Genomic DNA, 461,373 nt, shown 5'->3' with positions numbered 1-461,373 from the left:
ATTCCTGGTTTTATTTGGTGCAGCAAGTGTAGAATTGAGAAAAGAGCGGACAACCGCTGATAAATTAGAAGAAAAAATTGTTTCATAACCCATTGGAGGAGATTGTTTTGACTAAAGATTATATTTTGTCCATAGACCAGGGCACAACCAGTTCACGTGCCGTATTATTGAACCATAAAGGTGAGATTTTCGAGACAGCTCAACAGGAGTTTCAGCAGTTTTTCCCGAAACCGGGCTGGGTCGAGCATGATGCCAATGAAATTTGGACCTCAGTTTTAGCCTGTATCGCAGAAGTGCTGCGCAAATCAGACGTTGATCCTACGCAAATCGCGGGAATCGGCATCACCAACCAGCGTGAGACGACGGTCGTCTGGGACCGCAACACAGGCAAACCTATCTACAAAGCCATCGTCTGGCAGTCGCGCCAAACAGACGGCATTTGCAACGACTTGAAAGAGCAAGGATTGAACGAAGTATTCCGCAAAAAAACCGGCCTGCTGATTGATGCATATTTTTCTGGAACAAAAGTAAAATGGATATTGGACAATGTCGAAGGCGCACGCGAAAAAGCGGACAATGGCGACTTAATGTTCGGTACGATCGATTCGTGGCTGGTCTATAAATTATCAGGCGGCGCGGCCCATGTCACCGATTACAGCAATGCGTCCCGTACGTTGATGTATAACATTTATGACTTAGAATGGGATCAGGAACTCTTGGACATTTTGACCGTTCCGAAAAGCATGCTTCCTGAAGTGCGTCAGTCATCGGAAGTGTATGCCCATACCGTTAACTATCATTTCTTCGGACACGAAGTGCCGATTGCCGGCATGGCTGGTGACCAGCAAGCCGCTTTATTTGGCCAAGCTTGCTTTGAAAAAGGCATGGCGAAGAATACATATGGCACAGGCTGCTTTATGTTGATGAACACGGGCGAAGAAGGCGTTGTATCGGAGCATGGTTTATTGACAACATTGGCTTGGGGTGTTGACGGCAAAGTGGAATATGCGCTTGAAGGCAGCATTTTTGTCGCCGGTTCAGCGATTCAATGGCTGCGCGACGGCCTGCAGATTATTGAAAACGCGCCGGAAAGCGAAGACTACGCTATGCAAGTCGAATCAACTGATGGCGTCTATATGGTTCCGGCATTTGTTGGACTTGGAACGCCATACTGGGATACAGATGCACGCGGCGCCGTTTTCGGCCTGACACGCGGCACAACTAAAGCTCATTTTATTCGGGCAACGCTTGAGGCGCTCGCATACCAGACAAAAGACGTTGTAGATGTTATGATAGAAGATGCAGGGATCGAATTGAAAACCTTGCGCGTTGATGGCGGAGCGGTCGGCAATGATTTGCTGATGCAGTTCCAAAGCGATATTCTGGATGTTCCAGTGGAACGCCCAATGATTCAGGAAACGACAGCACTTGGCGCTGCGTATTTAGCAGGTCTGGCAGTCGGATTCTGGAAAGACAAAGAAGAAATCGCCCAGCAATGGAAAATCGACAAAACCTTTACACGCGACATGCCGGCTGAAGACAGCGAAACTTTGTACGAAGGCTGGAAAAATGCGGTATCGGCAACACGTTCATTTAAACCAGTGAAATAACCTACAAGTTAATAATAGAACGACACGGCCGGAGACTATGAGAGACCATGCCACATTTGCAGAAAAAATTCTGCAGCTGTGCCTGGATCTCTCTTTTTATATGCAATAGCAGAATCACTCCAGGCAGCTGGTTTCAGCTCTTGCTTTTAAGGGCAAGCAAAGAACGATCAGAAAAAAATTTCAACTACACAAAAAGGAGCAGATAAACTTATGAAATTCTCAAGTTTAAACAGAAACGAACGCTATGAACAAATGAAACAAACGCAATTGGATGTCCTCGTGATCGGTGGAGGCATTACCGGTGCGGGCATCGCACTTGATGGAGCTGCACGCGGCATGGATGTTGCAGTTGTGGAAATGCAGGATTTTGCGGCGGGTACGAGCAGCCGTTCGACCAAATTGGTTCACGGCGGTTTGCGCTATTTGAAGCAGTTTGAAATTAGAATGGTCGCCGAAGTCGGCAAAGAACGCGAAATTGTTTATGAAAATGGACCACATGTGACAACGCCAGAATGGATGCTGCTGCCGTTTTATAAAGGCGGAACGTTTGGGCCGCTTAGCACCAATGTCGGCTTGCGCGTCTATGACTTTTTGGCTGGCGTCAAAAAAGGCGAGCGCCGCAAAATGTTGAGCAAAGAAGAAACTTTGCGCCGCGAACCTTTGCTCAAGAAAAAAGACATCAGAGGCGGCGGTTATTACGTGGAATACAAAACCGATGATGCACGCTTAACAATGGAAGTGATGAAAAAAGCGGTTGAAAAAGGTGCTTTGGCGATGAACTATGCGAAAGTAAAAAGCTTTATTTACGACAACGGCAAAACGGTCGGCATTAAAGTGGAAGACCAAATTGATGGAACGATCCACGAACTGTATGCGAAAAAAATCGTCAATGCAGCAGGACCATGGGTTGATACCTTGCGCGACAAAGACCATTCAAAATTCGGCAAAACGCTTCAACTGACAAAAGGTATTCACTTGGTCTTTGATGGCCTTCGTTTCCCGTTAAAACAAGCGATCTACTTTGATATGCCAGACGGCCGGATGGCATTTGCTATTCCGCGTGAAGGCAAAGTTTATGTAGGTACAACAGATACGGTTTACAAGCAGGACATTGCACATCCAACGATGACGCTTGAAGACCGTAATTATGTCTTGAAAGCAATCGACTTTATGTTCCCTGAAGTGGCAATCACTGAAAGAGACATTGAATCCAGCTGGGCTGGCTTGCGTCCATTGATTCACGAAGAAGGCAAAGATCCATCCGAAATTTCACGTAAAGATGAAATTTTTGTCTCAGATTCCGGGTTGATTTCGATTGCTGGCGGAAAATTGACTGGCTACCGTAAAATGGGCGAACACATCATCAATTTGGTAGCAGAGCAATTGAAAAAAGAAGAAGGCGTCAACTACCCGAAAAGCTCAACGAAGCGTTTGCCAATCTCTGGTGGCGAAGTAGGTGGATCGAAAGGCTTTGAAACGTTCATGGCTGACCGAATCCATCAAGCGAGAAGTACGGGGTTGACACCTGAAACCATGCGTATGCTTGTCAATCGCTATGGAGCAAACGTAGACAAAGTACTTCACTTCTATACAACCGGAATAGAAGAAGCTTCACGTGCAGGGATGAATCAATTGGTTTACGCAATGCTGCGCTATTCAATGGAATACGAAGCGTCATACAAGCCTATTGATTTCTTTATTCGCCGTACCGGTGCTTTGTATTTTGATATCCACTGGGTACACGCACACAAAGAATCAACCATCGCTTACATGGGCAAGATGCTCGGTTGGACTGATGAGCAGGTTGCAGATTACCGTGCTGAATTAGAAGGCTTGCTGCACGAAGCTGTTCACCCTGTGGAAGTATCTTCTCAGAGCTTAAGCTAAATACATTTATCCCAATCCTGTTTGCGATCAGTTAATTGATTGCAAGCGGGATTTTTTTAAATAGACTGGAAAATTTACGCTTTTAGGTTTATACTTAATTAAAAAAATCTGATTAAAACGAAAATTAAGATTTTTTATCAAATAGATAGGAGATATGCCATGAAGAAAATGATAAGTCTTGTTTTTGTTGCGCCTTTGGTATTTATGCTATTTGCACCTATTGGCAGTACAGTGTTTGCAGAAGCGGATCCACAGCAGGTAATTGTGAAATACAAAAACGGTTCACAGCCAGAAAGTACAGTGTCTTTTGCAACTACCCAAATTGACGATGCGGACATGGCAACACTTGAGGTGCCTGCAGGCAAAACTGCGGCTTCTTTTATGGAAGAGTTGAGGACACAAGAGGATGTTGAATTTGTCGAACCAGATTATCGCGTTGAGTTGGCCTACACACCAAACGATCCGGAGTTTACGAAACTTCAATACCATCACAAAAAGATCGGAACAGCCACTGCCTGGAATCAGACCCGAGGAGCAGCCAATGTGGTGGTAGCTGTAATTGATGATGGAATGGACGTAAAACATACCGAACTTGCTGGCCGTTTTGTTGCACCGTATGACGCACTTAACAAGCGTGCGGGAACCATCAGCCAAGGTCTCCATGGTACGCACGTGGCCGGCTTGATTGCAGGAACGGCTGACAATGGGCTCGGAGGTGCGGGAGTGGCACCTTATACGAAAGTGATGCCGATTGATGTATTTGATAATAAAGGAGTTGCCTACACATCCAGCTTGATTCATGGCATTGAACATGCCGTCAAGAAAAATGTCGACATCATCAATCTGAGCTTAGGATCTTATTATTACAGCAAGGCGCTGGATCAGGCAATACAACAAGCCCATAAGAAAGGCATTGTTATTGTGGCAGCAGCCGGAAACGACGGTACACGCAATGCATTTTATCCATCTTCTTTGGCCAATGTTATTTCCGTTGGAGCTGTAGCAAGCAATGACACCATCTCAGTATTTTCAAATAGGGGACCGAGCATCGATGTCACAGCTCCAGGGACAAATGTCTACTCCTCTTTGCCAAATAATTTGTTTGGTTCATTGAATGGCACGTCAATGGCCGCACCAATTGTTTCGGGAGTAGCTGCGTTGATTAAAGCCAACCAAACGACCCTCAGCAATAAAGAAATCGAAAAGAAAATCTTTTCATCTTCGGACGATTTAGGGACAGCCGGGCGTGACGATATTTACGGCCATGGCCGCGTCAATGCCGCAAAAGCATTGAAAAAATAGAGATTGCTGTCGGAAAGTTGAAATGCAGAAACCTTTGCCGCAAAAGCCAAAATTTTGGATTAGCTAGAATGAAAAAGGGCGGGTGAACGTATGAAACTCGGACTGCAGAATGGATTTTGGCAGACGGCCGCGCTAAGCGGTGTGGTCAGTGCACTTATTTACATGCTGCATGTGACGACAGGCGGATTATTATGGGATGGTTACAGCCACGTCAGGCAAACTATTAGCGAACTGACAGGAAATGGTGCGCCAAATGCTGGAATGCTGAGAATTTTTACGCTCATGTATGGCATATTTGGCACTATTTTTGCAGCAGTTGTCTACGTACTTTTTCGTAAGTATCAGACCCATAACATTGCCCAGTGGGGGGCCATGTTGCTGTTTCTCATGCATGCAGTATCGCTGATCGGTTTTAGTCTTTTTCCGTTGGAGCAAGGAGGCGAAGTGCTGACGTTTAGCAATTTCATGCATCTGGGGATAACAGCGATTGTCGTGATTGCAACTATCGGTGCCTTGTTTGCAATTGGCTACGGCTTATGGCTTACCAAAAAATTCAGGACCATGGGGATGTTCACACTTGCTTGTGCTGTGGTAATTGTGTTTGCAGGAGTGGCAACCCCGATTGTCTTGAGCGGCAATCTGCCGTATGCTGGGCTCGTAGAACGAATCATTATTTACACACTGCAGCTCTGGACAATTGTATTGTCAATTTATCTCTTTAAATTGCCTAAAACCGTAGAAAGCAAGTAGTCCTTTTCCAGTGGTATGAGTATGAAAAAATGCAAAAAATGCCGAACAGGACGATCTCCTGATTCGGCATTTGTGCGTTTTGCTAAACTTTTTCGGCGATTGGCGCATTGCGGTTTTTAAAGATAAACTTTTTGCTGAAAATATAATTGGCAACCAGAACGATGACATTGGCCAGTACTTTAGACAAGGTGCCGTTCATGCTCAACAATCCAACCAACACCATCATCGTGCCCAGATCCATAAAAAAAGAAAGCACACGGAATCCGAAAAAAGATCCCATTTCGGCAAAGCGGTCGCGCCAGTTGTTCGTGACACTTTTAAATACATAATGTTTATTAACAAAAAAAGCAAAGACGACTGCAAACAGCCAGGCAATGGTAGTTGAAATGCGGTAATCCAGGTGGAGCAGTTCTTCGCAAATCCAGTAAACGGCAATGTTGACGACAGTGGTGAAGCCGCCCATGATCAAATACATCAGTATGCTGCGCCAGTCTTTTGATAACAGTTTCTTCATAGAATTCCTCATTCTCTCGGTTTTCTTGTATGGGGTGTGACTCATAATAAAGAAGTTTACGTATCCTACAGTTCAGATATACAGTTTAACGCAATTGCATCCATTGCGGAAGCTGGAAATGATATGATTTTTTTAGTATACGAAAAAAAATTCTATTTTTAACCTGAATTCACATATTCCTCTGCGATAATGGGTAAAGAAGTATATTGAATGGCAACGGCATCGTTGCCTAGTTGAAACTGGAGGATGAGCAGATGAGAAAGATGAACCGGGGAATGATTACCTCACTAAGTGCAATCGGTGTGGCGCAAGCGTTGAAAATTGTCACGCACAAAACAGTAACAGGAAAATGGGATTGGAAACAAGCCTTTACAACAGGCGGTATGCCAAGTTCCCACTCAGCTGGAGTTTCTGCTTTAGCCTCATACGTAGCTGCCAATAAAGGCGCACGCCATACAGAAACAGCTCTTGCGATCGTGTTCGGCGTCATCGTCATGTACGATGCACAGGGCATTCGTCGCCATACTGGAGAGATTGCGCGACTAGTCAACGACTTAGAAGATAGCTTTGTGAAATTCTCTGGAGAATTTCCAAGCTTTGAATTTATTGAACGCGAAAAGGATTTGAAGGAATTGCTTGGCCATCAGCCTGTTGAAGTAGTTGCAGGGGCTGCGTTTGGAACCGTTATGGGCTTAGTTTCAGCTGCGATTGAAAATCGTGTACGCGAAATCGAAGAAAAAGAAGGACGCTCTAAGGCTCAATTGCCATACGACGGCCGCAGCCGCCGAGCAACACGATCTCATTAAAAGATAAAGTCATTCCTTAGGGAGTGGCTTTTTTCTATGGAAAATTGTGCGACCGCACCCCAAAAGGCTGGAAGCGCACCTCAAAGAGAGAGAACCGCACCTCAAGTGGCCAAGACCGCACCTCACAACAGGACAACCGCAGCTCCATGCTCCAACACCGCACCTCGCGAAATAAAAAAAGGAAGGCGCGATGCCTTCCTTCCATTACATCATCTTTTCCAACGCCATTTTGGCTTCGGTAGAAGTTTGTGGATCAACCTGAATGCGGTTGATGACACGCCCAGCAACCAATTCTTCAAGCGTCCATGTTAAGTGTGGCAAATCAATGCGGTTCATCGTCAGGCACGGGCACATATAGGGATTAAGCGAAACGATATCGAGATCAGGATGATCGGCAATTAGCCGGTTAACCAGGTTCATCTCTGTGCCGATTGCCCATTTGGAACCCGGTTGGGCTGCTTTGATCATATCAATGATGTATTTTGTCGAACCAGCAAAATCAGATTGGCTGACCACTTCATACGTACATTCGGGATGGACCAGGATGTGGCGGTCGGGTTCATTTTCCCGTAAATTATCGATGTGCTTTGGCAAAAAATTCATGTGGACAGAACAGTGGCCTTTCCACAAAATCACTCGGATGTCGTCCAGCGGACAGTTCGCTTCCAGTTTTTGCTTGATCGGATCCCATATGGCCATTTGCTCGAGCGGAATCCCTAGCTTTACTGCCGTGTTCCGCCCCAAATGCTGATCGGGTAAAAACAGCATACGTTCTTTTTGGGTCAAGGCCCAGCGGACCATTGGCTCGGCATTCGAAGATGTTACGGTAGCGCCGCCGTTGCGTCCAACAAAGGCTTTAATGGCTGCAGTTGAATTGACGTAAGTCAGTGGCACAATGGTGTCGCCAAACAGTTCCTGCAGCTGGGTCCATGCGCGCTCGGTCTGATCAATATTGGCCATATCCGCCATCGAGCATCCGGCGCGCATATCGGGCAGAATGACTGCCTGATCAGGATTTGTCAGAATATCAGCAGTTTCCGCCATGAAATGAACGCCGCAAAAAATGATATAGTCGGCTGTTTGCTGTCCGGCAATCTGCGACAATTGGAGAGAGTCGCCAGTAACGTCGGCATAGCTGATGACTTCATCTTTTTGGTAATGATGGCCAAGAATATATAGCCGGTCGCCAAGTTGGGCACGGGCGCGTGTCGCACGTTCGTGAAGGTCATCCGTCGTCGCTTTCAAATACGATTCAGGCATGTCTCCGGTCTGCTGCAACTCTTTTAGGAAAGAATTCATTGATAGATGGCCTCCTTATGTGAAATGGCTAGATTCATGCTGATGTCTAAATTGTGCACGCTATGGGTTAGGGCGCCGATGGAAATGACATCTACCCCTGTATGGCGATAGGCAGCCAGGTTTTTCAAATCGATGCCGCCTGAAGCTTCTGTGCGGATCGGTTCTGGAACGAGCTTTACCCAAGCCGCCATCGTTTCAGCTGTTTGATTGTCAAACATGATGGCATCCGGTCTTGCCGCAATCGCTTCCTGTAATTGGGCCAAGCTCTCGACTTCGACTTCAATCATGGTCATATGGCCCAATGCTGAACGGACTTTTTGGACAGCTTTTGTTATGGAGCCGGCCGCTGCAATATGGTTGTCTTTCAGCATGACGGCATCGTACAAGCCGTTTCGATGGTTGAATCCGCCACCGGTCCGAACTGCATATTTCTCAAACATCCGCAATCCGGGTGTGGTTTTTCGTGTGTCAACGATGCGGGTATGAGAAGAGCCCAGAGCTTCAACGCATTGAGCGGTCAGGGTTGCGATGGCACTCATGCGCTGCACCAAATTTAACAGCACCCGCTCGCCTGCCAGTAAAGTCGCAACGGGTCCTTGAACTTTGGCGATTGCTTCTCCTGCTTTCACAAAATCCCCGTCTTGCTTTAAAGTTTCTATTGTAATTTTTGGATCCAACAGATGATAGCCCCATTCGAAGCATGCCAGACCTGCCACGACACCATCCTGCTTTAAGCGAATCACAGCTTCGCCTTGATCTCTTTGGCTGAATAAAACAGATGACGCGTCACGGTCTCCAATATCCTCCAGTAAAAAACTCTTGATTGCATCTTCTGCTTTTAAACGATTCATAAAACAGTCTCCTTTTGTTGTAATTGTCGCGTTCCTATAGTTAACCCATTTGCTGAAAGCTGAACGGTTTTTCCCGCCCAATCTTCCGAAGAACAAGGCATATCCTGCCGGTAATGAGCACCACGGCTTTCGTTGCGGGCCAAAGCGGCTTGGGCAATCAGGCTGCTGGCAGTATAACGGTGAATTTCTTTGATGTGCGCCCCGGAATAGTGCTGCAAAGCAAATCGCTGCAACGGGAAATCGGCCACGAATTTTTCCAATTGGTCCACTTCTCTTAAAATGCCGACCTGCTCGGTCATGCGAATTTGCAAATCAGCTGGCACGGAAAACGTCTTTTTCGGCTCAGTTACTTGAAGGGCTAGCTTCTGGTGGCTAAAATCATGGGTTTGTAGTTTTGCCGCTAAACGCTCAGCGAATACGAGGCATTCCAGCAAAGAATTGCTAGCGAGTCGGTTGGCACCGTGAACACCGGTGGATGCCACTTCTCCGATTGCATAAAGCCGGGGGATTGTGGTTTCACCCCACTCGTTTGTCTGGACACCGCCCATATGAAAATGAGCTCCGGGCCGAACCGGAAGAAGGTGTTCGTCTGAGTGCATGTGGTGATTTCGGCAATTTTCATCAATAGAGGGAAACTTGGCTTTAAAGGGTTGAATATGGCGCGCGTCAAGAAAAACAGGACCTTTTTGCTGCCAATGCCGTTCGATGGCACGGGCGACAATATCGCGTGGCGCCAGCTCCATGAACGGATGGACATCAGTCATGATGCGTTGCCCAAATCGATCAACGAGCCAAGCTCCTTCTCCGCGAACGGCTTCAGAGATCAAACCGCAAGACTTGCCGTTTAACGTAAAGACCGTAGGGTGAAACTGAACAAATTCTAAATCTTCCAATGCGGCTCCAGCGTGAAACGCCAAAGACAAACCATCTCCTGTTGCTGCCATTGAGTTTGAAGTTTGGTTATAGAGCTGTCCAATGCCGCCTGTTGCCAAAACCGTGTGCTGTGCCTGGATGACTGAGCGTTTGCCGAAGGCGTCTTCCACGTATACACCTGCGCATTGGCCGTCATGCATGGCGAGTTCCAAAACAGTGGCATAGGAAAGGCGTTGAACCTGATTTTCCGTTTTGTCCAGCAAATACTGCAGCAGCAATTTGCCAGTTTGGTCGCCGCCTGCATGAATAATTCTTCGGGCACTATGTGCGCCTTCTTGGCCCAACAAAGGCTGTCCTTCAGCATTGGCATCAAAAGGCAACCCTTGAGACAACAGTTTTTCGACGATGGCTTTGCCTTCACGGACTAATAGCTCAATGCGGTTGGGATCTGCATGATCAGCAGCAGCGGAACGTGTATCGGCTGCGTGTTTCAGAGGATGATCCCCTGGCCCGATGCTTGCGGCAATACCACCTTGCGCAAGGTTGGTATTGCCAGCGTGCAAATCTTCTTTTGTAAGAACTGTAACTGAAAGAGAAGAAGAGAGAGTGTGGGCTAGCATTAAACCCGCAGCACCTCCGCCAATAATACAAACATCAACCATAAGTTTACACCAACTTTACAAGTGTCTTGACACTATTAATGACATAAAGATAAAGTGATTACAAGACTAAGTCAAGTTTCGGAGGGAATTGATTGCAAAATGATGATTTATTTGGACCATGCAGCTACTACCCCAATGCGGCAATCAGCGATTGATGCTTATGCGGAAACTGCTAAACAGGTGATTGGCAATACCCAAAGCCTGCATGACGCAGGTTCCAGTGCGGCCAGTACGCTGGAGGCGTGCCGGAGAATGTGGGGAGGTTTTCTCAATGTTCGAAGTGAAGGGATTTTCTTTACAGGGAATGCGTCGGAAGGCAATCAATTGGCAATTCGTTCGCTGCTGCGTGGCAGATGTGAAAATTACCGGGAAATTGTCACCACAAAACTCGAGCATGCATCTGTTCTGACGGCTCTGCATGAACTGGAAAAAGATGGCTACGAGATCCGATATGTACCGGTCGACAAAGAAGGAGTTCTTGATTTTCAACAGTATAAGAAACTGGTTACAAATCAAACAGCATTAATCGTTATCCAGCTTGTCAATTCAGAAATGGGTGCCATCCAGCCGGTTGCAAAATGCGCTGTCTATGCAAAAGAAAAAGCAGTTCCTTACCATTGTGATGTTGTCCAAGGGTTTGGAAAAATTCCGGTCGACCTGTCGCAACTAGGCGTCACTTCCGCAGTTTGTTCAGGACATAAAATTGGTGGTCCAAAGGGTGTTGGCATTGTTTGGATAGACCCAAGCGTCCACTGGGAATCGGTATACGAAGGAACTGCACATCAACAAGGATTCCGCGCTGGAACCGTGGATGTACCGGGAATTGTATCCGCAACAGTTGCTGCGAAAGAGGCGGTGGCCGAGCAGCACGATGTGGCAGTCCATGCTGAAAACCTGCAGCATTATTTATGGGAGCAGCTGCCGGAAACTGTGCTCTTGACCGGAAATAGAGCAAGCAAATCCCCTTTTATTCAAGGTCTGCTGCTGCCCCATGTGGAAGGACAATGGATGATGCTTGAATGCAACCGCCATCAGCTTGCCATTTCTACAGGAGCTGCCTGCAAAATTGGTTCCGGGGAAGCAATGTCTGCCATGAGCGCCATGGGGATAGAACAAGACAGTGCACGGAAGTTTATCCGAATTTCATTTTCAAGGAGCACCACAACGCAAGATCTTACTGCCTTCTTGCAGGTGATTCGGACATCCATGGCTGCTCCACCTTAATAATCCTTTTGTAAACCGCAGATTAAGATATTCTAAAGACTCCTGATAAAGGATTGTGCTGCGCGGCAGATGGTATAAGCTGAGTGTAAAGCCCGATCATTTTAAAGGAGGAAGCTCATTTGAAGACTTCGCTTTTGAAAATGTCTGTTCCTGTTTTCGCCCTTGGATTTGTTTTGACGTCTCAAGTAGATACACAAGCCTATCCATCGTTGAAAGTCCCGGCATTCGAAGAACAGCAGCGAGCCTATAAGTGGGAAGCGAGCAGCTTAGAATCCCATGAGAAAAAGCTGGACGCACTCGAACAAGACCTGGAGTCTCTGATTGCAGAACTGGATGGTGAAGAAACCATTAGCTTTGAGCAGTACCAGAAATACCAGTCCACGTTGGACGGGTTGATACAAGAATTGAGTGCGGTGTCCAAGGAAATAGATTCCCAATCCCCGACGATCAACCAAAATTTTAAGGAATTGCTGGTCGCTCAGGAAAAAATGCATGGGATTGACGTGAAATAAAACAACCAAAAGAAACCGCACCTGTCGAGATGACAGATGCGGTTTCTTTTGGATTAGTTATTGGCAAAGATGGAATTATTTGAAGCTTGTTTTGGATTGGGTCCGTATTTGTTGCTGCCGGATTGGCTGTCCAGCAACGTGAAGATGAATAATGCAATCCATCCTAAAATGGGAATAAAACTTAGCAATAGCCACCATCCAGTTCGTCCGATATCATGGAGTCGGCGAACAGACACAGAAATACTGGGAATTAAAATAATGATTGAGAAGATGGTGGTTAACAACCCTCTGTCAGGCGCCAGCTCCAGGCTAGCCATTGTTTCAATTGCTGTTAAGATCACGGAGATAATTGTAATTCCCAGAACAAACATCCAATATTCTTTTCGTCTGGACCTACCGCTAAAAACGAAGGTTTTCCTAAACACGTTTAAAAAGTCTTGCACTGGTTAACCTCCTGAATTGTGATCATTTATTTCTACAAGAACAAATGCAGTCAATTTCGGTACTTAAATTCTTCCTGTTATTTTGGAATTCGAGCAGTCCAACGTGATAAATCGGGAGAGCCTATCAGCAGAGTTTCTTTAGGGAAGATAAATGTCCATGGCTTGGTGGTATTAGCTTTAACTGCAAGTGGTGCCAGTTTAAACGAACCTTTTACTACTAATGCGCCGGTTGCATCCAATATTTCCAACGGCAGTTTTTCCAGCTCAATTTGTTTCGAATACCCGTTGCGGACAAAGACAGAAACTGCTAAATTGCCTTCATCAGAAAAGCTTGTTTGAAAGCCGGTAAGGTTCAATTCCTGAGGATTTAGTTTAGGCAGGTTTTTTACAAGTTTAGCTAAAGTCGATTTTTGCTCAGGTGTTAAAGCTTCATCCCAAGACTTATCTAAATCCAATGCGTGTGGTACTAAGGATTGGACATTAAAGGCGAGTGACCAATCTGAGACGGGCACTTCTGAAACTCGGATAGAATCTTTTTTGAACTTAAATACCCAAGGGCGGTTTGAAAGGGGGGGAATGGTCCCCAATTCCGAAAGATCAAATTCCTGCGATGCAATAATCTGCTTTTGAAAATCCTGTAATACCAATTCCGCCTTCTCCATCGTGATTGGACGTTCAAGAGAGGAGCGGAAGAATGCCTGGACACTCCATTCGCCTGAATGTGGATCTGCTTCAATATCAATAGCAGCCAATGACAACTGGTTTATCTGCAAAGGCGGCAAGTCATTTGATAAAAACTTTAATACGTATTCTTGTTCCTTGCTGATTTCCCAGTCTTGTGAAATTGATAAAACTGGAGTGACTTCAACCGCTTTCGAAGAAGTTTCGGTTGGCACTTTCCCCAACTCGGTAGAAGAGACGATTGAATCTTTCCCAGTTTTATTAGTTTTATTGAAAAAAGAAAAAATACTCAATTTTTCTGCCCCTTTTCACGACGACTTAAGTTTTGCAAGAATCCCAAAACCTCTGAAGCAATTGAGTAGCGCAGGTTTTGGAAATTGGTTGCAAATAGCTCAAGGCCTTCTCTTTGATAAATTCTCATTGGATCTTCCTGCTGGTAGGATCGAAGGCCAATCCCTTCTTTCAAGTGAGCCATTGTTTCTAAATGCTTCACCCACATCGCATCAACCTGTGTTTGCATTACAAGCCGAATGGTGTTGGCAGCTTTTTCATCTTCTTGTCCAGCAGCAATAAACTCTGTAACGCTTTTCAGATAAGGCTTTATTGCAGCGTCAATTTCTTTTCGTTTATCTATTTTTTCTGGAAGGGTAATGGACGTACCAAGCAGTTGCTGCAAGTCTTGTTTAATTGAAATAAGATGAATCGCTTGAATATCGCCATCTTCCGGAAGGATTTCAGAGATGACGTAATCTGCAGCATCCCGAACCATCTCTTGGACTATGTCAAAGTTCTCTTGGCCTGCCAACACACGGTTTCTCAAATCATAGACAATTTTCCGTTGTTCATTGATTACATCATCCAACTTGAGGTTGTATTCGCGCATAGAAAAGTGAGAGCCCTCTACTATTCTTTGTGTACGGTCCGTCAATTCATGGATGTCTTTGTTGGAAATCTCTCCAACTTTATTGGTTTTGATTTTTTTCTCATATTTTTCAACATCTTCTTTTGCGAAACGTTTAAACATATCGTCTTCGAGAGAGATGATAAACTGGGTGGATCCTGGATCACCTTGTCGACCGGAACGGCCACGCAATTGGTTATCAATTCTTCTGTTTTCATGTTTTTCAGTTCCCAAAACGTGCAATCCGCCAAGTTCTGCAACTCCATCACCTAGAACAATATCAGTTCCTCGGCCTGCCATGTTAGTGGCAACTGTAATTTGATTCATTTGGCCAGCTTGTGAAATCAGTTGAACTTCCTGTTCCATACTTTTCGCGTTCAACAATTGGAAATTCAATTGTTGATCTTTCAAGTAGGCAGCGACAGCTTCAGATTGCAGTATGGATGTTGTGCCAACTAAAACAGGTTGGCCCGTTTGATGCCGTTTGGCGACTTCTTCAGCAACGGTTTTGTATTTATGGTCTATGGTTTTGAATACCCGATCAGGCAGGTCAACGCGGACTCTCGGGTGATTCGTCGGTACTGGCACTACGTCCATTCCATACACTTCACGAAACTCCTTTTGCTGCGTTTTTGCAGTGCCGGTCATGCCTGACAGATGCGGGTACATTCGGAAATAATTTTGTATAGTGATTTGCGCTTGCGCTTTATTTTCTTCGGTAATCTCCACTTTTTCTTTTGCTTCAATTGCCTGATGAAGTCCGTCAGAAAGAGTTCGGCCTTCTAAAGTACGTCCCGTAAACATATCGACTAATAGAATTTTATTGTCTTTCACGATATAGTCGACATCCCGTATAAACATCACGCGCGCACGAAGTGCCATGATGACATAATGATAGAGTGTCTGGTGTTCAAGTTCATATAGGTTGTCTACGCCAAATGCTTTCTCCACTTTTTCGATGCCTTTATCTGTTAACGAAGTTGCTTTTGTTTCATCATCGTATTCAAAATCCTCTTCTTTTATGAACCGAGTAGCTAGCAAAGAAGCGATTTGATGCAACTCTGCACTGACCTTCATTTTTCCAGCAACGATCAAAGGAGTCTTGGCTTCATCAATCAATATGCTGTCAACTTCATCAATGATGGCATAATGATAAGGTCGCTGCACTTTGTCTTGCAAAGTCGGCGCCATATTGTCGCGAAGATAATCAAAACCGAATTCTGTGCCGACACCATAAGTGATATCGGCTTGATAGGCTTCCTGCTTTTCATCGCTAAGCATTAAAGGAAGATTCAAGCCGACCGTTAGTCCAAGAAAGCGGTGGATCTGTCCGATTTGGTCAAAATCCCGTTTTGCCAAATAATCATTGACGGTAATTATGTGAACGCCTTTGCCTTCCAAAGCTCTTGTATACGCGGACAGCGATGATACCAGTGTTTTCCCCTCACCAGTCGGCATTTCGGCAATATTGCCTTCGGCCAAAACAAGTCCACCTATCAGCTGAACGTCAAAATGGCGCATACTCAAAACGCGTTTAGAAGCTTCGCGTACTACGGCAAAAGCATCTGGAATGATTTTTTCTATTTTGGTTCCAGTTGTTAATCGTTCTTTAAAGATGGCTGTCATTTGCTGAAGTTCCTCATCGGACATTGCTTGGTATTTTGCTTCAAGTCCATTTATCACAGCAACAATCCGATTGTACTTTTTCAACTGTCTTGTGTTTGATTTAGTTGAGCGCTTAAACAACGTTACCATTTAGTATTATCTCCTTTTTTTGTTCCATTGATACTTGCTTATTTTATCAAACTTTCCCATTAAACTCCACATTACTTTGTACACACAATTCTTTGTAACCTCTAGGTGGAAAGAGAAATTCAACAGCATCAAAACTATACCGCATGAATTAATAAGTGCGGGCCAAATTGAACGAGAGGAGTAAGAGAAAATTATCTAGCCAGTTATTTTTCATTGGATGTAGGGCAGCTGTATTCTACCGAAAAATAGAAAGGGTCAAACTTATGACCATGTCCTAGAATATAAAATTGAATGAGTTGATTTCTTCAATATATTTTTGAGCGGAAGTTCTAACTTTAAAGGATTTTTGCCTTTTTTTTCGAATGTGTTAATGTAAATATGATATGTATGATAATATTGACTTCTAAATAAATATATTTATTACAAATGAGTAGACTTCGTTACAACTTGCAACCCTGAGTAGTTGTTTGACGTTATAAGGTTTATAATGGAAGAAATTAATGGTATTTATGCTAGTCCATCAGGAGGTACAAACATGATATGCAATAAATGTGGAAATGAAAATGTAGAAGGTACGAAGTTCTGCCAAAAATGTGGGCATTCACTTATTCAAACAAGAAGCAGGAAGAAGAAAAAGCGTAACTTTATTTATGCAACCGTATTAGCCCTGACCTTGCTTGGAGTTGGGATCGGTTCTGCACAATTTATGGACGAAGAAGAACCGCAAGCAGAGGCGCCAGAACAAAATCAACTGGCTGAGAAGAAAACAGAGCTGGCAGTAGTTGAGGAAGAAATACCGGAGGAGCAAGAAGAACCTGTCACAGAACCCGGTATAGTAGAAAGAATTGAAGAGCCGGAAGAAACTGTTCCTGTAGAAGAGGAAACAACTGGAACGGTAACGAAAGTGGAGAATGTCGTACCACCTTCTGAGCAAGAAGAAAAAGTAGAACCAAAGAAAAAAGAGAAAACAGCCATTATTAAAGAGTCACAACAAAAAGTATATACTATTTTAACGGAAGGCGGACAAGGATCAGGATTCTTGTTTTCCGATACAGGAATGGTCGTCACTAACGCTCATGCTGTTGCAGGTTTCACTGATGTAGTAGTACGCAATATAAACGGACAAGATCACCCAGGCACAGTCATCGGAATTTCTGATGAATCTGATATTGCCCTGATTCATGTTGAGGCCTTTGAAGGCATCACACCGCTTGAAGTTGAAATGGAAGCTACTGATGTAGGTACAGAAGTTATTGCCTTGGGCAGCCCGGCTGGTATGGAAAATACAGCGTCATTGGGCTACCTCACAGGAATTGACCGTGACTTTTATCAAGAGTTTACCTATGAAGATATTTATCAAATCGACGCCAAAATTGCCCCAGGCAGCAGCGGAGGTCCCTTAGTGGACGCGACAACAGGTAAAGTCATCGGCATCAATTCATTGGTCATTGAAGAAGGCGATTCAATCGGCTTTTCAATCCCGATGTACTCGATGCATGCTCAGTTATCGCAATGGGTGACTGCTCCAATGTCGGTAGAAGAAGTCGCTGCTTTATTCCAAGTCTATGACGATTTTAGCGGCTATGAAGACGAAGATTATGAGTACGACGTCGATTTAGAAATGACATTTAACGAAACGAACTTAAGTGAATTTATTGGTGATTTCCGTTATTATTACGAAACGGCACTGGAAGAAGAGGACTTTTTCTATGTTCAAAATCTTCTTGTCTACCAAAGCGATATTTACAACAGCATTGCTGAGTATGTTGCAGATATCACGGGAAAAAACATGGAATACAATTTCACAAAGCTTGATATCATGGACATCGAAATCTATGAGGACTATGCTATTGTCCATACGGAAGAAGCCTTTGATATGATGAATGAAGCTGGAGAATGGTCTGTAGAAGAACGCAGCAAAATGTATACGATTGTAATGGATGAATATGGTTTTTATTACGTATCAGATATCATCAACAAAGAATAAGTTGTATTAAAAAAAGAAATTCCTTTTGGGGAATTTCTTTTTTTAATTGCTGGAAATTAGGTCAGCTATTAAAATGAAGCATTCAAGAGCAAGGCCTTTTTCAAGCTCATCTTCTTTTGTAGCATGAATGATTGTCAGGCTGGCATCAAGAGTTGGAACAATCAGCCCGCCCAGTCGCCGACTCCGGTTGTTTCCTAGTATTTCGCAGGTGGTGAATATCAGCCCTGCTTCTGCTCGTGTATACTGTAAATAACTAGTATGACGGAGGTGGGTATTTTGGAAACCATTTTGGCGATATGCATCGGACTGGCATTGAGTGCAACGGTCGGTTTTAGAATTTTTACGCCACTGCTGATCACGGGAATATTCGTCCATGTGGACTGGTTAACCCTTTCAGAAGGATTTAGCTGGATCGGCAGCACACCGGCGATTGTCGCGTTTGCTGCAGCCACGCTTTTCGAAATCGCGGTCAATTATATTCCGGCAGTAGGATCCTTCATGAAAATGATTGCGACGCCGATTGCGGCTCTGGCAGGAATCCTGCTGACTGCTTCTTTTATCGGGGATATGAATCCTTTCTTGGAATGGAGCATCGCCATTATTGGCGGAGGGGGAGTAGCGACAGTTTCTCATGCCACCATTACAGCGGTCAAAGGAGTGAGTGAGACGGCATTCATGAGTCCAGCTGTTTCTTTAGCGGAAGATGCTACGGCCACATTAACGCCAATCTTAATCTTACTGGCACCAATTCTGGCCATCTTCTTTTTGTTTGGCATGGCGTATATGATTTTTAAACTTTACCGCAGATTTTTGTACAAGCCGAAAAACATATAACAGGAGCAGGAATCTATAGATTCCTGCTCCTGTTATGGTGTTAACTTTAGACTATCTAGGAATTACCAATACTTGTCCGACACGAATGGAGTTAATATTGGTAATTTTATTAGCCGCTGCTATTTTCGTCACTGTCGTATTGTAAGCTCGTGCAATGCTGTAAAGTGTGTCCCCAGCCTTGACTGTGTATGTGACAGAAGGTGCAGGAGCTTTGGTTGGAATTGTCAACACTTGACCTACACGGATTAAGTTATAATTGGTAATGTTATTGGCTTTGGCCAACGCTGAAACGGTCACATTGTATTTTTTCGCAATGCTGTACAATGTATCTCCCGCTTTGACCGTATACTTGGTGCCGCTTACGGGTGAAACTGGCAATTTTAAAAGCTCAGAGACAGTGACGAATTTGTATCCTTTCGCTTTCAATTTACTGATCATACCCGGCAACGCACCTGGAGTTCCGGAAGCGCCGGCACCGGTGTGCATCAAAACAATCGATCCTGGCACAATATTATTCACCACTTTGTTGGTAATCTCAGTAGCAGAAACGCCTTTCCAGTCAACCGTATCGATATTCCACTGAATCGTATGTGTGTAACCGGCATCACCAACTGCTTTTAGAACAGTAGCATTGGATGCCCCGAATGGAGCTCTGAAAATAGGCTTGGTCGATTTTCCGGTAATTCCTTTGATTGTGGATTCTGTTGTATCAAGCTCACTTTTCATTTTTGCGGCGGTCAGTTTTGTGAAATCTGGATGCGAATACGAGTGGTTGCCGAGCTGATGGCCCTTGGCTGAAATGTTCTTGATCCAGGCAGGGTGGTTTTTAGCACCGGAACCTGTTAAAAAGAACGTGGCTTTTACATTGTTGGCAGACAGGATATCTAAGATTTTGTTGATATTCGTACCATCCGAACCGTCATCGAAGGTCAACGCCACCACTTTACTGGTCGTATTGCCTTTCGTAATATAAGTGGAACTTGCTGCATGAGACTGGCCAGAAAAAGACAGTACAGTGAAGAGGATTAGTAATAAAGCTGCTGAGACTTTAATCCATTTAGAAAGCACCTTTCTCACCCCTTTCATTGATGCGCTGAGCAAAAGTCAGCGTATGTATAGGGATGACCCGTTCTTAATTTGAAAAAATAAAGAATTGATATGTATTTTTTGTGATTCTATTATACCATTTATATGTACAAAAGTGTTGTTTTACTGATTAGTAAATAAGGTATTTGCATATTTTTATCTACTGAGTTTTAAAGAATAAGAAAACGTTCAAAATTCGCTTCCTTTAATTTAACATTCTGCAAATTATTGATTAAACTAGAGAAAAGGGGGCAATTGCATGAAGAATAAAATAGACAAACACAAGTTGGTCGCAACATTTTCCATTGTTGCTGCCAATCCGGAAACGGGAGAAGTGGGCGTGGCGGTGCAATCGAAATTTTTGGCAGTCGGTTCGGTCGTTCCATGGGCAAAGGCAGGCGTCGGGGCAGTGGCTACACAGTCCTGGGCCAATACCGCGTATGGACCAGAAGGACTTGAGTTATTGGAGAAGGGCTTGTCGCCTGAGGAAGTGATCGACAAGCTGATTGCTGACGATCCAGGCAGAAGTTTGCGCCAAGTGGCTGTCATCAACGCAGATGGTGAAGCGAGTGCTTTTACCGGCCATGAATGCTACGACTGGGCAGGACATAAAATAGGGAAGCATCATTCGTGCCAAGGCAACATCCTGGTCAGTGAAAAAACAGTCAGTGAAATGAGCAGAGCTTTTGAAGAATCGGAAGGTCCGCTTGCTGAAAGGTTGCTGACAGCTATTTCAGCCGCGCAACATGCTGGAGGCGACAGCAGAGGCAAACAGTCGGCTGCAGTTTATGTGTTGCAAAAAGGCGCAGGGTATGGTGGCTACAACGATGTGAAAGTGGATTTGCGTGTTGATGATCACCCAGAGCCGATTGAAGAATTGCAGCGGTTGTACGAGCTGCACAAAATGTATGCTGCACCATCTGAGGAAAAGCTGGCTATCGAAGAAAATGTCTTAGAAACTGTTGTAGAGCAGTTGGTAAAAGCCGATTTGCTGGAGTCGGTTGATCACAGCAGCTATGACGCAGAAGTGAAAGAAGCGTTGAAAACTTTTGTGCTGCGTGAGAACTTTGATGATCACTGGTCAGAAGAAGCACTGATCGATGAATCGGTACTGGAATATTTGAAAAAGCAATAATTTAGAAGCCTGTTCAGCTATGCTGAGCAGGCTTTTTTGTGCGAGGTGCGGTTATGAGGCATCGAGGTGCGGTCTGTAGCCTGCGAGGTGCGCTCTTATCCATTTGAGGTGCGGTTACCATCAAACGAGGTGCGGTCAGTTAAAAATGCGCACAAAAAAGACAGCTCATGATGAGCTGCCTTTTGCACTTATTCTTTAGTTTGCTTCTTTTTTGCGGAATTTCGAGACCACTTCATAAACGATTGGCACAATAACCAATGTCAATAATGTAGAACTGATCAATCCGCCAATAACTGTGATGCCGAGGCCTTGCGAAATCAATCCGCCTCCGCCTTCAGCTCCAATGGCAAGCGGTATTAGCGCGCCGATTGTTGCCAGGGCTGTCATCAAGATAGGGCGCAGTCGTGTCACGCCGCCTTCAAGAAGGGCCTCGCGTGTAGTCAAACCGGCTTTTTCCATATGGATGACACGGTCAATCAAGACGATGGCATTGGTGACAACAATACCGATCAGCATCAATACACCAATCAATGCGTTAACGCTCAATGATTCTCCAGTAATCCATAAAGCGACCAATACACCGATAACGGTGAATGGCAATGAAAACAGGATGGAGAACGGAGCGAGTGCACCGCCGAATGTGACAACCAGTACAAAGTACACAATGGCAATGGCTGCCAGCATCGCCAGGCCAAGCTGAGTGAACGATTCATTGATTTGTTCAGTCACACCGCCGTGGTCAGTTGTGACACCAGCCGGCAAGTCAAGTTCTGCAGTTTGTTCATCAATTTCAGTCGTGATTTCTGCAGCATTGTTGCCCAGAACGTCTGCTGTTAATGACGCAAACATTTGGCCATCTCTGCGATTAATGGTATCTGGTGATTGGCCTTCTTCCACTTCCATGACCTCACCAATTGTTACAGTTGTTCCAAGTGCTGTTGGAATTTCAACATCTGTTACATCTTCAATGCCGGCATATTGTGTTTCTTCTGTTTCAATGTAGACATTGATTTCTTCGTCTTCGTGCGTGACGGTAGTTAATACAGGCGCTTCACCCGCGCTGCTTAACGCCATGCCGATTTGTGCGGCTGTTAACCCATTTTCGCTTAAGCTTTGCTGATTAGCGACCAAGGTAAATTGATCATAAGCTTCGGTCAAGCTGGACTCTGTGTTTTCCAAGCCTTCGTTGTTTTCCATTAATGGCTGGATTTGATCGATAGCGGTTTGGATATCTTCGACATTGTCGCCGTAGACGTACATTTCCAGTCCGCTGCCGCCAGTAGCTGTGAAGTCCATGCTTGCCCATTCCCCGGATTCTGTGGAATTGTTCAAGTCTTCAATCAGGTTTGCACTTTCATCACTGAATGCCTCAAAGTCATCGTCATACTCAATATAGAACAATGCGGAATTATCTCCGCCGCCGCCCATTGCCGACATCGGATTGCCTCCGCCAAGCGAGTACTGATAAGACGTTACGCCTTCTCTGCCTTCGATAGAGCCCTCTGCATCAAGTGCAATGGCTTCCACATCTTCGCGTGTTTGTCCGGGTTCCGGACTATAAGTTGCCATCACGGTTTTTTGCTCTTCTTCAGGAAGGAAGCTGACGCCAATTACCGGAATCAAGAACAAACTTGCAGCAAGAAGCAACGACGCTCCGCCGAACGTGATGATTTTGTGATTCAAGGTCCATTCCAAAATACGTTTGTAGCTGTCTGCCATTTTGCCTGGCTTGTGTTCTTTTTGTTTGGATTGATTTGTATCCAGGTTTCGCAGTTGCTTGCGGTACATCAAATGCGCCATCATCGGAACGATGGTAACAGCCACTAGCAGAGATGCCGATAAAGCAAAGACAACTGCTAAAGCGAACGGCAGGAACAATTCGCCGATTTGTCCGCTGACAAGTGCAAGCGGCAGGAATACAGCGATGGTTACAATTGTTGATGAAAAAATGGGTACGAACATTTCACGTGTTGCTTCGCGAATGAGTTCTTTGCCACGCAATTTTTCGCCTGGCAAAGCCATGCGGCGATAAATATTTTCAATCACAACAATCGAGTCATCAATAACACGCCCGATTGCAACGGTTAATGCACCGAGTGTCATGATATTCAAGGTAATATCCATTTGGTTCAATAAGAAAATCGCCATTAATAACGACAATGGGATAGAGATGATCGAGATAATCGTTGTCTTAAAGCTGCGAAGGAACAGCAAAATGATTGCGACAGCAAATAAAATACCGAATAAGGCTTTGCTGAGCATCGTTTCAACTGAAGTTTCGATCGGTTCACCTTGGTCAAATGTCGAAGCGACGTTCAAGCCGTATTCTTCTTCAACATCTGCCATGATATCTTTAACGCCATTGACCACTTCTACGGTATTGGCATCCGGCGATTTGACGATAGAAATGCCGATGGATTCTTCTCCGTTTGTACGGGAAATCGATTCTGCTTCGCTGACCACTTCAATCTCGGCCAGTTCGCTCAATGCGACTGTCGGAATCGCAGACGGTGCAGCTGCAGCTGGAGTTTCTGTTGCAGGCGCTTCAGTTGGTGGTGCTTCTGTTCCGGTCCCTTCAGACTCAGGAGCAGCCGGTGCTGCACTTGGAACATCAGTTGCTGCTGCAGGAATCGCTGGAATCTGCAGATTTCTCAAGTCATCAACAGAGGTAATGTCACCGTCGATCACCAAGTTTTTCAGTTCACCGTCAAAATCAGTTAAACCTAACGGGAATGTCAGATTGGATCCTTGGATCAATTGTTGAATAGTTTCTTCCGTCAACCCGTATTGGGCTAAAGCTTCTTGATCAAAGGACATCGTGACTTTTTGGACGCGTTGTCCAGAAACTTGCGCATCGGACAAGCCGGCTACGCCTTCAAGTGCTGGGAGCACATTTTCTTCAACGGTAGCTGTCAGTTCTTCCAATGAACGCTCAGGATCGCTGATGCTCAATGTCAGAACAGGGAAAGCATCCAAGCTGAGCCGTGAAACCTGAGGTTCATTGGCAGCTTCAGGAATCGAAATTTGCGACAACGCATCCTCCAATTCACGAGTTGCTTCGTCCATATCGACTTCAAAGTCATACTGGACTTGAATCGTCGAGGCATTGGCCATCGATGTAGATGTTGTCAATTCGACGCCATTCATATTTTGAATTCGCTGCTCCATTGGAATGGTGACTTCTTCCATAATTTCATCGGGCGCAGCGCCTGGATATGTAGTAACGACCGTCACCGCAGGGAGGGTGATGCTTGGTATAGATTCCTGCTTCATGGTCAAGCCTGCATACAGTCCAGCCACAACGATCATGATGGTCAAGATCCATATCGCAAACTTATTGTTCAAGGAAAAATCGATAATTTTCTTCAAGTGATTGGCTCCTTTTTCTTAAATAAAATTTTCTAAGTAGATTACTTGGTTTTTAATGGAAGGGTACTGTTTTAAGTAAACCAACAAGGCTTCGATTAAAAATTCCTCTTGCTCTTGTTTGTTGACTTGCTCTTTTAATAAATCGAGTGAAGCCAGCAGCTTTTCTGGATGGGGTTCAGCAGCTTTAATTTTTTCAGCCAGGTGAAGAAAAATTTCTTCAGTCGTAGCTGGTGTGGAACGGGCTTCAGTAAATACAGGTTCCATTGCCGCCAAGTTGTCAACAATTGCATCGATGGTGGCCGTCAAGAAATTGACCAACCGGGAAATGGGAACATTTTTTTGTTCAATGACCAGTGTGATGATGTATTGCTGCATCAACCCTTCAAGGACCATTACCAAATCATCTAAAAATGGTTCGATGGTGGTGCCGTAAGTATCCAGCAGAATGGTTTTGTGCAAGGTAATCGTCGACTGGCGCAGTTCCATGAACAATGACTTTAGCTTTTCACTGTCACTGAGCGGGAAATCTTTAAACACCATCATGAAAAAATCCTGATTGGAAAGTGTACGCTCAATTTCAATCGCTAATTTTTCCTTGAAGACATCCTTATAATCGGATCCGGGTGCATGCTGGGAGCTGGAGATGGCAGCATTAACTTCTTCATGGTAGTGTTTCAGGATTTCGATGAATAAGATCTCCTTTGAATCAAAATGCTTGTAGAAAGCTCCTTTGGAGATGCCAGCTGCCTGTGCTATTTCCTGAACCGATGTTTGATGAAAGCCTTTCAAAGAAAACAAGTGGACAGCCTGCTTCATTAATTCGTTTCTTTTTTCCATTTAAGCCCTCCTAAACCGAGCGGTCACTTTTAATGACCACTTGGTCACTTGTTTAGATTATCGCTTAAGAAGTTCAAAGTCAATTTAGTGAGCTTGGAATATGTGACAACTTTCATGAGTGGCTTCAGGAAGTATTTTCCTTGCATAAAATTTAGAAAGCGGCTGCTGGAATTTCAAAACTTTCATTTATGATTTAAAGGACTATGTCTCCAGATGGAGAATACTAGTAATAAAATGGAATGGTAGTTTCTACAAAAGAGGAGGAGTGGATGGTGCAGAAGCATATCAGCGAACCATTTGTCGAAGAACGGGCAGAACAGCCTTATGTGGCGATTCCGGTAACAGCAGGTTTAGCGGAATGGGATCAGGTCAATGGCATGGTAGGCGAACTTTTTGACTGGCTGAAGACCAAAGGAATTAAACCGGCAGGAATTCCATTTTTCCGCTATTGGTGCATGGGAGATGCTGAAGGCAAATACAAGATGGAAGTAGGGATACCGGTTAAGCGAATGGTCAGCGGCGATGAACGGGTAATTGCAAGCTTTATACCGGGCGGCTCCTATTTATCGGCATTGCATAGAGGCCATCCCGATAATTTGGAGAAATCTCTTGCGGCACTTGAACAGTGGGCCGTGCAAGAAGGATTGGACATTGATAAGCGCTGGGAAGGCGAAGATGAAATTTGGAATGGCCGTTTTGAGTTTTATGTTACCGATCCGGAAACAGAACCCGACTTGAACAAGTGGGCAATCAGAATCGCTTTTTTGCTGATGAGAGACGATGCGGCGTAAGAAATACTGCGCAAGTCTTGAATGCGGCAATAAATGAAGTGAGTTCAGCGCCGGCGCTAACAGATGGAGTAGATTCAAAGCAAGTCAAAAGAAAATTACACAGTAAAGAGGCGATGGAATGATTGGTTATGTTGGGGCTGCTTTATTTGTTTTGGGATTGGTTGCAGCCGTGTTGTATCAAGAGTATCAGCAAAAATTTAGGTCTGCAAAAGAAAATCGCGAGTTGCTTTTGCTGACGCCAGATGATTTTTTAAAAAAGCAAAAAGAGTTGGAACTGGATTTTGTAAAAGACACTGAGTCGGTTTTTAAAAAACGGGCACAAGAGCTGGAAGATGCCTATGCACTTGACTATCAATTGCACATTTACAATCGAATGGTCCGGGAAACAGCCTACAGCCAGAAAACCATTCTCGAATTGATGTTTGAACAAAAGCGATTTTTGCTGATGGCCTCCATCCTGAAAGAAGTGCCTATGTTTTCAAAAGCGGTCGATGAAGTATGGCACCAGCAATTAATGTTCACCCATGAGTATCGGGATTTTACAGAGAAGTTTGCCGGTCAATTTATTCATCACTCGCCAAATGTGGACGAAAGCGATGGGGTGGACGATAAGTTTTTATTCGATATGATGTACAAAAAGTTATTTGTTGAGAAACCCTTCTCAGCTAAATCTTGGGGTTCTGCGTTTTATGAAAGAGTGCCCAGTGACAGTTTTATAGAAGAATGGAGAGATTCAGAAACACCTTTGCTGCACAGCCAGTATTTTTTTGAACAGAGCGAGACCCATCGTGCCGTTCAAGTTTTGATTCGAGAGATCAAAAGTGACATTGAATCTGCGGGGAGTAAAGGAAAGTTCGGACGCTTTCTTGAAAAGCAATCACGCATTGTACAAGGCTCTTATCCCACGCCGGGAACATCCAATGAGTTAACACTTCCCTATGTCTTGTGGGCTGCTGGAAGCACCAATAAAACATATGCCGAATCACTGGGACTTGCCAAAACCCACAATAAGATCAAATCAAAATCCGATAGGGGAGATTCAGGTTTCTTCGGAAGCTTCTCAGATAACAATGAAATTTCCAGCGACTCTGGAGACTCTGGCGGAGGTTCTTCCTGCGGCAGCAGTTGCGGCAGTAGCTAACACAAAAAAAACTATGGTGGATAACAAAGGATGGAATGAATCGTGCAAAAGAAAGCCACCTCGCTCTATATTGGCCAAACTGCCAATATAGAGCGAGGTGGCTTATTTAGTTTATAGTTTATTTTTTCGCAAAAAATTGGAATAGGAATAAATCATTTCATGCCTAAAAGTTTTGCGATCAATCAGTTTCCAGAAAATATTTTTCTGGAAATAATAATTTTTTCGCCAATTATTGGTGTTAACCCTCCTGTTCATCTTTCTGGAAAAGATTTTTTGCAGGGACAAATAGCACAATGATCAAGTGGTTTCTTATGATACCAAGGCTTATTCTGAATGCACCCGGGAATCACCGAACGTTCAGAAGGATAAAACCAATGAAGGATTTTGAAGAAGTGGCTGCACAATATGCTCCTATGGTATCTGCGACCATTCGTAAGCTGCACATTTATCGTGATTACGACACGTATCGCCAAGTTGGCAATATTGCCCTATGGCAGGCATGGCAGCGTTTCGATAACAGGAAAGGCGACTTTACTCCTTTTGCTTATCGCAGCATTCGAGGTGCAATGCTCGATGAATTAAAGCGCGAAACGAGAAGAAATGAGCAGGCAACGGAATTTGAGAGCATTCAAGAACAAGAGGAACCAGTGGCAGAAGAAGGATTGCCCGAATGGATAGAAACGGATCAACTTACTAAACAGGAGAAATCACTTCTTGAAGACCTGTATGTAAAAGGCTACAAGTTGAGCGATTTGGCCGTCAGTGAAATGTATCACTGGCAGGCATGAAAAAGAGGCGTGAGCGACTGTTGAAAAAGCTGAAGAAGACAACTTATCATCCGCTTAAAGGATAGAATGCTGAAGTTGGGCGGGGTAGACAGCTTGAGTAGTACAGAAAAAGGTGGTGGGGAACAAAATCGAATTGTATAATAAATGACGCAGCAGAAAGAAATGGGGATGACCTTTATGGAAGCAATGATGACGGGCATGATCAATAATATTTTCTTTATCATATTTCCGATCATCGTCTATCAGATGCTGGCGACAGCGGGCCAACGAAACTTTTTCGTCAGCCATCGCGTTACAATGACGATTCTTTTTTCAATATCCATCATACTGTGTATGCTGTTTCCCTATCAATTTTTAACAGACCAATATATTTTCGACCTCCGCCAAGTCCCGATGATTGTCGGTGCCTTGTACGGAGGGCCGATTGTTTCGGCCATGTTGTTTCTCGTATCTTCTGTTGGCCGAGTGGCTATCGGTGGAGATGGAATGTACATCGCGATCCTCAACCAATTTGTCATTGCGGCCGGCGTCCCATTTCTACGTCCTTTGTACATGCGGGTAAAAAGGCTGTGGAAAATCGTCTTGGTATTTTCAATTTCCATTGCTTCACTGCTTTTTAATATGTTTGCAGGTGCTTACTTTTTTGGAGATCCACTCGATGATATCCTCGGCATTTGGGTAATGCTGATGGTCAACCAAGGAACCATCATCGTGTTGACGGCCTTGTTGATCGAGCATATGCAACGGCAGGAATATATGTACAATTCGCTATTAAAGCATGAAAAAATGGAAACCGTCAGCCATTTTGCTGCAGCGGTTTCGCATGAACTGCGCAATCCATTACAAAGTATCAAAGGATTTATTCAGCTAATGAAAGAATATGAATACAGCCGTGAAAAACAAGTGGAATTTCACAGTATGATTTTGAAAGAAATCAATGCTGCCGAAGATTTGATTGATGACTACCTTATATATGCGAAGCCAACATATGGCCAACTGGAGGCCATGACGGTTTCGGCAGAAATAAACCACGTCATGAAAATTATGGCACCGTATGCCAATGTAAAAAATGTTGTCATGCATGTTAGCGAAATAGATGAACAAGCAGAAATCCTGATCGATCGCCAAAAATTCCATCAAGCACTGGTCAACATCATCCGAAATGGCATTGAAGCCATGCCTGATGGGGGACCTCTGACTGTCGCAGTGAAAACATCACCGGCCAAAGTATGGATTGAAGTGGCTGATGAGGGCGTCGGAATGACTAAAGAAGAAGTAAAGCGTTTAGGAGAGCCTTATTTTTCTAATAAAATCAAAGGAACCGGGCTTGGACTGATGGTCACCTACAGCATTGTCAGCCAAATGAACGGACAAATCATGGTGGATTCCGAAAAAGGGAAAGGCACCGAGTTTACATTAGAGTTTCCGAATCTTGCGGGATTTCCTAAAAAAATAAACCATCAGCCATAGAGGCTGATGGTTTATTTATGTGTTAATTGGCGAATAAACGGCAAGACCGATTGTTCTTTTAGTTTGGCTTCGAACATAATGTCGGCATCAATGCCGCCCAGTAGTTTCAACAATTCTTGGAAATCTGTTTCAGAAACCAAACCATGGTGGCGAAGGTCGGTGAATCCTTCTTTTCCTGTACTGATATGGATTTTAGGGGTTCCGTATCCTTCCCAGGTTTTAAGAATTTCAGCGTAATCGACCGGTTCGCCTTCATTGTTGCAGTTATGGTGGTGGATATCAAAACATATCGGGACTTTGCACATGTAATGGACATCTAAAACGTCCCTGACGGTAAAAGTCTTATCGTCATTTTCTAGGCGCAGTCGCTGGCGAATGCTGGGAGACAATGCCAAATAGGCTTCTGCAAAGCGCTGTTTCGCTGCTTCTTTGTCTCCATACGCTCCACCGGTGTGGAGTATGATGTCCGAACCGCCAAGCAATTGAATCAGCTTGTCATGATACTCAAGATCTTCAATCGATTTTCGTACCACTTCGGGTTTTGGTGAATTGAGGACAGTGTATTGGCCGGGGTGTACAGAAACTCTCATTTGGTGCGTTTCGACAAGTGAGCGAATTTTATCTGTAATGGCAAGTACGTCCGGGTCTTCCCACCAAATCCAATCATTTATCGGGTGAGTCGAAAGCGGGACAATTGAGCTGGAAGCCCGGTAAAAATAAATATCATTTTCCACATTCCAATGAATGATTTCAAGAGTCGTCTCAAAATTTTTCATGGTTAATTCTTTTATTTTTCCTGTACCTTCTGCTTCGGCAGTTGCTAAACGCAAAGTTCTAAAGATTGTTTTCAATTCAGTGTTCATGCATGCATATCCTAGTCTCATGTTGTTTTCAGCTCCTCGGTCTTATTATACCCTTCTCGCACGATTGCATTCTCTTTGAAGGGGTATAATAAGAGAAAAAATCCATTGAGGAGGAATTGCAATGATTGCAGAAGTGACACAAACCGAAAAAGGATACGTGGCGACTTTCAATCGAAACTTGGCTCATGGACCAGAGTCCGTGTGGCAAATGCTGACGGACAATCAAAAAATTCATCGGTGGTTTTCAGGATTGCAACTTGAACAGCAAGGCGTGGACGGACATTTTTCGTTTGATATGGGTCACGGCAATTTTGAGAAAATGGCAATTACCGATTTTGAAGAGAAAAAACGATTGGGTTTTGAATGGGGCAAAGACCATGTGCTGTTTGAGTTAACTTCTGATGGAGATGGAACTCGGCTGCGGATGGTAGAAACCATCAGTTCACTGACAGACCACACGCCTAAAGACGTAGCCGGCTGGCATGTATGCCTGGATGTTCTGGAAGCGCTTCTTGACAAGAAAGGGATCGAACGAACATTGGAGTGGGAGCATTGGTACCCGGAATACAAACGGTTGTTTGAGAGCATGAGCGTTTCGTTTGAATAGGAGCTGCCGCATTTCCAACAAAATCGTGCCAATCCTATCATGTGGTCGGAAATGCATATAGAGGCTTAGGGCATTCGTAAAATGTTTAGAGGCATTTGCGAATGCCTTTTTGGTGTTGTGTGGACTGTCCACAGTGAGCATAAATAGACAGGAAGGACTATTTCGCACTTGGTAAAATGGATTAAAGGAGTGAAAGCAATGGGATGGGTGGAATCATTGCAGCGGGCCATTGATTATATGGAGGAACACATGGGAAAATCGGTTACGATTGAGCAGATTGCTAAGCAGGCAAACGCTTCTGTTTTTCATTTTCAGCGGACCTTTTCCCTGTTAACAGATTGTTCCGTGGCTGAATATTTGCGCAGAAGACGGCTGACATTGGCGGCGCAGGAGCTGTCAGCTACAGATGGAAAAATCATCGACATCGCTTATAAATATGGCTATGACACTCCCGAGGCTTTTGCAAAAGCATTCCGGCGGCAGCACGGCATTACACCGAGTGAAGCCCGAAAGAATTTGGGAAAGCTGCAAGCTTTTAACCGCCTGGTGATCCAGGTGAATTTGAAAGGAGCAGAACCGATGAAATATCGAATTGTGGAAAAACAAAGTTTTCAGGTTGTTGGTGTTAAACGGCAATTTTTGCTAAAGGCTGGAGAAAACCTGACAGGCATCCCACATATGTGGCAAGAACTGAATCAGTCTGGAACGAGCAGCATTATAGCCAGTTGGAACAACGGAGAAATCAAAGGTTTGCTGGGGATCTGCGCGGACTATCAAGAAGGTGCGACTATGGATTATTGGATTGCTGCTGCCAGTACAAACAATGCACCTGAAGGATTCTCTATGTTGGAAGTGCCTGCTTCAAAATGGGGAGTCTTCGAAGTGCATGGCGCGATGCCGGACGCGATGCCGAAAGTATGGAAGCAGATTTTCTCCGAATGGTTCCCATCCAATCAATTTGAGAATGCCGGAACCGCCGAACTGGAACTTTATCCGGAAGGAGATCCTTACAGCGAAGAGTATGTTTCTGAAATTTGGATTCCATTGAAAGCAAAGGAATGATGAAAGTAAAAGTAAAAGTAAAATCTGTTTTGCATTTGTATCATGAAAATAAAAGAACGTTCACAAAGCGGCTATGCACTTTTGTGAATGTTCTTTTTTGTGTTTCTGATTGGCTGGCTTGGTGAGTTATTGTTGTTCATTTTGGCTACGGTTCTCCAAAGCAGTGTTGATTTTTCGCATTACTTCAAGTTGGGTATCATTGGCGTTGACTTTGTGTTTCCAAAGGTAAGACCGGGCTTCCTTAGCAGGTGCGTGTTCAAGCAATAAAACCTCCCGGCAAAAATCGGGTGTGTCTTTACCAGAAATCAGCTTTATCGTGTACAAAGACGTTGTTTTGACAACTTTGTCTATTTGATAGGTCTGTTCAAAAATTTCTAAATCCGGAATGTAATCAAATTCATCTTCTGTTTCTTTTAGTTGAGCCAATAAAAACACTCCTTTAAACTGAATGATCCTATTTAAGATCATACACTAGCTGACTTTATTATGCATTGAATTTAAAATTTCCCATCATTTGTTATTCTATTTTAAATTCAAAGAAACTGTCTTCCTTAAACTGACCTTTTTCATAGTTTCTTTCGGCAAAGGTAAGGGTGCCGTCATGTGCAACAAGTACGACAGTTGCAGACCGTGTACCGTAATCGGGTGTTTTAATAAACATAGGAGAAAGCATTCGCTCAAGGTCCAGTCCGACACCCGTGTCTGGCAAGTGGGTATCCGGAGCATGCTCTCCGTCCATTAGCATCGCAAAAATTTCTTCCAGATCAGCTTCTTTGGTTTCACTCATATAGGCGGCAAGTTTTTCTTTGCCTTTGGTTACCTTAGGCCATGGGGTGTTCAGAAAGTGATTGCTGAGTCCATGTGTTCCGGGTGGAATTTCATAGAATTCTTCCTGGATGTTGTTGTAGTACACAAGCTGCTCCGCATCGCCGATAATTAGGTTGAATCCGGCATACTGTTTTGGATTTATTGTTTGCAAGTATTCTTTTGGAGAATTTGTGCCTGCCAAAAAGTTTTTGACCACTGCCCCTCTGGATAAAAAACCTGATTCCAAATTGGTCGGGTCTCGAAAATTTGTTAATGCAGCAACGCGTCCCTGCTTTGTGACACCCAACCAAGTACCCATTCCCGTCAAGTCTCGACCAGCTAAAATATGGGGTTCATCGTTCCAAAAATGAGCTGCTGTTGCAGGGCGTGCGTAAAACTCGTCTCGATTCGCTGCAATGATTAGTTTGTATGTGGGGTGTTTCCTGAATTGCAGATTGATGAGGCACATGGTATTTCCCCTTTTCGATTTATTATATACAACTAAGCGTCTGATTCACAGAAAGAACTTTTAGAGGAGAATGGATTTTTACTGGTAAAAAAGTTTGCTATGAATATGGTCTATTGATATAATATAAAAAATATTTTAGAAAATTTCGGATGATTGCTAGGCTAAAAGTCTTGATTTGGCGTTATTATCCATCATATTAAGACTGATTTAAAAGTGATTTTCTACAAAGTGATCAGGGGGAAAGGTCATGGTGAGCAAAGCAACTTCATTATCTTTTGCGCGTGTATTGATGGAAGGCATCGAAGAAATGGTATTTGTTGTGAAAGTTAATGAAGGTTGTTCTTTCACTTATGAGTTTTTAAACGGTGCGGTATTGGAAAAGACTTTGTTAAGTGATGCTTCGATTGGAAAAACCTTCGATGAAGTACATTCCAAATTTATGGCTAAATTTTTAACTGAAAAATATATGGAAGTGATCGAAACAAACAACAGCATGAGCTATAAAGACTCGTTTTATTCCATAACCAATAAACTCTTTTATTCGAAAACTCTTATGGTTCCTCTTTTTGATGAGTTGGGAAAATGCACTCATATTGTTAGTTCGGTAAAAGATATTACGGATGAAAAAATGGCCATGCTGGACAATGAAGCGATTCACGAACAGTTTGAAGAGAGCAGTGCACGATACCGGTCTTTGTTCGACAGCAACGCTGATGCCATTTTCACAGTGGATCTCAGTGGTCGGATTACAGGAGGCAATTCAGCGGGTTATAAGCTAAGCGGGTATTTTGTGGATGAATTGCTGGGGAAAAGTTTTATTGATTTCGTAGTTCCTGAAGACAAAGAACAGGCAAACGAACATTTTCATCTTTCGGTTTTGGGAGACGGTAAAGACTGCCGCCTTGATTTCATGAATAAATCCGGTGCATCAGCAGGCTGTCTCGTGAAGTTCGTTCCCATACATGTGAAAAATAACATCACTGGTTTTTATATGATTGCCAAAGACATGACGGAATTGGACAAAATCGCTGGCCTTTATAAAGCAAGAGAAGAGAGCTTCCAAATCATTGCTGAAAATGTCCACGATGTTATCCTATTGATGGATCATCATAAGCAGTATCTTTATGTGTCCCCATCGGCTGAAGAAATTTTTGGCTATAGAGCAGCTTATATTGTTGAACAGAAACCTTATTTTAATGTTCATCCAGAAGATATTCCAATAATCAGTGAAGCTTTTGAACAGTCGACCCAAAATGCTTCTCCTTACCTCGTGCAAGTTCGTTTCCAGCATCCAGTGAGAGGCTGGATTTGGTCAGAGGTCAATGGAACACCTGTCTATGGAGAAGATAGAAGCTTTAACCATATGGTAATGATCGCAAGGGATATTTCAATTCAAAAAGAGTACGAAAGCCAACTCAAGCATTTTGCTTATTTTGATTCGCTTACCGAGATGCCAAATCGCCGTTATTTTCAGGAATACGCCGCTGAAAAGTTTGAGCTGAATGAGAAGCATGAGAAGAGTTTAGCAGTGCTCATTCTCGATATCGATGATTTCAAAGAAATCAATGATCAATGGGGGCATGAAACAGGTGATGCGGTCATTCAAGAGTTCGGTTTCCGGCTGAACAGCTGTATCCATGGGGAGAATATGGCTGCCCGTTTAGGGGGAGATGAATTTGTCATCTTGTTGGCGGACACTGAAACGAAAGAACAAGTTGCAGAAATTGCTGATACGATTTACCAGGCCATGAAAGAACCGATTGAAGTAGATGGACTATCGCTGGAAATTTCGATTAGTATGGGGATCGCCTTAGCGCCTCCTGAGAAAGTTTCCATTTCTGTCATGATGAAACGTGCGGATATGGCGATGTACAAAGCAAAGCGTCAGGAGAAAAATTCATTCCACGTAAGTCTGACATGAGCCAATGAGGCTCATGTTTTTTATGTGCACAAACTGTTGCTTCATCGTCCATGGCGTATTTAGGAAAGGGAAATAGCCTACGCGGAATGTGGTTGCTATAATTGAGTAAAAGGTACATAAAGAGGGGCAATTTATATGCAAAAAATTAAAGTCGGTTTTATTTCCCCGTATGAAGCTATGGTTTCGATGATAGCAGAGTTAGCAGAGAAACAAGACGATTTACTGGTTGAGACAAAAGTTGGAAACTTAGAAGAAGGCGTAAAGTATGCTAAAGAAATGGAACGCTTAGGATATGATTTGATTGTTAGCCGCGGCGGGACAGCTGGAATGATTCGAAATGCAATTTCTCTTCCGGTTATTGATGTACACATGTCTGGCTATGATTTGTTAAGGACGATTATGTTGACAGAGGGGCATTCAAAGGAAAAAAAAGCCTTGGTTGGCTTTACAAATATTACGCTTGGAGCCGCCTCAATCATCAATTTGCTGGAAATTGATATGACGGTTATAACCATACAGGATGCAACCGAAGTGGATGCAGTTTTAAAGTCATTAAAAGACAACAAACACACGATAGTTTTAGGAGATGTGGTAACTGTTGCTGCTGCCCAAAGACTGGGAATGGGCGGTTTTTTGATTCAATCGGGCCGGGAATCCATTATGGAAGCATTTGAAGAGGCACGCAGGCAATACGTTTACCAACAAAAAAGCCAGCGTTTGGTGAATGTTATGCGACATTTTTTAGGAGCCAGAAAAATGGACATGTTAATTGCAACAGCGCAAGGAGACGTTATTTTTGAAAATTGGTCTAAATTTTCGGGATGTCCAATTTCTCATAATGAATGGGCTGAGCTTGTCGATCAAGCATTCCAAACCGGCAATTCTATTTTCCGCACTGTAGACAGTTTCCAAATTAGAGTTGATTTATTTCAAGAGCAGGAAGAAAAAGTAGCGATGATTCTTTTTGAAGACCTTTTGACTGCGTATCCGGATATCACAATCGAGCAAATCCATCAATTGCCTTATATCGTAACGGAAAGTACAGCCATGAAGCGGATTAAAAACTTGGTAGAAAAACCAGTGATGGCCAAAGAGAACATAATTTTGATTGGGAAAGCAGGTTCTGGCAAAAAAGAGCTGGCTCGCTATATTCATGCTGTTCATAAAAAAAATGGTTTTTTTGTTTCAGTGGATCTTGAAAAACTCGATCAAGTGGAAGAGAGCTTTTCGAATACGAAAATTGATACCGCATTTGTTCATCTCAACCAGGTTCCCAAAATAGAAAAAGTAACAGAACTTCAGCGGGTTTTAGCAATTGCTAAACAAAAAAATGTGCAAGTAATCTTCTCGCAACAGGAAGTTTTTGAGGAGCTGAAAAGTGATTTAGGAATGGATGAAGCGGTTAGCATACACTTGCCCACTCTTCAGGAGCGGGAAGAAGATATTGAAACATTGGTTCAGCAGTTTCTCATGGAATTTCATCAAGAATTGGGAACGCAGCCGATTAAAGTCAGAAAAAATGCGGTTGACTACTTGAAAAACATGCAGTGGCCAGGCAATACAAACGATTTAAAAGCTTATATAAAAAAACTGGCATTGGCCGAAAGTGGATATGTTATCGAGGAAAATTTGCTTCACGACTTGCCTTTTGTTTCTGAAGTGAAGCCTGAGCAAACTACGTTGACAGTAGAAAAAAATGAAACATTAAAAGAAATTGAACAAAAAATTATAGAGAAAGTTTTGATAGAAGAAAACTTTAACCAAACAAAAGCGGCTCAACGCTTAGGAATGAACCGTGCTACTTTATGGCGCAAACTCAAAAAATGAGTTTGCGTTTTTTTATAGTTTAAAAACGTTGCATTTTTAAACTACTTTACTGAAATTAAATATTTTATGATAAAAGGTGTTGCTTTATTATACTTAAATTTCTATAGTGTAAATGAAAGCGTTATCTTTAATTAGAAAAATAAAAAAACGGAATGAGGGAAAGAAATGAAAATTAAAGCAACCATGGAACGAATTCCAGGCGGAATGATGGTAGTCCCCCTATTGCTGGCAGCAACAATCAATACGATAGCCCCTGATTTACTGAGAATTGGCGGGTTTACGCAAGCTTTATTTGTAGATAGTGCAAACGCTTTAATTGCTTTGTTTCTGTTATGTACGGGTGCTCAGATCAATGTAAAAACGTTCGGGGTGTCATTAGCAAAAGGTGGCACACTGCTTGCAACTAAATGGATTGTCGGGGCATTGTTCGGACTTTTAGCTTATATGTTTGCTGGAGACAATGGCTTGTGGCTTGGTATTGCGCCAATTGCTGTTATTGCCGCAATGACAAACAGCAATGGCGGTTTGTTTGTTGCATTAGTGGGACAATATGGGAACAAGGAAGATCGGGCAGCATATTCCTTGCTGGCACTTAATGATGGTCCATTCTTGACCATGGTGGCATTGACGATTTTTGGAGCCATGGGATTTGTTGAAGGGCTGTTTTCACCAGTTTCCTTTATTGCTGTGCTCTTGCCTATTTTGATTGGTATGATTTTAGGTAACCTGGATGAAGATATGCGCACTTTCTTAGATAAAGGGAGTTCAATGCTGATTCCGTTCTTTGCCTTTGCTTTAGGGATGGGAATTGACTTTAATGCTATTATTACTGGTGGACTAGGAGGAATTGTGCTTGGTCTCATGACTGTATTCTTGACAGGTACAGCGGGTTACTTCGTCTTTAAAGCATTAAAGTGGAATCCGATTGTAGGAGCAGCGGAAGGTTCTACTGCCGGAAATGCAGTGGCTACACCTGCAGCAATAGCTGCGGCTAGTGCAGGCTTCTCTTCGGTAGTGGATATTGCGACAGTTCAAGTAGCAGCTTCGACTGTTACAACCGCGATACTGTTGCCAATCTATATTGCATTTTTAGTAAGACGCATTGAAAAGAAAGGCTTTGAATTTACTGATGGGGAAATAGTCAGAAAAGAAGCGTTGAAGGAGTGACAAGTAGTGGCGACTCAAATCGGCATCATTGCAGATGATTTTACAGGAGCCAACGACTCCGGTGTCCGACTGGCACAAAAAGGCTTAAAAGCTCGCGTAATACTGGCTGGTGAAGAAAATCAAAATGAAAATATAGATGTCTGGATTGTTGATACAGACAGTCGGGCTATGGAGCCAAAAGATGCTTATGAAATCGTCTCTTCAGAAATCGACCGGTTGAAAAAAAGAGGGGTAACTTCTTTTTATAAAAAAGTGGATTCAACACTTCGCGGCAGTGTAGCGGCAGAATTAAAAGCATTGCACGACCGGGCTGAGGCAGAAGTTATTTTTATCGCACCGGCTTTTCCAAGCCTAGGGCGCACAGTCAAAGAAGGCATCCTTTATGTAAATGAGATTCCAGTAGCTGAAACAGAATTTGGCCATGATCCTAAAACACCAGTGTTGCACAGTTATATCCCAGACTTATTGGCATCCGAAAATATTTCCACTGCAGTTTTAAATCAGGAAATCTTAACGGGGGAAAACCCGGAGCAGTGGGTGCAGCAGCAAATAGCTGATGGGGTAAAATGGATTGTTTGCGATACGGTGGTGGAAGAAGACTTTGTGAAGCTTGCATCGCTGGAAGACAAACTGGATGTGGAAATAGGATGGGCAGGTTCAGCGGGACTGATCAATTATTTGTATTCAGTGGATGGGAAACCGCAAGACCTTAAACTGCCAGCCGGCAGTGACGGCAAGGTATTGGTGGTTTCCGGAAGCCTGTCAGGAAAGACAAAAGAACAATTGAATAATTTGGCACGACGGCCACAAACATTGATGATTGAAATAGACCCGGCAAAATTACTTGAAGATCCTGAAATAGAAGCCAACAAAATTAAAAACTTCCATCATTCTGGTGAGTGGGATAGTGCCGTCATATATGTAGATCCTTCTCAAAAAAATCGAGATAAAGTTAAGCAATGGGGGTTGCTTAAAGAGTGGACTCCTAATCAGACTGGCAAAGGAATCTCCCAAGGTCTAGGGAAACTCGTGGATGAAGCATTAAAAAAAGATGGATTTGGTGCTCTTATAATGACGGGCGGCGATACGGCCAAGGACATTTGCAAGGAAATCGGTGTTGCAGATATGGAACTTCGTTTTGAAATTGAAGCAGGGCTTCCGCTTGGAATGGTAAAATGGAACGGGAAAGATTTAATCGCAGTTACAAAAGCAGGAGGATTTGGAAATCCTGCATCGTTGGTCAATGCTGTTGAATTTTTGAAAGGAGCGGAATAACATGAACACAAACAAACCGATTATTGGAATCACGATGGGGGACGCTGCAGGCGTTGGACCAGAAATTATTTTAAAAAGCTTTGAGCATGACATCGTTCATGACACAAGCCGTTCGTTTGTCATAGGAGATGCAGCAATATTAGAACGGGCAAAACAATTTACTGGCAGCACGAAAACCATTAATCACATAGGGCATCCGTCTGAAGCACTCTTTGATAAAGAAACAATCGACTGTCTGGATTTAAATCTATTGCCAGCTGACTTGCCGATTGGGGAAGTTTCAGCTGCTGCTGGCGACGCGGCATTTCAGTATTTGTCGAAAGCGATTTCTTTAGCGAACAATGGGGAAATTGACGCGATCTGTACAGCGCCCCTTAACAAAGAGGCATTGCAAAAAGGCGGACATATGTATCCGGGCCACACTGAAATATTAGCGGATTTGACTGGGACAAAAGATTACTCCATGATGCTTTCTGCGCCAAACTTAAAAGTGATCCATGTGACCACGCATGTAGGAATTATTGACGCTATCCGAATGATTAACCCTGAACGTGTTTTGTATGTTATTCAACTGGCCCACGACACTTTAACAAAAGCTGGAATACAAAACCCTAAAATAGCGGTTTGCGGCATTAATCCGCACGCTGGAGAAAATGGTTTATTTGGAAACGGCGAAGAAGAAGAAAAAATTATTCCGGCTGTCCAACAAGCGATTGCACAAGGCATAGATGTACAAGGGCCTTTGCCTGCGGACACGTTGTTTTTCCGGACAGTCCGCGGAGATTTTGATATTGTAGTTGCCATGTATCATGACCAAGGGCATGCACCAGTTAAAGTTCTGGGGTTGGAAGCAGGGGTCAACATTACCGTCGGTCTTCCAATCATCCGAACCAGCGTAGATCATGGAACGGCTTTTGACATCGCAGGCACGGGAATTGCTGATGAAAAAAGTTTAGTCGAAGCGCTGCGGCAAGCTGTAGAATTGGCTCCCAAAAAATAAAACACAATAAAAACCATCCGCATTGAAATTTCAATGAGGATGGTTTTTTCGATAATAAAGCGCAATGACTATCAATACTTTTTTGTGTGCAATTTGTAGGCATTAATCAGTAATTGAATTTTCAGAAATAAAAAAGTTTTCTTTCGATAAGAAAAATGGTATGATTTTGTTAAATCATAAAACCTATTAAAAATACATAAAATGGTTATTATATTAATATAAATGCCTCGTTTGGGCTGTTTTTTTCAATTGCACGGTCTTTTGAAGCATTTTTTAATACAATTAGTTGCGCTTTGAATTATCTTGAAATTACTGATTATTTAAATAATTGAGGTGAGTAAGGTGAAAGAGTCCTATCGTGGAATTTCTGTAGTTATTGGAATACATTTTGCCTTATGGATTTCTTTCTTTTATCTTCCTGTTGTAGAAGCGGCCACGGCTGAAGCTAATCGATTCATTTTAAATGGCGACGTTGCAGAGCTACCTCTTACAACCCATCTGTATATGTTAAAGGATGAAAAAGGTGTACTGGAACTAAATGATTTGCTGCAGCCTCCGCATAACTGGAATTTCGTTTCTACTGAAAATGAAATCGCCAATGGCGGTTTGACTTCTGCTGTTTACTGGTTGCGTTTTACTGTTGAAGATCAGAGCAGCAATCAACAATGGCTCCTCGAACTGTCGAATCCCTCCATTGAGAAAGCGACTTTGTATTCACTGGAACCCTCGGGATCCATTTCCAGTACTTCCTTGGGAAATGCTGTTGCAGGCGCTAAACAAGCGAATCCCTATCAGTATCCAGTGTTTGAGCTGCTTCCGCTGGCGCAAGGTGAAACAACGTTTTTCTTGCGAGTTGAATCGCAGGGAGCGATGTATTTTCCTTTGACGATTTGGGAACATGAAGCATTTGCAGCTCAGACGCGAAAGGCAAGTGCAACATTCGGGCTATTGGGCGGACTAAGCATATTGTTTTTGGCATACTGCATCAAATGGTTTTTCAACTATCGTCAAAAGAACTTCCTTTATCTCTTTTTGTTGGCATTGTCGACACTGGCTGTTTTTTCAATCGGTACCGCATTGAATTGGGCCATCATCTGGCCGGAACTCGGGTGGTGGAACAACCGAGTGATTGGAGTATTAGTTGGAATAGCTAGTATTTCAATTTTGCTTATTACAAAAAATCTTTTGGGAAGTGCTTGGTTATTAAAATGGCTGCCGGCAGTTAGTAAAATCATGACAACTTTCGTGTTGTTAGCTCTCCTAGTTTCTTATTTATCGGTTCAATTTTCAAGTTTGTTGCTAGGCTTTTTCTTGCTTTTATCCTTCGTTTTTTCTTTTTGTATTTCTTTGTATGCTAGCCAAACAGTCAATACGTATACTGCATCTTACGCATTAGGCTTATTGTTGGCTATAGCAGTCATCATGATTTCATTTCTTACTGCAGGCTCAGTACTGCCCTATGAAAAAAATATTCACTATGGCTTATATTTTGCCAGTGCGGTTAGTTTGTTGTTTACTGCGAAATCGCTGCTCGCAAAAGAGAAAACGGCGGTCAAACATGAAGAGCAATTGGAGCGCAATACGAAAAACCTTCATTTAATGGAAATTAGTGTACTGAAAAACGACAATAAAAGAAAAGATGAATTATTGGCATTTGCATCACATAGCTTAAAGGCACCGCTGGCAGGCATGATTCATATCGCGGAGTCATTCCAAGAATCGCAGTTGAAAAAAATGCCTCCTGCAATGGCACACCAATTAACAGAACTGTTAGCAAGCAGTAAAAATATGGAACATTTAGTCAACGAAATGCTCGACTTTTCAAAACGCAAACAGCCTCCTGCGGGGTCTCAAGATCAGTCAGTAGTGATGGATGACTTATGCAATCGTGTTTTAGCGATGTGCCGGCCGTTATTGCAGACAAAGGCTGTGAAGCTCTACCACACTGTTCCAGATTCACTGCCAAAAGTGGCTGCTGACCCGGAACGTGTAAAACAGATTCTGTATAACCTCATCGAAAATGCGATCCAGCATACCCACGAAGGAGAGATTTTTGTTTCAGCACACGTTCAAGGACATCAGCTGGAAGTCGTGGTTAGGGACACGCGAGTGGGTGTTCAGGCAGAACGGATTCCCTCACTTTTTGAATCGGATTTGCCATTGGACCACCATGGCATCGGATTGCGGATTACCAAAAGCTTAATTGAACTGCAAGGTGGTTCATTAACAGTCCAATCACAGGCCGGCGATGGTGCCGTTTTTAGCTTTAACTTGCCGATTCATATCGATGAGCAAACTACACAATCTTTGGATGGTTTTGATTTGGAAATAGAGGAATTGACAGCATCTAAGCTGGCAGATTCGATCATAAAACAGCGCGCTACAAAAGAAGATTTGCACATTCTTGTAATTGAGTCTGAAGAAATTAATCGTATGGCCTTATTGGATCACTTGGCATCAGCAAGCTATCAGGTGTTTGGTGCAGCGGATGGAAAAGGAGCTTTAGAACTGCTAGTGCAAAAGCCAGTGGAATTAATTGTCATGGATAGTTATTTAACGGACATGTCAGGTGATGATCTATGCCGGCGTATTCGTTTAGACTTTACCCTCACAGAATTGCCGATTCTCATGTTATCAAATGTCGACAGCCTTCAGGAAAAAAAGGAGGCCTTTACAGCCGGTGCCAATGATGTCTTATTAAAACCTTGCGATAAAGAAGAGTTTTTACTGCGAATCGAAACCTTAGCAAATATGCGCAGATTGACACAGGAAATCACGAACATGAATCATTTTCTTGAACGCAACGTCAAAGAACGGACCATGGCCCTCGAAATTACCAATATGAACCTGTTGACGGTAAACGATGAAATACAGGAAATCGAGAAATCCCGAAATGACATGCTGTCAGCAATTTCCCATGAACTGGGAACACCAATTACACTGATTCACAGTTATATTCAGGCGGTGAAAGAAAGTTTAATCGAGGAAAACAATCCAAAATACTTGGATATGATTCATAAAAAACTGTTGCTGTTGGAACGTCTTACCGAGGATCTTGTCGAATTGACCCGATACAAGGCGGGAAATATGACCTTGCGTTTTGAGGAAAAGGAAGTGTTCGACTGGTTGAAACGGCTTGTGGATTTGATGGCATCAGATGTTCAGCAGAGCGGCCGTTCTTTTGAATTTTTGGGTACAGAAAATCCAGATCGTATGCTAAGTCTGTTTCTCGCAGTTGATGTAGATCGTCTCGATCAGGTTGTCTCCAATATTCTGTGGAATGCCGTCAAACATACTTCTTCGGAAGATGGAAAGATTACCTTGTCTATGGAAATATTGGCTAATAATAACAAAGAGGCGTTGCTTGCCGAAGAAGCTGATGGAGAACTGGTGATCCGGGTTGCCGACAACGGCTGTGGCATCAGCAAGGAAGCTTTGCCTCATATTTTTGAACGCTTTTATAAAATTGACAGTTCAGCCGGATATAAAGGCAGTGGACTTGGCTTGGCAATTGCTAAAGAAATTATTTTGGCCCACAAAGGACAGATTTGGGCCGACAGCATTGAAGGACAGGGTAGCGTCTTTATTATTGTGTTGCCGCTGACTTTCCACTAAAGAGCAGGAGGAAGACAGATGAATGCTGCCACTGTACTAATCGTAGATGATGATGATGGAATTCGCGAGTTGATGCGGCTGTTTCTGCTGAAAAAAGGCTATAGCGTCCTTCAGGCTGCAGATGGTTTTAAAGCGCTGGAATTGCTTGAACAGACAAAGCCGGATCTGATTTTGCTGGATGTTGAAATGCCCGGAATGAATGGATTGGAAGTGTGCAAAAAAATTCGTTTGAAGACAACTTTGCCGATTTTATTCGTAAGCTATCGGAAAGAGCTGGCATATAAAATTCAAGGTCTTGAAGCAGGAGGCGATGACTACATCACCAAACCTTTCGATTTTAACGAACTGGAAGCGCGCATACGGGCTATTCTTCGCAGGAATGGCTGGAGAAGTGGTGAGGAAGACCCGTTGAGCATTTTAAAATACGAAGATCTTCATATTCATGTAGATGCTTGTGAGCTTTATATTGCTGGAACTCCGGTAAAACTTTACCACAAGGAATTCCAACTGTTGCTGTTGTTGGCACAGACGCCTAACCGCGTTTGGACAGCTGAACAGCTATATGATCAAGTGTGGGGTTATTATTCTGAAGGAGATATCGGAACCGTAAAAGTGCACATCAGCAATTTGCGGAGAAAAATTGAAAAAGATCCAGCCCATCCACGTTTTATTCAAACAGTACGTGGTTTTGGCTACAAATTTATCGTGGAGTAAAAAGCATTCGGCTGCTTAGAGCCAAATGCTTTTTTGTTTGGCAACAGTTTACAAGTTATTTTATTTTATTGAATTTTTAGATTATTTAACATTCTTTTAACCTTCTGCTTTTAAAATAGTGACTACAAAGGATAAACATTAGGAGGATCTAATTATGGAAAGTACATTCAATCTAAATAAATTCCTAAAAGCGATGCAAAAAAGAAAAGCATTAATCATTTTTGTTACATTGGCCTTTATTGTCTTTAGTGCAATTGCGAGCTATACCATCATGAAACCGGTTTACAAAGCCACCACACAAATTTTAATCAATCAAAACACGGTCAGCAGCCAGGATGTCGACAGCTTAGACATCAATACCAATCTGCAATTGATTGGGACCTATAACGTCATCATTAAAAGCCCGGCAATTTTGTCGAATGTGATTGAGGAATTGCAACTTGATGATACAGTTCAATCTTTGACAGAGCGGATTAGTGTCAACAATATCGAGAGTTCGCAAGTGGTCAGCTTATCGGTTGAAGGTTCTTCAATGGAAGAAGCCGTACTTATCGCCAATACGACTGCCAATGTTTTTCAGGAAGAAATCCAGCAAATGATGAACATCGACAATGTTAGTATCTTAGCTGCAGCTGTAGCCGCAGAGAACCCTGCACCGATTCGCCCGGATCCAGTTTTTAACATGGCGATTGGAGCGATTGTCGGGCTTGTTTTAGGAATCGGCGCTACCTTGATTCTGGAACAATTGAATACAACAGTCCGGTCAGAAGAAGATATTGAAGAGATGGTGGGTCTTCATGTTCTGGGTGTTGTCAGTCCAGTGGACAGCCAGTTGAAAATGGAAAAGCCATTAAATCTAACAAACAGATTGGAGAAGGATTTACATGCGGATAATGAAAAAGACAAAAAGGCTAATGCCGCGAAAATTGGTGGCTCGTACTAATCCACAATCAATTGCCGCAGAACAATACCGGACAATCCGGACCAATATCAATTTCTCCACTCCCGGTTTGGATTCGAAAGTCATCTTGTTTACATCTGCCTCTAAGGAGGAAGGAAAGTCTACAACCGCTGCAAATATGGCGATTGTTTTTGCCGAAACCGGTAAAAAAGTTTTGCTGATTGATGCAGATATGCGGCGTCCTACCTTGTACAGGACTTTCCAACTGGGCAATAATATTGGGTTATCCAACTTATTGCTAAGAAAAGGCAAGCTGAAACAATCGGTAAAAGCGAGCGGAATTCAACATTTGGATTTGCTGATGAGTGGACAAATCCCTCCGAACCCAGCGGAGTTGCTGGAGTCGGATGCATTGGATGAATTGCTAGTAGAAATGCGGGAAATGTATGATTATATCCTTATCGACTCCCCACCTATTTTATCTGTAACCGATTCAAAAATTCTTGCGAATAAATGCGATGGCACAGTATTGGTAGTCAATACCGGAAAATCGGAAAAGATCAGTGTTGAAAAAGCGCGTGATTCGTTGGCAACTGCGAAAGCATTTATTTTAGGCGTCGTTTTGAATAACTATCCAATGACGAAAGAAAACTACTATTACCATAATTACAATGAGTGATTAGCAGGATTCGGCAGAGAAGGGAGCAAAGCATGAAGGTGAATAAGCAGAAAGTACTCGAATTTCTTCATCATGCCCTTATGCCTTTTCTTGTTGTCTTTCGTCATTTACGCACATTTGTGTTGAATGGATTTGAAACTATCGAAGAAAAACTAGTGCATGCAACTTTGCCGACAGCGACTCATTTGACAGATAAAATCATTATGGTGACGGGTGCTGGAGGGTTGATTGGTTCAGAAATTTGTCAGCAGTTAGTCCAATTTCAACCGGCACAAATTTTACTGGTTGGAAATGGACCTAAATCACTGATTTTGATTGAGAGTCAGCTGAAAAAGAAGCTCGGAAGATATACGGAAATCATTCCTATCATCGTCAACATTCAAAATAAGAAACAGATTTTTGAAACTGTCGGTAGGCATATGCCTGAAATCATTTATCATACATCGGGCCATCAGCAACTGTTTGGTGCAGAGGAGATGCCAGATGCTGCTCTGTATGCCAATGTTTTTGGAACAAACAATGTTGCAGAAGCCGCCAATCGCCATCGTGTCAGCTCATTTGTCATGATTTCTTCTGAACAGGCAGGAAAGCCCGGCAATCTGAAGGACGCAGCGAAAAGACTGGCAGAAATGACAGCAGAAAGTGTTGCAATGACCAGTTTTACCCGTTACACAATTGTTCGATTGCCTAAAAATCTCACTACAAAGGATTCTTCTGAGAGAGCTGATCGATTGATTGAGCACACAGAACCGATGATTCGTGCAGTGCTAAATGTTTTGCAAGCTGGAAGTGAAGACACCAAATTCAGCAGAGAGGGCATATTTGAACAAAGGGATGGAGTGCTGCGCAGAACAATTCCAAAGCAAACTGAAGTGAGCCAAATTGAGATGGCCCGGCTTTTAAAGAAGCTAAAAACTGCTACAGATGATGAAGCACGGAAACTGGTTGTTTCAATTATCAGGCAATAACGAATGAGAAGGGTGAGAGCGAATGGGAACAGAAAAATACATCAGTGATTCTCAATTTGAAGGTGAGCCAAATGAGTTTTGCAGAGACATACCATTTCAAAACGATGACATGATTATACAGCATCCTTTCTTGAACAAAATCTTTCCATATACCTTAAACACCATCCATCTAGTGACCTATTGCGAAAACAATACGGTTTCTTTGCTGTCTGGATGTTTGGAGATTGGGACTACAGAGAGCATCTCTAAACATCCAGATGAACTTGGAGGAATTTCATGTGGAATGGACCAAGAAGGCAATCTTAGTTCCTATGCCTACAATTTAAACACACTAGAAAAAATCAGCAAGCATCCCCAAACACGATTTGTTTTTGCGGGAAGCCAAGTTCCGTATTTTGACCATCTGAAGTCTTTTGCTATCAATTTGCACTTGAAGAATAAAACAGATGATGTGATTTCTTGGAAGCTGGCCTTAACCTCAACTGGTGAAGTTATGTTACTTAGTTCCCTTATGGAAAGAGAAAATCTACTTTAATTTGATTTTAAATCGAATGTATCCTAGTTATTATTTAAAATTCTTCAGGCAATCTTTAACTATCTGGAGAGTATGCTGAAAAGAACCAAAGAAGGGGGCACACGTCCGCATGTTGCAAAAACTGAAAATAGCAGTAGTTGGGCTGGGATATGTCGGATTGCCCATAGCAGTTGCTTTTAACCAAAAATATCCTGTGATCGCCTATGATATAGATAGAGAAAGAATTCAAGCCTTAACATTAGGACTCGATAAAACAAATGAAGTAAGCCGAGAAGAATTTGCAAAAACGACTATTTTTTTTACAGCTAATCCTGTGGACTTACTGGAAGCGGGATTCATTATTGTGACTGTGCCATCCGCGATTGATGAAAATAACGTGCCCGATTTATCAGCTTTGAACCAAGCCAGTAAATGTGTCGGCGAACATATGAAGAAAGGGACAGTAGTGGTTTATGAGTCCTTAGTGGCACCAGGAATGATCGAAGAAATCTGTATTCCGCTATTGGAAAAGTACTCAGGTTATGAAAGCGGCAAAGAATTTTTTGTCGGCTATTCTTCATCGAGAATTTTGGCTGGAGATAAAAAGAACAGATTTTTAAAAATGAAAAAAGTTGTTGCTGGCCAAAATGAAGAAGTGACAGAGTTTTTAGCTCTTGTATATGAAAGCATTGATGGGGCCGGAATACATAAAGCACCATCCATCCGTGTCGCAGAAACCGCCAATTTGATTGAACATATCCAGTGGGATGTCAATGTGGCGCTGATGAACGAGTTGGCATTGGTTTGTGAACGGTTAAAAATTGATACACAGCAAGTATTGGAAACTGCAGGTAGCAGGCGTGATTTTATAAAAGCCTCTCCTAATTTGGTGGGGGGACAAGGAATTGAACTCGCCTCTTTTTATTTGGCAAGTAAAGCGCAATCAGTCGGGCAGCGTGCTGATGTAATTTTGGCTGGCCGTGCTATTAACGAGGGCATGGGGCAATTTATTGCACAGTCGCTGATCGAAAAAATGTCGCAAAACAATATCACTCCGGCTGCTGGCCGTGTTATTATTTTAGGTCTGTCTTCCAAAGAGGAAGTGCCTGATTTGCGAAATTCAAAAGTGATTGATATTGTACTGGAACTGAAAAAACATGGACTGAATGTTCAAATTGCCGATCCATATGCCCCAAGGGAAGACGCTGAAAAACTTTACAAGTCGAAACTTCTGACTCTTCAAGAATTGGAACCGGCCCATGCCGTCATCTTGGCTGTTCCGCATAAACCGTATAAAGAAGCGGGATGGAAGCAGTTTGATGACTTATTGATTGAAAAACGTGGAATTGTTTTTGATATTAAATCTGTTTTGGATATAAAGAAAAAACCGGAAAAAGTCCAGCTGCTGCGTTTATAGGTTTCATGGGGAATTCCTGCTTTTCTGCTCAATTAAACAAATTCATCAAACCCGTCTGCTTTTGGCAGATGGGTTTTTACGTGTACGTTTTTTCAAAAAAAGTAGAGTTTATAAAGGACGAACCACTAAATTTTGCAGCAACTCAGCAAATTTTAATATGTATCTCACAGTGTTCACAGAAACGGAGATTACACTAACTTTATAAAGTTAATGCAAATAAAAAAAAGGGGGCGAAGATTTTGGCGATTGAAATATTTTGCAGGAAAGAACAAAAGTACTTGATCAGCAAAGAACAGTATGGGCAGTTAATTGAAGAGTTCGGCAATCGCATGCGAAGCGATAGAAATGGTGACAATGGAAAGTATACAGTCACCAGCCTATATTTTGATAATGACGCAAAGCAAATTTATTTTGAAACAAAGAACAAATTGCAGTATCGGCAAAAGTTGCGGCTTCGTGTCTACGGGAATACCGACCTGGCTGGGTCTGCATTTTTTGAAGTAAAGCAAAAGCATAAAAACGTTGTTAACAAACGCCGTGCCGTAATTCCGCTTGCTGAAGCGTATCGGTATTTAGGAGAAGGATCCCGAGATGGTTTGGATCATTTTCAAGTGTCGAATCGGCAGGTATTAAAAGAAATTGACTATTTTATCACGTATTACGATCTCCGGCCTGAAATGATTGTCAGTTATGACCGTCATGCACTACATGGCCTAGACGATGAAGATCTTCGCATTACGTTTGATTTTAATTTGAGGTGCCGCAAGCAGGATTTGCAGTTGGAACACGGAGCTTATGGCGACTTCTTTATCGATCCGAATTTGGTTGTGTTAGAAGTGAAAGTAGACCACAGCGTACCTCTCTGGCTTGTTCGAATCCTGCAGAACCTCAATTGCGAGCAACGCAGCGCTTCGAAATTCTGTACCAGCACGGAATTGCTCGATGGCGAACTTTTTACGCTGGAAACAGAATTCGAAAACACCACAAGAGGAGGAAGCAGACATGACTTTTATTAATGAGTTATTTAATTACAACACGGAGACAGGCGAGTCCACGATTTGGATGAGCCTGGCTGCAATGGCCATGGCATTGGTTCTAAGCCTGATTATTACCACGGTTTATCAGTACACATTCAACGGAGAAAACTATTCGCAGGATTTTGTGCATACCATCATCATGATGAGTGTGGTCGTTTCGGTGGTTATGAATGTGGTTAGCGGGAATGCAGGCGTCGCTTTCGGATTGTTTGCTGTTTTTTCGTTGATTCGTTTCCGGAGTGCTGTTACGAATGCTAAGGACATCGCGTATATTTTCTTCGGTCTTTGTGTAGGGATGACGTGTGGCTTGTTTCAATTCCAATTGGCGATTCTTTTAACCTTGTTCGCATGCGGAGTTTTCTATTTTCTGTTCAAAACAAATTATGCAGAAGGACGGGATACACAAATTTTGAAAGTAACGGTTCCAGAAAATTTAAATCATGAAAATTTGATTGACGATATTCTCAAAGACAAAACAGTAGATCATCAATTGCGGCAAGTCGAAACGACCAATTTGGGCACAATGATTTTGTATACATTTTCGATTCGCTGCAAGCCTGATACGAAAGACAGGGAGCTTCTCGATCAAATTCGGGAACGCAACGCCAATTTAAAAGTATCGTTGTCATATTTGCCAAACAAAGATTACTGATATTGATTCAGTCCGGGATATTTTTCCGGACTGTTTTTGGGGTGATGCGGAAGGGTATGGAACAGTATAGAACGGAAGGAGGGCGAAGTTATGGAAATTAGAGCAAAGAGAGATTTGCTGAAGGACCGTTACGGGAATTATTACATGGTGTCCTACGCTTCTAAAAAGTCATTGACGATTGTCAATGCCGCCATGTATCATGCGTTTAACCAAACTTTGAATGAAGAACTGGTAGCTAAAGTAAAAGCGAAATACCCAAAAGATGTTGCTTGTGGAAAGTACTTTGCTGATTTGGTTCATGAACAAGTAGAACAAATGGGCAGTCCTGACCATCCTGGTGAAATTTACGATATTGAAGAAGTGAAAAAAGAATACGTTTTGCATATGAAGCCACTTTACGATGATTCGTTTCATTTATCCTAAAGCGCAAGGTTTTGAATGCCTGCCATCTATACGGCAGGCTTTTCACTGTGCATCAAATGGATGCGAAGACGATAAATATGGTGTAAGCTAGAGTTCGAGATTAGTGAAAAGGGTTGAATAAAATGAAATCTACGATCAATGCAAAAGACGTGGCAAAGCTCGCAGGCGTTTCACAGTCGTCTGTTTCCAGAGTCTATTTTGAAGGGGCAAAAGTGTCGGAGAGAACACGCCAAAAAGTATTGGCCGCTGCAGAAGAACTGGGCTATCGGCCAAATGAGTTTGCCCGGAGCCTGATTACCAACCGGACGAAAATCATCGGCCTAGTAATGAAAGGGGTACAAAATCCCTTTTATCCGCAAGTGTTGACCCAGTTCACCGCCTCATTTAAAAGGTACGGCTACAGCGTGCTATTTGTACATACCAATAACGATGAAATCCAACCGGAAGACGTCGAAACTTTATTAAACTACAATGTGGCCGGAGTGGTTATTACGGATGCGACCATGTCACTGAATGTGGCAGAAAGCTTTCGTGTAAATCATATTCCTCTGGTATTTTTTAACCGAAAACTAAGCAGTTCAAATTTCTATTCGGTGTGCTGCAATAACTTAAATGCAGGACGAGCAATAGCCGAATATTTAATCAAACAAGGATCCACTGATTTGGCTTATATTTCAGGGAATGAAAATACATCAACCAGCCTGGAACGCGAAAAAGGATTCAGCGAAGTATTGGCAAAGCAAAAAATGACCTATAAAAAGCATGCTTCGGATTATACTTACGAGGGCGGCTATGCCACGGCGCTAAATATTATCGAAGCTGAAGAACTGCCTTCCGCTTTTTTTGTAGCGAATGACATTATGGCGCTTGGTGTTTTAGATGCGTTGCAAAAAAAGAGCATTGATGTCCCGGAACAAGTCAAAGTAGTTGGCTTTGATAACATTGAAATGGCGGCTTGGCCCGGTTATGAACTCACCACTTGGGAACAGCCCATCGAAAAAATGGTAGAAAAGACGGTAAAATATTTATTGTCCGAAATTGCTGAATACACAGGAGCGGCGCAGTCTGTGGAAGTGGAAGGCGCATTTATTGAACGCAAAACGACGTAATAGGTGTTGACATTCATAGTGAATTCACCTATTATCTAAATAGTTCTACTATTGCATACGTATTCAAAAAATAAGAAATTGGAGGAATCGATATGATGAAAGTGTTAAAAGCGGGGAAATCACCGGAAGAAGTAAGTGCTAATGATTCGAAAGTGTCGCAAATTGTTTCCGATGCTTTGAAAGCAGTTGAAGCAGATGGTGACAAAGCGGTTCGTGAGCTTTCCGAGAAATTTGACAAATGGGCACCAGAATCTTTCCGGTTAACTCAAGAGCAGATAAATGAAATCGTTTCCAATGTTCCGGACAGTGTGATTGACGACATTAAGTTTGCTCAAAAGAATATTCGTGAGTTTGCAGAAGCTCAACTGGCTTCGATGAATGATGTTGAAGTTGAAAACATTCCAGGTGTCATTCTCGGCCATAAAAATATTCCAGTCAATAGTGTCGGATGCTACATTCCGGGTGGACGCTACCCAATGGTCGCTTCTGCACATATGAGTGTGTTGACGGCTAAAGTTGCTGGGGTCAAACGTGTAATCGCTTCCACGCCCCCGATTAATGGAGAAATTCCGAATGCGACAATTGCGGCGATGTCACTGGCAGGTGCTGATGAAATTTATCTTCTTGGTGGAATCCAGGCGATGGCAGCGATGGCGATTGGAACTGAAACCATCGAGTCAGTCGATATGATTGTTGGACCGGGAAATGCATTTGTAGCGGAAGCGAAGCGCCAATTGTACGGGCGCGTCGGAATTGATTTGTTTGCGGGACCGACTGAAACTTTGGTGGTTGCAGACCACACGGCGGATGCTGAAATGGTGGCAACCGATCTTTTAGGACAAGGAGAGCACGGACCCACTTCACCTGGTGCCTTGATCACTACTTCAGAAGAGTTGGCGAATGAAACCGTGAAAGAAATCGAACGCCAGTTAGAAACATTGGCAACTGCAGATGTTGCACGTGTTTCATGGGAAGACTATGGACAGATTTTGTTGGTTGATTCCATTGAAGAAGCACGTATTGAGGCGGATCGCCTGGCATTCGAACATGTCGAGATCCTGACAGAAGATCCGGATTATTTCCTGGAGCATATGACGAATTACGGCTGTCTGTTCCTTGGGCCTGAAACAAATGTGGCATACGGAGACAAAGTAATTGGGACCAACCACACGCTGCCAACAAAAGGCGCTGCCCGTTATACTGGCGGACTGTGGGTCGGGAAATTCATTAAGACAGTTACTTATCAAAAGGTTACACCGGAAGCGAGTGCCTACATTGGGGAATACGCTGCGCGCCTGTGCCAGCTTGAAAACTTCGCAGGACATGCGGAACAAGCACTCCTTAGAGTCAGAAGATACGGCACTAAATAATTAAACTTAAGGGGTATGGGGGGATTTCACATGCTGGGCATGATTGGGATGTTTGGTGGCTTGTTGCTATTGATTTATTTGACGATGCGCGGCATGAACTTGCTTATTGCAGCACCGTTGACCGCTTTGTTTGTGGCATTGATGAATGGATTGCCTGTGTTTCCTCAGCTTGCTGAGGAAGGGGCAGCCAATTTTTTAACAAATTACATGACCGGCTTTACAGGATTTATCGCCTCTTGGTATTTGATGTTCCTGGCCGGCGCTATTTTCGGTAAAGTAATGGAAGACAGTGGCGCAGCCGACAGCGTATCGAAATGGATCGTTGGCAAAATTGGTATGAAGCGTGCTGCATTGGCCGTAGTTATGGCTTGTGCGGTCTTGACTTATGGTGGCGTCAGCCTGTTTGTTGTGGCTTTCTCGGTTTATCCGATGGCGCTAAGTTTGTTCAGGCAAGCAGATTTGCCGCGCCGGTTTATACCGGCGGCACTTGCATTTGGCTCTACTACTTTCACAATGACTTCCGCTGGTTCTCCGGAAATCCAAAACTGGATTCCCATTGAGTTTTTGGGAACTACGCCATATGCAGGCTGGGAAGTCAGCATCCTTGTGGCATTGTTCATGATGGTCTTTGGCTACTGGTGGCTGAAGAAAATGATTTCTAAAGCTATGGCAAAAGGGGAGCGATTTACAGCTCGTAAAACCGATCCCTCTGCGGAAGAACGGCAAGAATTGCCGAATCCACTTCTTAGTATGATTCCCTTGGTTGTAGTGTTGGCCATTTCGTTTATTTTTCACGATTCGCTTGGAACTTCTGCATTGATTATTGCTTTAAGCGGCGGAATTCTCGCGACTTATGTGATCAATCGAAAGTATTTCCGCGACATCGGCAATGCTTTCAGTGAAGGTGCGCTAGGAGCAGTGATCGCCATTGCCAATACAGCCGCTGTGGTCGGATTTGGTGGGGTTGTCCGAGTTACGCCTTCTTTTGAAGCGGCAGTTGATGTCATGACAGGCATTCCAGGCAGTCCGTTGATTGGCGGAGCTTTGGCCGTCGCAGTCATTGCTGGCTTGACCGGTTCTTCATCTGGTGGACAAGCCATCGCTTTGCCATTGCTTGCGCCGCATTATTTGGACATGGGTGTCGATCCCGAAGCCTTGCATAGGACGGTTGCCATTTCTTCCGGTTCGCTTGATTCATTGCCACAAGGTGGTTATGTGGTAACAACGATTCGGTCAATCGCTGGTGAAACGCACCGTGATGCTTATCCGGCCTTTGGTGCATTGACAGTTGTTGTGCCATTGCTCGGTGCCGTACTGGCAGTTATACTGTTCTCATTAGGACTATAAGATGCAAGTGCCCAACAAACCTGAACTTAGAGCGTTTGTTGGGCATTTTTTGTTATCTAATCGAAAGAGGTGCAAATGATGGAGAAAATTTCAATTCTTGGAGCAGGAACGATGGGCCATTCTATTGCCTTATCAGCGGCCTGGTCCCAACAACCGGTAACTGTCTACGGCATCAATGCGCAGGATCTTGAAAACGCGGACAGAGGTTTGAGCAACAAACTCAAAACAATGGCAGATAATGAGCTGTTTACTGCCGAACAAGCAAAAGAAATCAAAAAACGCATCCGGTTGACGACTTCGCTGGAAGAAGCCGTTTTAGACTCAACTTTCATTATCGAAGTGGTCCCGGAAGTTCTGGAGCTGAAAAAGGATCTTTACAATAAATTAGAAAAACTGGTGAGTGCAGAAGTCGTAATTGCCAGCAATACTTCTGGATTTAAGCCAAGTTTGTTGGCAGCAGAGATGAAACTCCCCAACCGTTTTGTCGTCACGCATTTCTGGAATCCAGGGCATCTTATTCCGTTAGTGGAAGTGGTGAGAGGTGAACAGACAGATAACGAAACTGTCGAGCGGGCAATGGCCGTTTTGAAAGCCATGAACAAAAAGCCCATTTTGCTTCATAAAGAACTTCCGGGCTTTATCGGCAATCGTCTGCAATATGCTCTGTTCCGGGAAGCCCAAGCGCTGCTGGATGCTGGAGCCGCGTCTAAAGAAGATATTGATGCAGCAGTAACTTACAGCATCGGCAGAAGGCTGCCGGTGACAGGACCGCTGATGACGGCGGATATGGGTGGGCTCGATGTTTTTTCAGCCATCTCCAATTACTTATTTGAAGATTTGTCGACAGATCAGCGTTCAGGTGAAACCTTGTCGACACTTGCAGCAGAAAACAAGCTAGGGGACAAAACAGGACAAGGATTTTATTCGTGGGAGCCTGAAGTTTCGGCAAAGCTGAACGAAGAGCGGGAACAAACCTTAATCCATTTCCTAAAAAACGATTTAAAGGCGGGGGACAAGGAATGAGCGGATATTTTTCGGAACTGGAAAACAAAACCATTGTTGTTACGGGCGGCAGTAAAGGCATTGGCAAAGAGATTGCATTGACTTTTGCAAAACTGAACGCCAATGTAGTCATCTCAGGGAGAAATAAAACGGCTCTTGACGTTGCGCTTTTAGAGTTGCAAAGGCATAACCCGAAATGCATGGCGGTTTCAGGAGATTTGAGCGATATTGCAGAAGTCCGAAAGCTGATCGATGCAGCGGCTTCTGTGTTTGGCACCATTGATGTGCTGGTCAACAATGCTGGAGTCAATATCGCCAAACCTGCAATAGAAGTGACGGAAGAGGATTGGGACACGGTACTGGATCTAAATTTAAAAACGGCATTTTTTGCGAGCCAGGCAGCAGCCAAGTATATGCTCCAGCAAAACAGCGGCCGCATCATCAATATTGCTTCTCAAATGGCATTTGTTGGCTATGTGAAGCGCGCAGCATATTGCTCAAGCAAAGGCGGCCTCGTTCAGATGACCAAGGCATTGGCTGTAGAGTGGGCAAAGCAGGGAATACATGTCAATGCAGTAGCACCGACTTTCATTGAAACCGAGTTGACTGCCAGTATGTTCGAAGACAAGGAATTTAAACAGGATGTCGACAACCGGATCTTGCTGGATGGGTTGTCTCAGCCGGAAGATATTTCTGGAGCCGTACTGTATCTGGCATCCAATTTGGCAAATTTTGTGACCGGTGAAACCATCAAAGTTGATGGGGGTTGGACAGCAATCTGAAAATGCTGCTTTGTTGTTCCCTCCGCCTAAAGTCTGAATAATTTTTAAATTGACAGAAAAGTCTTTCAATTAAGCGAATACCCTTTATAATAAACCATTATGCATAAAGGGAGATGAGGCACATGTCTACGCTGAAAAACGATTCGTTGCAACTGCACAGGGCGCATCAAGGGAAACTGGAGATTCGGTCAAAAGTGACAGTAGAAAATGAAAGAGACTTGAGCCTCGCCTATTCTCCAGGAGTCGCTGAACCTTGCCGGGAAATTGCTGCAGATCCGGCAAAGGTCCATGACTATACGATGAAGAGCAATATGGTGGCAGTAATTACAGACGGCACTGCAGTCCTTGGACTTGGCAATATTGGTCCGCTTGCCGCATTGCCAGTGATGGAAGGAAAGGCTATCTTATTCAAAGAATTTGCAGGAGTGGATGCCTTTCCAATCTGTTTGGACACGACAGATGCAGAAACGATTATCCAAACGGTGAAATTGCTGGAACCCGGCTTTGGCGGCGTCAATCTCGAAGATATTTCAGCCCCTACTTGTTTCGTAGTGGAAGAGCGTCTGAAGAAGGAAATGGGCATTCCCGTGTTTCACGATGATCAACATGGGACAGCCATTGTTACTCTTGCTGGTTTGATCAACGCCTTGAAGTTGGTCGGCAAAGATGTTCAAGAAACCAAAGTTGTGGTGAACGGTGCAGGCGCTGCAGGGATTGCCATCGTCAAACTGCTGAGCAAATTTGGCTTTGCCCATCTCGTCATGTGTGACACGAAAGGGGCCATCTATAAAGGGCGCGAAAAGGGCATGAATCCATTTAAAGAAGAAGTGGCTGAAATGAGCAATTACGAACGCAAGAGAGGATTATTGGCCGATGTCATCGCAGGGGCAGATGTCTTTATCGGGGTTTCGGCAGAAGGCGCATTGACCGAAGAAATGGTTCGCACCATGAACAGCGACGCCATCATCTTTGCCATGGCCAATCCCAATCCTGAAATTCTGCCGCATTTAGCAAAACAAGCAGGGGCGCGAGTAGTCGGTACGGGACGTTCTGATTTTCCGAACCAAGTCAATAATGTATTAGCTTTCCCAGGGCTCTTTAGAGGAGCGTTGGATGTGTTGGCGACAGACATTAACGACGCCATGAAAATCGCAGCAGTTGAAGCGATTGCAGGCTTATTGGAAACGCATGAATTGCATGAAGAGTACGTCATACCCAAACCATTCGACGTACGCGTCGCATCAGCGGTTGCAGCCGCAGTTGCCAAAGCGGCGATTGAAACGGGTGTTGCCCGCAAAACAATCGAAAAGGACGATATTCTGCAAAAAACAGCGAGTTTGTCAGCGGTCGGAGATAATCGCATATTATAATAGAAGAAATCCATCCGTTTTAATGACGGATGGGTTTTTTGCGTTTTCTCTGAACGACTGCAAATGCTCAATACTCAAATAAACCCTATAAGCAATAAAAAATAGCCAGCACTCGCTTGTTAAAAAGCGAGTGCTGGCTATTTTTACGTATAAATGAGTTCTTTTTCTTCTGAAACAGCCGGTAGATTATGCTGTTCCTGGCGATAAACATCAATCAGGTCACATGGGCGACCAATAAACTCAGTCTGTCCATTTTTAATTTTGACGATGCGGTCTGCCAGGATATGGGCATCTTTCTCATCATGGGTAACAAAAATGGATGTGATATTTGCTTTTTTCAAAATATCTCGTAATTCTTTGCGTATTTTTTCCTGCAGTTCGGCATCCAAATTACTAAACGGCTCGTCAAGCAGCAGGAGATGGGGATTTGGAGCGAGCGCTCTGGCAATTGCTACACGTTGCTGCTGGCCGCCGCTCAGTTGGTGAGGATAGCGTTTTTCATAGCCCTGCAACTCCACCAGCTCCAAAACTTCCTGAAGGCGGATTCGCTTGGCTGCCCGTTTCATTCGGAAGAGCCCGAACATGATATTATCGGCAACCGTCAGATGTGGAAATAATGCGTAGTCTTGAAAAACCATGCCGATTCCACGTTTTTCAGGCTGTACAAAAGTCCGGTCATCCACAAGCACTTCATCTTGGATAGAAACCTTGCCGACAGAAGGTTTTTCAAGTCCGGCCAATAGGCGCAAAACAGTGCTTTTGCCGCTGCCGCTCCGCCCTAGAATCGAAATGACCTCGCCTTTTTTAATCTGCAATGAAAAACTATTGAGTGCAGTTGCTTTTGTATTGGCATAAGAAAAACTAAGATTTTCGATTGATACAAACATGTCAGTCCATCTCCTTCTCGAGAAACTTATAAAAGATCACAATGGCCAGGGCACTGATACCTACTATCAATAAAGAAGCTTGGGAAGCTTCCATAATTTTTTCATCACTTGCGTATTGAAAAGCTTTTGTGGAAAGTGTATCAAAATTAAAAGGCCTCAAAATCAAAGTCAATGGAATTTCTTTCAGCACATCAATGAAAACAAGGATGAATCCACTAATGATGGCACCTTTCATCATGGGCATATCTACTTTGAAGAAAGTTCTTGTCAGCCCAGCTCCAAGGAGGCGGGAGGCATCCTGAAAATCAGTACCGATTTTGTCATAACCGGTCTCTATAGAACTGTAGCCAATGGCAAAAAAACGAATGATGTAAGCAGTGATGAGCAGGATGATGCTGACACTAAGAACCAGCGTCGTATTCATGCCAGCCATTCGGTAAAGCGGCGCGAGAAATTCATCCAATGCCACAAAGGCGGTTACGACTGCCACCGCTATAACGGCGCCAGGAATAGAGTAGCCGAGAACTGTCAGTTTTGGCAACAACTTAGCGAACCTTCCTTGGACCAGGCGTGCAAAGTTGCCAACAATTAATGCAAACACAATTATGGCTGTCGCACTTAAGCCTGCTACGACAATCGAATTTCTCATATAGGACATAAATTCATCTAATGGAATGGTTCCAAACGTTAAAATCGTCCACTCGATCAATTGAGCAATCGGTATGAAAAATCCTAATGCCAGTATGCTTAAACAATAACCAGCAGCAGCGACTGCCTTCCAACCCGTTAATTGAATCAAGGGCAGCGGACGAACCTTGGTGGAAGAATAGCTATATTGGCGCCTGCCTCGCAGCACTTTTTCAATCAGCAATATGACAATTACAAAGCCCATTAAAGAAGCTGCCAACTTAATGGAGGTTTCAATATCTCCAAGACCAAACCAAGTTTGAAAAATACCCGTTGTAAAGGTCTGGATGCCGTAGTATTTCACCACTCCGTAATCGTTCAACACTTCCAAAACGACTAAACTGGCGCCAGCAATGATGGATATACGGGATATCGGTACAACCACTTGGAAAAAAGTGCGCCATGGACCTTTTCCAAGAAGCCGTGTACTTTCTATCAAAGAAGCAGATTGCTGCGACAGGAAAACTTGTGTAATGGTATAGACATAAGGATAGAGAAAAACTGTGTAAATAAAAATGGCACCGGGCAAATTCATGATGTCAAAGTAAGCCGGATTTAGTTCCATGCCAAAACGATCACGAAGTGTGGTCTGTATCACACCCGTATAGTTGAAAATTCCGTGGTACGTATAGGCTCCAATAAAAGGTGGTATGGAAAGAGGGAGGATTAGTGCCCATTTGAAAAATCGCCGGAAAGGAAACTGGTACTGGGCAATCAGCCAAGCCAGGCTCAAGCCTATGAATATCGTTGCGCCGGCAGTAGCGACAACGAGAATCAATGAGTTTTTGATGAACGACCACAGAACGAACTCTTTCATATGCTCCCAGTTTTCATTAGAGGGAGTAAAAAGCCCCGTCACAATTGTGATGTTCGGCAAAAACAACGCAGCGATAATCGCCATGGCCGTGACCGTCCAAATATTTACGTTTGCCAATCTTCTTTGCATCGCTTTGTCCACCTTTCCAATAACAAGAAACCCCTTGCTGCAAAATGCAGCAAGGGTCGAGCCTATTGATTATTTCCAGCCGACTTCATTAAAAATCAAAATTGATTTGGCATTGTTTTCTCCAAGAGCCGATAACGAAATATCCTGCTCTTTGAACTCACCCCATGATTTTAACAGTTCAGATGGTTCTACTTCTTCATTTACTGGGTATTCATAATTCGCTTCTGCAAATGTTCCTTGTGCTTCAGGAGCAGATAGGAACTCCAACAATTTTATCGCATTTTCTTTATTTTGGGATGATTTGACAACACCGGCTCCACTAACGTTAACGTGAGTTCCGTCTGTTTCCTGATTCGGGAAGAACAGGCCAAGGCTTTCTGCCACTTCAACTTCTGCAGGATCTTCAGAGTTCAGCATTTGTCCGAAATAGTAACTATTCATAATCGCAACATCACCCACGCCTGCCGCAATAGCTTTAGCTTGATCGCGGTCTCCGCCTTCAGGGTCACGTGCAAAATTGTTTACCAATCCTGCGGCCCATTCTTTTGCCTCTTCTTCACCGTTTAACTCAATGAATGAAGCAAGCAACGACTGATTGTAGACATTTTCGGAACCACGAATTAATACGCGGCCATTCCATTCATCTTCTGTCAACGCTTCGTACGTTGATAATTCTTCAGGTGTTACCGTTTCTTTGTTGTAAACAAGGACGCGTGCACGTTTTGTTAAACCGTACCACATTTGGTCAGTGTCACGGAAATTTTCTGGGATTTGTTCGTTTAGCAGGTCACTTGATACTGCTTGCAGCAAGCCATCATCTTTTGCACGGAACAGGCGGCCAGCATCAGCAGTCAAGAACAAGTCTGCCTCGGTGCCATCGCCTTCGCGTTTGATGCGCTCGAGCAATTCATCTGCTTCCCCTTTGATGAGGTTTACTTTGATGCCGGTTTCCTCTTCAAATTTTTTGTATAATTCATCGTCTACATCATAATGTCTTGCGGTATATAAGTTAACCTCTGTGCTTTCCGCTGCTTCTTCAGAATTGCCATCTGCTGCAGGAGCGGATGTATCCGTGTTTCCACATGCTGTTAAAACAAGAAGTAAAAATGCCAAAACGACGTAAATCAGTTTGTTCATGAGTGTCTCTCCCTTAATTGTATAAGTTATATTTCAAATGAAAATCATTCTCATTTTCAATTATAAGGTGCTAACTGATAAAGTCAACCAGATTTTGAGGAAAACAATATTTTATCAATATATATGTCGAATATATAGCGGGAAGCAGCCTTGTTCATCTTACTCCTCATTTTTTAAGAAAGAAAATAAGGAGGAGATTCTGCGTCTTTCACAGGTTTGGAGCCGTATATTGAGTTATTTCCGCATTAGAAAAACGGGCTTGCGCAAAATATAAGAACCCTTTAGCTAACTAGCAAAAGGGTTCTAATTCGGCAATAATTTAGTATTTTGTTGATACGGCAAGTTCTTGGTTTAATTAGCAATACTCAGCCCATTACGGCGGGCTACTTGGGCCAATGCCTGATTTAGGTCTTGGACCAGATCATCCGGATGTTCAAGGCCAACAGAGTAGCGCAGCAAGCCATCTGTGATTCCACGTTTTTCACGTTCTTCGACAGGCATTGAGCCGTGGGACATGGTTGCTGGGTAAGACAGGATCGATTCAACAGCACCCAGGCTGACAGCAAATACGGGAATTCTCAAATGATCCACAAAGACACGGGCTGATTTTTTATCAGCTAAGCGGAAGGAGAGAACGGCGCCTGCGCTTCTGGCCTGGCGTTCGTGAATCGGATTGCCAGGATGAAATGAAAATCCTGGGTAGTAAACTTCTTCGATCAATGGATGGTTATGCAGATATTCTGCGATTGTGCGTGCCGATTCGGACGACTGTCCCAACCGGGCACCCAATGTCTTGATGCCTTGAATCAGCAAGTAAGAATCTTGTGCGCCTAGAACCGAACCAAAAGTATTTTGAATAAAGCCCAGCCGGTTTCCAAGTTCTTCATCTTTAGTCACCGCAAGTCCTGCGATGACATCGCTGTGTCCTGACAGGAATTTCGTTGCGCTATGGAGAACGATATCTGCACCAAGCGCCAACGGATTCTGGTAAAGGGGCGTCATGAATGTGTTGTCGACGAATGTCAGGCAGCCATTGGCTTTCGCTAGTTTTGCAGCGATTTCGATATCTGTAATGTTCATGACCGGATTAGATGGAGTTTCCAAATAAACCACTTTTGTGTTCGGCTGGATCGCGTTCGCCATTTCGTTCAAATCGGTCATATTGACGAATGTGTACTCGATATTAAATTTATCCAAAACTTCGGTAATGAACCGGTAAGTTCCCCCGTAGACATCCTCTGAGACGAGGACGTGATCACCTGAAGATAGGAGCATGAAAGCGGAAGAAATAGCAGCCATTCCTGATGAAAAGGCAAATCCACGTTTGCCGCCTTCTAGGTTAGCGATAGTTTCTTCCAATGCCAGACGAGTCGGATTTCCAGAGCGGCTATAATCAAAAGGCCCAAACGAATCAAGACTCTTCTGATGAAATGTGGAAGATAAGTAGATGGGTACGTTAACGGCCCCAGTTTGCGGGTCAACTCCGGTAGAGTGGATAAACTTGGTTTCAATACGATCCGTCATATTCAACAACCTCCTCTTTCAATTTCGAAAATGCCTGTGACAGGTCAGCAATTAAATCTTCAGCGAGTTCGACACCGACCGAGAAGCGCAGTAGTCGGTTGCAAACACCGCGTTTGGTGCGTTCTTCAAATGGAATGTCTGCATGAGTTTGGGTAGCGGGATACGTAATAAAGCTCTCAACGCCGCCTAAGCTCTCGGCAAAGGTAATTAACTTGATGTTTTCCAGGAAAGGTCCGACCCATTCTTCTTGCTGCAAGCGGAATGACAGCATGCCGCCTCTTCCGGGATACAGTACATCCGAAATCGCGGGCTGCTCGGCAAGAAAAGCGGCAATCGCTTTTGCATTGGCTTCATGTTGACGCATGCGCAGAGGCAAAGTCTTTAATCCACGGATTAGCAGCCAAGAATCAAAAGGCGACAGTACCGCGCCGACGGAGTTATGGAACATCGAGAGTTTTTGACAGATGCTTTCTCCTTTTGCAACAACTAGACCCGCGAGAACATCATTGTGTCCGCCAATGTATTTTGTGGCACTGTGGATGACGATATCTGCTCCCAATTCGATCGGCTGTTGGAAGAAAGGAGTAAGGAATGTATTGTCGACAATCAAGAGCAGATTATGTTTTTTTGCCAATCCGGCATAAGCGGTAAGGTCGATTTCCTGCATCAGCGGATTGGTCGGTGTTTCAATAAAGAGTGCCCGGGTATTTATCGTAATTTTTTCTTCGGTGTCCTGTACATCTTCAAACGCTGCATATTTCGGGTGGATATTGTAAGCTGCTGCAAAATGGTCCAATAGGCGATAAGTTCCACCATAAATATCTTCCGGCACTAATAGTTCATCGCCTGGACGGAAAAGAGACAAAACCAGTTGGATGGCTGCCATGCCGGAACTACAGGCAAATCCGGCATCTGCGCCCTCAAGTTCTGCAAATCCTTCTTCCAGAACAGAACGCGTTGGATTTTTTGTTCGTGTATAGTCATAGCCAGTTGATTGCCCAAGCCCTTGGTGTTCATAGGCCGTCGATAAGTAAATGGGCGGGTTGACCGCTCCCGTTGCCGCGTCGCTGCGATTGCCTAGTTGAACCAATAACGTTTCCAAGCTGTGTTTTGTCATTTCACTCATCCTTTCAACAATAAAACAGGGGCTGTTCTTCAAAAGAAGAAAGCCCCTGTCTGGAAATGCATTCTTCTCATCTGGTAGGCAGCGCCTATTGGAATTAGCACCGTAGTCTTCGTCAGACTGGTTGCTGAGACTTCACAGGGCCAAGTCCCTCCGTCTCTCTAGATAAGAAATATCATATAAAGTTATAAGTTGGTCTGTTTCGATGTTTCTAATCTTAATTCATTTAGTATCGGAAAGCAAGAGAGAAAACCAAATAATTGAAATAAAAAGATATTATGAAACGAAGAGGAAAGCAATAAAGCTGAAGTATCCCAAAAGCTCAGCGTCTCTGTATGGAAACGAATCAATCTTTTATTTCGTTTGTCAAAATGATATAATGGTTGAATGAAATTTCTATGCAAAGGGGAAAGCGAATGTATATTGTTACCTCGACAGTGGTGGTTCCGCCTGGAAAAACGGAAGAAGTCATCGGTATTTATCAAAAACGTTCACGACGTGTAGACTCGGCGGAAGGTTTTCATTTGTTCAGGCTTATTCAAAACACCAAAAGAAAAAATGAATTGACAGTGCATATGGAATGGCAATCGAAAACAGCTTATATGAACTGGGTGAAAAGTCAGGAATTCAAGGAAATCCACGACATGGAAAAAAATTATCCGGACCAGGAATTGGCGAAAATCATTCCAACAGTAAGGCAGTATGAAGTGGTGGCCGAATGAACAAAGAGACTAAAAATAAAATTGCTGCTGATACCGCGAAAAGTATATATGATGCTTACCCAACGCTATGGGAACGTTTTGGCGAGAGAGGTTATGAGCACACGGAAAAAGATAATCATCATCACCTGGATCATTTGGATACTGCATTTTCCCTTAACGATGAAAAAATATTTACTGATTACGTCCTCTGGCTTGAAACTGTGCTGACCAGCCGCAACGTGGAGACGGTTTTGATTATTGATAATTTTGAACGCTTACAACAAGTTTTGCCAGGGAATATAGATACAGATGAAGAAGTCTTTATGCTGCGTTGTTTAACAAATGCGATTGCGGTATTAAGCCCTTCATAAAGTAAGGAGGGGAACATGAACAGTACATCACAAGAACTGGCCAATTTATTTTTGGCTGGCAATGAAGAGCAAGCTTTACGACTAGTCCAAACGTATTTAGAAGAACATACAAAAGAAGAACTTTACCAATGGGTATTGACTCCTGCGATGTATTGGATCGGAGAGCAATGGGAAAAGAATGTTATCACAGTTGCCGATGAACATTTAGCAACTGCCATTTGCGATTTTGTAGTATCGGTTACGGAAGTGCGTCGGCCGGTACAAGTTCCCAATAGAAAGAAAGTCATGGTGCTTGGCCCTGAAGGGGAAGACCATTACATTGGCTTGAAAATGGTGGCTTCTTTATTTAAGGAGTGCGGCTGGGAGGTTCAGTATCTGGGTCCAAACTTGCCGCTTGATGCGGCTATTGATTCTGCAAAGCGCTGGGAACCTGATGTCATCGCCTTATCGGCTGCTTTGGCATATCGGCTTCCTGTTTTAAAAAACTATGCAGAGTCGTTCGTCGCACTTAAATTTAACCCGACGGTTGTTTTAGGAGGAAGAGCTGTCTCAATAGCGAAGTGGCCGGCTTCCAAAACCGAAGGCATCATCATCGTTAAAGAATTGGACCAACTAAAAAGCTGGATCCAAACTGGAAAGGAACCTGACAATGACTTCAGCATCTCAATTGGATGAATGGCCGCTGCCTGCTTTTAAATTGAATAGTAAACTGGCCATTGTTGAATATTCTGAGGAAGCGAGAAAATTGGTGGGCGACTGCTCTTCTTTTCTGGAAATTCTTGATGACGGAAGCAGAGAAAAGGCGCGTAAATTTCTTTTAAATGACCGGTTAGCTGAACCTCTGGAATTAAATTTTATTTCAGCAACCCAAGAAGTATTTCTTGGAGACGTCTACAGCAAGTGGGACAGCGACTTCTGTCTGAATATCGTCTTAGTTCCAAAAGGCAATCGGCTTCTCGAAGTAACGAGTCAATTGTTAAGCCTACGAACTCGTTTGCAGGATACCAATTATGATCTGCTTCTTGAAAAAGAGCGCACTGAAGAATTGTTGCAGCAGGTAAGGCAATTATCTGCGCCTTGCATCGATCTCGGCAAAAAACATGTATTGATTCCGCTGTTTGGCGATTTGGATCCTCAAAAAATTGAAGTGATTCGTTTTCACATTCTGAATCAAATTTATGAAACAGGTGCTGAAACAGTCATCATGGATCTTACAGCGATGGAACAGTTGGAGCAGGATGGGGTCGATTACTTGAAATCGCTGATGCAAACATTCAAAGTGATGGGCATTCGGGGAATTGTCACAGGCATTAAACCTCAGCATGCGTTGCAGCTTCATCATCTGAAGACAGGCCACGACCTTCATTTTGTTTCATCTTTGCAAACGGTCTTGGCCTCGCGAAAGCTTCTTTTGTAAATATGGTTAAACCCCGAAGCGCATTGCTTCGGGGTTTTTCTACTTATTGAAATAAGCAATTCTCTGCTTGAACCTCCATGGGCGCTTGCGCTTTTCTTTGTCCAGCTCCAGCTGTACGGCTGAAGAAACGCCGTTTCGCCGGAGCGTCTTATGCCCGTCGGACCTCCACGGGCGCTTGCGCTTTTCTTGTTGTCCAGACTCCAGCGCCCAGCTCTTGGGGTCATAAGCCAACCCGACTGTGCGGCAAAGAGCGCCGCTTTGCCGGTCTGGCTTATGCCCGTCAGAGCTACACGGGCGCTTGCGCTTTTCTTTGTTGTCCAGCTCCAGCAGCCAGATTCTAGGGTCATAAGCCACTCTGGCTGTGCGGCTAAAAAACGCCGCTTCGCCAGCGTGTCTTATGCCCGTCGAATCTACATGGCTGCTTGCGCTTTTCTTGTTCTGAGCAGGAAAAAGGAAGTTTTTGTGAAATATCGCTACAATGGAAGGGAATAGGAGTGGAATAGATATGGAAATTAAGAAATTTGAAAATATACCATTGGGTGTGCTCGATTTGGCGCCGATCAATGAAGGTGCGGAAACGGCACAGACGTTTATAAATAGTGTGGAATTGGCACAGCATGTAGAGCGGTTAGGATTCCATCGTTATTGGTTGGCGGAACATCACAATATGCCCGGTATTGGGAGCTCAGCAACATCGGTCCTGATTGGCCATATTGCAGGCGCGACAGAGTCTATTCGTGTAGGTTCAGGCGGAGTTATGCTGCCGAACCATGCGCCGCTTGTGATTGCCGAACAATTTGGCACATTGGAAACCATCTATCCGGGCCGCATTGATTTGGGCTTAGGCCGTGCACCTGGGAGTGATCAGGCAACTGCTTATGCATTGCGCCGGACATTGCAAAGCAGTGGAGATGATTTCCCGCAGCAGGTGGCAGAGCTGGAAAACTACTTTTCAGAAAATCCGGTGGGGCGTGTTCGTGCTTATCCCGGAACTAATTTGAAAATTCCGCTTTGGCTGCTTGGATCAAGCGGATTTAGTGCACAACTTGCCGCATTGAAAGGGTTGCCGTTTGCATTCGCCAGCCATTTTGCGCCAGATTATATGATGCAGGCGCTGCAGCTGTACCATCAGAACTTCAAGCCTTCTTCCGTTTTGGCATCACCATATGCCATGCTCGGGGTTAACATCATTGTGGCGGAAACTCAGGAACGTGCTGAATGGCTTGCGACTTCATCTCAGCAGCAGATGTTTTCGTTGATGAGAGGGGAGCCGACGACGTTCCAAGCGCCGATCGACAACTTAGAAGAGGTATGGACAGATCGAGAAATTGCGATTTTCCGTGACAAGCTGGATTCCGAATCGATGATTGTCGGAACACCAGACATCGTCAAACAAAAACTGAAGAACTTTATTCTTAAAACAAGAGCCAACGAAGTTATCGTCAACTCGCCGATTTTCCATCAGGAAGACCGCTTGCGTTCGTATGATTACGTGGCAGAAATGATGAGTTAAGCCAAAACCCCGTTCATTTTTTTGAACGGGGTTTTGTTGCATAAAACTGGCCTCTCTGTTGCAGAGAGGCCATGATTTGACATCAATGAAGATCTTTCACTTGTTCATCTTCACGCTGCCGCCGTCTTGGAATTTCGTCTTCTTCATAAGCTGCATAGTCAGGTGCACCTTCGCCAATCATGTTCAGAACCGCATTGAAATCGTCGTCTATACGAAGTTCAGCTTCACGGGGATCGAGTACTTTGCGTTCCATTATGATTAACCTCCTTGTATGATATTGTGCAGCTAGCTGGCAATGAACGCGGAGTCCTTATCTACTTCTATTATACAGGCTATTCTGATAATAAAAAAGCGGGGTTACTTGGAAATCTACAGTTCTATTTCTACTGGTTTTGTTAGCTAAAAAACCGCTGGAGCAATGGCACCAGCGGTTTTTAACGTATTTATTGCTGATTGATTTCTGCGTTCATAACCATCGATTCAAAGAACAAAGAAGGTGAGTCTTCATTCCACTCAAGAGAAGGGAGGTCTGCTGTTCGTTCATCTAGATCACCATAAGCAAGCTCTGTTCGTAGGTCATCGGTCAATTCGAGTTTGACGTATGGACCTTCCGGCGTCAGCCAGTTTAGCTGGGACAAGCGGTTTTCAAGTGAAAAAGTGATCCATTCATCTTCCGCTTCTTCCGTTTCAAATAACGGTTCTGGAGCAGCCATTAACCATGTCTGGCTCGAATGTTTAGGAGGCAGCCACAAGTTTTTCGACAACACACCTTCTTCAGTGGTAAATTCAGCAATCTCATGGCGCAGCTCCTGCACCCATTCACCATTGCCAAGTTGCAGGCTGCGGGATACATAGACGTTGCCAATCAGAATTTCACCAGCGTCTTTTGTGAATACTCCGTAAGGATTAGTTGTTGGATCTGGACCATAAAGTGCTTCATCGAGTCTAACGGTCGGTTCAGGATTCCAAGACTTAAATTCCGCATTTTCCAATCCGTTGAGGTTCAATGAGAAAGTATAAGGAATCCAACCGGTATTTTGGATTTCTTCAAAAATAATGGACGTGCCGTTTGGCAGCGATCGGTCAACCAATGTGTACGTGCCAACGTCCAATCCAAGAAACGTCATATTGTATATTTGTGTAAAGTCTGAGCCATTCTCACTGGTTTCGGGTTCACTGAGTGTAATGAACGTCGGTTTTTCAACTGATAAAGAAACATTATTTTGCGAATAAAGTTCCACTTCATTTTTTAGAAACATGACGGCTGTAAAAATGATCAGCGACATGAAAAATAAGACTCCCAGTAAAATAATAATTTTTCTAAACACATTTCCACCTCTGTTTTCTGCATGTTTGCCAAAACTGATTATAACATGTCGAGGTGTTAAGCAGCCTGTACATATTTGAGCATCAAATGAACAAACAGAATCAACAGCGACAAAAAACAGGCATCCAAGGGATGCCTGTTACAATACTTTAGCCAAAAAATCTTTGGCACGTTCAGTTGTAGGGTTGCTGAAAAACTCGACCGGCTGGCCTTCTTCAACAAGGACGCCGTGGTCAAGGAACAAAACACGGTCTGCAACTTCCCGAGCAAAGCCCATTTCATGCGTAACAACGACCATGGTCATACCGGATTTCGCCAAATCTTTCATGACGTCCAGCACTTCTTTGACCATCTCTGGATCGAGTGCTGAAGTAGGTTCATCAAACAGCATCAGTTCAGGTTCCATTGCCAACGCACGCGCAATGGCAACACGCTGCTTTTGGCCGCCTGACAAGCTGTTTGGATAGGCTTTTTCTTTTTCGGACAAACCAACTCGTTCAAGCAGGAGGCGAGCCTTCATTTCTGCTTCTGCTTTTTTGACGCCTTTAGCTTTCATTGGTGCATAGGTCAAATTTTCAAGTACTGTCAAATGCGGAAACAAATGAAAATGCTGAAACACCATGCCGATTTGCTGGCGAATCTTATGGATATTTTTTTTAGATGCCGTCAAGTTCTTGCCGTTGATTTCAATCGTGCCGGAAGTTGGAACTTCCAACAAGTTCAGACAGCGAAGGAACGTCGACTTGCCGGAACCAGAAGGACCGATAATCGACACCACCTCACCTTTTTTTACTGTCGTGGAAATATCGCTCAACACTTCATTGGTGCCGAACTTTTTATACAGGTTTTGGACATTAATCACTTTGTTTCAGCCTCCGTTCGAAAACTCTGCCAATCATCGTTAAGCCCATTACAAGGCACCAGTAGATGAGGCCAACAAATAATAGGGGTTCGAAGTTGCGGAACAGGTCGGCGCCCACTACTTGCGCCCGTCTCATCAGATCGAGATAGCCAATGGTCGAAACGATGGCGGATTCTTTTGTTAACGTAATAAACTCATTCATCAAAGCTGGCAGAATGTTTTTCAAGGCCTGGGGCAAAATGATGTCTTTCATCATGGCGCGGTAAGGGACGCCAAGAGCTTGTGCTGCTTCCATTTGTCCTTTGTCGACAGCTTGAATGCCGGCACGAATAATCTCCGAAATGTAAGCGGATGAATTTAGTCCGAAAGCCAAGATAGCTGACAGAAATGGTGAAATGTCATAGCCGCTCAGCTGGGGAATGGAGTAATAAATAATCATCAATTGCAAAATCAATGGTGTTCCGCGGAAAACCGACGTATAAGCATCGGCGAACCATCGCAACGGCTTTATGCTGCCAATCTTGAACAAAGCAAGCACTGTTCCAAGAATGGAACCAAGAATAATGGCGAAGAATACAAATTTTAAGGTGACCCATATCCCTTCCAGCATGAAAGGGATATAGGGAACTATTTGTGAGAAATCCAGGTTCATCTACTACAACTCTTTTCTAAAGGAAAGTTTACTCTTCGTCAGTCAGCCATTTTTCTTTCAGTTCGTCCAACTCGCCGCTTTCTTCCATAGCAGCTAGTACACCGTTAACATCTTCTACAAGTTCACTGCCTTTAGGAAAAGCGACAGCCATACCAGGTGAAGCTGTGGTCGGATCATCGAATGCGCCAAGGTCCTGCGCTTCGATATAGCCAAGTGCAACTTGTTTATCCATATATGCAGCATCGATGCGGCCGGATAGGATTTCCTGAATCAATGCGCCAGAATCGTCCAAAGCTTTTAATTCAAAATTAATGCCTTCGTCAGCAATAATGCTTTTCGCACCTTCTTCTTGGATCGTACCAAGCTGAACACCTACCGTTTTGCCTTCCAATGATTCGAGACTAGTAAGCTCTGAATCTTTAGGGGTAACGAACATTTCGCCCGAATGGTTGTACTCTGTAGAGAAATCAACATTTTCTTTGCGGGAATCAGTTGCAGACATGCCAGCAATGACCATATCAACGCGATCATTTTGCAAAGCGCCGATCAACCCATCAAATTTCATATCTGTGATTTCAAGTTCATAGCCAAGCTCGTCTGCAATATGATTGGCAAGGTCAATGTCAAAACCGACAATTTCACCTTCTGGATTGCGCGATTCAAAAGGCGCAAATTCTGCCGATGTGCCCATTTCCAATACTTCTTTTTCCTCTGAAGATCCTGCTTCACTCGAAGTATCGCTTCCACAAGCGCCAAGCAATAAAGCAGATGATGCAAATAAAGCGATAAATGGTTTTTTCTTAATCATAATTAGTTCCCCCTGTTATGTGTATGTTTATTCATAAAAATGAATTTTAACACAGGTAAAAATTTTTGGGAAGTTTTTTTCTGTACAAATAAAAAGTTTATGTTTTCAGAATTTTATCTTGTATGAAAGTATTTGGAAATGCGTATAATAGCGGATAGGGGGTGATAAAGTTGAAAAAACTATTAGTGACAGGATTTGAACCATTTTTAGATTTTACGGTCAATCCTACGTTGAAAATTGTGGGAGCGTTAGACGAAACGACGATTGGAAGTTATCACATAGTCGGAAAAATTATGCAAGTGGATTTTAATTCATCAGGATCCGCATTGCTCAAGTTTATTGAAGAGGAAAATCCGGATGCTGTGATTTCGCTTGGCCTTGCAGCAGGGAGGTACAAGATAACGCCAGAACGCATCGCCATCAACTTCAAAGACGGTGCTGTGGATAGTGAGGGGCATAAACCCGTGGATGAACCCATTCGAGAAGAGGGAGAACCGGCATACTTATCAACACTTCCTATCCGAAAAATGGTGGAGAATTTGCTTGCCAATGGACTGCCTGCCACCATTTCAAATACAGCAGGTGCATATCTATGCAATAACGTGATGTACGAGGGATTGCATTACGCCAAAACACACAAGCCAAATATGCCATCAGGATTTATCCACATTCCAGCATCGCACGAACTGGCGATCCAGCATGGCCGCATTCCGAGCTGGTCTCATGAAGATTTGCTGAAGGGTATCAAGATCTGTATTGAGACACTCGAGTAGATGTGAAAAAATGCGATTCGCTTTTCCAGCTTGTTGAAAAAGGGCATCACACATCCATTTCGCTTCAGCCGGATGCATTCCACGGGCACGGTTTCTGCCGCTTCCCTCGCTCTGCTCAGTCTAGTGGCTCTAGCTCGTGTCGCTCTGTCGCTTTGCTCCGCCGCTGTTCCAGTAGGAGTCGCTGCCTTCCGCTGCATTCAAAAAGTGAGTCTTTACTAAGTGGGTTGGAGAAGCGTCCGTTCGACTCCAGCGGGAAAGCGAGACGGCCGAGACCCCGCAGGGAACAGCGTGACTGAGGAGGCTTGGACGCGAGCCCGCGGAAAGCGAACGGTAAGCTTCGGAAACCCACGGCTTGTTATCAGTTTCTCGACAGTCTGAAAAAGCGAATCGCACCTGCGATTCGCTTTTCTGTTTATATCCACTTTAATCTAAACCGTTCACTGACCGATTAAATAATTTCCCAGTTGCGCTTTGTGGCAACGGTCCGCAGCCGGGGTTCTGGCTGAACCGCTACCGGGTTGCCGACGAGTTCAAGTACAGGAAGGTCCGAGTGGCTGTCGCCATATGCGTAACTGTTCGCCCAGTCGATGTCCTGTCCATTAAGTGCTTCTTTGATCTTTAGTGTTTTCAATGGTCCTTGAATATGTGTAATGCGTGTCCGGTAGTCCAAAATATTGTTTTTGTAAAGAATGTCAGTTCCAATAATGGTCTTGATTGGCAATTGCTTGGTGACTGCGTGAAGAAGGGGCGTGAAAGCTCCAGATACAAGCATGACGTAATCATTATTGGCAACGTGGTTTTTCAACCGCTCGATAACCGTAGGATTCATATCACCGTGCATCCGGTCGGCAATTTCACCGAAATATCGCTCGAGTTCAGTTTGTGTGAAGGTTTCCAAAGCAGATAAGTAGGCTTGGACAGAGCGTTCGCGCATTTTTCGTTCCGGGTAAATTTTTAGCTTGTGGCCAATATACGGCGGCATGATGGCACGGTAAAATTGGCGGTACCGTTTGCTGTGCTCAGGATGGTTTTTCAAGTGGTCCATCATCAGTTGGAACGTTTCTTTCGAATACAAGGTCCCATCAAAATCAAATATGGCGACGCGCAAGACGATCAACTCCGGTCTGTCTTTTTTTGTTGCACTCATCATAACGGAAATTCAAGTTCTCTTCCAGTGACTGGCAGCTGCAGGTTTACGGAATTTCTACCGAAGGGTATAGAGACAGAAATGAATCATTACGCTACAGGAGGTTTTACTATGGAAAAGCAGCGCATTACAGTAGGCTACGTTGAATTGACACAAGAAGAATCGGACCGGCTATTCGAGCAAGTCCAAAAAGATAAGGAAGTTGAGAGCTATGGCGAACTTCAAGGATTGATGGACGATTTTGATTCGGTGATTATCGAACCCGAAGCCCGTCCGCTTGCCGATATCCTCGATGGAGAAGAAGCACCAACCGAAACACAAGGCGGTACACGCTATATAGAAGTCTTCAATAAACTCGAAGAAGACACCCGCTATCGTTTTAAATCATCTGATCAACAATAAAGCCAACCGCCCAAATTGAATTTGGGCGGTTTAGTTTTGGTTTTTTGCAACTCTTCCTCGAACATCAAAAAAGGACAACCCGTTGTTGGGTTATCCTATCTTTCGATTCACTCTTCTTTATTCCCCATGCAGCGCTCACATTCATAGACAATCGATTCGCGCTGTTCTTTGATTTCACATCCACATTCCCGGCATTCTTTTTTTGAGCGAGTTTCATAAGTGTGCGTATTGTTCATCATGATCCTCTCCAATCGTTTAATTTAGTAGTTGATAACCAGGCAGTGTCAGGAATTCAGCAAAATCACTTTGCAAAGTGAGGGTTGTGAATAACTCTCGGGCTTCCGTATAATTTCCAGACGCATATCGTTCCTCGCCAATCGCTTGCTTAATCTTAGATGCTTCCTCTTCGACGACTTCATGGAATAAAGAAACATCAATCTTCCGGCCATCTTCCAAAATGCCTTTCGGATGGCGAATCCATTGCCATACTTGTGAGCGGGAAATTTCAGCAGTAGCAGCATCCTCCATTAAGTTATTGATAGGGGCTGCACCGTTTCCGGCTAGCCAGGATGCGATGTACTGGATGCCAACTGAAATATTGGAGCGGAGACCTTCTTCAGTAATGGTACCCGTTGGCACGGCCACCAATTGTTCAGCGGTCACCTGGACATCCTCACGCTTTTTATCAATTTGATTTGGTGCAGGCATATATTCATCAAATTGTTCCATCGCGATTGCCACCATGCCAGGGTGGGCCACCCATGTTCCGTCGTGGCCGTCTATTGCTTCCCGTCGCTTATCTTCTGCCACTTTTTGAAAAGCGGCAGCGTTGGCCTCGTCATTTCCTTTGACCGGAATCTGGGCTGCCATGCCGCCAAGAGCAGGTGCGTTGCGACGATGACAAGTCTTAATGCATAACTGTGTATAAGCTCGCATGAACGGTACGGTCATGGTTACTTGTGAGCGATCAGGGAAAATATACTCCGGCAGGTTGCGCATCCGCTTGATGACACTAAAGATGTAATCCCATCGCCCACAGTTTAATCCAGCAGAATGGTCGCGCAGCTCGTACAGAATTTCGTCCATTTCAAATGCGGCCAAAATGGTTTCAATCAAAACAGTTGCTCGGATGGTGCCTTGTGGAATTTCCAGTTCATCTTGCGCAAAGACGAAAACATCGTTCCATAGGCGAGCTTCTAAATGGCTTTCCATTTTCGGGAGGTAAAAATAAGGACCGGTGCCGCGGTCAATCAATTCTTGTGCGTTGTGAAAAAAGTAAAGACCGAAATCAACAAGGCTTCCGGAAATTGGTTGGCCGTTAATATGGAGATTCTTCTCCATCAAGTGCCATCCACGAGGACGTACCATCAATACGGCCGTTTTTTCATTTAACGCATATTTCTTTCCGGTTTCAGGTGCTTCAAAATCAATCTGGCGCCGAACTGCATCGCGCAAATTGATTTGTCCGTCAATAACGTTAAACCAATTGGGGGCAGTCGCGTCTTCCAGGTCCGCCATGAACATTTTGGCGCCGGAATTTAATGCGTTAATCAACATTTTTCGATTGGTAGGTCCGGTAATTTCCACGCGCCGGTCTTTCATGTCTTCCGGAAGAGCCGCAATCGTCCATTCGTTGTTTCGAATATGTTTGGTTTCAGGGAGAAAGTCGAGTTTTTTGCCAGCATCGATTTCTTTCTGCCGTACTTGGCGTTTTTCAAGAAGCTTGACGCGGCGCTTATCGAAAGTTGTATGCAGTTTTTCAATAAACTCCAGCGCTTCTGGCGTAAGAATGGATTCCATTCCCGGTATTTCTTCACCTTTTATGGTCACAGTCGATTTCGTTAACAAACAAATCATCCCTTTCTAAAAAAAGTTTTATAAACTGTATTAATACAGTTTGTTTTATTGTATATTAATATATAACAGAGAGAATCAACTGTCAGGCAAATGCGATGAAAAGGAATAGGCAACGATAAAAGCGGTTATTTGGGGATAAACACATCTGGAAGGAGAATCAGGGAATGGAAAACAATGTGCTGGAGCAAATGGGTTTTATCATTGGGGACTGGATACCAAAAGAAGCATCGATCGCCATTTCTGTGGAGGAGAAGTATATCTACTATAAAGCGGGTGTTCATGACCTCCAGATTCGGGAAGGGCAACCCGTGCTTCCTGGCAGTATTGCTGCACGTGCCAAAAAGGAAGGGCAGCGGATTGAGATGTTTGTCGAAGAGTCGATTCTGGGAACAGCTTACTACGGTATCGGCTATCCAATGAAGTTTGGCGAAAAAAGTGGGGTATTGGTGATCATCCTGCCGCCTGATTACCTCGTCCGCCAAAAACAGCCGATTCGATTTCTGACGGGCAAGCTTGATGAAACGTGGCGTCCGGTTCCAGTTGACCTCGTATCCCATATCGAAAGCAGCCAGAAGAAAACCTGGTTCTTTACGGACAATGAAACCTATTGTTCCATCCATACCTTGAAAAACTTGAAGCATCAATTGCCGGACAGTTTTCTGCCAATCCATCGTTCCTATATTGTCAATATTAATTATATAGAAGAAATATCCCGTGATATTGCTTCGAATTATCAATTGACGTTAAGGGACGGTTCGATTTTGCCAGTCAGCCAGAATTATGCCGCGAGTGTCCGGGAGAGGCTCGGGTTTTGATAAGTCATAGATGGCAGCTGTTAAAACACTAGTGTATGCTTATATTTATCAGTGAATTTGCTTAGTATTTAGGTAAAGAAGTTGGCTGCTACTAAGAGTAGCTAATTATACAAATACTTTTGCATTACTGTTACCAGGCAAAATCCTCTTCATTTATTTGGTTCATAGGATTAATCCGATGTATATTTTAAATGGTAGTTCATTTGAATTAACTTATGTAAAAGAAAGGTTGTCACTCATGAGCATCTCAATCAACAGCCGGATCGAGGCTATTGAAATTTCCGGCATTCGCCAGTTTTCCAACCAAATGATCAACTTTCCAAACGCCATTAATCTAACAATCGGCCAGCCGGATTTCCCAACACCCGAGGCAGTCAAATTGGCGGCAATCGAGGCCATCCAAAACGATCAGACGAGCTATACGCACAATGCAGGATTGTTGGAGCTGCGTGAGGAAATCGCATCTTTTTTTCGCGATTCTTACAATTTGCACTATGATTCAAAAACGGAAATCATTGTTACCAACGGTGCAAGCGAAGGGCTGGATTCTCTTTTTCGGGCCATTTTGCAAGAAGGCGATGAAGTGATCTTGCCAGCGCCTGCTTATCCAGGATACGAACCAATTATTAACTTGTGCGGAGGGAAAGTGGTGTACTTGGACACATCGGATACTGGCTTCCAGCCAGATCCGAAGCGCCTTGAAAGTTTGATGACTGAGCGCACGAAAGCAGTATTGATGAACTTTCCCTCCAATCCAACCGGTGTCACAATGGAATCCGACCAGCTTCAAAAGGTTGCAGAAGTATTGGAACAACATGAGGTTTTTGTGATCACTGACGAAATTTACAGTGAAAACTCGTACGGTGAAAAACATTCAACTTTTGCACGTTTTGAAAAATTGCGTGAACGTACATTTTTAGTCCATGGCTTGTCCAAATCCCATTCGATGACCGGCTGGAGAATTGGGTTTGTGCTGGGACCGGAACTGTATATGAAACATGTGTTGAAAGTCCACCAGTACAATGCCATTTGTGCTTCTGTGCCAGGCCAATTTGCAGCACTCGAAGCATTGAAAAATCAGCGCCACATTCCCGCTGAAATGAATAAAGAGTATATTCTGCGCAGAGATTTTGTTTATAGCCGTTTAACTGGCATGGGGATTGATGTGGTACTGCCAAAAGGTGCGTTTTACATCTTTCCTTCAATTGAAAAATTTGGCATGACTTCCTATGAATTCGCTATGCGCTTATTGAAAGAAGGGGGCGTAGCTGCAGTGCCTGGCTCAGCTTTCACTAAATACGGAGAAGGATTTGTGCGAATTTCCTATGCCTATAGCATGCCTGTACTCGAAGAAGGTATGGATCGATTGGAGAAATTTATCCATGGCTTAACTGAGCAATAGGCTTTTAGAGCATCTAGTGATTTGCTCTCTATTAGTTCAATTTTCAATTTGTGATTAATCTATCGCCTCACGGGTAAAGTTCCTTAAACGAAAAGGAGCTGAGAAAATGGAAAAGTCACAGTTTTATCGATTTCAGGATGATGGATCAATCCCTAATCATCCCTCGTTGGAAGTGATTGTTTATCCGGCTGTTTTTAAAGAAAATCCGCACGAAATTGAAAGGGTCTTTAACAGCCACGACTGGACAAACAGCTGGACTGGAGGTGTCTTCAGTTACCATCATTACCATAGCAATACGCATGAAGTGTTGGGCGTTTGCCGTGGCTCTGCAACTTTACAGATTGGTGGGGAACAGGGAACAGCATTAGCCGTTGCAACGGGTGATGTCGTGTTGCTGCCAGCAGGAACAGGCCACAAAAAGCTGGAAGCCAGCAGCGATTTTGCAATTGTTGGTGCATATCCTGGGGGTGTCTCGTATAACCTGAAAACGGGTGAGCCAGGAGAACGCCCCTATGTGTTGGAAGATATACAAAACACGCCCTTGCCAAAAACCGATCCTGTATACGGCAATAAAGGTCCAGTCATCGAAAAATGGATATAAATCTAGAACAGATAAAAGCCCTTTGCCAGTCCCTGGCGAAGGGCTTTGAGTGCTTTGGCGTCTCTAGAAAAATGAAGACTGATCGACCTGTAACCAGTTATTCGTAATAGCCTTCGGTTGATTTGCGGAAGGTCTTAAACTGATTGGCGTCATGGCCAAACCAGACATCAGAATTGGTTTCTTTAGAGATTCTGCGAATTTTTTCAACGGCTGAAGTATAGCCAACGGAATCGTATAAAATACCAGGCGGTTTGATCGGTGGGCCAAAACTTTCCGCTGTGTATATAGCATCAGAAGCCAAAATGATTCCACCGGTTTCGGGAAGCTGAATTTGGAGGCCGAGCATTCCCCATGCATGGCCGCTGCCGAAGTTCAGAATTTTGATGCCTTCAGCAAGCTGCAGCCCATCTTCGGTCCGTTTGACGGTTTGCCATTGCAGATTGTTTTTGATCCACGCATCAATGTCTCCCCAAATATAAGCCCCTTCTTTCATATTGCGGGCATAGGTTTGCAAGGCACCGTTCAATTCATCTTCATGGACGATGATGGTCGCATTGGTGAACAACTCAAGACAGCCGGCATGATCCAGATGCAAATGGGAAGCGACCACATATTTGATGTCTTCCGGACGGACATTCAGTTCCTCTAGCCGGTGATGCAAATAGCATTCCTCGGGCATATCAATTGGAAAAAGGGATTGCGTCACCTGCCCCCAGCGGCCTTCTGCACCCATTGAATTGGGGTTGCAGGCTGTGTCGAACAAGATTTTGCCTTCTGGATGGTCGATTAATACCGTATAGACCGGGAATGTTACCATCTCGCCAGGTGGATTTGGGTTCTGTACACTTGCCGGGTTGTGCATTGAAATCATATAATTTTTATCCATGCTTAATGTACCATTATCCATTACGTAAAGTTTTGGATTTGGCTTGATTATACCTGTCATTAATTTTCCCCCTCTCAGAATAATTCCATAATATCACAATTTTCTGATAACTGTACAGAGTGAAATAAAAAACTCCCGGGCTAAGGTACCCAGGAGTTGAAGATAGGAATGCGGTTTAACGAACCATGGCGGGTTCAAAAAATTCTTTATACAATTCATTCAAGATTTTTTGCTCGTCTTCTTTCAGTATGCCAAACACCAAACTCACTTCAGAAGAACCCTGATTAATCATTTCAATATTGACGCCAGTTCGGGCGAAGGCATTTGCTGCCCGTGCTGTGAGGCCTTTAGAGTTGTTCATCCCTTCCCCAACCAGAACAATCATGGAAAAATCACTGCGAATGTGGACATCATCTGCTTGCAGTTCTGATTTTACACGTTCAATAATGCGCAGCTCTTTGTCAGCCGTCAATTGGTGGCTGCGCAGAATAACAGACAGGTTATCGATGCCGGACGGGATATGTTCATAGGAAATTTCTTCGTCTTCCAGTATTTGAAGCAGTTTTCGGCCAAAGCCGATTTCACGGTTCATTAAGTATTTACTGACATAGAGTGTCGAGAAGCCGCTGTCGGCAGAGATGCCTGTTACCGGACGTAGCGAGTGGTCGCGCTCGGCAACAATCATTGTGCCGGGAGCAGCAGGGTTATTCGTATTGCGGATGCATAAAGGAACCGCTGCTTTAAATACGGGCATTAGCGCCTCATCGTGTAGCACGGCAAATCCAGCATAGGAAAGCTCCCGCATTTCTCGGTAAGTCATTTGTTCGATTTCAACTGGATTTTCAACAACACGCGGGTTTGCGGCAAACACACAGTCCACGTCTGTAAAGTTTTCATACAACTCGGCTTTTACTGCGGCCGCCAGAATCGAACCGGTAATGTCTGATCCACCGCGTTCAAATGTCCGAAGTATTCCTTCTTTTGTATAACCAAAAAAACCGGGGAAGACGGTGATGGTTTCTTTCTTGCGAAGATCTGCCAGAAGATCATAAGCTTCAGGAAGCGCTTGTGCCCGCTCAGGCAAGCCATTAACAAACAATCCAGCGTCAAACGGATTGACGTATTCGGCAGATAGTCCAATCGATGTTAGATACGCAGCAATCAATTTGGCTGAGTTGTCTTCGCCACTCGCTTTAATCAGATCTGCAAAAAGAGGTGGGGAGCTTTTATCTGATTTGAGACGATTCATCAGGTCTGTTTCGATGACTCGCGTAATCTCCCTGCCCATTCCTAAGTCTTGAGCGATTTCCGAATAGCGTCTGACAACTTTGGCCAATGGCTCTTCAGTTGATTCTTCCCGGAGCGCTGCTGCTGACAGGTTGATCAGCAGGTCTGTTACTTTTACATCTCCATCAAATCGTTTGCCTGGAGCAGAGACGACAACAATCTTACGGGAAGGCTCCGCTTCAATGATTGCGGCCACTTTTTTTATCTGTTGTGCACTAGCTACTGACGTCCCGCCAAATTTGCTCACTTTCATCCAATCAAGTCCCATCTTTTTTAATAGTCTGTAAAAGGGTTGTTTTAACTAAGATATAATACTATAATGTCCCTATGACAAAAACAGCTGTTTTTTCACAGTGTACACACCATGGGAGGAATCGTCAATGAAAAATGAAATTTCAATCGGATTATTAGGCCTTGGAACGGTGGGCAGCGGAGTTGCTAAAATCATCCAGCAGCATCAGCAGGATTTGCATCATAAATTAGGTGCCCAAGTTTCAATCCGGAAAGTACTGGTAAGAGATGCAAAAAAAGACCGGCTTTCCAGTTTAGATCCGAGTGTATTCACGACGGATATAGAAGAAATATTGAACGATTCTTCTCTCGATATCATTGTTGAAGTGATGGGCGGCATGGACGGTGCTAAATCCGCCATTGAAAAAGCATTAAGGGCAGGCAAGCAAGTTGTGACAGCCAATAAGGACGTCATGGCGGAATATGGCCACGAACTGTTAAAACTCGCGGACGCTGAAAAATGCGACCTATTTTATGAAGCAAGTGTAGCTGGCGGCGTGCCAATTATTCGGACGCTTGAAGATGGCCTGGCTTCTGATCGAATCTCCAGTTTGATGGGCATTGTCAATGGCACGACCAATTTTATTTTGACGAAAATGAAAAAAGAAAATATGACTTATGAAGATGCATTAGCGGAAGCTACGGAACTGGGCTATGCTGAGGCTGATCCTTCAGCGGATGTGGATGGCATCGATGCAGCTCGGAAAATGGTTATTCTGTCTTCTCTGGCATTCTCAACGGAAGTTCATCTCGATGATGTGCTGGTAAGAGGCATGAAAGAAATCCGTGACGGCGACCTGGAGCTGGCAAAGAAATTTGGTTATACCATGAAAATGGTCGGTTCTTCAACGAAAGATGAAGATGGAATCGAAGTCTCCGTAGAACCAATTTTCCTGGCAAACTCGCATCCGTTAGCATCTGTTAACAATGAATTCAATGCAGTCTACATATACGGAGATGCAGTAGGTGAGACCATGCTGTATGGCCCGGGAGCAGGATCATTGCCGACTGCGACATCCGTAGTATCCGATATCATTGCGGCTTGCCGCAACCTGCAGCTTGGCGTAAATGGAAAACGAGCGCATGCAGCACAGCATGAGCGCCTGATCAAACCTGTGTCAAAACGGTTTGCGAAATATTGCCACCGCCTGCTGGTAAATGACGAAGTCGGTGTCTTATCAAAAATGACTTCCATTTACAGCAAACACGGGGCAAGCATCCAATCGGTAATGCAGTCGCCTGCAGCAGATGCCGGCAAAGCCGAATTGGTATTGCTCACTCACCAAGTTTCACAGCAGCAGCATTTGGATGTATTAGATGAGATCAAAGCTACGGCGAGTGTCATTAGCCATTACCGCATAGAAGGAGAGGAAACAGCATGAAATGGCAAGGACTGATTGAAGAGCATAAAGAATGGCTTCCGGTTACAGAGAATACACCTTCGTTAACGTTGCAAGAAGGCAATACGCCGCTGGTGCGTCTGGAGAGTTTGTCGGAAAAATGGGGAATTGACCTCTACGTAAAACTGGAAGGAGCCAACCCCACCGGTTCATTTAAAGATCGTGGCATGGTGATGGCCGTTGCAAAAGCGAAAGAAGAAGGAAAAACAGTATTGATTTGCGCCTCAACCGGCAATACATCGGCTTCCGCAGCTGCCTACGGTGCAAGAGCGGGCATGCGGACCATCGTCGTCATTCCGGAAGGGCGTATTGCACTTGGGAAACTGGCGCAGGCAAAAATGTATGGAGCGGAAATTCTTGAAATCAAAGGGAACTTTGATGAAGCGCTGCAAATGGTGCGTGAGGTAGGGCAAGAAGCCGGAATTGCATTAGTCAACTCGGTTAATCCGTATCGTCTCGAGGGACAAAAAACCATCGCTTTTGAAGTAATTGACCAATTGGGCCAAGTGCCGGATATTTTTGCATTGCCAGTTGGCAACGCTGGCAACATCTCTGCATCGTGGAAAGGATTTACGGAGTACGCAGAACGCTCTGGTGAAAAACGTCCAAAACTGTTGGGTGTCCAAGCAGCAGGTGCAGCCCCAATCGTGAATAATAAAGTCGTAGAACATCCAGAAACAGTGGCTACGGCCATCCGCATTGGCAACCCGGCAAGCTGGCAACTGGCGCTTAACGCACTCGATGAATCAAACGGCACCATTTTAGCAGCGACAGACGAAGAAATTTTGGAAGCTTATCAGCTGCTGGCTTCGACTGAAGGCATATTCGCTGAACCAGCTTCATGTGCTTCTATTGCGGGCATCAAAAAGCAGGTAGAAAGCGGTATGCTCGAACAAGGAGCAAAAGTAGTTGCTGTATTAACTGGGAATGGGTTAAAAGATCCTGAAACAGCAATTTCAGTGAATCAGCACAAAGCACTTCTTGTTCCGGAAGACATGGAACGTTTCTGGGAGGATTTAAAAAAAGGAGTGAAGATATGAGCTGGAAAGAATTTTCAGTGACTGTTCCTGCTTCAACGGCTAATTTGGGCCCTGGATTTGATTCAATTGGTCTGGCATTGGATCTCCGCATGTTTGTTCATGTATCGCCTGCGGCCGAATGGTTGGTCGAATACGAAGATCCCGGCTACCAACAAATTGCGAGTGGCAAAGACAACTTGATTGTCTCAACGGCACAGGCCGTTGCAGACAAATACAGGCGTCCTTTGCCAAGCGCAAAATTGATGGTGGAGACGGAAATTCCCTTAGGCCGTGGCCTTGGAAGCAGTGCCTCTGCAATTGCTGCAGGAATTGAAATTGCAGACCGATTGATAGACTTAAAACTGTCGATGAAAGAAAAATTGAGAATCGGCACGGAAATGGAAGGGCACCCAGATAACATTTCAGCTTCTTTGCTTGGCGGTTTGACGATTTCCTATTTTGATGAAGAGGATTTGGAAATTGTTCATGTACCAGAAGTAGAGATCGGGGTGGTTATTCTTGTTCCGCCAACCGAGTTTTTAACAACGGAATCCCGAAATTTGCTGCCGGAAAATTTGCTGTTCAAAACCGCCATACGCGGCAGTGCAGCTGGCAATGCTATGGCGGCGGCATTAGCAAGAGGGGACTGGGAAACAGCCGGGCGTATGATGCAGAAAGATGTTTTCCATGAACCTTACCGCAAAGACAGATTTCCTGATTTTGATGCAATCCAAACGAGCTGCCGTGAGTTAGGTGTTTATGGATCGGCTATCAGCGGAGCGGGTCCATCCCTGTTCATCGCTGTAAAAAAAGGACAAGAAACTAGAATAGCTGCTGACTTGGCAGAGAAATTCCCGCATTACGAATGCCTGGCTACCAAGCCTTCTGCAACAGGAATTAAAATAGGTGAAACGGTTTTATAAAACCCAAAAAAGCGTTCCGGAATTTTTCCGGAACGCTTTTTTTACGTGTTATTTAACACTTCATACTTTTATCGAGATGTACTTCGTTTCCAGGAAAGCATCCAAACCTTCTTGTCCGCCTTCACGTCCAACGCCGCTTTCTTTCATTCCGCCGAATGGAGCTTGTGCTGTCGATGGGGCCCCATCGTTCCAGCCAACAATTCCATAATCCAGATTTTCGGATAAGTAGGTGCCGCGGGACATGCTTTCAGTGAAAAAGTAAGCAGCTAATCCGAAACGCGTATTATTTGCCAATTGGACCGCTTCTTCATCAGTCTCAAAAGACATGATTGGAGCAACAGGGCCAAAGGTTTCCTCGTTCATGACCAGCATGTCCGAAGTGGCATCAACCAAAACTGTTGGGTTATAGAAATAAGCATTGTTTTCAGAACGGCCATCACCGCCGACCAGCACTTTGGCTCCTTTTTCAACAGCATCCTGAACATGTTTCTCCACTTTTTCGTAGCCGTCTTTGTCCACCAGCGGTCCGATTTGGACACCTTCGTCAAGTCCATTGCCGACTTTTAAGTTGCCAGCAGCCTGCTGAAGCTTTTGCGAAAATTCTTCAACAATGCTTTGCTGCACATAAATCCGGTTTCCGCAGACGCATGTTTGTCCGGCGTTTCGAAATTTGGATGCCATAACGCCTTCAACGGCCAAGTCCATATCCGCATCTTCCAAAACGATGATGGGAGCATGTCCACCTAATTCAAGAGACAAGTTCAACATGGTTTCTGAAGCTTGCTTCATCAGTTCTTTGCCAATTTCGGTTGATCCGGTAAACGTCAGTTTGCGAACATCGGGGTGGCTCGTGAAAACTTTGCCGATTTTGCTGGCGCTGCCTGTCACCAGATTGATGACGCCTTTAGGGAATCCGGCTTCGATCGCTAATTCATACATCTTTACCGCAGTCAACGGAGTCATTTTTGCCGGTTTGGCAACAAACGTGCAGCCAGCAGCCAGAGCAGGAGCCATTTTTCTGGCCATCATTGCGGCCGGAAAATTCCATGGGGTAATGGATACGACAACACCAACCGGTTGTTTATTAATCTGAATGCGTTTGCCTTCTTTGCTTGCGGGAATCGTTCGGCCATACATGCGTTTGCCTTCTTCCGCAAACCAGGAGACAAATGAAGCTGAATACTCGATTTCACCGATCGCTTCAGCTAAAGGCTTGCCCATTTCTTTAGTTAAGATTTCTCCAATTTCTTCTTTATGCTCAAGCAACAGATCATGCCACTTCATTAAAAGTTCAGCACGGTGATAGGCCGTTGTCTTCGACCATTCCGGAAAAGCTTCGGCAGCAGCTTCGATCGCCGCTGTGGCTTCTTCTTCGCCTCCATTAGGCACGGAACCTACAACTTCACCTGTTGCGGGATTCATTATTTCAATTTTTCCATCGCCAGTTTCTGTCCATTCACCATTGATATAGTGTTTGCCATTCATGTGTTTAACTCCTCCTTTAAATTTTCGCTTATCCTAATAAATACCTCTAATGATTAACAAATAAACGTCTGCTCGGTCTTCGGTAATGGTTGGACGAAACCTTTTATTCAGATAGAAATTTGAGATCCAAACGAAAAGAATGAGTATATAAACAGAAAAATGAATAGAAATTCAGTTTAATGTTATTTCATAATAGTCGTTTTATTCTATTTATTATGCTGCGATATTGTGCTACTATTGCAACATTATTAAAATTTTCATGGCAATGCTTTGAAACGAATAGCTTATTTGCTATTGAAGAGAGAAAAGGAGGAAACAAAAGATGGCTCAGATGCTCGCATTAACAATTTTAATACTTGTACTCTTTATCGGCGAGGCAATTTCTACCCGCACCAAAGCTTGGATTCCTTCTATATTTGTCAGTGGGGTTTTGTTCCTTCTGGGATATTGGACGTTCTTTCCTCCAGAAATCGTTGCCATTGCGGGAATTCCACCTGCAGTAGCAGTCATGCTCATTTATTTACTGATCACGAATATGGGAACATTATTGTCTTTGGAAGAACTGAAAAATCAGTGGAAAACAATTTTAATTGCTATATCAGGCATACTCGGAATTATTGCGGCATTATTCAGTATCGGCATCTTATTGTTTGATTTTGAAACCGTCGTAGTTGCAATTCCGCCATTGGTCGGCGGATTGGTATCGGCATTGATTATGTCAGAAGGAGCAGCCGCAGCTGGTTTGCCAACTTTAGCTGTCTTCGCCATTGTTATTTATGTGGTACAAGGGTTTGCTGGATACCCGTTGACGTCAATCATGCTGAAAAGAGAAGGGCAAAATCTATTAAATAAATACAGAAACAATGAACTAACGGCAAAACAATTGCCTGGTGAGAAAAAAGGGTCGACGGGCAAGACAGTCAAAGAACCGCGCATGTTCGCGAACATGCCGGAAAAATACAATACCGATTTCTTTAAATTTTTCCGTTTGGCATTGGTCGGCTACTTGGCTTATTTAACGTCAACGCTTGTTGCGCCGATTTTTGAGATCAGCCCGTTCGTCTTGTGTTTACTGTTCGGTGTTATCGCCCGCAGCATCGGTTTCTTGGAACGCCACCCGCTGCAAAAAGCGAATGGTTTCGGGTTTGCAATTATGGGCTTGTTGCTTTATATATTCGACGGCTTAAAAAATGCAACCCCAAGTATGATGCTGGAAATTCTTTATCCGTTAATTGGTTGTATCGTTATTGGTGTGGTCGGCATGTACATTTTTTCATTCGTAATCGGTAAACTTCTTAAAGTCAGCAAAGAGATGGCTTTTGCAGTTTCGTTAACGGCACTTTATGGATTCCCGGCAGATTATATTATTACGGTGGAAGTGATCAACTCACTGACGAAAGATGAAGAAGAACGGGAAGTACTAACGAGTCACATGCTGCCGCCGATGCTCGTTGCAGGTTTTATCACAGTCACCATTGTTTCGGTTATATTGGCAGGTATATTCGTCGGCTTCCTATAAAACTGGAGGAGATTACACATGATTAACCAAACCATAAAAGATGCTATCAAAGAAAATAATGAAGAAATGGTCAAAATCCGCCGTAAGCTTCACAGTGAACCAGAGCTGTCGTGGGAAGAGTTTCAAACATCCCAATTTGTTTATGATTACTTAACAGAGCTTGGGATCGAAGCGCGTAAAACAGAACCAACTGGTGTGATCGGGGAACTCAAAGGTGGCAAAGAAGGCAGGACCGTAGCACTGCGTGCCGATATGGACGCTTTGTCTGTGGAAGAACTGAATGTCGATCTGCCATACAAATCAAAAGAACTTGGCAAAATGCATGCATGTGGACATGATGCGCATACGTCGATGCTTTTGGCAGCCGCCAAAGCGTTGGTCGGCGTCAAGAAAGACATTCCAGGAAATGTTCGATTTATTTTTCAGCCTGCTGAAGAAGTGGCGACAGGTGCTAAAGTGATGGTCGAACAAGGTGCAGTAGAGGGTGTAGATGATGTGTTTGGCATTCACATCTGGTCTCAAAGTTCTTCACATACCGTTGCCTGCAATCCAGGGCCATCGTTTGCTTCGGCAGATATTTTTAAAGTGCATTTTAAAGGACAGGGAGGACATGGGGCGATGCCTCAAGATTGCATCGATGCAGCCGTTATCGCTTCATCATTTGTCATGAACGTGCAATCAGTCGTCTCTCGTACAATCGATCCTCAGAAGCCGGCAGTGTTAACGGTTGGCAAAATGATCGTGGGAACCCGCTTTAACATCATCGCGGAGAATGCAGAGATTGAAGGCACGGTAAGGTGTTTTAATCCAGAAGTAAGAGATCATATCGAAAAACAACTAAAGGTATATGCTGACCACACGGCTGCGATATACGGCGGAACTGCAGAAGTGGAATACATTAGAGGAACACAAGCTGTAATTAATGGCACTGAAAGTGCCGAATTGGTGCGGCAAGTCGCAATTGAGGCATTTGGTGAAAAAGCGATTTACAATGAAAAACCGACGATGGGTGGAGAAGATTTTTCCTTTTACCTTGATGAAGTGCCCGGCAGCTTTGCATTAGTGGGCAGTGGGAATTCAGAGAAAGACACGGAGTGGGCCCATCATCATGGCAAATTTAATATCGATGAAGATGCCATGGCTACAGGCGCAGAACTCTATGCACAGTACGCATGGTCATTTTTAACTAAATAACACAGTCAAAATCAAGGAGGAAATTATGCCAGTAAACAATGACAATCCTTTGTATGAAGACTTAATGAAAGACTACAACAACGACCTCGATCATTCGGGCATTCAGGGAGAACGCATTGCACAACGCTTGTTCGAATTGTCTCAGATCGGTTTTGTACAAATCGGCGGCGTAAAGCGTCCAGGTTTTTCAACTGAAGAAAAAGAAGCAAAGACATTGGTGAAAAAATGGATGAGTGAAGCTGGTTTAACCGTTTCCGTAGATGGGGCAGGCAACATCACAGCTCGATTGGAAGGCAGAGCCAAAGGGCCGGCAATCGCATCGGGGTCACATGTGGACAGTGTTCCAAATGGCGGAAATTTTGATGGGCCTCTTGGAGTTTTATCGGCTCTGGAAGTGGTGGAATCCTGGAAAGAAACAGGCTATACTCCTGAAAAACCTTACGAAGTCATTGTTTTTTCAGACGAGGAAGGATCGCGTTTCAATAGTGGATTGACCGGAAGCCAGGCAATGACTGGAGCCATTTCAGAAGAGGAAATGGCGCAGCTGCGTGACTACAATGGAGATACACTCGAACAAGTTTTAGCGAATTACGGCAGCACGCTCGATTCTTTTAAAGCATCCAAGAGAGACATCAGTGAATTGGAATTGTTCGTGGAAGTGCATATTGAACAAGGAAAAAAACTAGAAAAAGCAAATGAACCGGTGGGAATCGTCAGTGGCATTGCAGGCCCTGCTTGGCTCGAAGTCGAGTTTGTAGGGGAAGCTGGACATGCTGGAAATACGCCGATGATTGGGAGGAAAGATTGCTTAGTCGCAGCTGCAGACTTTCTCCACTCAATCCCGGAATTTCCAAAAGGCGTGAGTGATACGGCTGTGGCAACGGTTGGGAAGATGGACGTTTTCCCAAATGGAGCAAACGTCATTCCAGAAAAAGTGAAGATGCTTGTGGACATTCGTGACATCAAGGAAGAACCGAGAGACCGTCTTATCGATCAAATAATCGAGCAGGCAGAAAAAGTGGCTGCGAAACACGACATTTACAGCAACATCAAACTAAACACACGTATTCAACCTGTTCCTATTGCTGAGGATTTGCAAAATCGTTTGGCAGCTTCATTGAGCAAGTTTGGGATTACGCCAACTTATATTCCAAGTGGAGCAGGGCACGATGCCATGAATCTCGGGCGTTTTATCCCAGTAGCAATGCTTTTTGTCAGAAGTAAAGATGGTGTGAGCCACAATCCAAAAGAATGGTCTTCTTTAAATGACTGTGTGATGGGAATTCATGTGCTAAAGGATTTTATTGAAGATGCTATGAAGAAATAAAAAGTTCTGTAACAAAAACAGGGAAGAAAACTTTTCCTGTTTTTTTATTTAATGAAATCTCGTTTGGATAAACCTATCCTTAAAATGGATATTTTTAATTAATATTGGAATTATCAGTATTTATTGAAATTCTGTGTATAATTTTAAAAAGAAAGGGTATATAAATTATAAGCATGATCAACTAGCTTTAATTTTGGAGGTGTTTAGATGAAAGTGATGGAAAACAGAGTGAACAGGAATACCAAAATTTTTTCTGAAGAAAGAATTTTAAGCGAATGTCGCGAGTATTTTTCATCAGAAACTGAAAAAACAGCGGAAATTGGAGAGAAATTCATGCATTATTTTATGAAAAATGCTTCATCAGAAGGTGTCCTTTTTAAAACAATCAAGGAAATTACGACGGACATCAATATTTCTCACCAAACCTTAACTAAAGTACTAAAGACACTCGAATCCAAAGAAATAATTTATCGCAGAAACGGCATCATTGGTTTGTGGAAAGAATAATAGTTGAAGAACATTTCTCAGTAAATGAGAAATGTTCTTTTTTTGTTTAGAAAATATTGATTGAGAACAAAAAGAGGCTGAATAATTTGGAGTGCATATAATTGATTTGAATTAGAAGTCATCTAATTTCAACGTATTTCTAAAATGGGAACGTGCCTTAAGAATCACTGTAGTAAAAAACTTTATTAGGCATAAGTATCTAATTTAAGTAAAATTTTTATAATTATTTTTTCGATAAAAGACTAAGTGCTTATATTTTTTAATAATAATTTTAAAAAAATCTTCTAAAGTGTAGATTGAACCAAAATATTATGATATAAATGAACTATAATAATCTGAATTTTTAGAAATAAATTCTAAAAATCTATCTTTTTCGATGAGGAGAGGGGTGCCAGATGACCAGTAATCAGGCGAAGACAGAGTTACTCAAAAAAACTAAAATTCTTTTTTTATTCGCGGTCTCATTCGTACCTTTTCTTGTATTGGCAGTATGGGGGGCATTTGAGTTTATCCTTGATACGGAGTATCAGGCATCGAGCCAATTGCTAATTGAAGAGTCAGTCCAGGCCAATCAATATCAAAATGTGGAATACAATCGAGTGGATTCTCAGGCTATTGAAGCTTATGTAAGCTTTGCAACAAGCCCTAAAATTTTGGGGGAAGTTAAAGAAAAACTAGATTTACATAGCTCCATTACTAATATTCGTCAGAAAATCCAAGTAGATTATGACACCAATTCACCAGTCTTAACGATCACTGTTGCATCTAAAGATAAGCAACAAGCAACCATCATTGCGAATACGCTATCATCTGTTTTTCAAAATGAAGTAAAGAATTCATTAAAAGACGGTCATATCAGCATTATTTCTCAGGCATCATCCGAAAATATAGATGCAGGCCAAAGTCAACAGAAGAAGATGCTCAGCCTATCAATAGCCGCAGTTTTAGGACTCATCTCAAGTTTCCTTATCACTTTTATAGTTAGAGCAAAAAAGGATTCTACTAAGCCGACAAATAGAGATACAAGAAAAAAAGAAAATCAAATGCAGACAGTGTTCAAATGATTTTCTAGGTGGAGCAGGGGTGAAATGTATGTACGAGCTAATATCAATACGAGAGCACAGCCGTTGGCAAAGAATTCTCGATATTTTACAAATATCGGATATTTACTACACAAGCCAATATTTTTTAAGTGCTTTGAAATTAGATCCAGGAGAAGCGCTGCTCTTTTACTATAAGGATGATGCTGGAGAAGTTGCTTATCCTTTCATTAAAAGGCAGATAAATGATATAGACACCCCTTATTTTGATGTTACGACCCCTTTCGGTTATGGAGGTCCGATATTGAAAACGGTAGAAAGCAGTGAAAAGTTGGCAGCCAATTTCAGAAAAGCCTTTGTTGAATATTGTAAAAATGAAAAAATTATTGCTGAATATATACGTTTCCATCCATTAAAAGAAAATGCTCATTTTTTTAATAAACATCTAAAAATTTCTCCGCTTTATGAAACTTTTTCAATCAAGTTAAAAGATTACGTTGAGTCCTTAAAGAATAACCCGCTCTTACAACAAGAGTCAGATAAAAATACAGATCTAGTAGTAAAAAAATTGGGAACGGTGCGTCATATGTTCGAGTTTCTTGTCTTGTACTACTCCGCTGCAAGGCGAAGAGAAGAAGCAGATAGCTACTATTTTTTTACCAACGATTATTTTGAAACACTGATTAGTTCTATAGGTCCGAATCTTCACTTGTTTGGAGCCTATGATAATAACAAGTTGGTGTCAGCGTGCTATATTCTCGCGATGGGAGATACAATTTACTTTCATCTCGATGGCAGTTTATCTGAAGCAGACAGTGAAAATACCATGAGGACTTTACTGCTGAAAGTTGCGGAATGGGGAGAAGAAAACTATTATGCATTTTTCCATCTAAGTGGAGATTTTCAAGGAAATGCAAACAAAGAGCGAAAAATAAAAAGGGAGATTGGCAATTGCAAACCTTCCATTTTCTATATAGGACAACAAGTACATGATCAGCAAATCTATAATAAATTGGTTTCTTTAGAAGATAGTGACATTGTACGAAGATACCGAAATATTTAAAACACTGCTTAATCAGCAGAGCATAAAAATCTAAGTTACTCTGGGAGGTATACTCATGAGATATATGCAATATAAGGGTGTTGTAGAAAGAGAATATAAAAAATCATTAAGAAAAATTATGTATGAAATTTGTGTGGTAGAAGGGTTGAATGCTTCCCTCGGAGCAAAAAAGTTAGGAGTAGCAAAAGAAATCTTTGTTTTTTGGCGAAATTTTTACCGCCTCGACAAAAACCAACAACTCTTTGATCAAGCAGTTGATAGTTTTGATCAAATGAAGTTCCTTTATTTAAATGAAGCAATAGGCCTTGATTTGTCTAGACCATTGCAGCACGAAAATGAACAATCGGTTGAAGCGCTTGAAGAATTGATTGAGCGGATGGTAGAGTATTATAAATGTAAACACGCCGAAAGTGGCGGTTTGGATGTAGAGACTGGAAAATTGCCATTGTATGAATTTGCACAAGAGTTGCTCAAGGATTACAAAACTGGAAGTTTGCTACTAGAAGTTAAAAAACAGATAGAATAAGCATATGGACACTGCCAACGGAATGGATGAACTTGATGAAAACTTTTACTGAACAAGCCTTGAATGTCATACAGAGGATACCTCCTGGTAAAGTGATGACATATGGCCAAGTTGCGGCAGCTGCTGGAAGCCCTCGTGCTGCAAGACAAGTGACTAGAATACTTCACAGCATGAGTGCAAAGTACAACTTGCCTTGGCATCGAATTGTTAACGCACAGGGACAAATAGTAGTGCGAGATGAAGATTCACGATTTTTCCAGAGGAGCTCACTGCAAAGAGAAGGCGTGGAAGTAGATGGCGATGATCGTATTGATTTAGATCAATTTCGCTTTGATCCTATGCCAGACGAAAGCAAAAATTTTTAAACTAAGCCCTTAAAAAGGCTTTTTTTTGAGGGGAATTTAGAATGCAATCCGTATAAATAGCAAACGGGAAATGCCAATCATATAAGCAAAAGCAAAGCTATGGTTTTGTAGCGAAATGTTTATCTATTAAAGAACAACGGGTATATAAACTGATGGACAGGATCATTAATTGGAAAAGAGGAATTTAAATGTCAGTTAAAGATAAGCCGGTCATTGGTATAACAGCGCGAGTAGAAGAAGATCAAACTTATACATTAGATCCCGTATACGGACAAGCGATTCTGCAGGCAGGAGGTTTGCCATTGATTGTACCCATCGTCGACAAAGAAGACATCCCGTTACTCTGTGAACGCTTGGATGGCTTAATTGTCACAGGTGGAGGCGATATCAATCCTACCTTGTATGGAGAAGAGCCTCATTTACGTTTGGGTGCTGTATATCCAGGCAGTGATGAGTATGAAAAGGAACTAATATTGAAATTTCTAGAACTGGACAAACCATTTATCGGAATGTGCCGGGGACTGCAAATGTTTAATATTTCATTGGGCGGTACCAATTACCAGGATTTAGAAGCTCAATTTGAGGGAGAGTTAAACCAACACAAGCAAATGGCAATGCGGACTCACCGTACCCACTCGGTAATTTTGGAAGAAGATAGCTTGCTGTACGATATTATGAAAGAGAAAAAGTTCAATGTAAACTCTTTCCATCACCAAGGGGTTAAGGATGTGTCAGATCAGTTAACAGTTGCAGCATATGCTGCTGACGGACTAGTTGAGGCATTGGAAAGCAAAAATCATCAATTTGCCATGGGAATTCAATGGCATCCAGAGGAGTTTGCTCTTCAAGGCGATAAGGCTTCAATGAATATTTTCAAGCGTTTTGTAGATGAATGTCTTGTGGATAAAAAACAAAATCAGTAAACAAGAAAAAAATTGACACATAAAAGATCCTAGGACTAATTAGTCCCAGGATCTTTTTTTATATCTACCGTCGTATAGAGAATGGTTTCTTTTCCGTTATCTTGAAGCAATGTTCCTGGCGGCGATTTTAGGGCAACGTACGCTTGTGCATAATCGCCTCCCGAACCAGCAAAATTCAGAATAAGCACTACGTAAAAACTAAGGAAAATCTGTAAAGGGACAAAAAACAACAACAAAATCAGTAATGCACCCCAAATCAGTACGGGTGCCAAAGCGATGGCGATAAAACTTCTTCGATTAAAGTATGCTTCGCTGCCCACTGATAGAAATGGAAAGCGAATTCGAAAGGATGGGCGTCTTTTAGAAAAAATTTTGATAAAAAATGCGTGGGTAAGTTCGTGAAGTGACATATAAATCAAAACCAAAAAAATAGTAATTACTAAGGAGAAAAAAGGATTTATATCATTCACCAAAGGTAGTCCAGTCCATAAAGCAAAGCCAATCAGAGTCATAGTAATGAAAACAAAGCAGAGCTGAATCACAAGATTAATGTGTTTGTCTTTGGCTAAATTTACTTTTCGCAAAACCACGTAATCAGCAGGCAAGACAAAAGTATCCTCAACACTCATTTGATTCCCTCCCACCATAATAATATGGAATCGATTTAAAAAGTAAAAGGTTGCCGCTCTATGAAACAAGCGACAACCTACTATAGATTTATGATATTAAACCTGTTGGGGTTTAACAGACCAAGGTTCGGGAACGCGCGCCTGTGCTGCAACTTCAGTGGCGATAGACCAAGGTTCGGGAACACGCGCTTGTGCTGCAACTTCAATGNCGATAGACCAAGGTTCGGGAACACGCGCCTGTGCTGCAACTTCAATGCCGACAGACCAAGGTTCGGGAACGCGCGCCTGTGCTGCAACTTCAGTGGCGATAGACCAAGGTTCGGGAACACGCGCTTGTGCTGCGATTTCAGTACTTGAACTATTTCCAAACGATAAAGTGCTTATTGCAAGAATTGAAAAAAATAACAAAGTCATTCCTTTTTTCATCACTTTCACTCCCTAAAATAAGATAGTTGTACTTTTATATGCATTTCTTGCTTTGTTCAATGCTTCAGCAGATTCTTTGTATTTCTCTTGTTTGTAATAAACATTTCCTAAATGGCCAAGAAAATAGCCCATCTCAAAGAAATTTTCAGTGACTTCAAGGCTAGGAGCAAGTTGATTTAATACGTAATTTTCAAACTGAACAAGATCATTATTAACTAAGTGGTCTAAACATATAAATTCAATATAAGCTTCTTTAAAAGCTTTATTTGTCGGGGAGTGAATACTAATTTTTTTATTTTCGACTATATGAAGACCTTTTTTTAACCATTCCTTGGCAGCATCATAATTTTTGAGCTCGTAATTGCATTTTATTAGAACACAATAACTTATTAAAATATCAGCAGGATACTCAGGGTGAATATATTTTAACGAATTCTCTGTATGTTCTATCGCAAGTTCGTAATTTTGGAACAAAAAATAAGCATAACCAATATTATATTCAGTGGTGAAACGTAATATATCGATTTCTAGCTTGTTCCCAATAGTTAATGCATTTTTATAATGTTCCATAGACATTCTAAAGTTTCCGAACTGCTGGTGCGAGATTGCAATGTTTAAATGGCATTCTACAATGCGTTTTGGTATAAATTCTTGTTGATAAATTTTTAATGCCATTTCTGAATACTTAAAAGCCATTTCGGTTTCTCTGCACTTTGTGCTGGAAATTCCAATTGAATAATAAAGATCCCCTATCTCAGATGCACTGATAGTATTTGGCGCTATTTTTTCAGCAACCAAATACGTTTTTAATGCTTTTTCAAAATCATTTAAAATATAATTATAATTACCATTATATTTATGAAATAAATAAAACTGTTCCTGATTCATAAATTCTCGAAACCGTTCCATTTCTTTGATTTTCTCTTCAGCACTTTCTAAATCCCCTGTAATAATAAAATACCTAATTTGTTGAATACTATACTCCAATTCCACATCTTCATCGGCGCGCAATAATGGATGCCCCTGAATATCGGCATACTGCTCCATAATTTTAGCTTTATTTTGCGGATGAAGTAATGAATTCTTAAAATTTTTAACCAGCACTTTGCCAATCGGATTGTCTTTTGGAGCTAAAGGAATAGCCAATTTTTTGCATAGAGCTTCCAAGTCTCTTAACGTAGGATCTTTAATTTCACTTTCAATTTTTTTTAATTCTCTAGGGGTCATTATTCCAGAGGCTGCTTCATCTAAACTCATTCTTTGTTTCAAACGGTGGTATTTCAAACGCATTCCCGTGTCCATTACTGCTCTCCTTTCCTTTTGCAAGGGCAGTATTTCAGTCATCCATGTAGGAGAGTTGTTTTCCGCCTTCCTCGGTCCATCCGAAAAGTAGGAAGAAAATAGATCGCCAAGTACGATAATTGTCGCCTCCACATCTCATATTTTACTTTGCATTAATATCTTTTATTCATGATATCATCAATTTTCGAAATAAACTGCTTTTTTATTTTGTAAATTTTTAAAAATAGAAAAAAGGTAAAATAAGCCTACTTCGGTAAATGCTGATTGAAAAATCACAATAAATAGCTTGATTTGTAGGTACATCTATTTACTATAGTGAGATTGTTGGAAATGACTACATATTCCGAGAGTATTTGTTACTTTTTAGTTACTAAAAAACTTTCAAACGAATCGCATTCTTAGTCTAGTTAAAAGTGATTAGACAAATGACTAAAGCAAAATGTTACGTAATCTCAAATAATGGGTAAACAAGGAAAAGAATATTCTATTAAATCTATGGAGGTTTTCCTATGAATTCGGATAAAAAAGTGTTGGCAGTTGTATTCTCAGAAAGTGATTTGATAAATAAAATAGAAAATCTAAAGAGTGCTGGCTATAAAGAACAGGATCTTCATATCATGGCGAAAAACGTTGAGCATTTTGAACATTATGCATTTGATAAAAAGGAAGTAGATACATTTTCTGATAAATTTAAGGGGTTTATTTCTGGGGATAACGGCATACGCGAAGGTGTTAAGTCCTTAAAGCTTTCAGATTCTGAAACTGAGCGTTACACCGCTGATCTGGCAAAAGGCGGAATACTTTTATATGCAGATGAGAAGGATAAAACCATACTTGATGCAATCAGCCGTAACGAAATGGGTGCTGAGGGGGAAAGTTCAACTGACCTTGAAAGACAGCAATTTATCAATTCGGTAGACAATAATTTTGATGAGCAGGAAGACCGTTTTGCTCGGGGAGAAACATTTACACAGGACCCTACTTTAGTAAAAGATGAAAAACATAATTCTTTTTCCACCCAGGAAGATTCTGAAGTTGGAAAAGCTCGAGGCGGATCTAGTGAGGCGGAAAAACACAGCCAAAGCAACAAAAAGTATAAATAACCTTGCGGAACGATCGCAAGGTTTTTCCTATACATCGAAATTTAACAATAGTTCCTTTCTTTTAATTAGTGCAGGTTTTAGCTATTGGTCTGAAAGGGTAAACAAAAATAACACAGTATACAGGAGGTCATACAATGAGATCAGGAAATCGTGAATTTGAAATTGTATATACTAAAGAAGAATTGGAAACAGCAATACATGACTTAAAAGCAAAAGGCTACCACAAAGAAGATATTCATGTACTAGCTAATGATAAAGGAATAGTGGAAGCAGCCGACACAGAGGGGGTTCATACCGATCAAGCCAACTCTATGTCTAATCGTTTCAAATCTTTTCTTAGCGGAAAAGACCTTGTCAGAAAAGAGCTAGATCGTTTCAATTTGAATAAGGACAGAACAGATGATTATGAACGAGAAATTGAAAAAGGAGCTGTTCTTCTCTACACTGACGGACAAGCTGCATCATCAGAAGATGAACATTTCTCTAGTGTAAACGATTCTGACACTCCAACAGACTTGGAAGAAAAAACTGCTGGAACACCTGGATCTGGATCAGTGCCGCGCCATACAGATACGAATCATGGCCCTGATGAAATTTATGCTCGTGAAGTATCCAGAGAAGATCAGCATGCTCGAGGAGGCAAGGGGGACCGCTTTCAGGATTCCCGTCTAAAAGGGGATGAAATTCATCCAACGAGTGGACTATCTAAAGATGAAGGCTCGGTACGTGAGAAGGAATTGGATCATGAACCAGGACTTCAGACAAAAGAAGGGGAAGAAAATTTATTGCGGGAAGCCGGAGTAAATCGCCGTCAGGATGAACCATCACCTGGTGTAGACCCAAATCTGGGCCCAGCGCCTTTTGGCCGTGATTCTGAAGAACAGCATTTGTTGGATGACGAACAAGCAAATGATTCGGATAGAACAACAGAATCTAGAGATCAGCACGATGAAAAAATCAAACGAAACAAAGATAATACTCCACCAACACCTAGAATTTTTTAAAACGAAAGGAGCCTTCCCCGATTTTGGGGAAGGCTCCTTTCGTTAGTTCTGATGTTTAATTCGTGCTATTACAATTCCTATAGCTGTGCCAAAAACTGCTGGCAATACCCATCCAATGCCTTGTTCGAAAAATAGCAGCTGGCCCAGTAGTGAGTCAACTTGTTCGAATGCGATACCGGTTGAACGCAATGCGTCAAAAATACTGATGACAGCAGTTAATGTGAGAGCAATTACGTAAACAAACGGTTCCCGGTAAAATACACGATCAAAAAACGACAAAATTACGAGAACAATTGCTACAGGATAGATAGCCAATAAGACTGGGAGAGAAATAGCGATCAATTGTGTTAAGCCAACATTCGCGATGATAGCGGAAAAGGCTGCAAAAAATAAAACATAGAACATATAAGAAAACTTCGGCAAAATCTTAAAGAAAAACTGTGCAGTAGCGGATACCAATCCAATCGATGTTGTGAGGCAAGCAAAAGTTATCGCTGCAGACAAGATTATGCCACCAATGTCACCATACAAAACACGGGAAGCCATAGCGATAATGATGCCGCCATTGTCCTGCAAACCAATAGCGTCAACACTCGTAGCTCCAATATAACTTAAAGATAGATAAACGGCTGACAATCCAATGGCTGCAATAAACCCAGCATACGCCGTAGATTTTAAAATGGTTCGGGTATCTGTAATGCCTTTGCTTCGGATGGATTGGATGATTACTATGCCAAAGACCAGAGCTGCTATAGCATCCATCGTTAAGTAACCTTGCAAGAAGCTTTCGAAAAATGCTTCGGTATCATAATTTCCGATGGGTGGATTTATAGATCCCATGGGAGTTAAAAAACTTTTTATCGCCAGCAATCCAATCACTATAATTAGCAAAGGAGTCAACACTTTGCCGATTCTATCCACCAGTTTTGTGGGATTCATGGCAAATAGTACAGTAATCGTAAAGAAAACAATCGTAAATACAGTTAAAGACCAAAAAGATTCCGCTAGAGCAGTTGGCAGAAAAGGGGCGGTACCGATTTCAAACGCAACCGTCGCCGTACGTGGAATGCCGAAAAAAGGACCGATGGCCAAATACACAATCAAGGTAAATACAATTCCGAATACAGGATGTACTCTGCCGGCAATCGATTGAAGATCTCCGCCTGCTTTAGCAATAGCCAGGATACCGAGTAACGGTAAGCCAACTCCTGTCAATAAAAATCCTGTAATAGCAAAAGCCAGCTGATCGCCGGCAAGTTGCCCTAAGTAAGGTGGGAAAATAATATTTCCAGCCCCTAGGAACAACGCAAACAGCATAAGCCCTAACGTTAAAATATCGGTTTTTGTAAGCGCCTTCTTTTCCATAACTAGCTCCTTAATGAATAACATTTACACACGAATATTTATTATAACCGAATTCTTTAATTTTTGAAAACATTAAAAATGCAAAAGAAAAACCCGGTTGGAGAACCGGGTTTGGGTTATTATTTATTTTTGAAATCGCCAATTGTATCTTGGATGTTTCCTTTGGCTTTGTCCTTTTTACCATCTGCCTGTTTGTTTGGGTCATTTGAAGCATTACCTACTTGATCTTTAACTTCACCTTTTACTTTATTTACTGCACCTTTTACTTTGTCAGAAAAACCTTTGTTGTCGCTCATGAATAATTCCTCCTCTAAATTTCATCTACTTATACAATAGCCTTCTATCGGAGTTTTCAAACATTAACATGAGCAATTAGGTATAATTGGCAAGTTTAACAAGGTCTCTTTAGCGGTATCCTTAACAGTAATACATAAATCTTCTTCGCTTAGCCTTTTTAGAGTTTGTAAAGGTGTTTTCCTATTTTGGGCAACAGCTAATCTCACTTCTGTATGCTGATCCATAGACAAGTCAACGAGCAGTCCATTGCAGTTGATAATCTTAGCGAGCTCTGCCCGGGATTGATAATCCATTGTCAAAACAGCAGCTTCATCCCAAGGTGTCCATACAGTCTTCAGCAAATAAAATTGAAGCGTGTCATCCATCTAGTTTACACTCCTAAGAAAATTATTAAAAATTCGTTCTATTCCATTTAATATATCATATTATAAGATATATAGAAATTAAAACTACTTAACTAAAGGAGTGGCAAAATGAAAGTTTTAGTCATTGGAGGTACATCTTTTGTCGGGCGACATATTGTAGAAGAACTTATAGAAAAGAAGCATGAAGTGGTTTTGTTTAATCGTGGAAAAAGCAATCCGGGAATCTTTCCGGAGCTAAGAAAAATTTTAGGAGATCGCAGAAAAGATGCAGCGAAATTGGCAAATGAGCAATGGGATGCAGTAATCGATACATCAGCTTACACTCCAGCAGACCTCCAGCCGGTAATTGAGAATATTTGCACAGACCACTATACATTTATCTCTACCATATCTGTTTATACCGATTTTAAGGAAGGTCCAGTTAAAGAAAATGCGGCTGTATTTGAAAAGCGAGTATTGGGAGATAAGGTCACAGGTGAAACCTATGGTCCTTTAAAGGTGATGTGTGAGCGGTACATTGAAGAACAGGTAAGCGAGAAAGCATTGATTATTCGTCCTGGTATTGTCATTGGCCCTGCGGATCCGACAGACCGATTTACCTATTGGGCTATTAAATTAAATTCAGAAGGACCAGTTTTGATTCCTGGAAGCAAACAACGGAAGGTGCAATGGATTGATGCCAGAGATTTAGCGCAATTTACAGTTTCTCAGATTGAAAAAGAGGCGACCGGCGTATTCAATGTCGTTGCCGACTCTGAATCGATGGAGCAATTTGTATCGGGAGTATCCCTTGGGAATCCGGAGACTGTGTGGGCAGATGATTCCTATCTATTAGAAGAGGGACTGCAGGCTTTCGAGTTGCCTTTTTGGATTCCAGTTTCTGCAGACTTTCCTGAAGGGTTTATCTTGGCAGATAATGAAAAAGCTAAAGCACAAGGACTTGCGCTGCGTCCTGTTAAGCAGTCGGCAAAAGATACGCTTCAATGGAGCGAAGCTGAAGGGATTTCGGAGTTGAAAGCTGGGATAAACAAAGAGAAAGAGCATAAATTATTAAAAAACTTAAAATTATAAACTCCGAATTATTTTGAGATTTTAGAATTCCAAGTAGATTCTCAGAAAATTATCATAAAAATGATGATGTTGAAACTTTATTGCTGTAAGTGCGTCCAATTCATTGAGAGCTTGAATTCCTAATGCAGTTTTTTCTTTATCTTTAATGGAATCATGCTATAATACATACGGATATGTATGTATAAAAGATGTTTTGAGGAGGAAAGATATGCTTTACCTTACCATGGTCTTGGCATTTATCGCTTCGATTGTACTGACTCCGATTGTTAAGCGTATTGCCTTTCGCGTAGGAGCAGTTGACCGTCCTAATTACCGAAAAGTTCATGCGAGAATAATGCCGCGTTTGGGCGGGTTGGCCATTTTTGGTTCATTTTTAATTGCATATTTCATATTGACACCTCAAGATCCCATTTCAAATGCGATCGAAGCATCATTTATTTCAATTGAAATGTCTATTATTTTAGGAGCTCTAATCATTATTATCACGGGTGTACTCGATGATATGTATGAAATTAGTGCCAAAGCAAAATTGTTTGGACAATTGGCAGCTGCGGGAATTGTCGTAGTTGGTGGTGGACTTGAAATTTCATTTATTAACTTACCATTTGGTGGTGTTCTGGATTTTGGCTACCTAAGTATTCCATTGACCATTATTTGGATTGTTGGGATTACTAATGCGATAAACTTAATTGATGGTCTTGATGGATTGGCGGCTGGTGTTTCAACAGTTGCTTTACTAACTTTGGCAGCAATGGCATTCATTATGGGAGATGTTTACGTCATGTCAATGGCGGCTCTTTTGGCAGCCAGTACTTCAGGGTTTTTAGTATACAACTTTCATCCTGCTAAAATATTTATGGGTGACACAGGTGCTTTGTTTTTAGGATTTATGATTTCAGTACTGGCCCTGATGGGTTTCAAAAATGTCACCGTTGTGGCATTGATTATCCCAATCATCATGTTGGGTGTACCTATTTCAGATACATTTTTTGCTATCGTTCGTCGAGTGCGTGAAAAAAAATCAATCTCCGAAGCGGATAAATCCCATTTACATCACTGCTTATTGAATATTGGTTTTTCCCATAGACAAACGGTTTTAATAATTTATGGCATTGCAGCATTGTTCGGACTTGCCGCACTCCTTTTCTCACAAGCAACTCTTTGGGGTGGGATTTTGTTGATCAGTGTCATGCTGGTTGCAATAGAGCTCTTTGTAGAAGTGGTGGGCTTGGCAGGTAAGAATTACCGCCCATTATTAAATCTGGTAAGGCTCTTCGGCAAGTAACGGGATTGAACTTGAAGCATTTTGCTTTTGGTTCACTCCTTTTTTTTTGCATAGATCGGATGTTACACAAAAAAACACCACAGCTGGTTATTGTGGTGTTTTTTCATCGTCAAGCGGATATTCCGCCAATTCTTGTTCGGTATTATTGATAGTTAAATTAGAAGTATCTGGCTTCAAACCTAGGTGACTTTGTAATACGTCTTGTACTTCCATAAGAGACTCTTGTTCAAGTTGCCAGTAATAAATCCCGGTAGTCATATCATCATATCCATCAAGTGTAATAGTTTCTACATCCGGTTTCCCGTTTTTCGCATATTCGAAAAATGCTTGCATATCTTGAAAACTCATGTTGGTTTTCATATTTCCACCAATCGCTTGAATCACATCTCCATATTTGGTAATCGATCCAGCAGATAGGGCGCGGTTCATAATAGACTCCAAAATCATTTGTTGACGTTTGCCGCGTTCAATATCGTTGTCATAATGACGTGTTCTAGCTAATGCCAGTGCTTCACTGCCATTTACAAACTGAATGCCTTCTTTTAATTCGATAGCATTTTTCAAATCATTTTCATCCTGTTCAGTCAAATCATAAGGAACTTCAACTTTAATGCCACCTAATGCATCGACAGTGTCAATAAAAGCATCAAAGTTCATTCGCAAGTAGTAATCAACGGGTACATCTAATAATTCTTCTACGCTTTCGATCGTAGAACTTGGACCATTATAGGCATATGCATGGGTAATTTTATCTTCATATCCGGCATCGGGTATATACGTATAAGTGTCACGAGGAACACTAACGAGCTTAATAGATTTATCTTGATTGTTTAACGTCGCTAATACGAGTGCATCGGACCGTATGTTGTCATCACTTTGATTTCGTTCTTCGCTATCATCTACTCCTATAAATAAGATTGAGATGTTATCGGTAAGTGGTTCGACTTTTTCATCACGTAAATTAGAAACTGTAACGTCGTCGTCAAATGCTTTATCTACGGCAGACTCTGCTTGTTTAACTAAGTAAATTCCATAAACAGAGACACAGATAAGAAGTGAAACAGCAAGAGTGGCAATCACTTTTAGAATGGTTCTTTTCCTGCTCGATTTGGTTTTCCGATAAACTTTTCGGTTCATGTAAGTTGCTCCTCTATTGATTATGGGCCAACCGAGTATTTAATTCGGATCAATCCAATTTTTATCAATGTTGCATATTCTTTTCAGTAGACGGTTTTAAAGAGTGAATGTTTCATTTTTCTGTGCTTTTGATATTATACAGTGGTTTTCGAAATGCGTAAATGAAAAGAATTAAGACAATTTAAATTCAAGGAACTGATTGTCAATTTTACTGACATGTGCCTGACCGTTTGTCAGTTCATTTATCCAACTGATAAACTCCTCCTCTTTTTCAATAGGAACGTGAATATAGAGGTCTACACCTTCCGTATATTCCATGTTGTCCAATGGAAATGGAGACTGCCGAATTTCATTTTCCAGCTTTCCAAGCCAAATGTAATCGATCGAAACTTTCATCAGATAGTGAAGTTTTCTTTCTACGATGCCAGCAGCCGAAAGTGCAGATGACGCGGCTTTTCCATATGCTCTTATCAATCCTCCACTGCCCAATTTAATGCCGCCGTAGTAACGTGTAACTACAAGCACGGTATCTTTTAAACCTTGTTTTTTTAGTACTTCGAGCATAGGGAATCCTGCAGTGCCACTGGGTTCACCATCGTCGTTGGCTTTTTGGACAGAGTCATGTTCTCCTATAAGATAAGCTGAACAATTGTGAGTAGCTGATCGGTGAAGAAGTTTAATCGAATCGATAAACTCAATGGCTTGCTGTTCTGTCTCTGCACGTGCAGCATGTCCAATGAACCTGGATTTTTGGATAAGTATTTCTGCACTGGCAGAAACGCCTACAGTTGTGTAATTATCTCGCAATTTGACTCCTCCTGTTGTAAAATAAAATCAGATAATTTGTAACGTATATTTAATATGATCTTGCTTATATAGTGATATACTTAGTACAACCGACAAGGTATAAAGAAGCAATTAATTTACCCGGATACAGTTAGTATAGCTAAGGCGGTTTTAGAATGGCAAAGAAAATCGGTAATAAAGCACCTGATTCTATTTTTAATGACATGTTGGCTGGAATGGAACAGGCAAAACAAGATATCTTCGTCATTAGTGAAGAAAGTCGTCAAAGTTATGAAGAAATGAAAGATGAACTAGAAGACGTCCGATTAAACATTTCCCGTGTGATCGCGGCTGGGGATTTCTTAGAAGAGAAAACTCGTGCTGCCCGTAGACGTTTGGCTGAGGTATCGCAATTTTTTAATTCTTTTACTGAAAGTCAGGTTCGCCAAGTATACGAGCAGGCAAATGATCTTCAAGTACAGCTATCTCTTAATCGAAATGAAGAGAAAAAATATCGGCAAAAGCGCGATAAACTGCAACGGCGGCTTCAAGTCTTGCTTCAAACAATTGAGCGAGCCGAAAACCTGGTCAATCAAGTGAATGTAGCCAGCAGTTATTTGACCTCAGATTTAAAGAATGTGGATGAAGCAATTGGCAAGGACAAGTCAAGCAAGGATTATAGTCTTCGCATTATCGAAGCACAAGAAGAAGAGAGAAAGCGTCTCTCCAGAGAAATTCACGACGGCCCTGCACAAATGATGGCTAATGTCCTGCTTCGTTCAGATTTGATCGAAAGAACTTACCGCGAAAAGGGTCCTGAGTTGGCTTTCCAAGAGATTACATCATTAAAAGAAATGGTCAGACAGGCTCTCACTGAGGTAAGGAAAGTTATTTACGACTTACGACCAATGGCCCTCGATGATTTGGGTCTAGTGCCGACCTTGAAAAAATACATCGATACTATTGAAGAGTATAACAAAGGCATTAAATTGAAATTCCACTCAACTGGTAAAGAAGTGCGGTTGCCCAATAAGTACGAAACCGCTATTTTCCGCCTTGTTCAGGAAGGCATTTCAAATGCAATACGCCACGGCAAATCGATTGAAATTACCGTTGAATTAGAGTGGTTAACAGATCAAGTTAAGATTATCGTAACAGATAATGGAACTGGTTTTGATCAAGGAATTGTTAAAAACCAGTCATTTGGCTTGGCAGGTATGAGAGAGAGAATTGAATTAGTCGAAGGTGACTTTTTCATCAATTCCTCACCTGGGAACGGAACGGTCTTAATGTTTCATATTCCCTTTAAAAAGGGTATATAAGATAGGGTATTCGAGGAGGACGACGTGATGACAAAAATTATTATTATTGACGATCACCAATTATTCCGTGAAGGTGTAAAAAGAATTTTAGATTTTGAAAGTTCGTTTGAAGTTGTGGCTGAAGGCGGAGACGGCAACGAAGTCGTTAAATTATATGAAGAAAATCAGCCGGATGTGGTATTGATGGATATCAACATGCCGCAAAAAAATGGTGTAGAAGCTACTGGCGAATTGATCGAAAAATTTCCTGATGCTAAAGTCATTATGCTGTCCATCCACGACGATGAATCATACGTAACTCATGCATTAAAAACGGGTGCTTTAGGTTATATGCTTAAAGAAATGGATGCAGATGCAATTATTCAAGCCATTAAAGTTGTGGCAAAAGGTGGATCTTACTTACATCCCAAGGTGACACGCAACTTAGTAATGGAGTTCCGTCGTTTGAGTGAGCGGGAAAACAAAGGTTCTTTCCATCAAACAGAAATACGCCGCCCTTATCATTTGTTGACGAAACGTGAAAGCGAAGTTCTTCAATTGTTGACAGATGGTCAGAGTAATCGTGTTATCGGGGAAACTTTGTTCATCTCTGAGAAAACGGTCAAAAATCACGTGTCTAGCATTTTGCAGAAAATGCAGGTGAATGACCGGACACAAGCGGTTGTGACCGCAATCAAAAATGGTTGGGTAGAAGTAAGATAATAAATAAAAGACGGTATGTCTGCTTTTGCAGGCATGCCGTCTTTTTTGTATGAATGAAAATCAGCGAAATATCTTATGCCCGTCGAATCTACACGGCAGCTTGCGTTTTTCTCAGTGTCTAGACTCCGGCGCCCAGCTCTTCGGATCATAAGCCAACCCAGCTGTGCGGCTGAAAACATGCCACTTTGCTGGTCTGTTTTATGCCCGGCAGAGCTACACGGGCGCCTACGCTTTTCTTTTGTCCAGACTCCAGCTGCCAGATTCTAGGGTCATAAGCCACTCTGGCTGTGCGGCTGAAAACATGCCGCTTCGCCAGAGCGTCTTATGCCCGTCGAATCTACACGGCAGCTTGCGCTTTTCTTCAAATCCTGTCGTAGCAGTATTGGTAGATGGCGGCTGTTGCCAGGCAGTCACCCAATGCATCGTGGGCGTTGTGTTCCAATTTTAAAAAAGCAGTCAGTGTGGTCAGTTTGTGGTTCGGGGTTTGAGTAATTGCTCTTCTGGCCAGTTTGACGGTATCGATTACCGTGTATTCGGGAATTGGTGTGATTTCTTCAAGTGCGTAAAGAAAACCCATATCAAATGGTGCATTGTGAGCAATGATTGGCAGACCGCCGATAAATGCAATCAGTTCATGAGCCACTTCTTCAATAATCGGTGCATCTTGAACATCTTTATTGGTGATGCCTGTGATGCGGGTAATTGTACTCGATATTGAACATTCGGGGTTAACCATCAAGTACATGGTTTCTTTCCGTTCATGATTGATATATTTAACAGCTCCGATTTGAATGATTTTATCGCTTCCCGCACGCAATCCCGTGGTTTCAAAATCCAAAACTACGTAATCTTCCACTTTTTGCATGCTTGCTTTATATTTTTTGGGGCGTGTGGGTTGTTTGCGGTTCCATTGAGAGCGTGTTTCCTTCATTTTTTGTTCCAGTATTTGTCGTGCATCTCTTTTTTCCATGCAAGCCCTCCTATAATTTGTACCTACTAGTGTACCGCAAAACCAGAAAATATTCCGTTTTGAGAGTTGACACAGTTTCTTCATTGTATTCACCAACCGCCTATGGCAAAATGAAGCGCAGGAGGAATGCATGATGAAAAAATTGATAATTGCTGCAGGCCTTATGTTAACGCTTGCTGCGTGCTCGAATTCTGAAGAACCTTCAGTCAATGAAAATACAGTCGAAGATGGCAATAGTGCAAATGAAAACAATGCAATCGATCATGGTATTGATGAAGACCAAGAGGAATCCGCTGGTTTTACAGTGGATGATGAAGGAAATGTCATAGAAGCAGATGTACCAGAAGAAAAAGCGAGCGTCCTTTTGGCAGCTTATGAGGAATATATAGCCGCATTCAATTCTGAAGATATTGATCGTTATATGCAAACAATCGCTCAGGAACCGGATGGATTTGATCGCGAAGAAGACCAAGCGGCATTGAGTCAAGCTTTTGAAACTTATGACACTCAATACGAAACAACGGATGAAACCATTGTGAAATATGAAGAAGAGCGCGCAGAAGTTTTTGCTACTCTTTCGGTAAATATGAAGGACGCGAATTCAGATGATGCTGTCGAACAGGAAGGGCGTCAAGTAGTAGTATTTAAGAAAGAAAACAATGAGTGGAAAGTTACCAGTGTTCATTTTATTGGTAATTAATGAATGATTTCCCGCTAATGCGGGATTTTTTTGTTTTGTCTTTCTGTTCTATGTCTTTTACGTGTCTTTTTTTGGTAAACTGGAAAAGGAGGCTGATTAACCAATGAAAACCGCAATTGTCACTGACAGTACAGCTTATTTATCTAAGGAAACACGAAAAGCGTTGAATATCCATATGGTTTCTCTGCAAGTAACATTTGGTGGTCATTCTTATAGAGAAGAAGAGTTGACTGAAGAAGCGTTTTACCAAAAGGCAAAAAAAGAATTTCCGAAAACTTCACAGCCCCCATTAGGCGAATTCGTCAATTTATTTACGGAGCTTGCCGGCCAATATGAGGAAGTGGTCTCCATTCACTTGTCGAGCGGCATTAGCGGAACTTACTCGGGATCGCAGCAGGCTGCTGAAATGGTTGATGGAATTGAAGTTTATACGTTCGATTCGGAACTTACTTGTGCACTCCAGGGATTTTATGTAGTGAAAGCTGCAGAAATGGCAAGAGATGGTGCTGATGCACAACGTATTTTAAGTGAATTAAACCAAATGAAAAAAACCTTGCGTGCTTATTTCATGGTAGAAGATCTAAAGCATTTACAGCGTGGCGGAAGATTATCCAGTGCACAAGCATTGGTTGGTGGAATGCTGCAAATTAAACCAATTTTGCATTTTCAGGAAAAAATCATTGTTCCTTTTGAGAAAGTGCGGACACGGAAAAAAGCGATGAATCGAATTGTTGATTTGCTGAAAGAAGACAGTAAAGATGGCCAAAAATTGCAGGGAACGATCATTCATGCAAATCGGCCGGAAGAAGCAAAGCAGTGGTTAGAAGAACTTGAAGTTGCATGTCCAGAAGTAGATTTTGAAATTTCTTATTTCGGACCTGTTATCGGAACGCATTTAGGTGAAGGAGCAATGGGTCTTGGTTGGGTGAAAAAATAACCTGCTAGGGCTTTTTTCTAATGAAGGGAGGCTGCAAATGCAGCAGTTAGAAGAGTTTTTAACCGGGAGAATATGGCTAAGAAATTTCACTCCGTTTCCTCAAGAACAGATTGATAGGGCCATTGCTACTGGCCTCATTACTGTCAGTCCAGGCATTCTGGAAGGAAGGCAATGTGCCAGATGCCTTGAAAAATCCACGAAAAAAATTATTCCTTTTTCCTGTGCTGCCTGTGGTACGATCTGCTATTATTGCCGGCATTGCATCAAGATGGGGCGCATTAGTTCCTGTGCGGAACTGATTACTTGGGCGTCCCCTTCAACGATTTCTCCTCAAAACCCTTCATTTGTTTGGAAGGGTAACCTCACTCCCCTTCAGCAAAGAGCTTCACAGGAAGTTCAAACGAGCCTCTCACAAAAAAACGACCACCTGGTTTATGCTGTTTGCGGAGCAGGAAAAACTGAGTTGTTATTTCCTCCCATTTTTGAAGCGTTAAAAAAAGGGCAACGCGTCTGCGTGGCTGCTCCCAGAACAGATGTGGTCTTGGAGTTGGCCCCGAGATTGCGTGCTGTTTTCCCAACCATAACAATTCATACCTTGTACGGAAATTCTCCAGAAGAGTTGGGTTTTGCCCGTTTGGTCATTGCGACTACTCATCAGCTTTATCGATTTCAAGACGCTTTTGATGTCATGATTGTCGATGAAGCGGATGCTTTTCCCTATTCGTACGATCCAGCTTTAAAACGGGCTGTCATAAAAGCTAAGAAAAAAGAAGCTCCGATTGTTTACGTATCCGCCACTCCTTCCAGGGAATTGCTGAAAAACGTGCCAAATACTTCAGAAATTTTTCAGCGTTTTCATGGCTATCCTTTGCCAATCCCAGAATTCCGTTCTTTGTGGAGCTATGAAAAGGATTTTGCGAAAGGGAAGATCCCTGCCAGGCTAGCTGTTTGGGTAGATGAAAAAATAGAAAAACAGGAACCTTTTTTGGTTTTTTTCCCAACCATCGAATTGATTGACCAGGCAATTGCTTTGTTTAAGAAGAAACACCCAGGCATTGAAGCAGTACATTCTAAGGACGAGGACAGGAAAGAGAAAGTCATGAAGCTGCGCAGCCGGAAAATCCCAGGCGTTTTGACCTCAACCATTTTGGAGCGCGGAATTACCATCCCAAACGTGCAGGTGGCAGTTGTGGGAGCAGACCAGCCCATTTTTGATGCAGCAGCATTGATTCAAATTGCAGGACGTGTTGGCCGATCTTCAAACAATCCAGATGGCGATGTTGTCTTTTTTCATAACGGTATTGTGAGACAGATGGACAAGGCTAAAAAACTCATTGTTTCCTACAATAGCGGAGGTGTAAAGTGAACTGTTATTTATGTGACCGTGACCTGCCTTTGAAAGTCAGTTGGCGGAGCATCTTTTTTAATGAGCTGGAAGAAGTTATTTGCGATCGCTGCCGTCAACGTTTTGAACAAATAGATGGCGGTTGTCCAATTTGCAGCGCGCTGGGGGAAGGAATGTGCCTGAATTGCAGCGAGTGGGAGACGACGGAGTATGCTGGGATGATTGATTCAGGCAGATGCTTATATCACTATAACCATTCGATGAGAGAGTTTTTGCATCAATATAAGTTTCTCAAAGATGCTGTGCTGTCAGAAATTTTCGCAGAGGCTTTAAAAAAAGAATTAAATGGCCAGAAATCAGTTATTGTGCCGATTCCGATGAATAGAAACAAACTGAAAGAGCGCACATTTTCTCAAGTTGATCGGTTGCTTGACTCGGCCTCGGTCTCCTACACACATTTGCTCGGAAAAAACGAAGTAGGTGTGGGCGGAAAATCCAAGTCAGAAAGAATGGCGCTGCACGACATCTTTTGGTGGGATGGCAACTCTGTACCTGAAAAAGTATTGCTGTTTGATGATTTGTATACGACTGGAAGTACGATGCGCTTGGCTGCAAAGGTGTTGAAAGAAAAGGGCGTGAAGGAAATTGAAATTTTAGCGCTTATCCGTGCTTAGGAAATAGTTTATGATAGAAGAACAAAAGGAGGGACAGCCATGTTTTATAGACGGACAGAAAGTTTTCGTTATACATTCGGCACACCACCAGAAATACATTTGCGAGTAAGAGAGCCATTTGCGAATCGTGTTTCCTCTGTTAACATGTATTGTTTATTGCTTGATATTTCTCCTAAAGGAGCAAAGCTTTTTTCAGAAAAGGAGTTAAAGTCAGGAGAAAAGGCAGTGAGCCTGGAATTTATTCTGAATCATGAAACAATCTCTGCAGACGCGGAAATTATTTGGATGCAGCAATATGAGCAAGGGTGGATGTACGGCGCCGACTTTGAGCGCAACTCGATTAAAGAAATGCTCATTTTGAATGAAATAAGGGAATTGAAAGAAATAGAAATGAATTAAAAAACCGGCCAAGGCCGGTTTTTTATGTTTTGAGAGTATTGAAATTGGTTTTTCATCGAATCAGTAATTAGTGGCTTTCGCTTTTCGTGGTGTCCAGTCGCCAGCAGCCAGCTCTTCGGGTCATAAGCCAACCCAGCTGTGCGGCAAAGAACGCCGCTTCGCTGGTCTGTCTTATGCCCGTCAGAGCTACAAGGCTGCTTTCGCTTTTCATTGTCTAGACTCCGACAACCAGCCTCTCGAGTCGCTTCAGCCTTACCAACAATGGCGAAAAACGCCATTATCGGTAAGGCTTCCAGCGCTTTTCGAGGCTACATGGCTGCCTTCGCTTTTCTTTAGTGCTCGTAGATCATTTTTCGGGTCATGCCGCCATCGATGTTCAGGCATTCGCCATTGATAAATGAGTTTTGTGGATTGCTTAGAAATACGCATGCGCGGGCGACGTCGGCAGGTTCACCGACGCGGCCGCTCAAATGCTGCTGGTGATCGACGTCACGCAATTCAGCAGTGTCGCCCGTATGAATCCAGCCTGGTGCAATCGAGTTGACACGAATTCCTTTTTCGCTAAACGTGTTTGCGAGTGAATGCGTCAAGGCAAAAATACCGCCTTTTGATGCCGAATACGTTTCGGTGTTGGGTTCCGACATAAATGCCCGTGTCGAGGTCATATTAATGATGGACCGGATATCTTCTGTCATATAGCGGGCAGCTTCCCGGCTGCAAATAAAGACACTTTTTAAGTTAGTATCTAATACATCATCCCATTCTTGTTCGTCCACTTCCCAGATGGATTTGAAAGTTGAGACGCCTGCATTATTAACCAATGCGTGGATAGCGCCATAATCTTCATTGATTCTTTTAAATACTGCCATGACATCATCAAAATTCCCGACGTCGCATTTCCGATATTCTACGCCTTCAATTTCAACTGGTTGAACGTCCAACCCGATGACACGTGCATTTTCGGCAGCAAAATGTGCTGCAATACTGTTGCCGATGCCCTGTGATGCACCGGTTATGACGATGGTTTTATTAGTAAACATGAACTTCATCTCCTTGTCATATTGTTTACCTGAAATTCATGTTCTTAAAACTTTTTTGGTTTTAAGAAGGAAAGACAAGGGAACATGTAGAATTGTACAGATAGCACAAAAGAAGGAGGAGTTAACATGTTGCAATTTAACATCAGAGGCGAAAATATTGAGGTAACTCCCGCAATACGTGACCACATTGAAAAGAAAGTCGAAAAAATTGAACGCTATTTCACAGACGGTGCAAATGCTACCGCAATGGTCAACTTGAAATCCTACAATCACAACCAAACAAAAGTGGAAGTTACCATACCGATGAAAAACCTGACATTACGTGCTGAAGAACGGCACGATGATATGTATGCAGCAATCGATTTGATTGTCAGCAAGCTGGAGCGTCAAATTCGCAAGTACAAAACAAAAGTAAATCGCAAATTCCGTGAGCGCGATGGTATGGGTGTTGCCTTTGCGACTGCCGAGAACGATACACGCGTCCAAAATGAAACTGAAGATGAAGAGGATTTTACAATTGTCCGGACCAAGCAATTTGATTTGAAGCCGATGGATGAAGAAGAAGCGGTTTTACAGATGAATATGCTTGGACATAATTTCTTCGTTTTCACTGATGCTGAATCCAATGAAACAAATATTGTATACAAGCGTAAAGATGGAAGCTATGGCCTGATCGAAACTTCTGCACAATAAGGAATACAGCGGATCAGCTGTTAGCATTCTCTGTAACCAAAAGCCTCTCTTTTGAGAGGCTTTTGGTTTGTCTTCCTTTAACTGGAGGTCCGGCGTCATCATTATTTGCACGCATTTCTGCGCAGTGTTAAAATAAACAGTGAGATTTTTTTAAAATTGACTAGTGATGATTTGGGTAAATAAGTTTTTTGAGCGCGTGCGCTTAATGGGACACTATAAAAGCTAAAGCGATCATCCGGTATATCAAATGCCGGCGGACACTTACGCAGGGAGCGGTATAATTATGCTAGGAGTATTAAACAAAGTATTTGATCCGAATAAACGGGATTTAAAACGATTGGAGAAAGTTGCAGATCGCGTAGAAGCACTGGCTTCAGATTTTGCGGCTTTGACTGATGAAGCATTGCAAGCGAAAACCGAGGAGTTTGTGGAACGGCATGCTAAAGGCGAGACATTAGATGACTTGCTTCCGGAAGCTTTCTCAACAATTCGTGAAGCTTCAAAGCGTGTACTTGGACTTTATCCATTCCGTGTCCAGATTATGGGTGCTGTGTCCCTTCACGAAGGGAATATTTCAGAAATGAAAACAGGTGAAGGTAAAACTTTAACTTCAACCCTATCTGTTTATCTGAATGCCATCAGCAAAAAAGGGGTTCACGTTGTAACGGTCAATGAATATTTGGCTAGCCGTGACGCTTTGGAGATGGGTCAGCTATATGAATGGCTTGGATTGTCTGTTGGTTTAAACTTGAACAGTTTGACGAAAGATGAAAAACGCGCAGCTTATCAAGCTGACGTAACTTATAGCACGAATAACGAGCTGGGCTTTGATTATTTGCGTGATAATATGGTGCTGTATAAGGAAGATATGGTCCAGCGTCCATTAAATTACGCAGTTATTGATGAAGTCGATTCAATCTTAATTGATGAAGCACGGACACCATTGATTATATCAGGACAAGCAGCTAAAGCTGCCCAATTGTATCAGCAATCGAATGCATTCGCACGTTTGCTGACGAAAGACAAAGATTACACGTATGATGAAACGACCAAAGGCGTCGTTTTGACGGAAGAAGGCATTGAAAAGGTTGAAAAAGCATTCGGCATCGACAATCTTTTTGATATCAGCCATGTTCGCCTAAATCACACCATTAACCAATCATTGAAGGCCTATGTCACAATGCACAAAGATGTGGATTACGTGGTTCAGGAGGAAGAAGTTGTCATTGTCGATCAGTTTACAGGCCGATTAATGAAAGGGCGCCGCTATTCTGATGGATTGCATCAGGCAATTGAAGCCAAAGAAGGCTTGGAGATTCAAAATGAATCCATGACGATGGCTACTATAACGTTCCAGAACTTCTTCCGGATGTATGACAAGCTATCGGGAATGACAGGTACAGCAAAGACGGAAGAGGAAGAATTCCGCAATATTTACAATATGTATGTCATTGTTATACCGACAAATAAACCGATTATTCGTGAAGACCATGTCGACTTAATTTATTCGACCACTGCCGGCAAATACAAAGCGGTAGGTGATGATATTGCTGAACGTCATGCCAAAGGCCAACCAGTGCTTGTTGGGACAGTGGCAATTGAAACATCAGAAATCATTTCGGAATATTTGACGAAAAAAGGAATTAAACATTCCGTACTAAACGCGAAAAACCATGCGCATGAAGCAGAAATCATTTTAAATGCCGGCCAAAAAGGAGCAGTCACAATTGCTACCAACATGGCAGGTCGTGGTACAGATATCAAGCTTGGTGAAGGTGTAATTGAAGCAGGTGGACTTGCTGTTCTTGGTACAGAGCGCCACGAATCACGACGGATTGATAATCAGTTGCGTGGACGCTCAGGACGTCAGGGTGATCCGGGTGTTACACAGTTCTACCTGTCTCTTGAAGATGATTTGATGCGCCGATTCGGATCGGATGCTATGCGCAACATGATGGGTAAGTTGGGGATGGACGATTCGCAGCCGCTTCAATCCAAAATGGTGACGCGTTCTGTAGAATCAGCGCAAAAACGAGTGGAAGGCAATAACTTTGATGCACGGAAACGCCTGCTGCAATATGATGATGTTCTTCGCCAGCAACGCGAAATCATCTACAAAGAGCGTATGGAAGTGTTGGAAACCGATAATATGCGTGCATTGGTAGAAAACATGATCAATAGTTCAATCGAACGCATGGTTTATGCACATACTGCAGAAGAAAAGCAGGAAGACTGGCACTTGAAAACTCTTTCTGAATTGATTGCAGGAAATCTGCTTCCAGAAGATGCAATTACTGAAGCAGATCTTCAAGGGAAATCCCAGGAAGAGCTTATTGCGTTTATTAAGGAAAAAGCGACTAAGCGTTATGATGAAAAAGAAATCGAAATGACACCTGAACGGATGCGTGAGTTTGAAAAAGTAGTTCTACTCCGTTCAATTGATACAAAATGGATCGACCATATCGATGCAATGGATCAGCTTCGCCAAGGGATTCACTTGCGTGCTTATGGACAAAGCGACCCACTTCGCGAATACCAAAGTGAAGGATTTGCGATGTTCGAAGCAATGGTCGAAGCTATTGAAGAAGACGTAGCGAAATATTCGATGAAAGCCGAGATCCGCAACAATCTTCAGCGCGAGGAAGTGGCAAAAGGCCAGGCAGTTAATCCGAAAGAAGATGGGCCAGCCCCAAAACGGAAAAAAGCGCCTGTCCGCAAAGAAATGGAAGTTGGGCGCAATGACCTTTGCCCATGCGGCAGCGGCAAAAAGTATAAAAATTGCCACGGCACAGCTTCATAAGAATGTGTGAAAATGCCGAAGAGCCCTTGCTCTTCGGTGTTATTTTGAGGAGGAACATATGATGGAATTAGCAGACATCCGCAACGAGCTCGACAAATCAGCCAGTAAATTGGCCGACTTTAGGGGGTCTCTTTGACTTAGAAAACAAAGAATCCCGCATACAGGAATTGGATGAAATGATGCTGGATCCTGATTTTTGGAATAGCCAGGAATCAGCACAAACGGTCATCACAGAATTGAACGGTTTAAAAGAAATCGTTAATACGTATTATGATTTTATGGACACACAGGAAAATATGGAAATGTCCTTGGAGTTGTTAAGAGAAGAAGACGACGATGATCTGCATGAAGATGTCGACAAAGATATGAAGCAATTCATTTCGAAGTTGGCGGACTATGAACTGACGATGCTCCTCAGTGAGCCTTACGATAAAAACAACGCCATTTTGGAATTGCATCCTGGTGCAGGCGGAACAGAATCACAAGATTGGTGTTCGATGCTGCTGCGCATGTATACACGCTGGGCAGAAAAGCGCGGCTTTAAAGTCGAGACGCTTGATTACCTGGCAGGCGACGAAGCAGGTGTTAAATCTGTCACCCTTGGAATTCGTGGACATAATGCATATGGGTACTTGAAAGCTGAAAAAGGGGTTCATCGTTTAGTCCGGATTTCTCCGTTCGATTCATCTGGGCGCCGACATACGTCATTTGTGTCTTGTGAAGTGATGCCAGAATTTACAGGTGAAATTGAAATTGATATCCGTACGGAAGATTTAAAAATCGACACTTACCGCGCAAGTGGAGCAGGTGGCCAGCATATCAATACCACGGATTCTGCTGTCCGCATCACTCACCTTCCAACGGGTGCTGTTGTAACGTGCCAGCAGGAACGTTCACAAATCAAAAACCGTGAAAAAGCGATGCAAATGTTGAAAGCAAAGTTGTATGCATTGAAAATTGAAGAAGAAGAAGCACGTCTTCTTGAAATTCGTGGAGAACAAAAGGAAATCGGATGGGGAAGCCAAATTCGTTCGTATGTATTTCATCCCTATTCAATGGTCAAAGATCACCGCACCAATTTTGAAACCGGTAATTTAGGGGCTGTCATGGACGGCGATATTGATGGATTCATCAATTCCTTGCTGCGTTCGAAAATGGATTGACCTAAAGTATAAGAAGCTCGAAAGCGCATTTGCTTTCGGGCTTCTTTTTAGATTCTTACCCCTGTAGAACTTTGCTTTACCCAGATGAAGTTCACAAAGCCTTTAGCGTTTGGTATACTCTGACAGGGTTTAACCGAACAGTAGAGAAGAGGAAGAAAAAAATGACCAAAAAAAATCGGCGTCTTCGCAAAGATCCGCATCCGTTGCTAACTTTGTTCATAGACTATGCCAGCGTGATTATCGGATCGACGATAGTAGCTATTTCCTTTAATGTGTTCTTGTTGCCAAATGAAGTGGCGTCGGGTGGCGTCAGCGGCATCAGTACGATACTGAAGGGCTTGTTTGAATGGAAGCCGGCATTTGTTCAATGGGCTTTTAATATTCCCCTGTTTATCGCAGGACTAATTTTATTGGGAAAAAACTTTGGAATTAAAACTGCAGTTGGTACCGTATTCTTGCCTCTTGTGGTGTTTTTGACAGAGTCCTGGGAGCCTTGGACGCGAGATCCATTGCTCGGCGCATTATTCGGTGGGATTATGGTTGGTCTTGGACTTGGCATTGTCTTCCGCGGAAAAGCATCCACCGGTGGAACTGACTTGGCTGCACAAATCATTACGAAGTATACAGGCTGGACACTGGGCACAAGCGTTGCAATGATTGATGGCTTTATCGTTTTAGCAGCCGCATTAGTATTTGATATTGAAAAAGGGCTTTACGCTTTGATTGGTTTGTATGTGACGACCAAAACCATTGATCTTGTCCAAGTAGGGTTTGGACAATCAAAGCTGGTTTATATTATCACAACAAAGCAAATGGAAATCCGCGATGCCATTTACGAAGAAGTTGACCGTGGAGTAACAGAATTGACAGCAACAGGCGGCTATTCAGGAACTGAAAAACCACTACTGATGGTAGTCATCCCTCAAACCGAGTTTACAAAACTGAAACAATTGGTCAAGTTTATTGATCCATCTGCTTTCGTTATTGTCTCAGATGCCTCTGAAGTTTTGGGTGAAGGTTTTAAAAGGCCGTAATTTTGGTATACTCTAATAGGAAGAAACAAACGACAAGAGGAGGTCACTATATGAAAAAGCAATTACTGGCCATGTTATTCGGTGCAACACTTATACTGGGCGCATGTGGCGGCGGCGATGAAACCACAGAACCAGAAGCACCTGCTGAAAGCGGCGGAGAAGAAACAGCCGCTGTCGATGCGGAGCAAGTTGTTCAACAAAATTGTATTTCATGCCACGGTGAGAACCTGGAAGGCGCAGGAAATTTCCCGGCGTTGAATGATGTTGGCTCTCGATTGTCTCAAGAAGAGATTCTTTCGGTTATCGAAAACGGTCAAGGTGCAATGCCTGCTAACATTATCGAAGGCGAAGAAGCGACAGCAGTTGCGGAGTATTTGGCGAATATGAAATAAACCTGGTAAGCAACAGGTTTATTTTTTTTGAGTTTTTATTGATAAATTTAATGCTTTTTTATTGACTAAAAGTTATAAATTGGTATTTTTATAATGTTTTTTAATTGCTTTTATTAATATATTTTATAGTTCAGACTATTCAGATTGAATTTTAAATGATACAGAAATGTAATAAAAATATATGTTTAAGGTGTTATAATGGGTTTGCTGCGAAATTCTATGGAAATAATTTGGCGCGAGCCAACTAACAATAGGTGGGTAATAAAATGATTCAAATGAGAAATGTCTACAAAAAATATCCGAATGGAATTGTCGCTTTGAACGGTCTCAATGTAGAAATCGCTCAAGGAGAATTCGTGTATATCGTAGGCCCAAGTGGGGCAGGGAAATCAACATTCATTAAAATGATGTATCGCGAGGAACGACCGTCTTCCGGTCAAATGTTCGTTGACGATATTGACATAGCAACATTAAAGAACAGAAAAGTGCCGATGCTTCGTCGTCAAATCGGTGTGGTGTTTCAGGATTTCAAATTGCTGACAAAGCTGAGTGTCTACGAAAATGTGGCATTTGCACTTGAAGTGATTGAAGAAAAACCAGCTGATATTAGAAGACGTGTAATGGAGGTATTGGATTTAGTAGGATTAAAGCACAAAGCAAAAATGTTTCCGACTGAATTGTCGGGTGGAGAGCAGCAACGCGTATCCATCGCACGATCAATCGTTAACATGCCGAAAGTAATGATTGCAGATGAGCCAACAGGAAATCTGGATCCCGATACTGCTTGGGATATCATGAACCTGTTCGAACGCATCAACAAAGCAGGCACCACCGTCATTATGGCTACTCATAATCAACAAATTGTCAATACTCGCAGACACCGTGTAATTGCAATAGAAGGCGGATTAATCGTCCGTGATGTAGCTGGAGGTGACTACGGCTATGAAGGCTAGAACTTTGCTGCGCCACTTTAAAGAAAGCTTTAAAAGTATCGGGCGCAATAGTTGGATGACATTTGCCTCAGTTAGTGCGGTAACAGTAACGTTACTGTTGGTCGGTGTATCGGTCCTAATTATGATGAATTTAAACAAAGTGGCTGATGATCTTGAAAATGACGTAGAGATCAAAGTATTTGTTTCGTTGGACGCTGAAGAAGAGACTGTACAAAATCTTGAATCGCAGATAAGGGAATTGCCCGGAGTCGAATCAACGAATTTCTCAACTAAAGAAGAAGAATTAACGGACTTGGTTCTTGATTTTGGAGATGAGCTGAGCTTATTCGAACAAAACAATCCTTTGTTCGATGTTTTTTATGTGAAAGCAATTGATCCGCAGCAAACCCAAAGAGTAGCCACAGATATTGCGGCTTTAGAAAGTATCGAAAATGTAGAATATGGCAAAGAAAAAATAGAAAAACTGTTTAACTTTTTGAATGGTGGCAGATATGTTGGATTGGTTTTGATCCTAGCGTTGCTGTTCACAGCAATGTTCCTGATATCTAATACGATTCGCATCACAATCGTCGCAAGACGCCGTGAAATTGAAATTATGAAGTTAGTTGGTGCAACTAACTGGTTCGTTCGTATTCCATTCATTTTGGAGGGCATGTGGCTCGGAATATTGGGCTCTCTCGTTCCAATCGGCTTAGTGGCATTGCTTTACAAAGAAATTACAGATTTTGCACAACCCCGTTTGACCGGAGAACTGTTTCAGCTACTGGAATTTACTCCCTTCATCTATCAAGTAAGTGCATTGATCTTAATGATGGGTGTATTTATCGGAATCTGGGGAAGTTTCATGTCAATCCGGAAGTTTTTACGTGTATAAGATGGATTTATTTCCAGTTTACAGGTACTATTGAGATACCTAATGCCACTGGATAAAATAGAGAGATAAAGATAGATAGAAAAGAGCGTAAAGCCGAAAGGGGAACACGAACTTGAATTCAAAGTCGAAATGGTTGTTGACTGGTGTTTCATCTGTATTGGCGTTAACCTTATTGATTCCAACAGCAAGTGCAGATACCTTAAGTGAACTACAGCAAGAACAGCAAAAAATGGAAGAAAAACAAACTGAGTTGAATTCAGGTATCGGTCAAAAATCTACTGAAATAGACCAAAACCAATCTACACTGGAAAACATTATGGCCAAAATCCAGGAGCTCGAGAACCAAATGCTCGAAACTCAGTCAAAAATCAATGGAGTTCAAGGTGAAATCGATCAGACAATGGTTGAAATTGATGATTTGAAGGAATCTATTAAAGAACTCGAAAGAAAAATAGCTGAACGAACAGAACTGTTGCAGGAACGTGCACGTGCCATTCAATTGAGCGGAGGCTCAGTTGACTACATAGATGTATTATTAGGTGCTAATAGCTTTGTTGATTTTATCGATCGATTCTCAGCAGTGAATACATTGATTGATGCAGATCGCGAAATCATGAATGAGCAAGCAGAAGATAAAAAACTATTAGGCGAACAAAAAGCGCAAGTGGAAGAAAAACTTGTCGGTCAAGAAGATCGTCGTGCAGAGCTTGTCAGCCTTAAAAAATCATTAGACGGACAAAAAGCACAGCAAGCTGAACTTGTGCAAGATTTGAATGCTGAGCAAGATCGTTTAGCAAAAGAAAAAACTAACCTTGTTGAGCAGCGTGATGAAACAATTGATGTAAGTGCAGAACTTGAAACAAAAATCGTTAACGAGCAGGCTCGCCTTGCAGAACTTGCAAGAAAAGCTGAAGAAGAACGTTTACGTAAACTGGCAGAAGAGCGTGCAGCAGCCGAGAAAGCAGCCGCTGAAAAAGCAGCAGCACAACGAGTAGCGGCAGAACGCGCTGCAGCTGAACAAGCAGCAGCGGAAAAAGTTGAAGCAGACAGAGCAGCCTCTCAAAAAGCGGCTAACGAAGCACAGGCTTCAAGTGCACCAGTTGCACCAAGTACACCAAGTGTAGCCACACCAGCACCAGCACCGGCACCAGCATACAGTGCGCCTGAACCAGCAGCTACAGTTAATGTGAGTTCTGGATTTATTCGCCCTGCTGCTGGCCGCTTCACTTCTAAATTCGGAATGCGCGATATTGGTTCTGGACCAGAATTCCATCAAGGCGTGGACATTGCCAATAGCAAAGGTACAGCCATTGTTGCTTCGGCCAGCGGATTCGTGTCTTACGCTGGATCAATGGGCGGCTACGGAAACGTAGTCATCATTACACATTCAATTAATGGACAAACGCATGCGACGGTTTATGCACATTTGAACTCGATCGGTGTGTCAGTTGGCCAACAAGTATCCCAAGGGCAAAACATCGGTGGAATGGGGAATACCGGACGTTCGTTCGGTGATCACCTGCATTTCGAAATTCATGTTGGGCCTTGGAACGGTGGGCGTACGAACGCAGTCAATCCAGCAAGTTATATCTCATTGTAAATTTAGGACAGCCGGCATCTCAATGCCGGCTGTTTTTTAGAGTTCTATCATCCTTCACATTTTTAATTTAATATAGTGGAACAAGACGTCTTATTTATCGTATGATGAAAATTGAATGGAGTGAATAACAGATGCCTAAAAAGATTATTGGCTTATTGGTGCTTGCTGTTATGGTTGGAATTGTAATCGTAGGTGCTGTTCAGAATCATACGGCAGAGTCTGAGGCGCTCGATAATATGGCTCTCGGTAGTGATGTAGATTTTTTGCCGACGAACGAAGGCTTGGCTAAAGGCGAACAAGCCCCAGATTTTCAGTTGACCACATTGGATGGTGAAGTGGTGACTTTATCAGACTATAAAGGTCAAAAAGTATTATTGAATTTCTGGGCGACCTGGTGTCCGCCTTGCAGAGCAGAAATGCCACATATGCAAACTTATTATGAAGAACAGGCAAAAAATGAAAACGTCGTAATTTTAGCAGTCAATTTAACCACTGAAGACAGGGGACTCGGAAACATTGAGGATTTTGTTGAAGAGTTTGGATTGGAATTTTCCGTTCCAATGGATGAAGAAGGCGATGTTGGCTCGACCTACCAAGCAATGTCGATTCCAACTTCGTATATGATTGACACTGAAGGGCGTATTCAAAATAAAATAGTGGGTCCGATGGATTTGTCCATGATGGAGCAGTTAGTCGATAATATGGAATAGGGGATAGAACAATGACATCAATTGAAACCAAATCAGTTCATACCGCAACAATGAAGGAACGGACAATCCAATCAAAAGTGATGCCGCTTTACCAAACCTCAGCATTTTCATTCTCTTCGTTGGAAGAACTGGAAGGCTATTATGAAGGAAACGGTACGTATTTGTATTCTCGGACAGCAAATCCAAATACTGATGCTTTGGGCCAAACAGTTGCAGATTTAGAACGGGCACCAAAGGGTGTTTCAGCATCTTCAGGAACATCAGCCATCCTTGCTGGGATTTTGGCGGTTGTTAAAGCAGGCGACCATATTTTGGCCGCTCAGGATGTCTACGGCGGTACCTTGCATTTGTTGAAAGAAGAGCTGGTCTTGATGGGAATCAGAGTTCATTTTGCTGATTTTTCGAATATTAATGAGCTGGAAAAAATTTTAATCGGTACACCGGAAATTAAACTGGTCTTCAGTGAATCGATCACCAATCCATTTTTGCGCATGGAAAATATTGAAGCCCTTTGTGAACTGAAAACACGCCACGATGTTCGCATAATGATCGACAACACATTCGCAACACCTTACACAATGACCCCATATGCACTTGGAGTGGATTTGGTCGCTCATAGTGCAACAAAGTATCTAGGTGGCCATAGCGACGTTACTGCAGGTGTTTTAGTGGGAGATACAGAACTGATCGGCATTGCTGAAAAGCGAGTCGTGAATCTCGGGTTGAACTTAAGCCCTTTTGAAGCATGGTTAACCATTCGCGGCATTAAAACCTTGGCCCTTCGAATGAAAACACAAACAGAAAATGCTCAAGCGATTGCCACATTCTTAGAAGGCAAAGCACGCGTCTGGTATCCGGGGGCAGGAGCAATTGTATCGTTCGAATTGCCGGAAGCAGTCGATGTATCGGTGTTCTTTTCTTCACTCGGGTGGATAAAAATTGTTCCGACTTTGGCGGGCGTAGAGACAACCGTTTCGTATCCATATGGAACTTCACACAGAGCGCTGTCGACAGAAGAAAAAGAAAACATTGGTGTTACACGACAAGTGATTCGGCTGTCTGCAGGAATTGAAGGAATCGAAGATATTTTGGAACAATTGGGCGCCGCTTTCGTTTAACTGAAAAAGAACTGCAGTAAGCCGGTTTTGTTTGGTACAATGAGAGGTAGCTTCAATTGCTGGTGATAGGATGGTGTAAGTACAGTGATAATGGATTTAGTATTCGCGATTGGTAGATTTTTTGTAAATCCGATTTTATACATAGCATTGCTTGCCGCAGTGTTGTTGGGATATTATCGAGTAAAAAAAGAACGTAAAATTTTCAGGATTCGGATTGTCTACGGACTGACCGAATTTAAAAGGCTCGTAAAAGATGGGTGGTTATATGCCCTTATCTTTTCTGTCCTGTTTGCAGGAATCGGGCTGGTTGTCCCAATCGGATGGCTGATTGCTTTGAGCATCGTGTCTATTCTATTGATGGTGACGACTTTTTATCAGGCTGGTTCATTTATTTACTTGGCGGCTGCAGCCGTTGGGCTAAGTTGGTTGTTTCATGCCAATGGATGGTCGGTGAACTTTGGTCTATTCAGTTTTGAAGGAACAGCATTTGCCTTTCAATGGTTGATTCCAGTGGCACTTATCGCAGGCGCACTTGTGTTCGCAGAAGGAAAAATGATTGATAAAGCAGCAGCAGAGGCTGCATCTCCACGATTGCATAAATCTGGACGTGGCTTAAAAGCAGCAGCATATATCTCGAAGCGCTTGTGGCTATTGCCCATCTTATTGGTGGTGCCAGGTGAATTAATTGATTCCTATGCGCCTTACTGGCCGCAGTTACCGATTGGCGAAACAAATTTTTCGCTGATTTTGTTCCCGTTCATTTTTGGGTTTCTGGGCCGTTCTCAACGCACCTTGCCGGTTTATCTGTATCCAGTGGTTGGTAAAGCCGTTTCGAAACTAGGAATTGGTATTATTGTAATCGGGTTGCTTGCATTAGCATGGCAGCCATTGGCAATTGCCGCTTTGGCAGCCGGAGTAATTGGAAGAATTGCGATCTCAGTTTATTTTGCGCTGAAAGAGCGTGGCGGCAATTACGCCGTTACTCCGCAAGCTCAAGGAGTTATGATTGTAGATGTGCTGCCAGGTTCTCCAGCTGACAAAATGGGCTTGCTGCGCGGGGAAGTGATTCGCAAAGTGAACGGCATTGCAATTGCAAACGAGTCAGAGTTGTATGAAGCAATCCAAGTCAATGCGGCTCATTGCCGTCTGGAAGTACTGGACCATAATCTGGAAGTTCGCTTGCGCCAACATGTTATTTTCCGTCACGATCATCATCGATTGGGATTATTAGTGGTCAATTAAGGAGATAAACAAATGGAATCAATGGTAACCAAGTTTTTTCTGTCACTGCTGGTGCCCGGGCTGCTCGTCATTTTATTTACGAGAGTTACGTTTAACCACATTGTTGCATTGATTTTGACTGTGGCACTGATAGCAGCAGCTGTTTACGCGGGATACACGCAAACGTGGCTGTTGTTCGTTGTGAATGCGGCTTCTCTAACTGCCGGATTCTGGTATTCCACAAGAATGTTCAATCGCAGAAAAAAAGCCGAAGCTCATGAAAATGAGTGACGGCTTTTTTTTGCGTAGCTTCAAATAAATATACTGTACACTGCCAGCACGGCGATTGACCCAAGGACGACAATCATCACATTGGCGCCTGTAACAGCAATGCCAAATGCTGCAATGGCACCAATTATTCCAAACCAGATATTTTCTTGAATAAAAAAGATTGCTGGAAAAATCAATGCCCCTAAAACGGCATAGGGAATATTCCGCAGAATGTTCTGAAGGGATTCAGGCAATTTGCGCCCTTCCAGAAATGTCAGTGGAATAGCACGAGGGAGATAAGTCACCACGCCCATACCCAGTATCATCCACCAATACCATGAACCCATTACGCTTTCACACCTTTCCGTGAAATCCATTCAATGAATATGGCTGAGGCCAATGTAGAAACCATAATAGCCCAACCTGTAGACAGCCATTCGGTGAAGAAAAACAAGGAATTGATCAGTCCGGCAATGACGGCGAGGCTGACTACTTTCCGATTGCCGCGCATCGAAGGCACCAATAGGCCAACGAACATCGCATAAAGCGCAATAGACATGGATGCCTGTAAAAATTGAGGCAGGTTGGCACCGATTAAGTGGCCGACTGCGGTAAAGACAATCCAGCTGCCATAGGCGATGACAATAACGCCAACAGCAAAAGCCGTGCTCAATTTAGTGCCTTTTTGAGTAGCCAATACTGAAAACGATTCATCCGTAATTCCGAAAGCATACAGCGCTTTTTTCCAACGATCATCCGGCTGCATCTTTTCATTAAGCGAAGCCGTCATAAGAAAATGGCGGATGTTGACGATGAAAGTGTTTAGCACAATTACTGCTGGCGCAACCCCCGCAGTGATAAGAGATAAAGAGATATACTGGGCTGCGCCCGCGTAAACAAAGATGCTCATTGCTGTCGCTTCCAGCAAGGAAAGTCCAGTTGTCTTAGCCAACAATCCGAAGGTCAATGCTATCGGAAAATAGCCGATCGCTATGCTGGTCCCAGCCTTTAATCCAGCAGAAAATTCACGTCCGTCCATTTTTCTCGCTCCTTATGTATAGGTATTTCCTTTTCCAAACTCCCTGAAAGAGTGTAAAGTAATTATAATAGCATATCATATAAACATTTTCGTTTTGAAGAGCATTTTTAAAATTTTGCATTTTAAAGGAATGAGCCTATGTCAGAGTTTTTTTCCATGGAGAATATTGTTGAATTGACCCAATCTTACCGGGCATTTGGTCCGTTGATTGGCTTCCTGCTTCCATTCATCGAAGCCTTTTTGCCTTTCCTGCCATTGTTCGTTTTTGTTTTTGCGAATGCAACGGCTTATGGACTTTGGCTTGGCTTCTTATTATCATGGGGCGGTTCGGTCTTAGGTGCTTATGCAGTGTTCTTATTGGTTCGCAAATACGGCCGTGCACGCTTTATGAACTTCATGACACGGCATGAAAAGGTCCAAAAGTTGATTCACTGGGTTGAGCGAAATGGATTTGGCCCGCTGTTCCTATTGCTGTGCCTGCCTTTTACACCGTCTGCACTTGTTAACTTAGTAGCAGGCTTATCAAATATTCGAAAGCATTATTATTTATTGACTGTCATGGCTGGGAAATTTGTGATGGTGTTTACGATTTCTTATGTAGGCTATGACCTGCGTGCTTTATTCACCCAGCCGGTGCGGACAGCGATTGTTGTCTTGGTAATCATATTGTTGTATGTTATCGGTAAAATTCTGGAAAAACGATTAAATAAAAGAGTAGAAGCCGATTTTCGATTAGCGAAAGAAGAACGCGAGAAACACAAGTGACAATAGATTAGTGAAATTAGCAATCAACTTTGCTTAGTTGTATAATTAGAACAAACGTTCTTATTTGGAGGGTGATTGAATGTCTTTGCGCATTGTATACGGCAGAGCGGGGGCGGGAAAAACTCGTTTTGTTCAGGAAGAAATTGTCTCTGAGTTACAGCGGCAGGCAGACGGAGAACCGATTTTCCTTATTGTGCCGGACCAGATGTCGTTTTCCACAGAGTATCGACTTGCTGCCTCCTATGGCATGAATGGCATGATCCGTGCACAAGCTGTTACTTTCAAGCGGCTTGCGTGGCGAGTATTGCAGGAAGTTGGCGGCATCAGCAGAAAAGAAGTGGATACGTTCGGGTATCGCATGCTGATCCGCAGCTTGCTGGAGGACCATCGCGACGATTTTCAATTGTTCCGCAGAGCTGCAGGAAAACGCGGCTTTACAGACCAAATTGAACAACTGGTGAAGGAGTTTGCTCGCTACTGTGTGGATTGCGGGGAGTTGAGCTCAATTCGCTCGTCATTGACGGAAGCAGGTGCTCCAAAAACATTACTCGACAAAGCGGAGGATTTGGAATTGATCTTGACAGAGATTGAAAATCGCCTGGGCAAAGTATTTGTAGATTCCGAAGGCCATTTAGCTTTATTGAGTGAAAAAATTCCTTATTCCGATTTGGTAAAATCGGCGACAATCTATATTGATGGATTTGTCACGTTCACTGCAAGAGAGTACGAGATTCTCTTCGAATTGATGAAGCACGCCAAATCAGTGACCATCGCGCTTCCAATGGATGAACAAACAGATCCACTCGATGAGCAGGCTTTGTTTTACCAGTCTGCCAATACCGCCCGCCGCTTAAACGAGCAGGCTGCCAAAGAGGGCATTGAGATTGAACATCCGGTGCACCTCAATTTGCCTCGCCGTTTTGCGCACCAGGAGCTCGAGCATATCGAACGGCATTTCGATGATTACCCGACACCGAAAATTCAAGGCCAAGGCCATGTATTATTAGTCGAAGCAGCAAATAGACGTGCTGAAATCCATTCGGTTGCGCGAAGCATACGAGATCAGGCAAGACAGGGGTTTCGCTATAGTGAAATTGCCATCTTGTACCGGCAGCCGGAAATTTATGATGAATTGATTAATACCATTTTTCCACAATATGACATCCCCTATTTCATCAGTCAAAAAAAATCGATGCTGCACCATCCTCTGATTGAGTTCAGCCGGTCGGTTCTTGAAGCGGTTGTTTCCAATTATTCGTACGAATCGGTGTTCCGTGCCGTCAAAACAGATTTATTCTTTCCGCAGGGACCTCTATCAAAATGGCGGGAGCGCAGTGATTTATTGGAGAATTTTGTCATTGCCAATGGTGTATACGGAGAACGCTGGTTTGAAGAAAAACGGTGGTTCTACAAGAAATACCGCGGTCTGGAATTCCATACATCAATCCAGACGGATGAAGAATTGGCAGCACAAATGGAACTTCATGCGGTCCGTGATTTGATCAGAGAGCCTTTGGCGCAATTAAAAGAGCAACTGAAACTTAGCGGAACCGGAAGAGACGTTGCAGAAGCCTTATTCCTATTTATTGAGAAGATGGATGTTTACGCAAAAATTCAAACCTTAAGAGAGCGGGAAGAAACCGAACATCGCTTGTTGGCGGCTACTGAACATGAACAAGCATGGAACCAGTGGATCGGTGTATTGGATCAGTTTGTGCTGATGTTCGGCGACAAAGAAATTGACTTAGCAACAGCTGTCAAAGTTTTGGACGAGGGATTCGAAACGCTGGAGTTTTCCCGCATCCCGCCTTCATTGGACCAAGTGACAGTGTCGAAGATTGATTTAGCGCGTTTAATGGATATCAAGTCGGTATTTGTTATTGGTGCCAATGATGGGGTATTGCCAAAACGTATTGAGCAAGAAGGCATTTTGACCGATGTAGACAGGGACTGGTTTGCACAAATTGGTTTTGAACTGGCTCCAAATTCAAAAATGCGTTTAATGGATGAAACTTATATGGTCTACCGTGCGTTTACTTCTGCTTCAGAACTGCTGACGGTCTCGTTTCCAATCGCAGACGAAGAAGGAAAAGCACTGCTTCCTTCTCTCTATATTCAAAAACTCAAGGATATGCTGTCAATCGACTTAACTCCTGCAGTCATTGATCCGGAAGAGCTTCTGGACACGTCGCCACTTGCTTATATTTCGCATCCTCGGGCAACTCTGGCTTATTTGACATCGCAGATTCGCAGCGGGGAATTGACAGCTGAATGGCGTGCAGTTTTAAACTATTACCGCGAAGATCCATACTGGTCTTCGGTCATTGAACGAATTCTGGCGCCAATTAAACCAAATACAGCAGATCCCCTGCGCCCAGAAATTACTGAGCCATTGTACGGCTCTCCAATTTCATCCAGTGTTTCCCGTGTGGAAACTTATTATAGCTGTCCGTTTGCACATTATGTTACTTACGGTTTGCGCCTTGAGGAACGCAGCCAGTATAAATTGGCGGCTCCCGCTATGGGAGACCTGTTCCATGCAGCAATCAAATGGATTTCAGACGAAGTGTTAAGGCTTGGCGTTTCCTGGTCATCCTTAACGCAAAAACAGTGCCAGAATTTGGCCAAAGAAGCGATTGAGCAGCTCTCTCCATATTTCGTTAATCACATTTTAATCAGCTCCCACCGCTACCGATATATCCAGCACAAGTTGGAAGGCATCATCCGCCAGACAGCATTTATGCTCAGTAAGCACGCCAAAGTTTCCGGATTTGTGCCGGTTGCTTTGGAAGTTGGTTTTGGACCCCAAGAAACCATTCCGCCACTCGACATTCCGTTAAACAATGGCCGCAAAATGAATGTCCGCGGACGGATTGACCGAATCGATTCGACTGAAATTCACGGCAAACCGTATTTGCGCGTGGTCGACTATAAATCGTCCAAGCAGGGGCTCGATCTCAGCAATGTTTATCATGGTCTTTCCCTGCAAACGTTCACGTACCTGGATGTGGCATTAACCCATTCGGATCGCTGGCTGGGGGAAGAGGCGGAACCAGCAGGCGTTCTATACTTCCATATGCATAATCCAATGCTGAAATTGACGAAATTAATGACAGCTGAAGAACTGGAAGAAGAAATGGCTAAATCGTTTAAAATGAATGGATTGGTTGTCGAAGATCCAGAAGTGATCCAGGCGATGGATGATGGGATTGACGGTTACTCCAATGTTATCCCAGTCCGGCTCAATAAAAGCGGTTCAGTGTCTGCCTCCCAGTCGAAAACAGTCATTAAAGAAGACATGCAAGCCATCCGCCGATTTGTACGCGGCAAGCATCAACATGCCGGAAATGGCATACTCGAGGGCAATACAAGCATCACGCCTTATAAAGTAAAAGAGGATACGCCTTGCCAATTTTGTTCCTACCGTTCCGTATGCCAATTTGACCCGTCAGATCCAGAACAAAGCTACCGCAAACTCCCAGCTTTGTCGCCGGATAAAGCAGTAGAGTTGATCAGAAAGGAGACCACTGAAGATGATACCGAAAAAACCGATTGATGCCACGTGGACCGATGAACAATGGCTGGCGATTTGGGCAAAAGGCCAGGACATGCTCGTGTCCGCTGCAGCCGGTTCAGGGAAAACAGCCGTCCTGATCAACCGAATGATTGAAAAGGTGCTGGCTGAACAAGACCCCATTTCAGTGGACGAGCTGTTGGTCGTTACTTTCACCAATGCATCTGCTGCTGAAATGCGGCATCGCATGTCGACTGCATTGGAAAAGGCAGTGGCAGAGAATCCAGAATCAAGCCACCTAAGAAAGCAATTACGTCTGATCAATAAAGCCCAAATCTCTACACTGCATTCTTTTTGTTTACAAGTAGTAAAACAGTATGCTTATTTACTTGAAATCGATCCAGGATTCCGAATTGCTGGAGACACCGAAGCGGCTTTGCTGCGGGACGATGTACTCGAAGCAGTGCTCGAAACAGCTTATGAAGGTGAAGGGGCAGAGGCGGTATACCGTCTGGCAGACAGCTTTACTTCCGACCGCAGCGACCAGGCAATGGAAGTACTGCTTAGCAAGCTATATGATTATTCGCGTGTGCACCCTGACCCCGAAAAATGGCTCGAGCAAGTACCGAGCTTATACGATGTGCCAGTGTCAGCATCCGTTGACGAACTGCCATTTATCGGAGACTTAAAACTAACGATACGGCATGCTTTAGAAGAGGCCTTGCAGCTTACGCAGGAAGGCCTGCAATTGTCCTTGCAGCCGGATGGTCCTGCTTTGCTGGAAGGAACATTTAAAACAGATGCTGAAGTGATCCAAGCGGCTATTGCTGCTTTAGAAACTTCTTGGAACAGCCTTTATGATTTTTCACAGTCATTCCAATTCGAAAAAGCAGCGAGCATCAAAAAGGATTCCTGTGACCCTGCAATTGCAGAAGAAGCAAAGGGGATGCGCAATGAAGTGAAAAAAATTGTCAGCGGTCTGTTTGATGCTTATTTCACCCGCTCACCAAAGCGCCTGCTTGATGAAATGCGCGAAATGGCTCCCATGATGAAGACGCTAGTGGAACTGACGCAAACGTTTGCCGAGCAGTACAAAACCTTGAAGATCGACCGGGCTTTGGTTGATTTTTCTGATTTGGAGCATTATGCGCTGGAAATCTTATCGGACAATGGCAAAGCTTCTGCCATTGCAACAGAATATCAGGCGCGGTTTAAAGAAGTGTTGGTGGACGAATACCAGGATACCAACCTGTTGCAGGAAACGATTTTGAAACTAGTGAAATCGGGTGGTGAACACGACGGCAATATGTTTATGGTAGGCGATGTAAAACAATCGATTTACCGCTTCCGTCTCGCTGAACCGATGCTGTTTTTAGGGAAGTATTCCCGTTTCCGCCATGATGCCGAGTCTACAGGTCTGCGCATTGATTTAAATGCAAATTTTAGAAGCCGTAAAGAAATACTGGACGGCACCAATTATATCTTCTCGCAAATTATGGGCGAGCGGGTTGGAGAAATCGACTATGACGAGGCGGCAGCTTTAAAAGCGAAAGCTCCTTATCCAGACCAGCAGATTCCAATTGAATTGGCCTTGATTCACGAACCGGAAACGGAAGAAGAAGCAGTGGATGAGGACATGGTGAAATCTCAATGGGAAGCGCGCTTTATTGCCAAGAAGATCAAAGAAATGATGGAACAGGAAATGTTGGTAAATGACCCATGGACACAACAGCAGCGCAAGTTGGAATATCGGGATATTGTGGTGCTGATGCGCTCTATGACCTGGTCTGGAGATTTTGTGGACGAATTTAAAATGGCCGGCATTCCCTTGTATGCGGAGTTAACTGGCGGCTATTTTGATGCGCTTGAAGTCATGATCATGCTGAATACACTGCGCGTCATCGATAACCCATACCAGGACATTCCACTGGCTTCCGTTTTGCGGGCACCGTTTATCGGATTAAATGAAAATGAATTGGCTGAAATCCGCTTGGCGGCTCCTCAAGCCTCGTTTTACGAAGCAGTAAAAACTTTCATGCGCACTGGCACAGGAATTGATCCTGCGGCGGCTGAAAAACTGCAGCGCTTCGTTATTCAGTTGGAAGGGTGGCGCAATCAGGCTCGCCGGGGCTCGTTGGCTGAGTTGATTTGGCAAGTTTATTTGGATACAAATTATTACGAGATGGCAGGTGCGATGACCAACGGCAAGCAGCGGCAAGCTAATTTGCGCGCTTTGCATGACCGTTCACTGGAATACGAAAAAACCTCATTCCGCGGCTTGTTTCGTTTTTTGCGTTTTATTGACCGGATGCGGGAGCGAGGCGATGATTTGGGGACAGCGAAATCACTGAGTGAAAAAGAAAATGTGGTCCGGCTTATGACTGTCCACAAGTCAAAAGGGCTTGAATTTCCTGTAGTCTTTTTTGCAGGTACGGGCCGTTCGTTTAATGAAATGGATTTCCGCAAATCCTATCTATTCGACCAAGATTATGGATTGGCCGTCAAGGCGGTCAATCCGGATACGAGAATTGAATATACGTCGTTGCCTTTTCTGGCAGTAAGAGAAATGAAGCAGCTGCAGATGAAAGCAGAAGAAATGCGAGTATTGTACGTTGCGATGACACGAGCAAAAGAGCACTTGTATTTGACCGCTTCGGTAAAAGATATCGATAAGCTCTTTGAAAAATGGAAAGTCAGCACCAACGAAGTCCGGCTGCCGGATTTTATGCGTTCACGTGCCAAAGGCTATTTGGATTGGATTGGCCCGGCCGTTGCGAGACATCCGGATGCGGCGGAGCAGCTGAATGTGAATGGCAATATTCTCGATCATTCATCCCGTTTTCATATTGAAATCATCGAATCCCAGTCTTTGCTTCCAGGAATTGTGAATTTGGTTAAATTGCTGGAAGGGGAAGAATCGAATGAAAACTATCACAAATTAGTCAGTGACCGTTTTAATTATCAGTATCCGCACCAAGGAGCGGTTGAGAAGCGGTCCAAGCAGTCCGTGACAGAAATGAAACGGCTGCAAATGCTGCAGCGCAATGATGAACCTGAATCATTCATTCAAACGGCAAAACCTGAAAGAACAATGTTGATGCACCGTCCGGATTTCATGACGGACAAGCGCTTGTCAGCATCTGATGTGGGAACCGCTGTACACGCGGTTATGCAGCACATTCCATTGAACAGAACGATGGACGCTGCTGAAATAGGTGAATTTATCGAAACGCTGGTAGGAAAGGAAATTTTGTCTCCTGACGAAGGCAAAGCCGTAAAAGTGGAAGAAGTCGAACGCTTTTACGAAAGCCATACTGCGGAACGCTTGCGAGCAGCCAAAAATATCAAGCGAGAAGTTCCGTTCACATACGCCAAACAAGACGCAGATGGGGATCATCAAATCATTCAAGGAATCGTCGATTGCCTGTTTGAGGAACCGGATGGCTGGGTGCTGCTCGATTATAAGACGGACCGTGTAACGCATATGAGTGATGTGGATAAAGAAATGAGCGAGCGCTATAGTGTGCAGCTGACTGTTTACCGGGAAGCCGTGGAATCGATTCTTCAGATTTCGATTAAAGAAAAATTGCTGTATTTATTTGCGGCAAGTGAGGAAGTAAACATTTAGGAGGAATATTTTGAACTTACAACCAGTTTCTTTAAATGAACGTGTAAAAGCCATTGATTTAATGAGAGGGTTTTCGCTTTTTGGCATTTTGGTCATTAACATGCTGGCTTTCCATTCGCCTTTGTCTTATATAGATCCTTATAAATGGTTTAATGGAAATCTGAATGAAGGGATATATTTGTTTATTGATATTTTTGTTCAGGCAAGCTTCTATCCCTTGTTTGCCATGTTGTTCGGCTATGGACTGGCTATGCAATTTATGCGTGCTGAAGCCAAGCAGCGCCCTTTTATTCCAGTAGCAGTTAAGCGCCTGTCAGTTCTTCTGCTGTTTGGCATTATCCATGCCTTTTTAATCTGGTATGGAGATATTTTGATCACCTATGCCATTATGGGCTTTCTGCTTATCGGAATGATCCGTTTGCCATCAAGCTGGTTAATGGGCTTTGCAGCCATCATCTATGCACTGCCTCATTTGTTGCTGTTGGGGGTCATGTTCATCGCGGCAGCAGCAGATCCAAATACGTATGTAGGGTACATGGAAATCGAGAGTTCGATTCAGTCTTACCAGTCCGGCAGTTTTGCAGAAATTTTTAGCCAACGCTTGCAAGATTGGACCTATACGAACAATTTCGTCGGCTACATTATTTTAATCGCGACCATCTTGCCGTTTCTGATGATCGGTGCAGCTGCCGGAAAATGGCGGCTGATTGAACGGACGCAGGAAAAACGCAAACTATGGCTGTTTTTAGCCATTGTTCCATTGCTGATCGGCTTGTTGTTGAAGGCTGCGCCATTTCTATTTGAACCAAACTATGCCTTTGTCTATTTGCAGGATATTTTTGGAGGACCGCTTGTAGCAATTGGCTATGCAGCCATTATCGCTTTGCTGGCTCAAAAATCCAGCTTGCAAAAGCTATTATCTCCGTTAGCGAAAGTCGGACGGATGTCACTAACGACTTATATTACCCAATCGGTATTGGCAACATTGATTTTTTATTCGTACGGCTTTGGTCTTTATGGGCAGGTAGATTTGTTGACCGGAACTTTGATTGCCATCGGAATTTTCGTCGTTCAGTTGATTTTCGCAGAAATTTGGTTTGAAAAATTTTCAAGAGGGCCGCTTGAAAGTGTCTGGAGAAAATGGACATATGGAAATAAATTCGAAAAAACTAACAATTCAAAACCGTGAATGTGTATAATGAATTCAACCACAGAAAAGGAGTGTTTGACGAATGAAGCTGTTATCATTTCGCTATGAAGGAAAAGAAGGATTCGGACCAAAAGTTAAAAAGGAAGAAGCTGTTTGGGATTTGCTTGCCATCCAACAGCAATTAGAGGTCCTGCCTGCATTCCCAGCACAATTGATAGAAGGAATTCCGCAAGGTCTGGAGTTTGTTGAACAAATTCGCAAATTGACGGAAGCCGCTGTTCAGTCTGACCGCTCTGAAGAATTCAAACACTCTTTTTCAGAAATTGAATGGTTGTCGCCAATTTCCAGAACACCTAAAAATATTATTTGTGTTGGAAAAAACTATGCAGATCACGCAAAAGAAATGGGCGCCGATGCTCCAGTAGATTTGGTGGTTTTCACCAAGTCGCCTACTTGTATTTCAGCAGACGGCGAAACGGTTTCTGTTCACAGTGATTTGACTGATTCTTATGATTACGAAGGTGAATTGGCTGTCATCATCGGAAAAGCCGGCCACAACATACCTAAGCAAATGGCATATGACTATGTGTTTGGTTACACAATCGCAAACGATTTGACTGCACGGGATCTGCAAGAAAAACATCAGCAGTATTTCCTGGGGAAAAGCTTGCCAGGTTCATGCCCAATTGGACCTTATATCGTCACAAAAGATGAGATTCCACAAGCACAAAACCTGTCCGTTGTGACAAAAGTGAATGATGAAGTGCGCCAAAACGGCAACACAGAAAACATGATTCGCCGAGTGGATGATCTTGTTGCGGAAGTATCAAGATACATTGCGTTAGAACCGGGAGATGTTCTGCTTACCGGAACACCGGCTGGAGTCGGCAAAGGCTTTAATCCACCAAAATTCTTAAAAGCAGGAGATACGGTGAAAGTATCAATTGAGTCCATCGGGACACTCGTCACACATTTGTCATAAGATCTGAGCTCTTCTCATCGTCCGATTTGTGATAAACTGGAAAGGACTTTATTAGAAGAGGTGAGCTTTTGGATATTTTTACACAGACCACACATTTACACATTACGACATGGGTTGTTGCAGTCGTTTTGTTCTTGATCGCAGCATTTATGCAGCGTGACAGCAAAGGCCGCAAAATTCTCCACATGGTATTGAGATTGTTTTACATTTTGATCATTATTACAGGACTTACATTGTTTATCGAATGGTCTTCTTCAGATCCAATGCTTTACGGCATTAAATTCCTATTGGGTGTTTTGACAATCGGAATGATGGAAATGGTTTTGGTTCGTTCGAAAAAACAAAAACCGGTCACGATGTTTTGGGTATTGTTCGCAGTGTTCTTATTTGGAACAATGTTCATTGGCCTTATGTTGCCAATCGGTATGGATTTCTTTTAAACAAAGCAGGCAGGTGCATCCAGCACCTGCCTTTTTTGTTTTTTGAAAAGCGATAATTCGGTTCCATCTGCGTACCCTATTTTTCTCGATTTTCACAGTTTAGACGAAACTCCGGGAAGTACTGGCCGAAAGCTGAACTTAACATGGCGACGGCAGCCGGATTTTGATAAAATGAATCGGGGTAGAACGCAATAGCAACCTCATTGAAGGAGGATTTTGGATTGAAAGCAAAATGGATTTCAAGCATATTAACTGGCGCATTGCTGATGACCTTCGTTACTCCAGCATCTGCTGCAGAAGAGCGTGAACTGAAAGATGAGCTCATCTATGATGTGCTGGTTGACCGCTATTTTAATAAAAAAATTGACAATGATTATGAAGTGAACGCATTGGACCCTGCCAGTTTCAGTGGGGGCGATTTTGATGGCATGGCCAGCGAACTCTTATTTGTGAAAGAAATGGGCTTTACCGCTCTTTCAATCGGACCTGTTTTTTCGACCGCTACATATGATGGAAAAAGAGTGTTGGACTATAATGAGTTCGAGCGCCATTTTGGAACAGAACAAGAATTTACTGCATTGGTAACTGAAATTCATGATCAGGATATGAAAGTGATTGTGGATGTACCAACACAGCAAGTTAGTGAAGATCATAATTGGAAGGCCGAACACCCGGAATGGTTTACAGAAAATGAAGATAGCAGCCTTGCACTAGATACCGCGAACCCAGAAGTTCAAGAAGCGTTAATTGCTACCTTTTCGGATTTTAGCGAAACCTATCAAGTTGACGGTTTTCGGCTTCAGGACGCAGATCAGTTGGATCCCGAGTTTGTTGTGAGTTTTTCCGAAGCGATGAAAGACGTTCGGAACAGCTATATCCTTAGCGACCGGGAACTGCAGGATAAAGCTGGATTTGATGCAGTGGTCATGCCGGGTATTGAAGAAACGCTTCGTGCCGGGTATAAAAATTTTGATCAGGATTTGACTGGAATTTCTTCTGCTATGCAAGAAAGCCAGGACAACTTGATTCAAGTGGATTCATTAATTGGATCGAGATTTACTGCCGATGTAGTTGAAGAAAATGGATTTCCGCCAACACGGTGGACCTTGTTATTAACCCAGCTATTAACAATGCCTGGAATACCGGTTGTCCAGTACGGATCTGAATCAGCAATGAATGGGACAGAGCTGCCAGAATCTCACCAAATTCTGGATATGGCAGTAGACAAAGAACTGGTTGACCATATTACAGATTTGAGCTCATTGCGCAATTCTTCCGAGGCATTGCGAAACGGTGAGTTGGAAATGCTGCATGACGAAGATGGCTGGATGGTCTATAAGCGTTCCAACGATGAAGAAACATGGATTGTTGCCATCAACAACTCGTCTTCAACGAAGAACATTAACCTGCCTGCAGATATTATTGGCGATGGGCAGGAGTTGCGTGGTTTATTTGAGAGCGATATTATCCGCCAGGAAGACAACGGAGGATACCGAATCACACAGGACCGTGAAATTGCGGAAGTGTTTCATGTGATAGAGGAAACCAAACTTAACGCGGCTTATATTGCGACTCTGGCAATCATGTATTTGGTGTTTATGCTGTTCCTATGGGTCGTTTGGCGTAAAGGCAAACAGCGCAAGGCGGATGCAGCCAAACAACAGACAACTGAACATACAGCACAATAGGGTTATAAAAACAGGCAACGATAAAGCGATTCGCTTTATCGTTGCCTGTTTTAATGGCGGTATTATTTAGTGATGGCCTTATAGCCAACCATATTGATCGGGTCTTTGGGCGAAGAGTAGGGAGGGGCATAACAAAGCTCAAGCGCCTGTAAATCGTCGATGCTCAACCCGGCATAAATGGCAGTGACGAGGACATCTATGCGTTTGTCGACTCCCTTGCCGCCAATACATTGTCCACCTAGTATTTTACGGGTCTTTGGATCGTAGTGGACCTTTAACGTGAGTTGCGAATGCTCTGGGTAGTAGCCGGCATTGGAATTGCCAGTATGGATGACCGTGGCAAAATCCAAATTTTTGTCTTTGATTGCCTGTTCATTCAATCCAGTCATGGCAGCTGTCAATGAGAAAATCTTCAAGACAGATGTGCCAAGCAATCCTTTTTTCGCTATTTTGTCTCCCATCAAATGGCGTGCTGCGATAAATGCTTGCCGGTGAGCGGGAGAAGCAAGCGGGACTCTCTTGGGATCGCCTGTCACCATGTCAACATTTTCGGAAGCATCACCGATTGCATAGACAGATGGATCGTTAGTTTGCATAAATTCATTGGTTTGAATGCCACCGGTTTCACCGATTGTCAGTCCGGCGTTTTCAGCAAGTTCTGTATTTGGTTTCAAGCCGATGCTCATGATAATAAAATCAGCCTGAAGCTCGATGCCATTTTGCAACTTCATGGTTGTGCCGTCAGTTTTTTCAATTGAAGTCCCTGTAATCAATTTGACCCCGTGAAGCGACAACTCTTTTTCGATGATCAATGAAATGTCGTTATCCAGAATGGACATAATTGTGGGAGATTTATGCACCAGCGAAACATCCAAACCGAGGTTTTTCAAGTTTTCTGCCATTTCAAGGCCGATAAACCCGCCGCCGGATACGATACAGCTTTTGGGCTGTGTGGATTTGATAAACTGATCAATCTTCTGCATATCCCCATAGCTGCGCAATGTGAAAACCTTTGACGAATCAAGCCCTTCAACTTCCGGTACAATGGCGGAGCCGCCGGGTGACAAGATTAACGCATCGTAAGGCTCATCCCATTGTTCACCGGTTTCCATATTCCGGACCAAAACTGTTTTGGCCTCTCTATCAATTTTCAGCACTTCGTGGCGCAATTTCACATCGATATTGCGCTTGGTTCTAAATTGTTCGGGATCTGCCATAATAATGGAGCTTTCGTCTTTTATGACGTTGCCGATGACATAGGGAGTGCCGCATGCTGCGTAAGACATAGTAGAATCACGGTCAAACAACACGATATGCGCTTCTGGATCATAGTATCGAATTTGGCCCGCAGCTGTTGCGCCGCCGCCAACTGCGCCTACAATGACTATTTTTTTCAACGTCCGATCAGCTCCTGATCAATCTGATTAAAGAAGAATAATGCCAAAGTTCCGGGACCGGTATGTGCAGCAATGACTGAACCAATCATATGGACTTCAACATGTTGAGGGTTAAAGTTCTCTTCGATTTCCTGCTTCAGAACATTTGCGAACTCTTCATCATCGCCATGGCTAATGGCAATGGTTTGCTGATCCAATTGTCCCCCGCGTTCTTTCATTAGTTCAATCATTCGCTTGATGACTTTTTTGCGTCCCCGTAACTTCTCGATGGGCACCAGCTTGCCTTCTTCTACGTGAAGCAATGGCTTGATGTTCAACAATCCGCCAACAAAAGCGCTTCCTTTGGAAATACGCCCGCCTTTTGCCATATAATCCAGGTCTTCTACAGTAAAGAGGCTTTCCAAGTGATCGGCCATAAAGCGAGTCTTTTCAATAATTTTTTCCAGCGGCTGTCCAGCATCCCGCAATCTAGCAGCTTCTTTTACCAGCAGGCCATAGCCAAGTGAAGCGGCCTTTGAATCCAGTATAGTCAGCTGTAAATCAGGATATTCTTCCCGGACTTGATCGGCTACCATCACCGCCGTACTGTATGTGCCGGATAGCTCAGAAGAAAAGGCGATATAATAACCTTCATCTCCGTCTTTTGCCAGCTGCTCAAAAGCGGACAGCATTTCTTCAGGAGAAACCTGTGACGTTTTTGGATGATTGCCTGCACGGATTGTTTCAAATACTTTAATCGACTGAATGCCCCGGATGTCTTCATAATCCTGATCTCCAATATGGACACGCAGTGGAAATAAAACGACTTGTTCATTATCAAAAAAATCCTTTGGCAAGTCTGATGCGCTGTCAGCAAATAATCTCATAAGCAAATCCCCCTTTTTAATTTACAGTTTCAGTCGGTCAATCAGCAACTCAGCAATGCCGTCTTCGTTGTTTGATAACGTAATTTCATTAGCAATATTTTTCAAAGGGTCAATTGCGTTGCCCATTGCCACGCCAACCCCCGCAAAATCAATCATTTCAAGGTCGTTGTCTTCATCCCCAAAGGCGATGATGTGTTCTCTCGAGATGCCGAGGGACTTGGAAACACGATCTAAGCCAACTGCTTTGCTCATGCCGCTTTTGACAATTTCGATCACGTGCCAAGGGGCTCCCCAGCGGCGATGGTCAATCACTTCGGCATGAACAGATGACAGATGGTCGTGAATTTCCTGTACCCGTTCATAAGGGGCGTGGATCAAAATAGAGGTTGGATCTGTCTTCAAGAAGTTGCGCAAATCGCCTGTTGTAATGGTCGGATCGCCAAATCGGAAAATATCCATGAGCTTTTCGTCATGATGGTGGACATAAACATCGTCGAGGACTTCCGCAACAATATTATGGAAATCATAATCATGCATGGATTCGACCACTTCGTGCACTACGTCTAATCCAATAGGGGTATGGTGAGTTCCCCAGTGGCTGTTGGTTGGGTGATGGACAAAGGCACCGTTAAAGTTCACAATTGGTGTCGTCAATCCCAGCTCCTTGTAGTAAGTCTCACTGGAACGGTATGGACGTCCTGTTGCAATCATCACCTCATGCCCTGCTTCAATTGCTTTATTTAAAGTTAGTTTTGTTTTTGCTGAAATGACTTTCTGGTCTGTTAATAAGGTTCCGTCCAAATCAAGAACGATTAAATGTTGTTTCATAATATAGCCGTCTCCTTTCTATCTATTCCTAGTGTAGCGATAAAGCACAGGATTCGTCAAAAAATGTTGAGGAAATGCAAAGATTCAATTGGAAAAGAATTGGTGATTGCCGGATTTCTGGAAGATTGGTAGGATGAATAATGAAGGAAGTGAATGCAGTTGAGAGTTCAACGACAAATATGGGGACATATCCCGTTGCTTCATATAACTCCGGATCAAACAGCGGAGACGGCATTGCCAACAGTTGTTTTTTTTCATGGCCATATGAGCGCTAAAGAGCATAATTTGCATTATGCTTACCAATTGGCTGAAAAAGGGATGCGTGTCATTTTACCGGATGCGTTACTGCACGGAGAACGAAGCGAAGGATCAGATGAAGTTCAAATCAGTTTGCGGTTTTGGGAGATTGTCTTGACTTCGATCGAAGAGCTGGCGTTTTTACACAAAGAATTACATGAACAAGGACTGGTTGCTGGAGAACCTGGGGTAGGCGGTACTTCCATGGGAGGCATCACTACTTTAGGGGCACTGACCGTGTATCCGTGGATTCGGGCGGCAGCTGTCATGATGGGTGCAGGAAATTACGTAGAGCTGGCGCAGGCACAAATGGCTCAATACGAATCGAGAGGGTTCCAGCTGCCGATCAGTGCAGACGAACGCGAGCGTATGCTGTCGACTTTAGCTATTTTTGACAGCGGCAAGAACCAGCCGAAATTTAATAGCCGCCCCCTTTATTTCTGGCACGGGGAACAGGATGTAACAGTGCCATTTGAGCCAACTTATCGTTTGTTCAAAGAACTGAAAGAACACTATAAAGCGACACCGGAAAACATTGCATTTACTCGTGAAAGAGAAGCGGGGCATGCCGTCAGCCGAAAAGGAATGCTTGAAGCGACGGAGTGGCTGGCGAAACACTTGAAGACAGAGTAAGCGTGTCAATTTCAATTCCGCCTAAAGTTTGATAAGATGGTACTACTAGTAAAGGGAGGGATTTATAATGGATCAAGATATGAAAGACAGCATGATGGGTGCATTGGAAACAGTAATCGATCCCGAATTGGGAGTTGACATTGTCAATCTCGGGCTTGTATATGATGTAATGGTGACTGAAGATGGCTTTGCAGTAGTGACGATGACGTTAACGTCAATGGGATGCCCTATGGGACCTCAAATCGTAGAAATGGTCAAAGCTGCTTTGTACGAATTGCCTGAAGTGGAAGAAGTCGATGTTAAAATCGTCTGGACACCCGTATGGGGCAAAGATCACATGTCACGTTACGCAAAAATGGCGCTTGGCGTTAGATAATTACTTTTAAAAAACCTTGTCGGATTTTATTCCGCCAAGGTTTTTTTCTGCAGAAAATCCTACGCAGATCGCTGCAATAAGTAATTTTTAATTCTGTAGTTTAACTTCTAAGTGCATGAAATTTAAATCCATAATAATTGCTTATTCCTGAAAATTTGACTATAATCTAATTAGTCAAAGATAGTCAAACTAATTGAAAGGTGTGGTTGGTATGGTCCAATCTCCAAATAACGCAGAACAAAAATCTCCGTTGGAACAGTTTGGCCGCAACATGGTGGAGCAGGCGCAATCCGGGAAAATGGATCCTGTAATCGGTCGCGACCAGGAAATCCGCAACGTTATTCGGATCCTGTCACGGAAAACCAAAAACAATCCGGTATTGATCGGCGAACCGGGTGTTGGGAAAACAGCAATTGTTGAAGGTCTGGCACAGCGAATCGTACGAAACGATGTACCGGAGGGCTTAAAGAATCGAACTATTTACGAACTTGATATGAGTGCCTTGATTGCGGGTGCGAAATACCGCGGAGAATTTGAAGAACGTTTAAAGGGTGTCTTGAAACAGGTCAAAGACAGTGAAGGGCAAATCATCTTGTTTATCGATGAAATCCACACGATTGTTGGGGCTGGAAAAACAGAAGGAGCAATGGATGCAGGCAATATGCTGAAACCGATGCTTGCGCGTGGGGAACTTTACTGTATCGGGGCGACCACGCTGGACGAGTACCGGATGCATATTGAAAAAGATCCAGCACTGGAACGCCGTTTTCAACAGGTGATGGTGAGAGAACCATCAGTTGAAGACACGGTATCCATTTTACGTGGGTTAAAAGAACGTTTTGAGCTGCATCACGCCGTCCGCATTCATGACCGGGCGATTGTAGCAGCGGCTGCAATGTCCGACCGGTATATCACCGAGCGCTTTTTGCCGGACAAAGCCATCGACTTGATTGATGAGGCGTGTGCAATGATTCGCACAGAGATTGATTCAATGCCGCAGGAACTTGATGAAGTGACGCGCCGACTTATGCAATTAGAAATTGAAGAGCAGGCCTTAATGAAAGAAAAAGATGCAGCGAGCAAAACGCGATTGGAAACCTTGCGAAAAGAAATCGAGGAACTGCGGGATTCTTCTGCAGGTATGAAAAATCAGTGGACCACAGAAAAAGAATCGTTGAAAAAAATTCAGGAAAAACGGGAGCAGCTGGATCAATTCCGCAGACAACTTGAAGATGCGGAAAATCGTTACGATTTGAACGCGGCTGCTGTTTTGCAACATGGCAAAATTCCTGAGCTTGAAAAGGAATTGCAGGCTTTGGAAGCGGATTTGGAACAGGAAGGCGCTGAACGATTGCTGCGTGAAGAAGTGACGGAAGAAGAAATTGCAGGAATCGTCGCCAGATGGACGGGAATTCCGGTCACGAAATTGGTAGAAGGCGAGCGCGATAAACTGCTGCGGCTAGGCGATACTTTAAAAGAACGTGTAATTGGCCAAGATCGGGCAGTCGAGCTGGTGACGGAAGCCGTATGGAGAGCACGCGCAGGCATCAAAGATGAGCGGAAACCAATTGGCTCGTTTATTTTCCTGGGGCCTACTGGGGTCGGGAAGACAGAATTGGCCAAAGCATTAGCCGCAAACTTATTCGATTCGGAAGATCATTTTATTCGGATTGATATGTCTGAGTATATGGAGAAACACAGCGTATCTCGGCTGGTCGGTGCACCTCCAGGTTACATCGGCTACGAGGAAGGCGGACAGTTGACTGAAGCGGTGCGCCGCAATCCTTACTCGGTTGTCCTGCTTGATGAAATCGAAAAAGCGCATCCGGACGTTGCCAATATTTTATTGCAGATTTTGGATGATGGGCGCATTACCGACAGCCAAGGACGGCTTGTCAATTTTTCGAATACTGTAGTGATCATGACTTCCAACATTGGATCTGCGCATATCAGCGATGCCAGTAGCGAACACGATATTGAAGACATTGTCATGGGTGAATTACGTAGGCATTTCAAGCCGGAACTGTTAAACCGGATTGACGACATCGTTATTTTCCATGCGCTTACCAATACCCATTTTTATGGTATAGCTAAGAAAATGATTGCCGAACTGGCTGCACGCATCAATCAACAACATATTAAACTGATTGTAGACGAATCAGTCATCAATCACATTGTTGAAGCTGGAACTGATCCGATATTTGGAGCACGCCCGTTAAAACGTTTTATCCAACGCAATATCGAAACCAATATTGCTCGTGAACTGATTAAAGGCGGAATCATAGCCAATACAGAGCTGCAATTGACGATGGATGAAAATAATCAAATTATCATTAACAAAAAAGAAGCATAATCCGGACATCCGGATTATGCTTCTTTTTCTTATAAATGCTTTTCAGGAGCAGGTCCCTCTGGGATAATCGCTGACATTACAAAAATCAAAATTGTAACCCCAATTGAAATGTAAACACCCATCATAAAATCGAAAGGTACGTTCTGAACTGCGCTTACAACATAATTGAGCAAAGAAATCAAAAAGAACGACCATAAAAATGTTCCAATATATTGCATCTAGTTTCACCTCTACATAGAATATCTAGTTTAATCATAGCATAAGCTTTGACGGACAGAAAGAAAGAATGGAAAGAATGAAAAAAAATTGTCGGAAATATGTCAGTTAGTTGAAATTAGCTAGTTAGTGGCGTATTATTAACACCAGGTACTAATATATGATGATAATTGAAATGAGGGATATACAATGAATGCTGGAATAATCGGTTTAGGCAGGTGTCTGCCGGAAGACAGACTAACAAACTTTCAATTAGAGCAGCGCATGGATACCAGTGATGAGTGGATTCGTACGATGACTGGCATACAAGAACGACGGATTGCGAAAGACGATCAAGACACTTCCAACATGTCACGGGAAGCTGCAAAAAAAGCGATTGAAGACGCTGGCATCGATCCTGCTGAAATTGGGTTGATTTTAGTTGCAACCGTGACGCCAGACCAGCCTTTTCCATCGATGGCTTGTGTAATTCAACAGGAAATTGGTGCTGTCAATGCTGCAGCTATGGATATTTCTGCTGCTTGTGCCGGGTTTATGTATGGGGTTATTACGGCAAAACAATTCATTGATTCTGATGTTTATAAATATGTTTTAGTGGTGGGTGTGGAGAAATTATCGAAAATCACCGACTGGGAAGACCGCAACACCGCAGTTCTATTCGGTGATGGCGCTGGGGCAGCAGTAATCGGCAAAGTATCGGAAGGCCGCGGCATTCTGTCTTTCGAACTTGGTGCAGACGGTTCAGGAGGCAAACACCTGTATCAGGACGACAGGGATCATCTGCAAATGAACGGCAGAGAAGTATTCAAGTTCGCTGTGCGCCAAATGGGCGAGTCAGCGATAAACGTCATTGAAAAAGCGGGATTGCAAAAAGAAGACGTCGATTTTCTTATTCCACACCAAGCGAATATTCGCATTATGGAAGCATCGAGAGAACGTTTAGGTCTTCCAGTTGAAAAAATGTCGAAAACAATTCACAAATACGGCAACACTTCAGCGGCATCGATTCCGATTTCTCTAGTCGAAGACGTCGAAGAAGGCCGGGTCAAAGACGACGATGTAATCGTCATGGTCGGTTTTGGCGGCGGTTTGACATGGGGCGCAATAGCTATGAAGTGGGGCAAATAATTAGGTATGCGAAAGGAAGAAAATAGAATGGAAAACCGTCGTGTAGTCATTACAGGAATTGGTGCTGTAACACCATTAGGAAACAATATTGAAACAACGTGGGAAGCTGTGAAAAACGGTGAATCCGGGGTTGGGCCATTAACGAGATTGGATGCCGATTTATATTCTGCGAAAATTGCTGCGGAAGTGAATGACTTTTCGATAGAAGATTATATCGAAAAGAAAGATGCACGCAAAATGGATCGCTTCACGCATTATGCTTTGGCTGCTTCTATTATGGCAATGAAAGATGCGAATCTTGAGTTGGATGAAAAAACAGCATTGCGGACGGGCGTTTGGATTGGCTCGGGAATTGGTGGAATGGAGACCATTGAAAATCAGATGAACGTCTTAAATACGCGCGGTGTCCGTCGCATTAGCCCCTTCCTGATTCCAATGATCATTCCGGATATGGCATCCGGCCAAGTATCAATTTATTTTGGCGCGAAAGCCATCAACTCGTGTTCGGTGACAGCTTGCGCTTCAGGCACAAACTCCATCGGCGATGCCTTTAAAGTTATTCAGCGCGGAGATGCAGACGCCATGATTTCAGGTGGGGCAGAAGCACCGATCACTCAATTATCGGTAGCTGGATTTACAGCCAATACGGCATTGACGACTAATCCAGATGCAGCTACAGCATCGCGCCCATTCGATAAAAACCGGGATGGTTTCGTTATCGGTGAAGGCGCGGGCATCGTTATCCTTGAAGAATATGAGCATGCCAAAGCGCGCGGCGCGAAAATTTATGCAGAAGTTGTCGGCTATGGCTCAACTGGAGACGCGCATCACATTACAGCTCCGGCTGAGGGTGGGGAAGGCGCAGCCCGCGCCATGGCGCAAGCATTAGCAGATGCTGGTGTCGAAACAACAGAAGTTGGATACATTAATGCCCATGGCACAAGCACACCATATAACGATTTATACGAAACTATGGCTGTGAAAACAGTATTTGGCGAGCATGCTTATAAGCTGGGAATGAGCTCTACAAAATCCATGACGGGCCATTTACTTGGAGCTGCCGGTGGAGTTGAAGCCATTTTTACAGCACTAGCATTGAAGGAAGGCATTATGCCTCCAACAACTAATTATGAAACGCCGGATGAGCAATGCGATTTGGATTATGTTCCAAACAAAGCACGCAAAGCAGATCTTAAGTTTGCGATGAGCAATTCACTTGGATTTGGCGGGCACAATGCTTCCTTAGTATTCAAAAAGATTTAACCTTCAATCATAGAAAATGGCAATTTACAGATTGACACTGTAAATTGCCATTTTTTAGTACATATAAAGTAAAAAAATAGGTGATACATCTAAAATTTTATAATAATTGAAAAAATATTCCGATAATTAGTCGGCAATATGTTATTCTAGATTAAAGAAAAAATAGTATTGATGTAGTGGATTCATGATGCAAGTGAAAAAATAGCATTTGCCATCTAGTTGATTTGTGGAAACAACTAGTAATGTCTAAAAACTTAAGTGTTTTATAAAGTTGATAGACCAGCGTTTAACAGCCAAATAACTAATTTTAGAAAAGTTGATTTTTAAGAAAATTAAAAATTATGTTGTTTTTGTAATTTTATTGTAATAATATTATGAAGAGTTAGTGTTATTCAAAAAAAACATACTAACTTTTAGTAAACTTTCTAGATTCAAATTTATTTATTTTTTTGACTCAATAAGTCAGAAGATTGAAAAAGCGAGATAGGCTGTTCGATACAAGATGCTGGCTATGACGCAGTTTTATGTTGAGGAGGTATAAATGTGAGTGAAGTGTTGCTGGACATCAAGAATTTAAAAACGTCTTTTCGAATTAAAGACCACCATTATGCAGCAGTTGATGATGTTACGTTGACAGTCAAAAAAAATGAAGTGCTGGCAATTGTAGGTGAGTCAGGTTCTGGAAAAAGTGCGTTTGCATTTTCGATTATGGGGCTTCATACAAGAGCTAAAATTGAAGGAGAAATTAATTATAAAGGCAATAATTTAGTACAAGCAAGCTCCAATCAAATGAAAAAGCTGAGAGGAAAAGAAATGGGAATGATTTTTCAAGATGCTCTTTCTGCGCTAAATCCCCTTATGGTGGTGGGTGCTCAAATCGATGAAGCGATCTTTCTCCACAATCCGAAAAGTTCCAAAAACCTGCGAAAGATGCAAGTCATTAATTTGCTGAACCAAGTTGGCATTCCCCGCCCCGAAAAAACATATCACCAATATCCGCACGAACTTTCTGGGGGAATGCGGCAACGCATTGTCATTGCGATGGCCATTTCAAATCAGCCAGAACTGCTAATTGCTGATGAACCTACTACGGCCCTTGATGTAACGATACAATCCCAAATTCTAGATTTGATCAAAGAGCTGAAAGAGACGATACACGCTGGCATTATCCTCATTACTCATGATTTAGGAGTAGTGGCAGAAATGGCGGATCGAGTAGCCGTGATGTATGCAGGACAAATTGTAGAAATCGCTGATGTTTACACATTAATGGAAAATCCGCAGCATCCGTATACCCGTTCTCTTTTAAACTCAATACCGACGTTAAATGATGTCAAAGAAGAACTTCACGTAATACAAGGTGTTGTGCCTTCGTTGCAGAATTTGCCAAGAACCGGTTGCCGGTTCGCTTCACGAATTCCTTGGATTGAAGAATCTGCACATGAAGCTTCACCCGAACTCCATGAGATTAGTCCCGGCCACTATGTGCGCTGCACGTGCTACCAGGACTTTTACTTCCCAGAACAAGCCGAGGAGGAGCACAATTATGTCGCTAATTGAAGTTGAAAACCTGAAAGTTCACTTTCCCGTGCGTGGAGGCGTTTTTCAGACGGTTCAAGATCATGTTCGTGCAGTAGATGGCGTCTCATTTTCAATTGAACAAGGCCAAACATATGGATTGGTTGGAGAATCCGGGTCTGGAAAAACAACCACGGGACGAGCAATTATCGGATTGAATGATATAACTTCAGGAAAAGTGATGTTTGAAGGCAGAGATTTAGCTTCTATCAGCAAAAAAGAATATATCGACGTACGAAAAGATATTCAAATGATCTTTCAAGATCCGTTCTCTTCACTAAATCCTAAAAAGCGGGTTGCAGATATTGTAGCCGAACCGCTTCGCAATTATGAAAATCTCTCTCCTAAAGAAGAACGTGTCCGAATTCAGGAATTAATGGAGTTGGTAGGGCTCAGTCCTGAAGCTATTTATAAATACCCGCATGAATTTTCGGGCGGACAGCGGCAGCGGATCGGTATTGCCCGGGCAATTGCACTGAACCCTAAACTAATCATTGCAGATGAACCGGTTTCAGCGTTGGATGTATCTGTTCAAGCTCAGGTGCTGAACTTTATGCGTGAAATTCAAAAAGAACTGAACTTAACTTATTTGTTCATCAGCCATGATTTAGGCATTATCCGCCACATGTGCGACCATATCGGCATCATGTACAAGGGGCGCTATGTTGAACACGGCACTTCCGAAGAAATTTTCACGAATCCACAGCATATTTACACGAAGCGCTTGATTGCAGCCATTCCAGATAGCAATCCACGCAATCGCGACATGCATTATGAAAACCGTAAATTGGTCAAATCCGAATACGACAAGCTGGAAAAAGACTTTTTTGATGAAGAAGGTTTGCCTTTCTCGTTAAAATCAATTTCAGCTACCCATCAAGTAGCATTGCCTGAGAGAGGTTGAATGGTATGTGGAAACTAATTGTACGCAGGACACTCATTACAATCCCGCAAATTATTGTTTTAAGTATTTTGGTCTTTATTTTAGCGCAGGCGATGCCTGGAGATGCATTGACCGGATTAATTGATCCGAACATCGACCCGGCCACAATCGAAGCGATGCGAGAACGACTTGGGTTGAACAATCCATGGTATGTTCAGTATTTTGATTGGGTTAGAGGCGTATTGCAGGGAGATTTTGGACAATCATTCCGCTTTAAAATGCCAGTTTCGGAGCTGATAGGCGAACGCATGGTCAATACATTGTGGCTGTCTCTTGCGACATTGATCCTGACTTACTTGATTGCTATCCCATTAGGTATTATCAGCGGCCGCTTTAACGATACATGGTTGGACCGCGTTATTACTGGCTACACGTACATCGGATTCGCAGCTCCATTATTTATTTTCGCATTGGTGATGTTGTTCATTTTCGGATTCCAGCTAGGCTGGTTCCCAACAAGCGGCAGTGTTGCCCCAGGTACTGAACCAGGGACCTTTGCATATTTTATCAGCAAGGTGAATCATTTATTATTGCCGGCATTGTCCATGGCATTAATCACGACGGTATCCACAGTCCAATATTTGAGAAGTGAAATCATTGATACAAAACAAAAGGATTTTATTGTAACCGCCCGTGCTAAAGGATCTTCTGAATCGAGGGTTTACAATCGCCACGTATTGCGAAATTCCTTGCTTCCAATCGCAGCGTTCTTCGGCTACGAAATTACCGGTTTGATTGGCGGAACGATATTCATTGAAAATATTTTTGGCTATCCTGGAATGGGTGAGTTGTTCCTTTCGTCTATCAGTTTGCGCGATTACAGCGTAATGACAGCTCTTGTCCTATTGTTCGGACTTGCAGCTATTATTGGTGCTTTGTTATCTGATATCATCTTGAGTTTGGTGGATCCACGTATTCGGATTAAATAATAAATGATAATTTTGAGGTGTAAATATGAGAATTGATAAAGATAGCGGAGTACAAATCCCAGATGTGGATCTTGGAAAAAGCCCATCCGGATTCAGTATATTACTGAGAGAATTAATAAGGGACAAAATTGCATTTGGTTCTCTACTTTTTTTGTTCCTGATCATTGTTGGCGTTTTTGGTACATCCATCATTATGGACCAGTCCGAAATCATCAAAGTCGATCTCTTTGCGCTCTATGAACCACCATCCGCTACTTACTGGCTAGGTACCGATTACGGTGGGCGAGACATCTTTGGGCAACTGATTATTGGGACCCGAAATTCTTTGGCTATCGGATTTTTGGTCACGCTGCTGACAGGAATCATTGGCATATTGGTTGGCCTGATTTCTGGATATTACGGCGGCACAGTAGACAATGTCTTTATGCGTTTTGTTGACTTTTTTATGGTATTGCCAATTTTAATGATTGTTATTGCATTCGTTACAGCAGTACCTGGATACAGCATCGTCTCTTTCTCGTTAATCATGACCGCCTTTTTGTGGATGGGGATTGCACGGCTAATCCGTTCAAAAGCACTTCAGGAAAAAGAGTTGGATTACGTAAAAGCCTCTAAGACATTGGGAACATCTGATTTTAAAATTATGTTCTTTCAAGTTCTGCCAAACCTTAGTTCGATCATTATTGTGACGATGACGTTAAATTTGGCAGGCAATATCGGAATCGAATCCGGCCTTTCCTTTTTAGGGTTTGGCTTCCCGGAATCGACTCCAAGTTTGGGGACCTTGATCAGTTATGCAAGAAACCCTCAAACACTTGAATTAAGATGGTGGATTTGGTTGCCGGCATCAATACTAATTTTTGTCTTGATGCTTTGTATAAATAACGTCGGGCAAGCCTTAAAACGCGCTACCGATGCCCGACAGCGCAGAGGGTAACAAAAAGTGGGGAAAAGGGGGAGTAGGGTTCTCAGTACCAGGCAGAATTAACTCTATTCAAGTACAACAGCAGTCCAAAAGAACTTTATTTGAAAAGAAAGAGGAGGAAACAGAGAATGCCGAAAAATAAGTGGTCTAGATATTTAGCATTGCCAATGTTGTCTTTTGTTTTGATATTAGGAGCTTGTTCGGGTGATGAGGAAACTTCTACGGAAGAAGGCGGCGGAGAAACTGCTTCAGATGGCGGACAGGAGCTTGAAAATGGCGGAATGTATTCCATCGAAGATTTCAACAATGTAAAAACAAATGAAGGCGAAGCAATTGATGGCGGAACTATTACATTTGGTTTGGTATCGGATACTGTATTTGAAGGGACCTTAAACTGGAATTTCTATTCTGGTGCGCCGGATGCTGAAATCCTTGAATGGTTTGATGAAGGTTTACTGACTTGGGATGAGAACTATGTCTACACAAATGACGGGGCAGCAACCTATGAAGTTTCAGAAGACGGCCGTACATTCACTTTCACCATTGGCGACAATGTCAACTGGCATGACGGTGAACCTGTAACGGCAGAAGACTGGTTGTTTGCACACGAAGTCATCGGAAACCCTGATTATGATGGCCCGCGTTACAACTCTGATTTCACGAACATTGAAGGAATGGAAGAATACAATAGTGGATCAGCAGACACAATTTCTGGTATTGAAGTAATTGATGACAAGACTTTATCTATTACGTACATCGAGTCTACACCTTCTCTTTTGACAGGAAGCATCTGGTCTTATCCATTGGCTAAACATATCTTTGGAGACATGGCAGTTGCCGACATTTCTTCTTCACCTGAAGTGCGCGAAAACCCAATCGGTTTTGGACCGTTTAAAGTAGACAGCATCGTACCTGGTGAGTCTGTAACTCTTACCAAAAACGAAGACTACTGGCGCGGTGAACCAAACCTTGATGGCGTCACAATCAAAGTAATCAGCAGTTCAACAGTTGTTCAGGAACTGGAAACTGGCGGAGTTGACTTGATCAGCGAATTCCCGGTAGATCAATTCCCAGACAATGCTGAAATGTCCAACGTAGAGTATTTGGGAGCGATTGATCGCGCCTACACATACATCGGCTTTAAGTTAGGAACGTGGGATGCTGAAAGCAGCACTGTAGCTTATGATCCTGAAGCAAAAATGAATAACAAGGAACTTCGTCAGGCGATGTGGCATGCGGTAGACAACACAGCAGTAGGCGAACGCTTCTACAACGGTTTGCGTTGGAATGCGACAACATTGATTCCACCATCCCACCCTGAATTCCATGACGACAGCAATGAAGGCCGTGCGTATGATCCTGAAGCAGCAAATCAGCTTTTGGATGATGCAGGCTATGTAGATACAGATGGAGATGGCTTGCGTGAAGACCCAGAAGGCAATCCGCTTGAAATTAACTTTATCTCAATGACAGGCGGCGACACAGCTGAACCATTGGCACAATACTATGTTCAGTCTTGGGAAGCTGTTGGTTTGAAAGTGAACTTGGAAATGCTTGAATTCAACTCGTTTTATGACCGTGTCGGAAACGGCGGAGAAGATGATCCAAATGTAGACGTTTATCAGGCTGCATGGGGAGTCGGTATTGACGTAGATCCTTCAGGACTTTACGGTGCCAATGCTATTTACAACTTTGGCCGTTGGGAAAATGAAGAAAATGAGCGTCTTCTTGCAGAAGGGCGCTCAGAAGAATCATTTGACCTGCCATACCGTCAGGAAGTTTACAATGAATGGCAGCAGTTGATGGTTGAAGAAGTTCCAGTATTCCCGACATTATACCGTGCAGTCTTAAGCCCGGTTAACGATCGCGTATTAAACTACGCAATCGGCGATGGAACGGAAGTCTATTTGAATGAACTTGCAGTCAGTGCAGAATCACCAATCACTGCAGAATAAAAACCGAATGAAAAGGAGCTGCGATTATGCAGCTCCTTTTTGATGTTATCTTTTTCGTCCCAGACCCATGGCATTTTCCATTTTCTTTAATGTTTTGTTTGCCAGGACATTGGCTTTTTCAGCGCCAGTATCCAGAACTTTGTCCAGTTCATCCGAATTAACCAAAGCGGCATATCGCTCTTGGATAGGTGCTAAATGCTCAGTGACGGCTTTTGCCACAGAGGCTTTAAAATCCCCATATCCGGAACCTTCGTACTTCGCAACCAGACTATCAATTGTTTCACCAGTCAACGCAGCTTCAATGGTCAATAGGTTAGCCACACCGGGTTTGTTGATTGGATCGTAACTGACAATGCCTTCAGAGTCGGTAACGGCACTTTTAATTTTCTTTTCAATCGTTTTCAAGTCATCAAGCAAAGTAATAATTGCTTTTTTATTGGTGTCGGATTTGCTCATTTTTTTGGTTGGGTCTTGAAGCGACATGATGCGTGCGCCATTTTTCGGAACACGGATATCAGGAATTGTAAAAATATCGTTGTATTTTCGGTTAAATCTTTCTGCCAAATCGCGCGTCAGTTCAATATGCTGTTTTTGGTCATCTCCAACCGGTACGATATCGGTTTGGTACAACAAAATATCAGCGGCCATTAATGGCGGATAGGTCAACAATCCAGCGAGCACAGAAGCATTTTTAGCCGATTTGTCCTTGTATTGCGTCATACGTTCAAGTTCTCCAATGGTTGAAACGCATTGAAGCATCCATCCGGCTTGTGCGTGCGCTGGCACTTCAGACTGGATAAATAAGGTCACTTTATCAGGATCAATGCCTACAGCCAGGTACAGTGCTGCTAATGCTTTAATATTCTTGCGAAGTTCTAAGCGATCCTGAGGCATCGTGATGGCATGCTGGTCCACGATGCAAAAGATGCAGTCGTACTCATCCTGCAAATCGGTAAATTGTTTAAAAGCACCTATGTAATTCCCGAGTGTTACCGTTCCAGTAGGCTGAACGCCTGAAAAGATTTTTTTCATTCCAATTCCTCCTCAAAGTAAAAAACACAGCACACATCCCATAAAAAAGGGACGAATGATGTGTTTTCCGCGGTACCACCCTAGTTGCCGTCGCCGGCCACTCTTCTTCATAACGTGAAGAACACGGAACCGGCTACTCGTTGTTCACCGATTCAGCTCAAAAGTCCATTCAATGCAGCACTCCATCTGTTTTCACCAACCACAGACTCTCTATATAGAAGGAACTGCATTTACTCTTCTTTTTCAACGCTCATTTTATATCTTATTAGTATAATACAGAAGCATTTTAGGAAGCAATACTAGAGGCTATAAATTACGAGACAAATTGCCATTAACAGCAAGGTGATAGTTCCGGTAACGAGCAATGGTGCGCTTGAAAAGCCAAGTGTTTCGGAAGGAGGACGCATTTCATCATCGTCCAATGTCGATTTCAGCTTAAATGCTTTTCTCATACTTATTGTGAATATATCAAATACACCTGTCCGTACGACGAAAACCCACAAACCGAAAAACATTAGAATCCCACCATATACGAATGAGTTGTTAATATATGACAGAAGAGATAAGCTCTCTGTCCGAAAAAATATTGTAATAAAAATCATTAGCTGAATGATTATTACTGAAAAAAAGATTTTTTTCACCTTGGGCACCTCGATTCTTCTCAATTGTAGAAGAAATTTAAAAAAAAATCAAAAAAATCTTCATTTATCGTAGACGCAGAAAACGCTTACAAATCCAATATTCGTGCGGTGTTCTGTAATAACAATGTAACGGAATTGTTACAAGAGTGTAAAAATTTCCAAAAAAAGTTCTGTACAAGAAAAAAATATTATGTATAATTAGCCTTGTACCAATTTTTCAGAAAATTCGAGGGGGTCAATTTAGTGAAGAACAGCAAGATTTTTTGGCTACTAAGCCTAGTTTTAGTTCTAAGTGCTTTTCTAGCAGCATGTGGCGGCGGAGACGAAGAAGGAACTGAACCTGCAGAGACAGACGAGGGAACTGAAACAGGAGAAGCTACTGGTGGAGAACCGGATGCTGAACAAGTTCTTAACTTGATGGAAAGCGCTGAAATTCCTACTATGGATATTTCTTTAGCTGAAGATGCAGTTGCATTCAACATTTTCAACAACGTTAACGAAGGCCTTTTCCGTTTAGATCAGGAAAATGTAGCTGAACCAGCAATCGCTGAAGGCGAGCCTGAAGTTAGTGAAGATGGCTTGACTTACACATTTACATTACGTGATTCAAACTGGTCAGATGGTACTCCAGTTACTGCAAATGATTTCGTTTATTCTTGGCAACGTTCAATTGATCCTGCTACAGGTTCTCCATACGGAGCATACATGATGGCTGGTTCAATTCTAAATGCTACTGCAATTTCTGAAGGCGAAATGGAACCTTCTGAACTTGGAGTTACTGCTGTAGATGACAGCACTCTTGAAGTACAACTTGAACGTCCAGTTCCTTACTTCATGTCATTAATGGCTTTCCCAACTTTCTACCCACAGAACGAAGCTTTCGTAACTGAAGCAGGCGATGCTTATGCTTCTAATTCTGAAAACTTAATTTTTAACGGACCATTCACATTAACTAACTGGGATGGTACTGGTTTAACTTGGTCAATGGAAAAAAATCCTGAATACTGGGATGCTGAAACAGTTCAACTTGAAACGATCAACGTAGATGTTGTAAAAGAACCTGCTACTGCAGTTAACCTATACAACTCTGGTGAAAAAGACCGTGCTGGTTTGAGCGGTGAATTTGCAATGCAATATGCAAATGACGAAAACTTGGTTACTGAATTGGAACCAACTGTTTTCTACTTCAAACTTAACCAAGAACGTAACGGCGAAGAAAATGCATTATCAAACGTAAACATTCGCCAAGCAATTGCAAAAGGCTTTAACAAGCAAGATTTGGTTGACGTAGTATTAGCTAACGGTTCATTGCCAGCTAACTACTTAGTACCAACTGAATTTACTTTCGATGAAAGCAACACAGACTTCCGTGATGTTAATGGAGATCTTGTTGAATTCAACGCTGAAGAAGCTGCAGAACATTGGGCTACTGGCCTTGAAGAATTGGGAGTAGAAGAAGTTACTCTTGAAATCCTAGGTGGAGACACTGAAACTGCTAAAAACATGGATGCTTATTTGAAAGAACAACTTGAAACTAACCTTGAAGGTTTGACAATCAACCTTAAAGCAGTACCTTTCGGAGTTCGTTTAGAACTTGACGAAGCTCAGGACTATGACATCCAAACTGCTGGATGGGGACCTGATTACCAGGATCCTATGACATTCATTGACTTGTTTGTTACTGGATCTGCACAGAACAAAATGTCTTACTCAAATGAAGAGTATGACGCTTTAGTTGAATCAGCTAAAGGCGAATTGGCAACAGATCCTGCTGCACGTTGGGAAGCAATGGCACAGGCTGAAAAAATCCTTCTTGAAGATGACGCTGCAATCGCGCCAATCTATCAGCGTGGTTTGATGTCTCTTCAACAGCCTTATGTTAACGGAATCGTTACACACCCATTCGGTGGAGATTACAGCTACAAATGGGCATACATTTCGGGCAAAGAATAATTTAATCCCGTTACTGTAAAAACAAAATAGAAAGAGAGTATATCGCATTTTTAGGTCGATATACTCTCTTTTCTAATGTGAAGCAATTAACCGAAAATTGACCATTTTCTGCTAACTAATGAATGCTGCAAGTCCGCATTTTAAATGCAAGGGGCTTGTCAAATAGAAATAATTTGGAGGTGCACTATGGCGAAGTATATTGGCAAGCGTTTAATTTATATGGTGATCACTTTAGCACTGATCGCTACTTTTACATTCTTCTTAATGAAAATTTTACCAGGATCCCCCGTCGCTTCCGCAGATAAATTATCTCCAGAACAAAGGGCAGTCGTAGAAGCTAGATATGGATTGAATGAACCGCTTCCGGTTCAGTATTTCAATTATATGTTTGGCTTAGTGCAAGGTGATTTAGGAATTTCCATCAATCAATTTAAAGGAGCAGAAGTTACTGATGTCATTTTAAGTAGAATGGGTCCTTCTGCACAAATTGGTTTTCAAGGTATGATCTTAGGAACGGTATTGGGAATCTTGTTGGGTATGATTGCCGCCTTAAGACAAAATACTTGGGTTGATTACACCAGCACATTTGTAGCGATTGTCGGAATTTCGATTCCTTCCTTCGTATTTGCTTCATTGCTTCAATATTGGTTTGGATTGAAATGGGAACTATTCCCGGTTGCTTTGTGGAAAGATGGCTTTATGTCGAGTGTGTTGCCGTCTATCGCACTGGCAATGTTCCCACTTGCTACAGCAGCACGTTTTATCCGTACAGAGATGATTGAAGTTCTTGGTTCAGATTATATTACATTGGCAAAAGCTAAAGGCGCAAGCGGGTCTGAGATTGCATTTAAACACGCATTCCGGAACGCATTGATTCCATTGGTAACGGTTCTTGGACCAATGGCTGTATCAATCCTTACAGGATCACTCGTCGTAGAACAGATTTTTGCAATTCCAGGCATCGGGGAACAATTTGTTAAATCGATCATGGTCAACGATTTTTCTATCATCATGGGAACTACAATTTTCTTCTCCGTATTCCTAATTGTGATTATCTTGCTGGTAGATATCTTGTATGGTGTCATTGATCCTCGTATCCGTCTTTCAGGAGGTAAAAGTTAATGACTCAAAAAATTGATAAAATCCCGGAACTTCCAAAAGGGTCGTTCGAGCGGATTACATTAGATTCCCATCAAGCAGAGCGCATCACAAAACCAAGCGTCAGCTTCTGGCAAGACGCCTGGTACCGTATTCGCAAAAACAAAGGTGCTCTGTTCAGCTTAATTTTATTTGGCTTGGTTGTCATAATGGCATTTCTAGGTCCGATAATCAGCCCATATGAGCCGAATGCACAAACAATCACTCACGCAAACTTGCCACCGAAAATTCCGGTAGTTGAGAATCTTGGGATTTTCGACGGTGTCGGTACATTAGGTGGACAGGAAGTCGACCTATACGAAATGAAAAATGTTGAAGTTAACTATTGGTTCGGAACTGATGGGTTGGGCCGTGACATGTTCTCTCGCGTTTGGAAAGGTACTCAGGTATCTTTATTCATAGCCTTTGTGGCAGCTGCGATTGACATGTTGATCGGTGTTATCTATGGTGGGATTTCTGGATACTTCGGCGGGCGCGTTGATGACTTTATGCAGCGTATTGTCGAAATTTTGACAGGTATTCCTAACTTGGTTGTAGTTATCCTGTTTATTTTAATTATGGATCCGGGAATATTGGCCATTATAATCGCCTTGACCATAACCGGATGGACCGGCATGTCGCGGGTCGTTCGTGGTCAAGTACTTAAATATAAGAGCCAGGAATTTGTTTTAGCCGCCCGTACACTAGGGGCAAGTGACACACGCATAATCTGGAAACATTTGATGCCGAACGTTTTGGGCGTTATTATCATCAACACGATGTTCACCATTCCAAGTGCTATTTTCTTTGAAGCTTTCTTAAGCTTTATCGGACTAGGGCTACAAGCACCGGACGCTTCACTCGGAACATTGATTAACGATGGATATGCATTGATTCAGTTTTCACCGCATATTTTAGCATTCCCGGCTGTCTTGCTAAGTTTAATCATGATTGCGTTTAACTTGATTGGTGACGGACTTCGTGATGCCCTCGATCCGAAGATGAAAGATTAAGGAGGAAAGTTGATAATGGAGAAAATTTTACAAGTAAAAGACCTCGAGCTTTCCTTTAACACCCAAGGCGGGGAAGTTAAAGCAATACGTGGGGTTAACTTTGATCTATATAAAGGCGAAACTTTAGCAATTGTGGGAGAGTCGGGTTCAGGCAAATCTGTTACGACAAAATCCATCATGCGTTTGCTGCCAGAAAATTCAGCGGAATTTAAAAGTGGTGAAATTTTATTTGGCGGACGTGATTTGACAAAGTTGAACGACAAAGAAATGCAGAAAATCCGTGGAAAAGAAATTTCGATGATTTTCCAGGATCCAATGACGTCTTTAAATCCAACAATGCCAATTGGGCGTCAATTAACAGAGCCTTTGCTGAAACACCAAAAAATTAGCACCACCGAAGCCAAAAAAGTGGCAATTGACTTGTTGCGTCTTGTAGGGATGCCAAAACCTGAATTGCGGATGAAGCAATATCCTCACCAATTTTCGGGTGGCCAGCGCCAGCGGATTGTTATCGCCATTTCCTTGGCTTGCAACCCAAAAATTTTAATTGCAGATGAGCCTACAACTGCACTTGATGTAACAATCCAAGCTCAAATCTTGGAATTGATGAAAGATCTGCAGAAGAAAATTGATACTTCTATCATTTTCATTACACACGACCTTGGTGTTGTGGCAAACGTAGCAGATCGTGTAGCAGTGATGTATGGCGGGAAAATTGTTGAGATCGGTACAGTCGATGAAATTTTCTATAACCCTCAACATCCTTATACATGGGGCTTACTGAGTTCTATGCCATCGCTTGACACGGAAGATGCTAAATTATATGCAATTCCAGGCACTCCACCTGATTTGTTGGATCCACCGCAAGGAGATGCTTTTGCTCTACGCAGTGAATATGCACTAAAAATTGATATGGAGCAAAACCCTCCATTCTTCAAAGTTAGTGAAACCCATTCGGCTGCTACCTGGTTATTGCACCCTGATGCGCCACAAGTGGAACCGCCACTGACCGTTATTGAGCGTATGAAGAAATTCCCGGGAAGCAGATATTATGAAGGGGGCGCGGTTTAATGGCTGAAAAATTACTTGAAATTAAAAACTTGAAACAGTATTTCAATATCGGTAAAGCAAATGAAGTCCGCGCAGTAGATGACATTAGCTTTGATATTTACAAAGGGGAAACTTTAGGATTGGTTGGCGAGTCGGGCTGTGGGAAATCAACCACCGGCCGTTCAATCATTCGTTTATATGACGCCACTGATGGCGATGTTTACTATGAAGGCGAAAACGTCCATGGCAAAAAATCAAAGACGGAACTGAAGAAATTCAACCGTAAAATGCAAATGATTTTCCAGGATCCTTATGCTTCCTTGAATCAGCGGATGAAAGTTATGGACATTATTGCAGAAGGCATCGATATTCATGGACTTGCAAAAAATCCGGCTGAACGCAAACAGATGGTCTATGACTTACTGGAGACTGTTGGTTTGAACAAAGAGCACGCGAACCGTTATCCCCATGAGTTTTCAGGTGGACAACGCCAGCGTCTTGGAATTGCCCGCGCCTTAGCTGTAGATCCTGATTTCATCATTGCCGATGAGCCGATTTCCGCCCTGGATGTTTCAATCCAGGCACAGGTTGTCAACCTATTGAAGGAACTTCAAGAAGAGAAGGGATTAACTTTCCTTTTTATCGCTCATGATTTATCAATGGTCAAGTACATTTCAGATCGCATTGGCGTAATGTATTTCGGTAAGTTAGTAGAATTGGCACCAGCAGAAGAGTTATACAAGAATCCATTGCACCCGTATACGCAATCGTTATTGTCAGCTATTCCATTGCCAGATCCAAACTACGAGCGCAACCGGGTGCGTAAGTCTTACGATCCTGCAGTTCATGATTATACAAAAGCTGATGATGTGCGTATGAGAGAAATCAGCCCTGGGCATTTTGTTCAATGTTCAGAACGTGAACTTGAATCGATTAAAGCAGCTTCAGTCAGCAATTAATACAAGAACGATGTCCTCTCCGGGACATCGTTTTTTTTGGTTGAAATCATTTTGGAATGCAAATAATTAAATACTAATGAATAGTTTTTTTAGAAAATTTTGTATGCTTATTCAATAAATATATTTCAATTTGTCAGATAAATGATAGAATGGAAGAACAATGGATATGAAAACTATGATCAATTGGCGGTGTACAGCTCTATGCGATTATTTGTTAAATCAATCTGACTTTTGCAGAGATTATTCGATATAAAGAATGTCTTTTAAACTGGGGAAGTGGAATAAAGGGGTGCAGAGAATGAAAAAATCATGGAAGTGGCTGGCTATTTATGCAGCAAGTATAAGTTTAGCAAGTGCAGGCAGTGTCTATGCTGCGGAAGAAGACGAGGCACCAGATTTCACACCTAGAACTTACCACACTGTAGAACTTGATCCAAAAGTATTGGCTGCATCAAGTTTGTATACCTTTGATTCAGGCTTGGAATTTGCTTATCCAGATGCTGTCCGGGGAATATTTGTGACGGCTAACTCTGCAGGAGGACAACGATTCGATTCTTTAATCAATCTGGTAGATGAATCGGATTTGAATGCCATGGTAATTGATATTAAAGAAGATCTCGGGTACTTAACATACATACCTGAAGAAGGATCCCGGTTGGCTGAATTTGATATGGGACAAGCCTTAATAAAAGATCCACGAGCGATGCTGGAACGATTAGAGGAAAAAGAAATTTATCCAATTGCTCGTGTAGTTGTTTTTAAAGATACGGTTTTGGCTGAAAAAAGACCAGAACTGACGTTTATGGACGGTGATCAAGTTTGGAAAAACAACCGAGGTGAGTCATTCGTAAATCCGTTTATGAAAGAAGTATGGGATTATAATGTGCAAGTGGCCATCGAAGCAGCCAAACTTGGATTTAAAGAAATCCAATTTGATTATGTCCGTTTTCCGGAAGGATTTGAAAACCGTGCGGATAGTCTGAGTTACTCACTCGGGGACTACGAAGATGCAGATATTGATCCGATACAAAAACGAGTAGAGGCAGTTACGGATTTTGTGGCATACGCCAAAGAGCAGTTAGCACCTTATGGAGTAGAAGTGTCAGTTGATATTTTCGGTTATGCGGCTACTTTGCCGGAAGCTCCAGGCATCGGCCAGAATTTTTCGAGGATCTCAGAAAATGTAGATGTTATTTCTTCCATGATTTACCCAAGTCATTGGACATCTTATTTTGGAATCGCCAAACCGGACCTTGAACCCTATCAGCTAGTAGCTGAATATGCCAAGGTAGAAAATCAAGTATTGGATGCTTTAGACAATCCACCGGTCTCTCGGCCATGGCTGCAAGATTTCACAGCAAGCTACCTGGGATCAGGCAACTATAAGAGATATGGCAAAGCAGAAGTAGAAGCTCAAATCAAGGCGTTACAAGACAACGGAATCGATGAATATCTTTTGTGGAATGCAGGAAACTCTTATTCACCTGGAGTAGACTATACACCTTAACTGACCTTTTAAAGCTTATTATATTTTTCTTTTAAAACAGCTTATAAATATTCAGTATTGCTAGTCCTTGTTTTGAAAAACTAAGTAATTCTTAATCGTTTTAAAAATTTGTTCCGCATAAATTTTAGCTTCAAACGAAACTATTTGCTTTTTGAAACGTATTATATAGGTGTAAGAACATTTTCAAAAAGATTTTGTAACTGAGAATAAATAATTTTAGTGTAGAAGTTTACGACTGTAGAAAAAGGGGTAAAATTATATTATGTAGTTGTGTAAGTATAATGAATATATAGCTATTATGTGACAAAAAGATTGATTTTTAATTTTTTTATGGATATAAGCTATTAAATTCTCACCATACATTGTATAATGAATGTAGAGCCTCTAAACTATAATGATTCTAATTTGAAACGATTAAATAATTTTCAAGAATCCGAAAGGAAGTGCTCCACTATGATGGTTACATTATTCACTTCTCCAAGCTGCACATCTTGCAGAAAAGCAAAAGCTTGGCTTGAGGAACACGAGATTCCATATACAGAACGCAATATTTTTTCTGAGCCATTGACAATCAGCGAAATCAAAGAAATTTTACGTATGACTGAAGACGGCACAGATGAAATCATCTCTACCCGTTCTAAAATATTCCAAAAACTAAATGTTGATGTTGAGAGTTTACCGCTTCAGCGTTTATACGAATTAATTCAAGAGCATCCTGGATTGCTGCGCCGTCCAATTATTATGGACGAGAAACGCTTGCAAGTCGGCTACAACGAAGATGAAATTCGCCGATTCCTTCCACGCAAAGTTAGAGCTTATCAATTGCTTGAAGCTCAGCGAATGGTGAACTAACTAAAGCACATCAGCTGTCCGGTCTTTATGGTATTTCATAAAAGATCTTGGGCAGCTTTTCTTTATTTTAATTAGTTGCATAAATCTGTTAAGTGCATTAAACTCTATGTACTTGTAACTTGTCTTAGGTGATAGGCATAAACTTTTTCTTTAGCAATGAAAAAAGTTATACTTGTAAGAAGCAATACAGCACGGCTCTGAGGAATGTTCTCTTAGTCCAAACCGTAAAGGAGAGGTGTAAAATGGAAATCGAACGTATCAACGACAACACAGTTAAATTTTACATTTCCTATCTCGACGTTGAAGAGCGAGGGTTTAGCCGTGACGAAATCTGGTTTAACAGAGATAAGAGCGAAGAGCTTTTTTGGGAAATGATGGATGAAGTTAATGAAGAAGCCGATTTCGTAATGGAAGGTCCGCTTTGGATCCAAGTCCAGGCTATGGACAAAGGTCTTGAAGTTACAGTAACACGTGCTCAATTAACTAAAGATGGGCAGAAGCTTGATTTGCCTGATGATATAGAAGAACGCCGTAAAATGTTTGCAAGTGAAGATGCGGTCACTCCGGAATTTGATGAATTCGAACCGGTTTTTGATGAGCCTGACATTAAGAAACTTGAATATACATTTGTTTTCTCTGAAGTAGAGGAACTGTTGCCAATTGCGCGCCGGTTAATGTATGTGCCAATTGAATCCGCAGTTTATCATTTCGAAAACAAGTATTACCTTTACACAAGTTTTGATGAAATCCTTCATTCGGAAGAAGACATCAAAAACAATGTCAGCATTATCACTGAGTATTTACGTATTTCACCGGTAACTGTTCATCGCCTTGAAGAATACGGCAAACCAATTTTCAAAGAAGACGCGCTCTCAAATGTACTTCATTATTTTGGTTAAGATCTCCTATTCAGGAGGTCTTTTTTTTATTGCCAAAAAAGGATCAATTCCATAGAATGGAAGAAAGGAGTGTGATCAATATACTGGTAGCGAAAACTGAACAAGATGAATTGTTTTATTTAACTGGAAAGCATACCCGAACAGAACTTCAGGAGATTCGTCTTCGAAAAAACTTTTCATGCCCTTCTTGCCGTGCCCCTTTGGTTTTAAAGGTTGGTAAAATCAATATCCCACATTTTGCACATCGAACTCTTACTTCTTGCGATACCTTCAGTGAACCAGAATCTTCTCTCCATCTCCATGGAAAACTTCTTCTTTATCAATTCTTCTCTCAGCGTAACTTTAAAGTCGAATTAGAAAGCTATATTCCCGAAATTCGTCAGCGTGCAGATCTTTTGGTTAATGGCCGTATCGCCATCGAGTTTCAATGCAGCGCAATACAAGCTGGACAACTTAAACAGCGTTCACAAGGCTATTTAAAGATGAATAAGGAGCCTGTATGGATTAAAGGCTTAAAAGATCCTTACTGCGAGGGAATCGGGTTGCTCCGGCTGAAAACACATGAACTTGAAATGAGGCAATATGCTGCTCAGTCTTTTTTCATACTGTTGTTCCATCCGACTGACAATCGATTTTATTATCACTCCAACTTGTTTTACGTCAGTGCAAATCGATGGGTAGGAAAAACCAAGTCGCTTGGAGCTGGAAATCAAGTCTTTCCTTTCGCAGTACCCAAAAAGCTGAACAAAGATGAATTTAATGTCGTGCTCGGTATTTTTTACAATTTGCAACAGCAATATATTCGAAGCCAGTTGTACATCGAAAATCGAATTAAAAGCTTATACTGCCGCTTATGTTACGAATTGCGTCTGGATATGGTCGATTTGCCGTCTTTTTTTGGACTGCCGCTACTTGGTGCCGAATGTTTCAAACAACCTGCTGTATTATGGCAATTACAGGCAGTAGCAGCTTTTGAAAAGGGGATTTCTATGGAAAAATTGGTTGCTTCAGGTAAATTGGCATTAACAGATGCATCCAAAATATCTCAAGCTGCTGAGTTATTGTCAGAATACCTGGCTCTGTATGTTGCGATAAAAGACTTTTCCTCTGAAGATTCCAGTCTTTTGGATATCGCCTACCATAACTATTGCAAAAACTTGCGAAAATTGAGAAAATAAGGTGTAGTTCGTTTCCCGAAAGAATGGGACAGAGGAGGAAGTTAAATGGTAAACAAAGTATTGGCAAGAGAAGAAGTTCCAACAGAACTAACGTGGAAATTGGAAGATATATTCGAAACCGATGAACTTTGGGAAAAAGAGTTTGTGGAAGTTTCTGCAATTGGAGACAGAGCAGAGTCGCATCAAGGAAAATTGCAGGAAAGTGCTGCCGCTCTTTATGAGGTGCTGGTTTATAAAGATGAATTGACCGAGCGCTTAAGACGCCTTTATACGTATTCGCATATGCGCTACGATCAAGATACGACCAATTCGAAATACCAAGCGATGGACAGCCGTGTAAAATCGTTATTTGCGAAAGTGTCTGCTGGCTTGTCGTTTCTGACGCCTGAAATTTTGGCTTTGGAAGAGTCTGTACTAAACAGCTACGTAGAAAGTCATGAAGGATTGAACCTATACAAACAAGCACTTGAGGAATTAAACTCGCTTCGTCCACACGTGTTGCCTGCAGAACAAGAATCTTTGCTTGCGCAAATGTCGGAAGTAAGCCGTGCATCTTCTGAAACGTTTGGCATGTTGAACAATGCCGATTTGGAATTCCCGGAAATCGAAGACGAGTCAGGCGAAAAAGTCCAGATTACGCACGGCAATTACATTCGCTTCCTGGAAAGTAAAGATCGCCGTGTACGGGAAGATGCTTTTAAAGCGGTATACGCAACTTACGGGAAATTCCGCAATACCTTTGCTTCCACCTTATCAGGCAACATTAAGCGCGACAACGTCAATGCACGCATTCGCAAGTTTGAGTCTGCTCGCCAAGCGGCATTAGCTGACGATCATATTCCAGAAGCAGTATACGATAACTTGGTGGAAACGGTTAATAACAATCTTCATCTTTTGCACCGCTATGCAGCGCTGCGCAAAGAAGTGCTTGGAATCGACAAAGTTCATATGTGGGATATGCATACGCCTCTAGTTAAAGAAGTAAAAATGGAGATTCCATATGAAAAAGCTACAGGCATAATGCTTAAAGGCCTCGGAGCTCTTGGAGAGGAATATGTAGGGATTGTGCAAGAAGGCATCGACAATCGTTGGGTAGACGTCAAAGAGAACAAAGGGAAGCGCAGCGGAGCATATTCATCAGGGGCTTACGGAACCAATCCGTATATTTTGATGAACTGGCAGGACAATGTGGACAATCTGTTTACATTGGCGCACGAATTTGGCCATAGTGTCCACAGCTATTACACACGCGCGAACCAGCCTTACATCTATGGAGACTATTCAATTTTTGTAGCAGAAGTGGCTTCGACTACTAATGAAGCTTTGTTAAACGAATACATGGTAAATTCCACTGAAGACGACCAGGAGCGCATTTACTTACTGAATCATTGGCTCGATGGATTCCGGGGGACTGTATTCCGCCAGACAATGTTTGCGGAGTTTGAACACTTGATGCACAAAATGGATCAGGACGGAGAAGCGTTGACAGCTGATCGCCTGACAGAAGTTTATTATGAATTAAATCAAAAGTATTTCGGACCCGACGTGGCAGTTGACGAAGAAATAGGGTTGGAATGGGCACGAATTCCACACTTCTACTATAATTATTACGTTTTCCAGTATGCTACTGGTTTTAGTGCAGCTACTGCGCTTAGCAAAGGGATCCTTGAAGAAGGGCAGCCTGCAGTAGACCGTTATATCAATGAGTTTTTGAAGGCTGGCAGCTCGGATTATCCGATTGAAGTGCTGAAAAAAGCTGGTGTCGACATGACGCAATCAAAAGCTGTCGAAGAAGCCTGCAAAGTCTTCGAACAAAAGCTGAATGAACTTGAGAAATTATTGCTGAATAAATAATTATGTAAAAGAAGTGGACTTATTAAGTCCACTTCTTTTATTTTAGCTATTTTAAAATAACTAAAATAAAAGAATGATATTTTTAAATCAGATTAATTATGACAGATTTGTGAAAGCATTTGTGAATTATTGCATTAACTATTATTCCATGATAAGATTGGGTTGTGAAATAAATCACATACAAACATACACCCCTTTGTTTGAGCGTGAACATTTCTCCCATCCCCTTTGTGTAATATAGAAAGGCGCCTTCCGGACGTGGAAGGCGCCTTTCGCTTTGGTTACAGAAAAGCGGAAGCGCCCGTGAGATTCGACGGACATAAGACGATCTGGCGAAGCGGCGTTTTTTGCCGCACAGCCAGAGTGGCTTATGCCCCGAGAATCTGGGCGCAGGAGTCTGGACATAAAGAAAAGCGGAAGCGCCCGTGGAGATTCGACGGGCATTTTTAAAAGGTTTATTCCATTTAAATGGATATACTTTCTGAATCTGCACGAATACTTTCTAGTTCGGGCTAAATACTTTCCACTAGAGATAAAATACGTTCCAAAAACTCTCAAATACTTTCCGAAGCCAAATCCAAGACCCAAAAAATAAGCTGTGTCCCACAAAAGTGGGACACAGCTTATTTTACTTTCCATAAAGTTTCTTTTGGCATGCAAATGCGCTCAAGTTTTTGTTGAAGCACTTGCTTTTTTAATTCGCATTCTGCGGTTTGTTCGGAAATATTGTATATAGAGGCTATTTCTTTAGTTGCCATCGTTGAGTATTTTGTAAAAAGATCATCCAAGGACGGTGGGGTTTGCCGGTTCAAGCTTTCTTCCCCCAACATTTCTTGTAAAATTGTTTGATAAACATCGTACGAATAAAGTCCGGATACTTTAACACCTTCGTCTTCAATACATTCATTGAAAAAGACGATGCTTGGCACTTCGTTGATTTCCATTTCACGGGTGATCTGTAAATCGCATTGGAAAGCTTTTGCGGTATGTACAGAATGAAAATCCAATTTGAACTCTTCCTGATCCAATTCTGCTTCTTCCGCAATTTCCAATAAGACGCTGTATGAAGAGACGTCTTTTGATTGGAGGAATAAATGCTCCTGTAATTTGTGAAGGAACCGGTTTCCTGATCGTTTTCCTTGAAGTTCTGCAGCTTTTATAGCTACTGAAGGCAAAACGGGATGTGTTAAATTATTGGTATCAATATTTGATGAGAGTACTGTTTTGTTTAAATTGGATAATTGCGTACTCAACACAATGCGCATGGAAAAATAATGGCCGTATTCAATCTGTAACTTTCGGATAATCCCCTGCAGTTCCCAGCATTCCGAATTTAACGGATCTACGAAAACATACAGTTCCATTGGTTTAAAGGAATTCGCAGGCTCACGAATTTCCTGAGCCAAGTCTAAGTTGCTCACTCCAACTCCTCCTCACTATCAGACTCATTGATCATATGATGGGCTGTTAAAACAAGGCGATTGTATAAGGTATCACGGAATTTGCCACTCAACCCAACTTCGTCCATTGCTTCACTCATACACTCCAGCCAAGCTTGAGCTCTAGCGGGCGTAATTGCAAATGGGTGGTGCCGTGCTTTGAGTCTTGGATGGCCATGTTCTTCTGAATAAAGATTCGGTCCACCTAAATATTGGGTCAAAAATTGTTTTTGTTTACGGGCAGTTTCTGAAAGGTCATTTGGAAAAATAGGCTGCAGCTGTGGATGTGCCGCTACGCGAGCATAAAATGCATCGACTAACTTTGATAATGTTTCCGCACCGATCTCTTCGTACGGAATAATAGGTTTTCCAGTCATTATCGTGTCTCCTTTGCTTTAGCTGTAAATTCATTCTAACAACGCAGCCTGAATATCTCAAACAAATCGATTGAACAGCTGGCAAATTTTAGGGTTGAAAAATGTTAATCTAGAGGATGTGCAGAAGCAGAATCCATAAAACGTGCGATTTTTTTGTTTGCTGGCCGCTCGGGTATCCCTTGCTGCTGCAAAAAATTGGCGAAGCGTTTTTTGCCTTCTTTGGCATCTGTTACTTCGAACTCGAGTTCGAAATCTTCCAGGCCGTTGTATTCGGAATGGTCCATCACCAACAAGCCGTCCAACAAATCGAATTCCACACGGTGGGTAGTCAATGTCCCAATTTTCTTTAATTCGGCAATGGATACGTTCATTTTTTGCAGGGTATCTGAGACTTCTGCCGCTTCAAACGTTTTTAAATCGAGCATGCGCCGTGCTTGTTCTTTGGTTAGTTTATCAGTAATTTCATAGTTGCCAACAGATGCCGGCGTTTTCAATGTGCACTCAAAAAGGCCGCTTTTATTGCGGATGCGCAGAGCGCTGCGCTGTTTCTTTAATTGAAAATCAGCTGTATCAAAATAATGGTTGTGCTGGGTGATGGGGCCGTCATGAAAAGCAGCGAAATCTTCCAGCAAGCGTATATACTCTTTTTTAGTCAGCATGTTTTTAAATTCGATTTCAAGTTCTTTTGTCATGGGACACCTCTTTGTAAAAATTAATTGGAAGAACTTTTGCTATTGAATAATCTGCTTGCACTAGGGTTCTTGAAAGAAGCGAAGCAGCACATCGTTTGTTCAGTTTAGGCAGTAACTTCATTATCGGATAGTTCAGTGCAAACTGCAACGAATGGCAGAGCTGTGTTAAAATATCAATAACAGGAAGCTAGAAAGGAAGTATCGATTTGCATAAACTTGTGGCAATTAACCGAACCGAAATTACTGAAAATAAAATTGAGTTCTTCATTGAAGAAATGGAACCAGCAGAAGCAATAGAAGCTTCAGGCCAAATGCTCACAGATTCTGACAATCAGGCGTTTGTCTATCTGTTGGATACGGGTACGGACTATATATATGTTCAGTTTGGCGTACATACATGGCCAGCGTTGACCAAAGCGCTGCAGCAAGAAAAAGTTCCGCTCTTGACATGGGGCAAACAAATTATGCCGCTGGCAGAGTTTCATGAAGAATTATGGATGTTGGTAGAGAACATCGAAGGCAATGACAATTACGGTGAAGCGTTCCGTACGGCTGTAGAACAGGCATTTCATGAGGCACTTGCTTCACGAACATAAAGAGAAACTGCAATCGGTGGGGAATCTCCCACTAATTGTTAGTTGATCCTACTGCCCGTTAAAGCGGGGCAAAAGAAGTGAGGAGGACCGGGGATGGGTCAATGGAATCGATTTTTAGCACCATATAAACAGGCAGTAGATGAATTAAAGATAAAATTCAAAGGCATGCGAAGCCAATTTGAGAATGACAATACCAATTCGCCGATCGAGTTTGTGACTGGCCGCGTTAAGCCTTTAGCAAGCATCTACGACAAAACCTTGGAAAAAGGCATTCCGTTTGAGCCTTCCGAAGAACTTGCCCACCAATTGCAGGATATCGCTGGAATTCGCATGATGTGCCAATTTGTTGGGGATATTGAAACGGTGGTCGGCTTGTTGAGGCAGCGCAAAGATTTGCGCATTGTGGAAGAAAAAGACTATATCTCCAATGAAAAACAAAGTGGCTACCGATCCTATCACGTGATTGTGGAATATCCAGTTCAAACGATAAATGGAGAGCAGCTGATTTTAGCGGAAATTCAAATTCGGACTTTGGCCATGAATTTCTGGGCATCAATCGAGCATTCCTTGAATTATAAATACAAAGGTGTTTTTCCGGAAGAAATTAAGAATCGGCTTCAACGTGCTGCTGAAGCTGCGTTTCAATTGGACGAGGAAATGTCTCAGATTCGCGATGAGATTCAGGAAGCTCAAGCCTATTTTACCGAATTTAAGGAATCACCCGGAACCCATTTTCGAACCGATAGAGAAGGAGGTCGACCAGAACGATGAAGTTTTATATCATATCGAGAAGTGATAAATTATCCAACGAGTTGATGGCCACTGCACGAAACTACCTGGAGGATTTTGGGATGGAGTGGAACGAAGAAGCGCCTGATGTTGTCCTGTCAATTGGCGGGGATGGAACTTTGCTTCATGCATTTCATAAATACAGTGAGAAGCTGGCAGATGTAGCTTTTGTTGGAATACATACTGGCCATTTGGGTTTTTATGCAGACTGGAAGCCGATAGAAATTGAAAAACTTGTTTTATCGATTGCGAAAAAGGAATACGAGGTTATTGAGTATCCGTTGCTGGAAGTCAGCATCCACTACCAGAATTTAGATGATCCGGCCGTTTATTTAGCGTTGAACGAGTCCACTGTCAAGTCTCCGGATGTCACGCTGGTTATGGACGTCTTTTTAAACGAACATCATTTCGAGCGCTTTAGGGGAGATGGCCTGTGCATGTCTACGCCTTCAGGGAGCACAGCTTACAACAAAGCACTGGGAGGCGCGATTATCCACCCGTCTTTGCAGGCGATGCAATTAACCGAAATGGCTTCGATTAATAATCGGGTTTTCCGAACAGTGGGATCGCCGCTTGTTTTGCCTGGCCATCATCGATGTGCTTTGCGCCCGGTAAAAGCACCTGATTTTATGGTCACGATTGATCATCTTCAATTGCTTCACAAAGACGTAAAATCGATTGAATACAAAGTAGCGAATGAAAAAGTCCGGTTTGCCAGATTCCGCGCATTTCCATTCTGGCAGCGTGTCCATGATTCGTTCATTGACAGCGAGCTGTCAGATTGAGCGCCATGAAGCCTTTTCAATTAACGTACACTGCCAAAGCTCCCAGTCTGTTGCGCGAAGCACTTACGGAGTGGGGCATCTCTAAACGCACACTGGCTTCCGTCAAATACGGCGGTGGCCGGATTTTGGTAAATGACGCAGAAGTAACGGTCAGGCATCCCTTGGAAACAGGTGATGCCGTGACCGTTATTTTTCCGAATGAAGAGCATGGAAAAGGCTTATCCGCAGAAGATGGTAATTTGGAAATTGTCTACGAAGATGAGGCTTTGCTGATTGTTGAAAAGCCCCCTCTGCAAAATACCATTCCATCGCGAGAGCATCCGTTTGGGAGTTTGGCCAATATTGTCGCTAAGCATTTCAACGACCATGGCATTCCTTCTACTCTGCATATTGCGACGCGGCTGGACCGCGATACCTCTGGGCTTGTCTGCATCGCAAAAAACCGCCATATCCATCACATGATCTCACTGCAGCAGCAGGAGAAAAAGATGAAACGGCGGTACGAGGCATTGGTTCATGGAACTGTAGAACAAACTGAATTTACGATTACCGCTCCCATCGGACGAAAAAATGCCAGCATTATTGAACGGGAGGTGCGCGCTGACGGCCAATTTGCAGAAACCGAAGTCCGTGTACTCCAAAAGCTGGAAGGCTATTCGCATGTTACCCTGCAATTGAATACTGGCAGAACCCATCAAATCCGTGTTCATTTGGCGCATATCGGCCATCCGCTGTTAGGCGATGACTTGTATGGCGGCAAAAGGGACCTGCTGAACCGCCAGGCGCTTCACTGTACGGAGTTGGAATTGGTTCATCCGATTTCGGGAGATCAGCTTTTTTTCAGTTCTGTGCTGAATCAGGACATGCAGTCATTAATTTAGGTGAAGAGGTGAAAACGTTCTGGTTGATAAGGCTGCTGGGAAGGTACCGAAACAATTTCTTTTTCGGGATAGCGGAAAGCGGTTAATGTGCCTCCAAATACGCAGCCGGTATCAATATTGACGGTGTTGTTAATAAAATAAGGCTGTATAGTTGGCGTGTGTCCATAGACCACCCATTTGCTCCCTCTATAGGATTTAGCCCAGTCACGCCGGACAGGACGGCCGTCGGCATGGAACCTTCCGGTGATGTCGCCATACAACACAAAAATCGCGATGCCTTTGCTGAGCGGCTTTCCAATCATCTCAGCTTTTAATCCGGCATGTGCAATAATCAAGTTGTTTTCCAGCTGTTGGTAATGTGGAAGTTGTTCGTAAAAATGAATATAGCGTTTCCGGAATTGCTTTTTTTCCGGTTCAGGCAGTTGCTGCCATTCCGCTACCGTAACTTCGAGGCCATGGGCGAGTTGAACATCATGGCCTTTAAAAAAACGAAAAAGTTTATTGCAATGATTGCCAGGTGAATAATAAAGCATGTCGTCATCCTGCAGCGCAAACAGCAACCTCAGCACATCAAGCGACTGTGGGCCACGGTCAATCGCATCGCCGACAAACGCCAGTCGCCGTTTTTCCGGATGCACAAACAAAGCCCCTTGTTTTTGATAGCCGAGTTGCTCGATGAGCTGCAAAAGTTCTTGGTAGCAGCCGTGAATGTCACCGATAATGTCGTATTTCATATTGGGCACCTTCTTTGTTTTAAAATTTACTATACATACCTATGGTGTAGCGTATAGAATACTATAGCAAGCAAAGACAATCTTCGGAAGGAGGGAGTATACATGGTGGAAGAAAAAGTAGTACGTGATGAAGAATTAAACGACGCGTTATTTACTGAATTGCTGATCCGCGGAGATGTTAAAGAATTCCGCGATGAGTTTTTATCGCATCATCCATACGACCAGGCAAGTTTTTATGAAAAGGCGGATTCCGCAACTAGGCAATTGTTGTATCAGTATCTCTCTCCTAAAGAGATGGCGGATATTTTTGAAGCTATTGATTTGGATGATGATGAATACGAAGATTTATTTCACGAGATGGACGCCCGTTATGCTTCTGATTTGTTGTCTTATATGTACACGGATGACGCGGTAGATGTCTTAAACGAATTGAATAAAGAACAGGTCGCCAGCTACCTGACGATTATGGACAAGGAATCGGCGCAGCAAATCAAGGACTTGCTGCATTACGAAGAGTATACAGCGGGTTCCATCATGACCACCGAGTTTGTGGCCATACCAAAAAATTCTACGGTCCGTTCGGCCATGAACATTTTGCGGAATGCAGCACCAAATGCTGAAACCATCTATTATGTGTTTGTCATTGATGATGATAAAAAATTGTCGGGCATTGTGACGTTAAGAGATTTGATCCTGGCTGAAGAAGATACGCTCATCAGTTCGATCATGAATGAACGGGTCGTCAGCGTTTCTGTCAGTGAAGACCAAGAAGAAGTGGCCCGGATGATCAAGGATTATGATTTCCTGGCTTTGCCGGTTGTCGATTTTCAAAATCATCTTCTTGGAATCATCACAGTCGATGATATCATTGACGTCCTCGAAGAAGAAGCGTCGGACGATTACTCCAAACTGGCCGCCGTTTCCGATATGGATACCTTTGACAAAGGACCGTTGACGGCTGCAAAAAAACGCCTGCCCTGGCTGCTGTTGCTGACATTTCTTGGAATGCTGACAGCGAACTTGATGGGCATGTTTGAAGCGACATTGGATGAAGTCGCGTTGTTGGCGGTCTTTATTCCACTGATTGCCGGAATGGCCGGGAACAGTGGAACACAGGCACTTGCTGTTGCTGTACGAGGCATTGCGACCGGCGACATTGAAGAACAAAGCAAAATGAAGCTGTTGTTCCGTGAAGCGGGTACAGGACTGATTACCGGTGTCGTGTGTGGTATTGTCGTTGTTGGACTCGTTTATTTTTGGAAAGATGAATTGCTGATCGGCATGCTCGTTGGAACAGCCGTGATGAGCTCTATTTTTGTGGCAACCTTGGCGGGGTCCTTTATTCCGTTATTGATTCACCGCATGAAAATTGATCCAGCCGTGGCATCTGGACCCTTTATTACCACTTTGAATGATATCATTTCAATCGTCATTTATTTAGGCTTAGCCACTACGTTTCTTAGCCGACTCTAGAAAAGTGCGAATTGCACTTTTCTTTTTTGTGAGGTATTATTAGTACCAGGTAATAATAACAGACGCAGGAGGAATGGACATGTCAATATCATTAGAAGGAAAGACTTTTGTCATTATGGGAGTAGCCAACAAACGCAGCATCGCTTGGGGAATCGCACGCTCTTTAGACCAATCGGGAGCCAATCTGATTTTTACGTATGCAGGAGAACGCTTTGAAAAATCAGTTCGGGACTTGGTGGCAACGCTTGACGGCAGCCATGAACTAATTTTGCCTTGTGACGTGACCAACGACGAAGCAGTCGCGGAATGCTTTACCGCTATTAAAGAACAGGTGGGAACGATTCACGGATTGGCACACTGCATCGCGTTTGCTAAAGGCGAAGAGTTGTCCGGCGACTTTTCGGATACATCACGAGATGGTTTCCTATTGGCGCATAACATCAGCGCCTATTCTTTGACGAGCATCGCGAAAAACGCCAAGCCCTTAATGGCAGAAGGCGGAAGCATCGTCGCATTAACGTATATTGGCGGCGAACGTGTTATGCCGAACTACAATGTCATGGGAGTTGCCAAAGCTTCCCTAGAAATGTCCGTCCGTTATTTAGCGGCTGATCTTGGACGACATGGCATCCGTGTCAACGCCATTTCTTCAGGCCCAATTCGTACATTGTCCTCAAAAGGCGTCAGCGATTTCAATTCGATCCTTCACGAAATCGAAGAAAAAGCACCGCTTCGCCGCAACACGACACCTGAAGAAGTGGGCGATACCGCCGCGTTCCTATTCAGTGACATGTCACGCGGGATTACAGGAGAAACCATCCATGTAGACAGTGGGTTCCATATTTTATAAAACCTACAGAAAAACGCAGATTGGCCGAGTCACTGGCCAATCTGCGTTTTTTGTTATTGATAAATTAAGTAATGACTTTTTCCATCGATTTGTGGGGAATGCCAGCATCCATAAATTCATCGGATGTGATGTCATAGCCCAATTTTTCATAGAAGGGGAGTGCATGGGTTTGGGCATTTAATTTGAGTCTGAAAAGGCCGTTTGTCCGTGCATACTCTTCCATCTCGTTCATCATCAGAACGCCTATATGCTGGCCGCGGTATTCGGAAAGTACGCACACGCGCTCAACTTTCCCCAGACCTGACTCCACTTCACGAATGCGTCCTGCCGCAATCGGCTGCTCCAGTTGATAGCCGATAAAATGAATCGCGGTATCATCGTACTCATCCATTTCAATATGAATGGGAACATGTTGTTCATCCACAAAAACTTTTCTGCGGATATCAAAAGCCTGTTCTTTTTCCATTTGGATTTCAGCAATTTTTACTTTTAGCACTTATTGATCATCTCCAGTTAATCTGAATGTCTCGTAAACTGTCCATGAACCATCTTCTAACTGATAAAGCAGGTGCATGCGATCGATCACTTCTTCGTGGTCAATACCAGCCATCTTCAGTTGTGCATAAACATCGGCGTGCTCGGTATCGGAAAACTTTTGCCCGATTGTGATATGCGGAACGAAAGAATGCTTGGGCATGCCTCCAAAAAAGTCGGAATGAAGATCTTCGTGCAACGCCGCAATTGCCGCATTTGGCTCCACTTTAAAATACAAGGTATTGGTAACCGGCGAAAATGTACTGACACGCGTAGCATGCAGTTTGAACGGCTTTTGCCGTTTGGCGATGTTCTGCATTTCTGCTGCAACGTCCTTAATGGTTGATGCATCGGCCTCAAACGGTTCTTTTAGCGTCATGTGAGGAGTAATTAATTCATAATGCGGATCATATCGTTTTCGGTACGAATTGGCAAGATCCTGCAATTTTTTTGAAGGAAAAGCTGCGACTCCATATTTCATCTTAATGACCTCCTTGTCTGTAATAACCATTCATACTGTTGCTTTGTCTTGGAGCGGCACTCAGCTACATACCAAAGTTCTGAATAAGCGCACGCCTCAAATCAGGCTGCCAGTGCTTCCAAGTATGGTCTCCTTCAAATTCTTCATAAAAGATCGAAAACCCTTTATTTTTCATTAAATTATTTAATTGCCGATTTGGTTCGACAAAATCTTCGGTAGTGCCATTGCCAAGTTTGACGGCTGTTTCTTCTTTTCCAATCACATGGTAAACGGTAAAGGAATTAGCCGATTTGAAAGCTTCGACGGCTGTCATCATTTCTTTCCCAACCTTTGGCGATTGCAAAATAACGCGCCCGAATATATTCGGGTATTTTAATGCTGCCATGAGCGATACGGTCGCGGCCAGCGAATCGCCAATTAATGCACGTCCCATCCCAACTTGATAGGTTGGATATTTTTCGTCAAGAAACGGCACCAGTTCATGTGCGAGAAAGCGCAGGTAAGCACCATGCTGTTCACCGGTAGGTTCGTATTTTTTGTTTCGGTCTGCAACGCTTTTATAAGGTATGCCGACCACGATAATGTTTTCAATTTCCTGGCTTCCCAATAATTCATCCACAACACGGGGAATACGCCCCAATTGAAAATAGTCCTTGCCGTCAGAAGCAATGACCAGGGTGTATTTATAAAGAGGCGAAAAATTGGAAGGAAGATAGACGAGCAATTGCATGTCTTCTTGGAGTTCCTTGCTGTAGATGGATAAATCTTCTACCTTTCCAGTCGTCATTTAGAGTCCTCCTTTAAGGGTTTGTAAGAAAATTGTACCATACTGAATGTCCAAGGTATAATGGGAAAGAACACCAACTTATTAAGGCGAAAGGGGTTTTTTACATGGACGGTGCAAGATTTCGAGTTCATTCAGACGACGTGACAAAAGCAACGCATGAAGCATTAGAACGCAGAGGCGTTACCAATGAAGACATAGCCAAAATTGTTTTGGATATGCAGCTGCCATTTAATGAAGGCCTTAAAATTGAACATTGCATGGAATCAGTTGAAAGTGTTTTGCGTAAGCGCGAAATGCAGCACGCCTTGTTGGTCGGCATCGAATTGGATGAACTGGCAGAGCAAGGGAAACTGTCGCGTCCGCTGCAACAGATCGTCGGATCGGATGAAGGGCTGTTTGGTGTTGATGAAATGATCGGCTTGGGTGCAGTTCTAACTTACGGCAGCATCGCCGTTACGACATTCGGACATTTAGATAAAAACAAAACCGGAATCATCCACAAGCTCGATACAAAATACGGCGGTCAGGTTCACACATTCCTGGATGATTTGGTGGCAAGTATTGCTGCATGTGCATCAGCGCGCATCGCCCATAGGACCCGTGATCTCGAAGAGCAGGGAAAAACATTCGAAGATTTGGCCCCAGAAGATACAGCACCTGAAACCCATGTAGAGGGTGCCGAAACGTAAAGAGTTTTCTAAATGTTCCCGCTGTAAGCGGTTGTATTTTTGAAAGTCGTTGAAACTAGTAAGAAAGACATGCTATTATTAAATTGGAACATAAAACACGATAGAAAAGGGAGGTCACCTTATGTTAAACAAGAAATTTGGTTTATTTGCTGCAGTAACTCTTGCAGGATCTGTATTTTTAGCAGGTTGCGGAGATGACGCAGCTACAGAACCGGAAGGCGAAGGCGGCGGGGCAGCGGATCCTGAATTCCTAAGCATCCTGACAGGCGGCACAACAGGAACTTACTATCCACTGGGCGGCGCAATGGCCACAATCGTTGAAAACGAAACCGGTTTGGATACGACGGCTGAAGTTTCACAGGCATCTGCTGCGAACATGACGGCACTGGCTGATGGAGCAGCGCAAATCGCATTTGTTCAGACAGATACAGCATTTTATGCTGCTGAAGGAACGAATATGTTCGAAGGCGAAGTCATCGATACGGTTTCTGCAATCGGTGCCCTTTACCCAGAAACGATTCAATTGGTTACTACTGCAAGTTCTGGAATTGCTTCATTTGACGATTTGGCAGGAAAAAGCATTTCTGTAGGTGCTCCAGGATCTGGAACTTATATTAATGCTGAACAATTGCTGGAGATTCATGGCATGACAATGGACGACATTGATGCGCAAAACCTTGACTTTGGTGAGTCTCAGGAAAGCTTGCAGTCAGGCCAGATTGACGCGGCATTCATCACTGCAGGAACTCCAACAGGCGCAGTTGAAAGTCTTGGAGCAACTTCAGACGTTGTCATTGTACCTGTAGAACAGGACAAAGCTGACGAACTGATTGAAAAATATCCATATTATGCGCATGATGTTGTGCCATCAGGCATTTACGGATTGACTGAAGAAGTTCCAACGGTGTCTGTTTTGGCGATGCTGGTAGTTCAAAATGACCTTTCTGAAGACCTTGTCTATGACATCACGAAAGCGATTTACGAAAACACGGATCAAATCCAACATGCAAAAGCTGAATTTATTCAGGCTGAAACGGCTCTTGACGGAATCGGAATCGATGTTCATCCAGGAGCGCAAGCATATTTTGACGAAGTAAATTAATTGAATGAGCGATTAACTGACGGTAAAGCGCAAGCTCTGCCGTCAGTTATTTGTTTTCAGATGGAGGAGAAACATATGCGGAGACTCCGGATACAGCTTGTTCTTCCACTATTGATTGCCCCTATCTTAATCGGCTCCTTAATCGCATTCTTCCCTCTCCATAAGTATTATGTGTTTATCGATAATAAGACTGAAAAGACAGCGGCTTATGTACCGGTAGAAAGCCCATTTTTCCAAATCCAGTATACACATTCGATTCATCTGTCAGAAGTTATTGAGAGCTATAAAGTAGTGGGAAATAATGTTTTGATGATGACAGAACTCGAATACGAAGATTTCAACATTGGCATGCCTTCAAATGCAGGAGAAGGCGAGACCTTTGTCGAAAAAGACGGGAAATACTTTATTAAAAATATGACCAGGGAAATTCCTGAGTTTCGTCTGTTTGTGGGAGATGTTGATGCAGGGTTGTCTTTCATTACAAAGGGACATGAGATGGATTTGAAAAAAACGCTTGAAAGAGGTAAGTCTTATACTTTTAGGGTAGAGCGCTTATCCTTGTTTCAACTAAGAGAAGGAGTGAGAATTGATGAGCGATAAGTTGCCGCCAGAAGAACGCAACCAGCACAAGTTGCCGCCAGAAGATGAATCTTACATCTCAGCGGAAAAGCAAAAGGAAGTTTTACAAAAGTATGACCCTGAATCCAATACGCGGGATTTAAGTGGAATGATTAAGCACGTTGTCTTTTTCGGTTTATTGGCATTTTCCTTATTTCAACTTTATACCGCTATTTTTGGTCAGTACACTGCCTATATTCAGCGGTCGATTCACTTAGGCTTTGCCCTATCTTTAATTTTCATATTATTCCCTGCCAGAAAGCGCAAAGGGATTCGCCATAAAGTGGCGTGGTACGACTATATTCTAGCTTTGCTGTCAGTTGGCGTAGCTGCCTATTGGCCAATCATGTACGATGATCTGGTATTCCGTCTCGGACGGGTTACCGAATTGGATTTGATTGTCGGAATTTTAGCGATCCTGCTAACGCTTGAAGCGACGCGTCGGGCAGTGGGCATGCCGATTACGGTTATTGCCAGTCTGTTTTTAGTATATGCCTTTTTCGGTCCTTATTTCCCAGGCTTTTTACGTCACAGAGGCCAGGATTTGGATTCGATTGTTCAACTGATGTTCTACACTACCGATGGGATACTGGGAACGCCAATTGGCGTATCCGCAACTTTCATTTTTACCTTCCTACTATTCGGATCATTCCTGGTGAAAACAGGAGTCGGGCAGTATTTTAATGACTTGGCCGTCTCACTAGCCGGGAATTTGACAGGAGGACCAGCAAAAGTAGCGATTTTCTCAAGCGCCCTGCAAGGGACCATTTCGGGAAGTTCGGTTGCCAATGTTGTAACATCGGGTTCGTATACGATTCCGATGATGAAAAAGCTTGGATATAAGAAAGAGTTTGCCGGTGGGGTAGAAGCCGCAGCATCAACAGGCGGACAGTTAATGCCGCCGATTATGGGTGCCGCAGCTTTCCTGATGGTTGAGTTTATCGGGGGAGTCACTTATTGGGAAATTGCAAAAGCAGCTACAATACCAGCTCTTTTGTATTTCACAGGTGTTTGGATTATGACTCATTTCGAAGCAAAACGGATTGGGCTGAAAGGTCTTTCACCAGAGGAAATGCCAGATCGGAAGGAAGTTTTGAAAAAGATTTATCTTCTGTTGCCGATTGTGGCGATTATTGTCTTCCTTTTAATCGGCATTCCGACTATGCAGGCAGCACTTTACGGAATCCTGTTGACGATTTTCGTCAGTGCTTTCAATAAAGAAACGCGTTTGAATTTCAAAGATATCATTATGGCGCTTGTTGACGGTGCTCGTACGGCTTTAGCTGTCGCAGCTGCAACGGCAGCAGCGGGGATTATCGTTGGGGTAGTTGTAAAGACCGGACTCGGATTGAGTTTGGCAAACGGATTGGTTTCAGCTTCAGGAGGAAATATCCTGTTAACGTTATTCTTCACAATGCTTGCAGCAATTGTTTTAGGTATGGGATCGCCAACGACTGCCAACTATGTCATCACCTCTACGATAGCGGCGCCAGCCATTATCACGCTATTGATGCTGGATGAGCCGGTTGGAGCAGCCGTGCCGCTTGTGGTCGCTTTGTCTGCCCATCTATTTGTTTTCTACTTCGGGATTATCGCAGACATTACACCGCCTGTTGCACTTGCTGCATTTGCAGCATCAGGCATCTCAGGTGGAGAGCCGATACGGACTGGATTCACTGCAGCCAAATTAGCAGCAGCAGCGTTTATTATTCCTTATATGTTCGTATTGTCTCCATCGCTCCTAATGATCGATACTACTTGGCCTGAATTGATTTGGGTATTGATTACAGCTCTAACAGGAATGGTTGCAATTGGAGCAGGGCTGATCGGGTATTGGTACCGGAAGCTTAACTGGTTCGAACGCATTATTACCTTTGCAACTGGATTGGCGTTGATTTATCCAGAAGGATTGTCTGATACAATTGGTGCCATTTCATTTGTCATCTTATTCGGACTTCAATGGATAGCACGCGATAAAAAACCTGCGAAAACAGCAGAAGCTTAGTAAAACACAAAACCGGTCGGGGCGTATGCTCCGGCCGGTTTTATTGTTTCATTATCTTTACCAGGAACAACGAAAAAAGTCATCACCCGAAGGCGATGACTTTTTCAAAGCAAACTTTGTTCCTAAAGCTTGCAGTGGGTTTGGCACCCAATGGTTCCTATTGATTTCGACAATCTCCTAAGAACGATCGATGCCAAATCTTTTACTTGGCTAATCATATAATGCCTCGGGCCAAATGTAAAGTAGTTAGAAAATTTGACGAATCGGCTGTTGTGTCCGCTTAACAAAAAGAACGATTGTTGGAAAACCTTTCTATAGGAATTCGCACTTGCTATATACCAAATTTATATTTTCGTAAAAGGGATTGTCGTCGTGATATTCGTGGTATAGAATAAGAACAAACGTTCCCTTTCGAGAGGTGGTAATTGTAATGGCTTTTGAATTGCCAGAACGTTATATATTTTGTATTGATATGTGCGGCTTTTATGCCAGCGTTTCCGCCGTTGAGCTGGGTTTGGATCCGCTCGAAGTCTGCCTCGCGGTAGTTGGAAATCAGGAGCGGAAAGGGAGTGTTGTTTTAGCGGCATCGCCGATGATGAAGGAGCGGTTTGGTGTGAAAACCGGCACCCGGCTTTTTGAAATTCCGGATCATCCCGATATTTTGCTGAGCGAGCCAAAAATGAAACTGTATTTGCAAAAGTCCATGGCCATCACCGAATTGTTGGGGACTTATGTGCCGAAAGAATCGATTCATATCTACAGTGTAGACGAGAGTTTTATCGAGTTGACCGGAACTGAAAAGCTATGGGGTCCGCCGACCTCCACCATGCACCGCATCCAGCAGGAAATTCTGGATGATTTCAAATTGCCTTCTGCAGTTGGGGGAGGGCCAAATATGCTGATGGCCAAATTGGCACTGGATTTGGAAGCGAAAGAAAAAGGTTTCGCCTATTGGACTCACACGGACATTGCCATGAAGTTGTGGCCAGTAAGACCGTTGAGTAAAATGTGGGGAATTGGGCACCGGACAGAAAAAACCTTGAACAGTATGGGCATCTATTCTGTTGGCGATTTGGCGTGCACAGACGTTGCCCTCCTGGAAGAACAGTTTGGCATTATGGGAAACCAGCTCCATCAGCATGCCAATGGCATCGATTTATCAGATATGGGATCGCCTTTAATCGAAGGCCAGATCAGTTACGGGAAAGGACAAATTTTGTATCGGGATTACATAGAAGAAAAAGACATCATGACGATTATCCTGGAAATGTGCGAAGATGTCGCTATGCGAACGCGGCAAGCCCGCCGTGCAGGGCGAACCATCCATTTGAGCATGGTTTACAGCAAGACCGCTTTTGGCGGAGGATTTTCACGCTCACGCTCTATTGACGAAGCAACAAACGACACTTTAAAGATGTACCAGGTTTGCTTGCAGATTTTCAGGGAGAATTTTCAGCACAAACCCATTCGGCAGATTTCACTGGCGATTAGCAACCTAGAAGAAGAATCAACAATGCAGCTAAGCCTTTTCGATGAGAAAAAATTTGAAAACAGAAGCCTTGGAGAAGCGATGGATAGGATCCGAAAACGATATGGCTACTCGGCGATTTACCGGGGAATCTCGGGTACTGCGGCAGGAACGGCCATTGCAAGAACAAAATTGATTGGCGGACATAATAAAGAATAAGGAGGTGGCCCAATGAAGCGCAATAAATACTTGAAAACAGTAGGAGACATCAAAGACCGTGGGCGCATTAAGTGGACAGCGTTAATGTTGCCAGAGCATGTTGAGTTGATCCGGGCATGGTATGAAAAAGACGAATGGGTGCCAAAACCCGATCTAAATGAATTCGATCTGGAGTTGATACAGGAAGAAATGGACATTGCACTCAAACGCCAATGCAACGTCATTATCCACAGCTGGAAGGCCGGGGTGATCTATACAAACAGAGGGGTGATTAAAGGAATCGATGCGACAAGCCGGATGCTGATTTATGGAGATCAATTGGCGAACCACAGGCTGCCGATGGATGAAGTCATTTCAATTGTGATTGTTGATTAGAAACTGCCAAGTCTATCGCAAAAGAAAAACCGCACAGCCCAAAGGCTACGCGGTTGCTTTTATATGATTCCTACTGGGCTCGAACCAGCGACCTCTACCCTGTCAAGGTAGCGCTCTCCCAGCTGAGCTAAGGAATCGTGGTAAACGTTTATGTAATGACGCTTACAGTACTTCGACATTATTTAGTATATACGTTTGAGACGAGCACTACAATAGCTTTTTGAAAAAAGTTGAAAAGTTTTTATGATTGTTGTTTCTGCCTTGTTTGTTGAAAATATAGTAGAAAGAGGATGGGATCTGCGATTCTTGACTAATAAAATGAGCCAACTTGAAATTTGAGTTGGTTCATTTTTGTTCTGATTTTTAGGTTATTTAGAATCCGTAACAAATACTAAGGAAAATATAGTACAATAACGGATAGAAGAATTTATAAATCTAAGCTGTTTTTCTGAGGAAGATAGTAAATAATCATAACAATTTTAAAAGTATGCTAACTGTTAAAAGTTAAATCAATAATAAAATGATAAAATCCCAACTTTCAACTAGAAGGATATGGAGATTTAATAAACGCAAGTTAACATTTAATCGAATGTTAACAGTAAGGAGTTGGGTTGCACTGAATCGTGAAATTAATTCTATATATTATATTCGTATTATGGCAATGGTGATGGTAGTTCTCGTACATACTACCGCTCAAATTTTTCACTTGTTTGAACCTTTCACATATCAACATCAATTTTATCACTTCATTAACCGAATAATCCGTGTGGAGTCGTCACTGTTTGTTATGTTGGTCGGCATTGTGTTTTTCTACAACTATCGGACACGTGTATTAACAAAAGATGTTTTTAAGTCCTATTTTAAAAAACGGGTAACGTATATTATTATTCCTTACATCATCTGGTCTATTTTTTATGAATTTTTCAATGTCCATCTAGGTGCCAGAACTTTTGTTCTTGAGGAAGCGTGGCATAGGCTGCTAAACGGTGAAAGTCATTATCAGCTTTGGTTCATCTATCTGATTGTGCAATTTTATCTTATATTTCCACTCATTCTAGTCATAGTGCGTTATTCGAAATTTCTGCGGAAATACTTGTGGCTCATTGGCTTTTTGATTGAATTTATCTTTTTCACATTAAATATGGAGTACCGCTTAACATCAACGCACTTTTTCTTGAACTATTTTGCGGCATTTTCATTAGGTGCATGGATTGGCCTTCACTATGAAACCGTATCCGCTAAAATAACCAATCGAAAAATTGCGCTGGCCGGTGCTGTCTCGCTTTTCTGTGGCATAATTTTTGTATCCATACATTACCGGAATTTGTTCGGTGAGCGGGTTGACATACCTATAGAATATTATCGCCTTATTGGGATTATCTATTTGACTGTAGGTGCACTTTTCTTCTTTTATATTTCCGAAAAATTTGCTGCGTTCTTTGGTGGGAAGACTACTGCCAAGCTTAAATATGTAGCTTCTTATTCGTTTGGTTATTATTTGGTGCATCCATTTATCCTGTATTACGTGATGTTATTCTTCCCAACAAAGGAAACAGGACTCTCCTGGCATATCATGATATGGCTTCAGTTTGGACTTGCAGTTGTATTCTGTTACTTTTTCATCTGGGCGTTCCATCGGTTTATACCTTTTGCGGGCTTTATTTTCGGAAAGTTACCGAAAGATGCTCCGCTTTTCTGGAAAGCAGGACCCAAAGAAAAAAACTGGGAGCAACGGAAACAGATTAAAAATCCTGATATTTGACTATGATTAAATAGAGCGGATTTATGAAGTAGCTTTGTGAATTGTTATTTTTAAAAATACTCATTCAGTTTTTCGTTTTTTGAAAGCTGCTTTAAATTTTTTATCCTCAAAATAAGTTAGAAATAAAAGAGCCTGGCTTTTCTACTTCATCGTAGAAAAGCCAGGCTTTTTACAGAGTAAAAACACTATATATCAGTCTTTATTGCCCAACGCCTCGAAATCCAGCATCTTGTGCGTCCTGCTCCGAACAAAACCATTCTTCGGGATTGGTCTGTTCATACGAAGAGTCGCTTGGCAGGTGGTAGATTTTGTTGCCGCTGCGGTTGATGTTGCCTTTGATATCGCAGTCGCCATTGGTCTGTTCTTCATTGAAAGTAGTGGTTTCTTCCTGTCCATAGGCATCCGCATTAAAGCCTCGGTCAGTTGAATAGTTTTCGTATTGCCACACGCCAGTTTCATCGTCTTTTGCGATTTGTTCCGCTTGCTCAAAGTCATCGAGGTAGCGGGTGTTTGGAGGGAATACGTAGGCGACTCTGGCCAGACCAGACTCGAGCAGCTGTTCTTGAACGCTTTCGCCATCAACGTAAATATAAGCCAGCAGCCGGTCATAATCATCAAAGCGGTCGCCAACGTCAAATTCAATTGATACGTCACCGGATTCGATCAGCCGTTTGTTGGCTTCGGTCGCTTCTTTGCCAAGAGGCTGCTCGCCAAGTCGCGGGTGATTGGTTTCCGGCGTATCCATCAGCAAGTACCGAACGGTCACTTCTTCGCCTTCGTAGATGATTTTAATGGTATCGCCGTCGATGACTTGTGTCACTTCCACACCAATGCGGTTGGTCGTACCGGACGTATCAGTCGATTCCAGCATGCTGCAGCCGGCCAGGAACAGTAAAGCCGCTAGCATTAGTTTTAATTTCATAAGGATCCCCGCTTTCATTTCTTCATCAGTATAGGAACAAATAGACTCTTTGGCAATCAGACCGCTGACTGCAAATTTTGAATCTCTCTGAAAATCTGCATAACAAAACGCCTTTTTCAATCGTAAAAGTTGAACAAGGCGTTTTTATGTACGTAAGCAAAGCCAATAGGCAAGTTTCAGCAATTAAAGGGCTGACTCTGTGGATGTTGTTTCTTCGTAGTACAAGAACGATTCTTCGGTCGTGCTTTCTAGTTTTTCTTTATTGACACCGATTTCCAGTTGGCCAGTAAAGATCGGTTCCCACCAATTTTTTTCTTCATTCATGTTATTTCCTCCTTAAGGGTGTAATGCTATTGTTTGACTATTCTATACCCTTACAGGTTACACTAATAAACAAATAGCAAAAAAAGCCGAAAGGCGTTTACAAGGGGAGATTTTATGATTTCAATTGGCATTATTGGAGCCGGCATTGTTGGAGAACGGATCATTAAACAAATTCAGCAGGAAAGCCATGTAGAAATAAAGATAGTCTACGACCAGCAAACAAAACGTCTTACAGAAATCAGCGAAGCGTATGGCCTCCCAATGGCTAAATCTGTAGAAGAAGTGCTGCATTCGGACATTAACTGGGTTTACATAGCAACGCCGCCTGCATTTCATGCCGAAATCGCAGAACTGGCGGCCAGTGCTGGAATCAACATCCTGTGTGAAAAGCCATTGGCACATAATGTCGAAGCCGGCGAACTGATGACAGCTTCGGTTCAAAACAACCGTGTCCGGACAGCTATGCACTTTCCGCTGATGTACAAGCCGGCAGTCCGCGAAATGGCCAAGCGCATCAAGGGCGGCGACATTGGAAAAGTAGTCCGGATTGAGCTGCAAACTTTTTTCCCGGATTGGCCGAGATTGTGGCAGCAAAACCCATGGATCGGTTCAAAGAGTCAAGGCGGATTTGTCCGTGAAGTATTCCCTCATTATTTCCAGTTGATGAACCGGCTCTTCGGCGAACTGTCATTTACTTCCCATCACATTACGTACCCGGAACAAGCAAACAAATGCGAAACTGGACTGATTGCTCACGGCCTTACCGCCCAGCAAATTCCGTTCTTGCTGACTGGAATCAGTGGCATTGGCCAAAAAGAATTGCTGCAGTTTAAAGTTTACGGCGAACAAGGTGTGTTGACGCTGGAAAACTGGTCGGATCTCTACGATTCAAGAAAAGGCGAAGACCGCCAATTGATCGCTGAATTTGAAGAGGTTCCTTCACTTTTTGAGGAGATGGAAAATCAATCAACTTTATTGGTCAATTTTGATGAAGGACTGGTCATTCAACGGTATATTGATCACTTGTTAGCTGAATAAGCATTCCTTTTTGAATTCCATGCGGTAGTTGGTATAATTTAGAAACTTAAAGGAGGTTGGACTGTGAATTTTACAGCATACGATGTAGAAAACATGATAGAAGAACAGCGAACTTATTTTTATACAGGTGATACGAAGCCCGCTGCTTTTCGGATTGAGCAATTGCTTCAATTAAAAAGTGTGATTCAATCCCATAAATCAGAAGTAATTGACGCTTTGAAGAAAGATCTAGGCAAAAGCGAGTTTGAAGCTTACGCCACAGAGGTTGGCTTTGTGCTTGACAGCATTGGCAACATGGCCAAAAACCTAGAAGAATGGATGAAGCCAGAGCAAGTAAAAACGCCGATCCACCTTCAGCCGTCTAAAAGCTTTATCCTCCGTGAACCGTATGGCTCTGTTCTGGTCATTGGCCCATTCAATTATCCATTCCAATTGGTGATGGAACCGTTGATTGGTGCAATTGTCGGTGGAAACTGTGCAGTAGTTAAGCCTTCTGAAGCGACGCCGAATGTGGCAAAAGCAATTCGGACAATCATCGAAGAAGCATTTCCTGCCTATTACATTCGTGTAGTAGAAGGCGAACGGGAAGAAGTCACAGCGTTGATTCATGCTTCGTTTGATTATATTTTCTTCACAGGCAGCGTCAATGTCGGAAAAGTCATCATGAAAGCAGCATCTGAACGATTGACGCCAATTACATTGGAACTTGGCGGAAAAAGCCCGGCAATTGTGGATCAAACAGCAAATCTGGATCTGGCAGCAAAACGCATTGCCTGGGGAAAGCTGGTCAACACCGGTCAAACGTGTGTAGCTCCTGATTATATTTGTGTGCATGAATCGGTCAAAGACGAATTCCTGAAAAAGCTGACGAAAACGATACAAGAGTTTTATGGCAAAGATGCACAAAAGAGCCCTGACTACGGACGCATCGTCAATCACCAGCATTTTGACCGTTTAGCAGAGATTGTACAGAAAGAATCCAGCCACATTATTCATGGCGGCAAAGTAGATCGCAATGACCGCTATATTGAACCCGTGGTCTTGGATAACATCACGTGGGACAGCCCTTCGATGGAAGAGGAAATTTTCGGTCCGATTTTGCCAATCATCAGCTATGCAGATTTGCCGCTTTTGCTGCGCCAAATCCGCAAGTTGCCGAAACCGCTATCCGCTTATTTATTTTCGGAAAATGACCGTGCTGTCCGATTCTTCCTGGATCAATTGCCATTTGGCGGCGGATGCATCAACGATACGGTTTCCCACGTTGGCAGTTCTTATTTGCCGTTTGGCGGAGTCGGCACGTCAGGCATGAACTCTTATCACGGCAAAGCCAGCTTTGAAACGTTTACACACGCCAAATCGATTTTGAAGAAATCAACGAAGTTTTCAGTGAACATCGTGTTCCCGCCTTATAAAAACAGAGCAAAATGGATTAAAACGGTATTGAAATAAGCGGCCTACGGGTCGCTTTTTTTATTTTACTCCTGCTATGATAAACAGAAGAGGTGATGGGGATGGCGGAACGCATTTTGATAGTGGAAGATGAAAAAAGCATTGCACGTGTATTGGAACTGGAATTGAAATTTGAAGGATATGAAATTGGCGTCGCCTACACGGGATCGGAAGGGTTGATTCAATTTCGCGAGCAGGACTGGGATTTGGTGCTGCTCGATTTGATGCTGCCGGAAATCCACGGCCTTGATGTATTAAAACGCATCCGTTCGGCAGATGCGGCGATTCCGGTTATTTTGCTGACGGCCAAAAACGATGTCAAAGACAAAGTGGCCGGTTTGGATTTGGGAGCCAATGACTACGTCACCAAACCGTTTGAAATTGAAGAACTGCTGGCGCGGATCCGTGCTTGCCTGCGCCTGTCGAATGGCAATGGAAATGCTGCTTTGCACCGTTTCCATGAGTTGGAGATGAACGAAAGCACGCGTGATGTGAAACGCAACGGGCGCATGATTGAACTGACACCGCGCGAGTTCGACCTGCTGCTTTACTTGATAAAAAATCCACAGCAGGTACTCAGCCGCGAGCAAGTGCTGAACGCTGTGTGGGGCTATGATTACTACGGAGATACCAATGTTATTGATGTCTATATCCGCTATTTGCGCAGGAAAGTGGATGCCGGTGAAAGTACAACTTACATCCAGACGGTGCGTGGCGTCGGCTATGTCATGAAGGAGCAGGGCGATGAAGCTAAAAAATAAAATTTACATTTCTTCCGCCTTGCTGATGCTGGTTATTTTGCTGATTCTGGCTTTTGTTATTTATTTTTCATTCAGCCAATTGACGTATTCAACAGAAGTGGAGCAGCTGCAGGCTGAAACAAATGCATTGGTGGCGGAACTCAACGATACTGAAGCGGCAGATCCAGGAATTTTGCTTCGCGCATACTTGCCGGTTAACGGGCTTGTGAAAGTGACTCTTCCGGAAGGTGAGCAGCCAGCGCCTATCCAATCTCCGTTGGTCACTGCGGCATTTCCTGCTGAACTTGATGGTCAGTCTGGAACGGTGGAAGTAGAAGGGGAACGCTTTGCCTATGCCAAAGCGCCGGTGATCTGGACAGACGGCCAAGTGGCAGAATTGACAGTTGCCCAGTCGCTGAGGGAAACAACCAATAATTTGAATACATTGCGTTTGGTTTTGATGATAGGCACTTTGTTGGCCATGATTCCTGTTATTATTTCCAGTATTGTGCTCGGGAAAATTGTGACCCTGCCAATTACAAATTTAACGAAGACGATGACGCGCATTCAGCGCAATGGCCAGTTTGAAAAGCTGCCAATTGAAGGGGAATCTCAAGACGAGCTAACGCAGATGGGCAATACATTCAATGAAATGATGGGCTTATTGGAAGAAAATTATTCCAAGCAAGAAGAGTTTGTTTCCAATGCATCCCATGAATTGAAGACGCCATTGACGGTCATTGGCAGCTATGCCAAACTCCTGCAGCGACAAGGCATGCAGGACGAAAAGATAGCAGAAGAAAGTGTGGCTGCGATCCGTACAGAAACGGATCGCATGAAAGCTTTGATTGAGCAATTGCTGCATATTGCCCGCCGCAGTGAATCCCGGGTGGAGTGGGCAAAAGTAGATGTACTCGAGCTATTGGAGCAAACTGTCACAGCGCTTAATACATCTTATGATCGTGAATTCAAGTTGATCACGACTGAAAAATCCTTGCCGGTTATTACCGATACTGCAAAGTTCAAACAATTGCTGTATATCCTATTGGATAATGCTCGGAAATACAGTTCGGACAAGATCGAAGTGGTGGCAAAAAAGAATGGGGACACCGTTATTCAAATCCGGGATACGGGAATTGGCATCCCGAAAGACGCTGTGCCTTTGGTTTTTGAACGTTTTTACCGTGTGGATAAAGCGCGGAGCCGCGAAACAGGCGGGTTTGGTCTTGGCCTGGCACTGGCAAAGCAATTGGCCGACTCGCTGAAAGTAGAAATTGAGCTAGAAAGCATTGAACAATTAGGAACTACGGTATCCATCATTTTCTCAGAGAATTTTAATGTTGAGGATGTACACTCAAATCAGGAGGGATTGTGATGCGAAAATGGATTTTAATGGCGTCAGCAACAGTCTTATTTGGTGTGGCAGTCTTCGCTTTTCTGCTATTTCCACGTGCTTCCCCGCAAGTGACCGAAGAACAAGCCAATGAAACGGTAGTTAACCTGTACGGGGGAGAAGTAGAACAAACTACAGAATCCGGAGATGATTACAGAGTCGAATTTAATCGGCCGGATGGGCGCTATTTGGCTCTTGTCAATCGCCAAAATGGACAAGTGGAGTCGATGGAGCTGATGGAAAAAACAGAAGCGGCTAAACAAGTTACTGAACAGCAGGCAGAGGAAATTGCATTGGAGCAAGCTGCAGGAACGATTGACGACGTTCTCTACAACGAAGAACGAAACGAATATGATGTCAAAGTAACAGGCGAAACACAACAATCAACGGTCATTCTATCTGCAGCCACTGGTGAGGTGCGGAGGATCAGCCAAGAGGCGGTCGAAGCTCCAGCCCCTGTTGAGGAGCCGGCACCTGAACCAGAGCCGGAACCTGATCGAGTCATTACGCGTGATGAAGCAATTGTGCTGGCAAAAAAAACACTCAATGGAGAAGCACAGGAAGCTGAGTTTGTGCAGACGGCAGATGGCGGCTACTATCTGGTGGAAATTGAAAACGACGAGACCGACCAAGAAGCGACCATTCAAATCCACGCAATCCGCGGCGATACCATGTCGGTGGAGTGGGACGAAGATGATTGACTCTGAGAACAGTTTCATGTATTTCTCATCAAATTCTCATAAAGCCTTAATCTTCTCCTCAGAACAGGAGGTTATTGTAAGAGTAACAACAAATGAGGAGGAGAAATTACATGAAAAAACTAATTTACATTCCGGTGGCAGCAGGGGTTTTAGCATTTGGAGGGATTGTCTTGGCAAACTCAGAATCACCCGCAGAAAATCCATCATCCACTTCAGGTACAGTAACGAACGAGGTCCAAAAGTCGTCAGCAACTGAAGAAATGCTCAGCTCTGAAGAAATTTCGGCAAAAGCATTAGAGTTGGCAAACGGCCGCATTACCGATATCGAGTTGGACAATGATGACAGAAGAGCTCATTACGAAGTCGATATCGATTTTGATGGGTATGAATATGATTTTGAGTTTGATGCTTACACTGGAGAAGTGCTGGAGCAAAAACGTGAGAAGGATAGAGATGATGATTCGTCACAATCGAAAGTTGCACCTAGCAGCGCACCATCTGCAGCCAACAATTCAAACAATGTAAAGTCTTCTCCAAGCGAGGGACTGATCGGCTCTGACAAAGCGATTGAAGCGGCATTAGCTGTAGTGAGTGGAACGGTTGAAAAATTCGAACTTGAAAATGACGATGGCATTGCTTATTACGAAATTGAAATTAGAGATGGCCGAACGGAGCATGATGTCGAAGTTCACGCAAAAGACGGATCTATCCTGAAAGTTGACTCAGATGACGATGATGACGACAACGACGATGATGATTGAAATTGAATGCAAAGAGAAAACTAGGCTATAAACAGATGGCGTAAAAAAGACTGAAGGAGAAAAATCCACTGATTTTTCTCCTTCAGTCTTTTAGTTATTCTGCCGGCAGCAAGATGGTGGCGACCGTTCCTACTCCCAGTGAGCTTGTTATGATCAGGTCCCCTTGGTGTTCTTGAACAATCTTTTGAGAAATAATCAGTCCAAGGCCTGTGCCGGTTGCTTTTGTTGTATAAAAAGGCTGGAAAATTTCACCCAAATCTTTTTCGGAAATGCCATTTCCGGAATCGCTGAAGCTAATGGACAACATAGAATCCTGTTCAGCTTTGAGCAGGATCCGAATCTCTCCAGGCTCTTCCATGGATTCTATCGCATTTTTTAGTAAGTTGATAAAAACTTGCTTCACATGGTGTTCTTCTCCATTCACATAAAAATCTTCCAGCCAGTCTTTTTTCACCGTGATGCCATGTAAATTCAGCTCTGGGCCAAATAGCAGAAGAATATCATCCAGTGCATTTTGTATGCTGAACTTTTTCAATGCCGAAGCTTGAGGTTTAGCCAAAACTAAGAACTCGCTAATGATTAAATTGATGCGTTCCATTTCAGATTGAATCAAAGACGTATATTCTGGAAACTGATGTTTGGGATCATTGTGCATGATTTGGACGAACCCGGAAATAACGGTCATGGGATTTCTGATTTCATGAGCAACGCCTGCGGCAATTTCTCCAGCCAGCTTGAGTTTTTCAGACTGAAGCATCATTTTTTCTGATTCTTTCTGGTAACTCATGTCCCGTGAGATAATGGACGTAGCAATCACTTTGCCGAACTGGTCGAAGATAGGCGACAATGTCACTTGAGCATGAAAGCGTGTGCCATCTTTGCGGGCGTCCACTGTTTCCAATAGAGAATAGCTTTTGCCTTGCTGGACTTCCCATGTTCGCCTCTCTGCATCTTCTTTCATATCATCTGGATAAAGCGGCAGCGATTTGCCAATGCATTCTTCAGAAGTCCAGCCATACAGTTCTTCAAACGCAGGATTGACGGCAATAATCTTATTATTCGAATCAAACACTGCAATCGCATCTTTGGCAGTTTCAAAAAACAGCTGCAAATATCCTTCTTTCGACAGCAAAGCTTTTTCCATCGATGCATTTTTCAGCTCTAATTGTTTCCAGTAACGGCTGAAATAAATGCTATGAAGCAAAGTGATCGACAATACGGCCAGAAAAAAGACAATGATGGACAATTGGATATAAGGCAGCGGAGCTCTTGCAGTAAAACGGTCAAATACAGTAATGAGAAGTAAAAACTCGAAAGAAGTGACCATCCCCAGCAGGATAATTGGTTTTGTATCGTTGTACAAGGCGGCAGCGATTATAGGCACAACAAAAAAGATGAGTGTAATAGAAGATAGGGATTCCAGGTTTAAAATAAAAACGTGCACATTCATGGCAAACAGAATTGCAAGTTGAAGAACTCGTTCCTTTATTTTGGTGGAAAAAAAAGCTAGCAATACTACATAAGATGCCATGCCAAAAAAAGGAGAAATGATCGCTGAATTCATATCTACCCATTGATTAAGCAAAAAATGCAGGATGCTTGAAAAGCCATATAAATGAATAAATAACTGGTTCCTTTTGCGATTGGTTGCATTGCTATCCATTGTACACCTCGAATTTTCTACATTTTGATTTTTAGCGAGCAAGCTAAGCGGAGAAACTGCTTCGATCTTCCTTAAGCCTGCAGAAAAAAGGCCAAATAGAAAGAACTCTACATGGACGCGATTCAACTGAATTAAAAGACTTTAACTAAATACTATAATACTATAAGACAGGACTGTCCGAACATCCTTGATTTTGATATGATTATAAGACCGAGGAGTGATATAAATGACTTATCAATGGAATCACGACGAAACGATCGAGTTATTAAAAGAAATAGTGGAAATTCCAAGTCCGTCCGGCTATACCATGGACGTCATGAAAAGAATCCGCAGCTTACTGGCACAATGGAATGTTGAACATACAACAACCCACAAAGGTGCAGTAATTGCGACCATCCAAGGGAAAAATCAACAACAACATCGTTTGCTAACAGCACATGTCGATACACTTGGTGCCATGGTAAAAGAAATCAAACCGAGCGGCCGTTTAAAGCTGTCGTTGGTCGGTGGATTTAAATTTAATGCCATTGAAGGCGAAAATTGCCTTGTACATAAAGCCGACGGTTCCACCGTATCGGGAACAATCCTGCTTCATCAGACTACAGTTCATGTCTACAAAGATGCGGGAACAGCTGAGCGCAATGCCGACAATATGGAAGTGCGCCTGGACGAAAAAGCCTTTTCAAAAGAGGCGGTTCAAAACTTGGGGATTGAAGTAGGGGATTTTGTTTCATTCCAGCCAAGGTTTGAAGCAACCGCATCCGGCTACATTAAATCACGGCATTTGGATGACAAAGCAAGCACGGCTTTGTTGCTTCAGCTCGTGAAGCATTTCAGTGAATCAGGAGAAGAGCTTCCTTATACAACTCATTTTTACATTTCGAATAATGAAGAAATTGGTTACGGCGGCAATTCCAGCATCCCAGTGGAAACACAAGAATATATTGCGGTTGACATGGGCGCTATTGGAGATGGCCAAGAGTCGGATGAGTACACGGTTTCTATTTGTGCAAAAGACTCGAGCGGCCCTTACCATTATGGGTTGACTCGCCATTTAATTGCGTTGGCACAAGATAACGCCATCGATTACAAAGTCGATATCTATCCGTATTATGGATCAGACGCGTCAGCTGCCATCAGCGCAGGACATGATGTTAAGCATGCGTTGTTTGGTCCCGGAATTGAAGCTTCCCATTCATATGAACGCACCCATACCGATTCATTAAAAGCGGCGGCAGCATTGCTACACGCATATGTGTTGTCTCCCTTGGTTTCTTAACAGTAAGGAGAGGAATTTCATGAACAGCAAAGAGTTACTGACGGCCATTCCATATAAGCAGATTACAGGTGTGCTACCGGAAACGATCGAACATTTGACAATAGATTCCCGTGACATTAAAGCAGATTCGATGTTTGTCTGCATTGCGGGCTATACAGTGGACGGCCACAATTTTGCCCAGCAGGCAGCCGATCAAGGCGCTACCGTGATCGTGGCAGAAAAACCATTAACCATCGACAATGCAACAGTAGTCATTGTTGAAAGCACTTCGCGGGCCCTTGGCCTGTTAGCGACAAAATTTTATGACTATCCTTCCAAGCTTCTCCATATGACAGGTGTGACGGGCACTAATGGCAAAACCAGTGTAGCAGGGATACTGCATTCAATGCTGATGAAGCTCGGAGAAAAATCAGCGCTGACTGGAACCATCGGCTTTGATTTGAATGGCCAATTGCATGCATCAGCCAACACAACAAACGATGCGCTCACGACCCAGCAAATGATTGCACGTGCCCGTGATGAAGACTGCTCGCACATGACGATGGAAGTGTCCTCGCATGGATTGATACTAGGGCGCTTAGCAGGTGTCGAGTTTGATACTGCAATTTTCACCAATTTGACGCATGACCACCTGGATTTTCACGGGACGATGGAAGAATATGGACATGCCAAAAGCTTGTTGTTTTCGCAGCTTGGCCAGGATCTGGCAAATCAGAAACAAGCTATTTTAAATGCTGATGATCCATGGTCTGATGAAATGGCGAAAATGACTCCGCATCCGGTTTACACATATGGAATCCAAAACCAAGCTCAGTTCCAGGCAAAAGATATCCAATTGACAAACGAGGGGACAACTTTTACGTTGAAATGCACAGAAGGCCAGTTTCCAGTGAAAATGAAACTGCTTGGTGAATTTAATGTTTCCAATGCTTTGGCGGCCATTACAGCTTTGTATGCAGAAGGCTATAATTTGAATGAAATCCTGAAAGCACTGGCAGAAATTGCGCCAGTAGAAGGACGGATGCAAAAAGTTGACCTGGACGTGCCCATTTCTGTTTTTATCGATTACGCGCATACGCCCGATGCTATTGAAAAAGCGATTGAGGCAGTGCAGGATTTTAAAGAACAGCGCATTATTTTCCTGGTAGGCACGGGAGGCAACCGCGACAAAACAAAGCGTCCCATCATGGCTGAAAAAGCATCTGTTGCAGATTATGTAGTTTTAACAACGGATGATCCGCGCGATGAGAGCTACGAGAGCATTTTAGGAGATTTGGAAACGGGAATGACCCATAACCACTTTGCCTGCATTGGTGATCGTGAAGAAGCAGTAAAGCATGCTGTTCAACAGGCGCAGCCAGGAGATATTGTCATCCTGGCTGGAAAAGGACATGAGGATTACCAAATTATCGGCAACACCAAGTACCCACACAGCGATAAAGAAATTGCGATTCAAGAAGCAATGAAAAAGTTTCAGTAAAAAGGAGCCTTTAAAGGCTCCTTTTTTCTGCAGGCGTTAAAATTCCTTGTTTTTTTCAGTTGCCTTCTCTAAGATGAAGAGAGTAGATTAAAGGAGCGTATAAACATGTCAGACCAATTAAAGAATGAAATTCAAAATAGAAGAACCTTCGCCATCATTTCCCACCCGGATGCCGGGAAAACGACCTTAACGGAAAAACTACTGTTATTCGGTGGAGCTATCCGTGACGCTGGAACGGTTAAAGCCAAAAAAAGCGGCAAGTTTGCTACATCCGACTGGATGGAAATCGAAAAGCAGCGGGGCATTTCTGTAACTTCTTCCGTCATGCAATTTGACTATGATGGACACCGCGTCAATATACTGGACACGCCTGGTCACCAGGATTTCAGTGAAGACACTTATCGTACCTTAATGGCGGTTGATAGTGCTGTTATGATTATTGATGTCGCCAAAGGAATTGAAGCGCAGACCGTCAAGTTATTTAAAGTTTGCAAAATGCGCGGCATTCCAATTTTTACGTTTATCAATAAAATGGACCGCCAAGGCAAAGAACCGCTGGAATTGATGGAAGAACTGGAAGAAGTTCTTGGCATCCAATCCTATGCAATGAACTGGCCAATCGGTATGGGCAAAGAGTTTCTTGGTATTTATGACCGTTTTAACAAGCGCATTGAACCGTTTCGTTCAGAAGGCGATCGTTTTCTTGAACTTGATGAACAAGGCAAAATGATCCAAGATCACGAAATGAAGAAAACTTCTTATTACACACAGGCAATGGACGACATTGAATTGCTGGATGAAGCAGGTAATGATTTTTCTATTGACCGAGTGAAAAAAGGTGAACTGACACCGGTATTCTTTGGCAGTGCGCTGGCTAACTTTGGTGTCGAAACGTTTTTAGAAACGTACTTGCAATTTGCACCGTCGCCGCAACCGCGCGACACGCAGGAAAATGAAGAAATTGATCCAATCGATATGCCTTTCTCGGGTTTTATTTTCAAAATTCAAGCCAATATGAACCCGGCTCACCGCGATCGGATTGCTTTTGTGCGAATTGTTTCCGGCAAATTTGAGCGTGGGATGAACGTAACATTGGCTCGCACTGGAAAAGTCTTTAGGTTGTCGCAAACAACGCAATTTTTGGCAGATGATCGGGAGATGGTCAACGAAGCTGTAGCAGGCGACATTATTGGTCTTCACGATGTCGGGAATTACCAAATTGGAGATACCATTACGAGCGGTAAGAAGTTTCAATTTGAAAGTCTGCCGCAATTTACCCCGGAGCTTTTTGTCAAAGTTACCGCAAAAAATGTTATGAAACAAAAGCATTTCCATAAAGGCATACTTCAGCTGGTACAAGAAGGCGCTATCCAATATTACAAAACGCTTCATTTAGAAGAAGTTATTCTTGGTGCAGTAGGCCAACTTCAATTTGAAGTGTTTGAACACCGCATGAAAAATGAATACAATGTGGATGTGCGGATGGAGCCGGTTGGTTCCAAAATCGCCCGCTGGATTGAGAATGAAGAAGATGTGAAAGAATCCATGTCCAGTGGACGTTCGATGCTCGTTCGCGACCGTTTCGACAATTATGTCTTTTTATTCGAGAACGAGTTTGCAACACGCTGGTTCCAAGATAAAAATCCAGGCATAAAATTATACAGTCTGTTATAAAAATGAAAACCTGCTGCTGGCAGGTTTTTTTGTTTTTTTCAAAAAAGTGGCATATAGGTGAACAACTGTTGTAAAGTTTGCGGTTGCAGGTATTTTTTCTTATGATAGAAAGAGAGGGAAAGAGGGTTAAGCAGATGAAAATAAGCGATTTTTCGATAAAAAGGCCAGTTTTTACACTGGTAATTATGTTTTTGATCATTATCTTGGGAGCGGTATCGTTTACTCGTATTCCTATTACTTTAATCCCCGAGCTTAGTCCTCCAATTGGTGTGGTAGTGACCAATTATCCAGGCGCGAGCCCGACAGAAGTAAGTGAAAAAGTGACAAAACCCCTGGAGGCAAGCTTGTCAACATTGCCAGGAATTGAATCGATTCAATCAAACAGCCAAGAAGGTTCAAATTTTATTTTACTGGAATTTGATTGGTCAACTGATATCGACGATGTCCAAACTGATATCATGCAGCGGATTGACCAGACACCAATCCCGGATGATTCAAATGATCCTCGTTTTTTAAAGTTTGACCCTTCACAATTCCCAATTTTGCAGCTGTCATTGCGTTCAAGTGATCCGGATGCTGACGTGCGGGTAATTGCAGAGGAACTGGAAACAGAGCTTCGCCAAACAGATGGTGTGGCGAGCGTTAATATCTCAGGTTCTTTAATAGAAGAAATTCAAATCGAGTTAAACCAGGCTGAGTTGGAAGAACGTGGCCTGCAGCAATCGGATGTTGTCCAGCTGATTCAGGCAAACAATATCTCATTGCCAGGAGAACCGATTGAGACAGAAGACGGGCGTAATTTAACCACTCGGATTATCAGCACCTTGACCAATGTAGACGAAATTCGTGATTTGGTTTTAACGATTGATCCGATCGAAGGCAATAATGTCACAATCGGCGACATAGCTGAAGTCAATGTTAGTGAACGCGAAAGCAACAGCGAAACAAGAACGAACGAAGAACCAGCTGTTTTGCTGTCGGCGCTCCAAGAGTCTCAGGCAAATACAGCGGATGTTTCGGATGCTTTCCAAGAGAGATTGGATGAACTGCTGAGCGAAGAGCGCTTTGAAGGAGTCGAAGCAGACATCCTGTTCGACCAAGGTGACTATGTCAAACTAGCCATTGGGAATATTGGCCAGACATTGGTTCTGGGTGGTCTATTTGCCATGTTAGTTTTGTTTTATTTCCTTCGTGGCATTAAAAGCCCAATTATTATTGGAGTCGCGATTCCATATTCGGTCATTGTTACGTTTGTTCTCATGTTTTTTGCCGATTTTGCGCTAAATATTCTAACCTTAGGTGCATTGGCATTGGGTATAGGGATGCTCGTCGATAATGCAATCGTTGTAATCGAAAATATCGAACGTCATTTGGCGATGGGCAAAAAGGCCAAACAGGCAGCGTCAGATGGTGCAAAAGAAGTTTCCGGTGCAATTATTGCCTCTACTTTGACAACGGTAGCGGTTTTTATTCCGGTCATCTTCATTTCTGGTTTAATAGGGGAAATATTCTTTGAGTTTGCCTTAACGATTTCGTTTAGTCTTTTCGCTTCCTTAGCGGTTGCGCTGACCGTCATTCCGATGATGGCCTCGCGAATGCTGGGGAAACCCGGTATGAAACCGAAAGTACAAAAAGACACTTCAAGAAGTGTCAAGACGTTTGAGGGGTCCGTAGTTTGGGCACTGCGCCATAGAATTCTTGTACTGTTAACTGCATTGGTGTTGTTGGTCGTTGGAGCTTTCGGTGTCATGCAAGTAGGTACAGAGTTTATTCCAGCAACTGATGAAGGTTTTGTTAGTGTTTCAGTTGAACTCGAAAATGGATCTTCCAGAGCTGCAACGGACGAAGTGGTTAACTTAATCGAAGAAGAATTGAAAATTGAAGAAGAAGTAGATGTCTACGTCAGCTTGGTTGGCTCGACGCAGCAAGATCAGGCGCAGGACGCCTCCCAATCGAATACGGCTGAAATTTATGTGAAGCTCGTGGACTTAGCGGATCGTGACCGTTCAATTTTTGATTTTGTGGATGATGTGCAACCACGAATTTTGGAAACTGTGGGAGACCGTGCATTGGTTAGCTTTAATTTGCAAACAGCTGCTGGTTCTTCACCAAACACATTGTCATTCACTGTAACGGATACGGATCGTGCACGCTTGGATACAGCCGTCGCTGATATAGAAGCTGCATTAGAAAATCTTTCAGAAGTGACCGAGTTAACGAATGATCGCCAGGAAACGATTGACGAAATCCAAATGACCATCAATCGGGAAGCAGCGACCGAATACGGGCTGCCTCCGGCTCAGATAGCACAAACGGTCAATAACATCACGCGTGGTGTGTTGGCTACACAAGTATTGACAGAAAATGATGATGTTCTTAGCGTATATGTGGCTTATGGAGAAGAAGAAAGAGACAGTCTTGAGCAGCTTCGGGCTTTGACTCTTCGGACGCCTTCAGGAGAATTTGTAGAGCTTCAGGAGTTGGCAGACATTGAAGTGGCTCAAGGTCCGGTCAGCATTCAACGGGTAGACCAGGCAGATAGTGTTTCTTTCACACTTCAGCACCAATCAAGCATCACTTTGGGAGACATGTCAGATCAAGTGGATACAACAATTGAGGAATTGGACTTGAATGAAAATACGGTAGTGTCATTCGGTGGCGACCGAGAGCTGTTGGACAACTCGATAAACGATATGATGATGGCTGTGGTACTAGCTATTGTTCTCGTCTACATTGTCATGGCAGCCCAGTTCGAATCCTTTAAATACCCACTGGTTATCATGTTTACTGTACCATTGATGGCAATTGGTGTAGCAATCGCATTGTTTGTTACGCAGACGCCGATCAGTATTACTGCCGTTATCGGTATACTGGTTCTGGTAGGAATTGTCGTCAATAACGGGATTGTGCTGGTGGACTACATCAATCAGCGAAAAGAAGCGGGCATGAATTCTTATGATGCCATTATTACTTCGGTCCATGATCGCCGCCGTCCGATTTTGATGACGGCCTTGACGACGATACTGGGACTATTGCCATTAGCAATTGGAATCGGTGAAGGTACAGAAATCAACCAGCCAATGGGAATTACTGTAATTGGCGGACTGATCAGTTCGACCTTGCTGTCACTTTATATTGTGCCAATCGTGTACAGTCTGTTTGATAAAGAAACCAGAAGAATGAACAAAAAGTAAGCCTTCGGGTTTACTTTTTTTCTTTTTCTGCAAGTTAGTAAAGAATTTAGTATGATGGGAGAAAAGGGAGCTGAAGCTATGAAAGAAGTGGTATTTACAGGCTTTCCAGGTTTTATTGCCAGCCAATTAATTCAAAAGCATGCACAGAAAAATGATTCTATTGCTGCCATTGTTTTATCGTCAGAACGCGCAAAAGCTGAGACGGAAGCTGAACGCATTCAAAAAGAGACAAATTGTCGAAGCATCAAACTAATAGAAGGAGACATTACAAAAGATGGACTGGGATTGTCCAAAAGCGATAAAGCATACCTGATGGAAAAAAATATAGTTTTCTGGCATCTTGCAGCTATTTATGATTTGGCTGTTCCCAGAGATATTGCTTGGAAAGTCAATGTGGAAGGAACACAAAAGGTAAATGAGTTTATCAGTGAGTTGCCCAGACTGGAGCGTTATGTATACTTCAGTACCGCCTATGTAGCTGGCAATCGACAAGGAATCATTTACGAAAATCAATTGGAGCGACCGGGAGTTTTTAAAAACTTTTACGAAGAAACCAAATTCGAAGCGGAACTGCTGGTGGTGGAACTAAAGAAAACAGTACCCACTTTAATCATTCGTCCTGGCATAGTTCGTGGGCATTCGGTAACAGGCGAAACGATCAAGTTTGATGGTCCATACTTTTTCTTGAATCTGATCGACCGACTCAAATGGTTGCCAATAATTCCATATGTAGGACACTCGAACTCATACATCAATGTCGTGCCAGTCGATTACATTTTGGATGCTTCTATTTACCTCAGCGAACTGGAAGCGGCGTCAGGTGAAACTGTACATTTGACTGATCCCACTCCTCATCCTGTTGAAGAAGTGTATCGAAGTATGGTCCAATCAATGACAGGAAAGGATCCGAAAGGACGGTTGCCACATAGTATGGCTAAAATTTCGCTGTCTTTTGGTCCTGTAAGAAAAGGGCTAGGTGTTGAAAAAGAAACGCTGGATTATTTAACTTGGTCAGCTGATTTCGACACGCAAAATGCACAGCGGTTGTTGGAAGGGAGCAATATACACTGTCCGGATTTTCTGGAAACCATGCCGGCGATGGTACAGTTTTACAATTTGCATAAAAAAGACAAAAATTTTCAAATCTCCATTATTTAAACTACCACTCTAAATTAAATGGTGCTATACTGACATTACAAAATAATACACTTTGACTTTCAGTCAAGGGGGAGTAGCTATGGGGAAACCTATTTCACAGTCGTCAAGACATGGTTAGTAGCCATCGGTTGTGATAGCAAATTTTATTTGCTTAGCGAGACCTTTGCCTTTATTTAGGCAGAGGTCTTTTTTGTGGGGAAAAATAGGGAGGGAAAAACGGAATGGAAGCAGTATTATTGGAGTATGCTTGGGTCTTATTGGTTTTAGTAGGGCTTGAGGGGTTGCTGGCTGCAGACAATGCAGTAGTAATGGCGGTCATGGTGAAGCATTTGCCAAAAGAGCAACAGAAAAAAGCGTTATTTTATGGTTTGGTGGGGGCTTTCGTCTTCCGTTTTGCAGCATTGTTCATGATTACATTGCTGGTTAATATTTGGCAGATTCAGGCACTTGGAGCAGCATATCTCTTGTTTATTTCAATCAAGAGCATTTATGATCAGCGCAAAGGGGACACGGACGAAATTCTCGAAGGCGTAGATGCACCTGCGAAAAAAGGATCAAGCTTTTGGATGACGGTATTAAAAGTTGAATTGGCTGATATTGCTTTTGCCATCGACTCTATGCTTGCAGCGGTTGCATTGGCTGTTACCTTGCCTCACTTGAATGTATTTGGAATGGATGACATTGGCGGTATAAACTCTGGCCAGTTTATGGTCATGCTTGCCGGTGGATTAATTGGTGTTATTATCATGCGATTTGCAGCCCATAAATTTGTTCAATTGCTTGAAAAATACCCACAACTCGAAACAGCTGCGTTCGTTATCGTTGGTTGGGTAGGAGTCAAATTATTGGTCATGACCTTATCACACGAAAATGTAGGCGTCTTGCCGCACGACTTCCCGCACTCAACACCATGGACACTGGTCTTCTGGACAGTATTACTCGGCATCGGAGTTGTAGGCGGTCTGCTTGGAGTTAAACAAAACAAAGATCAAGCTAAAGAACACGAGGCAAAATAGATAATGAATTTAGGTTAAGAGTAGAAAAGTGCATTGATTCCATTTCAATGCACTTTTTCTTTGTCTTATTTTAAATGAGGTTTATGGAATTGAAATAAGGCGGACCACCCACAAAAGAATTGGTAATTGGGCGAATATATGAGAGAAACAGAAAACCTGCCTCTTTTCAATCGAATCCTTCAAAGTTACAATCAAATAGGCAGTGACTTTGAGAAGAGGTGAATGATGTGCTTTTGTCTTCATTAAGCGGGAGATTTGGACGTATTGAAAAATCCAATGCTGAAATAATGGTATTACAAGCACAAGGCGGTGACGAACAGGCGCTGCACGATTTGCTTTTTTCTTATGCACCTTTTATGAAAAAAACCGCTTCTCAAATATGCAAACGATTTATTGACGATCACGATGATGAATACAGTATTGCTTTGGCGGCTTTTAATGAGGCAATCCAAAAATTTGATCAAACCAATAATGCTTCATTTCTGACATTTGCCCATATGGTCATTCGAAGGCGAATCATCGATTTTATACGCAAAGAAAGTCGCAGAGAAGAATTTAGCCATGATTTTATGCCGTCTGCAGATCCGGAAGGGCATAATGGCATCGCAGATCATGCAGCATCTTATGCGCATACAATTGAGCAACAAGATCAAAAAAGACGTGAAGAAATTTCCTTGTATGAAGAAATGCTTCAAGAGTTTGGGTTATCATTTCGCATCTTGGCCAAGGTATCACCAGTTCACGAAGATGCACGCATTACGGCTATTCAAATCTCGCAGTTGGTGGCCGAAACAGATGAATACAGGAACCACTTGGTGGACACGAAGAAATTGCCTATCAAGGAAATTGAGAAACTGGTCAAGGTATCTCGAAAAACGATTGAACGAAATCGGAAATACATAATTGCAATGGCTTTGCTTCAAATGAGCGATCTGCATTTTTTAAAAGATTACTTGAAGGGGCGGTTAAACTAATGCGCATACAATCAGGAATATGCATTGAATCAAACCAAGACCGCTCGGTATTTCTAGTGAAAAATGGTGAATTTGTTCGAGGAACGCCGACCGGCACCCCTTTAATAGGAGAAGAAGCCTTTTTTTATCCATTCGAAAAACAACCATTGCTTCGCTGGCAGTCAGCTATGGCTCCAGTGTTAGCAGCAGTAGCAGCCCTTGCTTTCTTTGTATCTGCTTTAGCATTTCCAAAGGAAGAGGCATTTAATTATGTTCAGGTTGAAATCAATCCAGGCATTGAACTGGGACTCAATGACCAGTATGAGGTTGTTTCGATTCGAGAGCTGAACAGCGATGGACATGACTTGATTCACGAATTGGGTAACTGGAAAAATGATTCGGTGACGAGTGTCTTGGATCGCGTGTTTGTGTTGGCTGTAACTGAACAAACTCAACAAATCACCATTACTTCGGTTGAAGAAGATGGCAACAATCTGGATCGGTCTATAAAAGAATTTGTTTTAGCCCTATCTTCAGTTGCAAAAAATGAAAACATAGCGATTCAAATGAAAGAGGCTACTCGGGCACAATGGCGTCAATCGAAAGAAGATCTTGTGCCTATGGGCCAATTGATTGATAAAGCTGAAACCTTAAAAATACAAAAAGAACCCGAAGTTCAGGTTCCTGTAAGAGAAAGTGAACCAAATTCTACTCCGAAAGAAGAAAGTTCAATAAACGAACAAGAAACATCAAACGATAAAAAAGCAGAAGATCCAATTCAACAAAACAATGAAAGCAAAGAAACAACTATTCAAAAAGAAACGAATGAACCCAAATCTCCAGAAAAGAAAGTCGTTCCGCCAATCGTGGAAAAGAAAAGTGAGGCTGCAAAGCCAGAACCGCAAAAAACACCCGAACAAACTAATATGAAGGATAAACCATCAGAAAAAAATGAGAATACCCCTCCAGTGAAAAAACAGCATGAAGAACCTAAACCAAAAGAAGTGCCTTTTGGAGAAGAAGAACAGAAAACACCAGCAGAGAGCGAACAGAAGGAAAGTGAAGCGCCACGCCAGCAAAAAAAGGATGATGCTCCCAATGCCACTAGTTCCACTGTAGAGAAAGAATCCCGTAATCTGTCAGGACAAGAAAAAAATAAAAAACAGCCACCCGGCAAAGAAAAGCAAAAAGAGCAAGAGAAAAAAGACAATGCCGCTAAACAGAAAAACCAGCAAAACAATAACGGAAAAGAGTAGGAAATTTTTTCTACTCTTTTTCGGTATTTTGTTTCAAGTCTCCTAGTGAATGGGTAGAAAAGCAAGTTTCTAATTATGAAAGCTCTAGACATTCACGAGCTATTCAAAAACCGTATGGCTAGTCCTTTTGCACAAGAGCAATCATCTTTACGTGAACTTAAAGTAGTAGAAATCAGACCCATTCGCAAATTCAACTGCTTATAGCTAAATAGATTTTCGATTTCTCTTTCTTTTTATCTATTCTTTTCATAGAATGGGGAGAGAGTAAAACGTTGAAGGGAATCTATGTCTTATGAATAAAACATTTCAAAAAGTGCGGAATCTTACACCTGCCCAGGCGATTGTTTCGTATTATTTTGTCGCAATTGCCATTTCCTTCTTATTACTAAGGTTGCCAAATGTCCATAAACCTGGAATGACGATTCCTTTGATTGACAGCCTGTTTACAGCTGTAAGCGCTGTGAGCGTAACCGGTTTGACTGTTATAAACGTGGTCGATACTTATACCACTTTCGGTATCGTTGTTTTGATGTTTATTTTGCAGCTGGGTGGCATTGGCATTATGTCCATAGGGACGTTTTTTTGGCTTCTTGTCGGTAAACGCATCGGGTTGCGTGAGCGCCAATTAATAATGGTGGACCATAATCAATCGAGTATGTCGGGTGTTGTAAAATTGATTGTGGAAATCGTAAAAATTTTACTGTTGATTGAAGCGGTTGGAGCACTTATTTTAACGCTCTACTTTACGCAATATTTTCCAACGTTTCAGGAAGCATTGCTTCACGGCGTTTTTGGATCTATAACTGCCACAACAAACGGAGGATTCGATATTACTGGAGAATCCCTGGTGCCTTACTTTAATGATTATTTCGTTCAAATCATTAACATGATTCTGATCATATTAGGAGCTATTGGTTTCCCGGTTTTGATTGAAGTAAAAGAATTTTTGTCGAACAAACAAAAGCATTTCCGTTTTTCGTTGTTTACGAAAATCACGACTAGTATTTTCGCTATTTTATTGGCTGTCGGAGCCATTGGTATTCTGCTATTGGAATCGTTTCGGGCATTTAGAGGAATGAGTTGGCACGAAACAGCATTTGCAGCAATCTTCCATTCGGTGTCGTCGCGTTCTGGTGGCTTGGTAACAGTGGATATTACGCAATTCAGCGAGGCGACCAATATTTTTATGAGTGCATTGATGTTTATTGGGGCTTCTCCAAGTTCTGCAGGAGGTGGGATCCGGACCACGACTTTTGCCATCGCCATCCTGTTTTTGATAAACTTTGCACGTGGGAAAAACACCATCCAAATCTTCAAGCGCGAAATTGAATTGATTGATGTTTTTCGTTCGTTTGCCGTTATTTTTCTAGCAGTTTTTATGGTATTGACGGCAACGATCACATTGCTTATTACCGAGCCGCAGGCAACGATTGTCGAAATTATATTTGAAATTACATCAGCGTTTGGAACATGCGGAATGTCTTTGGGCATCACGAGTGATCTTTCAGAACCCGGGAAGTTTATCATTATGGCGCTGATGTTTGTGGGGCGAGTTGGTTTGATTTCATTCCTCTTTACAATCGGCGGCAAAACAGACCCAACAAAGTTCCATTATCCAAAAGAGCGTGTAATCATTGGCTAATATTCTGAACGAATCTTGGAAGATGTTATTTTAATGAATAAAGACTATAATTAGTGTAACGTAGCTTAAACAGTGGAAAGAGTGGATAGCATGAACGAAGAAATCAAACAATCACTAAAATTATTTATTGTGCTGTCGCGTGCACATAAAGCCATTACCGAACAGACCAATCATTTCTTTCAGGCAAGCGGAGTCAATCCGACAGAATTTGCTGTCTTGGAGCTTCTGTATCATAAAGGAAAACAGCCGCTGCAAAAAATAGGTGGAAAAATTCTGTTGGCAAGCGGTTCGATTACCTATGTGATTGATAAGCTCGAAAAAAGAGGTTACATTACCCGAGTGAATTGTCCGAGCGATCGACGTGTGACTTATGCTGAGATATCGGAGCAAGGCAAAGAGTTCATGGCACAGATTTTCCCGGAACACGAAAAGAAATTGCACGAGCTCACAGATGCGTTATCAAGTGAAGAGAAAGAACAAGCAATCGAATTAATGAAAAAATTGGGGTTATCCATTAAAGACTTATCTTACTAATCATACAAAAGGCCTTCCGCAAGTCGGAAGGCCTTTTGTATGTGTAAGAAAGAAGTTTAGTTTTATTCTTCCGGTGAATCGATCGTACTTCCCATAGCGATAAAATTTTCTGTGGCATTGACAGTACTGTCATCAAAAATTGTCAAGCGCACCAACAGGTCCTCGTTTTCAAAAACAATGCCGGTCACGGTGCCTTCGGTGCTTGGCACTTCATATACTGTAGATTGATCAAAATCTTCTCCGTCAAATCCTGTAACTTCAGCAGGTTCTTCCTCCGGATTTACAGCTTGAAGAGTCTGGATCATGTTTTCCTCAGCGGCTGTAAAATCGATTTCTCCAGGAGCAAAAGTCTCGATGCGCATAAAGACGGCAGAATTATCAACGGCGAAAAGCGAATCTTTTTTAGGTTCTTCAGCAGTTAGTTCGTAGCCGTCAAGAACATACAATTCATAATTTTGTCCATCACTTTGTGTCAGAGTGCCGGCGGGATCAGCGTCTTCAGTATCTGTCTCTTCTTCAATTTCACCAGCGGGCTCACTGTCATCTGTCACTTCATCTGTTTCATCAGCCGACTCACTGTCTTCCGTTTCTTCGGCAGTTTCTTCAGCTGGTACACTATCGTCTGTTTCTTCTGCTACTACTTCTTCAGTCGCTTCGTCAGGAGAAGACCCAGTGTTTTCTTCGGCAGTATCAGACGATCCACAAGCTGCCAGAACGACGCCAACCGTCAGGACAGATGATAATAAAAATAAATGCTTCTTCATAAAAAAATTCCTCCTTATCGGTTTGTCTAGTAGACGTTCGAAAAGGAGGAATGTTTCATTTTATACCGGAAGAGGCAAAACAAGGAATAGGAGTATAATCATAACAAGATGAGCAACAATGATAAGAGGCAGGCTCCTTTTCCATTCGTAAAGCAAACCCAAAATCAAGCCTGCTGAGATACCTGCTGCTACACCCGGCCAAAACCCGCTTAATGCTAGGGCAGAGCCGAAAAGAATGGAACTGATCAAAATCGAAAGTGGAGTGGACAAGTATTTCTTCAATTTTTGTTGGACCAAGCCCCTCCAAAAAACTTCTTCACCTGGCACAATGATAAACATCAGGAGAAGATAATGCCAAATCGAAACCGGCGCAAATGCAGACAAAAAGGAGGCTACTGGCCCGGATATGTTAAAAGGAGAAAGCAGCACCAGTTGAAATCCACCAGCAATAAGGGCATAAAGAACAGTTCCATAACCTAAGCCATAAATGAGTGATTTCCACGTGACGAGTTCATCGAAAATCTTGACGAATATAATAGCGAGTGACATAAGGATCAGCATCGCAAATGTATACATATACCAGAAGATGGCGGTGTTTTCAAATGCTAAATTATATAAATAAAAAGCCAGGGGCAGCATCAAAATCAAAGGATGCTGTTTCAAAAAATTAATCATGTAAATCCTCCTAAAAATCACAGCTGCAAGGACAAAGATGTCCCACTTGTTTGTTTACTGTATACTATTTCCTAGTACAGATCTTTAGCATCTGTATATTAGGGTGGCTTTCAAAAATACTAGCCAAAATCGATAATGTTCATTCGTCTAGTATTATAACAGAAGGGCTCATTAAAACTAAGGCAAAAGGGGAACAATTCATGAATGACTATAACCAGCAACTCGAAAATTTGAAAAATGGGGAACTCGAATCCATTACAATTGCGAAAGAAGATTTCCTGGATTTTCGCACCGTCTTGATTGCACGAGAAGATTTCAAGCATTTCAGAGGTACAGCTTATCACCATGGAACTACTGTCTATACATACACAGTGGAACCATCAAAATAAATGAAAGTGAAGCGGGGGATAATGTGGAGAAATTAACGAAAGCTAAAGCGCAGTTGAACAGATTGGTAGTCGGCAGAGAAAAAGAAATTGATTTTATGCTAATTGCTTTGATTCAAGGGGGGCATGTCTTGCTCGAAAGCGTACCGGGTTCAGGCAAGACATGGATGGCTAAAGCATTTGCTGGATCGTTTGCCGGCCGTTTTCAACGAATTCAATTCACACCAGATGTCTTGCCGTCAGACGTGACCGGCATTCGTTTTTTTAATCCGCAAACTCAAGAGTTCGAGCTGCGTGCAGGGCCTGTCCAAACCAATCTGCTGTTGGCGGATGAAATCAATCGTGCAACACCGCGGACGCAGTCGAGCTTGTTGGAATCGATGGAAGAAAAACAGGCAACGATCGATGGGGAAACCATCCAATTGCCAGATCCGTTTATCGTCATCGCTACTCAAAACCCAGTCGAATCACAGCAGGGAACTTTTCCGCTTCCTGCAGCACAGTTGGACCGTTTTCTATTTCGATTGGAAATTGGTTACCCCAAATACGAAGAAGAGCTGTCCATCATCCGGAACTTCCGCGACAATGTTTCCCATAAAAAAGAAATTTTTCCGGTGGCATCCATCGAAGATGTTCAGCAATGGCAAATTGATGCTGGCAAGGTAGCGGTTCACGAAGACATCGAAACCTATATTTTGGCGCTGGTTCGGGCTACTCGCGAACATCCTTCCATTGAGCTGGGTTTAAGTTCCCGTGCGGCGCTGGCGCTTGTTCATGCTGCTCAAGGGAAAGCCTTTGTGGAAGGACGGCAGTTTGTAACGCCGGATGATGTGAAATACATACTCGAACCTGTCGCAGTCCATCGTTTGATGCTGACTGCTGAGGGCATGCTTGTTCATGAACCGCGTGCTATTTTACGCGAAATTTCAAATTCCGTGCCTTCACCGGTAGAGGCATTTTAGATGGTGTGGATCCGTCATAATGACGATACGAAAAACATGAAACGAGTACTAGGGTTTTTACTCGTCTTGCTTTTCATGGCTATGGTATTTTTGCAGTTTTTGGCGGCAGCGGTCATCAGCTTTGTCGCAGGAGTAGTCGGTTTGCAACTCCTTTACTTGAAGGATGCCGGGAAGAAGCTGCTGTTCCAAAATGAACGGATGCGCAAACGCGTGCTTTACGGAGGGGATTCTTCTTGGGAGCTTGTTTTTAAAAATGACGGCTTGCCAATTTGGGGAGGCCAATTGAAAATTTGGTTTTACGATGCAGTGGAACCAAAAGAAACAAATGCAGCAAGTTATGGAGATTTGGTTGAGCTTGATCTGCCTTTTACCGTTGGCAGCAAGCAAACCATTAAAATCGAGGTGCCCATTACAGGCAAAAAGAGAGGGCTGTCACGCATCCAAAAAATGGAGGTACTTATTCCGCAGCCATTTGGAGAAGGCAGTTTGACTCTGGAGTACAAACTGGCAATTTTACAAGAACAGCTCGTTTTTCCTAAATTGCAAAATTACCCTTTTCGTTCCACGCCGTCCCGGCACAAGCCTGGCCAATTCAATTTGCGGCATTCCCTATTTGATGATGCTTTTCAGCCGATCGGCACACGCGACTATGTCTCAACAGATCAATTCAATCAAATTCATTGGAAAGCCAGCGTCAGAATGCAGAATTACCAAACCAAAATCTTTTCGCAAGTGGCCAATGAATCGATGCTGTTTGCACTGAACGTCTCTGCTCTTTATGGGACCATCCACGATTTGGAAGAGCGAATTGAAGAATTGGCTTCGTACGTAGAAAATTGCTTTCGTGCGGGAGTGCCGTATGCACTGGCGATAAATATTCGCTCAGCGGGTAAGATGCCTTATTTATATTTGTCTGCGGGACAAGGCCAGAAGCAACGCCAGCAGGCATTGGAATTGCTGTCGATCATTTCAAAAAACAGCGCTACACTTTCTTACCGCGCGATGCTTGGACATTTGGACATCCACACAGAATTGCCTTACACGACCTACCTATTGACCGGTGAGCCGAAAGAGGCTGTGCATTTTATTACCAAATGGAGCAGCCAAACAGAATTAACGGTCTTGCTGGGCGGAAAGGAACGTGATTTGGCATGACGGCGCGCTTAGTATCGGCCATTTATTTTATGTTGGATGCTTTTATTATTTCCATGGTTCTGGTTTTTGTTTCTAGTGAGACGGCATTGCCGGTAGTTTGGATTTGGCTGTTGGCAGCCATGCTGATGGCGTGTAGTTCTTATTTTTTGTTTTCAAAAAAAACGTATCGAGTAACGTGGGTCGTCGGTATTGCACTTGTTGCCGCGGCTGTTATGTGGACCGGAGGGATGGCATTATGGCTGGCCTTGATTTTAAGCATGCTATCTGTTTACTTGCTCCATGTCCGCTACTCAGTCCGATATGAAGGGTTTAATCACGGTTCCCAATTTTTGATGAAGTTTCTGGTAGTTTTCAGCATCATCTGGGTTATTTTACTGCTGAACCCGGAACCGCTGTCAAGCCGTTTACTCTTCACTCTTGTCCCTGTTGCGGTGTTGTTTTATGTAGCATTGCACTTGGTATACAGCTACCTTCACTCTAAGGCTGATGGTGCGCGGTTCAGCCAAGTTGTCGGTGCTTTTGGCACGCTTGCCATTCTCCCTGCAGTTGCGGCGATCGGTATATTTTGGATTGCTGATGAAGTTCGGAGTTTGGCTGGTTGGGCTGTTGGAGGCGTGATAAAACTGTTGTTTTGGCCACTTGCTCTGGTTCTTGAGCAGGTCACTGAGTTTTTGTCGGCTCTGTCGACTGAGGAAGAAATGCAGGAGACGATCGAAAAACTGGGTCCGGATGCAGAAGCTGTTCAAAACGATTTGGCAGTAAGCGAAGCCGTACCGACCGATTTTCCCGTTGAAATCTTCTTAGGAATTGCAGTACTGGCATGCGCCATAGCATTGGTGTATTGGGTGCGAAAAATAAAACCTGATTCACAAGAACCGGTGGAAGAAAATAAGGTCAGCATTACCAGGCATGACCACGCCTCAGTAGAGCAGCTTGTGCCGAGGCCGGCTGCACCTCATAGCCAGAATCTGGATCTCCATCAAATTCGGGAGGCTTTTCGGGAATTGGAGATGTTGGCAACAGAACAGCAAGTGGGACGCAAAAAATATGAGACGGTCCGTGAATGGACAGCAAGACTGCACTGGGACGTAACCGATTCTTTTTTCAAGACTTATGATCGGGTCCGGTATGGAGACATGCAATTGCCAGACTCCCAGGCCATGGAGTTTATCGGCGAAATTACAGAAATAAAAAGGAAATATTTAAATGAACATGTTTAAAGAACTTGGAAGAAGGGCATAATATACAAGAACACAGCAACATTCTCATTTCCCCCTTTTGTGGTCGGTCCGTTATACGGGTCGGCTTCTTTTTTTGCATTTTTTGAGTGGGAAATAAGTAAAAAATGTACAATATGTTCTTTTTAAAAAGAAAAGTGAATATCCTGAAGATTTTTGCTAAACTGAAGATAGATACAGAAGGAGGAAATACAAATGAAGCTCGGATTTATTGGGACTGGAGTTATGGGCAATAGCCTGGTCAAACATTTATTGGACCATAAGCATGAGGTTTTCATCTATACAAGAACGGCCCAAAAAGCAGAAAACCTGATTGAAGCAGGTGCTATTTTAGTAGAGTCGCCTCAACAAGTTGCTGAAAATAGTGAAGTCATTTTCACCATGGTCGGTTATCCTTCCGATGTTGAAGAAATTTATTTTGGTGATAAAGGCATTATTCACCATGCGAAGACCGGGTCAGTGCTTGTCGACATGACAACTTCAAAGCCGCAGTTGGCGCAGCGGATTTTTGAAGCAGCGGCTGAAAAAGGATTACATGCCTTGGATGCTCCTGTATCTGGCGGGGATGTAGGTGCCAGAAATGCGGTTCTATCCATTATGGTTGGCGGGGAAAAAGAGGTATTTGAACAAGTTAGTCCTTTGCTGAACCTATTTGGGGAAAACGTGGTATTTCAAGGACCAGCGGGTTCTGGACAACATACTAAAATGTGCAACCAAATTAACATCGCAAACAATATGATGGGGGTTTGTGAATCACTGGTCTATGCAAAAAAAGCAGGTCTTGATCCAGAACGGGTCTTGCGTTCTATATCTTCCGGGGCAGCAGGTTCATGGTCATTATCGAATTTGGCGCCAAAAATGATTAACGAAGATTTTCAACCGGGCTTTTACATTAAGCATTTTATTAAAGATATGAAGATTGCTGCAGAAGAGGCGGAAAACTGGGGATTGAATTTGCCGGGCCTTCGATTGTCACTTAGCATGTACGAAGAGGTGGCAGCCCAGGGATATGAAGATAACGGCACACAGACCTTGATCCGGCATTATGATGCATAAGAAAGCCGGAAACCTATAAAGGTTTCCGGCTAAAGTTCAGCTTTAGTCAAAATAAGATTTTTTCGGCGAGTAAAACCGGTCAAGTTGCCGGGGCTGGTAGGACTTGGTAAAATTGGAGACAGCCGCTTCTTTTTTCTGCGGCTCTAATCCGGTTAAAGTCCGCAAAATTTCTTTTGCCACTTTTAAATTCATTCGGCTTGGTGGATTACGGTATGTATCATCCAGATTGCCTAAATGCTCAAGTGAAGAAAAATCGTCTTTTTTCGGGAGCATATGAAAATAGTAATTGCCGCATTTTACGAGGACGGAAGATTGTTGTTGGCTTTTCTGAGGATTTTTGCTGAAGTGCAAACCGACTTTTTTAGCGCGTTGCTTTTCGATCATAAGATTTAATGCTTCTTTCTTCAATGCATACAAATATTGATTGTCGGGGGCAGTTTTTGCATGCCGATTAACTGTGAAGATGGCTTGTGCAATATCTGAATCAGACTTAGCAGCAGACATGGACTCATTCCTTTCATTTAAAAATATTGATATTTTCATCTCCATCATATCAAAATTTTCAGTCACTGTATACTCAAGGGGCATATGTGAAAAAAGGGGAATCCATTCGCTTTGTAGAACTAATGAATACAAGTGAAAAGATCTAAAATCACTATTTGTAATCTAATTTAAAGGGGATGTTTGCATGTTTACGGATCAAACGATTATTGTTACAGGCGGATCGAGCGGCATGGGGCTGCATATGGCTAAAAAGTTCGCTTCAGAAGGTGCCAATGTTGTCATCACAGGGCGTGATATGGACAAATTAAACGAAGCAGTGAAAGCGATTACAGGAAGCCGTGGCTCAGTTGAAGTGTTTCAAATGGATGTACGAGAACACGAACATGCGAAAGCCATGGTACAGTTCGCACACGAAAAATTTGGAAGAATCGATGGACTGGTCAACAATGCTGCCGGCAACTTTATTGTGCATGCAGAAAAACTATCGCCAAATGGCTGGAAGTCGGTAATTGATATTGTATTAAATGGCACTTTTTTCTGTTCTCATGCAGTCGGCAATTACTGGATAGAGAACGGTACGAAAGGCAATATTATAAATATGTTAGCCACTTATGCTTGGAATGCCGGAGCAGGTGTTGCACACTCAGCTGCAGCAAAAGCGGGTGTTATGTCTTTGACGCGGACACTTGCAGTTGAATGGGGAACTCAGTTTGGCATCCGGGTTAACGGCATTGCCCCTGGACCCATCGAGCGGACCGGCGGAGCTGATAAACTTTGGGAATCCGAGAAAGCAGCCAAACGGACGTTGGAGTCAATTCCGCTTGGCAGACTCGGAAAACCTGAGGAAGTAGCGGAGCTTGCTGCTTTTATTATGTCGGATAAAGCTTCTTACATGAATGGAGAAATCGTTACTTTGGACGGCGGCCAATGGCTGAACAAATTTCCTTTTTAAGGTATTTTGTGCACCAATTAAATAGTTTCAGGAATCCTGATGTGTTATGATGAAGTCTGAATGGATGGCATCTAATACAAGCGATGCAAAAGGAGTAGAGTACATGATTTCATTACCAAGCAGAGATTTTCTGGATACACCGATCGAAGACTATATCATTTCTTCCGAAAAAGTTGCACATGTTCAAATGGGCAATAGTGCCGAACATGCGTTACTCGTGTTGACGAAGACGGGCTATTCAGCCATTCCGGTACTGGATTTAAAATATCGCTTTCGCGGTTTGATCAATGCACAACGGATTACTGATGCAATTCTCGGAATGGATCATATAGAATACGAACGGCTTTCTGATATCCGCGTGGAAGATATTATGGAAAAAGACTTGCCTTTGATCCACATTAACGAACGTTTTCAAAAAGCGCTGGATATGGTCATCAACCAAAATTTTCTGTGTGTCATTGACGATGAAGAAATGTTCATGGGAATCTTGACGCGGCGTGTTGTGTTGAAAAAGTTGAAAAAACAAATTTATCAATTAAAAATTTAACCAAGCATCGCAGAAGGTCTCGTTCTAGAGGCCTTTTTTATGCTTAAAAAGCTAATTAAGCTGTAAAAGTGGAGCTTCTCATTTTTTGTTGAAAGACCAACTCAGAGCTCCGACCAATCTTTGCCGCTTTACTACATAGTTTTTGAACTCCAGCGCCCTGATGACAGGAACATAAGCCATTAGGGCTGTGTCGATGCAATCCAAAAGGGCGTTTTCGCTTTGTGTTGTCAGTTGAAAAGAGGTTTGGAAAATGAATAAAACAAAAAGGCCGCTTGTTTTGGTTGCTGTAATGCTGGCTATGTTTGTCAGCGCGGTTGAAGCGACGATTGTGTCGACTGCCATGCCAATCATTGCATCTGAATTGGGTGGATTTTCAAAATACAGTTGGGTATTCTCGTCTTATTTGTTGATGAGCACCGTGACGGTCCTTTTGTACGGCAAGCTGTCCGATATATTTGGGCGAAAGCGTATATTCGCAGTAGGGATGTTGCTGTTCTTATTTGGTTCTCTATTGTGCGGCTTTGCGGATTCGATCGAACAATTAATTTTCTACCGGTTTGTTCAGGGGATGGGCGCAGGCGCAGTCATGCCGATTGCAACGACGATTGTCGGTGATATTTATTCGAGTGACGAAAGGGCGAAGATTCAAGGGTATTTATCCAGTGTCTGGGGTATTTCCGCCGTTACCGGCCCTGCAATCGGCGGGATTCTTGTCGCAACTATTGGGTGGCAATATGTATTTTGGATCAACCTGCCTCTTGGTGTTTTATCTTTGATTGGTGTTCTGCTGTATTTGAAAGAACCCGTGAACAAGAAAAAACCAGTGATTGATTACAAAGGAGCGGCCTTGTTGACGGCTGCCTTATCAACAATGCTGTATTTATTGGTGGAAGGCGGCGTGTCGTTTGACTGGCTATCCAGGCAATCGTTGATTTTGCTGTCAGCCAGTTTATTGTTTTTTGTGTTATTCATCTGGGTGGAACAAAAGGCAGTCGATCCGATGATGCCTTTTGAGATATGGCGGAACAAAACGATACTTTACGCCAACCTTGTTTCATTAGCCACCGGCGTTATTTTAATCAGCATCTCCAGCTATTTGCCTACTTATGTAACAGGCGTAATGGAGCAGCCAGCAGCCATTGCCGGATTCACCTTAACCGCTATGTCAATCGGCTGGCCACTGGCGTCCTTTTTTTCCGGGCGGCTGCTACTGAAAATTGGCTACTTTAGAACATCGTTGGCAGGCGGCGCTTTTCTGGTCGTTGGTACCTTGCTGTTTGTCTTGATGCAGCCTGGCTTCGGTCCGTTGTGGGCCGCCATGTCGAGCTTTTTTGTAGGCATTGGCATGGGCTTGACCAGCACCGCATTTATCGTGTCGATTCAGGCGGCAGTATCTTATGAACAGCGCGGATCGGCTACTGCTTCGAATATGTTTATGCGGAACTTGGGCAGTACCATTGGTGTGGCTTTGCTTGGCAGTGTCTTGAACAGTTCTTTGCTGCGCTCGTTTGCCGACAGTGGCCAAAATTACTCTCTAAGCTCCATCAACGATTTGCTGAGTGCTGACAGCCGCGCCGGCATTTCTGCCGAAGCACTGGATTTTCTGCAGCAAGCACTGGCCGGAGCGCTTCAAAATGTATACTTGGCCACTGCGGCTTTCGCGATCGTCAGTTTTATCTTAATCTTCGGGCTTCGGGGTCAAAAAGGAGAGAAGAGCCATGTCAAATGAAGAACTCATTATTAAAGTATTGGCTGAAGAAGGCAATATGAGAAAAGCGGCAGAACGGCTGTTTTTGTCGCAGCCCGCTTTATCACAGCGTCTTCAATCCATTGAGAAGGATTGGGGCCAACAATTGTTTATTCGCTCGCAAAAAGGATTATCGCCAACACCTGCCGGAGAACTGGTCATTCAATACGCCAATGAGACTATCCTGCGAAAAGAAGAAGTGTTTGAAGTGTTGCACACATTGACTTCCAAAGTGCATGGTACCTTGAAAATTGCCTGCGCAACAATCATCGGCCAAAATTGGTTGCCTAAAGTACTGAAGGATTTCGTGACACTTTATCCGGAAGCAAAAATCCAGTTGATTACAGGATGGAGCTCAGAAATCGTTCGTTCGCTTTATGATGGGGAAGCCCATATCGGAATTGTGCGTGGCCATACGGATTGGAAAGGGACAAAGCATCATTTATTTAAAGATACTCTGTATTTGGTCGACAAAGAAATTCGCTCGCTTGAAGAACTGCTTCAGACAGAGCGGCCCTTTATCCAGTTTAAAAGTGACTCGAATTATTACGAGGAGATCCAGCAATGGTGGCAAAAGCATTTTGCTTCCAATCCAAAACGGCAAATAACGGTCGACCAAATTGAAACCTGCAAGCAGATGGCGATCAACGGAATCGGCTACGCCATCCTGCCGTCAATTACATTGACGGGCACAGAGGATGTGCACATGATGCCGCTTACCAACAACAAAGAAGAACTGGAATTGACACGGGATACGTGGCTAATCGGCTATGAATCTGCTTTTCAACTGCGCCAAGTAGAGGCATTTGTCGATATAGTCGAAAAACATGCCGCTTTATTAAGGTGAAGCGGATGAATTTTTATGCTGAATCAGATATAATAACAACATCACTTATAGAAAGAGGTTTTTATTGATGAAACAGATGGATGCAAGCGAAATAATCTCGTACATACAAAATGCAAAAAAGGCGACACCTGTAAAAGCATACATAAAAGGCCAAGGAGTGGCTGATTTGGATTACGGCACAGACTCTAAAGTATTTGGAGAAGGCAGTTCAATTACTGTATTCGGCGAATGGACAGATATCCAGAAAGCGTTGGAAGCAAATGCCGCTGTTATTGAAGATTCGGTTGTGGAAAACGATCGCAGAAATTCTGCTATTCCGCTGCTTGATATGAAAAATATCAACAGCCGCATCGAACCCGGTGCGTTTATCCGCGAAAACGTGGAAATTGGCAATAACTGCATCATCATGATGGGTGCTGTTATTAATATTGGTTCTGTCATCGGTGACGGAACAATGATTGACATGGGCGTAATCATGGGCGGCCGCGCAACGGTCGGCAAAAACTGCCACATTGGAGCAGGTGCTGTATTAGCTGGCGTTATCGAGCCAGCATCTGCAACTCCAGTCATCATTGAAGACGATGTTTTGATTGGTGCCAACGCAGTTGTACTTGAAGGCGTTCGCGTCGGCAAAGGCGCCGTAGTCGCAGCAGGAGCAATCGTAATCGAAGATGTTCCTGAAAACTCAGTAGTAGGCGGCACGCCAGCACGCGTATTGAAATTGATGGATGCAAAAACACGTGCAAAAACAGAAATCAAGCAAGAACTTAGACAGCTGTAATCGGTGAACCCGATGGAGTTAGTAAAAATCAGAAGAGATCTGCATCAGATTCCGGAAATTGGTTTTCAGGAAGTGAAGACACAAGCGTATCTTTTGAAAACGATCTCGCAGTTGCCGCAAGGACGGTTAGAAGTGGTCGAGTGGCGGACGGGGATCGCGGTCAAAGTGATCGGCACTAATCCTTCTAAGCGGATTGGTTGGCGAACAGACATTGATGCCTTGCCAATACAGGAAGAAACAGCATTGCCATTTCAATCGACTCATCCAGGATTTATGCACGCATGCGGCCATGATCTTCATATGGCCGTTGCGCTTGGGCTGCTGAAAAAACTCTTAGATGAGCCAATTGAAGATGACGTTGTGATTTTGTTCCAACCTGCAGAAGAAGGCCCAGGCGGAGCCTTGCCATTTCGTGAATGGCTGAAAAACGACCGGCCTGATTTACTGCCGGACGTGATTTGTGCGCTGCATATTGCGCCGGAACTTCCGGTCGGTACAGTAGGCACCCGACCAGGTTTGTTGTTTGCCAATACTTCAGAATTGTTTATTGATCTTCATGGCAAGGGCGGCCATGCTGCTTTTCCGCATTTGACCGAAGACATGGCAGTTGCAGCTGCTTCGTTGTTGATGCAGCTGCAGACAATTGTCAGCCGCAACGTCAATCCAATGGACTCAGCCGTTCTGACCATAGGTAAGATGAGTGCGGGAACGGTTCAAAACGTGATTGCTGAGCACGCACGGTTGGAGGGAACGATCCGCACCTTAAACAGTGAATCGATGATTCATATGAAGCAGCGGATTGAAGGTTTCTGCCGTGCGGTCGAAGAAGCCTATAATTGCCGGATCCGTATTGATTACGGTTCGGGCTACTTGCAAGTGACGAATGATGAGGCGCTGGCAGAAAAATTTCTGGAATATGCCAGTAAATCAGAAGGCATAACAGCCATACGCAGTGATGCAGCCATGACAGGCGAAGATTTTGGTTATTTTACCGAGCAGCTCCCTGGACTGATGTTCTGGGCTGGTGTTTCCTCACCATACGGATTGCACCACGCAAAGCTGGAGCCGGATGAAAAAATCCTCAGTTTCATGCCTGAATTTATCCACAAGTTCTTTTCGGAACTATAAGAACGGACAGCATTTGCTGTCCGTTCTTTTTTCTGGAAAGAAAGTGATTTAAAAGATGCTTTTTTTGTAAGAAGATGGAACTATTTTTCATTGCCAGCGTACTAATAAAGAGACGCGTAAAAGGGGGATCATCATGCATAAACGCTTGCTGGCATTAATTGCTTTTGCATTGCTTATTAGTTTATTTATCATGCCGCAGCTATCGTTGGCGGCACCACAAATTACCGTGGATTCTAGTGCCGGATTTCAAAATAAGGTCAAGTATGAAAAAGGCTTGCCCCTTCAGTTTACAGTTACCAATGAAGGCTCGGCGTTTTCAGGGGACTTGGTAATCAGTTACTCGGAAACCTATAATCTTGGAGCTGGTATGGCTATGCCGATTGAACTTGCTGAAGGCGAAAGCAAGACGCTACACATCGCGTCGTCGGGTTTATCAGACATGAATTATACAGGTGGCCCTAACGATCAAAGCATTTTTCTGTTTGAGGGCGGCTGGGAAGAAGGCGAATCAATTGCTTTCAAAGGCAAAAAAACGATACAGCCCAGTTACTATTCGCCAGGGACAATGTTTGTTGCCACCTTGACCGATAACCAGGACCGCTTGCAGCCATTAAAACAACTTGCCGTACCATCCGGTGAAGGGGTGGAAGTGATTCACCTGAATCAGCTGCAAAATTTTTCTTTGCCGACGGAAGCACAGGCTTGGAGTATGATTGACTACTTGGTCATTGACGAGTTTTCATATAGCGATTTGCCAGAGCCGACTCAACAAGCCATTTTGCAATGGGTTCAGCAAGGTGGCCATGTCGTTACAGGTTCGACCAGCAATTTGGAAGCAGAGCTTGGCAACTTAAGCGAATACCTGCCATTAACGCTGGGGGATGAAATCAATGTTTCAGTTTCAGGGCTTGAAAATCCAGTACCAGCTTTCCAAGCAACAGCTAAAGAAGGAGCTGCAGTCAAGCTGCAAAATGATGGACAAGTATTTGCTGCCACACAGTCTGTAGGTTCGGGGAATGTGACCCAGATGAGTTTTTCTCTTGGAGATGAAACCGTCTCGGCACAAAAAGGCTATAGCCAAATGATGTCAAATTATTTTCCGGCACCAGTAACCAATTATAATTCGATGGGTGGCCAGTCAATTCTTGATTATATGACATATGAAGTTGGGGATGTCAATGAGTTGTTTGACAGCTTTGCTGTTTCAAAACCGTTTATTATTGCCATCATTGTGCTTTATATTCTATTAATTGTACCGGTTCTTTACATCGTTTTGAAGAAAAGGGACAAACGGGAATTTGCTTGGTTTATCATTCCTGCCGTTGCTTTGTTGACTTCGCTGGGACTTTTTGCGTATGGAGCCCAAGACCGAATCGGCAACCCGCAAATACAGCAAACTGGTTTTTTTGAGGTGGATGCCGATAACGGATTAAATGGCTATTATGTCAATTCATTGCTATCAAATCGAGGTGGGGATTATCAATTCACAGCTCCTTCTACCACGACGATGACCTACCGAATGGCCAGTGAATTTTCCGGGACCCAGCCGTATCTGTCAGCCATGATGGAAAAAGGTGCGACCAGGAATCAAATAACAGTTCGGGATATGCGTTATTGGTCTGTCGAATCGATCATGGGCCAGTCCTATATTGAAAACACCGGAAACTTCGGAATTGATTTGGAAGTGGCCGAAAATAAAGTGGTGGGAACCATCCTTAATAACTTTTCATTTGGAGTGCAAGACGTTTCAATTTGGACGGGTACACGCTTATTGGATCTGGGCGACCTGAGCCCTGGCGAAGAAGTGGCGGTGGATGAAACAATCCAATCGGATATTCTTTCACCGGCAGCAGCTATCGGCCAATCTTATGGTTACCAGCCCATTGCTGATTTGGAAGAGTTGGAAACAGCACGTCGCCAATCGTTGCTTTCAACTTCCTATGAACAAATGTCTGAAAATGGAAAGTCGCCATATGTGATTGCCTATACAGAGGATGCTATCGTACCAATCAGCCTGGAAAATCAGCGGGCTTCTGTAGACTCAGTCCATTTGCTTGCACAAAGCTTTAAACCAAAATTGACTTTGAGTGGAGAGATTAGTTTGAATGCGGATGCTTTCGGCATGGAACTGGCTGGTACCAGTACAAATGCCTATTTCGATAATATGTCGAATGATCCTTACTTATTTTATTTGGAGCCTGGAAACTATGACCTGACCTATACGCTTCCAGAAGATATAGAACTTTCAAAAGCTGAATGGAATGAACTTTCAATCGCCACTTCAGGCCAGGGACTAGCAGTCACACTATTAAATCATGACAGTGGAGACTACGAGGAAATCACCGAAGCCAACCAAAATTTTACCGATAATGCGATAAACTATATAGGAGAGGATGGAGACATCCAGTTAAAACTTGAAATGACGGACGGTTCAGCAACTGCTGAAGTTGTCGTGCCAAAAGTTAAATTGAAAGGAGTGATTGCTCCGTGATTGAAACAATTGGATTGACCAAAAAATACGGTTCGTTTTATGCGCTTCAAGATTTAAATCTGGTTGTGGAAGACAGCACCGTTTTTGGTTTTGTCGGTGCAAACGGTGCGGGGAAATCAACGACTTTTTCGATACTGGCAACGCTTCTTCAGCCGACTGCCGGCGATGCATTTATCAATGGCATAAGTGTCACCAAAAATCCGCAGGAAGTGCGCAGGCAAATTGGTTATGTGCCGGATTTCTTTGGTGTCTATGATCAGTTAAAAACAGATGAGTATTTGGATTTTTACGGAGCGAGCTATGGCATCAAACCGAAAGAGCGTGCGGTGCTGATACCCAAACTGCTGGAACTGGTCAACTTGGAGAACAAACGCTATGACTATGTGGATTTATTGTCACGCGGGATGAAACAACGGCTATGTTTAGCGCGCGCATTGATTCATGACCCAAAAATTCTGATTTTGGATGAACCGGCTTCTGGACTCGATCCGCGTGCGCGCGTCGAAATGCGGGATATTTTGAGAGAGCTAAAAGCAATGGGCAAAACCATTTTGATTTCATCGCATATTTTGCCGGAACTTGCTGAAATGTGCGACAGCATCGGAGTCATCGATAATGGCAAGTTGATTGCACAGGGTTCTGTACACGCGATTCAAGCGCAACTGCAAAGCGAAAAAGTGCTTCGGGTCAAAGTAATGGGTGATACTCATTCGGTCGTACCATTTTTTGAAATGGATCCTTTTGTTTCTCAAATCGAAGAACAGCAGGATAAACATACCATTCAATTTTTCTATCGGGGAACCGAACAAGATCAATTGCGTTTACTGCAGCAAGCGATCGCTCAAAACGTACCGATCCTGTCATTTTCGGAAGAAGAAACTGATTTGGAAGATGTATTTATGGCAATTACAAAAGGAGTGGAAATCGGATGAAAACCCTCCTTACCAATCCTGTACTGATCAAAGAACTTAAATTGCGTTTCCGCAACCTGAAAAGCTTTACGGGAATTTTGTTTTACTTGATTGCCATGAGCATTTTCGTTTTTGGTTTTATCTTTTTGGCAACGTCTTTGACCGGAAATGGATTTTTCCGGCCAGATGAAAGTTTTATGCTATTTAGCATCATGACGTACATTCAATTGGGCTTGATTTTATTTATTACACCTGCATTGACTGCAGGAACGATCAGTTCTGAGCGTGAAAAACAAACCTTGAATATTTTGCTGACCACCTCCCAGACTTCTTTTCAAATCATTTTTGGGAAAATGACATCATCCATTGCTTTTCTGTTGCTGATGATTGTATCCGGATTGCCGATTTACAGTTTGGTATTCTTGTATGGAGGGGTTTCACCCAGCCAATTGTTTTACATCTTTTTGTTTTATTTGCTGACTTTGCTGGCAATCGCCAGCATCGGCGTGATGTTTTCAACATTAATCCGAAAGACCATTGTTGCGATCATTGCAACCTATGGCGCAATGATTTTCATCGCCGGCGTCACAGCGTTTTTCTTGTTGATCTCGGTGCAAGTTTCACAGATGGGTTCGGGTGCGCCGAGCATGTCACCCTTGGCTCATTTCTGGGCTTCCATTAACCCACCGGCAGTGTTGTTAACTTTGCTGCAACCACCTATGGAAGATCAGTTGCAAGCTGTAACTATGATATCGATTCCGCTGTGGATCGGGTACGTAATCTTCTACAGTTTGCTAACCGTCGCCAGTATTTTTCTGGCAGTCAAAAAGCTTCGAGTCAATATGAATAAATACAAGTAAGGAGGGAATTTCATGACCAACCGCGATATCCAAAAGTATGTCAAAAAGACAGACAGGCTGCTGCGAATGCTTCATTTCACCCGCAGCTTTCAGTTCGCTTTGTTTGCAGGATTTTCTTCAGCGGCGGCTTTGCTGCTGGTATCGCGGTTGTTTGTGCTTCCTTATTATGAATTTTATGCATATGCAGCAGGATTTGCCGCTATCGCAAGTTGGATCTTGTTGACGATGAAAGATTTGCCGAGTACCAAACAGGCAGTCCAAGAGTTGGACCGTTTCACACCGCACAATCAGTTGCTGACCGTATGGAAACTGAACGAAAAAAATGCGCTGGCAGAAATGTTAACGAACAAAACTGCAGCAATTGTGCCTTTTAGCTACCAGCTGTTTCGTCAAGAACGTAAAGCTTGGCTTCGACCAAAATGGCTGATTGGGGCAGTAGCAAGCGGCGCACTGATGATGCTTCTACTGGTTTTTCCAAGCAATCTGCAAAATCAGGCAAATGATGTTGAAGAAGAGTTGGAACTGGTACAAGACATCAAAAAAGAAATTGATGACATAGAAAAGCAGGCAGAAACGGAAGCAGTAAAAAAAGAAATGGAAGCATTGAAAGCAGCAATTGAAAATATTGAAGATCCGGAAGCTGTGCTGAAAGAGCTTGTCAAAAAACAAAAAGAGCTGGATTTGAAAAAACGGCAGCTGGCGGAAGGACAAACTGCAGAAGCTGAAGCTGTTTCTCAGGATCTCGAAAGAGTTTCCGACAGATTGGCTGACCAGGCAGGAAAAACCCAAACCTCTTTGAGCAACATGGGCAAACCGGTAGCATTTCCCTTGCAGCAGACCATTGCTAATCGTGGGCAATCTGGCGAGGAAAACCCAAGCGGTTCCGCTGCCGGGGAATCTTCCAGTGAAGGCAGTGAGTCCAATACTGATGGTCAGGGATCTGGTAATGGAGAAAATGCAGGAGAAGCTGAAGAGCCAGAAAACGGCCAAGGGGAAGCTGAAGGGCATGGCGAAAATGAAGGCCAGGGTCAAGGACAAGGCCAAGGCCAAGGCCAAGGCCAAGGCCAGGGTCAAGGACAAGGACAAGGACAAGGACAAGGACAAGGTCAAGGACAAGGCTCAGGGCAAGGAGCTGGCCAGGGCCAAGGCAGCCGCGACTTGTTGACTGTACCTGCTCGCATCGGCGGAGAAGGCGATACGGCAGTTGATAACGGAAAAATTGGAGAAGGTCAAGCCGCAGGGGAACAGGAAGGGTCTGTTGCGGCAACTGCAGGCAGCGTGCAACCATACGCCGACGTAGTGGGTGAGTATTCAGCATCTTATTTTTCAAGCGCAGATCGCCTGCAATTGCCGCCTGATTTGCAAACCGTTGTAGAACAATACTTTACGGATATCGAAACCGAAGAATAGAAAAGAGGGGTTTTATGACGTATACAACCGACCAATTTACAGAAATGAGTCAGCTGCTTGGGGAAGTAAGATCAGAAATCGGACGTTTTATTGTAGGGCAGGAAAGCGCAGTTGAGTTTTCCATGTATGCTATTTTGGCGGACGGCCATGCGCTGCTTGAAGGGCTTCCCGGGCTTGGCAAAACCATGTTGATTCGAACTATTTCAGATGTGCTCGATTTGTCGTTTTCAAGAATTCAGTTTACGCCTGATTTGATGCCATCGGATATTACTGGCACAAGTTTGATCGAGCGGGATGCAGAAGGGCGACAGCAGTTTACATTCCGGGAGGGACCAATTTTTCATCAAATGGTGCTGGCTGATGAAATCAACCGGGCAACTCCTAAAACCCAAAGTGCATTACTGGAAGCAATGGGAGAAAAAACGGTGACCATCTTGGGAGACACTAAAGTGATGGCACGGCCATTTTTTGTACTGGCTACCCAAAACCCGATCGAAATGGAAGGAACTTATCCGCTGCCGGAAGCGCAAATGGATCGCTTTCTATGCAAAATCCTGGTTTCCTATCCAAGCCGCAATGAGCTTGCCGAAATCAGTCGCCGAACAACCGGAGCTGATACGGTAAGCCTTGATAAAAAGATGAACACCCAAAGCTTGATTAGGGCACAGCAGATGGTTAAAGAAGTGTTGATGGCAGAAGACATTTTGATGGTGGCAGTCGACATTATTCAAAATACCCATCCGGAGCATTCAGAGCACGACTCCATTCAGCAGTATGTGCAGTATGGCAGTGGACCGCGTGGTCTGCAGAGTTTGATCCGTCTGGCAAAAGCGCGAGCATTGATGGAAGGCCGCTACCATGTTTCTATCGGCGACTTGAAATATGTTGCCAAGCCTGTATTGCGGCATCGCCTCCTATTGAATTACGAAGCTGAGGCAATCGGCAAACAAGCGGATGAATTGATAGATTTGGTACTCAGCACAGCTGGAAAAGGCGTTTTAAAATGACTTTATTGAACTTACCGGCTGATTGGGGTTCACGCCTCAGCCGCTACGCCATTGGAACCAAAGCGAAAATCAGGGGGCATCACAAAGGCTCTCATCGGTCGATGCGTTTTGGCAGCTCTTTGGATTTCTCGGATTTTCGCGAATATCATCCCGGAGATGATGTTCGCCACATCGACTGGAACGTTTATGCCCGAACCGAACGTGTTTATATTAAGCGCTTTTTGGATGAACAGGAGATGCGTGTTCATCTCCTAATCGACAGTTCAAAATCGATGGACAGCAAATGGCTGTTTGCCAAACAGCTGACCTTTTCCCTGGGGCTGATGGTGTTAGGAAGTGACGATCGCCTGACGGTCTCATCTGGACAAAAAGAAATTGTGCCTTTTCGCAAAAAAGGGAAGTCTGCGAAAAAACTGTTTGAGCATTTTCTAGCTTCGATGCCGGACCCGAAAAATCTTTCCTTTGCCAAGCAGGCAAGCTTCTATGCAGCAAAAGATTCCACGGTGCTTTTCATCGTTTCTGATGGATTGGAACCGCTCGAAGACTGGCACGTTTTTTTCAAACAGGCACCTGCATATGCACATGACCTCCGGTTTATCCACATCAGTACGGAAGAAGAACGCGACCCCTCTTATAGGGGAGACCTCCGTTTTATAGACGACGAAACACAGCAAGTATTGAATGTGACGGTTACAGAAGAGGCGCTGCGCGCATATCAGCAACAAAGCGATCTTCATGCCAAAGGGCTGGAATCGCTTTGCCGAACTTACGGCATAGCTTATTTGCCAGTGCATGCAGAAGATGGAATCGAGCAAGTGCTATTTCATCAGATGATGCGAAAAAATTGGATCGAGTGAGGTGAAGCGGCATGGGTGCATCAAATTGGGGAATGATCTGGACAGCAGTGATGCCGCTGGCTGTGATCCTCTATTATTTCTTTAGAAAAAAATACAGGGACCAACACGTATCCTCGACGCTTTTTTGGCAAGAACGGATGAAGGAGCTGCAAGCTTCCCCGTATTTGAAAAAACTGCAGCATCATTTATTGTTTTATTTGCAATTGTCAGCGCTTCTGCTTTGCGTACTTGCATTGCTTGGACCGTTTAGTGAGTCGGAAACACTGGCAGGCAATGATTTTATTTTTGTCGTGGATACTTCAGCGACGATGCTGGCCGGTTCGCCTTCTCATTTTGAAAAGCACCAGCAGGAGATGAAAAGTTTGGCTGCACAAGCGGGCGGCAAACCGGTAACGATCGTCACAACCGGCACCAGTCCAGAAGTGGTCCTCCGCAATGAGCAGGAACTGGAAGCGATTGAACAAGCAGTGGATCAAATAACGGTAAGCTATGAAGAGGCTGAAATGGAACAAGCCGTTTTATTTGCCGATACCTTGGCCATCACTGATTCAACAGTTATCCACATTTTTACCGATAGCTTAGACCGTGAACTGTTGGCCAGTAAAACCGGACAAAGCTATCAAGTTCATGGCGTTTCTGATACACTCCGCAATGTTTCCATCCAACAGTTTGGTCTTTCCGAAGCGGAAGACGGTGTCCGTGGTATTGTTCAGCTAGTCAATGGCAGCAATGAAGCATTGCCCGCTACAGTCCGGCTGTCCGCTGGTGATATCGAAAAAACCATGGAAGTGGAGCTGGCAGCGGCTGAAGTACGATTGGTTCCTTTCGAAGATTTGCCAACTGAAAAAAGCTGGCAGGCGACTGTTGACGTGCAGGACGATTATGCAGCTGATAACACAATGGCTGCTTACTTAACGCCTCCGGGAGATGCGGTCGTCATTGATTCGGCATTGCATGAATTGATTGCCAGCGGCTTTCGTTCGCTTGACCTGGATGTTAACTTGTCTGAGGCTGCCCAATTGCAGCCAGATTCAGGATTGCCGATTGTGACCAATCAAAGCGAGTTATTGAAAGAAGAGGCACCCATCTTGTTAATCGGCCGCAATGATGAAACGGCAGTTGAAGTTTCAGGACAAATTGAAACGCAGGAACACCCGTTATTTGCGTATGCCGAACTGGAAGAAGTATTCGTTTCCCAACTGTATCCGCCTTTTAATGGCTATGAAACCATCGCATCGATTGATGGACAGCCTTTTATTCAATTGTCTCCAAAAGGCGATATCGTAGTATTGGCAGATGTTCAGTCGACAGATTGGCCACTTTCCCCGTCGTTTCCGTTATTCCTTTGGAGTGCCATGAACAGCTTATCCGGGGATGAGGAATTTCTTGGGTTTTTCCAGCCAAACGAACACCGCTCCGTGTCTCTGGCTTCCGACACCGGAGAGTGGGAAATCTTTAAAGATGGCGCATACAGCCATTCTTATATTGAAGGCAGTGGTCCACTTATTGCGCCTACCGAACCTGGAGTTTATGAGGTGATCGGAGATGCAGAGACGATGGCCTTAATTGTTCAACTTGCCAGCGAAGAGAAAACTTTGGCTGTGGGCTCAACATACACGATGGGCGCAGCAGAAACAGCTCAAGACACGGTCCGCTTTTCATTTGTGCCGTTTATTATCGCATTGATCCTGCTGCTGGTTATTGCGGAATGGGAGGTGTACCGCCGTGGAATTGCGACTCGATGAACCGCTTTGGCTCTTATTGCTTGTCCCGGCACTCTTCTATTTTGGCTGGTTTGGAATAAAAAATTTCAAAGCCAACTCCAAAATGGCGAAAACGGTTTATGTCCTCCGGATAGCGACTGTCGTTTTGTTGATTTTTGCGTTGGCAGTTCCTTCCCTGTTTCGCTCGGTGAAAGAGGAGCAGGTTATTTTTCTGCTTGATCGATCTGCTTCTCTGGAGGGAATGGAGACAGAGATGGCAGCTGCCGTAGAAACGGCGTTGTCAGCAAAAAAAGATCATCAATCGGTTGGGGTTTATACGTTTGCTGAGGATTTTTTGAGTCTTGTGCCCATAACAACAAACCCTGCGACTTTGCCTGCCGAACTGGCTGTAAGCCAAGAAGGGCACACCAATATTGCGCGTGCGCTGGAACTTGCTTCAAACAGCGGCGATACGGATCTGGCGACGCGTCTGGTCATCTTAACCGATGGCAATGAAACGCAGTCTTCGGCTCTGGAAAGTTTAAACCGCTTGGAATCTGATCGGCTGCAGGTAGATGTTTGGCCGGTCGAACAAACAGCGCAAAGCGATGTAGCCATCAGCCGTTTTGAAACCCCTTCGCGGGCATTTCTGGGGGAAGCGCAATCTTTTAATGTCACGGTCGATGCAGATGCAGCAGCTCAAGCGAGGTTGATTTTTTCTGTAAATGACCGTGATTTGGATGCACTAGATATCGAATTGGCAGAGGGGCAAAACGTCTTTACTTATTCATATCCGGCAAATTCAGAAGGCCTCTTAAAATACGAAGTACGTTTGGAAACAGCGCAAGATGCATTTTTAGAAAATAATTCACTGGCCAGCCTCACCGAAGTATCTGGAAATCCGGATATCTTGGTGGTCAGCGGAGAAGAGGGCAGTCCGATACCCGCTTTATTAGACACAAACAACTTGCGCGTGACTGAGCTGGCTTCCGATCAATTGCCGACCAGCTTGTCTGCTATTCTTCGTTATGATTCCATTATTTTCGATAATGTTTCAGGTACATCGGTTGGTGAGCAGCAGATGAACATCATCGAACAAGCTGTTCAGCAATTTGGGGTTGGATTTATGATGGTCGGCGGTGAACAAAGCTTCGGCCTTGGCGGCTATTTCAAAACGCCTATTGAGCGCTTGCTGCCGGTTGAAATGGAAGTGAAAGGCAAGCACGAATTGCCTTCACTTGGGTTGATGATTGTGATGGATCGTTCCGGAAGCATGATGGGCATGAAAATGGAATTGGCGAAAGAAGCGGCAGCCCGTTCGGTTGAACTGCTTCGGCCGGACGATACATTGGGGGTCATCGCTTTTGACGATCAGCCGTGGGAAATTTTGCCGACAGCCAAAGTGACCGATCCGCAAGAAGCGGTGGATAAAATTTTGGGCATTACCCCCGGCGGCGGGACTGAAATTTATCGCTCGTTGCAGCAGGCTTATATGGAATTGGAAAACTTGGAGTTGCAGCGAAAGCACATTATCCTGCTGACGGATGGCCAATCGGCAACTTCCAATGATTATGATGCGTTGATCGAAAGCGGAAAAGACAACAACATTACGTTATCCACGGTCTCAATCGGACAGGATGCGGACCGGAATTTGCTAGAGCAATTAGCGAACAGCGGAAGCGGCCGTTTTTACGATGTGACCGATGCCACAACGATTCCGGCTATCTTGTCGCGGGAAACCATCATGATGTCTCGCACATTCATTGTGGATGAACCTTTTTATCCAGTTGTTTATGACAGCCAGTGGAATGAGTTGTTTGGAGACGGTGTTCCTCAGTTAAACGCGTACATTGCAACGACAGCAAAAAGCACAGCAGCCGTTGCGTTGGAAAGCGAAGAAGGCGATCCGGTGCTTGCCAGCTGGAATTATGGTCTGGGCAAAACAGTCGCTTATACATCCGGAAGCGGTGCATGGAGCGGAGATTTCCAGAACTGGGACAGGTGGCCGGATTTTTGGAATCGCAGCGTTGCCGAGTTGCTGCCGGCGTTCGAAGAAATTCCCTACTCAGTGACCCGAAAAGAACAAGGAGTTTACACGGTTGAAGATCCTACACAAAGTTCAGCCATTCTGAACGTGACTGCAGTCGACGAGCAAGGCAATGAGCTTCCGCTGCAAACAGAGCCGGTAGCACCAGGCAAAGTGGATGTTAAAGTGGATGCCGATCCGGGATTGGTCTTTTTCAGTATCACGAATGAAAGCGGAGCCGCCTATAAAACGGGTCTGACGATCCCTTATGGCGACGAATACCGAACGGCAGACACAAACATGCCTTTATTGACAACGCTGGCTGAACGGACAGGTGGACAGGTATTGACCACCATGGAAGACGCCTTCCGTGATATGTCCTATACCAGTGGTACGATTCGCCCAGTTCAGCTGTTTCTGTTGTTGGCCGCTATGGTGTTGTTTTTCATTGATATCACGCTTCGGCGCTTTGGGTTGCCAAAGCCACTGACAAAAAGAAAAGCCGCAAGGGAAGAGGCTTCTTCTCCTGCGGCAATCGATCAATTAATAAAAGCGAAAAAGAGAAACTGACTCTTTTTCGCTTTTTATTTTTAGCTCCGGCTCGTGGCCAAAAGCTGCTGTTTTCGCATTGACCAGGTATTTGCGATAAAGAAACAAACGATCAAAATGGCAGTTCCTAAAATATAAGGATAGCTCATGTTGATATCAAACAAAACGCCGGCGAGTGCGGGGCCAATCATGTTGCCAAGGCTCATATAGGCATTGTTCATACCTGCTGCAAAACCTTGTTCATCTCCTGCCAATTTGGAAATCAAGGTATTGATGGCCGGACGGAGCAGGGAAGCGGCAGTGAAGAATACAGCTGAAACCAGTAAAATCGCCCAGAACGAACTGACAAACAAAATGCCAATCATTGCAGCTGCCGATACCAGCAAATTGACCAGAATGACTTTCATCTCGCCAAAGCGTTTAAAGAGCTTGTCAATGACAAAGGTTTGGACAACTACCCCAACAAAACCGCCAACAGTGATGAGAATGGCAATTTCCTTTGGTGTAAATCCGAATTTCTTGTCTGCGTATAAGGCAATGGTCGACTGAAAGTTGGCTAAACCAAAAGCGAAAATAAACATCACCAGCAGCATAACAAAATAGGGGGTATAAGTGGAACGCTTCATCTGCTGAAGCAAGTTCTCGGATTTCGTATCGGCGGCCTTAATTGATGGAGCTACATTCGGCAGCACAGCAAAGGATATAAAGGCTGCGATCAGAGCTACGGCAGTGGCAATATAGAAAGGAAACTCTATGCTGACTTCTGCTAAAAATCCACCGATTCCAGGACCTATCATAAAGCCAAGAGACATTGAAGCGCCGAGCAAGCCCATGCCTCTTCCTCGCTCTTCATAAGTTGTGATATCCGCTACAAATGCCATCATTGGTGGGATTAAAAATGCTGCACCCAAACCACTGAAGAAGCGGGCAAGGTAGAGAATCCATAAATGAGAGGCTAGTCCGAATGCCAGCTGGGATAAACCAAAAACAATCAAGCCAAAGATGATCAAGTTTTTTCGGCCATATTTATCGGAAAGCTGTCCGGACAATGGAGAAAACAGAAATTGTGCTAAGGCAAAAGTGGCAATTAAAGTACCAAGAGCTTGACCGGCCACACCGAATGTATCGAGATAGGCAGGCATAATCGGGATAATCAGCCCGATCCCGCTCATAGCAATGAACATGTTGAACATCAGCACATAAAGTGCAAATTTATTGGATCTTACGGCCATGGAGAGACCTTCTTTCGTTGTTATTTCGACTCACTAAATTTTAGACTTTAGAATCTACATACTATACCCCAAATACACAAAAAAAAACAGGCAAAAGTTCTGCCTGTTAATTTTCCATATCCATTTTAAATTCCAAGAATAATTCATTGTACGTACCGAGCATTTCAAGACCTAGATTTTCGTACACTTCCAGACGTTCCCGGAGTTCTTCTGGTGGATAAAACCGCTCATCTCCCGTAACCTCAGGATCCATTAAAGCGATGGCCTGTTCGTTCGGTGTAGAGTAACCGACATAATCAGCGTTTTGTGCCGCGACTTCAGGGTCCAGCATAAAATTGATAAACGCATGTGCGCCTTCGACGTTGTCAGCTGTTGATGGAATGATCATGTTATCAAACCACAAATTTGAGCCTTCTTCTGGAACAGAATAATCGATGTCTTCGTTAATCCACATCATATCAGCCGCTTGTCCAGACCAAGTAACGGCGACAGCCGCTTCTTCGCGGCGCATCATTTCGACAATTTCATCCCCAATAATCGCTTTCACATTTGGCCCCATCGTTTTTAATTTGTCGGTAGCTTCACGCAGCTCATCCAAATCGGTTGAATTTAAGGAATAGCCTAAGCTGTTTAATCCCATGCCGATGACTTCGCGTGCACTATCGACCAAGATGACCTCCTGTTGGAGCGTTGGGTCCCATAAATCGTTCCAGCTCTCAAACGTTTGGCCTTCGAGCAAAGTGGGATTAAACGCGATGCCGACAGTTCCCCAAAAATAAGGAACGGAGTACTCATTGCCTGGATCAAACGGAAGGTCAAGAAAATACGGATCGATATTTTGCAAGTTTGGAATCAATTCGTGGTTGATCGGCTGCAGCAAATCATTATCTTTCATTTTTTCGATCGCATATTCAGAAGGCATAGCCACATCGTAAGTGGTGCCGCCTTGTTCGATTTTGGTCATCATCGATTCATTCGAATCAAAGGTTTCATAAACGACGGAAATATTGGTTTCTTCTTCAAACTGGTCAATCAGTTCAGGATCGATGTACTCGCCCCAATTGTAAACAGAAATGGTGCCGCCATCAGCTGTCGCTGAACTTCTTTCTAAGACATTGACGGTATACATAAGAATGGCCGATACAATAACAATAGCGATAGCGGCTCTGGTGATTTCCTTCATACGTTAGCACCTCCTGTTCCAGGCGGTTGTCCAGCCTTTTGAGTAAAGAAATAATAGCCCAGGACCAAGCCGAGCGTGACGACAAATATTAATGCGGAAAGAGCATTGATCGTCAAGGTAATTCCAGCGCGTGCCATGGAATAAATTTCAATTGACAGCGTCGAGAACCCGTTTCCTGTGACGAAAAAAGTGACGGCAAAATCGTCAAGTGAATAAGTCAAAGCAAGGAAAAATCCAGCAAAGATGCCCGGCTTGATATATGGAATGATGACGCGCGTTAAGATATCCCGTTTGGATGCCCCAAGGTCTGTAGCCGCATCAATGAGTGAACTGCTCATTTCCTGCAGTTTTGGCAAGACCATGATTACCACAATTGGAATGCTGAAAGCGATGTGGGAAATCAGAACGGAAGCAAAGCCAAGCTGGACGCCAATCATGGTGAACAGAATCAGGAAGGATGCTCCGATAATGACATCCGGACTGACAATCAAAATGGTGTTTAAGGACAACACGGCATTGCGTGTTTTGCGGTTCCGCAAAAATACGATGCCGATCGCGCCTAATACGCCAATCGCTGTTGAAATGAGAGAAGACAGTAAAGCCACTATCACGGTGTTCATCAAAATGATTAAGAGGCGGGTATCGTTAAAGACGGCACCGTAATGTTCCAGTGTAAATCCTTCAAAACTCGACATGGTGCCGCCGCTGTTAAAGGAATAAAAGATCAAATAGAAAATAGGGGCATAAAGAATGGCAAAGACGAGTGCCAAGTAAATTTTCGCCGGCTTACTTAGTTTTGCCATTGTGTGCACCTCCTTTTTCTTTTTGGCCAGTCAGCATCATGATGATGATCATAAACAAGATCAGGAACACAGCAATGGTCGATCCCATGCCCCAGTTTTGAGTGACCAGGAATTGCTGCTCGATGGCGGTACCGAGCGTGATGACTTTGTTGCCGGCAATCAGACGGGTGATGACGAATAGCGACAAGGCAGGGATGAATACGGCTTGCACGCCGGACTTGACGCCGTTGATTGCCAAGGGGAAAATCACCCGTCTGAACGTAGTGAACGATGAAGCACCCAAGTCGCGCGACGCATCGATCAATGCGGGATTGATTTTATCCAGTGAATTGAAAATCGGCAACACCATAAACGGAATGAAAATATAAACTGAAACAAAGATAAAACTGAAATCAGTAAACAAAATTTGCCAAGGTCCTGCACCAAAGCTTTGAAGCAGGTTGTTGGCTGGGCCGTACAAGCCGAAAATCCCAATAAAAGCATAAGCTTTCAGCAGCAAGTTGATCCAAGACGGAATGATAATCAGCAAAAGCCAAAGCTGTTTGTGCTTGGTTTTGGTTAGCCAATATGCTGTCGGATAAGCAATGACAATCGTAATTAAGGTAATCAGAAAAGCATACCAGAAAGAACTTAAAGTCATTCGCAAATAAACGGAAGAAAAGAAGTTCTGGTAGTTTTCCAGCGTAAATGCTCCACCTAAATCTAAAAACGAAAAATAGAAGATGAGCGCAATCGGTGCAATAACAAACAAGGCAATCCATAAATAGTAGGGAACAAGGTATAGCGGACGCGACGGGTTATCTTTCATTGGCTGCTGCTCCGTAGGACTCCAGTCGCGCATCGAATGCTTCTTCTGATTCGTTCAAGCGCATAACATGGATCGCTTCAGGCGAAAAGTCCAAGCCAATTTGAGAACCGACTTCTACTTTTTTCGTAGAATGGACGAGCCATTCGTTGCCTACTTCATCAATTGTGGAAATTTCAAAATGGACGCCGCGAAACAATTGCGTATCAACGGTAACGGCCATTTTCCCTGTACCGTTCGGTGTGATTTCCAAATCTTCCGGGCGAATGACGATTTCCACCTGCTCATGTGGAGTTAATCCAGCATCTACACATTCAAAATCTTTATTGGCAAAACGCACTTGGTAATCGGCAATCATTTCTCCACTGACGATATTCGATTCACCGATAAAATCTGCAACAAAGCGGTTGATGGGTTCGTCGTAAATGTCCATGGGAGTTCCGCTTTGCTGGATTTGTCCGGCATTCATGACGAAAATTTCATCCGACATAGCGAGTGCTTCTTCTTGGTCATGTGTCACAAAAACAAAGGTTTTGCCTAAACGCTGCTGCAGTTCGCGCAATTCGTATTGCATCTCTGTCCGCAATTTCAGATCCAACGCAGAAAGCGGCTCATCAAGCAAAATAACTTCCGGGTCGTTGACAATGGCGCGTGCAATGGCGACGCGCTGGCGCTGGCCGCCTGACATTTCGGCAATTTCGCGTTGTTCATAGCCTTGCAGATTGACGAAAGCCAATGCTTCTTGCACCCGTCGCTCGACTTCAGGACCTTTAACTTTCTTGATGCGCAGCCCAAACGCAATGTTTTCAAAGACGTTTAAATGTGGAAATAACGCATAATCTTGGAACACTGTATTGACCTGGCGCTGATTGGCCGGAACAGTGTTCATTTTTTTATCTTCTATATAAATATCTCCACTGGTAGGTGTTGCAAATCCGGCAATCAACCGCAGGATGGTGGTTTTTCCGCAGCCTGAGGGGCCGAGCAATGTATAAAATTTTCCTTTTTCAAGTTCAAAGCTGACATTGTTCAAGACATTGCCGGCACCTTCATATGTCTGTGTGACATTTTCAAAGCGAATAATGGGTGTTTCAGTCATAAGATCCCTCCTAGATTATAAATAAGATTGTGTTGTAACAATGATCACTTCAGAAATGCCATCAAATGCATTGGTCAACTGGTGATGATCAGACGCTTCGTAGTAAATTGAATCACCGGCAGAGGCCGTGTATTGATGATCACCGATGTAGAGGAGGACTTTGCCCTCCAATACATAAATAAAGGTTTCAGCTGAAGACGGTTCAAACTTTTTGAATTCCCCTTGAACCTGCAACGTTAAGTAAACAGGCTCCATTTCTTTCTCGTTGGATGTGGGAATCAGCCATTCGACTTCATAACCGGCTTCTTCATCAATATGTGCGGTGTGGTCACCTGTAGAATATACGACTTTGATGTCGTGCTCATCCGAAAAAAACTCTTTTGGGGTCGTGCCTAATACTTCCAACAAGGTGAAAAAGGTTTCGATGGAGGGAGAGTTCGTATCCCGCTCCAGTTGTGAAATAAATCCTTTGCTTAAGTCTGTTCGTTTTCCCAGTTCTTCTTGAGTCAACCCATTCTTTAATCGAAGGCGCTTAATTTTGTTTCCGATTTCCATCAGAATTCTCCTCGATTCCTAATAAATGAATACATGCCGAAAGTTTAGTTAAAATATACTTTTAGTTTACTAATAGCATATATTCATTATACGAAACGATTTAAATATTTCAAGTCGGAATTTATTTTCAATAAGGGATTGTTATCTATTGCAATTTACCGGTGATTTTTACTATCATAGAGAAAGTGTGAAATTAATAATGGTATCTAGCTTTTAACAAGCTAATCGAACCTTTGACATGAACCATGAAAAATAAACCGAATTGATACGAATTGAAAAACCTAAGCTTCTTGAAATGGATACCAATGATTTTATACCATCGGCCCGTGAACACACCGGCGCTGAGAGATTCCGATTTTAACAGCTCGACCAAACTCTAGGAGTGATTAATGTGAACGGCAAAATGAACTTCTTTCTTGATCCGAAAAACCGGGTTATCCAAAAACCATCAATTATGAATTACAAACAAGACCAGCAAGGACTGTACCTCATAGCCGACAAGCGCTTTATTAACTGGATGGATGTCCATACGTATTGCCATACGTGTTTGGCAGCTTTGACTTTTGATGATGAATTTGATGCAAGTTATTGTGCCAGCTGCAATGAATGGCGCGAAGAACCGTGTACCGATATTAGTTGCGAGTATTGTGAAAACCGGCCGAAGCGCCCACTAGATCCCCGCCGATAAGCGGGGTTTTTTTCTGTCCGAATAAAGGCATTTGAAGACTTTTAGTCCTGGCTATCTATGTTAAGATGGAGCTACATGAATGATTTGGAGGATGGATATGAAAAAGGAATTTGTAGTCATTGGATTAGGCCGCTTTGGCGGCAGCATTGTAAGGGAATTGATTGAACAAGATGCTGACGTTATGGCAATTGACAAAGATTCAGAACGGGTGGATGAGTTTTCTGCTATTGCAACCCAAGCAGTTGTGGCAGACACGACAGACGAAACCGTATTAAAATCGCTGGGCATTCAAAATTTTGACCATGTCATTGTGGCGATTGGCGAAAATATTCAAGCCAGTATTTTAACAACCCTCATGCTAAAAGAAATTGGTGTAAAAAAAATTACCGTGAAGGCACAAAATGACTATCACGCGAAAGTGTTGGATAAAATTGGTGCAGATAAGGTGGTCCATCCAGAGCGTGACATGGGCATACGAATTGCTCACAACATTCTCTCCAACAACGTACTGGACTATTTGGAGCTGTCGGATGAACATTCCATCATGGAAATCAAAGCCAATCAAAAACTGGCAGGCTATACTTTGATTGGACTGGATATTCGGGCACGCTATGGCATAAACATCGTCGCTATAAAAAGGGGAGGGGACATTATTGTTTCCCCGCAGGCCGATATGGAAATTGAACAGGAAGATATTCTGATCATCATTGGTTCTGACGCAGATATCAATCGCTTTGAGAAGAAAATGATGAACTGATTCAGAACAGTGGATGTTAGCAGCAACACAAAAGAGCCGTCACGGATTGCATATCCGCAGCGGCTCTTTTTGTGTTGTACTCGTATAGTTAAAGATCCTGTGAAGGTAGATTGCAGCACAAAAAAAGTGCACGGGGTGTCAACAACCCGTGCACTATTAGAGACGAAATAGTTTTTAAATTAAACTTCCATAATTACCGGCAAAATCATTGGACGACGCTTTGTTTTTTCGTACAAATACGGTCCAAGAACGTCAGAAATGTCATTTTTCAGCTCTGCCCATTCGGTGTTTTTGCCGTGTATTTTTTTATTGAGGTGGCGATTCAGCATTTGCTGTGCCTCGTAGATCATTGTGCCGGATTCCCGCATGTAGACAAACCCACGAGAGATAATATCAGGACCGGAAACCATTTTGTTCTTTTGCATATCGACACTGACAACTACAATAACCAGACCTTCTTCGGAAAGGACACGTCGGTCACGCAGAACAATGTTGCCGATATCGCCGATTCCGCTGCCATCGATGTAAACATCACCAGAAGGAACGCGACCGGCAACAGATGCTTCGTCCTGCCCGAGAGCAAGAACCTCACCATTTTCCATGATAAATGTGTTTTCTAGTGGAACGTCACATTCAACTGCTAATCCCGCATGCGTTTTTAACATGCGGTATTCACCGTGTATGGGCATGAAATATTTTGGTTTGATCAAACGGAGCATCAGTTTGTTTTCAGGCTCTGAACCATGGCCGGACGTATGGATGTTGTTAAGCGATCCGTGAATGACGTCTGCTCCGGCACGGAACAGCAAATTGATCGTACGGTTAACGCTGCTCGTATTGCCCGGTATCGGAGAAGACGAGAAAACAACCGTATCGTTTGGCTGAATTTGGATTTGTCGGTGAGTACCATTGGCGATTCTGGAAAGAGCGGCCATTGGTTCACCTTGTGAGCCGGTACAAAGAATTAAGACTTCGTTTGCGGGCAAGCGATTTAATGTTTGTGTATCAACGAATGCATCTTCCGGCGCGTTGATGTAACCAAGTTCACGGCCGATTGTCATGGCATTGTCCATGCTGCGTCCAAAGACGGCAATTTTGCGTCCTTGCGCAACCGCTTCATCCGTAACTTGCTGCAATCGATAAATATTTGAAGCAAAAGTTGCAAAAATCAAGCGGCCATCAATTTTTCTCATAATGTCTTTGATGGATTCGCCGACTTTGCGTTCGGACATGGTGAAATCAGGAACTTCAGCATTGGTGCTGTCAGACAGCAAACACAATACGCCTTCACTGCCAATTTGAGCCATTTTTAATAAATTGGCAGGTTCGCCTACTGGGGTGAAGTCAAACTTGAAATCGCCCGTATGAACAATATTGCCAGGTGGAGTTTTTACTACAACCCCAAAAGCATCAGGAATACTGTGAGTTGTGCTAAAAAAGCTAACGGCTGTTTTACGGAACTTGATGACATCGTCTTCTACAATTTCAGTCATTTTCGTTTGGCGAAGCAAACCGTGTTCTTCCAATTTTTTGCGCAATAGGCCAAGAGCCAATTTGCCGCCATATACCGGGATATTAATTTTCTTCAGCAAATAGGGAATGCCGCCGATGTGATCTTCGTGGCCATGTGTAATGAAAAGGCCTTTAATTTTGTCGACATTTTTTACTAAGTAGGTGTAATCCGGAATAACATAATCGATTCCGAGCAAATCGTCTTCCGGGAATTTGATGCCGGCATCAATCAGGATAATTTCGTCCTGAAATTGTACACCGTACGTATTTTTGCCGATTTCACCCAGTCCGCCTAAGGCGAAAACAGCTGTTTGGTCGTTCTTAACAAATTTCATTATTATTCGAGGCTCTCAACTTCGTAATATTGGCCCGCTTGTTCATACTCGAGGTGATTGCCTTCCAGTAATTGAACAAGTTCAATATTGTAGTTGCGGTCTTTTAAATGGTGTCGGACTTCACGCTCGGATGCTGCCTCTACATAAAGGCTTTGGGTATTTTCACGAACTGGTACTTGAAAACGGTTTTCTTGGTAATATACTTTAAAAATCATTGTTTGCTCTCCTTTTTCCACGCTCAAATAAATGCACTTCCTTTATATTATCATGACATTAGACTAAAATAAAGAATAGCCCTCCTTATTTATAAAGAAGGGCGAAAACGTTTATGCAATTTTCTTTTTGTTCAAGATGCCATTGAGCTGTCTGAGAAGTTTTCTTTTCAAACGTTTCAGCATGGCTAACCACTCCTTATTGGAATTATACTGTTTTTTCTGATAATTGTAAAGAAGTCAAGCCTTGATTTAAAGACCTTAATTTAAAAGATGGGGGACTAAAAAATGCCTAAATTACTATTGTTAGATATTGATGGAACATTATTGGATTCACACAAAAAAATACCGGCCTCTGCAAAAAAAGCGTTGGAACAGGCACGAACGAATGGCCACGATTTAGCAATTGCTACCGGACGCGGTCCGTTCATGATCACAAAGTTACTAGAAGAACTTGATATCGACACGTACATTACATTCAATGGCCAATATATTGCCCATAAAGGACAAGCCATTCATAAAGAAGCAATTGATTCGACTATGCTGACGAATATTTTTGAGTATGCAGAACAGCGCGACCACCCAATTGTGTTCATGAATGAAAAGAAAATGGTATCTTCTATTGATTTTCATCCCGATATTCACGAAAGCATTAAAACCTTGAAAATGCCTCATCCGGAAGTGGATAAGGAATTCTACTTGCACAATGAAATATACCAAGCGCTGGTATTTTGTGAAGAAGAAGACGAACAACAGTATCGGGATACCTTCAAAGAAGTCGATTTTGTCCGTTGGCACCGTGTGTCGTGCGACATTACGCCCAAAGGTGGAACAAAGGCAAGCGGCATCGAACATTTGATCCGTGCGACTGGCCATTCGATTGAAGATACCATTGCATTTGGAGACGGGCTGAACGACTTGCAGATGATGGATATTGCAGGTTACAGCGTAGCAATGGAAAATGGTCACGAAAAAACAAAAAAACGCGCCTCTTTCATCACCGACCACGTAGACAATGACGGCTTAGCAAAAGCATTCAAACATTTAAAATTGATTTAGTAAAGAAAAGCGAAGGCAGCCAGGTAGCTCTGCTGGGCATAAGACAGACCAGCGAAGTGGCGTTCTTTGCCACACAGCTGGGTTGGCTTATGACCCAAAGAGCTGGCTGCCGGAGTCTGGACACAAAGAAAAGCGGAAGCGCCCGTGTAGATTCGACGGGCATAAGACGCTCTGGCGAAGCAGGGGTCTTTGCCGCATAGAGCTACAAAAAGAGACTCGGCTTATTCAGCCGAGTCTCTTTCTATCGCGATCGCATTTTCAATTTCAGCAAATGGATTTTTTGAATCAATATGGTCAAAGAACATAACGCCGTTTAAATGATCGAGTTCGTGTTGGAATGCGATGGCAGGCAATCCCTTTAAACGCATTTTGATTTCTTCTCCATCTAAATTCAACGCTTTGATGGTTACCCGGGCATACCTTGGCACATAGCCTGGAATTGAGCGATCCACAGACAAACAACCTTCTCCAGCAGCTAAATATGCTTTTTCTACAGAATGGCTGATAATTTTTGGATTAACAGCAATCATGGTGAGATTTTCTCCAGAGCTTTCATCAAAATGGAGGGCGAAAATACGTTTCCCTTCATTTATTTGAGGGGCCGCAATGCCGACGCCGGGCCGCAAATCATATTTTTCAGCCAGCTCATCGTCTTGGCTGTTTATTACATATTCCAAAAGGTCTTCACCCAATTTACGATCTTCTTGAGATAGAGGGAATTTTACCTCTTCAGAACGTTTTCTGAGTGTAGGATGACCTTCACGTATAATGTCTTTCATTCGAATCAAGTGATTTCATCCTTTCAAAATGGCTTGCTATACTTTTAAGTATAACTCAACTCAGCAAAATTGAAAAAAGAAAATGCTGTTGGCTCAGTTGTATTTTATTCTTCTGCATACTATAGTTAATTCATGGGAATTGAGGGGTGAATCGGAATGAAAAAGGTTAAAATTATGGTCATGATCTCCAGCCTCCTGTTGTTGGCTGCGTGTTCAGGATCTGGAATTCGTGAAGATTTGGATCAAGTGCTAAATGACACGTTCGATGCCGAAGAAGGTTACCGATCAGTGCAGGGTGACTTGGAAGAGCGTGAAAAAACGGAGCAGCAGTTATTTGAAGAAATAATGGCATTGACACAAGAACAGCAGGACGAAGTAGCCGAACAGGCACAGGAAGCACTGGATTCAGCAGACGAACGGCTTGGCTTCTTGCAGACTGAAAAAGAGTCCATGCAGTTAGCCGAAGAGAATTTTGCTGAAATCGACAGCGTGATCGAATCAGCCGAAGAAGAATCTGTGGTAGCTGATTTAGAAGCGCTACAAGTGCAAATGCAAGAACGCTTTGCTTCACATGATGAATTTGCAGAAGCATACGAAGAGTTAATTGTTCATCAGAAGGAATTGTATGAGATGCTTATGGACGATGAAAGCACATTGCAAATGCTGCAAGAAAAGGCGACCGAAGTGAATGAGCAAAATGAGCAGGTGCAGATGGCTGTTACAGAGTTTAATGAATTAACCCAACAGGTAAATAACTTGAAGGACACTACATTGGAAAATTTAAGTGAAAGCACAGAATAAGCGGCCTTATGGGTCGTTTTTTCTGTGTTATAAAAGATTTGTTCTTGTGTTCCTGTATTATAATACAGGGGATAAAAACTACTGGTACAGTTTGCAGAAACAGATTAATCTTTAACTTCCTGTGGGCCAATAATGTAAGGTTCTCTATGATTGACCGAGTTATTCTTGTAACGTATACTGATAAGGAATGCGAAATTGTATCATAATTTACAGGTAATTATTTTAATACAGATAAAAAAGGAGAGTTGCTTTTATGGCTGCGAAAAAAACACAGCAGTTTGATCCAGTGGAAACACTTAATGCAATAGAAGAAAAGTTTGAAATGGTTCAAATCTTGAACGAAGAAGGCGAAATCGTCAACGAAGAATCAGATCCGAAACTTTCGGATGAAGATCTTCAAGAATTAATGACTCGTATGGTATATACACGAATTCTTGATCAACGTTCGATTTCATTGAATCGTCAAGGACGTCTTGGTTTTTATGCTCCGACAGCAGGACAAGAAGCATCTCAATTGGCTTCTCATTTTGCTTTGACAAAAGAAGATTTCATTCTTCCAGGTTATCGTGATGTACCTCAATTGATCTGGCACGGCTGGCCTTTGCACCAGGCATTCCTTTTCTCGCGTGGACATTTCATGGGGAACCAGATGGCTGAAGGCTTGAACATTTTGCCTCCGCAAATTATTATCGGTGCTCAATTTATCCAGGCTACTGGAGTGGCACTTGGTATGCAAAAACGCAAAAAAGAAGCAGTTGCTGTAACGTACACAGGAGACGGTGGTTCTTCACAGGGCGATTTCTATGAAGGAATCAACTTTGCAGGCGCATTCCGCGCACCGGCTATTTTCATTGTGCAAAATAATCAGTATGCGATTTCTACGCCTCGCGAACTTCAAACTTCAGCGAAAACCATTGCTCAAAAAGCGGTATCTGCCGGAATTCCAGGCGTCTTAGTAGACGGTATGGATCCACTAGCAGTATATGCAGTAACACGCGACGCTCGCGAACGTGCGATTAAAGGCGACGGGCCAACGTTGATTGAAACACTTTGCTATCGTTATGGACCACATACTATGGCTGGTGATGATCCAACACGCTACCGTACTTCAGACATCGACAGCGAGTGGGAAAAGAAAGATCCGCTTGTTCGTTTCCGCAAATACCTGGAAGCAAAAGGCATCTGGGATGAAGCGAAAGAAAACGAAGTAATCGAGAAAGCCAAAGAAGAAATTAAAGCAGCAATCAAAAAAGCTGACGGCGCTCCGAAACAGAAAGTATCTGATCTATTAGAGATCATGTACGAAGACGTGCCGTTTAATGTTCAGGAACAGTTGGATATTTATAAAGCAAAGGAGTCGAAGTAAGCCATGGCACAATTAACAATGATCCAAGCGATTACCGAAGCTCTGAAAACAGAGATGCAAAACGATGAAAACGTTTTGGTTTTCGGTGAAGATGTAGGTAACAATGGCGGTGTATTCCGTGCAACAGAAGGTTTGCAGAAAGAATTTGGAGAAGACCGTGTTTTTGACACGCCTTTAGCTGAATCAGGCATCGGCGGTTTAGCAATTGGTTTGGCTTTGCAGGGCTACCGTCCTGTTCCGGAAATTCAGTTTTTTGGATTCGTCTTCGAAGTAATGGATTCAATCAGCGGACAGATGGCTCGCATGCGTTTCCGCAGCGGCGGCAGCTTGAACTCTCCTGTAACAATCCGCTCACCATTCGGCGGCGGTGTTCATACACCTGAAATGCACGCGGATTCATTAGAAGGACTAATGGCGGCTCAGCCTGGCTTAAAAGTAGTCATTCCTTCGACTCCGTACGATGCAAAAGGCTTGCTGATTTCAGCAATACGCGACAACGATCCTGTTATTTTCCTTGAGCACATGAAATTGTATCGTTCTTTCCGTCAGGAAGTGCCGGAAGAAGAGTACACAATTCCACTGGGTAAAGCGGATGTAAAGCGTGAAGGTACAGATTTAACAATCATCGCTTATGGCGCAATGGTACAAGAAAGCATCAAAGCAGCAGAAGAGCTTGAAAAAGAAAACTATTCGGTTGAAGTGGTCGATCTGCGCACCATCCAGCCGCTTGATATTGAAACAATCATTGCTTCAGTTGAAAAAACTGGCCGTGCTATGGTCGTTCAGGAAGCTCAAAAACAAGCTGGAATTGCAGCGGGTGTCGTAGCTGAAATTACGGACCGTGCAATTTTGACATTAGAAGCGCCTGTTCTGCGTGTTACTGCACCAGACTCTGTATTCCCATTCTCACAAGCAGAACAAGTTTGGTTGCCGAACTCAAAAGATATAGTAGAAACAGCGAAGAAAGTACTTACTTTCTAAAATTAGACAGAACCGAAAGGGTGATATAAATGGCTTTTGAATTTCGTTTACCGGATATCGGTGAAGGTATCCACGAAGGTGAAATTGTAAAATGGTTCGTTAAAGCAGGAGACACAATCGAAGAAGACGATATTCTTGTTGAAGTGCAAAATGACAAGGCTGTCGTTGAGATTCCGTCACCAGTTTCAGGAACAATTGAAGAAGTATTGGTCGAAGAGGGAACTGTTGCAGTAGTTGGAGACATCTTGATTCGCATTGATGCGCCTGATGCTGAAGAAATGAACTTTAAAGGAGACCACGGCGACAAAAAAGAATCCGCTCCAGAAGTAAAAGAAGAAACAGAAGAGTTAGTGCAGTCTGGTACAGCAGAAGCTGGACAGGATGTAGACAAAGCACCAGCTAAAGAAGAAGAGCCAAAAGAACAGACAGGCGCTGGAGCTCAGCCTCAAGCTGACACAACAGAAGAGTCTGATCCAAATGCACGTGTGATTTCAATGCCTTCTGTCCGCAAATTTGCGCGTGACAATGACGTCAACATTAAACAAGTTTCCGGATCTGGCAACAACGGCCGCATACTTAAAGAAGATGTTGAAGCATTCATGAATGGCGATCAGAAATCAGCAGCACCTGCAGCTTCTGAAGAAGCGACACAAGAAGCTGCACAAGCAGACACTGACAAAGCGGCAGCGGCACCTAAGGCAGCAGTAGCTCCTGAAGGTGAATTCCCTGAAACGCGTGAGAAGATGTCTGGTATCCGCAAAGCAATCGCAAAAGCGATGGTTCACTCTAAGCATACCGCTCCTCACGTTACGTTAATGGATGAGGTTGATGTTACTGAATTGGTCGCACACCGCAAAAAGTTCAAAGACATCGCAGCAGAAAAAGAAATCAAACTGACTTATTTGCCGTATGTGGTAAAAGCATTGGTCAGCACATTGCGTGAATTCCCAGCCTTGAACACATCATTTGATGATGAAACAAGCGAAATTATCCAGAAGCATTATTTCAATATCGGCATCGCAGCTGATACGGAAAAAGGCTTAATGGTTCCCGTGATCAAAAACGCAGACCGCAAATCAGTATTTGCAATTTCTGATGAAATCAATGGCTTGGCAACAAAAGCACGTGATGGAAAACTATCCGCTGCTGAAATGAAAGGCGCGTCATGCTCGATTACAAACATCGGGTCTGCTGGCGGACAATGGTTTACTCCGGTTATCAACCATCCTGAGGTTGCAATCCTTGGAATTGGCCGTATTGCTGAAAAACCTGTAATTAAAAATGGTGAAATTGTAGCGGCACCTGTGTTAGCATTGTCATTGAGCTTTGATCACAGAATGATCGATGGAGCAACAGCGCAGCATGCATTAAATCACATTAAACGTTTATTAAGTCAACCTGAATTATTATTAATGGAGGCGTAAAACTTATGGTAGTAGGAGATTTTCCGATCGAAACAGACACGCTCGTAATTGGCTCAGGCCCTGGCGGCTATGTTGCAGCAATCCGTGCAGCTCAAACTGGCCAGAAAGTAACAATCGTAGAAAAAGAATACATTGGCGGCGTTTGCTTGAATGTCGGCTGTATCCCTTCAAAAGCGATGATTTCTGTTGGGCACCGTTTTGAGGAAGCTCAGCATTCAGAAGACATGGGAATTGTCGCAAAAGAAGTTTCACTTAACTTTGAAAAAGCACAAGCCTTTAAAGATGGCGTTGTCAAGAAATTGACTGGCGGCGTTGAGTCTCTTCTAAAAGGCAACAAAGTTGAAATTGTACGCGGAGAAGCTTATTTCGTTGATGAAAATACGGTAAAAGTGATGGATGATAAGTCTTCACAAACGTATAAATTCAAAAATGCGATTATCGCAACTGGATCTCGTCCAGTGGAAATCCCGACGTTTAAATTTACAAAACGCGTAATCAATTCAACTGGAGCTTTGGCACTTACTGAGCTTCCGAAAAAACTTGTCGTTATTGGCGGTGGGTATATCGGTACTGAGCTTGGTACTGCATTTGCAAACATGGGATCTGAAGTAACAATCCTTGAAGGCGCACCGGACATCCTGGCTGGATTTGAAAAGCAAATGACAGCAATCGTCAAAAAAGGATTGAAGAAAAAAGGCGTTGAAGTGATCACTAAAGCATCTGCTAAAGGTGTAGAAGAAACAGATTCAGGAGTTACAGTATCTTACGAAGCAGGCGGAGAAGAAAAAACGCTTGAAGCTGATTATGTACTAGTAACAGTTGGCCGTCGTCCAAATACAGACGAAATGGGTCTTGAAGAGTTGAACTTGAACATGTCTGATCGCGGCTTGATCGAAGTCGACAAACAATGCCGCACAAACATTTCAAACATTTATGCAATCGGCGACGTGGTTGCCGGACTTCAATTGGCGCACAAAGCGTCATACGAAGGTAAAGTTGCTGCAGAAGCAATTGCAGGCGAGAAGTCTGAAGTTGATTATATGGCGATTCCAGCGGTCTGCTTTACAGATCCTGAACTTGCAAGCGTCGGCTTGTCAGAAGAACAAGCAAAAGAAGAAGGATTCGAAGCTGCGGCTGCGAAATTCCCATTTGCTGCTAACGGCCGTGCGCTTTCATTAAATGCAACTGAAGGATTCGTGAAACTGGTTTCACGCAAATCTGACGGCTTGTTGTTAGGCGCACAAATTGTTGGAGCAGGCGCATCAGATATGATCGCTGAGCTTGGTCTTGCTATTGAAGCTGGAATGACAGTGGAAGATATCGCAATGACAATCCATGCTCACCCAACACTTGCTGAAATTACAATGGAAGCTGCAGAAGTAGCTCTTGGAACACCAATTCACATTATCAAATAAATAATAGGGAGCCGCAATTGCGGCTTCTTTTTTATTTGGTAAAAATTTTCTTCTCATGGTAAGATTTGTGTAGCAAAGGGGTGTTTAGTTTGATACATAGAAGATGGACTGCGTTTGCAACAGCATTATTGCTACTGACTGCATGCGGACAAGCAAATGAGGCATCGCCTGAAAAAGAAATTGAGACTGCGGAAGAGCCTGCAGTTGCTGAAGAAGCATCAACAGTGGCTGAGAAAGTAGAAGAAGCCGTTGAAAGCGATGGAGGGGCCGTTGAAGATAAAGAAGAACCAGAAGAAGTGAACACACCTGAACCACAATACCGGATCAATCCGGCAAATTGGTCCGTGCAGCCAATCGATGATGCCGCAGAAAAAGTTGTGCTGTTGACGATTGACGATGCGCCTGACAAGCATGCAATGGAAATGGCAGAAATGCTGGAAAGCCAAAATATTCCGGCCATTTTTTTCGTCAATGGTCATTTTTTAAATACTGATGAAGAAAAACAGCAGCTAAAGCAATTGCATGAAATGGGATTCGCGATTGGCAACCATACCAATAGCCATCCAAATTTAAGAGATATAACCGAGCAGCAGCAGCGGGAAGAAATTTTACAGTTAAGTGAAACGATTGAACAGATTATTGGAGAAAAACCGAAATTTTTCCGTGCACCCCATGGAGCCAATACCGATTTCAGCAAACAGCTCGTAGAAGAACAGGAAATGGTGCTCATGAATTGGACCTACGGCTATGACTGGGAACAGCAATACCAAAATGCGCAATCTTTAACAGATATCATGGTCAATACAGAATTCTTGAACAATGGTGCCAATTTGCTCATGCACGACCGCGAATGGACTTCAGAAGCACTCCCAGAAATTATTCAAGGGTTAAAGGACAAGGGTTATGATTTTGTAGATCCTGCAGCTATAGAAGGCATTTAAAAAGATCCAAGAGCAAGGGCTCTTGGATCTTTCAGACTGTAGAAAAAGGTTTACCAAAATGAATGGCCGTGCATAACCCAACCGGTCTGGCCACTTCGCTTTCTGTGGGCTCAGCTTCAGCCTCCTCGTCACTTTCGTTCCTGCGGGGTCTTCAGCTTTCGCTGGGCCACAGGAGTCTGCGTGGCCAGCCCGGTTGGGGAGCGTGTAGCTCCAATAAAGAGAGAAGTCTGCTCGTCAATTTCTAAGCAATACGAGTTCCACCAAGCCTAATCATTACTTCACGTTAGGATACGGAGCGCAAGGCGGCGAAGGGCAAACATGTGCTCCTGCATGACCCACAATCCTGTAGGCCTAAAAGCGTCCGCCTGAAGCGTAGGATTCCGTATAAAACCCGACCAAATAAGATTTTATTCATTTGGTCTTGTAACTATTCTTTTGTCACAAGCACAAAAATCCAAGAGCAAGGGCTCTTGCATCTTTTTGTGTCTATCTGATCGCTTGCTGCTCTTTTATAACGCGCAGCATTTGAAGCGTGTCATCTTCTGGTCCTTGTACAGGCAAACCTGCGGCTACATTCATATGGATGTAGTTGATGTTTTCTTCCGTAATGATTTCACCAGGAATGAAAATAGGAATACCTGGTGGATAAACCATGATGAATTCAGCGGAAATGCGTCCAACGGCGTCATTGATTGAAATGACTTCGGTCGTTGCATAAAAAGCATCGCGCGGGGTCATCGCTAACCGCGGAATATCCGGCAGCAGTACGACGGGCTCGATAATCGCTGCATCGCTATCGAAAGCCTCACTCATGCGCTGTAGAGCATTAATCAATAAGTTTAATTCTTTGCGGGTGTCACCAATTGTGACCAAGCAGAGAATGTTGTATAAATCGGAAAGTTCAATTTCAATATTGGCGTTTTCTCTCAACCATTCTTCGGCTTGATGGCCCGTAATGCCCAAATTTTTGACTGTGATCAGCAGCTTTGTTGGGTCCATATCAAAAGTGGCCGAAGAATTCAGCAATTCTTTGCCTACACAATGCAAATGAGGAATCTTGTTGATGCGTTTGCGCGCGTCCTGAGCCAATCGGATGGCCTGATCAATTAAATCATAGCCGTGAATGGCCAATTGGCGGCGTGCTGTGTCCAGTGATGCAAGAATTGGATAAGAAGTCGAAGTGGTCGTCAACATCGATAAGGTGGACTGTACGCGTTTTGGCGATACCAAGCCCTCCCGAACATTGAGTACAGAACTTTGTGTCATGGATCCGCCAAGCTTATGGACGGAAGTCGCTGCCATGTCTGCTCCTGCTGCCATTGCTGAAACAGGCAGGGACTTGTGGAAATGGATGTGGACGCCATGTGCTTCATCCACTAGAACTGGAACATTTCGCGCGTGTGCAATATCGACAATCCGTTTCAAATCAGCAGCTACGCCAAAATAAGTAGGGTTGATAACGAGAACCGCTTTGGCGTCGGGATACTCAATCAACGCTTTTTCTACCGCTTCTGCAGAAATGCCATGAGAAATGCCGAGCTCAGGATCCACTTCCGGATGGATGAAAATTGGAATGGCCCCTGCAAAAACGATAGCAGACATAATGGATTTATGAACATTGCGTGGCACCAGTATTTTGTCATTGGGACCAACGACGCTCAGAATCATCGTCATGATGGCGCCGCTCGTGCCTTGCACAGAAAAGAATGTGTAATCTGCACCAAATGCCTTAGCAGCTAATTCCTGCGCCTCTTTGATGGCGCCCTTTGGCGAATGCAAATCGTCCAGAGGCGCGATATTAATTAAATCGATGGATAAAATATTATCGCCGACAAATTCCCGGAATGCGGGATCGACGCCTTGACCCTTTTTATGGCCCGGTATATGAAATTGGATCGGGTGCCGGTTTCGATGCTTTAAAAGCGCATCAAATAACGGAGTTTCTAATTGAGACAATGATAAGCCCACCTCACTAAATAAAATCAAAACAAAAAGAATTATAGCATGCCGCCACTCGCTATAGTACAAAATAAAAGGATTTTCTGTTGCAGAAGCGAATACATCTAACAGATAGAGACAAAAGGAGTGAGCTGATGGAATTCAATACGAGAGTGACAGAGCTGTTGGGGATTCGCTATCCGATTGTGCAAGGCGGCTTGGCTTATTTAGCCTATGCAGAATTGGCAGCCGCAGTTTCCAACGCTGGTGGGCTTGGGCAAATAACGGCCATGAGCCTTTCCACACCGGAAGAACTGCGCGAAGAAATCAAGAAAGTAAGAAGGTTGACGGACAAGCCTTTTGGTGTTAATTTTGCGATTGGCGATCATGGCCGTTCTTTTTCACATATGCTAGAGGTGGCGATAGAAGAAAAGGTGCCGGTGGTGTCAATGACAGGCGGCAATCCGACTCCGATATTTGAACAGCTAAAAGGGACAGATATTAAAAAACTGGTCCTGGTAGCTGCAAGACGGCAAGCAGAAAAAGCGGAAAGCTTAGGTGCGGACGCAGTGATGGTTGTTGGCCAAGAAGGCGGTGGGCATTTGGGGCGTGACGACATCGGAACGATGGTATTGATTCCGCAAGTAGTAGACGCGGTAAAAATCCCAGTGATTGCCTCTGGGGGGATCGGTGACGGTAGAGGATGGATGGCTGCACATGCACTCGGTGCAGACGGCATTGAAATGGGTACACGCTTTATTGCAACCAAAGAATGTGTCCATGCATCACAAGCTTATAAAGATCAATTGATCAATAGTTCGGAAACGGATACCGTTATTATCAAGCGCAGCATTGGCTCTCCAGCTAGAACCTTGCGGAGCGGCTGGACAGATAGAATTTTGGAAATTGAAAGCCAGACCCCCACTTACGAAGCTCTCAAAGACTTCATAAGCGGAGAAGCCAACAAACGCTTTATTTACGATGGAGAAAAAGACCAGGGGTTCGGATGGGCAGGCCAGGTTACCGGACTCATAAAAGATGTTCCGACGGTTCAGGAACTGATTGAGGACATGGTTAAACAAGCTGGAGAAATTCGCAAACAATGGGCAATTACCGAATGAAATGAGGGATGAGAAATGGATTATTCCTATCCATTTTCGATTGAATGGTCAACTGAAGAAATCATTGATGTTGTCAGTTTTTTTGAAGGCATTGAACTGGCTTACGAAAAGGGCATAAACAGGCAGGATTTATTAACGCGCTACCGGAAATTCAAACAGGTGGTTCCTGCGATATCAGAAGAAAAAACTTATTTTCGTGAATTTGAAGAAGAAAGCGGCTATGCCAGCTTTCCCGTTATCAAAGAAATGAAATCAGGAAGCGGCAGCGACGTGATCAAAATAAAAAAGAAGTAACAAAAAAACCTGCAGCCTTAACGGCTGACAGGTTCTTTTACTGGTTGGAGCAAAGCATTGTAGACAGGAAGCAGAGCTTCGAACGTATCTTCAGCGAATTGGAAAAACTGTTCTTTAGTTAAAGAAGCAGCTTGTTCTCTTGTCAAATGACGGCCAATCACAAATTCGCCTTTTTTTACGTCGCGCAGGCGAGTCAGTAACTTTTCAATGCCTTCATCCCCTAACTGAATTAACGAATCGGCTTGTGGCTTCATATGGTCACCAGAAGCGACAAAGTCATCTGATAACTGATCCAATACTTCGGAACGAAGCAGGTTCTCAGCCATCCCTGTTTTGTTGGGCGCTTCGTAAATTACTGCAAGGATGATAAACACATGGCTTTCCCACATGCCAATCTGAAAATGGGGAACGGCTTTGTATCCTCTTTTATATGGGGCAAAAGCAACCCAGCTGTCGTTTGGCGGATTGACCGTTCTCCGCATATGCTTGGCGACATGGGGGAAATACTCATCTCCAGTTTTACCTGAAAAATATGAGGAGAACTCAGTGCCGAGCTCTTCGAACTTCGGACGGACATATTCTTTCAATGCCTTCATTCTGGCATCCAGTCCGGGTGTATTAAAAACTTCGAAATCTTGTTCATTCCAATAAGACGTCAAGTAAATATCCTCCTTATAATTAGGTAATCAGGTTTCATTTTAACGAAGTTTGGGAAAAAAGAATATAAATACGATTTTGCTAATGGCTTTCATTTGAATAAAGTGGTATTATAATAATTGTAACAACATTAGTCAGAATTTTCGGAGTATGGTGAGAAAGGGGTGCTCATTATGAAACAGATGATTCAGATAATCCGTAAAGCGGATGTAGAAAAGGAATATGTGCACGTGCTGAAACTGGAACTGGACTATGAGCTTGCATCACTATTTGATGCAATGCAGCAGAAAGACGATCGTCAAATGTCTAAAAGCAAGCAGCGGCTTCAAGAGATTCACTTAGAACTGGAGGCCCTTCATGCGCTCTAATCTATCTATACATTAAAGGCATCTGCTGAAGTAAGACAGCGGATGCCTTTTTCGTTATACTGAAACAAATGAGGAGGGATACATACATGGACTTGCATGCTATGGACAATTACATAAAGTCACTGATCAAAGAAGCGGGACATCGGATCCGCAATTCATTTTTGACCGATATTACCATCGAATCAAAATCGAATGCCAATGACCTGGTGACGAATATCGACAAGGAAATCGAACAATTTTTTATTGAACGGATCCGCAAAGATTTTCCGGGGCACCGAATCTTTGGCGAAGAAGGGTTTGGAGACGACATCCAAGATTCAAAAGGAGTCATTTGGCTGTTGGATCCAATTGACGGCACCATGAACTTTGTCCATCAAAAGCGGAATTTTGCCATTTCATTGGGCATTTACGAAGAAGGCATTGGCAAACTTGGCTATATTTACGATGTTGTCAATGATGATTTATACCGTGGAATGAAAGATGGTGGCGCCTATTACAACGATGAACAGCTAAAGCCTTTAATGGAAACGGCGATTGCTGAATCGATCGTTGCAATGAATGCTACTTGGGCAGTGCCCAATCGTTACTTGGACCACGAAGCTGCCATACAACTAATTCGCGACGTCCGTGGGATGCGTTCTTATGGGTCGGCTGCGCTCGAACTTGCTTACCTCGCGAGTGGACGCGTTGACGCTTACATTTCCATGAGATTGTCTCCATGGGATATTGCAGGAGGTATGGTTATTGCGCAGGAAGTAGGGGCAGTAACGACAAACTTCAAAGGCAACCCTGCAAACTTGTTGAAACAAGATACATTCATCGCAGCCAACCCAGCTATACATCAAGAGCTAATAGAAAAATATATTCGATTCAAGTAAAAAAAGATGCGGAATTCCGCATCTTTTTTTATAATTATAGTAATCCGGCTTCCCGCATTTCTTTTTTCTTTTTGAAGCCCATGCCCATGACAAGGCAAAGCAATAAGATTGCCGCAAATATGCCAAGTACACTGCGCAGGCCAATAGCCAAGCCGATTCCGACCATTGCCAAGATTGCTGCCAGGGAATACAATACAAAGATCCATTTTGTGTTATTGATCAAGCTTTTCACGTAAATTTCCTCCCGTAGCTTACTGCCTAAAATAAAATCTTAGGGTTTTACACCTATATGTGCTATACTAGCACAGTTATAGACATGAAAAAAGAATATTGGAGTGAAATTATGACTAACTTACGTAACGACCTAAGAAACATTGCAATTATTGCCCACGTTGACCATGGTAAAACAACTCTAGTGGATCAGCTACTACAACAATCCGGAACTTTCCGATCCAACGAACATGTTGATGAACGCGCGATGGATTCTGGCGATATTGAAAGAGAACGCGGAATTACTATTCTTGCGAAAAATACTGCAATCCAATACAAAGACGCTAAAATCAACATCTTGGATACTCCTGGACACGCAGATTTCGGCGGAGAAGTTGAACGTATCATGAAAATGGTTGATGGTGTTCTATTAGTAGTAGACGCTTATGAAGGCTGTATGCCACAAACGCGCTTCGTACTGAAAAAAGCATTGGAACAAAACCTGAAGCCAATCGTTGTTGTAAACAAAATTGACCGTGACTTTGCACGTCCTGAAGAAGTGGTTGACGAAGTCATCGAATTGTTCATTGAACTTGAAGCCAATGACGATCAATTGGAATTCCCGGTTATTTTTGCATCAGGTATGAATGGAACAGCAAGCCTTTCAGCTGATCCTGCTGACCAAGAAGAAAACATGCAGGTCATTTATGATGCGATCCTGGAACACGTCCCAGCGCCAATCGATAACAGAGATGAGCCACTTCAGTTCCAAGTTGCTCTTCTTGATTACAGTGATTATGTTGGACGTATCGGAATCGGCCGCGTATTCCGCGGGACGATTGAAGTTGGACAATCGGTTTCATTGATGAAACTTGACGGTTCGTTTAAAAACTTCCGTGTTACGAAAATGCATGGTTTCATGGGCCTTAAGCGGGTGGAAATCGAAAAAGCCGAAGCTGGCGACTTGATTGCCATTTCTGGTATGGAAGACATCAACGTAGGGGAAACGGTTTGTCCACAGGATCATCAGGAAGCATTGCCGATCCTGCGCATCGATGAACCTACTCTACAAATGACTTTCCTAGTAAACAATAGCCCATTTGCAGGTAAAGAAGGAAAATGGATTACTTCTAGAAAAATTCAGGAGCGTTTGGATGCGCAATTGCAGACAGATGTATCCTTACGTGTAGACCAAACAGATTCACCGGATGCATGGGTTGTATCTGGACGCGGAGAGTTGCATTTGTCGATCTTGATCGAAAATATGCGCCGTGAAGGATTTGAAATTCAAGTTTCAAAACCTGAAGTTATCGTACGTATGGTTGACGGAGTTCGCTGCGAACCAGTAGAACGTGTTCAAGTAGACGTACCAGAAGAATACACAGGTTCAATCATCGAATCGTTAGGTGAACGTAAAGGCGAGATGCTGGATATGGTAAACAACGGCAGCGGACAAGTTCGTTTAGTGTTTAACGTACCAGCACGTGGATTGATCGGTTACACAACTGAATTCTTGACACAGACTCGCGGATACGGAATCATCAACCACACATTTGACAGCTACCAGCCAGTTGCTTCTGGCCGTGTTGGCGGACGTCGCCAAGGCGTATTGGTATCTATGGAGCGCGGTAAAGTTTCGACTTACGGCTTGATGGGCATTGAAGACCGCGGTACTGCATTTGTTGAAGTTGGCGCTGAAATCTACGAAGGCATGATCGTCGGAGAACATAACCGCGACAGCGACTTGACAGTAAACATCGTAAAAATCAAAGCTGCAACAAACATTCGTTCAGCTAACAAAGACCAAACGACGACAATGAAAAAAGCACGTTTGATGAGCCTTGAAGAAGCGCTTGAGTACTTGAATGATGATGAGTATTGCGAAATCACACCGCAAACAATTCGTCTGCGCAAAAAAATTCTTGATAAAAACGAACGTGAACGTATGGCTAAGAAAAAGAAAGTTGCCATCGAAGAATAAGCGAATGGGAAGGATGTATAGCCCGTGGACGATCAAGCTTTTGTCTATGACAATATGTATCCGGTAGCCCGAATTCTATATCAGAATATGCCGAGTTATGACATGGCAGGATACGCATTGTTTGCGGTAATTTTCCTGCTTTCGGCATTCGTTTATAAATTAGGGTTTGCTAAAAAGTTATCTATTGGAAAAAATGCATTGATTGGCCTGTTTCTGGCAGTCGGCGGTTTAGGGCTCACGTTTCTTGCCTTTTTCCTGCCAATTGTAGAAGGGCTCATTATTGCGGCGCTCATACTGATTCTTTACAAAATCCGCTTATGGCGCGAAAAACGCGAAAACGCTGTATCTCATTGAGATACAGCGTTTTTGCGTTCAAACGTTTTGTAGAGGATCGGCAATAGCAAAGCATATGTGAGATGGGCAAAAATCCAATACAGAAAAGCTCCCCAATCCGTGGCGGCTGGAACATCAGCTTCTACAGCAAGCCAGGACAATATAAAATAGAGAAATGGAAAAGGTGCAGACATTAGTAAGGAAATGATCACCAATTGGCCAAACGAGTAGTTGCGGCGTTTGGCAATATAGACAAATACTACACCGATGATCAACGCAATAATCATATGGAAAATAAATTCTGTAATCTCCGACCATTCCACATCGCCAATTATCGGGATAAAGTCAACATTCAATAGGAGCGTATATACTTGTTCGCCAGTGACGGATTGAATCCATTTGAGCAATAATCCCAAAATCAACCCGCTCCATAGTCCAATCCAGAGGCCTTTTAAGAGCTTCATCAGAAATCATCCTCAATGCTGCGAGAGCTTCGGTAAAAACGGAAAGAACCGGTCGCTAGGCGTTCCTTCGTCCTTTCGGTGATCCGGTCATGGCATTCATTGCACATGTGAGTGTGGATCGGTCTGTTGCGCAGGCGCTTTGCCTGGAGTGTATCATCTACTAATTCTTCAATTTTGTCGCAGATTACGCATTGTACGCGCATGCTGAATCACTCCTATTCGACTCGGATGGCTTGGATATCGGTAATTGGATCTTCCTGGTTGGAACCATCGGGAAGAAGCACATGGACAGGGCCATCTTCCTTTAGTGGCTTGCCATGGTCGCTGAACTTGAATACCAATTGTTCGGCATGTTCAATTGGAAAATCAAAATCTCCATGCAATGTTTCGAAAACAACACGTTTCGCGTGATCATGTGGTTCTGCATTTAAAAGAAAAGGCTTAAACAAAATGCCGAACGTGCCTGTCAGCATTTCTTTTTTTTCTTTGTTCTTGTACGTTTTTTCTGAATTCAAGGTCGGCGGCACTGTGCTGCCTTCCATGATTTCCCGAGACCAGTGTTCGCCCATTCCGCGTTTGTAGTCTTCGAGCTCATCTTTCTCGATCCGCTCTTCTTGGAAATAGGTCTCCAAATTCAGTTTTCGATCGTCAAAAATCCAAACAGTCGGATCCAATGTGAGCTTAAATTTCACTTCACCTTTAAAAGGTATAATAAATTCCATGGGTAAACCCTCCATTTACATAATCATTCTTTTAATAGTATACCTTCTTGTGTCAAGTTCCTAAAGGGATTGAGCTCTATTCATTATAGAGGCTTGCATTTTCCGTGCTTAAAAGATACACTTTAAACAGGAAAATAGAGAAGAAAACTCATAAAATGGGGGCGTCCTCATGGAACATACAGAAGAACAAACTTACCACCTAAAGGCTTTAGAGCTCCTTAGAGCCGACGCAGAAAAAATCGAGCAATTGATCAAGGTGCAAATGGATCATTTAACTTTGCCATCTTGTCCTTTATATGAAGAGGTGCTTGACACCCAAATGTTCGGCCTATCTCGTGAAATTGATTTTGCGGTTAAGCTGGGTCTGATCGAACGCGAGGCTGGAAAAAATTTAATGGATACCTTAGAGAAGAAACTTTCCATTCTTCACGAAGCGTATACAAATAAATGATCTAAAACTCAAACGAATTTTGTTTGGGTTTTTTTACTAATCTATCACCTATAAAATTAAAAGAGGTATAAAAATGAAATCCTACATCAAGAAATACGCAAAATTCTTTGACTATCCATTATTATTTACTTATTTGGCTTTAACAATATTCGGCTTAATCATGATTTACAGTTCAAGCATGGCGTGGTCGGTCAATTATTATGGCTCAGAGCCCGACCGTTTTTACATACAGCAATTGATAAACTTGGCGATCGCGTTTCCGGTCTTCGCAATTGCAGCCGTTTTCCCATACAAGCATTTTAAAAAACGGTGGATGATGATGACGATTTTAACCGTCGTTTTTGCCGGCTTGATTGCTGTCCACTTTGTTGGGTTCGCAGCTGGGGGCGCAAGAAGCTGGATTAGTCTCGGTTTTGCCAACATCCAGCCTTCTGAAGTAGCGAAAGTAGGCATTATCCTCTATTTAGCAGGTGTATTTTCAAACAAATACAATAACGGCACCATTAACAAATTAAACGAATCCATTATTCCCCCGGTCATTATTTTGACTCTTGTGCTGTTTTCCGTATTCTTGGAGCCGGATTTGGGCTCGATGCTGATTATCGGAGCTGTTGGCCTGTCCGTCATGTCTGCAAGCGGCGTCCGCCTCAAACCTTTTCTGCGGCTTGCCGGCGTCTTTATCGCAGCAGCATCCATCATCATTGTACCTTTTGTTATTTTTGCAGGAGATATGATTTTTACTGAAAAACGTTTAGGGCGCCTGGATGCCTTTTTCAATCCGTTTTCAGATGAGCTCGGTTTCGGCTTCCAAATTGTCAATGGGTACCTAGCTATTGGATCCGGCGGATTAGGTGGACTTGGTCTGGGACAATCAATTCAAAAATTAGGTTATTTGCCCGAACCTCATACCGATTTCATCATGTCGGTCATTGCGGAAGAGCTTGGTGTGTTGGGAGTCGTATTTGTACTGGGCGGTTTAGGGTTTGTCGTGCTGCGGGGTCTTTGGATTGCGATGACCACTCACGATCCATTAGCTAGAATGCTCGCAGCCGGAGTTGCCAGCATGATTGGTATCCAGTCTTTTGTGAATTTAGGTGGTTTGACCGGCATTATTCCATTGACGGGTGTAACACTTCCGTTTATCAGCTATGGCGGAACGTCTGTAATTTTGTTATCTTTAGCTATGGGAGTATTGATGAATGTTTCCATGTTCAATAAATACGAAAAAACGAAAAAGTAAAGGGTGTGCTGCGGTGTGAAGGAGATCAACAAAATATTGGTGGCAAACCGCGGGGAAATCGCTATTCGGGTTTTCCGCGCTTGCACAGAACTGAAAATTCAAACAGTTGCGATTTACTCACAGGAAGACAGTGGTTCATACCACCGCTATAAAGCGGACGAATCCTATTTAGTAGGCAAAGGAAAAAAACCAATTGATGCTTATCTGGATATTGAGGATATCATACGCATCGCGAAAGACTCCAATGTGGATGCTATTCATCCAGGTTACGGATTTTTATCCGAAAATGTTCATTTTGCAAGACGCTGCGAAGAAGAAGGCATTGTCTTTATCGGCCCAACTTCGAAGCACTTGGACATGTTTGGTGACAAAGTAAAAGCACGTTCACAAGCAATTGCTGCGGGCATTCCAGTTATTCCGGGTACAGATGGACCTGTTGAGTCCTTGGAAGAAGTCCAAGCTTTCAGTGAAAAAGCTGGATTCCCCTTAATGGTTAAAGCGTCTCTTGGAGGCGGCGGCCGCGGAATGCGGATCGTCAGAACACAGGAAGAATTAGCATCGTCATATGAACGTGCAAAGTCCGAGGCAAAAGCCGCTTTTGGTTCTGACGAAATGTACGTTGAGAAATTTGTCGAAAAACCTAAGCATATCGAAGTTCAAATTCTTGGCGATTCAGAAGGTAATGTCATTCATTTGTATGAAAGAGATTGTTCCATACAACGCCGTCATCAAAAAGTTGTGGAAATTGCACCTTCCAATTCAATCAGCAACGAACTGCGCAACGAAATTTGTGATGCTGCAGTCAAGCTGATGAAAAACATTAACTACATAAATGCGGGCACAGTAGAATTTCTTGTTGCCAATGACGAGTTTTATTTTATTGAAGTAAATCCGCGCATTCAAGTGGAACATACGATAACGGAAATGATTACCGGGATCGATATTGTTCACGCACAAATCCACATTGCCAGAGGGCATATGATTCACAGTGAAGAAATAGGCATCCCACAGCAGGATAAAATTCCATTGTTCGGATATGCCATTCAATCACGTGTAACAACAGAAGATCCGTTGAATGATTTTATGCCGGATGCTGGCAAACTAATGGTTTACCGTTCAGGCGGTGGATTTGGAGTGCGCCTCGATGCCGGAAACGGATTCCAAGGCGCGGTCATTTCACCGTATTACGATTCCCTATTGGTGAAAGTGTCGACCTGGGCAGTGACATTCAAAGAAGCAGCTGCCAAAATGGACCGCAATTTGCAGGAATTCAGGATTCGTGGAATCAAAACGAATATCCCTTTCCTGGAAAATGTAGTAAAACACAAAAAATTCATTAAAGGTGATTTTGATACCAGCTTTATTGATACGACTCCGGAGCTGTTCATTTTCCCAGTACGCCAAGACCGCGGAACTAAATTGCTGAGTTATATCGGCAATGTGACGGTCAATGGCTTTCCAGGTATCGAAAAGAAAAAGAAACCAATTTTCGGAGCTCCACGCAAACCGGAGATAGATTTACTGGCGCCGATACAAAACGGCACAAAGCAAATATTTGATCAGCAAGGTGCTGAAGGTTTAACGAAATGGATCCATGAGCAAAAAGACGTCCTTTTGACGGACACAACTTTCCGTGATGCCCACCAATCGCTTCTGGCTACACGCGTGCGTTCGCATGATTTGTATGAAATTGCTAAAGAAACGGCACATCTGCAAAGCGATTTGTTTTCATTGGAAATGTGGGGAGGCGCCACTTTTGACGTATCCTACAGGTTCCTGAAAGAAGATCCTTGGGAACGCTTGATCAAGCTTCGCCAGGAAATTCCAAATGTCTTGTTCCAAATGCTGTTCCGCGGTGCGAATGCTGTCGGGTATAAAAATTATCCGGATAATGTTATTCGTGAATTTGTGCGGAAATCTGGAGATGCAGGAATTGACGTGTTCCGTATCTTTGACAGCTTAAACTGGATCAAAGGAATGGAAGTGGCAATTGATGAAGTCCGCCAATCCGGCAAAATTGCAGAAGCAGCGATTTGTTACACAGGGGATATTTTAGACCCAAGCCGGGACAAATATACAGTTCAGTATTACAAAGAAATGGCGAAAGAATTGGAAGCAGCGGGTGCACATATTCTGGCAATCAAAGATATGGCCGGCTTGTTGAAACCAGAAGCGGCATATCGCTTAGTATCCGAGTTAAAGGATACGGTTTCGCTGCCAATCCACTTGCACACTCACGACACGAGCGGCAATGGCATCTATCTTTATTCAAAAGCAATCGAAGCTGGAGTGGACATTGTGGATACGGCACTTGGATCGATGGCAGGTCTGACATCGCAACCAAGCGCGAATTCGCTTTATTACGCAGCGAGCGGCAGTGGGCGTGAAGTACGAGCAAACATTGAGGGGCTCGAAAAACTGTCTCATTACTGGGAAGATGTCCGCAAACACTATGTGGATTTTGAAAGCGGCATGAACAGTCCGCATTCAGAAGTTTACGTACATGAAATGCCGGGCGGCCAATACAGCAATCTTCAGCAGCAGGCAAAAGCAGTAGGGTTGGGCATGCGCTGGGAAGAAGTCAAAGCAATGTATTCACGTGTCAACATGCTGTTTGGAGACGTTGTCAAAGTGACGCCTTCCTCGAAAATTGTAGGGGACATGGCTTTGTTCATGGTGCAAAACGAATTGGATGAAGAAACCGTGATTTCCCGTGGAAAATCAATCGACTTCCCGGAATCAGTCATTGAGTTTTTTGAAGGCTACATCGGTCAGCCGCATGGCGGATTCCCGAAAGAACTGCAAAAAGTTGTTCTAAAAGAACGCGAGCCGATCACAGTGCGGCCAGGTGAACTTTTGGAACCTGCAGATTTCGATGACATCCAGCGAACTTTGTATGATAAGTTGGAGCGCCCTGTAACAAGCCATGAGATATTGGCATATGCGCTTTATCCAAAAGTATTTGAAGAATATACAGCAACCAATGTCCAATTTGGCAAAGTATCGGTTCTCGACACCTTGACGTTCTTATACGGGATGAGATTAGGTGAAGAAATCGAAGTGGAAATTGAAAAAGGCAAGACATTGATGATTAAGTTGGTGTCGATTGGCGAACCGCAAAAAGATGGAACGCGGATTATTTATTTTGAATTGAATGGCCAGCCTCGCGAGGTCAGCATTCAGGATATGATGGTAGAAGCAGATAGTTCTGCCAAGCCAAAAGCAAATCCGACAAATGAAAGCCATATTGCAGCGACCATGCCGGGCACTGTGTTAAAAGTGCTAACGGAAAAAGGGGCTAAAGTGAGACGTGGAGACCACTTGCTGGTGACCGAAGCCATGAAGATGGAAACTACGGTTCAGGCTCCGTTTGACGGAACGATTCAAGACATCCACGTAGTTGCCGCAGATGGCATTTCTACAGGAGATCTTTTGATTGAAATGGAGAAAAAATAAAAAATGGCTGGCGCATTTGCGCCAGCCATTTTTTTATGAAGATTTTTTAATTCGGCTGCGCGAAACGAGCAGCACCATATAACACAGTAAGCCAAAAAGCATAGAAATCAACAGCGAATGAAGAAGTGCGACAAACAAATTTAATTTTGTCAGAACGACGAGCATTCCCGTTGTTGCCTGCAACAGCACGATGCCAAAGGCAATAATCCAACCCCAGTAAATCACACGCTGATTCTTGTACTCTTTGAATGCGTGCCACGCAATGTAGCCAAGCCAAATGACAATCAAGCCGGCAGCAGCGCGGTGGCCCATTTGAACCCATTCGTACATATTGCCTGGCAACGCAAAATCATCATTCCGACACAGCGGCCAATCTGAGCAAATCAGGCTGGATTCTGTGTGGCGAACCAACGCACCAGAATAAACCACAATATAGGAGTAGAGGGTAACACCAAGCGTATGGAAACGCAGTTTTTTTCCAATCTGTAAGCGATCGGCATCAAACTTCCGATCTACTTCAAAAACGAGCAGCGTCAGCAGCAAGATGGAAGCGAACGATAACAGGGAAATCCCGAAATGCAGCGCCAGGATAAAATCACCTTGTCCCCAAAGTACTTGTGCTGCTCCAATCAATGCTTGCAATACCAAGAAAAAAACAGCCATAACAGCCAAAAATTTCGTTTCCCGAACATGTCCAAATTTTCTCCATGCCCAGACTGCCAAGATGACAATCAAAATGCCAACTACTCCAGTAACGAGGCGATGAGAAAACTCAATTAATACTTCAGGCGTAATATTATCCGGAATCAGTTTGCCATTGCAGTCTGGCCAATTTCGGCCACAACCCAATCCACTGTCAGTTTTTGTAACGAGAGCACCGCCAAGTAGAATAAATAACATACCTACCGTAGCTGCCACAGCGAACCATTTAATATATCTATTTTGCTTCAAAACTCCACCTACTTTTTTTATAGAAAACTTTTCAACGTTCATCTGCCTGCATACTCGATAATAGCGAATGTTTCTTTAAAATACAACGAGAAATCAGCAATAGTGTAAACTTTCAAGATTTGGACATAATAAATGGAGCTTCACAAACTGTTCAAAAACTATTATTTTTCTATCTTAAAATAACGTGATTGTTGATGTATGATTAGAGATGGATATTAGTGAGACCAATTACGTGTATATCATCTCTTTTATCAGGAAATTTCAGTTATATGTAGAAAAACAACTGGAATTTAGATATAGTTATGGTTAGCGGAATATGCTTACATCTTTGAAAGGAGGGACTTACATGTCAAACGGCCGGGCAATGTCTGCAGATACTCATGAAGCGCCGGAAGCGACAACATTCCTGAAAGACTTTTTGGCACTTATAAAAATTGGAATTGTAAATTCTAATTTGATTACTGTCTTTACAGGTTTGTGGTTGGCATTTCAGTTTTCCGACAGACATTTTCTGAACGAACTGGATATTCTTGTCTATACTATCGTCGGTTCAGCACTGATCATCGCAGGTTCTGCAGCCATGAATAACTACATCGATACAGATATAGACCCTTTGATGGAAAGTAAGAAAGCACGTCCGACAGTGACTGGAAGATTCAAGCCGTCTGCTGTATTGGCCCTAGCTATTTCTTTCATCGTTATAGGCGAATTGTTTTTGTTTTCCGCTTCTGTATCAGCTGGTGTACTGGGAATAGCCGGAGTTTTAGCTTATGTAGTCTTATATTCCATGTGGTCAAAAAGACGTCATGTCAGCAATACAATTGTAGGGAGCATTTCTGGTGCCATTCCACCGCTTATCGGGTGGGCTGCAGTGGAACCGACTCTCGGCATGGGCGCTTGGGCGCTATTTCTAATTATGTTCATATGGCAGCCACCACATTTTTATGCGTTGGCTATGAAAAGAACAGAAGAATATCGGGCAGCGAATATTCCCATGCTACCGGTAGTTAAAGGATTCCATCGAACAAAAAAATCGATGCTTGCATGGGTTGTAATGCTTTTCCCTCTGCCATTCCTATTAATGGAACTTGGGACGGGCTTCATCATCTTGGCGACACTTTTGAATATCGGTTGGCTGGTATTGGCCATTCGTGGATTTAAAGTTGCTGATGACTTGAAATGGGCGAAGACAATGTTTATTTATTCATTGAACTATATGACCATCTTATTTGTTTCAATGATTATTTTTGCTGTCTTCATCTAAACGGCCATTTCGACAACGTAATTATTTAAATGAGAGGGGTATGAAAAGCTATGATGAAGGGAATAAAAAAATGGCGGCTTTTCGCATTGATGACTACATTGCTAGTTGTTCTTGCGGGATGTGGGCGCGAAGAAATTTCGACCTTGATACCTGCGGGCGAAGTTGCGCAAGATCAGTTTAACTTATTGATTTTATCGTCTGTTGTTATGCTATTCGTAATTATTGTTGTATCGATCATTTTCGTTTTAGCAATCGTTAAGTTCCGCCGTTCTAAAATGGGGGAAGACATGATTCCTGAACAAGTTGAAGGAAGTGCAAGATTAGAGTTTTTGTGGACAGCAGTTCCGATTGTTCTCCTACTGATTCTTGCTGTTCCAACAGTTTATTCAACATTCGATTTGGCTGACGTCTCTACAATGGACGTTCAGGCAGAAGATGGCACTTCAACTCATCTAACAGTCAATGTTACCGGAAAGTTATATTGGTGGGAGTTTGAGTATCCTGAACAAGGGATTGTAACTGCACAAGAATTGGTTGTACCAACCGACGAGCGTGTTTACTTTAACTTGATTTCAGCGGACATCAAGCACTCGTTTTGGATTCCATCAGTTGGCGGTAAATTGGACGTCAATCCTGAAAACGTAAACACTTTCTACTTAACCTTCGACCAAGAATCATCAGAACTTGAAGATGGTGTATTCTATGGCAAATGTGCGGAGCTTTGCGGACCATCTCACGCATTAATGGATTTTAAAGTGAAATCTGTGGATCGCGAAGAGTTTGACCAATGGGTAGCTGCTATGCAAGAAGAGCAGCCAGCAGCAGCTGAAGGCGACCTTGCATTGCAAGGTGAAGAACTGTTTGGAGCCGATGGTTTAGGCTGTATCGCTTGCCACGCTACTTCTGGCGTTGGTGAAGGCAATATTATGCAAGGACCAAATGTAGCGACATTCGGTGACCGCAACCGCGTTGCAGGGTACTTAGAACACAATGAAGAAAACCTTAAAAACTGGATTCAAAATCCACAAGAATACAAACCTGGCAACTTAATGCCAGATGCAGCATCATTGAATAATGGTGAAGACCTGTCAGATCAAGAACTCGATGCTCTTGCAGCCTATTTAATGGGCTTATCAGTTGAAGAGTAGAAAAAAAGCATAAAAAGGGAGGTATACAGTGTGAGTTCTATCGCTCAAAAAAAGGGCTTCGGCGCTACTATTTGGGACTTCATGACAACGGTCGACCATAAAAAAATCGCGATCCTTTATCTCATCTCAGGTGGTTTCTTCTTCCTGGTTGGTGGCGTAGAAGCGATGTTGATCCGTATTCAGTTGGCGAAAGCTGGAAATGATTTCCTGAGTGCCGGACTATATAACGAAATTATAACAATGCACGGTACTACCATGATTTTCTTGGCGTCGATGCCAATATTGCTGGCTTTCATGAACGCGATTATGCCTTTGCAAATCGGTGCGCGTGACGTAGCTTTCCCATTCTTAAACTCACTTGGTTTCTGGTTGTTTTTCTTTGGTGGAATTTTCTTGAACCTTTCTTGGTTCATGGGAGGCGCACCGGATGCAGGTTGGACGAACTATGCTTCGTTGGCGCTGGCATCAGAAGGGCACGGAATTGATTTTTATACACTGGGATTGACGATATCTGGTTTTGGTACATTGATTGCAGGAATTAACTTCCTGGTAACCATTATCAACATGCGTGCTCCTGGTATGACGTATATGAGAATGCCATTGTTCACGTGGACAACTTTTGTTGCTTCTGCTTTAATATTGTTGGCATTTCCACCACTTACAGTCGGACTTTTCTTCATGATTTTTGACCGTTTGTTCGGTGCTAACTTTTTCGCAGTTGATATGGGTGGTAACACAATTATTTGGGAGCATTTATTCTGGATTTTTGGTCACCCTGAAGTTTACATTCTTATTTTGCCGGCTTTCGGTATTTTCTCTGAAATCTTTGCAATCTTTTCACGTAAACGCTTGTTTGGATACACGGCACTTGTTTTTGCCACCATCCTAATCGGTTTTTACGGGTTCATGGTTTGGGCTCACCATATGTTTACAGTCGGCTTAGGGCCAACGGCTAACGCTGTGTTTGCCTTAGCAACTATGATCATCGCTGTCCCAACCGGTATTAAAATCTTTAACTGGTTGTTAACCATTTGGGGAGGAAACATTTCCTTCACAGTCCCAATGATTTATGCTGTAGCGTTTATTCCTTCATTCGTAGCAGGCGGAGTTACAGGAGTTATGCAAGCAATCGCGCCATTGGATTATCAATTGCATGATTCTTACTTTATCGTAGCTCACTTCCACTATGTTATTGTCGGCGGTGTTGTATTGGCGATTCTAGCAGGTACACATTTATACTGGCCAAAAATGTTTGGAACAATGCTTAGTGAAAAACTTGGGAAATGGACGTTCTGGTTCTTCTTTATCGGATTCCATTTAACATTCTTTATCCAGCATTTCTTAGGCTTGATGGGTATGCCGCGCCGTGTTTACACGTTCGGAGCAGACCAGGGCTGGGATTTGTTTAATGCCATCAGTTCAGCAGGTGCTGCGTTTATGGCAATCGGAGTCATCATTATGCTAGTTAACGTAGTAATGACAACGATTAAAAATGAGCGTGTCGGCAACGATCCATGGGGCGATGGCCGTACGTTGGAATGGGCGATTCCATCTCCACCGCCATTCTATAATTTTGCACAAACTCCATTAGTTCGCGGTCTTGATACGTACTGGATCGAAAAAATGGAAGGCAACAAAAAAGGCATGATCTTCGCTGAACCTCTGGGCGATATCCACATGCCGAATGGTTCGATCATTCCTTTCGTGATGTCGCTTGGGATGTTCATTGCTTCATTCGGAGCTTTGTACTTCCTCGATGGCGATAAGCCATGGGCGTTAGCAGTCTTGGTTATCGGTCTGTTGATCCTGTTCGGCTCAATGCTCTTGCGTTCATTGAAAGACGATCTAGGATTCCATATTACGAAAGCAGAATTGCTTGAAGACGCGAAGGGAGGCAAAACCGATGGACATTAATCAAAAATATACCCCTCAATCATGGCCGGATCATCCTGAAACGGCTACGTTGGAAGGGAAAAATAAGTTTATTGGTTTCTGGTTGCTTCTTGCTGCGGAGACAGTAACGTTTGCTTCGCTTTTCGCAACTTATCTTGCATTAAAAGACAAAGGACCAAGCGGCATGGAGTATTCTGCCGCTGGACTTTTTGAACTGCCACTAGTCTTTGCAATGACAATGATTCTATTAACATCTTCACTGACAAGCGTTTATGCAATGTATCACATGAAAAACCATAACTTTAAAGCGATGCAGGCATGGTTAGGTATAACTGTCATTCTTGGGGCGACATTCCTAGGACTGGAAATTTATGAGTTCAACCACTATGTTCACTTAGGATTTGGTTTTACAAATAGTGCTTTTAGTTCTGCATTTTACGTTTTAGTTGGAACGCACGGGGCCCACGTATTATTTGGTCTAAGCTGGTTTATTGCACTGATGATCCGTAACTCCAAACGCGGACTAAATATGTACAACGCACCGAAGTTCTACCTTGCTTCGCTATACTGGCATTTTATTGACGTCGTATGGGTATTCATCTTTACTGTCGTCTATTTGATGGGAGTGATCGGATAATGGCACACGATACACATGTTCATGTTAGATCGCAGGCGGAATTTGAGTACGTAAAGAAAAAGAGAGCAGACGAAATGAGGGGACATTTAGCAACCTTCGCAATTATGATCTTTTTGACATTGATTGCCTTTACGATGGTTGCAGCTGGATTTTCGACTTATCTAATTGTTCCAATCATTCTTTTGCTGGCGGGTATTCAAGTCATTCTTCAACTGTATTATTTCATGCATATGAGCGGTAAAGGACACGGCATGATTGCGTTCTTTATGTTCAGTGGCATGTTTGTTGCTTTTATCACCGTTCTTACATTCGTTACAATTATTTGGTGGTAGGCTCTTTTAAACCCCTTACCTTTTCGAGGTAAGGGGTTTTTATGCTTTTATGTAGGATTGTCTGGTTAGTATTAGTAGAAAAGAAAGTGTCGTGTTGTATGACTTGTCAGTCAGGAGAATCTTAGAGTAGGGCTAAAAAAACCTTGCTAAAATAAGTTTTATCTTAAGTGAGCGATTTCGCATTGTTCATAGTTCGTTCATTGATATAGTTTGCAACCCGCTATATAATGAGGGTACTTGAGGAAAAGGAGGTCCCATAACATGCCAATCAGTATCTTCGGGTTTCAAGCTTTGTGGAGTCCCGTTTACTTAGCAGTCCTCGTTTTGGTGACGATTTTATATTTTTTAGTGACTACCAAATGGCGCGGGAAGTTTAAAGAAAATCAGCCGCTTACCATAAGAGAAGCTGCGCTTTTTGTATCAGGCATCGTCCTACTTTATATTATTAAAGGCTCACCTGTTGATCTATACGGCCATATCCTCTTTACAATGCATATGATTCAGATGGCGCTGTTGCTGCTGCTAATTCCGCCGTTATTGATCATGGGGATACCTACTTATATCTGGAGAGCATTTATTGCCCTTCCAGTTATTAGACCTTTGTTTAACTTTCTGACGAGACCCATGCTGGCGCTAATCTTGTTTGGAATGATTTTTTCGTTTTACCATATTCCGATGGTATTCGATTTTGTTAAACAGGATGCATGGATTCACGGTGCTGTAAATATTGTGCTCTTTACCTCTGCTATTTTTTACTGGTGGCCGGTTGTTAATAACCTCGAAGGCATGCATAAGTTTCATGGCCTGAGTAAATTGGCATACTTGTTCGGATTGAGCGTTTTGATGACTCCTGCATGTGCATTGATCATCTTCAGCGGCACTCCTTTCTATGCTACCTATACAGATGGGGAAGCGTGGCTCCAGGCGATGGCCTTGTGTGTCCCTGCTGGAACCCTATCGCAATTAAATCTTTCGGGTCCTGAGCTATTTTCTACAATGTCAGCGATCGAAGATCAGCGCACCGGTGGCATCACGATGAAAGTACTACAGGAACTTGTGTTTACCGTATTCTTATGGCTTGTATTCCATGAATGGCTTCGCAATGAAACAGACAAAGCGGATGAAATTACTGCAAAAGTTTTGCAAGACCGCAAGGACATGGCTTATCACAGACATAACGCTTAATGAAACCTAAAGGAGAATAACTTAAATGAATTTGCCGCTATTGCCGACTATTAGTACTTTTTTTATCGTATTAAGCGCGATTTTGGTAGCGATTGGCTGGAACCTGATCCGTCGCCGTCAAATTGAAGCCCATAAGAAAGTGATGCTTGGAGCTGGTGCTGCGGCGCTGACTTTCTTCATCATTTACATGTCACGCACTATTTTTGTCGGGAATACCGCTTTTGGTGGCCCGGATAGCTTAAAGATCTTTTATACAGTTTTCTTGATTTTCCATATTATATTGGCAACTACTGGCGGTATTATGGGACTAATCACTATTTACTGGGGATGGAAAAACCAATTAGCGAAGCACCGCAAAATTGGTCCGATTACCAGTGTTGTTTGGTTTTCAACTGCAATAACGGGAGTCATGGTCTATTTGCTGCTTTACGTATTTTATGAAGGTGGCCACACAACTTCCGTATTCAAAGCTATTTTAGGCGGATAAAAAAAGGAACCCAATGAGGTTCCTTTTTTTATACTTTAAAATCAACTTTTATCATGCCGGCTTCACGAGCAGAAGTGAACAAAATTACAATTAATGGACCGACGAAGAAACCGAGAAAGCCGATCAATTGCAGTCCAATAAACATCGCGACCAATGTTGCCAGTGGAGACAAACCGATTTGTGTCCCCATAACTTTTGGTTCGACCGTACGTCGAATAATTAGCAATACGAGTGCCAAAATAGCTAGCTGCGTTCCTTGAACAATATCCCCGGTGATAAATTCGTATATAAACCAAGGTGTCAGGACGATGATCGATCCTAAAATAGGAATAAAGTCGATTAACCATATCAACAGCGACATAACGATGGCATACTCAGGAGAAATGAATGCCAAAGCAATAAGAGAAACGACAAATATGATGCAACTAACAAGAAATTGTGCTTTTAAAAAACCAAAAATGACTTTATTCAAACGTGCAAACATAAACCGTACTTTTTCAGCGGTGGAATCTTTAAATCGATTGAATAGCATAACTTTTAAATCAGGCAAATCAAGCATGAATAAAAACAATGCAATGAGAAATACGATAAAGCTAACTAGGAAAGAAGGGATGCCTGTCAACAAGTTGGATACCGTATCGTAATTGACAATCGTTAAGATCCAATTACGAATCCCTTCCATGAATCCTGCCAGTTCAGTTTCAAATGAAGATATCACTTCGACTGGCATATCTTCTGTGGATCGAAAAAAGAAACCCTGAAACTCATCCCACATGACAGTCAAGGAGTTGATATACTCCGGAACCATTTTTGAAAACTGAATAATTTGCCCGATTAATTGAGTAACAATCCAGTAAAGCAAACCGGAAACAACCACCAAGAACAGAATGAATACGGATATAACGGCTGATTTCCTGTGCCATTTGAATCTTTTATGTATAAAATTTACAAGCGGTTCCAAAAAAATAGCCGTTATTAAGGCGATGATCAACGGAATAGATACTGGTAATATGTATATCGAAATTAAAATCAAAGCTGCTAGAACCACAGCGATTGTTACGGTTTTTTTCGTCAACCACTTCACGGATAGAATGCCCCCTTAAATATGAAATGCCCATCATTGTTTAAAAAAACCGCAGTTCAATTACTGAACTGCGGAAATTTTATACCTTAATTTCGAAACCTTGAACTTCCTTCTTAATGGAAGTCAATAGTCCGATACACGTTTTAATCAAGTGTTCTGGGAACTCCTCATCTTCACCGTACTCGATGCCATGCGGATAATAATGTTTGCCAAGTGCTGGCTTCATGACACGCATTGTTGCATCGTTGGAATCGACATCGCCATTAGTGGCATATGCGAATACACGCAAATAGTAAGTACCTTCGCGAATGATGAATTTGCGGTCGTAAGTAACACGCTCGTAATCCCATTGACCTTCTTTAGTCAAACCGTGTTTGTTCATAATGCTTTCAAGTAATTCGATATCTACATGAATGTTTTCAAGTCCTGTATTTTCAAAATACATAGGATCTCTCCTCCTCTATAACAAAAAAGACTACATACTCCTTTAATAATAGATCATAATTTAAGTTGTTGCAATGGCTAGATTGTGTCAGTGTAGAGGCGGCTGTTATAATAATGTAGATACAATAGTAAAGGGGCTGTTCGATTGAAAGACTTGCTGCGCATTATGATTTTTCTATCGATAGTTCTAATCGGTTTGTTTTATTTGGATCCATCAATAAATGAAAATGAAGTACTGGAAGCACCACAAACGGTAGATCCCTTGCCAAGTGAAGATATCGTAGATGAAACCTTAGATGTTGATCGTCCTGCTACAGGGATATCAAGTTTTATCGGCGAATCAAGTGATGCATGGTTGGAACAATACGGTGAACCTGAGCGGAAAGAACCTTCCGCTTATGGCTACGAATGGTGGGTTTATAACGCCAGCTACTCTAATTTCATCATGACAGGAGTAAAAGATGGAAAAGTGGTTCAGGTGTATACGGCAGGGACTGCAGTAGATGCAACTCCCTACAAGATTGGCCAAAACCTCGATGAAGTTTATCGCTTTACGATCCTGGAAAATGAAGTAACAGTTAAATACGAAAAAAATACTTATACCTTTAATGTTACGTCTGAAGACATGGACAAACGGATTCTCGTCAAATTTGATGGCGTCTATGCGCAATTGTATATTGATTCTGAAGACCGTGCTCTTGAGGCCGTTCGCTTTATGGATGCAGAGACGTTAATTCGCCACCAGCCTTACGATCTGATGTATTCTGGTGAGTTATTGCCGAAACAGACACCCTCCTCAACGCTGCAGCGATCAATAGACGAAGGAAATGCCAACCAAATTATTGACTTAGTAAATGTTTACCGCTTGCATCATTCAACAAGGCCATTAATTGTTAGCCCGTTGGCAAATAGAGTATCAGAAGAAAACAGTGAAGACATGGCTAAACAAAATTTCTTGTCGGAAGAAATGGAAATCACCGATCTTCATGGCCGTTTGGAACAGGCTGATATTGTTTTCGAACAGGCTGCTGTTAATACTGCCACTCGCTATTTTGACGCAGCGGAGACGGTACATGGCTGGATCAATTCAGATTCCCATCGCAACACATTGCTTAGCGATGAATACAACCAAACAGGAGTCGGGGTGTTTGGCAAATACTATACCCAGATTTTTCTTGAGAAAGAACCTGTTACTGCTTTAGAGCAATAGCAGGCTCTTTCTGTTTGGGGACGATAAAAAAAGATCCGGTTGCGGTTGCAATATGCTTGCCGTCTTGCTGAAAAATGTTTCCTTCGATCACCAATGTGTGCCTGCCACTGCGGATGATGCGTGCTTCGGCGTTAATAGTGTCTTCATCGGCTACCGTCAAGTAATGAATCGTCAAGTTTGTCGTAACCGCACCAAAGCCTTGCTGGCATTTGCTGTTGGCGAGTGTACCCATTGCTGTATCAAGAAGAACTGCCAGAATTCCACCATGTGGGATATTAATATTATTGTGGATAAAGGCGGTATTCGGTATAGTGACAATTGAAGAACGGTCGTCGGTGACACGTGTCATGTTCAATGCAGCGCTTAAATAAGTTGCGAATTCACCTTGCTGCTTTTTCTCGAAACTTGCTAAGTAATCGGTTAACATCTCAAGATCTTCAGGACTGCTGTTTTTTACAATACGTGCAAATTGATCAGTTATAAGACTCATGCTGCCAATCCTTTCTTGTCTATAGTGAAATACAAAAAAATCTGCTATGATTAAAGCGTAAAGGAGGAAATGCTATGATTATGACCTATGAATGGGCTGAAATCACTGACTTTGCGGACGAGCTAAGTGACATGATCCTACAATCAGAGCAGGCTGATCTTTACAGAGAAGCATATGCCTCTGTCTATAACGATAAAATACTTGCGGACGAGATCCATGCTTTCGCCAGATTAAAAGACCAATATGAAGAAGTTCAGCGGTTTGGCAAATACCATCCAGAATACTCGCGGGTGATGAAACAAATCCGTGTGGACAAACGGCGCTTGGACCTCAACGAAAAAATAGCCAATCTGCGTTTGATGGAAAATGAATTGCAGGATTTGATGGACCAAGTAAGTTTTATCCTTGGTCGATCGGTATCGGAAGCAGTAAAGATTCCTTCTTCCAATCCATTCTTCTCATCGGATTCTTCCTGTGGCGGCAGTTGCGGCACAGGCGGCGGATGTTCTTGTTCAGCTTGACCGGTTAATTCTAAATAGCTCCATAAAAAAAGTGCAACGCTTGCGTTGCACTTTTTTTATATACGTTATTCTTCCATTTCTGAAATGAGTGCGACGGCAAGATCAGGTCGGTCGGTGATAATGCCTTTTGCTCCTGAATCAATTAATGTGCGTATTGCATCTGCTTCGTCAATGACCCAATAATGCACGGGGATGTTTAAGTTCCCCAAGAATGCGATAAAGCGGGGAGAGTCCAAACGAAACACGGAGGACTTCACGGGAATTTGAAATACATCTGCACGCGGCTGATACAAATGGCCAAATTGGCTATTGAACGATGCAAAGGCTTTACGGACTTCGTTTTCGCCTGCGCCAATTGCCACACGATTTTGGGCATATAAATTGAAACGATCGATTTGTTCGTCGTAAAACGAAGTGACAGCTACCCGGTCCTGTACTCCAAGTGAGTCAATCAAGCGCCACAGTTTGGAAGGGACCAAGCTGCCTTCATACGTCTCTGGATCGTCTTTAATATCAATATTGATATACATCTGCGGGAACTTCTCCATCAATTCACGGAGCAGTACAACCTGTTCATTTTTGCCGCGGAATGAATGCTTGCCATCTAAGTCGATAAAATGATAGCCGAGATCAAAGGCTTTCAACTGAGCCAGTCCCATATCTGCCACTCTGCCGGCTCCATCTGTAGTCCGGTCGATGTATTCGTCATGAAAAACAAGAATTTCTTCGTCTTTCGTCATGCGGATGTCAATTTCAAAACCGTGTACACCCAGTTCAGCGGACTTGTTAAACGCAGCCCAAGTATTTTCCGGTGCCAATTTGGCGCCGCCACGATGTGCAAGAACGATTGGGCGTTCATAATTCAATACTTCTTTAGCCGGACGCAGCTGTGGAGTTGCCAAAGCTTTCGATCCTGCCCAGGCAGCCGCGCCGACAGCAGCAGCTGCTATTCCGATTTTTGTCTTTTTCCCCATACCTTGTGTGACCTCCCTGAAATTCTGTAATAAAAACAGTATAGCGAATTGCATGCTGTACTGTCAGTTTATTCGGTTGCGGCTTTTTTCTTTCCTATGGTATTCTAGAAGCTAAGAAAAGAGGGATACTTATGCATGATCGCCAAGGCCTCATTGTCTATGTGCATCATTTGAAACAAGCTAAATCGCTGCGGAAGTTTGGGCATGTCCATTATATTTCCCGCAAATTGAAATACGTTGTCCTCTATATGGATCAGGATGCCATTGAAACGACCAAAACGAAATTAAACAAACTGCCATATGTAAAACAAGTGCTCGAATCTTATCGTCCATTGCTGAAAACAGAATATGAAAACGCCAAGCCTGATAAAGCAAAAGAGTACGATTACAAAATCGGTCTTTAATTATTGCATTGGCGGAATGTAATGATTCAATCTTAATACCGAGATCAAGTGGCTATGGTAGAATTTTCTATCTGCATACACAGATGAGTGTTTGACTTTCATTTTGATTGGGCTATGGCCAAGTTCTGAAACGGTCTGCTCAAAAATGTCCAAACGTTTGGAATCAAGTGGAATTCCTTCACGGCAAAGATAAATTGGCATGAAATTACCTTCAGATGCCGGTTTAAATACAGCTGCGATAGATAGTACCTCTTGTCCCTTTGGGTTTGTGGAAACAAAAACGAATCCATGCATAAAGCGCTGCTGGTTGCTGTTGATGAGTTCGCGGAGTTCGTAAATGTCTCCGTATCCTTCACCAAGTTCAATAAAACGTTGAATCATCGGGTCACGTCCTTTCCAGTCTTCATTTTACCATTATGCACTAAAAATGCATCAAGAAAATCATTTAAGTTAGAGGCGATAATATGCGTGTAGTAGCAGGCTCAGTTAAAGGGATTCCGTTAAAGGCGGTACCTGGCAATTCAACCAGACCGACCACAGACAAAGTAAAGGAATCCATTTTTAATATGATTGGCCCTTTTTTTGATGGCGGCTACGCTTTGGATTTATTTGCAGGCAGCGGCGGGTTGGGCATCGAAGCTCTAAGCCGTGGAATTGATCAAGTCATTTTTACCGATAAAGACAAACGCGCCGTCGAAACGATTCAGGCGAATTTGGAAAAAACACGCTTGACGGATCGTGCAGAAGTGTACCGGGCGGATGCGGAGCGTGCAATTAAAGCAATTAAGAAAAATGGGATACAGGCAAGGCTTCTTTTTTTGGATCCGCCGTATCATTTGGTGAAGCTCTACGACCTAATGGACAAAGCAGGAGAATTGGAAATTGTCACAAAAGATGCCATTATAGTCTGTGAACATGAACGGAATGTAGAGCTTCCAGATCGAACCAAGTATTTTGAGCGGTACAAAAAAGAGCTTTACGGCAGCACCATTATTTCAATTTACCGTTATCAGGGGGAAGAAGGAGAACACATTGACTAAAATTGCCGTAGTTCCAGGGAGTTTTGACCCGATTACGATGGGACACCTGGATATCATCAAGCGAGCATCAAAGATTTTCGATGAAGTGAAAGTAGTGGTCATGAATAATTCATCTAAAAATCCGTTGTTTAATGTCGATGAACGCATGCAGCTAATAGCGGAAGTTACACAATCCATTCCAAACGTCCAAGTGGATTCATTTTCCGGTTTGCTGATAGATTATTCAGTAGAAGTAAAAGCGAACGCCATTATCCGTGGATTGCGTGCAGTCAGTGATTTTGAATACGAGATGCAGATTACCTCGATGAACCGTTTTTTAAACGAAGACATTGAAACTTTATTCATGGTTTCAAATAACCAGTATTCATTCCTAAGCTCGAGCATTGTTAAAGAAGTTGCGAAATACAAAGGCAATATTACTGGCCTGGTTCCCAAGGCTGTTGAAAAAGCACTTTATTTAAAATTTCAGTAAGTCACGAACTTCGTGGCTTTTTCTTATGGAGATCCAATAAACTGACGATTTGATCCATAGAAAGGAAGAGCTGCATGAAAAACAAACGATTAGTTATTTTCGTCATTGTTATGGCGCTTGTAGTTTTTCTGTCCTCTTATCAATTAGACGCTTATATTACAAGACCGGGCGGTGCATATGAGCTATCGCCACTGGTTGAAGTAGCGGGCGGTGATGAGGATGATGCAGGGACTCTCAGCTTGATGACGGTTTCGATGCTGACAGCTACGCCTGCGCTGTACGTGTGGTCCCAATTTCAGGACGGTTATAAAATCTTGCCTCCGGAACAGGTCCGAAGTCCTCATGAAAGTGACGAAGAATACAATGTGCGCCAGTTGAAACTCATGTCGGATTCGCAAGTCAATGCTTTGCAAATTGCTTTCGAACAGGCGGAGCTGCCATTTGAAATTAACAATAATGGCGTCTTTGTTCTAAATATTTCGCCGGGTGGAGCCGCAGACGGCATTTTGTCGCCTGGCGATCGGGTTTTGGCAGTAGATGGCAATAATTTTACCGAAATGCAGGAGCTTATTGATTATTTAAGTGATAAAGAGGCTGGACAATTAGTAGAGGTACTTTATGAACGCGAAGATCGCGAAATCAGCACGGACATTGAATTGGCACCATTGCCGACGGATCCTGATCGGATAGGATTAGGAATTTCTTTTGTGGAAGACAAAAGCATTGAAACGACACCTGAAGTAGACATCGATTCTGATGCCATCGGCGGGCCGTCAGCGGGTTTGATGTTCACGCTCGAAATTCTCAATCAATTGGTGGATGAAGACATTACAAAAGGCTACAATATCGCCGGCACCGGAACGATGGAGAGCGATGGATCTGTAGGAAGAATCGGGGGCATTGACCAAAAAATCATGGCGGCCGATTCTGCAGACATCGATATTTTCTTTGCGCCAAATGAAGCAGTGGATGGTGGCGGCGATAGCAATTACGCAATTGCCGTTGAAACTGCGGAAAAAATCGGTACGGCGATGGAAATTGTTCCAGTAGATACCATCGAAGACGCATTGACATTTTTAGACGAGCTTCAGCCCCGGTAAATCGGCGGGGTGGCAAATTCTTTTTTCAAATCCATGCAACCCACACCTTGCAAGTACATGGCAGTGGCATGAATATCAAGTTTCCCCATCGGGCCATCCAGATCAGCTGCGCGGCTCACTAGGGGAAGCGCGATGTTCTTTTTTATGTGCTTTAAATAAAGTCTTCCTTTGTCAGACATGCCAAGAAGCCTAATATATTCTGGACCTTTGAATGAACGCAGGCTTTGCCATGTAAATCCTGTAAAAATATGTGTCAGCATTCGCTGGATGCGGGTTCTTGTAAAGCGTTTTGATTTGACAAGCGTGATGAAAGATTCAAAGCTGTCTGCCGTTTTTGCTGACTGATAAATCAAATTCTCGATGCCTTCGGTTACTTCGGCATACTGTTTCAGCCGCTCTGGGCCATCCCGTAAAATAGTAAATCGCAGCAACGCATAAAATGCTTCCCAGCTGCCGAAAGTGCCACAATCATTTTCAATTTGCTTCAATGTTGCGATTGACGTTTGTGGCATGTAAGGCGACAACTGTTCAACAGAATCTCCTTTAAAAAAAGCTTCCCGAATTCCGGTGGCGCTGGCAATCGGCAGCCCTGCTTGGATTGAGTCATGGTAATTGGCGCCAATTCGTTGAATTGTCAACGGCTGCATTGCAGAACCAAGGCGTTGGGCGGCTTCCAAATAATGAAATCCTAAAATATTGTTCGGCTGCGCCAAATCAGCAAAGCCTTCCCGATCAGCCGTCAAAGCCTTGTAAGCAGTGTTTAGAGCTTTCGGGTAGCTGATGCCTGTTTGGACAGCCTCGTGGATGAGGTGCTGGTATTCAGCTGCTTGTTCGGTCAATAGCTGGCGGGAGTTCAGGAAAGGTGTAATTGATCCTTGTTCACTGCCAAAACAGAAAGAAGAACAGCCAAGTGCATGGAGCAATGCAATTCCGCCTTTAGCAAAATCGGATGCTTGAGCCGTCGCATAAACATAAGGAAGTTCAATTACCAAGTCAATTCCGGCATCCAATGCCATTTGTGTTCGTGCCCATTTATCCGCAAAGGCTGGTTCTCCGCGCTGCAGAAACTGTCCGCTCATAACGGCAATGACGAGATCTGCACCGGACTCATCCCGCGCCTGTTTTGCGTGGTGAAGATGCCCATTGTGGAATGGATTGTACTCAACTATAATTCCTACAGCTTTCAATCTGCTCACCTCTTTGGTAGAATTAAATCTAGTATACCGATGTTTGAAATAGAGTGACAAGATTTTTTCTTGACATCTTTTTCTGTGCATTATATAATCAACTTTGTTGTCTTGAGGTGATTACTTATGAAAATAGCGATTCAACAGCTTCAAAAGCATCGCAGAGACGGACTGCCAATTGACCAAATGGTTCATTTGGATGCAGTGAAATCACGGAATAGCGATATTCGGGAAATTTCACCTGTACATGTTACAGGACATTGCACAATTGGTTCGCAACAATTAACGTGCCAACTCCATCTCGAAGGCATGCTCACGCTGCCTTGTGCCAGAACTTGGGAGGATGTTGAGTTTCCGATTAATGTCGACTCGGTCGAAGTCTTTGATTGGTCTGAAGAGGCCGGAGAAGACAAGCTTAGTGATGTTCACGCAGTAGAGACGGAGATCATTGATCTTCAGCCGATACTGGAAGAACTAGTTTTGCTGCAGATACCGATACAGGTGTTTAAGGAAGACGCCGATCAATCCGTTATCAAAGGCGGAAATGACTGGTCGTATTCAACAGACGAAGAGTACGAAGCCGAGAAAGAAGCGGCACCACCAAAACCAGATCCAAGACTTGCTGATTTAGCAAAGTATTTTGATCAGTCAGATGAATAGAATTAGTGTAAGGAGGTGTCACCAATGGCTGTACCAGCTAGAAGAACGTCCAAAACCGCTAAAAGAAAACGCCGTACACATTTTAAATTGTCAGTGCCGGGCATGGTAATTTGCCCAAGCTGTGGCGAAAGTAAATTGGCTCACCACGTCTGCAAAGCATGTGGATCGTACAAAGGTAAAGAAGTAGTAGCAAGCAAATAAAACAGTATTTGCTGCTGAAAGGCTATTGAGAGGCCATGGCTCTCGATAGCCTTTTTCTCTGGATATAAATAAGCAGCGGAACTGCACTGTCTGCAGTAATTCGGTTGAAAAGAGGGATTTTCTTGTCTTATTCGATTGATCTTAAGGATGGCATTATGACATTTACCATTAACCGGCCCCATATCCGCAACGCGGTAAACAGTGAAGTGACGGAGGGGCTTGAAGAGTTGGTGCACAAAGCACAGGATCCTTCTATCCGGTTGGTTATTATTACAGCAACCGGCAAGCAAGCTTTTTGTTCAGGAGGCGATCTTTCGGTGTTTCATGCGCTTCGGACAGAAGAACAAGCCTATGGAATGCTGAAACGAATGAGTGATGTGCTGTATTCAATCAAAACACTGCCTGTACCGGTTGTAGCGGTAGTCAATGGCGCTGCTGTCGGCGGTGGTTGTGAAATCGCTACAGCGTGCGATTACAGGCTTGTATGGGATCATGCGAAATGCGGCTTTATTCAAGGCACCCTCGCCATCACTAGCGGTTGGGGGGGCGGTACTTATCTTTTGGAGACTTTACAGCACGACAGAGCTTTGAAAATGCTTAGTGAAGCGAAAGTGTATACCGTAAATGAGCTGGAAGAGTTGGGCTGGGTTTCCGCCGTCGTCCATAATGAGCAGGACCTTGAAGTGTTTTTTGAATCGATGAAAAAAATCCATCCGGATGTTCACCGCGCCTACAAGGAAATGGCCATCCGCAAATGGCGCATAACCAATTTACAGGATCGTGTCGAACAGGAAGTCAGAAGATGCGCCATTCTATGGGAAAAAGATGCCCATCACGATGCAGTCGACAATTTTCTTAACAAATCCAAAAAATGAAATCCCTTTTCGGAGGGGTTTCTTTTTTATTGGAGCAGCAGAAACAAACAGTACGGAAACCCGTTCGGCTGTACGGAGCGAAGAGACTTTGGTTGCTTCAAATTTTTGGTGTGAGCCGCGCCCAAAGCAATGAGGGCAAGAGTATTCGGCTATTCAATTTACTTTGAAAAGAAATATTTTAATGAATAGTTGAAATCGCTTACAAAATTCGTATATGCTATAGAAGGGAGAAAACATAGGGGGTATTTCAAATATGAAAAAAATCCTGATTGCGAACCGGGGCGAAATCGCACGCCGAATTATTCGGACATGTGAGCGTCTTGGAATCGAAACGGTTGCCATTCATTCCGAGGCAGATGGGGATCTGCCTTACGTCAATGAAGCAACCGAAGCTGTGCTGATCGGTCCCAATCCGGTCGTACAGTCTTACTTGCAAATTGAAAAAATTATTGAAGAAGCTAAAAAACACGAAGTGGACGCCATCCATCCCGGATATGGCTTGCTATCGGAGAATGCTGATTTTGCTCGACGCGTGACAGATGCCGGAATGGTCTTTATTGGACCTTCGAGCGATATTATCGAAAAAATGGGAGACAAAATTGAGTCCCGAAGAACGATGATCCAGGCAGGGGTGCCTGTAGTTCCTGGAACAGAAGAAGGTGTGGCGACACTTGAAGAAGCCTTACAGGAGGCGGAAGCCATTGGCTATCCATTAATGCTGAAAGCGAGTGCAGGCGGTGGCGGCATCGGCATGGTGCGCTGTGAAAGTGAGCAAGCGCTCACTCAACAGTTTGCTTCTGTTAAGAATCGGGCCAAAGCTTATTTTGGCGACGACATTGTTTATTTGGAAAAATTTATCGCAGATGCTCGCCACATTGAAGTACAAATTTTTGGTGATCATCAAGGCAATTTGGTTCATTTGTATGAACGAAACTGTTCGGTTCAGCGCCGCAACCAGAAAGTAATTGAAGAATCGCCTTCACCCAACTTGCCGCAGGATGTACGCGAACGTCTTTGCGAAGCAGCATTGCAGGCCGGAAGAGCCGTTGGCTATACAAATGCCGGCACGGTGGAATTTATCGTGAGTCCAAACAATGAATTTTATTTCCTGGAAATGAACACGCGTCTGCAGGTAGAGCATCCGGTTACAGAAGAAGTGACGGGGCTGGATTTGGTGGAATGGCAGCTGATTGTCGCTGGCGGAGGAGCATTGCCTGCTCAGGAGACGATAGAGACCAAAGGGCATGCGATTGAGTACCGCATTTATGCGGAAGATCCAAAAACCTTTTTCCCTTCTCCTGGCAAACTTGAAAAGCTTCGCTGGGGAGATGGTGCGCGCATCGAGACCGGTTACGAAGAAGGCAATTTAGTGACGCCTTTTTATGATCCGATGATTTCAAAAATTATTATATGCGGTTCCGATCGTGTTGATGCACTGTCCAAGTCACAGACGTTTTTCAATAAGGCTATAATTGAAGGGGTAAAAACCAATATTCCCTTATTCAAAGAATTTATCAGATCAGAAGAATTTATATCAGGTGATTACGCCACAGCGGTATTGCCGCTGTGGATGGAAAAAACGAAGGAGGAACACACATTATGAAAGAATTAAGAGCGTCTATGGCAGGAACTGTATTGAATGTACTAGCAGCAGAAGGGGAAGCTGTAACACCCGGACAGGCTGTTTTGACAATTGAATCAATGAAAATGGAAATTCCAGTAGAAGCTGAATTTGGCGGCAAAGTGGAAAAAGTACATGTGGAAGTCGGCGGTTTTGTAAATGAAGGCGATCTGCTGTTGACTGTCGGGGAATAATCGATTTCAAGCAAAGGGGACGATGAAATGACAAAAACCACTGAAACAACGGGGTACAATGATCGCTTGGAACAAAAGCTCGCAAAAATTTTTGCTGGGGGGCAGCAAAAATACCACGAGAAAATGAAAGAAAGCAATAAATTGTTTGTCCGTGACCGTTTGAAATTATTGTTCGATGATGAAAACTACGCGGAAGATGGGCGCTTTGCCAATGTTGAAGCAGAAGATCTTCCTGCTGATGGCGTCGTCACGGCGATCGGCAAAGTGAATGGCGAAACGGTTTGTGTAATGGCCAATGATTCAACAGTCAAAGCAGGGTCATGGGGTTCACGCACCGTTGAAAAAATTATCCGCATCCAGGAAACAGCTGAAAAAATGCAAGTGCCGATGCTGTTTTTGGTTGATTCTGCTGGAGCCCGGATTACTGACCAGCTCGATATGTTTCCAAATCGGCGAGGAGCCGGCAAGATTTTTCACAATCAAGTGAGAATGTCAGGGATGGTACCGCAAGTCTGCTTGTTGTTCGGTCCATCTGCTGCAGGCGGAGCGTATATTCCTGCTTTCTGTGACATTGTCATCATGGTGGAAGGCAATGCTTCGATGTACCTCGGTTCACCTCGCATGGCAGAAAAAGTCATTGGTGAAAAAGTTACATTGGAAGAAATGGGCGGAGCCCGCATGCATTGTACCGTCAGCGGTGTTGGTGATGTGCTGGTTGCTACAGAAGAAGAAGCTATCTCAGAAGCACGCCGCTATTTGCTGAATTTCCCATCCAACTTTGCTATGAAGCCAGAAAAAATTGAGGCGAAAGCGGCGAAAGCCGGACGTTCACTGGAAGCGATTATTCCAGAAAATCAAAATGCACCTTTTGATATGTATGAACTGATCGACCAATTGGTCGATGAAGGCAGCTTCTTTGATATCAAAAAGCTTTTTGCTGGAGAATTGATTACAGGTATTGCCCGTATCGATGGCCAAGTAGTCGGCATTCTGGCCAATCAGCCAAAAGTCAAAGGCGGCGTGCTGTTTGGCGACTCAGCTGATAAGGGCGCGAAATTCATCAATCTCTGCGATGCTTTTTCGATTCCGTTGCTGTTTTTGGCCGACGTTCCAGGCTTTATGATCGGAACCAAAGTTGAACGTGCCGGCATAATCCGCCACGGAGCCAAATTTATTGCAGCCATGAGTTCGGCAACGGTACCTAAAATCTCGGTTATCGTCCGCAAGGCCTATGGAGCCGGTCTCTACGCAATGGCAGGCCCTGCATTCGAGCCGGATGTCTGTATTGCCCTGCCGACAGCGCAAATCGCCGTAATGGGCCCTGAGGCGGCAGTGAACGCAGTTTATTCAAATAAAATTGAAGCGATCGAAGATCCGAAAGAACGCCTTCAGTATGTGCAGCAAAAGCACCAGGAGTACAAAGAAGAAATTGATATTTATCGTTTGGCATCTGAATTGATTGTTGATGAAATTGTGGCACCTCATCAATTGCGTTCTGTGCTTTCGCAGCGTCTTTCTTTTTATGAAACAAAAGATTTGCCAATGCCATATCGAAAACATCCGATTTATCCTGTATAATAAAAGTTATTATTGGAAGTCTGCCTAATATGGGCAGGCTTCTTTTTTAAGAAAAAATTGTGGCACTGTAAGGAGTGATTCCGTGAAGTATGCAATTATCGGAGCTGGCGCCAATGGATTGCTGCCAGCCTATCTTTTGAAAAAAGCGGGCCATGAAGTGCAAATCGTTGCACAGCATGAAGGACAAGCCGCCTTAATTAACGAGCAAGGAATTATATACGGCGAAAATCGCCAACGCGTGAAAGCCTATACGGATATTGAACAAATTTCTCCAGATGCTTATGTTATTTTGACGGTGAATTACGAAGAGATGCCGCCAATCTTAAGGCTTTTGAAGATTCGATGCCCCAGCAACAAAATTATTTTTCTGCAGCAGGGCATGTTATTTTTAGAAAAAGCGAGAACCTTAGCTCACCGCCATATTGCTGCTGCAATTCTGGAAACAGACTGTGTTAAACTGAGCGGCAACAAAATTAGCTTTACTAGTGCTCCACATATGACTTTAGGATTGGTTAAAGGGAATGCCGAGGAATTCCAGCTGCTTCTGGAAACAACAGCTTGGAAAAGTCTATGGGCAGATAACATCGAAGAACCGCTTTTCGAGAGGCTATTGTTCGGGAGCTTGATTGATCCCTTAACGGCCATGATGAGAATTCGGAATGGGGAATTGGTCACGAACCCGCATGCTTATGAATTGTTCCGAACTCTTTACAATGAATTGTATTTGGCGTTTCCAGAAATTGAGTCATTGCAGCCAATCGAAAAGGTTGCCTCTTTCTGTGCAGCTGAGCCTGATAGAATGTCTGCAATGTTTGCAGATCGACAGGCAGGCGATGCGATGGAAATAGACGGATTGATGTTATATGTGTTAAACCGATCAAATCTTGAATTGCCCCTATTTAAAGCTTTCTATCATCTTTTAAAAACAGTCGAGGTAGGAAAATGACATTATTACAAACTATTGGAGCTGTGTTTCTTTATATTCCTTTTCTTCTTTTTATCATTGTTTACTTTATTTCATTAAAGCTCAAAAATAAAAAAACGCTTGGTGTGGCATCTGATATTACTACATTTTTGCTGTTTTTCTCCGTACCGGCATCAGTAGAAATCTTATGGGGGTATTCGGTTTCCTCTGTAATTTATTTTGTCGCGCTTGTATTGGCAATCGTCTTATTAATTATTGAATGGAGAACGGCCAAAGAAATTGAAATCATACCTTTTTTCCGTAAACTATGGAGAACATACTTCTTGGTATTGTCCTCTGTCTATGCCCTTGTCTGGCTTGTGGGACTGGTGACTGTGATTATTAAATCAATTTAGCAGGCGTATTTTTTTTCATTGGGAGATGCGTTTGCTATAGTAGATTTTAAATGTAAAGTAAAAAGGGGACTTTTTTTCATGAAGCTAGAGGAACAATATGTAGAACCAGCCAGTAAATTGATGAGTGATTATATAAATGGCAAATCGGCCATCCACAACTATTTTTCATATGACCCGGAGCCAGCTTCATTTGAAGAACGTTTGCTGAAACTTCAAGACCACACAGTTAACCGTCCACAAGTGGCCGGCATACTGCGTAACTATATGAAAAATCATGGATTGTCCCATGCTGCGGAAGACAATTTAAAAAGTTTTGAAGAAGGTGCACCAGTTGTTGTGACAGGTCAGCAGGCCGGATTGCTGACAGGTCCATTGTATACGGTACATAAAGCCATATCCGTGATCATCTTGGCTAAGCAAGCCGCTGAGCAACTGAATACTAAAGTTGTTCCAGTTTTTTGGATTGCCGGTGAAGATCACGATTTAGCTGAAATCAGCCATCTTTACCGGGAAGTAAATGGCCGGGTGGACAAACTGAACATCCCACATACCGAATATGGCAAAAACGCAGCATCTTCGGCAACGCTAAACCAAGCCAAGATTGCCTCTTTCTTGGAAGAATATTTCCGGAGCTTGCCTGAAACGGAACATTCAAAAGAAATTCACGATTTGGCTTTTGGCCTGTTGGAAAAATCTCTGTCCTACACTGATTTCTTCGCTTCGCTTCTTCATTACTTTTTCGAGGAAGAAGGGTTGCTGTATATTGACGCAGCAGACAAAGAATTTCGCCAATACGAATCTCCTTATTTTATGGAAATGATCGAACGAGCAGAAGACATTGCAGAAACGGTTGTTTCAACCGAACAATTGCTGTTAAAAGATGGTTACGCTGCGGTAATTGGTGCGGAAAGAAATGCAGCCAATCTGTTCATCACAATAAAAGGCGAACGGTTGCTGTTGGAACGTAATGGCACGGATTTTGTGGTCAACAATGGTGCTATCCGTTATACCAAAGAACAACTTCTCGAAATTGCCAAAAAAAATCCGGAACTCCTTAGCAACAATGTGGTGACACGGCCGATGATGCAGGAAATGGTATTCCCCGTCCTAGCCTTCGTTGGAGGTCCCGGTGAAATTGCTTATTGGGCAGCGCTTAAAGACGCATTTAAATTGGTTGGGATGGAACTTCCAGTAGTAATGCCGCGCCTTAGCCTGACATTGGTTAACCGCCAAACGCAACGATTGCTGGAAAAATACGACTTGGATTTTTCAACTATAGTAAATGAACATCGAGTTACGTTGCTGAGAAATGAATTGATGGAGTCAATTCGGGAACAGGAAGCTGAGGCATTAATTGGCAGCATTCAGCACCAGTTAGAGTCAGCTTACGAGAAAATTCATCAGCAATTTTCTTCCATCAGCAAAGGGCTTTCACCGCTTGTTGAAAAAAACCTCCAGTTGCATGTTAAACAGCTAAGTTTTCTGAAAAATAAGTTGCAGGATGAAGTGATGCTTCAAAACAGCATCGAGTTTGGGCACTACGATTCCATCGAAAATGAATTGCTGCCGAACGGCGGTTTCCAGGAACGCATCTACAGCCCTTTTATTTACATGAATCAGTATGGTCCGGACCTTGTAAAAGATCTTTTAAGACTGCCTTTGAAATATGACAAAAACCACAAAATAATTTGGTTATAAATGGTAAAAGCCTGCATATGCAGGCTTTTTTTATGTCAAAATAACTTGTTGAGATATTTTATTGCAACAAACTTGAAATATTTCAAAAACAAGTGGTGACAAGTGGGGGATTGTGGTACATTTATTACAATAAGTGGGGTGAAGGGCATGTTCATGGGCGAATATCAACATAGCGTTGATGCAAAGGGACGGTTAATTGTTCCGGCTAAGTTTCGTGAACTGCTGGGTGAACATTTTGTCATTACTCGAGGCCTGGATCAATGCTTGTTTGGCTACACGATGGAAGAATGGCAGAAAATTGAAGAAAAACTGAAAGAGCTTCCAGTTACTAAGAAAGACGCTCGTGCTTTCACTCGTTTCTTTTTCTCAGGTGCCACAGAAGTGGAACTTGATAAGCAGGGGCGCGTCAATATACCGACGACGTTAATTTCTTATGCGAAACTTGAAAAAGAATGTGTCATTTTAGGGGTGTCCAACCGCTTTGAAATATGGGCTAAAGATTCATGGGAAAGCTATTTTGCAGCATCTGAAGATTCTTTTAATGAAATTGCGGAAAATTTATCTGATTTTGACTTTTAGAAGTGAACGGGGGGAATGGATTGTTCAATCACACCACGGTTTTACTGCATGAAACTGTCGATGGTCTGAACATTCGTCCTGACGGCATATATGTAGATTGTACGCTGGGCGGAGCAGGGCACAGTGAATATTTGGTTCAGCAATTATCTGATGAAGGTCATTTATATTGTTTTGACCAAGACGCGACGGCAATAGCTCATGCAAAAGAAAAACTACAAGATTACTTACATAGAATTACGTTTATCCATGCTAACTTTAAATTTTTAAAAGAAGAACTTGAAGTTCACGGAGTAAGGAAAGTCGATGGCATTTTATACGACTTGGGTGTTTCTTCTCCACAACTGGACACACCTGAACGCGGTTTCAGCTATCATAACGATGCACCGCTGGATATGCGGATGGACCAAAGTGCTGAGTTAAGTGCCTATCATGTCGTGAATGAATGGTCATTCGAAGATTTAGTCCGAATTTTTTACCGCTATGGCGAAGAAAAGTTTTCGAAACAAATCGTTCGAAAAATCGAAGCGGTAAGAGAAAAACATCCCATTGAAACGACAGGGCAGCTGGTTGAATGCATCAAAGATGGCATTCCTGCTTTTGCCCGCCGAAAAGGCGGCCACCCGGCCAAGCGAGTATTTCAAGCGATTCGAATCGCTGTAAATGATGAACTTGGTGCGGCAGAGACATCCTTGCAGGATGCAATCGATGTTTTGGCAATCGGTGGAAGAATTAGTGTCATCACTTTCCATTCACTTGAAGATCGGCTTTGCAAAGCAATATTCAAAGAATCTTCATCGCTTCCTGAACTGCCTCCGAATTTACCGGTAATCCCGGATGGCATGGAGCCTATATTAAAACTAATTACAAGAAAACCAATCCTGCCTTCAGAAGAAGAGCTGGCACATAATAACCGGTCAAGATCCGCTAAGCTGCGGATTGCAGAAAAAATAAACGAGTAAGGACGTGTTCAGATGGCGTTGAATGCAAGAACTGAAACCTACATCCAACAGCCGGCCGTTCCTCAAAATCCGAGTCGGCAGCCGGCAAGAAAAAAAGGCTTAATTACTAAGGGCGAAAAAATATTGTATTTATCTTTCGTAGCAGTCTGTATCTTATGTGCGTTATTGGTTCTGCAGAATCAATCGACGATTCAAGCTTCTACTCAAGAAATTCAAACAATTGAACAATCAGTCAATGAAATAACGAAGCAAAATACAGACTTGTCTGTACAGGTGAGCGAACTGTCTTCATATGAGCGCATTTGGTCAAAAGCAAAAGAACTTGGCCTAAAATTAAATGAGCAAAATGTAAAGGTAGTGCCTGGACAATGAAAAAAAAGTTTCGATTTCAAGGGGGAGCCTTTCTGCTGTTTTTGTTATTTGCAGGGCTCTTTTTCCTTTTATTGACTAGAATTGTGACCATACAAGCCACGGGAGAAGTGGAAGGACAAGAACTCGCTGCCAGAGCTGCGGCTAAATACAGCCAGGAAGAAGTATTGACTGCCGAGCGTGGACGCATTCTTGATCGCAGCGGAGAAGTGATCGCTGAGGATACACTGACATATAAACTGGTTGCTGTGCTTGATGAATCTGCTACTCAAAAAGCAAGCGATCCGCGGCATGTAGTGGATGTGGAAGAAACAGCAGCTAAGCTATCGGGTTATTTAGATGCTTCTGAAGAAAGTATTTTGGAAACACTTCAGACAGGTATTGAAAATGACCGGTATCAAGTGGAATTTGGTTCTGCCGGACGCGAAATCAGCCATACGCTTATGCTGGAAATGCAAGAAGAAGAAATACCGGGTTTATTATTCGTGCGTGATTTAAAACGGCTTTATCCTAATGGCGTATTTGCTTCCCACCTTGTGGGCTATGCCATGAAAGAAGAGTTAGAAGATGGCGAGACGAGAACGACCGGCAGAATGGGACTCGAATCTATACACAACGATGTTTTGACTGGCCAAAATGGCAAAATAGAGTTTGATACAGATAAATGGGGCTTTTTGCTGCCAAACAGCGAATCTGCAGTCACTCCGGCTGTAGATGGCTCAGATGTCCAGCTGACATTGGACAAAACTTTGCAAAATTTTCTAGAAGATGCGATGTCCAGTGTTCAAGAAGAATATGATCCGACACGTATGATTGCCGTTATTGCTGATCCAAAGACAGGCGAAATTCTGGCAATGTCACAACGACCGACATTCAATCCGAATACACGTGAAGGCCTGTCCGAAAATTGGTTGAACGAAAGCATTCAGTTAACAATTGAACCGGGTTCCCCAATGAAGATGTTTACATTGGCGGCAGCAGTCGAAGAAGGCAAATGGGATCCTAATGCTACGTACAAGTCTGGTACATATTCGCTGTTGGACAGTACAATCGGTGACCACAACAGTGGACGAGGCTGGGGAACGATTTCTTATCTAGAAGGTTTTCAACGATCATCCAATGTCTCGATGGCCTATTTATTGGAACGCCTAGGTGCAGATACATTCATGACGTATGTTGATGCCTTTGGTTTTGGTGAACAGACTGGAATTGATTTGCCGCAAGAAGCATCGGGCACCATTCTCAATCAATACCCGATTAATAAATTAACTACAGCGTATGGACAAGGTTCGACGGTAACGCCAATTCAACTGATCCAAGCTGCCTCTGCAATTGCAAATGAGGGTGTGATGATGAAGCCGTACGTTATTGACCAGATTAAAAATGCTGACACCGGAGAAGTGTCTGTTAAAAGTGAGCCTGAAGAAGCAGGACAGCCTATATCTGCAGAGACTGCAGATAAAGTAAAAGAAATATTGGCTTCAACTGTCACGTCTGAAGTTGGTTCAGCCCGCGGATTTGCTTTACAAGACTATACGACGGCTGGCAAGACAGGTACTGCTCAAATTCCAAAAGAAGGCGGCGGTTACCTCCAAGGCAGCAATAATTACTTGTTTTCGTTCCTTGGAATGGCTCCCGCCGATGATCCAGAACTGTTGATTTATATTGGTGTACAGCAGCCCAATCTGCCAGCTGATGAATACGGATCCGTACCTGTTTCAAAAATTTTTACTTCTGTCATGGAAAATGGATTAAAGCATATGAACATCCAGCCGGAAAATATGGCTGAGGCAACAACGATGCCTGTTGAAGATTATACTGGCCAAACGCCTGCGGATGCAGCTGAAGCTTTATCTGCGCTAGGTCTCGCAGCTGTTATGATAGGCGATGGGGACGAAGTGGCTGCTCAATATCCCGAGGCTGGCAATACTATACTTGATGGCGGACGGGTTATTCTTAAATCTGCTGGAAAAACAAGTCTTCCTGATTTTACAGGGTGGTCCAAACGCGAACTGCTGGCTTACCAATCATTGAGTGGTTTGACACTGGAAATTGCAGGACAGGGCTATGTGATGACGCAAAGCGTTGCAGAAGGCGAAGTGATAGCGGATAATGAGTCAGTGGTGATTGAACTTCATCCCCCAGAGATTTATTATCCTGCGCAAGCAGCTGCTGAAGAACAAGAACAACAGCAAGCTGATCAGGAAGCTTTAGAAGACGTTGAACCTGATACTGACAGCGCAGAAACGGATTTGGAACTTGAAATAGAAACAGAAACAGAAACAGAAATAGAAATAGAAACAGAAACAACCGAGTAATCTCGTGTTTAAAGGAGCTCTCTAAATGAACGTATATCTAATAATGGGTCTTGTAATTGCTTTACTGCTAACGGTCGTGCTAATGCCACTCTTTATTCCTTTGTTGAAACGAATGAAGTTTGGCCAAAGCATCCGTGAAGAAGGACCCCAATCACATATGAAGAAAACCGGCACCCCTACTATGGGCGGCCTGGTTTTCTTAATTTCCATCATTGTTACTGTACTGGGTGTTGCTTGGTACGCCGAGCTGTTGACCGCAAAAGTCCTCATATTGTTATTGGTTCTTTTCGGATACGGATTGATCGGCTTTTTGGATGATTTTATCAAAGTGGTAGTAAAGCGAAACCTTGGATTGACTTCCTTGCAAAAATTGATTGCTCAAATTGTTATCGCGGTCATTTCATTCGCCGTTTTGAGTAGCATTGATTTTGAAACAGGCGTTTCTATTCCGTTTACAGATGTTTCACTTGAATTGTCATGGCTTTATGTGTTCTTTATTGTCTTTTGGCTGGTTGGTTTTTCAAATGCAGTCAATTTAACGGACGGGCTTGACGGCTTGGTAGCAGGAACAGCATCTATCGCTTTTGCGGCATTTGGTATGTTGGCGATTTACCAAGATGAAATTGGAATCGCCATTTTCACTTTTTCTGTTACCGGCGGACTGCTCGGATTTTTGATTTTCAACAAATACCCTGCCAAAGTTTTTATGGGCGATACGGGCTCACTGGCTTTAGGTGGGGCACTTGCAATGGTGTCCATCTTATTGAAACAAGAATTGTTGCTGCTGTTGATTGGACTGGTATTTGTTCTCGAGACGGCTTCTGTTATTTTGCAAGTGGGCAGCTTTAAGCTGCGCCAAAAACGGATTTTTAAAATGAGTCCGATTCATCATCATTTCGAATTGAGCGGTTGGTCAGAATGGAAGGTAGTCCTTGTTTTTTGGTCAGTTGGTCTTATTAGTGCGGCAATCGCAGTCTTTTTGGAGGTAATGTAAATGAAAGAGGCGCCACAATTATATCAAAAGAAAATACTGGTTTTGGGGCTGGCGAAAAGTGGTTTTACTGCTGCCCGTATTCTTCACAAACTTGGAGCATTTGTTACGGTAAATGATTCCAAGCCTTTTGAAGAAAATCCAGAGGCACAGGAATTGCTGAATATGGGCGTTACCGTGATTTGCGGCAGGCACCCTGAAGATCTTCTGGAAGAAGGCTTTGAACTGGTTGTTAAAAATCCGGGAATTCCCTATAGCAATGTGTTGATTGAATCGGCTATTGAAAAGAATATCCCGGTATGGACTGAAATTGAACTCGCTTATTTGATCAGCGAAGCGCCATTTATCGGGATTACGGGATCAAACGGAAAAACGACTACTACGACATTATTGTTCCACATGCTCAACCAAGACAACAAAAGTCCGTTGATTGCTGGAAATATCGGAACGGTCGCAAGTGGAGTTGCGGAAAAAGCGAAAGCCAAAAATGTTATCGTGACTGAATTGTCATCATTCCAACTAAAAGGAACTGCGGATTTTCGTCCTGAAATTGCGATCATTACAAACATATACGAAGCTCATTTGGATTATCACGGAACCATTGAAGATTATCGCGCTTCCAAAATGAAGCTGACTGAAAATCAGACAGAAGAAGACTACTTTATTTACAATGCAGATCAACCACTATTGGTGGAACATGCGAAAAGCTGCAAAGCCAAGCTTGTGCCGTTTACACTGAAAGGCCGGACAGCTACCAGCATTAGTGCAGACAATGAGTTTGTTTACTGGCAGGGCGAGAAATTGATTGAACGTTCACAAATTATATTAGGTGGTCAACACAACCTAGAAAACATTCTTTCCGCTACAGCAGCGACCTTGATCTTAGGTGGAACGAAAGAAACTGTCATCCGTGTTTTGACTTCATTTACAGGTGTTAAGCATCGCTCTCAATTTATTGTGGAGTGGGAAGGCCGTAAATTCTATAACGATTCAAAGGCAACTAATGCTTTAGCTACAAAGAGTGCGCTTGAAGCTTTTCCTGAGAATATTATTTTGTTGGCAGGTGGATTAGATCGCCAACATTCCCTGGAAGAAATTCGTCCGTATATGGACCGTGTGAAAGCCTTGATTACTTTTGGAGAAATGGCACAGCGATTTACAGCATTTGCGAAAGATTGTGGCGTGCCGACAATTGTACAAGCGGGGCTAATGGACGACGCAGTTGAAAAGGCCATCAAGCAGTCAGGCAGTGGTGATACCATTTTGTTGTCACCTGCATGTGCAAGTTGGGATCAATACGAAAGTTTTGAAATTCGCGGAGATGCTTTTATTACCGCAGTTCAGCAAATGACGGAAGCAAACGAATAAAAGATAAGGAGCAGCAATTATGGACAAAGTGATTGACATCGAAGAACGCATCCCGACGCTACGAGAGCGCCGGCAAAAAAGAACCAATCGCAAGTTCGTGGCGCTGCTGTTCATTTTTCTTACTTTGCTTGCCGTACTTTTATACAGCCAGTCGAGGTACAGTGAAATTCAAACCATCACTATTGAAGGAGCTGTCCTTTTTGACCAGGAAAGCTACCAGGCAGCAAGTGGATTAAACATCGGCGACTCGATGTGGTCTTTTGATGCAGGAGCTATTTCGCAACAACTGGAAAACCTGGAGTGGATTGAAGAAGCATCGGTCAAAAAGAACTGGTTGACCGGCGTGGAAATCCACTTAAAGGAATATGTTCAGATGGGCTACCTGGATCGCGGCAACAGCTATCAGGTTGTCCTGTCGAATGGACTGGCTCTGGACCAACCCGTTACCAATGTTGATGGAGCTATTTACTCAAATTTTGAAAACGAAGAAAAACGAGAAAAGCTGATTGAACAATTAATCCAAATCGATTCTGAAGTTCTTCAGTTAATTTCACAAGTGATTCTGGATCCGGAAGAAGAAGATGCGGATTACGTCACTTTGTACATGAATGACGGAAACGAAATTCGTGGGATTTTAAGTACCTTAGCTGAAAAGATGAATTATTACCCATCAGTCATTGCCCAATTGGAAGACGGCCAACAAGGGGTAATTGATATGGAAGTCGGTATCTTTTTCCGTTCCTATGCAGATGTTTATGGTTTTGCAAAGGAAGGTGCTGAAGATGAAGCAATCGAAGAAGAATAGCCGAAAAAGTTTCAGTAAATCCATTGTGTTTTCATTAGTCTTTTTAGTATTGGGCTTTATCATGGCCTATTCCTATAGTTTATCCAGTGCCAACAAAGAGACAGAAGAATTTACTGGAGGCGCATTTTTCGAAGAGGAAGAACAAAATCGAAAAGAATTAATTGAACAACAAGAACGCAATAAAGAGTTGCGAACCGAGCTGCAGAAGAAACAAAGTGAAGTTCAGGAATACGAACGATCTTTTGCTGATGGAGAAAATCGGTATACGGAATACGCTGCCGAAGCAGAAGAGCTGCGAAGATTTTTAGGGTTGGTGCCCGTTCAGGGAAATGGTTTGAAAGTGACGCTGCAAGATGGCGGCTATAATCCTGATTCTGTTAATCCTAATGATTATATTGTTCACGAAAGCCATGTGTTTCAAGTGATCAACGAACTGTATATCTCTGGTGCCCAAGCCATCTCAATTAATGGCCAACGAATCCATGGAAATTCGTATATTGTTTGTACGGGGCCGGTTATTACTGTAGATGGTATGCAATATCCAGCTCCGTTTGTCATTGAGGCGATTGGGGAGCCAGACGTGCTTACTTCTTCAATGGAGTTGACAGGTGGAATCATGGATCAATTGATCAATGATAATATTATTGTGACCTTGGATGACGGTCAGCTGATCAAGATGCCCGCCTTGCTGACAGAATCATGATTAAGGGGGAATTCATGTGAAGAAAAGGATTCTTACCCGGTTCACGGCAATTATGTTTATCATTGGTTTGATGGCAGCGATCCAATACAATACAATCAATGAACCCGATCTCCGCGATACACGGGATGTATGGGAAATCAGGCAGGAATTGGCCAGAGAAAATCAACTTCACTCTCAACTTTTGTCTGAAATAGCATCACTTGATGATACCTTGGAGAAATACGGAGCGGCTTCAGATGCCAGTCCGGAACAAGCTTTGCGGGAAACTGCTGTCGAACTGAGAAGTGCTGCAGGTTTGTCAGAAACGACGGGTCCAGGAATTGAAATTTCTGTCGAACCTTCTTTGGAAGCGGTTGCGATGGGATTGCAAATTGAAGGGATTTCACCAAGCTTGCTAGTTCGACTCGTCAATGAAATCAACCGCAATAATGCGCTTTATATTTCCATTGACGGCAACCGTGTCATTAATACAACTGCGATTCGGGATATAAACGGCCAAACTACTGTGAATGCGAAGCCGGTGAATACGCCGCCTTTTTCAATAAAAATTGTTTCTGATTCGATGGAAGACACGGAAAAGCTGTATAATCATTTATTAGCGTCTCGTATTCTCGATGACTTTTATATCGACAACTTAACTTTGACGATTTCAGAGCCGACAAACGAGCTGGTGATCGAGGCATACGATGACGTTGTGAACACCAATTATTTACAGGCGTCAGAGGAGGAATAGCGATGTGGCTGTCAATTTTAGGTTTGATTCTCGGAATATCGCTTGGACTTCTTACGGATATCCAAATTCCGCCTGAGTATGCCAATTATTTATCAATTGCAGTACTGGCATCACTCGATACTCTTTTCGGTGGAATACGGGCTCACTTGCAGCAAGTATATGATGACAAAGTATTCGTTTCCGGGTTTTTCTTCAATATTATTTTGGCAGCGGGGCTTGCTTTTCTTGGCGTCCATTTAGGTGTAGATTTGTACTTGGCCGCAATTTTTGCATTCGGTGTTCGTTTGTTTCAGAACATTGCAGTCATCCGCCGCATAATTTTAGTAAAATGGACCGAAAAGAAAGAAGTTAGAGAAACAATTTGAACAATCAAAGGAAATTTTTCTAAGTTTTGCGATTTTCTTAGACAAGGTGCATAATTTACAATAGAATATAAGTACAGCAGTTTAATAAGGAGGTGCCACGAATTGAGTCAATCAGAATTATACGTAAGTCTAGATATCGGTTCGTCATCCGTTAAAGTTTTAATCGGGGAAATGGCCAACAAGTCGCTTAATGTAATTGGCGTCGGGAATGTAAAATCTAATGGGATAAAAAAAGGTGCGATTGTTGACATAGATGCAACGGTGCAGTCCATTAAGAAAGCTGTCGATCAAGCAGAGCGCATGATTGGCAAATCAATCCACGAAGTCGTTCTTGGAATTCCGGCAAACAAAGCTGTGCTTCAACCCGTCAAAGGAATTGTTGCCGTAAACAGCGAAAATCGGGAAATTACCGATGATGATTTGGATCGTGTATTGGAAGCGGCTCAAGTGATGTCAATTCCGCCTGAACGGGAATTGGTCAACATTATTCCAGAACAATACGTAGTTGATCATTTGGGTGAAATCAAAGATCCGCGAGGCATGATTGGTATCCGCCTTGAAATGGATGGTACAATGGTGACAACTTCAAAAACCATTCTGCACAACGTCTTGCGTTGCGTAGAAAGAGCAGGGCTTGAAATTCGTGATATATATGTCCAGCCGCTTGCTGCAGGAAGCTATGCATTAACTGAAGACGAGAAAAATCATGGAACGGCATGTATCGATATCGGTGGAGGTTCTACTTCTATTGCCATCTTCCAAGACGGCCACTTGACCGCTTCTTCTGTTATTCCAGTTGGAGGCGACCACGTTACAAAAGATTTGTCCATCATTTTAAAGACACCGACAGATCAAGCCGAAAAAATTAAACTCGAACATGGCCATGCATTTTTTGAAGATGCTTCAGAAGATGACGTCTTTGAAGTTCCGGTTATTGGATCGGATTCAACCGAACAGTATAACCAAAAATACATATCTGAAATAATCGGGGTTCGCCTGGAAGAACTTTTCGAACTGATTTTAGATGAATTTTACCGCCTCGGTGTCCAAGACCTGCCAGGAGGAGTCGTTTTAACTGGTGGTATGGCTAAATTAGATGGCTTGCCGGAGTTAGCCCGCAACATTCTGCAGACACGTGTCCGTTTGTTCACTCCAGAATTTATTGGAGTACGTGAACCGCAATACACGACAGCTGTTGGGTTAATCCAATATGCGTACATGGAAGACGTTTTCTATGGTCGCGTTGGAAATGGTGGAGCTGTTTCTGGAACTGCAAAAATTGAGCATCAGGAAGTACAGCAGCCTAAGAAACAAAAGCAGCCAAAACAAAATTCCGATGGTGTTGTAACTAAAGCCAAGAAGATGTTTGATCGATTCTTTGAATAAAATCAACATTGTATCTAGCTTGCATAATAAAAGCTAAGCAATTTTAGGAGGAAAAAGAATGTTAGAATTTGATACAAATATTGACGCACTGGCCGTAATAAAAGTTATCGGTGTAGGCGGCGGCGGTAACAATGCTGTTAACCGAATGATAGAGCACGGAGTACAGGGTGTAGAATTTATTGCTGTAAACACAGATGCACAAGCTTTAAACTTATCTAAAGCGGAAGTGCGCCTTCAAATTGGCGGAAAACTTACGCGTGGACTTGGTGCCGGAGCTAACCCTGATGTAGGGAAAAAAGCGGCAGAAGAAAGCAAAGAGCAGATTGAAGAAGCTCTTCGTGGAGCAGATATGGTTTTCGTCACTGCTGGAATGGGCGGCGGTACTGGTACTGGTGCAGCACCTGTTATTGCTGGAATAGCTAAAGAGCTTGGCGCATTAACTGTAGGCGTTGTAACACGTCCATTTACTTTTGAAGGTCGCAAGCGTTCTACACAGGCAATCGGTGGTATTTCAACTATGAAAGAATCTGTCGATACATTGATTGTCATTCCAAATGACCGTCTTCTTGAAATCGTCGATAAAAACACGCCAATGCTTGAAGCATTCCGCGAAGCGGATAACGTGCTTCGCCAAGGTGTATCTGGTATTTCTGATTTGATCGCCGTACCTGGATTGATTAACTTGGATTTTGCCGATGTTAAAACAATTATGTCCAACAAAGGATCTGCATTGATGGGAATCGGAGTTTCTTCAGGAGAAAACCGTGCTTCAGAAGCGGCTAAAAAAGCTGTTTCCAGTCCATTGCTTGAAGTTTCCGTTGATGGAGCTAAAGGTGTCTTAATGAATATCACAGGTGGTTCAAACCTTAGCCTTTATGAAGTGCAGGAAGCAGCGGACATCGTAGCTTCAGCATCTGATGAAGAAGTAAATATGATTTTCGGATCTGTTATCAACGATAACCTAAAAGATGAAATTATCGTGACGGTTATTGCTACTGGTTTTAATGAAGAGCAGTTGCAGCCAAGAACGCCTAGAGGATCTGGATTGAATTCAAGCCGAGTTCAATCGATTCAACAGCAGTCACCGGCACCTTCAATCCGTGATGCACGCCGCGAAGACCAACGCCGCGACGAGCAGCGTCGTGAAGAACAGCCTCCTTATTACAATCAGGAACCGCAAAGACAGGAAAAAAATAATGATGATGCATTAGATATTCCTACGTTCTTACGCAATCGTCAAAAAAGACGTTAATCCGAACAGCTGCCGGTTGGCAGCTGTTTTTTTTAGGCAATGGGCTCGATTGATAAATTAGCCAAATCTTGTTACAATAGACTGGACTTCTATAGAAAAGTTGTGAATGTATGAAACCAATAAAACCAGTGTTTGAAGAAATAACTGAGCAGCTAAATGCCGTGAGAGATGGTATACAGGTTATTGCTGTTACTAAACAAGTAGGCTTAGAACGTACGAAAGAAGCAATCCAAGCTGGAATTCACCATTTGGGAGAAAATCGCCCCGAAGGTTTGACGCAAAAACATGAAACAATTGTCGAAGATGTGTCATGGCACTATATCGGCAATTTGCAAACAAGAAAAGTAAAAGATGTCATTGATAAAATTGATTACCTGCACTCATTGGACCGTTTAAGTTTAGCTAAAGAAATACAAAAACGGGCAAGCAGTCAAATCAAATGTTTTGTGCAAGTAAATGTGTCAGGTGAAGAGTCGAAAAGTGGACTTTCACCTAGTGAGACTTTGGACTTTATCGAATCCTTAAAACCTTATGATAAAATTCAGGTAGTCGGATTAATGACGATGGCACCAAATACAACGGACGAGCTTGAGATTCGTGAAGCTTTCAAAGGATTAAAATTACTCCAACTCCAAGTATCAGAAAAACAATGGAACCATGCACCATGCACAGAATGCTCCATGGGCATGTCCAATGATTACTTAATTGCTGCACAAGAAGGGGCAAGTTTTGTCCGGATTGGAACAGCGTTAGTCGGCTCGGAAAGTGAGGCAAAACAATGAGCGTTAAAAACAAATTCAAAAATTTCTTTTATTTAGATGAGTATGAAGAAGAACAAGTGCGGGAACAGCCTGCACCTCAACAAAAGCCAGCTCCTAGGTATGAAAAACCGGCCCCCGCAATACAAGAGCCGAAAAAAGCACCGAAAGAACGGCGCCAGAAAGTGGAGGAGACCATTGTGCCTAATTTAGTCAGTTTGCAGAGTGCTTCAAAATCTTCAAAAGTCAGTTTGGCAGAGCCAAGAGTTTATGCAGAAGCACAGGACATTGCAGAGAGCTTAAAAAGCAAGCAGGCTGTGGTTGTTAATCTTCAACGCATCGAAAAAGATCAAGGTCTTCGGATTATTGATTTTTTAAGCGGAACAGTCTATGCCCTTGGCGGAGATATTCAACGCATTGGAACCGACATCTTCTTATGCGTACCAGACACTGTTGAAGTGGACGGCGCCATTTCAGATTATTATTACGATGATCAACAATAAGAGGGGTGCCATAAAATAATATGCTATTTCTTGTAGAGCTATTACTTTCAGCTATTAACATCTATTTCTTTATTCTCATTATCAGTGTCTTTATGAGCTGGGTGCCAAGCATCAAAGAGTCGAGCTTTGGCCAGATGATTTCCAAAATCACGGATCCCTATTTGGATATATTCAGACGTTTTATTCCACCAATCGGCATGATCGATATTTCTCCGATTGTGGCAATTTTTACGCTTAGATTAGCAAGCCAAGGAATTGTTGTCCTGGCTAATTATTTTCTTCTTAATTGACCTCACGTTATGTGAGGTCTTTTTCTTGAAGAATGGACTAAATGCGAAGGAGAATTTACATGGAAGAGATATTTCAGCATTTTAGAAAAGAAGAACAACAGTTTATTGAACAGGCATCCGGATGGCTTCGTGAAGTGGAAGACCGCTATTCACCTAAATTGACCGATTTTCTGGATCCTCGCCAGCGTTTTATCGTAGAGGCCGTGATGGGGTCAAGTGAGGTAAAAATGATGGCTTCGGGAGCTTTCAAAGAGGCTGAAAGACAGCGGGTGCTGCTCTACCCTTCTTATTTTGAACCTCAGCAGGAAGATTTCAATATGACAGTTTTCGAATTAAAATACCCGTCAAAGTTCGTCAATTTACGCCACCCTGATATTTTAGGGTCATTAATGTCGCTCGGACTCGATCGCAGTAAATTTGGAGATATCCGGATCGACAACGAACGTGTCCAGCTTGCGGTCATGAATGAAATCAGTCCGTATTTGCAAAGCAATTTCATCAGTGCTGCGAAAGTGAAAGTTCATTTGAATGAAGTGACTGAAGTCAGCGATTTGATTGAGACGAGCGAAGAATGGACAGAAGAGTCGTATACAGTCAGTTCAATGCGATTGGATACGGTGATGAGTTCGGTTTATAATATTTCCCGTCAAAAAGCGTCTGCACTGATTCACGGCGGAAAAGTGAAAGTCAATTGGACCTTACAGGAACAGCCATCGTTCGAGCTGCACGAATCGGATATGATTTCTTCGAGAGGTTATGGACGAGTCCGCTTAATAATGATCGAGGGCCGCACCAAAAAAGACAAAGTCCGGCTGCAAGTCGGCCGCCTGGAAGCAAAAAAATAGGCGGCTTTTAAAAAATCCGAAATAATACTGAAATTTCGAGTCATGAACTGTATAATAGGAAGATAAGATGACAAGTTAAGGAGAGGTTTACTCAATGCCATTATCCCCGTTAGATATACATAACAAAGAATTCAGCCGAGCATTCCGAGGATATCAGGAAGATGAAGTAAATGAATTCCTGGAACAAATTATGAGAGATTATGAAATTCTGCTGAAAGACAAGTCGACTCTGGAAGAGCGGTTGCGGACAACCGATGAACGGGTTGGACATTTTAATACAATCGAATCAACATTGCAGAAATCGATTTTTGTGGCTCAGGAAGCTTCAGAAGAAGTTCGACGCAACTCCCAAAAAGAAGCAGAATTGATCATCAAAGAAGCAGAAAAAAATGCGGACCGCATCGTCAATGAATCATTGACAAAAGCACGTCGCATCGCTCAAGAAATCGAAGAGCTGAAAAAACAATCACGCATTTTCAAAAATCGCTTTAAAATGTTGGTCGAAGCCCAGTTGGATTTGATCGAAACAGATGATTGGGAAACCTTGTTGGAATACGACATTGATACACAGAATCTCGAGAAGATTGAGAAGGACAAAGAAGAGTCGAACTCTTGACTCTGAGACTTTCTGCTTCTATAATTACGACATACAAAAAAACGCGCTGATAGAGACAGTAAGCTATGCTGAACGGTAAAGCGAACCAGGAACAGTGAAAGCCTGGCACGAAGGCATGGATGAAAATCACTCTTGAGCAGAATTGGTGAACGCCAGTATCCAATTCCGTCTACGCCACGTTACGGCGATCGAGTGGCAGCTATCTAGCTGCAACAAGGGTGGTACCGCGAGTCTAAGCTTCTCGTCCCTTTCCAGGGATGGGGGCTTTTTATTATGCCTACAGGAGGAATGGAAATGGAATACAAAGATACGTTATTGATGCCAAAAACAGATTTTCCGATGCGCGGCAATTTGCCGAACCGGGAACCGGAAATGCAACAAAAGTGGGAAGAGATGGACATTTACAAGAAAGTATTGGACCGGACAAAAGGCCGCCCATTCTTTATTCTTCATGACGGGCCTCCGTATGCGAACGGAGATTTGCATATGGGCCACGCACTGAACAAAGTATTAAAAGACATGATTGTCCGTTCGCGTTCCATGATGGGCTTCCATGCCCCTTACGTTCCGGGCTGGGATACACACGGATTGCCGATTGAGCAGGCTTTGACGAATAAAGGCGTAAACCGCAAAGAAATGTCATTGGCAGAATTCCGCAAACTATGCGAAGAATATGCTTACCAGCAAATCGACAACCAGCGCTCACAATTTAAAAGAATTGGCGTTCGCGGCGATTGGGAAAATCCCTATGTCACGTTAAAACCGGCATATGAAGCACGCCAAATCGAAGTGTTCGGCAAAATGGCCAATAAAGGCTATATCTACAAAGGATTAAAACCGGTTTACTGGTCCCCGTCAAGCGAATCATCACTTGCGGAAGCAGAAATCGAATACCATGATAAAAAATCTCCATCGATTTACGTATCTTTCCCTGTCACTGACGGCAAAGGCGTATTGGCAGAAGGCACGAACTTGGTCATCTGGACAACAACTCCATGGACCATCCCGGCAAACCTGGGGATTTCTGTGCATGGCAAATTGGACTACGCAGAAGTATCTGTAAATGGTTCTCTTTATATCATCGCGCAGGAACTATTGAAGGAAGTTGCGGAAGAATTGGGCTGGACAGATTACGAAGTTGTCCGGGTATTGAAAGGTGCCGAAATGGAACATATCTTAGCGAAACACCCGCTTTATGACCGGACCTCACTGGTTATGCTTGGCGATCATGTAACCACTGACTCAGGTACAGGCTGCGTCCATACAGCTCCTGGCCACGGGGAAGATGATTTCTTGATCGGTAAGAAATACGGTTTAGATGTTCTTTGTCCGGTCGATGAACGCGGAGTCATGACAGACGAAGCGCCTGGGTTCGAAGGCGAGTTCTATGACAAAGCAAATAAATCAATCACGGAAGCGCTCGACAATGCAGGCGCTCTTGAGAAGCTTTCTTTCATCACCCACTCGTATCCGCATGACTGGCGGACAAAAAAACCGGTCATCTACCGTGCCACGGCTCAGTGGTTTGTATCAATCGATGCTTTCCGTGATCAAATCTTAAAAGCCATCAAAGAAACGTCATTTACACCGGCATGGGGCGAAACGCGCCTGTTCAATATGCTGCGTGACCGCGGCGATTGGAATATTTCGCGCCAGCGCGTATGGGGCGTTCCGATTCCTGTGTTCTACGCCGAAAATGGCGATCCCGTGATCACGGAAGAAACGATTGCGCACATCGCTGATTTGTTCCGTGAAAAAGGGTCGAATGTTTGGTTTGAGCGTCCAGCTGCAGAACTATTGCCGGCAGGATTCACACATCCAAGCAGCCCGAACGGCTTGTTCACGAAAGAAATGGACATCATGGATGTTTGGTTCGATTCCGGATCATCTCACCAAAGCGTTCTTGATGAACGTGAAGATCTTCAGTATCCGGCTGATTTGTATTTGGAAGGATCTGACCAATACCGCGGTTGGTTCAACTCATCACTCACCACAAGCGTCGCCATCAATGGCATCGCACCTTATAAAGGCATCTTAAGCCATGGCTTCACGCTTGACGGCAATGGCCGCAAGATGAGCAAATCACTTGGAAACGTCATCGTGCCTGCAAAAGTAATGAACCAAATGGGAGCAGATATTTTGCGACTTTGGGTTGCTTCTGTTGATTACACAGCGGATGTTCGGGTTTCAGACGAGAACTTCAAGCAAGTGTCGGAAGTTTACCGCAAAATCCGCAACACGCTGAAATTCCTTCACGGGAACTTGGCTGACTTTAATGAACAAGAGCACCGCGTAGCATTTGAAGATATGCGTGAAATGGATCAGTACATGGCGATGAAATTGCAGAAGATGGTGGAAACTGTGCGTAAAGCATACGAAACCTACGAATTCTCGAGCATCTATCACGCATTGAACAATTACTGCGCTAATGATTTGAGCTCGTTCTACCTGGATGTGGCGAAGGATGTCGTGTATATCGAAAGTGCAGATAACCTGCACCGCCGCGCCATGCAGACGGTTATGTTCGATTCATTGATGGCGATCTTGAAGCTGTCTGCACCGATTATTCCGCATACAGCTGATGAATTGTGGTCATACTTGAACTTTGTTGAAGAAGAAAGTGTCCAGTTGACTGACTTCCCAGAAGCAGTACTAAATCCAGCGTTTGAAGGCTTGAATGAAAAATGGAGCCGCTTTATGGATGTTCGCGACGATGTGTTAAAAGCATTGGAAGAAGCACGTGCTGCTAAAACAATCGGTAAATCCCTTGAAGCAAAAGTGACCGTTTACGGAAACGACGAACTGGCGGCGTTGCTCGCTTCTACGGATGAAAACCTTGCCCAATTGTTTATCGTATCAAAATACGAATACGGCGGTACGCAAGATCAAGCACCAGAACATGCTGTCAAACTGAACGAAGTTTCAGTGACAGTTGAAAAAGCACAAGGCGAAAAATGCGAACGCTGCTGGACGATTTCAGAAGAAATTGGCACAAGCGAAGCACATCCGGCATTATGCCCGCGCTGTGCAAGTGTTGTAGAAAAACAATACGCTTAACACACAGAGCGGTTCATGTAGAGTAGAGGTCTGGAGAACCGGCATTCCGGTTTTTCAGACCTTTACTTTTTTCAATGATATTGTGTTAAAATAGATTGACTGATGAATTGACGGAGGATACGGATGTTTATTTATTATGGAATCGCGTTATTGATAATTGCAGTGGATCAATGGACAAAATGGCTGGTTTTGAAAAATATGGAATTGGGCGAACGAATTCCGGTAATTGAACCTTATCTCGGTTGGCTGTCGCACCGGAACCGCGGCGCCGCTTGGGGAATGCTTGAGGGACAGATGTGGCTGTTTGGCATCATTACCGTGGCAGTCATCATTGGGATTCTTTACTATTTTCATAAACACGCACAAGGGCAGCCGCTGTTCCAGCTAAGCTTGATGATTCTCTTAGGCGGAGCGATCGGCAACTTTATCGATCGGATGCTGCGCGGGGAAGTCGTCGATTTTGTCGATGTGCTGATTCCGGTGATCAATTACGAGTTTCCGATATTTAATGTTGCGGATGCCGCTTTAACAATCGGTGTCGTGTTAATGATTATTTATATTATTTATGACGAAAAACAACAAAAGAAAAAGGTGTCTTAATGGAAGATTTAACGATTGAAATTACAGAAGAAATGGCCGGCGAACGAGTAGACAAAGCCGTGTCATCGATAGATGAAGAATGGTCGCGTTCGCAGATCGCCAATTGGGTCAAAGAAGGCGCGGTAAAAGTTAACGGCATTACCGTAAAGCCAAACTACAAAGTACGCTTGCAAGATATTATCATTGTCACCCCTCCCGAGCTTGTAGAGCTGGATGTTGTGCCTGAAGACCTGAATTTAGAAATTGTCTATGAAGACGAAGATGTTCTTGTCGTCAACAAACCGAAAGGCATGGTTGTCCACCCTGCTCCGGGACATGCTAATGGAACATTGGTGAATGGCTTAATGCATCATTGCCAGGATCTTTCCGGTATTAATGGCGTAGTACGCCCTGGAATCGTCCATAGAATTGACAAAGATACATCCGGGTTGTTGATGGTCGCGAAAAATGATGCTTCCCATACGTCATTGGTTGACCAATTGGTGAAAAAGACTGTTACCCGTAAATACGTAGCATTGGTACATGGACATATTCCTCATGACAAAGGAACAATTCAAGCACCAATTGCACGCGATCCAAAAGAGCGCCAGAATATGGCCATTGTCGACAAAGGAAAGCATGCGGTTACGCATTTCCGCGTATTGGAACGTTTCGGCAACTTCACGCTTGTGGAATGCCGTCTGGAAACAGGAAGAACCCACCAAATCCGTGTCCACATGAAATACATTGGCTATCCACTTGTTGGCGATCCAAAGTACGGACCGAAAAAAACGATGGACGTTGGCGGACAAGCTCTTCACGCAGAAGTCATCGGATTTGTTCATCCAAAAACGGCAGAATACCTGGAGTTTTCTGCAGAGCCGCCGGCTGAATTTGCAGAACTCCTAGAATCTCTTCGCGACAAGGATTGACAAACCCGAAGGTCTTTCTTTATACTTAAAAAAACGAACCGAATAATGAACACCTTTAATAACAGTCCTGAGAGGCTGAGAAGGTATTTACGCAAGCCGGAAGCCTGTCTTCCGTGCTGAATTTTTCTGCGCATCTATCCTCTTGCCTCTTGGGCAAGAGGTTTTTTATTTGTAAAAAAGGAGCGGAACTCATGGTGGAAAAAGCGGATATTTTGGACGAACAAGCAATCAGCCGGGCTATCACCCGAATCGCGCATGAAATTATTGAACGCAACAAAGGCATCGATGAGTGCATACTGGTCGGCATCAAAACGCGGGGAGCTTTCATTGCAAAGCGCCTGGCGGAGAAAATAGAAAAAATCGAAGGACGCCCGATTATGAAAGGCGAACTTGATATCACTCTTTACCGGGACGACCTGAGCATTAAAACAAAAAATCAGGAGCCTTTGGTCCAGCAAGTGGATATCGAACACAGCATACTCAATAAAAAGGTTATTCTTGTGGACGATGTGCTTTATACAGGACGGACAGTCCGTGCGGCGATGGACGCCGTGATGGATCTTGGCAGACCTGCCCAAATTCAACTGGCTGTGCTCATTGACCGGGGCCATCGCGAACTGCCGATCCGGGCAGACTTTGTCGGAAAAAACATTCCGACATCGAGCGATGAACGGATAGTCGTGCAAATGATCGAAAGCGACCGGGTTGACCGGGTAGCCATTCACGAATAGAGAGATAGAGACAGGGGAGAATGGACAGTGAGCGAAGCAATTTTAGATGTACAAGATAAACCGAAAGCAGCACAATGGATTTCATTAAGTTTGCAGCACATGTTTGCGATGTTTGGCGCGACGATTCTGGTGCCGCAGCTGGTCGGCTTGAGTCCGGCCATTGCGCTGTTGACAAGCGGGATCGCCACCATCATCTTCATTATCATCACGCAGTTTAAAGTACCCGCTTACCTGGGTTCTTCATTCGCCTTTATTGTACCAATCACGATTGCCACTGAAACTGGCGGCATCGGCTCGGCGATGATCGGTGCGATGTTCGTATCAGCAGTTTACGCCATTGTTGCGCTGATCATTTGGAAAACGGGCTATCAATGGCTGATGAAGCTGCTTCCACCGATTGTGGTAGGACCTGTCATCATTGTTATCGGACTTGCCTTGTCAGGAACGGCAGTAGACATGGCGATGAATATTCCTGTCGGCAACGGATCGGAATACAGCTTGATCCATTTCTCTGCTGCCATTGTCACGTTGTTGACGGCAATCATTTGCAACATCTATTTCAAAAATATCATTTCACTGATGCCCATCTTGATTGGTATCATCGTAGGCTATGTATACTCAGCTGCGATTGGCATTATTGATTTTACGGCCATCGGCGAAGCAAGCTGGTTCGCTGTACCGGAGTTTCTGATTCCGGGAGTGGATTACTCGTTTCAAGTAACGCCGACCTTGCTGTTCGTCATGGTGCCAATTGCCATCGTGACCATTTCTGAACACATCGGCCATCAGCTGGTGCTCGGCAAAATCGTAGACCGCAATTACATAAAAGATCCCGGCCTGCACCGCTCGATACTGGGCGACGGCATCGGAACCTTTATTTCTTCCTTGGTCGGCGGTCCGCCAAAGACCACATACGGCGAGAACATTGGCGTTCTGGCCATAACGAAAGTATTTTCAGTTTATGTAATCTTAGGAGCTGCAGTGTTCGCCATTGCGTTTTCATTTCTGGGCAAACTGATGGCGGTGATCGAGACCATTCCGACAGCAGTGCTTGGCGGAATTTCGATCCTGCTGTTCGGCATTATCGCTTCTTCCGGATTGCGCATGCTGGTGGACAACAACATTGACTTTGGCAACAACCGCAACTTGGTCATTTCCTCTGTCATCCTGGTGATCGGCATCGGCGGAGCCAAGCTGGAATTCAGCGAGTCCTTTGCGATTGAAGGAATGGCACTTGCCGCAATCGTCGGTGTCATCCTTAACCTGGTGCTGCCGGGTCTGAATAAGAACGAGTTAGACGACGGAACTGAATAATTACCTTTTAATGAATGTCCAGAGAGGCATGGAAAGGGTTGAAAATTGGGGTGGACTCTGCCCTTTTTTCCTCACACCTTCCTGCCCCTGGGAAGGTGTTTTTTTATAGCGGATGAAAGGGAGAGATGATTTTGGCAAACTTACTATCGATGAACAACTTAAAAAACCAAACCATCATGAACTTGCTGGAACGTGCGGAAAAATTTCGCAAAGGCGAAAAAGCACCGATAGATGGAACAGTCGTTAACTTGTTTTTCGAACCGAGTACGCGGACCAAAATGAGTTTTGAAATGGCCGAGCACAATATGGGGCTGGCAGTCCTGCCATTTGAAACAGCTTTCTCAAGCATTTTGAAAGGAGAAACACTGTACGATACGGTCAAGACGATGGAAGCGATTGGAGTGAACGCAGTCATCATTCGCCACGAGGAAGAGGAGTACTACCAGCAGCTTGAGGGTTGCAAGGTTGCGGTCATCAACGGTGGGGATGGGTCGGGACAGCATCCAACACAATCGCTGTTGGATTTGCTGACCATCTACCAAGAGTTTGGACGAGTCGAAGGCATTCACGTCACGATCGTCGGAGACATTGCACACAGCCGCGTCGCAAAATCGAATGCCGCGGCACTCAAACAGCTGGGGGCGGAGGTAACATTTATCTGCCCGGAAGAATGGAGCGGAGAGTACGATTCCTCGGAACACTTGGACGACTTTATTGAAAAGACAGATGTCGTCATGATGCTGCGGGTCCAGCATGAACGCCATGCGGTATCGGCCCTGTTTTCAAAAGAAAACTACCACGAGCAATACGGCTTGACGATTGAACGGGAAAAGCGGATGAAAGAGGGGGCTATCATTATGCATCCCGCGCCGATCAACCGCGGTGTGGAAATTGCAGACAGCCTCGTTGAATGTGAACGCTCACGAATTTTCAAACAAATGGCGAACGGAGTATTTGTCCGAATGGCCGTACTTGAATACGCATTGAAAGGGAGAGATTAACTTGAATTTATTCATAAAAAACGTAAACATACTGCAACATGGAGAACTTGCACCAACCAATATTCGCATCACAGATGGCAAAATCGATGAAATCGGCAAAGATTTAAAAGTGAAAGACGAAACGGAAATTGACGGCAAAGGCCGGATGATCGCACCAGGATTTGTTGATATCCACGTTCACTTGCGTGAACCAGGCGGCGAGCAGAAAGAAACAATCGAAAGTGGAACAAAGTCAGCGGCAAAAGGCGGATTCACCACCATTTGCGCGATGCCGAATACGCGTCCTGTTCCCGACACGAAAGAAAATCTGCAGCTGGTCAACGGTTTGATCGAGAAAAATGCGCTTATCCGAGTTTTGCCGTATGCTTCCATCACCATCAGAGAAGCCGGGAAAGAACGCACAAACTTGCAGGAGTTGAAAGACAACGGCGCCTTTGCCTTCACCGATGACGGTGTTGGCATCCAGCAGGCAGGCATGATGTACGAAACGATGCAAGATGCAGCAAAAATTGACATGGCGGTCGTCGCACATTGTGAAGACAACAGCTTGATTTATGACGGCGTCATGCATGAAGGCAAACGCAGCAAAGAGCTAGGGTTAAAAGGCATTCCGTCGATTGCAGAGTCTGTGCACATCGCACGCGACATTTTGCTGGCCGAAGCGGCAGGGGCACATTACCATGTCTGCCACGTCAGCACAAAAGAATCGGTGCGCATGATTCGCGACGCAAAGCGTGCAGGAGTCCGCGTGACGGCTGAAGTGACACCGCACCACTTGTTATTGACAGAAGATGATATTCCAGCAGATGATGCAAACTACAAAATGAATCCGCCGCTCCGTGCCAAAGAAGACTGGGAAGCACTGCACGAAGGCTTGCTTGACGGCACACTGGATTTTATCGCGACGGACCATGCACCGCATACAGCTGCAGAGAAAACCAACGGCATGAACGGATCGATGTTCGGCATCGTAGGATTTGAAACAGCTTTTCCGCTGCTCCACAGCAAATTTGTCAAGACAGGCGTGTGGACGCTTCAGCAACTGATCGACTGGTTGACCATCAAGCCGAGTGAAACCTTCAACTTGCCTTATGGCACGCTGGAACTTGGCCAAACGGCGGACTTAGTGCTCTTGGATCTGAAAAAAGAGCAGCCAATTCAGGCTGAGGCGTTTGTATCAAAAGGCAAAAATACCCCGTTTGACGGCTGGAACTGTACAGGATGGCCGGCAATGACCATTTTTGGAGGAGAAATCGTATGGCAGGAGGAGAAAAATTGATGAAACGCTATTTGATCTTAGAAGACGGTACGGTATTTGAAGGAACAGCATTCGGTGGCGAAGATGCCTCGGTAGGAGAAATTGTTTTTAATACGAGCATGACCGGCTACCAGGAAATTTTGTCCGATCCATCTTACTGTGGGCAGATTATTACCATGACTTACCCGTTGATTGGCAATTACGGCATCAACAGCGATGACTTCGAATCGATTGAACCGGCAGTCAAAGGAATGGTGGTCCGTGAAATCGCTGAGTTCCCTTCCAACTTCCGAAACAATTTAACCTTAGATGAATTGTTCAAGATCAAAGGTATTCCCGGGATTTCGGGGATCGATACACGCAAACTGACTCGCCTGATCCGCTCAAAAGGGTCCATCAAAGGGGTTTTGACGGCAGCAGGCGAAGATATTCAAATAGAAGAAGTGGTCCAGATGCTTCAAGCAACGGTTTTGCCAAGAAACCAAGTGGCACAAGTGTCAACTGCACGCCCTTATCCAAGCCCAGGCCGCGGCAAGCGGGTGGTGCTCATTGATTATGGCATGAAGCACGGCATTTTGCGTGAGCTCAACAACCGCGATTGCGACGTGATTGTCGTACCTTATAATACGCCGTCAAAAGAAATTTTGGCCTGGGGACCGGACGGCGTCATGCTGTCAAACGGCCCTGGAGATCCGAAAGACGTGGAAGAATGTGTAGAAGTCGTGCGGGAACTGCTCGGGGAAGTTCCAATCTTCGGCATCTGCCTGGGTCACCAATTGTTTGCAAGAGCATGCGGAGCGGACACCTTCAAGCTGAAGTTCGGCCATCGCGGCGGCAACCATCCAGTCCGTGACTTGATTACTGGAAAGATCGAAATTACTTCCCAAAACCACGGTTACGCAGTAGATGAAGAAACGCTGCAAGGCACGAGATTGAAAGTGACACACAGCGCATTGAATGATGGAACGAACGAAGGACTGGCGCATCTGGACTTTCCAGCCTTCACTGTCCAATACCACCCAGAATCTTCACCGGGACCAGAAGACTCGAACTACTTGTTCGATCGCTTTATCGATGTAATGAACGCAACTCGAAAGGAGCAACAACATGCCTAAAAGACAAGATATTCAAAGTATACTCGTAATCGGTTCGGGACCTATTGTCATCGGACAAGCAGCAGAGTTCGACTATGCCGGCACACAAGCTTGCCTGGCGTTGCGAGAAGAAGGCTATCGCGTCATCCTGATCAACTCTAATCCAGCGACCATCATGACGGATACCGAAATTGCAGATAAAGTGTATATCGAGCCAATCACCCTGGAATTTGTCAGCCGCATTTTGCGCAAAGAGCGTCCGGACGCACTGCTTCCGACACTGGGCGGCCAAACAGGGCTGAACATGGCCATCGAACTGGACGAATCCGGAATTTTGGACGAGTTGAATATCGAAATCTTAGGGACCAAGCTGGAAGCCATTCATAAAGCGGAAGACCGTGACTTGTTCCGAACTTTGATGAACGAACTGGGAGAACCGGTTCCGGATTCGGACATTATCCACAACATGGCAGAAGCGGAGAACTTTATTGCACGCGTCGGCTATCCTGTTATCGTCCGGCCAGCCTTTACATTAGGGGGCACAGGCGGCGGAATTTGCAATAACTACGAAGAACTGCAGGAAATTGTGGCCAGCGGATTGAAATACAGCCCGGTAACGCAATGCTTGCTTGAAAAATCAATTGCCGGTTTCAAGGAAATCGAATACGAAGTGATGCGCGACAAGAACGATACGGCAATTGTTGTCTGCAATATGGAAAACATCGATCCGGTCGGCATTCATACGGGTGATTCGATTGTTGTGGCCCCTAGCCAAACTTTGTCTGACCGTGAATACCAGATGCTGCGCAACGTGTCGCTGAAAATTATCCGCGCATTGAAAATTGAAGGTGGCTGCAACGTGCAGCTGGCATTGGATCCATTCAGCTTTAATTACTACATCATTGAAGTTAATCCGCGTGTCAGCCGGTCTTCAGCACTGGCTTCAAAAGCCACGGGCTACCCGATTGCCAAACTAGCTGCTAAAATCGCAGTTGGCCTAACATTGGATGAAATGATGAACCCGGTCACAGGCCGAACTTATGCCGCTTTTGAACCGGCACTGGATTATGTGGTCACCAAAATTCCGCGCTGGCCGTTTGATAAATTCGAATCGGCAAAACGCAATTTGGGGACACAAATGAAAGCGACAGGCGAAGTGATGGCGATGGGCCGGACGTTTGAAGAGTCGATTTTGAAAGCTGTACGGTCGCTGGAAACAGGCCAATTCCACCTGGAGTTGAAAAATGCGGACGCCATGAGCGACGAATGGATTCAAAAACGCATTTGCCGTGCTGGAGATGAGCGCTTGTTCTTCATTGGCGAAGCGCTGCGACGCGGGGTGACAATTGAAACCATTAACGAGTGGAGCCAAATTGATTTGTTCTTCCTGAAGAAGTTCGAAAACATCGTCCAATACGAAGCAGTATTAAAAAATTCAGCTTTTGATTATGAGACAGCAAAACGCGCAAAACGTCTGGGCTTTGCTGACCGGACGATCGCGAAACTATGGAAGACCACCGAGCAGGAAGTTTACAACTGGCGCAAAGAACAAAAGTTAATGCCGGTTTATAAAATGGTTGATACTTGTGCAGCAGAATTTGAATCCGAAACGCCTTATTTCTACGGCACGTATGAAGATGAAAATGAATCCGTGAAAACAGATAAAGAATCCGTTATCGTTCTTGGATCAGGCCCGATCCGCATTGGCCAAGGCGTAGAATTCGATTACGCAACGGTGCATTCTGTCTGGGCCATCAAAGAAGCGGGCTACGAGGCAATCATCGTCAACAACAACCCGGAAACCGTCTCAACGGACTTCTCAATTTCGGATAAATTATACTTTGAACCGCTGACCATTGAAGATGTTATGCACATTGTCGACTTGGAGCAGCCCAAAGGTGTCGTCGTCCAGTTCGGTGGACAGACAGCTATCAACCTCGCAGAAAAACTGGAACAAAACGGCGTTAAAATACTTGGGACAACTTTGGAAGATACGGACAGAGCGGAAAACCGCAACAAGTTCGAAGCAGCCCTGCACGAAATCGGCATTCCGCAGCCTTTAGGCAAAACGGCAGTCAACGCGGAAGAAGCGATCGTGATCGCCGCGGATATCGGCTACCCGGTATTGGTCCGCCCATCTTATGTTCTTGGCGGACGCGCAATGGAAATTGTCTACAACCAAGAAGACTTGAAGCATTATATGGAACATGCCGTAGAAGCGAGTCCGGAACATCCGGTTCTGGTTGACCGATACTTGACGGGAATTGAAATTGAAGTGGATGCCATTTCAGACGGAAAACACGTATTGATTCCGGGCATCATGGAGCATATTGAACGCGCAGGCGTTCACTCGGGTGACTCGATTGCAGTGTATCCGACGCAAAACATCTCAACTCAGTTATTGGATACCTTGGTTGATTACACAACGCGACTGGCAAAAGGGCTGAATATTGTCGGCTTGCTGAACATCCAATATGTCATCTCCAAAGGTGAAGTTTTCGTGATTGAAGTAAACCCGCGTTCAAGCCGGACAGTGCCGTTCATGAGCAAAATTACATCAATCCCGATGGCCAATATTGCAACAAAAGCCATTTTGGGGCAAAGCATTGTGGATCAAGGCTACACACCTGGACTTGCGCCGATTTCAAAAGGTGTATTCGTCAAAGTGCCAGTCTTCTCTTTCGCAAAACTTCGCCGAGTCGACATAACGCTTGGGCCGGAAATGAAATCGACCGGAGAAGTCATGGGCAAAGACACGACTTTGGAAAAAGCACTTTATAAAGGATTGGCGGCCGCCGGCATGGAAGTGAAAGACCATGGCACAGTGCTGCTGACAGTTGCAGATAAAGACAAAGAAGAAGCAATCGGATTAGCGAAGCGCTTTAAAGCGATCGGCTATCAGATTATGGCGACTGGCGGAACAGCTAAAGCCTTTGAAGAAGCAGGAATTTTGGTAGCGCCAATCGGCAAAATCGGGTCAACAGGCAAAACTTTGCTGGATGTGATTCAAAATGGCGACACTCAAATTGTGATCAACACATTGACGAAAGGTAAACAGCCGCAGCGCGATGGTTTCCGCATTCGCCGCGAGTCAGTTGAAAACGGCATACCTTGCCTGACGTCACTGGATACGGCAGAAGCCATGCTGCGTGTCATCGAATCGATGACCTTCTCAGCTGAAGAAATGGGGGCAGGTGTATGATCAAACAAGAGCGCATGCACGTCATCAAGCAGCAGGAAATCGCCAAACACATTTTTGAACTGACGGTACAAGGCGAACTGGCCAATGAAATGGCAGAGCCGGGGCAGTTTGTCCACATTCGTGTGGCAGACAGCTTTGAACCCTTGCTGCGCCGGCCGATTTCGGTCGCTTCCATCAATTTGGAAGCCTCGCAATTCACCATGATCTACCGCGCAGAGGGCCGAGGTACGGGACTGCTGGCAGAAAAAAAACCTGGAGACACGCTGGATGTACTCGGACCTCTAGGGCACGGCTTTCCCGTAGAAGAAGCTCAGAAAAAAGCATATTTGATCGGCGGAGGAATTGGTGTTCCGCCCCTATATGAACTTGCCAAACAATTGAACGCACGAGGCATTGAAACAGTCCATGTCCTTGGGTTTGAAAGCAAACAGGCGGTCTTCTATGAAGACAAGTTCCGCAAACTTGGCGATACCCACATTGCGACAGTCGATGGCTCTCACGGCACCCAAGGGTTTGTGACGCATATCCTTAATGAGTTGCCAATTGATTTTGATACGTACTACAGCTGTGGTCCGACCGCCATGCTGGAAGCAGTGCAATGGGCATACCCGCAGAAAAAAGGCTTCCTGTCTTATGAACAGCGGATGGGCTGCGGCATTGGGGCATGCTTTGCCTGTGTCTGCCGGACAACAAAAAGCGAAACGGATTACATCAAAGTGTGTTCTGATGGACCGGTATTTCCAGCAGGAGTGGTGATTTCATGACAGACTTAACCGTAAAGCTACCAGGACTCGATTTAAAAAACCCGATCATGCCAGCTTCCGGATGCTTTGGCTTTGGCAAAGAATATGCACAGTTGTATGACTTGTCGCAGCTTGGGGCCATCATGATCAAAGCGACGACGGTGGAGACGCGCCTCGGCAATCCGACGCCGCGTGTAGCAGAAACAGCATCGGGTATGCTTAATGCCATCGGTTTGCAGAATCCGGGACTTGAGAAAGTGGCTGGCCAAGAATTGCCTTGGCTCGAACAATACGATGTGCCGATCATTGCCAATGTGGCTGGAACGACGACCGAAGATTATGTGGAGGTTGCGAAAGCCATTTCACAGGCTCCGAATGTCCATGCACTGGAAATTAATATATCCTGTCCAAACGTCAAACTGGGCGGCATCACTTTCGGTACAGATCCGGACGTTGCCCGCGAGTTGACGCGTGCAGTCAAGGAAGTATCTTCAGTGCCTGTTTATATCAAGCTGTCTCCAAATGTCACGGACATTGTTTCGATTGCGAAAGCGGTCGAAGCAGGTGGAGCGGATGGCATCACCATGATTAACACACTGCTTGGCATGCGCATGGACACAAAAACTGGTCGTCCGGTCATTGCCAATATAACCGGTGGTTTGTCTGGTCCTGCCATTAAACCAGTCGCCCTGCGAATGGTTTACGAAGTCAGCAAGCACACCAAGCTGCCAATTATCGGGATGGGCGGCGTTACCAATGTGGATGACGTCATCGACTTCCTGTCTGCGGGTGCAAGCGCTGTTGCAGTTGGAACAGCCAATTTCGTTAATCCATTTGTCTGCCCTGAAATTATCGGCCAATTGCCGGAACGTTTGCATGAACTTGGTTTTGATTCAGTAGAACAGCTTGTCGGAAGGAGCCACCGCCTGTGAACAAACCAATCATCGCGTTGGATTTTGCATCGAAAAAGCAAGTAGAAGAATTTTTGGTACAGTTTTCCGAACCGCTTTTTGTCAAAGTCGGCATGGAGCTCTATTTTCAAGAAGGGCCGGAATTGGTCCGTTCCATAAAAGCGCAGGGTCATGACATTTTTCTGGACTTGAAGCTGCATGACATCCCGAACACTGTTGAATCCGCTATGCGGGGCTTGGCCAAACTGGAAGTGGACATGGTCAATGTCCATGCCGCAGGCGGACTCGAGATGATGAAAGCCGCAAAGCGCGGGCTCGCAGGCAGCAATACGAAACTTATCGCCGTGACGCAATTAACTTCAACGAGTGAAGCAGACATGCACGAAGATCAATTGGTTTATGTCAGCCTTGAAGAGTCGGTGCTGCATTACGCAAAGCGGGCCATGCAGGCAGGCTTGGACGGCGTGGTTTGTTCCGTGCTGGAAGCGGGTCCGATTGGCGAAGCATGCGGCCAGAATTTCCTGCGGGTCACGCCAGGCATCCGGCCAGCAGCGGTTTCCGTTGATGATCAGAAACGGGTGGCGACACCAGCGGAAGCTCAGGCAAAAGGTTCTACCCATATTGTGGTCGGGCGAGCCATTACGAAGTCTGAAAATCCATCAGACAGTTATGCGCAGATTAAAGCAGAATGGAGTGGACAATCTTGAAATACAAAATAGCAAACCATTTACTGGCTGTTGGGGCAGTCGAACTTCGCCCACAAGAACCGTTTACGTGGGCATCTGGTGTTAAGTCGCCGATCTATTGCGACAATCGTTTAACGATGTCTTATCCGGCAGTACGAAAAGACATCGCTGCGGGGTTAGCCGGCACCATCAAAGATTATTATCCAGAATGCCAAGTGGTGGCAGGCACCGCAACGGCAGGAATTCCGCACGCTGCCTGGGTCAGCGATTTGCTTGATTTGCCAATGGTTTATGTGCGGTCTAAAGCTAAAGAACATGGCCAGACGAATATGATTGAAGGCAAAGTCGAGCCAGGCAAAAAAGTGGTTGTGGTGGAAGATTTAATTTCCAAAGGCGGATCGGTGCTGCAGGCAGCTCAGGCATTGGAAGCAGCAGGTTTCGAGGTACTTGGCATCGTCGCAATCTTCACGTACGATTTGCCGCAGTCGATTGAAGCAATCACAGGTTCCGGCTACACGTTCCATACGTTAACAGATTTTCCGGCTTTGGTTGAACAAGCATTGAGTACAGGGGCAATCCATGAAGAAGACATGCCGATGCTTGCGGACTGGCACGAAAAACTGAAAGCAGGTAAGTTATAAAATCGGCCTCTTGGTCGATTTTTTATTTTGGAAGTGTGTTCTGATAACGGTTGACAGAAAGAATGGCATTGACTATAATCAAGTCAACTAGTTGGTTATGCAAGGTAGTTATTTTTTTGGATCACTATCTTGCATCGCCAAGTACCTAAAGGAGGAACGATTATGGCTCTTAGAAGCCAATTGCTAAAAGGGGTTTTGGACGCCTGTGTAATGGCGGTCGTGGAAGAACAGCCGGTTTATGGCTACGAATTGTCGCAAAAACTGCAGGCAATCGGATTGCCGGACATTAGCGATGGCACTATTTACCCAGTGCTGCTGCGGCTGCAGAAAAATGGTTTTATTCGGGGAGAAATGAGGCCGTCTGCATCGGGGCCGAATCGCAAATATTATTTTTTGACAGATAGCGGAAAACTAGAGCTGGAGCAAATTGCTTCCGAATGGCTTCAAATTGCAAAACCTGTCAGCCAATTACTGAAAAGGGGTGGAGAAGATGAGAAAGACGCCTGAACTGATCGAGGAAAACAATCACAAAAGAGAACTGTTAACTTCTGAAAATGAACAAGTATACGAAAATTTGCTGCTGTATATTCGGACAGACCTGCGTGTGGATGAGCATGCAGGAGAGGAAATTTTAATGGATTTGCTTGATCACCTATTAGAGGCGCAAGAGAACGGCAAAAATGCGGCCGATTTATTCGGAAATTCGCCACAAGTCTATGCAGATGAGTTAATTGATCAATTCCCCAACCAAAAGCGCCGGAATGTGTATTGGCTTGCAGCATCAGGAATCGCTGGATTGGTTGGCTGGTTTGCCATCACCTATGGGGTCATAAATGCGGTTCTTTCTTTTTTTACCACCAGGGAAATCGATATTGCGCTCGGCAGCATTTTTTTGATCTTATTGAGCGTTAGTTTGGTCGGAACGATTGGCGTCAAACTATTCTTTAAAATTATCCGCTCATCTGTCTTCAAACCGAAAAGCCAACAATGGAAAATGTATGTGAAAGCCGGACTTTTTGGAATGGCAGGATTTCTTTTAATTTTAGGTGCAGCCTTTTTATTTGATGGAATTGGTCCGGTTGTGCATGTAGAGTGGTGGGTCTTCCTAATAGTCGGCATGGTGCTGCTGGTTCTCAACAAAGGAATCGGAAAACTGTCCGACGAGCAGTGAAAACAGTCCAAGCGAGGATGAATTTTCAGTGGCTGTCCTGTATGATGAAGCTAAAGAGCCAAGTGGATGGAAGGGGATTTGCATGACTATTTTACAGGCGCGACTAGAAAGCTGGATTGAAAAATATCCATTGCTAAAAAAAGTCATTGATTTGGAGCCCGTTATCTGGCTGAATCCAAAACGCCAAAAGATGGCTGACATGCCTGGCTCGCCAGTAGATCTGGAGGACATGAAGCAGGCAGAAGCGCTTTGGCAGCGCTTCGCACCTTATTTGGCATCAGAGTTTCCGGATACGGCTGCTGATAAAGGCATCGTGGAATCGCCGCTTCGCGAGATTCCCAACATGAAACGTCAGCTGCAAGATCGCTGGGGAGAAGAAATTGAAGGCGGACTGTACTTGAAATGCGATAACGCCTTGCCAATTGCCGGATCCATTAAAGCCCGCGGCGGTGTTTACGAAGTCCTGCACCACGCAGAGCAGCTGGCAATCCAAGCTGGACTTTTGGCAACCGAACAATCTTATGAGCAATTTTCATCTGATCGATTCAAGCAGTTTTTCAGTAGCTATTCCATCGGAGTAGGCTCAACTGGGAACTTAGGTTTGAGCATTGGCATCATCAGCGCTAAACTTGGCTTCCAGGTCTCCGTCTACATGTCTGCAGACGCCAAGCAATGGAAAAAAGACTTGCTTCGTGAAAAAGGGGCAACTGTGGTGGAATTTGATGGAGACTTTAGCGAAGCCATCTTGTCCGGGCGAAGAGAGACACTTGCCAAGCGGGATGCCTATTTTGTAGACGACGAAAAGTCCAAACACTTATTTTTAGGCTATAGTGTTGCAGCATTCCGCCTTGAGCACCAATTGGAGAAAGCGAATATCCAGGTGGATGACAATCACCCACTCTTCGTTTATTTGCCTTGCGGTGTAGGCGGTGCACCAGGCGGTATTGCCTTTGGGCTGCGCCAAGTTTTTGGGGATGCAGTTCATTGCTTTTTTGTGGAACCGACTCATTCTCCTGCAGTGCTGAGTGGCTTAATGACGGGTGAAAAAGAAAAGCTTTGTGTGCAGGATCTTGGCATCGACAATTTTACCGAGGGAGACGGATTGGCAGTCGGCAGACCCTCCAGCTTTGCTTCTGGCATTAGTGAAAAAACGGTCAGCGGCATTTATACCTTAGAAGACCAAGAGCTATTTAAATTACTAGCGCTTTTGGCAGACAGTGAAAAAATATTCATCGAACCTTCGGCGACGGCAGGATTGTTGGGTCCATTGAACATTCTCAAAACGGATTATGCTGAAGCCAACGGAATTCAGATGTCCACTGCCAATCATATTGTCTGGTCAACGGGCGGTGCTTTGGTGCCGGAAGAAGAAATGGACATTTTTTATCAGCGCGGAAAATCTTATTTAGGAGGCCAATAGAATGGATATGTCATGGGCATTACTTATCGCGGGAGCCGTTTTGGCAGCTGGTTACTTTTTCTATGCCGCTTCTGAAAAACGCATCGAAGCGCTTGAAAAAAGAATCAGGCAAGTTGAACAACAACTTAAACAAGCAACTACGGGAATGGATTTCACAGAACCTGACGTCAATGAAGAGCTTCGGCAACTTCTTCACCAAGGAAAAACGATTGAAGCAGTCAAACGGACGAGACAGGAATTTGGCTGGTCCTTGTTGGAAGCAAAGCAATATGTGGATGAGCTGAAGGTAGATAGGTAATGCAACAATGTGAAATATGTCATACACCATTTACTTGGAAGCAAGTCAATAAGTCGTTATGGCTAGCCTACAAACCAATTGCCTGCCCAAAATGCGGAAGGCTTTATCGAGTTCAGTTCTTGTCTCGCATTTTAGTTTCTTTACTGATAGTAGGTCCCATCTTTGCTTCTAGTTTCTTACCGCATCCTGCCAATACTCAAGCCCTTCTATTTGCAGTGCTAATCTTATTGCCTGCTATTTGTTTTACATTGCCGTATTTGATGCGCTATCGGCTTGTCTAAAAGATCCTCATGAGGATCTTTTTTTGATATGCAGGAAACGTTCATTTTTCGACGAATAATGTAGATAAACAGAAAAAGGAGGCGGAATTGTGGGTATCCAATCAAGCCATATTTTTGTCAATTTGCCGGTGAAGAATGTGGAGCGTTCCAAAACTTTTTTTGAAGAAATTGGATTTGAATTTGAAGAAGAGATGACGGATCAAAATGCGGCTTGTCTGATTATCGGTCCGACAATTTATGTGATGCTGCTTACAGAGGATTATTTCAAAAGTTTCTCAAAAAGAGAAATTACCGATACGGTACACAGTGCAGAAGTCATAACCGCCATCTCTGCCACTAGCAAAGCGGATGTAGATGAACTGGTAAACAATGCATTAAAGGCAGGTGGCCAAAAAGCCAGCGGAAAAATGGACGATGAATCCATGTATGTGCGGAGCTTTAAAGACTTGGATGGCCATATGTGGGAAGTTCTTTATATGCCTGAAGAAATATCCGAATAAAGGAAAAAACATCCGGAAAGATTTTTTCCGGATGTTTTTTATAGATAATCTGCGTAGCGTTTTTCAAGGTAGTTTTGCAGAATGGTCATTGCAGAGCAAATGGCCCAGTAGACCAATGCAACTAAAATCAGCATAGTCAGTAAATCATATTCGCGTGCGCCAACAACGCGCGCTTTTTGGAAAATCTCCGGAACGGTAATCATCGCCGCTAAAGAAGAAGCTTTGATCAAGTCCAGGTAGACATTTGATAGAGGCGGCACTGCAATTCGAACCGATTGAGGGAGAATGATGCGGCGCATGGTCTGCCAATAGGTTAGTCCAAGTGCAGTCGATGATTCCCATTGTCCTTTATCAACAGAAGCCAAGGATGAGCGAAAAACTTCAGCAATATAAGCAGCACTGTTAATGGTGAACCCGATCAACGCGGCTTGGACAGCAGTGAACTCGATGCCAATGACCGGCAAAGCAAAGTACAGCAGAAAAAGAATAACCAAGATTGGTACGCCGCGCATGAAGGAAATATAGAGGCGTGCTGGAAATTGCAAAATTTGCAATCGGGATGTACGGGCAAGGGATAGGAAAAAGCCTATGATCAACCCCATGACCATACTAAAGACAGATATCAGCAAAGTATAGCCGATGCCTCCCAGTACATAGGGCAAGGATTCGATCGCTAGTGTGGGGTCAAACAGCAGTCCCCATTCAATTTCATTCATTAGACGACCTCCTTAGTTTTCTTCAATATCAGGTTTAATGGAGACATCGGCACCACCAAAAAACTCTTCGGAAATACGAGTGATCGTACCATCTTCAAGCATTTCTTCCAATTCGCTGTTCACATTGTCAGCAAGTTCGGTATTGTCTTTATTCATCACAAGGCCAACCTCTGAAGGTGCATACTTGATATCAGGATGGATGGTGATATTCAGCTCAGGAAAAGCTGCAACACCGAATGTTGATAAATAGTAATCATTCAGAATGACATCGGTGCGTCCGATTGAAACGTCCCGCAAATAAACTTCGTTTGTGGCATTGTCATAAGTCACTTCTTCTGCGCCGTAATCACGTGCGATTTCCATGAAAATAGATGTAGATGCACCAGCTGCTTTTTTACCTTCCAAGTCTTCCAAGGTTGAAATTCCGGACAAGTCATCTTTTCGGACAACCGCTGTGCCGTAAGAATGTTTAATTGGTGTGGAAAAAATAAACTCTTCTGCGCGGTCTTCAGTTATTTCAATATCATTTGCGGCCATGTCAATTTGGCCTGTATTGACGCTGGTCAGCATTTCATCAAATCCAAGTTCTGTAAACTCGATTTCCAACTCTAATCGTTCACCAAGTTCCCGCACCACTTCTACTTCAAAGCCCGTCAGTTCATCAGAATCTTCATCACGGAAAGAAGTTGCGAGCAAAGTTCCTGAAGTGGCAACAGTCATTGAACCTTGTTCTTGAATTTCATCCCAAGCTGTAGTTGTTTCCTCAGTTTCGCTTTCTTCATTGCCGCATCCTGCTAGCAACGCCAGTGCGATAGCTCCGTTAGCTATCATTATTTTGTTCTTTGTAAAATATGTATACATATGTAAATCCCCCTTAAAATAAAGTCCTTTAAGAACATAGCATTTACTGGTGAACAGGGCAATGGGTAGAACTCAACTTGCATGCAAGACTAATTATCTGCATATTAATATTATGTAATCTTCTTGGAGGTATCAGTTTAGGGATCATCATTATCGTATTTTTGGTTTTCTCAATCGCATCTGCTTTATCAACAAAAAACCGGAAAGCTCTTTGCTTTCCGGTTTCTAAAATTATTTCTTCAATTTAATGACAAGTTCTTCATCGGGCGTCACAAATACCGTTTTCTGTTCGAAATAAATAACAAATCCTGGCTTTGAACCATTTGGTTTTTTTACTTGCCGAACTTCGGTGTAGTCAACGGGAACAGAAGACGACTCGCGAGCCTTGCTAAAGTAAGCCGCAATCGTAGCTGCCTCAAGTATGGTCGTTTCGTCGGGATCATTGTCATGAATGATGACGTGGGAGCCTGGAATGTCTTTCGTATGCAGCCACGTATCAGATTTTGCGGCCACTTTAAAGGTCACATAATCGTTCTGTTTGTTGTTTTTGCCGACAGAAATGGGCGTGCCGGTAGAGGAAATATAAGGTTCCACAGAAGGCTTGGTCGGTTTTTTCTTTTTCTTCGACTTCTGTGCTTTCATAAATCCTTGCTCAGCCAGTTCTTCACGGATTTCCTCGATATCGGAAATGCCCGCCTGTTGAACCTGTGACATCAAAGTCTCGAAATACTCGATATCTTCCTCGGTTTTGTCGATTTGTTCTTGGGTTTTTACAACAGCGGTCTTCGCTTTCTGGTAGCGCGAGTAATAGCGCTGCGAGTTGTCAATCGGCGTTTTGCGAGGATCTAATGTGATCGTCACTTTTTCATCGTTGTAATAATTGTCAACTTCAATTTCCTTCATGCCTTTGGTAATGCGGTGAAGGTTGGCCATGATCAATTCGCCATTTAATTGAAGGAGATCGCGTTTTTCTGCCTGATCCTGTTCTTTTTTTAGTTTTTTCAGCTTCAGCTTCAGTTTGGAAATTTCATTTTGCAGCCATCTTTCCAAATCGCCAGCCTGCTGTTTTACACGGTCGCGTTCGGCTTTGGCGTAATACATCCGGTCGAGCAATTCGCCAAGGGTCGAAAACTCCAGTCCTTCTTCTGCAATGTGTGTCAAAGGAGTCGCCGAGAAGAAACTTTTTCCTTCGTGTTCAACATAATAGCCAGTCGGCTGCGCCCTTTGGAAATCTTCTAAAAATGACTGAGCAATTTCAGTTTTTTTATCAGCTGACTCCAGACGGAATGCAAGTTCACGAGCGTTCAATGGAGAAAATCCGGAGAATTCGCCAACGATTTCCTTAGCGTCTGTTTGAGCCAATTCATTGATTGCCTCGAACGGATCCTTTTTCTCCTGGGAAGGCGGGAAGATATAAGGCTGTCCAGGAAGAATTGTTCGGAATGAGTTGACGCTCGGCGGCAAATGCTTGAGGCTGTCGAGAATCATCGTCCGTTCGGCATCAATCAGGATGACATTTGAATGCCGTCCCATCATTTCAACGTGCAGTTCGCGTTCGATGTCATCGCCGATTTCATTTTTTGCTTTGATTTTCAGCATGATGAGGCGGTCCATTCCGTATTGCGAAATCTCGGTGATGACGCCGCCCTCAATATGCTTGCGCAGCAGCATGCAAAACATCGGCGGTTCTGAAGGGTTGACGTTTGCTGCTGCCGTCAAATGAATCCGTGAATACGACGGGTGAATTGAGATTAATAACTTATGGTTTTTTCCTTGAGCACGTATATGGAGAAGCAGTTCAAGCTGGTTGGGCTGATGAACTTTTGAAATCCTGCCGGTGACCAACTGTTGAAGTTCGCCAGTCATCGATTTTGTAAATAATCCATCAAATGCCATTAAATATCCCTCTTTCAAATCGTTTTGTTCCATCTTATCATTTTCTCAGTGTATTATGATATAATAAGACAGTTAGTTAGAAAACGAAGAATACGAATCAGTAGTAAATGACTGGGAAGAGTTTGGTGGAAACAGTTCGATTTACGTTTAGGGCTAGCAAATGTGATTTTGTTCAGCCGGATAACGGCAGCCGCTATACCGAATTCTGCACCAGCAGAGCAGCTGATTGGGAAATGTTCAGCCAGGGGTGCCGGCCGATGCATCGGAAGAAACGTTCAGCCAAATCGAGTTAAAGTCCGGTTTGTTCTGCGTTCTTATGCAAAAGCGCAGCTCTTTGAGTTGGAAGAAAATGATGACGAGGCAAATGAGGGATAAAATGAGAAACCAACGTGGACTGCTGATAGTCCTATCAGGGCCTTCGGGTGTTGGAAAAGGCACGGTACGAAAAGAGCTGTTCTCACAGCCGGATACAAATTACGAATACTCCATCTCGATGACGACCCGGTCGCCGCGGGAAGGGGAAGTTGATGAAGTGGATTATTTCTTCAAAACCCGGAACGAATTTGAGGAGCTGATCGAACAGGATCAGCTGCTTGAATACGCGGAATTTGTCGGGAATTACTACGGCACGCCGCTTGCGTATGTCAACAAAATGCGCGATGCAGGACGCGATGTGTTCCTGGAAATTGAGGTGCAGGGCGCTGCACAGGTCCGTTCGAAAGTTCCGGATGGCCTGTTCATTTTCTTGGCACCACCAAGTTTATCGGAGTTGGAAGAGCGGCTGGTCGGCCGTGGGACTGAGTCGGACGAAGTAATTGCTTCCCGTCTGCAAGCCGCACGCCAAGAGCTGGAAATGATGAACTTGTACGATTATGTAGTTGAAAACGATGAAGTTGAAAATGCCTGTGACCGAATCAATGCCATTATCATTGCAGAACATTGCAAGCGTGAACGTGTTGAAAAACGATATTTTGATATGCTAAAGGAGAATGTCTGATGTTATACCCATCCGTTGATAAACTAAAAAGCCGAATTGATTCAAAATACTCGCTGGTGGCACTTGCTTCTAAACGTGCCCGCCAACTGCACGAACATGGTGATGAAAAATTGGATTCATACGTTTCCACTAAATCAGTCGGAAAAGCGCTTGAAGAAGTAGCAGCCGGCGCATTGACTCAGGAAAAACAAGATGAATTTGCCGTATACGAAGACGAAATTTAACCATTAATCGCAACAGACGACTCCCAGAGCAAATTTGTTCTTTGGGAGTTTGTTGTTTAGAAAGGGTGTTTGAGTTGTTGGAGAATCGTAAAATTCTACTATGTGTCAGCGGAGGAATCGCCGTCTATAAAGCGGTTGCACTTGTCAGCAAGCTATCTCAGGCTGGCGCCACTGTAAAAGTGATCATGACGCAATCGGCGCAGCAATTTGTGCAGCCCTTGACGTTTCAAGTCATGTCCAGAAACGATGTTTACACAGATACTTTTGATGAAAAGGATTCTTCTGTCATCGCCCATATCGACCTTGCAGATTGGGCAGACCTGATTATTGTTGCGCCGGGAACTGCCAATGTCATCGGCAAACTGGCAGGTGGCATCGGCGATGATATGGTGACCACAACTTTGCTTGCAGCGACTGCCCCTATTTGGATTGCGCCGGCAATGAATGTCCATATGTATGACCATCCAGCAGTGAAACGCAATATTCAACAGCTCCATGAAGATGGCATTCGCTTTATTGAACCGTCTGAGGGCTTCCTGGCTTGCGGCTATGTTGGCAAAGGCCGATTGGAAGAACCGGAGAAGATCACGGAGCTGGTTAAAGATTATTTTTCTCGTGAGCACAAACTGGCAGGGAAAAAAGTTGTGGTCACAGCCGGCCCCACACGCGAACGAATTGACCCGGTCCGTTTCTTGACTAATTTCTCAAGCGGCAAAATGGGCTACGCGATGGCGGGTGCAGCAGCCGAGATGGGCGCTGAAACAATTTTGATTAGCGGTCCCGTGTCGCTGCCGGTTCCAAGCGGTGTTACCCGAATTGTTGTGGAAAGCGCAGAAGACATGCTGCGAGCGGTCGAAGCACATTATGATACAGCAAATTATGTCATCAAAACGGCAGCCGTTGCCGACTATAGACCCAAAACGGTAGCTGACAAGAAAATGAAAAAACAAGAAGGTGGATCGACCATTGTTCTCGAACGGACAGTCGATATCTTACAGCATTTAGGCGAACAGAAAAAAGGCCAAGTATTGATCGGTTTTGCGGCTGAAACCAATGATGTCGGACAATACGCCAAAGAAAAGCTGGAACGCAAAAACGCGGATTACATTATCGCCAATGATGTAACTGAAGCACAAGCAGGCTTTGAATCGGATACCAACCGGGTGACTGTTTTCGGGAAAAACGGCTTTGAGCAGGCTTTTGAGATGATGCCCAAACAGCAACTCGCCCGCCAATTGCTCGAATTGATTACGGATAAGGAAGAGCCGCATGATAGCTGAAGTGATTGTGGACGTTGCAGCACACCCGATTGACCGCCCTTTTGATTACGCCATTCCAAAAAATGTGGAAGTACTGGCTGAACCAGGGATGCGTGTAAAAGTACCGTTTGGAAACCGTAAAGTGCTTGGTTTTATTACCAAAATCAAAGAAACTTCAGAGTTTGACCCAAAACGCCTGAAGCCGATTCACGAATTGATGGATGTTGTTCCGGTATTAAATGAAGAATTGTTGAAAATGGCCCAATGGATGAAACAGCAAACCGTTTGCTTTGAAATTGATGCACTGCAGGTTATGGTCCCGGCCGCATTGCGTGCAAAATATGAAAAACGCTTTGTGCTGAATGCAGGACTTGATGAAATTGCTGCCCCATTGCGCCCTTATTTTGAAAATCGTCCATTTATCCGCCTACAGGAAGCAGTTGATGTATACGCTCTGTTGAAGAAGGAAATGGAAAAAGGCACAATCTTGGCTGATACTGATATTCAGCAGCAGACATCTGTAAAAAAAGTGCGGATGATTCATATTGCTGACAGCACGGAGCAGTTGGAATCCTTAGATATCCGTGCTAATGCCAAACAACAGCTAAAATTGATGGAGTATTTCCTGAAACATGCAGGACGTTCAATTGAGTCTTCCCAACTTCAAAAAGAAGCAAATGTGTCACTGCCCACCATCTACAGTTTGGTGGAAAAAGGAGCAGCTGAGATTTCCAACATGGAATCTTACCGGGATCCGAAGCTATTGACAGCAATTGAACAAAAATCTTCCCTGCAACTGACAGGTGCGCAGCAACTTGCTTTTGATTCGATTGAAAATGCGTTAAATACACCGAAAACTTTCTTGCTGCACGGCATAACAGGGAGCGGAAAAACGGAAATTTACTTGCAGACAATCGATCGAGTTCTGAAACAAGGCAAAGAAGCAATCATGCTGGTGCCGGAAATTTCACTGACACCGCAAATGACCATTCGTTTTAAAGAACGTTTTGGCGATCAGGTTGCCGTTTTGCATAGCGGATTGTCGGCTGGCGAGAAATACGACGAATGGCGAAAAATCCAACGGGCAGAAGTAAAAGTTGTCGTTGGTGCGCGTTCAGCCATCTTTGCCCCATTTCAGAATTTGGGCTTAATCATCCTAGATGAGGAGCATGAATCGAGCTATAAGCAAGACGATTCGCCGCGCTATCACGCCCGCGATATGGCGATATGGCGCAGCGAATACCACAATTGCCCAGTGATTTTGGGCAGCGCGACGCCATCACTCGAATCCTATGCACGAGCTCAAAAAGGCGTCTACGAATTGCTGGTGCTGGAAAAACGCGCAAAAAATCAGCCCTTACCGGATGTTCAGATTGTTGACATGCGGGAAGAGTTGCGGAATGGCAATCGGTCCATGTTCTCGGTGCAATTGGCGGATGCCATCCGCGACCGCTTGGAGAAAAAACAGCAAACCGTGCTGTTTCTCAACAAGCGGGGCTATTCATCGTTTGTTTTGTGCCGTGATTGTGGAACGGTCATGCAATGTCCAAACTGTGATATTTCACTGACCTACCACCGCTCCAGCGAAACAATGAAATGCCATTATTGCGGCTATGACGAACGTGTCCCGACTACTTGTCCGGAATGTGAAAGTGAGCATATCCGCTTTTTCGGAACCGGTACACAAAAAGTCGAAGAAGAATTAGCGAAAGTGGTGCCGGAAGCTCGCGTGTTGCGAATGGACGTCGACACGACACGCAACAAAGGCGCACATGAAAAAATCCTTTCCGCTTTTGGTGAAGGCAAGGCCGATATCCTGTTGGGTACTCAAATGATCGCCAAAGGCCTGGATTTCCCGAACATCACCTTGGTGGGCGTCTTGTCAGCAGATACGACGCTTCATCTGCCTGATTTTCGAGCCGCAGAAAAAACCTATCAGCTCCTAACGCAAGTCAGCGGGCGTGCAGGAAGAGACGTTCTTCCAGGGATGGTATTTGTTCAGTCGTATACACCGGAACATTACGCCATTACACTAGCCAAAGACCAATTGTATGAGCCATTTTATGAACAGGAAATGGCTATGCGCAGAGCAAGCGGCTATCCGCCGTACTATTACGTTGTCAATATTCAATTTACGCATGAAGATTTGATGACAGTTGCCGAATACGCGGATCAAACAGTCCGTTATTTGAAAAGCCAATTGTCTCCAAACACCTTGATTATCGGGCCTTCAGCTTCGCTCATTGCCCGTGTCAACAATAGATATCGCTATCAATGTTTGATAAAATACAAAAAAGAACCGAAACTGACCGATACGATGCAGCAACTGATCAAAATCCATCGCACGGAGTGGCTGAAAAAAGGCGCGACGCTGTCGATTGATATGAATCCGACATCGGTCATGTAACAGAAAAGAGGAAACGAATATGTCAATTCGAACAGTAGTAAAGCACCCGAACGAAGTATTGGAGAAAAAATGTTTGCCCGTCACGACTTTTGATAAGAACTTAGCGGTTCTTTTGGACGATATGCATGACACAATGGTTGAATCAGATGGCGTCGGCATTGCCGCGCCCCAAGTGGGGGTTGCTGTCCGTGCAGCCATCGTCGATTTCCGGGAAGGCCAAGATCCGATTGAACTGATCAATCCGGAATTGGTGCTTTTTGAAGGCGCTGAAACCGATATTGAAGGCTGCTTGAGCTTCCCTGGAATTTTTGGTGAAGTGGAGCGCTGGGACCACATCAAGATCAAAGCGCAAGAACGCGACGGTTCCTGGTATGAATTGGAAGCGGAAGGCTACGAAGCCCGCGCCATTCAACATGAAATGGATCATTTGGACGGCATCTTGTTTACCAGCAAAATCACGAAATATGTGACGCAGGAAGAATTGGACGAAATGATCCGCCAGCAGGAAGAAGAGGAGGAACAGGTTTGACCAAAATTGTATTTATGGGAACACCTGCCTTTTCGGCACCAATCTTGCGCATGCTTGTCGAAGAAGGCTATAACGTCATTTCCGTTGTGACGCAGCCAGACCGCCCAGTGGGCCGCAAAAAAATACTGACGCCGACGCCGGTCAAAGAAGAGGCGATGCGCCTCGGCTTGCCAGTGTACCAGCCGGAAAAACTGAAAAACCCGGAAGAGCTTCAGCACGTCCTTGATTTGGAAGCCGATTTGATTGTCACGGCAGCTTTTGGACAAATTTTGCCAAGTGAAGTACTGGAATCACCTAAACTGGGCGCCATCAACGTCCACGCTTCGCTCTTGCCGGATTACCGTGGAGGCGCACCGATCCATCAAGCCATTATCGATGGCAAAACGGAAACGGGTGTCACCATTATGTATATGGTGGACCGGTTGGATGCAGGGGATATCATCTCGCAAGTCACGGTGCCGATCGAAGAGCAAGACCACACCGGCAGCATGTTTGAGAAATTGAGCATTGCTGGACGCGACCTTTTGAAAACAACTTTGCCTCTTATTATTGCAGGTACGAACGAACGCATGCCACAAGACGAAGAGGCTGTTACTTATGCTCGAAATATCTCGCGTGAACAAGAACGCATTGATTGGTCAAAGCCAGCCGCCGCAATTTACAATCAAGTGCGCGGGTTGCATCCGTGGCCTGTTGCGTACACGACGTTCAACGGCGCCAATATGAAAGTTTGGTGGACCGAAAAAACTTCGTCGAATGCCAAGGGCAAGTCCGGCCAAGTGGTCGGACTGACGGATGATTCGATTTTGGTGCAGACCGGCGATGGCGTTTTGGCCATCACCGAACTGCAGCCATCCGGCAAAAAGCGCATGACCGCAAAAGAGTATTTAAAAGGACCTAAAATCCAGGCAGGAGATTTATTCGAATGAAAAACAAAAAACTTCAAGGCAATGTCCGCGATGCCGCATTCTCCATTTTGTGGGCAGTGGAAAACAAACAAGCTTATAGCAACCTCTTGCTTCACCAAACGATTGAAAGCTATGGCATCGCAGCAAAAAATAGAGGCTTGTTGACAGAAATCACCTACGGCACATTGCAGCATCAAATGACGCTGGATTATTATTTAGAACCTTATTTGAAAGGCAAAATCGAGCCATGGGTTAAAACCTTGCTGAGATTGTCGCTGTATCAGATCGTCTACCTGGACCGGATTCCCGCGCATGCAGTTGTTCACGAAGCGGTAGAAATCGCTAAGCGCCGCGGCCACGGAGGAGTAGCTTCTGTCGTCAACGGCGTATTGCGTTCCGTTCAGCGAAATGGGGTACGCTCTTTTAACACAATCAGCGATCCATATGAAAAAATCTCCATTGAAACCAGCCATCCGATCTGGATGATCAAACGATGGGCAGAACAGTTTGGCTTGGAAAAAACACGTGAAATGGCGTTGGAAAACAACAAGACGCCGTCACAGACAGTACGCGTCAACACAGCCCGGGCAACAGTTGAAGAAGTCATTGAAATGCTCGAGTCCGAAGAGCTGGAAGCTGTACCAAGTAAATTGATTCCTGAATGTTTGATTGTCACAAATGGCCAGCCTGCAAGAACAGCAACGTTTGAAAAAGGTTTTATTACCATTCAAGACGAGAGCTCGATGCTTCCTGCCTATGCACTGCAAGTCGAGCCGGAAATGACGGTACTGGACATGTGCGCAGCACCAGGTGGAAAAACCACGCACATTGCTGAAAAAATGAACAATAGCGGAACTTTGTATGCGCTTGATTTGCATCAGCATAAAGTCAAGTTGATTGATGAAACAGCGAAGCGGCTTGGTCATACAGTTATTGAAACGGTAGTTGGAGACGGCAAGCAAAGCGTCGAACGCTTTGGTGAAGAGAAATTTGACCGCATTCTAGTGGATGCGCCTTGCAGCGGACTGGGTGTTATCAAGCGAAAGCCCGACATTAAATACACCAAAAAAGAAGAGGATTTCGCCCGCTTGCAGGAAATTCAAATTGAATTGTTAGACCAAGCCGCTCGTTTACTGAAGCAAGATGGCATTTTGGTCTACAGCACCTGTACAGTGGATGCTGTCGAAAACCGCGGCACAGCAGAGCGGTTCCTCAAAGAACATCCAGAGATGGAGAAAATTCAAGCCGCATTGCCGCAAGCGATGGGCATTAAACATACAGGTTTTGTCCAAGTATTTCCGCAGGATTATGGAAGCGACGGCTTTTTCATCGCTGCTTTTAGAAAATCCGAAAAGACCGCAACAGTTTGATGCAGGCAAAGACGAGAATCGGGGTGTCATGATTTGTTCCAATACGTAGTAGAAAGTGATACAGGCAAAATCCGTGAAGTGAACGAAGATAGCGTAGCTGTTTTAAAGCGTCCAGACGGACTGATTCTGGCCCTCGTAGCAGATGGAATGGGCGGCCATAAAGCTGGGGATGTTGCCAGCAAAATGACCACCGATCAGCTGAGCCGCTATTTTTTGGAAGACGGGGAAGAGGCCTTTTCAACACTCGACAATAAGAAAAAATGGCTTTCTGATCGTGTTCAGCTGATCAACCGGTCAGTATACGACCATTCCATGGCACATTTGGAATGCAAAGGGATGGGCACTACCTTAATCGCGGCATTGCTTGAAGGCGATGAAGGTGTTTTATGCCATATCGGCGATAGCCGTGCATACCTGATAAACGAGAGCATCGAACAGATTACACGCGATCATTCCTACGTCAATGTGCTGGTGGACAGCGGAGAAATCAGCCAGGAAGAAGCGGAAGAGCATCCAAAGAAAAACTGGATCGTCCGTGCGCTTGGCACTGAAGCCGATATCGAAAGAGAGTTGATCCACTTTTCAATTGCGGGTTCTTCTTATCTGCTGATTTGTTCAGATGGCTTAAGCAATAAAATTCCGAAAGAAGAACTCGCTTCCATCGTTCGCGCCACTGCCCCTTTGTCTCAAAAAGGTCAGGAGCTGGTAACCTTGGCCAACGATCGTGGAGGAGAAGACAATATTTCATTCGTTCTTCTGTCCTCTATGGATGAGGAGGTGTAACCATGCTGATTGGCAAAAGCATCAATGGCCGCTACAAGATCAAGAAGTTGATTGGCGGCGGCGGAATGTCCAATGTGTATTTGGCGCATGACATGATTTTGGATCGGGATATCGCCATCAAAATTTTGCGCTACGACTTTTCTAATGAGGAAGAGCTGCGCAGGCGCTTTCAACGAGAAGCATTGTCTACGACCAGTCTGGCGCATCCGAACATTGTCAATATCTTTGATGTGGGCGAAGACGGATCTGTGCATTATTTGGTCATGGAATACGTGGCAGGAAAAACCTTAAAGGATTACATAATCGAACATTCACCGGTATCTCCTGAACGAGCGGTTGAGATTATGAAACAATTGGCATCGGCTTTGGCTCATGCCCACCACAATCAAATTGTTCACCGTGACATCAAACCGCAAAACATTTTGATGGATCCGGAAGGCAATGTGAAAATATCCGATTTTGGCATTGCGATGGCATTAAGCGCAACATCTTATACCCAAACCAACTCGGTACTTGGAACCGTCCATTACTTATCGCCTGAACAAGCACGCGGCGGGATGGCCAATAAAAAATCCGATATTTATTCCCTTGGCATTGTTATGTACGAATTGATTACAGGAAAGTTGCCGTTTTCAGGTGAATCAGCGGTATCGATTGCCTTAAAACATCTGCAGACAGAAACACCTTCTTTGCGTGAAACCGTTCCCGATTTGCCGCAAAGCCTGGAGAATGTTGTGTTAAAAGCGACGGCCAAAAACATTCAGCACCGCTACCAGTCTGCTGATGAAATGGAGGCAGACCTAGAGACGGTGTTATTGCCGGAACGGTTGAATGAACCCAAATTCGTGGTGCCAGTTGACCAGGATGAAACACGTGCTATGCCGGCTATCAAAGATGCGGCTGCATACACGAGCGCTGCAGAGACAAAAACCATGCCATTGCCCCTGAACAAGGAGAAAAAAGAAACGAAAAAAACTCCTGAAAAAAAGAAAAAGAAGTGGCCATGGATTCTGGGCATACTGGCATTTTTGCTGATTGGCGGACTGATTCTCGCAATTGCATTTCCAGGTCTGTTCGAACCGAGGCAAATTGCTGTACCGGATGTTTCGGAAATGGAGCACAACGAAGCGCTTGAAGAGCTTCAGGCAGCTGGTTTTGTGGCAGGTGAAGAAACTGAAGAATACTCGGAGCAGGTCGAGGCAGACCATATTATCCGGACCATTCCGGAAGCTGGGAAAATGAGGGACCGTGAAACGGAAATTCAACTATTTGTCAGTCTAGGTAAGGAAATGGCTGAGATGGATGATTTTGTCGGGAGCACGATTGAAGAAGCAACAGAAGCATTAGCAGAAGAGAATTTTGCTTCGGTGACGCCAACTGAAGAGTTTTCTGAAGAACCGGTTGGTACGATTCTCAGCCAGGAACCGTTAGCTGGAGAAAATGTGATTATCAGTGAAACGGATGTAGAATTTATCGTCAGTAAAGGTGAAGATCTGCGCGAAGTAGAAGATTTGGCTGGCTTTACAGAAGAAAATCTCAACGATTATGCTCGCTCTTCTGGTTTTAATATCCGCATTGTTTCAGAACAGGCGTCCGATGAAGTCGAGTCCGGCAAGGTCTTGTCTCAAACCCCTGCTGCAGGAGAACAGCTTGTAGCTGGCAGTACTATTGAAGTCACTTTGTCAGCTGGCGTTGCAGAGCAGCCGATGAAGACGTATATTCATACGGTAGAAATTCCGTATGAACCTGCAGAACCTGCTGCAGAAGGTGAAGAACCTGTTGAACAGACAGTCCAAGTCTACATTCAGGATGATTCCCGGACAATGGTCGATCCGACTGAGGAGTTTACAATTACTGAAGATCGGTCTCAGCGTATCGAACTGCAAATTGCAGAAGGTGAAAGTGCATCCTATCGCATAGTCCGTGATTCCACAATTATACTGGAAGAAACTTTTGAGTACTCAAACGTAGAATAAACAATGACAGAAGGAGTGAAAAGATGCCGAAAGGTCAAATCAGAAAAGCGTTGAGTGGATTTTATTATGTACTGGATGAAGATGGCAAGCGCTATATCCAGTGCCGCGGGCGTGGAGTTTTCCGCAATCGCCAAATAACGCCGCTGGTTGGCGATTATGTCGATTACAAAGCAGATAATGATCTGGAAGGAACAATTCTGCATGTCTACGAACGCAAAAACGAATTGGTGCGTCCACCGATTACCAATGTGGACCAGGCAATTCTTGTGTTTTCAGCCAAGCAGCCGGACTTTCACCCCTTACTACTGGATCGTTTTTTAACCGCCATCGAATCCAACTCGATTCAACCGATCATTTGCCTGACGAAAATGGATCTGTTAAAAGAATCGGAAAAAGAAAAAATTCAACACTTTATTGCGGATTATGAAAAAATCGGCTATGAAGTGATTCCAACCTACATTGACGATCCTGCTTTAAAAGATCGTTTGATGCCTGTGCTTGAAGGCAAAATCAGCGTTTTGGCAGGGCAGTCTGGTGTTGGGAAATCAACATTGCTGAATACTATCTTGCCATCACTGGAGTTAAAGACAGACGATATTTCCAAAGCGCTGAACCGAGGCAAGCATACGACGCGGCATGTTGAACTGATCGCCGTCAACAACGGACTGCTGGCGGACACGCCAGGATTTAGTTCGTTTGATTTCGAGACCATGGAACGCGAAGAGTTGTCCGCGTGTTTCCCAGAATTTGCTGCGCGTTCCAACGCCTGTAAATTCCGAGAATGCCTGCACATGAACGAACCTAAATGTGCCATTAAAGCGGCCGTTGAGGCAAAAGAAATACCAGATTATCGCTACAAAAACTATTTGAAGTTTTTGGAAGAAATCATGAGCCGAAAGCCGAGGTATTCAAATGATTAAAATTGCACCGTCTATTCTTGCAGCAGATTTTGCAAAGCTTGGAGAAGAAGTGTTAGAAGTGGAAAAAGCAGGGGCTGATTGGATTCATGTAGATATTATGGACGGCCATTTCGTTCCGAATATTTCCTTTGGACCGATTGTCTTGAATGCAATCCGGCCCTTGACCAAATTGCCAATGGATGTCCATTTGATGATCGAGAATCCAGATCAGTACATTGAAGAATTTGCCAAAGCAGGCGCTGATTACATTACTGTGCATGTAGAAGCTTGTCCACACCTTCATCGTACCATTCAGTTAATCAGATCATTTGGCGTCAAGCCGGGTGTTGTCTTGAATCCACATACGCCGATCGAAACCATCCAGCACATATTGGAAGATATCGATTTGGTATTATTCATGACGGTCAATCCTGGATTTGGCGGTCAGAAATTTATTCATTCCGTGGTGCCGAAAGTCAAACAGCTTGCTGGCATCATCAAAGAAAAAGGGCTGTCCATTGAAATTGAAATTGATGGAGGCATTAACGAAGAAACGATCGTTGCATGTGCAGAAGCAGGAGCGACAGTCTTTGTCGCCGGTTCAGCCATCTACAGCAAACAAGATCGGGCGCAAGCTCTTCAGGCAATCAGGAAAGCGGGAGAAGAGGCGATTTCGTGAACGTCATTTTAATCGCAGGAGGCCCGGCAGGCGAACTGCCGGATTTCTCTCACTTTCCGGAAGCTTTGTATATTGGCATTGATGCCGGAACGCTGGTATTGCTTGAAAAGGGCATTCAGCCTGCCGCCGCTGTGGGGGACTTTGATTCGGTGACAGAAGAGGATTATAAGAAAATTCGTGCAGCATTGCCTGGCTTGGAACGTTCGCCATCTGAAAAAGACCAGTCTGATACGGAGTTGGGGCTTGAGAGAGCAATGGCGCATCGGCCCAATCTGGTCATACTCACCGGTGTCACAGGCGGAAGACTGGACCACTACATGAGTGCTTTGCACACCATGTTCACGTATCAGCAAAACTTTCCAGCAACAGGCTTCCTGTTACTGAATAGCCAAAATCGGATCCGTTTTTTAAAGCCTGGTACGCATCAACTGGTTAAGGATGAACAGTACCGCTATGTATCGTTTTACCCGTTTGCGGAAGAAATCAGCGGCTTAACGCTGACTGGCTTTAAATACCCCGTAACAAATGAAGCTGTTCCATTCGGCACGACCCGGTTCATCAGCAACGAGCTAATGGGCCGAGGAAGTGTGACAATCCAAAGCGGCTATTGCCTGATGGTGGAAAGCTCGGATGCATAAAGTTTTAGAAAATCAAACAGGCAGCGAAAGGGAGATCCTTTTCGCTGCCTGTTTTAATTGTTGCGGAGTAAAGCTGTTTAGGCTTTAACCAGTTTTCATGAAAGAGCGAGCGTTAAAAATAGCTTACACAACGAAAAAATGCCAGGCTGATTAGATCAGCACCGGCATTATCGATGAGCGATTATACGCGCTCAACTTTTCCTGATTTCATTGCTCTTGCAGAAACCCATACACGTTTCGGTTTACCGTCTACAAGGATGCGAACTTTTTGAAGGTTTGCTCCCCATGTACGTTTTGACGAATTCATTGCGTGCGAACGGGCATTTCCGGCGCGAGCTTTACGTCCACTAACTGCACATACTTTAGGCATGTAAGTCCCTCCTCACAAGTGAAGCTGAAAATTATGATAGAATTTCAGTTCGTTTTTCGTTTCACATACTTTAATAATTTACCACAGACATATCACGTTTGCAACTAAATTTAGAGGTCTTTAAAGAAAAAAACCTTTACACCCCAAAACGGTTGCTTTTCTTCTATAAGCCTTTAAGGTAGAATGATAAGAGTGAAATAGGACTCGAGGAGGAATTTCAATGTCGATTGAATTAAAGAACGAATACGGTCAAATCGATATTTCCAATGATGTAATTGCCCAAATAGCAGGCGGTGCAGCCATTGAATGTTACGGCATTGTAGGTATGGCAACAAAACATCAAATACGTGACGGCTTAACAGATATACTTCGCAAAGAAAATTTTGCTAAAGGAGTTCTTGTGCGTCAGGAAGATGATGATTTGGTTGTGGATATGTATGTCATCATCAGCTATGGAACAAAAATTTCCGAAGTGGCTTATCAGGTCCAGTCCAAAGTAAAATACACGATTAACAAAACATTAGGCATGTCAGTAAAAGCGGTAAATATTTTTGTCCAAGGAGTTCGTGTAACGAACCCGTAGGAGGAGGAAGAGTCAGTTATGAAGTCATTAAATGGAGTAAAGTTCGCGGAAATGGTAGAGATGGGATCTCATCACCTTTTTCAAAATGCGGATTATGTTGATGCATTAAATGTTTTCCCGGTGCCGGATGGCGATACGGGAACGAATATGAATTTATCGATGACTTCTGGAGCAAAAGAAACAACAGCTCAGGCAGAAGAGCATATCGGTAAAACAGCGAGTGCTTTATCGAAAGGGCTATTGATGGGCGCGCGCGGAAATTCCGGTGTTATTCTTTCACAGCTTTTCCGGGGCTTTGGCAAATACATTGCATCAGAATCGGAATTGACAGCGCTTAAGTTTGCGGAAGCACTTCAGCACGGTGTTGAAACAGCTTACAAGGCCGTTATGAAACCAGTAGAAGGAACGATTTTGACCGTTGCAAAAGATGCGGCGGCTAAAGGCATGGAAGTTTCAAAAACTGAAAAAGATATTATTGTTTGGTTTGAAGCTGTTGTCACGGAAGCTCAAGCTTCTTTGGAACGGACACCAGACTTATTGCCTGTCTTGAAAGAAGTAGGCGTTGTCGACAGCGGTGGACAAGGTCTCGTTTACGTTTACGAGGGATTCCTGGCTTCGCTGAAAGGCGAAGAATTGCCTGCAAAACACGCACATAACACAATGACCGATCTTGTCAGCGCTGAGCACCATAAAAATATTGCCAGCTTTATGGATACGGCTGATATTGAGTTTGGCTATTGCACCGAATTCATGGTGAAGTTTGAAAAAGACAAAAAAGAGTTTAACGAGGCTTTGTTCCGTTCTGATTTGAGTACTTACGGCGATTCGCTATTGGTCATCTCAGATGATGAAATTGCGAAAATCCATATCCATTCGGAAGATCCGGGAAAAGTACTTACATACGGTCAGGAGTACGGAAGCTTGATCAGCATGAAAATAGAAAATATGCGCCAGCAGCACATTGATATTGTAGGCGAAGATTTCCAGAAAAATGCGCCAAAACAGGAAACTGTACATCCTTATGCCGTAGTGACAGTGGCAATGGGTGAGGGAATTGCAGAGTTGCTCCGCAGCATCGGTGCTTCTTACGTCATTGAAGGCGGACAAACAATGAACCCGTCGACAGAAGACATTGTCAACGCGGTGAAATCAATTGGCGCCGAACGCGTGCTAATTTTGCCAAACAACAAAAACATCATCATGGCAGCCGAACAGGCAGCTGAACTGTTGGATATTGAAGCGGCAGTCGTTCCGACAAAAGATGTGCCTCAAGGTATGTCGGCATTGCTTGCCTTTAATCCAAGTGCTTCTTTGGAAGACAATCAGTCAGCGATGGCGAATGCATCCAAACACGTGAAATCAGGATCTGTGACATTTGCGGTTCGTGACACATCGATTGATGGCGTAACCATCAAGAAAGACGATTTCATGGGCATTTCTGAAGGGAAGATTATTGTTTCTGATAGCAGTTTAGATGCAGTTACAGAAGAGCTGGCTAAAAAACTGGTCGACAGCGAAGCTGAAATCGTTACGATCCTTTTCGGAGAAGACGTGACCGCGGCAGATGCTGAAAAACTGGGTAAGTTTATCGAATCGCTGAATAGTGAAGTTGAAGTTGAAATCCACAATGGCAAACAGCCTTTGTATCCATATATAATCGCCGTCGAATAGGAAGTTTATTTCACTCAGGAAGAGGATAGTAAACCGGAGCGCATACGGATGTATGCGCTTTTTTTATTTTTGTTTAATATGCCAAAGTCATGTAAACTAAAGCTATATACAACCGAAAGTGAGGGGTTTGAGCCATGAAGTTCAAATCTGTTTTTGATATAATTGGTCCGGTCATGATTGGGCCATCTTCTTCGCATACTGCGGGAGCAGCCCGCATCGGAAGAGTGGCGAGGGATTTGTTTGGCAGACAGCCGCAATGGGCAAAGGTCCATCTCTATGGATCGTTTGCCGAAACTTATAAAGGGCACAGTACGGATGTGGCCATTATTGGTGGGTTATTAGATTATGACACCTTTGACGAACGCATCAAAACCTCGTTTGAAGAAGCAGAAAAAGCAGGAATGTCTTATGAATTTATTCCGGAGACAGGCCATGTCGATCATCCAAATACAGCACGTATCGTCATTGGAGACCAAGAATCTGAAATGTCGATGATGGGCATCTCGATTGGCGGCGGCAAAATTGAAATTACAGAGTTGAATGGCTTTCCGCTTCGTTTATCGGGGAACCACCCAGCGATTTTAGTTGTCCATGAAGACCGTTCAGGCTGCATCGCGAATGTTGCGAACTGCTTGTACAAATACGATATTAATATTGGCCACATGGAAGTATCCCGAAAAGAACGCGGACATATGGCATTGATGGTCATCGAAGTAGATCAAAATGTGGACAAAGAAGTGATGGACGAATTGAAAAACCTTCCGAATATCACGCAGGTGACAAGAATCGCCGATTAAATTGGAGGCTATAACAATGGAACCTTTATTCCGTAACGTAAGAGAATTAGTTGAACGGGCTGAGAAAGAGCAGAAATTAGTTTCCGAAATTATGATCGAGCAGGAAATGCTTATGACGGACCGTTCACGTGAAGATATTATGATTCAGATGGACCGCAATTTGACAGTCATGGAAGAAGCCGTAGAAAAAGGGTTGAAAGGCGTTCATTCCGTATCGGGCCTAACTGGCGGTGATGCTGTGCTGTTGCAAGCTTACCGTGAAAAAGGCAATACCTTGTCAGGCGATTTATTGCTTGACGCAGTCAGCAAAGCAGTAGCGACCAACGAAGTTAACGCAGCAATGGGTACCATTTGTGCGACGCCGACCGCAGGATCTGCAGGGGTCGTACCGGGCACATTGTTCGCGGTGAAAAATAAACTGAATCCGACACGGGAGCAAATGATTCGTTATTTATTTACGGCAGGCGCTTTTGGATTTGTTGTAGCCAATAACGCCTCGATTTCAGGCGCAGCAGGCGGTTGCCAGGCCGAGGTTGGATCGGCAGCTGGAATGGCGTCAGCGGCTATTATCGAAATGGCTGGTGGAACCCCACAACAAAGTTCGGAAGCTTTCGCAATCACGATGAAAAATATGCTTGGCTTGGTCTGCGATCCAGTGGCGGGATTAGTGGAAGTGCCTTGCGTAAAGCGCAATGCGATGGGAGCGGCCAATGCCGTAGTGGCTGCAGATATGGCATTAGCTGGTGTCACGAGCCGCATTCCATGCGACGAAGTCATCGGTGCGATGTTTGAAATTGGCCAATCCATGCCGAGTGCGCTAAGAGAAACCGCAAAAGGCGGACTTGCCGCAACTCCTACCGGGAAATGGCTGGAGTCAAAAATTTTCGGTGGAGCAGTTGTTGGCAGTGGGCAGTAAAGATCTAGTCGCCACGTTAAAAGGGGTAGGCAAGCAAGCGACTGAAACCCTTCAAGAAATGAAAATTGAAACCATACAGGACCTGATCATGACATTTCCGTATCGCCATGAAGATTTTCAATTGAAGGACCTGGCGGATACGCCCCATAATGAGCGTGTTACTGTGGAGGGAAGGGTCGAAAGTGAGCCTTCCGTCCTTTTTTTAGGCAAGAAAAAATCGCGGACCCAAGTGCAGGTGCTGGTGGGCCGCCATTTAGTCAAAGCCATTTTCTTTAATCAGCCTTATGTTAAGGCGAAATTGCATTTGGGCGAAATCATTACCTTAACAGGAAAATGGGACCGCGGGCGGCAGGTCATCACGGTATCAAACCATTCGATTGGTCCACGGACAGATGGAGCCGACTTTGAGCCTATCTACAGCCTGAAAGGCAGCATCCATCAAAAAACGTTTCGCAAGCTGATGAGGCAGGCGCTTGATTTGGCAAAAGATGAGATGGAAGACTGTCTGCCAAAAAGTCTGGTTGGTGCATACCAATTGGCCCCGATTCAGGATGCCTTGGAATGGGTTCACTTTCCTCCAGACGGTGAGGCCGTCAAGCAGGCACGCCGGCGATTTGTCTACGAAGAATTATTGGTTTTTCAATTGAAGATGCAGGCGCTGCGCAAAAAGAACCGCGAAGAAGAAGGCGGCTCGTTTATTGATTATGACTTGGAGCGCTTAAAAGAATTTATTGAGAGCCTGCCTTTTGATTTGACGGCTGCGCAAAAGCGGGTGGTCAATGAAATTTGCAAGGACATGAAAGAACCGTTCCGCATGAATCGCCTGCTGCAAGGAGATGTGGGTTCCGGCAAAACGGTCGTGTCGGCAATTGCGCTTTATGCAGCCCATACGGCTGGATTGCAGGGTGCGTTAATGGCGCCGACCGAGATTTTGGCGGAGCAGCATGCCAATACACTGGAGCAGTGGTTCCGTCCGTTTTCCATGAATATCGCTCTGTTAACCGGTTCAGTTAAAGGCAAAAAACGCCAATTGATCCTGCAGCAGCTTGCTGCTGGAGAAATTGATATTTTAATTGGTACGCATGCGTTGATTCAGCCCGAAGTGAAATTCCATAAACTTGGGCTCGTTATCACAGACGAACAGCATCGCTTTGGGGTGGACCAGCGGCGTGTGTTGAAAGACAAAGGGTACAATCCGGATGTGCTGTTTATGACGGCCACGCCGATTCCAAGGACGCTTGCGATTTCGGCTTTTGGGGAAATGGACGTATCGGTCATTGACGAAATGCCTGTGGGCCGAAAAGAAATTGAAACCTATTGGATGAAAAAAGACATGTTTGGCAAAATCGTCGGCCGGATGGAAAAAGAACTGTCCGCCGGACGCCAAGCCTACGTTATTTGCCCGCTGATTGAAGAGTCGGATAAACTTGATTACCAAAACGCAGTGGACTTGTTTCAACAGCTGTCCATGTATTTCAAAGATCGCTTTACAGTCGGCTTGATGCATGGCCGTTTGCATTCAGAGGAAAAAGAGCAAACAATGCGCGAGTTTACAGAAGGTAAAGTCGACGTGTTGGTATCGACGACTGTAGTAGAGGTAGGAGTCAATGTACCGAATGCTTCGTTCATGCTTATCTATGATGCAGAGCGTTTCGGCTTGTCTCAGCTGCACCAATTGCGGGGACGCGTCGGCCGCGGCAGTGAACAATCGTATTGCGTCCTTCTGGCAGATCCGAAAACAGAGATTGGCAAAGAGCGCATGGCGACGATGACCGAAACCAACGATGGCTTTGTACTGGCAGAAAAAGATCTGCAGCTGAGAGGGCCAGGTGACTTTTTTGGACGTAAGCAAAGCGGCATCCCAGAATTTAAAATGGCTGACTTGGTCCACGATTATCGGGCGCTTGAGACGGCCAGAAAAGACGCGGAAAAGCTGATTAGCAGCGACGAGTTTTGGCATGCGGATGACATGCGTTGCCTGCGCCAGCAAATCGAAGAGTCGGGTATATTATCAGGCGGCAGACTGGATTAAGAATGCGGGGGCATGATTTTCCTTGCATTCTTTTTTTGTTATTTATATACTCATATTAGTACCAAGTGCTAATAGCGGGCGGTGACACAGTGAAAAGACCAAAAAAACAGCGGCAACAGGCATTAAAAGACTCTATAAAAGAAAATCCATTTGTGACGGATGAAGAACTGTCCGTTGAATTTGATGTCAGTGTGCAAACCATTCGTTTGGATCGGATGGAGCTTGCCATACCGGAACTGCGGGAACGCATTAAACACGTAGCCGTGAAAACGTTTGAAGATGAAGTGAAATCTTTGCCGATCGATGAAGTGATCGGTGAGATTATCGATATTGAACTCGACAACAAAGCCATTTCGATATTCGATGTAAAACCGGAACACGTATTTCAGCGAAACAAGATCGCGAGGGGTCATCATTTATTTGCACAGGCCAATTCCTTGGCAGTTGCAGTAATGAATGAAGAACTGGCATTGACAGTGAAATCGGAACTGCAATTTCTGCGGCCGGTCACAGCTGGACAGCGCGTAGTTGCAAAAGCAGAAGTGATGGAAAGCCATCCCGAAAAAAACAGGGCGTTTGTCAAAGTGGTATCATCTGTTGAACAACAAACGGTTTTTATCGGCACATTTGAAATGTATCGCATGACAGAGCAAAGTGAAGGTGAAGAAACATGAAAATTGCAGTAGATGCAATGGGTGGAGACAACGCTCCAAAAGAAATCATTGCTGGCGTTTATAAAGCACTGGATGAATTTGCAGATATTGAAATTCAGCTTTTTGGTCATCAAGACAAAATGCAGGAATTTCTGAAGGAACATGAACGCTTATCAATCGTCCATTGTGAAGAAGTCATTGAGTCGGAAGACGATCCCGTACGGTCGGTCAAACGGAAAAAGGATGCATCCATGGTCCGCATGGCGCAAGCTGTAAAAGATGGAGAAGCGGATGCTTGTGTATCGGCGGGCAATACGGGAGCGCTTATGTCTGCCGGCTTGTTCATCGTGGGCCGCATTGATGGTGTGGACCGTCCGGCACTGGCTCCAACGTTGCCGACTATTGACGGCAAAGGATTTGTGATGCTGGATATGGGAGCAAACGCGGAAGCACGTCCGGAACATCTGGTTCAATATGCCATCATGGGAAGCATTTATGCCGAAAAAGTGCGCGGCATTCAAAACCCGACAGTCGGATTGCTGAACATTGGAACCGAAGAGAAAAAAGGCAATGACTTGACGAAAGCTGCTTTTCCCTTGTTAAAAGAAGCGCCGGTCAATTTTATTGGCAATGTAGAGTCGCGTGATTTGCTGAATGGTGTGGCGGATGTAGTCGTAACCGACGGATTTACCGGAAATATGGTTCTAAAAACAATTGAAGGCACAGCGATGAATGTTTTTGCCATGATCAAAGACGTCTTTATGACTTCCGCCAAAACAAAAGTTGCGGCATTTCTGGTCAAAGATGATATCAAAGGCCTCAAAGGTATGCTCGATTACAGCGAGTATGGCGGTGCAGGACTGTTTGGATTAAAGGCCCCTGTCATAAAAGCACATGGTTCATCAAATGCTACGGCTTTGTTTAATGCCATACGCCAAACACGTACCATGGTTGAATACGACGTAACCGGAACAATTTACAGTACGCTGAAAAAGGAGACCTCACATGAAGACTAAGATTGCCTTTATTTATCCTGGCCAAGGGTCGCAGACAGTCGGCATGGGCGAAAGCTTTTTAGCGGACGACACAAGCCGCAAGTTCTTCGAAAGCGCAGACCAATCACTTGGTCTCGAATTGTCCAAGCTGATGCTCGAAGGCCCACAGGAAGACTTGACGCTGACGTATCACGCCCAACCGGCATTGTTGACAGTCAGTTCAATGATTACGGAACGCTTGACTCGTGCGGGCATCCGGCCAGACTACACAGCCGGACACAGCTTAGGCGAGTACAGCGCATTGGTTACTTCCAATGTGTTGGATTTTCCGACAGGGGTCAATATCGTACATAAACGTGGATTGTTCATGAACACGGCATTTCCCGCCGGAGAAGGCACGATGGCAGCCATTCTTGGCATGGAAAGCGAAGAATTGGAAAAAGTGACGAATGAAGTAACGGATACAACCGGCGTTGTCCAACTCGCCAATTTAAACTGTCCGGGGCAGATCGTTATCTCCGGCACAAAAGCAGGCGTGGAACAAGCATGTGCGGTTGCCAAAGAGCGCGGCGCGAAACGGGCAATTCCGCTGGATGTCAGCGGCCCTTTCCACTCTGAATTAATGCGTTCGGCGTCACAGGATTTAGCAAAAGAGTTGAGCACCTCTTTCCTTCTCGACGCTAAAGTGCCAGTGGTTTCAAATGTAACAGCCAAAGCTGAAACCAATGCCGCGCAAATTCAGGATCTTCTCGTTCGCCAACTGTATTCACCGGTTTTATGGGAGCAGTCCGTTCGCGAAATGATCAATCTTGGTGTGACAGTATTTATTGAAATCGGGCCAGGAAAAGTGTTGAGCGGTCTGGTGAAAAAAATTGACCGCTCAGTTAAAACTTTGCCGGTCTATGACTTAGAATCGTTTGAAAAAGCGGTAGAGGAGTTGGCGAAATGAGCAAACTTGCAGGGAAAACAGCTATCATTACGGGCGCATCGCGCGGAATTGGTGCAGAAATCGCCCGTAAATTTGCAGCAGACGGCGCCAAGGTAGTCGTTAATTACAGTGGCAGCCAGGAAAAAGCAGAAGCAGTTGTGGCAGACATCCAGGCAAACGGCGGAGAAGCAATTGCAGTCAAAGCCAATGTGGCGGATGCAGAATCTGTCAAAGCGATGGTCGATGAGACGATGAAAGCGTTTGGTTCAGTAGATATTTTAGTAAACAACGCAGGCATCACCCGTGACAATCTGATGATGCGCATGAAAGATGATGAGTGGGACGACGTGATCAACATCAACTTAAAAGGTGTCTTTATTTGTACGAAGGCAGTTACACGCCAAATGATGAAGCAACGCGCTGGACGCATTGTCAATATCGCGTCAATCGTCGGGGTCATGGGCAATGCCGGGCAGGCAAACTATGTGGCTTCTAAAGCGGGTGTCATTGGCTTGACCAAAACCACGGCCCGTGAACTGGCAAGCCGCGGCATTACGGCAAACGCAGTAGCGCCCGGATTTATTACAACGGACATGACAGACCAATTGACCGAGGAAGTCCAAAAAGCCATGCTCGGACAAATTCCGTTGAACCGTTTTGGTGCGCCGGAAGATGTCGCAAAAGCGGCGTTGTTCCTGGCTTCTGACGATGCTTCTTATATGACAGGCCAGACGCTTCATCTTGATGGCGGCATGGTTATGTAGCAAAGATTTTTGTATACTGATTTGAGGGGAGGTGACGACATTGTCAACAGTATTAGAGAGAGTAACTAAAGTAATCGTAGATCGTCTAGGTGTAGAAGAAAACGAAGTGAAACTTGAAGCTTCATTTACCGGTGACCTAGGTGCAGATTCATTGGACGTAGTGGAATTGGTTATGGAACTTGAAGATGAATTCGATATGGAAATTTCTGACGAAGACGCTGAGAACATGGCGACAGTAGGCGACGCAGTAACATATATCGAAAAGAAACAAGCTTAAGTACCGAAAAGCGGAAGCGGCCGTGTAGATTCGACGGGCATAAGACGCTCCGGCGAAGTGGCATTTCTTCAGCCGCACAGCTGGAGTGGCTTATGACCCTAGAATCTGGCCGCTGAAGCTAGCCACCACGAAAAGCGGAAGCGGCCTTTTAAACCCTTCCGCGAAACACCAATACTTATACACACATTGACGCACAATTGCTGTTATACTAAGCAGTTGTGCGTCAATTCTCTTTTTGCACAAAAGCTGAAAAAAAGGTAAAATTGATGGTAGTACACAAAGGAAGGCAGATAAAAATGGCAATGAATAAAAAATCAAATCACCAAAAGCCGGGCACCATAAAAGAAAACGCCAAAGCGGCATTTGAACAACTGCAAAAAGAGCTAAATGTTTCGTTCAACAAGCCTGCATTGCTGTATCAAGCTTTCACGCATTCATCTTATGTGAATGAGCATCGAAGAAAACAATTTACCGACAACGAACGTTTGGAATTTTTGGGAGATGCGGTATTGGAATTGTCTGTATCGCATTACTTATACATGAAATATCCAGAAATGAGCGAAGGCGAATTGACGAAGCTGCGCGCAGCGATTGTCTGCGAGCCGTCACTGGTTTTATTTGCTAATGAACTGGGTTTTGGCAAATACATCTTGTTGGGCAAAGGGGAAGAGCTGACGGGTGGACGAACACGGCCGGCACTTTTGGCAGATGTTTTCGAATCATACATCGGCGCCCTATACCTTGATCAGGGGCTGGAACCTGTTGTCGCATTTTTGGAAATGGTGTTGTTTCCAAAAGTGGAAATCGGTGCTTTTTCGCATGTGATGGATTATAAGAGCCAATTGCAGGAGTTGGTTCAGCAGAAAAATAATGGAACATTGAGTTATGAAATCATTGATGAAATCGGTCCGGCCCATAGCCGTGTATTTGTGACCCGAGTATCGCTTGCGGAGCAGGAACTGGGTGTTGGCAATGGGCGATCGAAAAAAGAAGCGGAACAGCAGGCAGCTCAGCTGGCCATCCGTAAATTGCAGGAAGCAGCGGAGGAGTAACAATGTTTTTAAAAAGATTGGAAGTTATGGGCTTCAAATCATTTGCCGATCGCATCGGCATTGACTTTGTACCTGGAGTAACAGCGGTTGTCGGACCGAATGGCAGCGGCAAAAGCAACGTCACCGATGCCATCCGTTGGGTGCTCGGAGAACAATCGGCCAAATCACTGCGCGGCGCTAAAATGGAAGATGTTATTTTTGCCGGCAGTGATTCCCGGAAGCCGCTGAATTTTGCGGAAGTCACTTTGATTTTAGACAATACAGATGGTCGAGTCCCTCTTGATTACAGCGAAGTCAGCGTAACAAGAAGGGTTTTTCGCAGTGGCGAAAGTGCCTATCTATTAAACAAGCAAAATTGCCGATTAAAAGACATCACAGACTTGTTTATGGATTCAGGACTGGGCAAAGAAGCATTTTCAATCATTTCTCAAGGACGTGTAGACGAAATTCTAAATTCGAAAGCCGAAGAACGCCGGTCGATTTTTGAAGAAGCTGCAGGGGTCCTGAAATACAAGCAACGCAAGAAAAAAGCAGAAATCAAGTTGAATGAAACCGATGAAAACTTGAACCGCGTACTTGATATCCTTCACGAATTGGATGGACGGATGGAGCCGCTTCAAATTCAAGCTTCCACTGCACGGGATTATTTGGACATGAACGAACAGCTAAAAGATGCCGACATCGCCTTATTGGCTTATGATGCTGGTAATCTGGAGCAGGAGTTGGACCAGCTAAAGCACGAAGCTGCCGGTCATTCTGAGAAAGAGTGGCAGTTGTCTGGAGAGATTAATGAAAAAGAACAGACAGTAGGCAGCATTCGCCGCACGCTGGCTGAGTTGGACAATAAAATAGACCAGGCACAAAATGCTTTAGTAGAAGCCAGTGCGGAGACCGAGAAATGGCAAGGACGCAAATTGTTGATGTCCGAGAAAAAAAGCAATGCGCACCGGCAGGCACAACAGCTGCAGGACACCCTTGGTGCAGAAAAGCTGGAAAACGATTTTCTAATGCAAAAGCATCGCGAACAACTGGCTTTGCTCGAGGAACGCAAGGCTGAGCAACAGGCGATCCGAACAGCCATTAAAGGGCTGGAAGAGCAACTCAACAGGACGCCAGCTGATATCGACAACGAAATTGAAAATGGCAAGTCGGTTTATATCGACTTGATGAACGAACAGGCGACCGTGAAAAACGAACTTAAAAATATCGACTTGCAGGCACAGCAGTTGTCTGAATCGACCGGCCGCATTGCATCGCAGCGGACAGACTTTACAGCGGAATTGTCGAAGCTGGAAAAAGAAAAAACGCAGGCTAAGCAAAATGTTCAAGAAATTCGCACCTTGTTGGAAAACAAGCGCCAGCAATACAAAGACAGTGATGCTTCCTATCAGCTTCAGAAGCAGACTTTTGACCAGAAACAATCCATGTTGTTCCAAGCATACCAATCGCAAAAACAACTGGGTGCACGAATTGACACGCTGCAGGAATTAGAAGCGGATTTTTCGGGCTTTTTCCAGGGCGTTCGAGAAGTGCTGGTGGCACGTGAAAAAGGCCATTTATCAGGAATCAGAGGAGCAGTCGCTGAAATTGCCCAAGTGAAGAAAAATTACGCCAAAGCGATTGAAACGGCATTAGGAGCTTCAAGCCAGCACATTGTGACGGAGAATGAGCAGCATGCCCGGGAAGCCATTGATTTCCTGCGCAAAAAAAGAGCGGGCCGCTCGACATTCCTGCCTATGACGGTCATGAAGCCGCGGAAAATTCCAGAACAGACATTGGCAACGGTGAACCAGCATCCTGCCTACATCAAGATGGCGTTTGAACTGGTCCAGTACGATCCGCAATACGCGATGATTATCGAAAATCTTTTGGGCAATGTCATTATTGCCGAAGATTTAAAAGGCGCAACGGCAATTTCAAAGGCAACCGGCAATCGGTTCCGTGTGGTGACGCTTGAAGGCGATATTGTCAATGCCGGTGGATCAATGACTGGCGGCGCGAATAAAACACAAGCCTCCTTCTTTTCTCGAAAAGCCGAACTTGAACAATTGCTTGTGCAAGCAGGTGAACTGAAAGACACGATTTTGAATGCCGAAAAAACAGTTCAGAAAGAACAAGCTGAAGTTAAAAAAGCTGAAGAATCGATCCAGATTTTGCGGGCTGAGGGCGAAAAATACCGGGAGATGGAAGCGGAAAGCGCCATTATTTTGCGGGAAATTGAAGCCGTATTGAAAACCACGTTAGAGCGTTTCCAATTATTCGAAGCCGAACAGCGGAACAAGGCATACGATTTAACAGCCATCACTGGGCGAAAAGAAACAGCTTCGGCACGACTCGAAAGCATTGTTGACGAACTGAACGCTATCACGGTGAAAATTGACGAGTTGACTTTATTCAAACAGCAAAATGAATCAGCACGCGATCAAGTATTGGCAAAGTTGGCGGACCAGAAGTCGCTTTATGCTGTGACAAAAGAACGCGTAATGCAATTGACTGCAAACGAAGCCGAACTTTTTGAACGCTTGGAAAAAAGCAGCCGAAAATTGCAAGAGTATCAAAAGGAACTGCAGTGGATTCAATCAGAAGAGGCCGCAAAAGTCTATTCAGACGAAGAAATTCTTCAAGAAATCGAGTCTTGGTCAGCGAAAAAGGTACAGATGCTAGAAACAGTAGATCTGACAAAAATACAGCGGGCTGAGCAGCAAAGCAATCTCAATGAACTTGAAGAGGGTTTAAAAGAACAACAGCGCATATATAAAGGGTACGTCGAGGCAATTCGGATCTGCGAAGTCAAATCGACGCGTTTGGAAGTTCAGCTCCAAAGCTTGGTCTCGCAGCTTGAAACCAATTACCAACTGACACTCAATCAAGCCAAACAGTTTGATATGGTGGACGAGGAAACGGTTGTCCGCAGGACAGTCAAGCTGCTGAAGCAATCCATTGAAGAATTAGGTCCCGTCCACATCGGAGCCATTGAGGAGTTTGATCATGTTTCCGATCGCCATGCGTTTTTAACCGAACAGCGCAATGATTTGAATGAAGCAAAAGAAACTTTGAGAACATTGATTCGGGAAATGGATGGTGAGATGACCAGTCGTTTCGATGATACTTTCCACGCAATTCGGAAGCAATTTCAGCTTGCCTTTAAAGAGCTATTTGGCGGTGGATCGGCCGATTTGGTATTAACCGATCCGCAGGATATGCTGCGGACGGGTGTGGAAATTATTGCCCAGCCTCCTGGTAAAAAACTGCAGAACTTGAGCCTGCTGTCGGGCGGAGAACGTGCATTGACTGCCATCGCTTTATTGTTCGCAATTTTAAATGTGCGCCCTGTACCGTTTTGTGTCCTTGATGAAGTTGAAGCGGCGCTTGATGAATCGAATGTCGTACGTTACAGTCAATACTTGAAGAAGTTCAGTGAGGACACGCAATTTATCGTCATTACCCACCGCAAAGGAACAATGGAAGGCGCGGACGTTCTGTATGGCATCACCATGCAAGAATCGGGGATTTCAAAATTGGTTTCAGTTAAGCTCGAAGAAAAAATTTAAAAAGAGGAGTGTTTGCGTGAGTTTCTTTAAAAAACTAAAAGATAAATTTGCCGGCAACACCGAGGCTGAAGAGTCAACTGAGAAATACAAAGAAGGATTAACCAAAACCCGTACTGGCTTTACTTCGAAAATCAATGATTTGGTAGCCAAATACCGCAAAGTCGATGAAGATTTTTTCGAGGAATTAGAAGAAATCTTATTGCAGGCAGATGTAGGATTTGAGACGGTCATTGAACTGATGGATGAACTGCGCTATGAAGTACAGCGCAAAAATGTACGGGACACGTCCAACGTCCAATCCGTTATTTCGGAAAAACTGGTAGATATTTATCAGGCTGGGGAAGCCGAAACAAATGAAATCAATTTCGTCGACGGGTTAACGGTTATTTTAGTAGTCGGCGTCAACGGCGTCGGCAAAACGACGACCATCGGGAAGTTGGCCCACCGTTTTAAAAACGAAGGCAAAACCGTTATGCTGGCTGCCGGCGATACATTCCGTGCCGGGGCAATCGAACAATTGGATGTTTGGGGCCAGCGCGTAGGCGTAGATGTCATCAAGCAAAGCGAAGGCTCGGATCCCGCAGCCGTTATGTACGACGCAGTCCGGTCAGCCAAATCCCGTGGCGTAGATGTATTGATTTGCGACACGGCAGGACGTTTGCAAAACAAAGTCAATTTGATGAACGAACTGCAAAAAGTGCATCGTGTCATTTCGCGTGAAATTCCAGGGGCGCCTCATGAGGTGTTGTTGGCTCTTGATGCAACGACCGGGCAAAATGCCATGATTCAAGCTCAAACATTTAAAGAAGTGACAGATGTTACAGGCATCGTCCTGACAAAATTGGATGGCACAGCAAAAGGCGGAATTGTGTTGGCTATCCGCAACAAGCTGAAGATTCCAGTGAAATATGTTGGACTTGGTGAAAAGTTGGATGACCTGCAGCCGTTCGATGCGCAAAAATACGTTTATGGCTTGTTCGCTGAAGGTTTAGACAAAGAACAACAGCTAGAAGATGCTGAAGCAGACAAGTAAAACTACTTGACAGCCTTATCGATATTCAGTATTCTAAGCAGTAGAATGAGCGGGGTGAGCATCAATGATGGGATTGGAAAAAACAACGCGTATGAATTACTTGTTTGATTTCTATCAGGAGCTGTTGACACCTAAACAGCGAAGCTATATGATGCTGTATTATTTAGATGACCATTCACTGGGCGAAATTGCAGAAGAATACGACATCACCCGCCAGGCGGTTTATGATAATATCCGCCGAACGGAAGCAATGTTGGAAGAATATGAGCGCAAATTGCAGCTGTTTGAGAAATTCCAAAAACGGCAGCAATTGGTCTCGTCATTTGAAAAACAGCCATTCACAGAAGACCGCGTCCAGCAATTTTTGGGCGAGCTGAAGGAATGGGACTAGGAGGCGGAAAGAATGGCATTTGAAGGATTATCCGAACGCCTGCAAGGCACCATGACCAAGATCAAGGGCAAAGGTAAAGTCAACGAAGCAGACGTTAAAGAAATGATGCGTGAAGTTCGCTTTGCCTTAATCGAAGCGGATGTTAACTTAAAAGTCGTCAAAGAATTCGTCAAAAAAGTCAGCGAACGGGCAATTGGCCAGGATGTCATGGACAGCCTGACGCCGGGACAACAGGTCGTCAAAATTGTTAAAGATGAGCTGACTGAACTAATGGGCGGCGAAGAACGAAAAATCGAATTTTCAACAAAACAGCCGACTGTCATTATGATGGTAGGACTTCAAGGTGCCGGTAAAACGACCACTTCGGGGAAACTTGCCAATTTATTGCGCAGAAAGCACAACCGTAAGCCATTATTGGTAGCGGCCGACGTCTACCGTCCGGCAGCCATCCAGCAGCTGGAAACCATCGGCAAGCAATTGTCGCTTCCAGTTTTTTCTAAAGGGACAGATATGTCTCCGGTGGAAATTGCGCGGCAGGCGATTGAACATGCAAAAGCCGAGCATTTGGATACCGTGATCATTGATACGGCGGGCCGTCTGCACGTCGACGAGGCATTGATGCAGGAATTAAAGGATATCCGTGCGCTTAAAGAGCCGGATGAGATCTTCCTGGTCGTTGATTCGATGACCGGTCAGGATGCAGTCAATGTGGCTCAGAACTTTGATTCGGCTATTGGCATCACTGGCGTTGTTTTGACAAAGCTTGATGGCGATACGCGAGGCGGGGCAGCGTTGTCAATCCGTACCGTTACTCAAAAACCGATTAAATTTGTCGGGATGGGCGAGAAAATGGATGCGCTTGAAGCTTTCCATCCGGAACGCATGGCGTCACGAATTCTCGGAATGGGCGATATGCTGTCGCTGATTGAAAAAGCACAGTCAAGCGTCGATGAAGAAAAAGCGAAAGAGCTGGAAGAAAAGTTCAGAACTTCATCCTTTACCTTTGATGACTTTCTTGAACAAATGTCGCAAGTCAAACAGATGGGTCCATTGGATGAAATTTTAAAAATGCTCCCCGGAGCTAATAAAATCAAAGGGCTCGAAAACGCAAAAGTGGATGAAGGGCAAATGGATCGTGTAGAAGCCATTATCTATTCCATGACCAAAAAGGAAAAAACAACCCCTGAAATCATCAATGCAAACCGCAAAAAACGAATTGCAAAAGGTTCAGGAACGACGATTCAAGATGTCAATCGACTCCTAAAACAGTTTGAAGACATGAAGAAAATGATGAAGCAAATGTCGGGCATGAACACGAAAAAAGGCAAAAAGAAAATGGGAATGCCAGGCCTAGACTCACTTTTCAAGTAAAATTTTAAGGTGTTAAGAAAAAATACTTTACAAACTATTTAAAGCTTGCTAATATAATATCTTGTGTGAAACTATTCGGAGGTGCTTTAAGAAATGGCAGTAAAAATTCGCTTGAAACGTATGGGAGCTAAAAAATCTCCTTTTTACCGTATTGTAGTAGCTGACTCACGTGCTCCACGTGACGGCCGTCAAATCCAGACAGTAGGTACTTACAACCCGCTGACAGTTCCAGCTGAAGTTAAAATCGACGAAGAACTAGTGTTGAAATGGCTTCATGATGGTGCAAAACCATCTGATACTGTACGCAACTTGTTTTCTCAAAAAGGCATTATGGAGAAATTCCATAACGAAAAACTAAACAAGTAAGGGAGATTTTCTTATGAAGCAGCTGATTGAGACCATTGTGAAACCGTTAGTTGATTATCCGGAAGAAGTTCGTGTCGAAACTGACGAAAACGCAAGCCGAATTGTCTACAAGCTTTCCGTGCATCCAGAGGATACGGGGAAAGTGATCGGGAAACAGGGGCGTGTAGCGAAAGCTGTCCGTTCAATTGTGTACTCAGCAGCAGGCGGTTATCATAAGAAAAAAACATACCTTGATATTGTCGACTAAGAAAGAAGGAGGAGCCTAGGTTCCTTCTTTTTTTTTCAGAAAAATAGGAATGAAAGGATGTTTTTTCGTGCAATGGTTTAATGTAGGGAAAATTGTTAATACTCATGGAATCCGCGGGGAAGTGCGTGTTTTATCACGCACAGACTTTCCAGAAGAGCGTTTTGCAGTAGGTGCAAAGCTTGGCCTCTTTACGCCGGATGCCAAAAAACCGATCATGGTGAAAATCGCCAGCCATCGCCAGCACAAAAACTTCGAGTTGCTGACGTTCGAAGGCTACCCGAACATCAATGATGTAGAAGCATTCAAAGAATCTTACTTGAAAATTGCGGAACACGATTTGACTGAGCTGGAAGACAACGCGTTTTACCACCATGAAATTCTCGGGTGCGCCGTTGTTTCAACCGAAGGACAGGAACTCGGAACCATCAGCGAAATTTTGGAGACTGGCGCCAACGATGTTTGGGAAGTGACGCCCAAAACTGGGAAGAAGCATTACATTCCCTATATTGAAGACATCGTCAAAGAAATCAACATTGATGAAAAGAAAGTAGTCATCGAAGTGATGGAAGGTTTGTTGTCTTGATGAACATTAATGTCTTATCGTTGTTTCCGCCGATGTTTGAAGGCGTCTTTCAGCACTCGATTATGAAAAAGGCCCAAGAAAAAGGGGCTGTCAGTCTAAACGTCGTGGATATTCGGGAGTTTGCGGACAACAAGCGGCAAGTAGATGATTATCCATTTGGCGGAGGTGCTGGCATGGTGCTCAAACCAGAGCCGATTTTCAATGCCGTAGAAAGCTTGACTCAAAAAAGCCAGCCACGTGTTATTTTAATGTGTCCGCAAGGTGAGCGCTTTACGCAGGAAAAAGCGGAGGAGCTGGCGGGCGAGCAGGAATTGGTCTTTATCTGCGGCCATTATGAAGGCTACGACGAGCGAATCCGGGAACATTTAGTGACTGACGAAATTTCTATCGGTGACTTTGTATTGACTGGCGGAGAGTTGGCAGCCATGACCGTTATTGACAGTGTCGTCAGACTGCTTCCAGGGGTGCTTGGCAATGCAGATTCACCGGTTCGCGACTCATTCTCTACAGGATTCCTGGAACACCCTCAATACACGCGCCCTGCTGATTTCAGAGGCTGGAAAGTTCCAGACGTTTTAACTTCAGGCAATCATGGAAAAGTCGATGAGTGGCGCGAAGAGCAAACCTTAAAACGGACGCTGGAACGGCGGCCGGACCTGCTCGATAAAGTGGACTTGAGCAACAAACAGAAAAAAATGATCGCTAAACTAAAAGAACAAAAATAGAATGCAAGTTGCTCTTGCACAGACGGTAGATTAATGATATTATGGACACTGTACTTTTATGTGAAGTACAGGATCACGATGTTCCGCTGCAACAGTCTATTTGTGTGCAAGAACTTCTGTAGAAGGAGAGAAAAATAATGCAAAACATTATTACAGAAATCACTAAAGAACAGCTTCGTACGGATCTTCCAACGTTCCGTCCTGGGGATACTGTCCGCGTCCACGTTAAAGTTGTCGAGGGTACACGCGAACGTGTTCAGGTATACGAAGGAGTCGTAATTAGCCGTCGCGGAGGCGGGATCAGTGAATCATTCACTGTTCGCAAAATCTCTTACGGTGTTGGTGTTGAACGTACATTCCCTGTACACACGCCAAAAATTGCACAGCTTGAAGTTACCCGTCGTGGTAAAGTACGTCGTGCGAAATTGTATTACTTGCGTGACCTGCGCGGTAAAGCAGCTCGTATCAAAGAAATTCGATAAGATCGCATTAATGAAAGAGGGCGCTTGCGCCCTCTTTCTTTTTGCTAAAAAGTTTGATTCCTTGTACAATTAAGCCAGTAAGCATGGGGAGGAACACGCATGGAGACTGAAGTAAAGAAGAAGAACGAAATGTGGGAATGGTCCAAAGCTCTGTTGATCGCCTTCGGTTTGGCAGCAATTATTCGTTTCTTTTTATTTACGCCGATTGTTGTAGATGGAGAATCAATGATGCCGACTTTGGAACACGGAGACCGCATGATTGTGAACAAGATTGGGTACGCAGTTGGAGAACCGGATCGTTTTGACATTATTGTATTCCATGCGCCGGAAGAAAAAGATTACATCAAACGCATAATTGGATTGCCGGGTGATCATGTAGCTTATGAAGACGACCAGTTATATATAAATGGAGAAGCAGTGGAAGAACCTTATCTGGATATTTACAAGCAAGGAATTACCGGTACGCTGACAGAAGATTTTGTTCTGGAGGATGTGCCTGGTGGCGAAAGTATTATACCGGAAGGCTCTGTGTTTGTTATGGGCGATAACCGCCGTCAAAGCAAAGACAGCCGCCATATCGGATTGGTCCCGACCGACGAAGTGATCGGGGACACAAGTCTCGTTTTTTGGCCATTGCCTGAAGCGGGAATTGTAAAATAAGGAGTGTTTTTATGACGATACAATGGTTTCCTGGACATATGGCAAAAGCACGGAGACAAGTTACAGAAAAACTGAAATTAGTGGATATTATTTTTGAACTTGTTGACGCCAGGTTACCTTTATCTTCACGAAATCCGATGATCGATCAAGTGATTCAGCAAAAACCGCGTCTCATTATTTTAAATAAAATGGACATGGCAGATGAAGTTGAAACGAAAAAATGGATTCGTTATTTTGAGGATCAAGGTACCCGTGCAGTAGCCATCAATTCGCTTGAAGGCAGAGGACTGCAGCTGGTAACGAAAGCATCAAAAGAAATATTGGAAGAAAAATGGGATCGGATGATTGCCAAGGGCATCAAACCCCGTGCCATCCGTGCCATGATTGTCGGCATTCCGAACGTAGGCAAGTCGACGCTCATCAATCGGCTGTCGAAAAAAAGCTTGGCCAAGACCGGTAACATGCCAGGTGTTACAAAAGCGCAGCAATGGATCAAAGTCGGCAAAGAAATTGAATTATTGGATACACCGGGTATTTTATGGCCGAAGTTTGAAGACCCTGAGACAGGCTTGAAACTGGCGGTCACAGGAGCGATTAAGGATTCGGTGATTCAAATGCAGGAACTGGCTATTTATTCTCTCGAGTTTCTTGCTGAACGCTATCCGGACCGCATGATGGAACGCTACGGCATCGACCATGTCGACGAAGAAATTGTCAATACGTTTGATCATATCGGCAAAAAGCGTGGCTGTTACGATCAGCATGGAGATGTCGACTATGAAACAACTGCTGAAATAGTAGTTCGGGATATCCGTAACCAATACCTTGGTAAAGTGACGTTCGATTACAGAGATGAAATGATTGTGGAAGAAGAACAGGCATAAGGTTCACTTTGTCTGAAAAAAAGCTGTTCCTCGATTTTGGGGAACAGCTTTTTTTGATAAGATGGAAAGCGAATTAATTGCTATTTGCCTGCTTTGTGTCAATAAAAGATGATTTCTTTAATTGGAAACTCTTGTTTATAGAATGAAGGCTTGTAAACCATTCCATTAAAAATGGATAAAGAAAGAAGTTGACGAATTGCAAAAAACGACTGAAATAAAAGCTCGATTAGACGAAGCGGCCGAATGGCAGCCTTGGATGGAAGAACTTCAAAATGATTCGCGAAAAAGTGTTCAAGCGTTACTAGCGTCCTGGCAGCGGAAACGGCAGCAACGCGATAAGTTATTGGAAAAGCATGGCTTAAAACTGCAGTTTGATGCGTCATTCAGAAATCGGGAAAACGATTTGGTGGCAGGCATTGATGAGGCAGGTAGAGGTCCTCTAGCAGGCCCGGTTGTTACAGCCGCTGTAATCTTGCCGGAAGATTGCTCGAGCCTGGTCGGTTTGGACGATTCGAAGCAACTAAGCAAAGTTAAGCGCGATCAGCTTGCTGAAATCATTAGGCGGATTGCTGTCAGCTATGCAGTTCATGTCCAGCCGCCTGAAGAGATTGATCGGATCAATATTTATCAGGCCACAAGAAACTCAATGACTGAAGCAGCTTTGACGTTATCCCCTGAGCCGGCAATTGTGCTGGCCGATGCCATGATGCTGGATGTACCGATGCATTGTGAATCTATCATCAAAGGTGATGCCAAGAGTTTGAGCATAGCGGCAGCTTCGATACTGGCCAAGACCGGTAGAGATGCGCTTATGGCAGAATATGCTCTTGAATATCCACAATACGGGTTTGACAGGCATGCCGGCTATGGAACGAAAGAACATGTTACAGCGTTGGAAAAACATGGACCATGCAAAATCCACCGGACAACATTTGAACCGGTGAAATCTCTTTTGACACAAAATTCACTGTTTTAACAGGTGGAAGTTTTGGCAGAATAACCAACAACGGTGGACATTCTATGGCAACTTTAATACAATGGTAAAGGCAATAAAATTACGATAGAGATGTTTGATTGGAGGATGACAGATGAATATCCATGAATATCAAGGAAAAGAACTCCTCAGACAATACGGCGTAGCAGTTTCTTACGGCACTGTTGCTTTTTCTCCGGAAGAAGCAGTGAAAGCAGCTAAAGAACTGAGTACGGATATTGTTGTGGTAAAAGCGCAAATCCACGCAGGTGGACGAGGCAAAGCCGGCGGTGTTAAAATCGCTAAAAACCTGGATGAAGTCCGTACATACGCGAAGGAACTTTTAGGTAAAGTTCTTGTGACTCACCAGACAGGGCCGGAAGGCAAAGAAATCAAACGCCTGTTGATCGAAGAAGGATCTGACATTAAGAAGGAATACTATGTTGGATTGGTGCTTGATCGCCAAACTTCACGTGTCACTCTTATGGGTTCTGAAGAAGGCGGAGTTGATATCGAGGAAGTTTCTGAGAACACTCCTGAAAAAATCTTCAAAGAAGTGATCGATCCAGTGGTCGGTTTGACTGGTTTCCAGGCACGCCGCATGGCTTTCAACATGAACATTCCGCCTAAGCTTGTTAACAAAGCGGCGAAATTCATGCTTGGCCTTTACACTGTATTCATCGAAAAAGATGCTTCAATTGTTGAAATCAATCCGTTGGTTGAAACTGGCGACGGCAATATCTTAGCGCTTGATGCAAAATTCGATTTCGACGAAAACGCTCTTTACCGCCACAAAGACATTGTGGAACTTCGTGATTTCGACGAAGAGGATGCAAAAGAAATTGAAGCTTCCAAGTATGACTTGAGCTATATTTCTTTGGATGGGAACATCGGCTGTATGGTTAACGGCGCCGGACTTGCTATGGCAACGATGGATACGATCAACTACTACGGCGGAACACCCGCTAACTTCCTTGACGTTGGGGGCGGTGCTACCGCTGAGAAAGTAACGGAAGCTTTCAAAATCATTCTTTCTGATAAGAATGTAAAAGGAATCTTCGTTAACATTTTCGGCGGTATCATGAAGTGTGACATCATTGCGGAAGGCGTTATTCAAGCTGCTAAAGAAGTAAGCCTGGATGTACCGCTTGTCGTCCGTCTTGAAGGAACCAATGTAGAAATCGGTAAAAAACTGCTGAATGAATCAGGTCTTAATATTGTGGCTGCTGGAACAATGGCAGACGGCGCTAAACAGATCGTAGAACTTGTAGGCTAAAGAAGGGCAGGGACAAAAATGAGTGTATACATTAACAAAGACACAAAAGTGCTTGTACAGGGAATTACAGGGTCAACTGCCCTTTTCCATACAAAGCAAATGCTTGAATACGGAACGAAAATCGTTGCGGGTGTAACACCAGGTAAAGGCGGAACTGAAGCTGAAGGCGTACCTGTCTTCAATACTGTGGAAGACGCAGTAAAAGCTACAGGAGCAAACGTATCTGTAATTTATGTACCGGCACCTTTCGCAGCTGATGCAATTCTTGAAGCTGTTGATGCTGAGCTTGACATGGCAATTTGCATCACTGAACACATACCTGTATTGGATATGGTCAAAGTGAAGCGTTACATGGAAGGCAAGAACACGCGTCTTGTTGGACCAAACTGCCCGGGCGTTATTACTCCGGACGAATGTAAAATCGGCATCATGCCTGGATACATTCACAAAAAAGGACATGTTGGCGTTGTTTCACGTTCTGGTACATTGACGTATGAAGCGACTCACCAATTGTCTGAAGAAGGAATTGGCCAGTCGACAGCTGTCGGCATCGGCGGAGACCCGGTAAACGGCACAAACTTTATCGACGTCTTGAAAGAATTCAACGAAGATGAAGATACTTACGCAGTAGTTATGATCGGTGAAATCGGCGGAACAGCGGAAGAAGAAGCTGCTGAGTGGGTTAAAGCGAACATGACAAAACCTGTAGTAGGATTTATCGGCGGACAAACTGCACCTGAAGGAAAACGTATGGGCCATGCCGGTGCGATCATTTCTGGCGGTAAAGGAACAGCTGCTGATAAAATCAAAGCAATGAACGAAGCGGGCATCGAAGTTGCAGACACTCCATCTGTTATCGGAGAAACTTTGATCAAAGTAATTAGAGAAAAAGGGCTATACGATAAATGTAAAACCCATTAATATGAAGGTAAGGTGCATCTTAGCTGATGCACCTTATTTTTTTCAAAAATAGAACAGGAGGAACAAAATGAACAAAAAATTTACGGAGCGCTTATTGGCGCTGCACTATGTCTACCCAAAAAGTTTGCAAAAATTGCTGCCGCTACTGGTTGATGATCCTGACCTGTCAAAACTTGAGCAAAAAACCCCCTATGAGCTAACGCTGCTTCTAGCCATTAAAATGGATCAAGCAGTTAAACTGATCACCTCTTACCGGCAATCCTTAATGTTCCCCTTAAGTGAAACCTACAGAAAGCATAAGATACTCCCCATATCTTATCAACATCCTCTATATCCCGGAAGCCTGCTGGAGTTGATCGATCCACCTGCTGTGCTATATGCCAAAGGTGACGCCACTTTATTGGCAGAACCCTTAAAAATGGCGATCATCGGTTCGCGTAAAGCTTCTCCTTATTCACAAAAAGTCCTACACCAAATCGTTCCACCGCTGATTGAAAACGGTTATGTGATTGTTAGCGGATTGGCAAGAGGAGCGGATGCCATGGCTCATAAAAAAGCGATCGATTTAGGCGGCCGGACAATAGCCGTTACCGGGAGTGGTTTTTTGCATCCTTATCCAAAGGAAAACGCAGCATTAAACCATTTAATAGAAGAAAAACATTTAGTTTTGACGGAATATCCACCCTACATGGAACCGCGAAAATGGAATTTTCCAATGAGAAACCGCATCATCAGTGGATTGTCCAGAGGCATTATTGTGACAGAAGCTTATGTCAAAAGCGGAACATTAAGCACAATCGAGCATGCACTGGATCACGGCAAAGATATATTCGCAGTGCCCGGCAGTATCGAATCGCCTTTATCAGAAGGACCGCATAAACTAATTTCAGAAGGGGCGAAACTGGTGTGGAATGGCTGGCAGGTGCTAGAAGAATATCAACAAATGACAGCTGAGAAAGAATGAAAAAAATGAAAAGCCTTGCATTAAGCTAAAATCTGTTATACATTTTGCAACAGGTAATTCTTTTAAGCAGTTTGGAGAAACCTCTATGAGGAGGAAATAGTTATGGCGGATTTTTTAGTGATTGTTGAGTCGCCTGCAAAGGCTAAAACAATCGAACGGTATTTGGGTAAGAAATATAAAGTCCGTGCTTCACTTGGACATTTACGCGATTTGCCCCGGAGTCAAATGGGTGTAGACGTGGAAAATAATTATGAACCTCGTTATATTACGATCAGAGGCAAAGGACCGATATTACAGGATCTTAAAAAAGAAGCGAAAAAAGCAAAGAAAGTCTTTCTCGCGGCTGATCCCGACAGAGAAGGAGAAGCGATTGCATGGCATTTGGCTACTGCACTGGGCATTGACCAAACCTCAGATTGCCGTGTGGTTTTTAATGAAATCACGAAAGATGCCATTAAGGAATCGTTCAAACACCCGCGCAAAATTGATATGGATCTAGTTGACGCACAACAAGCTCGTCGAATTTTGGATCGTCTTGTTGGCTACAGCATCAGCCCATTGCTTTGGAAAAAAGTGAAAAAGGGACTGTCTGCTGGCCGTGTACAGTCTGTAGCTCTGCGCCTGGTCATTGACCGGGAGAACGAAATTAAGAGCTTTGAACCGGAAGAATACTGGTCCATTACGGGAGAGTTTGAAAAAGCAAAAAAACAATTCGAAGCCCAGTTTTACGGCAATACAAAAGAAAAAATGAAATTAAACAATGAATCGGATGTCAAAGCCGTTATGGCATCGATGAAAGGCAAAGACTTCACAGTAAACCGAGTAGTGAAAAAAGAAAGAAAGAGAAATCCATCCCCTTCTTTTACAACTTCTTCACTCCAGCAGGAAGCAGCCCGCAAATTAAACTTCCGAGCCAAAAAGACAATGATGCTTGCGCAGCAATTGTATGAAGGTATTGCAGTAGGAAAAGAAGGCATCACCGGTTTGATTACGTATATGCGAACGGATTCCACACGCATCTCGGATACGGCGAAAAAGGACACGATAGATTTTATCGTTGAAAACTACGGCGAGCCATACGTCACACAAAAAGTGGCTGCCAAGCAGTCTGCAAAATCACAGGATGCCCACGAAGCGGTGCGCCCAACAAGTGTGATGCGGACACCGGAATCGATGAAGAGCATTCTGTCACGGGATCTCCACCGCTTATACAAATTGATTTGGGATCGGTTCGTAGCCAGCCAAATGGCACCAGCAGTTTTGGATACCGTCATGGCGGAACTTCAGAACGGCGAAGCGGTATTCCGTGCAAACGGTTCACAAGTTAAATTTCCTGGATTCATGAAGCTTTATATCGAAGGTACAGACGATCAAAAAGAAGAAAAAGACAATATTTTGCCGGAAATGGCTGAAGGTGATATCGTGAAAGCGGTTGAAGTTACGCCTAATCAGCATTTTACGCAGCCGCCTCCGCGTTTTACCGAGGCCCGTCTAGTGCGGACACTCGAAGAACTTGGAATAGGACGTCCGTCAACCTATGCACCTACACTAGATACTATCCAAAAGCGTGGTTACGTGACGCTAGATGCTAAACGATTTATTCCAACCGAGTTGGGAGAAATTGTCCATCAGTTGGTACTCGAATTTTTCCCTGATATTCTGAATATCGAGTTTACCGCTAAAATGGAACACGATCTCGATACTGTCGAAGAAGGCGAAATTGATTGGCGCTCCATTATCGATGCATTTTATCTAGAGTTTGAGAAAAATGTTGAAGTGGCAGAAGAGGAAATGGAAAAAGTTCAGATCAAAGATGAGCCTGTAGGTGAAGATTGTGAGTTATGCGGTTCGCCGCTGGTCTACAAGCTTGGCCGCTATGGCAAATTCATGGCTTGCAGCAATTTCCCTGAATGCCGAAATACGAAAGCCATTGTTAAGCATATTGGCGTTAAATGCCCAACATGCAAAGAAGGCGAGATTGTTGAAAGAAAAAGTAAGAAGCGCCGTATTTTCTATGGCTGTGAGCGTTACCCAGAATGCGAATTCGTATCATGGGACAAGCCAATTGAACGGCCGTGTCCGAAATGCAACGAGTTGCTGGTAGAGAAAAAAGTGAAAAAAGGTGTTCAAATCAATTGCACAAGCTGTGATTACAAAGAAGAAGTTCAATCATAATATAGAGGTGTTTTAAAATGACGAAATTTGTAAACGTAATTGGAGCAGGATTGGCTGGCAGTGAAGCAGCGTGGCAAATCGCCAAACGGGGAGTTAATGTCCGTTTGTACGAAATGCGCCCGGTAAAACAAACGCCGGCTCACCATACAGATAAATTTGCAGAGCTGGTCTGCAGCAATTCGCTGCGCGCCAACTCTTTGACAAATGCAGTGGGTGTCATCAAAGAGGAAATGCGCAAACTGGATTCGGTTATTATCGATTCGGCTGACCGGGCATCTGTACCGGCTGGCGGCGCTCTTGCAGTGGACCGCCACGAGTTTGCTGGAGCAGTGACTGACAAAGTCAGAAACCATCCGCTGGTCGAAGTGTTCAACGAGGAAGTAACAGAAATTCCGGAAGGCATTACCATTATCGCAACCGGACCGTTAACATCTCCAGCACTGGCTGAAAAAATTCGTAAATTGACGGGCGAAGAATACTTGTACTTTTACGATGCGGCAGCACCGATTGTTGAGAAAGACAGCATCGATATGGACAAAGTTTACTTGAAATCCCGCTACGACAAAGGGGAAGCGGCTTACTTGAATTGCCCAATGACGGAAGAAGAGTTCAAGCGCTTCCATACCGCACTGGTTGAAGCAGAAGTGGTGCCATTGAAAGAATTTGAAAAAGAAATTTATTTTGAAGGCTGCATGCCGGTAGAAGTCATGGCTTCACGTGGTGAGAAAACCCTGACTTTCGGACCGATGAAGCCGGTAGGGCTGGAAGATCCGAAAACAGGTAAAATTCCTTACGCTGTCGTTCAGCTTCGCCAAGATGATGCAGCCGGAACGCTTTATAATATTGTCGGGTTCCAAACGCATTTAAAATGGGGACCACAAAAAGAAGTACTCAAATTGATCCCTGGACTAGAAAATGTGGAAATTGTGCGCTACGGCGTCATGCATCGCAACACCTTCATCAATTCACCGCGCGTCTTAAAGCCGACGTATCAGTTGAAAGCTGATGCAAATATTTTCTTTGCCGGCCAAATGACTGGAGTCGAAGGCTACGTTGAATCGGCAGGCAGCGGTTTGTTGGCAGGCATTAATGCAGCAAAACTGGCATTAGGCGAAGAGCTGTTGGTATTCCCTGCTGAAACGGCTCTAGGTAGCATGGCGCGTTACATTACAGAGGCGGACAGCAAGAACTTCCAGCCTATGAATGTTAACTTCGGCTTGTTCCCAGATTTAGGCGAGCGGATCCGTTCAAAACAGGAGCGTGCGGAAAAACACGCTGACCGTGCATTAGCTTCAATTCAAAATTATATGAATACAGTGACTGTTTAATTGATAAAAGCCTCTAAATGTTGGTATAATTTAGAGGCTTTTGTATTTGGTGAAAGGTGGAGCATAGATGGAAAAGGAAAAAATGCTTGAATCTTTTATGACGTATATTCAACTGGAGAAAAACTATTCCGAACACACCGTCCACCATTATGCACATGATCTGACGGATTTTTTTCTGTTTCTGAATGCAGAAGGCGTACCCGATATCAGAGAAGTTGAATATATACATGCTCGAAACTATATGACGAAACTATACGATGCTAAGTTATCCCGAACCACGGTTTCCAGAAAAATTTCTGCCATCCGTTCTTTTTTCCGTTACGGCAATCGTGAGTTTGGGCTTGATGAGGCGGCTTTCCGGTCGTTGTACCATCCGAAAAAAGAAGAAAGACTGCCGCAATTTTTCTATGAAGAAGAATTGGCGCAGCTTTTCAAGTCGGTACTGGGGGATGACAAGCTGTCTATTCGCAACACAGCACTTTTGGAACTGCTGTATGCGACGGGGATGCGAGTCAGCGAATGCGTTTCTATTCGCTTAAGCGATTTGGACCAGACGATGCAGATTGTGAAAGTGATGGGGAAAGGCAGAAAAGAGCGTTACATTCCTTATGGCCAGTTTGCACAGGACGCACTGGAACATTACATAGAGAATGCGCGTCCTAAACTGATGAAGAACCAAAAGCATGATTATTTGTTTGTAAATAGCCGTGGAGAGACGGTAACGGACCGAGGCGTTCGCCACATTTTAAGCGAATGCATGAAAAAAGCTTCTGTCAACTCTTCTATTTACCCGCATATGATTCGCCATACGTTCGCAACTCATTTGATAAACAACGGAGCCGATATTCGGACAGTCCAGGAATTGCTGGGCCATTCCCATTTGAGTTCTACGCAAGTATATACGCATGTTACCAAAGAGCATTTACGAAATACGTATTTAAATTCGCACCCGAGAGCTTAGAAAGGGGAATTTTACGATGCAGCAATTTCACGCTACTACGATATTCGCAGTTCAACACAATGGCGAATGTGCCATGTCAGGCGATGGCCAAGTAACATTCGGCAACGCCGTAGTCATGAAACATACAGCAAAAAAAGTACGCAAATTATACAATGGCCAGGTTCTCACTGGATTTGCTGGATCTGTTGCAGATGCTTTTACATTGTTTGAAATGTTTGAAGGCAAACTGACAGAGTATAACGGCAATCTTCAACGGGCAGCGGTCGAACTCGCCAAGCAATGGCGGGGCGACAAAATGCTTCGCCAACTAGAAGCCATGCTCATTATCATGAACAAAGATGAGTTGCTTTTAGTGTCAGGCACTGGAGAGGTGATTGAGCCGGATGACGGAATTTTAGCGATCGGTTCAGGTGGGAACTATGCACTGGCTGCAGGTCGCGCATTGAAAAAATACGCCGGCGACAACATGACTGCCGCACAAATCGCACAATCTGCGTTGGAGACAGCTGCAGATATCTGTGTCTACACCAATCATCAAATCATAGTGGAGGAATTGTCCAAATGAAAAATCAATCTGATTTAACGCCAAGACAAATTACTGACCACCTGGATCGCTATATCGTCGGCCAAAAAGATGCCAAACGGTCGATTGCCACAGCATTGCGCAACCGCTACCGAAGAAGCCGATTGGATGAAGAAATGCGCGGTGAAGTAATTCCGAAAAACATTCTGATGATCGGACCGACCGGTGTCGGAAAAACTGAAATTGCCCGCCGCATTGCTAAACTGACCGGAGCACCTTTTATCAAAGTAGAAGCCACAAAGTTTACAGAAGTCGGCTATGTCGGCCGCGACGTGGAATCCATGGTGCGCGACTTGGTTGAAGCAGCTGTAAGAATCGTCAAGGAAGAAAAGTTTGAAGCAGTTCAATTCCAGGCTGAATCAGCAGCCAACGAACGAATCGTCAAATTGTTGGCGCCATCAATGCGGAAGAAACAAACCAATCAAAACCCATTGGAGATGCTTTTTGGCCAGAAGCTTGAGCAGGAAGAGGAAGAGCCAACTGCCGAAGTGGAAGTGCGCGTCAAAAGAAGAGAGATTGCGGCAGATTTGAAAGCAGGCAAGCTGGAAGACGAATGGGTCACCGTGGAAGTGGTTGAAAGTTCGCATTCCATGTTTGATGCGCTTCAGGGGTCGGGTATGGAGCAGATGGGCGCGAACATGCAGGACGCCTTTTCGTCGCTGATGCCAAAGAAAAAGAAAAAACGGCGCTTGCAAGTAAAAGAAGCCCGCCGCATATTGACAACAGAAGAAGCAGCTAAACTCGTGGATGACGAAGAAGTAGCAATGGAAGCGATTGAACGTGCCGAACAACACGGCATTATCTTTATCGATGAAATGGATAAAATAGCAAGTAAGGGCAATTCTTCTTCTGCGGATGTTTCGCGGGAAGGTGTTCAGCGCGATATTTTGCCAATAGTCGAGGGGTCTACAGTTTCTACGAAATACGGTGCAGTCAAAACGGATTATGTACTGTTTGTTGCTGCAGGCGCATTTCATATGTCCAAGCCATCCGATTTAATTCCGGAACTGCAGGGGCGTTTCCCGATTCGGGTAGAGCTGCAGAAGCTGGAAGTAGAGGATTTTGTTAAAATTCTAACAGAACCTAAACATTCTTTAATAAATCAATATAAAGCTCTTCTCGAAACAGAGGGAGTTGTGGTACACTTCAATGATGCCTCAATAATCAGACTTGCAGAAATTGCATATGAAGTAAATCAGGACACAGATAACATCGGCGCGCGCAGGCTGCACACCATATTGGAGCGCTTGTTGGAAGATTTGTCTTTCGAAGCTTCTGAGATTTCACCGGCACAAATTGACATAACCCCTCAATATGTGAACGAAAAACTTGAGAATGTGGCGAAAAACAAAGACTTGTCACAATTTATTCTGTAAAACAAGGCGAATTAGTTTCAATAAAGAGTAAAAACCTTTAGAATATTGAATAAATACGGAACGAATTATGTAGGAGGTTCATTTAAATGAATTTATTAGGAAAAACGAGAAGAATTAACTCTATGCTGGAAGCAGCAGGCGGTAAAAAAGTAAACTTTAAAGATATGGCTGAAACCTTAAGCGAAGTGATTGAATGCAACGCATTCGTCGTTAGCCGTAAAGGTAAAGTATTGGGTTACGCTATTAATCAGCAAATCGAGAACGAACGTATGAAAGGGATGCTGGAAGATCGCCAGTTCCCGATTGAATACACACAAAAACTTTCAAACATCACTGAAACCACTGAAAACTTGGATGTTAACAGTGAACACACGATCTTTCCTGTGGAAGAACGCGAATTGTTTAAAAACGGCTTAACAACGATTGTCCCAATTAACGGGGGCGGCGAACGTCTAGGAACATTGCTTCTTGGGCGCGTGGATGCAGAATTCCATGACGATGATTTAATTCTTGGCGAATACGGCGCAACTGTTGTAGGGATGGAAATCCTTCGCGAAAAAGGCGACCGCATCGAAGAAGAAGCACGCAGCAAAGCTGTTGTGCAAATGGCAATTTCTTCACTTTCGTACAGTGAACTTGAAGCAATCGAGCACATTTTTGAAGAGCTTGACGGCAACGAAGGTTTGCTAGTCGCTTCGAAAATCGCTGACCGTGTAGGAATTACGCGTTCAGTTATCGTAAACGCACTTCGCAAGCTTGAAAGTGCTGGCGTTATCGAATCTCGCTCTCTAGGAATGAAAGGGACATACATTAAAGTATTGAACACAAAATTCCTTGCAGAACTAGAACAATTGAAAATGAACTAATGAACTCTTAAAAGGGGCCGGAAATTTTTCCGGCTCCTTTTTAATTTGTTGAAAAACTCATAAAAATTCATTTCGCTTCAGGCAGACGCGTTCCACGGGCACGGCTTCTGTCGCTTCCTTCGCTGCGCTCAGCCCAGTGGCTCCTGCTCGCGTCGCTCTGTCGCTTTGCTTTGTCACTGCTCCCGTTAGAATCCCCACCTTCCGCTTCATGCAAGAAAGAAAGCAGTTATAAAGTGTTTTGGAGAAGCGTCCGCTCGACTCCTGCGGGAAAGCGAGCGGTAAGATTCGGAAAACCACAACTTGTTAGAAATTTCTCGAAAAACTGAAAAGTCTAAAGTTTTTCCAGCTCTTTTTTATTGCCTTTTCCGTTTTATGAGAGAAACCTATTGCGGTTTGAAGGGGAAGCGTGGTATAATTTCAAATGGTGTTAAATACACACGCATTTCGATTTGAGTCGCAGGTGCCCAACAGGGTAACGGTTCAGAGAAGAAAAATGCGGAGGGAAAAAATAACCTATCAGGAGGAAACATATCATGGCAGTAATCTCAATGAAACAATTGTTAGAAGCTGGTGTTCACTTTGGCCACCAAACTCGCCGCTGGAACCCGAAAATGAAAAAATATATCTTCGTGGAACGTAACGGCATCTACATTATCGATCTTCAAAAAACAGTCCGCAAACTGGAGGAAGCTTATAGCTTCATGAAACAAGTGGGCGAAGAAGGCGGTAAAGTACTTTTCGTTGGTACGAAGAAACAAGCTCAGGACGCGATCAAAGAAGAAGCAGAACGTTCTGGCAACTACTACATCAACCAACGTTGGTTGGGTGGAACACTTACAAACTTCGGTACAATCCAAAAACGTGTGAACCGTTTGAAACAAATCGAGCGCATGGAAGAAGATGGAACTTTTGAAGTTCTACCGAAAAAAGAAGTTGTTCAGTTGAAGAAACAACACGAACGCCTTGTTAAATTCCTTGGCGGTATCCGTGACATGAGTTCACTACCGGACGTAATGTTCGTAGTTGATCCACGTAAAGAACGCATTGCAGTTGCAGAAGCAATGAAATTGAACATCCCGATTGTTGGTATTGTTGATACGAACTGTGATCCAGATGAAATCGATTATGTTATTCCTGCAAACGACGATGCAATCCGTGCAGTTAAATTGTTAACTGGTAAAATGGCGGATGCTTTGCTTGAGTCAAAACCGGAAGAAGAAGAAGAAACTCAAGCTGAATCTGCTGAGTAATTCGCAATTTACACAGGTGATAAGCGGCCAACCCCACTTATCACCTTTTTTTGAGAAATTAGCACCAAATTACAGAGGAGGAATTTAATCATGGCAGTTACAGCACAAATGGTAAAAGAATTGCGTGCAAAAACAGGCGCAGGTATGATGGATTGCAAAAAAGCTTTAGTGGAAACAGACGGAGATATGGAAGCGGCTCTAGACTTCTTGCGTGAAAAAGGTCTTTCAAGCGCTTCTAAAAAAGCAGACCGCATCGCAGCTGAAGGAACAACTTCAATTCTTGTAAAAGAAAACGAAGCAATCATCTTCGAAGTAAACGCAGAAACTGATTTTGTTGCGAAAAACGAAGGCTTCCAAACTTTGGTAAAAGAGTTGGGCGAGCACTTGATCACAACAAAACCGGCTACAGTTGAAGAAGCTAACGCTTCGACTATGTCTAACGGTTTGGCAGTTGCAGACCACATTTCAAATGCAATCGCTAAAATTGGTGAAAAAATCACATTGCGCCGCTTTGAAATCCGCACAAAAACAGACGCTGATGCTTTTGGCCCTTACCTTCACATGGGTGGACGCATCTCAGTTTTAGTGGTTCTTGAAAACTCTACAGATTCTGATGCTGCTCGCGATATCGCGATGCACATCGCTGCATTAAACCCTAAATACGTATCACGCGACGAAGTTTCTGCTGACGAAGTAGAGCACGAGCGCAAAATTTTGACTGAGCAAGCATTAAATGAAGGCAAGCCAGAAAAAATTGTTGCTAAAATGGTTGAAGGCCGCCTTGGCAAATATTTCGAAGACATTTGCTTGCTTGACCAAGCGTTTGTTAAAAATTCAGACCAAAAAGTTCGTGATTTTGCAGCTTCTACTGGTGGATCTGTTAAAGAATTCATCCGTTACGAAGTTGGAGAAGGCATCGAGAAACGTGAAGACAACTTTGCTGATGAAGTTATGAGCCAAGTGAACAAAAAATAAGTTCGTTTATCATATGTTTTATCTTGGGGAACACAAGAATGTGTTCCCTATTTTTCAATAAATATGGAATGGAGGGTACCGATGAGTGTTCAGCAATATAAACGCATTGTATTAAAACTAAGTGGTGAAGCAATGGCAGGAGGACAAGGTTTCGGTCTATCCCCTGAAATTATCAAATCAGTAGCAAGCCAGGTAAAAGAAGTGGTTGAACTTGGAGTAGAAGTTGCAGTCGTTGTAGGCGGCGGCAATATCTGGAGAGGCAAAGTCGGTTCTGAAATGGGAATGGACCGCGCGACTGCTGATTATATGGGCATGTTGGCAACTGTCATGAACTCATTGGCTTTACAAGACTCATTGGAAAAACAGGACGTTGAAACACGTGTGCTGTCATCCATTGAAATGCGTCAAGTCGCTGAGCCTTATATCCGCAGAAGAGCTATCCGCCACCTTGAGAAAAAGCGGGTTGTTATTTTTGCAGCCGGTACTGGAAATCCTTACTTCTCAACTGATACAACTGCAGCATTGCGTGCAGCTGAAATCGAAGCCGATGTTATCTTAATGGCGAAAAACAATGTGGATGGTGTTTATTCAGCTGATCCGAAAACGGACCCAACTGCTGTGAAGTACGAGGAGCTTTCATATTTTGATGTAATTCAACAAGGCTTGCAAGTGATGGATTCTACAGCTTCGACGCTATGTATGGACAATGATATTCCACTCGTAGTATTCTCAATTATGGAAAATGGAAATATAAAACGAGCTGTACTCGGAGAAAAAATCGGGACAGTAGTGAGGAGAACTCTATAATGCCGAAATCAGTGATGAACGACACTAAATCTAAAATGACCAATGCAATCCAGGCCTTTTCTCGTGACCTGGCTTCTGTCCGTGCTGGACGTGCAACTCCATCTATTTTGGACAAGTTAACAATTGATTATTACGGTTCTCCAACACCGGTCAACCAAGTTGCAGGAATTTCGATTCCTGAAGCTCGTTTGATTATGATTCAGCCGTACGACAAATCGGTTCTGGGCGATATCGAAAAAGCGATCCTGAAATCTGACTTGGGCTTGAGCCCATCAAACGATGGATCGGTCATTCGATTGGCAGTTCCTGCATTGACGGAAGAGCGCCGCAAAGATCTTGTCAAACAAGTGAAAAAAGAAGCGGAAGAAGCAAAAGTAGGAATTCGCAATATCCGTCGTGATGCGAATGACGAGTTCAAAAAACTGGAAAAGAAAAGCGAAATCACAGTTGATGACTTGCGCGGCTATTCAGATGATGTTCAGAAATTGACAGATGATAACATCTCGAAAATCGATGAAATGGCTAAAGATAAAGAAAAAGAGATTATGGAAGTTTAAATCGAACTTCACAACATGTCTGGCGTCCTGTTAAGCAGGACGCTTTTTCATGCCAAAAAATGATGCTGTCTTTTGAAAGAAGCGCACAATGTCATTTTTTTTGATATGATAAGCATTAGACATGCCGATTTGTAATAGGTGGAGGATTAACTATGTTCAATAAACTACTAAAACGAAATACTGACTTGGTCCTGGAAACCGGAGATCGTTCAGTTTTGATTTCGAAAGAAGCCGTACCGGCTCATATAGCAATAATTATGGATGGCAATGGACGCTGGGCAAAAAAACGTTCACTTCCAAGAGTTGCAGGACACCATGAAGGAATGAAGACTGTCCGCAAAGTGACCAAGCTTGCCAATGAGCTCGGTGTCAGTGTATTGACCTTGTATGCCTTTTCCACTGAAAATTGGAAACGCCCAAAAATTGAAGTGGATTTTTTAATGCGCTTGCCTGAAGAATTTCTGACAACTTTTCTGCCGGAATTGATTGAGGAAAACGTTCGAGTCGAAATGATGGGGTATCATCATAATTTGCCTTTGCATACACTTCGAGCGATTAAAAAAGCAAAAGAGGCTACGAAAAACAACACGGGACTTGTGCTAAATTTTGCGTTGAATTATGGCAGCCGTGCAGAAATTGTGGATGCTGTAAAAGACATAGCAGCGCAAGTAGCAGCAGGAACGCTGGACGTCTGCGATATTAACGAAGACCTTATTTCCGGAGGGTTAATGACAAAAGATTTGCCAGAACCTGATTTGCTGATCCGGACAAGCGGAGAAGTCCGTTTAAGCAATTTCATGCTTTGGCAGTTAGCTTATACCGAGTTTTGGTTCACGGAAACCTTGTGGCCCGATTTTAATGAAGAATCCTTACTGGAAGCGATTGAAATATATCAAAAGCGCAATCGCCGGTACGGAGGGTTGAAGGGGGACGAAGTGAAATGAAACAACGGATTATAACAGGTGTCATTGCGGCAGCTCTTTTCATCCCTTTTGTTATTTATGGCGGCATACCGTTTATTCTGCTGGTTTATTTATTGGGTACGGTTGCTTTACAGGAACTTTTGAAAATGAAGGGCCGGAGTTTGTTGAGTATTCCCGGCCTTATTTCACTGTTGGCATTGTATGCGTTTATGCTGCCGGATCAGTGGGCGATGCAGGTTTATGAATGGACCGGCTATGAAAAAGTTGAATTTGCATTTTTGGCTGTTATCCTTCTTTTAATACATACCGTAATTGTGAAAAACAGCTTCACTTTTGATGACGCTGCTTTTGCTATTTTAGGAACTTTATATGTTGGCATCGGTTTCTTTTATTTTATCGAAACGCGCGAAGCCAGTCTCAGTGTGTTGATTTTTGCGTTGCTGATTGTTTGGTTTACAGATTCGGGTGCTTATTTCACCGGGCGCAAAATTGGCAAACGAAAACTATGGCCGGAGATTTCTCCAAACAAAACGATTGAAGGATTTGTAGGCGGCATCATTTATGCAATTGGATTTGCACTTGTATTCAATTATTTTATTCCTTTAAATCACTCGATTTTGTTGATCATCGTTGTAACCATCATCGCCTCAGTCTTTGGGCAAATGGGCGACCTGGTAGAATCTGCGCTAAAGCGCCACTTCAATGTAAAAGACTCAGGCTCCATTCTGCCTGGACACGGCGGCATTCTCGATCGCTTTGACAGCATCTTGTTCGTTATGCCATTGCTTCATTTTTTACATTTCATCTAAGAGAGGAAATTGCTAAATGGTAAAAAAAATCATCCTGCTTGGTGCGACCGGTTCGATCGGTGTGCAGACAGCTGATATTATTCGTGAACACCCGACTGAGTTTTCATTAATCGGCTTTTCTGCCGGAAAAAATATGGACATTACCCGGAAACTGATTGCCGAATTTGCTCCAGAAATCGTCTGCGTGCAGCAATTGCAAGACGCTAAAGACTTGGCTGCAGAATTTCCAGCAGTGTCATTTGTAGCTGGCGCTGAAGGGCTGACAGAAGTCGCTGTATACGATGCAGATATTCTGGTGAATGCTGTACTTGGCAGTGTAGGTCTTGAACCCACACTGGAAGCCATAAAACTTGGCCGCACCATTGCAATTGCCAACAAAGAAACATTGGTGACAGCAGGCCATTTGGTCATGGACAGCGCAAAACATTACGGAGCGGTCATTTTGCCAGTTGACAGCGAGCACTCAGCGCTTTTTCAGGCGCTGAACGGCGAAAAGAAAGATCAGGCCAGCCGATTAATCTTAACTGCTTCCGGAGGCAGCTTCCGGGATTTAACGCGAGAGCAGCTTCAAAATGTTACGGTTCAGGATGCATTAAACCATCCGAATTGGTCAATGGGATCAAAAATCACCATTGATTCCGCTACCATGGTCAATAAGGGGCTTGAAGTGATCGAAGCGCATATTCTGTTCGACTTTGCTTATGCCGATATTGATGTGGTTCTTCACCGCGAGAGCATCATCCATTCCATGGTTGAATTTCATGACACGAGTGTGATGGCACAGCTTGGAACACCGGACATGCGTGTACCGATTCAATACGCTTTGTCTTATCCGGACCGATTGCCGCGCCCTCAGGCAAAACGCCTAAATTTAGCTGAAATTGGAAAGTTGAATTTCCAGGAAATGGACTACAAACGTTTCCGTGCATTGCAATTGGCATTTGATGCCGGCATTGCAGGAGGTACGATGACGACTGTGCTCAACGCAGCAAACGAGCAGGCTGTTGCTTTATTTCTTAACGAAGAAATCAAGTTCCTGCAGATCGAAGAAATGATCGAGCGTGCTATGGATCAGCACGAAGTATTGGCAAATCCGGATTTGGAAACGATTTTGCATGTCGATGCTGAAACGAGAAAATCTGTAAAAAACATGATAAAATAGCTAAAGATCAAAACCGAATAAGTTTATCCTGCTTTGCCGGTCATTGAATCAACTAACACTTGATGGATGAAAAAAAGTCCATCAAGCGAGTTTCTCTTTAAAAGGGTGGGTTCATAATGGAAACAGTTCTATCGTTTATAATAATTTTCGGTGCCTTAGTATTTTTTCATGAACTTGGCCATTTCCTTCTTGCAAAGCGCGCGGGCATTTTAGTACGCGAATTTGCGATAGGAATGGGTCCAAAGGTTTTGGGCATTACCAAAGGAGAAACACTTTACACCTTGCGCTTACTGCCAATCGGCGGCTATGTGCGCATGGCAGGCGAAGATATGGATACCATCCACCTTCAAGCAGGCCATCGCATCGGCGTTCTGTTAAACAAAGAAGGCCAGGCCAAGAAAATCATCATGAACCAAAAGCATGTATATCCAGAAATTTTGTTTCTTGAAGTAGAGGAAGCGGATCTGGAAAAAGGGCTATGGATTAAAGGGTACGACGAAGATGAAAAATTGGTGCACATTGAAGTAGCGCGCGATGCCGTCGTAGAGGAAAATGGCAGAGAAACCATTTTGGCTCCTTACGATCGCCAATTTGATTCGAAATCGGTTGGAAAGCGTTTTATGACCATTTTTGCAGGACCGCTTTTCAACTTCATTCTCGCATTTTTTATTTTCACTGCGCTTGGCATGATGCAGGGAGTGCCAACGTTTGAACCCATTATTACCGAAGTGACGGAAGAAAGTCCGGCAGCAGAAGCTGGCATGCAGGACGGGGATTTGGTCACTGAGATTGAAGGCGATCCGATTTCTACTTGGGATGAACTGGTTGAATCGGTTCAGAACAATGCTGGCAATGCGCTTGATTTTAATGTTGAACGGGACGGCGAGTCGTTAAACTTTACCATTACACCCGAAATTTCAGAGCAGTCCCCTGAAGAAATCGGTGTAATCGGCGTACTTTACCAAAGCCCAGTAGAAAAAGATTTTCTCGGATCTTTTGTCTACGGTGCTGAGCAAACCATCTTTTGGTTCCAAGAAATTTTCCGATTGTTGGGAATGCTCGTAACGGGCCAATTTACGATTGATGCTTTGTCAGGTCCGGTCGGAATTTACAAAACGACTGAAGAAGTGGCGCAATACGGCATCTTTACCTTGATGAGCTGGGCAGGTATGCTAAGCATCAACTTGGGAATCATGAACCTTTTGCCACTTCCAGCACTGGATGGGGGACGTCTTATGTTCTTCATTCTTGAAGCGGTACGCGGCAAACCGGTTGATCGGCAAAAAGAAGGAATGGTTCACTTTGTTGGGATCATGCTTCTGATGCTGCTAATGATTGTGGTGACTTGGAACGATATCCAAAGATATTTCTTTTAATATAAGCAAGCGGGAATTACCGGACAGGCAGTCAATTTTGCCTGTCCTGAACTTTTAAATTGTCAATAAAATTCTATAGTCAGTTGAGGTGTATTTTGGAATGAAACAAACAGCAACTTTTATCCCAACCTTGCGTGAAACGCCTGCCGATGCAGAAGTAAAATCGCATCAGCTCTTATTGCGTGCAGGCTTTATTCGCCAAAACACGAGCGGCATTTATTCGTTTCTTCCGCTCGGCAAACGCGTGCTGCAAAAAGTCGAAACGATTATCCGTGAAGAAATGGAAGCCGCTAACAGTGTAGAAATCTTTATGCCAGCGCTTCAGCAAGCCGAATTATGGCAGGAATCTGGCCGCTGGTATTCATACGGCGACGAATTGATGCGTTTGAAAGACCGCAATGACCGTGAGTTTGCACTCGGTGCGACACACGAAGAAGTTATTACCAGTCTCTTGCGCGACGAAATTAAATCCTACAAGAAGCTTCCGTTAAACTTGTTCCAAATACAATCGAAATTTAGAGATGAAAAACGTCCACGTTTCGGTTTGTTGCGCGGCCGTGAGTTTCTGATGAAAGATGCCTATTCGTTCCATGCCACTCCTGAGAGCTTGGATGAAACGTATGATGTCATGATGCGGGCATATACCAATATCTTTACACGCCTTGGTTTGAATTTCCGGGCAGTTATAGCCGATTCGGGCGCCATTGGCGGAAAAGACAATCATGAATTCATGGTGCTGTCGGAAATTGGCGAAGACACGATCGCTTATTCAGATACTTCTTCATATGCAGCCAATATCGAAATGGCCGCTGTCGACGTTTCCTACCCAGCTTCAACTGAAACACCTGGAGCAATGGAGAAAGTGGCGACACCAGGTAAAAACACCATTTCTGATGTAGCAGATTTCTTTGAGGTCTCTGCTGAAAAATGCATTAAAACACTTGTGTTTAAAGCGGATGAGGAATTGGTCATTGTTTTGGCAAGAGGCGACCATGAAATCAACGACGTTAAAGTCAAACATGCAACAGGTGCAAAAGTGATTGAAATGGCAACGCCAGAAGAAGTTCAGCAATTACTGTCTTGCGACATCGGCTCGCTTGGCCCAATCAACTTGCCGGAAGATGTTCGTCTGTTTGCAGATCACGCAGTAGAAAACATCGTCAATGGAGTAACAGGCGCCAATGAAAACGGCCAACACTATAAAAACGTCACTTCTGGGAAAGACTTTACGGTTGCCGCTTATCATGACTTGCGCTTTATTCAAGAAGGAGATGCTTCTCCAGACGGCCAGGGAACTATTCAATTTGCCAAAGGCATTGAAGTTGGCCATATCTTTAAACTAGGTACAACTTACAGCATTCCGCTAAAAGGCACATTCCTGAATGATCAAGGCAAAGCGATGCCTTATATTATGGGATGCTACGGAATTGGTGTGTCACGTGTTATGGCAGCAGTGGCTGAGCAGTTCCAGGACGATAATGGCTTTACATGGCCAGATGTTGTGGCACCTTACGAGGTCCACTTGGTGCCGGTAAACGTCAAAGACGATGCGCAGCGCGAGCTGGGTGAAGAACTGTATACCTTATTGAAATCCAACCGTTACGAAGTGTTGCTCGATGACCGGAAAGAACGGGCGGGCGTGAAATTCACAGATGCAGATTTGATCGGTTTGCCGATTCGCATCACCATCGGCAAAAAAGCGGCTGAAGGAATACTGGAAGTTAAAATACGGCGGACCGGTGAAACTTTCGAATGGACGCGTGAAGAATTGCTTGATCAATTGCAGCAGTTCTTTAAAAAATAACAGCAAAATCTGATATGATGAAAGGAAAGTACATACTGTACTTTCCTTTCTTTTTCTGCTCGCTTTTGCGAAAAAATGCCTTATATAGTTTTCAAGAAGTTGCAGTCTTACATTCATTAGTTCAACATATAAATTGCTCAGGCTCTAATGCAATATGGCAACAGGAATTTATGTTTTCTTAAATCACTACCACGAAGGGGATAGTTATGACAAACCAGCAAGATCCTAAGATGCGCTTTAAATTACTGCTTCAGCATCTCGACTTAACGGACGATGTCCATATGCCCTTTTTCGAAGAGGCTGAACTGACACGGATGACCGTCCATAAAAAAGAGCGGTCCTGGAAATTTCTTGTGAAAGTGAAAGGCATCCTGCCAATCGAATTGTATTTATTATTAAAAGAACGTTTGTATAGCACGTTTTCTCCAATCGCATCCATTCAATTGAATATCGAGTCCGCTCAGGATAGCGCTCAAGAAGAGCTGGTCATGGCTTATTGGAAATACGCTGTGGAAGAACTGGCAGACATGGCGCCGCCACTGCGTGACCGGCTGTTGTCGCAGGCACCTGTATGGAATGGCAACAAGCTGATGCTGCAATGCAACCACCAGCACGAAATGATGGCATTAAAATCAAAGTACAGCGACAAACTGGCAGGAGTGTACCAGCAATTCGGGTTTCCTCACGTAGCGATCGATTTCCAACTGTCTGACGACAACCAAGAAGCGGCCCATGAAGCGTTTATGGCTGAACGGCTGAGAGAAGAAGAAGAGATGGCAAAAAAAGCGCTGTCGGATATGAAAAAGCGGGAAACGGATCGTAAAGAAAACGGCACACCATCAGGACCGTTCCAAATGGGGACTGCGATTAAACCGGATGAAACCATTTCTGAGATTAAATCCATTGTCGATGAAGAGCGCCGCGTCACAATTGAAGGCTATGTCTTTGATGCGGAAGTGAGAGAACTTCGAAGCGGACGTTCCTTGCTGACAGTGAAAATCACGGATTACACAGATTCGATTCTTGTCAAAATGTTCTCGCGTGACAAAGAAGATGCTGAGTTGATGGCCAATGCCAAAAAAGGCATGTGGCTGAAAGCGCGCGGATCGATCCAAACCGATACATTTGTACGTGATTTGGTGATGATGGCGCAGGATATGGTTGAAATCAAACCTGAACTTCGCCGCGATACAGCGGAAGAAAAACGAGTAGAACTGCATCTGCATACGCCGATGAGCCAAATGGACGCAGTTTCGTCTGTTGAATCTCTTGTGAGCCAAGCGGCTAAATGGGGACATCCAGCCATCGCCATTACCGATCACGCCGGTGTCCAGTCATTTCCGGATGCTTATGCTGCCAGCAAAAAACATGGCATTAAAGCGATTTTTGGCCTGGAAGCAAACTTAGTGGATGACGGCGTGCCGATTGCCTACGAAGAGCGCCACGCGTTACTCGAAGAAGAAACATTTGTGGTGTTTGACTTGGAGACGACAGGCTTGTCTGCTGTTTACGATACCATTATTGAACTTGCCGCGGTGAAAATTAAAGGCGGACAGATTATCGACAAGTTCGAGAGTTTTGCCAACCCGCATCATGAATTGTCGTCCACGACGATTGACTTGACCGGAATCACCGATGATATGGTGAAAGATGCGCCAGAAGTGGAAGAAGTGATCCGCAAATACCATGAATGGGCAGGCGACCACATTATGGTCGCGCACAACGCATCATTCGACATGGGCTTCCTGTATGTATGCTATAAGAAATTTGGCATTGATACAAAGCACGCAACCATTGACACGTTGGAATTGGCGCGTATGCTTCACCCGGAGCTGAAAAATCACCGGTTGAACACATTGGCCAAAAAATTCGGCATCGAATTGACCCAGCATCACCGGGCCATCTACGATACCGAGGCGACCTCGTATTTATTAACGTATCTCTTAAAAGAAGCCGACCAAAAAGGCATTTTGTACCACGACCAGCTCAATGATTATGTTGGCAGCGGCGATGCTTATAAACGTTCGCGCCCGACCCATTGCACGCTGTTGGCGCAAAATGATGAAGGGTTGAAAAACCTGTTCAAATTGGTTTCCGCGTCGCATATCGATTATTTCTACCGCGTTCCGCGCATACCACGGTCGCTTTTGCAAAGGCACCGAAAAGGCTTGCTTGTTGGATCCGGCTGTGACAAAGGCGAAGTTTTTGAGGCTGTCATGCAAAAATCGATGGAAGAAGTCGAGAGGACTGCACAGTTCTATGATTATTTGGAAGTTCATCCAAAAGAAGTGTATTCCCATTTGATTGAACGGGAAATGATTCGCGATGAATGGAATTTGGAAGACATTATCCGCAAACTCGTGAAAATCAGCCGCAAGTTGGAAATCCCACTCGTTGCGACAGGCAACGTTCATTACCTGGACGAAACCGATGCGATTTTCCGGCAAGTGCTGATTGGATCTCAAGGCGGAGCCAATCCGTTGAACCGCCATAAATTGCCGAAAGTGCATTTCCGTACGACCAGTGAAATGCTGGATGCTTTTGATTTTCTGGGAAGTGAAACGGCACATGAACTTGTAGTTGCAAACTCCGTGAAAATTTCTGAGATGATTGATGTTGTAAAACCGATCAAAGACGAACTCTACACGCCTAAAATTGAAGGTGCTGACGAAGAAGTCCGCGAGTTAAGCTACGGAATGGCCCATCAAATTTATGGACCGACCTTGCCAGAAATCGTGGAAGCCCGCATTGAAAAAGAGTTGAAATCCATTATTGGGCACGGATTTGCGGTTATCTACTTGATTTCACACAAACTTGTTAAAAAATCTTTGGATGACGGCTATCTGGTTGGTTCCCGTGGTTCAGTCGGCTCTTCGCTGGTTGCGACACTGACAGAAATCACAGAAGTAAACCCGCTGCCGCCGCATTATATTTGCAGAAAATGCAAAAAATCGGAGTTTTTCGATGACGGGTCTGTCAGCTCTGGATTTGATTTAAAAGACAAAAACTGTCCGGATTGCGACGTTCCTTACCAAAAAGAAGGGCAGGATATTCCGTTTGAAACCTTCCTTGGATTTAAAGGGGATAAAGTTCCCGATATCGATTTGAACTTCAGTGGGGAATACCAATCAAAAGCCCATAATTATACAAAAGAATTATTTGGAGAAGACAATGTATTCCGTGCTGGGACCATCGGAACGGTTGCAGAAAAAACCGCTTATGGATATGTTCGCGGCTATGCGAATGACCGGGAGATGACGCTGAGAGGCGCAGAAATCGATCGCCTTGTACAAGGTTGCTCGGGCGTCAAGCGGAGCACGGGGCAGCATCCAGGGGGAATCATCGTTGTTCCAGACTATATGGACATCTACGACTTTTCGCCGATTCAGTTTCCGGCAGACGCCCAGGATTCTGAATGGAAAACAACGCATTTTGATTTCCACTCGATCCACGATAATTTACTGAAGCTGGATATACTCGGACACGATGATCCAACCGTTATCCGCATGCTTCAAGATTTATCCGGCATCGATCCGAAGACCATTCCAACAGATGATCCGGAAGTGATGAAAATATTTGCCGGGCCTGAATCGCTCGGAGTTACCAAAGAGCAGATCGGCTGTAAGACCGGTACACTTGGCATACCGGAATTTGGAACACGTTTTGTGCGCCAGATGCTTGAAGAAACAAAGCCGAACACGTTCTCGGAACTGGTTCAAATATCTGGACTGTCCCACGGGACGGACGTTTGGCTGAGCAATGCACAGGAACTGATCCAAAATGGCACTTGCCAGCTGTCCGATGTTATTGGCTGCCGAGATGACATTATGGTTTACTTGATTTATCAGGGGCTTGAATCTTCATTGGCATTCAAAATTATGGAGTCTGTCCGTAAAGGGAAGGGCTTGACGCCAGAATTTGAAGAAGCCATGAAAAAAGAAGGAGTGCCGAACTGGTACATCGAATCTTGCAAAAAAATCAAGTACATGTTCCCGAAAGCCCACGCAGCTGCCTATGTGTTGATGGCAGTGCGGATTGCCTACTTCAAAGTGCATTTCCCAGTTCTGTATTACGCAGCTTACTTTACAGTTCGGGCAGAAGATTTTGATGTGCAGGCGATGGCAAAAGGATCACATGCAATCCGAGCTAAAATCGATGAAATCAATGCCAAAGGATTGGAAGCATCGACAAAAGAGAAAAACTTATTAACAGTTATGGAACTGACACTGGAAATGGTCGAACGCGGATTCACGTTCCAGAAAGTGGATCTGTACAAATCTTCAGCTGATCAATTTATCATTGAAGGCAACAGCTTGATTCCGCCGTTCAATGCTATTCCAGGACTGGGAACCAATGCAGCGAAATCAATCGTTGCTGCAAGAGAGCACGGAGAATTCTTGTCGAAGGAAGACCTTCAGCAACGCGGCCGTGTTTCCAAAACCATTATCGAATACATGGATGATCTTGGCTGTCTGGAAGGAATGCCTGAGGCAAACCAGTTGTCCTTGTTCTAGCCGGTTGCACCACGGCGCGGTTTGTGGTATTATTGAAGTAACATTTACTGATAGCTCTGTCGCAGAAGAGTGGGTTCTCCCGCTCTTTTCTGTTTGTTATGGCATAAAATTGGCGGGAGGCATGTATGAGCAAAATTACAGAACAAATCGAGCAGATAGTACAGCCCATCACCAGTGAATTGGCACTGGAACTTGTAGATGTGGAATTCTTAAAAGAAGGCCGCGACTGGTTTTTACGAGTGTATGTGGACAATCCGGAAGCACCCATTGACATTGATCAATGTGCGCTGGTAAGTGAGAAACTAAGTGAGATTCTGGATCAACTAGATCCAATCGAACAAAACTATTTCCTGGAAGTTTCATCACCGGGTGCAGAACGTCCTTTAAAGAAAGAAAAGGATTTTGAAAAAGCGATCGGCAAATTTATTTACATCAAAACGTATGAACCGGTTGAAGATGCAAAAGAATTTGAAGGTTACTTAAAATCTTATGACGATGATCAAGTGGAAATTGAAATTAAAATCAAAACACGCAGAAAAATACTTAACATTCCAAAAGAGAAGATTGCAGTTATTCGTTTGGCCATTGATTTTTCTGTAAAACCTGATTGAAGAACCTGGGAGTGAATATAAATGAGCAGTGAGTTATTAGATGCTTTTGAAGTATTAGAAAAACAAAAAGGGATTTCACGCGAAGTCCTGATTGAAGCGATTGAAGCGGCATTGGTAACGGCGTACAAACGGAATTTCAACCAAGCACAAAATGTTCGTGTTGATTTAAACTTGAACACTGGCACCATGCTGGTATATTCCCGCAAAGATGTAGTGGAGGAAGTCGAAGACGAACGCCTTCACATTGCGTTGGAAGACGCGAAAGTGATCAACCCGGCATATGAACTCGGTGATGTTGTGGAAGAAGAAGTAACGCCGCGAAACTTCGGACGCATTGCTGCGCAAACAGCGAAACAAGTAGTTACTCAGCGTGTCCGTGAAGCGGAACGCGGTTTGATCTTTGAAGAGTTTGTTGATCGTGCAGATGATATCGTTAACGGCATCGTTGAACGCATGGACGCACGCAACTTGTATGTTGGCCTTGGCAAAGTGGAAGCTGTGCTTCCGCAGACAGAGCAAATGCCGAATGAGCATTACAAGCCGCATGACCGCATCAAGGTGTACATCACAAAAGTGGAACGCACAACACGCGGACCGCAAGTTTTTGTTTCACGCACTCATCCAGGTTTGCTTCGCCGTCTCTTTGAAAACGAAGTCCCTGAAATTTATGATGGCATTGTTGAAATCAAATCGATTGCACGGGAAGCGGGAGATCGTTCAAAAATCTCTGTTTTTGCTCATCGTGACGACATCGATCCAGTTGGTTCGTGTGTTGGATCTAAAGGTGGACGTGTTCAGACGATCGTCAATGAATTGAGTGGGGAAAAAATTGATATTGTGGAATGGTCTGAAGAGCCGGTTGTCTTTGTTGCAAACGCGCTTAGCCCATCCAAAGTATTGGATGTTCAAGTAAATGAAGATGCGAAGTCAACTACGGTTGTCGTTCCAGATTATCAATTATCTCTTGCAATCGGCAAGCGCGGTCAAAATGCGCGCTTGGCAGCAAAATTAACCGGTTGGAAGATTGACATTAAGAGCGAAACAGACGCGCGGGAACTTGGAATTTACCCAAACCCCGACGCTGACATCGAACTAGTGGAATCCGGTGAAGAACTGGACGACTTTGATTTTTACGAAGAAAAAGAATAATGTAGAAAAGGTGATGTCCGTTGGCTCTGCAAAAGAAAATTCCATTACGGAAATGTGTGGCTACAGGCGAGATGTATCCTAAAAAAGAAATGATCCGTGTTGTCCGCTCGAAAGAAGGCGAAGTGTCCGTTGATTTGACGGGCAAGAAGTCAGGGCGCGGCGCATACGTTTCGAAAACGGAAGATGCCATCGCGGCTGCCCGTAAAAAGAAAGTGCTGGACAAGCAATTAGAAGTCAAAGTTCCAGACGAAATTTATGATGAGTTAATTCGCGTCGTTCTTAGAGAGCAGTTGAAATAATGACCAAACAAAAAATTCTTCAATTGCTGGGGTTGGCGACACGTGCAAGAATGACCATTTCCGGCGAAGAAATGACCGTGAACGAAGTCCGAAAAGGCAAAGCGAAATTAGTTATTGTCTCAGAAGATGCTTCAGACAACACCAGTAAAAAATTGCACGACAAATGCAAATCGTATGGAGTGGATGTTCATGTTTTTGCATCCCGTTTCGAGTTGGGACATGCGATAGGCAAAGAAGAGCGGGTAGTAATTGCAATTACCGATAAAGGTTTTGCGAAAAAAATAACCAGCTTATTCGAAGAAATTAATCGGGGGCGAGCAGATGACCAAAATTCGAGTACATGAATACGCTAAGAAGGTAGACAAGCCAAGCAAAGAGATTATTAATGAGTTGTCTAAACATAACATTACCGTACAAAACCATATGGCGACATTGGAAGACAATGCTGTATCGAAATTAGACAGCATTTACAAAAATGCGTCAGCAGGACAGCGCCCACCAGCGCAATCACGTCCAGCGAGCCAGGGCCAATCGCGTCCAACACAAGGTGGGCAATCGCGTCCATCAAGTCAAGGGCAATCCCGTCCGTCTCAAGGTGGGCAGTCACGTCCTTCTGGCCAAGGGCAACGTCCATCAAACCAAGGGCAATCCCGTCCATCTCAGGGCGGCCAGTCGCGTCCATCCGGACAAAGCCAATCCCGTCCAGCAGCAGCACCGAGTCAAGGGCAATCCCGTTCACAAGGAAATGGCCAACGACCAACTGCACCTGCAAAAACAGGATCAAATTTTACACCTAAAGCGGCTAAACCTACGGCAGGTCCAGGCCAACGTTCTTCAGGACGTCCAGGTGGCGGAAACCGCAACGGCTTCCAAAACCGCAACCGCAAAGGAAAGCAGCAACAACCGGTAAATCCGTTGCCGCCAATGCCTAAAAAAGAAAAAGAATTACCAGCTAAAATTACATTCAGTGAATCATTAACGGTTGCTGAGCTGGCGAAAAAATTAGGGCGCGAGCCGTCTGAAATCATTAAAAAATTATTCATGCTTGGTGTAATGGCGACCATTAACCAAGAGTTGGATAAAGATGCAATCGAATTGATCTGTGCTGAGTATGAGGTTGAAGTAGAAGAAGAGATCCTGGTGGATAAAACCGATCTTGAAGTTTACTTTGAACCAGAAGACGAAAGCCTTAACCAAGAACGTCCGCCAGTTGTTACCATCATGGGCCACGTTGACCACGGTAAAACGACTTTGCTTGATTCGATCCGCAACACGAAAGTGACAGCGGGAGAAGCAGGCGGCATCACACAGCATATCGGTGCTTATCAAGTGGTCGACAATGGCAAAAAAATTACGTTCCTTGATACACCAGGCCACGCAGCGTTTACAACGATGCGTGCTCGTGGCGCAAAAGTAACGGATCTTGCCATTATTGTTGTTGCAGCTGATGACGGCGTTATGCCACAAACAGTGGAAGCAATCAACCATGCCAAAGCAGCAGAAGTTCCAATTATCATTGCGGTCAACAAAATGGATAAGCCTAGTGCAAACCCTGACCGTGTAATGCAAGAATTGACGGATCATGGATTGGTTCCTGAAGCTTGGGGCGGCGATACGATTTTCGTACCGATTTCTGCTTTAAAAGGTGACGGCATTGATTCGTTGCTTGAAATGATCTTGTTGGTATCAGAGGTCGGCGAATTAAAAGCCAACCCTGCACGCCGTGCGATTGGTACTGTTATTGAAGCTGAGCTGGATAAAGGCCGCGGTTCTGTAGCAACACTTCTTGTGCAAGATGGAACATTAAAAGTTGGAGATCCAATCGTTGTCGGCAATACTTTTGGCCGCGTTCGTGCGATGGTATCTGACCTTGGCCGCCGCGTAAAAGAGGCTGGCCCGTCAACACCGGTTGAAATCACTGGTTTGAATGATGTACCTCAAGCAGGAGACCGCTTTGTTGTCTTTGAAGATGAAAAAACAGCTCGTCAAGTGGGAGAAACGCGTGCGACTTCAGCGCTTCAAGTTCAGCGTTCTGAAAAAACACGGGTAACACTTGATAACTTGTTTGATCAGTTGAAGCAAGGCGAAATGAAAGAATTGAACTTGATCGTCAAAGCTGACGTACAAGGAGCAGTTGAAGCAATGGCTGCATCTCTTCTGAAAATCGATGTTGAAGGCGTTAATGTGAAGATTATCCACACAGGCGCTGGTGCCATTACAGAATCTGATATTTCATTGGCTGCAGCTTCAAATGCCATCGTTATCGGTTTCAACGTTCGTCCTGATGCGAACGCGAAGCGCGCTGCGGATGCAGAAGGCGTAGACATTCGTTTGCACCGCATCATCTACAAAGTGATTGAAGAAATTGAATTCGCGATGAAAGGGTTGCTTGATCCGGAATTTGAAGAAAAAATTATCGGCCAAGCAGAAATCCGCAGCACGTTTAAAGTTTCTAAAGTCGGAACAATTGCCGGAAGCTATGTAACAGAAGGCAAAATCACAAGAGACAGCGGCGTCCGTGTCATTCGTGAAGGCATTGTCGTATTCGAAGGTGAGATTGACACATTGAAACGCTTTAAAGACGATGCGAAAGAAGTGGCAAAAGGCTACGAATGCGGGATTACCATCAAAAACTTCAACGATGTGAAAGAATTAGACATCATCGAAGCGTACGTTATGGAAGAAATCGAACGCAAATGATCCTGTACATGGAATGCGAATTTTTCATTCCAACGGCCCATTCGTTAAAAGATAAGCGGGCAGTGGTGAAAAGCATGCTGACCCGCAGCAGACAGAAATTCAACGTTTCCGCAGCAGAGATTGACCACCAGAATGTCTGGCAGCGAACGCGTATTGCCTTTGTGATTGTGTCATCCTCAAAAGAGGTGGCAGATAAAGAAATGGCGCAGGTTCTCTACTATCTGGAAAGCAATCCTGCTTGGGAATGCTTGGAGATTGAAAAAGAATATTTGTAAGAACGAGGTGGATTAGCAATGACAATGCGCGCGAATCGTGTAGCTGAGCAGATGAAAAAAGAGCTTAGCGATATCATCAGCCGAAAACTGAAAGATCCACGTATCGGATTTGTCACTGTAACAGATGTTGAAGTTACAGGAGATCTCCAGCAGGCAACTGTATACATCAGCGTGTTAGGCGAAGACCACGCAAAAGAGCAGACATTGCTTGGGTTAACGAAGTCAAAAGGATTTATCCGTTCAGAAATTGGACAGCGAATCCGTCTTCGCAAAACTCCTGAACTGTCTTTTGAAATCGATTCATCCGTTGCATACGGCAATCGAATTGATTCGCTATTGCGTGACATTCAAGAACCAAAAGAAGATTAAAATCAAAGCCTGCTGTCTATTCCAGATAGCAGGCTTTTTTTTTGCATCAAGCAAAGGAGCTAGGGATTATGGCGTTAAATGGAATACTTCCATTATGGAAAGAAAAAGGGATGACCTCCCATGATTGTGTATTTAAACTCAGAAAAATTCTGCAGACAAAAAAAGTCGGACACACCGGGACATTGGATCCTGAAGTGGATGGCGTGCTGCCAATCTGTATCGGCAATACCACAAAAGTGGCAGAATACATCACCGATCAGGGCAAGACGTATGAAGCGGAAGTGACTATTGGCTATTCGACTGAAACGGAAGATGCGACTGGCGAAACCGTGGACACGGATGCTTCTGAAAAAAATATTACACGCGAGCAAGTGGAAGATGTACTGGCAGGGCTGACTGGCCACATTAAACAAATTCCGCCGATGTATTCGGCCGTGAAAGTGAATGGCAAAAAACTTTACGAATATGCGCGCCAAGGAATTGCTGTTGAACGTCCAGAGCGCACTGTCCGGATTGACTCGATTGAGTTGCTGGACAGTGACCGGCAATGGACCGGGCAGAAAGTTAAATTTAATATCCGCATTCGCTGTGGAAAAGGAACGTATATCCGGACGCTGGCTGTACAAATTGGCGAAGCGTTAGGCTATCCTGCGCACATGTCGAGGCTGACAAGGACGGAATCTGGTAAATTTGACCGAACTGATTGCGTTACGCTTGCCGAAGTGGCCGAACTTGCCCAAAATGGACATATTGGTGATATTTTGAAACCGCTCAGCTACGGTTTAAGTGCATTTCCATTCATGGAAATTGAACCAAAACAGGTTTTTGCTGTGAAAAATGGCCAAGTATTGGCACGCCATGCCATACTTGATCAAATGGGATTTGTTGTATTGACGTACCAGGGACACCCTGTGGCGCTGTATAAAAATCACCCTGAAAAAGCGGACAAAATGAAACCTGAAAAAATGTTCGGTTTTCCGACAACAGACGAGGTGTAGCAATATGGAAATTATTCATTTGAGTTATCCCATTCATGTAAAACCCACTAGCAAGACTGGCCCGTTATCACTGGCACTCGGCTTTTTTGATGGCGTACATAAAGGACATCAGCATGTGATAGGTGAAGCAATGGAACAGGCCAAACGACAAGGCATCAAGTCTGCAGTCATGACCTTTGATCCGCACCCGTCTCTCGTGCTTGGCGGGCGCAAAGAAGAAGTTTTTTACATCACACCCATGCAACAAAAAATGGAGATACTGGAAGAGATGGGCGTGGATTATTGCTTTATCGTCCGTTTTACATCCGAATTTGCCAAACTGTCACCGGAAGAATTTGTCGACATATTTGTTAAAGGTCTTGGTGTGAAACATGTCACAGCTGGATTCGATTTTTCGTTTGGCAGCAAAGGCAAAGGCGACATGGCATTGATGAAACGAGTGGGAGAAGGTTTTTATAAGGTTACAGTCATTGACAAGCAAGAAGCAGGAGATGAGAAAATCAGCTCAACGCGCATCCGTGAATTATTGAAGCAAGGTGCAGTCGAACAAGTCTGTTATTTGCTGGGCCGCCCATTCCGTGTAATTGGCACCGTCGTTAATGGCGACAAACGCGGCCGTACGATTGGGTTTCCGACAGCTAATGTGGAGCCTGAGCTTGGTGCCATTGTGCCAAGCCGCGGCGTCTATGCTGTCAGAATTCGCGTGCAGGATCAATACCATAACGGTGTTTGCAACATTGGCTACAAACCGACTTTCAATAATCCAGACGTCAAAAAACAAGTGATCGAAGTCCACATTCTCGATTTTGACAAGTCGATCTACGGTGAAATGGTAGAAGTGGAGTGGCATGAACGAATTCGCGATGAGCAGAAGTTTTCGGGCATCGATGAGTTAAAGACACAGATTCAGCGCGACAAAGAAACTGCCGAACGTTTTTTTGCGGGCATTAATTAACCGGCGCAGTTGATTTTGAAAAATCCTTGTGCTATTATTTATGAGTACTGAATGTACAAACCGTTGCTTGGCAAATCGAATCACCAACGTTTGCTCGGTAATTGGGGATATCAGATATTAGGAGGTGGAAACAGTATGGCAATCACACAAGAACGTAAAAATGAATTGATCAATGAATACAAAGTGCATGACACTGATACTGGGTCTGCAGAAATTCAAATCGCCATTCTTACAGAAGACATCAACAATTTGAATGAGCACTTACGTACTCACAAAAAAGATCATCACTCACGTCGTGGTCTATTCAAAATGGTTGGACGCCGTCGTAACTTGCTAAAATACTTACGTGAAAACGAAGTAGCTCGCTACCGTGAGTTAATCGCAAGACTTGGCCTACGCCGTTAATAGCAAACAGAAAAAAGCGGGATTCGTCCCGCTTTTTCTTTATGGATAAAACTTTAATCTAGCGCATCGCACACGGGATGCATTTTTGATACACTACTAATGGATACATATAATATAAAGAAACAAGGTAATAGAGAGGAGCTCGATAGTATGGAGCAAACAAAAAAAGTTTACACATTAGATTGGGCAGGCCGTGAATTACAGGTTGAGGTCGGCCAATTGGCAAAACAAGCAAACGGAGCAGCATTGATCCGTTATGGCGATACAGCAGTTCTTTCCACTGCAACCGCTTCAAAAACTCCGAAACCACTGGATTTCTTTCCACTGACAGTTAACTACGAAGAGCGTCTTTACGCTGTCGGCAAAATTCCAGGCGGATTCATCAAACGTGAAGGACGTCCTTCTGAAAAAGCGACGTTAACAAGCCGCTTGATTGACCGTCCAATCCGTCCATTATTCCCGGATGGCTTCCGTAATGAAGTACAAGTTATTTCAATGGTTATGTCAGTTGATCAGGATTGCCCATCAGAAATGGCTGCCATGTTCGGTTCTTCATTGGCCTTGATGATTTCTGATATTCCATTCGGCGGTCCAATTGCTGGAGTAATCGTTGGCTTGATCGATGGACAATACATCATCAACCCGACAAATGACCAACTTGATAAGAGTTCGATCAACTTGACGGTTGCCGGTACAAAAGAGGCCATCAATATGGTAGAAGCAGGAGCGAAAGAAGTTTCCGAAGAAATCATTTTGGAAGCGATTATGTTCGGGCACGAAGAAATCAAGAAATTGATTGCATTCCAAGAACAAATTGCTGCAGAAGTCGGCAAAGACAAAACCGACATCCAGCTTTATGAATTGGATGCAGAATTGACAAGCTCACTTAAAGAAGCGGTAGAAGCAGATTTGAATGCGGCTGTCCAAATCAATGAAAAACAAGCGCGCAATGAAGCGATTGATGAAGTGAAAGCCCGCGCAATGGCATCATATGAAGAATCGGACGATGCAGTGAAAAAACAAGCTGGCCAAATTCTTGATAAAATGGTCAAAGATGAAGTTCGCCGTTTGATTACGGACGAAAAAATCCGTCCGGATGGCCGTGGACCTTCTGAAATCCGTCCATTGTCTTCTGAAGTCGGTATTTTAAACCGTACACACGGTTCTGGCTTGTTCACACGTGGACAAACACAGGCAATGAGCATTTGTACGCTAGGCGCTTTAGGTGATGTTCAAATCATCGATGGCCTTGGCATTGAAGATACCAAACGCTTTATGCATCATTACAACTTCCCATTGTTCTCAGTCGGTGAAACCGGATTCCTTCGTGGACCTGGCCGCCGCGAAATTGGACACGGGGCACTTGGAGAACGTGCGCTTGAAGCGGTCATTCCAAACGAAAAAGATTTCCCATACACGATCCGTCTAGTAGCAGAAGTATTGGAATCAAATGGTTCCACTTCACAGGCAAGCATCTGTGCGTCAACGCTTGCTATGATGGATGCTGGTGTTCCATTGTCAGCTCCAGTAGCAGGTATCGCGATGGGTCTAGTTAAAAAAGGCGATAATTATACCGTGTTGTCTGATATCCAAGGCATGGAAGATTACCTTGGCGACATGGACTTTAAAGTGGCGGGTACTGCTAAAGGCATTACGGCTCTTCAAATGGACATTAAGATCGATGGTCTTTCTCGTGAAATTTTGGAAGAAGCATTGGCTCAGGCTCAAATCGGCCGTATCCACATTCTGGAATCGATGTTGGCAACGATTGCTGAACCAAGAACCACTCTTTCTAAGTTCGCACCTAAAATCATCATGGTGAAGATCAACCCTGACAAGATCCGCGACGTTATCGGACCTGGCGGTAAAGTGATCAACAAAATCATTGATGAAACAGGCGTTAAGATTGATACAGAACAAGACGGCACCATCTTCATTTCCTCGGTTGACGAAGAAATGAATGCGAAAGCGAAAGCGATGATTGAAAACATCGTGCGTGAAGCAAAAGTCGGCGAATACTACGAAGGCAAAGTAAAACGAATTGAGAAGTTTGGTGCATTCGTAGAATTGTTCCCGGGCAAAGATGGCCTCCTCCACATTTCTGAAATCCAAGAAGAACGGACAAAAGAAGTGGAAGATGTTCTGAAAATGGATCAAGTTCTTCAAGTCAAAGTAATTGAAATTGACCGCCAGGGACGTGTAAACTTATCACGTAAGATTGTATTAAAAGAACAAAAAGAATCAGCAGAAAAACAAAACCAAGAATAATCAACCATTCAAATTGCCGACTTTGTCGGCAATTTTTTACTATGAGGAGGAACATGCACATGGTGACTACAAAGACTTGCAAAAATGGATTGCGCATCGTTTCCGAACATATTCCCCATTTTCATTCGGTAGCAGTAGGAGTTTTTGTCAACAACGGCTCCCGCGATGAACTGCCGGAAGAAAACGGCATTACGCATTTTATCGAACATATGCTGTTCAAAGGAACAGATCTGCGCACAGCAAAAGAAATTGCCCGGGAATTTGACCGCATTGGCGGAGACATCAATGCCTATACGTCAAAAGAGTACACCTGCTACTACGCCAAGGTGCTGGACCACCACGCTGAACATGCCGTGTCTGTATTGGCGGATATGCTGTTTCATTCGCAAATGGACCCTGTGGAGTTCGATAAGGAACGTCAAGTAATTCTTGAGGAAATCAGCATGACCGAAGATATGCCGGATGACGACGTACACGAGCAGCTATGGCGCGTCATGTATCCGCAAAATTCAATCGGTGCTCCGATACTTGGAACTGCTGAAACACTGGCCACCTTCACGCCAGAGAAAATTCGCGATTACATGGATCGGCATTACACACCGGCTAATACCGTTGTTTCGGTAGCAGGCAATATTACACCTGCTTTGCTGGAGACGATTGAAAGGTTATTCGGTGCTTTTGAAAGGAAAGAAGATCCTAAAAAATACGAGTTGCCTGTTTTTACACCTGGCTATTCGTTGAAAAACAAAGAGACGGAACAAGGCCATCTGTGCCTTGGATTTCCAGGATTATCGTTAAGCGATCCCGATATATACAACATTACTGTGTTAAACAATATTATCGGCGGCTCGATGTCTTCCAGGCTGTTTCAGGAGATTCGAGAACAGCGTGGATTGGCTTATTCAATCTTCTCTTATCATTCGGCTTATTCCGATCATGGAACTTTGGCGATATACGGAGGCACTTCAGATGAGCAAATGGCTGAAATGCAGCAAGTAATCTTGAGTTTGCTGAAAGAATTGAAAAATGGCGGGATTACACAGCAAGAAATCACTGACTCGAAAGAACAGCTGAAAGGCAGTTTGATGCTGGGGCTCGAAAGCACCAGTGCCCGCATGAGCCGAAATGGCAGACATGAATTGCTGTTAGGCAAGCACCAAACATACGAAGAAGTGCTTGAGCAGATTGATCTTGTGTCACTTGAAAAAGTTTTATCTTTGCTGGATATCCTGGTAAACTCTCCTGCCATTTCCATTATACGTCCAAAAGAAGCTCTCTTAGTTTAAGGGAGCTTCTTTTGTGATTTCGTTTCTCTAGCAGACTAAATTATGTTACAATAATTCAAATCATCATTGAAGGAGCGAATATTGTGAAAACATATAACGTAGCGATTATGGGTGCCACCGGAGCAGTGGGCCAGCAAATGAAAGAACAATTGGAAAAAAGAAATTTTCCGGTAAAAGATATAGTTTTCTTGTCTTCGAGCCGTTCAGCTGGAAAAGAAATCAGCTTTAAAGGCCATACACATACAGTACAGGAAGCAAAGCCAGAATCCTTTGAAGGCATTGACATTGCGCTGTTCAGCGCTGGCGGCAGCGTGTCAGAGAAATTTGCACCAGAAGCTGTTAAACGCGGAGCAATTGTTATCGACAACACCAGTGCTTTCCGGATGGACAAAGAAGTGCCGCTTGTCGTGCCTGAAGTGAACAAAAGTGATCTCTCTCTACATAAAGGCATTATCGCCAATCCAAACTGTTCGACCATTCAGATGGTTTGTGCCTTGCAGCCCTTGAAAGAACAGTTCGGCATGACCAAAATTGTCGTTTCTACTTATCAAGCCGTTTCAGGAGCGGGCATTGACGCCATTAATGAGCTGAGAGCCCAATCGGCTGATTTTGACAACGCCAAAACGGCGCAAGCAAATATGCTGCCGGTTAAATCGGCTGAGCATCATTACCCGATTGCATTTAATGCCATTCCGCAAATCGATCAGTTTACTGACAACGGCTATACATTTGAAGAAATGAAAATGATCAATGAAACCAAAAAAATTATGCATGACGATTCCTTGGCTGTCGCAGCTACATGTGTGCGGCTGCCTGTCGTCACAGGGCATTCAGAATCAGTGTATGTTGAGCTTAAAGGCGCAGCAACTGTCGAACAAATCAAACAGGCAATGATCGATGCGCCAGGGGTTGAACTTATGGACGATCCAGCAAACCAAGTGTACCCAATGCCATTGATGGCTGCAGGGCTGGACGAGGTGTTTGTCGGACGCATCCGCCAGGACTTGGATAACCCGAACGGCTTCCACCTTTGGGTCGTTTCAGACAACTTAGTTAAAGGTGCTGCACTGAATTCGGTGCAGATTGCAGAAGCGTTAATCGAAGAAAACATCATTTAAGTCACAACAGCAATCGTTTCACAAAACCGGCCATTGCGCCGGTTTATTTTTTTCTTTGGACTGTTTCAGGTGATTCCCGTATAATGAAGTTTATGGATGTGTACGGGTGAATTTTAGGAGGAAATAAATTGAGTAAAATTAAAAATGAAGTAATACGCGTTATCCCTTTGGGCGGCGTCGGCGAGATCGGCAAAGCTATGTACGTAATTGAAATTGATGAAGATTTGTTTGTAGTGGACAGCGGATTGATGTTCCCAGAAGATGAAATGCTGGGCGTTGACATCGTCATTCCCGACATGACTTTTTTGGAAGAAAACAAAGACCGCGTTAAAGGCGTTTTCTTGACGCATGGCCATGAGGACGCAATCGGTTCTATCGCTTATTTGCTGAAGAAAATCCAGGCTCCGGTTTATGGATCGAAATTGACCATTGCATTAGCCAAAGAACATATTAAAGAACAAGGTTCGTTAAAGCATGTGAAGTTTTTTGAAGTAACCAACAAAAGCCGCATGAACTTTGATAAAACGCATGTGACGTTTTTCCATACGACACACAGCATTCCTGACGCACTTGGCATTGTCTTCCACACATCAGAAGGCGCCATTGTGCACACGGGCGAATTTAAATTCGATCAATCAGCTAAAGGCAGCTACCGACCGGATATTGCCAAAATGGCGAAATTAGGGGAAGACGGCGTTCTTATGTTGTTGTCGGACTCCACTGAAGCGGAACGCCCAGGCTATACAACTTCTGAAATTGTCGTTGCTGATCATATTTTGTCAGCATTTCTCGCTGCAGAAGGCCGGGTACTAGTATCGCTGTATTCATCAAACTTTATCCGCATCCAGCAAGTATTTGATATTGCAGCAGCGACGGGCAAAAAAGTTGCTGTAGCAGGCAGAAGCTTGGAAAGCAGCTACGAAGTGGGCTTGCGTCTTGGTTATTTGACGGTCCATGAAGATACTGTCATTTCCTTGAAAGACTTAGAAAACTACCGCGATGACGAAGTGGTTATTATCGTCACCGGCAACCAGGGAGAGCCGCTGGAAGCATTGGACAAAATGGTCCGCAAACAGCACAAAGATGTTAAAATTAAAGAAACTGATACCATATTAATTACATTCACACCATCACCCGGTATGGAAGTTCCTATGTTCCAAACAATGAACAAACTGGCAAAAGCCGGTGCAAACGTTTTGACTGCCAGCAAAAAAGTCCACGTATCTGGACACGGCAGCCAGGAAGACTTAAAAATGATGTTGAATATGATGAAACCCAAGTATTTCATTCCCATCCAGGGTGAATACAAAATGCTGATTGCCCACTCTAAATTGGCACAGCAAGTAGGACTGCACAAGTCTGAAATCTTTATAGCCGATAAAGGCGATATCGTGGAATACAAAGGCGGCAAAGTGCGCATGAGCGGCCGTGTTCCTGCTGGCAATGTATTGATTGATGGCATTGGCATCGGTGATGTTGGAAATATCGTTCTGCGTGACCGCAAATTGCTGTCACAAGACGGAATTTTTATCGTTGTGGTAACATTAAACCGCAAAGAGAAGAAGATTGCTTCCGGTCCGGAAATGATTTCACGTGGGTTTGTCTATGTCCGTGAGTCAGAAGAACTGATGGACGAATCGACAAGACTTGTCCGTAAAGTCGTTGAAAAATACGTCACAAGAGACGCGTTTGAATGGAACAACATCAAACAGGAAATTCGCGATACATTGAATTCATACCTGTTCCAGCAGACAAAACGCCGTCCAATGATTATCCCGATTATTATGGAATACTAAGAGAAAAAGAAAAAGGATTTCCATACCGAGTCATTCGGAGGAAATCCTTTTTCGATTATGGAGGAAATGAGGAATGGCGATGACCAGGGCTCGAACAACCACAAAAGCAAAACCCAAAACTAGACCGAAAGCTAAACCAAAAGCAAAGCCAAGAAACAAAAAACGGCAGCCGATGCCAATGATCGCTTATGAAATGATCGGCTTGGTGCTGCTGGGAATATCCGTATTGATGGTGTTCCAATTAGGAGTAATCGGCAAAATGTTCTTCAACATGGCGGAATTTATGGCGGGCTATATGGCTTTCCTTATTCCGGTGGCACTTGTTTACGTCGCTGTCTACGTAATGGTTAAGCGCTCATGGCCGAAGCCAAGGGTGAAAATAGCAGTAGGATCGGCATTTGTTCTGATTGGCATTCTGCTGATTTGTCACCTAATCTGGGCTGCAGGCACTATATTGCCAATTACATCAGGCAACGTTGTGTCCGAAACCATCCGCAATACACAAATGACTGGAACGATTTGGAACAGTTATTTGGCTACTGGAGGCGGAATCATCGGTGCTTTGTTATACGCAATGTTGCATGTGCTGTTTGATACTGCAGGCACGTGGGTGGTGGCGATCATTCTGCTATCGATTGGCGCAATTATTTTAACAGGAAAAGCAGCTGCACCTTTTATTGCTGAAAAGATTCCAAGTGCCCGCCCAGCAATTGATGAGTTCGTAAGCCGCTTCCAGCGGGACAAGCCGAAGAAATTACGGGCTCCCCGCAAAAAGTCGGAGCCGGAGCAAGTGTTGGAAATTAACGAATCTTTAGCTTATGAGGAAGAAGAAGAGGAAGAAGACCTCTTGTACCGTCCGAAGCAGGAAGAACCGATCATTTCAGCATTTACTGAAAACGTTAAACCCAAAAAAACGGAAACTCCGCCAGCACCTGCGCCAGAAGCAACCATAGAGCCAGAAACTGGAGAACTCCAATTGCTGTCGACTGCAGAAGAGCTGGAAAATGAAGAATACCAGCTGCCGCCGCTCAGCCTATTGACCTTGCCGCCGCATCATGACCAAAGCGGCGAGTATTCCGGCATCCAGAAAAATGCTAAAAAACTTGAAAAAACGTTCCAAAGCTTTGGTGTTCGTGCTAAAGTGACCCAAGTCCATCTGGGTCCAGCGGTCACAAAATACGAAGTATTGCCGGACACCGGTGTGAAAGTAAGCAAAATTGTCAGCTTGCACGACGATTTGGCATTGGCATTAGCGGCTCGCGATATCCGTATCGAAGCGCCGATTCCTGGGAAATCTGCTATTGGCATCGAAGTGCCAAACTCGGAAGTATCAATCGTCAGTCTGCGCGAAGTGCTGGAATCGGAAGAAAACAATCGTCCGGATGCTAAGCTGTTATTTGCTCTAGGCCGAGACGTGACTGGCCAAGCGGTAATGACAGAGTTAAACAAAATGCCGCATTTACTGGTTGCTGGTTCCACTGGAAGCGGAAAATCGGTGTGCATCAATGGCATTATCACGAGCATTATCATGCGCGCAAAACCGCATGAAGTGAAAATGATGATGATTGATCCAAAAATGGTGGAACTGAACGTCTACAACGGCATTCCGCATCTATTGGCACCGGTTGTAACAGATCCGCGCAAAGCGGCACAAGCACTGAAAAAAATCGTTTCAGAAATGGAAAGAAGATACGAACTCTTTTCGCATACCGGTACGCGCAATATCGAAGGCTATAACGAGTACGTTCGTATTTTCAACGAAGAAAATGAAGACAAGCATCCCAAATTGCCGTTTATCGTAGTCATTGTCGATGAGTTGGCGGATTTGATGATGGTGGCTTCAAACGAAGTGGAAGATGCCATCACGCGTTTGGCTCAAATGGCGCGTGCAGCAGGCATACATTTGATCATTGCTACGCAACGTCCAAGTGTTAACGTCATCACAGGTGTTATTAAAGCAAACATTCCATCCCGTATCGCCTTTGCTGTATCATCCTCTATTGATTCACGGACGATCCTGGATATGGGCGGTGCCGAAAAATTACTGGGCCGTGGAGATATGTTGTTCCTCGGAGCTGGCCAATCAAAGCCGGTTCGTGTCCAAGGCGCGTTTCTTTCCGATTCGGAAGTCGAAAAAATTGTCGACTTTGTTATTGAACAGCAAAAAGCACAATACCAAGAAGACATGATTCCGACTGAAATTGATGAGTCGAAAATTGATGAAGAAACAGACGAAATCTACGATGAAGCCGTACAGCTTGTCACCGAAATGCAGACGGCATCCGTTTCCATGCTGCAGCGCAGGTTCCGTGTTGGCTATTCGCGCGCTGCCCGGATCATTGATCAAATGGAGCAGCGAGGAGTGGTCGGGCCTTATGAAGGCAGTAAGCCACGGACTGTATTAGTTCCAAAGCAGGAAGAATACTGAACTTTTGGAGATTCTTTATGACAAAGTAATTAAACGTTTTTAAGATGCCAAAGCGAAAATTCGCTAAATTCGACAAATTACTATTTATTTCATTTCTAATAAGTGGTATAGTAATTTTGATTAGTAGGAATGTTTTACATCAGATGTCTGATCTCTGTCATGGGTGGTGAATCGTATGACAATTAAATCGGATCATCGCGCTTTGTATCTTCAAGTGATCGATCGAATGAAACAGGATATTGCGGCGGGCGTCTACAAAGAAAAAGAGAAGTTGCCGTCCGAATTCGAGCTATCGAAAACACTGGGAGTCAGCCGTGCGACTTTACGAGAAGCGCTTCGGCTGTTGGAAGAAGATAATATTATCGTCAGACGTCACGGAGTCGGAACTTTTGTCAATTCAAAGCCATTATTTTCGTCAGGCATTGAACAATTGACTAGTGTTTCTGACATGATCCGTCAGGCGGGAATGGAACCGGGTGCCATTTACTTGAGCACTTCGGAAAGCCTTTCCTCTGAAGAGGATATAAAACGCTTTCATTGCACTGGCGATGATACTATTATTACTATTGAACGTGTCCGTACGGCGAACGGAGAACCTGTCGTTTATTGCATCGACAAGGTGCCTTCGACTTATTTGCCTGCAGATTTTTTAGGACGCACCGAAAGTTCCATTTTTACAGCGATTGAAGAATCGGGAGATATTCATATATCCTATGCGGTGACATTTATCGATCCGACCGGGTATCATGAAGAAGTTTCGCCAATCCTGGAATGTGAACCGGAAACAGCATTACTAGTATTAAAACAGCTCCATTACGATGAAGACGATCGCTTGGTGCTTTATTCAAAGAATTATTTCAGAGCTGACAAGTTCAGCTTTCATGTGGTTCGCAAACGCGTGTAAAACATCAAATTCCTGCTAATATCAAAAAACCTTGGGGGTTATTACATTGACAAAACGTAAATTTGGTCTAGGTTTATCATTAATGCTTGCTGCTGGTACAATGCTTGCTGCTTGCGGAAGCGAAGAAGATACGTCAACTGGTGAAACTGGCGGAGGAGAAGAAGGCACAGAAGAAGCTGCTGATTTCTCAGTTGCCATGGTTACAGATGTTGGCGGTGTGGATGATAAATCCTTCAACCAATCTGCTTGGGAAGGCATCCAGCAATTTGGTGAAGAAAATGGCCTTGAAAAAGGCGATGGCGGCTTTGATTACCTTCAATCTGCATCAGATGCGGATTACAACACCAACTTGAACAACTTGATCCGTCGTGACTTTGATGTCGTTTATGGCATTGGTTTCTTGATGGAAGGCGCTGTAGCTGAAATTGCTGAACAACAGCCTGAAGCTCAAATCGCAATCATTGATGCAGTAGTAGATGCTCCAAACGTTGCGAGTGTTTTGTTCAAAGAGCAAGAAGGAGCATTCCTTGCGGGTGTTGCAGCAGCTCTAATGACAGAAACGGATAAAATCGGATTTGTTGGCGGGATGGAAATTCCAGTAATCGAGCGTTTTGAAGCAGGATTCCTTGAAGGTGTTGCAACTGTTAACGATGCGATTGAAGTCGATGTACAATACACAGGGGCTTTTGATAAAGCGGAATTGGGTAAAACAACTGCGAACCGTATGTACTCTGCAGGAGCTGATATTATTTTCCATGCTGCTGGTGGTACAGGAAACGGCGTATTCACTGAAGCAAAAGAACGTAAAGAAGCAGATCCAGAAGCAAACGTTTGGGTTATCGGCGTAGATGCTGACCAATACGATGAAGGCCAAACTGGCGATGCTAACGTAACATTGACTTCAGTATTGAAACGTGTTGATTCGGCTGTAATTAATATTTCAGAGCAGGCAATGGCTGGGGAATTCCCAGGCGGCGAAACAATCACTTATGGTTTGTCCGATGAAGGTGTTGGCCTTGCAGATTCACGTGGAGCAATTCCTGAAGATGTAATGACACAGATTGAAGATTACCAGCAACAAGTGATCGATGGCGACATCGTAGTTCCAGATACTTTACAGTAAAAATGAATTAGCAGCACGGTCATCATAAAGACCGGTCCAACCGGTCTTTATGATTTTTTTTGCCTATAAAAGTTGAAGATTAATAGATGAAAGGTTTCTGGAAACGGAAGCCTTTCCTGTATTAATTAATTAATTTAGTTCCAACAAGATAGTAGTTTCGGGGGAGTGACAACAGTGGAGTATGTAATCGAAATGCTGAATATCCGCAAAGAGTTCGGTACCTTTGTCGCCAATGACAATATTACGCTGCAGCTGCAAAAAGGGGAAATTCACGCATTGTTAGGGGAAAACGGAGCCGGTAAATCAACTTTGATGAACGTCCTGTTCGGTTTGTACCAACCGGAAGGCGGAGAAATTCGTGTTCGAGGAAAAAAAGTCGACATTGCCAATCCAAACATTGCCAACGATCTCGGCATTGGAATGGTTCACCAGCATTTTATGCTGGTTGAAAATTTTTCTGTTACCGAAAACATCATTTTAGGAAGTGAGCCAACCAAATACGGCATTACCAATAAAAAAGATGCGGCAAAAAAAGTTCAAGCTCTTTCTGAGCAATACGGCTTGAATGTCGATCCTTATGCAATCATCGAGGACATATCTGTTGGTATGCAGCAGCGTGTGGAAATATTGAAAACCTTGTACCGCGGTGCTGAGATTTTGATTTTTGATGAGCCGACCGCTTCCTTGACGCCGCAGGAAATCACGGAATTGGTTCAAATCATGAAACGATTGATTGCTGAAGGCAAGTCCATTATTTTGATCACACACAAATTAAAAGAGATTATGGACGTTTCCGACCGTGTAACTGTTATCCGCAAAGGCCAGGGAATCGGCACAGTCATTACGGCCGAAACCAATCCAAATGATTTGGCTTCCTTGATGGTTGGGCGACAGGTAGAATTCACCACCGTTAAAGGCCAGGCATTCCCTGGAGAAGAAATTTTGGATATCAAAGATTTGGTAGTCCAGGATTATCGTGGAGTAGAGAAAGTAAAAAGCTTGAATTTGAATGTCCGCAAAGGTGAAATTGTCGGAATTGCGGGAATCGATGGAAATGGCCAGTCTGAATTGATCGAAGCCATTACAGGTCTTCGGAAAGTGAAGAGTGGGACTATCTTCATTAATGGCAAAGATGTTACCAATATGAAGCCAAGAAAAGTTACGGAATCTGGAGTTGGACACATTCCTCAGGATCGACACAAGCACGGGTTGGTATTGGATTTCCCAATTGGACATAACATTTCGCTTCAGACATATTACACAAAGCCGATTTCCAAATCAGGCATTATTGATTACAACAAAATTAATGACAAAGCACTTCAAATCATTAAAGATTTTGATGTTCGGACACAAGGCCCGGCTGAGCTGGCCCGATCGTTATCTGGAGGAAATCAGCAAAAGGCCATCATTGGCCGTGAAGTGGACCGCAATCCAGATCTATTGATCGCGGCTCTGCCAACTCGTGGTTTGGATGTTGGCGCGATAGAGTTTATTCATAGCCGGTTAATTGAACAGCGCGACAACGGCAAAGCAGTTTTGCTGATTTCTTTTGAGCTGGATGAAGTGATGAATGTCTCAGACCGCATTGCCGTTATTCACGATGGGGAAATTGTCGACATCGTGACACCGGAAAGCACGAGCGAGCAGGAATTAGGATTATTGATGGCCGGTCATACCAGCCACAAGAAAACCCAGGATTTGACGAAGAAAGGTGAGGATCAGCATGTCGAATAGAATGACCAATCTCCTGGTCCCGATCATCTCTGTTATTTTGGGACTGTTGGTAGGTGCGGTGATCATGCTGGTCAGTGGCTATAGCCCACTGGAAGGCTATGCTGCTCTTTGGAACGGTATTTTCGGAGATATGTATACAATCGGTGAAACAATCCGCCAAATCACACCTTATTTATTGGCCGGTCTTGCGGTCGCTTTTGCGTTTCGCTCAGGACTTTTCAATATCGGTGTGGAAGGTCAATTGATTGTTGGCTGGTTTGCTGCAGCTTATGTAGGGGTCGCTGTGGAATTGCCAAAAATCATTCATTTGCCGTTGGCTATCATAGCGGCAGCGGTGGCTGGCGCATTATGGGGCTTTGTACCGGGCCTCTTAAAAGCGAAGTTCCATGTCCATGAAGTAATTGTAACGATCATGATGAACTATATCGCATTGCACGTAACAAACGCTTTGATCCGTACAGTTTCTGACGGGGGAGATCGGACAGAAAGCATTTTTGCCAGTGCATCTCTGCGTTCAGAGTTTCTCGAAAACCTGACGGAATTTTCAAGGCTGCATCTTGGCATTGTCCTCGCTTTGATTATGGTCGGTGTCATGTGGTTTATCCTTGAGAAAACAACACTCGGCTTTGAGCTGAAAGCTGTTGGCTTTAATAAAAACGCTTCTCAATACTCAGGCATGAATGTTAACAAAAATATCATTTTGGCAATGGTCATCTCGGGTGCTTTTGCCGGATTGGCTGGAGCAATGGAAGCACTTGGGACGTTTGAATACGTATCGTCCAAAGGCGGCTTTACGGGTATTGGATTTGATGGAATCGCCGTTGCCTTGCTTGGGATGAATACGCCGCTTGGTGTCATCTTTGGTGCTACGCTGTTCGGTTCCTTAAAATATGGGGCATTGAATATGCCGAATGCTGCGGGCATTCCGATTGAAATTGTTGAAATCGTTATCGCAGTTATCATCTTTTTTGTAGCTTCGGGCTACATCATTCGCTTGCTGCTGCTCCGTGCGTCAGCTAAGAAGAAGGAGGCGAAGTAACATGAGTTTCCTTGACGTTCTATACTTCATCGTTCCTTCGGCAATTTTCTATGCAGCACCGCTTATTTTAGTCGCAATTGGCGGCGTGTTCTCGGAAAAATCCGGGGTCGTCAACATTGGTCTTGAAGGACTGATGGTCATTGGTGCATTTGTTGGGATCTTGTTCAACTTATTGTATGCTGATACATTTGGTGCAGCGACACCTTGGATTTCCTTGATCGCAGCGATGGTAGCTGCATTGCTGTTGTCCTTACTGCATGCGGTTGCGTCTATCTCGTTCCGTGCGGATCAAGTTGTATCAGGGGTTGCCATCAACTTGTTGGCTGTTGCATTGTCTCTCTATTTGGTAAAACGGATTTTTGATAAAGGGCAGACAGACTTTATCACAGAGCGTTTTGCTCGCTACAATGTTCCATTTTTATCGGACATTCCAGTAATTGGACCGTTATTCTTTACATCTGTTTACAATACGTCGTTCTTTGCGATTGCCGTTGCCTTCGTGGCATGGTTTGTTATTTATAAGACGCCGTTTGGCCTGCGCCTGCGGGCTGTTGGGGAACACCCAATGGCTGCTGATACAATGGGTGTCAACGTTGCAAGAATGCGCTATGTTGCCGTTATGATTTCAGGGGCGTTAGCGGGAATTGGTGGTGCGATTTATGCACAAACCATTACTAATGACTTCGGTCATGCTACGATCAATGGCCAGGGCTTTATGGCACTGGCAGCGATGATTTTTGGGAAATGGCATCCACTAGGCGCTATGGGAGCTGCTTTGTTCTTCGGATTTGCACAATCTTTGAGTATTGTCGGGTCCTCGATTCCAATCATCCAAGAAATTCCGAACGTCTTCCTATTAATACTGCCGTATGTATTGACGATCTTTGCACTTGCCGGATTTATCGGCCGTGCCAATGCACCGTTGGCAAACGGAAAACCATATATTAAAGGACAACGATAAGCTATACGAAAGAGCCGTCACAGCGACGGCTCTTTTCATTTTCTAGGGCAGTTACGGCAGGACGTCGCGCTCTTAGGTTAGCTTCGGTATTTAGCCGCTTTCGCTTTTCTTGCTGTCCAGCTTCGGTGCCCAGTCCCTCGAGGTCGCTTCGGACTTGCTGATAATGGCAAAAAGCGCCATTACCTGCAAGTCCTCCAGCGCTTGTCGGGACTAAAACGGGCACCTCCGCTTTTCTTTATTTGCAATTAACGGAAAAGGTTCGGTATAGTTAGAACATGAACGACGAGAGGGGATTTCAAATGTTTGAAACAATTAACATTGCTAAAGGCGTTAATGTGCACGTCAATGAGACAACACAATTTAAAACTATAAATTTTTCGATCAAGTTCAAAGATAAACTGACCAATGAAAAAGCATCTGCCCGGTCAATTTTGGCAAATGTGCTGCAGCACAGCAACGAGGTCTATCCTTCCCATACGGCACTTCGCATGGTGTTGGACGATCTTTACGGAACATCTCTTTACATAGATTCTTCAAAACGCGGCAACGAACATGTGGTGACCTTGAATGTTGAAACGGTCAACGATCAGTATCTATCTGAAAAAGGCGTTCTCGAAAAAGTATTAAACTTGATGTACATTGTCTTGTTTAAGCCCAACTTTGAGCACGGACTTTTCAAAGAGTCTATTTTCCTGCGCGAAAAAAATGCCATTGTGCAGCGAATTGAATCTGTATTCGATGAAAAAACACGCTATGCACAGCAGCGGATGATGGAATTGGCATTGCCGAATCATCCGGCATCGATCACGTCTAATGGGACGATCCAAGATGTGGAGAACGTTACCAACGAACAGCTGGTTGCGGAATACAAAGAAATGGTCGCTGAAAACGAAATTGAAATTTACGCAGTAGGCGATGTGAAGCCCGAAATGATTGCTTCGCATATTCGTGAATTCTTCCATTTTAAAGATCGTGAAAGCGCAGTTGAAGTGCCGCCATTGGAATTGGTCAAGCCTGAGCAGTCACGCGTGTTGGAATACGAAGACATGAAACAAGGCAAGCTTCACATGGCATTCTTTACGCCAATCACATTCCGTGATGAGAAATTTCCAGTCATGCAGCTCATGAATGGCGTTTTTGGCGGTTACGCGCATTCCAAATTGTTTGTGAACATACGCGAAAAAGAGAGTATGGCTTATTATGTATCGAGTTCTTTTTCTTCACAATTCGGTTTGATGTTTGTATTGGCCGGCATTGATTCAAAGCTGGAAGAAAAAGCGGTGAAGTTGGTTCTCGAGCAATTGGAAGAAGTCAAAAAAGGCAATATTTCGGATGTGGAATTGGATCAAACAAAAGCTTTATTGATCAATCAATTAAAAGAAGGGCTCGATTCGGCTCGCGGCCAAATTGAGATTTACGATCAATACATGGAGTTAACGGATCGATTTGAACCAGAATTTATGATTAACAGATGGAAGAATGTGACAAAAAAAGACATTGCTGCTGTAGCCCAGCATCTTTCGTTGGAAATGACATACTTCTTATCAGGCAAGGAGGATGAACAGAATGCATAAAGTTGAATTTGATCAATTAGAAGAAACACTTTTTCACGAAAAACTGGACAATGGCTTGAATGTGTACATTCTTCCTAAAAAAGGATTTTCTAAAACCTTTGCTACGTTCACGACCAAATACGGTTCAATCGACAATCATTTTGTGCCACAGGGTGGAACAGAACCCATTAAAGTACCGGATGGCATTGCTCATTTTCTGGAGCACAAAATGTTCGAAAAAGAAGAAGGGGACGTTTTTCAGGAGTTCAGCAAGCAAGGTGCTTCAGCAAATGCCTTTACTTCATTCACACGAACTGCCTATCTTTTTTCGGCAACCGGTGAAATCGATGCAAACGTTAAAACTTTATTGAACTTCGTCCAAACGCCTTATTTTACCGAAAAAACCGTTGAAAAAGAAAAAGGCATCATTGCGCAGGAAATTACCATGTACGACGACCAGCCGGATTGGCGCCTGTATTTTGGGATCATTGAGAACCTTTACGAAAACCATCCCGTAAAAATTGATATTGCTGGGACGGTAGAATCGATTCAAGATATTACGGCAGAGCATTTGTATACGTGCTACAACACTTTTTACCATCCCTCAAACATGGTTTTGTTCGTAGTCGGCAATGTCGATCCCGAACAAATGATGAAGTTGGTGAAAGAAGACCAGGCGCAGCGAACTTTTGCGGAACCGACAGAAATCAAGCGCATTTATCCGGAAGAACCGAAAGAAGTGGCCATTAAGGAACGCGTATTGGAAATGAGCGTACAAAAACCAAAAGTCTTTTTCGGCATCAAACCAGAAAAATTGGATCTGATTGGACCTGATATGCTGAAGCATGAACTGGCTGCTCAATTGGCTTATGAATTGTTGTTCGGACGGACTTCTGATTTTTATCACCATGCCTATGAAAACGATTGGATCGACGAATCGTATTCGTTTGACTATTCATTGGAAAATGGATTTGGCTATGCCTTGATCGGCTCTGATACGCACAAGCCGGACATCCTGATTAAGGAAATCAAACACACATTGAAGAACGCTGTGGAAAAATGGCCTTTCGGTCAAGAAGATCTTGACCGCGTGCGTCGCAAAAAAATCGGTTTTTTCCTGAGAGCATTGAATTCACCAGAATACATTGCCAACCAATTTACGCATTATGCATTCAATGAAATGAACTTGTTCGATGTGGTTCCGGTACTGGAAAGCTTGGAAGTTTCAGACCTTCAAAATGCTTTTGCTTTGGTCAGCCATGAATCTCAGCATTCGGTCTTCACCATCATGCCGGCAAAAAAGGACGAACAGTGAAACGGTTTGCGGTCCTGTTAGGAGCATCTGGCGAAATTGGCGAAAGCATTGCGCTCCAGTTGGCAGAAAGTGGCTGGTCGCTGTACTTGCACGGGAACAGCCGGCCGACAGATGTGTTGGCCCAGCAATTGGCTGAGAAATATACTGGACAGGAATTCATTTCTGTCCAGGCCGATTTTAGGGATGCAGATGGAGCCCAACAACTGGCAAAAAACATTTATGATGCCAGTTGCGTTATTGTGGCAAGCGGCCAATCATTAGTGAAAATGCTGATTGACACGACAGATGAAGACATGGAGGCATTGTGGCGGGTTCATGTGAAAAATCCGATTTCGGTCATACAGCTGATTTCTCCATTTTTCCGCCGCCATGACAAATCGTATGTGGTCTTTATTTCTTCTATTTGGGGAGAGACAGGGGCTTCCATGGAAACCATGTATTCAGCTGTCAAAGGTTCGCAGCTGGCGTTTGTGAAAGCCTATGCCAAAGAAATGGCTCCTTCTGGAACGCGTGTTAATGCGGTTGCACCTGGATTTATCCAAACAAAAATGAATGCCACCTTTACGGCAGAAGAACTTGGGGAGATTGAAGAAGAGATTCCACTCGGTCTCGGTTCGCCTCAGGACGTGGCTAATGCTGTCGATTATCTTGTCAGCGGCAAAGCGGATTATATGACGGGGCAAACGCTGCGCATTAACGGTGGATGGCTGATGTAATGTTGTTCAGTTGCTCTTTCATGTAACTAAATGCCCCTTTTCCTGTTGAGGCAAATCAGCTATTATATGAACTATAGATCTCTTTGGAGAAAGGTCGGGTATGGCATGAAAGAATGGTATTTTGAATACGAAATTCAAGTGAACCGTCCAGGTCTGCTTGGCGATATTGCTTCTCTTTTAGGGATGCTGCGCGTCAATATTGTGACGATCAATGGGGTGGACCAGGGCCGTCGCGGCATGCTGCTGCGGGCAGAACACGATGTCCAGTTGGAGCGTTTCGAACAGATTTTGTCGACCATTGAAACCATTGCTGTGACAAAGTTCCGTGAACCCAAGCTACGGGATATATTGGCAGTGCGGCACGGCCGATATATTCAACGGGATGCTGATGACCGCAAAACGTTCCGGTTTGTGCGCGATGAGTTGGGGCTGTTGGTCGATTTCATGGCCGAAATTTTCAAACAGGAAGGCCATAAACTGGTCGGCCTGAGAGGAATGCCCCGAGTCGGAAAAACCGAGTCGATCGTGGCTGCCAGTGTCAGCGCCAATAAAAAATGGATTTTCCTGTCTTCCACTATGATTAAGCAAACAGTACGCAATCAGTTGATGGGCGATGAGCACAATGCGAACAATATCTTTATTCTGGATGGTATTGTCACGCGCCGATCTGCGGATGAACGCCATATGCAGCTGGTACGTGAAATGATGCGGATGCCAACGATTAAAGTAGTCGAGCATCCGGATAAATTTGTTGAACAGTCCGAATACAGCATCGACGATTTTGATTATATTATTGAACTGCGCCATCATCCAGATGAAAAAATAACCTATGAAGTGTTGGAGAAAAATACCTTTATGGACGAAAAATCACAAGGGGATATGTTTGGGGACGGATTCAACTTCTAAGTAGGCAGGTGATCGATTTGAGTGAGTTGGGTACTCGGCTAAAACAAGCCAGAATCGCCAAAGGATATAGCTTGGAAGATTTGCAAGACTTGACTAAGATACAAAAGCGTTATTTGGCGGGTATAGAAGATGGCAATTACAGCATGATGCCCGGTACATTTTATGTGCGTGCATTTATTAAGCAATACGCAGCAGCAGTTGGGCTGAATGGCGAGGAACTGCTAAACCAGCATCAAGTGGAAATGCCAGCCAAGGAACCAGCGGCACAGCAGAAAATGCCGACTTCTCTAACATCCAGAAGCCAGTCTGTTGCGAGAACAGCTCCAAGTGCGCCTTATGCCGAATACATGCCAAAAATTTTGGTGGCTGTGTTTATTGTTCTGATTCTTGCTGTGCTTTGGTATTTCTACAGCGCCTCAACAAACGTCAGCTCACCAACTCTTCCAGATGACCAAGGCAACGTGACTTCTTACGAGGAGCCAGCTCCTGGGGAAGCGGAAGAACCAGCAGCGGAAGAACCGGCACCGGAGTCTGCAGCAGAGCCTGCAGAACCTGAAGCCGTTTTGGCGGTTGAAGAAACTGAAGGCGAAACCACGACCTATTCGTGGCAGGGGCCGGATGAGCGGCAGCTGGAAATAGCAGCGAATGGACCATCTTGGATTGCCGCAACTGACCAGAACCAAAACGAACTGACTTCCAGAGCGCGCGTCATGCAAGCCGAAGAAACAGAAACACTGGATTTATCAGAAGTGGAATCTGTCCGGTTGCGCATTGGCGACTATTCAAATATTGCATTATCATTAAACGGTGAGCCGATTGAGTATGAACAACAACTTCAACCCCAAAATATCGTTATTCAATTTACAGACGCCGAATAGCCATCTTTGGATGGCTATTTTTCATGAAAGTTCGAAAGGAGAAACAACAATGAACATACCAAATCAGATTACCATTTCGAGAATTTTGTTGATTCCGGTTTTTATGGTGATCATGCTAGCCGGTTTTGACTGGGGCACCATGACGCTTTTTGGAGCGGAAATGCCTGTCACTCATTTTGTCGGAGGACTTATTTTTATTTTTGCATCATTAACCGATTGGGTGGACGGCTTTTATGCACGTAAATACAATTTGGTCACGACGTTCGGCAAGTTTTTGGATCCGTTAGCAGACAAACTTCTAGTATCCGCTGCTTTGATTATTTTAGTGGAGCTAGGTTTTGCAGCTTCGTGGATCGTGATCATCATCATCAGCCGTGAATTTGCGGTCACTGGGTTGCGTCTGGTACTTGCAGGCGAAGGTGAAGTGGTGGCTGCAGGCGGATTGGGAAAAATCAAAACCACTGCACAGATTTTGGCGATTTCTGCCTTGCTGCTGCATAATACAATTTTCACGTTGATCGGTTTGCCGTTTGACCAAATCATGCTTTACATTGCTTTGATTTTCACAGTTTGGTCTGGCTGGGATTACTTTTATGCCAACCGCCGTGCATTAATGACTTCAAAATAAGCATACACAAAAGGGGATCAGACAGATGAATGCAGAGATTATTGCGGTAGGTTCAGAATTATTATTAGGTCAGATCACCAATACGAATGCCCGGTTTCTGTCCAATCACTTAGCGGAACTTGGCATTAATGTTTACTACCACACAGTTGTGGGAGATAACGCCGACCGTTTGGAAGATGCTATAACTATTGCAGAAAATCGTGCCGACTTGATTTTGTTTACTGGAGGGTTGGGGCCAACTAAAGATGACTTGACGAAAGAGTCTATTGCCCGGCACTTGGATACAACACTTGAGATGAATGAGGAAGCATTGGATTCGATTGTGGCGTTTTTTGAGCGTGCAGGCCGTCCCATGACGGAAAACAACAAGAAACAAGCTTTGGTGCTGAAAGATAGTGACGTTCTCGTCAACCACAACGGCATGGCGCCGGGGATGATGTACAAAAAAGACGGCCGTGTCTATATTCTTTTGCCCGGTCCGCCAAAAGAAATGGAGCCGATGTTCCAATTCGAAGCAAAGCCAAAGCTGGTTCATTTATTGAATAAAGAAGACGTCATCCTCTCCCACGTCTTGCGCTTTTATGGAATCGGCGAGGCTGAACTGGAAGATCGCCTGCACCACATTCTGGATAAGCAGTCGAACCCGACGATCGCACCGCTTGCTGCGGATGGCGAAGTGACGTTGCGCATTACGGCTAAAACCAACACGACTGAAGAAGCCTGGGACTTGATCAATGGAACCAAAGAAGAGATTTTGGATTTGGTTGGCCAATACTTATACGGCTATGATAACGATTCCTTGGCGTCTAAATCGATTGAGTTGTTAAAAGAACAAGGCAAGACCATCTCAGCAGCAGAAAGCCTGACTGCCGGGCTCTTCCAATCTGAATTGGCTTCTGTTGCTGGAGCGAGTGCAGTTTTAGCAGGCGGAGTCATTACGTATAACGAAGAAATGAAAGTTCATCAGCTTGGACTTTCTGCTGAATTGTTGGCTGAATACGGAGTCGTCAGCGAACAGACAGCTTTAGCGATGGCTGAAGCTGTACGGGCCAAGTTTAAAACTGACATCAGCGTTTCATTGACTGGTGCGGCAGGCCCGGATGCTCACGGCGATCAGCCTGCTGGTACTGTCTGGATTGGCATTGCAACAGAGCAAGGTACCCAGTCTTATCGCCTTCAGCTTTCTGGCATGCGCAACACCAATCGGTTGCGCGCCGTTAAACTGGCGCTCCATTATGTCATTCGAACCTTAACAGAAGAAGACGCACGCAAAATTTAATTTTGCGTGTTTTTTTCTGCCCAAAAATGGGAAATGGCATCTATAGGACTTCTAAATGTGAAGTTCTAAAAAACAAAAGCGAATAAACGTTCGCTTTTTTCTTGTATATTTCTCAATAAGCTAGTATACTAGAAACAGGTAGAAAATTAGTTTTTCATTTAGAGGAGGATTTCTTTTGAGCGATCGTAAAGCAGCATTAGACATGGCGTTAAAGCAAATAGAAAAGCAATTTGGTAAAGGTTCTGTTATGAAATTGGGCGAAAAAACAGACCGTAATATCTCATCTGTTTCCAGTGGTTCGTTGGCATTGGATACAGCACTAGGAATAGGCGGATATCCGCGCGGACGTGTCATTGAAGTATACGGTCCGGAAAGTTCTGGTAAAACAACGGTTTCTCTTCATGCGATTGCAGAAGTCCAGGCTATTGGCGGAACAGCTGCATTTATCGATGCAGAGCATGCGTTGGATCCAGTTTACGCAAAAAATCTTGGCGTTAATATTGATGAATTGCTTCTATCCCAGCCGGATACAGGCGAGCAGGCATTGGAAATCGCTGAAGCGCTTGTTCGAAGCGGAGCAGTGGATATCGTCGTTGTCGACTCAGTTGCAGCACTTGTACCAAAAGCTGAAATTGAAGGAGAAATGGGCGATTCCCATATGGGCTTGCAGGCACGTTTGATGTCCCAGGCTCTTCGGAAATTATCAGGAATTATCAACAAATCCAATACGATTGTGATCTTCATTAACCAGATTCGCGAAAAAATCGGTGTTATGTTTGGTAACCCGGAAACGACTCCTGGTGGACGTGCATTGAAATTCTATTCTTCTGTCCGTTTAGAAGTGCGTCGTGCTGAGGCATTGAAGTCTGGCACTGAAATTATTGGTAACAGAACCAAGATCAAAATTGTGAAAAACAAAGTAGCTCCACCGTTCCGTACAGCTGAAGTGGACATTATGTACGGAAAAGGAATTTCCCGTGAAGGTGAAATTGTCGATATCGGATCTGAACTGGAAATTATCCAGAAGAGCGGTTCATGGTACTCGTATAACGAAGAGCGCATTGGCCAAGGCCGCGAAAACGTTAAACAGTTCTTGATGAAAAATCCTGAAGTCCGCAATGAAATCTCCAACAAAATCCGTGAATCTTACGGAATGGGAGCAGCTTCTTATACAATCGCAGGCAACAAGGAAGAACCAGAAGACTTTAATCTATTGCTTGACGAAGATGACGAATAAGAACATCTCAATATTCTGGAAAAGTCGCCAAGCCATATGCTTAGCGGCTTTTCTTGTATGCAGCCAAAACGGCTTTGCGAGAAGCACACAATTCCGCAAGGTGCAGCTCGGCTATCTGCTGGAGCTATTCGTTCGTTTTCGTATTGTCCAGCTGCAGCAGCCAACTCCTCGGGATGTAAGCCACTCCAACAATGCGGCTGAAGAGATGCCGCTTTGTCAGATTGTCTTACACCGGTCGGAGCTAAGCGGCTGCTTCCGCTTTTCTTGGGTTGACACGACATAAGTCCATCTATACAATTAAAATTGTATAATTTACTAATTATTAAACAGTTGAAACCGAAAAAATTTTATTATTCATCTTTTTTAACTGAAAAAATTCAATAGCAAGAGGAGGTGTCCGAATGGGTATTAATGAGTTCATCTTCGCTTTGCTTGGTGTCATCGTCGGTGTAGTTGTTGGTTATTTTGCATTGAAAAAAGCAAACGATTCCAATATTGCAGGCGCTAAAAATTCTGCGGAGCAAATTGTCGAAGATGCAAAACGAGAAGCTGAAGCGCTGAAAAAAGAAGCCTTATTGGAAGCGAAAGACGAAAATCATAAATTGCGTACTGAATCAGAATCTGAAATTCGGGAACGCCGATCTGAACTACAAAGACAAGAAAATCGGTTGTTGCAGAGAGAAGAAAATTTAGATCGCAAGGATGATGCATTAAACAAAAGAGAAGCGAGTCTGGAACGCAAAGACGAAGCGCTCGCAGAAAAACAACAGCATATTGAACAGATGGAGAGCAAAGCTGAGGAGTTAGTCCGAAAGCAACAGTCAGAAATGGAACGCATTTCATCTTTGACACGCGAAGAAGCGAAATCAATCATCTTGCAGGACGTTGAAAAAGAACTTTCAACAGATATTTCCGTCATGATGAAAGAATCGGAAGCCCGCGCCAAAGAAGAATCGGACAAAAAAGCGAAAAACATTTTGTCATTGGCGATGCAGCGTTTTGCTGCAGACCATGTAGCAGAAACGACCGTATCAGTGGTCAACCTGCCAAACGACGAAATGAAAGGCCGCATCATCGGGCGCGAAGGACGCAATATCCGAACGCTTGAAACCTTAACTGGAATCGATTTGATTATCGATGATACGCCAGAAGCGGTTATTCTGTCAGGATTCGATCCTATTCGCCGCGAAACTGCGCGATTGGCTCTTGAAAAACTGGTATCGGATGGCCGGATCCATCCTGCACGCATCGAAGAAATGGTCGAAAAGTCAAGACGCGAAGTGGATGAACAAATCCGTGAAATTGGGGAACAAACCACATTTGACGTAGGTGTACATAACCTGCATCCTGACTTGATCAAAATTCTTGGGCGTCTCCGCTACCGCACAAGCTACGGACAAAATGTACTGAAGCATTCTGTGGAAGTTGCATTCTTGTCCGGGTTAATGGCAGCAGAGCTTGGAGAAGATGTGACACTCGCTCGACGTGCCGGCCTTCTGCATGACATCGGTAAAGCGATCGATCATGAAGTAGAAGGAAGCCATGTTGAAATCGGCGTGGAACTTGGAACCAAGTACAAAGAACATCCGGTTGTCATTAACAGTATTGCTTCCCACCACGGAGACACTGAAGCGACCTCGATCATTTCGGTCATCGTTGCTGCAGCAGATGCATTGTCTGCCGCTCGTCCAGGTGCAAGAAGTGAAACACTGGAAAATTACATCCGCCGTTTAGAAAAACTTGAAGAAATTTCCGAATCGTACGAAGGCGTTGAGAAATCATTCGCCATTCAAGCGGGACGCGAAATTCGCATCATGGTTCGCCCTGAACAAATCGATGATATGACGGCGCATCGTCTGGCCCGCGATATCCGGAAACGGATTGAAGAGGAACTGGATTATCCAGGCCATATCAAAGTGACGGTTATCAGAGAAACCAGAGCAGTTGAATACGCAAAATAATAAGGGTGAGGCTTCGATGAATGTCTATTCAAAGAAGCCTTTTTCTTATGGAAAAAGGTGAGTTTGTGAAAATTTTATTTATTGGAGATATTGTAGGGTCAATCGGAAGAGATGCATTGGAGTCGTATTTGCCAAGGTTGAAAAGAAAGTATTCGCCGGACGTCATCATTGCCAATGGCGAAAACGCAGCAGCCGGACGCGGCATCACCAAAGCCATTTATCAGGACCTACTATTCATGGGTGTGGACATGGTGACAATGGGCAACCATACGTGGGACCAAAAAGAAATTTTTGACTTTATCGATGAAGTGGATTATTTGATCCGTCCTGCAAACTTTTCAGACGAAGCGCCAGGACGCGGCATGGCGACTGTGACAAAAAATGGGCAGACCTTGTCTGTCATCAATTTGCACGGCCGTGTATTCCTGCCGCCGCATGGGGACCCGTTCGAAAAAGCGGATGAGCTTGTAGCGGAAGCCAAAGCGATTTCACCATTAGTGTTTGTGGATTTTCATGCAGAAGCGACCAGTGAAAAAATTGCCATGGGCTGGCATTTGGATGGTCGGGCTTCAGTTGTGGTCGGAACCCATACACATGTCCAAACAGCCGATGCCCGCATTTTGCCGAACGGCACAGCATACATTTCGGATGTTGGCATGACAGGGCCTTATGATGAAATTCTTGGAATGACCAAAGAAGCCGTATTGTACCGATTCAAGACCAATATGCCAACCCGTTTTGAAGTGCCAAAGCGCGGCCGCTCCGTAGTCAGCGGCTTATTCACGGAAGTGGATGACCAAACGGGCAAAGCCACCTCTTTTGAACGGGTTTACATCAATGAAGATTACCCATTTCAAGGTTAAAAGGGAAGCTTTTTGACGAAACTCCGACAATTAGGGCAGACGTCTTGTAGAACATGCTTGGTTTTCAGTATAATAAAGTATCGTATAAAGGGTTTTTGTGGCTGAACTTCAGAGGAATTGGTGAGACAGAGAGCCGACTTACCACGAGCCGGACACAAATGTCCCCGAATGGATTGAGTGGGGTGTTTGTGTCAGGCGGAAATCTTGTCGACGATATCCGTTTACCTGTACAATCAAGTTCGGTGGCAATTCAAAAACCACGAAGAGCAATTCTTCACGAGTGTACTCGATCGAGCAGTCAAATGCATGAAAACTAAAAAATGGTCGTTGAACGGTAGACTTATAAAAATCGTGTCAGACCAAGAAGTGGGTGTCTAAAAATGACGTATACAAAACAAGAAATCGTCGCCAAAGCGCGCGAAGTAGCAGATATGATCGCAGCAACAGAAGAAGTGGATTTCTTTAAACGTGCAGAAGCACAAATTAACGAAAACCAGCAAATCCGCGAAAAAATTGCCAGCTTGAAGAGTTTGCAAAAGCAAGCGGTCAACTTCCAGGCGTATGGCAAAGAACGGGCGTTGACTTTGATTGAAGGCAAAATTGCCAAAATCGAAGAAGAAATTGACGCTGTGCCAATCGTTCAGGAATTCAAGCAATCCCAGAGCGACGTCAATTCATTGTTGCAAATGGTGTCAACAGCCATTGCCAACCAAGTAACAAACAACATCATCACTGAAACGGGCGGCGACTTGCTGCGCGGCGAAACCGGATCAAAAGTTCGCAACGACAAACCAGGAAGCTGTTAAAATAAAAGCGGAAGCGGCCGTTCAGCTCCGAAAGGCATAAGACAGACCAGCAGAGTGGCGCTCGTTGCCACGTAGCTGGGTTGGCTTATGACCCGAGGAGTTGGCCGCTGAAGCTGGACAAAATAAAAGCGGAAGCGGCCGTGTGTGGAAAGTAACCTAAGACCAACCCATACTTCCCTAAAGCATTCGACTGAAAGAGCCAAAGCTCTTTCAGTTTTTTCTTTTCCGCTTTGATTTTTGGTATAATGGAGAAACGACGAATCGATTTGAAAGAGGTTTTATAATGGCAGTGACACCGATGATGCAACAATATTTTCAAGTAAAGTCTGAATACCTGGATGCGTTTTTATTTTTCCGAATGGGCGATTTTTATGAGTTGTTTTATGATGATGCCATCAACGCATCGCAAATTTTGGAAATCACGCTGACAAGCCGCGGCGGAACGGGAGACGACCGGATTCCGATGTGCGGCGTTCCCCATCATGCGGCGAAAAACTATATTGACCAATTGATCTTAAAAGGCCATAAAGTGGCGATTTGTGAACAAGTGGAAGATCCGAAAACGGCCAAAGGAGTCGTCAAGCGCGAAGTGGTGCGCCTCGTAACTCCAGGTACGCACACAGAAGGCAAGAGCGTGGATTCCAAATCGAACGTTTTTTTAGCGGCTGCCGACGAACTGGCGGATGGATTCGGCTTGTCTTACATTGACATCAGCACCGGTGAAGCAACTGCGACATACATAATGGGAACAGAGAAAGCTTTGCTTCAAGAACTGCAATCGTTGAATATCCGGGAGCTGGTGGTTTCGGAACAATTGTTTGTCTTGCTGAACGAAGAAGAGCAGAATTTGGTGTTGTCCATTGAAACGATGGAAACGGCTTTCCCGGTGCCTCCTGCACAAGTAGCAGAGTGCCCGGAAGACTTGCAAATGAGCTGCCAGCGCTTGCTGACCTATATCTTGCGTACGCAAAAGCAGTCTCTCGACCACATCCAAGCCTTTACGTATAAAGAAAACAATCAGCTGCTGAGCATCGATTTTCATTCAAAACGCAATTTGGAATTGCTGCAGTCGATCCGCGGTGCTGAAACCAAAGGCACGCTGCTATGGCTGTTGGATGAAACCGTCACGGCAATGGGCAGCCGGAAACTCAAACAATGGCTGCATCAGCCGTTGGCGAACAAGCGCATGATCGAAGAACGGCAGCAAATGGTGGCGGCTTTGATCGATCAGTATTTCGTGCGTGTGGAGCTTCAGGGGCTGTTGAAAGAAGTTTATGACTTGGAACGCCTGTCCGGCCGCATCGCCTTTGGCAGTGCCAGTGGACGCGATTTAGCGCAGCTTCGGAGCTCGCTGGAGAAAGTGCCGACACTCATTGAAGAACTGGCCAATTCCGGCAACCCGGTCTTGCAGGAATTCAGTGGAAAACTGGACCGCTGCATTGAGGTTTGTGAGTTGCTGCAGGCCATCAGCGAAAACCCGCCCTTGTCTTCAAAAGAAGGCGGCGTCATCCGTGACGGTTTTCATCAGCAGTTGGACGAATACCGGGATGCTTCCCGCAATGGCAAAGATTGGATTGCGGAACTCGAACAAAAAGAACGCAAATTGACCGGCGTCAAAACTTTGAAGATTGGCTATAACCGGATTTTTGGCTATTACATTGAAATGTCGAAAGCCAATATGCATTTGGCGGATTTGGAGCGCTATGACCGAAAGCAGACGTTGGCCAATGCCGAACGCTATACCACGCCGGAGCTGAAAGAAAAAGAAGCATTGATCTTGATGGCTGAAGAAGAAAGCCTGTCGCTGGAATACGATTTGTTTGTGGCCATTAGAGATGAAGTCAAACAGTATATTTCGCGCATCCAGCGCCTGGCTTCTTCACTTAGCGGACTCGATGTCTTTTTGAGTTTCGCCAACGTAGCGGAAAAATACCGCTTTGTAAAGCCGGATTTTAACGATCAAAATGAAATCTCAATTATTGAAGGGCGCCATCCAGTGGTGGAAAAAATGCTGAACAAGCAGCATTACGTGCCGAACGATTGTGTCCTAGCGGAAGGGCAGAACATGCTGTTGATTACCGGACCGAACATGTCCGGTAAAAGTACGTATATGCGGCAAGTGGCCTTGACCATTGTGCTGGCCCAAATCGGCAGTTACGTGCCGGCGGAATCGGCGAATTTGCCGATTGTTGACCAGATTTTCACACGCATTGGAGCAGCCGATGACCTGGTGTCAGGACAAAGTACGTTTATGGTTGAGATGCTCGAGTCGCAGTATGCCATTACCCACGCAACCAAAAACAGCTTGTTGCTGTTTGATGAAATTGGCCGCGGTACTTCGACCTACGATGGCATGGCACTTGCCCAGTCGATGATCGAGTATATTCATCGTGAAATTGGCGCCAATACGCTGTTCTCAACTCATTACCACGAATTGACGGCATTGGAAAAATCACTGGACAATTTGCGCAATGTCCATGTAGCCGCAATGGAACAATCGGGTAAAGTGGTCTTTTTGCACAAAGTGAAAAAAGGCCCAGCTGACAAAAGCTACGGAATTCACGTGGCCGAACTGGCCAATTTGCCGGAGCCAATCTTGGCGCGTGCCCGTGAACTGCTAAAAACCTTTGAAGAAGACAAAAAAAAGCAGCCAAAAACGATCGAACAGCTATCGTTTTTCGACGATACAGATACCGAAAGAGATGAAATCCTGCAGGCCATCACAGATGTGGAAGTATCTGCGATGACGCCGCTTCAAGCGCTGCAGATGCTGAACGACCTGCAGCAAAAGCTGACCAATAAGGAGTGAGACCATGGGCATCATTCGATTGATGGACGAACCTCTATCCAATAAAATAGCCGCGGGTGAAGTGGTGGAACGTCCGACCTCCGTCGTCAAAGAATTGGTGGAAAATGCCATTGATGCGGGGAGTACAGCCGTTGAAGTGCTGCTCATTGAAGCAGGACTGACTTCTATTCAAATAATAGACAACGGTGCTGGGATGGATGCGGATGACGCCTTGCTGTCATTTTCACGCCACGCCACCAGCAAGATCGCCAACGAACACGATTTGTTCCGAATCCGGACGCTCGGGTTTCGCGGGGAGGCACTGGCCAGTATCGCTTCTGTCTCCAAAGTAACCTTGCATACATCAGACGGTTCAAGCGGCACCTTTGTTCAGATGGAAGGCGGCCGCCTGACCGAGCACCGTGCCGGGTCTCTCAGAAAAGGAACGGACATCAAAATCGATCAATTGTTTTTTAATACACCCGCCCGGCTGAAATACATGAAGACGCTACAAACAGAGCTTGGCCATACGATCGATTTGCTCAACCGCTTTGCGCTGAGCTATCCGGGTGTGGCCTTCAAGCTGTTGCATGACGGCAGAACCATTTTGCAAACATCCGGCAGCGGAGAAATCAAACGTGTGCTGGCGGATATATACGGAGTGGCGATTGCCAAGAAAATGATTCCATTTGAAGGGCAGTCGCACGATTACAAAGTGTCGGGCTATGCATCGCTTCCGGAAATCACGCGCGCCAATAAAAATTATATTTCCTTGTTTGTCAACGGACGGTGGGTCAAGCATTACGCCATCGCCAATACGGTGCACAAGGCATACCATACCTTTTTGCCGCTCGAGCGGCAGCCGATTGTCGTGTTGAATATCGAAGGAGATCCGTATTTGACAGATGTCAATGTCCATCCGTCCAAGCAGCAGATCCGCCTAAGCAAAGAGAAAGAATTAATGGAATTAATACACGAAACGATTCGAAGAACCATCAGTACAGTGGTCCGGGCACCGATCATCGACAAGCCGAAGCCCGTTAAGCAAGCACCGACCAAGCAATTGGACTTGTGGAAAAGTTCGTTTACCGTACAGGAAACTAAGCCATCGCCGGCTCCTGAAGCAGAAGATTGGCACGAACTGCCGGCAGAGAAAGTGATCGAACCGACAAGATCAGTAAAACCATCAGAACCAATAGAACAGGATCCGCTGCCGCTGGATGAAGAACTTTCGCAAGAAGAACTGCCGGAGAAGGCTGACAGTCCGCAATTTCCTGAACTGGAAGTGGTGGGCCAGATTCACGGCACGTATATCGTGGCACAAAGCAACGACGGCTTTTACCTGGTTGATCAGCACGCTGCGCAGGAACGCATCAAATACGAATACTTCCGAGAAAAAGTGGGGGACATCGACAGCAATGAACGGCAGTCTCTGCTGCTGCCGCTGACTTTCCATTACAGCCGCGACGAAGCGTTGCGATTGAAAGACAACCTGGATGTTTTGTCCGACAGCGGCGTGTTTCTTGAAGAATTCGGCGAGACTTCTTTTATTGTCCGGGAATACCCTACTTGGTTTCCAAAAGGGTTCGAACAGGAAGTCATTGAAGACTTGATCGAGCAAGTGCTGAACGACCGCAAAGTGGATGTCAAAAAACTGCGTGAAGATGCAGCCATTATGATGAGCTGCAAGCGGTCGATCAAAGCCAATCATTTCCTGCAAAAGCACGACATGGAGAGGCTGTTGGCGGATTTGAAAAATGCGGAGCAGCCCTTTACCTGTCCGCACGGACGCCCTGTAATCATTCACTTTAAAACTTATGATGTAGAAAAGATGTTTAAACGCGTGATGAATTAAACCTGTGGGAGCTTAGCCGAAATGGTTTTGGGTATTAATATAGAGTAGAAGAAACGACTCAAGGAGGGGGACGGAGCATGCAGGCAAAAAGCGATTATATACGCGTCTCAGACGGCCACGAAATTTTTTATATGTACTACGAACCGCCGAGCCCGATTGGACACGTCCATATTATTCATGGCATGGGGGAGCACATTGGCAGATATGCTGAGTTTGCAGAGTACTTGGCCAACCGTGGCTTTGTGGTTTCAGGCCACGATCAGCGGGGGCATGGCCAAACGGCAGAACGCAACGGAGTACAAGGTTATTTTGCAGATGAGGACGGTTTTGAACGGGTAGTTGAAGATGCCCACAGCGTGATCTCCGAAGTGCAGCAAGCAACTGGCAATCTGCCGCTAATTCTATTCGGCCACAGCATGGGTTCGTTTGTTACCCGCCGCTATATGCAATTGCACAGTGAAGGCATCAGCAGGGTCGTATTGTCTGGCACAGGCGGCAATCCGGGTGCGGCTGGAAAACTTGGTTTGGCGATAGCGATTGCTTCGGCCAAGACAGTGGGCAAGCAGCAGCAGAGCAAAGCCTTGGGGAAAATGACTTTCGGCAGCTTTAATAAACCTTTTAAAGATGAAGGTTCACCCTATGCCTGGCTGAGCCGCGACAAGGAAGAGGTAGCGAAATATGAAGCCGATCCTATGTGCGGTTTTGAATCGACCAACCAATTTTACATTGACCTATTTTCCGGGCTGGCAATTATCAACAAGCCGGCAGAAATTGCCAAAATCCGCAAAGACTTGCCGGTGCTGCTGATCAGCGGCTCGATGGATCCCGTTGGCAACAACGGCAAAGGGGTATTCAGTTCTGCCAAGCAGTTTACGGACGCTGGAATGGATCACATCAAAGTTTATCTCGCAGAACAAGGGCGGCATGAATTGTTGAATGAAACCGATCGCTACGAGCATTTCGAACGGATTGGTGATTGGGTGTGCGGCAATGATTGATGTAATAGCCATTGTCGGCCCAACTGCCTCCGGCAAAACGGCGTTGAGCATTGAACTCGCGAAGCGGCTGAATGGCGAAATCATCAATGGCGATTCCATGCAAATATACCGGGACATGACCATCGGAACGGCCAAAATTTTACCGGAAGAAATGGCAGGCATCCCGCATCATCTGTTGGATATCAAAGAACCCGACGAAAGTTTTTCAGTCGCGGAATACCAGGCATTAGTACGGGAAAAAATCGCAGACATCCGCGCACGCGGAAAAATGCCGATTATCGTCGGCGGATCTGGGCTTTATGTTCAGGCGGTGCTGTTTGATTACCGCTTCTCGGTTGAACCGGTTGACCAAAATTTGCGTGACCGTTTGCAAAAAGAGCTGGAAGAGTTCGGTCCTGAACGGATGCATCAGAAATTGCTGGAGCTGGATCCAACTTCAGACATTCATCCCAACAACACTCGACGCGTTGTCCGGGCAGTGGAGATTTTGATGAGCAGTGACCAGGAAAAAGGCGACCGGGAGCTGGCGTTGTCGCCAATGTACAACGAAGTGATCATCGGACTTGATGTTCCAAGAGACATACTCTATGAACGCATCAATCAGCGCGTCGACATCATGATGGAACGAGGGTTGATGGAAGAAGTCCAAGCTTTGCGGCAAAGAGGGATTCGGGAAGCTCAGTCGATTCACGCAATTGGCTACAAAGAGATTTATGCCTATCTTGACGGTCGCGGCAGCCTCGAAGAAGCCGTTGCAAAGCTGAAGCAAAACTCACGAAAATACGCCAAAAGGCAGTTTACTTATTTTAAAAACAAGCTGCCGATCTTTTGGATCGATGCGCATCTTGATCGTGAAAAGAATCTTAAGGAAATAACGTCGTTCATGCAGGAAACAGACAGAAACTGTCGAATTGATAGACTGACGGCAAATCATACACAAGTAGAGAAATAGGGGGATTTACATGAAACCGATCAATATTCAGGATGTCTATTTAAATCAGCTTCGTAAAAACAATATTTATGTAACGGTCTTCTTACTCAATGGCTTCCAATTAAAAGGAACCATTAAATCCTATGATAATTTTACGGTGCTGGTCGAAACAGAAGGCAAGCAGCAATTGATCTACAAACACGCCATTTCGACCTTTTCTCCGTCAAAACCTGTCTCGATTGAGCACGAAGAGTAAAGGGATGCCGGGCTGCAGCTGCAGCCTGGTTTTTTTATGGAAGTGGAGCAGGTGCAGGGCGTCTTATGCCTGTAGAATCTAAACGGCTGCTTCCGCTTTTCTTTAGTTGACAGTTGCCGTTTGGGAGTATAGCATTTTCAGGTGAATACGATTTAATTTTCAGGAGGCGTACAGATGAAAACTATTACCGCAGATGAATTGCAACAACGAGTTGAGGCTGGAGAAGAGCTAAACATTATAGACGTTCGCGAGGACGATGAAGTCGCTGCAGGGATGATTCCTGGCGCCACACATATCCCGCTTGGCGAAGTGGCAGAACGCGTCGGGGAACTGGACGCGGAAAAAGAATACCACATGGTCTGCCGCGCCGGCCGCCGCAGTGAAATGGCTTGCAGTATTTTAGAATCGAATGACATTCAGACGGTCAACGTTGAAGGCGGCATGACGGCCTGGAACGGTGAAACCATCGCATAAAATAAAAAAACAGATGGCCTGAATTTTCAGGCCATCTGTTTTTGTTTAGAAATTCCTCATACTATTTGAATTTTGCGTGCGGGTAATCTCCATTTGAAGGTGTAGGATAAAATCCGCAGTATGGTGATCAACACGAATAAAGAATAAAGCATAAGATCGGATTCGGCCAAGCCAAAACTGATAAACAGTCCAGCGAGCGCTGCCCATACGGCATAAATTTCCGATTTTAACACAAGCGGCTTTCGTCCTGCTAAAAGATCACGTATAATGCCGCCGCCTGATCCTGTTAATACGGCTGCTACAACAACTGCGTAAAACGGCAGTTCCAATTCAACGGCAAAAATGGCACCTTGCACCGCAAAGGCTGACAATCCGATGGCATCAAAAAAGTAGCCCCAGCGATTCCAATGGCCCAGCAATTTATGCGGAAACAAGAACACGATGGTAACCGAGATGAGGGCAAGCTGGAACATAAATTCCTGTTCCCATAATGCCGAGACAGGAACTCCTATCAACAAATTTCGGATGGCACCTCCGCCAAAGGCAGTAACAGCGCCGAGAAGGTAAACGCCAAAAATATCGTATTCTTCTTCCATGGCGATAATTGCGCCGGACACTGCAAACGCAATGGTCCCGATGGCGCTCAAAACTTCCCAAGCCATAAGGCTCCTCCTCCTTAACATACAACTCTATGAATTGTATCAGAATTTGACGCTATTTCAAGCCATGCCGCATAATAAGAAGAGAAGTCGAAAAGAATGGAGAATTACATGTTTACATTAATGAAAACAATAGAAGAAACCATCCAAGACCAGCTGCAATTGGCGGATGAAATGGCCTACATAAACCAAAAGAAAGTATTGGATGCTTTCCAAAATCAGCGGGTCAGCGATCATCATTTTAACCCATCAACGGGCTATGGTTATGACGACGAAGGACGCGATACACTGGAACGCGTATACGCAGAGGTTTTTAAAGCAGAAGCCGCACTTGTCCGCCCACAAATCATTTCGGGTACCCATGCGATCACCATCTCGCTTTTTGGCGTCCTGCGCCCAGGAGATGAATTGCTGTATCTGACAGGCAAGCCTTACGATACACTGGATTCCATTGTGTCCGGTGGCGAAAAAGACACGGGATCTTTGAAAGATTTCGGCATTAGCTACCAGCATGTGGCGTTAGGAGCGGACAATAAAATCGATTGGCCAGCAGCTGAACAAGCCATCAGCAGCAAAACAAAAGTCGTGGCCATTCAGCGCTCAAGAGGATACGATACGCGTCCGTCCTTAACAATAGAAGAAATCGAGGCAATGGTTTCAAAAGTTCGCCAACTGAAACCGGATGCTATTGTTTTTGTAGACAATTGCTATGGTGAATTTGTGGAAGAGCAGGAGCCAATCGAAGTGGGAGCGGATTTGATTGCAGGTTCTCTGATCAAAAATCCGGGCGGTGGCCTCGCTAAAATTGGCGGCTACATCGCTGGCAGAAAAGATTTGATTGAAAAATGTGGTTATCGCATGACATCTCCGGGTATAGGTGGAGAAGCAGGAGCTTCGCTGAATGCGTTGCCCGATATGTACCAAGGATTTTTTATGGCGCCGCACATTGTTTCGCAAGCATTAAAAGGCGCGGTATTTACATCAGCGCTGTTGGAAGATGCCGGAATGACTACAACGCCGCATTGGAGTGACAAGCGGACAGACTTGATTCAGTCGGTATCGTTTCAAACAGCAGAGCAGATGATTGCCTTTTGCCAAACAATCCAGGCAAGTTCGCCAGTCAATGCGCAATTCAAGCCAGAACCTGCTTACATGCCAGGTTACGAGGACGATGTTATCATGGCAGCTGGGACTTTTGTGCAAGGTTCAAGCATTGAATTGACAGCAGACGGTCCGATTCGTCCGCCGTATACCGCGTTCGTTCAAGGCGGATTGACTTATGAACACGTGAAGATTGCGGTATTGAATTCAGTAGATGCCTTAAAAAAACAAAACCTAATCTAATCTTTATCCCGTATATTCTATACGGGATATTTTTGTGTCAGAAAACATAACATTGATTTGACAAATAATCTAACATGCACTATGCTATAAGAGTAGTAATTATTTGAAATGGGTGAAACTTATGACGAACCGGGTAAGACGGACAATGCCGATTCTTCCCATCAGCATCGTGATGCAGCTGACGGAATTGACTGCAAGACAAATTCGTTATTACGAAGAGCATGGATTGGTCAACCCTGCCCGCACAGAAGGCAATAAACGTATGTTTTCGCTGAATGACGTCGATACCCTGCTCGAAATCAAGGATTACTTGGACCAAGGGCTGAACATGGCTGGCATCAAGAAAATATACGACCTAAGAGAAACGCCGAAAAACGAAAAAGCAGAGCCGAAAAACTTAAGCGATGCTGAGTTGCGTAAGCTTCTCCATGAAGAGTTGAAACACCAGGCGCGTCCATTAGAAAAGGGCGGCTTCAGGCAAAGTGATTTATCCCGTTTCTTTAACTGAAATGGGCTTACATACAACTACAATAGGAGAGTGAAGAGAACATGGGCAAGTATTCAAAAGAAGACATTCAACGATTAGTAAAAGAAGAGGACGTTAACTTTATTCGTCTACAATTTACAGACATTCTTGGGGTCATCAAAAACGTTGAAATACCGACATCCCAGTTGGACAAAGCACTCGACAACAAAATGATGTTTGATGGATCTTCTATCGATGGATTCGTACGCATCGAAGAATCGGATATGTACTTATTCCCAGACCTTGACACATGGGTTGTATTCCCATGGATCACAGGAAAAGGAAAAGTAGCACGTTTAATCTGTGACATCTACAGCCCGGATGGTACGCCATTTGCTGGAGATCCACGTGCGAACTTGAAGCGCGTATTGAAGGAAATGGAAGAGCTTGGATTTACACACTTCAACCTTGGACCAGAGCCTGAATTCTTCTTGTTCAAATTAGACGAAAGAGGCGAACCGTCTCTAGAACTAAATGACCACGGCGGCTATTTTGACTTGGCACCGATGGACCTTGGCGAAAACTGCCGACGCGACATCGTTCTTGAGTTGGAGGAAATGGGCTTTGAGATCGAAGCTTCCCACCACGAAGTAGCACCTGGACAACACGAAATCGACTTTAAATACGCAGATGCGATCAAAGCATGTGACGATATCCAAACCTTTAAATTGGTTGTTAAAACGATTGCCCGCAAACACGGGCTTCACGCAACATTCATGCCGAAGCCATTATTCGGTGTAAACGGTTCAGGAATGCACATGAACGTATCATTGTTTGATGGGGATCGCAACACATTCCTTGACGAAGATGGCGAATTGAAATTGAGCGAAACGGCTTACCAATTCATAGCCGGCATTATCGAACACGCACAAGGCTTTACAGCGGTAACAAACCCGCTTGTAAACTCGTATAAGCGTTTGGTTCCAGGTTACGAAGCACCTTGCTACATCGCTTGGTCTGGCCAAAACAGAAGCCCATTGATCCGTATTCCGGCATCACGCGGCTTGTCAACACGCGTAGAAGTGCGCTCTGTCGATCCGGCAGCAAACCCATACTTAGCAATGGCAGTACTTCTAGGCGCTGGTCTTGACGGAATCAGAAGAAAATTGACTCCGCCAAACCCAGTAGACCGCAACATCTACGCAATGAACAAAAAAGAGCGCGAAGCAGTAGGCATTAAAGACTTGCCAGGCACTTTGTATTCAGCTCTTCAAGAATTGCAAAACGATAAAGTAATGACAGACGCATTAGGCGAACATATTTTGAACAACTTCGTCGAAGCGAAAGAAATCGAGTGGGACATGTTCCGCACAAGTGTACACCCTTGGGAACGTGAGCAATACTTGAAAATGTATTAAGATGAAAACCGTTGGGGCTCTAAGGCTCCGACGGTTTTTTCTGTTTTTATAAAAGTAGTCAGTTGGGCAACTTTTTTTATTTGCCCAATTTTTGCCCAACTTTTTTTAAAAAGTACTCATATAGTCGTCGAATTTCTCTATTGACCGCTCTTCCATCTTCTTTGATACATGGCTGTAAACGTCTGCAGTAATCTGGTAATTTTGATGGCCTAATCGTTCCTGGACATATTTCATGTCGGCACCAGCTTCCAATAACATGACCGCATGCGTATGCCGCGTCGAGTGAATCGGAAGGGAAGGAGCATCAATTTTAGCTAAGCAGGATTTAAAGACATTGTACAAGGTTGATTTGGGAAGGGGAGAACCATCCTCCCGGCAAAAGATCAAATTCAAATCATGGCGATAGGCTTCACCCAAATGCAGTTTTCGTTGATTTTGATACTTCAGGTGTTCCTGCAACTCTTTCATGAAACTCTTCCGCATTTTTAATGCACGGACAGATCCTTCTTTTTTTGTGGGTCCAAATAGTTCAGCGGGATCGTCAGGTTGAAAGTCGAGTGTTTCTTCTATATAGATGATATCGTTTTTCCAATCCACTCTCGGCCATTTCAATGCAGCTGCTTCTCCTTTGCGCGCACCACTTTCAAAAAGGAACTTAAAGAAAACGCCATAGACGTGACCTCGCTTGTAGATTTCGGGATACAAAGCGTTTAGGAAGGTTGGCTCAAGATATTTTAACTTTTGGACCTGCTTCTTCCGGATTTGCACATTCTCAGCCGGATTCTTTTCAATGTAGTTATTGATCACGGCCCTCTTCAAAGCTTGGAAACAAACATTATGAATGCGCCTGGCCGTTTCAGTCGATAAATTCTTCTCTCCTAGGCTATCGATGAACTTCTGATACATCATCGGTTTGATTTCATGAATACTAATTCCACCAAAATAGGGAATCGCATGATTCTCTAAGGCAGTCCGATACGTTTTATAGGTGTTGAGCCGTAGTTTATCTTTAACGTATTGTTCCAACCACTCCCGGACATAAGCGGCAAAAGCAAACTCGCCTTTCCCATAACCCTGCAGCACGCTTTTTTCTTTTTTTGCCGCTGCTAATTGTGCTTCTTTTTTTGTGGAAAATCCACTCTCGGTATATTCCCTTTTCTTTTCAGAATAAGGATCCATCACAATTACTCGATACTGCCACGTTTTGCCTCGCTTACGATAGGATGCCATTGCAATCCCTCCCTCTAAATAGCTTTAATCAATTCTCCGTATATTTCAAGACATGCCAAAATACAAATTATCCATAGATCAGATTCTGGATGTATTGCCGCAGCCGTTTCTCAGCAAACCAGCGTTCAACCCCAAACGTCTCCATCAGCAGCCAGATGGCTTCGTTCTCATGTTCCGGCAGCTTCATTCGGTGCAGCATGAAAGTAGGGATGCAGAGGTGCTGTGCGAAGTTCTCGGCTTTCCATTCCTGGTATTCGCGCATGGAGAGGGGAATAAGCGCCTGATCTCCAGCGTGCCATAGTGCATGGCATAATTCATGTCCGAAGTCTTGCCACAGTGCGGCATCGTTTTTTCGATTGTCTAAAAAAAGATTGCTGGCAATGGCCATTGAGTCATGCGGAATATAATACATAGTCAAACCAAGACGTGGATAGACATTTTCAATAGATAGCTGGTATGGGTGGTAAATATCAATACGGTTCAACAGCTGCGTTATATATTCTTCTAAGTTATTGTATGTATTCGCCATTTAATCACCCCTATTAGAACGTATGTTCTAATTTATGGTAACAAAAAAACCTACCTTTGGGAAGGCAGATTTTAAATTCTTAGGGTTTTATATCTTTTTCGATTAACAGTCGCTTAAAATTTCTAAAAACTATCTCTTCGAAATTAGGAATGATACTATCAAAATCTTTGTAAAGCTGTTTAATATTAGAAGGGTAAATGATGGATTTATTTATTCGAGCAAATGGCCCATCTGTTTCAAATAATATTTTATTTTGAGGTATTCTCGAAATAATTTTTTGCCCGTTCTTTGTGTGAATCATTTTAGGGTTTAAAGAAAGATAATAACCTTCTTCAATTAATGAGTCAAGAGTTGAAAGTTTACCCGTGTACCAGTGGAAGACAGCATGCTTTACATGATTATTTTTCAAAATGCTGAGAACTAAATCTTCAGTTCCTTTACTGTGCACAGTAAATATTCTGCCAATGTTATGTTCGGGTGAACATATAAATTCAAAAGCATCTATTTGCTTTTGTTTAACTTCTTGATTCTCATTCTGAAAATCAAGTCCTACTTCGCCAATATAATTTGTTGATCGGAGACATTCTACAAATAACTTTTTATTTAAGGCGTATTCGCTAGCAACTTGAGGATGATAACCGATACATAAACGTACATACTTAAGATTACTAAAAGATTTAAAATGCTTTTGGAAGACTTCCGGCAAGTTTGTAACGAATAATGTATATATTTTTAATCCTTCGTATGCCAATGCCACTTCTAGCGGATTCTCATAGAAATCAATATGTACGTGTGTATCAATAAGGGTCATATTTTTTCATAAACCTCTCAAACTCAAAAGTGAATTTCTCAAACATAATTTCTTGTTTAGCGAAGTAATCTTTATTATCATAATATAAGCTTCTTGTTTTTAATTCCTGATATATAGCTTTGTCTTTGATTAAAGCACAATACTGAGAAAAATAATTAAGGTGGCTGTCATATTCTTTTCTAAAATAATTATTTTTAATTTTTGAAAGTTTACTTTCATAACTGATATGATATTGACTATCGTAACCCTCATTATCATATGCTGCCATCGAAATTTTTCTTAATAAGCATGGAATACATACACCACATTGACCCTCGTGTGGCTTATAATTTGATCTACTAGCACCACAAGTAAATGAGTCTGCTATTTGGTTTTTAAAATCTTCATTCATAGCCTCAATATTTTCGCCTTTAGTAGAAAATAGAAATGGATGATGAATATCAATATCTAAACCAATTTTTTTAATTATAGATTTAAAGATATACATAGTTTTAGGATGTGTAGTTTTAGTTGTGAATCGAGAATTAAGATTTGGATTTAAAGAAAGTATACCATTCTCATATAAAAAAACATTAGTAGAATGGTTAAACAAACAATTAGAAACGGCTAATGAAAAATACATTAACGATCTAGTTGCTTGTGTCCTATAAATTTTTGCAGGACCTGGTTTTGGAATAAGTGTGACTTCTGTATTAGGAAAAGTACTTTTATAAAATTTACTTAACTTAACTTGCTTAGTTTTCTCTTCATCCTTATTCAAAAACCCGAGGTAATCACTGTCAATTTGATCACGATAATTTTGAAAAGCTCCGGTTAATGAATCAAGACCACCTGAGAAAAGTGTTACTGCCCTATTACTTGGAAGATGGAGTTTGTTTGATCCTTCAAATTTATCGATAGGAAAATTGTTTAAAACAAAAGAGATATTAAAATTTTCTCTAGAAACCCAGGATACTAACTTATTCACATCGTTGGATAATGTATTCCACAACTCTAAATTAAAAACGGGAATAATGAGATCCATACTAGATCTTTTAGAAGTTAAAATATCTTTAACATATATACTTCCAAAAACTGTGACCAAATCTATTGCTAATAAGTGGTTAGAATTAGAGTAATCATATGCGAAATTATCAAGTAAAGAGGTGTGTAAAAGTTCCAGCTCAGTGGTAGATAGCATTTAAAATTCTCCGAAACTGGAGTTCTTTGTTTCTTCTACGATTTTATCTAATACCTTTTTCAAAGGAAGCTTTTTGTCTACAAACTCATCAACTAATTTATAAATTGAATCATTCATGATTTGATTAGTTAACCTTGATATCCATTTTTCAATATCTTGATAAGTAAAATCTTCGTATAGGTCTCTTAGAGTGTCATACAATTCTTTTTCTAAAATAAGTTGAATTAAGTGATAAAAAAGCACCTGTGCAAATGAATATAAATCAAATTCATCTTCCTGTAACATCTTAGTCATTGAAATTTTGTAAGCTTTTTCTAATAATTCTTTCTCAAAAAATTCATCATCTTCAATTTGATCGAGAATCATATTAAGAAATTCTTGCATGGTCAGTGGATCTTCTAAAACTTCTTTTTTTGATTTACCACCAAATCCTGCACTGCTAAGTTTACTGAAGTTTTTAGAGATTATACTAAATAAATTTTGGATAGTTTCTTCATCAACCAGTTGTTGATTCAATTCTCTTCTTGTGATAATTGTCTTTGAAACTTCCAGTGCTGAAGTATCTATATCATTAAGCGGTTTGTCTTGTAAAAGCTTTTTTATTTTTTTATTTAAGTTTCTCTTCGAAGTACCCACTATTTCATCCCCTTATAATTTAAAATATTCCGGTAAATTTAAAAATGCTTTAGCAATATAAGTAGCACCCATCAAAATGTAAAAAACATGACTATTTCCCCTGCGTCTTCAATATCTCCCATACAGCCAAAAGTGCCTTTTTGCGTTCTTCCGGACTTTCATTAAACTCTTTATAAAACTTATAAACAGATGGATCATTAACCCAAGCCTCAAATTCAGCTTCGTCTCCCCAGGAAGGGAAGTCTTTGCTGTCTTTATTGTTATTACTTATTAATTCAGGATTATCTGTTCGACCAAGAAGGTAATCGGTCGATGTATCAAGTGATTCTGCTATTTTTTTTAGGTCTTCGGAATCGGGAGTGCTATATCCGCGTTCCCAGTTAGAAATCACTTGAGGAGAGACATGGACTTTAGTGGATAATTGTTTTTGAGTTAATTGTTGCTTTTTTCTTAAGTCTTTAATTCGGTCTCCAGAACCCATCAAACACACTCCCTTCAAGTAAATATTATCAATATGTAACGGAATAAGATATAAGAGTAACGGTATATGAGGATTTATTGTTAATAATAGTTGACAATAACGTTATCCGTTAGTATAGTGTTAGTAACGGATAACGTTAGTTAAAGGAGGTGTTAATATGGTTCACGAAAACCTTAAAAAGTTACGGATGGCAAAAGGTGTTACACAGTCTCACTTAGCTAAAAAGTTAAATATTAGCAACATGGCTTATAGTCGAATGGAAAATGGTGAGTCAAAAATCGATGTTGAAAGATTAAGAGTCATTTCTAAAGCACTTAGTTTAGAAGTCGAAGTTTTTTTTGATGATAAACTAACGGAATCCGTTATTTCTAAATTGGGAGAAAAGCAAGCTGCAGTCTGAGGAAGGAGAGGGTTAGATGAACAAGAAAGACGAGGAAGTTTTTAGCAAAGTAATGAAGCTCCTGCAAAACGAATACCAGGCTGAGCACTTAAACCGTGCTGGTAGCCCGGAATTAACAGTTCGTTTCACGCTAAATACGATAGATGCATTTAGCAAACACCTATGTGAGCTGGCGAGGAATCAAGCATACTCATCTTCACTTAAAGGGTATCTGCCTTCAGGTGAAGAGTTATCTTCTAGATTTGAATTAATTAATAAAACGGTCATGGTTCCAAAAATTCCACCGTTTCCTCAAAAAGGTGAGCGATCAGATGACTTCTGACATTATTGCTTTGGTCATTTCACTTATTGCTCTTGTGGTATCGATTTACCTATGGGTGGGGTCTAATCCGAAATAAGATATATTTTACTATAATGTTTGAATATTCTTCTACCAGTAACGGCGAAAGGATCTTTTTTTACAGCTTTGATAGCTACCTTAAAAGAAAGCGCCACTTCGGTTTGTTCTTCACGAGGGAAAATTAAGATGTGAAATCTAGTAAATGAATTTGTTTTGAAAATGCCGAAATTAGCGTCGGGTATGATTTGTTCAGTCAAAGCTGGATTTCCCTCCAAATCTTCAATTTGTAACCATAAAACTTTATTTCGTTGCACTTCAAAAAGAGTGCGCTTTGTTAGAAGTTGAACATTCATATTTGTATCAGGGTCGAATGCTCTTAAGTCAAAAAATGCTATGTCTGTCGGAGAGGGATTCACTACTTCGATTGTAGTGATTAGACATTTATCAAAAGTTACTCGTGAATCATTTTCATCAATGTAGAAAATAGCATCTTCTTTAGTGCTTACCAAGTTATCGGAAATTTCAACGTGAAGGGATTTTCGATTATTCCAAGCGACTACTAGTGAAACGATCAAAGCGATTAAAGAAATGATTACAGTACCAGTTCTTAAAGCAATTTCAGTATCCAATATAACTCCCCCATATTTGTATTTAGGAAAATTATATCAAAAAAGTACTGTTTAAACAGGAAATATTAAACAAACAAGAGTTTCATGATCAGTTACTATTTAGAAAAAATTGAATAAAAATTAGGAGGTCTTTATGAATGGTTAATGCATCGGTTCTCATATCTGCTGATGAAGAAGTTCTGAAGTTTGGAGAGCGGCGAAGAATCAAAATCGCAGTTTCTGAAAAAGTTTATGAGTTGGAGAGTAATCCAGCGCTTCGGGCAAGCTTGTTTCAAGGGATACATCGTGGAATTAAACATCAATTCGGAGTGGCTTCGTACAAAGATTTAAAAAGGCAAGATATGTTGAGAGCTCTCCGGTATGTCAATGCTTGGCTACCTAGAAAAGTTTCATAAAAAAGAGAGGGCGCGAGGAACGCCCTGGAGGAGGGAAAGCGATGGGACAGTTATTGCAATTGAATGAAGCCCAATTGGAAGGGATGATTCGCGAGGAGTTGAGACAGCGCTTGAATCATTTGGAGCACAGACACACGTTTTGGGATTTGCCAGAACTGGAGAGACAAACCTGCATGAGCAGATCTTTCATTTTAGATCAATTTTTCTACGATGACCGATTCAAGAAAATTAGATTCAAAATTGGAGCGAAATGGTACATGCCAGCCAAAGAAACTGAGGAATTTCTTTTAACTTGGTTGAGGGAGAGGCAAGAGAGCTAAGCGAGGGCTTTTCTCTCTATATAACAATCATACAACGGCTTGATGTATATAAAAATACCGTGTGCCATACAAAAAAGGAGTGGAAGATATGAAGTTGAAACGTTCCGCAAATGCTGGAGAAGCCATCAATCGCTTGATTGAGGGAGAAGAAATGACTGGCGAACAGATCGCCATGGACTTGAATATTTCATCTCAACTAGTGAGTCACATTAAGAACGAAAGACGCACCATGCAGTCAGATATTGCTCAAGACTCAATCGCACTTTACGACAATCCGGAATACACAATGGATATTCTGTATGAGTTTTCCGGCGGCATGACATCACCAGTTCTGCGCGGCAAGAATATCGATCAGCACCGGTTGGCATTCAGTGCTCATGCAAAGCGTGAAATCGAAGAGAGCTTGGAAATGATTCAAAAGGTTTGCCTGGCAAAACCACCAAGTTCCCTGGACATGAATGAAAAAGAGTCGGTTAAGAACTTGATGGATGAGTTACTGGAAGCACGGATTCACATCGATAATTTGCTAAGGCAGGTACAGGTTGAATACAAAATATCCATCAAAGAAAGGATCAAATCCTTAATCCCAAGATGGAAAGCGAAAGGGTGGTTGGCCTAATGGAATTCAGTGATCCAGCATACCTTTTAGGAACAATGATTTTTGTTTCATTTATCAGCCTAATGGTTGGCATTCACGTAGGCAGCATTAAAAATGAACACAAAAAAACCGACTGACGGCTAGGTCAGGCGGCGATTGACTAACTATGTAACTCAAGTATAAACGAGGGCCTTGGCTCTCGTCAATAAGCTCAGGAGCGCCATCCCTTACGTTCCTGGTCTTATTGATGGGATTCACTCCATCAGAAGGCAGGTGAATACATGGCACCAACAGGAAGGGCCGGCGATGATCTCAGAGCATTTGATAAGTCCGAAAAAATGATGGACATTCGAAGCATCCTGCAGTTTTCTGCAAACGAAGGAAGCTCTTTCTCGTTAATTTCTTTCGAGCAACTGGGAACTACTCGAGAAGCCATTTTTATTATTACGCTTTTGCGAGAAGGCGGGTACACGGTTAATTATTTAACAAATGAAATTGAAGTGAAATGGTGAAGGGAGGCAAATAAAATGTGCGAAATGAACAAGATTTTACAAGATGGCCATTTCTGTGAAGGGTGTGGAGTGTTTATTGATGCGAATCCAAAAGGACAACCGCAAAAATGTGAAGACTGCTTTGAAAACGAATTAATTGCGGCTGTCGAAAATGACATTTGGCCAGACGGTGTTACCTTCTCAGTTTGGTTAGAAATCAAACGAAAGTATTCAGAACCAGAACATGCGGTACGGGAATAAAAAAAGTCAGCTGCGACAACAGCTGACTGGGGTGCTGAACTAACTCAATTACTCACATTATAATTCAGAACCCATCAAAACTCAATAGGAGGAATTTAGATGGTTAAAGAAGCTATTTCAACCAAAGGAATGAGCCGTGATGAATGGCTTGCTCACCGAAAACGCGGGCTTGGTGGATCCGATGCCGGTACGATTATGGGCGTGAACAAATGGAAGTCCAAGTTTCAGCTTTATTTGGAAAAGACAGGCGAGTACCACGAGGAAATAAATAATGATTATGTTTACTTTGGCAACCTCTTAGAAGATGTGGTGGCAAAAGAATTTGAACGACGCTCCGGAAAAAAAGTTCGGCGTAGAAACCAAATGCTGATTCATCCAGAGCATGATTTCATGATAGCCAACTTGGACCGAGTTGTGGTTGGTGAAAAAGCGTTGCTTGAATGCAAAACCACCTCAGAATACAACCTGTCCGAATGGCAGGGTGAAGAGGTGCCTGCTAGCTACCTTTGCCAGATTCAACATTACCTGGCTGTTACAGGCTTTGAAATCGCTTATGTGGCGGTCCTGTGTGGCGGCAATAAATTCATCTGGAAAGAGATCCCTCGGGATGATGAACTGATTGACATCATCATCAATAATGAAAAGCAATTTTGGGAAGAACATATCCTAGTGAAAAAACCGCCAGGCATTGATGGCAGCGAAGCAGCTGGCGAACTCCTGAAAAAACTCTATCCGACTGATAACGGAGAAAGCATCATGTTCACCGAAAAAGAAGATGGCATCCTGGATGCATTGGAATCAGTGAACAAAGAAATGAAAGAGCTCAAAGAGGTGAAAAATCTCTATGAGAACAAGCTGAAAATGAAGCTTGAAGAATCGCAACAGGGTGTTTCCACTCGCTACATCGTTACATACAAGGCCTCTGCGAGAAATACACTTGATTCCAAAAGACTAAAACAAGAACTACCTGATATCGCTGACAAATACACCAAAACATCGACCGCGCGTACGTTGCGGATCAAACAAGTTGAATAGGAGGAAGATGAATCATGGCTACAACTAATTCATTGAAAGAAACGGTAAAAAACAAAGAGGTGGCTGCTGATAAGCCAAAAACAATTGAAAGCCTATTGGAGCAAATGGCACCTGCAATGGCTGAGGCTCTACCAAAACACATGAACATTGACCGCTTAACGCGTTTAACGCTGACGACCATTCGAACAACACCCCAGCTTAGAGAAGCCAGTCCAGCCAGTTTACTGGGAGCGATTATGCAGGCAGCACAACTTGGGCTAGAGCCTGGATTACTTGGTCAATGTTACTTGCTTCCATTTAAAAATAACAAGAAAAATATTATCGAGGTTCAATTCATCATTGGTTATAAAGGAATGATTGATCTGGCTCGGCGTTCGGGACACATTCAATCCATCTACGCGCACTCCGTATTTGAAAATGATGAATTTGAGTACGAATTGGGATTAGAGAGCAAATTAAAGCACAAGCCCACGATGGATGCTGACAAAGGGAAATTCATCGGAGCGTATGCAGTGGCTCACTTTAAAGACGGTGGATATCAATTCGAATTTATGAGTAAAGCGGACATCGAAAAGCGCAAAGGCCGTTCAAAAGCAGCGGGCTCCAGTTATTCACCTTGGACTACGGACTATGAAGAGATGGCTAAGAAAACGGTGGTGCGCCACATGTGGAAGTATTTGCCAATAAGTGTTGAGGTTCAGCAACAAGTGGCTTATGACGAGGGGACCGGCCGGAACATTAAAGACATCACACCGCACGATACCAACATCTTTGTGGAGGCACCTGATTATGACTTGTTGCAGGCACCGCAATTTGATCAAGAACCTGAACCCGTGGCTGCAGAACCAGAAAAACCAAAGAAACAGAGCATTCATAACCAACCATTAGAATAATACATTTGAAGAAGGGGGAGTGTTTCTCCCTTCTAAATTCATGAGGAGTGAAAACGATGAGCAAATATAGACAAGTGCAAGTGGGGTATTGGCAGGATGGTTTTGTGCTGGATCTTACGCCGGAAGAAAAATATTTCTATATCTACTTGATGACCAATAGCAAAGCTTCGCAAATCGGCATCTACGAATTGCCGAAACGGATTATTGAAACTGAAACAGGCTATAACCGCGAAACGGTTGAAAAATTAATTGAACGATTTATCGGGTACGGAAAAATTGATTACAACGATGCTTCGAAGGAAATCATGCTCTTGAACTGGGCCCGTCACAACTGGAATAACAGCCCGAAAGTAGTGGCGCGGGTTGAAGAAGAATTGCGCTCAGTTAAACACGTTCCATTTGCTTTAAGTTATCTGGAGATCGTGAATGCGATTAAATCAGATACGGTATCGATACAGTATCCATATGGTATGGATAGTCTAGGCAAACAAGAGATAAGAGATAAAGAAAAGGATAAAGAGAAAGATAAGGATAAAGAACAACAACAAGAGCCTTCTCCGAGCAATGAGAATTTTGAAGATCCAGTTCCCGAAAACAAACCGGCTGTGGCTGCCGATGCTCCAGGAATGGTTTTTCGATTTTATGAAACCAATATGGGCCCAATCGTTCAATCTGTCGCGGAACACTTAAATATCTTGATCGACGACTCTTCTGAGGAGCTGGTCCATGAAGCTTTGAGAAGGGCTGTCGTTGCCAATGCCACAAACAAAATGCGGTTCGCAGAAAAAATTCTGCGCTCCTGGCATGATCAACGTTTGAAAACCATGGCCGACGTTGAAGTGGCAGATAAAGCTTTTGAGCGGAGAAAGCAACAACCGAAAAGTTATGGCAAGAAACCTGTGCGTGAAGAACGGCTTCCGGAGTGGTTGAACAAGCCGGCTGACGACAGGGTGCCAGAAACAGTCCCTCCACAGAGAAATTCGGCTCTGGAAGAAGAGAAGCAGAAGTTGCTTGAGCGACTAAAAACAAAAAGAAAAAGTGAGGAGTGAATTTTTTAAGCCATCACTACCAATTTTTTCTTTAAACCAAGGCGATACCGCCAAATGATTGGAAAACACTTGAAAGAGATCTGAAAAGAATTAACCAAATGTGTAAGAAACCTTAGCATTTACCAGCTAAAAGACTCGAACAATTAGAAAAACATAAAAGTAACTATCGAATAATATAGAAAAATACTAAATGCCTAGACATTTGATGTAATCTCATTTATTTACTGATCTAGAATTAGGTGGAAAATCGTTGTTTTATTGGCCAAAATTATATTCAAAATTTGTCGGAATAGAAGATGAAGTTCTCAGACATTTAGAACTTTGGTCAACTAAAAAAGAAAGTAGTGATTTTAATGTTAATGACACCTGAAATGAAAGTGCTAATCGATGAGAAGAAAAAGAACTTTATGGGATTGGAAGTAAAAAAGGGTAGAGAAAAAATTGTATTGACGCAGCTACAGATCGATGCAATTGAATTTTTGCTTGAAGGAAATTCATTCGAGCAAGCAATAGACGCGCACGCTTCAGAGAGTGAGTGGGCTGGAGATTTAAAGTCGTTAAATGAGCTTTCAGTGAGCGAACTGGCTAAAGCACTCTATGTCGGTTATGAAGTTGAACCACAGACACCGGAGTATTTACCTGGTGACAAAGTGGTTAATATCAATGAAGGGCTATTCACTAACGGAAAACGAATTGCCACAATTCATGCCCATGATAGAGAAAAAAATATTGTGATTTTTGATGATACTTATAAACACTCTATGAACGTATTGAGTGCAAATTGTATCCTTCTTGCTTCTCCAGAAGAAATCTATTGGCTGGAAACGTTAAAACGTGATAGCGTGCCGGATTTTCATGAGGGAGATATTTTTGTAGATAACGCAGGTAAAGAAAGCCAGCTTTTTTCATCAACAGGTATTCATAGACAAAATGTCACAATCGAAGATGCGAAATTCAATTATGAGAATCGCATTTTTAAAGGCATCTATCCTGCGGAATCATTCAAGCCGTTCCCAAAGGAGGAAGCAAAATGAAGATATATACAGCAAAGTTCGCAACAGCTTCAAAAACAGCAGCAGATATTCTGGCCGAATACGATAGTCATCATCCAAGCGCGGAAGAGGCTGAAAAGGCTGCTGAAGCATATCGTTCACTTGATGGTATCGAAGTCAATGTTGGTCATTCATTCACAGGTAACTATTCTCTATACGGATGGAAACCAGAGGATGATGAAAAAATCAGGGATTTTATTTACTACGCTGCTGAACAGGATGCACTCTTTGGATCATACGTCGACGATAGAGAACAGTTCCTTGAAGATTGGGCCAATGATGAATACGAGCCAATGGGTTCTCTAGCATTTGATAAATCAGATTTGAGGGATTTTAAAAGCTACGTAGAAACGGGTGATTGAGGCATGGAATCTCTGATAGAAGGAGAAAGAGTCCAGGTTCAAAGTCATAACTTTCAAGGCATGGCTACAATCCTTTATATCGCTCCAGGTGAAATCTATCCGGTGCAAGTGGAAATGGATGCTCCGGATCCGGATGGCCATCGAATATATCGGTTTGCTCTGCACGAAATTGTGAAAGAGTTTCCAGAAAAAACGGAGTCGCCTGCAGCTGCAGAGACAGCCACGGATTCAGAACGGTTCATCGGTGAAGTCATCGTGGAAGAAGCGAATTACTCCTTCAAAAAAGGAGAGCAGTACCTTCTTGAAAAGCGGAGAAAGGAATCCACTGTTTACTATCTTTATAATCCGGAGTCAATGAAATTCCGTGGTTGCATGCCTGTCAGTATGTTCAAAGTGCTCAGTGCAGGTGATGATTCTAAGCAAGTGGTACTAAAATCGCTTAAAACGTCACAGGAAGAGCCGAAAGCGGTCGAAATAGCGCCCGAACCGTTCGCTATTCCGGGAGAAGTGCGGTATGAGCAGATGTCACTGCTGGATTTTTTATAATGCACTGTTGAAATGAAAAAAACGCTACTAAATTAGTAGCGTTTGGAAAATTAAAGAGATGACATTAGAATTTTTATGTCCTGGTATATAAAGGAGAAGGCTCACGTAACCAAGCATAACTAGGGCTAGAAAAAGTCCGGAGAAAGCAAGTAGCTTTGGCTCATTCCTTTTAAATAAAGCGACTAAACTCAGAATTATGACGATTGGAATAGCAACAAAAAAACATTCATCAAGTCAAAAGATATTGGGAAACGCGCATGAATCACTGGTAATAAAATAAGTAATATTCCCGCTACAATCGCTATATAACTAAGTCGAGAATATTTTTTAGTTTGATTTTTCATTTTTTAACTCCTTAATATTTTATAGCTAAAAATTAACATGTTCTTCTGGGGGATATCTTGGAATATTTACTTGCAAAAAAGTTTAAATTTTTAATAGATATTGAATGATAGTACGCTCAAAAAATACATTAATAAAGGTGGGAATTAGGATTGCGCCAATTGGATATTTTTGAAAAATAATCGTAGATAATCTTGCATGCGGCGGAGTAAGTACCGGAATTGAAATGGTTACTGGCTTATCAGTAAATATCGCTTTCAAGCACGATCAAGCTTCTATCGCCAAACATAAAATAAATCATCATGACGCAGAGCATTATTGCGAAAGCGTTTGGTGTGTAGATTCTGTCTAAGCTGTCAGAAGACGATGAGTTGGGTTGCATGGTTTAGTCCAAACTGTAAACACTATCCACGCTTTTAGTAGATAAAGATTGGTTAAAAGATGCAAGAGACTTCATCAGTTGTTGACCGGCACTCCCTGCTCATCAAAAGTAACCCAAGGCGAATCGTCATAAGTTAGCTTTGGGTAGTCCATCCCTCTGTCTATGCTACGACCGCCTATAAGATCATCGGGTAAACCCGGAGAGTGTAAGACCGTTAACATCAGTCGTTCCTCTGATCGATCATACGTGTACTCATAATGCATATCGGGCTCATCTTCAAATTTATAGATTACTTCCCAATAACCTTGCTTGCTCTTTTGTGATACTTTTTTCAGCACGGTTTCGGAGTCGGCGCCTTGTACTTTTAAATAAGCGGCGGTTCGTTCTTCTGCTTTTTGCTCATAGTATGGGAAGTTGTAATACCAATAAAGGCTGATTCCAAAAACAATAGCAAGTAGGTAAAGAAGTCTCTTTTTATATTTCAATCTTTTCATCCCCTTTTCTTTTCAAAATTGTACCAGAAATGTATATAGAAAAGAGAAGGGAAATAAAATAAATAATTTTAGGCTAATAGATTGTAGGGACTTAAGTAGGGGGGGTTATGTCAGAAAAAATCTTTCATTTGCATACAAAGTACGTTGTCCAAAGGGAGTGAAAACATGTTTATGATATTGAATGCTGCTGTAATAGCACTCTGGATTACATCGCTTGTCGCTTTGGGCCGCTGCTATAGACGGTACATTAAGGAGGAAAGTGCTCATGAAAAACGCCGACGTGCCAAATCCTAATCAGCTGGATCACCCAAAGGAATTCCTTAATCTGATTGCCTATAGCGAAATGAAGAGAAGAGGCATGAATGATAAAAAGATAATGCTCTACTACAATGTTACTCGGTCACAACTTGAAGAATTCAAAACTCAACATGGACTCCTTGGAATGAAAAGAGGTGCCCTCCATGACCACTTGCAAGCGTTGCAATCGCCCGCTAAAAAGCTCACGCAGCATTGCAGCTGAATATGGCCCAACCTACAAGAGAAAGCAGGAAGAAGCAGATGCTGAGTTTTTACGGATCCAAATTACAATCGATGAAGAATTAGCTTATCAGGATACGGTGAGAAGAAAATAATAAGGACTAAAGGGATAGCTACTGCTATCCTTTTGGCCATTACATAGAGAACGGGGGTCATTTAGATGCGCATGCAAGAAGTAAAAATTTCGGAGACAGGAATTCTTGAATTGGATATAATGGAATTACCAGAAAGTTGCATCCTTGTAATTTCTCAGGGAAAAGCAAAATATGCTCCACTTCCTGCGCACGCTGAGACAAGCATTGTTACGTATAAGGGAAAAGTGAAGCGGGTGAACTTTGACGAGGGGGAAGATTTTTGAAGATGTTAAAAGTAATAGTTCGAGAGTCTGATAAAGTAAGTGAACAAGTAATTAACAGCTTAGGTTCAGGAGCATCTAATCGACCATTCGATCTCCATGATGGAGTTATTATTGGATTAATAGAAAATATAATTGCTAAAACAAAGTCTTTGATATTATTAATTGAAAATCAAAATTTCGATGTTTCAGATCTTATTGCGAGAGCGATTTTTGAATCTCATGTTTATTTGAAGTTTATTTTAGAAGTGGATGAAGTGCAAAGGGCTAAAGCTTATGCATATGGGTCTAAAATTTCAGATTACAAATTATTAGACAGGATTTTAGAAAATTCAAGAATTGGTAGGGAATTAAGAACCTTTTTAGGAACTACAAAAGAACAAGTAGAAAATGATTATGCTTTAGCATTAGATGCCCAAGATCGCATAGATACTACTAATAAGTATTTATCTATTCTTAATACTACCAAGACGAAAACAAACTGGTACGATTTTGATGGTAGAACAACTTCTTTTGAAATTCTATGCAATAAAATGAACATGATGAAAGAATATGAATTAATTTATAGAATTCTCTCTAAGGACGTTCATTCTAATAGAGCCCTTGCTAGAATAAAAGCTTCTAAAGATGAGATTGCTATTGGAAACTTTGACATAGATCCCAAACTGCAAGTTTCATTAGCATCATCGTTTTTGAGGGAGAGTACTAGATCGGTCCTGAATTATTATAATTTGAAAAAGGGTTTGCGTTCTTTCGACGCAATGCTTCAAGTAAATCAAAAATACAAATAGTCCCCACCAGTCAATTGGAGGACATAATTACAGTAAAGCTCTGTTTTAGTGTATTTTTATAACTAGACTTTTACAAACAAAATAAAGCGTGTGAATTTTGATGAGGGGGAAGATTTTTGAAAGAGAGAACAATAGAGAATCGTGTTCTTTGGACCGTTGTTTTAAGTTTAATTTTAGTAGTTATAGTTTTAACAATGACTTTATTAAAAACGGGTTTTAACATTACCTTTTCTCTTGAATGGATATTGCCAGTATTGACCATAGTTGGAGCAACTATTGGAGCAGTTATAACGGGGCAAATAGCTAACGGAATTCACAAAAAAGAATTTAAAAGATTGAGAAATTTAGAAGAGAAAGAAAGCTGGAGAGTAAAAAGAGTTCTTTTTTATTATTCTTCAAATATTCAAAAGCATATTACGGACCTTTATTTTGATATATCTGAAAAAGAGCATATGCTGGAGCATAGCATAAAACCGGAATATGGCAATAAAGATAAGAGGGAAATACTCAATATATACGATGACATAATTGTCAAAATAATGGCTACACCTAAAAAGATTTTTATTGAATTTGAAGATTTTGACAAGGTTCCTGTGGAGAAAATCGATCTTATAACGCTCGAAAATTACTTATTTTACAAAACGGCTTTTCGAGATATAGCATACCCTATCCTAAACAAAACTCAGGAAGACGGAAACAAACTAACGACTTGGGAATTAAATAAAATCTCAAAAATCACTAGAAAATTTATTAAAGAGTTGGAATACTAAGTCCGCACCAGTCAACTGGAGGACATCATTACAGTAAAGCTCTGTTTTAGTGTATTTTTGTAACTAGACTTTTACAAACAAAATAAAGCGTGTGAATTTTGATGAGGGGGAAGATTTTTGAGGTGGCAAAACAATTTTTATTTTTACTTTAGTATCTTCTCTCTATTATTTTCTTTTATACTAATTTACTTTTTTTATGAAATGAATTTTAACTTGACAGATATATTGGATGTTAAAACAATTTTCACTGTATTAGGCACAGTTTTCGGTGCATATTTCGGGGCTAGAACTGCAGGTAAATTTGCGATTGAATCTGTAGAGAAACAAATAAATGCACAACAAGAAATAAGTAATCAAAGAGAAAAACAAAGGCTTCTAAGATGTTTATACTTGTTTCACACTCATGCAGATGCCCTGTATTCTGCTTTAGAAGAGAACTTGCCATCAATGGAAGTGCCCCAAGGACATGGAATGATATTGGAAGATCCAAACACATTTGGATTTTTAAAAGAAGAAATAGAATTCCAATTAAACTTCTTGAAAAAAGTCGATATTTCAGAGATATTTTCTGAAGAGTATTTTAACTTCTTGTTAATCCTTGATATTATGGAAGGTTTGCTGCTTGCGATTGATTTAATGTCTTATGGTATTAAAACCGAGAAAGAAGAAGTCTATCACAGAAACCTCGAAGACTTTAAGGAAAATATGCAACAGTTAAAAAATAGAGTTCGGGATGTTGGATTAGATATAGATTTGTACGAAAAATAGTCCCCACCGGCAAACCGGAGGACATCATTACAGCTTAACTGCTGTTTTGGTGTCCTCTTTTTTATTTACCTAAAAGGAGTGAAAAAGATGAAAACTGAACAACAATTGCTACTTACCTACATGTACCAGGAAGGCTACACGGAAGAGGATATGTATGACGAACAGGTTGTGCAAAAGGCTTTTCATTCAATAGATTTCTTTATTTTTAAAGCAAAGTTAGCGATGAATAAAGTGGTTGTTGCATGCATGGGGGTATTTAAGAAGATTTCCGAAGTTGTGAAATCCATTTGGTCAGCTGTTTCAGAGTCTCCCGAGGTATTCGACGAATATATAAAAATCCAAGAACGATCAACCAAAAAGGATTTCAGCATCCCTCCAATTGATTTTAAGAAGCGACCTATCATACGCCATCAGGTACTGAACCGAAAACCAAATCACATGATACGGAAAATAATTCATTAAGGAGCTGGAGGCAATGAGAACAATCCAAGAACAACTCATAGAAAAAGGGCTCTCAGATAGCCGAGAATCTACGAAAGCCAATTCGAAAAAGGCCTTAACCAAACCAAAAGAATCGCTTAGTAAAAGAGAATGGGCGGAATTAATGGGCAGTAATCGGGATACGTTTAGAAGAGTAAAGGGTGGAGCTATTAGAAGAAGTTAGGAGGGATGAAGGATGACGATCTGGGCAGATGAAATGATTTTACAGTATAAGAAATTTCGCGATGAACTTGTGAAAAAGAGAAATACGCTAAACAAGAAAAACCCGCAGGATAAACTGGATTTAACTCAATACAACAGCATGATTGAGGAAATGGAGTTTGTGCTGCAGTGGTTAGAAACGGGTAGGGATCCGAATAATTACCGTGGTGCGGATAAGAGAGGCATCTACCAGAATCGTTCATTCCAAAGCATGGACTTCATTCCGGATATTACTGAACAGCTGGAGGACGGTCCAAAGCATCTTTATATGTCTCCGGAAGAGAAAATCATTATGGCTGACATCTTCAGCTCTTTATCATTTAGAGAACGCCATTGCTACATCCTTCATTTTGGCAGACAGATCAGTGTAGGAAAGATTGCTAAAGGTTTGGGAGTAGGGAAATCAACTGCTCAGAGCTATATTGAACGTGCGAAAAAGAAAATAGCTCAAAGAGTTTCCTGACTGCCTTGCCGTACGTTTGCCGTACGAAGTCAATATATATGAAGGGGAGAAAAAAAGAGGGGATGCGTTCGAGAGATCAGTCCCTCCCACAGCCCCATTTATTACGGGTGGTTTAAATTGGATATAAAGGGTTTTATTCCTTCTCTGTAGAAACTAAAAGCAGGGGGGTGAAGTAGAATGAAAACATGGGAATACCACGTGGCGTTATGGGATAAGAACGTAGATCAAAAAGAAGCAAATAACCTGGCCGAATATTTGGATGAGTTAGGTTCAGATGGTTGGGAATTAGTAAGCGTGAATTCGCAATTTAAAAGCGAATCTAACACAGACTTTCAGGTAGAATCAGTACAAACTACAAGTTTTGTAATTACTATGAAGCGAGAACTTGTAGATATACAAGATTTACTTTAATCAAATGATGAATGGGGCACCCTTAGTGGTGCTTTTTATTATGTCTAAAAAAGCGAATAGCGCGAGAGTGGGTGGTAGAAAGATGGCGAAAGGTAAGTATCTTGACTGGGTTACTGCAGAAGGATTGGCCTTGCTGAGTGGTTGGGCTAGAGATGGACTGACTGATGAACAGATCGCTCATAACATCGGCATTAGTCGCTCAACACTCAATGAATGGAAGAAGAAGTATCCGGACATTTCGGACACCCTAAAAAAGGGGAAGGAAGTTGTCGATCGTCTGGTAGAGAACGCGCTGCTGAAACGAGCATTGGGTTATCAGTTCGAAGAGCAAACGAAAGAGCTGCTGGTGAATAGTGATTTCCAAAAGGGCAGAGGCGATGAGCATATCGTGGCCTTGACAGAGAATGATTGGCAAAGAGCTTTGGCGTTCTTCGATAGAACCTGCGCCTATTGTGGTGAACAAGGGAAGATGACGAAAGATCATTTAATCCCGCTCAAAAAACAAGGCATGCTCGTGAAAGACAATACGATTCCTTGCTGCTCTCGATGCAACAGCTCGAAGAATGATTCCCATTTTGAGGAATGGTACCCGAGACAAGATTTTTATTTGGAAAGCCGAGAAGCCCGTATATGGGATTATGTGAAGATGATTCAGCTGCTGATGGAAGAGGATGCCTTTGAGAAAAGCAGAGAGTTGAAAGTGACGAAGGTTGTCGTCAAACAGATGCATCCAGATGTGACCGCTCAGATTTTCTGGCTGAAGAACCGGAAGCCTGGGCAGTGGCGTGACAAGCAAGAACTTGAGCATTCAGGAGGAATTGAAAGCAGACTGGATCTCTCTGGCCTCTCTGTTGAGGAGTTGAGGAAACTTGCCAACTCTGACGGATAACCAACGGAAAGAACTGGTTAGACAAGCCAAAGCGGAACTAGCTCGCCGTTCCTATCGGGATTACGTGGTCCATGTGCACCGTGGAAATTACCAACACTTCAAGCACACCGAATATATTTCAGATGAGCTGGAGCCGATTGCAAACGGGAAGCAGCGGTATCTGTTAATTGAAATCCCGCCGCGACACGGTAAGAGCATGACGGTTTCTGAGAGTTTCCCGAGCTACTACCTGGCAAAGAATCCGGCAAAGCGTGTGATTGCTGCTTCTTATTCAGATGGATTGGCCAAGAAGTTCGGCCGCTTAAATAGAGCGAAGTTAGAAGAGTATGGTCCAGAGCTTTTTGACGTTTCCCTATCTCAAGTCAATGCGTCTCAAAGTAATTGGGATGTAGCAAAGACGGGGGGCGGTATGATCTCAACTGGTATTGGGGGATCTATTACCGGACAGGGAGCGGATTTGCTGATTATCGATGATCCGTTCAAAAACTCAGAGGCGGCGAACTCGAAAACAATCCGGGACAAAGTATGGGATGAATGGGAATCCACGCTTTCAACCCGCTTGCATAAAGGCGCATCGGTTATCGTGATCATGACGCGCTGGCACGAGGATGACATCATTGGTCGATTGCTTGAACGTTCTCCGCATGACTGGAAGCGAATTCGAATGCCCGCTCTGGCTGAAGACGAAGATGACTTGCTCGATCGTGAAATAGGCGAACCGCTTTGTCCTGAGCTGGGGTTTGACGAACTTTGGGCTGAATTGAAACAGAAAGAAGTAGGCTCCAGAACATGGGCCGCTCTCTATCAGCAACGCCCTTCCCCTGTGGGAGGGGCTATTTTTCATCGCCATTGGTGGAAGTTCTATGTGCCGGATGAAGCAGCTAAGGCACGCCTTGCTTCTTCTGAAGGTGTGGTCGTGCTGCCTCGAATATTGAACAAACAGGTCCAGTCTTGGGATTGCACGTTTAAAGACACCAAGACAGCTGACTTTGTGGTTGGCCAAGTATGGGGGGAGCGGGACGCTGGTTTCTATCTGCTTGATCAGTTCCGCAACCGGATGAGCTTACCTGAAACGATGAAGGCTATCCGCAACATGACCTCCAAGTGGCCAGAAGCCAAAGCTAAGTACATCGAGGACAAGGCAAACGGACCGGCTGTTATTCAGATGCTGGAGAAAGAAATACCTGGCTTGATTCCCGTGAATCCGGAAGGTGGGAAAGAGGCAAGAGCAAATGCTGTAGCGCCGCTCATGGAAGCAGGGAACGTCTACTTGCCGCATCCAACTATAGCGCCTTGGGTAAATGGCTTAATCGAAGAATTTACGTCATTCCCGAACGGCAAGAATGATGACCAAGTGGATAGCGGGACTCAAGCATTAATCAAAATCCAGTCGAAGAAAAAGAATCCGCTGGAACGCTATAAGAAAATGTATAACAGGGGGTGACGATTAGTGGCTACAACGTTAGAAAGAGCTAAGGAATATCGCAATGACTTCATGCAAGGGCACGGCAAGGCAGGCGAGAAGGATGCACTTACCCGTCAGACTCCGGGTGTAAGAAGAGTGCTGGTACCTGATGATTTAAAATCTCTGTATGCCAGCAATATCCTTGTGCAAAACATCATCAACATTCCTGCTGAAGACATGACCCGGAATTGGTTCACGTTGAAAATGGAAGACGAGGAATTAAAGAACGCCATCATGCAACGGCTGCGGAACTTGAATGCCAAAGAAGCTTTCAAAGACATGTGGCGATTTGAGCGGCTAACAGGTGATGGCCTGATGAGTATGGGCGTTAAACAGACGAACAACTTCTCTTTAACGAATCCGATTGAAACAGATAAATTAAGAGCGATCGAATACCTTCATGCATTCAGCGGATTTAAAGTGCTGGACATGATTTCGAATGATGATGTCTTTTCACTCGAGTACGGCAAAGTAGAAATGTTCGAGTTGCCGCGTACCAAAGACTCGGACAAAAAGAACCTGGTTCACAAGAGCCGCCTTCTTCATGCACAGACACGGAAGTTGGAAGATGAGAAAAAGGGACAGCCGCTCCTGGAACCCATCTACGACATTCTCACTGTCCTAGATACAGCGCTTTGGAGTGTTGGGCAAATCCTTTATGATTTCACCTTTAAAGTTTATAAGAGTGAAGACATTGAAGACATGAGCACAGAGGAGCGGCGAGAGCTGGGAATTCTAATGGATTTCATGTTCCGCACAGAAGCTCTGGCTATCATTGGCAAAGGCGAGGACCTTACTAAGCAATCAACCAGTGTCGGCGGCATTAAAGAGTTGCTTGATTATGGCTGGGACATGTTGGCAGGTGGAACCCGGATGCCTAAGTCTGTGATTAAAGGGCAGGAAGCGGGAACTATTGCTGGTGCCCAGTACGATGTCATGAACTACTACGGCCGAATTGCTGCTCAACAGGAAAGCGATATGAAGCCTCAGCTAGAGAAGCTGATTCGTACGTTGATGTGGTGTGAAGATGAACTCGGCGGCCGCATAGATCCTGAATCGATTGATTGGGAAATCAAATTCAATCCGCTCTGGGAAGTCGATAGCAAAACAGATGCCGAAATTCGCAAGATTGTTGCAGAGACAGATGATGTCTACATAACGAACGGTGTGTTAACCGCTGATGAAGTGAGGGACACTCGCTTTGGACGTTATGGATTAGAAACCACACTGGCATTTGCCGGCGATGAAGCGGGACTACAGAAAATGGCTGCTGAAGTTTATCAAAAGTACGCGGAAAGCCGTGTTGAGAATGGCTAAGAAAGTGCCTCCTACACGATTCCCGAATGCAGTGGTTGTTGGGTATCAGAGAGCATTAAAAAAGCTCGTAAGAGAGATGGGACGCGACACGCTGAATGTCTTTGACAATCAAATTGCTGAACATCTCAAGGATATGGACCGCTATGATTCACTGGAAGAGCGGGCGGATGGTCCAATCAGTTCCATCTTAGCTGCTTTCGTACTGATCACTAACGTATCTAATTCCATATTCGATGCATTCATCGTTACTCAAATTGCCACACAGAACATTCAACTGCTCAACCGATCAAGCGAAAAGAACGCAGCAGCACAAGCACGAGTCATGGCCGTTAATCCGCTCTCGGGAAATGAAAAGCTGTCTGATTTTATGCAAGCATCAGTTCAGGAAAACGTCAGCTACATTACCAAGCTAAAAGACGACCATCTAACTGCAGTGGAGCGGGTAGTACTGCAGGGAGCTAAAAAGGGATTGACTGCCAAGGAAATGCGCAACGAGATTGTTGCGCAGACAGGCATGACTCAGAATCGTGCTCAGTTCCTTGCTACCGATCAGATAGGCACCATATTTGGACAGCTCACTGCGGAGCGGCACAAGGGGATGGGATTGAGTCAGTTCACTTGGAGCACGTCAGGTGATGAGCGAGTTCGAGATTCACATGCTGATTTGGATGGGAAAACATTTTCTTACGATGATCCGCCCGTTGTTAATGGCCGGAAGGTTTTGCCTGGTGAAGATTACCGCTGTCGGTGTGTTTCTGAACCGGTATTTGACAATTGAGGAGGATGTAAAATGATTTACAAGCAAATTACTTTCCGTGCGGCTATGCAAATGGTAGTTGAAGATGATATTAAAAGATTATTCTTTGAAAATGACAACGGCTTATGTAGAGCAACAGAAGTTAGATACAGTCTGACGAACCTGAAGAACTATAAATGGTTCAAGCAAATTCCTGAAGAAGTTGAATTGCAGAAAACCAAAAAAGAACCGAATCCACCTGATTTCCGGGAGGGATGAGGTTTATTTTTATGCCTTTAAGGGGGGGAGAAAGTGTGAAGGTACAAAGATTCGACAAGGTAATGATCCTGGACTATCAGGAAACGCCTGAAGGTTATCTGACAGTAGATGCCCCCATTACGCGACCAGGCGTGTTTCCTTATCAACGGAATGACGGGACGGTCCAAATGGAAGCGAAGCTACCGGATGATGTCTTCAGTGATTTAACCATCCGCTCCGCTCGTTCAAAGGCAGTCACAGACGGCCATCCAAATGAACCGGTGACATTGGCTAATCACAGTCAATATTCAAAAGGGTTAAGCCACCGAGACAGCCGCGTTGAAAGTGGCATGTTGATGGTTTCGCTGACCGTAACCGATGCCGCTCTGATTGAGCGAATCATTACGGGAGACCAGCGAGAAATTAGTATTGGATTCCTCTCAGATGTAGTCGCCGAGAGCGGCAGCTATAAAGGGGACTCTTATGAATACGTACAACGCAATATTGATATCAACCACATTGCGATTGTGGAGCAGGGGCGCGCCGGTCCCGATGTGAGTATTCGAAATGACAGCTCGGCGTGGCAAATTGAAACAAAAAAAGAAGGAGGCACCAACATGTCAGTATTTAAGATTGACGGTAAAGATTATGAAGTAGATCCAGCGGTAAAAGGACGTTTAGATGCGCTTGAAGCTAAACTCGAAACTGCAGAGAACAAAGCAAAAACAGTGGATACGCTGCAAGGGAAATACGATTCCCTCGATACCGAATATCAGCAGGCGAA

General features: G+C 43.7%; 454 protein-coding genes, 1 tRNA gene, 1 pseudogene, 1 riboswitch and 2 other annotated features (2 of these 459 running past the window's edge). Of the genes and pseudogenes, 359 read left to right on the top strand and 97 right to left on the bottom strand.

What is annotated here, in order from left to right; translation table 11 throughout:
• The 5 genes from AC4EG4_RS04175 to AC4EG4_RS04155 form a co-directional block, all read left to right on the top strand.
• Positions 1 to 88 carry the 3' end of an MIP/aquaporin family protein gene (locus tag AC4EG4_RS04175; protein WP_490977568.1) on the top strand. The gene continues 746 nt to the left of window position 1, outside the view, so the window shows 88 of its 834 coding nt (coding positions 747-834); the start codon falls outside the window, past its left edge; the stop codon is at positions 86 to 88.
• Positions 89 to 107: 19 nt separating this feature from the next.
• A complete protein-coding gene (glpK, locus tag AC4EG4_RS04170) occupies positions 108 to 1,610 on the top strand; it encodes a glycerol kinase GlpK (protein ID WP_490986988.1) in 1,503 nt (500 codons plus the stop codon).
• A gap of 210 nt (positions 1,611 to 1,820) precedes the next feature.
• Positions 1,821 to 3,497, top strand: coding sequence for a glycerol-3-phosphate dehydrogenase/oxidase (locus tag AC4EG4_RS04165; protein ID WP_490977570.1), 1,677 nt, complete (start codon positions 1,821 to 1,823; stop codon positions 3,495 to 3,497).
• 159 nt (positions 3,498 to 3,656) lie between these two features.
• The gene (locus tag AC4EG4_RS04160) at positions 3,657 to 4,799 is read left to right on the top strand and encodes a S8 family peptidase (protein WP_490986987.1); all 1,143 of its coding nucleotides are present in this window, start codon (positions 3,657 to 3,659) and stop codon (positions 4,797 to 4,799) included.
• 90 nt (positions 4,800 to 4,889) lie between these two features.
• On the top strand, positions 4,890 to 5,549 hold the full coding sequence (locus tag AC4EG4_RS04155) for a DUF998 domain-containing protein (protein WP_490986986.1): 660 nt from the start codon (positions 4,890 to 4,892) through the stop codon (positions 5,547 to 5,549).
• An 82-nt stretch (positions 5,550 to 5,631) separates the two neighbouring features.
• On the opposite strand, the gene AC4EG4_RS04150 is transcribed toward AC4EG4_RS04155, so the two are convergent.
• The gene (locus AC4EG4_RS04150) at positions 5,632 to 6,063 is read right to left on the bottom strand and encodes a GtrA family protein (RefSeq protein ID WP_490986985.1); all 432 of its coding nucleotides are present in this window, start codon (positions 6,061 to 6,063) and stop codon (positions 5,632 to 5,634) included.
• 254 nt (positions 6,064 to 6,317) lie between these two features.
• On the opposite strand from AC4EG4_RS04150, the gene AC4EG4_RS04145 reads away from it, so the two are divergent.
• A complete protein-coding gene (locus AC4EG4_RS04145) occupies positions 6,318 to 6,869 on the top strand; it encodes a divergent PAP2 family protein (RefSeq protein WP_490977574.1) in 552 nt (183 codons plus the stop codon).
• Positions 6,870 to 7,073: 204 nt separating this feature from the next.
• On the opposite strand, the gene nadA is transcribed toward AC4EG4_RS04145, so the two are convergent.
• From nadA to nadB, 3 genes are read right to left on the bottom strand one after another with little or no spacing between them, the layout of a single operon-like run.
• Complete coding sequence (gene nadA / locus AC4EG4_RS04140; RefSeq protein ID WP_490986984.1) at positions 7,074 to 8,168, bottom strand: quinolinate synthase NadA; 1,095 nt, start codon at positions 8,166 to 8,168, stop codon at positions 7,074 to 7,076.
• Positions 8,165 to 9,019 carry a carboxylating nicotinate-nucleotide diphosphorylase gene (gene nadC / locus AC4EG4_RS04135; RefSeq protein WP_490986983.1) on the bottom strand — a complete coding sequence of 285 codons (855 nt, stop codon included), beginning with the start codon at positions 9,017 to 9,019 and terminating at the stop codon, positions 8,165 to 8,167. The genes nadA and nadC overlap by 4 nt, the downstream gene beginning before the upstream one ends.
• Complete coding sequence (gene nadB, locus AC4EG4_RS04130) at positions 9,016 to 10,554, bottom strand: L-aspartate oxidase (protein WP_490986982.1); 1,539 nt, start codon at positions 10,552 to 10,554, stop codon at positions 9,016 to 9,018. The genes nadC and nadB overlap by 4 nt, the downstream gene beginning before the upstream one ends.
• 99 nt (positions 10,555 to 10,653) lie before the next feature.
• Here nadB and AC4EG4_RS04125 point away from each other — a divergent pair, with 99 nt between their 5' ends.
• Entirely contained in the window at positions 10,654 to 11,778 is a 1,125-nt protein-coding gene (locus AC4EG4_RS04125) for an IscS subfamily cysteine desulfurase (RefSeq protein ID WP_490986981.1), read from the top strand.
• Positions 11,779 to 11,897: 119 nt separating this feature from the next.
• Positions 11,898 to 12,290, top strand: a complete 393-nt coding sequence (locus tag AC4EG4_RS04120) for a hypothetical protein (protein WP_490977579.1) — start codon at positions 11,898 to 11,900, stop codon at positions 12,288 to 12,290.
• Between the two features lie 53 nt (positions 12,291 to 12,343).
• Here the strand turns inward: AC4EG4_RS04120 and AC4EG4_RS04115 are convergent, their stop codons facing one another.
• From AC4EG4_RS04115 to secA2, 3 genes are all read right to left on the bottom strand, one after another.
• Positions 12,344 to 12,733 (bottom strand): DUF805 domain-containing protein, encoded by a 390-nt coding sequence (locus AC4EG4_RS04115; RefSeq protein ID WP_490977580.1) that lies wholly within the window; start codon positions 12,731 to 12,733, stop codon positions 12,344 to 12,346.
• Between the two features lie 77 nt (positions 12,734 to 12,810).
• The gene (locus AC4EG4_RS04110; protein ID WP_490986980.1) at positions 12,811 to 13,707 is read right to left on the bottom strand and encodes an accessory Sec system S-layer assembly protein; all 897 of its coding nucleotides are present in this window, start codon (positions 13,705 to 13,707) and stop codon (positions 12,811 to 12,813) included.
• Positions 13,704 to 16,070, bottom strand: coding sequence for an accessory Sec system translocase SecA2 (gene secA2, locus AC4EG4_RS04105; protein WP_490986979.1), 2,367 nt, complete (start codon positions 16,068 to 16,070; stop codon positions 13,704 to 13,706). The genes AC4EG4_RS04110 and secA2 overlap by 4 nt, the downstream gene beginning before the upstream one ends.
• A 535-nt stretch (positions 16,071 to 16,605) precedes the next feature.
• Here secA2 and AC4EG4_RS04100 point away from each other — a divergent pair.
• Both AC4EG4_RS04100 and AC4EG4_RS04095 read left to right on the top strand, forming a co-directional pair.
• On the top strand, positions 16,606 to 18,057 hold the full coding sequence (locus tag AC4EG4_RS04100) for a trypsin-like peptidase domain-containing protein (protein WP_490986978.1): 1,452 nt from the start codon (positions 16,606 to 16,608) through the stop codon (positions 18,055 to 18,057).
• A gap of 276 nt (positions 18,058 to 18,333) precedes the next feature.
• Positions 18,334 to 18,891: a DUF4126 domain-containing protein gene (locus AC4EG4_RS04095; protein WP_490986977.1), complete on the top strand. Its 558-nt coding sequence runs from the start codon at positions 18,334 to 18,336 to the stop codon at positions 18,889 to 18,891.
• 51 nt (positions 18,892 to 18,942) lie between these two features.
• Here the strand turns inward: AC4EG4_RS04095 and AC4EG4_RS04090 are convergent, their stop codons facing one another.
• Entirely contained in the window at positions 18,943 to 19,959 is a 1,017-nt protein-coding gene (locus AC4EG4_RS04090) for a LysM peptidoglycan-binding domain-containing protein (RefSeq protein WP_490986976.1), read from the bottom strand.
• Between the two features lie 277 nt (positions 19,960 to 20,236).
• On the opposite strand from AC4EG4_RS04090, the gene AC4EG4_RS04085 reads away from it, so the two are divergent.
• Entirely contained in the window at positions 20,237 to 21,112 is an 876-nt protein-coding gene (locus AC4EG4_RS04085; RefSeq protein WP_490986975.1) for a DUF1028 domain-containing protein, read from the top strand.
• Between the two features lie 195 nt (positions 21,113 to 21,307).
• Here AC4EG4_RS04085 and AC4EG4_RS04080 read toward each other — a convergent pair whose 3' ends face one another.
• Together AC4EG4_RS04080 and AC4EG4_RS04075 are read right to left on the bottom strand one after the other, a co-directional pair.
• Complete coding sequence (locus AC4EG4_RS04080; RefSeq protein WP_490986974.1) at positions 21,308 to 24,481, bottom strand: efflux RND transporter permease subunit; 3,174 nt, start codon at positions 24,479 to 24,481, stop codon at positions 21,308 to 21,310.
• 18 nt (positions 24,482 to 24,499) lie between these two features.
• Positions 24,500 to 25,318, bottom strand: coding sequence for a TetR/AcrR family transcriptional regulator (locus tag AC4EG4_RS04075; RefSeq protein ID WP_490986973.1), 819 nt, complete (start codon positions 25,316 to 25,318; stop codon positions 24,500 to 24,502).
• A gap of 269 nt (positions 25,319 to 25,587) precedes the next feature.
• On the opposite strand from AC4EG4_RS04075, the gene AC4EG4_RS04070 reads away from it, so the two are divergent.
• From AC4EG4_RS04070 to AC4EG4_RS04055, 4 genes are all read left to right on the top strand, one after another.
• Positions 25,588 to 26,109, top strand: a complete 522-nt coding sequence (locus AC4EG4_RS04070; protein ID WP_490986972.1) for a GyrI-like domain-containing protein — start codon at positions 25,588 to 25,590, stop codon at positions 26,107 to 26,109.
• Positions 26,110 to 26,227: 118 nt separating this feature from the next.
• Entirely contained in the window at positions 26,228 to 27,250 is a 1,023-nt protein-coding gene (locus tag AC4EG4_RS04065) for a glycine-rich domain-containing protein (RefSeq protein ID WP_490986971.1), read from the top strand.
• 374 nt (positions 27,251 to 27,624) lie between these two features.
• Positions 27,625 to 28,038: a sigma-70 family RNA polymerase sigma factor gene (locus tag AC4EG4_RS04060; RefSeq protein ID WP_490986970.1), complete on the top strand. Its 414-nt coding sequence runs from the start codon at positions 27,625 to 27,627 to the stop codon at positions 28,036 to 28,038.
• A 177-nt stretch (positions 28,039 to 28,215) separates the two neighbouring features.
• Complete coding sequence (locus tag AC4EG4_RS04055; protein ID WP_490986969.1) at positions 28,216 to 29,508, top strand: ATP-binding protein; 1,293 nt, start codon at positions 28,216 to 28,218, stop codon at positions 29,506 to 29,508.
• A gap of 11 nt (positions 29,509 to 29,519) precedes the next feature.
• Here AC4EG4_RS04055 and uvsE read toward each other — a convergent pair whose 3' ends face one another.
• Positions 29,520 to 30,392 carry a UV DNA damage repair endonuclease UvsE gene (gene uvsE / locus AC4EG4_RS04050; protein ID WP_490977594.1) on the bottom strand — a complete coding sequence of 291 codons (873 nt, stop codon included), beginning with the start codon at positions 30,390 to 30,392 and terminating at the stop codon, positions 29,520 to 29,522.
• A gap of 100 nt (positions 30,393 to 30,492) precedes the next feature.
• Between uvsE and AC4EG4_RS04045 the strand changes: the two genes are divergently transcribed.
• Both AC4EG4_RS04045 and AC4EG4_RS04040 read left to right on the top strand, forming a co-directional pair.
• A complete protein-coding gene (locus tag AC4EG4_RS04045) occupies positions 30,493 to 30,978 on the top strand; it encodes an SRPBCC family protein (protein ID WP_490977595.1) in 486 nt (161 codons plus the stop codon).
• A gap of 198 nt (positions 30,979 to 31,176) precedes the next feature.
• Positions 31,177 to 32,040 (top strand): AraC family transcriptional regulator, encoded by an 864-nt coding sequence (locus AC4EG4_RS04040; RefSeq protein WP_490977596.1) that lies wholly within the window; start codon positions 31,177 to 31,179, stop codon positions 32,038 to 32,040.
• A 126-nt stretch (positions 32,041 to 32,166) separates the two neighbouring features.
• Here the strand turns inward: AC4EG4_RS04040 and AC4EG4_RS04035 are convergent, their stop codons facing one another.
• Positions 32,167 to 32,466 (bottom strand): hypothetical protein, encoded by a 300-nt coding sequence (locus AC4EG4_RS04035; RefSeq protein WP_490977597.1) that lies wholly within the window; start codon positions 32,464 to 32,466, stop codon positions 32,167 to 32,169.
• A gap of 91 nt (positions 32,467 to 32,557) precedes the next feature.
• The gene (locus AC4EG4_RS04030) at positions 32,558 to 33,316 is read right to left on the bottom strand and encodes an NRDE family protein (RefSeq protein WP_490977598.1); all 759 of its coding nucleotides are present in this window, start codon (positions 33,314 to 33,316) and stop codon (positions 32,558 to 32,560) included.
• A 247-nt stretch (positions 33,317 to 33,563) separates the two neighbouring features.
• On the opposite strand from AC4EG4_RS04030, the gene AC4EG4_RS04025 reads away from it, so the two are divergent.
• The 21 genes from AC4EG4_RS04025 to AC4EG4_RS03925 all read left to right on the top strand — a co-directional run bounded on the left by AC4EG4_RS04025 (position 33,564) and on the right by AC4EG4_RS03925 (position 58,406).
• Positions 33,564 to 35,237, top strand: a complete 1,674-nt coding sequence (locus AC4EG4_RS04025) for a sensor domain-containing protein (protein ID WP_490986968.1) — start codon at positions 33,564 to 33,566, stop codon at positions 35,235 to 35,237.
• A gap of 135 nt (positions 35,238 to 35,372) precedes the next feature.
• The gene (locus AC4EG4_RS04020) at positions 35,373 to 37,064 is read left to right on the top strand and encodes a sigma-54-dependent transcriptional regulator (RefSeq protein ID WP_490977600.1); all 1,692 of its coding nucleotides are present in this window, start codon (positions 35,373 to 35,375) and stop codon (positions 37,062 to 37,064) included.
• Positions 37,065 to 37,229: 165 nt separating this feature from the next.
• Positions 37,230 to 38,231 carry a 2-keto-3-deoxygluconate permease gene (locus tag AC4EG4_RS04015; protein WP_490977601.1) on the top strand — a complete coding sequence of 334 codons (1,002 nt, stop codon included), beginning with the start codon at positions 37,230 to 37,232 and terminating at the stop codon, positions 38,229 to 38,231.
• A 6-nt stretch (positions 38,232 to 38,237) separates the two neighbouring features.
• Complete coding sequence (locus AC4EG4_RS04010) at positions 38,238 to 39,506, top strand: four-carbon acid sugar kinase family protein (protein WP_490986967.1); 1,269 nt, start codon at positions 38,238 to 38,240, stop codon at positions 39,504 to 39,506.
• A 1-nt stretch (position 39,507) separates the two neighbouring features.
• Positions 39,508 to 40,506: a 4-hydroxythreonine-4-phosphate dehydrogenase PdxA gene (pdxA, locus tag AC4EG4_RS04005; protein WP_490986966.1), complete on the top strand. Its 999-nt coding sequence runs from the start codon at positions 39,508 to 39,510 to the stop codon at positions 40,504 to 40,506.
• A gap of 342 nt (positions 40,507 to 40,848) precedes the next feature.
• Entirely contained in the window at positions 40,849 to 44,121 is a 3,273-nt protein-coding gene (locus AC4EG4_RS04000) for an ATP-binding protein (protein ID WP_490986965.1), read from the top strand.
• 18 nt (positions 44,122 to 44,139) lie between these two features.
• On the top strand, positions 44,140 to 44,835 hold the full coding sequence (locus AC4EG4_RS03995; RefSeq protein ID WP_490977605.1) for a response regulator: 696 nt from the start codon (positions 44,140 to 44,142) through the stop codon (positions 44,833 to 44,835).
• 154 nt (positions 44,836 to 44,989) lie between these two features.
• Positions 44,990 to 45,778, top strand: coding sequence for a YveK family protein (locus tag AC4EG4_RS03990; RefSeq protein WP_490977606.1), 789 nt, complete (start codon positions 44,990 to 44,992; stop codon positions 45,776 to 45,778).
• Entirely contained in the window at positions 45,720 to 46,415 is a 696-nt protein-coding gene (locus tag AC4EG4_RS03985; RefSeq protein WP_490977607.1) for a CpsD/CapB family tyrosine-protein kinase, read from the top strand. The genes AC4EG4_RS03990 and AC4EG4_RS03985 overlap by 59 nt, the downstream gene beginning before the upstream one ends.
• Positions 46,416 to 46,447: 32 nt before the next feature.
• Positions 46,448 to 47,383, top strand: coding sequence for a polysaccharide biosynthesis protein (locus tag AC4EG4_RS03980; RefSeq protein WP_490986964.1), 936 nt, complete (start codon positions 46,448 to 46,450; stop codon positions 47,381 to 47,383).
• Positions 47,384 to 47,405: 22 nt separating this feature from the next.
• Entirely contained in the window at positions 47,406 to 47,918 is a 513-nt protein-coding gene (locus AC4EG4_RS03975; protein WP_490986963.1) for a sugar-transfer associated ATP-grasp domain-containing protein, read from the top strand.
• Positions 47,919 to 48,027: 109 nt separating this feature from the next.
• Positions 48,028 to 49,314 carry a nucleotide sugar dehydrogenase gene (locus AC4EG4_RS03970; protein ID WP_490986962.1) on the top strand — a complete coding sequence of 429 codons (1,287 nt, stop codon included), beginning with the start codon at positions 48,028 to 48,030 and terminating at the stop codon, positions 49,312 to 49,314.
• 239 nt (positions 49,315 to 49,553) lie between these two features.
• Positions 49,554 to 50,330 (top strand): polyphosphate polymerase domain-containing protein, encoded by a 777-nt coding sequence (locus tag AC4EG4_RS03965; RefSeq protein WP_490977611.1) that lies wholly within the window; start codon positions 49,554 to 49,556, stop codon positions 50,328 to 50,330.
• On the top strand, positions 50,317 to 51,003 hold the full coding sequence (locus AC4EG4_RS03960) for a DUF4956 domain-containing protein (RefSeq protein WP_490986961.1): 687 nt from the start codon (positions 50,317 to 50,319) through the stop codon (positions 51,001 to 51,003). The genes AC4EG4_RS03965 and AC4EG4_RS03960 overlap by 14 nt, the downstream gene beginning before the upstream one ends.
• A gap of 90 nt (positions 51,004 to 51,093) precedes the next feature.
• Positions 51,094 to 51,426: a hypothetical protein gene (locus tag AC4EG4_RS03955; RefSeq protein ID WP_490986960.1), complete on the top strand. Its 333-nt coding sequence runs from the start codon at positions 51,094 to 51,096 to the stop codon at positions 51,424 to 51,426.
• A 122-nt stretch (positions 51,427 to 51,548) separates the two neighbouring features.
• Positions 51,549 to 52,535, top strand: coding sequence for a LacI family DNA-binding transcriptional regulator (locus AC4EG4_RS03950; protein ID WP_490986959.1), 987 nt, complete (start codon positions 51,549 to 51,551; stop codon positions 52,533 to 52,535).
• Positions 52,536 to 52,627: 92 nt separating this feature from the next.
• Entirely contained in the window at positions 52,628 to 53,905 is a 1,278-nt protein-coding gene (gene hisD, locus AC4EG4_RS03945) for a histidinol dehydrogenase (RefSeq protein WP_490986958.1), read from the top strand.
• A 30-nt stretch (positions 53,906 to 53,935) separates the two neighbouring features.
• Positions 53,936 to 55,252: a GntP family permease gene (locus tag AC4EG4_RS03940; protein WP_490977616.1), complete on the top strand. Its 1,317-nt coding sequence runs from the start codon at positions 53,936 to 53,938 to the stop codon at positions 55,250 to 55,252.
• A 78-nt stretch (positions 55,253 to 55,330) separates the two neighbouring features.
• Entirely contained in the window at positions 55,331 to 56,275 is a 945-nt protein-coding gene (locus AC4EG4_RS03935) for a 3-hydroxyacyl-CoA dehydrogenase family protein (RefSeq protein ID WP_490986957.1), read from the top strand.
• Positions 56,272 to 57,036: an SDR family NAD(P)-dependent oxidoreductase gene (locus AC4EG4_RS03930; protein WP_490977618.1), complete on the top strand. Its 765-nt coding sequence runs from the start codon at positions 56,272 to 56,274 to the stop codon at positions 57,034 to 57,036. The genes AC4EG4_RS03935 and AC4EG4_RS03930 overlap by 4 nt, the downstream gene beginning before the upstream one ends.
• A gap of 122 nt (positions 57,037 to 57,158) precedes the next feature.
• Positions 57,159 to 58,406, top strand: coding sequence for an NAD(P)-dependent malic enzyme (locus tag AC4EG4_RS03925; RefSeq protein ID WP_490986956.1), 1,248 nt, complete (start codon positions 57,159 to 57,161; stop codon positions 58,404 to 58,406).
• Positions 58,407 to 58,549: 143 nt separating this feature from the next.
• On the opposite strand, the gene AC4EG4_RS03920 is transcribed toward AC4EG4_RS03925, so the two are convergent.
• The 5 genes from AC4EG4_RS03920 to AC4EG4_RS03900 all read right to left on the bottom strand — a co-directional run bounded on the left by AC4EG4_RS03920 (position 58,550) and on the right by AC4EG4_RS03900 (position 64,704).
• Positions 58,550 to 59,293 carry an ABC transporter ATP-binding protein gene (locus tag AC4EG4_RS03920; protein WP_490977620.1) on the bottom strand — a complete coding sequence of 248 codons (744 nt, stop codon included), beginning with the start codon at positions 59,291 to 59,293 and terminating at the stop codon, positions 58,550 to 58,552.
• A 1-nt stretch (position 59,294) separates the two neighbouring features.
• Complete coding sequence (locus AC4EG4_RS03915; RefSeq protein WP_490986955.1) at positions 59,295 to 60,926, bottom strand: ABC transporter permease; 1,632 nt, start codon at positions 60,924 to 60,926, stop codon at positions 59,295 to 59,297.
• Positions 60,927 to 60,995: 69 nt separating this feature from the next.
• Positions 60,996 to 62,063 (bottom strand): Fe(3+) ABC transporter substrate-binding protein, encoded by a 1,068-nt coding sequence (locus tag AC4EG4_RS03910; RefSeq protein WP_490977622.1) that lies wholly within the window; start codon positions 62,061 to 62,063, stop codon positions 60,996 to 60,998.
• Positions 62,064 to 62,414: 351 nt separating this feature from the next.
• Positions 62,415 to 63,587: a cystathionine beta-lyase gene (gene metC, locus AC4EG4_RS03905; RefSeq protein ID WP_490977623.1), complete on the bottom strand. Its 1,173-nt coding sequence runs from the start codon at positions 63,585 to 63,587 to the stop codon at positions 62,415 to 62,417.
• The gene (locus AC4EG4_RS03900) at positions 63,571 to 64,704 is read right to left on the bottom strand and encodes a methionine biosynthesis PLP-dependent protein (protein WP_490986954.1); all 1,134 of its coding nucleotides are present in this window, start codon (positions 64,702 to 64,704) and stop codon (positions 63,571 to 63,573) included. The genes metC and AC4EG4_RS03900 overlap by 17 nt, the downstream gene beginning before the upstream one ends.
• 73 nt (positions 64,705 to 64,777) lie before the next feature.
• Positions 64,778 to 64,882: riboswitch (SAM riboswitch) on the bottom strand.
• Positions 64,883 to 65,126: 244 nt separating this feature from the next.
• On the opposite strand from AC4EG4_RS03900, the gene AC4EG4_RS03895 reads away from it, so the two are divergent.
• The 5 genes from AC4EG4_RS03895 to AC4EG4_RS03875 all read left to right on the top strand — a co-directional run bounded on the left by AC4EG4_RS03895 (position 65,127) and on the right by AC4EG4_RS03875 (position 68,712).
• Entirely contained in the window at positions 65,127 to 65,432 is a 306-nt protein-coding gene (locus AC4EG4_RS03895) for an antibiotic biosynthesis monooxygenase family protein (RefSeq protein WP_490986953.1), read from the top strand.
• Positions 65,429 to 65,782 (top strand): hypothetical protein, encoded by a 354-nt coding sequence (locus AC4EG4_RS03890; protein ID WP_490986952.1) that lies wholly within the window; start codon positions 65,429 to 65,431, stop codon positions 65,780 to 65,782. Before AC4EG4_RS03895 ends, AC4EG4_RS03890 begins: the two co-directional genes overlap by 4 nt.
• A gap of 15 nt (positions 65,783 to 65,797) precedes the next feature.
• The gene (locus AC4EG4_RS03885) at positions 65,798 to 66,457 is read left to right on the top strand and encodes a cobalamin B12-binding domain-containing protein (protein WP_490986951.1); all 660 of its coding nucleotides are present in this window, start codon (positions 65,798 to 65,800) and stop codon (positions 66,455 to 66,457) included.
• Positions 66,432 to 67,199, top strand: coding sequence for an STAS domain-containing protein (locus AC4EG4_RS03880; RefSeq protein WP_490986950.1), 768 nt, complete (start codon positions 66,432 to 66,434; stop codon positions 67,197 to 67,199). The genes AC4EG4_RS03885 and AC4EG4_RS03880 overlap by 26 nt, the downstream gene beginning before the upstream one ends.
• Positions 67,200 to 67,704: 505 nt before the next feature.
• Positions 67,705 to 68,712, top strand: a complete 1,008-nt coding sequence (locus AC4EG4_RS03875; protein ID WP_490986949.1) for an LLM class flavin-dependent oxidoreductase — start codon at positions 67,705 to 67,707, stop codon at positions 68,710 to 68,712.
• Positions 68,713 to 68,794: 82 nt separating this feature from the next.
• Here the strand turns inward: AC4EG4_RS03875 and AC4EG4_RS03870 are convergent, their stop codons facing one another.
• The 5 genes from AC4EG4_RS03870 to AC4EG4_RS03850 all read right to left on the bottom strand — a co-directional run bounded on the left by AC4EG4_RS03870 (position 68,795) and on the right by AC4EG4_RS03850 (position 72,361).
• Positions 68,795 to 68,965 (bottom strand): hypothetical protein, encoded by a 171-nt coding sequence (locus AC4EG4_RS03870; RefSeq protein WP_490986948.1) that lies wholly within the window; start codon positions 68,963 to 68,965, stop codon positions 68,795 to 68,797.
• Positions 68,966 to 69,155: 190 nt separating this feature from the next.
• Entirely contained in the window at positions 69,156 to 69,998 is an 843-nt protein-coding gene (locus AC4EG4_RS03865; protein ID WP_490986947.1) for a hypothetical protein, read from the bottom strand.
• Between the two features lie 180 nt (positions 69,999 to 70,178).
• The gene (locus AC4EG4_RS03860) at positions 70,179 to 70,901 is read right to left on the bottom strand and encodes an amino acid ABC transporter ATP-binding protein (protein ID WP_490977629.1); all 723 of its coding nucleotides are present in this window, start codon (positions 70,899 to 70,901) and stop codon (positions 70,179 to 70,181) included.
• Positions 70,894 to 71,553, bottom strand: coding sequence for an amino acid ABC transporter permease (locus AC4EG4_RS03855; RefSeq protein ID WP_490977630.1), 660 nt, complete (start codon positions 71,551 to 71,553; stop codon positions 70,894 to 70,896). The genes AC4EG4_RS03860 and AC4EG4_RS03855 overlap by 8 nt, the downstream gene beginning before the upstream one ends.
• A 28-nt stretch (positions 71,554 to 71,581) precedes the next feature.
• The gene (locus AC4EG4_RS03850) at positions 71,582 to 72,361 is read right to left on the bottom strand and encodes an ABC transporter substrate-binding protein (RefSeq protein ID WP_490977631.1); all 780 of its coding nucleotides are present in this window, start codon (positions 72,359 to 72,361) and stop codon (positions 71,582 to 71,584) included.
• Between the two features lie 170 nt (positions 72,362 to 72,531).
• On the opposite strand from AC4EG4_RS03850, the gene AC4EG4_RS03845 reads away from it, so the two are divergent.
• Positions 72,532 to 73,134 carry a pyroglutamyl-peptidase I gene (locus AC4EG4_RS03845; RefSeq protein ID WP_490986946.1) on the top strand — a complete coding sequence of 201 codons (603 nt, stop codon included), beginning with the start codon at positions 72,532 to 72,534 and terminating at the stop codon, positions 73,132 to 73,134.
• Positions 73,135 to 73,582: 448 nt separating this feature from the next.
• Here the strand turns inward: AC4EG4_RS03845 and AC4EG4_RS03840 are convergent, their stop codons facing one another.
• On the bottom strand, positions 73,583 to 74,281 hold the full coding sequence (locus tag AC4EG4_RS03840) for an HAD family hydrolase (protein ID WP_490986945.1): 699 nt from the start codon (positions 74,279 to 74,281) through the stop codon (positions 73,583 to 73,585).
• 111 nt (positions 74,282 to 74,392) lie between these two features.
• On the opposite strand from AC4EG4_RS03840, the gene AC4EG4_RS03835 reads away from it, so the two are divergent.
• On the top strand, positions 74,393 to 74,683 hold the full coding sequence (locus tag AC4EG4_RS03835; RefSeq protein WP_490977634.1) for a hypothetical protein: 291 nt from the start codon (positions 74,393 to 74,395) through the stop codon (positions 74,681 to 74,683).
• A gap of 107 nt (positions 74,684 to 74,790) precedes the next feature.
• On the opposite strand, the gene AC4EG4_RS03830 is transcribed toward AC4EG4_RS03835, so the two are convergent.
• Together AC4EG4_RS03830 and aceB are read right to left on the bottom strand one after the other, a co-directional pair.
• On the bottom strand, positions 74,791 to 74,919 hold the full coding sequence (locus tag AC4EG4_RS03830; protein ID WP_490977635.1) for a protein YhfH: 129 nt from the start codon (positions 74,917 to 74,919) through the stop codon (positions 74,791 to 74,793).
• Between the two features lie 19 nt (positions 74,920 to 74,938).
• Positions 74,939 to 76,540, bottom strand: a complete 1,602-nt coding sequence (gene aceB / locus AC4EG4_RS03825; RefSeq protein ID WP_490986944.1) for a malate synthase A — start codon at positions 76,538 to 76,540, stop codon at positions 74,939 to 74,941.
• 164 nt (positions 76,541 to 76,704) lie between these two features.
• Between aceB and AC4EG4_RS03820 the strand changes: the two genes are divergently transcribed.
• The 3 genes from AC4EG4_RS03820 (at position 76,705) to AC4EG4_RS03810 (ending at position 79,358) form a co-directional block, all read left to right on the top strand.
• Positions 76,705 to 77,355 carry a LytTR family DNA-binding domain-containing protein gene (locus AC4EG4_RS03820; RefSeq protein ID WP_490977637.1) on the top strand — a complete coding sequence of 217 codons (651 nt, stop codon included), beginning with the start codon at positions 76,705 to 76,707 and terminating at the stop codon, positions 77,353 to 77,355.
• Positions 77,356 to 77,593: 238 nt separating this feature from the next.
• A complete protein-coding gene (locus AC4EG4_RS03815) occupies positions 77,594 to 78,757 on the top strand; it encodes an aminotransferase class I/II-fold pyridoxal phosphate-dependent enzyme (protein WP_490986943.1) in 1,164 nt (387 codons plus the stop codon).
• Positions 78,758 to 78,863: 106 nt separating this feature from the next.
• Positions 78,864 to 79,358 (top strand): cupin domain-containing protein, encoded by a 495-nt coding sequence (locus AC4EG4_RS03810; protein ID WP_490986942.1) that lies wholly within the window; start codon positions 78,864 to 78,866, stop codon positions 79,356 to 79,358.
• A 97-nt stretch (positions 79,359 to 79,455) separates the two neighbouring features.
• Here the strand turns inward: AC4EG4_RS03810 and ahlS are convergent, their stop codons facing one another.
• Together ahlS and AC4EG4_RS03800 are read right to left on the bottom strand one after the other, a co-directional pair.
• Complete coding sequence (gene ahlS, locus AC4EG4_RS03805; protein WP_490977640.1) at positions 79,456 to 80,304, bottom strand: AhlS family quorum-quenching N-acyl homoserine lactonase; 849 nt, start codon at positions 80,302 to 80,304, stop codon at positions 79,456 to 79,458.
• 115 nt (positions 80,305 to 80,419) lie between these two features.
• On the bottom strand, positions 80,420 to 81,784 hold the full coding sequence (locus AC4EG4_RS03800) for an aspartate kinase (RefSeq protein ID WP_490986941.1): 1,365 nt from the start codon (positions 81,782 to 81,784) through the stop codon (positions 80,420 to 80,422).
• Between the two features lie 127 nt (positions 81,785 to 81,911).
• On the opposite strand from AC4EG4_RS03800, the gene AC4EG4_RS03795 reads away from it, so the two are divergent.
• The 3 genes from AC4EG4_RS03795 to thrB are packed head-to-tail and all read left to right on the top strand — an operon-like array spanning position 81,912 to position 85,164.
• Positions 81,912 to 83,204 carry a homoserine dehydrogenase gene (locus AC4EG4_RS03795; RefSeq protein ID WP_490986940.1) on the top strand — a complete coding sequence of 431 codons (1,293 nt, stop codon included), beginning with the start codon at positions 81,912 to 81,914 and terminating at the stop codon, positions 83,202 to 83,204.
• Complete coding sequence (gene thrC, locus AC4EG4_RS03790) at positions 83,201 to 84,262, top strand: threonine synthase (protein WP_490986939.1); 1,062 nt, start codon at positions 83,201 to 83,203, stop codon at positions 84,260 to 84,262. The genes AC4EG4_RS03795 and thrC overlap by 4 nt, the downstream gene beginning before the upstream one ends.
• Positions 84,259 to 85,164 (top strand): homoserine kinase, encoded by a 906-nt coding sequence (gene thrB, locus AC4EG4_RS03785; RefSeq protein ID WP_490977644.1) that lies wholly within the window; start codon positions 84,259 to 84,261, stop codon positions 85,162 to 85,164. Before thrC ends, thrB begins: the two co-directional genes overlap by 4 nt.
• A gap of 60 nt (positions 85,165 to 85,224) precedes the next feature.
• Here the strand turns inward: thrB and AC4EG4_RS03780 are convergent, their stop codons facing one another.
• Complete coding sequence (locus AC4EG4_RS03780) at positions 85,225 to 86,649, bottom strand: NAD-dependent succinate-semialdehyde dehydrogenase (RefSeq protein ID WP_490977645.1); 1,425 nt, start codon at positions 86,647 to 86,649, stop codon at positions 85,225 to 85,227.
• Between the two features lie 322 nt (positions 86,650 to 86,971).
• Between AC4EG4_RS03780 and AC4EG4_RS03775 the strand changes: the two genes are divergently transcribed.
• The 9 genes from AC4EG4_RS03775 to AC4EG4_RS03735 all read left to right on the top strand — a co-directional run bounded on the left by AC4EG4_RS03775 (position 86,972) and on the right by AC4EG4_RS03735 (position 95,113).
• Positions 86,972 to 88,168: a hypothetical protein gene (locus tag AC4EG4_RS03775; protein ID WP_490977646.1), complete on the top strand. Its 1,197-nt coding sequence runs from the start codon at positions 86,972 to 86,974 to the stop codon at positions 88,166 to 88,168.
• Between the two features lie 18 nt (positions 88,169 to 88,186).
• Positions 88,187 to 89,362 carry an amidohydrolase gene (locus tag AC4EG4_RS03770; RefSeq protein ID WP_490986938.1) on the top strand — a complete coding sequence of 392 codons (1,176 nt, stop codon included), beginning with the start codon at positions 88,187 to 88,189 and terminating at the stop codon, positions 89,360 to 89,362.
• A gap of 25 nt (positions 89,363 to 89,387) precedes the next feature.
• Positions 89,388 to 90,689 (top strand): M20 family metallo-hydrolase, encoded by a 1,302-nt coding sequence (locus AC4EG4_RS03765; RefSeq protein WP_490986937.1) that lies wholly within the window; start codon positions 89,388 to 89,390, stop codon positions 90,687 to 90,689.
• 207 nt (positions 90,690 to 90,896) lie between these two features.
• Entirely contained in the window at positions 90,897 to 91,196 is a 300-nt protein-coding gene (locus AC4EG4_RS03760; protein WP_490986936.1) for a replication/maintenance protein RepL, read from the top strand.
• Between the two features lie 395 nt (positions 91,197 to 91,591).
• The gene (locus tag AC4EG4_RS03755) at positions 91,592 to 92,260 is read left to right on the top strand and encodes a YveK family protein (protein ID WP_490986935.1); all 669 of its coding nucleotides are present in this window, start codon (positions 91,592 to 91,594) and stop codon (positions 92,258 to 92,260) included.
• Positions 92,261 to 92,288: 28 nt separating this feature from the next.
• On the top strand, positions 92,289 to 93,299 hold the full coding sequence (locus AC4EG4_RS03750; RefSeq protein ID WP_490986934.1) for a GNAT family N-acetyltransferase: 1,011 nt from the start codon (positions 92,289 to 92,291) through the stop codon (positions 93,297 to 93,299).
• Between the two features lie 55 nt (positions 93,300 to 93,354).
• Positions 93,355 to 93,825 (top strand): hypothetical protein, encoded by a 471-nt coding sequence (locus AC4EG4_RS03745; protein WP_490986933.1) that lies wholly within the window; start codon positions 93,355 to 93,357, stop codon positions 93,823 to 93,825.
• A gap of 35 nt (positions 93,826 to 93,860) precedes the next feature.
• Positions 93,861 to 94,190 (top strand): MGMT family protein, encoded by a 330-nt coding sequence (locus AC4EG4_RS03740; RefSeq protein WP_490986932.1) that lies wholly within the window; start codon positions 93,861 to 93,863, stop codon positions 94,188 to 94,190.
• 188 nt (positions 94,191 to 94,378) lie between these two features.
• Positions 94,379 to 95,113: a gamma-glutamyl-gamma-aminobutyrate hydrolase family protein gene (locus AC4EG4_RS03735; RefSeq protein ID WP_490986931.1), complete on the top strand. Its 735-nt coding sequence runs from the start codon at positions 94,379 to 94,381 to the stop codon at positions 95,111 to 95,113.
• A 35-nt stretch (positions 95,114 to 95,148) separates the two neighbouring features.
• Here the strand turns inward: AC4EG4_RS03735 and AC4EG4_RS03730 are convergent, their stop codons facing one another.
• Together AC4EG4_RS03730 and AC4EG4_RS03725 are read right to left on the bottom strand one after the other, a co-directional pair.
• Positions 95,149 to 95,742: a DUF3267 domain-containing protein gene (locus AC4EG4_RS03730; RefSeq protein ID WP_490986930.1), complete on the bottom strand. Its 594-nt coding sequence runs from the start codon at positions 95,740 to 95,742 to the stop codon at positions 95,149 to 95,151.
• Between the two features lie 438 nt (positions 95,743 to 96,180).
• Entirely contained in the window at positions 96,181 to 97,470 is a 1,290-nt protein-coding gene (locus AC4EG4_RS03725) for a helix-turn-helix domain-containing protein (protein ID WP_490986929.1), read from the bottom strand.
• Between the two features lie 509 nt (positions 97,471 to 97,979).
• On the opposite strand from AC4EG4_RS03725, the gene AC4EG4_RS03720 reads away from it, so the two are divergent.
• Together AC4EG4_RS03720 and AC4EG4_RS03715 are read left to right on the top strand one after the other, a co-directional pair.
• Positions 97,980 to 98,573 carry a general stress protein gene (locus AC4EG4_RS03720; RefSeq protein ID WP_490977657.1) on the top strand — a complete coding sequence of 198 codons (594 nt, stop codon included), beginning with the start codon at positions 97,980 to 97,982 and terminating at the stop codon, positions 98,571 to 98,573.
• 134 nt (positions 98,574 to 98,707) lie between these two features.
• The gene (locus AC4EG4_RS03715; protein ID WP_490977658.1) at positions 98,708 to 99,577 is read left to right on the top strand and encodes a YflT domain-containing protein; all 870 of its coding nucleotides are present in this window, start codon (positions 98,708 to 98,710) and stop codon (positions 99,575 to 99,577) included.
• Positions 99,578 to 99,619: 42 nt separating this feature from the next.
• Here AC4EG4_RS03715 and brnQ read toward each other — a convergent pair whose 3' ends face one another.
• From brnQ to AC4EG4_RS03700, 3 genes are all read right to left on the bottom strand, one after another.
• Positions 99,620 to 100,942, bottom strand: coding sequence for a branched-chain amino acid transport system II carrier protein (gene brnQ, locus AC4EG4_RS03710; RefSeq protein WP_490977659.1), 1,323 nt, complete (start codon positions 100,940 to 100,942; stop codon positions 99,620 to 99,622).
• A 119-nt stretch (positions 100,943 to 101,061) separates the two neighbouring features.
• A complete protein-coding gene (locus AC4EG4_RS03705; protein ID WP_490977660.1) occupies positions 101,062 to 101,238 on the bottom strand; it encodes a CsbD family protein in 177 nt (58 codons plus the stop codon).
• Between the two features lie 63 nt (positions 101,239 to 101,301).
• A complete protein-coding gene (locus AC4EG4_RS03700) occupies positions 101,302 to 101,604 on the bottom strand; it encodes a hypothetical protein (protein ID WP_490977661.1) in 303 nt (100 codons plus the stop codon).
• A 108-nt stretch (positions 101,605 to 101,712) separates the two neighbouring features.
• On the opposite strand from AC4EG4_RS03700, the gene AC4EG4_RS03695 reads away from it, so the two are divergent.
• Positions 101,713 to 102,675, top strand: coding sequence for an NAD-dependent epimerase/dehydratase family protein (locus AC4EG4_RS03695; RefSeq protein ID WP_490986928.1), 963 nt, complete (start codon positions 101,713 to 101,715; stop codon positions 102,673 to 102,675).
• A gap of 208 nt (positions 102,676 to 102,883) precedes the next feature.
• Positions 102,884 to 103,960 carry a glycosyltransferase family 4 protein gene (locus tag AC4EG4_RS03690; RefSeq protein ID WP_490977663.1) on the top strand — a complete coding sequence of 359 codons (1,077 nt, stop codon included), beginning with the start codon at positions 102,884 to 102,886 and terminating at the stop codon, positions 103,958 to 103,960.
• A gap of 87 nt (positions 103,961 to 104,047) precedes the next feature.
• On the opposite strand, the gene AC4EG4_RS03685 is transcribed toward AC4EG4_RS03690, so the two are convergent.
• The gene (locus AC4EG4_RS03685) at positions 104,048 to 105,097 is read right to left on the bottom strand and encodes an LCP family protein (protein ID WP_490986927.1); all 1,050 of its coding nucleotides are present in this window, start codon (positions 105,095 to 105,097) and stop codon (positions 104,048 to 104,050) included.
• 171 nt (positions 105,098 to 105,268) lie between these two features.
• Entirely contained in the window at positions 105,269 to 105,904 is a 636-nt protein-coding gene (locus tag AC4EG4_RS03680) for a YigZ family protein (protein WP_490986926.1), read from the bottom strand.
• A gap of 155 nt (positions 105,905 to 106,059) precedes the next feature.
• Here AC4EG4_RS03680 and AC4EG4_RS03675 point away from each other — a divergent pair, with 155 nt between their 5' ends.
• A complete protein-coding gene (locus AC4EG4_RS03675; protein WP_490977666.1) occupies positions 106,060 to 107,205 on the top strand; it encodes a sensor histidine kinase in 1,146 nt (381 codons plus the stop codon).
• Positions 107,206 to 107,232: 27 nt separating this feature from the next.
• Positions 107,233 to 107,907, top strand: coding sequence for a response regulator (locus tag AC4EG4_RS03670; protein ID WP_142826075.1), 675 nt, complete (start codon positions 107,233 to 107,235; stop codon positions 107,905 to 107,907).
• A 361-nt stretch (positions 107,908 to 108,268) separates the two neighbouring features.
• On the opposite strand, the gene AC4EG4_RS03665 is transcribed toward AC4EG4_RS03670, so the two are convergent.
• On the bottom strand, positions 108,269 to 108,877 hold the full coding sequence (locus AC4EG4_RS03665; RefSeq protein ID WP_490977667.1) for a 3'-5' exonuclease: 609 nt from the start codon (positions 108,875 to 108,877) through the stop codon (positions 108,269 to 108,271).
• A 133-nt stretch (positions 108,878 to 109,010) separates the two neighbouring features.
• Here AC4EG4_RS03665 and AC4EG4_RS03660 point away from each other — a divergent pair, with 133 nt between their 5' ends.
• From AC4EG4_RS03660 to AC4EG4_RS03640, 5 genes are all read left to right on the top strand, one after another.
• On the top strand, positions 109,011 to 109,577 hold the full coding sequence (locus AC4EG4_RS03660) for a DUF4440 domain-containing protein (protein ID WP_490986925.1): 567 nt from the start codon (positions 109,011 to 109,013) through the stop codon (positions 109,575 to 109,577).
• Positions 109,578 to 109,680: 103 nt separating this feature from the next.
• Positions 109,681 to 110,514, top strand: a complete 834-nt coding sequence (locus AC4EG4_RS03655) for a DegV family protein (protein WP_490977669.1) — start codon at positions 109,681 to 109,683, stop codon at positions 110,512 to 110,514.
• A gap of 37 nt (positions 110,515 to 110,551) precedes the next feature.
• A complete protein-coding gene (locus AC4EG4_RS03650; RefSeq protein WP_490977670.1) occupies positions 110,552 to 111,880 on the top strand; it encodes an ATP-dependent helicase ComFA in 1,329 nt (442 codons plus the stop codon).
• Positions 111,877 to 112,533, top strand: coding sequence for a ComF family protein (locus tag AC4EG4_RS03645; RefSeq protein ID WP_490977671.1), 657 nt, complete (start codon positions 111,877 to 111,879; stop codon positions 112,531 to 112,533). The genes AC4EG4_RS03650 and AC4EG4_RS03645 overlap by 4 nt, the downstream gene beginning before the upstream one ends.
• 39 nt (positions 112,534 to 112,572) lie before the next feature.
• Positions 112,573 to 112,932 carry a PilZ domain-containing protein gene (locus AC4EG4_RS03640; RefSeq protein WP_490977672.1) on the top strand — a complete coding sequence of 120 codons (360 nt, stop codon included), beginning with the start codon at positions 112,573 to 112,575 and terminating at the stop codon, positions 112,930 to 112,932.
• A 332-nt stretch (positions 112,933 to 113,264) separates the two neighbouring features.
• On the opposite strand, the gene AC4EG4_RS03635 is transcribed toward AC4EG4_RS03640, so the two are convergent.
• On the bottom strand, positions 113,265 to 113,972 hold the full coding sequence (locus AC4EG4_RS03635) for an SDR family NAD(P)-dependent oxidoreductase (protein ID WP_490986924.1): 708 nt from the start codon (positions 113,970 to 113,972) through the stop codon (positions 113,265 to 113,267).
• A 126-nt stretch (positions 113,973 to 114,098) separates the two neighbouring features.
• Here AC4EG4_RS03635 and hpf point away from each other — a divergent pair, with 126 nt between their 5' ends.
• The 12 genes from hpf (at position 114,099) to AC4EG4_RS03575 (ending at position 126,821) form a co-directional block, all read left to right on the top strand.
• Complete coding sequence (hpf, locus tag AC4EG4_RS03630) at positions 114,099 to 114,665, top strand: ribosome hibernation-promoting factor, HPF/YfiA family (RefSeq protein ID WP_490977675.1); 567 nt, start codon at positions 114,099 to 114,101, stop codon at positions 114,663 to 114,665.
• 283 nt (positions 114,666 to 114,948) lie between these two features.
• Complete coding sequence (gene secA, locus AC4EG4_RS03625) at positions 114,949 to 117,465, top strand: preprotein translocase subunit SecA (RefSeq protein WP_490977676.1); 2,517 nt, start codon at positions 114,949 to 114,951, stop codon at positions 117,463 to 117,465.
• A 61-nt stretch (positions 117,466 to 117,526) separates the two neighbouring features.
• Positions 117,527 to 118,628 (top strand): peptide chain release factor 2 gene (gene prfB, locus AC4EG4_RS03620; protein ID WP_490977677.1). Its coding sequence is split into 2 segments (ribosomal slippage): positions 117,527 to 117,598 and positions 117,600 to 118,628, totalling 1,101 coding nucleotides; the frame shifts between segments, so codons are not numbered across the junction.
• Between the two features lie 161 nt (positions 118,629 to 118,789).
• Positions 118,790 to 119,662, top strand: a complete 873-nt coding sequence (locus AC4EG4_RS03615; protein WP_490977678.1) for a YitT family protein — start codon at positions 118,790 to 118,792, stop codon at positions 119,660 to 119,662.
• 50 nt (positions 119,663 to 119,712) lie between these two features.
• Positions 119,713 to 120,054 (top strand): cytochrome c551, encoded by a 342-nt coding sequence (cccB, locus tag AC4EG4_RS03610; protein WP_490977679.1) that lies wholly within the window; start codon positions 119,713 to 119,715, stop codon positions 120,052 to 120,054.
• 266 nt (positions 120,055 to 120,320) lie between these two features.
• Positions 120,321 to 121,007: a cell division ATP-binding protein FtsE gene (gene ftsE / locus AC4EG4_RS03605; RefSeq protein WP_490977680.1), complete on the top strand. Its 687-nt coding sequence runs from the start codon at positions 120,321 to 120,323 to the stop codon at positions 121,005 to 121,007.
• A complete protein-coding gene (gene ftsX / locus AC4EG4_RS03600) occupies positions 120,997 to 121,881 on the top strand; it encodes a permease-like cell division protein FtsX (RefSeq protein WP_490986923.1) in 885 nt (294 codons plus the stop codon). Before ftsE ends, ftsX begins: the two co-directional genes overlap by 11 nt.
• A 112-nt stretch (positions 121,882 to 121,993) precedes the next feature.
• A complete protein-coding gene (locus AC4EG4_RS03595; RefSeq protein ID WP_490986922.1) occupies positions 121,994 to 123,481 on the top strand; it encodes a murein hydrolase activator EnvC family protein in 1,488 nt (495 codons plus the stop codon).
• A gap of 131 nt (positions 123,482 to 123,612) precedes the next feature.
• Positions 123,613 to 124,191, top strand: a complete 579-nt coding sequence (locus tag AC4EG4_RS03590) for a TlpA family protein disulfide reductase (RefSeq protein WP_490986921.1) — start codon at positions 123,613 to 123,615, stop codon at positions 124,189 to 124,191.
• An 11-nt stretch (positions 124,192 to 124,202) separates the two neighbouring features.
• Positions 124,203 to 125,309 (top strand): trans-sulfuration enzyme family protein, encoded by a 1,107-nt coding sequence (locus AC4EG4_RS03585; protein ID WP_490977684.1) that lies wholly within the window; start codon positions 124,203 to 124,205, stop codon positions 125,307 to 125,309.
• Between the two features lie 90 nt (positions 125,310 to 125,399).
• Positions 125,400 to 126,551: a PDZ domain-containing protein gene (locus AC4EG4_RS03580; RefSeq protein ID WP_490987178.1), complete on the top strand. Its 1,152-nt coding sequence runs from the start codon at positions 125,400 to 125,402 to the stop codon at positions 126,549 to 126,551.
• Positions 126,552 to 126,563: 12 nt separating this feature from the next.
• Positions 126,564 to 126,821 (top strand): CsbA family protein, encoded by a 258-nt coding sequence (locus tag AC4EG4_RS03575; protein ID WP_490977685.1) that lies wholly within the window; start codon positions 126,564 to 126,566, stop codon positions 126,819 to 126,821.
• Positions 126,822 to 126,841: 20 nt separating this feature from the next.
• On the opposite strand, the gene AC4EG4_RS03570 is transcribed toward AC4EG4_RS03575, so the two are convergent.
• Entirely contained in the window at positions 126,842 to 127,147 is a 306-nt protein-coding gene (locus tag AC4EG4_RS03570) for an AzlD domain-containing protein (protein ID WP_490986920.1), read from the bottom strand.
• Positions 127,147 to 127,839 (bottom strand): AzlC family ABC transporter permease, encoded by a 693-nt coding sequence (locus AC4EG4_RS03565; protein WP_490977687.1) that lies wholly within the window; start codon positions 127,837 to 127,839, stop codon positions 127,147 to 127,149. Before AC4EG4_RS03565 ends, AC4EG4_RS03570 begins: the two co-directional genes overlap by 1 nt.
• A 138-nt stretch (positions 127,840 to 127,977) precedes the next feature.
• On the opposite strand from AC4EG4_RS03565, the gene AC4EG4_RS03560 reads away from it, so the two are divergent.
• The 7 genes from AC4EG4_RS03560 (at position 127,978) to AC4EG4_RS03530 (ending at position 140,006) form a co-directional block, all read left to right on the top strand.
• Positions 127,978 to 128,604, top strand: coding sequence for a TVP38/TMEM64 family protein (locus tag AC4EG4_RS03560; protein WP_490977688.1), 627 nt, complete (start codon positions 127,978 to 127,980; stop codon positions 128,602 to 128,604).
• A gap of 79 nt (positions 128,605 to 128,683) precedes the next feature.
• Complete coding sequence (addB, locus tag AC4EG4_RS03555; protein WP_490986919.1) at positions 128,684 to 132,160, top strand: helicase-exonuclease AddAB subunit AddB; 3,477 nt, start codon at positions 128,684 to 128,686, stop codon at positions 132,158 to 132,160.
• Entirely contained in the window at positions 132,138 to 135,746 is a 3,609-nt protein-coding gene (gene addA, locus AC4EG4_RS03550; protein WP_490986918.1) for a helicase-exonuclease AddAB subunit AddA, read from the top strand. The genes addB and addA overlap by 23 nt, the downstream gene beginning before the upstream one ends.
• A 10-nt stretch (positions 135,747 to 135,756) precedes the next feature.
• Entirely contained in the window at positions 135,757 to 136,935 is a 1,179-nt protein-coding gene (locus AC4EG4_RS03545) for a DUF418 domain-containing protein (RefSeq protein ID WP_490986917.1), read from the top strand.
• A 43-nt stretch (positions 136,936 to 136,978) separates the two neighbouring features.
• Positions 136,979 to 137,878: a fumarylacetoacetate hydrolase family protein gene (locus tag AC4EG4_RS03540; protein ID WP_490986916.1), complete on the top strand. Its 900-nt coding sequence runs from the start codon at positions 136,979 to 136,981 to the stop codon at positions 137,876 to 137,878.
• A gap of 68 nt (positions 137,879 to 137,946) precedes the next feature.
• Complete coding sequence (locus tag AC4EG4_RS03535) at positions 137,947 to 138,318, top strand: YisL family protein (protein WP_490977693.1); 372 nt, start codon at positions 137,947 to 137,949, stop codon at positions 138,316 to 138,318.
• Between the two features lie 221 nt (positions 138,319 to 138,539).
• Entirely contained in the window at positions 138,540 to 140,006 is a 1,467-nt protein-coding gene (locus tag AC4EG4_RS03530) for an alpha-amylase family glycosyl hydrolase (protein ID WP_490986915.1), read from the top strand.
• A 62-nt stretch (positions 140,007 to 140,068) separates the two neighbouring features.
• Here the strand turns inward: AC4EG4_RS03530 and AC4EG4_RS03525 are convergent, their stop codons facing one another.
• From AC4EG4_RS03525 to AC4EG4_RS03515, 3 genes are read right to left on the bottom strand one after another with little or no spacing between them, the layout of a single operon-like run.
• The gene (locus AC4EG4_RS03525) at positions 140,069 to 141,403 is read right to left on the bottom strand and encodes a CoA-disulfide reductase (protein ID WP_490986914.1); all 1,335 of its coding nucleotides are present in this window, start codon (positions 141,401 to 141,403) and stop codon (positions 140,069 to 140,071) included.
• A complete protein-coding gene (locus AC4EG4_RS03520; protein ID WP_490986913.1) occupies positions 141,400 to 142,269 on the bottom strand; it encodes a DegV family protein in 870 nt (289 codons plus the stop codon). Before AC4EG4_RS03520 ends, AC4EG4_RS03525 begins: the two co-directional genes overlap by 4 nt.
• A gap of 21 nt (positions 142,270 to 142,290) precedes the next feature.
• Positions 142,291 to 143,097, bottom strand: a complete 807-nt coding sequence (locus AC4EG4_RS03515; protein ID WP_490977697.1) for a Cof-type HAD-IIB family hydrolase — start codon at positions 143,095 to 143,097, stop codon at positions 142,291 to 142,293.
• A gap of 159 nt (positions 143,098 to 143,256) precedes the next feature.
• On the opposite strand from AC4EG4_RS03515, the gene AC4EG4_RS03510 reads away from it, so the two are divergent.
• The 3 genes from AC4EG4_RS03510 to AC4EG4_RS03500 all read left to right on the top strand — a co-directional run bounded on the left by AC4EG4_RS03510 (position 143,257) and on the right by AC4EG4_RS03500 (position 146,756).
• Positions 143,257 to 144,027, top strand: a complete 771-nt coding sequence (locus AC4EG4_RS03510; RefSeq protein WP_490977698.1) for a prolyl oligopeptidase family serine peptidase — start codon at positions 143,257 to 143,259, stop codon at positions 144,025 to 144,027.
• Between the two features lie 67 nt (positions 144,028 to 144,094).
• The gene (locus AC4EG4_RS03505; RefSeq protein ID WP_215100039.1) at positions 144,095 to 144,403 is read left to right on the top strand and encodes a metal-sulfur cluster assembly factor; all 309 of its coding nucleotides are present in this window, start codon (positions 144,095 to 144,097) and stop codon (positions 144,401 to 144,403) included.
• Between the two features lie 211 nt (positions 144,404 to 144,614).
• Positions 144,615 to 146,756, top strand: a complete 2,142-nt coding sequence (locus AC4EG4_RS03500; protein ID WP_490977699.1) for an ATP-dependent Clp protease ATP-binding subunit — start codon at positions 144,615 to 144,617, stop codon at positions 146,754 to 146,756.
• A 29-nt stretch (positions 146,757 to 146,785) separates the two neighbouring features.
• On the opposite strand, the gene AC4EG4_RS03495 is transcribed toward AC4EG4_RS03500, so the two are convergent.
• Positions 146,786 to 146,974 carry a DUF2929 family protein gene (locus tag AC4EG4_RS03495; RefSeq protein WP_490977700.1) on the bottom strand — a complete coding sequence of 63 codons (189 nt, stop codon included), beginning with the start codon at positions 146,972 to 146,974 and terminating at the stop codon, positions 146,786 to 146,788.
• A gap of 187 nt (positions 146,975 to 147,161) precedes the next feature.
• Here AC4EG4_RS03495 and AC4EG4_RS03490 point away from each other — a divergent pair, with 187 nt between their 5' ends.
• From AC4EG4_RS03490 to opp4A, 7 genes are all read left to right on the top strand, one after another.
• Entirely contained in the window at positions 147,162 to 148,100 is a 939-nt protein-coding gene (locus AC4EG4_RS03490; protein ID WP_490986912.1) for a beta-ketoacyl-ACP synthase III, read from the top strand.
• A 27-nt stretch (positions 148,101 to 148,127) separates the two neighbouring features.
• Positions 148,128 to 149,363 carry a beta-ketoacyl-ACP synthase II gene (gene fabF / locus AC4EG4_RS03485; protein WP_490986911.1) on the top strand — a complete coding sequence of 412 codons (1,236 nt, stop codon included), beginning with the start codon at positions 148,128 to 148,130 and terminating at the stop codon, positions 149,361 to 149,363.
• A gap of 543 nt (positions 149,364 to 149,906) precedes the next feature.
• Positions 149,907 to 150,923, top strand: a complete 1,017-nt coding sequence (locus tag AC4EG4_RS03480) for an ABC transporter ATP-binding protein (RefSeq protein ID WP_490977703.1) — start codon at positions 149,907 to 149,909, stop codon at positions 150,921 to 150,923.
• Entirely contained in the window at positions 150,910 to 151,845 is a 936-nt protein-coding gene (locus AC4EG4_RS03475; protein WP_490977704.1) for an ABC transporter ATP-binding protein, read from the top strand. Before AC4EG4_RS03480 ends, AC4EG4_RS03475 begins: the two co-directional genes overlap by 14 nt.
• 5 nt (positions 151,846 to 151,850) lie before the next feature.
• Complete coding sequence (opp4B, locus tag AC4EG4_RS03470) at positions 151,851 to 152,813, top strand: oligopeptide ABC transporter permease (RefSeq protein ID WP_490977705.1); 963 nt, start codon at positions 151,851 to 151,853, stop codon at positions 152,811 to 152,813.
• 25 nt (positions 152,814 to 152,838) lie between these two features.
• On the top strand, positions 152,839 to 153,750 hold the full coding sequence (locus tag AC4EG4_RS03465; protein WP_490977706.1) for an ABC transporter permease: 912 nt from the start codon (positions 152,839 to 152,841) through the stop codon (positions 153,748 to 153,750).
• 116 nt (positions 153,751 to 153,866) lie between these two features.
• The gene (opp4A, locus tag AC4EG4_RS03460) at positions 153,867 to 155,693 is read left to right on the top strand and encodes an oligopeptide ABC transporter substrate-binding protein (RefSeq protein ID WP_490977707.1); all 1,827 of its coding nucleotides are present in this window, start codon (positions 153,867 to 153,869) and stop codon (positions 155,691 to 155,693) included.
• 45 nt (positions 155,694 to 155,738) lie between these two features.
• On the opposite strand, the gene trpS is transcribed toward opp4A, so the two are convergent.
• Together trpS and AC4EG4_RS03450 are read right to left on the bottom strand one after the other, a co-directional pair.
• Positions 155,739 to 156,725 carry a tryptophan--tRNA ligase gene (gene trpS / locus AC4EG4_RS03455; protein WP_490977708.1) on the bottom strand — a complete coding sequence of 329 codons (987 nt, stop codon included), beginning with the start codon at positions 156,723 to 156,725 and terminating at the stop codon, positions 155,739 to 155,741.
• Positions 156,726 to 156,769: 44 nt separating this feature from the next.
• Positions 156,770 to 156,981 (bottom strand) — a binding site (T-box leader).
• A 43-nt stretch (positions 156,982 to 157,024) separates the two neighbouring features.
• The gene (locus tag AC4EG4_RS03450) at positions 157,025 to 157,327 is read right to left on the bottom strand and encodes a DUF3899 domain-containing protein (RefSeq protein ID WP_490977931.1); all 303 of its coding nucleotides are present in this window, start codon (positions 157,325 to 157,327) and stop codon (positions 157,025 to 157,027) included.
• Positions 157,328 to 157,609: 282 nt separating this feature from the next.
• Between AC4EG4_RS03450 and AC4EG4_RS03445 the strand changes: the two genes are divergently transcribed.
• The 10 genes from AC4EG4_RS03445 (at position 157,610) to pepF (ending at position 169,768) form a co-directional block, all read left to right on the top strand.
• Positions 157,610 to 159,319, top strand: coding sequence for a peptide ABC transporter substrate-binding protein (locus AC4EG4_RS03445; protein ID WP_490977709.1), 1,710 nt, complete (start codon positions 157,610 to 157,612; stop codon positions 159,317 to 159,319).
• A 186-nt stretch (positions 159,320 to 159,505) separates the two neighbouring features.
• Complete coding sequence (gene opp3b / locus AC4EG4_RS03440) at positions 159,506 to 160,441, top strand: oligopeptide ABC transporter permease (protein WP_490977710.1); 936 nt, start codon at positions 159,506 to 159,508, stop codon at positions 160,439 to 160,441.
• A complete protein-coding gene (gene opp3C, locus AC4EG4_RS03435; protein WP_490977711.1) occupies positions 160,441 to 161,469 on the top strand; it encodes an oligopeptide ABC transporter permease in 1,029 nt (342 codons plus the stop codon). The genes opp3b and opp3C overlap by 1 nt, the downstream gene beginning before the upstream one ends.
• Before the next feature lie 15 nt (positions 161,470 to 161,484).
• Positions 161,485 to 162,540 carry an ABC transporter ATP-binding protein gene (locus AC4EG4_RS03430; protein ID WP_490977712.1) on the top strand — a complete coding sequence of 352 codons (1,056 nt, stop codon included), beginning with the start codon at positions 161,485 to 161,487 and terminating at the stop codon, positions 162,538 to 162,540.
• The gene (locus AC4EG4_RS03425) at positions 162,540 to 163,478 is read left to right on the top strand and encodes an ABC transporter ATP-binding protein (protein WP_490977713.1); all 939 of its coding nucleotides are present in this window, start codon (positions 162,540 to 162,542) and stop codon (positions 163,476 to 163,478) included. Before AC4EG4_RS03430 ends, AC4EG4_RS03425 begins: the two co-directional genes overlap by 1 nt.
• Positions 163,479 to 163,776: 298 nt before the next feature.
• The gene (locus AC4EG4_RS03420) at positions 163,777 to 164,985 is read left to right on the top strand and encodes a putative glycoside hydrolase (protein WP_490977714.1); all 1,209 of its coding nucleotides are present in this window, start codon (positions 163,777 to 163,779) and stop codon (positions 164,983 to 164,985) included.
• 456 nt (positions 164,986 to 165,441) lie between these two features.
• Positions 165,442 to 165,837, top strand: coding sequence for a transcriptional regulator SpxA (gene spxA, locus AC4EG4_RS03415; RefSeq protein ID WP_006829729.1), 396 nt, complete (start codon positions 165,442 to 165,444; stop codon positions 165,835 to 165,837).
• A gap of 242 nt (positions 165,838 to 166,079) precedes the next feature.
• Positions 166,080 to 166,736: an adaptor protein MecA gene (gene mecA, locus AC4EG4_RS03410; protein WP_191713877.1), complete on the top strand. Its 657-nt coding sequence runs from the start codon at positions 166,080 to 166,082 to the stop codon at positions 166,734 to 166,736.
• Positions 166,737 to 166,765: 29 nt separating this feature from the next.
• Complete coding sequence (locus tag AC4EG4_RS03405; protein WP_490986910.1) at positions 166,766 to 167,914, top strand: competence protein CoiA; 1,149 nt, start codon at positions 166,766 to 166,768, stop codon at positions 167,912 to 167,914.
• A gap of 45 nt (positions 167,915 to 167,959) precedes the next feature.
• Positions 167,960 to 169,768, top strand: a complete 1,809-nt coding sequence (gene pepF, locus AC4EG4_RS03400; RefSeq protein WP_490986909.1) for an oligoendopeptidase F — start codon at positions 167,960 to 167,962, stop codon at positions 169,766 to 169,768.
• A 623-nt stretch (positions 169,769 to 170,391) separates the two neighbouring features.
• Here pepF and AC4EG4_RS03395 read toward each other — a convergent pair.
• The 3 genes from AC4EG4_RS03395 to AC4EG4_RS03385 all read right to left on the bottom strand — a co-directional run bounded on the left by AC4EG4_RS03395 (position 170,392) and on the right by AC4EG4_RS03385 (position 172,276).
• Positions 170,392 to 171,189 carry a ClpXP adapter SpxH family protein gene (locus AC4EG4_RS03395; RefSeq protein ID WP_490977717.1) on the bottom strand — a complete coding sequence of 266 codons (798 nt, stop codon included), beginning with the start codon at positions 171,187 to 171,189 and terminating at the stop codon, positions 170,392 to 170,394.
• On the bottom strand, positions 171,186 to 171,584 hold the full coding sequence (locus AC4EG4_RS03390) for a globin domain-containing protein (RefSeq protein ID WP_490977718.1): 399 nt from the start codon (positions 171,582 to 171,584) through the stop codon (positions 171,186 to 171,188). The genes AC4EG4_RS03395 and AC4EG4_RS03390 overlap by 4 nt, the downstream gene beginning before the upstream one ends.
• Positions 171,585 to 171,688: 104 nt before the next feature.
• The gene (locus AC4EG4_RS03385) at positions 171,689 to 172,276 is read right to left on the bottom strand and encodes a CYTH domain-containing protein (RefSeq protein ID WP_490977719.1); all 588 of its coding nucleotides are present in this window, start codon (positions 172,274 to 172,276) and stop codon (positions 171,689 to 171,691) included.
• A gap of 206 nt (positions 172,277 to 172,482) precedes the next feature.
• Between AC4EG4_RS03385 and AC4EG4_RS03380 the strand changes: the two genes are divergently transcribed.
• The 4 genes from AC4EG4_RS03380 to AC4EG4_RS03365 all read left to right on the top strand — a co-directional run bounded on the left by AC4EG4_RS03380 (position 172,483) and on the right by AC4EG4_RS03365 (position 175,327).
• Positions 172,483 to 172,872, top strand: coding sequence for a UPF0738 family protein (locus tag AC4EG4_RS03380; protein ID WP_490977720.1), 390 nt, complete (start codon positions 172,483 to 172,485; stop codon positions 172,870 to 172,872).
• 93 nt (positions 172,873 to 172,965) lie between these two features.
• Complete coding sequence (yjbM, locus tag AC4EG4_RS03375; RefSeq protein WP_490977721.1) at positions 172,966 to 173,643, top strand: GTP diphosphokinase; 678 nt, start codon at positions 172,966 to 172,968, stop codon at positions 173,641 to 173,643.
• A complete protein-coding gene (locus AC4EG4_RS03370) occupies positions 173,640 to 174,446 on the top strand; it encodes an NAD kinase (protein WP_490977722.1) in 807 nt (268 codons plus the stop codon). The genes yjbM and AC4EG4_RS03370 overlap by 4 nt, the downstream gene beginning before the upstream one ends.
• 5 nt (positions 174,447 to 174,451) lie before the next feature.
• A complete protein-coding gene (locus AC4EG4_RS03365) occupies positions 174,452 to 175,327 on the top strand; it encodes an RluA family pseudouridine synthase (RefSeq protein ID WP_490986908.1) in 876 nt (291 codons plus the stop codon).
• Here AC4EG4_RS03365 and prpE read toward each other — a convergent pair.
• Positions 175,324 to 176,061, bottom strand: a complete 738-nt coding sequence (prpE, locus tag AC4EG4_RS03360) for a bis(5'-nucleosyl)-tetraphosphatase PrpE (RefSeq protein WP_490986907.1) — start codon at positions 176,059 to 176,061, stop codon at positions 175,324 to 175,326. The genes AC4EG4_RS03365 and prpE overlap by 4 nt on opposite strands.
• A 102-nt stretch (positions 176,062 to 176,163) precedes the next feature.
• Here prpE and mgtE point away from each other — a divergent pair, with 102 nt between their 5' ends.
• Together mgtE and fabI are read left to right on the top strand one after the other, a co-directional pair.
• On the top strand, positions 176,164 to 177,534 hold the full coding sequence (gene mgtE, locus AC4EG4_RS03355) for a magnesium transporter (protein ID WP_490977725.1): 1,371 nt from the start codon (positions 176,164 to 176,166) through the stop codon (positions 177,532 to 177,534).
• Positions 177,535 to 177,613: 79 nt separating this feature from the next.
• Positions 177,614 to 178,384, top strand: a complete 771-nt coding sequence (gene fabI, locus AC4EG4_RS03350; RefSeq protein WP_490986906.1) for an enoyl-ACP reductase FabI — start codon at positions 177,614 to 177,616, stop codon at positions 178,382 to 178,384.
• Between the two features lie 64 nt (positions 178,385 to 178,448).
• Here the strand turns inward: fabI and AC4EG4_RS03345 are convergent, their stop codons facing one another.
• The 3 genes from AC4EG4_RS03345 to AC4EG4_RS03335 all read right to left on the bottom strand — a co-directional run bounded on the left by AC4EG4_RS03345 (position 178,449) and on the right by AC4EG4_RS03335 (position 180,186).
• Positions 178,449 to 178,880 (bottom strand): GNAT family N-acetyltransferase, encoded by a 432-nt coding sequence (locus AC4EG4_RS03345; protein ID WP_490977727.1) that lies wholly within the window; start codon positions 178,878 to 178,880, stop codon positions 178,449 to 178,451.
• Complete coding sequence (locus tag AC4EG4_RS03340; RefSeq protein WP_490977728.1) at positions 178,881 to 179,399, bottom strand: YjcG family protein; 519 nt, start codon at positions 179,397 to 179,399, stop codon at positions 178,881 to 178,883.
• A gap of 64 nt (positions 179,400 to 179,463) precedes the next feature.
• Complete coding sequence (locus tag AC4EG4_RS03335) at positions 179,464 to 180,186, bottom strand: alpha/beta hydrolase (RefSeq protein ID WP_490986905.1); 723 nt, start codon at positions 180,184 to 180,186, stop codon at positions 179,464 to 179,466.
• Between the two features lie 104 nt (positions 180,187 to 180,290).
• Here AC4EG4_RS03335 and AC4EG4_RS03330 point away from each other — a divergent pair, with 104 nt between their 5' ends.
• From AC4EG4_RS03330 to AC4EG4_RS03305, 6 genes are all read left to right on the top strand, one after another.
• Positions 180,291 to 180,875, top strand: coding sequence for a phosphatidylglycerophosphatase A family protein (locus AC4EG4_RS03330; RefSeq protein ID WP_490977730.1), 585 nt, complete (start codon positions 180,291 to 180,293; stop codon positions 180,873 to 180,875).
• 121 nt (positions 180,876 to 180,996) lie between these two features.
• Positions 180,997 to 181,977 carry a TAXI family TRAP transporter solute-binding subunit gene (locus AC4EG4_RS03325; protein WP_490986904.1) on the top strand — a complete coding sequence of 327 codons (981 nt, stop codon included), beginning with the start codon at positions 180,997 to 180,999 and terminating at the stop codon, positions 181,975 to 181,977.
• Positions 181,978 to 182,577: a DUF1850 domain-containing protein gene (locus AC4EG4_RS03320; protein WP_490986903.1), complete on the top strand. Its 600-nt coding sequence runs from the start codon at positions 181,978 to 181,980 to the stop codon at positions 182,575 to 182,577.
• Positions 182,567 to 184,600, top strand: a complete 2,034-nt coding sequence (locus tag AC4EG4_RS03315; RefSeq protein WP_490977733.1) for a TRAP transporter permease — start codon at positions 182,567 to 182,569, stop codon at positions 184,598 to 184,600. The genes AC4EG4_RS03320 and AC4EG4_RS03315 overlap by 11 nt, the downstream gene beginning before the upstream one ends.
• A gap of 430 nt (positions 184,601 to 185,030) precedes the next feature.
• Positions 185,031 to 186,287 (top strand): Y-family DNA polymerase, encoded by a 1,257-nt coding sequence (locus AC4EG4_RS03310; RefSeq protein WP_490986902.1) that lies wholly within the window; start codon positions 185,031 to 185,033, stop codon positions 186,285 to 186,287.
• A 12-nt stretch (positions 186,288 to 186,299) separates the two neighbouring features.
• Entirely contained in the window at positions 186,300 to 186,662 is a 363-nt protein-coding gene (locus tag AC4EG4_RS03305) for a YolD-like family protein (protein ID WP_490977735.1), read from the top strand.
• Between the two features lie 64 nt (positions 186,663 to 186,726).
• Here AC4EG4_RS03305 and AC4EG4_RS03300 read toward each other — a convergent pair.
• Positions 186,727 to 186,799 (bottom strand) — tRNA-Val (locus tag AC4EG4_RS03300).
• 452 nt (positions 186,800 to 187,251) lie between these two features.
• Here AC4EG4_RS03300 and AC4EG4_RS03295 point away from each other — a divergent pair.
• Positions 187,252 to 188,424: an acyltransferase gene (locus AC4EG4_RS03295; protein WP_490977736.1), complete on the top strand. Its 1,173-nt coding sequence runs from the start codon at positions 187,252 to 187,254 to the stop codon at positions 188,422 to 188,424.
• 199 nt (positions 188,425 to 188,623) lie between these two features.
• Here AC4EG4_RS03295 and AC4EG4_RS03290 read toward each other — a convergent pair whose 3' ends face one another.
• Both AC4EG4_RS03290 and AC4EG4_RS03285 read right to left on the bottom strand, forming a co-directional pair.
• Positions 188,624 to 189,346, bottom strand: coding sequence for a thermonuclease family protein (locus AC4EG4_RS03290; protein WP_490977737.1), 723 nt, complete (start codon positions 189,344 to 189,346; stop codon positions 188,624 to 188,626).
• 183 nt (positions 189,347 to 189,529) lie between these two features.
• Positions 189,530 to 189,670: a hypothetical protein gene (locus AC4EG4_RS03285; RefSeq protein WP_490986901.1), complete on the bottom strand. Its 141-nt coding sequence runs from the start codon at positions 189,668 to 189,670 to the stop codon at positions 189,530 to 189,532.
• Between the two features lie 114 nt (positions 189,671 to 189,784).
• Between AC4EG4_RS03285 and AC4EG4_RS03280 the strand changes: the two genes are divergently transcribed.
• The 6 genes from AC4EG4_RS03280 to AC4EG4_RS03255 all read left to right on the top strand — a co-directional run bounded on the left by AC4EG4_RS03280 (position 189,785) and on the right by AC4EG4_RS03255 (position 195,755).
• The gene (locus AC4EG4_RS03280) at positions 189,785 to 190,708 is read left to right on the top strand and encodes a Gfo/Idh/MocA family protein (protein WP_490986900.1); all 924 of its coding nucleotides are present in this window, start codon (positions 189,785 to 189,787) and stop codon (positions 190,706 to 190,708) included.
• A gap of 63 nt (positions 190,709 to 190,771) precedes the next feature.
• A complete protein-coding gene (locus AC4EG4_RS03275; RefSeq protein WP_490986899.1) occupies positions 190,772 to 192,160 on the top strand; it encodes an aldehyde dehydrogenase in 1,389 nt (462 codons plus the stop codon).
• Positions 192,161 to 192,222: 62 nt separating this feature from the next.
• Positions 192,223 to 192,921 (top strand): response regulator transcription factor, encoded by a 699-nt coding sequence (locus AC4EG4_RS03270; protein WP_490977741.1) that lies wholly within the window; start codon positions 192,223 to 192,225, stop codon positions 192,919 to 192,921.
• A complete protein-coding gene (locus AC4EG4_RS03265; protein WP_490977742.1) occupies positions 192,905 to 194,275 on the top strand; it encodes a HAMP domain-containing sensor histidine kinase in 1,371 nt (456 codons plus the stop codon). Before AC4EG4_RS03270 ends, AC4EG4_RS03265 begins: the two co-directional genes overlap by 17 nt.
• Entirely contained in the window at positions 194,275 to 194,994 is a 720-nt protein-coding gene (locus tag AC4EG4_RS03260) for a PepSY domain-containing protein (protein WP_490977743.1), read from the top strand. Before AC4EG4_RS03265 ends, AC4EG4_RS03260 begins: the two co-directional genes overlap by 1 nt.
• A 110-nt stretch (positions 194,995 to 195,104) precedes the next feature.
• A complete protein-coding gene (locus AC4EG4_RS03255; RefSeq protein ID WP_490986898.1) occupies positions 195,105 to 195,755 on the top strand; it encodes a PepSY domain-containing protein in 651 nt (216 codons plus the stop codon).
• Positions 195,756 to 195,849: 94 nt separating this feature from the next.
• Here the strand turns inward: AC4EG4_RS03255 and AC4EG4_RS03250 are convergent, their stop codons facing one another.
• Complete coding sequence (locus tag AC4EG4_RS03250; RefSeq protein ID WP_490986897.1) at positions 195,850 to 197,418, bottom strand: ATP-binding protein; 1,569 nt, start codon at positions 197,416 to 197,418, stop codon at positions 195,850 to 195,852.
• 226 nt (positions 197,419 to 197,644) lie between these two features.
• Here AC4EG4_RS03250 and AC4EG4_RS03245 point away from each other — a divergent pair, with 226 nt between their 5' ends.
• From AC4EG4_RS03245 to AC4EG4_RS03200, 10 genes are all read left to right on the top strand, one after another.
• Complete coding sequence (locus tag AC4EG4_RS03245; RefSeq protein ID WP_490977746.1) at positions 197,645 to 198,697, top strand: M42 family metallopeptidase; 1,053 nt, start codon at positions 197,645 to 197,647, stop codon at positions 198,695 to 198,697.
• Between the two features lie 19 nt (positions 198,698 to 198,716).
• Positions 198,717 to 200,177: a UDP-N-acetylmuramoyl-L-alanyl-D-glutamate--2,6-diaminopimelate ligase gene (locus AC4EG4_RS03240; RefSeq protein WP_490977747.1), complete on the top strand. Its 1,461-nt coding sequence runs from the start codon at positions 198,717 to 198,719 to the stop codon at positions 200,175 to 200,177.
• Between the two features lie 105 nt (positions 200,178 to 200,282).
• A complete protein-coding gene (locus tag AC4EG4_RS03235) occupies positions 200,283 to 201,851 on the top strand; it encodes a peptide chain release factor 3 (protein WP_490977748.1) in 1,569 nt (522 codons plus the stop codon).
• A gap of 134 nt (positions 201,852 to 201,985) precedes the next feature.
• The gene (locus tag AC4EG4_RS03230) at positions 201,986 to 205,045 is read left to right on the top strand and encodes an efflux RND transporter permease subunit (protein WP_490986896.1); all 3,060 of its coding nucleotides are present in this window, start codon (positions 201,986 to 201,988) and stop codon (positions 205,043 to 205,045) included.
• Positions 205,046 to 205,123: 78 nt separating this feature from the next.
• Entirely contained in the window at positions 205,124 to 206,203 is a 1,080-nt protein-coding gene (locus tag AC4EG4_RS03225; protein ID WP_490986895.1) for an SDR family oxidoreductase, read from the top strand.
• Between the two features lie 221 nt (positions 206,204 to 206,424).
• Positions 206,425 to 207,219, top strand: coding sequence for a TerC family protein (locus tag AC4EG4_RS03220; RefSeq protein WP_490986894.1), 795 nt, complete (start codon positions 206,425 to 206,427; stop codon positions 207,217 to 207,219).
• Positions 207,220 to 207,446: 227 nt separating this feature from the next.
• Positions 207,447 to 208,193, top strand: coding sequence for an RNA polymerase sigma-I factor (sigI, locus tag AC4EG4_RS03215; protein ID WP_490986893.1), 747 nt, complete (start codon positions 207,447 to 207,449; stop codon positions 208,191 to 208,193).
• Between the two features lie 56 nt (positions 208,194 to 208,249).
• Positions 208,250 to 209,428, top strand: a complete 1,179-nt coding sequence (locus tag AC4EG4_RS03210) for an anti-sigma-I factor RsgI family protein (RefSeq protein ID WP_490977753.1) — start codon at positions 208,250 to 208,252, stop codon at positions 209,426 to 209,428.
• Between the two features lie 292 nt (positions 209,429 to 209,720).
• The gene (locus AC4EG4_RS03205) at positions 209,721 to 211,070 is read left to right on the top strand and encodes a TrkH family potassium uptake protein (protein WP_490977754.1); all 1,350 of its coding nucleotides are present in this window, start codon (positions 209,721 to 209,723) and stop codon (positions 211,068 to 211,070) included.
• Between the two features lie 90 nt (positions 211,071 to 211,160).
• The gene (locus AC4EG4_RS03200; protein ID WP_142826163.1) at positions 211,161 to 211,604 is read left to right on the top strand and encodes a MarR family winged helix-turn-helix transcriptional regulator; all 444 of its coding nucleotides are present in this window, start codon (positions 211,161 to 211,163) and stop codon (positions 211,602 to 211,604) included.
• Between the two features lie 62 nt (positions 211,605 to 211,666).
• Here AC4EG4_RS03200 and AC4EG4_RS03195 read toward each other — a convergent pair whose 3' ends face one another.
• Both AC4EG4_RS03195 and AC4EG4_RS03190 read right to left on the bottom strand, forming a co-directional pair.
• Positions 211,667 to 212,368, bottom strand: a complete 702-nt coding sequence (locus AC4EG4_RS03195) for a DUF8580 domain-containing lipoprotein (RefSeq protein WP_490986892.1) — start codon at positions 212,366 to 212,368, stop codon at positions 211,667 to 211,669.
• A 60-nt stretch (positions 212,369 to 212,428) separates the two neighbouring features.
• Complete coding sequence (locus AC4EG4_RS03190) at positions 212,429 to 213,043, bottom strand: CPBP family intramembrane glutamic endopeptidase (RefSeq protein WP_490977756.1); 615 nt, start codon at positions 213,041 to 213,043, stop codon at positions 212,429 to 212,431.
• A 200-nt stretch (positions 213,044 to 213,243) separates the two neighbouring features.
• Between AC4EG4_RS03190 and ykzS the strand changes: the two genes are divergently transcribed.
• The 5 genes from ykzS to AC4EG4_RS03165 all read left to right on the top strand — a co-directional run bounded on the left by ykzS (position 213,244) and on the right by AC4EG4_RS03165 (position 217,840).
• Positions 213,244 to 213,432: a protein YkzS gene (gene ykzS / locus AC4EG4_RS03185; RefSeq protein ID WP_490977757.1), complete on the top strand. Its 189-nt coding sequence runs from the start codon at positions 213,244 to 213,246 to the stop codon at positions 213,430 to 213,432.
• Between the two features lie 23 nt (positions 213,433 to 213,455).
• The gene (locus AC4EG4_RS03180) at positions 213,456 to 214,391 is read left to right on the top strand and encodes an AAA family ATPase (RefSeq protein WP_490986891.1); all 936 of its coding nucleotides are present in this window, start codon (positions 213,456 to 213,458) and stop codon (positions 214,389 to 214,391) included.
• On the top strand, positions 214,392 to 215,546 hold the full coding sequence (locus AC4EG4_RS03175; RefSeq protein WP_490986890.1) for a DUF58 domain-containing protein: 1,155 nt from the start codon (positions 214,392 to 214,394) through the stop codon (positions 215,544 to 215,546).
• A complete protein-coding gene (locus AC4EG4_RS03170; protein WP_490977760.1) occupies positions 215,543 to 216,766 on the top strand; it encodes a hypothetical protein in 1,224 nt (407 codons plus the stop codon). Before AC4EG4_RS03175 ends, AC4EG4_RS03170 begins: the two co-directional genes overlap by 4 nt.
• 213 nt (positions 216,767 to 216,979) lie before the next feature.
• Entirely contained in the window at positions 216,980 to 217,840 is an 861-nt protein-coding gene (locus AC4EG4_RS03165) for an NAD(P)-dependent oxidoreductase (protein ID WP_490986889.1), read from the top strand.
• Between the two features lie 42 nt (positions 217,841 to 217,882).
• Here AC4EG4_RS03165 and AC4EG4_RS03160 read toward each other — a convergent pair whose 3' ends face one another.
• Positions 217,883 to 218,344 carry a YkyB family protein gene (locus tag AC4EG4_RS03160; protein ID WP_490977762.1) on the bottom strand — a complete coding sequence of 154 codons (462 nt, stop codon included), beginning with the start codon at positions 218,342 to 218,344 and terminating at the stop codon, positions 217,883 to 217,885.
• A gap of 184 nt (positions 218,345 to 218,528) precedes the next feature.
• On the opposite strand from AC4EG4_RS03160, the gene fadH reads away from it, so the two are divergent.
• The 14 genes from fadH to AC4EG4_RS03090 all read left to right on the top strand — a co-directional run bounded on the left by fadH (position 218,529) and on the right by AC4EG4_RS03090 (position 236,181).
• Positions 218,529 to 219,296: a 2,4-dienoyl-CoA reductase gene (gene fadH / locus AC4EG4_RS03155; protein WP_490986888.1), complete on the top strand. Its 768-nt coding sequence runs from the start codon at positions 218,529 to 218,531 to the stop codon at positions 219,294 to 219,296.
• A 103-nt stretch (positions 219,297 to 219,399) separates the two neighbouring features.
• A complete protein-coding gene (gene cbpB / locus AC4EG4_RS03150; RefSeq protein ID WP_490977764.1) occupies positions 219,400 to 219,843 on the top strand; it encodes a cyclic-di-AMP-binding protein CbpB in 444 nt (147 codons plus the stop codon).
• 250 nt (positions 219,844 to 220,093) lie between these two features.
• The gene (locus AC4EG4_RS03145) at positions 220,094 to 221,572 is read left to right on the top strand and encodes an MDR family MFS transporter (protein WP_490986887.1); all 1,479 of its coding nucleotides are present in this window, start codon (positions 220,094 to 220,096) and stop codon (positions 221,570 to 221,572) included.
• Positions 221,562 to 222,437: a transcriptional regulator CcpC gene (gene ccpC, locus AC4EG4_RS03140; protein ID WP_490977766.1), complete on the top strand. Its 876-nt coding sequence runs from the start codon at positions 221,562 to 221,564 to the stop codon at positions 222,435 to 222,437. Before AC4EG4_RS03145 ends, ccpC begins: the two co-directional genes overlap by 11 nt.
• A gap of 67 nt (positions 222,438 to 222,504) precedes the next feature.
• Positions 222,505 to 223,218, top strand: coding sequence for a 2,3,4,5-tetrahydropyridine-2,6-dicarboxylate N-acetyltransferase (gene dapD, locus AC4EG4_RS03135; protein WP_490986886.1), 714 nt, complete (start codon positions 222,505 to 222,507; stop codon positions 223,216 to 223,218).
• A 12-nt stretch (positions 223,219 to 223,230) separates the two neighbouring features.
• Positions 223,231 to 224,346, top strand: a complete 1,116-nt coding sequence (locus AC4EG4_RS03130) for an N-acetyldiaminopimelate deacetylase (protein WP_490986885.1) — start codon at positions 223,231 to 223,233, stop codon at positions 224,344 to 224,346.
• A gap of 133 nt (positions 224,347 to 224,479) precedes the next feature.
• Positions 224,480 to 226,837 (top strand): DUF8725 domain-containing protein, encoded by a 2,358-nt coding sequence (locus tag AC4EG4_RS03125; protein ID WP_490986884.1) that lies wholly within the window; start codon positions 224,480 to 224,482, stop codon positions 226,835 to 226,837.
• Positions 226,834 to 227,769 carry an ABC transporter ATP-binding protein gene (locus AC4EG4_RS03120; protein WP_490977770.1) on the top strand — a complete coding sequence of 312 codons (936 nt, stop codon included), beginning with the start codon at positions 226,834 to 226,836 and terminating at the stop codon, positions 227,767 to 227,769. Before AC4EG4_RS03125 ends, AC4EG4_RS03120 begins: the two co-directional genes overlap by 4 nt.
• The gene (locus AC4EG4_RS03115; RefSeq protein WP_142826179.1) at positions 227,766 to 228,608 is read left to right on the top strand and encodes an ABC transporter permease; all 843 of its coding nucleotides are present in this window, start codon (positions 227,766 to 227,768) and stop codon (positions 228,606 to 228,608) included. Before AC4EG4_RS03120 ends, AC4EG4_RS03115 begins: the two co-directional genes overlap by 4 nt.
• A gap of 12 nt (positions 228,609 to 228,620) precedes the next feature.
• On the top strand, positions 228,621 to 230,018 hold the full coding sequence (locus AC4EG4_RS03110) for a DUF8809 domain-containing protein (protein WP_490986883.1): 1,398 nt from the start codon (positions 228,621 to 228,623) through the stop codon (positions 230,016 to 230,018).
• Positions 230,019 to 230,032: 14 nt separating this feature from the next.
• On the top strand, positions 230,033 to 231,025 hold the full coding sequence (locus AC4EG4_RS03105; protein WP_490986882.1) for an AAA family ATPase: 993 nt from the start codon (positions 230,033 to 230,035) through the stop codon (positions 231,023 to 231,025).
• Entirely contained in the window at positions 231,022 to 231,882 is an 861-nt protein-coding gene (locus AC4EG4_RS03100) for a DUF58 domain-containing protein (protein WP_490986881.1), read from the top strand. Before AC4EG4_RS03105 ends, AC4EG4_RS03100 begins: the two co-directional genes overlap by 4 nt.
• Before the next feature lie 11 nt (positions 231,883 to 231,893).
• Positions 231,894 to 233,627: a vWA domain-containing protein gene (locus AC4EG4_RS03095; protein ID WP_490986880.1), complete on the top strand. Its 1,734-nt coding sequence runs from the start codon at positions 231,894 to 231,896 to the stop codon at positions 233,625 to 233,627.
• The gene (locus AC4EG4_RS03090; RefSeq protein ID WP_490986879.1) at positions 233,608 to 236,181 is read left to right on the top strand and encodes a VWA domain-containing protein; all 2,574 of its coding nucleotides are present in this window, start codon (positions 233,608 to 233,610) and stop codon (positions 236,179 to 236,181) included. The genes AC4EG4_RS03095 and AC4EG4_RS03090 overlap by 20 nt, the downstream gene beginning before the upstream one ends.
• 20 nt (positions 236,182 to 236,201) lie before the next feature.
• Here the strand turns inward: AC4EG4_RS03090 and AC4EG4_RS03085 are convergent, their stop codons facing one another.
• From AC4EG4_RS03085 to AC4EG4_RS03060, 6 genes are all read right to left on the bottom strand, one after another.
• A complete protein-coding gene (locus AC4EG4_RS03085) occupies positions 236,202 to 237,392 on the bottom strand; it encodes an MFS transporter (protein ID WP_490977776.1) in 1,191 nt (396 codons plus the stop codon).
• A 106-nt stretch (positions 237,393 to 237,498) separates the two neighbouring features.
• Entirely contained in the window at positions 237,499 to 238,575 is a 1,077-nt protein-coding gene (locus AC4EG4_RS03080; protein WP_490977777.1) for an ABC transporter substrate-binding protein, read from the bottom strand.
• A complete protein-coding gene (locus tag AC4EG4_RS03075; protein WP_490977778.1) occupies positions 238,572 to 239,378 on the bottom strand; it encodes an ABC transporter permease in 807 nt (268 codons plus the stop codon). Before AC4EG4_RS03075 ends, AC4EG4_RS03080 begins: the two co-directional genes overlap by 4 nt.
• Positions 239,362 to 240,186 carry an ABC transporter permease gene (locus AC4EG4_RS03070; RefSeq protein ID WP_490977779.1) on the bottom strand — a complete coding sequence of 275 codons (825 nt, stop codon included), beginning with the start codon at positions 240,184 to 240,186 and terminating at the stop codon, positions 239,362 to 239,364. Before AC4EG4_RS03070 ends, AC4EG4_RS03075 begins: the two co-directional genes overlap by 17 nt.
• Entirely contained in the window at positions 240,176 to 241,282 is a 1,107-nt protein-coding gene (locus AC4EG4_RS03065; protein ID WP_490986878.1) for an ABC transporter ATP-binding protein, read from the bottom strand. Before AC4EG4_RS03065 ends, AC4EG4_RS03070 begins: the two co-directional genes overlap by 11 nt.
• Before the next feature lie 15 nt (positions 241,283 to 241,297).
• Positions 241,298 to 241,837, bottom strand: coding sequence for a helix-turn-helix domain-containing protein (locus AC4EG4_RS03060; protein WP_490977781.1), 540 nt, complete (start codon positions 241,835 to 241,837; stop codon positions 241,298 to 241,300).
• 391 nt (positions 241,838 to 242,228) lie between these two features.
• Here AC4EG4_RS03060 and AC4EG4_RS03055 point away from each other — a divergent pair, with 391 nt between their 5' ends.
• Together AC4EG4_RS03055 and AC4EG4_RS03050 are read left to right on the top strand one after the other, a co-directional pair.
• Positions 242,229 to 242,525, top strand: coding sequence for a hypothetical protein (locus tag AC4EG4_RS03055; RefSeq protein WP_490977782.1), 297 nt, complete (start codon positions 242,229 to 242,231; stop codon positions 242,523 to 242,525).
• A gap of 97 nt (positions 242,526 to 242,622) precedes the next feature.
• A complete protein-coding gene (locus AC4EG4_RS03050; RefSeq protein WP_490977783.1) occupies positions 242,623 to 243,282 on the top strand; it encodes a potassium channel family protein in 660 nt (219 codons plus the stop codon).
• A 179-nt stretch (positions 243,283 to 243,461) separates the two neighbouring features.
• Here AC4EG4_RS03050 and rnjA read toward each other — a convergent pair whose 3' ends face one another.
• Both rnjA and AC4EG4_RS03040 read right to left on the bottom strand, forming a co-directional pair.
• Positions 243,462 to 245,129, bottom strand: a complete 1,668-nt coding sequence (gene rnjA / locus AC4EG4_RS03045; protein ID WP_490977784.1) for a ribonuclease J1 — start codon at positions 245,127 to 245,129, stop codon at positions 243,462 to 243,464.
• A 2-nt stretch (positions 245,130 to 245,131) separates the two neighbouring features.
• Positions 245,132 to 245,344, bottom strand: a complete 213-nt coding sequence (locus tag AC4EG4_RS03040; RefSeq protein WP_490977785.1) for a DNA-dependent RNA polymerase subunit epsilon — start codon at positions 245,342 to 245,344, stop codon at positions 245,132 to 245,134.
• A gap of 285 nt (positions 245,345 to 245,629) precedes the next feature.
• Here AC4EG4_RS03040 and AC4EG4_RS03035 point away from each other — a divergent pair, with 285 nt between their 5' ends.
• Positions 245,630 to 246,400, top strand: coding sequence for a Cof-type HAD-IIB family hydrolase (locus tag AC4EG4_RS03035; RefSeq protein WP_490986877.1), 771 nt, complete (start codon positions 245,630 to 245,632; stop codon positions 246,398 to 246,400).
• Between the two features lie 221 nt (positions 246,401 to 246,621).
• Here AC4EG4_RS03035 and def (AC4EG4_RS03030) read toward each other — a convergent pair whose 3' ends face one another.
• Entirely contained in the window at positions 246,622 to 247,188 is a 567-nt protein-coding gene (gene def, locus AC4EG4_RS03030; protein WP_490977788.1) for a peptide deformylase, read from the bottom strand.
• Positions 247,189 to 247,335: 147 nt separating this feature from the next.
• On the opposite strand from def (AC4EG4_RS03030), the gene AC4EG4_RS03025 reads away from it, so the two are divergent.
• From AC4EG4_RS03025 to AC4EG4_RS03000, 6 genes are all read left to right on the top strand, one after another.
• On the top strand, positions 247,336 to 247,980 hold the full coding sequence (locus AC4EG4_RS03025) for a YkyA family protein (RefSeq protein WP_490977789.1): 645 nt from the start codon (positions 247,336 to 247,338) through the stop codon (positions 247,978 to 247,980).
• Between the two features lie 253 nt (positions 247,981 to 248,233).
• The gene (pdhA, locus tag AC4EG4_RS03020) at positions 248,234 to 249,346 is read left to right on the top strand and encodes a pyruvate dehydrogenase (acetyl-transferring) E1 component subunit alpha (RefSeq protein ID WP_490977790.1); all 1,113 of its coding nucleotides are present in this window, start codon (positions 248,234 to 248,236) and stop codon (positions 249,344 to 249,346) included.
• A gap of 3 nt (positions 249,347 to 249,349) precedes the next feature.
• Positions 249,350 to 250,327 carry an alpha-ketoacid dehydrogenase subunit beta gene (locus AC4EG4_RS03015; RefSeq protein ID WP_490977791.1) on the top strand — a complete coding sequence of 326 codons (978 nt, stop codon included), beginning with the start codon at positions 249,350 to 249,352 and terminating at the stop codon, positions 250,325 to 250,327.
• A gap of 29 nt (positions 250,328 to 250,356) precedes the next feature.
• Positions 250,357 to 251,751 carry a dihydrolipoamide acetyltransferase family protein gene (locus AC4EG4_RS03010; protein ID WP_490986876.1) on the top strand — a complete coding sequence of 465 codons (1,395 nt, stop codon included), beginning with the start codon at positions 250,357 to 250,359 and terminating at the stop codon, positions 251,749 to 251,751.
• Positions 251,752 to 251,756: 5 nt separating this feature from the next.
• Complete coding sequence (gene lpdA / locus AC4EG4_RS03005; protein WP_142826201.1) at positions 251,757 to 253,166, top strand: dihydrolipoyl dehydrogenase; 1,410 nt, start codon at positions 251,757 to 251,759, stop codon at positions 253,164 to 253,166.
• A gap of 89 nt (positions 253,167 to 253,255) precedes the next feature.
• Positions 253,256 to 254,107, top strand: a complete 852-nt coding sequence (locus AC4EG4_RS03000) for a polysaccharide deacetylase family protein (protein ID WP_490977793.1) — start codon at positions 253,256 to 253,258, stop codon at positions 254,105 to 254,107.
• A gap of 486 nt (positions 254,108 to 254,593) precedes the next feature.
• Here AC4EG4_RS03000 and AC4EG4_RS02995 read toward each other — a convergent pair whose 3' ends face one another.
• The gene (locus AC4EG4_RS02995) at positions 254,594 to 256,063 is read right to left on the bottom strand and encodes an aminotransferase class I/II-fold pyridoxal phosphate-dependent enzyme (RefSeq protein WP_490977794.1); all 1,470 of its coding nucleotides are present in this window, start codon (positions 256,061 to 256,063) and stop codon (positions 254,594 to 254,596) included.
• Between the two features lie 137 nt (positions 256,064 to 256,200).
• Between AC4EG4_RS02995 and AC4EG4_RS02990 the strand changes: the two genes are divergently transcribed.
• Together AC4EG4_RS02990 and AC4EG4_RS02985 are read left to right on the top strand one after the other, a co-directional pair.
• Positions 256,201 to 257,166, top strand: coding sequence for an NAD(P)H-dependent flavin oxidoreductase (locus tag AC4EG4_RS02990; protein WP_490977795.1), 966 nt, complete (start codon positions 256,201 to 256,203; stop codon positions 257,164 to 257,166).
• A 15-nt stretch (positions 257,167 to 257,181) separates the two neighbouring features.
• Positions 257,182 to 257,460: a UPF0223 family protein gene (locus AC4EG4_RS02985; protein ID WP_490977796.1), complete on the top strand. Its 279-nt coding sequence runs from the start codon at positions 257,182 to 257,184 to the stop codon at positions 257,458 to 257,460.
• A gap of 17 nt (positions 257,461 to 257,477) precedes the next feature.
• On the opposite strand, the gene AC4EG4_RS02980 is transcribed toward AC4EG4_RS02985, so the two are convergent.
• Complete coding sequence (locus AC4EG4_RS02980) at positions 257,478 to 258,119, bottom strand: YktB family protein (RefSeq protein WP_490977797.1); 642 nt, start codon at positions 258,117 to 258,119, stop codon at positions 257,478 to 257,480.
• A gap of 171 nt (positions 258,120 to 258,290) precedes the next feature.
• Between AC4EG4_RS02980 and AC4EG4_RS02975 the strand changes: the two genes are divergently transcribed.
• Both AC4EG4_RS02975 and AC4EG4_RS02970 read left to right on the top strand, forming a co-directional pair.
• Positions 258,291 to 258,485 carry a YkzI domain-containing protein gene (locus AC4EG4_RS02975; protein ID WP_490977798.1) on the top strand — a complete coding sequence of 65 codons (195 nt, stop codon included), beginning with the start codon at positions 258,291 to 258,293 and terminating at the stop codon, positions 258,483 to 258,485.
• 86 nt (positions 258,486 to 258,571) lie between these two features.
• Positions 258,572 to 259,363 carry an inositol monophosphatase family protein gene (locus AC4EG4_RS02970; RefSeq protein ID WP_490986875.1) on the top strand — a complete coding sequence of 264 codons (792 nt, stop codon included), beginning with the start codon at positions 258,572 to 258,574 and terminating at the stop codon, positions 259,361 to 259,363.
• 34 nt (positions 259,364 to 259,397) lie between these two features.
• Here AC4EG4_RS02970 and AC4EG4_RS02965 read toward each other — a convergent pair whose 3' ends face one another.
• Positions 259,398 to 259,595: a YlaF family protein gene (locus tag AC4EG4_RS02965; protein WP_490977800.1), complete on the bottom strand. Its 198-nt coding sequence runs from the start codon at positions 259,593 to 259,595 to the stop codon at positions 259,398 to 259,400.
• 111 nt (positions 259,596 to 259,706) lie between these two features.
• Here AC4EG4_RS02965 and typA point away from each other — a divergent pair, with 111 nt between their 5' ends.
• On the top strand, positions 259,707 to 261,554 hold the full coding sequence (gene typA, locus AC4EG4_RS02960) for a translational GTPase TypA (protein ID WP_490977801.1): 1,848 nt from the start codon (positions 259,707 to 259,709) through the stop codon (positions 261,552 to 261,554).
• Positions 261,555 to 261,578: 24 nt separating this feature from the next.
• On the top strand, positions 261,579 to 261,908 hold the full coding sequence (locus tag AC4EG4_RS02955) for a YlaH-like family protein (RefSeq protein ID WP_490977802.1): 330 nt from the start codon (positions 261,579 to 261,581) through the stop codon (positions 261,906 to 261,908).
• On the opposite strand, the gene AC4EG4_RS02950 is transcribed toward AC4EG4_RS02955, so the two are convergent.
• The 3 genes from AC4EG4_RS02950 to AC4EG4_RS02940 are packed head-to-tail and all read right to left on the bottom strand — an operon-like array spanning position 261,902 to position 263,073.
• Entirely contained in the window at positions 261,902 to 262,351 is a 450-nt protein-coding gene (locus AC4EG4_RS02950) for a hypothetical protein (RefSeq protein WP_490977803.1), read from the bottom strand. The two genes, AC4EG4_RS02955 and AC4EG4_RS02950, sit on opposite strands and share 7 nt — an antisense overlap.
• On the bottom strand, positions 262,351 to 262,554 hold the full coding sequence (locus AC4EG4_RS02945) for a YlaI family protein (protein WP_146556486.1): 204 nt from the start codon (positions 262,552 to 262,554) through the stop codon (positions 262,351 to 262,353). Before AC4EG4_RS02945 ends, AC4EG4_RS02950 begins: the two co-directional genes overlap by 1 nt.
• A 12-nt stretch (positions 262,555 to 262,566) precedes the next feature.
• Positions 262,567 to 263,073 carry a peptidyl-prolyl cis-trans isomerase gene (locus tag AC4EG4_RS02940; protein ID WP_490977804.1) on the bottom strand — a complete coding sequence of 169 codons (507 nt, stop codon included), beginning with the start codon at positions 263,071 to 263,073 and terminating at the stop codon, positions 262,567 to 262,569.
• A 169-nt stretch (positions 263,074 to 263,242) separates the two neighbouring features.
• On the opposite strand from AC4EG4_RS02940, the gene AC4EG4_RS02935 reads away from it, so the two are divergent.
• The 3 genes from AC4EG4_RS02935 to pyc all read left to right on the top strand — a co-directional run bounded on the left by AC4EG4_RS02935 (position 263,243) and on the right by pyc (position 268,220).
• Positions 263,243 to 263,524, top strand: coding sequence for an Fpa/YlaN family protein (locus tag AC4EG4_RS02935; RefSeq protein ID WP_006828871.1), 282 nt, complete (start codon positions 263,243 to 263,245; stop codon positions 263,522 to 263,524).
• A gap of 73 nt (positions 263,525 to 263,597) precedes the next feature.
• The gene (locus AC4EG4_RS02930) at positions 263,598 to 264,764 is read left to right on the top strand and encodes an FtsW/RodA/SpoVE family cell cycle protein (RefSeq protein WP_490977805.1); all 1,167 of its coding nucleotides are present in this window, start codon (positions 263,598 to 263,600) and stop codon (positions 264,762 to 264,764) included.
• A gap of 15 nt (positions 264,765 to 264,779) precedes the next feature.
• A complete protein-coding gene (gene pyc / locus AC4EG4_RS02925; RefSeq protein ID WP_490986874.1) occupies positions 264,780 to 268,220 on the top strand; it encodes a pyruvate carboxylase in 3,441 nt (1,146 codons plus the stop codon).
• A 33-nt stretch (positions 268,221 to 268,253) separates the two neighbouring features.
• Here pyc and AC4EG4_RS02920 read toward each other — a convergent pair whose 3' ends face one another.
• Positions 268,254 to 269,213 (bottom strand): COX15/CtaA family protein, encoded by a 960-nt coding sequence (locus AC4EG4_RS02920; RefSeq protein ID WP_490977807.1) that lies wholly within the window; start codon positions 269,211 to 269,213, stop codon positions 268,254 to 268,256.
• 304 nt (positions 269,214 to 269,517) lie between these two features.
• On the opposite strand from AC4EG4_RS02920, the gene cyoE reads away from it, so the two are divergent.
• The 7 genes from cyoE (at position 269,518) to AC4EG4_RS02885 (ending at position 276,117) form a co-directional block, all read left to right on the top strand.
• Complete coding sequence (cyoE, locus tag AC4EG4_RS02915; protein ID WP_490977808.1) at positions 269,518 to 270,435, top strand: heme o synthase; 918 nt, start codon at positions 269,518 to 269,520, stop codon at positions 270,433 to 270,435.
• A gap of 50 nt (positions 270,436 to 270,485) precedes the next feature.
• Positions 270,486 to 271,583: a cytochrome c oxidase subunit II gene (gene coxB / locus AC4EG4_RS02910; protein ID WP_490986873.1), complete on the top strand. Its 1,098-nt coding sequence runs from the start codon at positions 270,486 to 270,488 to the stop codon at positions 271,581 to 271,583.
• A 30-nt stretch (positions 271,584 to 271,613) separates the two neighbouring features.
• Positions 271,614 to 273,497, top strand: a complete 1,884-nt coding sequence (locus tag AC4EG4_RS02905) for a cytochrome c oxidase subunit I (RefSeq protein WP_490977810.1) — start codon at positions 271,614 to 271,616, stop codon at positions 273,495 to 273,497.
• Complete coding sequence (locus tag AC4EG4_RS02900; RefSeq protein WP_308786113.1) at positions 273,487 to 274,113, top strand: cytochrome (ubi)quinol oxidase subunit III; 627 nt, start codon at positions 273,487 to 273,489, stop codon at positions 274,111 to 274,113. The genes AC4EG4_RS02905 and AC4EG4_RS02900 overlap by 11 nt, the downstream gene beginning before the upstream one ends.
• Positions 274,113 to 274,445 (top strand): cytochrome c oxidase subunit IVB, encoded by a 333-nt coding sequence (gene ctaF, locus AC4EG4_RS02895; RefSeq protein ID WP_490977811.1) that lies wholly within the window; start codon positions 274,113 to 274,115, stop codon positions 274,443 to 274,445. The genes AC4EG4_RS02900 and ctaF overlap by 1 nt, the downstream gene beginning before the upstream one ends.
• Positions 274,446 to 274,706: 261 nt before the next feature.
• Entirely contained in the window at positions 274,707 to 275,630 is a 924-nt protein-coding gene (gene ctaG / locus AC4EG4_RS02890) for a cytochrome c oxidase assembly factor CtaG (protein ID WP_490986872.1), read from the top strand.
• A gap of 25 nt (positions 275,631 to 275,655) precedes the next feature.
• Entirely contained in the window at positions 275,656 to 276,117 is a 462-nt protein-coding gene (locus AC4EG4_RS02885; RefSeq protein ID WP_490977813.1) for a DUF420 domain-containing protein, read from the top strand.
• 28 nt (positions 276,118 to 276,145) lie between these two features.
• Here AC4EG4_RS02885 and ytvI read toward each other — a convergent pair whose 3' ends face one another.
• Positions 276,146 to 277,201, bottom strand: coding sequence for a sporulation integral membrane protein YtvI (gene ytvI, locus AC4EG4_RS02880; RefSeq protein ID WP_490977814.1), 1,056 nt, complete (start codon positions 277,199 to 277,201; stop codon positions 276,146 to 276,148).
• 79 nt (positions 277,202 to 277,280) lie between these two features.
• Positions 277,281 to 277,646 carry a YugN family protein gene (locus AC4EG4_RS02875; RefSeq protein WP_490977815.1) on the bottom strand — a complete coding sequence of 122 codons (366 nt, stop codon included), beginning with the start codon at positions 277,644 to 277,646 and terminating at the stop codon, positions 277,281 to 277,283.
• Positions 277,647 to 277,790: 144 nt separating this feature from the next.
• On the opposite strand from AC4EG4_RS02875, the gene AC4EG4_RS02870 reads away from it, so the two are divergent.
• On the top strand, positions 277,791 to 278,855 hold the full coding sequence (locus tag AC4EG4_RS02870; RefSeq protein WP_490977816.1) for a CAP domain-containing protein: 1,065 nt from the start codon (positions 277,791 to 277,793) through the stop codon (positions 278,853 to 278,855).
• On the opposite strand, the gene AC4EG4_RS02865 is transcribed toward AC4EG4_RS02870, so the two are convergent.
• Positions 278,836 to 279,345 (bottom strand): PaaI family thioesterase, encoded by a 510-nt coding sequence (locus tag AC4EG4_RS02865; protein ID WP_490977817.1) that lies wholly within the window; start codon positions 279,343 to 279,345, stop codon positions 278,836 to 278,838. The two genes, AC4EG4_RS02870 and AC4EG4_RS02865, sit on opposite strands and share 20 nt — an antisense overlap.
• A gap of 74 nt (positions 279,346 to 279,419) precedes the next feature.
• On the opposite strand from AC4EG4_RS02865, the gene AC4EG4_RS02860 reads away from it, so the two are divergent.
• Positions 279,420 to 279,866 (top strand): YlbF/YmcA family competence regulator, encoded by a 447-nt coding sequence (locus tag AC4EG4_RS02860; RefSeq protein ID WP_490977818.1) that lies wholly within the window; start codon positions 279,420 to 279,422, stop codon positions 279,864 to 279,866.
• A gap of 65 nt (positions 279,867 to 279,931) precedes the next feature.
• Here the strand turns inward: AC4EG4_RS02860 and AC4EG4_RS02855 are convergent, their stop codons facing one another.
• Positions 279,932 to 280,840, bottom strand: a complete 909-nt coding sequence (locus AC4EG4_RS02855; RefSeq protein ID WP_490986871.1) for a glycerophosphodiester phosphodiesterase family protein — start codon at positions 280,838 to 280,840, stop codon at positions 279,932 to 279,934.
• A gap of 131 nt (positions 280,841 to 280,971) precedes the next feature.
• Between AC4EG4_RS02855 and AC4EG4_RS02850 the strand changes: the two genes are divergently transcribed.
• Positions 280,972 to 281,244, top strand: a complete 273-nt coding sequence (locus AC4EG4_RS02850; protein ID WP_490977820.1) for a YlbG family protein — start codon at positions 280,972 to 280,974, stop codon at positions 281,242 to 281,244.
• On the opposite strand, the gene AC4EG4_RS02845 is transcribed toward AC4EG4_RS02850, so the two are convergent.
• The gene (locus AC4EG4_RS02845; protein ID WP_490977821.1) at positions 281,245 to 281,625 is read right to left on the bottom strand and encodes a DUF7147 family protein; all 381 of its coding nucleotides are present in this window, start codon (positions 281,623 to 281,625) and stop codon (positions 281,245 to 281,247) included.
• Positions 281,626 to 281,708: 83 nt separating this feature from the next.
• On the opposite strand from AC4EG4_RS02845, the gene rsmD reads away from it, so the two are divergent.
• The 3 genes from rsmD (at position 281,709) to AC4EG4_RS02830 (ending at position 283,856) form a co-directional block, all read left to right on the top strand.
• Positions 281,709 to 282,284, top strand: a complete 576-nt coding sequence (rsmD, locus tag AC4EG4_RS02840; protein ID WP_490977822.1) for a 16S rRNA (guanine(966)-N(2))-methyltransferase RsmD — start codon at positions 281,709 to 281,711, stop codon at positions 282,282 to 282,284.
• Positions 282,277 to 282,756: a pantetheine-phosphate adenylyltransferase gene (gene coaD, locus AC4EG4_RS02835; RefSeq protein WP_490986870.1), complete on the top strand. Its 480-nt coding sequence runs from the start codon at positions 282,277 to 282,279 to the stop codon at positions 282,754 to 282,756. Before rsmD ends, coaD begins: the two co-directional genes overlap by 8 nt.
• Positions 282,757 to 282,830: 74 nt before the next feature.
• Positions 282,831 to 283,856, top strand: coding sequence for a SepM family pheromone-processing serine protease (locus AC4EG4_RS02830; RefSeq protein ID WP_490977824.1), 1,026 nt, complete (start codon positions 282,831 to 282,833; stop codon positions 283,854 to 283,856).
• Here AC4EG4_RS02830 and AC4EG4_RS02825 read toward each other — a convergent pair.
• Positions 283,844 to 285,043, bottom strand: coding sequence for a nucleotidyltransferase (locus tag AC4EG4_RS02825; RefSeq protein ID WP_490977825.1), 1,200 nt, complete (start codon positions 285,041 to 285,043; stop codon positions 283,844 to 283,846). The genes AC4EG4_RS02830 and AC4EG4_RS02825 overlap by 13 nt on opposite strands.
• 126 nt (positions 285,044 to 285,169) lie before the next feature.
• On the opposite strand from AC4EG4_RS02825, the gene AC4EG4_RS02820 reads away from it, so the two are divergent.
• From AC4EG4_RS02820 to AC4EG4_RS02600, 45 genes are all read left to right on the top strand, one after another.
• Positions 285,170 to 285,703 (top strand): YceD family protein, encoded by a 534-nt coding sequence (locus tag AC4EG4_RS02820; protein ID WP_490986869.1) that lies wholly within the window; start codon positions 285,170 to 285,172, stop codon positions 285,701 to 285,703.
• 24 nt (positions 285,704 to 285,727) lie between these two features.
• Positions 285,728 to 285,904 carry a 50S ribosomal protein L32 gene (rpmF, locus tag AC4EG4_RS02815; protein ID WP_006828847.1) on the top strand — a complete coding sequence of 59 codons (177 nt, stop codon included), beginning with the start codon at positions 285,728 to 285,730 and terminating at the stop codon, positions 285,902 to 285,904.
• A gap of 122 nt (positions 285,905 to 286,026) precedes the next feature.
• On the top strand, positions 286,027 to 286,779 hold the full coding sequence (locus AC4EG4_RS02810; RefSeq protein ID WP_490986868.1) for an enoyl-CoA hydratase/isomerase family protein: 753 nt from the start codon (positions 286,027 to 286,029) through the stop codon (positions 286,777 to 286,779).
• 253 nt (positions 286,780 to 287,032) lie between these two features.
• Positions 287,033 to 288,382 (top strand): acetyl-CoA carboxylase biotin carboxylase subunit, encoded by a 1,350-nt coding sequence (locus AC4EG4_RS02805; protein WP_490986867.1) that lies wholly within the window; start codon positions 287,033 to 287,035, stop codon positions 288,380 to 288,382.
• Positions 288,379 to 288,594, top strand: a complete 216-nt coding sequence (locus AC4EG4_RS02800; RefSeq protein ID WP_490977829.1) for a biotin/lipoyl-containing protein — start codon at positions 288,379 to 288,381, stop codon at positions 288,592 to 288,594. Before AC4EG4_RS02805 ends, AC4EG4_RS02800 begins: the two co-directional genes overlap by 4 nt.
• 27 nt (positions 288,595 to 288,621) lie before the next feature.
• Complete coding sequence (locus AC4EG4_RS02795) at positions 288,622 to 290,172, top strand: acyl-CoA carboxylase subunit beta (RefSeq protein ID WP_490977830.1); 1,551 nt, start codon at positions 288,622 to 288,624, stop codon at positions 290,170 to 290,172.
• An 82-nt stretch (positions 290,173 to 290,254) separates the two neighbouring features.
• Positions 290,255 to 291,118 (top strand): ketopantoate reductase family protein, encoded by an 864-nt coding sequence (locus tag AC4EG4_RS02790; protein WP_490986866.1) that lies wholly within the window; start codon positions 290,255 to 290,257, stop codon positions 291,116 to 291,118.
• Entirely contained in the window at positions 291,115 to 291,492 is a 378-nt protein-coding gene (locus tag AC4EG4_RS02785) for a DUF3397 family protein (RefSeq protein ID WP_490986865.1), read from the top strand. Before AC4EG4_RS02790 ends, AC4EG4_RS02785 begins: the two co-directional genes overlap by 4 nt.
• A gap of 78 nt (positions 291,493 to 291,570) precedes the next feature.
• Positions 291,571 to 293,190, top strand: coding sequence for a bacillithiol biosynthesis cysteine-adding enzyme BshC (gene bshC, locus AC4EG4_RS02780; protein WP_490986864.1), 1,620 nt, complete (start codon positions 291,571 to 291,573; stop codon positions 293,188 to 293,190).
• Between the two features lie 147 nt (positions 293,191 to 293,337).
• Complete coding sequence (mraZ, locus tag AC4EG4_RS02775; protein WP_490977834.1) at positions 293,338 to 293,769, top strand: division/cell wall cluster transcriptional repressor MraZ; 432 nt, start codon at positions 293,338 to 293,340, stop codon at positions 293,767 to 293,769.
• 20 nt (positions 293,770 to 293,789) lie between these two features.
• Positions 293,790 to 294,728 (top strand): 16S rRNA (cytosine(1402)-N(4))-methyltransferase RsmH, encoded by a 939-nt coding sequence (gene rsmH, locus AC4EG4_RS02770; RefSeq protein ID WP_490986863.1) that lies wholly within the window; start codon positions 293,790 to 293,792, stop codon positions 294,726 to 294,728.
• 12 nt (positions 294,729 to 294,740) lie between these two features.
• Positions 294,741 to 295,100, top strand: coding sequence for a cell division protein FtsL (ftsL, locus tag AC4EG4_RS02765; RefSeq protein ID WP_490977836.1), 360 nt, complete (start codon positions 294,741 to 294,743; stop codon positions 295,098 to 295,100).
• Entirely contained in the window at positions 295,097 to 297,415 is a 2,319-nt protein-coding gene (locus AC4EG4_RS02760) for a penicillin-binding protein (RefSeq protein WP_490986862.1), read from the top strand. The genes ftsL and AC4EG4_RS02760 overlap by 4 nt, the downstream gene beginning before the upstream one ends.
• A 25-nt stretch (positions 297,416 to 297,440) precedes the next feature.
• On the top strand, positions 297,441 to 298,409 hold the full coding sequence (gene mraY / locus AC4EG4_RS02755) for a phospho-N-acetylmuramoyl-pentapeptide-transferase (RefSeq protein ID WP_490977838.1): 969 nt from the start codon (positions 297,441 to 297,443) through the stop codon (positions 298,407 to 298,409).
• The gene (gene murD, locus AC4EG4_RS02750) at positions 298,410 to 299,774 is read left to right on the top strand and encodes a UDP-N-acetylmuramoyl-L-alanine--D-glutamate ligase (RefSeq protein ID WP_490977839.1); all 1,365 of its coding nucleotides are present in this window, start codon (positions 298,410 to 298,412) and stop codon (positions 299,772 to 299,774) included. It abuts the gene before it with no gap.
• A 19-nt stretch (positions 299,775 to 299,793) separates the two neighbouring features.
• Positions 299,794 to 300,579, top strand: a complete 786-nt coding sequence (locus AC4EG4_RS02745) for a cell division protein FtsQ/DivIB (RefSeq protein WP_490986861.1) — start codon at positions 299,794 to 299,796, stop codon at positions 300,577 to 300,579.
• Positions 300,557 to 301,282, top strand: a complete 726-nt coding sequence (locus AC4EG4_RS02740; RefSeq protein WP_490986860.1) for a DUF881 domain-containing protein — start codon at positions 300,557 to 300,559, stop codon at positions 301,280 to 301,282. Before AC4EG4_RS02745 ends, AC4EG4_RS02740 begins: the two co-directional genes overlap by 23 nt.
• A gap of 16 nt (positions 301,283 to 301,298) precedes the next feature.
• The gene (locus tag AC4EG4_RS02735) at positions 301,299 to 302,015 is read left to right on the top strand and encodes a DUF881 domain-containing protein (RefSeq protein ID WP_490986859.1); all 717 of its coding nucleotides are present in this window, start codon (positions 301,299 to 301,301) and stop codon (positions 302,013 to 302,015) included.
• A gap of 2 nt (positions 302,016 to 302,017) precedes the next feature.
• Positions 302,018 to 302,380 (top strand): small basic family protein, encoded by a 363-nt coding sequence (locus AC4EG4_RS02730; RefSeq protein ID WP_490977843.1) that lies wholly within the window; start codon positions 302,018 to 302,020, stop codon positions 302,378 to 302,380.
• Between the two features lie 102 nt (positions 302,381 to 302,482).
• Positions 302,483 to 303,766 (top strand): cell division protein FtsA, encoded by a 1,284-nt coding sequence (gene ftsA, locus AC4EG4_RS02725; RefSeq protein WP_490977844.1) that lies wholly within the window; start codon positions 302,483 to 302,485, stop codon positions 303,764 to 303,766.
• Between the two features lie 58 nt (positions 303,767 to 303,824).
• On the top strand, positions 303,825 to 305,018 hold the full coding sequence (ftsZ, locus tag AC4EG4_RS02720) for a cell division protein FtsZ (protein WP_006828828.1): 1,194 nt from the start codon (positions 303,825 to 303,827) through the stop codon (positions 305,016 to 305,018).
• Positions 305,019 to 305,128: 110 nt separating this feature from the next.
• Positions 305,129 to 305,800, top strand: coding sequence for a YggS family pyridoxal phosphate-dependent enzyme (locus AC4EG4_RS02715; RefSeq protein ID WP_490977845.1), 672 nt, complete (start codon positions 305,129 to 305,131; stop codon positions 305,798 to 305,800).
• Positions 305,797 to 306,279, top strand: a complete 483-nt coding sequence (locus AC4EG4_RS02710) for a cell division protein SepF (RefSeq protein ID WP_490977846.1) — start codon at positions 305,797 to 305,799, stop codon at positions 306,277 to 306,279. The genes AC4EG4_RS02715 and AC4EG4_RS02710 overlap by 4 nt, the downstream gene beginning before the upstream one ends.
• A gap of 20 nt (positions 306,280 to 306,299) precedes the next feature.
• Positions 306,300 to 306,569, top strand: a complete 270-nt coding sequence (locus AC4EG4_RS02705; RefSeq protein WP_490977847.1) for a YggT family protein — start codon at positions 306,300 to 306,302, stop codon at positions 306,567 to 306,569.
• A 59-nt stretch (positions 306,570 to 306,628) separates the two neighbouring features.
• Positions 306,629 to 307,414: a YlmH family RNA-binding protein gene (locus AC4EG4_RS02700; RefSeq protein ID WP_490977848.1), complete on the top strand. Its 786-nt coding sequence runs from the start codon at positions 306,629 to 306,631 to the stop codon at positions 307,412 to 307,414.
• A gap of 94 nt (positions 307,415 to 307,508) precedes the next feature.
• Complete coding sequence (locus AC4EG4_RS02695; protein ID WP_142826622.1) at positions 307,509 to 308,030, top strand: DivIVA domain-containing protein; 522 nt, start codon at positions 307,509 to 307,511, stop codon at positions 308,028 to 308,030.
• A gap of 37 nt (positions 308,031 to 308,067) precedes the next feature.
• Positions 308,068 to 308,282: a binding site (T-box leader), on the top strand.
• Positions 308,283 to 308,324: 42 nt separating this feature from the next.
• Positions 308,325 to 311,087, top strand: a complete 2,763-nt coding sequence (gene ileS / locus AC4EG4_RS02690) for an isoleucine--tRNA ligase (RefSeq protein WP_490986858.1) — start codon at positions 308,325 to 308,327, stop codon at positions 311,085 to 311,087.
• 123 nt (positions 311,088 to 311,210) lie between these two features.
• The gene (lspA, locus tag AC4EG4_RS02685; RefSeq protein WP_142826620.1) at positions 311,211 to 311,687 is read left to right on the top strand and encodes a signal peptidase II; all 477 of its coding nucleotides are present in this window, start codon (positions 311,211 to 311,213) and stop codon (positions 311,685 to 311,687) included.
• Positions 311,687 to 312,598, top strand: a complete 912-nt coding sequence (locus tag AC4EG4_RS02680) for an RluA family pseudouridine synthase (RefSeq protein ID WP_490986857.1) — start codon at positions 311,687 to 311,689, stop codon at positions 312,596 to 312,598. Before lspA ends, AC4EG4_RS02680 begins: the two co-directional genes overlap by 1 nt.
• A gap of 194 nt (positions 312,599 to 312,792) precedes the next feature.
• Complete coding sequence (gene pyrR / locus AC4EG4_RS02675; protein ID WP_490977932.1) at positions 312,793 to 313,329, top strand: bifunctional pyr operon transcriptional regulator/uracil phosphoribosyltransferase PyrR; 537 nt, start codon at positions 312,793 to 312,795, stop codon at positions 313,327 to 313,329.
• A 27-nt stretch (positions 313,330 to 313,356) separates the two neighbouring features.
• Entirely contained in the window at positions 313,357 to 314,643 is a 1,287-nt protein-coding gene (locus AC4EG4_RS02670; RefSeq protein ID WP_490977851.1) for a solute carrier family 23 protein, read from the top strand.
• Between the two features lie 131 nt (positions 314,644 to 314,774).
• A complete protein-coding gene (locus AC4EG4_RS02665) occupies positions 314,775 to 315,644 on the top strand; it encodes an aspartate carbamoyltransferase catalytic subunit (RefSeq protein ID WP_490977852.1) in 870 nt (289 codons plus the stop codon).
• A gap of 1 nt (position 315,645) precedes the next feature.
• Positions 315,646 to 316,923: a dihydroorotase gene (gene pyrC, locus AC4EG4_RS02660; protein WP_490977853.1), complete on the top strand. Its 1,278-nt coding sequence runs from the start codon at positions 315,646 to 315,648 to the stop codon at positions 316,921 to 316,923.
• A complete protein-coding gene (locus tag AC4EG4_RS02655) occupies positions 316,920 to 318,017 on the top strand; it encodes a carbamoyl phosphate synthase small subunit (RefSeq protein ID WP_490977933.1) in 1,098 nt (365 codons plus the stop codon). The genes pyrC and AC4EG4_RS02655 overlap by 4 nt, the downstream gene beginning before the upstream one ends.
• Positions 318,010 to 321,198 (top strand): carbamoyl-phosphate synthase large subunit, encoded by a 3,189-nt coding sequence (carB, locus tag AC4EG4_RS02650; protein WP_490986856.1) that lies wholly within the window; start codon positions 318,010 to 318,012, stop codon positions 321,196 to 321,198. The genes AC4EG4_RS02655 and carB overlap by 8 nt, the downstream gene beginning before the upstream one ends.
• Positions 321,195 to 321,962 (top strand): dihydroorotate dehydrogenase electron transfer subunit, encoded by a 768-nt coding sequence (locus AC4EG4_RS02645; RefSeq protein WP_490977855.1) that lies wholly within the window; start codon positions 321,195 to 321,197, stop codon positions 321,960 to 321,962. Before carB ends, AC4EG4_RS02645 begins: the two co-directional genes overlap by 4 nt.
• A complete protein-coding gene (locus AC4EG4_RS02640) occupies positions 321,959 to 322,873 on the top strand; it encodes a dihydroorotate dehydrogenase (RefSeq protein ID WP_490977856.1) in 915 nt (304 codons plus the stop codon). Before AC4EG4_RS02645 ends, AC4EG4_RS02640 begins: the two co-directional genes overlap by 4 nt.
• On the top strand, positions 322,870 to 323,559 hold the full coding sequence (gene pyrF / locus AC4EG4_RS02635) for an orotidine-5'-phosphate decarboxylase (RefSeq protein ID WP_490977857.1): 690 nt from the start codon (positions 322,870 to 322,872) through the stop codon (positions 323,557 to 323,559). Before AC4EG4_RS02640 ends, pyrF begins: the two co-directional genes overlap by 4 nt.
• Positions 323,556 to 324,179 carry an orotate phosphoribosyltransferase gene (gene pyrE, locus AC4EG4_RS02630; RefSeq protein WP_490977858.1) on the top strand — a complete coding sequence of 208 codons (624 nt, stop codon included), beginning with the start codon at positions 323,556 to 323,558 and terminating at the stop codon, positions 324,177 to 324,179. Before pyrF ends, pyrE begins: the two co-directional genes overlap by 4 nt.
• Positions 324,180 to 324,341: 162 nt before the next feature.
• Positions 324,342 to 324,686, top strand: coding sequence for a PadR family transcriptional regulator (locus AC4EG4_RS02625; protein ID WP_490977859.1), 345 nt, complete (start codon positions 324,342 to 324,344; stop codon positions 324,684 to 324,686).
• The gene (locus tag AC4EG4_RS02620) at positions 324,670 to 325,350 is read left to right on the top strand and encodes a DUF1129 family protein (RefSeq protein WP_490986855.1); all 681 of its coding nucleotides are present in this window, start codon (positions 324,670 to 324,672) and stop codon (positions 325,348 to 325,350) included. Before AC4EG4_RS02625 ends, AC4EG4_RS02620 begins: the two co-directional genes overlap by 17 nt.
• A gap of 82 nt (positions 325,351 to 325,432) precedes the next feature.
• Entirely contained in the window at positions 325,433 to 326,770 is a 1,338-nt protein-coding gene (gene dsdA / locus AC4EG4_RS02615; protein ID WP_490977861.1) for a D-serine ammonia-lyase, read from the top strand.
• Position 326,771: 1 nt separating this feature from the next.
• Complete coding sequence (locus tag AC4EG4_RS02610; RefSeq protein WP_490987186.1) at positions 326,772 to 327,068, top strand: hypothetical protein; 297 nt, start codon at positions 326,772 to 326,774, stop codon at positions 327,066 to 327,068.
• Complete coding sequence (locus tag AC4EG4_RS02605) at positions 327,068 to 327,349, top strand: TIGR04104 family putative zinc finger protein (RefSeq protein WP_490977862.1); 282 nt, start codon at positions 327,068 to 327,070, stop codon at positions 327,347 to 327,349. The genes AC4EG4_RS02610 and AC4EG4_RS02605 overlap by 1 nt, the downstream gene beginning before the upstream one ends.
• Before the next feature lie 89 nt (positions 327,350 to 327,438).
• Entirely contained in the window at positions 327,439 to 327,849 is a 411-nt protein-coding gene (locus AC4EG4_RS02600; RefSeq protein WP_490977863.1) for a VOC family protein, read from the top strand.
• 38 nt (positions 327,850 to 327,887) lie between these two features.
• On the opposite strand, the gene AC4EG4_RS02595 is transcribed toward AC4EG4_RS02600, so the two are convergent.
• The 3 genes from AC4EG4_RS02595 to AC4EG4_RS02585 all read right to left on the bottom strand — a co-directional run bounded on the left by AC4EG4_RS02595 (position 327,888) and on the right by AC4EG4_RS02585 (position 331,322).
• Positions 327,888 to 328,565, bottom strand: a complete 678-nt coding sequence (locus tag AC4EG4_RS02595) for an amino acid ABC transporter permease (RefSeq protein WP_490986854.1) — start codon at positions 328,563 to 328,565, stop codon at positions 327,888 to 327,890.
• 12 nt (positions 328,566 to 328,577) lie between these two features.
• Complete coding sequence (locus AC4EG4_RS02590; protein ID WP_490977865.1) at positions 328,578 to 329,426, bottom strand: transporter substrate-binding domain-containing protein; 849 nt, start codon at positions 329,424 to 329,426, stop codon at positions 328,578 to 328,580.
• Between the two features lie 231 nt (positions 329,427 to 329,657).
• Positions 329,658 to 331,322, bottom strand: coding sequence for an Rqc2 family fibronectin-binding protein (locus AC4EG4_RS02585; protein WP_490986853.1), 1,665 nt, complete (start codon positions 331,320 to 331,322; stop codon positions 329,658 to 329,660).
• Between the two features lie 162 nt (positions 331,323 to 331,484).
• On the opposite strand from AC4EG4_RS02585, the gene AC4EG4_RS02580 reads away from it, so the two are divergent.
• The 13 genes from AC4EG4_RS02580 (at position 331,485) to AC4EG4_RS02520 (ending at position 343,991) form a co-directional block, all read left to right on the top strand.
• A complete protein-coding gene (locus AC4EG4_RS02580; protein WP_490977867.1) occupies positions 331,485 to 331,697 on the top strand; it encodes a hypothetical protein in 213 nt (70 codons plus the stop codon).
• A 1-nt stretch (position 331,698) separates the two neighbouring features.
• Positions 331,699 to 332,319 carry a guanylate kinase gene (gene gmk, locus AC4EG4_RS02575; RefSeq protein ID WP_490977868.1) on the top strand — a complete coding sequence of 207 codons (621 nt, stop codon included), beginning with the start codon at positions 331,699 to 331,701 and terminating at the stop codon, positions 332,317 to 332,319.
• Complete coding sequence (rpoZ, locus tag AC4EG4_RS02570; protein ID WP_142826599.1) at positions 332,319 to 332,543, top strand: DNA-directed RNA polymerase subunit omega; 225 nt, start codon at positions 332,319 to 332,321, stop codon at positions 332,541 to 332,543. Before gmk ends, rpoZ begins: the two co-directional genes overlap by 1 nt.
• A 74-nt stretch (positions 332,544 to 332,617) precedes the next feature.
• Positions 332,618 to 333,823 (top strand): bifunctional phosphopantothenoylcysteine decarboxylase/phosphopantothenate--cysteine ligase CoaBC, encoded by a 1,206-nt coding sequence (coaBC, locus tag AC4EG4_RS02565; RefSeq protein ID WP_490977869.1) that lies wholly within the window; start codon positions 332,618 to 332,620, stop codon positions 333,821 to 333,823.
• Complete coding sequence (gene priA / locus AC4EG4_RS02560; protein WP_490986852.1) at positions 333,813 to 336,209, top strand: primosomal protein N'; 2,397 nt, start codon at positions 333,813 to 333,815, stop codon at positions 336,207 to 336,209. The genes coaBC and priA overlap by 11 nt, the downstream gene beginning before the upstream one ends.
• A gap of 19 nt (positions 336,210 to 336,228) precedes the next feature.
• Entirely contained in the window at positions 336,229 to 336,738 is a 510-nt protein-coding gene (gene def / locus AC4EG4_RS02555) for a peptide deformylase (protein ID WP_490977871.1), read from the top strand.
• A complete protein-coding gene (gene fmt / locus AC4EG4_RS02550) occupies positions 336,735 to 337,667 on the top strand; it encodes a methionyl-tRNA formyltransferase (protein ID WP_490986851.1) in 933 nt (310 codons plus the stop codon). Before def (AC4EG4_RS02555) ends, fmt begins: the two co-directional genes overlap by 4 nt.
• On the top strand, positions 337,664 to 339,016 hold the full coding sequence (rsmB, locus tag AC4EG4_RS02545) for a 16S rRNA (cytosine(967)-C(5))-methyltransferase RsmB (RefSeq protein WP_490977873.1): 1,353 nt from the start codon (positions 337,664 to 337,666) through the stop codon (positions 339,014 to 339,016). The genes fmt and rsmB overlap by 4 nt, the downstream gene beginning before the upstream one ends.
• A 33-nt stretch (positions 339,017 to 339,049) precedes the next feature.
• Positions 339,050 to 339,799, top strand: a complete 750-nt coding sequence (locus AC4EG4_RS02540; RefSeq protein ID WP_490986850.1) for a Stp1/IreP family PP2C-type Ser/Thr phosphatase — start codon at positions 339,050 to 339,052, stop codon at positions 339,797 to 339,799.
• A 2-nt stretch (positions 339,800 to 339,801) separates the two neighbouring features.
• A complete protein-coding gene (pknB, locus tag AC4EG4_RS02535; RefSeq protein WP_490977875.1) occupies positions 339,802 to 341,775 on the top strand; it encodes a Stk1 family PASTA domain-containing Ser/Thr kinase in 1,974 nt (657 codons plus the stop codon).
• A 23-nt stretch (positions 341,776 to 341,798) separates the two neighbouring features.
• The gene (rsgA, locus tag AC4EG4_RS02530) at positions 341,799 to 342,695 is read left to right on the top strand and encodes a ribosome small subunit-dependent GTPase A (RefSeq protein ID WP_490977876.1); all 897 of its coding nucleotides are present in this window, start codon (positions 341,799 to 341,801) and stop codon (positions 342,693 to 342,695) included.
• Positions 342,688 to 343,353: a ribulose-phosphate 3-epimerase gene (rpe, locus tag AC4EG4_RS02525; RefSeq protein ID WP_490986849.1), complete on the top strand. Its 666-nt coding sequence runs from the start codon at positions 342,688 to 342,690 to the stop codon at positions 343,351 to 343,353. Before rsgA ends, rpe begins: the two co-directional genes overlap by 8 nt.
• Positions 343,350 to 343,991: a thiamine diphosphokinase gene (locus AC4EG4_RS02520; RefSeq protein ID WP_490986848.1), complete on the top strand. Its 642-nt coding sequence runs from the start codon at positions 343,350 to 343,352 to the stop codon at positions 343,989 to 343,991. Before rpe ends, AC4EG4_RS02520 begins: the two co-directional genes overlap by 4 nt.
• Positions 343,992 to 344,172: 181 nt before the next feature.
• Here AC4EG4_RS02520 and rpmB read toward each other — a convergent pair whose 3' ends face one another.
• Positions 344,173 to 344,361, bottom strand: a complete 189-nt coding sequence (rpmB, locus tag AC4EG4_RS02515) for a 50S ribosomal protein L28 (protein WP_490977879.1) — start codon at positions 344,359 to 344,361, stop codon at positions 344,173 to 344,175.
• Positions 344,362 to 344,581: 220 nt separating this feature from the next.
• Here rpmB and AC4EG4_RS02510 point away from each other — a divergent pair, with 220 nt between their 5' ends.
• The 32 genes from AC4EG4_RS02510 (at position 344,582) to codY (ending at position 376,745) form a co-directional block, all read left to right on the top strand.
• Positions 344,582 to 344,944: an Asp23/Gls24 family envelope stress response protein gene (locus AC4EG4_RS02510; protein ID WP_142826588.1), complete on the top strand. Its 363-nt coding sequence runs from the start codon at positions 344,582 to 344,584 to the stop codon at positions 344,942 to 344,944.
• Between the two features lie 18 nt (positions 344,945 to 344,962).
• Positions 344,963 to 346,615, top strand: a complete 1,653-nt coding sequence (locus tag AC4EG4_RS02505) for a DAK2 domain-containing protein (protein ID WP_490986847.1) — start codon at positions 344,963 to 344,965, stop codon at positions 346,613 to 346,615.
• 134 nt (positions 346,616 to 346,749) lie between these two features.
• Positions 346,750 to 347,412, top strand: coding sequence for an L-serine ammonia-lyase, iron-sulfur-dependent subunit beta (gene sdaAB, locus AC4EG4_RS02500; RefSeq protein WP_490977881.1), 663 nt, complete (start codon positions 346,750 to 346,752; stop codon positions 347,410 to 347,412).
• A gap of 16 nt (positions 347,413 to 347,428) precedes the next feature.
• A complete protein-coding gene (sdaAA, locus tag AC4EG4_RS02495) occupies positions 347,429 to 348,328 on the top strand; it encodes an L-serine ammonia-lyase, iron-sulfur-dependent, subunit alpha (RefSeq protein WP_490977882.1) in 900 nt (299 codons plus the stop codon).
• Positions 348,318 to 350,360: an ATP-dependent DNA helicase RecG gene (gene recG / locus AC4EG4_RS02490; RefSeq protein WP_490977934.1), complete on the top strand. Its 2,043-nt coding sequence runs from the start codon at positions 348,318 to 348,320 to the stop codon at positions 350,358 to 350,360. Before sdaAA ends, recG begins: the two co-directional genes overlap by 11 nt.
• 89 nt (positions 350,361 to 350,449) lie before the next feature.
• Positions 350,450 to 351,034, top strand: coding sequence for a transcription factor FapR (gene fapR / locus AC4EG4_RS02485; RefSeq protein WP_490977883.1), 585 nt, complete (start codon positions 350,450 to 350,452; stop codon positions 351,032 to 351,034).
• Positions 351,031 to 352,029 carry a phosphate acyltransferase PlsX gene (gene plsX / locus AC4EG4_RS02480; RefSeq protein ID WP_490977884.1) on the top strand — a complete coding sequence of 333 codons (999 nt, stop codon included), beginning with the start codon at positions 351,031 to 351,033 and terminating at the stop codon, positions 352,027 to 352,029. Before fapR ends, plsX begins: the two co-directional genes overlap by 4 nt.
• Entirely contained in the window at positions 352,019 to 352,957 is a 939-nt protein-coding gene (gene fabD / locus AC4EG4_RS02475; protein ID WP_490986846.1) for an ACP S-malonyltransferase, read from the top strand. Before plsX ends, fabD begins: the two co-directional genes overlap by 11 nt.
• Complete coding sequence (gene fabG / locus AC4EG4_RS02470; protein ID WP_490986845.1) at positions 352,954 to 353,700, top strand: 3-oxoacyl-[acyl-carrier-protein] reductase; 747 nt, start codon at positions 352,954 to 352,956, stop codon at positions 353,698 to 353,700. Before fabD ends, fabG begins: the two co-directional genes overlap by 4 nt.
• A gap of 40 nt (positions 353,701 to 353,740) precedes the next feature.
• Entirely contained in the window at positions 353,741 to 353,977 is a 237-nt protein-coding gene (locus tag AC4EG4_RS02465; RefSeq protein ID WP_490977887.1) for an acyl carrier protein, read from the top strand.
• A gap of 296 nt (positions 353,978 to 354,273) precedes the next feature.
• Positions 354,274 to 355,029 carry a ribonuclease III gene (gene rnc, locus AC4EG4_RS02460; protein WP_490977888.1) on the top strand — a complete coding sequence of 252 codons (756 nt, stop codon included), beginning with the start codon at positions 354,274 to 354,276 and terminating at the stop codon, positions 355,027 to 355,029.
• Positions 355,030 to 355,031: 2 nt separating this feature from the next.
• Positions 355,032 to 358,580, top strand: coding sequence for a chromosome segregation protein SMC (smc, locus tag AC4EG4_RS02455; RefSeq protein WP_490986844.1), 3,549 nt, complete (start codon positions 355,032 to 355,034; stop codon positions 358,578 to 358,580).
• A 16-nt stretch (positions 358,581 to 358,596) separates the two neighbouring features.
• The gene (ftsY, locus tag AC4EG4_RS02450) at positions 358,597 to 359,613 is read left to right on the top strand and encodes a signal recognition particle-docking protein FtsY (protein ID WP_490977890.1); all 1,017 of its coding nucleotides are present in this window, start codon (positions 358,597 to 358,599) and stop codon (positions 359,611 to 359,613) included.
• A 67-nt stretch (positions 359,614 to 359,680) separates the two neighbouring features.
• Positions 359,681 to 360,004 carry a putative DNA-binding protein gene (locus AC4EG4_RS02445; protein ID WP_490977935.1) on the top strand — a complete coding sequence of 108 codons (324 nt, stop codon included), beginning with the start codon at positions 359,681 to 359,683 and terminating at the stop codon, positions 360,002 to 360,004.
• 12 nt (positions 360,005 to 360,016) lie between these two features.
• On the top strand, positions 360,017 to 361,375 hold the full coding sequence (gene ffh, locus AC4EG4_RS02440) for a signal recognition particle protein (RefSeq protein WP_490977891.1): 1,359 nt from the start codon (positions 360,017 to 360,019) through the stop codon (positions 361,373 to 361,375).
• A gap of 93 nt (positions 361,376 to 361,468) precedes the next feature.
• Complete coding sequence (rpsP, locus tag AC4EG4_RS02435) at positions 361,469 to 361,741, top strand: 30S ribosomal protein S16 (protein ID WP_008430833.1); 273 nt, start codon at positions 361,469 to 361,471, stop codon at positions 361,739 to 361,741.
• A 13-nt stretch (positions 361,742 to 361,754) separates the two neighbouring features.
• A complete protein-coding gene (locus AC4EG4_RS02430; RefSeq protein WP_142826576.1) occupies positions 361,755 to 361,988 on the top strand; it encodes a KH domain-containing protein in 234 nt (77 codons plus the stop codon).
• A gap of 67 nt (positions 361,989 to 362,055) precedes the next feature.
• Positions 362,056 to 362,571: a ribosome maturation factor RimM gene (rimM, locus tag AC4EG4_RS02425; RefSeq protein WP_490977892.1), complete on the top strand. Its 516-nt coding sequence runs from the start codon at positions 362,056 to 362,058 to the stop codon at positions 362,569 to 362,571.
• Positions 362,571 to 363,296 (top strand): tRNA (guanosine(37)-N1)-methyltransferase TrmD, encoded by a 726-nt coding sequence (trmD, locus tag AC4EG4_RS02420; protein ID WP_490987177.1) that lies wholly within the window; start codon positions 362,571 to 362,573, stop codon positions 363,294 to 363,296. Before rimM ends, trmD begins: the two co-directional genes overlap by 1 nt.
• A 137-nt stretch (positions 363,297 to 363,433) precedes the next feature.
• Complete coding sequence (rplS, locus tag AC4EG4_RS02415) at positions 363,434 to 363,778, top strand: 50S ribosomal protein L19 (protein ID WP_006828268.1); 345 nt, start codon at positions 363,434 to 363,436, stop codon at positions 363,776 to 363,778.
• Positions 363,779 to 363,877: 99 nt separating this feature from the next.
• Complete coding sequence (gene lepB, locus AC4EG4_RS02410) at positions 363,878 to 364,438, top strand: signal peptidase I (protein ID WP_490986843.1); 561 nt, start codon at positions 363,878 to 363,880, stop codon at positions 364,436 to 364,438.
• Positions 364,439 to 364,449: 11 nt separating this feature from the next.
• Positions 364,450 to 365,322 (top strand): ribosome biogenesis GTPase YlqF, encoded by an 873-nt coding sequence (ylqF, locus tag AC4EG4_RS02405; protein ID WP_490986842.1) that lies wholly within the window; start codon positions 364,450 to 364,452, stop codon positions 365,320 to 365,322.
• Positions 365,323 to 365,518: 196 nt separating this feature from the next.
• Positions 365,519 to 366,298 (top strand): ribonuclease HII, encoded by a 780-nt coding sequence (gene rnhB / locus AC4EG4_RS02400; RefSeq protein ID WP_490977895.1) that lies wholly within the window; start codon positions 365,519 to 365,521, stop codon positions 366,296 to 366,298.
• A 112-nt stretch (positions 366,299 to 366,410) separates the two neighbouring features.
• Positions 366,411 to 367,571 (top strand): ADP-forming succinate--CoA ligase subunit beta, encoded by a 1,161-nt coding sequence (sucC, locus tag AC4EG4_RS02395; protein ID WP_490977896.1) that lies wholly within the window; start codon positions 366,411 to 366,413, stop codon positions 367,569 to 367,571.
• 18 nt (positions 367,572 to 367,589) lie between these two features.
• Positions 367,590 to 368,492 (top strand): succinate--CoA ligase subunit alpha, encoded by a 903-nt coding sequence (gene sucD, locus AC4EG4_RS02390; RefSeq protein ID WP_490977897.1) that lies wholly within the window; start codon positions 367,590 to 367,592, stop codon positions 368,490 to 368,492.
• A 67-nt stretch (positions 368,493 to 368,559) separates the two neighbouring features.
• Positions 368,560 to 369,456 (top strand): DNA-processing protein DprA, encoded by an 897-nt coding sequence (gene dprA / locus AC4EG4_RS02385; RefSeq protein WP_490986841.1) that lies wholly within the window; start codon positions 368,560 to 368,562, stop codon positions 369,454 to 369,456.
• A gap of 102 nt (positions 369,457 to 369,558) precedes the next feature.
• Positions 369,559 to 371,631 carry a type I DNA topoisomerase gene (topA, locus tag AC4EG4_RS02380; RefSeq protein ID WP_490977940.1) on the top strand — a complete coding sequence of 691 codons (2,073 nt, stop codon included), beginning with the start codon at positions 369,559 to 369,561 and terminating at the stop codon, positions 371,629 to 371,631.
• Between the two features lie 17 nt (positions 371,632 to 371,648).
• Positions 371,649 to 372,959 carry an FADH(2)-oxidizing methylenetetrahydrofolate--tRNA-(uracil(54)-C(5))-methyltransferase TrmFO gene (gene trmFO / locus AC4EG4_RS02375; RefSeq protein WP_490986840.1) on the top strand — a complete coding sequence of 437 codons (1,311 nt, stop codon included), beginning with the start codon at positions 371,649 to 371,651 and terminating at the stop codon, positions 372,957 to 372,959.
• Positions 372,960 to 373,026: 67 nt separating this feature from the next.
• Positions 373,027 to 373,920, top strand: a complete 894-nt coding sequence (xerC, locus tag AC4EG4_RS02370) for a tyrosine recombinase XerC (protein ID WP_490986839.1) — start codon at positions 373,027 to 373,029, stop codon at positions 373,918 to 373,920.
• A 16-nt stretch (positions 373,921 to 373,936) separates the two neighbouring features.
• Positions 373,937 to 374,485, top strand: a complete 549-nt coding sequence (gene hslV / locus AC4EG4_RS02365) for an ATP-dependent protease subunit HslV (protein ID WP_490977943.1) — start codon at positions 373,937 to 373,939, stop codon at positions 374,483 to 374,485.
• The gene (gene hslU / locus AC4EG4_RS02360; protein ID WP_490977944.1) at positions 374,482 to 375,879 is read left to right on the top strand and encodes an ATP-dependent protease ATPase subunit HslU; all 1,398 of its coding nucleotides are present in this window, start codon (positions 374,482 to 374,484) and stop codon (positions 375,877 to 375,879) included. The genes hslV and hslU overlap by 4 nt, the downstream gene beginning before the upstream one ends.
• 86 nt (positions 375,880 to 375,965) lie before the next feature.
• On the top strand, positions 375,966 to 376,745 hold the full coding sequence (codY, locus tag AC4EG4_RS02355) for a GTP-sensing pleiotropic transcriptional regulator CodY (RefSeq protein WP_006828256.1): 780 nt from the start codon (positions 375,966 to 375,968) through the stop codon (positions 376,743 to 376,745).
• A 57-nt stretch (positions 376,746 to 376,802) separates the two neighbouring features.
• On the opposite strand, the gene AC4EG4_RS02350 is transcribed toward codY, so the two are convergent.
• A complete protein-coding gene (locus AC4EG4_RS02350; protein WP_490977945.1) occupies positions 376,803 to 376,943 on the bottom strand; it encodes a hypothetical protein in 141 nt (46 codons plus the stop codon).
• Positions 376,944 to 377,278: 335 nt separating this feature from the next.
• Between AC4EG4_RS02350 and rpsB the strand changes: the two genes are divergently transcribed.
• From rpsB to AC4EG4_RS02115, 47 genes are all read left to right on the top strand, one after another.
• Positions 377,279 to 377,995 (top strand): 30S ribosomal protein S2, encoded by a 717-nt coding sequence (gene rpsB, locus AC4EG4_RS02345; protein ID WP_142826560.1) that lies wholly within the window; start codon positions 377,279 to 377,281, stop codon positions 377,993 to 377,995.
• Positions 377,996 to 378,085: 90 nt separating this feature from the next.
• Positions 378,086 to 378,970 carry a translation elongation factor Ts gene (gene tsf, locus AC4EG4_RS02340; RefSeq protein WP_490977946.1) on the top strand — a complete coding sequence of 295 codons (885 nt, stop codon included), beginning with the start codon at positions 378,086 to 378,088 and terminating at the stop codon, positions 378,968 to 378,970.
• 81 nt (positions 378,971 to 379,051) lie between these two features.
• Positions 379,052 to 379,777 carry a UMP kinase gene (gene pyrH, locus AC4EG4_RS02335; protein ID WP_490977947.1) on the top strand — a complete coding sequence of 242 codons (726 nt, stop codon included), beginning with the start codon at positions 379,052 to 379,054 and terminating at the stop codon, positions 379,775 to 379,777.
• On the top strand, positions 379,777 to 380,334 hold the full coding sequence (gene frr / locus AC4EG4_RS02330) for a ribosome recycling factor (RefSeq protein WP_490977948.1): 558 nt from the start codon (positions 379,777 to 379,779) through the stop codon (positions 380,332 to 380,334). Before pyrH ends, frr begins: the two co-directional genes overlap by 1 nt.
• Positions 380,335 to 380,486: 152 nt before the next feature.
• Positions 380,487 to 381,278 carry an undecaprenyl pyrophosphate synthase gene (gene uppS, locus AC4EG4_RS02325; protein ID WP_490977949.1) on the top strand — a complete coding sequence of 264 codons (792 nt, stop codon included), beginning with the start codon at positions 380,487 to 380,489 and terminating at the stop codon, positions 381,276 to 381,278.
• Positions 381,275 to 382,066 carry a phosphatidate cytidylyltransferase gene (locus AC4EG4_RS02320; RefSeq protein WP_490977950.1) on the top strand — a complete coding sequence of 264 codons (792 nt, stop codon included), beginning with the start codon at positions 381,275 to 381,277 and terminating at the stop codon, positions 382,064 to 382,066. The genes uppS and AC4EG4_RS02320 overlap by 4 nt, the downstream gene beginning before the upstream one ends.
• 16 nt (positions 382,067 to 382,082) lie before the next feature.
• The gene (dxr, locus tag AC4EG4_RS02315) at positions 382,083 to 383,228 is read left to right on the top strand and encodes a 1-deoxy-D-xylulose-5-phosphate reductoisomerase (RefSeq protein ID WP_490977951.1); all 1,146 of its coding nucleotides are present in this window, start codon (positions 382,083 to 382,085) and stop codon (positions 383,226 to 383,228) included.
• Positions 383,229 to 383,344: 116 nt separating this feature from the next.
• Positions 383,345 to 384,604 carry an RIP metalloprotease RseP gene (rseP, locus tag AC4EG4_RS02310; RefSeq protein ID WP_490986838.1) on the top strand — a complete coding sequence of 420 codons (1,260 nt, stop codon included), beginning with the start codon at positions 383,345 to 383,347 and terminating at the stop codon, positions 384,602 to 384,604.
• Positions 384,605 to 384,704: 100 nt separating this feature from the next.
• Positions 384,705 to 386,408: a proline--tRNA ligase gene (locus AC4EG4_RS02305; protein WP_490977953.1), complete on the top strand. Its 1,704-nt coding sequence runs from the start codon at positions 384,705 to 384,707 to the stop codon at positions 386,406 to 386,408.
• Positions 386,409 to 386,614: 206 nt separating this feature from the next.
• Positions 386,615 to 390,922: a PolC-type DNA polymerase III gene (locus AC4EG4_RS02300; RefSeq protein WP_490986837.1), complete on the top strand. Its 4,308-nt coding sequence runs from the start codon at positions 386,615 to 386,617 to the stop codon at positions 390,920 to 390,922.
• A gap of 125 nt (positions 390,923 to 391,047) precedes the next feature.
• Positions 391,048 to 391,533 (top strand): ribosome maturation factor RimP, encoded by a 486-nt coding sequence (rimP, locus tag AC4EG4_RS02295; RefSeq protein WP_490986836.1) that lies wholly within the window; start codon positions 391,048 to 391,050, stop codon positions 391,531 to 391,533.
• 21 nt (positions 391,534 to 391,554) lie between these two features.
• Complete coding sequence (nusA, locus tag AC4EG4_RS02290) at positions 391,555 to 392,682, top strand: transcription termination factor NusA (RefSeq protein WP_490977956.1); 1,128 nt, start codon at positions 391,555 to 391,557, stop codon at positions 392,680 to 392,682.
• Positions 392,683 to 392,702: 20 nt separating this feature from the next.
• Positions 392,703 to 392,981 (top strand): RNase P modulator RnpM, encoded by a 279-nt coding sequence (rnpM, locus tag AC4EG4_RS02285; RefSeq protein ID WP_490977957.1) that lies wholly within the window; start codon positions 392,703 to 392,705, stop codon positions 392,979 to 392,981.
• Positions 392,981 to 393,325, top strand: coding sequence for a YlxQ family RNA-binding protein (locus AC4EG4_RS02280; RefSeq protein WP_142826548.1), 345 nt, complete (start codon positions 392,981 to 392,983; stop codon positions 393,323 to 393,325). Before rnpM ends, AC4EG4_RS02280 begins: the two co-directional genes overlap by 1 nt.
• On the top strand, positions 393,303 to 395,681 hold the full coding sequence (gene infB, locus AC4EG4_RS02275; RefSeq protein WP_490986835.1) for a translation initiation factor IF-2: 2,379 nt from the start codon (positions 393,303 to 393,305) through the stop codon (positions 395,679 to 395,681). Before AC4EG4_RS02280 ends, infB begins: the two co-directional genes overlap by 23 nt.
• Positions 395,678 to 395,956, top strand: a complete 279-nt coding sequence (locus tag AC4EG4_RS02270; RefSeq protein WP_142826546.1) for a DUF503 domain-containing protein — start codon at positions 395,678 to 395,680, stop codon at positions 395,954 to 395,956. The genes infB and AC4EG4_RS02270 overlap by 4 nt, the downstream gene beginning before the upstream one ends.
• Before the next feature lie 18 nt (positions 395,957 to 395,974).
• Positions 395,975 to 396,325, top strand: a complete 351-nt coding sequence (gene rbfA, locus AC4EG4_RS02265) for a 30S ribosome-binding factor RbfA (RefSeq protein WP_142826545.1) — start codon at positions 395,975 to 395,977, stop codon at positions 396,323 to 396,325.
• A gap of 68 nt (positions 396,326 to 396,393) precedes the next feature.
• Positions 396,394 to 397,323: a tRNA pseudouridine(55) synthase TruB gene (gene truB / locus AC4EG4_RS02260; protein ID WP_490977959.1), complete on the top strand. Its 930-nt coding sequence runs from the start codon at positions 396,394 to 396,396 to the stop codon at positions 397,321 to 397,323.
• 4 nt (positions 397,324 to 397,327) lie between these two features.
• Entirely contained in the window at positions 397,328 to 398,278 is a 951-nt protein-coding gene (gene ribF, locus AC4EG4_RS02255) for a riboflavin biosynthesis protein RibF (protein WP_490977960.1), read from the top strand.
• 135 nt (positions 398,279 to 398,413) lie between these two features.
• Positions 398,414 to 398,683 carry a 30S ribosomal protein S15 gene (gene rpsO, locus AC4EG4_RS02250; protein ID WP_142826542.1) on the top strand — a complete coding sequence of 90 codons (270 nt, stop codon included), beginning with the start codon at positions 398,414 to 398,416 and terminating at the stop codon, positions 398,681 to 398,683.
• Between the two features lie 150 nt (positions 398,684 to 398,833).
• Positions 398,834 to 400,951 carry a polyribonucleotide nucleotidyltransferase gene (pnp, locus tag AC4EG4_RS02245; protein WP_490977961.1) on the top strand — a complete coding sequence of 706 codons (2,118 nt, stop codon included), beginning with the start codon at positions 398,834 to 398,836 and terminating at the stop codon, positions 400,949 to 400,951.
• A 59-nt stretch (positions 400,952 to 401,010) separates the two neighbouring features.
• Positions 401,011 to 402,237 carry a M16 family metallopeptidase gene (locus tag AC4EG4_RS02240; RefSeq protein WP_490977962.1) on the top strand — a complete coding sequence of 409 codons (1,227 nt, stop codon included), beginning with the start codon at positions 401,011 to 401,013 and terminating at the stop codon, positions 402,235 to 402,237.
• A gap of 80 nt (positions 402,238 to 402,317) precedes the next feature.
• Positions 402,318 to 403,355: an aspartate-semialdehyde dehydrogenase gene (locus AC4EG4_RS02235; protein ID WP_490987176.1), complete on the top strand. Its 1,038-nt coding sequence runs from the start codon at positions 402,318 to 402,320 to the stop codon at positions 403,353 to 403,355.
• Between the two features lie 128 nt (positions 403,356 to 403,483).
• Positions 403,484 to 405,151 carry a ribonuclease J gene (locus AC4EG4_RS02230; protein WP_490977963.1) on the top strand — a complete coding sequence of 556 codons (1,668 nt, stop codon included), beginning with the start codon at positions 403,484 to 403,486 and terminating at the stop codon, positions 405,149 to 405,151.
• A 79-nt stretch (positions 405,152 to 405,230) separates the two neighbouring features.
• On the top strand, positions 405,231 to 407,579 hold the full coding sequence (locus AC4EG4_RS02225; protein WP_490987175.1) for an FtsK/SpoIIIE family DNA translocase: 2,349 nt from the start codon (positions 405,231 to 405,233) through the stop codon (positions 407,577 to 407,579).
• Between the two features lie 175 nt (positions 407,580 to 407,754).
• Positions 407,755 to 408,483, top strand: a complete 729-nt coding sequence (locus AC4EG4_RS02220; RefSeq protein ID WP_490986834.1) for a GntR family transcriptional regulator — start codon at positions 407,755 to 407,757, stop codon at positions 408,481 to 408,483.
• A 46-nt stretch (positions 408,484 to 408,529) separates the two neighbouring features.
• A complete protein-coding gene (locus tag AC4EG4_RS02215; protein WP_490986833.1) occupies positions 408,530 to 409,606 on the top strand; it encodes a BMP family lipoprotein in 1,077 nt (358 codons plus the stop codon).
• 174 nt (positions 409,607 to 409,780) lie between these two features.
• The gene (locus AC4EG4_RS02210) at positions 409,781 to 411,340 is read left to right on the top strand and encodes an ABC transporter ATP-binding protein (protein WP_490977967.1); all 1,560 of its coding nucleotides are present in this window, start codon (positions 409,781 to 409,783) and stop codon (positions 411,338 to 411,340) included.
• A complete protein-coding gene (locus AC4EG4_RS02205; protein ID WP_490977968.1) occupies positions 411,330 to 412,379 on the top strand; it encodes an ABC transporter permease in 1,050 nt (349 codons plus the stop codon). Before AC4EG4_RS02210 ends, AC4EG4_RS02205 begins: the two co-directional genes overlap by 11 nt.
• Position 412,380: 1 nt before the next feature.
• A complete protein-coding gene (locus AC4EG4_RS02200) occupies positions 412,381 to 413,340 on the top strand; it encodes an ABC transporter permease (protein ID WP_490977969.1) in 960 nt (319 codons plus the stop codon).
• A 299-nt stretch (positions 413,341 to 413,639) separates the two neighbouring features.
• Entirely contained in the window at positions 413,640 to 414,914 is a 1,275-nt protein-coding gene (gene yfmF / locus AC4EG4_RS02195) for an EF-P 5-aminopentanol modification-associated protein YfmF (RefSeq protein WP_490986832.1), read from the top strand.
• A complete protein-coding gene (yfmH, locus tag AC4EG4_RS02190; protein WP_490977971.1) occupies positions 414,907 to 416,208 on the top strand; it encodes an EF-P 5-aminopentanol modification-associated protein YfmH in 1,302 nt (433 codons plus the stop codon). The genes yfmF and yfmH overlap by 8 nt, the downstream gene beginning before the upstream one ends.
• Complete coding sequence (gene ymfI, locus AC4EG4_RS02185; protein ID WP_490977972.1) at positions 416,205 to 416,924, top strand: elongation factor P 5-aminopentanone reductase; 720 nt, start codon at positions 416,205 to 416,207, stop codon at positions 416,922 to 416,924. Before yfmH ends, ymfI begins: the two co-directional genes overlap by 4 nt.
• A 105-nt stretch (positions 416,925 to 417,029) precedes the next feature.
• Positions 417,030 to 417,830 carry a YmfK family protein gene (locus AC4EG4_RS02180; protein WP_490977973.1) on the top strand — a complete coding sequence of 267 codons (801 nt, stop codon included), beginning with the start codon at positions 417,030 to 417,032 and terminating at the stop codon, positions 417,828 to 417,830.
• A 17-nt stretch (positions 417,831 to 417,847) separates the two neighbouring features.
• Positions 417,848 to 418,708, top strand: a complete 861-nt coding sequence (locus AC4EG4_RS02175) for a helix-turn-helix domain-containing protein (RefSeq protein WP_490977974.1) — start codon at positions 417,848 to 417,850, stop codon at positions 418,706 to 418,708.
• 49 nt (positions 418,709 to 418,757) lie between these two features.
• Positions 418,758 to 419,336, top strand: coding sequence for a CDP-diacylglycerol--glycerol-3-phosphate 3-phosphatidyltransferase (pgsA, locus tag AC4EG4_RS02170; RefSeq protein WP_490977975.1), 579 nt, complete (start codon positions 418,758 to 418,760; stop codon positions 419,334 to 419,336).
• 25 nt (positions 419,337 to 419,361) lie between these two features.
• On the top strand, positions 419,362 to 420,615 hold the full coding sequence (locus tag AC4EG4_RS02165) for a competence/damage-inducible protein A (RefSeq protein ID WP_490986831.1): 1,254 nt from the start codon (positions 419,362 to 419,364) through the stop codon (positions 420,613 to 420,615).
• 175 nt (positions 420,616 to 420,790) lie between these two features.
• Entirely contained in the window at positions 420,791 to 421,852 is a 1,062-nt protein-coding gene (recA, locus tag AC4EG4_RS02160) for a recombinase RecA (protein ID WP_490977977.1), read from the top strand.
• A gap of 401 nt (positions 421,853 to 422,253) precedes the next feature.
• Positions 422,254 to 423,813, top strand: a complete 1,560-nt coding sequence (gene rny / locus AC4EG4_RS02155; protein ID WP_490977978.1) for a ribonuclease Y — start codon at positions 422,254 to 422,256, stop codon at positions 423,811 to 423,813.
• Between the two features lie 65 nt (positions 423,814 to 423,878).
• Positions 423,879 to 424,676, top strand: coding sequence for a TIGR00282 family metallophosphoesterase (locus tag AC4EG4_RS02150; protein WP_490986830.1), 798 nt, complete (start codon positions 423,879 to 423,881; stop codon positions 424,674 to 424,676).
• A gap of 380 nt (positions 424,677 to 425,056) precedes the next feature.
• Positions 425,057 to 425,482 (top strand): YlbF/YmcA family competence regulator, encoded by a 426-nt coding sequence (locus AC4EG4_RS02145; protein WP_142826522.1) that lies wholly within the window; start codon positions 425,057 to 425,059, stop codon positions 425,480 to 425,482.
• A gap of 283 nt (positions 425,483 to 425,765) precedes the next feature.
• Positions 425,766 to 428,291 (top strand): DNA mismatch repair protein MutS, encoded by a 2,526-nt coding sequence (mutS, locus tag AC4EG4_RS02140; RefSeq protein WP_490986829.1) that lies wholly within the window; start codon positions 425,766 to 425,768, stop codon positions 428,289 to 428,291.
• Between the two features lie 4 nt (positions 428,292 to 428,295).
• Positions 428,296 to 430,125, top strand: a complete 1,830-nt coding sequence (gene mutL, locus AC4EG4_RS02135; protein WP_490977982.1) for a DNA mismatch repair endonuclease MutL — start codon at positions 428,296 to 428,298, stop codon at positions 430,123 to 430,125.
• A gap of 77 nt (positions 430,126 to 430,202) precedes the next feature.
• Positions 430,203 to 431,123 carry an alpha/beta hydrolase gene (locus AC4EG4_RS02130; RefSeq protein WP_490986828.1) on the top strand — a complete coding sequence of 307 codons (921 nt, stop codon included), beginning with the start codon at positions 430,203 to 430,205 and terminating at the stop codon, positions 431,121 to 431,123.
• Entirely contained in the window at positions 431,116 to 432,075 is a 960-nt protein-coding gene (miaA, locus tag AC4EG4_RS02125) for a tRNA (adenosine(37)-N6)-dimethylallyltransferase MiaA (protein WP_490987174.1), read from the top strand. Before AC4EG4_RS02130 ends, miaA begins: the two co-directional genes overlap by 8 nt.
• A 10-nt stretch (positions 432,076 to 432,085) precedes the next feature.
• Positions 432,086 to 432,310 (top strand): RNA chaperone Hfq, encoded by a 225-nt coding sequence (gene hfq / locus AC4EG4_RS02120; RefSeq protein WP_490977984.1) that lies wholly within the window; start codon positions 432,086 to 432,088, stop codon positions 432,308 to 432,310.
• A gap of 174 nt (positions 432,311 to 432,484) precedes the next feature.
• Entirely contained in the window at positions 432,485 to 432,784 is a 300-nt protein-coding gene (locus AC4EG4_RS02115) for a rhodanese-like domain-containing protein (protein ID WP_490986827.1), read from the top strand.
• A gap of 56 nt (positions 432,785 to 432,840) precedes the next feature.
• Here AC4EG4_RS02115 and AC4EG4_RS02110 read toward each other — a convergent pair whose 3' ends face one another.
• On the bottom strand, positions 432,841 to 433,446 hold the full coding sequence (locus AC4EG4_RS02110; protein ID WP_490977986.1) for a trimeric intracellular cation channel family protein: 606 nt from the start codon (positions 433,444 to 433,446) through the stop codon (positions 432,841 to 432,843).
• Between the two features lie 96 nt (positions 433,447 to 433,542).
• Here AC4EG4_RS02110 and AC4EG4_RS02105 point away from each other — a divergent pair, with 96 nt between their 5' ends.
• The 3 genes from AC4EG4_RS02105 to glnA all read left to right on the top strand — a co-directional run bounded on the left by AC4EG4_RS02105 (position 433,543) and on the right by glnA (position 436,671).
• Entirely contained in the window at positions 433,543 to 434,787 is a 1,245-nt protein-coding gene (locus AC4EG4_RS02105; protein WP_490986826.1) for a methionine gamma-lyase family protein, read from the top strand.
• Between the two features lie 121 nt (positions 434,788 to 434,908).
• Positions 434,909 to 435,295, top strand: coding sequence for a MerR family transcriptional regulator (locus AC4EG4_RS02100; protein WP_490977988.1), 387 nt, complete (start codon positions 434,909 to 434,911; stop codon positions 435,293 to 435,295).
• Between the two features lie 41 nt (positions 435,296 to 435,336).
• The gene (gene glnA, locus AC4EG4_RS02095) at positions 435,337 to 436,671 is read left to right on the top strand and encodes a type I glutamate--ammonia ligase (RefSeq protein ID WP_490977989.1); all 1,335 of its coding nucleotides are present in this window, start codon (positions 435,337 to 435,339) and stop codon (positions 436,669 to 436,671) included.
• A 105-nt stretch (positions 436,672 to 436,776) separates the two neighbouring features.
• On the opposite strand, the gene AC4EG4_RS02090 is transcribed toward glnA, so the two are convergent.
• The 6 genes from AC4EG4_RS02090 to AC4EG4_RS02065 form a co-directional block, all read right to left on the bottom strand.
• Positions 436,777 to 437,901 (bottom strand): site-specific integrase, encoded by a 1,125-nt coding sequence (locus tag AC4EG4_RS02090; RefSeq protein ID WP_490986825.1) that lies wholly within the window; start codon positions 437,899 to 437,901, stop codon positions 436,777 to 436,779.
• Between the two features lie 67 nt (positions 437,902 to 437,968).
• Positions 437,969 to 438,430: an ImmA/IrrE family metallo-endopeptidase gene (locus tag AC4EG4_RS02085; RefSeq protein ID WP_490986824.1), complete on the bottom strand. Its 462-nt coding sequence runs from the start codon at positions 438,428 to 438,430 to the stop codon at positions 437,969 to 437,971.
• Between the two features lie 79 nt (positions 438,431 to 438,509).
• Positions 438,510 to 439,241: a TatD family hydrolase gene (locus AC4EG4_RS02080; protein WP_490986823.1), complete on the bottom strand. Its 732-nt coding sequence runs from the start codon at positions 439,239 to 439,241 to the stop codon at positions 438,510 to 438,512.
• Positions 439,228 to 440,421, bottom strand: coding sequence for a hypothetical protein (locus tag AC4EG4_RS02075; RefSeq protein ID WP_490986822.1), 1,194 nt, complete (start codon positions 440,419 to 440,421; stop codon positions 439,228 to 439,230). The genes AC4EG4_RS02080 and AC4EG4_RS02075 overlap by 14 nt, the downstream gene beginning before the upstream one ends.
• On the bottom strand, positions 440,422 to 441,057 hold the full coding sequence (locus AC4EG4_RS02070; protein ID WP_490986821.1) for a hypothetical protein: 636 nt from the start codon (positions 441,055 to 441,057) through the stop codon (positions 440,422 to 440,424). It abuts the gene before it with no gap.
• 91 nt (positions 441,058 to 441,148) lie between these two features.
• Positions 441,149 to 441,538, bottom strand: coding sequence for a helix-turn-helix domain-containing protein (locus AC4EG4_RS02065; protein ID WP_490986820.1), 390 nt, complete (start codon positions 441,536 to 441,538; stop codon positions 441,149 to 441,151).
• A 157-nt stretch (positions 441,539 to 441,695) separates the two neighbouring features.
• Between AC4EG4_RS02065 and AC4EG4_RS02060 the strand changes: the two genes are divergently transcribed.
• Positions 441,696 to 441,938 carry a helix-turn-helix domain-containing protein gene (locus AC4EG4_RS02060; protein WP_490986819.1) on the top strand — a complete coding sequence of 81 codons (243 nt, stop codon included), beginning with the start codon at positions 441,696 to 441,698 and terminating at the stop codon, positions 441,936 to 441,938.
• 16 nt (positions 441,939 to 441,954) lie between these two features.
• Positions 441,955 to 442,260 carry a hypothetical protein gene (locus AC4EG4_RS02055; protein WP_490986818.1) on the top strand — a complete coding sequence of 102 codons (306 nt, stop codon included), beginning with the start codon at positions 441,955 to 441,957 and terminating at the stop codon, positions 442,258 to 442,260.
• A gap of 62 nt (positions 442,261 to 442,322) precedes the next feature.
• Here AC4EG4_RS02055 and AC4EG4_RS02050 read toward each other — a convergent pair whose 3' ends face one another.
• Entirely contained in the window at positions 442,323 to 442,907 is a 585-nt protein-coding gene (locus AC4EG4_RS02050) for a hypothetical protein (RefSeq protein ID WP_490986817.1), read from the bottom strand.
• Between the two features lie 137 nt (positions 442,908 to 443,044).
• On the opposite strand from AC4EG4_RS02050, the gene AC4EG4_RS02045 reads away from it, so the two are divergent.
• From AC4EG4_RS02045 to AC4EG4_RS01995, 11 genes are all read left to right on the top strand, one after another.
• Positions 443,045 to 443,302, top strand: a complete 258-nt coding sequence (locus AC4EG4_RS02045) for an ORF6C domain-containing protein (RefSeq protein WP_490986816.1) — start codon at positions 443,045 to 443,047, stop codon at positions 443,300 to 443,302.
• Between the two features lie 41 nt (positions 443,303 to 443,343).
• Positions 443,344 to 443,622, top strand: a complete 279-nt coding sequence (locus tag AC4EG4_RS02040; RefSeq protein ID WP_490986815.1) for a group-specific protein — start codon at positions 443,344 to 443,346, stop codon at positions 443,620 to 443,622.
• An 88-nt stretch (positions 443,623 to 443,710) separates the two neighbouring features.
• Positions 443,711 to 444,241, top strand: a complete 531-nt coding sequence (locus AC4EG4_RS02035; protein WP_490986814.1) for a hypothetical protein — start codon at positions 443,711 to 443,713, stop codon at positions 444,239 to 444,241.
• A gap of 260 nt (positions 444,242 to 444,501) precedes the next feature.
• Positions 444,502 to 444,732, top strand: coding sequence for a hypothetical protein (locus AC4EG4_RS02030; RefSeq protein ID WP_490986813.1), 231 nt, complete (start codon positions 444,502 to 444,504; stop codon positions 444,730 to 444,732).
• A 15-nt stretch (positions 444,733 to 444,747) separates the two neighbouring features.
• On the top strand, positions 444,748 to 444,972 hold the full coding sequence (locus AC4EG4_RS02025) for a hypothetical protein (RefSeq protein ID WP_490986812.1): 225 nt from the start codon (positions 444,748 to 444,750) through the stop codon (positions 444,970 to 444,972).
• 99 nt (positions 444,973 to 445,071) lie between these two features.
• On the top strand, positions 445,072 to 446,007 hold the full coding sequence (locus AC4EG4_RS02020) for a YqaJ viral recombinase family nuclease (RefSeq protein ID WP_490986811.1): 936 nt from the start codon (positions 445,072 to 445,074) through the stop codon (positions 446,005 to 446,007).
• A 14-nt stretch (positions 446,008 to 446,021) separates the two neighbouring features.
• Entirely contained in the window at positions 446,022 to 446,900 is an 879-nt protein-coding gene (gene recT, locus AC4EG4_RS02015) for a recombination protein RecT (protein WP_490986810.1), read from the top strand.
• A gap of 56 nt (positions 446,901 to 446,956) precedes the next feature.
• Positions 446,957 to 447,949, top strand: a complete 993-nt coding sequence (locus tag AC4EG4_RS02010; protein ID WP_490986809.1) for a DnaD domain-containing protein — start codon at positions 446,957 to 446,959, stop codon at positions 447,947 to 447,949.
• Positions 447,950 to 448,302: 353 nt separating this feature from the next.
• Positions 448,303 to 448,983 (top strand): hypothetical protein, encoded by a 681-nt coding sequence (locus AC4EG4_RS02005; protein WP_490986808.1) that lies wholly within the window; start codon positions 448,303 to 448,305, stop codon positions 448,981 to 448,983.
• Complete coding sequence (locus tag AC4EG4_RS02000; RefSeq protein WP_490986807.1) at positions 448,980 to 449,363, top strand: hypothetical protein; 384 nt, start codon at positions 448,980 to 448,982, stop codon at positions 449,361 to 449,363. Before AC4EG4_RS02005 ends, AC4EG4_RS02000 begins: the two co-directional genes overlap by 4 nt.
• Before the next feature lie 3 nt (positions 449,364 to 449,366).
• Entirely contained in the window at positions 449,367 to 449,909 is a 543-nt protein-coding gene (locus AC4EG4_RS01995) for a hypothetical protein (protein ID WP_490986806.1), read from the top strand.
• 194 nt (positions 449,910 to 450,103) lie between these two features.
• Here the strand turns inward: AC4EG4_RS01995 and AC4EG4_RS01990 are convergent, their stop codons facing one another.
• On the bottom strand, positions 450,104 to 450,253 hold the full coding sequence (locus AC4EG4_RS01990; protein WP_490986805.1) for a hypothetical protein: 150 nt from the start codon (positions 450,251 to 450,253) through the stop codon (positions 450,104 to 450,106).
• 454 nt (positions 450,254 to 450,707) lie between these two features.
• Entirely contained in the window at positions 450,708 to 451,118 is a 411-nt protein-coding gene (locus AC4EG4_RS01985) for a hypothetical protein (protein ID WP_490986804.1), read from the bottom strand.
• 274 nt (positions 451,119 to 451,392) lie between these two features.
• Here AC4EG4_RS01985 and AC4EG4_RS01980 point away from each other — a divergent pair, with 274 nt between their 5' ends.
• The 17 genes and pseudogenes from AC4EG4_RS01980 to AC4EG4_RS01900 form a co-directional block, all read left to right on the top strand.
• The gene (locus AC4EG4_RS01980; protein WP_490987185.1) at positions 451,393 to 451,647 is read left to right on the top strand and encodes a hypothetical protein; all 255 of its coding nucleotides are present in this window, start codon (positions 451,393 to 451,395) and stop codon (positions 451,645 to 451,647) included.
• Complete coding sequence (locus tag AC4EG4_RS01975; RefSeq protein ID WP_490986803.1) at positions 451,589 to 451,759, top strand: DUF6011 domain-containing protein; 171 nt, start codon at positions 451,589 to 451,591, stop codon at positions 451,757 to 451,759. The genes AC4EG4_RS01980 and AC4EG4_RS01975 overlap by 59 nt, the downstream gene beginning before the upstream one ends.
• 65 nt (positions 451,760 to 451,824) lie before the next feature.
• Positions 451,825 to 452,022 (top strand): XtrA/YqaO family protein, encoded by a 198-nt coding sequence (locus AC4EG4_RS01970; RefSeq protein WP_490986802.1) that lies wholly within the window; start codon positions 451,825 to 451,827, stop codon positions 452,020 to 452,022.
• A 2-nt stretch (positions 452,023 to 452,024) separates the two neighbouring features.
• Complete coding sequence (locus AC4EG4_RS01965; RefSeq protein ID WP_490987173.1) at positions 452,025 to 452,810, top strand: DUF5677 domain-containing protein; 786 nt, start codon at positions 452,025 to 452,027, stop codon at positions 452,808 to 452,810.
• A gap of 116 nt (positions 452,811 to 452,926) precedes the next feature.
• Positions 452,927 to 453,580 (top strand): hypothetical protein, encoded by a 654-nt coding sequence (locus AC4EG4_RS01960; protein ID WP_490986801.1) that lies wholly within the window; start codon positions 452,927 to 452,929, stop codon positions 453,578 to 453,580.
• A 117-nt stretch (positions 453,581 to 453,697) separates the two neighbouring features.
• Positions 453,698 to 454,348: a hypothetical protein gene (locus AC4EG4_RS01955; RefSeq protein ID WP_490986800.1), complete on the top strand. Its 651-nt coding sequence runs from the start codon at positions 453,698 to 453,700 to the stop codon at positions 454,346 to 454,348.
• 87 nt (positions 454,349 to 454,435) lie between these two features.
• Entirely contained in the window at positions 454,436 to 454,810 is a 375-nt protein-coding gene (locus tag AC4EG4_RS01950) for a hypothetical protein (protein WP_490986799.1), read from the top strand.
• Between the two features lie 13 nt (positions 454,811 to 454,823).
• On the top strand, positions 454,824 to 455,012 hold the full coding sequence (locus AC4EG4_RS01945; protein WP_490986798.1) for a hypothetical protein: 189 nt from the start codon (positions 454,824 to 454,826) through the stop codon (positions 455,010 to 455,012).
• A 12-nt stretch (positions 455,013 to 455,024) separates the two neighbouring features.
• Entirely contained in the window at positions 455,025 to 455,513 is a 489-nt protein-coding gene (locus tag AC4EG4_RS01940; RefSeq protein ID WP_490986797.1) for a helix-turn-helix domain-containing protein, read from the top strand.
• 177 nt (positions 455,514 to 455,690) lie between these two features.
• Positions 455,691 to 455,924, top strand: a complete 234-nt coding sequence (locus AC4EG4_RS01935; RefSeq protein ID WP_490986796.1) for a DUF4177 domain-containing protein — start codon at positions 455,691 to 455,693, stop codon at positions 455,922 to 455,924.
• A gap of 82 nt (positions 455,925 to 456,006) precedes the next feature.
• Positions 456,007 to 456,282 (top strand): annotated as a pseudogene (locus AC4EG4_RS01930) (terminase small subunit); the annotation flags it as partial.
• A complete protein-coding gene (locus AC4EG4_RS01925) occupies positions 456,271 to 456,813 on the top strand; it encodes an HNH endonuclease (RefSeq protein WP_490987172.1) in 543 nt (180 codons plus the stop codon). The pseudogene AC4EG4_RS01930 and the gene AC4EG4_RS01925, both read left to right, overlap by 12 nt.
• Positions 456,794 to 458,257 carry a phage terminase large subunit gene (terL, locus tag AC4EG4_RS01920; RefSeq protein WP_490986795.1) on the top strand — a complete coding sequence of 488 codons (1,464 nt, stop codon included), beginning with the start codon at positions 456,794 to 456,796 and terminating at the stop codon, positions 458,255 to 458,257. Before AC4EG4_RS01925 ends, terL begins: the two co-directional genes overlap by 20 nt.
• Before the next feature lie 6 nt (positions 458,258 to 458,263).
• Positions 458,264 to 459,595 (top strand): DUF1073 domain-containing protein, encoded by a 1,332-nt coding sequence (locus AC4EG4_RS01915; RefSeq protein ID WP_490986794.1) that lies wholly within the window; start codon positions 458,264 to 458,266, stop codon positions 459,593 to 459,595.
• A 4-nt stretch (positions 459,596 to 459,599) separates the two neighbouring features.
• Positions 459,600 to 460,373 (top strand): phage head morphogenesis protein, encoded by a 774-nt coding sequence (locus AC4EG4_RS01910; RefSeq protein ID WP_490986793.1) that lies wholly within the window; start codon positions 459,600 to 459,602, stop codon positions 460,371 to 460,373.
• A 12-nt stretch (positions 460,374 to 460,385) separates the two neighbouring features.
• Positions 460,386 to 460,610, top strand: a complete 225-nt coding sequence (locus tag AC4EG4_RS01905; RefSeq protein ID WP_490986792.1) for a hypothetical protein — start codon at positions 460,386 to 460,388, stop codon at positions 460,608 to 460,610.
• A gap of 35 nt (positions 460,611 to 460,645) precedes the next feature.
• On the top strand, positions 460,646 to 461,373 hold the 5' portion of the coding sequence (locus AC4EG4_RS01900) for a DUF2213 domain-containing protein (protein WP_490986791.1). The gene runs 361 nt beyond the window's last position; the window shows 728 of its 1,089 coding nt (coding positions 1-728); its start codon is at positions 460,646 to 460,648; its stop codon lies beyond the right edge, outside the window.

It is taken from the genome of Planococcus sp. TJ-201, assembly GCF_058268495.1.
This window is presented reverse-complemented; position numbering and strand designations above follow the sequence as displayed.

Excerpts from the sequence above, each read along its gene's own strand:
- AC4EG4_RS04165 (WP_490977570.1), top strand. The coding sequence starts at position 1,821 with ATGAAATTCTCAAGTTTAAACAGAAACGAACGCTATGAACAAATGAAA.
- AC4EG4_RS04160 (WP_490986987.1), top strand. The coding sequence starts at position 3,657 with ATGAAGAAAATGATAAGTCTTGTTTTTGTTGCGCCTTTGGTATTTATG.
- AC4EG4_RS04155 (WP_490986986.1), top strand. The coding sequence starts at position 4,890 with ATGAAACTCGGACTGCAGAATGGATTTTGGCAGACGGCCGCGCTAAGC.
- AC4EG4_RS04150 (WP_490986985.1), bottom strand. The coding sequence starts at position 6,063 with ATGAAGAAACTGTTATCAAAAGACTGGCGCAGCATACTGATGTATTTG.
- AC4EG4_RS04145 (WP_490977574.1), top strand. The coding sequence starts at position 6,318 with ATGAGAAAGATGAACCGGGGAATGATTACCTCACTAAGTGCAATCGGT.
- nadA (WP_490986984.1), bottom strand. The coding sequence starts at position 8,168 with ATGAATTCTTTCCTAAAAGAGTTGCAGCAGACCGGAGACATGCCTGAA.
- nadC (WP_490986983.1), bottom strand. The coding sequence starts at position 9,019 with ATGAATCGTTTAAAAGCAGAAGATGCAATCAAGAGTTTTTTACTGGAG.
- nadB (WP_490986982.1), bottom strand. The coding sequence starts at position 10,554 with ATGGTTGATGTTTGTATTATTGGCGGAGGTGCTGCGGGTTTAATGCTA.
- AC4EG4_RS04125 (WP_490986981.1), top strand. The coding sequence starts at position 10,654 with ATGATGATTTATTTGGACCATGCAGCTACTACCCCAATGCGGCAATCA.
- secA2 (WP_490986979.1), bottom strand. The coding sequence starts at position 16,070 with ATGGTAACGTTGTTTAAGCGCTCAACTAAATCAAACACAAGACAGTTG.
- AC4EG4_RS04100 (WP_490986978.1), top strand. The coding sequence starts at position 16,606 with ATGATATGCAATAAATGTGGAAATGAAAATGTAGAAGGTACGAAGTTC.
- AC4EG4_RS04085 (WP_490986975.1), top strand. The coding sequence starts at position 20,237 with ATGAAGAATAAAATAGACAAACACAAGTTGGTCGCAACATTTTCCATT.
- AC4EG4_RS04075 (WP_490986973.1), bottom strand. The coding sequence starts at position 25,318 with ATGGAAAAAAGAAACGAATTAATGAAGCAGGCTGTCCACTTGTTTTCT.
- AC4EG4_RS04070 (WP_490986972.1), top strand. The coding sequence starts at position 25,588 with ATGGTGCAGAAGCATATCAGCGAACCATTTGTCGAAGAACGGGCAGAA.
- AC4EG4_RS04065 (WP_490986971.1), top strand. The coding sequence starts at position 26,228 with ATGATTGGTTATGTTGGGGCTGCTTTATTTGTTTTGGGATTGGTTGCA.
- AC4EG4_RS04060 (WP_490986970.1), top strand. The coding sequence starts at position 27,625 with ATGAAGGATTTTGAAGAAGTGGCTGCACAATATGCTCCTATGGTATCT.
- AC4EG4_RS04055 (WP_490986969.1), top strand. The coding sequence starts at position 28,216 with ATGGAAGCAATGATGACGGGCATGATCAATAATATTTTCTTTATCATA.
- uvsE (WP_490977594.1), bottom strand. The coding sequence starts at position 30,392 with ATGAGACTAGGATATGCATGCATGAACACTGAATTGAAAACAATCTTT.
- AC4EG4_RS04045 (WP_490977595.1), top strand. The coding sequence starts at position 30,493 with ATGATTGCAGAAGTGACACAAACCGAAAAAGGATACGTGGCGACTTTC.
- AC4EG4_RS04040 (WP_490977596.1), top strand. The coding sequence starts at position 31,177 with ATGGGATGGGTGGAATCATTGCAGCGGGCCATTGATTATATGGAGGAA.
- AC4EG4_RS04030 (WP_490977598.1), bottom strand. The coding sequence starts at position 33,316 with ATGTGCCTCATCAATCTGCAATTCAGGAAACACCCCACATACAAACTA.
- AC4EG4_RS04025 (WP_490986968.1), top strand. The coding sequence starts at position 33,564 with ATGGTGAGCAAAGCAACTTCATTATCTTTTGCGCGTGTATTGATGGAA.
- AC4EG4_RS04020 (WP_490977600.1), top strand. The coding sequence starts at position 35,373 with ATGCAAAAAATTAAAGTCGGTTTTATTTCCCCGTATGAAGCTATGGTT.
- AC4EG4_RS04015 (WP_490977601.1), top strand. The coding sequence starts at position 37,230 with ATGAAAATTAAAGCAACCATGGAACGAATTCCAGGCGGAATGATGGTA.
- pdxA (WP_490986966.1), top strand. The coding sequence starts at position 39,508 with ATGAACACAAACAAACCGATTATTGGAATCACGATGGGGGACGCTGCA.
- AC4EG4_RS03995 (WP_490977605.1), top strand. The coding sequence starts at position 44,140 with ATGAATGCTGCCACTGTACTAATCGTAGATGATGATGATGGAATTCGC.
- AC4EG4_RS03990 (WP_490977606.1), top strand. The coding sequence starts at position 44,990 with ATGGAAAGTACATTCAATCTAAATAAATTCCTAAAAGCGATGCAAAAA.
- AC4EG4_RS03985 (WP_490977607.1), top strand. The coding sequence starts at position 45,720 with ATGCGGATAATGAAAAAGACAAAAAGGCTAATGCCGCGAAAATTGGTG.
- AC4EG4_RS03980 (WP_490986964.1), top strand. The coding sequence starts at position 46,448 with ATGAAGGTGAATAAGCAGAAAGTACTCGAATTTCTTCATCATGCCCTT.
- AC4EG4_RS03975 (WP_490986963.1), top strand. The coding sequence starts at position 47,406 with ATGGGAACAGAAAAATACATCAGTGATTCTCAATTTGAAGGTGAGCCA.
- AC4EG4_RS03970 (WP_490986962.1), top strand. The coding sequence starts at position 48,028 with ATGTTGCAAAAACTGAAAATAGCAGTAGTTGGGCTGGGATATGTCGGA.
- AC4EG4_RS03960 (WP_490986961.1), top strand. The coding sequence starts at position 50,317 with ATGACTTTTATTAATGAGTTATTTAATTACAACACGGAGACAGGCGAG.
- AC4EG4_RS03955 (WP_490986960.1), top strand. The coding sequence starts at position 51,094 with ATGGAAATTAGAGCAAAGAGAGATTTGCTGAAGGACCGTTACGGGAAT.
- AC4EG4_RS03950 (WP_490986959.1), top strand. The coding sequence starts at position 51,549 with ATGAAATCTACGATCAATGCAAAAGACGTGGCAAAGCTCGCAGGCGTT.
- hisD (WP_490986958.1), top strand. The coding sequence starts at position 52,628 with ATGATGAAAGTGTTAAAAGCGGGGAAATCACCGGAAGAAGTAAGTGCT.
- AC4EG4_RS03940 (WP_490977616.1), top strand. The coding sequence starts at position 53,936 with ATGCTGGGCATGATTGGGATGTTTGGTGGCTTGTTGCTATTGATTTAT.
- AC4EG4_RS03935 (WP_490986957.1), top strand. The coding sequence starts at position 55,331 with ATGGAGAAAATTTCAATTCTTGGAGCAGGAACGATGGGCCATTCTATT.
- AC4EG4_RS03930 (WP_490977618.1), top strand. The coding sequence starts at position 56,272 with ATGAGCGGATATTTTTCGGAACTGGAAAACAAAACCATTGTTGTTACG.
- AC4EG4_RS03925 (WP_490986956.1), top strand. The coding sequence starts at position 57,159 with ATGTCTACGCTGAAAAACGATTCGTTGCAACTGCACAGGGCGCATCAA.
- AC4EG4_RS03920 (WP_490977620.1), bottom strand. The coding sequence starts at position 59,293 with ATGTTTGTATCAATCGAAAATCTTAGTTTTTCTTATGCCAATACAAAA.
- AC4EG4_RS03915 (WP_490986955.1), bottom strand. The coding sequence starts at position 60,926 with ATGCAAAGAAGATTGGCAAACGTAAATATTTGGACGGTCACGGCCATG.
- AC4EG4_RS03910 (WP_490977622.1), bottom strand. The coding sequence starts at position 62,063 with ATGAACAAACTGATTTACGTCGTTTTGGCATTTTTACTTCTTGTTTTA.
- metC (WP_490977623.1), bottom strand. The coding sequence starts at position 63,587 with ATGACGGATCGTATTGAAACCAAGTTTATCCACTCTACCGGAGTTGAC.
- AC4EG4_RS03900 (WP_490986954.1), bottom strand. The coding sequence starts at position 64,704 with ATGACAAAACACAGCTTGGAAACGTTATTGGTTCAACTAGGCAATCGC.
- AC4EG4_RS03895 (WP_490986953.1), top strand. The coding sequence starts at position 65,127 with ATGTATATTGTTACCTCGACAGTGGTGGTTCCGCCTGGAAAAACGGAA.
- AC4EG4_RS03890 (WP_490986952.1), top strand. The coding sequence starts at position 65,429 with ATGAACAAAGAGACTAAAAATAAAATTGCTGCTGATACCGCGAAAAGT.
- AC4EG4_RS03885 (WP_490986951.1), top strand. The coding sequence starts at position 65,798 with ATGAACAGTACATCACAAGAACTGGCCAATTTATTTTTGGCTGGCAAT.
- AC4EG4_RS03880 (WP_490986950.1), top strand. The coding sequence starts at position 66,432 with ATGACTTCAGCATCTCAATTGGATGAATGGCCGCTGCCTGCTTTTAAA.
- AC4EG4_RS03875 (WP_490986949.1), top strand. The coding sequence starts at position 67,705 with ATGGAAATTAAGAAATTTGAAAATATACCATTGGGTGTGCTCGATTTG.
- AC4EG4_RS03870 (WP_490986948.1), bottom strand. The coding sequence starts at position 68,965 with ATGGAACGCAAAGTACTCGATCCCCGTGAAGCTGAACTTCGTATAGAC.
- AC4EG4_RS03865 (WP_490986947.1), bottom strand. The coding sequence starts at position 69,998 with ATGTCGCTGATCATTTTTACAGCCGTCATGTTTCTAAAAAATGAAGTG.
- AC4EG4_RS03855 (WP_490977630.1), bottom strand. The coding sequence starts at position 71,553 with ATGAACCTGGATTTCTCACAAATAGTTCCCTATATCCCTTTCATGCTG.
- AC4EG4_RS03850 (WP_490977631.1), bottom strand. The coding sequence starts at position 72,361 with ATGATTAAGAAAAAACCATTTATCGCTTTATTTGCATCATCTGCTTTA.
- AC4EG4_RS03840 (WP_490986945.1), bottom strand. The coding sequence starts at position 74,281 with ATGAGTGCAACAAAAAAAGACAGACCGGAGTTGATCGTCTTGCGCGTC.
- AC4EG4_RS03835 (WP_490977634.1), top strand. The coding sequence starts at position 74,393 with ATGGAAAAGCAGCGCATTACAGTAGGCTACGTTGAATTGACACAAGAA.
- AC4EG4_RS03830 (WP_490977635.1), bottom strand. The coding sequence starts at position 74,919 with ATGAACAATACGCACACTTATGAAACTCGCTCAAAAAAAGAATGCCGG.
- aceB (WP_490986944.1), bottom strand. The coding sequence starts at position 76,540 with ATGATTTGTTTGTTAACGAAATCGACTGTGACCATAAAAGGTGAAGAA.
- AC4EG4_RS03820 (WP_490977637.1), top strand. The coding sequence starts at position 76,705 with ATGGAAAACAATGTGCTGGAGCAAATGGGTTTTATCATTGGGGACTGG.
- AC4EG4_RS03815 (WP_490986943.1), top strand. The coding sequence starts at position 77,594 with ATGAGCATCTCAATCAACAGCCGGATCGAGGCTATTGAAATTTCCGGC.
- AC4EG4_RS03810 (WP_490986942.1), top strand. The coding sequence starts at position 78,864 with ATGGAAAAGTCACAGTTTTATCGATTTCAGGATGATGGATCAATCCCT.
- ahlS (WP_490977640.1), bottom strand. The coding sequence starts at position 80,304 with ATGACAGGTATAATCAAGCCAAATCCAAAACTTTACGTAATGGATAAT.
- AC4EG4_RS03800 (WP_490986941.1), bottom strand. The coding sequence starts at position 81,784 with ATGAAAGTGAGCAAATTTGGCGGGACGTCAGTAGCTAGTGCACAACAG.
- AC4EG4_RS03795 (WP_490986940.1), top strand. The coding sequence starts at position 81,912 with ATGAAAAATGAAATTTCAATCGGATTATTAGGCCTTGGAACGGTGGGC.
- thrC (WP_490986939.1), top strand. The coding sequence starts at position 83,201 with ATGAAATGGCAAGGACTGATTGAAGAGCATAAAGAATGGCTTCCGGTT.
- thrB (WP_490977644.1), top strand. The coding sequence starts at position 84,259 with ATGAGCTGGAAAGAATTTTCAGTGACTGTTCCTGCTTCAACGGCTAAT.
- AC4EG4_RS03780 (WP_490977645.1), bottom strand. The coding sequence starts at position 86,649 with ATGAATGGCAAACACTATATCAATGGTGAATGGACAGAAACTGGCGAT.
- AC4EG4_RS03775 (WP_490977646.1), top strand. The coding sequence starts at position 86,972 with ATGGCTCAGATGCTCGCATTAACAATTTTAATACTTGTACTCTTTATC.
- AC4EG4_RS03770 (WP_490986938.1), top strand. The coding sequence starts at position 88,187 with ATGATTAACCAAACCATAAAAGATGCTATCAAAGAAAATAATGAAGAA.
- AC4EG4_RS03765 (WP_490986937.1), top strand. The coding sequence starts at position 89,388 with ATGCCAGTAAACAATGACAATCCTTTGTATGAAGACTTAATGAAAGAC.
- AC4EG4_RS03760 (WP_490986936.1), top strand. The coding sequence starts at position 90,897 with ATGAAAGTGATGGAAAACAGAGTGAACAGGAATACCAAAATTTTTTCT.
- AC4EG4_RS03755 (WP_490986935.1), top strand. The coding sequence starts at position 91,592 with ATGACCAGTAATCAGGCGAAGACAGAGTTACTCAAAAAAACTAAAATT.
- AC4EG4_RS03750 (WP_490986934.1), top strand. The coding sequence starts at position 92,289 with ATGTACGAGCTAATATCAATACGAGAGCACAGCCGTTGGCAAAGAATT.
- AC4EG4_RS03745 (WP_490986933.1), top strand. The coding sequence starts at position 93,355 with ATGAGATATATGCAATATAAGGGTGTTGTAGAAAGAGAATATAAAAAA.
- AC4EG4_RS03740 (WP_490986932.1), top strand. The coding sequence starts at position 93,861 with ATGAAAACTTTTACTGAACAAGCCTTGAATGTCATACAGAGGATACCT.
- AC4EG4_RS03735 (WP_490986931.1), top strand. The coding sequence starts at position 94,379 with ATGTCAGTTAAAGATAAGCCGGTCATTGGTATAACAGCGCGAGTAGAA.
- AC4EG4_RS03730 (WP_490986930.1), bottom strand. The coding sequence starts at position 95,742 with ATGAGTGTTGAGGATACTTTTGTCTTGCCTGCTGATTACGTGGTTTTG.
- AC4EG4_RS03725 (WP_490986929.1), bottom strand. The coding sequence starts at position 97,470 with ATGGACACGGGAATGCGTTTGAAATACCACCGTTTGAAACAAAGAATG.
- AC4EG4_RS03720 (WP_490977657.1), top strand. The coding sequence starts at position 97,980 with ATGAATTCGGATAAAAAAGTGTTGGCAGTTGTATTCTCAGAAAGTGAT.
- AC4EG4_RS03715 (WP_490977658.1), top strand. The coding sequence starts at position 98,708 with ATGAGATCAGGAAATCGTGAATTTGAAATTGTATATACTAAAGAAGAA.
- brnQ (WP_490977659.1), bottom strand. The coding sequence starts at position 100,942 with ATGGAAAAGAAGGCGCTTACAAAAACCGATATTTTAACGTTAGGGCTT.
- AC4EG4_RS03705 (WP_490977660.1), bottom strand. The coding sequence starts at position 101,238 with ATGAGCGACAACAAAGGTTTTTCTGACAAAGTAAAAGGTGCAGTAAAT.
- AC4EG4_RS03700 (WP_490977661.1), bottom strand. The coding sequence starts at position 101,604 with ATGGATGACACGCTTCAATTTTATTTGCTGAAGACTGTATGGACACCT.
- AC4EG4_RS03695 (WP_490986928.1), top strand. The coding sequence starts at position 101,713 with ATGAAAGTTTTAGTCATTGGAGGTACATCTTTTGTCGGGCGACATATT.
- AC4EG4_RS03690 (WP_490977663.1), top strand. The coding sequence starts at position 102,884 with ATGCTTTACCTTACCATGGTCTTGGCATTTATCGCTTCGATTGTACTG.
- AC4EG4_RS03685 (WP_490986927.1), bottom strand. The coding sequence starts at position 105,097 with ATGAACCGAAAAGTTTATCGGAAAACCAAATCGAGCAGGAAAAGAACC.
- AC4EG4_RS03675 (WP_490977666.1), top strand. The coding sequence starts at position 106,060 with ATGGCAAAGAAAATCGGTAATAAAGCACCTGATTCTATTTTTAATGAC.
- AC4EG4_RS03670 (WP_142826075.1), top strand. The coding sequence starts at position 107,233 with ATGACAAAAATTATTATTATTGACGATCACCAATTATTCCGTGAAGGT.
- AC4EG4_RS03665 (WP_490977667.1), bottom strand. The coding sequence starts at position 108,877 with ATGGAAAAAAGAGATGCACGACAAATACTGGAACAAAAAATGAAGGAA.
- AC4EG4_RS03660 (WP_490986925.1), top strand. The coding sequence starts at position 109,011 with ATGAAAAAATTGATAATTGCTGCAGGCCTTATGTTAACGCTTGCTGCG.
- AC4EG4_RS03655 (WP_490977669.1), top strand. The coding sequence starts at position 109,681 with ATGAAAACCGCAATTGTCACTGACAGTACAGCTTATTTATCTAAGGAA.
- AC4EG4_RS03650 (WP_490977670.1), top strand. The coding sequence starts at position 110,552 with ATGCAGCAGTTAGAAGAGTTTTTAACCGGGAGAATATGGCTAAGAAAT.
- AC4EG4_RS03640 (WP_490977672.1), top strand. The coding sequence starts at position 112,573 with ATGTTTTATAGACGGACAGAAAGTTTTCGTTATACATTCGGCACACCA.
- AC4EG4_RS03635 (WP_490986924.1), bottom strand. The coding sequence starts at position 113,972 with ATGTTTACTAATAAAACCATCGTCATAACCGGTGCATCACAGGGCATC.
- hpf (WP_490977675.1), top strand. The coding sequence starts at position 114,099 with ATGTTGCAATTTAACATCAGAGGCGAAAATATTGAGGTAACTCCCGCA.
- secA (WP_490977676.1), top strand. The coding sequence starts at position 114,949 with ATGCTAGGAGTATTAAACAAAGTATTTGATCCGAATAAACGGGATTTA.
- AC4EG4_RS03615 (WP_490977678.1), top strand. The coding sequence starts at position 118,790 with ATGACCAAAAAAAATCGGCGTCTTCGCAAAGATCCGCATCCGTTGCTA.
- cccB (WP_490977679.1), top strand. The coding sequence starts at position 119,713 with ATGAAAAAGCAATTACTGGCCATGTTATTCGGTGCAACACTTATACTG.
- ftsE (WP_490977680.1), top strand. The coding sequence starts at position 120,321 with ATGATTCAAATGAGAAATGTCTACAAAAAATATCCGAATGGAATTGTC.
- ftsX (WP_490986923.1), top strand. The coding sequence starts at position 120,997 with ATGAAGGCTAGAACTTTGCTGCGCCACTTTAAAGAAAGCTTTAAAAGT.
- AC4EG4_RS03590 (WP_490986921.1), top strand. The coding sequence starts at position 123,613 with ATGCCTAAAAAGATTATTGGCTTATTGGTGCTTGCTGTTATGGTTGGA.
- AC4EG4_RS03585 (WP_490977684.1), top strand. The coding sequence starts at position 124,203 with ATGACATCAATTGAAACCAAATCAGTTCATACCGCAACAATGAAGGAA.
- AC4EG4_RS03580 (WP_490987178.1), top strand. The coding sequence starts at position 125,400 with ATGGATTTAGTATTCGCGATTGGTAGATTTTTTGTAAATCCGATTTTA.
- AC4EG4_RS03575 (WP_490977685.1), top strand. The coding sequence starts at position 126,564 with ATGGAATCAATGGTAACCAAGTTTTTTCTGTCACTGCTGGTGCCCGGG.
- AC4EG4_RS03570 (WP_490986920.1), bottom strand. The coding sequence starts at position 127,147 with ATGGGTTCATGGTATTGGTGGATGATACTGGGTATGGGCGTGGTGACT.
- AC4EG4_RS03565 (WP_490977687.1), bottom strand. The coding sequence starts at position 127,839 with ATGGACGGACGTGAATTTTCTGCTGGATTAAAGGCTGGGACCAGCATA.
- AC4EG4_RS03560 (WP_490977688.1), top strand. The coding sequence starts at position 127,978 with ATGTCAGAGTTTTTTTCCATGGAGAATATTGTTGAATTGACCCAATCT.
- addB (WP_490986919.1), top strand. The coding sequence starts at position 128,684 with ATGTCTTTGCGCATTGTATACGGCAGAGCGGGGGCGGGAAAAACTCGT.
- addA (WP_490986918.1), top strand. The coding sequence starts at position 132,138 with ATGATACCGAAAAAACCGATTGATGCCACGTGGACCGATGAACAATGG.
- AC4EG4_RS03540 (WP_490986916.1), top strand. The coding sequence starts at position 136,979 with ATGAAGCTGTTATCATTTCGCTATGAAGGAAAAGAAGGATTCGGACCA.
- AC4EG4_RS03520 (WP_490986913.1), bottom strand. The coding sequence starts at position 142,269 with ATGAGATTATTTGCTGACAGCGCATCAGACTTGCCAAAGGATTTTTTT.
- AC4EG4_RS03515 (WP_490977697.1), bottom strand. The coding sequence starts at position 143,097 with ATGAAACAACATTTAATCGTTCTTGATTTGGACGGAACCTTATTAACA.
- AC4EG4_RS03505 (WP_215100039.1), top strand. The coding sequence starts at position 144,095 with ATGGATCAAGATATGAAAGACAGCATGATGGGTGCATTGGAAACAGTA.
- AC4EG4_RS03500 (WP_490977699.1), top strand. The coding sequence starts at position 144,615 with ATGGTCCAATCTCCAAATAACGCAGAACAAAAATCTCCGTTGGAACAG.
- AC4EG4_RS03495 (WP_490977700.1), bottom strand. The coding sequence starts at position 146,974 with ATGCAATATATTGGAACATTTTTATGGTCGTTCTTTTTGATTTCTTTG.
- AC4EG4_RS03490 (WP_490986912.1), top strand. The coding sequence starts at position 147,162 with ATGAATGCTGGAATAATCGGTTTAGGCAGGTGTCTGCCGGAAGACAGA.
- fabF (WP_490986911.1), top strand. The coding sequence starts at position 148,128 with ATGGAAAACCGTCGTGTAGTCATTACAGGAATTGGTGCTGTAACACCA.
- AC4EG4_RS03475 (WP_490977704.1), top strand. The coding sequence starts at position 150,910 with ATGTCGCTAATTGAAGTTGAAAACCTGAAAGTTCACTTTCCCGTGCGT.
- opp4B (WP_490977705.1), top strand. The coding sequence starts at position 151,851 with ATGTGGAAACTAATTGTACGCAGGACACTCATTACAATCCCGCAAATT.
- AC4EG4_RS03465 (WP_490977706.1), top strand. The coding sequence starts at position 152,839 with ATGAGAATTGATAAAGATAGCGGAGTACAAATCCCAGATGTGGATCTT.
- opp4A (WP_490977707.1), top strand. The coding sequence starts at position 153,867 with ATGCCGAAAAATAAGTGGTCTAGATATTTAGCATTGCCAATGTTGTCT.
- trpS (WP_490977708.1), bottom strand. The coding sequence starts at position 156,725 with ATGAAAAAAATCTTTTCAGGCGTTCAGCCTACTGGAACGGTAACACTC.
- AC4EG4_RS03450 (WP_490977931.1), bottom strand. The coding sequence starts at position 157,327 with ATGATTTTTATTACAATATTTTTTCGGACAGAGAGCTTATCTCTTCTG.
- opp3b (WP_490977710.1), top strand. The coding sequence starts at position 159,506 with ATGGCGAAGTATATTGGCAAGCGTTTAATTTATATGGTGATCACTTTA.
- opp3C (WP_490977711.1), top strand. The coding sequence starts at position 160,441 with ATGACTCAAAAAATTGATAAAATCCCGGAACTTCCAAAAGGGTCGTTC.
- AC4EG4_RS03430 (WP_490977712.1), top strand. The coding sequence starts at position 161,485 with ATGGAGAAAATTTTACAAGTAAAAGACCTCGAGCTTTCCTTTAACACC.
- AC4EG4_RS03425 (WP_490977713.1), top strand. The coding sequence starts at position 162,540 with ATGGCTGAAAAATTACTTGAAATTAAAAACTTGAAACAGTATTTCAAT.
- AC4EG4_RS03420 (WP_490977714.1), top strand. The coding sequence starts at position 163,777 with ATGAAAAAATCATGGAAGTGGCTGGCTATTTATGCAGCAAGTATAAGT.
- spxA (WP_006829729.1), top strand. The coding sequence starts at position 165,442 with ATGGTTACATTATTCACTTCTCCAAGCTGCACATCTTGCAGAAAAGCA.
- mecA (WP_191713877.1), top strand. The coding sequence starts at position 166,080 with ATGGAAATCGAACGTATCAACGACAACACAGTTAAATTTTACATTTCC.
- pepF (WP_490986909.1), top strand. The coding sequence starts at position 167,960 with ATGGTAAACAAAGTATTGGCAAGAGAAGAAGTTCCAACAGAACTAACG.
- AC4EG4_RS03390 (WP_490977718.1), bottom strand. The coding sequence starts at position 171,584 with ATGACTGGAAAACCTATTATTCCGTACGAAGAGATCGGTGCGGAAACA.
- AC4EG4_RS03385 (WP_490977719.1), bottom strand. The coding sequence starts at position 172,276 with ATGACAAAAGAACTTGAAATCGAATTTAAAAACATGCTGACTAAAAAA.
- yjbM (WP_490977721.1), top strand. The coding sequence starts at position 172,966 with ATGGGTCAATGGAATCGATTTTTAGCACCATATAAACAGGCAGTAGAT.
- AC4EG4_RS03370 (WP_490977722.1), top strand. The coding sequence starts at position 173,640 with ATGAAGTTTTATATCATATCGAGAAGTGATAAATTATCCAACGAGTTG.
- AC4EG4_RS03365 (WP_490986908.1), top strand. The coding sequence starts at position 174,452 with ATGAAGCCTTTTCAATTAACGTACACTGCCAAAGCTCCCAGTCTGTTG.
- prpE (WP_490986907.1), bottom strand. The coding sequence starts at position 176,061 with ATGAAATACGACATTATCGGTGACATTCACGGCTGCTACCAAGAACTT.
- mgtE (WP_490977725.1), top strand. The coding sequence starts at position 176,164 with ATGGTGGAAGAAAAAGTAGTACGTGATGAAGAATTAAACGACGCGTTA.
- fabI (WP_490986906.1), top strand. The coding sequence starts at position 177,614 with ATGTCAATATCATTAGAAGGAAAGACTTTTGTCATTATGGGAGTAGCC.
- AC4EG4_RS03340 (WP_490977728.1), bottom strand. The coding sequence starts at position 179,399 with ATGAAATATGGAGTCGCAGCTTTTCCTTCAAAAAAATTGCAGGATCTT.
- AC4EG4_RS03335 (WP_490986905.1), bottom strand. The coding sequence starts at position 180,186 with ATGACGACTGGAAAGGTAGAAGATTTATCCATCTACAGCAAGGAACTC.
- AC4EG4_RS03330 (WP_490977730.1), top strand. The coding sequence starts at position 180,291 with ATGGACGGTGCAAGATTTCGAGTTCATTCAGACGACGTGACAAAAGCA.
- AC4EG4_RS03325 (WP_490986904.1), top strand. The coding sequence starts at position 180,997 with ATGTTAAACAAGAAATTTGGTTTATTTGCTGCAGTAACTCTTGCAGGA.
- AC4EG4_RS03315 (WP_490977733.1), top strand. The coding sequence starts at position 182,567 with ATGAGCGATAAGTTGCCGCCAGAAGAACGCAACCAGCACAAGTTGCCG.
- AC4EG4_RS03310 (WP_490986902.1), top strand. The coding sequence starts at position 185,031 with ATGGCTTTTGAATTGCCAGAACGTTATATATTTTGTATTGATATGTGC.
- AC4EG4_RS03305 (WP_490977735.1), top strand. The coding sequence starts at position 186,300 with ATGAAGCGCAATAAATACTTGAAAACAGTAGGAGACATCAAAGACCGT.
- AC4EG4_RS03295 (WP_490977736.1), top strand. The coding sequence starts at position 187,252 with ATGTTAACAGTAAGGAGTTGGGTTGCACTGAATCGTGAAATTAATTCT.
- AC4EG4_RS03290 (WP_490977737.1), bottom strand. The coding sequence starts at position 189,346 with ATGAAATTAAAACTAATGCTAGCGGCTTTACTGTTCCTGGCCGGCTGC.
- AC4EG4_RS03285 (WP_490986901.1), bottom strand. The coding sequence starts at position 189,670 with ATGAATGAAGAAAAAAATTGGTGGGAACCGATCTTTACTGGCCAACTG.
- AC4EG4_RS03280 (WP_490986900.1), top strand. The coding sequence starts at position 189,785 with ATGATTTCAATTGGCATTATTGGAGCCGGCATTGTTGGAGAACGGATC.
- AC4EG4_RS03270 (WP_490977741.1), top strand. The coding sequence starts at position 192,223 with ATGGCGGAACGCATTTTGATAGTGGAAGATGAAAAAAGCATTGCACGT.
- AC4EG4_RS03265 (WP_490977742.1), top strand. The coding sequence starts at position 192,905 with ATGAAGCTAAAAAATAAAATTTACATTTCTTCCGCCTTGCTGATGCTG.
- AC4EG4_RS03260 (WP_490977743.1), top strand. The coding sequence starts at position 194,275 with ATGCGAAAATGGATTTTAATGGCGTCAGCAACAGTCTTATTTGGTGTG.
- AC4EG4_RS03255 (WP_490986898.1), top strand. The coding sequence starts at position 195,105 with ATGAAAAAACTAATTTACATTCCGGTGGCAGCAGGGGTTTTAGCATTT.
- AC4EG4_RS03250 (WP_490986897.1), bottom strand. The coding sequence starts at position 197,418 with ATGGATAGCAATGCAACCAATCGCAAAAGGAACCAGTTATTTATTCAT.
- AC4EG4_RS03245 (WP_490977746.1), top strand. The coding sequence starts at position 197,645 with ATGACTTATCAATGGAATCACGACGAAACGATCGAGTTATTAAAAGAA.
- AC4EG4_RS03240 (WP_490977747.1), top strand. The coding sequence starts at position 198,717 with ATGAACAGCAAAGAGTTACTGACGGCCATTCCATATAAGCAGATTACA.
- AC4EG4_RS03235 (WP_490977748.1), top strand. The coding sequence starts at position 200,283 with ATGTCAGACCAATTAAAGAATGAAATTCAAAATAGAAGAACCTTCGCC.
- AC4EG4_RS03230 (WP_490986896.1), top strand. The coding sequence starts at position 201,986 with ATGAAAATAAGCGATTTTTCGATAAAAAGGCCAGTTTTTACACTGGTA.
- AC4EG4_RS03225 (WP_490986895.1), top strand. The coding sequence starts at position 205,124 with ATGAAAGAAGTGGTATTTACAGGCTTTCCAGGTTTTATTGCCAGCCAA.
- AC4EG4_RS03220 (WP_490986894.1), top strand. The coding sequence starts at position 206,425 with ATGGAAGCAGTATTATTGGAGTATGCTTGGGTCTTATTGGTTTTAGTA.
- AC4EG4_RS03205 (WP_490977754.1), top strand. The coding sequence starts at position 209,721 with ATGAATAAAACATTTCAAAAAGTGCGGAATCTTACACCTGCCCAGGCG.
- AC4EG4_RS03200 (WP_142826163.1), top strand. The coding sequence starts at position 211,161 with ATGAACGAAGAAATCAAACAATCACTAAAATTATTTATTGTGCTGTCG.
- AC4EG4_RS03195 (WP_490986892.1), bottom strand. The coding sequence starts at position 212,368 with ATGAAGAAGCATTTATTTTTATTATCATCTGTCCTGACGGTTGGCGTC.
- AC4EG4_RS03190 (WP_490977756.1), bottom strand. The coding sequence starts at position 213,043 with ATGATTAATTTTTTGAAACAGCATCCTTTGATTTTGATGCTGCCCCTG.
- ykzS (WP_490977757.1), top strand. The coding sequence starts at position 213,244 with ATGAATGACTATAACCAGCAACTCGAAAATTTGAAAAATGGGGAACTC.
- AC4EG4_RS03175 (WP_490986890.1), top strand. The coding sequence starts at position 214,392 with ATGGTGTGGATCCGTCATAATGACGATACGAAAAACATGAAACGAGTA.
- AC4EG4_RS03170 (WP_490977760.1), top strand. The coding sequence starts at position 215,543 with ATGACGGCGCGCTTAGTATCGGCCATTTATTTTATGTTGGATGCTTTT.
- AC4EG4_RS03165 (WP_490986889.1), top strand. The coding sequence starts at position 216,980 with ATGAAGCTCGGATTTATTGGGACTGGAGTTATGGGCAATAGCCTGGTC.
- AC4EG4_RS03160 (WP_490977762.1), bottom strand. The coding sequence starts at position 218,344 with ATGTCTGCTGCTAAGTCTGATTCAGATATTGCACAAGCCATCTTCACA.
- fadH (WP_490986888.1), top strand. The coding sequence starts at position 218,529 with ATGTTTACGGATCAAACGATTATTGTTACAGGCGGATCGAGCGGCATG.
- cbpB (WP_490977764.1), top strand. The coding sequence starts at position 219,400 with ATGATTTCATTACCAAGCAGAGATTTTCTGGATACACCGATCGAAGAC.
- AC4EG4_RS03145 (WP_490986887.1), top strand. The coding sequence starts at position 220,094 with ATGAATAAAACAAAAAGGCCGCTTGTTTTGGTTGCTGTAATGCTGGCT.
- ccpC (WP_490977766.1), top strand. The coding sequence starts at position 221,562 with ATGTCAAATGAAGAACTCATTATTAAAGTATTGGCTGAAGAAGGCAAT.
- dapD (WP_490986886.1), top strand. The coding sequence starts at position 222,505 with ATGAAACAGATGGATGCAAGCGAAATAATCTCGTACATACAAAATGCA.
- AC4EG4_RS03130 (WP_490986885.1), top strand. The coding sequence starts at position 223,231 with ATGGAGTTAGTAAAAATCAGAAGAGATCTGCATCAGATTCCGGAAATT.
- AC4EG4_RS03125 (WP_490986884.1), top strand. The coding sequence starts at position 224,480 with ATGCATAAACGCTTGCTGGCATTAATTGCTTTTGCATTGCTTATTAGT.
- AC4EG4_RS03115 (WP_142826179.1), top strand. The coding sequence starts at position 227,766 with ATGAAAACCCTCCTTACCAATCCTGTACTGATCAAAGAACTTAAATTG.
- AC4EG4_RS03110 (WP_490986883.1), top strand. The coding sequence starts at position 228,621 with ATGACCAACCGCGATATCCAAAAGTATGTCAAAAAGACAGACAGGCTG.
- AC4EG4_RS03105 (WP_490986882.1), top strand. The coding sequence starts at position 230,033 with ATGACGTATACAACCGACCAATTTACAGAAATGAGTCAGCTGCTTGGG.
- AC4EG4_RS03100 (WP_490986881.1), top strand. The coding sequence starts at position 231,022 with ATGACTTTATTGAACTTACCGGCTGATTGGGGTTCACGCCTCAGCCGC.
- AC4EG4_RS03095 (WP_490986880.1), top strand. The coding sequence starts at position 231,894 with ATGGGTGCATCAAATTGGGGAATGATCTGGACAGCAGTGATGCCGCTG.
- AC4EG4_RS03085 (WP_490977776.1), bottom strand. The coding sequence starts at position 237,392 with ATGGCCGTAAGATCCAATAAATTTGCACTTTATGTGCTGATGTTCAAC.
- AC4EG4_RS03080 (WP_490977777.1), bottom strand. The coding sequence starts at position 238,575 with ATGAAGGAAATCACCAGAGCCGCTATCGCTATTGTTATTGTATCGGCC.
- AC4EG4_RS03075 (WP_490977778.1), bottom strand. The coding sequence starts at position 239,378 with ATGGCAAAACTAAGTAAGCCGGCGAAAATTTACTTGGCACTCGTCTTT.
- AC4EG4_RS03070 (WP_490977779.1), bottom strand. The coding sequence starts at position 240,186 with ATGAAAGATAACCCGTCGCGTCCGCTATACCTTGTTCCCTACTATTTA.
- AC4EG4_RS03065 (WP_490986878.1), bottom strand. The coding sequence starts at position 241,282 with ATGACTGAAACACCCATTATTCGCTTTGAAAATGTCACACAGACATAT.
- AC4EG4_RS03060 (WP_490977781.1), bottom strand. The coding sequence starts at position 241,837 with ATGGAAATCGGAAACAAAATTAAGCGCCTTCGATTAAAGAATGGGTTG.
- AC4EG4_RS03050 (WP_490977783.1), top strand. The coding sequence starts at position 242,623 with ATGAAAAAGGAATTTGTAGTCATTGGATTAGGCCGCTTTGGCGGCAGC.
- rnjA (WP_490977784.1), bottom strand. The coding sequence starts at position 245,129 with ATGAAATTTGTTAAGAACGACCAAACAGCTGTTTTCGCCTTAGGCGGA.
- AC4EG4_RS03040 (WP_490977785.1), bottom strand. The coding sequence starts at position 245,344 with ATGATTTTTAAAGTATATTACCAAGAAAACCGTTTTCAAGTACCAGTT.
- AC4EG4_RS03035 (WP_490986877.1), top strand. The coding sequence starts at position 245,630 with ATGCCTAAATTACTATTGTTAGATATTGATGGAACATTATTGGATTCA.
- AC4EG4_RS03025 (WP_490977789.1), top strand. The coding sequence starts at position 247,336 with ATGAAAAAGGTTAAAATTATGGTCATGATCTCCAGCCTCCTGTTGTTG.
- pdhA (WP_490977790.1), top strand. The coding sequence starts at position 248,234 with ATGGCTGCGAAAAAAACACAGCAGTTTGATCCAGTGGAAACACTTAAT.
- AC4EG4_RS03015 (WP_490977791.1), top strand. The coding sequence starts at position 249,350 with ATGGCACAATTAACAATGATCCAAGCGATTACCGAAGCTCTGAAAACA.
- AC4EG4_RS03010 (WP_490986876.1), top strand. The coding sequence starts at position 250,357 with ATGGCTTTTGAATTTCGTTTACCGGATATCGGTGAAGGTATCCACGAA.
- lpdA (WP_142826201.1), top strand. The coding sequence starts at position 251,757 with ATGGTAGTAGGAGATTTTCCGATCGAAACAGACACGCTCGTAATTGGC.
- AC4EG4_RS02990 (WP_490977795.1), top strand. The coding sequence starts at position 256,201 with ATGGAATTCAATACGAGAGTGACAGAGCTGTTGGGGATTCGCTATCCG.
- AC4EG4_RS02985 (WP_490977796.1), top strand. The coding sequence starts at position 257,182 with ATGGATTATTCCTATCCATTTTCGATTGAATGGTCAACTGAAGAAATC.
- AC4EG4_RS02975 (WP_490977798.1), top strand. The coding sequence starts at position 258,291 with ATGAAACAGATGATTCAGATAATCCGTAAAGCGGATGTAGAAAAGGAA.
- AC4EG4_RS02970 (WP_490986875.1), top strand. The coding sequence starts at position 258,572 with ATGGACTTGCATGCTATGGACAATTACATAAAGTCACTGATCAAAGAA.
- typA (WP_490977801.1), top strand. The coding sequence starts at position 259,707 with ATGACTAACTTACGTAACGACCTAAGAAACATTGCAATTATTGCCCAC.
- AC4EG4_RS02950 (WP_490977803.1), bottom strand. The coding sequence starts at position 262,351 with ATGAAGCTCTTAAAAGGCCTCTGGATTGGACTATGGAGCGGGTTGATT.
- AC4EG4_RS02945 (WP_146556486.1), bottom strand. The coding sequence starts at position 262,554 with ATGCGCGTACAATGCGTAATCTGCGACAAAATTGAAGAATTAGTAGAT.
- AC4EG4_RS02940 (WP_490977804.1), bottom strand. The coding sequence starts at position 263,073 with ATGGAATTTATTATACCTTTTAAAGGTGAAGTGAAATTTAAGCTCACA.
- AC4EG4_RS02935 (WP_006828871.1), top strand. The coding sequence starts at position 263,243 with ATGGAACATACAGAAGAACAAACTTACCACCTAAAGGCTTTAGAGCTC.
- AC4EG4_RS02930 (WP_490977805.1), top strand. The coding sequence starts at position 263,598 with ATGAAATCCTACATCAAGAAATACGCAAAATTCTTTGACTATCCATTA.
- AC4EG4_RS02920 (WP_490977807.1), bottom strand. The coding sequence starts at position 269,213 with ATGAACGTTGAAAAGTTTTCTATAAAAAAAGTAGGTGGAGTTTTGAAG.
- cyoE (WP_490977808.1), top strand. The coding sequence starts at position 269,518 with ATGTCAAACGGCCGGGCAATGTCTGCAGATACTCATGAAGCGCCGGAA.
- coxB (WP_490986873.1), top strand. The coding sequence starts at position 270,486 with ATGATGAAGGGAATAAAAAAATGGCGGCTTTTCGCATTGATGACTACA.
- AC4EG4_RS02900 (WP_308786113.1), top strand. The coding sequence starts at position 273,487 with ATGGACATTAATCAAAAATATACCCCTCAATCATGGCCGGATCATCCT.
- ctaF (WP_490977811.1), top strand. The coding sequence starts at position 274,113 with ATGGCACACGATACACATGTTCATGTTAGATCGCAGGCGGAATTTGAG.
- ctaG (WP_490986872.1), top strand. The coding sequence starts at position 274,707 with ATGCCAATCAGTATCTTCGGGTTTCAAGCTTTGTGGAGTCCCGTTTAC.
- AC4EG4_RS02885 (WP_490977813.1), top strand. The coding sequence starts at position 275,656 with ATGAATTTGCCGCTATTGCCGACTATTAGTACTTTTTTTATCGTATTA.
- AC4EG4_RS02875 (WP_490977815.1), bottom strand. The coding sequence starts at position 277,646 with ATGTATTTTGAAAATACAGGACTTGAAAACATTCATGTAGATATCGAA.
- AC4EG4_RS02865 (WP_490977817.1), bottom strand. The coding sequence starts at position 279,345 with ATGAGTCTTATAACTGATCAATTTGCACGTATTGTAAAAAACAGCAGT.
- AC4EG4_RS02860 (WP_490977818.1), top strand. The coding sequence starts at position 279,420 with ATGATTATGACCTATGAATGGGCTGAAATCACTGACTTTGCGGACGAG.
- AC4EG4_RS02855 (WP_490986871.1), bottom strand. The coding sequence starts at position 280,840 with ATGGGGAAAAAGACAAAAATCGGAATAGCAGCTGCTGCTGTCGGCGCG.
- AC4EG4_RS02850 (WP_490977820.1), top strand. The coding sequence starts at position 280,972 with ATGCATGATCGCCAAGGCCTCATTGTCTATGTGCATCATTTGAAACAA.
- AC4EG4_RS02845 (WP_490977821.1), bottom strand. The coding sequence starts at position 281,625 with ATGATTCAACGTTTTATTGAACTTGGTGAAGGATACGGAGACATTTAC.
- rsmD (WP_490977822.1), top strand. The coding sequence starts at position 281,709 with ATGCGTGTAGTAGCAGGCTCAGTTAAAGGGATTCCGTTAAAGGCGGTA.
- AC4EG4_RS02830 (WP_490977824.1), top strand. The coding sequence starts at position 282,831 with ATGAAAAACAAACGATTAGTTATTTTCGTCATTGTTATGGCGCTTGTA.
- AC4EG4_RS02820 (WP_490986869.1), top strand. The coding sequence starts at position 285,170 with ATGAAAATAGCGATTCAACAGCTTCAAAAGCATCGCAGAGACGGACTG.
- rpmF (WP_006828847.1), top strand. The coding sequence starts at position 285,728 with ATGGCTGTACCAGCTAGAAGAACGTCCAAAACCGCTAAAAGAAAACGC.
- AC4EG4_RS02805 (WP_490986867.1), top strand. The coding sequence starts at position 287,033 with ATGAAAAAAATCCTGATTGCGAACCGGGGCGAAATCGCACGCCGAATT.
- AC4EG4_RS02800 (WP_490977829.1), top strand. The coding sequence starts at position 288,379 with ATGAAAGAATTAAGAGCGTCTATGGCAGGAACTGTATTGAATGTACTA.
- AC4EG4_RS02795 (WP_490977830.1), top strand. The coding sequence starts at position 288,622 with ATGACAAAAACCACTGAAACAACGGGGTACAATGATCGCTTGGAACAA.
- AC4EG4_RS02785 (WP_490986865.1), top strand. The coding sequence starts at position 291,115 with ATGACATTATTACAAACTATTGGAGCTGTGTTTCTTTATATTCCTTTT.
- bshC (WP_490986864.1), top strand. The coding sequence starts at position 291,571 with ATGAAGCTAGAGGAACAATATGTAGAACCAGCCAGTAAATTGATGAGT.
- mraZ (WP_490977834.1), top strand. The coding sequence starts at position 293,338 with ATGTTCATGGGCGAATATCAACATAGCGTTGATGCAAAGGGACGGTTA.
- ftsL (WP_490977836.1), top strand. The coding sequence starts at position 294,741 with ATGGCGTTGAATGCAAGAACTGAAACCTACATCCAACAGCCGGCCGTT.
- AC4EG4_RS02760 (WP_490986862.1), top strand. The coding sequence starts at position 295,097 with ATGAAAAAAAAGTTTCGATTTCAAGGGGGAGCCTTTCTGCTGTTTTTG.
- mraY (WP_490977838.1), top strand. The coding sequence starts at position 297,441 with ATGAACGTATATCTAATAATGGGTCTTGTAATTGCTTTACTGCTAACG.
- murD (WP_490977839.1), top strand. The coding sequence starts at position 298,410 with ATGAAAGAGGCGCCACAATTATATCAAAAGAAAATACTGGTTTTGGGG.
- AC4EG4_RS02745 (WP_490986861.1), top strand. The coding sequence starts at position 299,794 with ATGGACAAAGTGATTGACATCGAAGAACGCATCCCGACGCTACGAGAG.
- AC4EG4_RS02740 (WP_490986860.1), top strand. The coding sequence starts at position 300,557 with ATGAAGCAATCGAAGAAGAATAGCCGAAAAAGTTTCAGTAAATCCATT.
- AC4EG4_RS02730 (WP_490977843.1), top strand. The coding sequence starts at position 302,018 with ATGTGGCTGTCAATTTTAGGTTTGATTCTCGGAATATCGCTTGGACTT.
- ftsZ (WP_006828828.1), top strand. The coding sequence starts at position 303,825 with ATGTTAGAATTTGATACAAATATTGACGCACTGGCCGTAATAAAAGTT.
- AC4EG4_RS02715 (WP_490977845.1), top strand. The coding sequence starts at position 305,129 with ATGAAACCAATAAAACCAGTGTTTGAAGAAATAACTGAGCAGCTAAAT.
- AC4EG4_RS02710 (WP_490977846.1), top strand. The coding sequence starts at position 305,797 with ATGAGCGTTAAAAACAAATTCAAAAATTTCTTTTATTTAGATGAGTAT.
- AC4EG4_RS02705 (WP_490977847.1), top strand. The coding sequence starts at position 306,300 with ATGCTATTTCTTGTAGAGCTATTACTTTCAGCTATTAACATCTATTTC.
- AC4EG4_RS02700 (WP_490977848.1), top strand. The coding sequence starts at position 306,629 with ATGGAAGAGATATTTCAGCATTTTAGAAAAGAAGAACAACAGTTTATT.
- AC4EG4_RS02695 (WP_142826622.1), top strand. The coding sequence starts at position 307,509 with ATGCCATTATCCCCGTTAGATATACATAACAAAGAATTCAGCCGAGCA.
- ileS (WP_490986858.1), top strand. The coding sequence starts at position 308,325 with ATGGAATACAAAGATACGTTATTGATGCCAAAAACAGATTTTCCGATG.
- lspA (WP_142826620.1), top strand. The coding sequence starts at position 311,211 with ATGTTTATTTATTATGGAATCGCGTTATTGATAATTGCAGTGGATCAA.
- AC4EG4_RS02680 (WP_490986857.1), top strand. The coding sequence starts at position 311,687 with ATGGAAGATTTAACGATTGAAATTACAGAAGAAATGGCCGGCGAACGA.
- carB (WP_490986856.1), top strand. The coding sequence starts at position 318,010 with ATGCCTAAAAGACAAGATATTCAAAGTATACTCGTAATCGGTTCGGGA.
- AC4EG4_RS02645 (WP_490977855.1), top strand. The coding sequence starts at position 321,195 with ATGATCAAACAAGAGCGCATGCACGTCATCAAGCAGCAGGAAATCGCC.
- AC4EG4_RS02640 (WP_490977856.1), top strand. The coding sequence starts at position 321,959 with ATGACAGACTTAACCGTAAAGCTACCAGGACTCGATTTAAAAAACCCG.
- AC4EG4_RS02625 (WP_490977859.1), top strand. The coding sequence starts at position 324,342 with ATGGCTCTTAGAAGCCAATTGCTAAAAGGGGTTTTGGACGCCTGTGTA.
- AC4EG4_RS02620 (WP_490986855.1), top strand. The coding sequence starts at position 324,670 with ATGAGAAAGACGCCTGAACTGATCGAGGAAAACAATCACAAAAGAGAA.
- dsdA (WP_490977861.1), top strand. The coding sequence starts at position 325,433 with ATGACTATTTTACAGGCGCGACTAGAAAGCTGGATTGAAAAATATCCA.
- AC4EG4_RS02610 (WP_490987186.1), top strand. The coding sequence starts at position 326,772 with ATGGATATGTCATGGGCATTACTTATCGCGGGAGCCGTTTTGGCAGCT.
- AC4EG4_RS02605 (WP_490977862.1), top strand. The coding sequence starts at position 327,068 with ATGCAACAATGTGAAATATGTCATACACCATTTACTTGGAAGCAAGTC.
- AC4EG4_RS02595 (WP_490986854.1), bottom strand. The coding sequence starts at position 328,565 with ATGAATGAAATTGAATGGGGACTGCTGTTTGACCCCACACTAGCGATC.
- AC4EG4_RS02590 (WP_490977865.1), bottom strand. The coding sequence starts at position 329,426 with ATGTATACATATTTTACAAAGAACAAAATAATGATAGCTAACGGAGCT.
- AC4EG4_RS02585 (WP_490986853.1), bottom strand. The coding sequence starts at position 331,322 with ATGGCATTTGATGGATTATTTACAAAATCGATGACTGGCGAACTTCAA.
- gmk (WP_490977868.1), top strand. The coding sequence starts at position 331,699 with ATGAGAAACCAACGTGGACTGCTGATAGTCCTATCAGGGCCTTCGGGT.
- rpoZ (WP_142826599.1), top strand. The coding sequence starts at position 332,319 with ATGTTATACCCATCCGTTGATAAACTAAAAAGCCGAATTGATTCAAAA.
- priA (WP_490986852.1), top strand. The coding sequence starts at position 333,813 with ATGATAGCTGAAGTGATTGTGGACGTTGCAGCACACCCGATTGACCGC.
- def (WP_490977871.1), top strand. The coding sequence starts at position 336,229 with ATGTCAATTCGAACAGTAGTAAAGCACCCGAACGAAGTATTGGAGAAA.
- rsmB (WP_490977873.1), top strand. The coding sequence starts at position 337,664 with ATGAAAAACAAAAAACTTCAAGGCAATGTCCGCGATGCCGCATTCTCC.
- pknB (WP_490977875.1), top strand. The coding sequence starts at position 339,802 with ATGCTGATTGGCAAAAGCATCAATGGCCGCTACAAGATCAAGAAGTTG.
- rsgA (WP_490977876.1), top strand. The coding sequence starts at position 341,799 with ATGCCGAAAGGTCAAATCAGAAAAGCGTTGAGTGGATTTTATTATGTA.
- rpe (WP_490986849.1), top strand. The coding sequence starts at position 342,688 with ATGATTAAAATTGCACCGTCTATTCTTGCAGCAGATTTTGCAAAGCTT.
- rpmB (WP_490977879.1), bottom strand. The coding sequence starts at position 344,361 with ATGCCTAAAGTATGTGCAGTTAGTGGACGTAAAGCTCGCGCCGGAAAT.
- AC4EG4_RS02510 (WP_142826588.1), top strand. The coding sequence starts at position 344,582 with ATGTCGATTGAATTAAAGAACGAATACGGTCAAATCGATATTTCCAAT.
- AC4EG4_RS02505 (WP_490986847.1), top strand. The coding sequence starts at position 344,963 with ATGAAGTCATTAAATGGAGTAAAGTTCGCGGAAATGGTAGAGATGGGA.
- sdaAB (WP_490977881.1), top strand. The coding sequence starts at position 346,750 with ATGAAGTTCAAATCTGTTTTTGATATAATTGGTCCGGTCATGATTGGG.
- sdaAA (WP_490977882.1), top strand. The coding sequence starts at position 347,429 with ATGGAACCTTTATTCCGTAACGTAAGAGAATTAGTTGAACGGGCTGAG.
- plsX (WP_490977884.1), top strand. The coding sequence starts at position 351,031 with ATGAAAATTGCAGTAGATGCAATGGGTGGAGACAACGCTCCAAAAGAA.
- fabD (WP_490986846.1), top strand. The coding sequence starts at position 352,019 with ATGAAGACTAAGATTGCCTTTATTTATCCTGGCCAAGGGTCGCAGACA.
- fabG (WP_490986845.1), top strand. The coding sequence starts at position 352,954 with ATGAGCAAACTTGCAGGGAAAACAGCTATCATTACGGGCGCATCGCGC.
- rnc (WP_490977888.1), top strand. The coding sequence starts at position 354,274 with ATGGCAATGAATAAAAAATCAAATCACCAAAAGCCGGGCACCATAAAA.
- smc (WP_490986844.1), top strand. The coding sequence starts at position 355,032 with ATGTTTTTAAAAAGATTGGAAGTTATGGGCTTCAAATCATTTGCCGAT.
- AC4EG4_RS02445 (WP_490977935.1), top strand. The coding sequence starts at position 359,681 with ATGGGATTGGAAAAAACAACGCGTATGAATTACTTGTTTGATTTCTAT.
- ffh (WP_490977891.1), top strand. The coding sequence starts at position 360,017 with ATGGCATTTGAAGGATTATCCGAACGCCTGCAAGGCACCATGACCAAG.
- rpsP (WP_008430833.1), top strand. The coding sequence starts at position 361,469 with ATGGCAGTAAAAATTCGCTTGAAACGTATGGGAGCTAAAAAATCTCCT.
- AC4EG4_RS02430 (WP_142826576.1), top strand. The coding sequence starts at position 361,755 with ATGAAGCAGCTGATTGAGACCATTGTGAAACCGTTAGTTGATTATCCG.
- trmD (WP_490987177.1), top strand. The coding sequence starts at position 362,571 with ATGAACATTAATGTCTTATCGTTGTTTCCGCCGATGTTTGAAGGCGTC.
- rplS (WP_006828268.1), top strand. The coding sequence starts at position 363,434 with ATGCAAAACATTATTACAGAAATCACTAAAGAACAGCTTCGTACGGAT.
- lepB (WP_490986843.1), top strand. The coding sequence starts at position 363,878 with ATGGAGACTGAAGTAAAGAAGAAGAACGAAATGTGGGAATGGTCCAAA.
- ylqF (WP_490986842.1), top strand. The coding sequence starts at position 364,450 with ATGACGATACAATGGTTTCCTGGACATATGGCAAAAGCACGGAGACAA.
- sucC (WP_490977896.1), top strand. The coding sequence starts at position 366,411 with ATGAATATCCATGAATATCAAGGAAAAGAACTCCTCAGACAATACGGC.
- sucD (WP_490977897.1), top strand. The coding sequence starts at position 367,590 with ATGAGTGTATACATTAACAAAGACACAAAAGTGCTTGTACAGGGAATT.
- dprA (WP_490986841.1), top strand. The coding sequence starts at position 368,560 with ATGAACAAAAAATTTACGGAGCGCTTATTGGCGCTGCACTATGTCTAC.
- topA (WP_490977940.1), top strand. The coding sequence starts at position 369,559 with ATGGCGGATTTTTTAGTGATTGTTGAGTCGCCTGCAAAGGCTAAAACA.
- trmFO (WP_490986840.1), top strand. The coding sequence starts at position 371,649 with ATGACGAAATTTGTAAACGTAATTGGAGCAGGATTGGCTGGCAGTGAA.
- xerC (WP_490986839.1), top strand. The coding sequence starts at position 373,027 with ATGGAAAAGGAAAAAATGCTTGAATCTTTTATGACGTATATTCAACTG.
- hslV (WP_490977943.1), top strand. The coding sequence starts at position 373,937 with ATGCAGCAATTTCACGCTACTACGATATTCGCAGTTCAACACAATGGC.
- hslU (WP_490977944.1), top strand. The coding sequence starts at position 374,482 with ATGAAAAATCAATCTGATTTAACGCCAAGACAAATTACTGACCACCTG.
- codY (WP_006828256.1), top strand. The coding sequence starts at position 375,966 with ATGAATTTATTAGGAAAAACGAGAAGAATTAACTCTATGCTGGAAGCA.
- rpsB (WP_142826560.1), top strand. The coding sequence starts at position 377,279 with ATGGCAGTAATCTCAATGAAACAATTGTTAGAAGCTGGTGTTCACTTT.
- tsf (WP_490977946.1), top strand. The coding sequence starts at position 378,086 with ATGGCAGTTACAGCACAAATGGTAAAAGAATTGCGTGCAAAAACAGGC.
- pyrH (WP_490977947.1), top strand. The coding sequence starts at position 379,052 with ATGAGTGTTCAGCAATATAAACGCATTGTATTAAAACTAAGTGGTGAA.
- frr (WP_490977948.1), top strand. The coding sequence starts at position 379,777 with ATGCCGAAATCAGTGATGAACGACACTAAATCTAAAATGACCAATGCA.
- uppS (WP_490977949.1), top strand. The coding sequence starts at position 380,487 with ATGTTCAATAAACTACTAAAACGAAATACTGACTTGGTCCTGGAAACC.
- AC4EG4_RS02320 (WP_490977950.1), top strand. The coding sequence starts at position 381,275 with ATGAAACAACGGATTATAACAGGTGTCATTGCGGCAGCTCTTTTCATC.
- dxr (WP_490977951.1), top strand. The coding sequence starts at position 382,083 with ATGGTAAAAAAAATCATCCTGCTTGGTGCGACCGGTTCGATCGGTGTG.
- rseP (WP_490986838.1), top strand. The coding sequence starts at position 383,345 with ATGGAAACAGTTCTATCGTTTATAATAATTTTCGGTGCCTTAGTATTT.
- AC4EG4_RS02305 (WP_490977953.1), top strand. The coding sequence starts at position 384,705 with ATGAAACAAACAGCAACTTTTATCCCAACCTTGCGTGAAACGCCTGCC.
- AC4EG4_RS02300 (WP_490986837.1), top strand. The coding sequence starts at position 386,615 with ATGACAAACCAGCAAGATCCTAAGATGCGCTTTAAATTACTGCTTCAG.
- rimP (WP_490986836.1), top strand. The coding sequence starts at position 391,048 with ATGAGCAAAATTACAGAACAAATCGAGCAGATAGTACAGCCCATCACC.
- nusA (WP_490977956.1), top strand. The coding sequence starts at position 391,555 with ATGAGCAGTGAGTTATTAGATGCTTTTGAAGTATTAGAAAAACAAAAA.
- AC4EG4_RS02280 (WP_142826548.1), top strand. The coding sequence starts at position 392,981 with ATGACCAAACAAAAAATTCTTCAATTGCTGGGGTTGGCGACACGTGCA.
- infB (WP_490986835.1), top strand. The coding sequence starts at position 393,303 with ATGACCAAAATTCGAGTACATGAATACGCTAAGAAGGTAGACAAGCCA.
- AC4EG4_RS02270 (WP_142826546.1), top strand. The coding sequence starts at position 395,678 with ATGATCCTGTACATGGAATGCGAATTTTTCATTCCAACGGCCCATTCG.
- rbfA (WP_142826545.1), top strand. The coding sequence starts at position 395,975 with ATGACAATGCGCGCGAATCGTGTAGCTGAGCAGATGAAAAAAGAGCTT.
- truB (WP_490977959.1), top strand. The coding sequence starts at position 396,394 with ATGGCGTTAAATGGAATACTTCCATTATGGAAAGAAAAAGGGATGACC.
- ribF (WP_490977960.1), top strand. The coding sequence starts at position 397,328 with ATGGAAATTATTCATTTGAGTTATCCCATTCATGTAAAACCCACTAGC.
- rpsO (WP_142826542.1), top strand. The coding sequence starts at position 398,414 with ATGGCAATCACACAAGAACGTAAAAATGAATTGATCAATGAATACAAA.
- pnp (WP_490977961.1), top strand. The coding sequence starts at position 398,834 with ATGGAGCAAACAAAAAAAGTTTACACATTAGATTGGGCAGGCCGTGAA.
- AC4EG4_RS02240 (WP_490977962.1), top strand. The coding sequence starts at position 401,011 with ATGGTGACTACAAAGACTTGCAAAAATGGATTGCGCATCGTTTCCGAA.
- AC4EG4_RS02225 (WP_490987175.1), top strand. The coding sequence starts at position 405,231 with ATGACCAGGGCTCGAACAACCACAAAAGCAAAACCCAAAACTAGACCG.
- AC4EG4_RS02220 (WP_490986834.1), top strand. The coding sequence starts at position 407,755 with ATGACAATTAAATCGGATCATCGCGCTTTGTATCTTCAAGTGATCGAT.
- AC4EG4_RS02205 (WP_490977968.1), top strand. The coding sequence starts at position 411,330 with ATGTCGAATAGAATGACCAATCTCCTGGTCCCGATCATCTCTGTTATT.
- AC4EG4_RS02200 (WP_490977969.1), top strand. The coding sequence starts at position 412,381 with ATGAGTTTCCTTGACGTTCTATACTTCATCGTTCCTTCGGCAATTTTC.
- yfmF (WP_490986832.1), top strand. The coding sequence starts at position 413,640 with ATGTTTGAAACAATTAACATTGCTAAAGGCGTTAATGTGCACGTCAAT.
- yfmH (WP_490977971.1), top strand. The coding sequence starts at position 414,907 with ATGCATAAAGTTGAATTTGATCAATTAGAAGAAACACTTTTTCACGAA.
- AC4EG4_RS02180 (WP_490977973.1), top strand. The coding sequence starts at position 417,030 with ATGAAAGAATGGTATTTTGAATACGAAATTCAAGTGAACCGTCCAGGT.
- pgsA (WP_490977975.1), top strand. The coding sequence starts at position 418,758 with ATGAACATACCAAATCAGATTACCATTTCGAGAATTTTGTTGATTCCG.
- AC4EG4_RS02165 (WP_490986831.1), top strand. The coding sequence starts at position 419,362 with ATGAATGCAGAGATTATTGCGGTAGGTTCAGAATTATTATTAGGTCAG.
- rny (WP_490977978.1), top strand. The coding sequence starts at position 422,254 with ATGGGTATTAATGAGTTCATCTTCGCTTTGCTTGGTGTCATCGTCGGT.
- AC4EG4_RS02145 (WP_142826522.1), top strand. The coding sequence starts at position 425,057 with ATGACGTATACAAAACAAGAAATCGTCGCCAAAGCGCGCGAAGTAGCA.
- mutS (WP_490986829.1), top strand. The coding sequence starts at position 425,766 with ATGGCAGTGACACCGATGATGCAACAATATTTTCAAGTAAAGTCTGAA.
- mutL (WP_490977982.1), top strand. The coding sequence starts at position 428,296 with ATGGGCATCATTCGATTGATGGACGAACCTCTATCCAATAAAATAGCC.
- AC4EG4_RS02130 (WP_490986828.1), top strand. The coding sequence starts at position 430,203 with ATGCAGGCAAAAAGCGATTATATACGCGTCTCAGACGGCCACGAAATT.
- miaA (WP_490987174.1), top strand. The coding sequence starts at position 431,116 with ATGATTGATGTAATAGCCATTGTCGGCCCAACTGCCTCCGGCAAAACG.
- hfq (WP_490977984.1), top strand. The coding sequence starts at position 432,086 with ATGAAACCGATCAATATTCAGGATGTCTATTTAAATCAGCTTCGTAAA.
- AC4EG4_RS02115 (WP_490986827.1), top strand. The coding sequence starts at position 432,485 with ATGAAAACTATTACCGCAGATGAATTGCAACAACGAGTTGAGGCTGGA.
- AC4EG4_RS02110 (WP_490977986.1), bottom strand. The coding sequence starts at position 433,446 with ATGGCTTGGGAAGTTTTGAGCGCCATCGGGACCATTGCGTTTGCAGTG.
- AC4EG4_RS02105 (WP_490986826.1), top strand. The coding sequence starts at position 433,543 with ATGGAGAATTACATGTTTACATTAATGAAAACAATAGAAGAAACCATC.
- AC4EG4_RS02100 (WP_490977988.1), top strand. The coding sequence starts at position 434,909 with ATGACGAACCGGGTAAGACGGACAATGCCGATTCTTCCCATCAGCATC.
- glnA (WP_490977989.1), top strand. The coding sequence starts at position 435,337 with ATGGGCAAGTATTCAAAAGAAGACATTCAACGATTAGTAAAAGAAGAG.
- AC4EG4_RS02090 (WP_490986825.1), bottom strand. The coding sequence starts at position 437,901 with ATGGCATCCTATCGTAAGCGAGGCAAAACGTGGCAGTATCGAGTAATT.
- AC4EG4_RS02085 (WP_490986824.1), bottom strand. The coding sequence starts at position 438,430 with ATGGCGAATACATACAATAACTTAGAAGAATATATAACGCAGCTGTTG.
- AC4EG4_RS02080 (WP_490986823.1), bottom strand. The coding sequence starts at position 439,241 with ATGACCCTTATTGATACACACGTACATATTGATTTCTATGAGAATCCG.
- AC4EG4_RS02075 (WP_490986822.1), bottom strand. The coding sequence starts at position 440,421 with ATGCTATCTACCACTGAGCTGGAACTTTTACACACCTCTTTACTTGAT.
- AC4EG4_RS02065 (WP_490986820.1), bottom strand. The coding sequence starts at position 441,538 with ATGGGTTCTGGAGACCGAATTAAAGACTTAAGAAAAAAGCAACAATTA.
- AC4EG4_RS02060 (WP_490986819.1), top strand. The coding sequence starts at position 441,696 with ATGGTTCACGAAAACCTTAAAAAGTTACGGATGGCAAAAGGTGTTACA.
- AC4EG4_RS02055 (WP_490986818.1), top strand. The coding sequence starts at position 441,955 with ATGAACAAGAAAGACGAGGAAGTTTTTAGCAAAGTAATGAAGCTCCTG.
- AC4EG4_RS02045 (WP_490986816.1), top strand. The coding sequence starts at position 443,045 with ATGGTTAATGCATCGGTTCTCATATCTGCTGATGAAGAAGTTCTGAAG.
- AC4EG4_RS02040 (WP_490986815.1), top strand. The coding sequence starts at position 443,344 with ATGGGACAGTTATTGCAATTGAATGAAGCCCAATTGGAAGGGATGATT.
- AC4EG4_RS02035 (WP_490986814.1), top strand. The coding sequence starts at position 443,711 with ATGAAGTTGAAACGTTCCGCAAATGCTGGAGAAGCCATCAATCGCTTG.
- AC4EG4_RS02030 (WP_490986813.1), top strand. The coding sequence starts at position 444,502 with ATGGCACCAACAGGAAGGGCCGGCGATGATCTCAGAGCATTTGATAAG.
- AC4EG4_RS02025 (WP_490986812.1), top strand. The coding sequence starts at position 444,748 with ATGTGCGAAATGAACAAGATTTTACAAGATGGCCATTTCTGTGAAGGG.
- AC4EG4_RS02020 (WP_490986811.1), top strand. The coding sequence starts at position 445,072 with ATGGTTAAAGAAGCTATTTCAACCAAAGGAATGAGCCGTGATGAATGG.
- recT (WP_490986810.1), top strand. The coding sequence starts at position 446,022 with ATGGCTACAACTAATTCATTGAAAGAAACGGTAAAAAACAAAGAGGTG.
- AC4EG4_RS02010 (WP_490986809.1), top strand. The coding sequence starts at position 446,957 with ATGAGCAAATATAGACAAGTGCAAGTGGGGTATTGGCAGGATGGTTTT.
- AC4EG4_RS02005 (WP_490986808.1), top strand. The coding sequence starts at position 448,303 with ATGTTAATGACACCTGAAATGAAAGTGCTAATCGATGAGAAGAAAAAG.
- AC4EG4_RS02000 (WP_490986807.1), top strand. The coding sequence starts at position 448,980 with ATGAAGATATATACAGCAAAGTTCGCAACAGCTTCAAAAACAGCAGCA.
- AC4EG4_RS01995 (WP_490986806.1), top strand. The coding sequence starts at position 449,367 with ATGGAATCTCTGATAGAAGGAGAAAGAGTCCAGGTTCAAAGTCATAAC.
- AC4EG4_RS01990 (WP_490986805.1), bottom strand. The coding sequence starts at position 450,253 with ATGAAAAATCAAACTAAAAAATATTCTCGACTTAGTTATATAGCGATT.
- AC4EG4_RS01980 (WP_490987185.1), top strand. The coding sequence starts at position 451,393 with ATGAAAAACGCCGACGTGCCAAATCCTAATCAGCTGGATCACCCAAAG.
- AC4EG4_RS01975 (WP_490986803.1), top strand. The coding sequence starts at position 451,589 with ATGACCACTTGCAAGCGTTGCAATCGCCCGCTAAAAAGCTCACGCAGC.
- AC4EG4_RS01970 (WP_490986802.1), top strand. The coding sequence starts at position 451,825 with ATGCGCATGCAAGAAGTAAAAATTTCGGAGACAGGAATTCTTGAATTG.
- AC4EG4_RS01965 (WP_490987173.1), top strand. The coding sequence starts at position 452,025 with ATGTTAAAAGTAATAGTTCGAGAGTCTGATAAAGTAAGTGAACAAGTA.
- AC4EG4_RS01950 (WP_490986799.1), top strand. The coding sequence starts at position 454,436 with ATGAAAACTGAACAACAATTGCTACTTACCTACATGTACCAGGAAGGC.
- AC4EG4_RS01945 (WP_490986798.1), top strand. The coding sequence starts at position 454,824 with ATGAGAACAATCCAAGAACAACTCATAGAAAAAGGGCTCTCAGATAGC.
- AC4EG4_RS01940 (WP_490986797.1), top strand. The coding sequence starts at position 455,025 with ATGACGATCTGGGCAGATGAAATGATTTTACAGTATAAGAAATTTCGC.
- AC4EG4_RS01935 (WP_490986796.1), top strand. The coding sequence starts at position 455,691 with ATGAAAACATGGGAATACCACGTGGCGTTATGGGATAAGAACGTAGAT.
- AC4EG4_RS01905 (WP_490986792.1), top strand. The coding sequence starts at position 460,386 with ATGATTTACAAGCAAATTACTTTCCGTGCGGCTATGCAAATGGTAGTT.